This window comes from Prescottella agglutinans (assembly GCF_004011865.1).
GTDB classification, from domain to species: domain Bacteria; phylum Actinomycetota; class Actinomycetes; order Mycobacteriales; family Mycobacteriaceae; genus Prescottella; species Prescottella agglutinans.
The window spans coordinates 56,226-515,773 of the sequence record NZ_RKLP01000001.1 but is presented as its reverse complement, the minus strand read 5'-3'; the positions used below and the strand labels follow the sequence as shown (position 1 = coordinate 515,773).

The following is a 459,548-nucleotide window of genomic DNA, read 5'->3' as shown; positions in this document are numbered from 1 at the left end:
AGTTGTAGAGCACCTTCCCGAACGCCTGCTGGGTGCGGATGCTCAGGTCGGGGGAGATTGCCGAGCCGGCAGAGAAGATCACCTTCAGGCTCGAGGTGTCGTACTGCGAGAGCACGTCGGGTCCGAGGTCGACGATTCGCTGCAGCATCGTCGGGACCAGGACGAGCGTGTCGGCGCGGTGCTCGGCGAGCAGGCGCACGGTCGTCTCGGGATCGAATCGGCGCTGCATCACGATGGTGTTTTCGAGTGCGAATCCCAGGACTAGTTGGGAGACGCCGGTGCCGTGGAACGCAGGTGCGGGAACGAGCATGGTCTGCTTGGGGCGCAACGGGATCCGATCCAGGAACTGGGCGGAGGCGAACATTGAGGTGTGAGTGCGCGGCGCGCCCTTCGGGGTGCCGGTGGTTCCGCTGGTGAGGAGGACGAATGCACCCGGTTCCTCCGGGGCGGGAACCGCCTCGGAGGACTGTCCCGCGATGAGATCGTCGAGGGTGCGGGGCGGCGTCTCTGCGGGAGGAGTGTGGACGGGTTCGTCCACCCACGACAGGAACTGGGTGACGTCGGACGGCAAGGCGTCGGCGACCTCGGCGAACTCGCTGTCGAACACGAAGTGGCGCACACCTTCCCGCTTGGCTACGTCGGCGAGTTGGGGGCGGCCGAAGCCGGTGTTCATGAGCACCAGGCGCGCGCCGGACTTCCCGGCGGCGAGCATCGTCAGTAACAGGCCGCGGTGATTGCGGCACATCGCGCCGACGGTGGAGTCGGCGTCGATCCCGGCGGCCTGCCACGCGCGGACGATAGCGTTGGACCGTTCCTCGAGTTCGCGGTAGGTGAGGGGCCCACGTTCGTCGATCATTGCGACGCGGTCGGGGTCCTGTGCGGCGTGGGCGTGCACCGACCCGGCGAAGGGCCCGTACTTGTCGACCGCGAGAATCTCGCGGACGCCCAGGTCGACGCGGGGGAAGGGGATGAGGCCGGAGCGCTGCATCACTCGTACGGCGCTGAGCGTGTCGGTGATCCTCGTCAGAACGTCCTGCATGGTGGCTCCCATCGATGACGTCAGCCCCCTCAGCCTAATGGTGATACGCGTCACAGTTGGTGATCGCTTCCGTCGCGAGTCGGCCGATGTACTAATGGCAGTAGTAGGCGCTAATCTCGCGGGGTGAATTCCCGAGCCGACGCCGTCGCGCACATGCGCGGCATGTTCGTCGGTTCGCTGTCGGGGGCGATCAGCATCGCGGCGCACGGCCTCGGCGGTGGGACTGCCGTACCGAGCGAGGAATCGATCGTGCTCCTGGTCGCGGCGAGCGCGGTGGTCGGTGCCGCCGTCGCGTCCGTGCGCAGCCGTTGCAATCCGTTGGTCCTCCTCGCCGCCGTGCTCGCGGCAGGCCAGGGGATCGGGCACTTCACGCTGACGCTGGCCTCCGATCACGGTCACGGACTGAACCTGCCCCCGCAGATGATCGCGGCACACGCGGCGGCCACCGCCGTCGGCGCGGTGCTGGTCCGGGCGGCCGAGGCTGCACTGCTCGGCGTGATCGCCTCGGTGGTGCGCGTCGTCGTCGCGGTGCTGTCGACGCCACCGGTGCCCGATGTTCGGCGCTGGACGCCCACGGTGGTTCGCCGGGTCGATCCCACCAGTTCGCGCATCGCCCGGGCCGCGGGCGGAACCCGCGGACCTCCCACTCTTTCCTGGTAGCCGCCCGGTCACGTTTCGACGTGCCCGGCATCTGCTGCTGCTTTCACCGCCGACGCCTGCATGCCCGCGCATCCGTGGGGGTGCCCGTCGGCGTGTTCTTCGCGGCGTGCGCTGTCCCGCGCGCCGATCCGAAACCTCAGGAAAGAGCTCTTTCATGCACGCTTCCGAAGGCGTGGGGACCACCCCTGCGCACCTTCCGAACGCCCCGGGCAACCGAACCGAACCGGAGAACTCGTCTCCGGACTCCTCACCGCCGGGCGCGCTCCGCAAGCTGGTCCTCCGCCTGCACTTCTACGCCGGCATCTTCGTCGCACCGTTCCTCGTGATCGCGGCGATCAGCGGCGGGCTGTACGCGATCGCCCCCACGCTCGAGCAGTTTGTCTACCGCGACTACCTGCAGGTCGAGTCGACCGGACCGGCCGCGCCGGTGAGCGCGCAGATCGCCGCCGCGCAGTCCGAGCGTCCCGACCTGACGGTGTCGGCGGTGCGGCCGTCGGTCGAGCAGGGCCAGACCACGCGGGTGCTGTTCACCGATCCGACGCTCGGCGAGTCGGAGCGGCTCGCGGTATTCGTCGACCCGGTGTCGGCGCGGCCGGTGGGCGAACTCGTCGTCTACGGCAGCAGCAGCGCGCTGCCCATGCGGACCTGGATCTCGCAGCTGCACCGGCACCTGCACCTCGGCGAACCCGGCCGGATCTACAGCGAAATCGCCGCGTCGTGGCTGTGGGTGATCGCGCTCGGCGGCGTCTACCTGTGGGTGCGCCGTTATCGGACCGCGAAGGCCCGCAACGGGTCCGCGGCCCCGCGGTTGTGGACGGTCAAGCGTGGGGGACGCGGGCGCAATGGGGCGCTCGGGTGGCACGGCGCGATCGGGCTGTGGATCGCGCTCGGCCTGGTGTTCCTCTCGGCGACGGGCCTGACCTGGTCCAAGTATGCGGGTGAGAACATCGGCGACCTGCGGGCCGACCTCGGCTGGGGCACGCCGTCGGTGTCGAAGTCGCTCGACGGTGCGGAGGCCGCGCCTTCGGGTGGCCACGACGGTCACGGCGGCGGGCACGATGCCGCGGCCGGGGCGGGAATTCTCGACACCAACGTCGCCCGCATCGACGACGTCCTCGCGGTCGCCGCGAACGCGGGCGTGACCGGCGTGGTGGAGGCGTCGATTCCGTCGAAGCCCGACACGGCGTTCACGGTCGCGCAGACGCGGCAGCCGTTCCAGTTCTCGACCGATTCGGTGGCGATCGACGGCGCGACCGGGCAGATCACCGACACCGTGCGGTTCGCGGACTGGCCGTTCGCGGCGAAGCTCACGTTCTGGGCCATCGGCCTGCACATGGGAATCCTCTTCGGCCTGCTCAACCAGATCGCACTGCTGGCGCTCGCCGCGGCACTTCTGGTGGTGATCGTCCTCGGCTACACCATGTGGTGGCTGCGCCGCCCGACCCGCGGCACGCAGCGGTGGGGTCGTCCGCCCGCCCGTGGCGCCCTGCGCGGCCTGCACCCGGTGGCGGTGGGCGCCATTGTGATCGGGTCCGTACTGGTCGGATGGTTCGTGCCGCTGCTGGGGCTGACCCTGCTCGGGTTCGTTGCCGTCGATATGGTTTTCGGTGTGTTTCAACGCAGACGAGCATCGACCGGCACGAACAGATGAGTGACGATCTGTCGCTGCTGCGGCGCGAACTGGCGATGATCGAGGAGCGGGTGGCCCGTGAGGTCGACCCGCGCGGACGGGGCCCGTTCATCGCGGCCACCGTGATGATCCTGCTGATCGCCCTGGCTGCCCCACAGGTCGACGGCCTGCGTGCATGGCAGGTGATGGCCGGCGGGCACCACGAGGTGGCGTCGCTGGCTCGGCTGTTCACGTGGTTCGTGGTCGTGTTCGGGATCGCGGTGTCCGCGCTCGCGGCGTGGACCCGACGCTGGGTGTTCGCGTGGGTCGCGATGGCCGGTGTCACGGTCGGCACGGTCCTCGGGCTGCTCACCTACTGGTCGCAGCACAGCGTCCGCGGTGTCCACGCCGGCAGCATCGGCTACGGCCTGATCGTCGAGTGGGCGGCGATGGCGCTGCTGGCGGTGCTGTGGATCCCGGTCGTCGCCGGCCGCTCCAACGTCATGCAGCGCTGAACTTCTCACACGAAGGGTCCCGTCGCATCGGCGACGGGACCCTTCGCGTTCCGGAATCCGGCCGCGATCCACTTTCGAGCTGGGACACTGCTTTCGGCGTCGTCGGAAGGGGTGGTCGGTGATGGAGATCGGTCGGATGGTGTGGCCTGCCGCACGGCTCGATGAGGTGGTCGAGCGCGTGGCGCGGGTGGAGGCCGACGGATTCGCCGCGGCGTGGGTGCCGCAGATCTTCGGGTGGGACGCGCTGACGGTGCTGGCGCTGGCGGGGGAGCGGACGACGTCGATTCGGTTGGGAACCGCGGTGCTCCCGACCCATCCGACGCACCCGTTGCTGCTGGCGGCGTCCGCGCTCACCACTCAGGCGGCGGTCGGTGGACGCCTGCAACTCGGGATCGGCGTCTCGCATCGGTTCATCGTCGAGGACGTGTGGGGCCTCAGCTTCGACCGCCCGGTGCAGTGGGCGCGGGACTACCTGGCGGCGCTGGTGCCGACACTGCACGGGGAGCGGACGCACGTCGACGGTGTGCGGTTGCGGGCCGAGTTGCCCCGTCCACTCGACACTTTCGACACCCCGGCCCCGCCGGTGCTCGTGGCCGCGCTGGGCCCGGCGATGCTGCGACTGGCCGGCGAGCACGCCGACGGCACCGTCACCCTGATGACCGGCACTCGCACGGTCGCCGAACACATCGTCCCGGGCATCAGCGTCGCCGCGGCGGCCGCCGGCCGTCCCGCTCCGCGGATCGTGGTGGGCCTGCCGATCTGCGTGACGTCGGACGCGGACGTGGCGCGGCAACGGTGCCGGGAGGAGTTCGCGGCGTACACCAACACGCCCTCGTACCGGGCCATGCTCGACAAGGAGGGTGCGGCAGATCCGGCGGACGTCGCGCTGATCGGGACGCGCGGCGAGGTGCTCGAGCGGCTCGACGCCTTGCGCGACGCCGGGGCCACCGAGTACATGTCCTGGGTCTTCGGGACCGACGAGGAGCAGGCGGCGACGGTCGCGTGTCTGCAGGACTACGTGCGCCGCTGACGTCGACGGGGAATTCCCGATCGACAAATCGGTGGAATGTTCCGATAGTCCCTTTTCTGTCCGATGAATCCGGCATTTCCATGCGCGGCACCGAAAGTCGCTTCTATCGGGACTTGTGGGCAAATCCGAGACACGCCTGGTGCCGGGCGGTTATCGTCGGAAAGTCTTGCTCGGAAAGTTCGACCGCGGAGCGAGAAGAGCTCGGCATATGCGCCGATTCCGGGTGTGCCTGCTCTGGAATTGACGGTGCCGCTTCAATTCCTGAATCGCAGGGTGTCGTGTCCTTCCGTTCCGCGATGCCGTCGGGTCGTTCGTCTGCTCGGCCCGGGTTGTCGAGGCTGCCGACAGGATGCACAAACGCCCGTGAGGGATATCGCCTCCTGAGTCCTCCGGGGTGAACCTCCTCCCGCGACCCATGCGCGGGAGGTGGTTTGCTGTTCGGGGCTCCCCGTCGCCGCGGACGAATCCGTCCCCGCCGCTGCGGGAGCGACGGGGACGGATTCGAATCGTCAGAGGTGTTCCTGCGCGGGCTACTTCAGTTCGGCCGACGTCTTGCCGAGCAGGCGCCGGGCGATGATGAGCTGCTGGATCTGCTGCGTTCCCTCGAAGATGTCGAGGATCTTGCTGTCGCGGGCCCACTTCTCGAGCAGAGGGCGCTGCGAGTAGCCCAACGTGCTGGCCAGTTCGACGGCCTTGAGTGACACCGCGGTTCCGGTGCGGCCGGCCTTCGCCTTGGACATCGACGCCTCGAGCGAGTTCGGCTTCTTGTTGTCGGCCATCCAGGTGGCGCGCAGCGCCAGCAGGTACGACGCCTCCCAGTCGGCCTCGAGCGCCAGGAACTCGGCGGCCGCGGCGTGCTGGTTGTAGGCGGGGGTGTCGTACGAGATCTCGACGCCGGCCTCCTCCAGGATGCCGCGCAGTTCCTCGAGCGCGGCGCGGCCGAGGCCGATCGCCATGCCCGCGACGATGGGTCGGGTGTTGTCGAAGGTCTGCATGACCCCGCCGAAGCCCTTCTCCACGTTCACTTCCGGGTCGCCGAGGATGTTGTCCTTGGGGATCCGGCAGTCCTGGAGCAGCAGCACCGCGGTGTCGGATGCCTTGATGCCGAGCTTGTGCTCGAGGCGGGCCACGCTCAGGCCCGGTGCCTCGCGCGGCACGACGAACGACTTGATCGCGGCGCGGCCCTTGGTCTTGTCGACTGTCGCCCACACCACGATGTGGCTGGAGCGCTCTCCGGCGGTGACGAAGATCTTCTCGCCGTTGAGGACCCACTCGTCGCCGTCGAGCACGGCAGTGGTGGTGACGGCCGCCGAGTCGGAGCCGAAGCTGGGCTCAGTGATGGCCATCGACGCCCACACCTTGCCGAACCGCTCGAGCTGCTCGTCGGTGGCGACCGCGGCGATCGCCGAGTTGCCCAGGCCCTGGTAGGGGATGGACAGGGTCAGACCCACGTCGCCCCAACAGGTCTCGATCACGTTCATCAGCGATGCCATGTTGCCGCCGTTGGCGTTGCCGACCACCTTGGGCTCGTCACCGCGGCCCAGGGCGGCGCCGGACGCGCCCTGGCCGGAGTCGCCCAGGCCCTCGACCATCGCCGCCATGGTGTCGAGCTCCACCGGGTACTCGTGCTCGGCGAGGTCGTACTTGCGGGACACGGGACGGAGGATCTGGGCCGCGACCTGATGCGCCTGGTTCGCCGAGGCCCGCAGCTTCTTGGGAAGTTCGAGATTGATCATCGAAAGGTCTCCTGTAGACGGATCGGGTCGGCGTCAGATGAGGACGATGCCCTCGGCTACGCCGATGGCTCGCAGGTCGCGGTACCAGCGCTCCACCGGGTGCTCCTTGGTGTAGCCGTGGCCGCCGAGCAACTGGACACCGTCCAGGCCGATCTGCATGCCCTTGTCCGATGCGAGCTTTCGGGCCAGCGCGGCCTCGCGGGCGAACGACAGGCCCTGCTCCGCGCGGGATGCGCCGCGGAGCGTCACCAGTCGCATGCTGTCGAGTTCGATCCCGATGTTCGCGACCATGAACGCCACCGCCTGACGGTGGCTGATCGGCTCACCGAACGCCTCCCGCTCGTTGACGTAGGGGATCACGTAGTCGAGCACGGCCTGGCTGGTGCCCACCGCGAGCGACGCCCAGCCCAGGCGCGCGAGACGGACGGCGTCGGCGTACTCGCGCGCACGCTGGTCGGCGTCGCCGTCGCCGAGGATCGCCGACTCCGGCACAGCGACGTCGGTGAGGATCAGCCGGCCCAGACCGGCGGCGCGCAGACCCATGCTCGGATCCGCCTCGACGACGAGGCCCTTGGTGTCGGACTCGACGATGAAGAACGCCGGGCGGCCGTCGAGTTCCGCGGCGACGACGAACAGCTCCGCCGAACCCGCGGCCGGCACGAGGGACTTGACGCCGTTGAGCTTGTAGCCGCTGGGGGAACGGACCGCCTTGGTCTGCGGCGCGAACGGGTCGAACAGCGCGCGCGGCTCGCTCACCACCACGGCGGCGGCCGGAACGCTGTCCCCGGCGAACGCGGGCAGGTACGTCTGCTGCTGCGCGTCGGTGCCCCACTGGGTGAGGGCGACCGCGACGCCGCTCGGCGCGAGGATCGGCAGTGCCAATCCCATGTCGCCGTGGGCGAGGGCCTCGGCCACCAGCGAGTTGGTGACCGCGCCGCGCTCGGACGCCACACCCTCGAACTCCTCGGGGATGTTGATGAGCGTGATGCCCAGTTCCGCGGAGCGCTTCAGCAGGTCGACGGGCGCCTCGGTGGCCTCGTCGGCGTCGTGCGCGGCGGGCCGCAGGATCTCGGCCGAGAAATCGCGCACCGTCTCGACGATCATCTGCTGTTCGTCGTTCGGTGTCAGGTCGAAGTAGCCGGCGTTCTTGGCGGCGCCGTCGGGCAGGCGCTTGGGTGCGCCGCCGCCGGACACGCGGTTGAACGTGCGGGTCGCGGCACCGAGCGTCTTGAAGCCGGTCTTGGTGCCCTCGTAGGTGACGCGGTCGATGACCTGTCGCAAGTTGTACTTCTCGGCCAGGTCGGATCCGGTGATCCGGGTGAGGACCCGCATCGCTGCGCCCATCGCGTCGCGCTTGACCGGGTTCAAGCCGACCGCCGAGGTGTCGCGGGGCTCACGCTTGGCGCCGTTCGTCTTCACAACGTCTTGCTTGCTCATGATGACCATTTCTCGCGGTTCGGTCTCGGACGCCACTACCTTACTCCGGAGTAAGAAACGAAGTCGAGTCAACCCGAAAAGTGACTAGCCTCACGATTCGGTCGGCGCCCACCCGCGTTTCGCGCACTTGTCGCGGGATCTTGGGTCCTGGGACCGCGACAAGTGCGCAAAACGCGGGCAGGGAGGGGCCGGGGGTGCGCGGGGACGTGAAAACCTGCACACAACCTTCACAACTCCTCCCGGGCATCCCCACAACCGCGAAATACAGTCGAATCCGTGATCAGCAGCGAACCGGGTAGCCAGCGCAGAGTGCTCGTCGTCGACGACGAACGCACGATCTCAGATTCGATCGCCGCGCGTTTGCGGGCGGAGGGCTACGACGTTCGGATCGCGTCCGACGGACCCGGCGCGGTCGCGGAGTGTGAGGCGTTCGGCCCCGACCTGGTCGTGCTCGACGTCATGCTGCCGGGCTTCGACGGCCTCGAGGTGTGCCGCCGCATCCAGGCGTCCCGCGCGGTCCCGGTACTGATGCTCACTGCCCGCGCCGACGAGACCGACATGGTGATCGGGCTCGGGGTGGGCGCCGACGACTACCTGAGCAAGCCGTTCAGCATGCGGGTGCTGGTCGCGCGGATCGCGGCACTGCTGCGTCGAGCCGACCGTGCGGCGGAGTCCGAGGTGCTGGTGTTCGGCGACGTGTCGATCGACCTCACTGCGCGCCTGGTCCGATCCGTCGGCGTCGAGATCCATCTCACCCGGACCGAATTCGACCTGCTCGTGCATCTCGCATCGCGGCCGCGTGCCGCGATTGCCCGCGAGACCCTGCTCGCGCAGGTGTGGGGCTGGGGCGACGCCGCGAGCAGTCGCACGGTCGACAGCCACGTGAAGGCGTTGCGTCGCAAGCTCGGTGGCGACCTGATCCGCACGGTGCACGGCGTCGGGTACGCGCTGGAGGTGCCGCGATGAATTGGCCCCGTCCCTTGGACCCGTTGCGCTCGTTCAAGGCCAAGACCGGACTGCTGGTGGTTGCGTCGCTGCTCCTCTCGTCGGTGACGTTCTGGATCACCTCGCAGTGGCAGTTCCGGTTCGCGCTTCTCGCGGCCCTCGTCGCGGCCCTGGTGGTGACGCAGGTGCTCGCGCACGGGATGACGTCCCCGCTGCGAGAGATGACCGCCGCCGCGAAGGCGATGGCGACCGGCGACTACTCGCGTCGCGTCCGCGCCACCTCCCGGGACGAGATCGGACAACTGGCGACGGCGTTCAACCAGATGGCGGAGGACCTCGAGGCGCACGACCGATACCGGCGGGAGTTGATCGGCAACGTCTCGCACGAGTTGCGCACCCCGATCGCGGCCCTGCAGGCGGTGCTCGAGAACGTGGTCGACGGCGTCGAGGTTCCCGACGAGTCGACGATGCGCTCGGCGCTCGCGCAGACCGAGCGGCTGGGCGGTCTGGTCGCGGACCTGCTGGACCTGTCGCGCCTCGAGGGCGGCGTCGTTCCGTTGCAGCGCGACACCTTCGAGATCGAACCGTTCCTCGACGACGTGATCCGGCACGTGTCCAGTCCGGCGCGGCCGCTGCGGGTGGTCGTGGACGTCGCGCCGGCGGGCCTACGCGCCGTCGCGGACACCGCTCGACTGCACCAGGTCGTCACCAACCTCGTCGACAACGCGGCGCGACACGCATCGCCCGACTCGCCCGTGCGCATCACGGTTCGCGTCGAACCGCATGCGGGGGAGTTGATCCTGGACGTGTACGACGACGGCCCGGGCATCCCCGTCGCGGACCGTTCCCGGGTGTTCGAACGCTTCGCTCGCGGCGGCGCCCAGGACGGTGGGACCGGTCTGGGACTCGCGATCGCCCGATGGGCGGTGGAACTGCACGCGGGCCGCATCGAGGTGCTCGACACGGCGGCCGGCTGCTGCATCCGGGTGGCACTGCCCCAGACGTAGACACACATCACGACCGAATTCCGTTCGGGGTGACACCTTTTCCGGTCGCCCCGCGATGACGCCTGCCGTCCGACGGCCGGGCGTGGACGAGGAGGACGACATGACCGCACCGACGACCCGGCGACCCGAGACCCCCGACATCGCCGACGACGTGGGACTGACGCTGTGGCCGCGCGACGTCTGGCGCCGCGACCGGACATCGATGGCGCCCCGCGTGACGATCGCGGCCGCACTGGGTGCGGGGGCCTTCGCGGCTCTCGCCGTGCAGACGACCGCGGCGAGCATCGCCTGGCTCCTGACCGGTGCCGCGGTGGCGGCGACCGCCTTCGCGACGGTGCGTCCGCGTCCCACCCCGGCTCAGCTCACCGCCGTCCTGGGCGCGATCGCGCTGCTCGCGGTGGCCGCGGTCCGCGGCGCCGACTGGCTGGTCGCCCTGTGTGTGGTGGCGAGCTGGGCCGTCGGATCGATTGCGCTGGTCGGGGGGTGGACATGGACCGGGCTGGCGTTCGGGTCCCTCGCGCTCTGGTTCACCCCACCGCGGCTGGTCGGTTGGGTACGGCGCGGGCGCGCCCGGACGCGCACCGGGCGCGGCGTGAAGCCCGGTCGGGTGATCGCGGTGGCGGTGATCAGCGTCGCGCTCGTGGCGTTGTTCGGCTCGTTGTTCGTGAGCGCGGATCCGGAGTTCGGCAGGCTGTTCGACTCCGTGCTGCCCGACGTCCGGGTGACGAATCCCGCCGGCCGCCTGCTCCTCGGGTTCCTCGTCGCGCTGACCGCGCTGGCGTCCGCGTATCTGCGGCGACGCACCCCGAGTTTCGACACCCTGGCGCCCGGACCGGGTCGGCCGATCGCGCGCTGGGAGTGGGCGGTGCCGCTGGCGGCGCTGAACCTGCTGTTCGCCGGCTTCGTCGCCGTTCAGGTGCGGGTGTTGTTCGGCGGCGACCGGCACGTGCGTGACACGGTCGGACTGACCTACGCGAACTACGCGCGACAGGGGTTCTGGCAACTCGCGGCGGTCACCGTCCTCACGTTGGTGGTCGTGGCGGTCTCCATGCGCAAGGTGGACCGGGGGAGCGCCGCGGATCGGGCGCCGGCGCGGGTCCTGCTCGGCCTGCTCTGCGCACTGAGCCTCGTGGTCGTCGCGTCGGCGGTGCATCGGATGGCGCTGTACGAGAACGAGTTCGGGTTCACCCGGCTGCGGCTGGGCGTGATGGCGACGGAGCTGTGGCTGGGCGCGGTGTTCGTGCTGCTGATCGGTGCGGGTATCCGGTTCTCGGCGCGGTGGCTTCCGCGCGCGGTGCTGGCGTCCGCCGCGATCGGTCTGCTCGGCTTCGCCGCGCTGAACCCGGACGGCTACATCGCGGAGCGAAACGTCGCGCGGTACGCCGAGACCGGCAAGCTCGACGTCGAATACCTGCGCGGGCTGTCCGTGGACGCGGTGCCCGCGCTCGATCGGCTCCCCGAACCGGCGCGCTCGTGCGCGCTGATCGGCATCGACGCCGGTGACCCCGACGCGGGGTTCGACTACAACGCGGCCCGGTCGCGGGCACACGAGATCCTCGCGGACCGTCCGATCGGACCCTGCCCGGTCAACTCCACGGAGTGATCGGCGGCTTGACCCACATGATCTTCTCGTCGGCGTGCGGGCGGACGGCGCGCGGATCGTCGGGATGGCTCGACGCCCAGCGTGTCTTCTCGTCGATCAGCTGCGCGGCCACCGTCCACGTCTCGCCGGTGCTCGGTGGATTCGCGCCGGCCGCGCGGGCCAGTTTGCGGAGCCGATCGTCGGGCAGGTCGAGCAGTTCGGTGCCGGTGATGCCGCGCTCCCACGCGAACCGCGCCAGTTCCAGCGCCTTCTCCCGACGCTTGCGGCTCGCCTGATCTGTGTGGGCGAAGTCGACCTCGTCGGCGTCCATGCGTGTCACTCCCGTGCTGTTCTGCGGCCGCGATTGTGCCGCGGCGGTCGCGTCGAGTGTGACACCGTGGACGGATGCCGGTGATCGCGCAGGTCTTCGCCGCATTGGCCGCGGCTCTGCACGTGGTGATCTTCGCGATGGAGAGCGTGCTGTGGAGGCGGCCGCAGGTGTGGCGGCGGTTCGGTCTCGCCAACCAACGCGACGCCGACGTCGCCCGCCCGCTCGCCTACAACCAGGGGTTCTACAACCTCTTCCTGGCGCTCGGCATCATCGCCGGACTGATCGTCGGCGACACCGGCGGTGACGCGGTGGTGCTGTTCTGCTGCGCCGCGATCGTCGGGGCCGCCGTCGTCCTCGCCTCGACCGGGGCCCGCTACCTGCAGGCCGCGGTGGTCCAGGGCATCACCCCGGCCCTCGCGCTCGTCACCGCCGCCGTGTTCTGACCGCGATTCAGCGGAGGCGGGCGAGGACCTCGTCGTGCAGCAGGCCGTTGGTGGCGACGGCGCTGCCACCGTGCGGGCCGTCGGTGCCCTCGAGGCTCGTGAAGCGTCCGCCGGCCTCGCGGACCAGCAGGTCCAGCGGGGCGAGATCCCACAGCGACACCTCGGGTTCGGCGGCGATCTCGAGCGTGCCCTCGGCGAGCAGGCAGTAGGAGAAGAAGTCGCCGTAGCCGCGGATCCGCCACACGTCGTCGGTCAGGTCGACGAACTGCTCCCGGATCCCGCGGTCCTTCCACCCCGACAGCGACGAGAACGCCAGGCTCGACGACGCCAGGTCGCGCACCCCGGACACCGACAGCCGGCGTGCGTCGCCGCCGTCGTACGACGCCCACGCGCCCTCGCCGGACGACGCCCACCAGCGGCGGTTCAGTGCCGGGGCGCTCACCACACCGACGACGGGCACGCCGTCCTCGAGCAGCGCGATCAGGCTGGCCCACACCGGGACGCCGCGGACGAAGTTCTTGGTGCCGTCGATCGGGTCGATCACCCACTGCCGGCCCTCGAACTTCGCGTCGCCGCCGAACTCCTCGCCGAGCACCGCGTCGGCCGGGCGTTCGACCGTCAACGTCGCGCGCAGGGCCTTCTCCACGGCCAGGTCCGCGTCGGAGACCGGCGTGAGGTCCGGCTTCGCGTCGACCTTCAGGTCCAACGCCCCGAAGCGGGCGCGGGTGATGGTGTCAGCTTCGTCGGCGAGGCGGAGAGCGAGTTCCAGATCGGTCACCCGTTCGACGCTACTGCACGCCACTTCGGTGGCCGTCGGGCCGCGCGCGGACATCGTGTGGTCGGTGCAACGGCGGCCCGCGTGATTCACCCGGTAGCCTGGATAACTGTGCATCCTGATGTTTCCGCTGACCTCGCCGAGCTCGACACCACTCTGACCACGGTCGAGAAGGTCCTCGATATCGAGGAGCTGCGCCGCCGCATCGACGAACTCGAGCACCAGGCGTCCGATCCCGATCTGTGGAACGACCAGGAGCACGCGCAGAAGGTGACGAGCCAGCTGTCGCACGCGCAGGCCGAGCTGCGCCGCGTGGAGGAGCTGCGTTCGCGCCTCGACGACATGACGGTTCTGTACGAACTCGCCGAGGAGGAGGGGCCGGAGGCGGTCGCCGACGTCCACACCGAGCGGGCGCAGCTGCGCACCGACATCGAGGCGATGGAAGTCAAGACGATGCTCTCGGGCGAGTACGACCAGCGTGACGCGCTCGTCAACATCCGCGCCGGCGCCGGCGGCGTCGACGCCGCGGACTGGGCCGAGATGCTCATGCGCATGTACATCCGCTGGGCCGAGAAGCGCGGCTACGGCGTCGAGGTCTACGACACCTCGTACGCGGAAGAGGCCGGCATCAAGAGCGCCACCTTCGCGGTCAAGGCCCCCTACAGCTACGGCACCCTGTCGATCGAGATGGGCACGCACCGCCTGGTGCGCATCAGCCCGTTCGACAACCAGGGCCGCCGCCAGACCTCATTCGCCGAGGTCGAGGTCCTGCCGGTCGTGGAGACCACCGACCACATCGACATCGACGAGAACGACGTCCGCGTCGACGTCTACCGCTCGTCCGGCCCGGGTGGCCAGTCGGTCAACACGACCGACTCGGCGGTGCGCCTGACGCACATCCCCACCGGCATCGTCGTCACCTGCCAGAACGAGAAGTCGCAGCTGCAGAACAAGGTGTCCGCGATGCGGGTCCTGCAGGCCAAGCTGCTCGAGCGCAAGCGCCAGGAGGAGCGCGCCGAGATGGATGCGCTCAAGGGCGACGGCGGCAGCTCGTGGGGCAACCAGATGCGTTCGTACGTGCTGCACCCGTACCAGATGGTCAAGGACCTGCGGACCGAATACGAGGTCAACAACCCGTCGGCCGTTCTCGACGGTGAGCTCGACGGATTCATCGAGGCCGGCATTCGCTGGCGGATGAGCGAAGCGCAGGAAGCCCAAGCCTAGGTCGTATGCACACCACGTTCCTCGCCCAGACCCCCATCGCCCCGCTGAATCGACTGCTCGACTGGCTGGAGACCACCGGACTCCAGATCGCGTTGACGGTCCTCGGTGCGCTGATCGTCGCCCGCTTCGTCAGCTGGGCGGGCGGCCGCATCACCCAGCGCATCGACGACAACTACCAGCAGGGCGACGCCCTGGTCCGCTCCGAGGCGACCAAGCACCGGCACTCGGTGGCGCAGGTCGTCACGTGGGTCATCATCACGATGGTCTACGTGATCGCGGTGGTGAAGGTGCTCGCCCAACTCGGCCTGCCCATCGGCAGCCTGGTGGCCCCGGCGACGGTCCTCGGTGCCGCGCTCGGTTTCGGTGCGCAGCGCGTGGTCCAGGACATCCTGGCCGGGTTCTTCATCATCACCGAGCGCCAGTACGGGTTCGGTGACACCGTCCAGATCGCGGTCACCGGTTCGTCGAAGGACGCCGAGGGTGTCATCGAGGACGTCACACTGCGCGTGACCCGGATGCGGAACGCGGACGGCGAGGTCATCACGGTCCCGAACGGCCAGATCGTCAAGGCCGTCAACCTGTCCAAGGACTGGGCGCGGGCCGTCGTCGACGTGCCGATCCCGGCGACCGCCGACATCAACCACGTCAACGACCTCCTGCACCGCGTCGGCGTCGACGCCTACGAGGACAAGGCGCTGCGGCCGCTGCTGCTCGACACCCCGACCGTGATGGGCGTCGAGAGTCTCGAGATGGACCAGGTGAGCATCCGGTTGGTCGCACGGACGTTGCCGGGCAAGCAGTTCCAGGTGGGCCGCGCGCTGCGGGTCCGCGTCGTGACGGCCCTGCGCCGAGCGGGCATCACGGTCTCGGCCGAACTCGAGAACGACCCGGTGGAAGAGGGCGCCGAATGAGCCCGCAGGAGAAGATGTCGCAGCTGTGGGGACGGATTCCCCGCAGGATGTTCGGCGGTCGGATGCGCACCACGACGGTCGTCATGTGTGTGCTGTGGCTGGCACTGGCCACCCTGAACTCCTATCTGATCGATCGGGCAAACGCGGCGAACGCTGAGAAGGAGCGCTTGCAGCGGACCGGCGTGGAGCAGAGTCAGATCTACGACCCGGCACCCGCCGGGAGCGCGCAGACGTCGACCGCCACCACCACGACGACACTGCCGCCGTCCGAGACCTCCACGCCGTCCACCCCGCCGTCGCAGTCGGAGACGAATCGCACGGACCGGCAGTCCGGGCCGACGACGACCACGCCGGATGCCGGTCGTGGCGCGACGACCCGGCAGGAGACGTCGGGCCAGTCGACGACCACGACGGAGGCCCCGCAGCAGTCGGAGGAACCGCCCGGAACCACGGCCGGCGCCGAGGCGACCACGGTTCCGAGCCCCGAAGGCTGACGTCACCGGGCGGGGCGCGTCGTTGCCCTAGATCACCGTTAGATAACGGCTAGACTGGCTCCTCGTGATCAGCGTCAAGGATGTCTCGAAGTTCTACAAGGCCTCCACTCGGCCGGCACTGGACAAGGTGAGCGTCGAGATCGACAAGGGCGAGTTCGTGTTCCTGATCGGGCCGTCCGGCTCGGGCAAGAGCACGTTCATGCAGCTCCTGCTCAAGGAGGAGACGCCCACCTCCGGGGATATCTACGTCGCCGACTTCCACGTCAACAAGCTGTCCGGTCGGCGCGTGCCGAAGCTGCGGCAGAGCGTCGGATACGTGTTCCAGGACTTCCGGTTGCTGCCCAACAAGACGGTGTCGCAGAACGTCGCGTTCGCGCTCGAGGTGATCGGCAAGTCCCGGTCGGTGATCGAGCGGACCGTCCCGGAGGTGCTCGAACTCGTCGGTCTCTCCGGCAAGGCCGACCGCATGCCCAACGAGCTTTCGGGCGGCGAGCAGCAGCGTGTCGCGATCGCCCGCGCGTTCGTGAACCGCCCGCTGGTGCTGCTCGCCGACGAGCCCACCGGCAACCTCGACCCCGATACCAGCGCCGACATCATGTTGCTGCTCGAGCGGATCAACCGCACCGGCACCACCGTGCTCATGGCGACGCACGACCACCACATCGTCGACTCGATGCGCCGGCGCGTCGTCGAACTCGACCTCGGTCGGGTGGTGCGCGACGAAGCGCGAGGCGTGTACGCCGTCGGCCGCTAGGCCCCGGCACACGTCAGCCGACACCGCGGCAGACATCCGCCATCGAACAGACGACACAAGGACTGCGATTCCCCGATGCGTGCCAGCTTCATCTTCAGCGAGGTCCTGACCGGCCTGCGCCGCAACATCACGATGACCATCGCGATGATCCTCACGACCGCGATCTCGCTGGGACTGTTCGGCGGCGGCCTGCTGGTCGTGCAGATGGCCGACAAGACGCAGCAGATCTTCCTGGACCGCGTCGAGGTGCAGTTGTTCCTCACCGAGGACATCTCGGCCTCCGACCCGGACTGCGTGCAGGACATCTGCCGCGGGCTCCGCAACGACCTCGAGAACACCGACGCGGTGGTCTCGGTGCAGTACCTCAACCGTGACGACGCCGTCGTGGACGCCACCGACCGGGTGTTCAAGGACCAGCCCGAGTTGGCGTCGCTGGTGAGCCCGGAGAGCTTCCCCGCGTCGTTCAAGATCAAGCTCAGCGATCCCGAGCGGTTCGGTGTCATCAACGCCGAGTTCGGCGAGCGGCCGGGCATCGACAGCATCCTCAACCAGCGCGAGCTGGTCGATCGCCTGTTCAGCGTGCTCGGCGGTATCCGCAACGCGGCGTTCGCGATCGCGATCGTGCAGGCGATCGCCGCGATCTTCCTGATCGCCAACATGGTTCAGGTGGCCGCGCTCACCCGCCGGACCGAGGTCGGCATCATGCGACTGGTCGGTGCGACCCGCTGGTACACGCAGCTGCCGTTCCTGCTCGAGGCCGTCGTCGCGTCGCTGATCGGAGCCGCGCTCGCCATCGTCGGCCTGTTCACCGCGAAGAACCTGTTCATCGACGACGTCCTCGCCGACATCTACGACGCGAACATCGTGGCCCGGATCTCCAACAGCGACGTGCTGCTGGTCGCGCCGTTCATCGCGATCGTCGGCGCCGGCATGGCCGCGATCACCGCGTACATCGCGCTGCGCCTGTACGTGCGGGACTGACGGCGACGCGGCGGGATAATCGGGTTGCCGTGGCCCCTATGCTGGTAGTCGGACCAACCAAGGTCACAGCAGAATTGACGGCGGATCGAAGACAGTGAGGGCCCGTACGTGAAAGAGAAGGGCCGCAAGGTCATCGCGACCAATCGCAAGGCGCGACACAACTACACCATCATCGACACCTACGAGGCCGGCGTCGCACTGCTCGGCACCGAGGTGAAGAGTCTGCGCGAGGGCAAGGCGTCGCTGGTCGACGCGTTCGCGACCGTCGACGACGGCGAGGTGTGGCTGCGCGGACTGCACATCCCCGAGTACGCGCGGGGCACGTGGACCAACCACGCGCCGCGGCGCACCCGCAAGCTGCTGCTGCACAAGCGCGAGATCGAGCACCTCGTCGGCAAGACCCGTGAGGGCAACCAGACGCTGGTGCCGCTGTCGATGTACTTCTCCGACGGCAAGGTCAAGGTCGAACTCGCCCTGGCGAAGGGCAAGCAGGACTACGACAAGCGCCAGGATCTGGCCCGCCGCACCGCCGAGCGTGAGGTCACGCGCGAACTCGGACGCCGCGTGAAGGGCATGCGCTGACAGCTGTCCTCCTCGCGCTCGTGGCCGCGGTCGGCTACGGCGTCAGCGACTTCGTCGGTGGGGTGGCCTCCCGGCGGGTCGCTGCCCTGCGGGTGGTGATCGTCTCCTACCCGCTCTCGCTCCTGCTGGTGCTCGCGCTCGCCCCGTTCGTCGGCGGCGAGGTCACCGGCGAGGCGCTGCTGTGGGGCGCCGCGTCCGGTGTCGGGTCGGGCCTCGCGGTGTGGTGGTTCTACCTGGCGCTCGCGTCCGGCCCGATGGCCGTCGTGTCACCGCTCACCGCGGTGCTGGTGGCGGGCCTGCCCGCGATCGTGGGCATCGTCCTCGGCGAGCGGCCCGGTGCCGTCGCCTATCTCGGGATCGTGGTCGCCCTCGTCGCGGTCGTGCTGGTGTCTCGGGAATCGCCCGACGAGGTGGCCGGAGAGGTGGCCGGCGGCCGCGAGTTGCGGTTCACCCGCACGGTGGCGTGGCTCACCGTCGGCTCGGGTGTCGCGTTCGCATTCGCGTTCGTCGGCCTGCACCAGATCCCGGACGGCACCGGGCTGTGGCCGCTCGCCGCCGCCCGGGCCGCGGCTACCGTCGTCGTGTGGGCTGTCGCGCTCGCATCGCGACAGTGCCGCCCACCGCACGGCGAGGTGCTGCGCCTGACGGCCTACATCGCGGTGCTCGACGTGGTCGCGAACGCGGCGATGATGTACGCCTTCCAGGGCGGGCTACTGTCGCTGGTGAGCGTCATCGGCTCGCTCTATCCGGCCGCGACGGTGCTGCTGGCGATGGTGATGCTCGGTGAACGCGTCAGCCGGATCCAGCAAGCGGGCATGCTGCTGGCGCTGGCATCGGTCGCGATGATCGCGGTGGCCGCCACGTAAAGGGGAAGGTGCGACGGCCACCGCAGCCCTACTTGGCGACCCGCTCCCACATCTGCAGGTACGCCTCCGCGCCGCGGGACATGTCGTCCATGAACTGTTTCCCGTCGTCACCGGCGGACTTGCGAAGGCTCTCGATCCAGTCCGGGGTCATCCCGTACTGGGCTAGACCGTCGGCGTTGAAATCGAACACCCTGGTGCCGGAGCGCTGCCGGTCGATCTCGGTGCCGCCGTCGAACGTCGTGAACGGATACTCGACGAGCGGCTGACCCTCCTTCGGCGGGGCGGGCTGGGAACCGAAACCGTTGGTGTCGGCACCGTATCCGTAGCCGAAGTAGAACTTCTCGTCCCGGTTCTCGCGGGCGTCGCGCCACTCGTCGAGAAGCGTCTCCGGCGGGCCCGCGTACGACGCGACGAAGCCGCCGAGCTTGTAGATGCGTTCATAGTTCGACGTATCGGTCCAGCTGTGGCTCGACACGACACCCGAGTAGTTCGCGTCCTCCAGGATCTTCAGCGCCGCATCGGCGGTCTTGACGCCCATGTGGTCGACGTCCAGGATCATCCCGCGCTGCATCACCCCGCGGACCGCGTGCTCACCGAGCGGGGTGAGGCCGCGGGCGTTGCACACGTCGCCCGGCGGGTAGACGGGGAGCGTGACACCGGGCGGCAGCGACTTCGTCAGCTCCGCGGTGTCGCCGTCGACGTTGCCGATCGGGTTGTCGGCGGCCACACCGGTGCACGGTTCGACCTTCCAGAACTCGCCGGTGCCGAGGAAGTTGCCGATGTTGACGGCGGTCCCGGTGAGGCCCTCGTCGAAGCGCACGCCGCCGAGGGCGTTGTCGAACTTGTGCGTCAGGATCACCTGCCGCACACCCATCGCGTACAGCTCGTCGAGGCCGGCGTCGATGTCCTGCTCGGTGCACTGCGGGACGCCGCCCTGCACGCCGCAGCCGAACGGCTCGGAGATCTCCACGCCGAGCGTCACCGCGAGCTTGCCCGACGCCGCCACCCGGCGCGCGTCCTCGGGGGAGCTGACGATGCGGAACCAGCCGCGACCCGGTCCGCCGTACTGGGCGTCGACGTAGTCCTGGATCTCGTGTGCCTGCCGTGCCTCGATGCGGATGGTCTCCGTCTCGTCGCACGGGTTGCTGCGCAGCGGATACAGCTCGCACAGCACGCGATTGGACACCAACAGGTTGGTGAAGATGCGCAGGCCGCCGCGCCACGCGCGCTCGACCCAGCGGTAGTACGTCTGCTCGTGCGTCATCGAGTCGTACGACGGGACGTCGGCGAAGCTCGGCCACATCGTGGTGTCGTGCGTCTCGAAGGGGTTGCCGTGCGAGAGGACGTTCTCGAGCAGTGCGGTCGTGCCGTTCGGCTGGTGGTCCGCGCAGTCCTGCAGTGCGACCGTGACACCCAGCGGCGAGTACGGTTCGCCGCAGCGGATGTCGCCGCCGATGAACTCGTTGGCGTTCATGTGGACGTGCGCGTCGATGAAGCCCCGGACCTCACCGGACGGGCTCGCACCGACGGGCGTGCCGGTGGCGTTCACCTCGACCTCCGGGAAGTCGGCGCAGCCGTCGGCGGCGGCCAGCCGGAACCGGCCGGCCTCGGGGTCGGTGCCCGGGTCGGTCACCGCGAGGCGCCCGTCGGACCGGTTCACGCTCAACTGCTTTCCCGTCACGGTGCCGGTCGCGGTGTAGACGCCGTCGGTGTACGTCAGCATCCAGTCGGTCGCGGGTGTCGCCTGCGGTGACGCGGTCACGCTGGCCGACTCGCCGGCGACCAGGGTGGAGTCGTTGCCGTAGAGCAGGAACCGGCCGAGCTGTGCCGCCTGCATCCGGAACCGGGTGGCCGACGCGGCGTCTGCGCCGGTGCGGAAGCCGTCGCCGTCGCGGACGACGAACCCCGGCGTGGCCTCGGAGGCGAGCGTGTAGCAGCCGCCGGCGAGGCCGTAGACGGGATCGGTGGGCGGTCCCGGATCCGTCGGGTCGGGTGAGAGGGGCGCCGACACCGCACTGGCGGTCGCGGCGACCGCGAGGGTCAGGGTGGCGCCGAGCAGCGCCATTGCCCGTCGTCGAACGGATCTGGATGCACGGGTCATCGGCGGCCGCCTCCTGAGGGAGCCCAAAGGTCACTGTCTGGCAGCAGGTTAGGGCAATTTGGACGAACGTCCAGGTATTTTGGCGCACTGTTCTCGAGGTATGGACATATACGATTTCCGCGCCGACGTAAGCGCTGGTCGCGGGGTCAGCAGTTGGTCGGTGCAGGCAACCCGGCGAACCGATCCTTCAGGTAGAGGAAGGCTTCGGGCAGGCCTATCGCGGCATTCGTCATGTGCTCGGCGATGGGGTAGCCGCGGAACATGAGGGTGGCCCCGGCCTTGCAGTACCGGTCGGCGGTCGCCGCGACCGACTGGTACGGCGTCAGCTGGTCGGTGGTGCCCTGCCACATGAAGACCGGCGCGGTCGGGATGCCGGGGAAGTCGACCAGGCTGTTCTCGCGCATCACGGCGCGGATGCCCTCGTCCTGCATCAGGCTGGTGGACTGGGCGACCTCGGTGACGCTGTGCAGCAGGCCCTTCGCGATGATCATGGTCCGGCACTCGTCCTTGAGTTCGTCACGCAGCGCCAGGCCGGCCGGGCTGAGCTGCGAGCTCACCGGAAGTCGATCCGGGTACTCGCGTTCGAGTCCCATCGCCGCCGCGAATCCGAGGCCGAAACCGGGATGCCGGTCGGCGAGGCCGAGGCCGAGGGCCATCTCCTCTATGTCGGCCGGGACGCCGCCCTGCGCGACGCCGACGAGTTTCACGTCCGGCGCGTAGGTGGGGTTCAGGGCCGCGGCCCACGCGGTGGCCATGCCGCCGCCCGAGTAGCCGGCCAATGCCACCGGGCTGCCCGACAGCCGCAGTTCCGGAAGTCGCTTCGCCGCACGGACGCCGTCGAGGGTGATCATCCCGCCGAGTTTCGCGGCGCCGTACGCGCTGTTGGGGCCGAGATGGTCGGGGATCGCGACCGCCCATCCCTGCGCGAGCGCGAGCGGCAGCCCGAAGACGTCCTTGATCTCGCCGGTGAACAGGGCTGCCGACGGGGCGCATCGCAGACCGAGCGAATTGACGATCGCCTGGTACGACAGCACCGGCATGTCCGCCGGCGCGCCCATCGGCTTGATGACCGTCGTCATCGCCGGGATCGGCTCGCCGGCCGAGTTGGTGGACCGGTACTTGATCTGCCACACCTCGTTCCCGGGCGCCAGCCACGTGTCGACGCGACGGACCGCGAGCACGTCGCCGGGCGCCTTGGACGCGATGTCCGGTGGTGCGGCGTAGAACGGGTCCGGCTGGGGTGTGGGGTACGCGGGGGTGGCTGTCGCCGCGGGCGCGGCCAGGATCCAGGCCGTCACGGTGACCAGAGCGAGCGATGCCATGATTGCGAACCGACGCGCCAACGACGTCATGCGTTTGTTCCCCCCGGGGGTGGATGTCGAGCGGTGGATGTCGAGTGACGAAGGTCACCGAAATCGTGGGTCTCGGGGCACGACCCTAACGGAACCGGTTGTCGTTCCGGCGGGAAACACGCAGATGGTCGGCAGCGTTGTGCCGGGTTCTCGGTTCTCGTCCGGGTCGGCGGCGGATAATTGGGATGATTCCCGCGCGCCCGCGGGTTACAGTTAGTAGCCCCACGAGAGACGTGGGGACGTACGGGGCTGAACGGTTTCGACTGCGTACGTTGAGTTAGGGGAAGCGTGTCGGTGCAGGCAAGAGACCACCGTAAGCGTCGCTGCAAACCAATAAGCGCCGATTCCAATCAGCGCGACTACGCCCTCGCTGCCTAAGTAGCGACTGCGTGTCTGTCAGCCCGGGTTCGCCCTCGACCCGGATCCTGGCATCAGCTAGAGGGCTCTACCGTTCCACTCGGTCGCGGAGTGGGGCGGGACAACCAACAGCGACTGGGATCGTCATCACGGCTTGTTCGCGAGACCGGGAGATCCAAGTAGAGGCATAGCGAACTGCACACGGAGAAGCCCTGGCAAAGCGACGGAGGACCCGGGTTCGATTCCCGGCAGCTCCACCAAGGGGCCTGATCGGAGAGTGTTTCCACACTCTCGGATCAGGCCCTTTTTGCTGTCCGGGTGTCGCAATCCGCGTGAACGGCTCTGCGTCGTCCCGTGACGTGCCATGATCATTCGCGTTCGAATCCGGTGGGGGGACACTGCCGGATCTGTCGGTTGTGCATGTGGTTGCGGCACGTCCCGACACGGGGGCGGGTCGTCACGGGGAGGGACGCTGCGATGACGGATGTGCAAGGTACGGCGAGCGAGCCACGAGCGGGGAGTCTCGACGAGTTCTCCGGCGGGCGGGTTGCGCTCTCGGACGGGCGCTACGCGTGGGAACTGCCGGTCTCGACGGTGTCGAGTTACGACGATGTGGTCACGGCGGTTGCCGCCCAGGTGTTTCCGAACGCGACCGTCTCCGCGGTGAGGGTGCATGCCGACCTCCCGACGACGGGTTCCCTCAATGTGGCCGTACAGCCGCACCTCGGTGGGGCCTCGGTTCAGATTCACTGCCGAGATCATCTGACGACGTCGCCCGTCGTCAATCCGGCCGGTTTCGCGCTGCTGTTCGAGGCTGTCGTGTCGGCCGGCGAGACCGTGCCGGACCCGAACCCGTTGGTGTCCGGTTCGGCGCAGTCGGTGCCGCGTGCCGAGCCCGCGGTCCAGTCCGCAGGCCCCGACGTGCCGCCGCGTGATGCGGCCGAGCGTCTGACGTTCGCGACGTGGGCGGTGGTGACCGGCAAGTCGGCGAAGAGCATCTTCGCGACGCTGCCGATCCTCGACGACGCGACCGCCGAGAGGATGGCGGTGCGGCTGACGGATCGGGCCGGCGGGGAGATCAGCGTCGACGACGTGCTGGACGCGGAGACGATCGAGCAGTTGGCGGAGACGGTGCGTCGGCATCTCGAGGACGGGCTGAAGATCGACGGTCTGGTGCGGACGTTGCGGCCGCGGGCCGAGGGGTCGGATGCGGTGCCGGTGTTCGTGTTCCATCCGGCGGGTGGGTCGACGGTGGCCTACGAGCCGCTGCTCAAGCGCCTGCCGGCGCACACCCCGATGTTCGGTCTCGAGCGGGTCGAGGGGCCCCTGAAGGAGCGCGCCGCGGCGTACGTGCCGCTGCTGCGGGGGATCCAGGGCGACGGCCCCTACGTGCTGGCCGGTTGGTCCTTCGGCGGCGCCCTCGCGTTCGCGGTGGCGAAGCAACTGCGGCGGGACGGCGCCGACGTCCGGATCGTCGGGCTGATCGACACCGTCATGCCCGGTGAGAAGGTGGAGGACACCCCGGACGAGATCCGGGCGCGGTGGCAGCGTTATGCGGCCTTCGCGAAGAAGACGTACAACCTCGACGCGCCCCTGCCGTACGACAGGCTGGCCGCGGCCGGGAGCGACGAGGAGCAGATCCGGATCCTGATGGACCTGCTCGAACTCAGCGGCGCCGAGATCCCGGGCGGGATCATCGAGCACCAGCGCACGTCGTGGCTCGACAACCGGGCCATACCCACCACCGACCTCGAAACCTACGACGGCGACGTGGTGCTGTACATGGCCGACACCTACCTCGACGACCAGATCGCGCTCGAGCCCGCGTTCGGGACCCGTCAGCCCGACGGCGGCTGGGGCGAGGCGGTGCAGAACCTGGAGATCGTCCGGATCGGATGTGATCACATCCAGATCATCGACGAACCCTATGTGGCCCGGGTGGGGGCACACTTGAGTGAGAAGCTGGCCGCCATCGACGGTGCGGTGCAACGGATCTGAACCCGTCGGGTCGAGGGGAGACTGTCGTGCGGATCGTGGAGCGGACGTCGGCGACGATCGTCGGGATCGAGGTGGTGGCGCCGTTCGCCGAACTCGCCGTCGTCGTTCCGCAGGCGTGGGCGCGCGTCTTCGCCCGTCGCAGCGATCTGCTGACCGGTCCCGACGATGTCTTCGTGGAGTTCGGCACGGACCTGGGCGACGGCGACTACCGCGAGGTCCTCGGTGTGGTCGTCGATGCGCTGCCCGCGTCGCTGCCGGAGGGGTGGAGCATCGCGAAGGCGCCGGCCGGTCGATACCTGCACCACCGGCACCTCGGGGACGAGTCCACGATCGCCGACACCTTCGGCGCGATGCACCGGTGGGCCGAGGTGAACGAACTGCGGCCCGGCGGGCACAGGCTCGACGTCGGGTATCGGCCCGGCCGTGCCGCGGCCCACGACCTGTATCTGGGTCTGGGCTAGCGGCGCGTTCCCGGCGCGACCCCCGCCCGGTCGGGACCGGTGAGCGCCCGCTGCATGATGACCGTGTCGATCGACGTCGCGTTCTTGAACCCGACGCCCTTCAGTCGTCCCGCCACCTCGAAGCGTCGACTCCGGTGCAGGTGGAACGAACTCGATTCGGGTGCACCGGTTTCGGACGTCAGCACCGCGATCACCTCACGGATCCCGATGCGGGCGCACTCGTCGAGCGTGCGGTCGAGCAGCGCGCCGCCGATCCGTCGTCCGGTGGCCCACGGAGCCAGGTAGATCGACTCCTCGACGCAGTACCGGTAGGCCGACCGGGTCTTCCAGGGCGCGCAGTACGCGTACCCGGCGACCCGCCCGTCCGCCTCGGCCACGAGGAACGGCAGCCCGCGCTCGGCGAGCGCCCAGTAGCGGTTGCCCCACGCCGCACCGTCGGGCGGTGTCTCGTCCAGCGTCACGGTGGTGGCACTGACGTAGTGCCCGTAGATCGACGCGATGTCGACCAGGTCGGCGGGCCAGGCGGGACGTACCGCGATTTCCGGCATGACTACCTCTCAGTTCTTCTATAGAGGTTGAATTGCAACTACTATAGAGCACATGAATCTGGAGGCTCTCGGCGCTCGCGTGCAGCAGGCGCGGCGCGCGGCGGATCTGACCCTGGCCGAGGCGGCCGCCCGCTCGGACGTGAGCGTGAGCATGATCTCGGCGATCGAGCGGGGGGCCAAGGCGCCCACCGTCGTCGTGCTCGACCGGATCGCGCGCGGTCTGGGCGTGGACCTGGCGGCACTGATCACCGGTGACGAGCGGGATCGCACCGTGCTCCGGCGATCGGCCGACCACGACGTCGCGGAGGAGGACGGCGGCTGGACCAGACGCGTCCTCACCCCGGTGGTTCCGGGCGTGAACTTCGAATGGATGGAGATCGTGCTTCCCGCCGGCTGCGATGCCGGTGAGTTCCCCGCGTATGCGCCCAACTCGCACGAGTTCGTCCACGTCGTCGATGGTGAACTGACCGTCGACGTGGGCGATCGATCGTGGACGCTCGACGCCGGTGACACGCTGTACTTCGAGGCGGACGCCCCGCACCGCTTCGCCAACGACGGACAATCGCCGTGCCGCTACTTCGTCGCTGCGATGATCATGCGGGCGAGGACACCTGGTTCGCGCGGGCGGACGCGATCTGCAGGCCCGGCCCGGTGACGGCGACGGACGGGAGCGAGATGATGGTGGAGGGGCGGGCGCTGGTCGTGGTGGCACTCGGCGGCGCGATCGGCGCGAGTGTTCGTTTCCTCCTCTCCCGGGAGTTCCCCGGAATCTGGACGGTCGCGGCGATCAACATCGTCGGATCCCTGCTCCTCGGGATACTCGCGGCGATGGTGGGCCCGGACCGGTTGTGGCGCCTGTTCCTCGGTGTCGGTGTCCTGGGCGGCTTCACGACCTTCTCGACGTTCGCCGTCGACGTCGTGCAGAACCCGGGGTCGGCGGTGCTCTACGTGTTCGCGACGCTGCTGCCCGCGCTGATCGCGGCGCGCATCGGGATGGGGATCGGCGAGTACCTGCACGCGCGCCGGCGGGGGGAGGCGGCGTGAGCGTGCTGTGGGTCGCGCTCGGCGGCGGCGTCGGCGCCGCGGTCCGCTACCTCGCGGGCCGTCATCTGCACTCGTACGGCAGCTTTCCCGTCCCGACGTTCGTGGTGAACGTGTTCGGTTGCCTGATCCTCGGACTGCTCGCCGGGGCGACGCTGCCGGCCGCGGTGTTCGCGTTGCTCGGCACCGGTTTCTGCGGCGGCCTGACGACCTACTCGACGTTCGCGAACGAGGCCGCCGGTCTCGCGCGGGTGCATCGAGCCGTCACGTCCGTGCTGTACGTCACGGTCAGCCTCGTCGTCGGTATCGGTTTCGCCTGGTTGGGGTTTCGGTTCACCGGCTGAGCCCGATGAACCGGCAGGTAGCCTCCGCCCCTGGCACGATGGAACGGAAGCTTTTTCAGCATGACGGAGGCGAGGGGTCGATGGTGCACGAACGTGCGGGACAGGTGGCGTTGCCGGGGGATCTGGAGGATCTGGCACACCTGGTGTCCGCGTACTACACGCGTACCCCGGACCCGTCCGATCCGTTGCAGCAGGTGGTATTCGGGACCTCCGGACACCGCGGCTCGAGTCTCGACTCGGCGTTCAACGAGGCCCACATCCTCGCGACCACGCAGGCCATCGTCGAATACCGGACCGCGCAGGGCATCACGGGCCCGCTCTTCCTCGGCCGCGACACGCACGCGCTGTCCGAGCCGGCCTGGGCGACCGCGCTCGAAGTGCTGGTCGCGAACGGCGTTGCGGTGGTGATCGATTCGCGTGACGGGTACACGCCCACCCCCGCGGTGAGTCATGCGATCCTGCGGCACAACGTCTCCGCCCCGACCGGGCGGGCCGACGGCATCGTCGTCACTCCGTCTCACAACCCGCCTCGTGACGGGGGCTTCAAGTACAACCCGCCGCACGGCGGCCCAGCAGACAGCGACGCCACCGCCGTCATCGCGGACCGGGCGAACGACCTGCTGCGCTCCGGTCTGTCCGGCATCGGGCGGGTGCCGCTCGTGCGCGCGCTCGAGGCGGCGGGACGCTACGACTTCCTCGCCGCCTACGTAGACGACCTGCCCAGCGTGCTCGACCTCGACGCGATCCGCGCGTCCGGGCTGCGCATCGGGGCCGACCCGCTCGGCGGCGCGTCCGTCGACTACTGGGCGGCGATCGCCGAACGGCACCACCTCGACCTCACCGTCGTCAACCCGCTGGTCGACGCCACGTGGCGGTTCATGACTCTCGACGGCGACGGCAAGATCCGCATGGACTGCTCGTCACCGCACGCGATGGCGTCGCTCATCGCCGCCCGCGACCGGTTCGACCTCGCCACCGGCAACGACGCCGACGCCGACCGGCACGGCATCGTCACCCCCGACGGCGGCCTGATGAACCCGAACCACTACCTGGCCGTCGCGATCGACTACCTATACACCTATCGCGCCGGGTGGACTCCGACGACGAAGGTCGGCAAGACCCTCGTCAGCTCGTCGATGATCGACCGCGTCGCCGGCGGGCTGGGACGCCCGGTCGTGGAGGTGCCGGTCGGGTTCAAGTGGTTCGTGCCGGGTCTGCTCGACGGCTCGCTCGGATTCGGCGGCGAGGAGAGCGCCGGGGCGTCGTTCCTGCGGCACGACGGCAGCGTGTGGACCACCGACAAGGACGGCATCCTGCTGGCGCTGCTGGCCGCGGAGATCACCGCGGTCACCGGGCAGAGCCCGTCCCAGCGGTACCGCGAGCTCACCCGCCAGCACGGCGATCCGGCGTACGCCCGGATCGACGCCCCGGCGACGCGGGAGCAGAAGGCCGTCCTGTCGAAGCTCTCGCCCGAGCAGGTCACCGCCACCGAGCTGGCCGGCGAACCGGTCACCGCGACGCTGACGACGGCGCCCGGAAACGGCGCCGCGATCGGCGGGCTCAAGGTGGTCACGGAGAACGCGTGGTTCGCGGCACGGCCGTCCGGCACCGAGGACGTCTACAAGATCTACGCCGAATCCTTCCGTGGCCCCGAGCATCTCGCCGAGGTGCAGGCCGCCGCGCAGGACGTCGTTTCCCGGGCACTGGGACTTGCCTGATTCGCTCTCGCGCGTCGCCGATACATTCGTCGGCGATGAGAAACTCGACTGATTCCGCGACGAGCACCGACACGAAGCTTCCCAAGGAGATCTGGGTGCTGGTCGTGTCGGCGTTCATCGTCGCCGTCGGGTTCGGCATCGTCGCGCCCGCGCTGCCGCAGTTCGCGCGCAGCTTCGACGTCGGCGTCACCGCCGCCAGCGCGGTGATCAGCGCCTTCGCGCTGATGCGGCTGCTGTTCGCACCGATGAGCGGTTCGCTGGTGCAGAAGATCGGCGAGCGCCCCACCTACCTGTCCGGGCTGATCATCACGGCCTGCTCGACGGGCGCGTGCGCGTTCGCGAGCGACTACTGGCAACTGCTGGTGTTCCGGGCGCTCGGTGGCATCGGTTCGACGATGTTCACCGTCTCCGCGCTGGGACTGTTGATCCGCATGTCGCCGCCGGGCGGGCGCGGCCGCGTGTCGGGGGTGTACTCGGCGGCGTTCCTCATCGGCACCATCACCGGTCCGCTGTTCGGCGGTGCACTGTCCAAGTTCGGGCTGCGGGTTCCGTTCGTCATCTACGCGGTGGCGCTGCTGGTCGCCGCGTCGGTCGTGTACTTCGCGCTCCGGAAGTCGCACCTCGCCGAGCCGGAGGGCGAGAGCGGACTGCGGACGATGACGCTGCGCGAGGGCCTGCGGTCGTCGATGTTCCGGGCGTCGCTCGGCTCGAACCTCGTGACCGGCTGGGTGATCTTCGGTGTCCGGATCTCGCTGGTGCCGCTGTTCGTCGTCGAGGTCCTCGACGGCGACGAGGCGACGGCGGCGATCGCGCTGACCGTGTTCGCGCTCGGCAACGCCGCGGTCCTGATGCGGTCCGGCCGCCTGTCCGACCGCATCGGCCGCAAGCCGTTCGTGCTGATCGGACTGGCGATCTGCGGGGCGGCCACGATCGCGATGGGGCAGACCGACAACATCGTCCTCTTCTATCTCGCCACGGCCGTGTGCGGCGTCGGTTCGGGCATCATGGGCCCGGCGCAGCAGGCGGCGGTGGCCGACGTCATCGGCTCCCAGCGGCGCGGCGGCCCGCTCCTGGCGGTGTTCCAGATGATGAACGACGTCGGTGCCTTCGCCGGCCCGCTCGTCGCGGGGTGGTTCGCGGAGCGCTGGTCGTTCGGTGCCGCGTGGACGGTCACCGGTGCCGTCATGCTGCTGCCGATCCTGCTGTGGATCTTCGCGCCCAAGGGCCGACTCGGGGACGAGCCGGACGGTCCCGGCGACGCGGACGACTCAGCCGGGCACCCCGACGCCGATGAGCGCGCCCACCAGATAGGTGGCGGCGACGGCGATCGTGCCGAACAGCAGCTGCCGGACCGCGCCACGGATCTTGGACTGGGCGGTGAAGTGCGCCGCGAGCGCGCCCGCGAGCAGTAGCCCGACACCGCCCACGGCGAGCCCGGCGACCAGCGACTCGTAGCCCAACAGGTAGGGGAGCAGCGGGAGGATCGCGCCGATCGCGAACATCACGAACGACGACCCGGCCGCGACCAGCGGCGACGGCTTCTCGTTCGGGTTCACGCCCAGCTCGTGCGTGACGTGGATCTCGACGGCCCGCTCGGCGTCCGCGTGGACCTCCGCCGCGGCGGCCGTGGCGGTCTGCTCGCTCATGCCCATCGCGGTGAAGGTCTCCACCAGTTCGGCCTCCTCGGCCTCGGGGTGCCGGCGGAGCGCCCGCCGCTCGACCCGCACCTCGGCGTCGATCTGTTCGTTGGACGTCTTGACCGAGGTGTACTCGCCGAGCGCCATCGAGAACGCGCCCGCCACCAGGCCGGCCACGCCGCTGAGGACGACGGTGTGCGCGGCGACGCCCGCGCCGCCGACGCCGGCGATCAGCGACGTGTTGGTGACCAGGCCGTCCATCGCGCCGAACACGGCTGCGCGCAGCCAGCCTCCCGACACGTCGGCGTGGGTGTGGTCGAAGTCGTGCGGCATGGAGTCGATGCCCGGTGTTGCAGCGTTCACGAAACAGAACCTAGCTGGGAAAACGCGGTTGATCTAGAAAGCGCAGGCATACCTGTTCGGTAGCGTGTGGGGCGTGTGGATACGCATTGTGAGCCTCCTCGCGCGCTTCGGCCTGGCCGCCGTGTGGCTGGTCTCCGGGTGGATCAAGTTCATCGATCCCACGCAGACCGTCGTCGCGGTCCGGGCCTACCAGTTGCTGCCGGAGGACCTGGTGCGGCCGGTGGCGTACTCGATGCCGATGTTCGAGATCGCCCTCGGCCTGTTCCTGGTGATCGGTCTCGGGGTGCGCGTGGTGGCCGTGGCGTCCAGCGCGATGCTGCTCGTGCTCATCGGCGTGATCATCTCGGCGTGGGCGCGGGGCCTGTCGATCGACTGTGGATGCTTCGGCGGGGGCGGCGCCGCGGACGTCGACTCCTGGGACTACGCGCGGGAGATCGCCCGAGATGTCGGATTCCTGGCGTTGGCGGTGTGGCTCGTGATCTTCCCGCGCAGCCCCCTGTCCCTGGGGCCGCGGTCTCGCGCGCCGTTCTCAGTGCCCGCTCAGGCGACGGTGGCAGAGTAGGGGCCGAGTAGTGCCTGCACACGGTCCCGTGGCGGGCACTCCGGTCAGTTCCGAACGGATCTCACACCCATGACGAAGGACACGAAGTGAGTTCGAAGAAACCGAAGTCGGTCAAGTACAACCCCCAGCCGACCTCCAGCAAGGCCACGTACATCGTCGGCGGTCTCGCGATCGTCGTGATCGCGGCGCTGGTGATCGGCGGCATCCTGCTGACGAAGAGCAGCGACGAGCCGCGCAATGCCGGCTACGGAGCGGTGCAGAACTCGGCTGTCCAGGTGACGATGGGGGACGCCGGTGTGGTGCGCCTCGGTCTTCCCGACGTGACGAACACGATCGACATGTTCGAGGACCCGATGTGCCCGTTCTGCGCGCAGCTCGAGGAGAAGCACGGTCAGGAGGTGGCGCAGGCCATCGACGAGGGCAAGCTTGCGGTCAACTACCACATCCTCAACTTCCTCAACCGGCTCTCGGCCAGCGGTGACTACTCGACCCGCGCCGTCGCCGCATCGCAGTGCGTCGCCCAGACCGGTGACGCGATCGCCTACTCCAAGTTCCATGGCGAGCTGTTCTCCCCGGCCAACCAGCCGCCGGAGAACGGCAAGTCGGATCTGTCGAACGAGGACCTCGCGCGGCTGGCGAAGGATGCCGGCGCCAACGAGGCGGCGGTCAACTGCATCACCAGCGGTGAGCGGATGCAGCAGGCCGCTGCGGACGCCGAGACGGGCCGCGCCGCTCTCGCCGCCTCCGGTGCGACGGGCACCCCGGCCGTCGTCCACAACGGTCAGGTGATCGACGCCCTCGCCGACGAGAACTGGGTTTCCCAGGTGTCGCAGTAGGACGTGCCCGGTGGCCGGCCCGACCGGGGTCGGCCACCACCGGGCTCAACGCCTCTGACCAGGCGATTTGTTGTCCACGTCGGCGGTGGTGTAACTTTCTTTCAGCGCGAGGGAGTCACTCCGGAAGCGCGGAGAACAACTCAACACGGGGCTATGGCGCAGCTGGTAGCGCACCACACTGGCAGTGTGGGGGTCAGGGGTTCGAGTCCCCTTAGCTCCACTCCGAACTCCGGGCCACGATCATTCGATCGTGGCCCGGAGTTTTTGTGTGTTCGGGCGGATGGCATGCGGCGGGCCGTTGCCCCGTCGGGAGGTATCGATATCTGCGGGGCAGCAGCTTTCGACGCTACTCGGCTCATTGCTGGCCACGCCGCCGAGCGCTACCAGGGTTTATGTTGAGCCGAACACCCTCATGCACCACTGTGTACGGCGCATCGTCGTCGTTGTCCGGGTCGCCGGAATCCGCAGGATCCGGCAGCCCCGCAATCTCCTCGATGACGATCTGTGCTCGCGCCGCGCCGGGATCGAACATCTCCTGAAACGGCCCGACGAACGACCCCCCAAGCCCGCGGCGCTTCGCTTGAATAGCCGCCCACCCGAACAGCGCCAACGGGCCGACCATGGCGATCAGCACCAACAATTCCCCCATGCCCGCGAGGGTACCGATCAGATTCTCCGCGCCGCTCAGGAGAGAAGGAGCCGTCCGGGTAGCCGACTTATCGCATTCGCCACTGTGGGGCATCCGTCTTCACCATCGTCGAGACGACCGAGGACGATCGATTCCTGATCGAGCCGGTCGAGGACGCGCCGGGTCGTTCGAGTCCCCTGAGCTCCACTCCGAAACTCCGGGCCACGATCATTCGATCGTGGCCCGGAGTTTTTTGTCAGCGCATGGTCTTGGCCAGGTGGACCAGGTCGTAGCCGCCCGGCGTCGCGGTGCGGTGGGACTCGATGTAGCCGAACCGCGCGTAGAGGCGAAGATTCCCGGCACTGCGTTCCCCGGTGAACAGTCGCAGCGTCGTCACCGACTCCGGGACGCGTTGCTCCGCGAGCGTGAGGAGCCGGCTTCCCAGCCCGTGGCCCTGGAGGTCCGGGGCCACCACCAGGCGCCCTAGTTCGGCGACGTGCGGGCGGATGGGGTCGATGTGGAGGCGTACCGCCGCGACGAGGCGGAAGTGCCCGTCGCGCAGTCCGAGGGCGATGACGTTCGGGTCCCGCAATTCGGCCGCCAGGTCCGCGAGAGATTGCCTCAGCGGCGGCAGATGCGCATCGTCGTGCGCCTGAGCCTCGGTGATGTACGCGGCGCGCTGCAGCGTCAGCAGTTCGCCCGCGTCGGCTTCGTTCATGTCGACGACCGATTCCATGGACGCCATCCTGGCCGAGGTCGCGGTCGCGGGCGACGGGATTTCGTGCGCTGTCAGGCCGAGTCGACATCCTGGTAGTGCTCGACGGTGGGGAAGGGGTCGTAGAAGTGGTGCAGCAGCCGGCGCCACTCCCGGTAGTCGGGTGAGCCCCGGAATCCGTCCGTGTGCGCCTCGAGGGTGTCCCATTCGACGAGGAGCAGGTACGCGTCGGGGCGTTCGATGCAGCGGGACAGGCGGAGGCGTCGGAAGCCGGGCATCCCGGAGATGATCTGTTTCGCCCGACCGAACGCTGCCTCGAACTCGGCGGTGTGTCCGGGCCTCACCTGCAGTGGTGCGTGCTCGAGGATCATCGGCGAATCCTCGCAGACGGTGCCAGGTGGTGGCGTGGAGTTGTCTCACACGCCACCACCCGACTGCTCGCCCGGGCAGGGGGGGGAATCGCCGGGCGAGCGCCGTTGCTGCCCAGGGGGGAGGGGCAACTTTTTGAACTGTAGTGCAATTTGTGGTGTGAGGCACGTCGAAAACTGGTCGTTCGCCATAGTGTGGCCCAGGTCGCACCCGTGACCCCTCCGCGACCGCGCGGGCGGGGGATCACCGGGGGCGGGCGAGCGGGCAGTCGCCGCAGTAGCCCGAGACCGTGGTGCGATAGAACAGGCAGCAGCTGCGGCGCCGGTAGCCGGACGGCGCCCGTTCGAGGGTCTCGGCCAACCGGGGGTCGCGGAGGATCCGCTCGGCGATACGGATTGCGTCGGAGTCCGTTTCGCCGTCGAGAACCCGGGCGGTGCCGATGAGGGCCGACGCGGCATTGCCCCACAGTAGGTGCGCGGACATCGGCTCGGTCGCCCGGATCGCGGCGATCAGCGGATCCAGGTGCTGTTCGAGCACCGTGTCCCGCACGAGTGCCACGGGGTCCCCGCCCTCCCAACCGCGCGGTTCGCGCAGGTGGAGGCTGATCCGGCCGCGGTCCTCGTGCCACAGCAGGTGCTCGGGATCGAGGACGGGGATCAAGCGGCCCCGCACGACCGCGCCGAGCGTGACCGACCACAGCCGCGCGGCGAACCCCATGAACAGGGTCGACGCGGCCACACGCCGCTCGTCGGCGCCGATTTGCACGCCCACGTGGGTGACCACGGCGGCGAGGGTCTCCGCGTCGTCGTACAGCCGTCCGGTGGGGCGCCACGGTCCCGGCGCCGGCTCCCCGGTGGTGACGGTGAAGTACGGGCCGACGGTCGCCAGGCCGGCCAACGTCGCGGCGACGGCGGCCGGTGGGGCCTCGCGGCAATCTCGTGGCGGTCGGATCATCGCCTCCTCGATCCGAGTCGGTCCCCGGTTCTCGACGCAGGGGAGTCGCACGGGTGTGCGGGGGCGACCAGCGTGCAATCTCGTCGAATCGCCCCAGTGCTGAAGCTAGTACGATTGCACGTCGGTGTTGTCGGCGGCGTGGAGGTCGGGGTGGTGAAGAAGCGGGCTCCCCGATCGATCCCGGTCGTCGTCGTGGCCGGGTTTCTCGGATCGGGGAAGACGACCCTGCTCAACCACCTGCTCCACAACAACGGCGGGACCCGGATCGGCGTCATCGTCAACGACTTCGGATCGGTCAACATCGACTCGATGATGGTTGCGGGACAGGTCGATTCGATGATGGCGCTCAGCAACGGCTGCATGTGCTGCGCCGTGGACGTCAGCGACATGGACGAGATGCTCGACCGGCTGGCGCACCGCACGTCGGAGATCGACGTCATCGTCGTCGAGGCGAGCGGTCTAGCGGAGCCGCGCAACATGATTCGGCTCGTGCTGGGCAGCGAGAACCCGTACATCACCTACGGCGGACTCGTGATGCTCGTCGACGGGGCCGAATACCGGAGCAGTCGCGAGCGGCACCCGGAACTCGACCAGCACGTCGCGATCGCGGACCTGGTGGTGCTCAACAAGACCGACCGCATCGGCGACGACGACCACGACACGCTGCTCGGCGACGTGTGCCGGATCAATCCGCGGGCCGCGGTGGTCTCCACCACGCGGGGGCGGGTGGATCCGGGCCTGCTGTTCGACCGGACGCCGCGTCGCGCGCCCCAGCCTGGTGAGCAGTTGACGTTCGACGAGCTTCTCGCCGCCACCGACGACACGTGCGGCGAGTGTGGCGGGCACCACGACGACCACATCCACGCGATGTACCAGAGCGTGACGTTCACGTCGGAGTTGCCGATGCACCCGCGTCGGCTCGTCCGGTTCCTCGAGAAGCAGCCCGCCGGCGTGTACCGGATCAAGGGCTACGTGTACTTCGGTGTCCGCGGGCACCAGCAGAAGTACCTGCTGCAGGTGGTGGGCGACCACATCGCGTTCCACCCGCAGCGGTGGGAGGCGGGCGAGGACCGGTGCACCGAACTCGTCGTGATCGGCACCGACCTGGACCCGGAGTCGATCGACGCGCTGCTCGCCGCGTGCGCCGGGCCCGAGGCGGAGGGCCTGGACACCGGCACCATGATGGGCGTGCACCGCTACACCGTCGACGCCTGACCGGACCCCGGCGGGCCGCACTTTCGCGGCGGCTACCGTGGAGTCGTGACCGAATCTCTCGTTTCCGTGTACGAAGCCATCCGCCGACGCCGTGACGTCCGCGCCGAGTTCAGCGGTGAGCTGATCCCGGACGAAACCCTGCAGCGCGTGCTCGGCGCGGCGCATGCGGCGCCGAGCGTCGGCAACACCCAGCCGTGGGACTTCATCGTCGTCCGCAACCCCGACACCCTCGACACGTTCGCCGAGCACGTCGCCGGCCGGCGCAAGGCGTTCGCGGACTCGTTGCCGGAGGATCGCCGGAAGACGTTCGACCCCATCAAGATCGAGGGCATCCGGGAGAGCGGCACGGGCATCGTCGTCACGTACGACCCGTCGCGCGGAGGCCAGAACATCCTCGGCCGGCACACCATCGACGACACCGGACTGTTCTCGGCGGTGCTGGCGATCCAGAACCTGTGGCTCGCCGCGGCGGCGGAGAACATCGGCGTCGGCTGGGTGTCGTTCTACGACGAGGAGTACCTCACCGAACTGCTCGGCATTCCCGCGCCGGTCCGGCCGATCGCCTGGCTGTGCGTCGGCAAGGTCGACCAGTTCCAGGAGGTGCCCGACCTCGAGCGCTTCGGCTGGCGGAACCGTCGGGACCTTGCCGACGCGATCCACTGGGAGCGCTTCTGACGGTTCCCCTGCGCCGGTCGCGTCATTCCCGGCGTCGGGCGGCCTTGATCTCGGTGTGGTGCACCGTGTGCTGCTCCTCGGGACTGAGATCCAGCGGGCCCAGGTCGATGTCGACGCGGTCGATGGTTCCGGTGAACCGGAACGGCGGACGGTACTCCGGGGTGACCGGCTGGCCGGTGTCCTCGCCGATCCCGAAGGTGTCGACGCCGAAGCGGGCGAAGGCGGTCGCTGCTATCCGTCCCACCGCGACCGTCGCGTCGTCGATCGTCAGGGTGAGGTCGGCGCCCTTACCGATGCCGCCGCCGTCGTAGTCGAACGCGACACCGACGACCGCGTCGCCCGGTGCGAGCGGCCGCGCCGCCCGCACGGTGGTGTGGTCGCCGTAGTAGTTGTAGTCGAAGGTCGGCACGCCGTCCTTCAGGTACAGCGACATTCCGCCCGCGACACCGCCGATGGCCATGACGACGCCGCTCGTCGCGGCGCCGTCAATACCGATGCGGGCGGCGAGCCTCCAACTGCGATTCTTCATCGACGGCGCCGCGGTCTCCGGGAGCCGGGTCGCGCCCGCATAGAACGTGAAGGACGTCGCCTTCGGGTCCGAGCCGGGCGCGGTCGGCTTGGGGAGGAGCATCCGGGCGACGCCGCGGTCGTCGAGTGGGTACACGTGGTATTTTTCCGCGGCTTCGTCGAACCGGGCCTTCATCTGCTCGAGCTTGTCGGGCATCGAGCCGGCCAGGTCGCGTGCCTCCGAGAAGTCCTCCTCCAAGTGGTACAGCTCCCACCGGTCGTTGTCCCAGTCACCGCTGGCCAGGTCCTGCCGCCACGGCAACGTGTGCTGGGCGTTCGCTTTCCAACCGTCGTCGTAGATGGAGCGGTTGCTCAGGATCTCGAAGTACTGGTCCGTCCGGCCCTCGAACGTCGGGTCGGTGAAGCTCGCGAGGAACGACTTGCCCGCCAGCGGGAGTTGCTCGATGCCGTTGACAGTGTCGGGCATCGTCACCTGCGCGGCCTCGTAGATCGTCGGGGCGACGTCGACGAGATGGAGGAACGGGTCGCGGGGGGCGTCGTCGTGGGTGATCTTCGCCGGCCAACTGACCACCATCGGGTTGCGGGATCCGCCGAGATGGGAGGCGACTTGCTTGACCCACTGGAACGGCGTGTTCCCGGCCCACGCCCAGCCCATCGGGTAGTGCGGTTCGGTTTCCGGGCCGCCGAGCTTGTCGAGGTCGGCGATGATCTCCTCGATCGTGGGAACGATTCCGGAGAGGTTCTTGATCTCGTCGAGTGTTCCGTCCGGCCCACCCTCGGCGGAGGCGCCGTTGTCACCGACGATGTAGAAGATCAGCGTGTTGTCGGCGTCGGGCAGTTCCTTGATCGCGTCGAGCAGGCGCCCGACCTCGTGGTCGGTGTACGCGAAGTAGCCGGCGTAGTTCTCGAACAGGGCGCAGTAGACCTGCTTCTGTCGGTCGGTGAGCGAGTCCCACTCCTGCACCCAGTCGGGGCGCGGCGTCAGTTCGGTATCGGGCGGGACGATGCCCATCTTCTTCTGGTTGTCGAAGACGATCTCCCGGTACTTCTCCCAACCCATGTCGAAGGCGCCCTTGAATCTGTCGCGCCACTCCTCGGTGACGTGGTGCGGGGCGTGCATCGCGCCGGGCGCGAAGTACATGAAGAACGGCTTGTTCGGCGCGACCGACTTGGCGTACCGCATCCGCGAGATCGCGCGGTCCGTCATATCGGTCATCAGGTGGTACCCCTCTTCGGGCCCCTTGTCCGGTTCGACGGGGGTCGTGTTCTCGAAGAGCACCGGGTAGTACTGGTGCGTCTCACCGGCGTTGAAGCCGTAGAAGTAGTCGAACCCCATCCCGGTCGGCCACCGGTCGAACGGGCCGGCGACGCTGGTCTCCCAATCGGGCGTGTTGTGGTTCTTGCCGTACCACCACGTCGAGTAGCCGTTGCCGCGCAGCACCTCGGCGACCGTGGCCGTGGTGCGCGGGATCATGGTGGTGTAGCTGGGGAAACCGGTCGCCCACTCCATGAGGAAGCCATTGCCGGCATCGTGGTGGTTGCGGCCGGTCAGCAGCGCCGCCCGGGACGGGCCGCACACGGCGGTCGTGTGGAAGCGGTTGTACCGCAACCCTTCCGACGCGAGTTTGTCCAGGTTCGGTGTCGGGATGAGCCCGCCGAAGGTCGAGGTCTGACCGAACCCGACGTCGTCGAGCATGATCACGACGACGTTCGGCGCGCTCTCCGCGGCGGTGGGAAGTTGCGGCCACGCGGCCGTCGACTCCCGGTACGTCTTGCCGATCTCGCCGCCGAACGGCGGTGGCGGAGCCGGGATCGACGATCGGGCGGAAGTCGGTGTGGCGTCGCTGTGCTCGCTCATATGGCCATCTCAACACCGGAGGAGCTCATATGCGCCGAGTGACACGGCTCACTCCGTCGTCGACGTTGTCGCGCGCTGTGCGCCACCGCCTGTCGCGATCGGCCGCTTCGGACAGCGCACTGCCTCACGCGACGACGTGCGCTGTCCTGTCCGACCCGAATCTACGAGCCGGTAGCTCAGCCGCGGCGGCGGCGTGAGCCGCCGCCGGTGCCCTCCGCGCGGCCCTCGGTGCGCGGGCCCCGACTGCGCGACCCCTGACCGCTGCCGCGCGACTCCCCGCGGCCCTGACCACTACCGCGAGATTCCTGGCGGCCCTGGCCGTTCTGCCGGGACTGGCCGCCCCGACCGCCGCGGCCCGGGCGCTGCCCGCCGCGGCGCCCGGTGCTCTCGGTCTTCTCCGCCTTCGGGGCCGGCGGCACGTGCGCCGCGGGCTCGCCGACGAGCCGGATCACGTGCTCGGACTCGGCGGTCACCTGCAGCGGCGTGACCTTGATCGCGGCCTTCCGCATCAGCACCGACAGATCCTTGCGCTGGTCCGGCAGCACGATCGTCACGACGTCACCGGCGCTGCCGGCCCGCGCGGTGCGGCCCGAGCGGTGCAGGTACGCCTTGTGCTCGGCCGGCGGGTCGACGTGGACCACCAGTTCCACCTCGTCCACGTGCACGCCGCGGGCCGCGACGTCGGTGGCGACCAGCACGCGTGCGGTGCCCTCCGAGAACGCGGCGAGATTCCGGTCGCGCGCGTTCTGCGACAGGTTGCCGTGCAGGTCCACCGACGGGATACCGGCCTCGGTCAGCTGCCGGGCGAGCTTGCGCGCCTGGTGCTTGGTGCGCATGAACAGGATGCGTCGACCCTGCCCGGACGCCAGCTTGTGCACGAGCGCCTTCTTCACGTCGACGCCGGTGACGTCGAACACGTGATGGGTCATCGCGGCGACGGGCGAGTTCGCCTCGTCCACCGAGTGCAGCACCTCGTTCTGCAGGAAGCGCTTGACCAGCTTGTCGACGCCGTTGTCCAGCGTCGCCGAGAACAGCAGCCGCTGACCGCCCTTCGGCGTCGCCGAGAGGATGCGGGTGACACCCGGCAGGAACCCGAGGTCCGCCATGTGGTCGGCCTCGTCGAGGATCGTGATCTCGATGTCGTCGAGCGTGACGAAGCCCTGCTTCATCAGGTCCTCGAGCCGGCCCGGGCACGCGACGACGATGTCGACGCCGGATTCGAGGGCGTTCACCTGCCGGTGCTGGGAGACGCCGCCGAAGATGGTGGTCACCCGCAGGCCGAGGACCTTCGCCAGCGGTTCGAGTGTCGCGGTGATCTGCGTCGCCAACTCGCGGGTGGGCGCGAGGACCAGCCCGCGGGGACGGCGCGCCCGCCGCTTGCCGCCGGCCAACCGGGCCGCGAGCGGAATGGAGAAGGCGAGGGTCTTGCCGCTTCCGGTCTTGCCGCGGCCGAGGACGTCCCGGCCCGTCAGGGTGTCGGGCAGGGTGTCGACCTGGATGGGGAACGGTGCGGTGATCCCACCGTCGGCCAGGGCCGTGACGATCGGAGCCGGAACGCCCAGGGCCGCGAAGGACACGGACTCGCTGGACGGGGAGGTGACGCTGGTGGACAAGTTCCTCGGTGCCTTTCGGGCATTCGTCATGCAGGCCCGCGGCGCGAGATGCCCCGGCGCACGGCCTGCACAAGGTGGCGACTTTGCCGGTGGGCAAGATCGAGCGCCGCAAGACATGCTCGAGAAAAGAAGCGTTCTACGACGCTGGACGCCCTTCGAGGGGCGTCCAGTTCCTGCCACCATACCGGGTTGGGGCGCCGCCGTCGGTTAGAGGCCCACCCACTCGGAGACCCCGGTGGTGAACCGCTGACGCTTCCAGATCGGTACCTCGGCCTTGATCCGTTCGACCAGTTCGGCGCACGCCGCGAACGCCTCCGCGCGATGCGGTGCGGCGACCGCCGCGACCAGCGCCAGATCCCCGATCGTCAGCTGCCCCACACGGTGCACGGCGGCGACGGGCAGTCCGGTCCGCTCGGACACCTGCTCGCAGCACTGCCGCAGGAACCGTTCGGCGTCCGGATGGGCCTGGTATTCCAGCGCCGATACCGACCGGCCGCCGTCGTGGTCCCGGACGACCCCGGTGAAGACCACCACGGCGCCGTGCTCGGGCCCGGCCACGGCGGCGTCGACGGCCGCGGGATCGAGCGGTTCGGCCGAGATGCGGGCCAGCGGTTCACGCATCGTGCGCACCCCCGCCGGCGATCTGTGCGAGCAGGTGCTCGAGGATCGGATCCAGCACCGACAACCCATCCTTCACGCCGCCCGGCGAGCCCGGCAGGTTGACGATCAGCGTGCGACCCGACAGGCCCGCCAGCCCGCGGCTGAGCGACGCGTGCGGGGTCACCTTCGTCCCGCGTCGGCGCATCTCCTCGGCGATCCCGGGCAGCTCCCGGTCCAGCACGGCGCGGGTCGCCTCCGGCGTCGCATCGGTGGGGGAGGCGCCCGTCCCGCCCGTGGTGACCACCAGGGCGGGGGCGTCGGACAGGGCGTCGGCCAGACCGGCGGCGATGTCGGCGTCGGCGTAGACCAGCGGGCCGCGGACGGTGAGACCGCGCGCGGTGAGCCACTCGACGATGGCCGGGCCGGTGGTGTCCGGGCGGGTGCCGCGGGCGCCGCCGGTCGACGCGACGAGCACGGTCGCCGATCCGGGGCGCGCCTCGGGGCCGACGGCCGCGGGCGCCTGGGCGGGTTGCGGCTCGTCGCGCCGCCAGAGGCCCCGCTTGCCGCCCTCCTTGGTGAGCAGTCGGACACCGTCGAGCGTCGCGGCCGGGTCGACCGCCTTCACCATGTCGTGCAGGGTCAGCCCGGCCACCGCGACGGCGGTCAGCGCCTCCATCTCGACACCGGTGGGGCCCTTGGTCTTCGCGGTCGCCTCGATCGTGATCGACGACTCGGTGAACCCGAACTCGACCTTCACGGAGGACAGCGCCAACTGGTGGCACAGCGGGATCAGCTCGGACGTCTTCTTGGCACCGGAGATGCCGGCGATCCGGGCGGTCGACAGGACGTCGGCCTTGGGCAGGTCGTCGGCGCGCACCAGCGCCACCACCTCAGGGGTGGTGACGAGTTCGCCGGCGGCGACCGCGACGCGGGTGGTGTCCGTCTTGGCGCTCACGTCGACCATCCGGGCGCGGCCCTCGCCGTCGAGGTGGCTCAGTTCGCTCGTGTCGTTCTCGGTCACTACAGGGGCCACACCTTCACTCGTTCGCCCGCCGCCAGGGAGGTGACGTCGGCGGGCACATCGATCAGGACATCCGCCCACGCGAGCGCCGCCACCAGGTGCGAGCCCGGACCGGCGACCACCTCGACGCCGGAGTCGGTGCGGCGGCCGCGGAGGAACTGGCGTTTGCCCGGCACCGACGTGACGTCGTGGTCGAGGACAGCGTCCTCGCGGGGGATCGGCGGCAGGCCGCCCGCCCGGCGCAGCAGCGGACGCAGGAACACCTCGAACGAGACCATCGTGCTGACCGGGTTCCCGGGAAACGTCAGGACCGGGATCTCGTCGACCAGCGCCAGGCCCTGCGGCCCCCCCGGTTGCATCGCGACCGGACCGAACCGCGCACCGAGTTCGGCGAGGACGTCCTTGACCACCTCGTAGTCGCCCATCGACACCCCGCCGGACGTGATCACCAGGTCGGCGCGGGCGACCGCGCGCCGCAGCGCCGCGCGGAAGGCGTCCGGTTCGTCGCTGCTGCGGTCGAGGACCGCCACCTCGACGCCGTTCGCGCGCAGGCTCGACGCGAGCGAGACGCCGTTCGAGTCGTAGATCTGGCCGGGGCCCGGGGTCGTGCCGGTGTCGACCAGTTCGGCTCCCGTCGTGATGACCGCGGCCCGGGGCCGGGCGCGGACCGCCACCGAACCCAGCCCGACCGCGGCGAGCACCCCCAGGTGGCGGGGCTCGAGCACGGTGCCGGCGGGCAGCAGCAGCATCCCGGTGCGCACGTCGCTGCCGCGGTCGCGGACGAAGTCGCCGACCCCACGCGAGCGGTGAACGGTGACCTTCCCGTCCGACACGTCCGTGTCCTCCACGGGGACAACGGCATCCGCGCCCTGGGGCAGCACCGCCCCGGTCATGATGCGGATCGCGGTCCCCGGAACGTGCGGGGCCGGTTCGGCCGGTCCGGCGGGCACCGTCGCCACGATCGGCAGGGTCGCAGGGACCGTGGCGATCGATGCGGCGTCGACGGCGAAACCGTCCATCTGCGAGTTCCGGAACAGCGGCAGGTCGACGGGGGAGGAGATGTCGTACGACAGGACCCGGCCGAGCGCGTCGGCGAGTCGGACGGTCTCGGACGGCCGGGTCAGGAGCGGTCCGAGCAGTTCGGTCACGTCGGCGGCATGGTCCTCGACGGAACGTGCGGTGCTTCGCTGGCCTGAGTGCCGCTGCGCCTGTGCCATGAGTGCCAATCCTAGGCATCTTCAGCGCACTCGGGAGCGTCGACGGCGGCATACTGGTGGGATGACGACGGCGACACGCACGCGGACGGCGGTGGACGTGGGCATTCCCACGATGCCGTCGGCGACGGAGACGTCGACCGTGCCCACTGGTCCGTCGATGGACGGACGTCCCGACGTGCCCGAACTGGTGGACGGTTTCGGGCGGATCGCCCGGGATCTGCGGGTGTCGATCACCGAGAAGTGCTCGCTCCGTTGCACGTACTGCATGCCGGCCGAGGGGCTGCCGGCGATTCCGTCGCGGCAGTTGCTCAGCGCCGACGAGATCGTCCGACTGGTCGGCATCGCGGTGCACCGGTTGGGGGTCCGGGAGGTCCGGTTCACCGGCGGCGAACCGCTGATGCGCCGCGATCTCGAGACCATCGTCGCCGGCTGCGCGGCGGCGGTGCCGGGGATTCCGCTGTCGATGACGACCAACGCCGTCGGCCTCGAACATCGCGCGGGCGCCCTCGCCCGGGCCGGGCTGTCCCGGGTGAACGTCTCGCTGGACACCATCGACCGGCACCACTTCGCCGAACTGACCCGCCGCGACCGCCTGGACTCGGTGCTCGCCGGGATCCGCGCCGCGCAGGACGCCGGGCTCGCACCGCTGAAGATCAACGCGGTGTTGATGTCCGAAACGCTCGACGGTGCGGCCGATCTGCTGCAGTGGTGCCTGGAGTCGGGCTGTGCGCTGCGGTTCATCGAGCAGATGCCCCTCGACGCCGACCACGAGTGGGCCCGCGAGAACATGGTGGACGCGCAGAGCCTGCTCGACGTGCTGGGTGAACGCTTCGACCTGCGCGAGGTGGGCCGGGACGACCCGTCCGCCCCCGCCGAGGAATGGCTGGTGAACGGTGGTCCCGCGACGGTGGGGATCATCGCGTCGGTGACCCGCTCGTTCTGCGCGGACTGCGATCGCACCCGCCTGACCGCGGAGGGGACCGTCCGGTCGTGTCTGTTCAGTGACCGCGAGGTGGACCTGCGCGGCGCGCTGCGGGCTGGAGCCTGCGACGACGAGCTCGCGCAGCTGTGGCGCGCTGCGATGTGGAACAAGTGGGCCGGGCACAGCATCAACGCGGCGGGATTCGTCCCACCGCAACGCAGCATGGGAGCGATCGGTGGCTGAGGTGTCGGGGACGGTGGGCGCGGTGAGCGAGTCGACGTGCACCGTCGAGGTGCGCTACTTCGCGGCGGCGGCCGAGGCGGCCGACCGGTCCATCGAGACGTTGTCGTTGCCGCTCGGGGCCGATCTCGCGGATCTGCAGGCAGCGCTGGCCGACCGCTACGGCGAACGCATGGAGAAGATTCTCGGGGTGGCGGCCTACCTCGTCGACTCGGAGCTCACACGCGACATGGCCCGTCCGGTCGGCGCGCAGGTGGACGTCCTGCCGCCGTTCGCGGGCGGGTGAGCCGGGTCAGCGCTGCGCCAGCCACTGCTCGAACGTGACGGTGCCGAATGACTTGTCCGGAACCAGGTTCCAGCCGTTGCGCCAGAACTCGCCCATGTCGCCGGGGATGCGGATGTTCGTCACCCGTCCGCGCCTGCCCGTGGCGGACTTCCACGCGGTGGCCATCTCGCGCATCGTGAGGACCTCGGGGCCGCCCACGACGGTCGGCTCGGTCGAGGGCCCCTGCTCCGCCGCGTCGACGAGTGCCCGGGCCACGTCGGAGGTGTCGATCGGCTGGAACCGGGTGTAGGTGAAGGCGGGAACGATCCCGATCCGGGCGAAGGGCGCGCAGATCATGGGGACGAACTCGTGGAACTGCGTCGCCCGCACGACGTGCGTCGGCAGCGGCGCCTCCCGGTAGAGCCGCTCCTGGCGGGTCTTGGCCCGGTAATACGTGAACCGCCCGCGGTCGACGTTCACGATGGACAGCAGAACCGCGTGCGAGACGCCCGCCGCCGTGGCCGCCGACAGCAGGTTCCTCGCGCCCAAGCCCAAAACGTCACGGGTGCTTCGTGTCTTGCCGTCGGTTGTGTCGATGACAACGTCGACGCCGTCCAGTGCTGCGGCGAGTCCGTCTCCGCTCACCATGTCGCCGACCGCGTGCTGGGCGCCGTCGTTCGTGCCGCCGTGGCGACTGAGGATGCGGACCGATTCTCCGCGCCGCACCAGTTCGGTCACCACGGACCGGCCGGCGACCCCCGTTCCGCCCGCCACCAGATACGTAGTCACGTCGTCCCCCTGTCCGTCCGTCAGGACCTCGTCAGTGTTGTTCGCGCCACCACGCGTCGAGCGGCGTCACCGGCACCGTTCGCTTGTGCCGGGTGTTGCGGTACATCCACCCGAGCTTGTCGGCGACATCGGCGGTCACGTCCTTGCCCTCGAGGTAGTCGTCGATCTGCTGGTAGGTCACCCCGAGCGCCACCTCGTCCGGCAGCGACGGACGGTTGTCCTCGAGGTCCGCCGTCGGCACCTTCTGCCACGTGGTGTCCGGTGCGCCCAGCTCGCGCAGCAGCGCGGCACCCTGGCGCTTCGTCAGACCCGTCAGCGGGGTGACGTCCACACCGCCGTCGCCGTACTTGGTGAAGAACCCGGTGAGTGCCTCGGCGGCGTGATCGGTGCCGACCACGAGATAGCCGAGCTCGCCGGCGATCGCGTACTGGATCATCATGCGCTCGCGCGCTTTGATGTTGCCGCGCACGAAGTCCCGCAACAGGTCGCCGTCGTCGAGGAGATCGTGCATCGCCTGCGACGCCTCGGCGATGGTCGCGTCGGCGCCAGGCTTGACGTTCACGGTCAGCGATCGGTCCGGCGCGATGAACTTCAGCGCCACCTGCGCGTCGTCCTCGTCGAACTGCGATCCGTACGGCAGTCGCACCGCGATGAACTCGGCGGGGTGGCCCTCGGCGCGCAACTTCTCGGCGGCCAGCTGGGTCAGGCGTCCCGCCAGCGTGCTGTCCTGTCCGCCGCTGATCCCGAGCACGAAGCCCCGGGCCGGGGTGGACCGCAGATAGTCCGCGAGGAACTCCACGCGCTGTCGAATCTCGGCGGCGGGATCGATCGTTGCCCGGACTCCGAGTTCCTCGATGATCTGTGCACGTGGAATCGCCATGGCAGAACTGTAGCGTCGGGTGCGCGCAGCCGTGAACAGTCACGGCAGGATGCGATCACGTCATCCGATCGGCGCCGGACCAGGAATTCGGGAGAACTTCATGAACAGCACCGGCATCCTCGTGGTGAGCGCCACCCGGGAGGAGGCGGCGCACGTGCCGGACGGCCTGGACGTCGTGGTCACCGGGATCGGCAAGGTGGCGTCGGCGGTGGCGGTCACCCGCGCACTGGCGCAGTACCCGCCGGACCGGCTGCCGCTCGTGGTCAACATCGGGACCGCCGGCGCCCTGCACGCCCATCACGGCGGACTGTTCCTGCCGTCGGCGGTGCTCAACCACGACATCAGCAGCGAGATCCTGCGGTCGCTCGGGCATCCGGTGCGCGACGTGTTCGACCTCGACGACGGGGACGGCTCGGTCCTCGCGACGGGTGACTCGTTCGTCTCCGACGCCCAGGTCCGGGACGCGCTGGCGGCGCGGGCCGACCTGGTCGACATGGAGGGTTTCGCCATCGCGTACGCGTGCGCGCAGCTGGGTGCGCGGTGCCGACTGGTCAAGCACGTCAGCGACCACGCCGACGACTCCGCGATGGACTGGCCCGCGCAGGTCGACGCCAGCGCCCGTGTTCTCGCGGACTGGCTGCGCGCCGCGATGTGACGCCCGGTCAGTTCCCGCGCAACTGGAGTCCGGTGCCGTCGGCCTGCATCAGCGTCATCGTGGGACCCTCGACCGTGTAGGTCACCTCGCCGTCGAGGACGTGCAGCACCGCGCGCTCGACGTCGGCGACGTCGTCCGGACACGCGACCCGGGTGGTCGCGAGCTTCCCGAACGTGATGGTGCTGTCGCCCACCCGGACCGGGCCGCTGAACCGGTTGCACCCGGTGGACCCGGTGGCCTGACCGTCCTGGCCGATCGTCAGCGACGGGGCCGACGTCTCGAGCGCGGCCGACGTGACGATCGCGTCCGGCTTGATCAACGACTCGACCACCCAGGTGGTCCCGATGACGGGGCGAACCGGTTCGGTGGTCTTCTTGTCCGCGAGGGTGACGGTGATGCTCTCCGACGCGAGCGTGAGGGTGTCTTCGGCCAGCGTCCACGACGGCTCCGCGGCGAACAGGTCCGTCATCCACTCGTCCGCACCGGCCAGGTCGCCAGGGCAGGCCATCATGGTGGTCGCGATCGGACCGGTCTTCACGGTTCCACCGGCGAGGTCGACGCTGCTCACGCCCCGGTTGCAGCCCGCGCTCATGGCGATGTGACCCCGCTCGGGAAACGCGACCTCGAGGGGGCCGCTGCCGGGGATCGTCGATCCGGTCACGGAGGTCGAAAGGAACGTCCGGCCCCACAGCGCGTCCTCGGGCGCGGCGGCCGTCGAAACCGCCGGCGGTTCGGCAGTGGAACTGGCGTCGGCTCCGTCGGCCGTGGTGCCGCACGCGCTCAGCGCGGCGGCACACAACAGGGCGAGAGTGACCGGAAGCGTGCGCATGCCCACACCCTAGCGGGATGCGGGGCGCGCGCCGGTGATCCTGCGCGCCAGGTCTTCCCATCCGTCGGCGATGCGGCGGTGCGACATCCCGGTGACCCGGATCTGGTGGAGCACCAGGCTCGCCTCCAGCGGGGCGAGCAGCGCGGCCCCCAGCAGTTCGACGTCGCCGTCGACGCCCGCGTCGGTGAGTAGCGTCACGATGTGTCGCAGGCTCACCGCGCGCGCGGGGCTCGCGTAGCGGAACTCCGGCGAGTCCTCGGCCGCCCGGAGTACGTCGCCCTGCACGGTCACCATGTCGAGTCGGGCGCGCCCGAACGCGATCAGTCGGACGATCGGGTCCGCGCCGGGGCCGAGCGGCGGGGGACCGAACATGAACGCGTGCTGCAGTTCCCGCTCGGTGTGGTCGAGCAGTGCATTCATCAGGCCGGACCGGCTGCCGAACCGGCGGAACACGGTGCCCTTGCCGACGCCGGCCTTCGCGGCGACTGCCTCCATCGTGACGGCATCGACGCCGCGTTCGGCGACCAGTTCGGCCGCCGCGTCGAGGAGCAGTTTCCGATTGCGGGCAGCGTCACATCGCTCGGGGATCTCGGCATCCACCAGCGGAAGAAGTGGGCTGTTCACGTCAGGCATCGTATCCCAGCGGGAATACAAGTGGACCGTGGTCCGTTTAGGCTGCTATACCTGTTGCAGCGTCAACCACCGCACCATCGTAAGGAAGCACCAGTCATGTCTGAGACCCGCGTTCTCACCCTCGTCGGCAGCCTCCGCGCCGGCTCCGTCAACCGTCAGGTCGCCGAGACCGCTGCGGCCGTCGCCCCCGAGGGCGTCGAGCTCACGATCTTCGAGGGCCTCGGTGACCTGCCCTTCTACAACGAGGACGTCGACGTCCCCGGCGCCACGATCGCCGGCGTCGACGCGCTGCGCGCCGCTGCCGCCGAGGCCGACGCCGTGCTCCTGGTCACCCCGGAGTACAACGGCACCGTTCCCGCCGTCCTGAAGAACGCCATCGACTGGCTCTCGCGCCCCTACGGTGCGGGTGCCGTCAAGGACAAGCCGGTCGCCGTGATCAGCGCCTCCCCGAGCCCCAACGCCGCCAAGTGGGCCCACGACGACGCCCGCAAGGCCCTCGGCGTCGCCGGCGGCAACGTCCTCGAGGCCGAGCTGTCCATCGGTGGCACCATCCAGAAGTTCGGCGACCAGCACCCGCGTGAGAACGCCGAGGTCGCCCAGCAGGTCGGTGCGGTCGTCGCTGCCCTCGTCGACGCGTCCAAGGCGCTCGTCAGCGCCTGATCCCTCGGATCACCCGCGCATTCGGCCGAATGTCACATGCGTTCAGTTGGACTGGACGCGTGTGACATTCGGCGTTTCGGGGGACGGGCGGGATCGCGTCACCCGGCCGGCGCGATCCGCTCGCCGACGGTGTGGACCACCACCACGTTCGGCGACCACGGAATCAGATCGTCGACGGTCCGCTGCAGGGATGCGACCGGTGGAAGATCCTCGGGGCCGAGCACGACGACGGTCGCAGTGTTGCCGTGCAGGGTGACGTCGGTGACCTCGGCACCGGGGCTGTCGCCGAGCCACTGCTGTGCGGCGGAGGAGATCTGTCGTGACCACAGCGACGACAGCGAGTTGACGATCATCGGCACCGTCACGATGGCGAGGGCGGCGGCGAGGACCAGGTACGCGCGGCCTCGACGGGCGTCGGTGCCTCCCGCGAGTTCGGCATAGCCGGTCGTGACGAAGACCACCGTCGAGGTGATGATCATCGCGACGACGTTCGACGCGAACAACACCCCGGCTCCCAGCGCGAGATCGGGCGCGCCGGACCCGAGGCAGACACCGACGACGGCCAGCGGCGGAACCAGCGAGATCGCGATCGCGACGCCGGGCAGGACGTCGCCGACGTCGCGGCGGCAGACGGCGATCGCCCCGACGAGTCCCGTGGCGATCGCGGCCAGCAGGTCCATGAGCGTCGGCGAGGTCCGCCCCACCACCTGGGAGTTGGCGAGCACGTTGGTGGGGTCGGGTAGGACCTGGGCGAACACGAACCCCAGCGTCGTGACGAGTACCACCCCGGCCAGGACGTACGCGAGGCTCCGGCCGATCAACCCGACCCGTCCGGTCGTGATGCCCAGGCCGATGCCGAGGATGGGTGTCGACAGTGGGGCGACGATCATGGCGCCGATCACGGTCGCGGTCGAGTCTCCGATGACGCCGGCGGCGGCGATCACCCCGGACAGCAGCAGCATGATCCAGAACGCGGACCGCTTCGCCGACGCGTCCCCTTCGGACAGGTCGAGGCGGTCGTGCAGTTCCTCGGAAGTACGACGTTGACTGTCGGGCACCAACACCTGCATGACGCTGCACCTCCGGGTCGACGGATGGTTCAGGCTAGTGCCGTTCGTGCCCGGATCGTCGGATCCGAGTAGGCGCGACCGGACGCGTCCCGTGTCAGAGTCCGTTCTCGTCCATCGCGGCATCGACGGCGTCGCGCACCGCGTCGAAGTCGCCGCCTGCCGCCAGTGCTGCACTCTGCGCCGCCTCGATCCGGTCGCGGACCTGCTCGTAGCGGGCAGTCCACGCCTCCTTCTCTGCGCGCCAGTAGCCGATGACGTCGTAACGCGCGGTCGGCCACCCCAGCTGGTGGCGCACCCAGCGGCGCACCTCACGCGAGCACCCCGCCTCGCCGGCGAACCAGATGTACCCGGGGCCGCCGGGGCGGTCCCACTTCCGGGCGGTGTCGGCCACGGCGCTGGGGCCGACACCGTTGCCGGTCCCGTGCAGCCACGTGTATGTGGCGTCGCCGGCCGTCTCGATGCGCTGCTCGTCGGCCGGCGTCGTGACCTCGGCCACGACGTGCACGCGCGTGCCGGGCGCGAGTTCCTCGACGATCCGGCCCACGGCGGGCAGGGCCGTCATGTCCGCGATCAGCAGTTGCCACGCCGTCCCGGCGGGCGGCCGGTACCAGCCCGACGCCGTCGTCACCCCGAGGACCTGGCCAGGCCGCGCCTGCAGCGCCCAACGCACGGCGGCGCCGCCGTCGTGGACCGCGAAGTCGATGTCCATCTCACACGTCGCGCGGTTCCAGCGTCGGACCGTGTAGCTGCGCATCTCGGGCCGGGGCCCGTCTACGGGGTAGTCCCACGTCTCGCCGATCGGCTGCGGCTGCGGCGGCCGGCCCTCGCCCTCGCCCGGGAACACCACCAGAAGGCGCTCGTCCGGGTCACCGCTCGAGACGAACCGCGTCAGGTCGCCCCCGGACAGGGTGATCCGCTGCATGTTGGGGGTGATTCGTGCGACGCGTGACACCGCCGCGAAGCGGTAGGGGCTGGGGTTCGAGGGCACGGGGTCACCCTGGCACAGGGCGGCGGCCGGGGCGTCGTCCACCTACCGGCGGTTACCGGTCAGTTAACTATCGACGGGCGTGCCGAGGGCGTCGTCGTGCGGGTTCCGTCCGGGGCTCCGCGTGTCGCGCCTCGGCGTGTCGTTTGCGGGGGTGTGGCGTCGACGCGCGCGATCAGTGTCGGCGCCGACGGCCGGCCGCGCAGAACGCCGCACGTGGGGGTGTCGTGGACGCGTCGGACATGGGCGGACCGGTCGGTCCGGGCCCCGCTCGGCAGCGCGGCGGGTGTGCCGGAAATCACCGTCGAACCTGTGACCCGCGACACGCCGGAGGCCTCCTGAATCGATCCTCCGGCAGGGGGTCGACCTGGGAATTCCACGAGTGCAACTCACAAGATCTCGCGCTGTGCGTATCTGTCGGCCACAAGGTGTAGTGTCTACACAGCCGAGGGGGCACAACGGGAACGAAACGGATCCCGGGTTCGAAATGAGGCCCGATCCTCGGCGTGAACAGTGCACAACCAAAGCTCGTCAGGCCGTTGGAAAGAGGGACCAATATGAGCATCACCGTCTACACCAAGCCCGCCTGCGTTCAGTGCAATGCCACCTACCGCGCCCTCGACAAGGCCGGTCTCGAATACGACATCGTCGACATCTCCGAGAACCCTGAAGCGCGCGACTACGTCATGGCGCTCGGGTACCTCCAGGCCCCCGTCGTGGTGGCCGGTGACGACCACTGGTCGGGCTTCCGTCCGGACCGTATCAAGGACCTCACCGCAAACGCTGCGTGAGCCGCCGTGCGGCAGCGCCGCGGGGATGATCCACTCGAGTGAAATGGTGAACGCCGATGGCATCGCTGGTGTACTTCTCCAGCGCGTCGGAGAACACACACCGATTCGTCGAACGACTCGGTGTCCCCGCTACGCGCATCCCGCTACATGACCGCGAAGGCCTGTTCGAGGTCGACGAACCGTACGTCCTGATCCTCCCCACCTACGGGGGCGGCACGACGGCGACGGGGCGCGACACGAGCTATGTGCCCAAGCAGGTCATCCGATTCCTCAACAACAAGCACAATCGCGACCTCATCCGAGGGGTGATTGCTGCCGGTAACACGAACTTCGGCGAGTCGTACTGCTATGCCGGGAACGTGATTTCACAGAAGTGCCGGGTCCCGTACCTGTACCGCTTCGAACTAATGGGAACAGCCGAGGACGTCGTCGCCGTGCGCGAGGGCCTCGCACAATTCATGGAGAGTGAACAGTGGCACCGACCATCACAGATTCAGCCCCGGCTGGGAGTGTAGAGCGCGCTGCGGCACGACCCGACGCGTCGGCGAGCGAGCTGGATTACCACGCGCTCAACGCGATGCTGAACCTGTACGGTCCCAACGGCGAGATCCAGTTCGACAAGGATGTCGCCGCGGCGCGGCAGTACTTCCTGCAGCACGTCAACCAGAACACGGTCTTCTTCCACAACCTGGACGAGAAGCTCGACTACCTGGTCGAGGAGAACTACTACGAGCCCGAGGTGCTCGACCAGTACTCGCGCGAGTTCGTGAAGTCGCTGATCGACCGGGCCTACGCCAAGAAGTTCCGCTTCCCGACGTTCCTCGGCGCCTTCAAGTACTACACCTCCTACACCCTCAAGACGTTCGACGGTAAGCGGTACCTCGAGCGTTTCGAGGACCGTGTCTGCATGGTGGCGCTCACCCTCGCCGCCGGCGACGAGACGCTCGCGACCGAGTTGGTCGACGAGATCATCGCCGGACGGTTCCAGCCGGCCACCCCGACGTTCCTCAACTCCGGCAAGAAGCAGCGCGGCGAGCCCGTGTCGTGCTTCCTGCTGCGCATCGAGGACAACATGGAGTCCATCGGCCGGTCGATCAACTCGGCGCTGCAGCTGTCCAAGCGCGGTGGCGGAGTTGCGTTGCTGCTCAGCAACGTTCGTGAGCACGGCGCCCCGATCAAGAAGATCGAGAACCAGAGCTCCGGCGTCATCCCGATCATGAAGCTGCTCGAGGACTCGTTCTCGTACGCCAATCAGCTCGGTGCCCGTCAGGGCGCCGGCGCGGTGTACCTGCACGCGCACCACCCCGACATCTACCGCTTCCTCGACACCAAGCGCGAGAACGCGGACGAAAAGATCCGCATCAAGACGCTGTCGCTGGGCGTCGTGATCCCGGACATCACGTTCGAGCTCGCGAAGAAGAACGAGGACATGTACCTGTTCTCGCCGTACGACGTCGAGCGCATCTACGGTGTCCCGTTCGCGGACGTCAACGTCACCGAGAAGTACCACGAGATGGTCGACGACAAGCGGATCCGCAAGTCGAAGATCAAGGCGCGCGAGTTCTTCCAGACCCTCGCCGAGCTGCAGTTCGAGTCGGGCTACCCGTACATCATGTTCGAGGACACGGTGAACCGGGCGAACCCGATCGAGGGCAAGATCACGCACTCGAACCTGTGCTCCGAGATCCTGCAGGTCTCGACGCCGTCGACGTTCAACGACGATCTGTCCTACAGCCATGTCGGCAAGGACATCTCGTGCAACCTCGGCTCGCTCAACATCGCGCTGACGATGGACTCGCCGGACTTCGCGAAGACCATCGAGACCTCGATCCGCGCGCTCACCGCCGTCTCGGATCAGACGCACATCTACTCGGTGCCGTCGATCGAGCAGGGCAACAACGACTCTCACGCGATCGGCCTGGGGCAGATGAACCTGCACGGCTACCTCGCGCGCGAGCGGATCTTCTACGGCTCCGAAGAGGGCATCGACTTCACGAACATCTACTTCTACTCGGTCGTCTACCACGCGATCCGGGCGTCGAACCTGATCGCGAAGGAACGCGGCACCCACTTCAAGGGCTTCCCCGAGTCCGACTACGCGTCGGGCAAGTACTTCGACAAGTACACCGACCAGGTGTGGGAGCCCAAGACCGAGAAGGTGCGGCAGCTGTTCGCGGACGCCGGCATCCACATCCCCACGCAGGACGACTGGCGTGAGCTGAAGGCGTCGGTGCAGCAGTACGGCATCTACAACCAGAACCTGCAGGCCGTCCCGCCGACCGGGTCGATCTCGTACATCAACAACTCCACCAGCTCGATCCACCCGGTGGCCGCGAAGATCGAGATCCGCAAGGAAGGCAAGATCGGTCGCGTCTACTACCCGGCGCCGTACCTGACCAACGACAACCTGGAGTACTACCAGGACGCGTACGAGATCGGGTACGAGAAGATCATCGACACCTACGCCGCGGCCACGCAGCACGTGGACCAGGGCCTGTCGCTGACGCTGTTCTTCAAGGACACCGCCTCCACGCGTGACGTCAACCGCGCGCAGATCTACGCGTGGCGCAAGGGAATCAAGACGCTGTACTACATCCGCCTGCGTCAGATGGCGCTCGAGGGCACCGAGGTCGAGGGTTGCGTCTCGTGCATGCTGTGACATCGGTGGAACGGATGCCGGCGAAAGGCTCGAACGGAGTGAGGGAATCGTGAGCGAGAAGATCAAGCTGATTGATCGGGTGTCGGCGATCAACTGGAATCGCGTCCCCGACGACAAGGACTCCGAGGTGTGGGACCGCCTCACGGGCAACTTCTGGCTGCCCGAGAAGGTGCCGGTGTCCAACGACATCCAGTCGTGGGCCACCCTCACGCCGCACGAGCAGCAGCTCACGATGCGCGTGTTCACCGGCCTGACGCTGCTGGACACCATCCAGGGCACCGTCGGCGCCGTGAGCCTGATCCCCGATGCGGTCACCCCGCACGAGGAGGCGGTGCTCACGAACATCGCGTTCATGGAGTCGGTGCACGCGAAGAGCTACTCGCAGATCTTCTCGACGCTGTGCACCACGCGGGAGATCGACGACGCGTTCCGCTGGTCGGAGGAGAACCCGAACCTGCAGCGCAAGGCGCAGATCGTCCTCGACTACTACAAGGGTGACGACCCGCTCAAGCGCAAGGTCGCCTCGACGCTGCTCGAGTCGTTCCTGTTCTACTCGGGCTTCTACCTGCCGATGTACTGGTCGTCGCGGGCCAAGCTCACCAACACGGCCGACATGATCCGCCTCATCATCCGTGACGAGGCCGTGCACGGCTACTACATCGGCTACAAGTACCAGCGCGGCCTCGAGCAGCTGAGCCAGGCCGAGAAGGACGATCTCAAGAACTACACGTTCGAGCTGCTGTTCGAGCTGTACGACAACGAGGTCGAGTACACGCAGGACCTGTACGACGGCGTCGGACTCACCGAGGACGTCAAGAAGTTCCTGCGGTACAACGCCAACAAGGCGCTGATGAACCTCGGCTACGAGGGCCTGTTCCCGAAGGACGAGACGGACGTCAACCCGGCGATCCTGTCGGCCCTCTCGCCGAACGCGGACGAGAACCACGACTTCTTCTCGGGGTCGGGTTCGAGCTACGTCATCGGTAAGGCCGTCAACACCGAGGACGAGGACTGGGACTTCTAGTTCCCCGCCATCCGCTGTGGCCGAATGTCACATCCGTTCAGTACAACTGAACCGATGTGACATTCGGCCTTTCGGCATCTCGGGCCACGACGTCGCGGCGCCGCACGACTGCGGGCGAGCCGTCGTTGTCGCCTGGCCACGGGCTGTCGGTGATCGTGGAGACGAAGTCGAGCGCCCCGATCAGCCACCACTTCAGGAGGTAGCCGAGCGTCGGCCACGATCCGTCGGAAGGGCGGATCACGCACAGTCCGGTCAGCGCCTTGCCGAGGGTCGCGTGGAAGATTCGCTGCGCCACCACGCGTTGCAGCAGCGACGCGGCGATCCAGCCGACGAACAGAGCGAGCGCTGCCCAATCCGCCACGGACGGGATGTCCATGCACACGGTCATCGCGACGAGGCCGACCGCGATGTGCAGGCACCAGTCGACGACGAACGCTATCGCCTGACGCAGGTCACGCGGCGACGGATACCGCGGGTCGCCGGAGTCGCCGTGTTTGTCCGGAATCTCCGCCGTCGGCGGTGTCGTGCCGGGAGTGGTCGCGCCGAATCCTGCTGTGGTCACCGGAGAAGGGTGACGGATCTGGCCGCGGAAGGCAATGGCAGGCGGTGGGTTTCGGTCCGTCGTTGTGGCGGTCGGTGCGGCGCGCCTACTGTCGAGACGGAGAGCTCCACCGACGACAGCGCCCGACATCAATCGAGGAGGCGGCGATGAGTGGTCGCGTAGTGCATTTCGAGGTCCCGTTCGACAACGGTGACCGGGCCCGCAACTTCTACCGGCAGGCATTCGGCTGGAACGTCACCGAGATGCCCGAACTGGACTACACCGGCGTGGCGACCGGACCGGCGGCGGAATCGGGGATGCCGGCCGAGCCCGGGTACATCGGCGGTGGCATGTTCGAGCGGAATGAGCAGTCCCCGCGCGGTCCGGTGATCACGGTCAACGTCGACGACATCGACGTGGCGCTGGCCAAGATCGAAACCTTGGGTGGTGCGACGGTCTCGGCGAAACAGCCGGTGGGGGAGATGGGCTTCGCCGCCTACTTCCGGGACACCGAAGGCAACGTCATGGGGCTGTGGGAGACGGCGCAGGGCTGAGCGTTCAGTCGAGCGCGAACCACGTCGGTTCGTCGCGCAGGGCCGCCGCGATGCGCCGCTGCGACGACGCGGTCATGTCCGACGGCAGGGCGTCGGGGGAGAACCAGCGCACCTCGAGGTTCTCGTCGTCGGCGACGCGGGCCTCACCGGACACCACGCGGCCGAGGAAACACACGTCGAGGTACGCGGCGATGTCGCCGTTGGGATAGGTGACGGGGCCGGCGGCGCCGACGCTGACGACCCGCACCAGTTCCGCCTCGACGCCGGTCTCCTCGCGGATCTCCCGCAGCACCGCCGGGCCGGGTTCCTCCCCGGGTTCGAGGATCCCGGAGACGACGGCCCACAGGCCGTTGTCGGCGCGCCGGGTGAGCAGGAGCCGGCCGTCGTCGTCGAGCAGGACGACGCTGACACCCGGCAGCCACAGCGGGGCGTGCCCGACGTGTTCCCGCAGCGCCGCAACGAATTCCGGTACCGGCATCGAAGGCTCCTAGCTGACGTACCCGTTGAGGCTTTCCTGGAGGTCGGTGAGGAGCGCGCGGGCCGCGACGACCCCGTTGCCGGCGTTCCACACCTCGTCGTCGACGGCGAAGACGCGGTTGTCGGTGACCGCACCGAGGTCGTACCAGGCGTCGGACTCCATCACCGACGTGCCGTGTTCGAGGCCGCCCGGCCCGTCGAAACTGACGTAGATCAGGTCGCCCTCGGCCGCCGACAGACCGCCGAGGTCGTCGATGTCCTTCGACGCCACCTCGATTCGCTGCGCGGCCGGGCGTTGCACCTGCGCGTCCGCGAGGACCTGGCCGGAGAAGGATCCGGGGCCCTCGATCTCGGTGGCGTCGGACCGGAACCGGACCACCGACGCCTGCGTCTGGCGGGCGTTGATCTCGGTGCCGATCCGTGCGGCGTCCGTGGTGTACGAGTCGAGCGCCTGCTGCGCCGCGCCGGACCGCCCGAGTGCCTTGCCGGAGGCGAGGAACCGCGACTTCCACTGCACCGGATCGTCGCCGACGAAGACGGTGGGTGCGACGGCCTTCAGGCGGTCGGCCAGTTCGGGGGAGGCCGGCGCGGATCCGAGGATCAGGTCCGGCGCCGCCTTCGCGATCTGGTCGACGTCGGGCGCCGACTCCGGACCGACGCTGGGCAGCAACGAGATTCCGGTTCCCAGATAGGACGGCTGCGGGGTGTCGCCCGCCGACGTCGCCGCGCCGACCACGCGCTCCCACAGGCCGAGTGCGCACACCGAATCCATTGCGGCAGCGTCGAGCACGACGATGCGCCGCGGATCCGGGGCTCCCGGGTCCGCCGGTGTGGGTGTCGCGCAGGCGGCGCGGGTGTCGCGTTCGACGCTCACGACACCCGCGCCCGCGATCTTGGTCGTGGTCCGCACGATGCTGCTCGCGTCGTCGTCCGTCGAGTCACCGCAGCCGGTGAGTCCCACGAGGACTGCCGACGCCGCGATCACGGCGGCGGTGGCGCGGCGGGCGGTGCGAACGGGCTGGGAACTGGACAATGCGACGACTTCCTGTTCGGCGAGCGCGGCGTGTGCGGGCCGATCCAGGTTAGCTGTTGTGCGGGTCCACCCCGAACGCCTCCGCGAGGTCGTCGAGGATCTGGTGCGCGCCCTGGATGCTGACCGGCGTCATCCACATCGCGTCGTCGACGTTCACGATGCGTCCCTTCAGCGTTCCCCACAGCGGGTTCTGCACGAACGCCTGCGCCGCTTCGAGGGACTTGCCCGCGGGATCCTCGTACGTCGCGACGAAGATGACGTCGGCGTCGGCCTCGTTGATGCGTTCCGGGCTGATCGCGTTCATGATGCTGCCGGCGTCCGCGGGATCCGGGCCCTGGCTGTCCGGGCGGGCGAGTCCGGCGTCGGCGAGGACGATGCCGCTGAACGACGTCGTCCGGTAGAGACGGGCAGTCGGCTCACCGGCGAAGCGGACCACCGAGACCTTCGGGTTGTTCGCCTTGGCGTTGATCTCGTCGCCGATCGCCCTCGCGCGGGCCTCGTACTCGCCGATCTTCTGCTCGGCCAGATCCTCCTTGCCGAGCGCCCGGGCGACGAGGCGGATGTTGTCCTTCCACGTCGGGCCCGTCGACTGGGAGAACACCGTCGGCGCGAGCGCGGAGAGCGCCTCGTAGTTCTTCCCGTCGCGCACCTCGGCCGACAGGATCAGGTCGGGCTGCAGTTCGGCGACCTTCTCGAGGCTGGCGTTGGACACCTTGCCCACCGAGACGGCGTCGGCCGCGTATTCGGTGCGGGCGTCGCCGAGATAGTCGGGCAGGCCCTGCTCGCGGTAGTCGACGTATCCGACGAGCGGTGACTCGAGCAGAAGGACGGCGTCGGCGTAGCTGTTGTCGAGCGTGACGATGCGCTGCGGCTGTGCATCGATGTTCGCCACACCGCGGAAGTGTTCGACGGTCCGCGGGAACCCGTTCGACGCCGTGGACGTTGTCTCGTCGGTGGCTGCGGTGGTTTCGGTGGACGAGCAGCCGGTGAGGGCGAGGCTGACGGCCACACCCACCGCGGCGAGCGCGGGAAGGGCCCGTCGGGGCGATCTGAACACGAGTGGAAGCTCCCGGATAGATAAGGTGAGGCTTGGTTAAGTAAGGAAAACCTTAACAGCATCCTGAGTGGGGTTCGGCGCCGTCGTCGGCGCGGTGCCCGCACGTTCCCGAGTCGGACACACTCGACACGCCGCATCGCGGTGGGTCGGGCGGGCGGTAGGGGACTAAAGTCCTGCTCGCGGCCCTATGGGCCGGTGGCGGAAGGGCCCGTGTACGACAGGGAGTAGGACCCGGTCCACGAGGCGCGAAAGCACCGTCTACGATTCGATGAGCGCAAGCCAGAGAACGTCTGCCTCGAGCGCGGGGCGGGGGTTCGGAGCGAGCCTGCGGAGCGACCAAGGGCACATTCAGGAGGATCAGTGACTGCCGTAGCGCCCCAGCCAGTCCCAGAGATAGCCGCGAGGCCGTACCCGCCGCGGCAGGGACCCAAGGGCTCGTTCATCTACAAGATGGTGACGACCACCGATCCCAAGGTGCTCGGGATCATGTACCTGGTCACCTCTTTCGCGTTCTTCCTCATCGGTGGCCTGATGGCCCTGCTGATGCGTACCGAGCTCGCGATTCCTGGCCTGCAGTTCCTGTCGAACGAGCAGTTCAACCAGCTGTTCACGATGCACGGCACGATCATGCTGCTGCTGTACGCGACCCCGGTCGTGTTCGGCTTCGCCAACTACATCGTCCCGCTGCAGATCGGCGCCCCCGACGTGGCGTTCCCGCGTCTGAACGCCTTCAGCTACTGGCTGTACCTGTTCGGCGCGATCATCACCACGGCCGGCTTCATCACCCCGGGTGGTGCCGCCGACTTCGGTTGGACCGCGTACACCCCGCTGACCAGCTCGCTGCACTCGCCGGGCATGGGCGCCGACCTGTGGATCATGGGTCTCGCCGTCGCCGGCCTGGGCACCATCCTCGGTGGCGTCAACTTCATCACCACCATCGCGTGCCTGCGTGCCCCCGGCATGACCATGTTCCGCATGCCGATCTTCACGTGGAACATCCTGATCACCAGCGTCCTCATCCTGCTGGCGTTCCCGCTGCTGACCGCGGCTTTCATGGGCCTGTTCGTCGACCGACACCTCGGCGGCCACATCTTCGACCCCGCTACCGGTGGCGTTCTGCTGTGGCAGCACCTGTTCTGGTTCTTCGGTCACCCCGAGGTGTACATCATCGCGCTGCCGTTCTTCGGCATCGTCTCGGAGATCTTCCCGGTCTTCTCGCGTAAGCCGATCTTCGGCTACAGCGGCCTGGTGTACGCCACCATGGGCATCGCGGCCCTGTCGATCGCCGTGTGGGCGCACCACATGTACGCCACGGGTGCGGTGCTGCTGCCGTTCTTCTCGTTCATGACGTTCCTCATCGCGGTTCCGACCGGTGTGAAGTTCTTCAACTGGATCGGCACGATGTGGAAGGGCCAGCTCACGTTCGAGTCGCCGATGCTGTTCTCCGTCGGCTTCCTCGTGACCTTCCTCTTCGGTGGTCTGTCGGGCGTTCTGCTCGCGAGCCCGCCGATCGACTTCCACGTCACCGACTCGTACTTCGTGATCGCGCACTTCCACTACGTGCTCTTCGGCACCATCGTGTTCGCCACCTACGCGGGCATCTACTTCTGGTTCCCGAAGATGACCGGCCGCATGATGGACGAGCGCCTGGGCAAGTGGCACTTCTGGACCACGTTCATCGGCTTCCACAGCACCTTCCTGGTCCAGCACTGGCTCGGTGCCGAGGGCATGCCGCGTCGCTACGCGGACTACCTGCCGAGCGACGGCTTCACCACGCTGAACACGATCTCCACGATCGGCTCGTTCATCCTGGGCGCCTCGACGCTGCCGTTCCTGTGGAACGTCTTCAAGAGCTACCGCTACGGCGAGGTCGTCAAGGTCGACGACCCGTGGGGTTACGGAAACTCGCTCGAGTGGGCCACCAGCTGCCCGCCGCCGCGGCACAACTTCACCGAGCTGCCCCGGATCCGTTCGGAGCGTCCGGCCTTCGAGCTGCACTACCCGCACATGGTCGACCGCATGCGCGAAGAGGCCCATGTCGGTATCGGACACGGCGGCAAGCACGCCACCGCGGTCCTGGAGGACAGCAAGTCCTAACGGACCGGAAGGTCCCTGCACTACCGGAAGGCCCCGCCCGAATCTCGGGCGGGGCCTTTCCGTTGCCGCCACCCCCACTTGGCAGAATGGGGGCGGTATTTCTTTCACGTTGTTCGAGCGCAAACGAACGGAGTTACTCGGTGGGTGCGTCAGACGCCACTGTTCTGGTGACGGTTACTGGTCCGGACAGGCCCGGCGTGACGTCGGTGCTCTTCGCGGCGTTGTCGCGTCACGACGTGAGCCTCCTCGACGTCGAACAGGTGGTGATCCGTGGTCGGCTCACCCTCGGCGTCCTCGTGCAGTGCCCCACCGACCCCGAGTCCCTCCAGGAGGAACTCGAGGAAGCCATGGACACCGTGGGCATGAACGTCGACGTCGAGATCGGGGCCGACCCGGCCGGCCGCCAGCAGGTGTCGACCCACGCGGTCGTCGTCCTCGGCAGCCCCGTCAGCGCCCGCGCGTTCCGGTCGCTGTCGCGTGAGCTGGCCCGGCAGGGCGCCAACATCGATTCGATCCGCGGCGTCGCCGACTACCCGGTCACCGGCCTCGAACTGATGGTCACGGCGTCGAGCACCGGTGCCGAGGCCGACGCGCAGCTGCGGGCGGGCCTCGCGGAGGTCGCGGCCGGCGAGAACGTCGACGTCGCCGTCGAGCGCGGCGGACTCGCCCGGCGCGCCAAGCGTCTGATCGTCTTCGACGTCGACTCGACCCTCGTGCAGGGCGAGGTCATCGAGATGCTCGCGGCACGGGCCGGTGTCGAGGACGAGGTCCGCGCCGTCACCGAGGCGGCGATGCGCGGCGAGATCGACTTCACAGAATCGCTCCACCAGCGGGTCGCCACCCTTGCCGGGCTCGACGCGTCCGTCATCGACGACGTCGCCGCCGATCTGCAGCTGACGCCGGGCGCGCGCACCACCATCCGCACCCTGCGTCGCCTCGGCTACCACTGCGGCGTCGTGTCGGGCGGCTTCCGCCAGGTGATCGAGGGCCTCGCGCACGAACTCGAACTCGACTTCGTCCAGGCCAACACGCTCGAGATCGTCGACGGCAAGCTCACCGGTCGCGTCGTCGGCGACATCGTCGACCGCGCCGCCAAGGCCACCGCGCTGCGCAAGTTCGCGGCCGAGGTCGGCGTTCCGATGGAGCAGACCGTCGCGGTCGGTGACGGCGCCAACGACATCGACATGCTCACCGCCGCCGGCCTCGGTGTCGCGTTCAACGCGAAGCCGGCGCTGCGCGAGGTGGCCGACACCGCGCTGTCGCACCCGTTCCTGGACGCGGTGCTGTTCGTGCTCGGCGTGACCCGCGACGAGGTCGAGGCCGCCGACGCGGTCGACGGTGTCGTGCGGCGCGTGCCGATCCCATGACCCTGACGGGGGACGGTTTCGCGGCGCGTCACGCCGTGCTGGCCGCCGGATACGGCAACCGACCGGACCCGGCGGATCCCGCGCAGGTGCTGGCGATGCCGATCGTGCTGCACATCCCCAAGGCCGACCCGCCCGCGCGTAGCGCGCTGCTCGCCGCGGCGGCGTCGGCGACCGTCGCGCTGTGCCTCGACGACCGCGTCGGTCCCGATGCGGACGGTATGCCCGGACCGTGGCAGCACGCGCTGCGGGAGTGGACCGACGCCCGCATCCGCAAGGTGGCCCGGCGGGCCCGCGGCGCGCAGTGGCTCGCCGCGCAGGACGTCGACGGGGTGACCGTCGACGTCGGCGGCGCCCAGGCGCGGGCCCTGGTGCCGGGACGGGTCGGCGAACTCGACCCGCGGATCAAGAAACTGCAGATCGGTGGCACCGATCTCGACCACGACGCGCCGGGACCGGTCCCGGCCGGGACGCCCACGCTGTGGGTGAACGCCTCGCTCGGCATGACCGTCGGCAAGGCGGCCGCGCAGGTCGGGCACGCGTCGATGCTCCTGGCCGGTGCGATGTCCCCGGAGCGGGCCCTCACGTGGGCGGCCGACGGCTACCGCTGCGCCGTCCGGGACGCCGACGAGAAGGCCTGGGCCACGCTGTGTGACGAAGTCGCCGCAGGCCGGGCGATCGCGGTGCGCGACGCCGGGTTCACCGAGGTGGCGCCGGGTTCGATGACAGTGATCGCGCCGGTTCGGTGATCCGGTAGGCGACACGCAGGTCCGGTCCAGTCGGCGCCGTGGAAATCCCGTACGGGAAGATGGTCGCTGTGTCGGAACCAGATCCTGATCTCCTCATCGATTTCGAAGACGTCCTGATTCGCCGGGGCGGAGCGACCCTCGTCGGCCCGGTTTCCTGGAAGGTGGAGCTCGACGAGAAGTGGGTCGTACTCGGCCCCAACGGCGCGGGCAAGACGTCGCTGCTGCGCATCGCCGCCGCCGAGGTCCACCCCACGGCCGGTGTCGCGCGGCTGCTCGGCGAGACCCTCGGCCGCGTCGACGTCACCGAGTTGCGTCCGCGGATCGGGCTGTCGTCGTCGGCTCTCGCGCACCGTGTTCCGGCCGACGAGGTCGTGCAGGATCTGGTGGTCTCGGCCGGCTACGCGGTGCTCGGCCGGTGGCGCGAACAGTACGAGAACATGGACACCGAGCGTGCCGTCGAGATGCTCGAGAGCCTCGGCGCCGAGCACCTCGCCGAGCGCACCTACGGGACGCTGTCCGAGGGCGAGCGCAAGCGCGTGCTCATCGCCCGCGCCCTGATGACCGATCCCGAGCTGCTGCTGCTGGACGAGCCGGCCGCGGGCCTCGACCTCGGCGGTCGCGAGGAACTCGTCGCGCGCCTGGGCGATCTCGCCGCCGACCCCGATTCGCCGGCGACCGTGCTCATCACGCACCACGTCGAGGAGATCCCGCCGGGCTTCACGCACGCGTTGCTGCTCTCGGAGGGGCGGGTCGTCTCGCAGGGCCTGCTCGACGACGTCATCACCGCCGAGAACCTCAGCGAGGCGTTCAGCCAGTCGATCAGCCTCGACCGTGTCGACGGCCGGTACTTCGCCCGCCGCACCCGCCACCCCGGTCTGCATCGGGCCTGACGCCGGCCGGACGGCTCCGCGACACGCGGGGCCTTGCCGCGCGATGGGACTGGTGGTGAGGCGTCCGTCACTCGGGGCGTAGGTTCCCGGTATGGGAACTACTCGAGAGTCGGGCGCCTCCTCCTCCGGCGCCGCGCAGCAGGCCGGAATGTTCGACGAGACGCGGACCGCGGCCACCGCCCCCGCGCCGAAGGACGCCTCGACCGTGATGCTCGTGCGCGACGCGGCGTCGGGCGTCGAGGTGTTCCTGCTCCGGCGGGTCGCGGGGATGGCGTTCGCCGGCGGGATGACGGTGTTCCCCGGCGGCGGTGTCGATCCGAGCGACGGCGTCGCGGACGTGCGCTGGGCGGGCCCGTCGCTGTCGTGGTGGGCGGAGCGGTTCGGTGTCGACGAACCGCGCGCCAAGGCGCTGGTGTGCGCGGCGGTGCGGGAGACGTTCGAGGAGTGCGGGGTCCTGCTCGCCGGGCCCACCGAGGACACTGTCGTGGCCGACACCAGTGGCTACGCGGAGGCGCGCCGCCAACTCGAGTCGCGGGAGTTGTCGTTCGCGGACTTCCTGGCACGGGAGAATCTCGTCCTGCGCACGGACCTGTTGCGCCCGTGGGCGAACTGGATCACCCCGGTGCAGGAGGGTCGGCGCTACGACACCCGCTTCTTCGTCGCGGTCCTGCCCGAGGGGCAGCTGGCCGACGGTGAGACGTCGGAGGCAGCCGAGGTCGCGTGGCGGACACCGGCTGCGGCCGTCGAGGATTGGCGCGAGCGTCGCAGTGTCCTGTTGCCGCCCACGTGGAGTCAGCTCGATGCGCTGGGCCGATTCGACGGCGTCGACGCGATTCTCGCTGCGGAGCCGGAAATCTCGCCGATCCTGCCGGTCCTGAGCTTCGTGGACGGCAACCCGCGCGTCTCGTTCCCGGGTGACGAGGGTTACTACGACACCGGAGCGTTGCCGTGGGGTACCGACAAGTAAGTTGGTCACATGTCTGAGTTTGTGACCCTCGAGGTTTCCGAAGGTATCGGCACCATCCGTCTGGCGCGTCCCCCGATGAACGCCCTGAACCGGCAGGTGCAGGAGGAGATTCGGGCGGCGGCTCGTCAGGCGACCGTCGATCCCGAGGTCAAGGCCGTCATCGTCTACGGCGGCGAGAAGGTGTTCGCCGCCGGCGCCGACATCAAGGAGATGGCGGAACTCGACTTCGTGCAGATGAGCGAGATCATCGCCGACCTGCAGTCCGCCCTCGGCGCGATCGCCGACATCCCGAAGCCGACGGTCGCCGCGATCACCGGGTACGCGCTCGGCGGCGGCCTCGAGGTCGCGCTCGGCGCGGACCGTCGCATCGCCGGCGACAACGTCAAGCTGGGTGTGCCGGAGATCCTGCTGGGCATCATCCCCGGTGGCGGTGGCACGCAGCGTCTCGCGCGGCTGGTGGGCCCGGCCAAGGCCAAGGACATGGTCTTCACGGGCCGGTTCGTCGGCGCCGAGGAGGCCCTGGCGATCGGTCTCATCGACGAGATGGTCGCCCCGGACGAGGTCTACAACGCGGCGCGCAAGTGGGCGTCGCAGTTCACCGGCGCCGCGAGCCGTGCGATCGCTGCCGCGAAGGCCGCCATCGACCAGGGCCTCGACACCGACCTGGCGACGGGCCTGAAGATCGAGCAGCACCTGTTCGCGTCGCTGTTCGCGACTGCCGACCGCACCATCGGCATGGAGTCGTTCGTCGAGAACGGCCCCGGCAAGGCGAAGTTCACCGGCAAGTAGCCGCCTACCGCGATTTGCGCACTTGTCGGTGTCCACGGGATCCCGACCGCATCGACAAGTGCGCAAATCGCCCAGGGCGGAGCCGAAAACTAGAACTTGTTCATTGCTTACCTTTCGGTAGGATTCCTCGCATGACTGCAAGCCCGACAGATCCCGCACCGAACCCGCACGCCACGGCCGAACAGGTCGAGGCTGCGTTGCAGGACACGAAGCTCGCCCAGGTGCTGTACCACGACTGGGAAGCGGAGACGTACGACGACAAGTGGTCCATCTCGTACGACGAGCGCTGCATCGACTACGCGCGTGGCCGCTTCGACGCCGTCGCCGGCGATCAGCCGTTGCCGTACGAGCGGGCCCTCGAGCTGGGCTGTGGCACGGGCTTCTTCCTCCTCAATCTGATGCAGGGTGGGGTCGCCAAGACCGGTTCGGTCACCGACCTGTCCCCGGGCATGGTCAAGGTCGCGCTGCGTAACGCCGAGCACCTCGGGCTGCCCGTCGACGGTCGCGTCGCGGACGCCGAGACGATCCCGTACGAGGACGACACGTTCGACCTCGTGGTCGGACACGCGGTGCTGCACCACATCCCGGACGTCGAGCAGTCGCTGCGCGAGGTGCTGCGCGTGCTCAAGCCGGGTGGCCGTTTCGTCTTCGCGGGCGAGCCCAGCACGATCGGCAACTTCTACGCGCGCTGGCTCGGTCGCGCGACGTGGGCGGCCACCACCAACGTCACCAAGCTGCCGTTCCTGTCCGACTGGCGCCGTCCGCAGGCCGAGCTCGACGAGTCGTCGCGCGCCGCCGCGCTCGAGGCCGTCGTCGATCTGCACACGTTCGATCCCACCGATCTCGAGAACATCGCGAAGTCGGCGGGTGCCGTCGAGGTCAAGGCCAAGACGGAGGAGTTCGCCGCGGCACTGCTCGGCTGGCCGGTCCGCACCTTCGAGGCCGCGGTGCCGCCCGAGAAGCTGGGCTGGGGCTGGGCCAAGTTCGCGTTCGGCGGCTTCAAGACGCTGAGCTGGGTGGACGAGAAGGTGCTCCAGCACGTGGTCCCGCGCAACTTCTTCTACAACGTGATGATCACCGGCGTGAAGCCGGGCGCCACCGACTGAACTGAGCCGAACGAGCTTTGGGATACGACTTCACGATCGACGACGTCGACTACCTGCGCAGCGAGGAAGGCCTCGCGGCGCTGGCGGAGACGGCGGAGTCGGAGCTGTCCACGCGCACGCGTCTGGCCGACATCGGCCGGGCGCGTGCGCGTTTCGGTGACCGGGCCGGCCTGATCGTCGAGACGGTGCTGCTGCGACGCAAGGCGGAGGCCAAGCTGCACGGCGCCGCGACGTGGCTGTTCACCGACGACGCGCTGCAGCAGGCGACGCCGCTGGCCGTCGCGCGACATCGCGGCGCCCGGTTGGCGGGCCGGCGGGTCCACGACGTCACGTGTTCGATCGGTGCCGAGTTGTCGGCGCTGGTCCCGTTGGCGGACACCGTGATCGGCAGCGACCTCGACCCGGTGCGGCTGGCGATGGCCGCGCACAACGTGCCCGGCGCGACGCTGGTGCGGGCCGACGCGCTGCGCCCGTGCACGCGCGAGACCGTCGTGATCGCCGACCCGGCGCGGCGGTCGGGTGGCAAGCGGACGTACGACCCGGCGGCGTTGATGCCGCCGCTGCCGGACCTGCTCGACGTCTACGCGGGGCGTGATCTCGCGGTCAAGTGCGCACCCGGACTGGATTTCGATCGTCTCGACTGGGACGGCGAGGTGGAGATCGTCTCGCTCGACGGCGGTGTGCGCGAGGCCTGCCTGTGGTCGCCGGGGCTGTCCGGCGCCGGCGTGCGGCGTCGTGCGAGCGTGCTGCGCTCGGACGGGACGGCGTGGGAGATCACCGATGCCGAGTCGGACGACATCCCCGAGCGGGAACCGGGGGAGTGGATCGTCGACCCGGACGGCGCGGTCGTGCGCGCGGGCCTGGTTCGCCACTACGCGGCCCGGCACGGGCTGTGGCAACTCGACCCCCGGATCGCGTACCTGACCGGCGACAGCGTCCCTGACGGGGTGCGCGGGTTCCGGGTGCTGGCGCGGCTCAAGTACACCGAGAAGGCGCTGCGGCAGGAACTGGCGGCGCGCGACTGCGGTTCGGCCGAGATCCTCGTGCGGGGCCTCGACGTGGACCCGGCCGTGCTGCGGCCACGCCTGAAGCTGCGGGGCACCACCCCACTGTCGGTGGTGCTCACGCGAATCGGGCGCACCCCCTTCGCCTTCGTGTGCGCGGCGCGGGACTGACCGGCCGCCCTACTGCTTCAGGACGAACAGTTCGCCGATCAGCGTCGGGGTGAGGACCTCGCCGTCCGGCCCGATCGAGGTGCCCGCGGTGAAGCCGGTGGCGCCGGGCAACGCGTCCTGGTCGAGCGTCTCGCCGGTCTTCGTGTCGAACGTGAGCAGCGCGACCCCGCTGTCGCCGTCGCGCACCGTCGTGTACCCGGTCGCGCCGGCGGCCTGGGCCGGAGCACCCACCTGCAGCAGATCGCCGCGCTCCCACGCCACTTCGGCGCTGTCGCCGCGGTCCCGCAGGGCCAACAGTCGTCCGTTCTCGCCGCCGGCCGGGACGATCAGTCCGTCGGCCGAGACGGACGGGCCGCCCAGGGGTCGGTAGCCGAGGTCGTGGCTCCACTTCGGAGATCCGGATTCGGCGTCCACCGCCCACAGGTGGCCGGCATTGTCGTTGCCGTACACCGTCTTTCCGTCGGCCGACAGCACCGGGCCGGCCGGGCTCCCGCCCTGCACGGTGCTCGTGGACCAGTCCTGGTCGATCTTCGGGTCCTCACCGCCGGTGTAGCGCATCGCAACGAGGTCCGCCTGCGCCGCACCGGGCCGCCAGAACGTGAAGACGAACCGGCCGCTGCTCAGGTCGAGCGCGGGGGAGTTCGGGACCGGGCACGGCGACGCGCCGTCGAAGCACTGGTCGAGGCCGAGTCCGTTGGGCACCGGTTCGATGTTCGCGCCCTGCGTGTACGACGCCGGCGGGATCAGGTCGTACGAGGGGACCACCTTGAAGCCGGTCTGCGGATCGAGCACGTTGATCTGGCCCAGTTGGGTGACGAAGAGCAGGTTGCCGTCGCCGGTGAACTGCGCGGACAGCGGAGTTCCGGTGACCGGTGTGCGCCAGCGCAACTGGCCGTGCTCGTTGAACGAGCTCATCGCGCCTTCCTCGCCCACGTAGACGTTGGTGGCGCCGTCCACGACGGGCGACGAGATGGCGGCGCCGGGGCCGATGCGGTTGCACCAGCGCTTGCGGCCGGACTCGATCTGGAACGACAGCAGATTGCAGCCCTGCTCGGCCTGCGAGGTGAGGAAGATCTGACCGCTCGCGGCGACCGTCGCCCGGGTGGGTGTCGGACCCCCTATCGGCCGGGTCCACGAGAGGTCGAGCGAGCGCGCGCCCGTCACCGCACTCGTGTCGCTGTTGCGGGCGTCGGAGTGCATCCCCGGCCATCCGCCCGCGCCGAAGACGTTCTCGGTGCCGGAATCCCCGCCACATCCTGTGAGAAGGAGGGCCGAGATCGCCGTCAGCGCTGCCGCCGACGACCTGAGGGCACGCCGCATTGGATCTCCTCGAATCGGAATCTGGTCGGACCAGAGACTATCCCGGCCACGATTCGGCGTCGGCGAACCGCCCCGGCGCATTTCGTGGGACCCTCGATGCAGGCCCACCATCGGCCGTTGCAGTGGGCGCTCACGGATCCGTTCCGGCGGAGGAGACATCATGAGAATTGGTGTGCCGAAGGAGATCAAGAACGGGGAGCTCCGGGTCGCGCTCACTCCGCTCGCGGTGAACGAGTTGCGCGTGCAGGGGCACGACGTACTCGTCGAACGTGGGGCCGGGGTGGGCTCGTCGATGCCCGACGGCGAGTTCGTCGCCGCCGGTGCACGAATCCTCGACCGCGCGGAGGACGTGTGGGCGGAGGCCGACCTCGTGGTGAAGGTCAAGGAACCGCTCGCGCCGGAGTACGAGTCGATGCGACGCGGGCAGGTCCTGTTCACCTACCTCCACCTGGCCGCGTCGCTCGAGTGCACGGAGGCGCTGTTGTCGAGCGGTGTCACCGCGATCGCGTACGAGACGGTGGAACGGCCCGACGGGTCGTTGCCGCTGCTGGCGCCGATGAGTGAGGTCGCCGGTCGCCTGGCGACCCAGGTGGGTGCGCACGCGCTGCAGGCGTCGGCCGCGGGGACCGGCTCCGGGCGAGGCATCCTGCTCGGCGGGGTGCCGGGAGTCCAGCCGGCCCGGGTCGTCGTCATCGGCGCGGGCAGCGCCGGGACGCACGCGACGGCGGTCGCGGTCGGCATGGGCGCCCGGGTGACGGTGCTGGACCGCGACGTCGAACGTCTACGGGCCGCGCACGTGCGGTTCGGGTCCCGGATCTCGACGGCGGTGTCGACGCGCACCGAGCTGGAGCAGACGCTGACCGACGCCGACCTGGTGATCGGAGCGGTCCTGGTGCACGGGGCCCGCGCGCCGCATCTGGTCTCGTCCGAGCAGGTGTCCCGGATGCTGCCGGGGAGCGTGCTGGTGGACGTGGCGATCGATCAGGGCGGGTGCTTCGAGGATTCACGGCCCACCACTCACGACCGACCTACCTATGTAGTTCACAATTCTATTATTTACGCCGTTCCCAATATGCCGAGCGTCGTTCCCCATACATCCACCCACGCTTTGGTAAATGTCACCCTGCCGTTCGTGTCGGCGGTCGCCGGAAAGGGTTGGCGCGCGGCGATGCGGGACGATCCGGCACTCGCGATGGGGCTCAACACCTGGTCCGGGCAGGTGACGCACGGGCCTGTCGCGCTCGCGCACGCTCTGCCGCACGTTTCCGTGGAGAACGCACTGCGCGGCTGAACTGTCCGATTGGCGTGAACGTCAATCATGCAATTCGCGTGTCCGCCGATTGTTGCCGATCGTTTATCTAATTTCACTGCGACACGGCACGGGCAATTGTGTCTAATGGTTTCATGCAGCCGGGAGCGGGGACGGAATCCGAAGTACAGGCGCGGGAACCTGATACGCGTGAGGCCGGCGATCCTCCGGCGGCGCCCGACACGCGAGCGAAATCTCCCGTCGTATCCGATTCGCAGGACGACTATCTGCTCGGTTCCCCGTCGGCGGGCCGCGTCGTCGCGATACTCCTCGTCGCCGGGATCGCCGGTGCCGTGGGCCTCGTGATGGCGTCGGTCGTCGCGATGCTCGTCACCGCCGCGGTCGGGGCCGTGACCGCCTGGCTGGTCGCGCACGACTGGGTGCCGCGAGGGGGGCGGCAGCGGGCCGGGAAGCGTCACGTCACCGTCAGCCCGGGTTGGGCGAGTCGATCCTGGAGCGGACAGGCGTGGGGTGAACGCGGCGTCGGACGGCGTGCCGCGTAACCGACACCGAGGGCACGTGACGGGGCGCACAGTCGCGATCCGTAGGCTTGTGTGTCATGACGAGCATGTGGGGCGCACCGTTGCGCTCGAGGTGGCGCGGATCTCGACGTCGGGACAGTGAGCAGGCCCGATTCCTGACGCTGGCCTCGCTGAAGTGGGTCATGGCGAACAAGGCGTACACACCGTGGTACCTGGTCCGTTACTACCGCCTGGCGAAGTTCAAACTCGCGAACCCGCACATCATCACCCGCGGCATGGTCTTCCTCGGCAAGAACGTCGAGATCCACTCCACGCCCGGGCTCTCGCGGATGGAGATCGGCAAGTGGGTTCACATCGGTGACGGCAATGCCCTGCGCTGCCACGAGGGTTCGCTGCGGATCGGCGACAAGGTCGTGTTCGGCAAGGACAACGTCGTCAACACCTACATCGACATCGAGATCGGCGCGTCGACCCTCGTCGCGGACTGGTGCTACATCTGCGACTTCGACCACCGGACCGAGGACGTGACGATGCCGATCAAGGACCAGGGCATCGTCAAGGGCCCGGTCCGCATCGGACCCGACACGTGGATCGCCGCGAAGGTCACGGTGCTGCGCAACACGCGTGTCGGCCGCGGCTGTGTGCTGGGTGCACACGCCGTGGTCAAGGGCGACATCCCCGACTTCAGCATCGCGGTCGGTTCCCCGGCGAAGGCCGTGAAGAACCGCCGCGTCGACTGGGAGTCCGGGGCCGAGGAGCGGGCGAAGTACATCGCCGCCCTCGAGGACATCGCCCGCAAGAAGAACGCGGCCGATCCCGCCGCCGTGAACGGCAACGGGGCGGCTGCCGCGAAGTGAGCCGGACCGGGGGCCCGCTACCGACCGGGTAGCGGGCGCTCGGGAATCTCCGGCCGCGCCAACGGGTGCCGGACCCGCCGCTTGGCCGCTGAGTACACCTGCACGGTCTCCTCGGCCACCTTGCCCCAGTCGAAGTCGGCGGTCAGTCGATCGCGTGCCGCACGCGCCCGAATCTGCGCTGCGGCCGGATCGTCGAGCGTCTCCCGGACCGCGGAGGTGAGGCCCTCCACGTCGCCCGGCGCGAACGACAGTCCGGTCGCGCCGTCGACGACGGCCTCGCCGAGCCCGCCGGCGGTCGACGCGATCAGCGGGGTGCCCGCGGCCGCAGCCTCGAGCGCGATGATCCCGAACGGCTCGTACCGGCTGGGCAGCACGATCGCGTCGGCGCCGTGCAGCCAGCCGAGCAACTCCTCGTGGTCGAGGTTGCCGAGGAACGTCACCGACCGGGCGACGCGGTGGGCGCGGGCCTGCTGCTGCAGCCACTCGAATTGGGTGCCCTCGCCGGCGATCGCCAGCGTGGTACCCGGATGGCTGCGGCGGATCCGCGGCAGCGCGGCGATCGCGTCCTGCACGCCCTTCTCGTACTCGAGTCGTCCCACGTACAGCAGCGTCGCGGGCCCCGACCGCGGTGCGCGGGGGCGGTAGCTCCACGTGGTGACGTCGATGCCGTTGCGGATCACCGTGATCGGCGGCAGTTCCGGGCCGTAGAGCTCGGTGACCTCGTCCTCCATGGAGGCCGAGCACGTGATGATCGAGTCGGACTCGTTGGCGAGCCACCACTCCACCGAGTGCACCTGACGGTTCACCCGGCCCGACAGCCAGCCGCTGTGCCGGCCGGCCTCCGACGCGTGCAGCGTCGAGACCAGCGGGACGTCGTAGAACTCGGCGAGCGCGATCGCCGGGTGCGCCACCAGCCAGTCGTGCGCATGCACGACGTCGGGCTGCCAGCCCTCGCCGATGCCCTCCTTCGACAGGGCGACCCCCGCGCGGACCATCGCGTGCCCCATCGCCAGCGTCCACGCCAGCATGTCCTCACCGAACACGAAGTGCGGCGGATCCTCGGCGACGGCGACCACCAGCACGCCGTCGGCGATCTCCGTCGTCGTGGGATGCGTGGACGGGTCGGTGCCCGACGGTCGCCGCGCCAGCACGACCACCTCGTGGCCGGCCGCGGCGAGTTCGGTGGCGAGATGGTGGACATGTCGCCCCAGCCCGCCCACCACGACGGGCGGGTACTCCCACGAGACGATCAGAACTCTCATCACTTGCTCCCAGCGAATGCGGCTGTTTCAGTCAGGGGACCGGGCAGGCGCCGCGCGTCGAGTGCGGGGAACAGACCGTCGGCGGCGTTCCATCCGGCGGCGAGACGACGGGCGACGTCGTCCCGACCGGACGCGACGGCGTCGGCGATCTCCCGCAACGCGTGGGCGTGCTTGTGGGCCCGGTCGCGCGCGTACCCGGCTGCCGAGTCCTTGCTGACCATGAACGCCCAGTCGCTCGAGACCGTCATCAGCGTCTCACGCAACATCTGGTCGTGGACCCGATTGCGAAGTTCGGGGTGTTCCGGGTTGGCATCGCGGGACTTGTCGATCGTGTCCAACGCGGTCTGCACCACCTCGGCGTTGAGCTGGACCAGGTCCTGTACCTGGTCGCCGGCCCACACCCGCCAGTCCTTGCCCGAACCCCACGACGAGTCCTGAAGTTCGACCGGTTCGCCCACGTAACCGCGGGCGCGGGCGTCGGCGAGGGTGCCGACCTCGATGCCCGCCTCCGGCAGCGCGCGCAGCACCTTCTCGAGCCACTGCGGGCCCTCGAACCACCAGTGCCCGAACAGCTCGGTGTCGAACGCGGCGACGACGAGTGCGTCCCGGCCCACGCGCTCGGACTCGCTGCGCAGGCGTCGGCGCACCGTCTCGACGAAGTCGTCGACGTGCTGGTCGATGGCGACCGCGGCCAGCGCCGGATCGTACGGCGCCTTCTTCTCCGACGGCACCGTGCGGCCGGTGACCCGGGCGGGCTTGAGCCCGGTGTCGTGGTCGTAGGTGTGGAAGTCGCGGTACGCGGCGTGGCCCGGGTAACCGGTCTTCGGGGACCAGACGCGGTAGCTCACCTCCAGGTCGCGACCGAACGCGACGACGTCGGAGTCCCACACCGGCCGGCCCGCCGACGTGTCGCCGCGCAGCGCAGGGCCGTCGACCATGAAGTGCGACACGCCCGCCGCGGCGTAACCGCGTTCCATGCCCGGCGTGTAGCCGCACTCGGGGGCCCAGATCCCGGCCGGGGTGTGGCCCCAGCGGGCCCGCGCGTCGGCGAGTCCTTCGGTGAGCGAGAACGCCCGCATCCGCTCGTCGAGCAGCGGCTGGAACGGGTGCGCGAGCGGTCCGCCGAGCAGTTCGATCGTCTCGGCGTCGATCAGTTCGCGCAGGACTGCGGATCCGCCGTGGCGCCAGCGGGTCTCGAAGTCCTCGAGCGCCGCAGCGGACGCGCGGTGCTCGCGCGCGCCCAATTCGCGCTGTGACTTCGACGACATCCCGGCGGCCTCGTGCGCGCGGATCTGCCAGTTGCCGAGCCAGTGGTGCATGCCGTCGAGGCAGTGCGGGTCGTCGAGCTGGGCCGCGAGCACCGGGGTGATGCCCAGCGTGAGCAGCCGGGTGCGGCCCTCCGCGGCGAGTCGGCGCAGCACCGACGTCACCGGCAGGTACGTCGCCGCCCACGACTGGTACAGCCACTCCTCGCCCACGGGCCAGCGGCCGTGGTTCGCGAGCCACGGCAGATGCGAGTGCAGGACCAGGCAGAACATGCCCGGCTCGGTCTTCGTCACGGCAGCGCCGGTCGCGCTGGTCATTTCAGGGGATCCTTGATCGCGACCGCGACGAGGTCGAGGCTGTCGTCGATGTCGGCCTCGCGCAGCACGAAGTCGTCCACACCGATGCCCTCGACGTCGCGCGTGAGCTCCTCCGGCCACGGCTCGCCGGCGAGGGCACGCTCGATCTGGGCGTCGATGAAGGATCCGCCGTGCTTGGCGTCGAGTTCACGCAGCCGCGGACCGTGGTGGACGCCGGTCATGATCGCGACCCGGAACCCGGCTTCGACCAACAGTTCGGTCAGTTCGGCCGCGTTGAGCTCGCGGGTGTGGAACGGGTTGAGCGGGGTGTCGCGGCCGGGGGAGAACGTGATCCGGTTGGGGGTGCTCACGAGCAGCTCGCCGCCGGGGCGCAGCACGCGGTGGCACTCGCGCAGGAACTGAGCCTGATCCCACAGGTGTTCGATCACCTGGAAGTTGACGACGGTGTCCACGGACCCGTCCTCGAGCGGCAGCTCGGCGAGGTTGCCGTGCAGCATCTCCACGCGGGGGTAGCGGGCGCGGACGTGTTCGACGGCCGAGGTGTCGTAGTCGAGTCCTGTGACCTTGGTCGCTACGTCGGCAATCATGTTGGCGCCGTAGCCTTCTCCCGATCCGGCCTCGAGCACGGTGCGGTCGGCGCAGCGGGGGAGGAGGTCGCGGTAGACCACCTCGTGGCGCCGGAACCAGTAGTTCTCCTCGGGGATTCCGGGCACCGTGCGTTCGCCGGTCAACGGCAGCGTGGACGCCTCGTCGGATGCGTCGGTGCGCTCGGTCGTGGAACCAACTGTGGATTCGCTCACCTCAGCGAGGTTAGTGGCATCGGACCGGACAACCGTCGGGGTGGTCCACATCACAGCCGTGAAAGCGCTCGTCGGCGGTTATGGTGAGACCGGATTCCGCCTAAGTTACCGGCCGGTAACTTGCCGTGGGGTAATCTGTCGCACAGCCAACGTGCAACGAAAACGCTTACGAGAGCTCGGCATGTCGCGGAGTTGCTCGCGATCATCAGCTAGCTACAAACAGGAGGTCGACGAAGACCCATGACGAACATCGTCGTTTTGATCAAGCAGGTCCCCGACACGTGGTCCGAGCGCAAGCTCACCGACGGCGACTTCACGCTTGACCGCGAGGCCGCCGACGCCGTGCTCGACGAGATCAACGAGCGCGCCGTCGAGGAAGCCCTCCTCATCAAGGAGGCCCAGGGCGGAGAGGTGATCGTGCTGTGCGCCGGCCCCGACCGCGCCACCGACGCCATCCGCAAGGCGCTGTCCATGGGCGCCGACAAGGCCGTTCACGTCAACGATCCGGCTCTGCACGGCTCCGACGCCATCCAGACCGGCTGGACGCTCGCTGCGGCCCTGGGCCAGATCAGCTTCGAGAACGGTGAGGCCGCCGACCTGGTCATCGCCGGCAACGAGGCCACCGACGGCCGCATCGGTGCCGTCCCGGCCATCATCGCCGAGTACCTGGGCCTGCCGCAGCTGACCCAGCTGCGCAAGCTCACGGTCGCCGAGGGCAAGGTCACCGGCGAGCGCGAGACCGACGAGGGCGTCTTCGGCCTCGAGGCCGGCCTGCCGGCCATCGTCTCGGTCACCGAGAAGATCAACGAGCCGCGCTTCCCGTCCTTCAAGGGCATCATGGCCGCGAAGAAGAAGGAAGTTCAGGTCCTCACCCTGGCCGACCTCGGCGTCGACCCGGAGACCGTGGGTGTCGCCAACGCGGGCACCACCGTCACCGCCTCCACCCCCAAGCCCCCCCGTACCGCTGGCGAGCGCGTCTCCGACGAGGGCGACGGCGGCTCCAAGATCGCCGCGTACCTCGTGGGCCAGAAGATCATCTGATCGAGCCCCCTCGAGACCAGCAGACAAGACAGGGAGAAGTAAGCAATGGCAGAAGTACTGGTGCTCGTCGAGCACGCCGAGGGTGCGCTCAAGAAGGTCAGCACCGAACTCCTCACCGCCGCTCGCGCGCTCGGTGAGCCGTCCGCCGTCGTCGCCGGCCCGGCCGGCACCGCCGCCAAGCTGGCCGACGCGCTGGCCGCCGCCGGTGCCGCGAAGATCTACGTCGCCGAGTCCGACGACATCGAGGGCTTCCTCGTGACCCCGAAGGTCGACGTCCTCGCCGGCCTGGTCGAGACCGCCAGCCCCGCCGCCGTCATCCTCGCCGCCAGCACCGAGGGCAAGGAGGTCGCCGGTCGCCTGGCGGCTCGCATCGGCTCCGGCCTGCTGTCCGACGTCGTCGACGTCCGGGCCGACGGCAGCGCCGTCCACTCGATCTTCGGTGGCGCGTTCACCGTCGAGGCCAAGGCCAACGGCGAGGTTCCGGTCATCTCGGTCCGCCCGGGTGCCGTCGAGGCCCAGCCGCAGGCCGCTGCCGGCGAGCAGGTCGTCGTCGAGGTTCCGGCCCAAGACGAGGGTGCCGTCAAGATCGTCTCGCGTGAGCCGATCGTCGGTGGCGACCGTCCGGAGCTCACCGAGGCGTCGGTCGTCGTCTCCGGTGGCCGCGGCGTCGGCTCGGCCGACAAGTTCTCGGTCGTCGAGGCGCTCGCCGACTCGCTCGGTGCCGCCGTCGGTGCCTCGCGTGCCGCGGTCGACTCCGGCTACTACCCGGGCCAGTTCCAGGTCGGTCAGACCGGTAAGACGGTCTCGCCGCAGCTGTACATCGCGCTCGGCATCTCCGGTGCCATCCAGCACCGCGCCGGCATGCAGACCTCGAAGACCATCGTCGCGGTCAACAAGGACGAAGAGGCCCCGATCTTCGAGATCGCGGACTTCGGCGTCGTGGGCGACCTGTTCAACGTCGCACCGCAGCTGACCGAGGCCGTCAAGGCTCACAAGGGCTGATCCAGGCCCCGAGGCTCCCGAAACCCCCGTCACCGGCACCGGTGGCGGGGGTTTTGCGTTTCGTCGGACGGGCTCACGGCTGCGCGCAGATTCGTCTCCCGCGCGCGCAATCGTGCGCGCTGGGCGTCACTTCGCGCGCAGCACCGTGCCCAGTGGTCGAGGTCGTCCGCCGCGTCGCGTCATTGCCCGACGGATTCGCTCGCCGATCACCGCCGGGCGGTCCAGGTCCCGCCAGGTCCACCGCACCACTTCCCAGCCGGCGTCGCGGATCCGGTCCTCGCGCTGCTTCTCCGCGAAAACGGCGTCGCCCGGATCCTCGCCTGGGCGAAGGTAATTGCCGTACTTCACCTTCCCGTCGAACTCGCCGACCACGCCGGCGTCGGCGAAGAGGAAGTCGACGCGCCCGAGTAGGTGGCCGTCCGGGCCCAGCAGCGATGCCTGCAGTTCGGGAATCGGTAGCCCCAGTGCGGACAGGGCGATGCGACTGCGCGACTCGCCGACGCTCTCGCTGCGTCCGTCGAGGAACCCGACGGCCCGCACCGCGGCCGGATAGCCGGGCCGTCCGACGGCATAGGCCAGGGCGTCCGACACGTCACCGCGGCCGAGCGTCGCCGCGTGCAAGGCCGAGTCGCCGGCGGTGACCGCCGCCTCGAACGACGCGGTCCGGCAGAGGTCTGCGACCGTGCGTGTGACCGTCGTCAGGCGGATTCCGTCACAGATGGTGACAAACCTGTCCGGGAGCGGTGCGCAGTGCAGATGCAGGTGTCGGGTGCGGCGTCCACCGCCGGTCAGGTCGCGCGTCACGTGGACTCGGTCCAGCGGAACGCTCCACAGCGACAGGCCGTGGAGAGCGGCCGCGGACTGGTGGCTGACGACCGCGTCCGTGCTCACTCCTGGCAGCGTCGCCCGGACCAGTTCGAGGTGCCGTTGTTCCGGACCGAGTGCGGTGTGGACGTCACCGCTCAGGTACGTGCCCGGACGCAGGCGGCGCAGGCCTCCGGTGCGGCAGAGGGCGCGGATCTCGGAGTCGGTGTAACCGCGGGCGATCGCGTCGCGTCGGCGCAGCACCGGCGGTGTCGGCTCGGTCATGACGTCGATGTTCGTCGACAGGGGGAGGGGAGCGCGAGGCCCTTGCGCCGACCTGTGGACAACTCGGTCTGTCCACAGCGGTCCCGCGCGCGAAGTTGCCTCCCGCGCGCTCGATCGTGCGCGCGGGGCGTCAATTCGTGCGCGGCGCGGCACGTTCACCGAACCTGCACCGACGCGACACGGAGCCGACGCCCCAGCGCTGCTCGCGCTCGATAGACCTGCGCCATGACAACTTCGCCGCTCGTCGAGACCGTCTGTTCCCTGCCGGCGCCCGAGATCGACGGGCCCCGCTACTCCCTCCTCGTCTCCTCCGACCGTGAGCACCGCGAGGCCGCGCAGCGGCTGCGCTACCGGGTGTTCGCCGCCGAACCGGGGTTCGTGATCCCGCAGTCGCCGGACGCCCGCGACGTCGACCGGTTCGACGACTTCTGCGACCACCTGCTGGTCCGGGACAACTTCTCGGACGAGTTCGTCGGCTGCTACCGCATGCTGCCGCCGGACGGCGCCCTCGCGGCCGGCGGCTACTACACCGCCACCGAGTTCGATCTCTCCACGCTCGATCCGGCCGCGCACCGTGTCGTCGAGATGGGACGCGCGTGCGTCGACACGGCGCACCGCTCGGGGTCGGTGCTGGCGCTGATGTGGGCGGGCATCCTCCACTACCTCCAGTTGACGGGGCACGACACCGTCATGGGGTGCGTCTCGGTGCCGATGCAGGACCGGCCGGACGCGGTGGCCGGCGCGAACGTGCGGGCCGTGCGAGACTTCCTGCTCGACCGGCATGCCGCGGACCGTTCGCGGTGGGTGCGCCCGCTGCGCCCGGTCCGGGTGGACGGGCGGGCGCTCGACGACATCGCCCCGCCCCCGCGTCCGGCGGTGCCGCCACTGCTGCGCGGCTACCTGCGGTTGGGCGCGAAGATCTGCGGCGAACCCGCACACGATCCGGACTTCGGGGTGGCGGACTTCGTGGCGTTGCAGAGCCTGCACGGCGCCGACGTCCGCTACCTGGAACGGCTGCGGCGGGCGTCGGCGACGATCGAGGCCGCGGCGTGAGCCACCCCTGGGTGCCGACCAGTCCGTGCGGGGCGGGGTGTCTGCCGCAGCGGCCCGCGCGGGTGTCGATCCCGACGGCGTGCGGTCGCTGGATCGCGCTGGTCGCGGTGGCGTCGTGCTCGTTGGTGCTGCCGGTGGTGCGGCTGCTGCCCGCCCGGCGACGGTGCGCCGTACATCGTCTGCTGGCGCGGACGGCGTTGCGGGGCATCGGGATCCGGCTCGACGTCACGGGTCGGGTGGACGGGGCCCGCGGGGGAGTGCTGGTCGTGGCCGGGCACGTGTCGTGGCTCGACATCCTGGTGCTGGCGGCCGTGGTGCCCGGGCGGTTCGTGGCGCGGGCCGATCTGGTCGCGTGGCCGCTGCTGGGCGGGGTGGCCCGCCGGGCCGGTGTCATCCCCATCGTGCGCGACAGCCTGCTCGCGCTGCCGGCGACCGTCGCGGTGGTGCGGGACCGGCTGATCGAGGGCGAGACGGTGATCGTGTTCCCGGAGGGCACCACGTGGTGCGGTCGGTCGTTCGGTCGGTTCCGGCCGGCGCTGTTCCAGGCCGCCGTCGACGCCGAGCGCCCGGTCCTGCCGGTGTCGATCGACTACGTCGATGCCTCGGGCGGCCGGACGACGGGACCGGGCTTCGTCGGCGACGAGGGCATCGTCTCCGCGATGCGGCGGGTCCTGCGCAGCCGGGGACTGTGGGCCGAGGTCGTCGTCGGTGCACGTCAGGACCCGGGATCGTGCCGCCGCGAACTCGCGCAGCGGTGTGAGCAGCACGTGCGGCGCGCCCCCGACCGGGACGCGCGGCGCCTCCTCGCCGGGCTGGAGGGTGGTCGCAGCGAGCACGCCGCGTGAAGCGGATGTCCGCCGACGTGCCGGTTCCGGGCGAAGGGCTATCCTTGACGGGCCATGATCTCGTCTGCCCACAGCTCTGCGGTCTACCTCGACCATGCCGCGACCACACCCATGTATCCGGCCACGATCGAGGCGATGACCGAGATCTTCGCCACGGTGGGTAACGCCTCGTCGCTGCACGGCTCGGGCCGGTCGGCCCGGCGCCGGATCGAGGAGTCCCGCGAGTCCATCGCGGCGTGCCTCGGTGCCCGACCGTCCGAGGTGATCTTCACCTCCGGCGGCACCGAGAGCGACAACCTCGCCGTCAAGGGCATCTTCTGGGCGCGGCGCGACGCCGATCCCAGGCGGACCCGCATCCTTGCGAGTGCCGTCGAGCACCACGCGGTGCTGGACGCCGTCGAGTGGCTCGTCGCGCACGAGGGCGCGCAGGTGACGTGGCTGCCGGTGGACGCGAGCGGCGCGGTGGATCCCGATGTCGTGCGGGCCGAGTTGGCCGTGCACGCCGAGGAGACGGCGCTCGTCACGGTGATGTGGGCCAACAACGAGATCGGCACGATCAACCCGATCGCACAGATCGCGGCCGTCGCCGCCGAGTACGACGTCCCGATGCACAGCGACGCGGTCCAGGCCGCGGCCCACCTGCCGGTCGACTTCGCGGCCAGCGGGCTGTCCGCGCTGAGCATCGCCGGACACAAGCTCGGCGGTCCGCAGGGCGTCGGCGCGCTGCTGCTCGGCCGTCAGGTGCCGTGTGTGCCGCTGCTGCACGGCGGCGGTCACGAGCGGGATCTGCGATCCGGCACCCAGGACACCGCGTCGATCGTCGGGCTCGCCTCGGCGCTGCGGATCACCACGTCCGAGATGGAGGCGCGCAGCGCCGAGCTGATCTCGTTGCGGGACAGCCTGATCGAGGGCGTGCGTCGCATCGCGCCGGACGCGGTCCTCAACGGTCCGGTCGGCGCCGGCAGACTTCCGGGCAACGCGCACTTCACCTTCCCCGGTTGCGAGGGCGACTCGCTGCTGATGCTGCTCGACGTCGCGGGCGTCGAATGCTCGACCGGTTCGGCGTGTACGGCCGGTGTCGCGAGCGCGAGTCACGTGCTGACGGCGATGGGGGTCGACCCCGTCGTCGCGCGCGGGTCCCTGCGTTTCTCGTTGGGACACACGTCGACCGAGCGAGACGTCGAGGCCCTGCTGTCCGCGTTGCCTCAGGTGATCGAACGTGCCCGCGCCGCCGGACTGGCCAGTGCCGGCGCCCGGGGAACGAACGGAGGGGATCGTTAGATGCGAGTTCTGGCAGCGATGAGCGGCGGCGTGGATTCCGCGGTGGCCGCGGCCCGCGCGGTGGCGGCCGGCCACGACGTCGTCGGCGTGCACCTGGCGCTGTCGACCGCGCCGGGGACCCTGCGTACCGGCTCGCGCGGATGCTGTTCCAAGGAGGACGCCGGCGACGCCAAGCGGGCGGCCGACGTGCTCGGAATCCCGTTCTACGTCTGGGACTTCGCGGATCGTTTCAAGGAAGACGTGATCGACGACTTCGTCGAGTCGTACGCGGCGGGCGAGACTCCCAATCCGTGCCTGCGCTGCAACGAGAAGATCAAGTTCTCGGCGCTGGCCGACCGGGCGATGGCGCTCGGGTTCGACGCCGTCGCGACGGGCCATTACGCGCGGCTCGACGACGGCGTGCTGCGCCGCGCGGTGGACGCCGACAAGGACCAGTCCTACGTGCTCGCGGTGCTGACCGCCGCCCAGTTGTCGCGGGCGATGTTCCCGGTCGGGGACACCCCGAAGGAGCAGATTCGCGCCGAGGCCGCCGAGCGCGGACTCGCGGTCGCGAACAAGCCGGACAGCCACGACATCTGCTTCATCCCGTCCGGGGACACCCGCGCGTTCCTCGGTGCGAAGATCGGGATCCGTCCGGGCGCGGTGGTCGATGCCGACACCGGCGAGGTCCTCGCGAAGCACGAGGGCGTGCACGGCTTCACGATCGGCCAGCGCAAGGGTCTCGGTGTGCAGGGCCCGGCGGCGGACGGTCAGCCGCGGTACGTGACGGCGATCGAACCGGAGACGGGCACGGTGCGGGTCGGTTCGGCCGAGCGCCTGAAGGTGTGGACCATCTCCGCCGACCGTGCGATCTGGACGTCCGGGCAGGCGCCCGTCGGCCCGATCGAGTGCGTCGTGCAGGTGCGTGCCCACGGGGGCACCGCCCGCGCCGTGGCCGAGGAAGTCGACGGCGGCATCGTGGTCCAGTTGTCGGAGCCGCTGACCGGCGTCGCGAAGGGGCAGGCCGTCGTGCTGTACCGCCCGGACGAGGCCGGTGACGTCGTCATCGGCAGCGGCACCATCGCCGGTACCGGCACGGGCGCCCCGTCGGATCGGACGTGACGGACGCGCGGATCCCCGTCGGTGTCGCGACGGGTGTCGGATCCTGGCCGGGCACCGATCCCCGGGCCGCCGCGGAGATCGTCGTCGGTGAACTGCCCGCGTTGCCGCATCTGCCGGAGTTGCCGGCCCGGGGCATCGGCGCGGACATGATCGGCCGGGCTGCGGCGCTGCTGGTCGACATGCCGCTCGACACCTCCACCACCGGCTATCGGCTGGCGCAGCGAGTCGGCGCCGCCACACGGACCGCTCGGGACCTGCTGGCCCGCGACCTGGACGCGCTCGAAGAGGCGTGGGAGCTGGCCGGGCGCCGCGGCACCGATCAGCCGGTGAAGGTGCAGGCCGTCGGCCCGCTGACTCTCGCGTCGCAGGTGGAACTGTTCGGCGGGCACCGGGTGCTGACCGATCGCGGCGCGCTGCGCGACGTGACGGAGTCGCTGGCCGAGGGGATCGCGGCCCACGTCGCCGCCGCCGCCCGGCGGCTCGAGTCGCCCATCGTGGTCCAACTGGACGAGCCCGCGCTGCCGGCGGTGCTCGCCGGTTCGCTGCCTGGGGTGTCGATCTTGCAGGCCCCGCGGGCGCTGCCCGAGCCCGAGGCCCTCGACCTCCTGCAACGTGCGATCGAACGCGTCGGTGCGCCGGTCCTGGTGCACTGCTGCGGGTCCGACGTGCCGTGGGCGCTGCTGCGCGGCAGCGGCGCCGCGATGGTCGGCTTCGACGTGAGCGCGCTGCGGACGTCGGATCTCGACGGCGTGGGGGAACTGCTCGACGCGGGCGTCGACCTGGCGTTCGGTCTGGTGCCGACGACCGCGCCGGACCGCGCGCCCGGATGGCGGGAGCTGGCCGAGCCGGCGACCCGATTGCTCGACCGACTCGGCTTCTCGCGGGAACTGCTGTCGTCGCGCGTCACCGTCACGCCGAGTTGCGGACTGGCCGGCGCGAGCCTCGAATGGGCCCGTGCGGCGCTGCGGTCGGCGAACGAGCTGACCCGGGCCTTCGCGGACGGGGCCGACCCCGACGAGAAGTCCTGAACGGGAGTTCACGGCACGTTTTCGGGCCCGGAGCGGTACGTCGGTTCCCGTTCGGGCGGTGCCCCGCGACGGCGAAAACTGTCGCCAGGCTGCGATAGCCTTCCCAGGTGGACCAGAACGAAGCCGTCACCGCCATGACCAGCCCGTCCGACGCCGTGGTGGAGCCCGCGAGCGCCGAGGACCACGAACGCTGGCAGGAGCTGGCCGAGGTCGTGCGCAACCACCAGTTCCGGTACTACGTGCTCGATTCGCCGATCGTCTCGGACGGCGAGTTCGACCAACTCCTCGGTGAACTGAACGCCCTCGAGGAGCGCCACCCGGATCTGCGGACCCCGGACTCGCCGACCCAGCTCGTCGGCGGCGGCTTCTCGACAGACTTCACCGCGGTGGACCATCTCGAGCGAATGCTCAGTCTCGACAACGTCTTCGACTACGACGAGCTGCGCACCTGGGCCGGCCGCGTGGAAGCCGAGACCGGTCCGGATCTGCACTACCTGTGCGAGGTCAAGATCGACGGCGTCGCGCTCAACCTCGTGTACGAGAACGGCAAGCTGGTCCGCGCCGCGACGCGCGGCGACGGGCGCACCGGCGAGGACGTCACGCTCAACGCGCGCACCATCTCGGACATCCCCGAAACCCTCACGCCCAGTGACGAATACCCGATCCCGGCGTTGCTCGAGGTGCGTGGCGAGGTGTTCTTCCGGCTCGAAGACTTCGCGGCCCTCAACGCGTCGCTGGTGGAGGAGGGCAAGGCGCCCTTCGCGAATCCGCGCAACTCGGCGGCGGGCTCACTGCGGCAGAAGAATCCGGCGGTCACCGCGCGGCGGCGGCTCGGCATGATCTGCCACGGTCTCGGTCGCACCGAGGGGTTCGACCCCGCGGGGCAGTACGAGGCGTACACCGCGCTCGCGGCGTGGGGGCTGCCGGTGTCGACGCACACCTCGCGGGTCGTCGGCATCGACGCCGTGGTCGACAAGGTCAAGTACTGGGACGAGCACCGGCACGACGTCGAGCACGAGATCGACGGCCTGGTCGTCAAGGTCGACGAGATGGCGTTGCACCGGCGTCTCGGTTCCACGTCGCGGGCCCCGCGGTGGGCGGTCGCGTTCAAGTACCCGCCGGAGGAGGCCACCACCAAGCTGCTCGACATCCGCGTGAGCGTCGGTCGCACCGGGCGTGTGACGCCGTTCGCCTACATGGAACCGGTGCTGGTGGCGGGGTCGACGGTGGCGCTCGCGACGCTGCACAACGCGTCCGAGGTCAAGCGCAAGGGCGTGCTCATCGGCGACACGGTCGTGATCCGCAAGGCCGGCGAGGTGATCCCCGAGGTGCTCGGCCCGGTCGTGGACGTCCGGGACGGCACCGAGACCGAGTTCGTGATGCCCACCGAGTGCCCCGAGTGCGGAACGACGCTCGCGCCGGCGAAGGAGGGTGACGCCGACATCCGCTGCCCCAACACCCGTTCGTGCCCGGCGCAGTTGCGCGAGCGCGTCTTCCACGTCGCGGGCCGCGGCGCGTTCGACATCGAGGTGCTCGGCTACGAGGCGGCCACCGCGCTGCTGCAGGCGGGGGTGATCCTCGACGAGGGCGACCTGTTCTCGCTCACCGAGGACGACCTGCTCGAGGCGCCGCTGTTCCGGACCAAGGCCGGCAAGCTGTCCGCCAACGGCCGTCGCCTGCTCGACAACCTGGGTTCGGCCAAGCAGCAACCGTTGTGGCGGGTGCTGGTCGCGCTCTCGATCCGGCACGTGGGCCCCACTGCGGCGCGCGCCCTGGCGAGCGAGTTCGGCAGCCTCGAGCGGATCGAGAACGCGGGAGTCGAGGAGTTGGCCGCCGTCGACGGCGTCGGCGGCACCATCGCGGCCGCGGTCGTCGACTGGTTCGGCGTCGACTGGCATCGCGACATCGTCGAGAAGTGGCGCGCGGCGGGCGTGACGATGGAGGACGAGCGCGACGAGACGATCGTGCGCAACCTCGAGGGTCTGTCGATCGTCGTCACGGGTTCGCTCGACGGCTTCACCCGCGACGAGGCGAAGGAAGCGATCCTGATCCGCGGCGGCAAGGCGGCCGGGTCGGTGTCGAAGAAGACCGCGTTCGTCGTGATCGGAGACGCCCCCGGCTCCAAGGCGGCCAAGGCGGAGGAGTTGGGTGTGCCGATCCTGGACGAGGCGGGCTTCCGTCGTCTGCTCGAGCTCGGACCCGACGGAATCTGACCCCGTAGCGGCAGAAGCGCAGCGCGACACGAAGATTCACACCGAATCGGGCATGTTGTCTACGTGATGAACGCCACTCTACGACGCGGTGTCGTTGGAGGCGGGGTGCCTGCGGGTGGAACGAACGGACGCTCGGGCGCGGCTCGGCTGCGCGGACGGCGGTCCATCGATCCTGGTGGGAGTCGGTTCCGCTGTGGCGCGGCACACGCCGCGGGTGCGCCGGCGGTGGCGATCCCGTCCGCCCGAACCGAGCGGTACGAGTGTGGTGGGTGTCTCATTTCCGCCGCTCGGAGCGTCTGAATCGGTTTTCTGACGGAGGGGAGTGGCTGACATAGTGACGCCATGATCGATATCCGACCCGCGACACCTGCCGACTACGAGACCGTCGGGGCACTGACCGCCGATGTCTACATCGGTGGCGGCTTCGTATCGGAGACGGACATGTACGCCGATCGTCTGCGCGACACCGCAACCCGTGCCGAGCACGCGGAGGTCGTGGTGGCCGAGGTCGATGGCGAGATCGTCGGCTCGGTGACCATCGCCGAGCCCGCGTCCCCGTTCGCCGATGTCGCCGAGAAGGGCGAACTCGAATTCCGCATGCTCGCCGTCTCGGAGACCGCGCGCGGCAAGGGCGTCGGCTCGGCGCTCGTGCGGCACGTGCTCGACGTCGCCTACGACCGCGGTGATCGCGCCGTCATCATCTCGACGCAGTCCGACATGGTCGACGCGCGCCGGATCTACGACCGCAACGGCTTCGTGCCCGCCCCGGAACGCAACTGGGAGCCCGTGCCCGGCATGGAACTCACCGCGCTGGTGCGCGAACTCGTCTGAAAAGACTCCCGGCCGTCAGGCCGTTACCCGAGGACGGTGGCGAGGATGCCGGTGAGGTAGCCGAGCCGCGCCACCTCCGAGGGGCGGAAGTCGGGGCCGCCGGGCCGGCCCAGCAGCAGGGCCCGGCCGGTGGTGCCGAGGGGTGCCGCGGCGAGGGTGGTGTCCATGTCGCGCCACGTCTGCGGCACCCAGTCCCCGTCGCCGTCGAGGACGGTGGCCTTCTTCAGCGGCATCCACGGCGCGTCGCCGGCGTGGGTCTCCGGTGCGCCGGGGCTGCCGACCACCCGGAAGGCGCCGTGGGCGCCGACGTCCATCACCGTGCACCAGCCCACCCGCAGCACGCGCGGCGCGTTGTCGACCAACACCTGGAGCCGGTCGGAGCGCGCCGTCGCGACGTGGTCGATGAGTTCGAGTTCGCGATGGGTGTCGAGGATGCCGGAATAGGGGCGGATCGAGTCGACCTGCACGTCGGTCAGCTTCTCGGCCGCGGTGATCAGGGTGTCGGGCAGCGAACCGGCCGCGACGTCGACCACCAGGTCGTCCACGGCGAATCCCGAGCCGCGCTCGACGACGTCCAACGACAGGATGTCGGCGCCCACGGAGCCGAGCGCGACGGCGAGTGCGCCGAGGCTGCCGGGCCGGTCGGGAAGCTGGACGCGGAGCAGGTAGGACACGGGTGACCTTTCCAGTCGTTCGAAGCCTCGGGTTCGATGCCGAAGAAGGGACACGGTGCGGGCCCCCGCCTCCTCCATCTTTTCACTCCCGGTCTGCGCCCGCTGGGGTGACGGGCTGCACGACCGATCCGGGCACGCTCTAGGCTGGTCGGGAACGTTCACTCCGACCTGAAAGGGGTCACCGAAGGTGCCTGCCATCTCCCGTGACGAGGTCGCCCACCTCGCCCGGCTGTCCCGGCTCGCCCTGACCGACGCCGAACTCGACGAGTTCGCCGGTCAGCTGGATTCGATTCTCAGCCACGTGAAGGCGGTGTCGGAGGTCGCGGCAGATGATGTCCCGCCCACCGCGAACCCCAACCCGATCTCGAACGTGACCCGGCCGGACGTCATCGTCCCGGGCCTCACGCCGGAGCAGGCGCTGTCGGGCGCCCCGGCCGTCGAAGAGGATCGGTTCGCCGTTCCGCAGATCCTGGGAGAGGGCGAATGAGCACCGATCTGACCCGCCTCGACGCCTCCGATCTGGCGTCGAGGATCCATTCCCGCGAGGTCTCCTCGGTGGAGGTCACGCAGGCGCACCTCGACCGGATCGGGAAGGTCGACGGCGAACTGCACGCGTTCCTACATGTCGCGGGCGAGCAAGCTCTGGTCGCCGCCAAGGAGGTCGACTCCGCGATCGCTGCCGGCGAGAAGCCGGTGTCGGCGCTCGCGGGCGTGCCGATCGCGCTCAAGGACGTCTTCACGACCACCGACATGCCGACCACGTGCGCGTCGAAGATCCTCGAGAACTGGGTGTCGCCCTACGACGCGACGCTCACCACCAAGCTGCGCGAGGCCGGCATCCCGATCCTCGGCAAGACCAACATGGACGAGTTCGCGATGGGCTCGTCCACCGAGAACTCCGCGTACGGCCCCACCCGTAATCCGTGGGACACCACGCGCATTCCGGGCGGCTCGGGCGGCGGCTCCGCGGCCGCGCTCGCGTCGTACGAGGCGCCGCTCGCGATCGGCACCGACACCGGCGGCTCGATCCGCCAGCCCGCCGCGGTCACCGCGACCGTGGGCACCAAGCCCACCTACGGCACGGTCTCGCGCTTCGGTCTGGTCGCGTGCGCGTCGTCGCTCGACCAGGGCGGCCCGTGCGGTCGCACCGTGCTCGACACGGCGCTGCTGCACGAGGTCATCGCCGGCTACGACCCGCGCGACTCGACGTCGGTGAACGAGCCGGTCCGCCCGGTCGTCGAGGCGGCCCGGCAGGGCGCGTCGGGCGACCTGAAGGGCGTGCGCGTCGGCGTCGTCAAGGAACTGCGCTCGGACAGCTACCAGCCGGGCGTCATCGCGTCCTTCGACGCCGCCGTCGAGCAGCTCACGGCCCTCGGTGCCGAGGTCGTCGAGGTGTCCTGCCCGAACTTCCTGCACGCGCTCGCCGCGTACTACCTGATCCTGCCGAGTGAGGTGTCCTCGAACCTCGCCCGTTTCGACGCGATGCGCTACGGCCTGAGGGTCGACGACGGCAACATGAGCGCCGAGCAGGTCATGGCCGCGACCCGTGCCGCCGGCTTCGGTAAGGAAGTCAAGCGCCGCATCATGATCGGCACCTACGCGCTCTCGTCGGGCTACTACGACGCCTACTACGGCTCGGCGCTCAAGGTCCGCACGCTGATCGCGCGCGACTTCGACGCCGCGTACGAGAAGGTCGACGTCCTGGTCTCGCCGACGAGTCCGTTCACGCCGTGGAAGCTGGGCGAGAAGGTGAACGACCCGCTGGCGATGTACCTGTCCGACCTGTGCACACTGCCGACCAACCTGGCCGGCCACTGCGCGATGTCGGTGCCGTCGGGTGTGTCCGCGGACGACGGCCTGCCCGTCGGCCTGCAGATCATGGCCCCGGCCCTGGCGGACGAGCGCCTGTACCGTGTGGGCGCCGCCTACGAGGCCGCGCGCGGACCGATCGCCTCGCCCGTCGCCTAGGGCGCGAGTATCGACAGCCCGGATCCGGACATCGGATCCGGGCTGTCGCGCGTTCGGCGGGACTAGGCTGCGTGGCATCGGGAAGTGACACGGGGACCAAGCGAACGCGCGCGAGGAGGACCGGGTGGGACAGCCGTCGATCACGATCATCGGCGCCGGGTTCGGTGGGATCACGATGGCGCTCGAACTGCGCCGCGCCGGACACACCGACATCACCATCCTCGAGCAGGGCGCCGACGTCGGCGGCGTGTGGCGCGACAACACGTATCCCGGTGCGGCGTGCGACGTGCCGTCCCCGCTGTACTCGATCTCGTCCGAGCCCAATCCCGAATGGTCGCGCAGGTTCTCGGAACAGCCCGACATCCTCGCGTACCTCCGGGGCATCACCGACCGGCACCACCTGCGCGCGCTGATCCGGTTCGGGGTCACGGTCACCGAGGCGGAATTCGACGAGCACACCAACCGGTGGTCGGTGCACACCGCCCACGGTGAGGTGATCGAGTCCGACGTCCTGGTCACCGCGGTGGGGCAGTTGTCGCGGCCCGCGCTGCCCGACATCACCGGCCGGGAGACGTTCGCCGGTCCGGCCTTCCACTCCGCCGAGTGGAACCACGACGTCGACCTCGCGGGCAAGCGGGTCGCGGTGATCGGCACCGGCGCCAGCGCGATCCAGTTCGTGCCGGCGATCGTCCCGGAGGTGGGCCGGCTGACGCTGTTCCAGCGCTCGGCGCCGTGGATCCTCCCGAAGCCCGACCGCGTCTACCACGACTGGCACCACCGGATCTTCCGGTCGGTGCCGGCGACCTTGCGCGGCGAACGCTTCATCACCTGGGGGATCTTCGAGATACTCACGGTCGGCCTGCTCCACACCAGGCAGCGCGGTGGTTTCGCGGGTGCGCTGGCCAGGCGGCACCTGGAGAATCAGGTCGCCGATCCGGCGATGCGGGCGGCGCTGACACCCGACTACGAGCCGGGCTGCAAGCGGATGCTCCTGTCCGACGACTACTACCCGGCCCTCACCCGGGACAACGTCGACCTCGTCGTCGACGGCATCGACCGCATCGAACCCGACGGCGTGCGGACCTCCGACGGAATCCTCCACCCGGCCGACGTCATCGTCTACGGAACCGGTTTCGCCGCAACGGACTTCCTCGCCCCGATGACCGTGCGGGGCCGCGGCGGCCGGAGCCTGGGTGACGCTTGGTCGGACGGGGCCCGGGCCTACCTCGGGATCACCACGGCCGGATTCCCCAACTTCTTCATGCTGTACGGCCCCAACACCAACCTCGGTTCGGGATCGATCGTGTACATGCTCGAATCACAGGCCCGACACATCGCCGGCCTCGTCGGGTGGCTCGTCGAGCAACCCGGCTGTGCCGTCGAGGTCGACGCCGGCGTCGAGCGCCGGTTCGACGACCGCACCCAGCGCCGGCTCGACGACTCGGTCTGGAGCCTGTGCAGCAGTTGGTACCGCACCGCGTCGGGCCGGATCACCACCAACTGGCCCGGCACCGTCACCGCGTACCGGCGGCGCACCCGACGACCCGACCGCCGCGACTACCGCGTCACCGGGCCTCGTACAGCCCTCGCACGTACGCGGCCTGCCCCAGATGCTGGAGACAGTCACCGATCACGCTGACGAGGCGCACCGATACGGTGACCGGCGGATCCCACCGGCGGTCCACGATGCGCTGCAACTCGTCGGGGGTGAGTTCGTCGATGTATTCGAGGGTCGCCAGGTGCACGTCGCCGTGGTAGTCGGCGAGCAACTGCGCATCCGCGTGCACGGCGCCGACGTCGGTGCTGCTGTGCCCGTACCCGACGTCCGCGGTGGGGAACGGGAAGTCGAACCGATCCTGCCACCCGCGTGAGGTCCACGCCTGCTCGACGTCGGCGGCATCGCTCACGTGATCGTCCTGCACTCGGGTGAGATGCCAGATCAGCCAGGCGATCGAATTCGCCTGCGGGCCTGGGCGATAGTCGGACATCTCGGGCGTCAGTCCGTCGGTGACCGAGACGACCAGTTCGCGGATGCGTTCGAAGTTGTCCCGCAGGACCTCGCGCGCCGCGTCCGTCTCCGTGTTTCGGCTCATGGCTCCACGGTAGGCGCCGCGCCCGCGCGTCGCCGGGTATCGCTCAGCAGCCGGGCATCAGCAGGCCCTGGTCGGCTCCGTACCGATGGCCGTGGCCGGCCGGGGCATCCAGCGAGAACGCGAGGTCGACGGTGGTCTGGACGAAACTCACGAACGGAATCCATTGCGGCACCGGTGCATCGACCCGGGCTCGGGTCAGGTCGGGGGCGCCGGTCAGCAGGGCGGGCGACCACCACACCACCGGATCGGAGCTGTTGGCGAGCACCGCCGCATCGGCGACGTGCACGGCCCCCGCCGGGGGTCCGGCCCACAGCACGCTGCAGACGGAGGTCCCGGTGGCGGCGTCGTCGAGGATCGCGCTGCCACCGACCGAGCCCAGGCTCTGCCCGTACACGTGCACCATCGGGCGCTCCTGTGGCGGCAGCGTGGCGACGCGCGCCGACACGGCCGCGAACAGTGCCCGGGCCGATTCCCGCGCGTCGGTGCGGCCGACCAGGAAGGTGACCCAACTGGGGGCGTACGAGTACTGCTGCCCGACGATCGCGACATCGCCGCCGAACCTGCGTTCGATGCCGCGCGCCGCCTCGCCGTCGATCCATCCCGATCCGGTCGGGACGGCCACCACCACGTGGCCCCGGGCGAACCCGCCCGCGCGGTCGAGTTCCCGCACCGCGAGGGCGGCGCGGGCGTCGACGTCCGGCGCGGAGTCGAGTCCCACGTACGTGCGGATGCTGCGAGGATCCGATGTGCCGGCGACGAACCGGCGTCCCTCGGCGCCCAGCGTCGTCCACGGGACGAGCGAATCATGGTCACTCGCAGTGAGGTCCGGGTCGACGACGGCACTCGTGGACCGGAAGTGCTGCGCGGCAGCCGAAGTCACACCGGGGGCCGCGGCGAACCAGGCGAGCGCGGCGACGGCGACGGCGAGGGCCGTCGACCGTGTGGGGCCCAGTCGGCGCGCCGCCGCCGCGAGCCCACGCACGATCCCCGCCGACCCGAGACACACCGCCGCGGCCCAGAGACCGACCTGGGCCCAGTGCGCCGCGCCGACCGAGGGCAGGGCCATCGCCGCGCGGAGCGAGTTCTGCCAGCGGTCGGCGCAGGCCACCGCCCAGACGGCGGCGGCGCCTGCCGCGACGAGCGCGACGACTCGCGCCGTCGTGCCCTGCCGGGTGCGCGGCCGCAACCGGCCGATCAGGGCCGCCGACCCCCACAGTGCCGCGACGAGGATTCCGGTCAGCACCCCTTGGACGGCCGCCGAGCGGGGGAGCAGTGACGGCGCCAGCGACACGACGGTCCCGCCCGAGACCGCCACGGACGTCCCGACTCGGGGGAGCACACCCGCCAACGAGAGATGACGCGCCCGGACTCCGGTGCTCGGGATCGCGCTCATGCCGGCACCGCCCACCGGATGCGCCCGACCCGGCGGACCACCGCCGCCACGGCCAGCAGGCCCAGCGCGGCGAGGGTCGCGCCGACGGTGTACCGGATCCAGGGCTCGTCGACCGGCACGCCGTACCCCTGCCGCATCGAGTTGACGGACACGGCGGTCGTCGCGGTGTTCGCCATCGCGAAACAGGATGTGCGGTCCCGTTCCCGGGCCTCGCACGCCTCGTGCATCCGACGGTCGAGTTGGGAGTCGAGCGCGCTGCGTGCCCACCCGCCCAGGTCGCCGCCGGTCAGGTGTGCGTAGCGCAATAGGTCGTAGCCGAGATCGTGTGCCTTGCAGGGGGTGTCGAACTCGGTGGGCAGGGGCACCGGTGACGAGCACGCGCCGTTCGGATTCACCAGCAGTCCGTCTTCGATGCGCGGTCGGTAGCCGATGACGGCCGCGAAGTCGTCCGGCACGGCGGATGCGTCCGGGGCGCCTTCGCTCGTGGTCAGTTCCGTCACCGCGCGCGCAGCGACCGAGTCCTCCCGGACGGGTGTGCCCGCGTCCGCCTGCGGGGCGGCCAGGGTCACTGTCACGATCGCGGCGCCGGCGAGGACCGTGCCGGTCCATCTTCTCGCATCCATGACAAATGACGCTAGAAATGGCTCGTACGCTGCGACATCACTCCGCGGAGTGGAATCGGGGCGGCTCCGGCGAGGGGTCGGCGGCGGTCGTGTCGTACCGGGGAGCCAGCCCGATCTCACCCTCAGGTATGACGCCGGACGAGACCTCGGTTCCTAGAGTCGAACCCGTGAGTGGAAAGCGAGTGGTCCGTGGCACGACGAGGCGGATGCGTGGGCACGGGGTGAACATCCTCATCGGTCTGGTCACCGTGACGCTGTACGCGGTGGCGTGGCCGACGCTGCACCTCACGCACCAGGTCTCGTATTCGATGCAGCCGATCATCGCGGCGCTCGCCGCGTGGCCGTTCATCCTGATCCGGGCCAATCCGGCTCTGGGATGGGCGGTCTCGGCGGTCTCGGCGCTCGTGATCCCCTGGGTCTTCGATCTCGTCCCCGACTCCGGGTACACCTACCCGTGGCAGGTCGTGCACATCATCGTGATCATGTCGTTGCTGCTGGCGGTCAGCCTCACCGCCGGGCCGCCGACCGTGGTGGTGGCCTGGATCTCGACGGTGCTGCTGTTCCTGGCCGATACCCCGGGACAGGACGGGCGGGGGTGGGCCGTCGGGTTGACCGCGATGGTCGTCTTCGGGCTGCTGATCCGCTGGCTGGTGCTCTCGCGCCGGCAACTCGCCGCCGAGGAGGAGGCCGGCGAACTCGAACGGGCGCGCCGCGCGATCCTCGAGGAGAAGGCGCGCATCGCCCGGGACCTGCACGACGTCGTCGCGCATCACATGTCGATGGTCGTCGTGCAGGCGCAGAGTGCCCCGTACCGGCTCTCCTCGGTGTCCGACGAGGCGAAGGCCGAGTTCGAGTCGATCGGGGCGACCGCACGCGAGGCGCTCAACGAGATCCGCGGGCTGCTCGGGGTGCTCCGCAGCGACGCCGAGGCGCTCGAGCGGGCGCCGCAGCCCGGCGTCGGACAGGTCGAGGAGTTGCTCGACGGCAGTCGTCGTGCGGGGATCGCGTTGTCGTGGAACGTGACCGGCGATCCGGCGTCGCTGTCGGAGTTGTCGGGGCTGACGGTGTACCGGATCCTGCAGGAGTCGCTCGCGAACGCGGCGCGGCACTGCCCGGGCGCGCCCGTGACCGTGACGCTCGACTACGGCCCGCCCGCCGTGTCCCTCGAGGTGATCAACGGCCCCGCCGTCGTCGCGGTGGGTGCGCCGCCGCGGCCGGAGTCGTCGGGCGGCAGCGGCATCGGCGGCATGCGCGAGCGCGCCGCGGCGGTCGGAGGCACCCTCGACACCCGAACGCTGCCCGACGGCGGCTTCGAGGTCCGGGCCCACATCCCGGTCGCGGCGCTCGCCTAGGCTGTCCGGGTGGCGATCACGGTCTTCATTGCGGACGATCAGGCGATGGTGCGGCAGGGCTTCGGGGCGCTGCTGGCCGCCCAGCCCGACATCAGCGTGATCGGCGACGCCCCGAACGGCCGGGTCGCCGTCTCCGAGGTCAAGCGGCTGCGCCCCGACGTCGTGCTGATGGACGTCCGGATGCCGGAGCTCAACGGCCTCGACGCGGCACGTGAAATTCTCTCCGCCGCAATGGATCCGCCGGTGCGGGTGCTGATGCTCACCACGTTCGACATCGACGAGTACGTGTACGAGGCGCTCGGGATCGGTGCGAGCGGCTTCATGCTCAAGGACGCGCCCGCCGAGGAACTGATCCGCGCGGTGCGGGTCGTCGCGGAGGGCGAGGCGTTGCTCGCGCCCAGCGTGACCCGACGGCTCATCGCCGACGTCACCCGGCGCCGGTCGGCCCCGCGCCCGCGTCACCCGCAGCTCGGGTCCCTCACCCCGCGCGAGCGCGAGGTGCTCGAGTTGATCGCGGCGGGGCTGTCGAACACCGAGATCGCCGAACGCCTGTTCGTCGCGGAGCAGACCGTCAAGACGCACGTGGGCAAGGTGCTGTCGAAGCTGGCGTTGCGCGACCGGGCCCAGGCCGTGGTGCTCGCCTACGAATCGGGCCTCGTCACGCCCGGCTGATCGAGTCGGCGTGCCCGATCGGCACGGGAGCGGCAAGATGAGAGGGGACCGCTCTGCTACCCGAACGTCGAGGGGGCCGTGATGCGCATCGGAATCCTGACCGGAGGCGGCGACTGTCCCGGTCTCAACGCCGTGATCCGCGCCGTCGTGCGAACCGCGGACGGCCGCTACGGCAGCACCGTCGTCGGCTTCCAGGACGGCTGGCGCGGACTTCTCGAAGACCGCAAGGTCCAGATGCGCAACGAGGACCGCATCGACCGCATTCTCGCGCGCGGCGGCACGATCCTCGGCACCGCGCGGGTCAACCCGCAGAAGCTGCACGACGGGCTCGACCGGATCAAGCAGACACTCGACGACAACGGCATCGAGGTCCTCATCCCGATCGGGGGAGAGGGCACGCTGACGGCCGGCAGTTGGCTCGCCGACAGCGGGGTTCCCATCGTCGGGGTCCCCAAGACCATCGACAACGACATCGACTGCACGGACGTCACCTTCGGATTCGACACCGCTCTCACGATCGCGACCGACGCGATCGACCGTCTGCACACCACCGCGGAGTCGCACCAGCGCGTCATGCTCGTCGAGGTGATGGGCCGGCACGCGGGCTGGATCGCGCTGCAGTCCGGGATGGCGTCGGGAGCGCACCTGATCCTCGTCCCCGAGCAGCCCTTCGACGTCGACGAGGTGTGCGCGATGGTCAAGAAGCGGTTCCAGCGCGGCGACTCGCACTTCATCTGCGTCGTCGCCGAGGGCGCGGCCCCCGACCCGGAATCCATGACGCTGCGCGAAGGCGGGATCGACGAGTTCGGGCACAAGATCTTCACCGGCGTCGCGCAGCAACTCGCCGTCGAGATCGAACGGCGGATCGGGAAGGAGGTCCGCACCACGGTGCTCGGGCACGTCCAGCGCGGCGGCACGCCCACGCCGTACGATCGGGTCCTGGCCACCCGATTCGGGGTGCACGCCACGGATGCCGCGCACAGCGGACAGTTCGGTCAGATGGTGGCTCTGCACGGCACCGAGATCGACCTGGTGCCGCTGTCGGAGGCGACCAAGCGACTCAAGACCGTGCCGGTGGATCGTTACCGGGAGGCGGCCGCGTTCTTCGGGTGACGAGGCGCATAAACTCATGGGCATGACTGCCGCCGTGTCCGCTGACCTTCTCGACTATGACGCCGTCCTCGCGAAGTTCGAGCCCGTACTGGGCATGGAAGTGCACGTCGAGTTGCACACCGCCACCAAGATGTTCTGCCCGTGCCCGACGGCGTTCGGCGCCGAGCCCAACACCCAGGTGTGCCCGGTGTGCCTCGGAATGCCGGGCGCGCTGCCGGTGGTCAACCAGGCCGCCGTCGAGTCGGCGATCCGCATCGGCCTGGCGCTGAACTGCTCGATCACCCCGTGGGGCCGGTTCGCGCGGAAGAACTACTTCTACCCGGACCAGCCGAAGAACTACCAGATCTCGCAGTACGACGAGCCCATCGCGACCGAGGGCTACCTCGACGTGGTGCTCGACGACGGCACCACGTGGCGGGTCGACATCGAGCGCGCCCACATGGAGGAGGACACCGGCAAGTCGCTGCACGTCGGCGGCGCGACCGGTCGTATCCACGGCGCCAGCCACTCGCTGCTCGACTACAACCGGGCCGGCGTGCCGCTCGTCGAGATCGTCACCAAGCCCATCACCGGTGCCGGTGAGCGTGCCCCCGAGGTCGCCCGCGCCTACGTGACCGCGCTGCGCGATCTACTCAAGGCCCTCGACGTCTCCGACGTCCGCATGGACCAGGGCTCGCTGCGCTGCGACGCCAACGTCTCGCTGATGCCGATCGGCGCGAAGGAGTTCGGCACCCGCACCGAGACCAAGAACGTCAACTCGCTCAAGAGCGTCGAGACGGCCGTCCGCTACGAGATGCGCCGCCAGGGCGCGGTGCTGGTCTCCGGCGGCGAGGTCATTCAGGAGACCCGGCACTTCCAGGAGGCCGACGGCACCACGTCCGCCGGTCGCCGCAAGGAGACCGCCGAGGACTACCGCTACTTCCCGGAGCCGGATCTCGAGCCGGTCGCCCCGAGCACCGAGTGGGTCGAGGAACTGCGCGAAACGCTGCCCGAGCTGCCGTGGATCCGTCGCGCCCGCATCCAGGAGCAGTGGGGAGTGTCCGACGAGGTCATGCGCGACCTCGTCAACGCCGGCGCCCTCGAACTGGTGATCGCGACGACCGAGGCCGGCGCGTCGGCCGACGCGGCGCGGTCCTGGTGGGTGTCCTACCTCGCGCAGCAGGCCAACACGCGCGGTGTCGAGCTCGCCGAACTGCCGATCAACCCCGTTCAGGTCGCCAAGGTGGTCGAGCTCGTCGACAGCGGCAAGCTCAACAACAAGGTCGCCCGCCAGGTCGTGGACTTCGTGCTCGACGGCGAGGGCGAGCCCGAGCAGATCGTCGAGGCGCGCGGGCTCGTCGTCGAGCGCGACGACACCAAGCTGCAGGCCGCGGTCGACGAGGCGCTGGCCGCCAATCCCGACATCGCCGAGAAGATCCGCAGCGGCAAGGTCGCCGCCGCGGGCAAGATCGTCGGCGACGTCATGAAGGCCACCCGTGGTCAGGCCGATCCCGCGCGTGTCAAGGAGCTCGTGCTCGCCGCGTGCAGCTAACGTAGCGGGCCATGGACGCCGCCGTTGCCACATCGCTGTTCTGGATCACGGTCGCGGCGGCGATCGCGCCGCTCATCGCGGGATCGTTGCGGCGCAAGCTGATTCCCGAGGTGGTGCTGCTCCTCGTGGGCGGCATCGTCATCGGTCCGTACGCGCTGGATCTGGCGAACGTCGACACCGAGATCGAACTGCTGCGTGAACTCGGGCTCGGCATGCTGTTCCTGCTCGCCGGATACGAGATCGACAAGGACGAGCTGACCGGGCGCGGCGGTCGCCGCGCCCTGGTGACCTGGCTGGTGTGCCTCGCGCTCGCGTTCGCGATCGTCGGTGCCCTCTCGGCCGCGGGCCTGGTGCATTCGGAGATCGCCGTCGCGATCGCGCTCACCTCGACCGCGCTGGGCACGCTGCTGCCGATCCTCAAGGACCGGGGTCTCCTCGCGACCCCGGTCGGGCGCTCGGTTCTCAATCACGGCGCGATCGGTGAGATCGGCCCGGTCCTGGCGATGGCGGTGCTGCTGGGGGCGCGCGGGGCGGTGCTGTCGCTGGTCGTGCTGGCCTTCTTCGCCCTGGTCGCGGTCGTCGTCGCGGTGCTGCCGGCCCGCATCCTCCGCGAGGGCACCGCGCTGCTGGCCGTGATCCGGCGCGGATCCGACACCACCGCCCAGACGACCGTGCGACTGGTGATGCTGTTGCTGGTGGCGCTCATCGCGGTGGCCGCCGTCTTCGATCTCGACATCATCCTGGGTGCCTTCGCCGCGGGCTTCATCCTGCGGCGCACCGTGCCGGGCGGCAACGAACAGCTCGAACACAAGCTCGAGGGTCTTGCCTTCGGCCTGCTCATCCCGATCTTCTTCGTCACCTCCGGGATGGCGATCGACGTCTCCGCGGTGGCCGGCGAACCCCTGGTACTGCTGGCCTTCCTCGTCCTGCTCCTGGTGGTCCGGGGTCTGCCCGTGTTCGTCGCGTCGCGCTACGACCGCGGACCGGCCGGCGCGAACTTCGACACCCGCGAGCAACTCCAGGTGGCGCTGTACTCGACCACCGGTCTGCCGCTCATCGTCGCGGTCACGGGTGTCGCGGTCTCCGCCGGTCAGATGTCCAACGGGACCGCATCGATCCTCGTGGCCGCCGGCGCCATCACGGTCCTGGTGCTGCCGCTGCTCGCAAGCGCGCTCGGCACCAAGACCCCGAGCGAGCCGCGCGACCAGCTTCCGGCGTGAGCGTCAGTCGACGCCGCCGGCACCCGACGGCAACGGGAGCTTGACCACCCGGTCGTCGGTGGGTCCGGGGGTGCCACCCGACTTGTTGACCGTCGCTGCCCAGATCTGTCCGTCACCGCTGATCGCGGTTCCACCGAGGCGGCCGTAGAGGTTCTGTGCCAGCAGCGCCGGTGCCGTCGAGACGCCACCGGTCTCGCGGTCGGTCGCGAAAACCGCCATCGCCCGAGCGTCGTTCAGCGCCACCGCTACCGCGCCCGGGATCGCCGCACAGCCCGCGACGCCGGGCTTGTCCGGCCACGTCCAGGCGGGCGCGCCGACGGTGCCGTCGGCACCGACGCGCTGCAGTCGGTCCTCCACGACCGTGCGGTCGGCCACCCAGACGGCACCGCCAGGTTCCGGGCAGACGTCGCCGGCCCGCCCGATCCCGGAGAGCACCACCGCCGGTCGAGGCGGGTTGGGCGTCGACGACAGCGCGGTGACGCGCAACAGCTTCCCGGCGAGCGACGCGGGATCGGCAGCGGCAGCAGGGTTCCCGGCGTCGCCGGTGAGGACCATCAGCTCGCTCGGCGTCGAGAAGGCCAACGCGCCCGCGTTTCCGGCGGCGCCGCGCGGAATGCCGGTCAGCACGTCCTTGGGCGCATCACCGGGCGCGATCCGCACCACCCGGTTGTCGCTCGGCGTCGTGATGTACGCGTAGAGCAGGTTGTCCTCGGCGAAGGTGGGCGACAGCGCGATGTCGAGCAGCCCACCGTCCGACCCGGAATCGACCGGGACCCTCGCGAACTCGGCGGGCTTCTGGCCCGGCGCCACCCGCAGGATGCGTCCGGTGCGGCGCTCGGTGACGAGCGCGGAACCGCCGTCGGGGAGCATCACCATCCCGCCCGTGGTGTCCAGGCAGGTCGCGACGACGTTGGGATCGCGGTCGAAGCACGGATCGTCCGGCACGGACGGTTCGGGCGCGGTCGACGGCGCCGCGGACGGCTCCTTCGGTTGGACCTCGGCGCCGGAGCCGAACGTCGGTTCCGGGGTGAACGGCGAGGACGCGGAGTCGTCGAACCGGGCGCATCCGGCGATCGTGAGCACCGTGATCGAGAGGAGCGCGGTCGCGGCCGTACGCCGGACCGCCCGGGTCCGTTGACCAATCGTCATGGTGCAGACGTTACGGAAAGTCCGTGGGGTGCCGCCACGCGGTGCGATGTGACCGGCGCGCCGGGCTGCGGTACCCGGTGATCTTCGGCGAGCGCACCTAGGCTGCAGTTCGTGACTGACAAGCCGAAAGATCACACCGAGACCCTCGGCGGGGCATCCGCACCGAGCCCGTTCGACCAGCCGACCGAGAGGTTCCCGGTGCAGTCGACCCGGCCGCTCGTGCCGCAGACCGACGACGATCTCGATTTCGGCGCCCGGAACGCGGACAGTCTGCCGACCGAGCAGATCCCCACCTTCCGGCCGGTGCAGCCGCCCGCGGCACCGATCCCGGTGGAGGATCAGCCCACTGAGGTGATCGAGCGCGGCGAGCCCGCAGTGGCCGAGCCCACCGTCGCCATCCCTCCGGTGACGGAGACCCTGATGTCCGAACCGATCGTGTCGGAGCCGATCGGGTCGCCGCCCCCGGTCGCCGGGCCGGTCGCCGTCCCGCCCGCGTCGTCGGACGACTCCCGTCGCGGCACGCTCGACGTGGGCCTGCTCGTTCTGCGTCTCGCGGTCGGCGGGACGCTGCTCGTGCACGGCCTGCAAAAGCTCGCGGGATGGTGGAACGGACCCGGGCTGTCCGGCTATCGCGACGAGCTGATCGACGCCGGATTCGACCACGCGCGGGTCCTGGCCGCGGCCGGTGCGGTCGGTGAGGTGGCCGGCGGCGCGCTGCTGATCCTGGGCCTGATCACGCCGGTGGCGGCGGCCACGATCCTCGCGGTGATGATCAACGCGTGGTGCCTGAAGCAGTCGATGGTGCCCGGACTCGAGTACTTCGCGCCCGAGGGCATCGAGTACGAGACCCTGTTGGGTGCGGCCGCCGCGGCGATCATCCTGACCGGTCCGGGGCGCATCTCCCTGGACGGCCGACGCCCCTGGGCGACCCGCCCGCACGCCGGCTCGGTGGCCATCCTCGTCGCGGGGGTCGCCGTCGGCGTGTGCGTCTGGCTCTTCCTCAACGGCGCCAACCCCGTCATCTGACGCCGCCGCTCCGGTTTTCGTCGTGCCGCTCCTCCCATCGGGGGAGCGCCGCCACCATTTCCGGAGCGGCAGCGCCGATTCAGCCGAAGGCGCGCCGCAGCCTGCGCGCCACTTCCGCGGGCTCGCTCAACTCCCTCCAGCCCCAGCGGGCGACGCCGTAACCGGCACGCCGAATGCGGTCCTCACGCAACTTCTCCTCGATGACCGCCTGTTCGGTGGTCTGACCGGGGCGCAGGTGCTTGGTGTACTTGGCGAGGCCGTCGAACTCGCCGACCGCGCGCTGGTCCTCGAAGAAGAAGTCGACGCGACCGATCGGCATGCCGTCGTCGTGAAGTGCGCGCTGGAGGTCGGGCCTCGGTAACCGCTCGCGGTGGAATAGCACGCGACTGCGGGATCAACCGACAATCTCGCTGCTCCCGTCCATGAACGCGACCGCCCGCGCCGCCTGTGCAGCGCCGCGCCGTCCGCGGCACCGGGCCAACGCGTCGTCGAGACCTGTGGGCGTCACCAGCCCGGTCGCCAGCGCGTGATCTCCCGAAACGACGGCGCTCTCGAAGGGCGCCGTCCGTGCGAGGTCGAGCACCGTGCGGGGCGGCGAAGTGACGCACACCCCGTCCACGACGACGACGTCCTCGGCGGGAAGGCTCGCCACGTGCACGTGGCGGCGAGCGGTGATCTTGCCGCCCGATGCGCGGTCGAGCGTCGAATGCACCCGCTGCAGGGGCACGTTCCACACGGCGATCCCGTGCAGCACCGCGGCGGACACGTGGCTGACGACGGCATCCGGGCACGCGGACGCCGTGGCGAGTACGGCCAGGCGGTGCTGCGCGACGGAATCGAGCTGCGCGAGGTCGGCTGCGCGGACGTATGCACCGGGTCGGACTGCGAGCAACTCTCGTGACCGACGGGCCGCGCGCAGTTCGTGATCGGTGAACCCGCGTTCGAGTGCGTCGGCTCTGAACACGAGTGGTGTGCCGTCGAATTCCATGGCCTGAGCCTGCCGCCCCGCCCGGCGTCGAGGGTGCGCGCTCTGCGATCTGTGGATGGATATTTCGGTATCCACAGATTTGCCGCTCCGGAAACGGCTGTGCCGCGCCCCCGATCGGGAACGCGGCACAGCGAAACGCGGAGCGGCAGGTGGTCTTACGGCACCTGGCGGACGGCGCCCTTGTCGGCCGAGGTGGCCAGTGCGGCGTAGGCACGCAGCGCGGTGGTGACGGTGCGCTGGCGGTCCACCGGCTGCCACGGACGCTCGGACGCCTCCATCTTGGCGCGGCGCTGCGCGAGGGTCTCGTCGTCGACGAGGACCTCGAGCGTGCGGGTCGCGACGTCGATGCGGATCTGGTCGCCGTCCTCGACGAGGCCGATCACACCGCCCGACGCGGCCTCGGGGGAGATGTGGCCGATCGACAGGCCCGACGTGCCGCCGGAGAAGCGGCCGTCGGTGATCAGGGCGCACTCCTTGCCCAGACCCGCACCCTTGAGGAACGCGGTGGGGTGCAGCATCTCCTGCATGCCCGGGCCGCCCTTGGGGCCCTCGTACCGCACGACGATGACGTCGCCCGGCTTGATCTGCTTCTGCAGGATCACCGAGACGGCGGCCTCCTGCGACTCGACGACGACCGCCGGGCCCTGGAAGGAGAACAGTTCCTCGTCGATGCCGGCGGTCTTGAGGATCGCGCCGTCGACGGCGATGTTGCCGCGCAGCACGCACAGGCCACCCTCGACGGTGTAGGCGTGCTCGAGGTCGCGAATGCAGCCGCCCTCGGCGTCGGTGTCGAGCGCGGACCAGCGGTTGCTCGTCGAGAACGGCTCGGTGGTGCGCACGCCGCCCGGAGCCGCGTGGAACAGCTCGATGGCCTCGTCGGACGCCTTGCCGGAGCGGATGTCCCAGGTGTCGAGCCACTCGTCGAAGCTCTTGGTGTGCACGGTGGAGACGTCGGTCTCGAGCAGGCCTGCGCGGCGCAGCTCACCCAGCAGTGCGGGGATGCCACCGGCGCGGTGGACGTCCTCCATGTGGTAGTCCGAGTTGGGGGAGACCTTCGACAGGCACGGCACCCGACGGCTGATCTCGTCGATGGTGGACAGGTCGAAGTCGACCTCGCCCTCCTGCGCGGCGGCGAGCGTGTGCAGGACGGTGTTCGTGGAGCCGCCCATCGCGACGTCGAGTGCCATCGCGTTGCGGAACGCCTTGGGGGAGGCGATGTTCCGCGGCAGAACCGACTCGTCCTCGTCGCGGTAGTAGCGCAGAGCGGCCTCGACGACGGTGGTGCCGGCGCGGCTGAACAGCGCCCGACGCGCCTCGTGCGTGGCCAGCGTCGAACCGTTGCCGGGCAGGGCCAGGCCCAACGCCTCGGTGAGGCAGTTCATCGAGTTGGCGGTGAACATGCCCGAGCACGAACCGCACGTCGGGCACGCGCTGCGCTCGACCTCGTCGAGGCCCTCCTCGGTCACCGAGTCGTTGGCGCTCGCGGAGATCGCGGTGATCAGGTCGGTGGGGGCCTGCGCGACGCCGCCGACGACGACGGCCTTGCCGGCCTCCATCGGGCCGCCCGAGACGAACACGGTCGGGATGTTCAGGCGCATCGCGGCGTTGAGCATGCCGGGGGTGATCTTGTCGCAGTTCGAGATACACACCAGCGCGTCGGCGGTGTGGGCGTTGACCATGTACTCGACGGAGTCGGCGATGATCTCGCGGCTCGGGAGGGAGTACAGCATGCCGCCGTGGCCCATCGCGATGCCGTCGTCGACCGCGATCGTGTGGAACTCGCGGGGAACGCCGCCGGCGGCGCGCACGGCCTCGGCGACGATCTCGCCCACGTTCTTCAGGTGGACGTGGCCGGGGACGAACTGCGTGTAGGAGTTCGCGATCGCGACGATCGGCTTACCGAAGTCGGAGTCCGTCATACCGGTAGCGCGCCAGAGCGAGCGGGCTCCGGCAGCGTTGCGTCCGACGGTGGTGGTGCGTGACCTGAGCGGGGGCATGGGCGATTCCTTCGTCGATCAGCGGTTCTCGGCGGCGGGCTGTGCGCGCCGAGCGCGGCGTAATTCGTAAACAGATGGGCCCGTGAAAGTGCTGGTCGGCTGGACCCGATTTCGGCTGGTGCGGCCGTCTCGTCATCTCCGGTGGGAGCGGGAGACATCCTGGTGAGACGCTACTCCCGCGCACGGATCAGTCGGTATTCGGCTCCGCGTCGGTGGACACGTCGGTACCGGCGGATTCGGCCGATTCGGCGGACTCGGTCCGCGCCTTCTCGCGCTCGGCCTCGCGGGCCGCGGCGTACGGGTCGGTGACGCGGCCACCGCTCGCGGACGCCAACTGGGGCAGACGCCCGAACGTCACGGTCGGCAGCGACACCTCGGTGCCGTCGACGAGGTCGGCCCGAGCCCAACCCCGCTTGGGGAAGCGGAACCCCTTGATCTGATCCCACGATATGGACCGCGAGGAGAAGGTGTGGCGCAGCTCCAGCCCCTCGGGCGTGACCGTGGTACGCACGCGCAGCACCCAGGCTCCGACGAGGAACGGGATGACCAGCATCCAGCCGAATGCCGCGGGCCACCCGAGTACGGGGAAGCTGATGCAGAACAGCAGGAAGATGCACGCGATCAGCGCGAGCGGGGAAATCCGGATGACCTGTCGGCCGTCGTCGGGCGTGTGGGATGATGACTGTGGTGGCACGGGCTGCTGAGGAGATGACACCTCTACATCTTCGCACTGCAGCCGAGGCATCTTACATTCTGGGACAGCGCACTCACCAAAGTTGACTGTCTACCAATAGCGCGCCTACCGTCGAGCGCGTGAAGCAGAATGAGTTGCTCGTAATCGGCCGGCGCGTCGTCGCCTGAGCCGGTTCCCGCAACTCGCCAGATAACGACGCGCCACCCTCGTACAGCTGATGCTGACGAGGGTTTTTTGTTGCCCGGAGCCAGAATCAAAGAGGATTTCCAGTGAGCGCACCAACCGCACGGCCTCAACCCACGCCGCGCAAGTCGGGAGCAGCGAGCCCGACCGCGGCGGCCGCCGCCACGCAGACCGGTAACCGTCGTCAGGTCGCCCCCGAGCGGGTCACCGGCGCGCAGTCCGTGGTCCGCGCCCTCGAGGAGCTCGAGGTCGACACGGTGTTCGGCATTCCGGGCGGCGCCGTTCTCCCGGTGTACGACCCGCTCTTCGATTCGCAGAAGGTTCGCCACGTCCTGGTGCGTCACGAGCAGGGCGCGGGTCACGCCGCGACCGGTTACGCGCAGGCCACCGGCAAGGTCGGCGTCTGCATGGCGACCTCCGGCCCGGGCGCGACCAACCTGGTGACGCCGCTCGCCGACGCACAGATGGATTCGGTCCCCGTCGTCGCGATCACCGGACAGGTCGGCCGCGGCCTGATCGGCACCGACGCCTTCCAGGAAGCCGACATCTCGGGCATCACGATGCCGATCACGAAGCACAACTTCCTGATCACCGACGGTGTCGACATCCCGCGCATCCTCGCCGAGGCGTTCTACCTGGCGTCGAGCGGTCGCCCCGGTGCGGTCCTCGTCGACATCCCGAAGGACATCCTGCAGGCGCAGACCACGTTCTCGTGGCCGCCGGAGATGCACCTGCCCGGCTACCGTCCGGTCACCAAGCCGCACGGCAAGCAGGTTCGCGAGGCCGCGCGCCTGATCGCCGAGGCCAAGTCCCCCGTGCTGTACGTCGGTGGTGGCGTGATCAAGGCCGAGGCGTCCCCCGAGCTGCTGGAGCTGGCCGAGCTGACCGGCATCCCCGTCGTCACGACGCTGATGGCGCGCGGAGCCTTCCCGGACAGCCATCAGCTGAACTGCGGCATGCCGGGCATGCACGGCACCGTCGCCGCCGTCGCCGCGCTGCAGAAGAGCGACCTGCTGATCACCCTCGGTGCGCGTTTCGACGACCGGGTCACCGGTCAGCTCGACTCGTTCGCGCCGGACGCGAAGGTGATCCACGCGGACATCGATCCCGCGGAGATCGGCAAGAACCGCCACGCGGACGTCCCGATCGTGGGCGACTGCAAGGAGGTCATCACCGAGCTGATCGAGGCGATCCGCGCCGACCAGGCGACGGGCACGACCCTCGACCTCACCGAGTGGTGGGCCTACCTCGACGGCATCCGCCGCACCTACCCGCTGGCCTACGACCGTCCCTCGGACGGTGCGCTGTCGCCCGAGTACGTGATCCAGGCCGTCGGCCGGCTCGCGGGCCCCGACGCGATCTACTGCGCCGGTGTCGGTCAGCACCAGATGTGGGCGGCGCAGTTCGTCAACTACGAGAAGCCGCGCACGTGGCTGAACTCGGGTGGCCTCGGCACGATGGGCTACGCCGTGCCGGCCGCGATGGGCGCCAAGATGGGCCTGCCGGATCGCGAGGTGTGGGCCATCGACGGTGACGGCTGCTTCCAGATGACGAACCAGGAACTGGCCACGTGTGCCGTCGAGGGCGTGCCGATCAAGGTCGCGCTCATCAACAACGGCAACCTGGGCATGGTCCGCCAGTGGCAGACGCTCTTCTACGACGAGCGCTACTCCAACACGAACCTGGGCACGCACGGCGCCGTGCGCATCCCGGACTTCGTCAAGCTGGCCGAGGCGCTGGGCTGCGTCGGCATCCGTGTCGAGCGCGAGGAGGACGTCGAGGACGCCATCCGCACCGCGCAGTCGATCAACGACAAGCCCGTCGTCATCGACTTCATCGTCGGCAAGGACGCGCAGGTGTGGCCGATGGTCGCCGCCGGCACCAGCAACGACGAGATCATGGCGGCGCGGGGCATCCGTCCGCTGTTCGACGAAGACGAGGCTGCGGCCGAGCCCGCAACCATCCACGAGGCCATGGAACGCGAGCAGCGTGCCGGTGAGGCCGAAGCCGGAGAGGATCGCCAGTGAGCACCAGCCACACCCTCAGTGTTCTCGTCGAGGACAAGCCGGGCGTGCTGGCCCGTGTCGCTGCACTTTTCTCCCGCCGTGGATTCAACATCGAGTCCCTCGCCGTCGGCGGCACCGAGGTCCCGGACATCTCGCGCATGACGATCGTCGTCACGGTCGACGAGTTCCCGCTCGAGCAGGTGACCAAGCAGCTCAACAAGCTCGTCAACGTCATCAAGATCGTCGAGCAGGACAACGAGGCCTCGGTCGCGCGCGAGCTGGTCCTGATCAAGGTCCGGGCCGACGCGAGCGTCCGCACGCAGGTGATCGAGACCGTGAACCTGTTCCGCGCCAAGGTGATCGACGTTTCGCCGGAGGCCGTCACGATCGAGGCGACCGGTACCCGTTCCAAGCTCGATGCGCTCCTGCGCATGCTCGATCCGTTCGGCATCCGCGAGATCGTGCAGTCCGGTGTGGTGGCGGTCGGCCGTGGGCCGAAGTCCATCACGGCCACCCGCTAGAACCGTTCACCCGCCAACAACAGACAATCAAGCGTTCATAGAACCCAGAGGGAAGGTAAGAACTGTGGCAGTCGAGATGTTCTACGACGACGATGCAGACCTGTCGATCATCCAGGGCCGCAAGGTCGCGGTCATCGGCTACGGCAGCCAGGGCCACGCGCACTCGCTGAGCCTGCGCGATTCCGGTGTCGATGTGCGCATCGGCCTCCAGGAGGGTTCGAAGTCTCGCGCCAAGGCCGAGGAGCAGGGCCTGACCGTGGGCACGCCGGCCGAGGTTGCCGAGTGGGCCGACGTCATCATGGTGCTCGCCCCCGACACCGCTCAGGCGTCGATCTTCAAGAACGACATCGAGCCGAACCTGAAGGACGGCGACGCGCTGTTCTTCGGCCACGGCCTCAACATCCACTTCGACCTGATCACGCCCCCGGCGAACGTCACGGTCGGCATGGTCGCGCCGAAGGGACCCGGCCACCTGGTGCGTCGCCAGTTCGTCGACGGCAAGGGTGTTCCGGCCCTGATCGCCGTCCACCAGGACCCGAAGGGCGAGGGCCAGGCCCTGGCTCTGTCCTACGCGAAGGGCATCGGCGGCACCCGCGCCGGCGTCATCAAGACCACGTTCAAGGAAGAGACCGAGACGGACCTCTTCGGCGAGCAGGCCGTGCTCTGCGGCGGCACCGAGGAACTGGTCAAGACCGGTTTCGAGGTCATGGTCGAGGCCGGCTACGCGCCCGAGATGGCGTACTTCGAGGTGCTGCACGAGCTCAAGCTCATCGTCGACCTCATGTACGAGGGTGGCATCGCCCGCATGAACTACTCGGTGTCCGACACCGCGGAGTTCGGTGGCTACCTGTCGGGCCCGCGCGTCATCGACGCCGGCACCAAGGAGCGCATGAAGGCGATCCTGGCCGACATCCAGTCCGGCGAGTTCACCCGCCGCCTGGTCGCCAACGTCGAGAACGGCAACAAGGAGCTCGAGGCTCTCCGCAAGGAGAACGCCGAGCACCCGATCGAGGTCACCGGCAAGAAGCTGCGCGACCTGATGAGCTGGGTCGATCGTCCGATCACCGAGACGGCCTGATCCACAGCTGACAGCTTCGGCCCGAGGGTCGCGCGTCCGGTACGCGTGGCCCTCGGGCCGAAGTGGTTTCCGGGTGTGGCGTGAATCTCCGATTCCTCCACCGGGGTGTCCACTATCTGGTAATGGATACCCGCCCTGCGGAATGGCTCGGTCCGCCCCACTAAACTGATTGCGACCACGGCCGTTCGCGTGCGCCCTCGCGGTGCCCGGTCGTGGACATCCCGCTCGACCTTCGAAGAGGTCTCGACGACATCTTCGGAGCCACTGACAGACACAGACACAGCCCGACACCGAACTAGGGAGTTGACTCGTGAGCCAGAATGGCCGCCCCGTTGTCCTGATCGCCGACAAGCTCGCACAATCGACCGTCGATGCGCTCGGAGACGGTGTCGAGGTCCGCTGGGTCGACGGCCCGGACCGTCCCGCGCTGCTCGCGGCTGTGCCGGAGGCCGACGCGCTGCTGGTCCGCTCCGCCACCACGGTCGACGCCGAGGTGCTCGCCGCCGCGACGAAGCTGAAGATCGTCGGCCGCGCCGGTGTCGGACTCGACAACGTCGACATCCCGGCCGCCACCGAGCGTGGCGTCATGGTCGTCAACGCGCCGACCTCCAACATCCACTCGGCCGCCGAGCACGCCGTCTCGCTGCTGCTGTCGACCGCCCGTCAGATCCCGGCCGCCGACCGCACGCTGCGTGAGAAGACCTGGAAGCGTTCGAGCTTCAACGGCACCGAGATCCTCGGCAAGACCGTCGGCGTCGTCGGCCTCGGCCGCATCGGTCAGCTGTTCGCGCAGCGCCTCGCCGCGTTCGAGACCAATGTCATCGCGTACGACCCCTACCTGCCGGCCGCTCGCGCCGCGCAGCTGGGCATCGAGCTGGTCGACATCGACGAGCTGGTCGAGCGCGCCGACTTCATCTCGGTCCACCTGCCCAAGACCAAGGAGACGGCGGGCCTCATCAACGCCGAGCGCCTGGCCAAGGCCAAGGACGGCGTCATCATCGTCAACGCCGCCCGCGGTGGCCTGATCGACGAGGACGCGCTGTACGACGCGCTCGTGAACGGCAAGGTCCGCGCCGCCGGCCTCGACGTGTTCAACACCGAGCCGTGCACCGACTCCAAGCTGTTCGAGCTCGACAACGTCGTCGTCACCCCGCACCTCGGTGCCTCCACCTCGGAGGCCCAGGACCGCGCCGGCACCGACGTCGCCAAGAGCGTCCTGCTGGCCCTGGCCGGCGAGTTCGTGCCGGACGCCGTCAACGTCTCCGGTGGCCCGGTCGGCGAAGAGGTCGCTCCGTGGCTCGAGCTGGTTCGCAAGCTCGGCCTGCTCGCCGGCACCCTGTCGCCCGAGGCCGTCCAGAACGTCCAGGTCGTCGCGAGTGGCGAGCTGTCGGCCGAGAATGTCGACATCCTGGGCCTGGCCGCCCTGCGTGGCCTGTTCTCCGCCAGCAGCGACGAGGCCGTCACGTTCGTCAACGCCCCCCAGCTCGCCGAGCAGCGCGGCGTGGGTGTCGAGGTCGAGAAGCACAGCGAGGCCCAGACCCACCGCAGCGCCGTCGAGGTCCGCGCGGTCGCAGCCGACGGCACCGTGACCACCGTCGCGGGCGCGCTGACCGGCCTGCAGCAGGTCGAGAAGATCGTGAACATCAACGGCCGCAGCTTCGACCTGCGCGCCGAGGGTCACAACATCGTGGTGCACTACGCGGACCGTCCGGGCGTGCTCGGCGTCCTGGGCACCGTCCTCGGCACCGCCGGCATCGACATCCAGGCCGCCGCGCTGAGCCAGGACGTCGAGGGTGAGGGCGCCACCGTCATCCTGCGTGTCGACCGCGTGGTCGGTGACGCCGAGGTCTCGCAGATCGTGGAGCAGCTCGACGCCCGCGTCGCGCAGGTCGACCTGTCCTGATCCTCCCCATCCCTACCCGGTGGCCGCGATCGTCGAGGACGGTCGCGGCCAGCGGTGCAACCGGGGTGTCTCACGCCACCGGTGGATTCTCAGTGAAAGAGAGTGTGTCCCATGAAGCTTGCGGTCATCCCCGGTGACGGCATCGGTGTCGAGGTCACGGCGGAGGCACTGAAGGTGCTGCGGAAGCTGGTTTCGGACGTGGAGACCACCGAGTTCGACCTCGGTGCCAAGCGCTACAACGAGACCGGCGACCTGCTGCCGGAGGCCGAGCTCGACGCGATCCGTCAGCACGACGCGATCCTGCTCGGCGCCATCGGTGACCCGCGGTTCGTCGCGCCGGGCATCCTCGAGCGCGGTCTGCTGCTGAACATGCGGTTCCTGCTCGATCACCACGTGAATCTGCGCCCGGCCCGCACCTACCCGGGCTCGAGCTCGCCGCTCGCCGCGAACCCCGACATCGACTTCATCGTGGTCCGCGAGGGCACCGAGGGCCCGTACACCGGCAACGGCGGCTCGATCCGCGTCGGCACCCCGCACGAGGTTGCCACCGAGGTCTCGGTCAACACGTGGTTCGGCGCCGAGCGCGTCGTGCGCGCCGCGTACGAGCTGGCCCAGACCCGCCGCAAGCACCTCACGCTGATCCACAAGACCAACGTGCTCTCCAACGCGGGTCGCATCTGGACCCGGGCGATGGAGACCATCGGCGCCGAGTACCCGGACGTCGAGACCGCGTACTGCCACATCGACGCGGCCACCATCTACATGGTCACCGACCCGACGCGCTTCGACGTCATCGTGACCGACAACCTGTTCGGCGACATCATCACCGACCTGGCCGGCGCGGTCACCGGTGGTATCGGTCTGGCCGCGAGCGGCAACATCGACGCGTCGGGCACGAACCCGTCGATGTTCGAGCCGGTGCACGGCTCGGCGCCGGACATCGCCGGCCAGGGCATCGCCGACCCGACCGCCGCGATCCTGTCGGCCGCGATGCTGCTGCGTCACCTCGGCCGTGAGGACGACGCCGCGCGCATCGAGGCCGCCGTCGAGGCCGATCTGGCCTCGCGCGGCGACGCCCCGATCGTCACGACCGAGGTGGGCGATCGCATCGCCGCTGCCGTCTAGGCGCTTCGAACCCTCGAAAGACGTGACCGCCGCCCGGATTCCGGGCGGCGGTCACGGTCGTTTCAGTGTCGTTCCGGGTGGTCTCCGGGCACCAGGGGAGCGGCGACGAGGGGGAACAGGGCGGCGATCGCGAACGTCAGCGGGAAGCTCACCGCGGTGACCAACGCCCCGAACACGGGCGGCACCAGCGACGCCGCCAGATACTGGCTCGTGTTCTGGGCGCCCAGCGCGCGGCCGCTCCAGTACGGGCCGGCGATCTCGGCGACGGCGGTGAACGCCAATCCGTTGTCCGCCACCGTGATCACCGACGCCAGGACCAACAGCGCCACGGACACGGGGGAGTCCAGCCAGTCGGTCAGTGCCAGCGCTCCCATCGAGATCGCGGCGGCGATCGCGACCCAGCGCAGCGGGCGCATCCGGCTACCGACACGATCGCTCAACGCCCCCGCCGCGATCCGCCCTGCGGCACCGAGCAATTGGGTCACGGTGATGAGCAGGCCGGCCGAGGCGGCGGACCAGTTCCGATCCGTCATCAGCCACAGCAGCGCGAACGTCCAGACCAGGTATTGCGGAACCACCAGCAGGACCGAGACGCCGTGAATCCGCCACAGCACACTCGAGTTCCGGTACGGGTTGTCCAGCAAGCCGGTCTGCTGTGCGGCCGAGCGGTCCGGCCGGGGCGGGTCGACGACGAACAGGCAGGCCACGGCTGCGACGAATGTCACTGTGCTCGGCAGCGCCAACGCCCAACCGACGCCGTGAGTTTCGGCGATCCGGGGCACCGTCAGCGCGGCCACCGCCACTCCCAGCGGCAGTGCCATCTGGCGGACGCCCATCGCGAATCCCCGGCGCTCAGGCGGGAACCACCCGACCACGACCCGCCCGCTGGCGGCGTTCGCGCTCGACGCCGCCATTCCGCCGAGGAACAGGAAGATGCCGAGCATCGCGAACGACGAACTGAACGCGGCACCGGCACTCGCGAGCGCCGTGAGCGCCATACCCAGTACCAGGACGCGGCGCTCACCCATGCGGTCGACGACGACACCCCAGGCCATCAGGCTGACGAGAAAGCCGACGGTCGGTGCGGCGACCACGAGGCCGGCCTGTGACAGTGCCAGTCCGTGATCGTTCCGCAGGGTGGGCAGCAGGAACGCCGGCGCGTTCGCGAACACCGCTCCCGCGGCCTGCGCGAGCACGCCGAGTCCCAGCATCGACCAGCGGTGCAGTGTGCCTGTCCGAGCTTCCGGACTTCTCGTCTCACTCACGTTGCCATCCCAGTATATGAAATGAATGTCTTAGAATGTGGATACAGCTCGGAGTGTAGACCCTTCGACGCTCGGAGTGCGACGGGTCTGCCGGGCCGGTGCGCCGTGACTCGATAGACTCGGCTCCATGCGCCTAGGTCGAATTGCCAGTCCCGACGGAGTTGCCTTTGTGTCCATCGAGGGGGAGGGCGACGCGCAGACTGCGAAGGAGATCGCCGAACACCCTTTCGGTACACCGACTTTCACCGGACGTAGCTGGCCGCTCGCCGATGTTCGCCTGTTGGCCCCGATCCTTGCGAGCAAGGTGATCTGCGTCGGCAAGAACTACGCCGCACACGCCGCCGAGATGGGTGGCGAGGCGCCCGAGGATCCGGTCATCTTCATCAAGCCCAACACCTCGATCGTCGGACCGGGTGCCCCGATCGTGCTGCCGCCGTCGTCGAACGAGGTGCACTACGAGGGTGAACTCGCGGTCGTCATCGGCCGCCCCTGCAAGGACGTCCCCGCCGCCAAGGCCCGCGACGTCATCCTCGGCTACACCGTCGCGAACGACGTCACCGCGCGTGACCAGCAGCGTCACGACGGCCAGTGGACTCGGGCCAAGGGCTACGACACGTTCTGCCCGCTCGGTCCGTGGATCGAGACGAATCTCGACGTCTCGGACGTCGAGATCAAGACCGAGGTGGACGGCGAGGTCAAGCAGCGCAGCCGGACTTCGCTTCTGCTGCACGACATCCCGAAGGTCATCGAGTGGGTGTCCACGGTCATGACGCTGCTGCCGGGTGACGTGATCCTCACCGGCACTCCCGAGGGTGTCGGCCCGATCGTCGACGGCCAGTCGGTGAGTGTGACGGTCGAGGGGATCGGCACGCTGACCAATCCGGTTGCCGCCAAGCGCTGATCGGATACCGCTCCCGGTGGGCACGGGACTAGCCTGTAGAGGTCCTGTCCACGCGCCTAGCAGTGCCCATCGAAGTGAGCCATGACCACCAGCGAAGTACGCGTCCGTTTCTGTCCGTCACCCACCGGCACCCCGCACGTCGGGCTCGTCCGGACCGCCCTGTTCAACTGGGCGTTCGCGCGTCACCACGGTGGTGCGTTCGTGTTCCGTATCGAGGACACCGACGCCGCCCGTGACACGGAGGAGTCGTACCAGGCGATCCTGGACGCGTTGCGCTGGCTGGGGCTGAACTGGGACGAGGGCCCGGAGGTGGGCGGTCCGTACGAGCCGTACCGGCAGTCGCAGCGGCGTGACCAGCACCTCGACATCGTGCGGCGACTCGTCGAGGCGGGCGAGGCGTACGAGTCCTTCTCGACCCCCGAGGAAGTCGAGGCACGGCACAAGGCGGCCGGACGCGATCCCAAGCTGGGCTACGACAACTTCGACCGGGACCTCACGCCCGAGCAGCGTCAGGCGTACCTGGACGAGGGACGTAAACCCGTCGTGCGGCTGCGGATGCCCGACCACGATCTGACGTGGAACGACCTGGTGCGCGGCGAGACGACGTTCAAGGCCGGCACGGTCCCGGACTTCGCGCTCACTCGTGGCAACGGAATTCCGCTGTACACGCTCGTGAATCCGGTCGACGACGCGTTGATGAAGATCACACACGTCCTGCGTGGCGAGGATCTGCTGTCGTCGACGCCGCGTCAGCTCGCGCTGTACGAGTCGCTCCAGCGCATCGGTGTCGCCGATTTCACACCGGAGTTCGGCCATCTCCCGTTCGTGATGGGTCAGGGCAACAAGAAGCTGTCCAAGCGTGACCCCGAGTCGAATCTCTTCATCCACCGCGACCGCGGGTTCATCCCCGAGGGTCTGCTGAACTACCTGGCACTGCTGGGATGGAGCATCGCCGACGACCACGACGTCTTCTCCCTGGAGGAGATGGTCGCCGCGTTCGACATCTCCAAGGTCAACTCCAACCCCGCGCGCTTCGACCAGAAGAAGGCCGACGCGATCAATGCCGAGCACATTCGCCTGCTCGAGCCCGCCGACTTCTCGGTGCGACTGCGGGCGTACCTGACCACGCACGGTCACCCTGTCGACGCGCTGACGGCCGAACAGTTCGACGTCGCGGCCGATCTGGTGCAGACCCGCATCGTCGTGCTCTCGGATGCCTGGGACCTGTTGAAATTCCTGTTGGTCGACGAGTCGGAGTTCGCGATCGACCCGGCGGCCGCGGCGAAGAACCTGGGCGCCGACGCGGCGCCGGTGCTCGACGAGACCATCGCGGCGCTCGATTCCCTCACCACGTGGGCCACCGCGGATCTCGAGGAGACTCTCAAGGCCGCACTGATCGAGAAGCTCGAACTCAAGCCGCGTAAGGCTTTCGCTCCCGTGCGCGTGGCGCTCACCGGATCGCACGTCAGCCCGCCGCTGTACGAGTCGATGGAATTGCTGGGGCGCGAGAAGACCCTGGCGCGCCTGCGTTCTGCTCGCGCGCAGATCGCCTGACCCGGACCACGTATCTCGGCCCGCTCCCGTTCTCCGGGGGCGGGCCGAGTGCTTTCGAAAGGGGAGTAGGCGTGATTTACCTGCCCTGACCAGGCGATTTGTAGTTCGCAGGAGGGTTGGTGCTAATCTTCTTCTCGGTTCGGAACGGAGGCCACGACGCCCGCAGGGCAGGCCGACGAAACAAACCATTGGGGTATGGTGTAATTGGCAACACAGCTGATTCTGGTTCAGCCATTCTAGGTTCGAGTCCTGGTACCCCAGCAGAAGTCCTGAGGTGAAAGCCTCAGGATTTCGGTGAGTCTCGGTTATCCGGGTCTTCCCGCCACGGCGCCTCGCTTGCAAGGTGTTGCGGTACAGACACTGCGATTTGCTCGCGAGAGTTGCGCAGTCATACAGTGTTCGATGCAAGTTCTCGGCCCCGTCGTCTAGCGGCCTAGGACGCCGCCCTCTCAAGGCGGTAGCGCGGGTTCGAATCCCGTCGGGGCTACCACGGAATTGCCTTGCGATCGTCTGTGATCGCTGGAGGGTTCTTCTACGGAGATCTTGCAGAACAACACAGTCCTGGCCCCGTCGTCTAGCGGCCTAGGACGCCGCCCTCTCAAGGCGGTAGCGCGGGTTCGAATCCCGTCGGGGCTACAAGTGGAACACCCTCCGATCATCAGATCGGAGGGTGTTTTCTTTTCGTGCAATCTTCGAGGGTGGCCGCCCGTTCCGCTAACCGCTCTTGCGGCGGAACTCGCGCTTGTGATCGGCGCTGCCGTGGGCGTCGTGCACCTTCGACTGTCCGTCCAGATGCGCCGTCGTGTTCGACTGCTGGTGGTTCTTGCGATCCAGCGCCTCACGGAACTTGCGTTTGATGTCGTCGGTCCCGGCTTCGGTCACGTCGTCCTCCTCCCGTCGTGGGTATCCCGGAATGTACCGCGGAAGGGAGGAGGAGTCGCGCGATTATCTCGGCCTACAGGTACGCGGCCGTCGAGCCCCCGACCGGCATCGCCGGCAATCCGAGCTTGCGGTGGTCCCACGACCGGACGCGCTCCGGAACGACCCGGACCGCGACCCGCTTGTGCAGCATCATCTCGACTGCGGGCTTGACGTCCTCCGAGTACGGGCCCGTGTAGCGCTCCCAGATGCTGATGCCCACCTTGAACAGCGCCTCGGGATCGTCGACGATCTCGCCGCGTCCTTCGATCGAGACGCCGCGCAGCGTGTCGTAGGTGTCGCCGTCCTCGATCATCATCGTGAGGCGGCCGTCGCGGCGGAGGTTGACGGCCTTCTGGGACTTCGCCTTGGTCTCGAACCACAGCTCACCGTCGATCACGGCGTACCACATCGCGACGAGATGCGGCGTGCCGTTCGGTCCGATCGTCGCCATCGTCGCGACCCGGCTCCGTTCGACGAACTCGGTGATTTCGGCATCCGTCATCGTGATCTGACCGCGCTGATTGGTTCCCACAGCAGTTCCTCCGCTCGACTGAACTTCACTCCTGCGAATGACTGTGCCACGGATCACTTTCGTGGATGCCGGGCGGGTCCGCCGCGGGCTCTACAGGCGCTTGTGGAGGGCGTCGGCCGCCGCCAGCAGGTCGGCCGCCCACCGGGCGCCCGGGCGTCGGCCCATCCGGTCGATCGGACCGGACACCGAGATCGCGGCGACGACGTTGCCGGCCGCGTCCCGGACCGGCGCCGCCACACTGGCCACACCCGGTTCGCGCTCGGCGGCGCTCTGGGCCCAGCCTCGGCGTCGGACCTCGACGAGCACCCGTTCACCGAACGAGGCGTCGGGGAGGATGGCGCGCTGCGTCTGGGGGTCGGCCCATGCGAGGAGGACCTTGGCTCCGGACCCGGCCGTCATCGGCAGGCGGGCACCCACGAGGACGGTGTCCCGCAGTCCGGTGGGCGGTTCCATGGAGGCGACGCACACGCGCTGGGTGCCTTCGCGTCGGTACAACTGGACGCTCTCGCCGGTGATCTCGCGCAGGCGGGGCAGGACGAGGGCGGCGGCGTCGACGAGGGGATCGCTCGCGCTCGCGGCGAGTTCGCTCAAGCCCGGGCCCGGGCACCACAGGCCGTCCGCGTCGCGGGCGAGGAGTCGGTGGACCTCGAGGCCCACGGCCAGCCGGTGTGCGGTGGCGCGAGGGAGACCGGTCCTGTTGCACAGTTCGGTGAGGCTGCACGGCTGTTCGGCCACTGCGTGCAGCACGCCCATTGCTTTGTCAAGCACTCCGATACCGCTATGCTGTCTCATAGGTCGATACTCCGTTCTCGCATATTGGGATCATAACCGAATGCGGCGGCGGATGGTTTCGACACATCACGCGGCACGGGTCGGCCCTGAAACCCGGCGACGCGACATCCTGATCACAGAGGTGGAGAAGATGGCTCAAAGAGGACGCACTCTGGCCGAGAAGGTGTGGGACGAGCACGTAGTGGTGCGCGGCGAGGGTGAGGGTGCGGCACGCCAGCCGGACCTGATCTACATCGACCTGCACCTCGTGCACGAGGTCACCAGCCCCCAGGCATTCGACGGGCTCCGGCTCGCCGGTCGTAAGCTGCGTCGCCCGGACCTGACGATCGCCACCGAGGACCACAACGTCCCGACGGTCGACATCGACAAGCCGATCGCGGATCCGGTCTCGCGGACCCAGGTCGACACTCTGCGGAAGAACTGCGAGGAGTTCGGGGTTCGCCTGCACCCGATGGGTGATCTGGACCAGGGCATCGTCCACGTGGTCGGTCCGCAGCTGGGTCTGACGCAGCCGGGCACGACCGTCGTCTGCGGTGACAGCCACACGTCGACGCACGGCGCTTTCGGTGCTCTCGCAATGGGAATCGGTACCAGCGAGGTCGAGCACGTGATGGCCACGCAGACGCTGTCGCTGCGGCCGTTCAAGACGATGGCGATCACGGTCGACGGCGAACTGCCGCCCGGTGTCACGAGCAAGGACCTGATCCTCGCCGTGATCGCGAAGATCGGTACCGGTGGGGGACAGGGGTATGTCCTCGAATACCGCGGCGAGGCCATCCGGAAGCTGTCGATGGAAGCCCGGATGACGATCTGCAACATGTCGATCGAGGCGGGCGCGCGCGCCGGCATGATCGCACCGGACGAGATCACCTACGAGTTCATCAAGGGTCGTCCGCACGCGCCGCAGGGTGCCGATTGGGATGCGGCCGTTGCGGCCTGGGATCAGCTCAAGACCGACGACGACGCCGTCTTCGATGCCGAGGTTCACATCGACGCGGCGTCGCTGACGCCGTTCGTCACCTGGGGTACCAACCCCGGTCAGGGTGCTCCGCTGGGTGATTCGGTGCCGAACCCGTCCGACATCGCGGACGAGAGCGAGCGCCTCGCGGCGGAGAAGGCCCTGGCCTACATGGGATTGGAGGCCGGTACGCCGCTGCGCGAGGTGTCGGTCGACACCGTCTTCGTCGGATCGTGCACGAACGGCCGGATCGAGGATCTGCGTGCGGTGGCCGATGTTCTGAAGGGCCGAAAGGTCGCCGAGGGCGTCCGGATGCTGATCGTCCCCGGATCGATGCGCGTGCGGGCCCAGGCCGAAGAGGAAGGTCTCGGTGAGATCTTCACCACTGCGGGCGCAGAGTGGCGTCAGGCGGGATGCTCGATGTGCCTGGGCATGAACCCCGACCAGTTGGCGCCGGGCGAACGTTCGGCCTCGACGTCCAACCGCAATTTCGAAGGCCGCCAAGGTAAGGGCGGTCGCACGCACCTCGTGTCCCCGGCGGTCGCCGCGGCGACCGCGGTCCGGGGAACCCTCTCGGCACCGGCAGACCTGGCATAGGGCGCAAGGGAACTAGGAGAAAATCGATGGAAGCCTTTACCACTCATAAGGGAATCGGTGTTCCTCTGCGCCGGTCCAACGTGGACACCGACCAGATCATCCCCGCGGTGTACCTGAAGCGCGTGACCCGCACAGGTTTCGAAGACGGACTGTTCGCCGCCTGGCGTACGGACCCGGAGTTCATCCTCAACGTCCAGCCGTACGACAAGGGCTCCGTCCTGGTCGCCGGCCCCGACTTCGGCACCGGCTCGTCCCGCGAGCACGCCGTGTGGGCGCTGTCCGACTACGGTTTCCGCGTCGTCATCGCGTCGCGCTTCGCCGACATCTTCCGCGGCAACGCCGGCAAGGCCGGTCTGCTCGCCGCTCAGGTCGATCAGAGTGACGTCGAGATGCTGTGGAAGCTCCTCGAGGAGCAGCCCGGGCTCGAGCTCGTCGTGAACCTCGAGGACAAGACGGTGACCGCTGGAACGACGGTGGTGCGCTTCGAGATTGACGACTACACGCGGTGGCGTCTGCTCGAGGGTCTGGACGACATCGGACTCACGTTGCGCCAGGTAGACGCGATTTCGGAGTTCGAAAAGTCAAGGCCGTCTTGGAAACCTGCGACGCTTCCCGCTCGCGTCGCGAACGACAATTGACGCAATCGGACAGCTGACTCGGCCCCCCGATCTACCACAGATCGGGGGGCCGCGCTTGATGAGAATTGGCGTGCCACATAGACTCTTGCCGATTTCGGGTTTACCGTAGTTCGTAGTCGGTCCGACGGTGGACCATTAGTTTGCGGAGGAATTTCCATGAACAAGGCAGAGCTCATCGATGTTCTGACCGAGAAACTGGGGTCGGACAGGCGCACCGCCACCGAGGCTGTCGAGCATGTCGTCGACACCATCGTGCGTGCAGTCCACGCCGGGGACAGCGTCACCATCACCGGATTCGGCGTCTTCGAGCAGCGTCGCCGCGCGGCCCGCGTCGCGCGCAACCCGCGCACCGGCGAGACCGTCAAGGTCAAGCCGACGTCGGTTCCGGCCTTCCGTCCGGGCGCACAGTTCAAGGCGCTCATCGCCGGTGGCCAGAAGCTGCCCTCCAGCGGCCCGGCCGTCAAGCGTGGTGCGGCTGAGCCGGTGAAGAAGGCCGCTGCCAAGAAGGCTGCAGCGAAGAAGGCAGCAGCGAAGAAGACTGTCGCGAAGAAGACTGCGGCCAAGGCTCCCGCCAAGACCGCAGCCAAGACCGTGGCGAAGAAGACTGCGGCCAAGGCTCCCGCCAAGACCGTGGCGAAGAAGACCGCGGCCAAGGCTCCCGCCAAGAAGGTCGTCGCGAAGAAGACTGTCGCGAAGAAGACTGCGGCCAAGGCTCCTGCCAAGACCGTGGCGAAGAAGACTGCGGCCAAGGCTCCCGCCAAGAAGGTCGTCGCGAAGAAGACTGTCGCGAAGAAGACTGCGGCCAAGGCTCCCGCCAAGACCGCAGCCAAGAAGACCGCGGCCAAGAAGGCTCCGGCAAAGCGCACCGCCCGCAAGTAGAACTGCGGCGTCACAGCGTCGAACGGAACACTCCGTAAATGACTCGGCGGCCACGGGAATTCTCCCGTGGCCGCCGAGTTGTCTTGTCCGATCCGCGCTGTCTGCGGATCAATTCGCCTTGCGTACGACCGGAAGTGGGCTGTCGATGTGATCGGCGGCCACGAGTCGTCCGCCGGACAGCGACAGGACCCAGGTACTCGCCTTGCGGTTTCGTGCCGGCGGCAACTGAATGCCGTCCCGCTCGGCCCACCACTGCATCAGATCGGGAATGACGCCGCCCTGACTGCAGATCACCTGGACGCCGCCCATCGCCGCGATCTTGCGTGCGCGGGCCCGTGCGCCTGCCGGATCGGCTGCGTAGCCCTCCTCCGACAGCAGCGGTTCGGGCCGGATGGGGACGCCGAGTTCCGCGGCGAGGGGCTCGACCGTCTGGACGCACCGCAGGCGGTCCGCCGCGCAGATCTCGCTCGCTCCGAAAGCCCGCAGTTGTGCCACAAGCGCTTTCGCCTGAACCTGCCCCTTCGCATCGAGGGGGCGTAGCGCGTCGTCGCCGGTGTAGTTCTTGCTGCTCCCGGCCTTGGCGTGCCGGACGAGCAGCACCGTCGTCGTGTCCGGCGGGAGCTGTGCGAATCGTCTCAGGATCATTCGATCCATCGGATAGGACAGTTGTTCGGCGACGCGGTCGGGCGCGAGCCACCGCAGTTCGTCGACCTCGTCGTTGGGTGCGAACTCGCCGGATACCGCCTCGGCCGCCCAGTATTCGACCCGTTTCAGTCTGCGGTGCCCCGGTATCGGATATGTCACACCCGAGAGGTGTCGAGCCAATTGAGCGTTAATCCCGGTTTCTTCGTGGATCTCGCGCACGGCAGCCACAATCGCCGTTTCGCCCGGGTCGAGCTTTCCCTTGGGAAATGACCAGTCGTCATACTTCGGACGGTGAATGAGGGCGATTTCGATCTCATAGGGATTCGAAGGAGACTTCCGCCACAGGACCGCGCCCGCCGCGAAGATATTTGCTTTCACCGGTTTGTCGGTTGTCGGTTTGTCGGGACGCGGCTTCTCGGGACTCAAGGGCTTCGTTCCTTCCATCGACCACGGGTTCGCGGTTCTCGGCAGGCGGTGGGGCGGGGTGTTCGGTCAGGAGGTGACGGACCGTCGGCGACGCATCATCTCCTCCTGGTGCTCGCGTACCTTCTCGCCGCGGGCCGGCGAGGCCTGCCAACTGCTGTCGGCCTGCAGGACCCAGCACCGCGTCGTCGGATCGAGTGCGGATTCGAAGATCTCGTCGAGCTGGCGGGTCAGGCGCGGATCCTTCACCTGTGCCATCACCTCGACGCGCCGATCGAGGTTGCGGTGCATCATGTCCGCGCTGCCGATCCAGAACTCGTTCGCCGCGCGGAAATGCATGATCCGGGAGTGCTCGAGGAACCGGCCGAGGATGGACCGCACCTCGATGTTCTCGCTCAGACCCGGGACACCCGGCTTGAGGGCGCAGATGCCGCGGACGACGACCTGGACCGGCACGCCTGCCCGCGACGCCCGGTACAGCGCGTCGATCACCTGCTCGTCGACGAGCGCGTTGGCCTTGAGCCGGATCCCCGCTTCGCGTCCGGCCTTCCTGTGTTCGATCTCGGCCTCGATGCGGGCGATGATTCCGGCGCGCACGCCATACGGCGCGACGAGCAGGTTGCGGTACTGCGACTTCCGCGAATAGCCGGTGAGCGAGTTGAACAGGTCCGTCAGGTCGGCGCCGATCTCGGGTGCGGCGGTCAGCAGGCCCACGTCCTCGTAGAGTCGCGCGGTCTTCGGGTTGTAGTTGCCGGTGCCGATGTGGCAGTAGCGGCGGATCGTCGAGCCCTCGCGGCGCACCACGAGACACGTCTTGCAGTGGGTCTTCAGGCCGACCAGGCCGTAGACGACGTGGACGCCGGCCTGTTCGAGCTTGCGCGCCCACTTGATGTTCGCCTGCTCGTCGAACCGCGCCTTGATCTCGACGAGCGCGACCACCTGCTTGCCGGCCTCCGCGGCGGCGACGAGCGCGTTGACGATAGGTGAGTCACCGGAGGTCCGGTACAGGGTCTGCTTGATCGCCAGCACCTGCGGGTCGGCGGCGGCCTGCTCGATGAACCGCTGCACGCTCGTCGAGAACGAGTCGTACGGGTGCTGGACGAGGACGTCGCCGTCGCGCAACGTCGAGAACACGCTCTTCGGGGTCTCCCGCTCACCGAACGCGGGGTGGGTCACGGGGACGAACGGTGCGTCCTTGAGGTTCGGTCGGTCGACGCCGTACACCTGCCAGAGCGACGAAAGATCAAGTAGCCCAGGAACTTGGATGACGTCACCTGGATCGACGTCGAGTTCCCGCAGCAACAGTTCGAGCATGTGCTCGGTCATGTCGTCGGCCACCTCGAGCCGGACCGGGGAGCCGAACCGGCGACGGGCGAGTTCGCGTTCGAGTGCCTGGAGGAGGTCCTCGTCACGGTCCTCCTCGACCTCGAAGTCGGCATTGCGGGTGACCCGGAAGGCGTGGTGTTCCACCACTTCCATGCCGGGGAACAGTACGTCGAGGTGCGCGGCGATGAGGTCCTCGGTCGGCAGGAACGCGGGGATGGCGCCCGGGGAATCCCCGGTACGAGTGACGCGTACGAATCGGTCGACGTTGTCCGGGACCTTCACGCGTGCGAAGTGTTCGCCCCCGGTGGTGGCGTCCTTCACCGTCACGGCGAGGTTCAGGCTCAGCCCGCTGATGTACGGGAACGGGTGCGCCGGGTCGACGGCGAGCGGTGTCAGGACCGGGAAGACCTGCTCGTGGAAGTAGTTCGACAGCCGACGACGTTCCTCGGTGTCGAGTTCGGGCCAACCGATGATCGAGATCCCCTCCGCGGCGAGCGCGGGGCGCACGGAGTCGAGGAAGACCTGCGCGTGCTTGGACGAGATCTCCTGCGTCCGGGATCCGATCAGCGCCAACTGCTCACGCGGCGACAGCCCGTCGGCGGATCGGACGGACAGTCCGGTTTCGTCGCGACGCTTGAGGCCCGCCACCCGGACCATGTAGAACTCGTCCAGATTCGACGCGAAGATCGCGAGGAACTTCGCCCGCTCGAGCAGCGGCAGCGACGTGTCCTCGGCCAGCGCGAGCACACGCGAGTTGAAGTCGAGCCAACTCAGTTCGCGGTTCAGGTACCGGGCGACGGGTAGCCCGCCGTCCTCCGTCCCCGTCGGGGTCGCGGCCGGCGGCGCGGTGGGAATGCTGGGCGAGTGGCCGCCGTCGAGGCTGCTCGCTGGAACCTTCCGGTCGGTCCCGGGATGGTTCTCCTGGGATCGGTCGGAATCTGTGCGTCGCTCGAGTGCTCTCCCGTTGCTCACACTTCGATCATCCCTCGAGAATTGCAGGCAGGACAATCGATCACGGGCAGTTCACGGCAACAGGGGACCTTGGACACCGGATGTACACGCGATGCGCTCGAGCACCGCGAGCGTCGTCGGCCCGAGACCGAGTCGCGCGGCGGCGGTGAGATCGGCGATGGTGTCGACGTCCTGGCGCAGACCGGGCCAGTCGCCGTCGAGCGCCTGCGCGCCGGATGCGATGTGGCGGGCGGCCGAATCGGATCCGAACCGTGGATCGAGGGTGGTGCCGGGCCCGCACGCGAAGAGTGCCGCGGTTCCGGTGCCCGTGTGGTCCACGACGATTGCGCGCCCGGCCCGCCGGGCGGTCGCGAGGGCATCGAGGAGTTCGTCGGCGCGGAGCGCGGGCAGATCCGCCTGCAGCGCGACGAGATCGGTTTCGTCGGGAGCGGAGTCCAGTCCGGCTTCGGCGGCGACGAGCGCGGCGTTGAGCCCCGACAGGCCGGTGTGCGTCGGGGCGGGGTCCGGCCAGTGCCGCACGCCGTATTCGTTCGCGATCGCGGCCACGGCCGGATCGGGCGTGACCACGGTGATCCCCGAGCGCGGTCCGGTCCCGATGCCGGCGCCGACGAGGGTGGCGAGCGTGTCGTGGAGCATCGCCGCCACCAGATCGGTGCGGTCGGCGGCGGACAGGGATTCGGCGAGCCGCGACTTCGCGAGGCGCAGTTCCTTGACCGCGATCAGGACATGGGTGTGCACCGCTCGCTCCGATCGGTGCTGCGCCTCCATACGCGCAATCTTGCCAGCCGTGTCGTAGCGGGCCGACGACCGGCGACCGGAGCGCCCGGGGAGATATCGTGTTCCCGAGCAGTCAGCGAAGCGGGCAGGTCGGCGGCGGAACGGTGTGGGCAGTGAACGACACGAGTGGTGAGCGCGGATCGGAGGGGGCGGCGTGAGCAAGGCCGCGGTGTTGGGGGCGGGTTCGTGGGGGACCGCGTTCGCGAAGGTGCTCGCGGACGCGGGTACCGATGTCACGTTGTGGGCCAGGCGCAGTGAGGTGGCGGACGCCGTCGTGGCGCGGCACGAGAACCCCGACTACCTGCCCGGGATCGTGTTGCCGTCGTCGGTGTCGGCGACGGCCGACCACGAGGAGGCCCTCGCCGGTGCCGATCTCGTGGTGCTGGCGGTGCCGTCGCAGTCGTTGCGCGGCAACCTCGAGCGCTGGGCGGGGGCGATAGGTCCGGACGCGACGCTGCTGAGCCTCGCCAAGGGCATCGAGAGCGTGACGCTGCTGCGGATGAGCGAGGTGATCTCCCAGGTCGCCTCGGTCGACCCGTCGCGGGTCGCGGTGCTGTCGGGGCCGAACCTCGCCCGCGAGATCGCGCTGGAACAGCCGGCCGCGACCGTGGTGGCGTGCACCGACGAGGCGCGCGCCATGGCGATCCAGAAGTCCTGTGCAACAGGCTATTTCCGTCCGTACACGAACACCGACGTGATCGGGTGCGAGGTCGGCGGTGCGTGCAAGAACGTCATCGCGCTGGCGTGCGGAATGGCGTCGGGGATCGGTCTGGGCGAGAACACGGTCGCCAGCCTCATCACGCGTGGTCTCGCCGAGATCATCCGACTCGGTGTCGCCCTCGGCGCGAACGCGGCGACGCTGGCGGGACTCGCCGGCGTCGGCGATCTGGTCGCGACGTGCACGTCACCGCTCTCGCGCAACCGTTCGTTCGGTGAGCGACTCGGTCGCGGCGGCTCGCTCGAGAGCGCCCAGGCCGCCACCCAGGGCCAGGTCGCCGAGGGGGTCAAGTCGTGCACCTCGGTGCGGGCGCTCGCGGCGGCGCACGGCGTCGAGATGCCCATCACCGAAGCCGTTCACCAGGTGTGCCACGAGGGGCTGGCGGTCCGGGACGCGGTCGGCATGCTGCTCGGCCGCCGGGTCAAGCCCGAGTGACGGTCGGACCGGTGATCGGGCTGCTCGGTCGGTTCGGTGAGTCGGTGCCGTCGACGGTACGGTTTGGGGCGTGAACAATCCGCGTACCAGGGTCGCCGTCATCTTCGGTGGCCGCAGCAACGAGCACTCCGTGTCCTGTGTATCCGCCGGCAGCGTCCTGAGGAACCTCGACCCGGAGCGCTACGAGGTGGTACCGATCGGCATCACGACGGACGGATCCTGGGTGCTGGGGTCGACGGACCCGGCCACCCTGGCCATCCGCGACCGGTCCATGCCGACCGTCGACGCGGACGGGACGTCGCTGGCGCTCACCGCAGACCCCACTCGCACGGGTGCGCTGGTCGCGCTCGACGAGGCCCGCGCGGGCGAGGTTCTCGCGTCGGTGGACGTCGTGTTCCCGGTCCTGCACGGCGCGTACGGCGAGGACGGCACCATCCAGGGACTCCTCGAACTCGCCGGCGTCCCGTACGTCGGACCCGGAGTGCTGGCGAGCGCGGCGGGCATGGACAAGGAGTTCACCAAGAAGCTCCTCGCGGCCGAGGGTCTCCCGGTGGGCTTCCAGGTGGTTCTGCGGCCCGGCACCTCGACCCTCACCGACGAGCACAAGGAGCGCCTCGGGCTGCCGGTGTTCGTGAAGCCCGCGCGCGGCGGATCATCGATCGGCATCACGCGCGTCGCGGACTGGGACCGGCTCGACGACGCGGTGGCCCATGCCCGGAAGCACGATCCCAAGGTGATCATCGAGTCCGGCATCGTCGGACGCGAGGTCGAGTGCGGTGTCCTCGAGTTCCCGGACGGTGACGTGCGGGCGAGCGTGGTCGCCGAGATCCGCATGCCCGACGCCGACGGCGACGAGTCCGCGTTCTACGACTTCGACACCAAGTACCTCGACGACGTCTGCGAGTTCGACGTCCCGGCCAAGCTCGACGACGACATCAGTGAGCAGATCCGTGAACTCGCCGTCCGGGCGTTCCGTGCGCTGGACTGCCAGGGTCTGGCGCGGGTGGACTTCTTCGTCACCCCGCAGGGGCCGGTGATCAACGAGATCAACACGATGCCCGGATTCACGTCGATCTCGATGTACCCGCGTATGTGGCAGGCGGTGGGCGTCGAGTACGCGGATCTGGTCTCGACGCTCGTCGAGACCGCGCTCGCCCGGGGAACCGGGCTGCGCTGACGTAGGTCCCGCGGGGCCGGGCTCCGGTACGACCGGAGCCCGGGCCTCACGGGTTGGGGACAGGCGCCGGATCCAGTGGCTGCTGCGGCAGCGCCTGGGTGATCGCGGCGGACGCGTCCTGCAGCGGCGTCGGGCCCGACCCGTTCGGCACGGTCAGCGCGACGTACACGCCGCGGTCGACCGCGTACCAGGTGCTGGCCTCGATGCCCTGCGCGGCACCGGAGATCTCGAACCACTGCACGCCGTCGACGACGGAGAGCGGCGAGGCCTGGTTGAACTCGGGGGGTCGCGGCAGACCGCACCGCATGACGACGGGTTCGCCCTCGGTCGGCTGCCACGCGGCGGTCGCCTCCGGTGCCGGGTCCCGCAGTTCGGCGCGGGTGTAGTCGCCGAGGTTCTCGGGCAGGTTCCCCATGAGTTCGGTGCACTCCGCGGACTGGGCGGCCGGCGCCTCGACCGGGCCGAGACCCACGGACTCCTGCACCGGCGTGCGGTTCGCGATCGCGGCGGCGGCGATCACACCGATGACGAGGGCCACCGGGAGCGCGACCGCGGTGGCGATCAGCGCTGGGTGGCGCTTCTCTGCCTGATGGTCGTCGGTCTGTTCGGCTGTGGTGTGTTCGGGTTCGGACATCTCAGTTCTCGGTCGGTGCGGCCGGCGCCGCGATCTGGCAGGTCAGGATCCGGGTGATGCCCTGAACCTTCTTCATGTCGTCGACGACGTCGGACAGACCCGATTCGACGGGTGCGCCCACTCGGGCGATCACGTCGTACGGTCCCAGCACGTCCTCGGCCGAGTCGACACCCGGTATCCGGGAGAGTGTCGCCGCGACCGAGGCGGCCTTACCGACCTCTGTCTGGATCAGTACGAAAGCCTGCACCACGGGTCCATCCCTTCCCGTCGTCGTGCGCCGTCATCTCGGTAGAGTCGCGGAAGTCCGTGAGGGCTCCCGCGGACTCCCCGCGACACGCCTGCCGGCGTCCCGCACCGGGATGTCCGGCCGCAAACTAAAAGGTACCGCAGTCGCGGCACCCCAACGTGTGACCTGGGACCGCCGGACGGGACGATCATCCGAAACGACCTCGACTCGAAACTGGAGGACGACCATCGACACGTCGCGACCGAAGCAGGACGACGACGATCGCACCGTCGCGGAACTCGGCGAGTTCGCGGTGATCGGTCGGGCCGTCGCGGGCCGAAGCCAGCCGGCGACGACGCTCCTCGGACCCGGCGACGACGCCGCGGTGGTGCGCGCCCCGGACGGTCGCGTCGCGGTGTCGGCCGACATGCTCGTCGAGGGTCGGCACTTTCGGCTGGATTGGTCGACGCCCGAACAGGTCGGGCGAAAGGCGGTGGCACAGAACGGCGCGGACATCGCCGCGATGGGAGCCCGGCCGACCGCCTTCCTGGTTTCGTTGGGGTGTCCGCCCGACACCCCGGCGTCCGTCGCGGCCGGTATCTCGGAGGGCATCGGGCTTGCCGCGGAGGCGATCGGGGCCGGTGTCGTCGGTGGAGACCTGGTGCAGTCCGACCACGTGGTGGTGGCGGTGACGGTGCTGGGCGACCTCGAGGGTCGGGCTCCGGTGCTCCGCTCGGGTGCGCGGGCCGGCGACGTCGTCGCGGTCGCGGGCGCGCTCGGGCGTTCGGCCGCCGGTCTCGCGCTGCTCTCGGTCGGACTCACGGGCGCGGACGGGGCGTCCGACGCGTCGGACGCCGCGCTGGTGGACGCCCACCGAGTGCCGACCCCGCCGTACCGTGCCGGCGTCGAGGCGGCCCGGGCGGGCGCGCGCGCCATGACCGACATCTCGGACGGCCTCGTCGCCGACCTGGGTCACATCGCGGACGCGTCGGCCGTGCGGATCCGGGTCGACCGCAGCCGGATCGGGCTCGACCCGGCGCTCGCGGCCGCCGCCGCGCGGGTGGGCGCTGACCCGTGGCAGTGGATCCTGACCGGCGGCGAGGATCACGCCCTGGCCGCGACCTTCCCGCCGGACGTGGATCTCCCGACCGGGTGGACGGTGATCGGTGACGTCGTGTCCGGCGGCGGTGCCGACCCTGAGTCCTCGGCCGTGCTCGTGGACGGGCGGGACTGGACGGCCTCCGGCGGTTGGCAGAGCTTCGACGCGGGATAGGTTGCAGGCATGGCTATCTATGCACTCGGTGATCGCGAACCGGACATCGCGCCGGACGCTTACGTCCACCCCGACGCCGTCGTCATCGGCGCGGTCACGCTCGGTCCGGGCGCGTCGGTCTGGCCGCAGGCCGTCCTGCGCGGCGACTACGGCACCATCAGCGTCGGCGCCGGCACCAACATCCAGGACGGCACGATCATCCACTGCACGTCGATGGACGCCACGATCATCGGCGCCGGGTGCGTCGTCGGCCACAACGCCCACATCGAGGGCGCGACGATCGGCGACAACTGCCTCATCGCGTCCGGGTCGGTCGTGCTCAACGGGTCCGTCATCGGTGCGGGGTCGGTCGTCGGCGCGGGCGCGGTGGTCCCGTTCAAGTTCGAGGTGCCGCCGCGCAGCATGGCGCTCGGGGTGCCGGCGAAGGTCCGCGAGGGATTCGAGGTTCCGGAGGGTCACCTCGACCTGAACGTCAAGCTGTACCAGGCGAACGCCGCGTACTACCGCGACTCGCTGCGCAGGCTCGACTGATGGCGGCCAGGCCTCTCGCCGACCTGATCGATCCCGGGTGGGCCAAGGCACTCACGCCTGTCGAGGGCCGGATCACCGAGATGGGTGACTTCCTGCGCGCAGAGATAGCGGCGGGGCGCCAGTACCTGCCGGCGGGGGAGAACGTCCTGCGCGCCTTCACCCATCCGTTCGAGGACGTGCGGGTGCTCATCGTCGGACAGGATCCCTATCCGACGCCGGGCCACGCTGTGGGACTGAGCTTCTCGGTCGCACCGGACGTGCGGCCGGTGCCGCGCAGCCTGAACAACATCTTCGCCGAGTACACCCAGGACCTCGGCTACCCGACACCGTCGAACGGCGACCTGACGCCCTGGACCGAGAACGGCGTGCTCCTGCTCAACAGGGTGCTCACCGTCGCTCCCGGGGACGCCGGATCGCACCGCCGCAAGGGCTGGGAAGCGGTGACGGAGCAGGCGATTCGCGCGCTCGTCGAACGGGGAACGCCGATGGTGGCGATCCTGTGGGGCCGCGACGCGGCCACGCTCAAGCCGATGCTCGGCGACGTCCCGACGGTCGAATCGGCACACCCGTCCCCGCTGTCGGCGTCGCGCGGCTTCTTCGGGTCGCGGCCGTTCAGTCGCGCCAACGCGCTGCTCGCGGAACTCGGTGCGGATCCGGTGGATTGGCGCCTGCCCTGACGTTCGGTTCGTTGTTAGAGTGCCGATCATGAGCACACCTGCCGAAGCCGTCCGCGTCCTCGACACCGATGACGGGCAGGTCCTCGAGATCGGCAGGCGGTCGCGCCCGGTTCCCCGCAGGTTCCGGGTCGCGACGGTCACCCACGAGGCGAATCGCGTGCACCTGCACGCGGACGACGGCCGGGTCCTCGTCGCGTCACCGGGACAGTTGTCCGTCGTCCCGTACCTCGTACCGGCCCAGCACAATCCGCACTACGAGGAGCAGGACGAGCGGGCCTTCCTGGACGCTTCGAACCTTCCGGCCGCCGATGCGGAGGTGTCGGGTCCGGATGCGCCGCTGCGCGATCCGGTGTTGGGGGAGATCGTCGTGCGGGTGCCGTCGGTCATGGGCTACACGGCCGAGGTTCCGGAGGCCGGCACGTTCGGCGGTCGGTCCGTCGGGGTGCTGTTCGACGGTGTGAGCCGCGCCCGGATCGAAGAGTTGCTACCGGGGGTGCGTGACGTCCTGGCGGATCTGCCGGCGGTCCACGATGCGGCCGTCGGCTTCCTCTGGGAGTGGGGGCGCGACGACAGCGACACCGACGAGGACCGTGCGCGGTTCGTCGCCGGGTTCGGCGTGGAGGCCGTCACCGTCTACCACTCGGGGGACTTCGGGATCGATCTGACCGACGACGACGGACTGTTCGAGCAGGCCTTCATGGACGGTTACTGGCCGAAGGTGCACTGTCGCGCGGACCGGACCCCGGTCGCCGTGACCGTGGAGGCCTGACGGGCGACCGGGATCCGTGGTTCGCGACTACGCGTTGCGGACGGACGAGAAGTCGGGGCGGCGCTTCTCGACGAACGCGTCGACGCCCTCACGGCCGGTGGGGCCGTCGGCGGCCGCGGAGATCGACGCGGTCTCGGCGTCGAGCTGCTCCGACAACGTGTTGGCCCGGCTGCTCGTGAACAGCGTCTTGATGCCCGCGTACGAGGCGGTCGGGCCGGCCGCGAGGGTGCGCGCGACCCGCAGCGCCTCGTCCTGCACCTGGTCGTCCTCGACGAGGCGGCTGAGCAGGCCCAGTCGCACGGCCTCCTCGCCACCCACGACGGCGTCGGTGAGGAGGATCTCGCGGGCGCGGGACGCGCCGACGATGCGCGGCAGGGTCCAGGACATGCCGCCGTCGGGGGTGAAGCCGATCGACGGGTAGGCGGGCCGCAGCTTCGTGGAGGTGCCGCCGATCGCGATGTCGGCCAGGCACACGATGCTCATGCCGGCGCCGGCCGCCCAGCCGTGGACGGCCGCGACCACGGGGACGGTGGTCGCGTCGAGGGCCCGGACGAATTCGTGGAACGCGGTGGCCACCTCGCCGACGAACTCGCCGCGACGCTCGGCGGACGCGAACGCCCGCACGTTGCCGCCGGCGCAGAAGTTCGAGCCGTCGCCGACCAGCAGTACCGCCCCGACTGCGCTGCCGAGTTCGCGCAGTGCCGCGGTGGCCTGGGTGATTCCGTCGATGTCGAGCGAGGTTCCGTTGGCGGCGGTGGACACGGCCACGCGCAGGACGCCGTCCTCGATCCGGACATAGCTGGGTGCATCAGTTGCAGTCACGTGAGCACAGTAGCCGTCGGGGCCGAGTGGTTCGGAACCTCGGTCCCATCCACCGCGACGCGGCCCGGTCCCCGACGACGCGGGGGACCGGGTACGAAAACGACCAAACCCCCCGACACCATCGGTGTCGGGGGGTTCGGTCGAGAACTGTCCGAGTGGGCTGTATCAGCCGCGGACGACCTTGCCGGCCTTCAGGCAGGAGGTGCAGACGTTCAGCTTCTTGGTGTTGCCGGGGGCAACCTGAGCACGAACGGTCTGGATGTTCGGGTTCCAGCGACGATTGGTACGCCGGTGCGAGTGCGAGACCGACTTACCGAAGCCGGGGCCCTTGGCGCAAACGTCGCAGACGGCAGCCATAGTCGCGAACTCCTTGTGATAGTCAAACATTGTCTTGTACTACCTTCGAACACGCGCAGCAGAGCCACTCGTGCGAGGCAACCCAGCAAGGGTAACCGCTTCCGCCTCGATTGGCCAAATCACCGATCCGGTGACGGAAATGGGCCCCCTGGATCGCTCCGAAGGACCCGCCGACCCTACCTTTCGGCCGCGGTGCGGGAACGGGGGGCTGTCCGGGTGTCCCGCTAGGCTTGCCTGGCCGGGATCGGCGGACCTCTCCGAGGTGCCGGACCCGGTGGTCGTGCGAGGTCGGCGCAGGAGAGGACAGGCGAGTGCTCGAGGTCCCGGAGACGGTGGACGGCCAGGCGCTGCACCGGTGGGCCCTCGCGTGCGTCGCCGGCCTCGAGAAGCACTGCGACGAGATCAACGACCTCAATGTCTTTCCCGTACCGGACGCCGACACCGGCACGAATCTGCTGGCGACCATGCGCTCCGCGGTCCGGTCGGTGGGATCCGCCGGCGGGCGTCTAGCGGACTCGGTGTCCTCGGCCTCAGTCGTCGCCCACGCGCTCGCGCGCGGTGCGGTGTCGGGCGCCCGCGGGAACTCGGGGGCGATCCTGTCCCAGGTGCTGCGTGGTTTCGCCCGCGGGATCGCCGAATCCTCGGACACCGAAGTCCTCCACGCCGCGACCCTGCGGTCGGCGTTGCGGCACGCGACCGATCTGGCACTCGAGGCGGTGAGCGTGCCGATGGAGGGAACCATCGTCACGGTCCTCGCCGCCGCAGCCGACGCCGCCGATGCGAGCGCGCCGGACACATCGCTGGTCGGCCTCGTCCAGGTGGCGGCCGACGCGGCGTCCACGGCGCTGCTGCGAACGCCGACGCAACTCGACGTGCTCGGGGCGGCCGGCGTGGTCGACGCGGGCGGTCGCGGTCTGGTCGTGATCCTCGACGCCCTCGTCGAGGTCGTCACCGGTCGTGCCCCCGAACGTGCGCCGGTGCCGGCGCGGCGCGGGGAGTCGACGACGGAATCGGGTCACGTCTGTGCGGCGCCGCACACCGTCCACGAGGTGTCCGGTCAGGACTACGAGGTGATGTACCTCGTCGCGGACAGCGACGAGGACCGCATCGCATCGCTGCGGTCGCACCTGTGCGATCTGGGCGACTCGGTCGTCATCGTCAGCGACGGCGGCGACTACTCCGACGACTCGGCGAAGTCGTCCGCCACCTGGTCGGTCCACGTGCACTGCGCGGACGCGGGCGCGGCGGTCGAGGCCGGTCTCGCGGCCGGGCGGCTGTCCGATGTCCGGATCACCTGCTTCGTGCTCGACGCGGTGCGGACCGCGGCGGTCTCCGGGAGCGGGCCGCGGGCCGTCCTGTCGGTGGTCGAGGGCGAGGGTGCGGCCGAACTGTTCGCGCAGGAGGGTGCGCACGTGCTGCGGTCCGACGGTGCGATCACCCCCGCCCAGTTGCTCGCGGCGATCCGGGGCACCGGCCGGCGCGAGGTGATGGTGCTGCCCAACGGCGCTCTGCCGGCGCAGGATCTGGTCGCGGTCGGCGCGCAGGCCCGCGCCGACGACCGCGAGGTGGTGTTCCTGCCGAGTTCGTCGACGGTGCAGGCACTGTCCGCGATCGCCGTGCACGACGCCGACCGGATCGCGGTGGACGACGCGTTCTCGATGTCGGAGGCCGCCGCCGCGACCCGGTGGGGATCGCTGCGGATCGCGGACGAGCGTGCGCTCACCTACGTGGGGACCTGCGAACCGGGGGACGGGCTGGGCCTCGTCGGACACGAGGTCGTGGTGATCGAACCGGACGTCGCGGCGGCGGGGTGCCGTCTCGTGGACCTCGTGCTGGGGGCCGGCGGCGAGCTGGTGACGATCCTGCTGGGTGCGAAGGCTGCGGACGATCTGGGGGAGCGCCTGTCCGCGTACATCGCGTCGCGGCACCCGGGCGTCGAGGTGATGGTCTATCGCGGCGGGCAGAGCCGTGACCTGTTGCAGTTCGGAGTCGAGTAGAGAGCGGATGGATGGCGACAGTATCGACGGGACGCGTGACGGGACCGCTCACATGGCGACGCTGAACGACCGACTCGACCACCTGCTGGGCGCGAAGACGGCCGATGCGCTCGTCGACGCGTTCGACATCCACACGGTCGAGGACCTGCTGCGGCATTACCCGCACCGGTATGCCGCGCAGGGGCGGGAGCTGACCGAGAAGGAGCCCGAGGAGGGCTCGCACGTCACGATCATCGCGCGGGTCGTCAAGGCCGACGTGGTGAACATGAAGAGCCGGCGAGGCCAGATGCTCAAGGTGGTGCTCGCCGCCGAGTCGCAGAGCGTCGACGTCACGTTCTTCAACCCGCACAAGGTCAAGCACGCGGTACGGAAGGGTGTCCGGGCCATGTTCTCGGGCACGGTCAAGTACTTCCGCGGCAAGTGGAGCCTGACGCATCCGAGCTATCTGATCCTGCCGGAGCCGACCGAGGGGGAGGACCCCGTCGTCTCCATGGCGCACGTCCAGGGCGCGGGCGCGCTCGCCGGCATGGCCCGCGCCACCCAGGACTCGGGGGCCGGCGTGGACATGTCGATCTTCGACCGCGAACTGATCCCGCTGTACCCGGCGACCCGCGAGGTCGAGAGCTGGACCCTGCTGCGGTGCGTGCGGCAGGTGCTCGACCAACTCGACACCGTCGACGACCCGCTGCCGCCCGAGGTGCGCGACGAGCACGGCCTGATCGGCCTGGACGAGGCACTGCGCCTGGTGCACCTGCCCGACACCCGGGACGACATCGGCCGGGCACAGGAACGGCTGCGTTTCGACGAGGCTGCTGCACTGCAGTTGGTGCTCGCCAAGCGGCGGCGGGACATCGCGGTGCGGGTGGCGCCGCAGTGCACGCCCAAGCCGGACGGCATCGCCGCCGCATTCGACGCGATGCTGCCGTTCGAATTGACGGACGGCCAGAAGGAAGTCGCAGAGGAGATCGCGAGTGATCTCTCCCGACCCCACCCGATGAACCGGCTGTTGCAGGGCGAGGTGGGTTCCGGCAAGACGATCGTCGCGCTGCGGGCGATGCTGCAGGCGGTCGACGCCGGATACCAGTGCGCGCTCCTGGCGCCGACGGAAGTGCTCGCGGCGCAGCATGCCCGCTCGTTGCGGGAGATGCTGGGTCCGCTCGGCGCGGCCGGCGAACTCGGGGCGGCGGAGCCGGCGACGAAGGTGACGCTGCTGACCGGGTCGATGTCGACCAAGGCCCGGCGGGCCGCGCTCCTGGACATCGTGACCGGAGACGCCGGCATCGTCATCGGTACGCACGCGCTCATCCAGGAGAACGTGGAGTTCTTCGACCTCGGGTTCGTCGTGGTCGACGAGCAGCACCGGTTCGGCGTCGAACAGCGCGACGAGCTGCGCAATCGGGCCAAGGAGGGGCTGAGCCCGCACCTGCTCGTCATGACCGCCACCCCGATCCCGCGCACGATCGCGATGACGGTGCTCGGCGACCTGGAGACGTCGACGCTGCGGCAGTTGCCGCAGGGCCGCGCGCCGATCGTGAGCAAGGTCGTCGCGGCCCGTCAGACCCCGCAGTGGGTCGCGCGGGCCTGGGAGCGGATCAGGGAGGAGGTCGCGGCCGGCAGGCAGGCGTACGTGGTGTGCTCGCGGATCGGCGACGGCGACAGCGATGCCGAACTGATCAAGGCCGGCAAGGAGCCGCCGGAGACGAAATCCGCGGTCGACCTGTTCGACGAACTGCGGTCGGGTCCCATGCACGATCTGCGGCTCGGCCTGCTGCACGGCCGGCTGCCGTCCGACGAGAAGGACGCGGTGATGCGCGACTTCACGGCCGGGGCGATCGATGTCGTGGTGTGCACCACGGTCGTCGAGGTGGGTGTGAACGTCCCGAACGCCACGGTGATGGTGCTCGTCGACGCGGACCGCTTCGGGGTGAGCCAGCTGCACCAGCTCCGCGGCCGCGTGGGCCGGGGCAGCCACCAGGGGCTGTGCATCCTGATCACCGACATGATGCCCGGCTCGTCGGCGTTCGAGCGGCTCACCGCCGTGGCGGGCACCAACGACGGTTTCGAACTGGCGCAGCTGGATCTGCAGCAGCGCCGGGAGGGCGACGTCCTGGGCTCGGCGCAGTCGGGCAGTGCCACGACCCTCCGGCTGCTGTCGCTGCTCGAGCACGAGGACGTGATCGCGGCGGCGCAGGAGTTCGCCCGCAGCGTCACCGAGACCGATCCGGATCTGGCCGAGCATCCCGGGCTCGCGGCGATGGTGGCCGCGGCGCTCGACTCCGAGAAGATCGAATTCCTGGAGAAGTCCTAGCCGGGTACGAGCCGCCGGATCGGTCTCGAAGCACCGGCTCCGAACCGCTCCGGGCGGTCTGTGCAGGGCACTTCTTCCCCGGTTTGCAAACTTGCCAATTTCGCATGTCAGAGCGGCTGTTTGTGAAGGTTGCGAAGCATTCCGCATCGTGGGACGTTGCGCTCACGGCGGTGTGCGCGGCAAGGTACTTTGCTTCCCATGTTCACCAAAGTCCTCGTCGCCAACCGCGGCGAAATCGCGATCCGCGCCTTCCGTGCCGCCTACGAACTGGGCGCCGGAACGGTTGCGGTGTTCCCGTACGAAGATCGCAACTCGGTGCACCGTCTCAAGGCCGACGAGTCCTACCAGATCGGTGAGGTCGGACATCCGGTGCGCGCGTATTTGTCGGTGGAGGAGATCGTCTCGGCGGCCGAGCGGGCCGGTGCCGACGCGATCTACCCCGGCTACGGGTTCCTGTCGGAGAACCCGGATCTGGCCGCGGCCTGTGAGGCGAAGGGCCTCACGTTCGTCGGCCCGTCGGCCGAGGTGCTCGAGCTGACCGGTAACAAGGCGCGGGCGATCGCCGCGGCGAAGGCCGCCGGGCTGCCGGTGCTGGCGTCGTCGGAGCCGTCCTCGGACGTCGAGGCGCTGCTGGCAGCGGCCGAGGACATGGAGTTCCCCGTCTTCGTCAAGGCGGTCGCGGGTGGCGGCGGGCGCGGCATGCGCCGGGTCGCCGAGCGGTCGGCGCTGCGGGAGTCGATCGAGGCGGCCTCGCGGGAGGCGGAGTCCGCGTTCGGTGATCCGACGGTGTTCCTCGAGCAGGCCGTCGTCGATCCGCGGCACATCGAGGTGCAGATCCTCGCCGACGGCGAGGGCAACGTGATCCACCTGTTCGAGCGGGACTGCTCGGTGCAGCGCCGGCACCAGAAGGTGATCGAGCTCGCGCCCGCCCCGAATCTCGATCCGGCGCTGCGCGACCGGATCTGCGCCGACGCCGTGGCGTTCGCCAAGCAGATCGGTTACCGGTGCGCGGGCACGGTCGAGTTCCTTCTCGACACCCGCGGCAACCACGTCTTCATCGAGATGAACCCGCGTATCCAGGTGGAGCACACGGTCACCGAGGAGATCACCGACGTCGACCTGGTGCAGGCGCAGCTGCGGATCGCATCGGGCGAGACGCTGGCCGATCTCGGGCTGTCGCAGGACGCGATCACGATCCGCGGCGCCGCGCTGCAGTGCCGCATCACCACCGAGGACCCGGCCAACGGCTTCCGCCCCGACACCGGCCGGATCACCGCGTACCGCACCCCGGGTGGTGCCGGTGTGCGCCTCGACGGCGGTGCGAACCTCGGCGCCGAGGTGGGCGCCCACTTCGACTCGATGCTCGTCAAGCTCACCTGCCGTGGGCGCGATCTCGAGGCGGCCGTCGCCCGCGCCCGCCGCGCGGTCACCGAGTTCCGCATCCGCGGTGTCGCCACGAACATCCCGTTCCTGCAGGCGGTTCTGGACGACGCCGACTTCCGCGCGGGACGCGTGACGACGTCGTTCATCGAGCAGCGTCCCGAGTTGCTGACGCTGCGCAGCTCGGCCGACCGCGGCACCAAGATCCTCAGCTACCTCGCCGACGTGACGGTCAACAAGCCGCACGGCGAGCGGCCCACGGCGGTGTACCCGCACGACAAGCTGCCCAAGATCGATCTCGACGTCGCCCCGCCGGACGGATCCCGGCAGCGGCTGCTCGCCCTCGGGCCCGAGGGCTTCGCGAAGGCGCTGCGCGAGCAGAAGGCGCTCGCCGTCACCGACACCACGTTCCGCGACGCGCACCAGTCGCTGCTCGCGACCCGCGTGCGGACGTCGGGCCTGCTCGACGTCGCCGGCCACGTCGCCCGGATGACCCCCGAGTTGCTGTCGCTCGAGGCGTGGGGCGGCGCCACCTACGACGTGGCACTGCGCTTCCTGCACGAGGATCCGTGGTACCGCCTGGCGGCGCTGCGTGAGGCCGTGCCGAACATCAACCTGCAGATGCTGCTCCGCGGTCGCAACACCGTCGGCTACACCCCGTACCCGGAGAAGGTCACCCGCGCGTTCGTCGAGGAGGCCGCGGCGACGGGTATCGACATCTTCCGTATCTTCGACGCCCTCAACAACGTCGACCAGATGCGTCCTGCGATCGAGGCGGTCCGAGAGACCGGCACGACGATCGCCGAGGTCGCGATGTCGTACACCGGGGACCTGGCCAACCCGAACGAGAAGCTCTACACCCTCGACTACTACCTGCGCCTCGCGGAGGAGATCGTCGAGGCCGGTGCCCACATCCTCGCGATCAAGGACATGGCCGGTCTGCTGCGGGCCCCCGCGGCCGCGAAGCTGGTCTCGGCGCTGCGCAGCAACTTCGACCTGCCCGTGCACGTGCACACCCACGACACCCCCGGCGGCCAGCTCGCCACCTACCTGGCTGCGTGGCACGCCGGTGCCGACGCGGTCGACGGTGCCGCGGCGCCGCTCGCCGGCACCACCAGCCAGCCGGCGCTGTCGGCGATCGTCGCGGCGGCCGCGCACAGCGAGTTCGACACCGGCATCGACCTTCAGGCCGTGTGCGACCTCGAGCCGTACTGGGAGGCGCTGCGAAAGGTGTACGCGCCGTTCGAGTCCGGCATCCCCGCGCCGACCGGACGCGTGTACACGCACGAGATCCCCGGCGGTCAGCTGTCGAACCTGCGCCAGCAGGCCATCGCGCTCGGCCTCGGTGACCGCTTCGAGGAGGTCGAGGCCAAGTACGCCGCCGCCGACCGCATGCTCGGACGCCTCGTCAAGGTCACCCCGTCGTCCAAGGTCGTCGGCGACCTCGCGCTGCACATGGTCGGCTCCGACGTCGCGGCCGACGAATTCGCCGCGGATCCCGCCAAGTTCGACATCCCCGATTCCGTCGTCGGATTCCTGCGCGGCGAGCTGGGCACCCCGGCCGGCGGTTGGCCGGAGCCGTTCCGCAGCAAGGCCCTCGAGGGCCGCGGCCCGGCCAAGCCGGAGACGCCGCTGACCGTGGAGGACGAGAAGGGACTCTCGGGTACGGCCAAGGAACGTCAGGCCACGCTCAACCGACTGCTGTTCCCCGGACCCACAAGGGAATTCGAGGAGCACCGGGAGAAGTACGGCGACACCTCCCAGCTGTCGGCGAACCAGTTCTTCTACGGTCTGCGACGTAGCGAGGAGCACCGGGTCAAGCTCGGCAAGGGCGTCGAGCTGCTCATCGGGCTCGAGGCGATCTCCGAGCCCGACGAGCGCGGCTACCGGACGGTGATGTGCATCCTCAACGGTCAGTTGCGGCCGGTGTCGGTGCGGGACCGGTCGATCGCGAGCGAGGTGCCGGCGGCCGAGAAGGCGGACAAGAACAACCCGGCCCACATCCCGGCACCGTTCGCCGGCGTCGTCACGCTGGTCGTCACCGAGGGCCAGCACGTCTCGGCCGGCGACACCGTCGCGACGATCGAGGCGATGAAGATGGAGGCGGCGATCACAGCACCGCGCAGCGGTATCGTCACGCGCGTTGCCATCGGCGGTACCTCGCAGGTCGAGGGCGGCGATCTCCTGGCCGTCGTGTCGACGAGGGAGACCGCCGGCAACGAGTGAGAACCAGCGAGTGACAGGACTTACAGCGTGACAAGAATCGTCGCCGGCCGTGCCGGAGGCAGGCGTTTGAAGGTGCCCGCAAGCGGGACCCGGCCGACGTCCGACCGAGTCCGCGAGGCCCTGTTCAGCTCGCTCGACAGTCGCATCGACCTCGAGGGCGCCGCAGTGCTCGACCTGTACGCAGGTTCCGGCGCCCTCGGGCTCGAGGCCCTGTCCCGTGGCGCCGAACACGTGCTGCTCGTCGAATCCGACGCCAAGGCCGCCGCCGTCATCAAACAGAACGTGACGGCGGTCGGCCTGCCCGGGGCGAGCGTGCGCACGGCACCCGTCGCGGCGGTCGTCGGCGCCGCCGCCGAACGCGAATTCGACGTCGTGCTGGCCGATCCGCCGTACGCGGTCACCGAGGAATCGGTGACCGCGGCGCTCACCGCGCTCCTGGCGAACGGCTGGGTGGGGGAGGGCTCCGTCGTGGTGGTGGAACGGTCGTCGCGCTCGCCCGAGACGACGTGGCCCGACGGCATGCGGGCCGAGCGCGTCAAGCGCTACGGCGAGACCAGAATCGAGGTCGCCACCTGCTACGGTCTGGACTCATGACTGGCGCCGTCTGCCCCGGATCCTTCGACCCTGTGACCAACGGTCACCTCGACGTGATCGGACGCGCCGCGGCGCTGTTCGACGAGGTCGTCGTCACCGTGATGATCAACAAGAACAAGCGCGGTCTGTTCACCGTCGACGAGCGCATCGAGATGCTCGAGGACGCCACCAGCCACCTGTCCAACGTGCGGGTCGCGGCCTGGCACGGGCTGCTCGTGGATTACGCGAAGTCGCAGGGGATCACGGCCATCGTGAAGGGCCTGCGCGGCGCCAACGACTTCGACTACGAGCTGCAGATGGCGCAGATGAACCAGAAGCTCTCGGGTGTCGACACCCTCTTCATTCCCACCAACCCCACCTACAGCTTCCTGTCGAGCTCGCTGGTCAAGGAGGTCGCGACGTTCGGCGGCGACGTCGCCGACATGGTGCCGGAGAAGGTCCATGCGCGGCTGACGGCGCGGCTCGCCGAACGGGCCGCGGAGAACGCCTGATCCGACACACCGGCCGCGGCGACGGCCAGGCCGGGGTGACTGGGGCAGACTGGATGCCAGCACCGACGATGGCAACTGACGATTGGGGTTGTGCGTGTACCGGGTATTCGAGGCACTCGACGAGCTTGTCGCGATAGTCGAGGAGGCGCGGGGCGTACCGATGACCGCCGGGTGCGTCGTTCCGCGTGGCGACGTCCTCGAGCTTCTCGACGATGTGCGGGACGCGATTCCGGGTGAGCTGGACGATGCGCAGGACGTTCTCGACCACCGCGACAAGCTGGTGGGCGACGCGCGTCAGAACGCGGAGCAGACGGTCTCGCGCGCGAACGCGGAGGCGCACGAGACGATCACCGACTCGCGGGAGAACGCCGACCGCATCCTCGCCGACGCCAAGGCGCAGGCCGACCGGATGGTCGCCGAGGCGCGCTCGCATGCCGAGCAGTTGGTTCACGACGCTCGCGCGGAAGCCGACGCGACCGTCGCGGACGGGCAGCGGGAGTACGACGCGGTGACGTCGCGCGCCCGCGCCGAGTCGGACCGGATGATCGAGTCGGGCAAGGCGTCGTACGAGCGGTCCGTCGCGGACGGTATCGCCGAGCAGGAGCGACTGGTGTCGCAGGCCGAGGTGGTCCAGGCCGCCAACGCGGAGTCGGCGCGCGTGATCGACGCCGCCCACGCCGAGTCGGATCGTCTGCGTTCGGAGTGCGACCTGTACGTCGACACCAAGCTCGCCGAGTTCGAGGACTTCCTGAACGGCACCATCCGCTCGGTGGGCCGGGGTCGTCAGCAGTTGCGGACGGGCACCGGCGTTCCGGACTACGACGCCGGCTACGGCGACCGTCGGCGTTAGGCCGCGGCAGCGGTCGCTGCCGATTTCCGTCCCGGCCACTCCATCGCGTACCGTGGAGTGGTTGCCCGTTCCATGTCTTCTGAAAGAGAACTCCGGTGTCATCCCATCGCCACAAGTCCTCGCGCCCGACGCGCGACGAGGGTTTCGTGCTCGACACGCTCTCCCTGGGACGGCGTCCCGGTTCGATGCGTACGGTGTCGCGGGTTGTCCCGGCTCCCTCCCGGATCGGTCTCGACCTCGTCGCGATCGAAGAGGGCACGGACGTGGAATTCGATCTTCGGCTCGAGGCCGTGTCCGAGGGTGTCCTCGTGACCGGATCCGTTCGTGCGGACACGGTGGGCGAGTGCTCGCGGTGCCTCGAACCGTTCGACGGCTCGGTGAGCCTTCACCTCACGGAACTGTTCGCGTACCCGGACAGTGCCACCGAGGAGACCACCGAGGAGGACGAGATCTACCGGATCGTGGACGACGAGATCGACCTCGAACCGGTGATCGTCGATGCGGTCGGACTGGAGCTTCCGCTCCAGCCGTTGTGCAGCGACGACTGTGAAGGATTGTGTCCCGAATGCGGCATTCGCCTGGCGATTGCGGAATCCGGGCACGGTCATGAAATAATGGATCCTCGCTGGGCTGGGCTCGCAGCCAAATTCGGTGCAGGATCCGACGCCAGCAATGCAACTGCTGATGCCAGCAAGATCAACGAGGAGAAGTAGACGTGGCTGTTCCCAAGCGCAGAATGTCGCGGTCCAACACGAGGTCGCGGCGGAGCCAGTGGAAGACCACTGCGCCCACCCTCATCACCTGCCCGAACCGTGGCTGCGGCGAGAAGACGCTGCCCCACGTTGCGTGCCCGTCGTGCGGCACCTACAAGGGCCGTCAGGTTACCGCTGCGGTCTAGTCTGCTCAGTCGCGCTGTGACCAGCAAAAAAAGCAATACAGCACACGCCGGCGGCGAGGAAGATCACGGATCGCTCCTCGCCGCCCTTGGCGTACCTCTCACGGAGGATCTGCTGACGCTCGCGTTGACCCACCGCTCGTACGCGTACGAGCACGGCGGGTTGCCGACCAACGAGCGACTCGAGTTCCTCGGTGACTCGGTTCTGGGCCTGACCATCACCGAACGGCTGTATCTCGCGCACCCGGAGAAGTCCGAAGGTGAACTCGCGAAGATCCGCGCCAGCATCGTGAACATGCACGCGCTGGCCGAAGTCGCTCGCGGTCTCGGTCCCGGTGGGCTCGGTGCCCACCTGTTGCTCGGCAAGGGCGAGGAGATGACCGGTGGGCGCGACAAGCCCAGCATTCTCGCCGACGGCATGGAGTCGCTCCTCGGTGCGATCCACCTCCAGCACGGCATCGACACCGCCCGCACGGTGGTGCTCGATCTGTTCGCCGATCTCCTCACGCGTGCCCCGAAGCTCGGTGCCGGCCTGGACTGGAAGACCAGCCTCCAGGAACTGACCGCCGAGCGTGGCGTCGGTGTCCCCGTGTACGAGATCACCGCGACCGGGCCCGACCACGACAAGGAGTTCACCGCGACGGTTCTCGTCGGCGGGAGCGCCCTGGGCGTCGGTGTCGGCCGCTCCAAGAAGGAAGCCGAGCAGAAGGCCGCCAGCACCGCCTGGAGCGCGCTGTCGGAGGCCTCCGCGGCGTCCGAGCCCGTGACCGAGGCCGACGCGCCGGTCGTCGAGCAGTAAGACCCCGGCGAAGCGAGACGTCCCGTGCCCGAGCTACCCGAGGTCGAGGTCGTCCGACGCGGCCTCGAGGCGCACGTCGTCGGCCGTGTGATCGACACGGTCGACGTCCTGCATCCGCGTGCGGTGCGTCGGCATCTTCCCGGTTCGATCGACCTGGCCCGTCGGCTCGAGGGGCGGACGATCGCGTCCGCCGAGCGTCGGGGCAAGTATCTGTGGCTCGTTCTCGAACCCGACGACGTCGCGCTCGTCGTGCACCTCGGGATGAGCGGGCAGATGCTCGTGCAGGATCCGGCGGTCGCCGACGAGAAGCACCTGCGGATCCGGGCGCGGCTCGACTCGGGTACCGACCTACGTTTCGTCGACCAGCGGACCTTCGGCGGGTGGGCCCTCGCGGACCTCGTCACCGTCGACGGCACGGTCGTGCCCGACTCGGTCGCGCACATTGCGCGCGATCCCCTCGATCCGCGATTCGATCCCGACGCGGTCGTGAAAGTCCTGCGCGGCAAGCAGACCGAGATCAAGCGCGCACTCCTCGACCAGACCGTGGTCTCGGGAGTGGGCAACATCTACGCCGACGAAGCGTTGTGGCGCGCCGAGATTCACGGCAACCGGCCGACCGACAAGCTCAGCGGCCCGCGCCTGCACAGGCTTCTGGTCGCCGTCGAGGCCGTGATGCAGGAGGCCCTCGCGCAGGGCGGAACCTCGTTCGACGCCCTGTACGTCAACGTCAACGGGCAGTCCGGGTACTTCGACCGGTCGCTGGCCGCGTACGGGCAGGAGGACCTGCCGTGCCAGCGGTGCGGGGCGCCGATCCGGCGGGAGAAGTTCATGAACCGCTCGTCGTACAGCTGCCCCAAGTGCCAGCCGCGGCCGCGCCTCGTCCGGGGCTGAGCATGCCCCTGACCGAGTCGCAGCTCTCCGAGTTGCCCGAAGGTTGGTGCGCGACCGAGCGGCCCAGTGAAGAATCCGACGTCTCGCACTCCGGGATCGCACAGGAAGTCGCCGTGGAAGTGTCACCCGGGCATCCGCTGTTCGGGGTGGCTCTCGAGGTGGTGGCGCACGATGTCGCCTTCGACGACGTCCTCTGCCGGCACGGAGGATCCCGAACGCTTCACCGAGCTGCATTTGACCTGGGCGGGGCGGGCCGAGAGTTTCGGTCTGCCCTCGATCGAGTGCGACGGCGGATGGGCCGATTTCCTTCGGCTGCAACAGGCGATATCCGCCGCGGTCGACTCTGCCGCCGAGGAGGAGCGACTCGGCCTACGGGACCCGATGACGGAAGCGGGCACACCGTCCCGACCGATCATCGTGCGAGCCCCGGCCCGTGGACTCGGCTCCGAGCCGGGTCGGTGACGGTCCCGACTCGCTCACGGATGACGTCGGCGATCAGCCGCGCGACGGCGTCGGCCTGCGATTCGGGCAGTCGCGCGTAGCCACACAGCAATCCGCGTGGGCCGGCATCTCCGGCACGGTAGGCGTCGAGGCCCCGGACGATCGCACCGCGGCGCCCGATCTCGTGCGCGAGTCCCGCGTCGTCGATTCCGTCCGGCAGATGCACCGCGAGGTGCAGTCCCGCCTCGACCCCCGCGAGCGCGACGTCCGGATGGTGTCGGCGGAGCGCATCGACGAAGGCCTGCCGCCGGGCCGTGTAGGTCCGGGCCGCCCGCGCCAGATGCCTGGTGAGCGAACCTGATTCGATGAACCGGGCGAACGCGTCCGTCGTGACCGCGGACACGGTCTCGCCGCTGATCTCGAGTGCCTCGCGTACCCGGGGCAGGAGCGGCGCCGGGGGAACCATCCAGGCCAGTCGTAGCGACGGCGAGATGATCTTGGACGCCGTGCCCAGGTACGCGACCGTGTCGCGGCCGCCGTCGACGGACCGCAGCGCCGGCAGAGCCGCCACGCCGTAACGGAATTCGCCGTCGTAGTCGTCCTCGACGACGAGGCGTCCGGCATCGGCCGACGAGGCGATCAGCCGTGCCCGGCGATCGACCGACATGCGTCCGCCCATCGGATACTGGTGCGCCGGCGTGCAGTACACGGCCGCATCCGTGGGGCGCAGGCTGTCTGGATCGAGTCCGTCGCCGTCCACCGGGACCGCCCGGACCCGGACTCCGCCGGCCTCGAGGACGCGGCGGGCCCGGGCGTAACCGGGATCCTCGAACGCGACCGGGCGGCCGGCGAGATCGGCTGCGGCGACGAGGGTCCGGAGCGCGGAGAGAACACCGGGAACGATCACGATCTCGTCGGCGGACGCGACGATCCCACGGGTGCGGCGGAGGTGGTCGGCCAGCGCCGACCGAAGCCGAAGATGGAGGTCCGGGCTCGGCGCCTCGTTCGGCAGGTCCCCGGAAATCGTTGCTCGCCAAGAGGATCGCCAGTCCCGCGGAGAGACGAGATCGGTGTCGGGATAGCCGGGAGACAGGTCGAACGTGGCCGGCCGCGTCGCCGTCGGGGTGGTCGCCGGCACGGTGTCGGGGGCCGCGACATGCGGGCGGACGCCCGCCCGGGCGGCGCCGGCGGCGCCGGTCGCCACGCGGGTACCGGCCCCGGGGCGCGTGACGACGTAGCCAGCGGCGGCGAGTTCGTCGTAGGCGTCGACCACCGCACCCCGCCCGACCCCGAGTTCGGTCGCCAAGGCCCGGGTGGCGGGCAGGAGATCCCCGGCGTCCAGATGGCCGTCACGCAGGGCGGCCACTATCGCCGCCGCGATCCGCCGCCGCAGGGGTTCGCCGTCGTCGGGCAGGTTGAGATGCACGTGCAGGGTCGACGCGGGCCGGGTCCGAGGCATCCCGCGAGAATACTGGTCTCCGTGTTCTGTCGATTCCGGATCTGGATGCATGTCCGGAATGGGGCCACAGTGGCACCATGAGCACCTCACACGACCTCCACCGGATCAAGCGACTCCCCGAACGTTCCCGCGCGGACCGTGCCGACCTGGACGCCGTGCTGGACGCGGCGGCCGTCGGGACGCTCGCGACCGTCGTCGACGGGCTGCCGTGGGCGGTGCCGATGCTGTACGCGCGCATCGGCGACCGGATCCTGCTGCACGGTTCCACCGGTGCCGGTGCCCTGCGGCAGGTGGCGGCGGGCGCACCCGCGGCCCTGTGCGTGACGCACCTCGACGCGATCATGGTGGCGGACAACCTGTACAACTCGTCGGCGAACTACCGATCGGCCGTGGTGCGTGGACATCTCGAGCCGATCACGGGTGCCGACGCCGAGTCGGCCCTGGCCGCGCTCTCGGATGCGCTGATCCCGGGCCGCAGCACCGAGGTACGGGCGGCGACGCGCAAGGAGTTGGCGGCGACGCTCACGATCGCGCTGCCCATCGAACCCGGGCACTGGACGGTCAAGGTGCGTTCCGCACCGCCGAGCGAGGGGGACCGCAATCCCGACGTGTGGGCCGGGCTGGTGCCGATACGAACGGTTGCGGGAGAACCGGTCCCGGCTCCGTGGATACCCGACGACGTCCCGGTGCCCGCGTCGGTGCGGGCACTTACCCGCGTGGACCGGTAGCCCCTCGAACTGCACATGCTCTCTCGACGGTGCAGTGGACTGCCGCACGAACCGGTGACAAGGACCTCGTCGTGCGGCAGTCCACGATCAGATGGCCAGGTCGTCGAGAGTCCCCTTCCCGGTTGCTGCGAACGCGGTGAGTTCGTCCAGCGAGTCGATGACGGTGTGCGCGCCGGCGGCGCGAAGTGTGGCTTCACCCGCGTAACCGCCGCGGACCCCGATGGGGATGTAGCCGGCTTCCGTCGCGCAGGCCATGTCGTAGGCGGTGTCGCCGACGTAGAAGGCCCGGTCACCGTGGTGCCGGAGTGACCGCAGTACCGAGGCCTTGTCCGCGGCCGGGGCGACCACCGTGTCCCAGAGCGTCGGCACGTTCAGGGTGTTGATGTCGAAGGCGACGGCCTCGGCCGACGCAGCGGAGACGACGCCCAGCCAGGTGCCGCTGTCGGCGAGGGCGACGAGGGCGTCGCGCGCGCCGGGACGCAGCGTCGTGGTTCGCCGGGTCATCGCTGTGTTCCAACGGGATTCGGCGTCGGGTCCGTGTTCGCTCGGCAGGCCGAGGCTCGCGAACATTTCCGCCATGGGCAGGCGGAACGTGGTGGGGAATTCGTCCTCGGTCACCGGTGGTGCGTCATAGCTCGCCAGTACGTCGTTGAGGGCGTCACGGGCACGGTCCGCGTCGCACACGACGGTGCCGTTCCAGTCGAACAACACCATCGTTTGGGCGGCAGTGGGAGTGCTCACGCGCTCACGCTCGCAAGGGTCTCGTTTCGTAGCCCGAGTTCGGTGGCGGTACCCAGTCGGACACCGGATTCGGTCGAATACACGTGCACGTGTTCGCGGTGCACTCCGATCGTGACCGGCCGGCCCACCCGCGGGGTGGCGGTGACGGGGCAGCGGAACGCGACGGTGCTGTGGTCGTCGAGTGCAACCTGTACGACGCGGTCCTGTCCGGTCGGTTCGACGAGGACGACGGTACCGGTCAGTTGCCAGTCGCTCTCGTGTCCGCGCAGCGAGAGGTGTTCGGGGCGGATGCCGAGGGTGATCGGCTCGGTCCGGCCGCCGATGGGTCCGAGCACCGAGTCCCCGGTGTCGGACACGGGGACGAGGTTCATCGGCGGGGATCCCACGAAGCCGGCGACGAAAAGGGTGGCAGGTGCCGCGTAGAGCTCGTCGGGGGTGCCCACCTGTTCGATTCGGCCGTGGTTGATGACCGCGATGCGGTCGGACATCGCCATGGCGTCGAGTTGGTCGTGGGTGACGTTGATGCCGGTCGCTCCGACCTCCCGCAGCAGGGATGCGATCTCGACCCGGAGCGTCATGTGCAGTTGCGCGTCGAGACCGGACAGGGGCTCGTCGAGGAGGACGATGCCGCTCCGGCGGGCGAGCGCTCGTGCGAGCGCGATGCGCTGGCGTTGCCCGCCGGACATCGCTTTCGGCTTGCGGACGAGGAGGTCCTCGACGCGCATGCGGGCGGCGACGTCGCGGGCCCGAGCCTCGGCTTCCGCCTTCGCGAGACCGAGGCCGTGCCGCAGCCCGAGGGTGATGTTCTCGAGTGCGGTGAGGTGCGGATAGAGCGCGAAGTGCTGGAAGACGATGGCCGCGTCGCGTTGGTGCGGCGCGATGCCCTCCTGTGGCACGCCGTCGAAGTGGACACTGCCGGCGGTCTGGGTTTCCAGGCCGGCAACGACTCGGAGCAGGGTGCTCTTACCGGAGCCGGACGGTCCGAGGATGGCCACCTGTTCGCCGTCGCCGATGGTGAGGTCGATGCCGTCGAGTGCGGTGACGTCACCGAAGGACTTGCTAATGCTGTGGAGTTCGACTCGGGTCATGTCTCAGCCCTGCCCGGCGAGCGAGTCGATGGTGGTGACGGCCCGCTTCACCGTGGGTTCGAGTTCGGCACCGGACTGCAATCCCTGCGACATCTGACGGAGCACGTCGTTGATCTGCGAGGTCATGGCGCCGTCGAAGCCGCCCCACGGGGAGAGTTCCTTGTCGTAGGTCCAGGCGTACTGCTGGGGCTGGCGGAGGCCGCCGGTGGCCAGCAGTTGTTCGGCGGCCGCCTTGTCGACCGGGATGTAGGAGTAGTCGGTGCCGCTGGCGGCGAGCACGGCCTCGGTACCGAGGAGCTCGGCGACGAGCGCGTTGGCGTAGGCTGCGCGGCAACCGTTGTCGCTGAGGACGATCCATCCGTTGCCTCCGGCGGGCAGGAGCCCGTCACCGCCGTTGGCGGTCGGGAGATCCACTGCCGTCCACTCGAATCCGTCACCGACGGTCGCGTTCACGGATGCGATGAGTGAGGTCGCGGTGAAGGCCAGCGCGGTCTGCTGGCTCGTGAAGGCGGTGATCGCATCCGTCTCGTTGATCTGGGCTTCGAGGCCGCGCTCGCTCAACTTCGTCCAGAGGGAGAGCGCGTCGACGCCGGTGGCGTCACCGAAACCGGCGGTGCCGTCCGCGTTGACGAATGTCCCTCCGGCACCCTGGACGAAGCCCTGGCCAAGCCAGTCAGGCAGGCGCTGGGTGGGCAGTGACACCGACGGGTTCCCGGTCTTCCCGGTGACGGCCGCGGCTGCGGTGACCACGTCGTCGAATGTGCGGATGTCGGTGGCCTTGCCCGCGTTTGCGGCGTCGAGCATCGTCTGGTTGACGAGCAGTACCGGGGCGGATACCTGGGCGGGGGCAAGGTAGACCTTGCCGTCGACCGTACCGGCGGAGAGGAACTGCGACTGGTACGTGTCCGCGAGGCCGGCGGTGTCGATGGTGGCGGGCGAGTACTTCTCGACCCAGAAGCGGAGCTGGCCGAGGCCGCTCATGATGAGGTCGGGGCGTTTGCCGACCGCGATGTCCGCGACGACGGTGTTCGTGAGTTCGTCGTAGCTCGTCGTCTTCAAGGGTTCCGCGTCGACCGTCAGTCCCGGATACTTCGCCTGTAGGTTCGCGACGGCCACCTTCATGGCGTTCTCGGCCTGCGATCCGAAGGTCACGTCGAGGGTGTGGTCCGACGGCGTGCAGGAGTTGATGTCCGTCGCTGCCGCGACGGCAGTGTCGGTGGACGTGGCGCCGCCGCATCCGGTGAGGACGAGGATGCCGGCGGCGAGGGCTCCGGCGGTGCCGGCGAGTCGGGCTGTGCGCATGGCGCATTCTCCTTGTGTGAGTACTGCGTTGGTGGCGGGTAGCGGTCGAACTGTCCGAGCTACCCGGGAATTTCGGCGCCGCTCATGCCCTGCACGAAACGGCGCTGGGCGGCGAGGAAGAGCAGGACCACGGGTGCGGTCACGATGACGGCGCCGGCGGCGAGGGCCGCGTAGTCGAAGCCGATGTCGGCTTGCTGGAACGCGGCGAGGGCGAGGGGCGGGGTGACGAGGTCGGGGCTGCGCACGACGAGCAGCGGCCACAGGTAGTCGTTCCAGTGAGCGAAGACCGAGAAGACCGAGAAGGCTGCGATGCCGGGGCCCGCGAGCGGCACCACGATCTTGCGCAGGATCTGGAAATGGCCCAGACCGTCGGTGCGGGCGGCTTCGAGGAGAGCGTCGGGGATGGAGAGCATCTGTTGGCGCAGGAGAAAGATTCCGAAAGCGCTTGTGGCGAAAGGGAGGACGAGTCCGGCGTAGCTGTCCGCGAGACCCGCGGCGTTGATGCCGATGAAGGTGGGGATCATGGTGGCCTGTGCGGGCATGAGCAGACAGACGAGCACGATCAGGAACACCGCCGACGATGCCCGCGTGCGCACTTTGGCCAGGACGTAGGCCGCGGGGATGCAGGTCGCGAGTTGTAGGGCGAGGATCGCGAGAGTCACGATCAGCCCGGTGACGACGGCCCGTCCCAATCCCGCGTCCTCCCAGGCCCGGGCATAGGACGAGAGGTCGAATTCGGTGGGGATGAAGGGAATGCCGCTCTTGTTGACCTGTTCCATCGGGGCGAGCGAGGTGCGGATCATCCAGTAGAGCGGAAACAGGCTGATGACGACGGCGACGGTGAGGAGAACCCACCGGGTGCCGCGGACGAGGATGCTCATCGGTTCTCTCCGGTCAGAAGGCGACGTTGGAGTACGCCGACGGTGATCAGGGCGACGAGGAGCAGTAACGACAGGGCGGAGGCCGCACCGAGGTCGTAGTAGCTGAACCCGAGTTTGTAGGACTGGGTGAGCACTGTTTCGGTGGAGTTGAGTGGACCGCCTTGGGTCATCACGTTGACCGCGTCGAAGACCTGCACCGAGTGGAGGATCGCGAGGACGGTCGCGAAGACGACGGTCGGCTTCATCATCGGTAACGTGATGCGCCACAGTTTGGGGAGACCGCGGATTCCTTCGGCCCGGGAGGCCTCGTCGATGGTGGTCGGGATCGTCGCGAGGCCGGCGATGAAGATCATCATGCTGAAGGAGGCGCCGCGCCAGATCCCGACGAGGGCGACCGTCAGCAGGGAAGTGTCGGGGTCGCCGAGCCAGTTCACCGGGGCCATACCGAGGAAGCCGAGTATCTGGTTGACGAAGCCGCCCTGGTAGGCGAAGAGCCACCGGAACACGACCGCCATGGCCACCAGATTTGCCGTCATCGGTAGGAACAGCGCGGTGCGCACCCAGGATCGGCCGCGGCCGACGGACTCGGCGAGCAATGCGAGAACGAGACCGATCGCAAGACCGGGTACGACGGTCAGCGCGGTGTAGACGAGGGTGTTGACAATCGACTGTTGCACCGTCGGGTCGGTGATGATCCGCTGGAAGTTGGCGAATCCCACGAACTTCCATGCCCCTCCGGTGAGGGGGACGACGAAGAAGCTCGCCACGAGCGACAGTATCGCGGGCACGATCACGAACAACGTCATGGCGATGCCGGCGGGCAGCACCAGCAAAGCCGGGACGAACCGGTCGCCGCGCCGACCGCGACGCGGCTCGATGACGTGTGGAACGACGCGGTCGGGCGCGCTGACGGTGGCGGTCATCCCGCGCCACCGATCGCCGCGGGGTCGAGCGCGAGGACGGTGCCGTCGGTGCCGACTGCGAGGACACGGTCTCCTGCGTCGGTGAGCGCGGCCGCGAACGGTGAGGCGTACTGGGTTCGGCCCAGTTCGGTCCCGTCGAGGTCGATGCGTCGGATCGTGCCGTCGAGTCCGGGCAGGAGAAGGTGCCGGTCGCGCAGCAGCGGCGCCGCGATGACGGGGTGAGGACGCTTGGTGTACGAGCTCATCGGGAACGGGGCGTCGCCGTCGATCGCGGCTTCCCAGATCGTCTCGCCGGTGTCGGGGTCGAGCATCCGTAGTCCCAGCCCGGGCACGGTGACGACGTAGCCGTGCCCGGTGATCATCGGGGTGGTCGGGGCGTAATTGCCCGGGTGCGAAGCGGTCCAGAGGGTGGCACCGGTACCTCGATCGAGGGCCGTGGTGTGGCCGTGTGCGGGCATGACCACGACATCGCGCGCCGGATCGTGTGCTGCGGTGCCGATGATCAGCAGCCGCTTCAGCGAGGTGAACGGGTCGTCGGAATCGAGATCTGAACGATTCCAGCGGGATTCGCCGGTATGTGCATCGAGGCCGATCGGGTCCGTCGGGGTGGGCCAGAAGCCCATGACGAGGAGGTCGCCGACGACGAGTGGGGCCGCATGATTGACGAGGTTGTGGTGGGGGGAGAGGTCGGTGCGGCGCCAGATGCACTGCCCCGTACGCGCGTCGAGGGCACGGAGATCGGACGGATCCCCGAGGTAGACGGTTCCGTCGACGAGCGTCGGTGCCCCCCAGGCGAAGCGGCGCAACGGGTCGCTCGAGGCGGCACGCCAGCATTCCTCGCCGGTCGACGTGTCGAGGGCCACGACGTCCCCGGAGACCTCGGCGGCGATCACCAGACCGTCACCGACGACCGGTGTCGTCTTCACCGCGGATCGGGTCCGGGCCCGCCACCGCACCGCACCGGTTTCGAGGTCGAGGCATTCGACGGTGCCGGCGGGGCGGTCTTCGATCTGGGTACCGACGTAGACCGCGCCGTCATGGACCGCGGCGCCGTGTCGATGCCCGGCACCGGTCGCGTGCGCGGACCACAGGATCGACTCGTCGGTCGAGGTGACGGTCGTCGCCGAGAACGTCGATGTTCGCACGTCCGTCAGGGCCTCGGGTGTCTCACCGGGCAAGAGGGTCTCGGTGCGCAGGGTGACAGTCGTGCCGTCCCAGGTCACGTGCCGGAATCCCGGCGGACTGTAGTCGAGGTTTGCGAAGAACGTGGTCGGGCTGTTGACGTGCAGGGTGCCGTCGACGTCGATGACACGGCTGGTGTGCCAGTGCCCGGACAGCGCCGCGATCGGCCGCCACGGGAGTTCGTCGAGAATGGAGGCGTTCGGCTGATCGTGGAACAGCAGCAGGTACGGGGCACCGAACTCGAGCTGCGCGAGGTCCGCCTGGACCCAGGCATTCTGGATCTCGTGGTCGATGCCGGCTTCGTGGCTGTGCCAGTCCAAGCCGACGATGTGCAGGCCGGCGACGTCGAGGCTGAACCACCGCGGACCGAGGTAGTGCTCGTACAGGGTCGGGTCCGAGGCGTTGGTGAGATAGTTGTTCCGGCTGATCGTGAAGCCGCGTTGACCGTTCATGTGGTCGTGATTGCCCGGGATCAACTCGACCGGCACCGGGCTGGACCGCAGGGCCTCGATGTATGCCTCGTATTCCTCTGCCAACCCGTTGTCGACGAGGTCTCCGGTGACGAGGATGCGTCGCGCAGCGGGCGCGAGCGTGGGTAGGCGGTCGAGGAATCCCACGATCTGTTCGGGCAGGCTCCCCTCCGTGTACAAGCGGTGGGTGTAGTGACCGGCGTCGATGACACCCCTGGTCGTCATGTGGGTGTCGGTGAGGTGGAGGAACTCGTACGGCAGGGGCTGGTCTTCGGGGACGAGAACGAAACGGAGTTCGGTCTCGTCGGTGTCGGGAACACGGTGCCACCAGGGAGCGGCGGTGTAGCCGGTGGGCCGGGTGAGGACGACGAACCCTCCCCACTCCGCTTGGCGGGCGAGGGTGAAACGGCCGTCGTCGTCGGTCCTGGTGACGACGCCACCCGTGGCGACGACCACCCCCACGGCGGGGGTGCCGTCGTCGTACAACACGATGCCGTGCATTGTGAACTCCTTTGTGGCGCTGACACGCCGAGACTGTGGGTGCGGTTCGGGAACTGGTCAGATGCGGTGCTCGACGAGCACGTCTTCGGCAAGAGCGAGGGCGGTCGCGCTGGTTTCGGCGCGACGGGAGAGGTTGACGTACAGAGCGTCGAGTACGGCGAGATGCACGATGCGACTGGACATCGCTTCGACGCGATAGCTGGTCTCGACACTGCCCGCGACGATGGTCACGGCCACCTCTTCGGTCAACGGTGAGGAGGAGAAGCTCGTGAGGGCGACGGTGACGGCCCCGGATGCCTTGGCGGCTCGGGTCGTCGCGAGGGTTTCGACGGTGGATCCGGTGTGGCTGATCGCGAAGAACACGTCGTCGGGGCCGAGCATGCGTGCGGTGACATGCTGGCTGTGCACGTCAGGGGTGAAGGAAGCGTCGAGGCCGAGCGAGACGAACCGGTACGCGGTGTCGAGTGCGAGCGGGGCGGAGGTACCGACGGCCCCGAACACGATGCGACGGGCGCCGAGCAGGTGGTCGACGACGGCCTCCACGGCATGAACGTCGAGCGCTTTCGACGCGTTGTCGACAGCTCGGGCAGTGCTGTCCATGACCTTGTGGGCGATGTCGCCGGCGGTGTCGTCGGGGGTGATGTCGCCGAGTACGCGGCGATCGTCGGGGATCGATTCGCTCGCGAGGGTGATCTTGAGTTCTTGGTAGCCGCGAAGGCCCAGAGTCGTGCACAGCCGCACGACTGTGGCGGGCGAGCTGCCTGCCTCGGCCGCGAGTTCGGTCACCGAACGGTGGATCACTGCGGCGGGCTCACTCAGAATCGCCTCGGCCACACGACGTTCTGCCGGCGTGAATGAGACCGATGCCGCACGGATGCGCTCGACGATGCCTGTTCCGCCCGTCGATGAGGTCGACGCCTTCTCTACGGGAATCGTGTTGGTCACGAGCGACAGCAAACCCGGGAGGGTTGAACGAATTTCGTTCCCGAGATGAACCAGATGTGAAATTTCATACCGGCCGTCGTCGTGGAACTGATTTTCGCGAGTCGGTGCCTCCGATCTCGATATCGACCGCCGTGCAACTCGATTGCCCACGTCGTCGACATGTGGTGGCTCATGATCGCCCACGTGTCTGCGGTCACCTCGCCGTAAAGATCGCATCAATGCGCGCTGCTGACGGTGTCAGCAGAGTGTCAGGACGACGTCCGTGGGCTCGAATCGGGTGCACCCTCCAGTAGGCGCCCGAGTTGCGGCGCCTCCACGTCGCGCCGTCGTCCGGTGCGCCCTACCGAGGAAGTCGAAGAGGAACGTCATGGCTGATTTGGCCTACGTCGGGTTGATCATCGGAGTGTTCACCGTCTGCGCGCTGGTGCTGCGTGGTCTGCAGGCGCGGAGCGTCCGATGACCGTTGCGGGGACGGTCAGTGCCGCCGTCGTCGTGATCGCCGCCGCCCTGGTGATCTACCTGCTCATCGCGCTCCTGAACCCCGAGCGGTTCTAGTCCTCGAGAGGTCCCTCGCACATGAATCCCGCTCTCGCAGCGGGACTACAGATAGCACTGGTCGTTGCCGTGCTAGCGATTCTGTACGTCCCCGTCGGTGACTACATGGCCAAGGTCTACACCACCGACACCGATCTCCGATCCGGAGATCTGCGCATCGAATCCCTCCTCTACCGGCTGTGCCGGGTCAACCCCCGCGCCGAACAGACGTGGTACGGATACGCCGGAAGCCTGCTCGGCTTCTCGGCCGCCAGCGTGCTGTTCCTGTACTTCCTTCAACGCGTCCAGGGCGTGCTGCCGCTCAGCGGTGGCCTCGAGGGTGTGAGCCCCGCCGTCGCGTTCAACACCGCCGCGTCCTTCGTCGCCAACACGAATTGGCAGTCGTACGTCCCCGAGACAACGATGACCCACGTGACGCAGGCCGCCGGACTGGCGGTCCAGAACTTCGTGTCCGCCGCGGTCGGCATGGCGGTGGCCGCCGCGCTGATCCGCGGGTTCGTCCGCGTCTCGCGGGGCGGCGAGATCGGCAACTTCTGGGTCGATCTCACCCGTGGCTGCCTGCGTATCCTGCTACCCATTGCGTTCGTCATCGCGCTGATCCTGCTGAGCCAGGGCGTCGTCCAGTCGTTCCGCACTGGCTTCGCTTCGACGGGACTCGACGGCAACGCCGTCACCAATGCGCTCGCGCCGGTCGCCTCGCAGGAGGCCATCAAGGAACTCGGCACCAACGGTGGCGGCATCCTCGCCGCGAACTCTGCGCATCCGTTCGAGAACCCGACGCCGCTCACCAACATCGTCGAGATCCTCGCGATCCTGCTCATCCCCGTCGCCCTTACCCGCACGTTCGGCACCATGGTCGGCGACCGCCGGCAGGGCCTGACCCTGCTCGCCGTGATGTCGACGCTGTACTTCGGCCTGCTCGCGGTGACGCTGGCGGCGGAATCCGGAGCGCGGGGCGTCGCCGCCACCGCCGCCGGATCGATGATGGAGGGCAAGGAAGTTCGATTCGGGATCCCCGGTTCGGCCCTCTTCGCCGTCACCACCACCGGCACCAGCACCGGTGCCGTCAACTCGGCGCACGACAGCATGTCCCCGCTCGGCGGCGGCGCGGTGCTGCTCAACATGCTGCTCGGCGAGATCGCGCCCGGAGGCGTGGGAACCGGTCTGTACGGAATCCTGGTACTCGCGCTCATCGCGGTGTTCGTCGGCGGCCTGCTCGTCGGCCGCACGCCGGAGTACCTCGGAAAGAAGCTGGGGCAGCGCGAGATCACGCTCGCGGCGCTGTCGGTGCTCGTGATGCCCGCACTGGTGCTGATCGGTACCGGGATCACGGTGATCCTCGGGTCCACTGTCGGATACCTCGGCAACAGCGGCGATCCCGGCACCCCGGGCTCGATCCACGGCTTCACCGAGGTGCTGTACGCGTTCGCCTCGGCGTCGAACAACAACGGCAGCGCGTTCGGCGGCCTCACCGTGACCAGTGACTGGTTCCAGTCGGCGCTCGGCGTCTGCATGCTGCTGGGGCGCTTCCTGCCGATCCTGTTCGTGCTCGCCCTCGCCGGATCGCTGTCGTCGCAGCGCCGGACGCCGGCCGGTGCGGGCACCCTGCCCACCTCCGGCGCGATGTTCACCGGCCTGCTCACCGGCACCGTGGTGCTGGTCGCGGCCCTCACCTTCTTCCCGGCCCTCGCACTCGGGCCCATCTCGGAGGCCCTGCAATGAGTCTGCGGACGGAAACCACAGTGAACCCCACCGACACCCTCCCGGATCTGTCCGTCGAGGAGTCCGCGCACGGACACTCGCCGGTGAAGGCGGGAATCTTCAGCCCACGACAGCTGATCACGTCGTTGCCGGGCGCGGTACGCAAGCTCGACCCGCGCCACCAGGCGCGCAACCCGGTGATGTTCGTCGTGCTGGTCGGCTCGATCGTGACGACGGTGATGGCCGTCGCGCAGCCCACCGTGTTCGCGTGGCTCATCGCCGCGTGGCTCTGGTTCACCGTGCTCTTCGCGAACCTCGCCGAGTCGGTCGCCGAGGGGCGCGGCAAGGCGCAGGCCGCGAGCCTGCGGAAAGTGAAGCAGGACACCGTGGCCCGACGCCTGACGGCGTCCGGCGCGATCGAGGAGGTGTCGGCGACTCGGCTCACGATCGGCGACACCGTGGTGGTCGAGGCGGGGCAGGTGATCCCCGGTGACGGCGACGTCGTCGAGGGCATCGCGACCGTCGACGAGTCTGCGATCACCGGCGAATCCGCCCCCGTCGTACGCGAATCCGGTGGCGACCGCTGCGCCGTCACCGGCGGCACCACCGTCCTGTCGGACCGGATCGTCGTGCAGATCACGTGCGCGCCCGGGCAGTCGTTCGTCGACCGGATGATCGCGCTCGTCGAGGGGGCGTCGCGCAAGAAGACGCCCAACGAGATCGCGCTGAACATCCTGCTCGCGTCGCTCACGATCATCTTCCTGCTCGCGGTCGTGGCCATCGGCCCCATGGGGCAGTACGCCGGCCAGGAGCAGGACCCGATCAAGCTCATCGCGCTGCTGGTGTGCCTGATCCCTACCACGATCGGTGCGCTGCTGTCCGCGATCGGCATCGCCGGCATGGACCGGCTGGTGCAGCGCAACGTGCTGGCGATGTCGGGCCGCGCGGTCGAGGCGGCCGGCGACATCGACACGCTGCTGATGGACAAGACCGGCACCATCACCTTCGGCAACCGCCGCGCGACGGCGCTGTACCCGGCCCCGGGCCGCTCGGAGGACGAACTGGCCGCCGCGGCACGGCTGTCCAGCCTCGCCGACGGAACCCCCGAGGGGCGCAGCATCGTCGAGTTGTGCGCCGAACGGTTCGGGCTGTCCACCGACGCCACCGAACACGAGCGGGCCGCCGAGTTCGTGCCCTTCACAGCGCAGACGCGCATGAGCGGACTCGACATCGCGGCCGCGACGGGCCCGCAGCAGATCCGCAAGGGCGCCGGTGACGCCGTACTGGCGTGGGTGTCCGGGTACGGTGCCGCGGTCGATCCGGCGGTGTCGGATGCCGTGGAGAAGGTCGCGCTCGCGGGCGGCACCCCGCTCGTCGTGGCGGTGGCCGAACGCGGTGCCGCGACGGTGCTGGGCGTGATCGCGCTGACCGACGTCGTCAAGCCCGGGATCGCGGAGCGCTTCGCGGAGCTGCGGGCCATGGGTATCCGGACGATCATGGTGACCGGCGACAATCCGCTCACCGCGCGGGCGATCGCGGAGGAGGCCGGTGTCGACGACTTCATGGCCGAGGCCACGCCCGAGGACAAGCTCGAGCGGATCCGCGCCGAGCAGGAGGGCGGGCGCCTGGTCGCGATGACCGGCGACGGCACCAACGACGCCCCCGCGCTGGCGCAGGCCGACGTCGGCGTCGCGATGAACACCGGAACGTCGGCGGCCAAGGAGGCCGGCAACATGGTGGACCTCGACTCGGATCCCACCAAGCTCATCGAGGTCGTCGAGATCGGCAAGCAGTTGCTCATCACGCGCGGCGCGCTCACCACGTTCTCGCTCGCCAACGACCTGGCGAAGTACTTCGCGATCCTGCCTGCGCTGTTCAGCGCGATCTACCCGCAGCTCGCGGTGCTGAACATCATGCACCTGGCGACGCCGCAGTCGGCGATCCTGTCCGCGGTCATCTTCAATGCACTGGTCATCATCGGACTGATCCCCTTGGCGCTCAGGGGTGTTCGCTATCGGCCCGCGGCGGCGTCGAAGCTGCTCGGCCGGAACCTGTTGATCTACGGTGTGGGCGGTGTCGTCACCCCCTTCATCGGCATCTGGCTGATCGACCTCGTCGTCCGCCTCATTCCTGGAATCGGGTGAAAAGTCAATGAGATTCGGAATCGGATTTCTCAAGCAGGTGTGGGCCGGGCTGCTCGTGCTCCTCGCGCTCACCGCGATCCTCGGCGTGCTGTATCCGGCCGCCGTCTGGGGTGTGGGGCGCATCAGCTCCGGGTCGGCGGAGGGCTCGCCGGTGACCGACGCCGCGGGCTGCGTGGTCGGCAGTCGCTGGCTCGGAGTCGACCCGCAGGCGCCGGCGGGCACGCCGGATCCCTTCTTCCACAACCGAGTCGTCGGCTCGGTCGCGGACGGCGACCCGTTCGCCACGGGCGACCCGGCAGCGGCACTGCCCTCCAACCAGGGGCCCAGCAGCGAGGTGCTCGCCGGCTTCGTCGAGGCCCGGCGGGCCGAGATCGCCGAGCGGGAGGGTGTCGCTCCGCAGGACGTGCCGGTCGACGCCGTCACGGGCTCCGGCTCCGGTGTGGATCCGCACATCTCGCCCGAGTACGCGGGACTGCAGGTGCGCCGGGTCGCGGCCGCCAACGGAGTGAGCGAGGACCGTGTGCGGGACCTGGTCGCCGAGCACACGGAGGGCCGTCAGCTTGGATTCCTCGGGGCCGAACGGGTGAACGTGCTCGAACTCAATCTCGCGCTGGGGCTGACCGCACCTGGGTGCGGTGCGGCGCCGTCGGGTGAATGATGGCGGTGTGACGATTCCGGAGACTCAGCGAGCACCCCGCCGCGGTGAACTGCGGATCTACCTCGGCGCAGCGCCCGGTGTCGGCAAGACCTACGCGATGCTCGGCGAGGCGCACCGCCGACGTGAACGTGGTGGTGACGTGGTCGCGGCCGTGGTGGAGACCCACGGCCGCGACCGCACCGCGCGGCAGCTCGAGGGGCTCGAGGTCGTCCCGCCCAAGTACATCGAGTACCGGGGGACCTCGATGCCGGAGCTCGACGTCGCGGCGGTGCTGGCCCGGCGCCCGGCCGTCGTGCTCGTCGACGAACTCGCGCACACGAACACCCCGGGCAGCCGTAACGAGAAGCGCTGGCAGGACGTCTACGAGCTGCTCGACGCCGGCATCGATGTCCTGTCGACGCTCAACGTCCAGCACCTCGAGAGCCTCAACGACGTGGTGCAGCAGATCACCGGCGTCGCGCAGCAGGAGACGGTGCCGGACGAGGTGGTGCGCGCCGCCACCCAGGTCGAGCTCGTGGACATCACGCCGGAAGCGTTGCGGCGCAGGCTCTCCCACGGCAACGTGTACTCGGCGGACAAGGTCGACGCGGCGCTCGGTAACTACTTCCGGCGCGGAAACCTCACGGCGCTGCGCGAACTCGCGCTGCTGTGGGTGGCCGACCAGGTGGACGCCGCGCTCGCGAAGTACCGCGCCGAGAACAAGATCACCGATACGTGGGAGGCCCGGGAGCGGGTCGTCGTGGCCGTCACCGGCGGCCCCGAGTCCGAGACGCTCGTCCGGCGGGCCAGCCGCATCGCGAGCAGGGCCAGCGCCGAGCTCATGGTGGTGCACGTCGTGCGCGGCGACGGGCTCGAGGGCGTGTCGGCCGGGGACATGGGCAAGGTGCGCAAGCTCGCGGCCAGCATCGGCGCGAGCCTGCACAGCGTCGTCGGCGACGACGTCCCCACCACGCTGCTCGAGTTCGCCCGCGAGGTCAACGCCACCCAGTTGGTGATCGGCACGTCCCGGCGGTCGCGGTGGGCGCGGATCCTCGACGAGGGCATCGGGGCGTCGATCGTCCAGCAGTCCGGGAAGATCGACGTCCACATGGTCACCCACGACGAGGCCGCGACCCGGCACCGCATCTCGATCCTGGGGCGCGGCGAGCGCCGGTTGGTGTCGTGGCTCGCCGCGGTGGTGGTGCCGTCGCTGGCGGCGGTCCTGATGGGCGTCGTCGATCGCTTCGCGGGTGTCGGCGGCCAGAATGCGCTGTTCTTCGTCGTCGTGCTCGCGGTGGCGCTGCTCGGCGGCGTCGGACCGGCGATCCTGTCGGCGCTGATCTCCGGTCTGTTGCTCAACTACTTCTTCACGGCGCCGCTGTACAGCTTCACGATCGCGCAGCCCGACAACTTCATCACCACGGTGGTGCTGCTGGTGGTCGCGGTGGCGGTCGCCGTGCTCGTCGACGCTGCCGCCAAACGCGCGCGCGAGGCCCGGCGGGCGTCGCAGGAGGCGGAGCTGCTGGCCCTGTTCGCAGGGTCCGTGCTGCGCGGCGCGGACCTGCCGGCGCTGCTCGAGAAGGTGCGGGAGACGTACGCGCAGACGGGCGTCAGCGTCATTCGTCGCGGCGAGGGTGTGATCAGTGCCGCCGGCGCGTCGCCGCCGCGCACCGTCGACGAGGCCGGGACGGTGTGCGAGGTGGGCGACGGTGAGTACACGCTGCTGCTCGCGGGCAGTGAGCTCGGTGCCCGGGACCGCAAAGTGCTCAACGCGGTCGCGAACCAGGCTGTCGGGCTGATCCGGCAGCGGCAGCTGGCGGAGGAGGCCAGCAGGGCGAACGCCCTCGCGGAGGCCGATCGGCTGCGGCGGTCGCTGCTCTCCGCCGTCAGCCACGACCTGCGCACGCCGCTCGCCGCGGTGAAGGCCGCGGTGTCGAGCCTGCGCAGCGACGACATCGAGTTCTCGCCCGAGGACACCGCCGAACTGCTCGCCACCGTCGAGGAGTCGGCGGACCAGCTGACGGCGCTGGTCGGCAACCTCCTCGACTCGTCGCGGCTCGCGGCGGGCGTGGTCAAGCCGACCCTGCGGCAGGTGTACCTGGAGGAAGTGGTGCACCGGGCCCTCGTCGGCGCCGGATTCGGCGGGCCCGGCTCGGCGCGGCGGGTGCGGGACCAGGTGAAGGTCGAGGTGGGCGACGCCGCGGTGATGGCCGACGCCGGACTGCTCGAGCGGGTGCTGGCGAACCTGGTGGACAACGCGCTGCGCTACGCGCCGGACGAGCCCGTCCGGATCGGCGCCGCGCGGGTGGGGGACCGGATGACGATCACCGTCGCCGACACCGGCCCCGGCCTGGCCCGCGGCACACACGACCAGGTGTTCGACGCCTTCCAGCGACTCGGCGACCGGGACAACACCATCGGCGTGGGGCTGGGGCTGTCGGTGGTCAAGGGCTTCGTGGAAGCGATGGGCGGAACCGTCAGCGCGACGGACACACCGGGGGGCGGTTTGACGATGGTCGTCGAGTTGGCCGCCAGCCCGGTCGGCAGCAGAGCCGGAGACACGCCGGCGGGACCGGCCGACGATACGGAGGGAGCCCGATGACCCGGGTGTTGGTGGTCGACGACGAGCCGCAGATCCTGCGGGCGCTGCGGATCAACCTGAGCGTCCGCGGCTACGAGGTGACGACGGCGTCGACCGGTGCGGCGGCGCTGCGGGCGGCGGCGGAGAAGCACCCCGAGGTGGTGGTGCTCGACCTCGGCCTGCCCGACATGGACGGCATCGAGGTGCTCGCCGGGCTGCGGGGCTGGTGCACGGCCCCGGTGATCGTGCTGTCGGCGCGCACGGACTCGTCGGACAAGGTCGAGGCGCTCGACGCGGGCGCGGACGACTACGTCACCAAGCCGTTCGGGATGGACGAGTTCCTCGCGCGGTTGCGGGCCGCGGTACGGCGCGGGGCGGCCGCGGCGGAGACCAGCGAGCCGGTGGTGGCCACCGACTCGTTCACGGTCGATCTGGCCGCGAAGAAGGTCACCCGAGACGGGGCCGAAGTGCACTTGACACCCACCGAGTGGGGGATGCTCGAGATGCTGGTGCGCAACAAGGGCAAGCTCGTCGGGCAGAAGGAACTCCTGCGCGAGGTGTGGGGCCCGGCGTACGCCACCGAGACCCACTACCTGCGGGTCTACCTCGCGCAGCTGCGCCGCAAGCTGGAGGTAGATCCGTCGAAGCCGCGGCACCTGCTGACCGAGACCGGCATGGGATATCGCTTCCAGGTTTAGCAACTGACGGTCGGTTTCGGACTGGCGCCCGGGACCGACGTCCCGCATAGTCCCTGGTGTGGACTCGCTCGTGGATCTGGTCACCGACGTCAACGACATCTACTGGTACGGCGTCATCGCGCTGCTCGTCGGCCTCGGCCTGTACTTCACGGTGCGCTCCCGGTTCGTGCAGCTGCGACTGCTGCCGGACATGCTGCGGTCGGTCACCGAGCCCGCCGAGCAGCTACCCGACGGCACCAAGGGCATCTCGGCCTTCCGCGCGTTCTCGATCTCCGCGGCGTCGCGGGTGGGGACGGGCAACATCGCCGGTGTCGCGATCGCGATCAGCGTCGGCGGCCCGGGCGCGGTCTTCTGGATGTGGGCCATGGCGATCGTCGGCGCGGCCACCGCGTTCGTCGAGTCCACGCTGGCCCAGGTGTACAAGATCCGCGACAAGGACGGCGGGTTCCGCGGCGGTCCGGCCTACTACATGCTGCACGGGCTCCGCCGCCGCTGGATGGGCGTGATCTTCGCGGTCGTGATCACGGTGACGTACGGGTTCGTGTTCAACGCGGTCCAGACCAACTCGATCGTCGACGCCGTGTCGACCTCCCTCGACACGGACGGCCGCGGTGTGGCCATCGCGGTGGGAGTCGTCGTCGCGGGCCTGACGGCCGCGGTGATCTTCGGTGGCGTCCGCCGGATCTCGGCGGTCTCCCAGGTCGTGGTGCCGGTGGTCGCCGGCGCCTACCTGGTGCTCGCGCTGCTGGTCGTGCTGCTCAACATCACCGAGGTGCCGGGCATGGTCAAGCTGATCGTCGAGAACGCCTTCGGCGTCCGGGAGGTGGTGAGCGGCGGCTTCGCGGCGGCGTTCATGAACGGCATCCGGCGCGGCCTGTTCTCGAACGAGGCCGGCATGGGCTCGGCCCCCAACGCCGGTGCGACGGCCGCCGTTTCGCATCCCGTGAAGCAGGGGCTGGTGCAGAGCCTCGGCGTCTACTTCGACACGCTGCTGGTGTGCTCGGCGACGGCGTTCATCATCCTGCTGTCGAACCCGGAGTACGGCACCAAGGCCGGCGCCTCGCTCACGCAGAACGCGCTCAGCGCGCAACTCGGCGGGTGGACGGTCCACTTCCTGACGTTCGCGATCTTCTTCCTGGCCTTCACGTCGGTGATCGGCAACTACTACTACGGCGAGACCAACATCGAGTTCCTCACCGAGTCCAAGCGGGTGCGCACCGGCTTCCGCGCCCTGGTGGTGGTGTGCGTGTTCGCCGGTGCGATCGGGTCGGTGCCGCTGGTGTGGGCGCTGGCCGACCTCGTGATGGGTGTGATGGCGACGGTGAACCTCGTGGCGCTGCTGCCGTTGTCGGGCGTCGCGTTCCTGCTGTTCCGCCACTACAGCCGACAGCGCGCGGCGGGACTGGACCCCACCTTCCATCGCGAGGAACTGCCCGAGATCGAGGGCATCCAGGTGTGGGAGCGTGCGACCGAACCGGGGGCGGATGGCAGGATCTCCACTCATGGCTGAACAGACCCCACAATCCGCTCCCGCACCGACCGAACTGTGGGTCGAGCGCACCGGCACCCGCCTCTACACCGGCCGTAGCTCCCGCGGCGCCGAGGTGCGCATCGGGTCGGAATCGGTGGAGGGCGTCTTCACTCCCGGCGAACTCCTCAAGATCGCGCTCGCCGCGTGCTCGGGCATGAGTTCGGACTTCCCGCTGTCGCGCCGGCTGGGCGACGACTACGACGCCACCATCCGCGTCTCGGGTGCCGCCGACCGCGAGAACGAGGTGTACCCGCAGCTCGACGAGGTGCTCGAACTCGACCTCAGCGAACTCGACGCCGAGGCCCAGGACCGCCTGATCGCGCTCGTCGAGCGTTCGGTCGACAAGGTGTGCACCGTCGGACGCACCCTCAAGGCCGGCACCAAGGTGACTCTGTCGATCAAGCGGGACTAGGTCGTTCGGAGTCGTCCGCGACCGGTGTCGCGGACGACTCCGCCTTCCGCCCCGTGACCGGAGCGCCCGGCGGTGTCGCCCCGGCGGGCAGCCCGAGGCGGCCCTTCGTCGCGGCGATGAGCGCGATCGCGGCCAGGCCGAGGCCGACGGCGAGGGCGACGTACAGCCGGTTGACGCCGAACGATGTCTGCTCGGCGAGTGCGGGGAACATCTTGAACAGCACCATGTTCGGGAAGGCGTCCATCGACGCGTGGACGATCACGGCGATCAGGATGCTGCCGCGCGTGTTGTTGTAGATCCACGTGTACTGGAACGACGCCGCCAGCATGAAGACGGTGTAGAAGAGCACGTTCTGCACCGACAGCGTGGTCCAGTTGTTGCTGAACCAGATCGGGGCGTGCCAGCCGACCCACAGCAGCCCGAGAACCAGTGTCGCGACGACCGGATGGAAGCGCTGCTGCAGTCGGGGGAGCGTGAACCCGCGCCACCCGAGTTCCTCGCCGAGCGGGCCGCCCACCACCCGAAACCGACCCGCCACAACACGATTCGCTTCGCAAAAGCGATGAATCCGGCGTCGCCCTCCCGGATGCAGATCATGAGGACGGCTGCGACGGCCGGTGCGAACGTACCCAGACCGATCGACACCCAGAAGTCGTAGATGGCGTGGAACGGGAACCAGCGGCTGCCCTCCTGGGACAGCACGAACTGGGACCAGATCGCCCACGTCATGCCGTAGGCGAGAACGAAATACGAGGTGACGGGGGCGGGTGTTTGGAAGAATCCCGTACCCGGCGGGTCGGTTGGGGAAGGGGAGGGCATCGTGCGTATGCGGCGGACGGGACGAATCGGGGGAATCGCGCTCGCGTGCGTCGCGGTGGCCGGGTTGGTGTCGGCCGGGCCGGCGACGGCCGAGATGTCGAGCGCCGCGAGCACCTGCCCGCAGTGGAACGTCCGCACCGTCGCATCCGGATACGGGATGCTCGAGAACCTCGCGTTCGACGGCCGCGGCGAGATGCTGCTGTCGGACTCGTCGCTCGTCGCGCCCGGTGCGATTCGCACCCTCGACGCGTCGGGGGCGCGCGGCACCCTCGTCGAGCGTGTGACCGGCCCCGGCGGCCTCGTCGTCACTGGTGACGACGCCTACTTCACCACCGGGAACACCACGCTCTCCGGCCTGTTCGGGATCCCGGACGGCACCGTGGACGCCGTGAGTCTGCGTACCCGCGAACGGAGGACCGTCGCGTCGGGTCTGGTGATGCCCAACGGGCTGGCCCGACTCGCTTCCGGGGACCTGCTCACCACCCGCAACCTCGGGGCGCCCGGGCTCACCCGGATTCCGATCGACCGCCCCGGCTCGGCCGAACAGGTGCGCGCCGACCTGGGCACCGTCAACGGCATCGCCACCGCCGGCGAACGGGTGTTCCTCACCATCTCGTTCGATCCGGTGCCCGAACTGAAGATCCTCGCCGCGTCGGATCTCGACGGTCCGGTGCGGACGATCCCGCTGCCGGGCATCGGGCCGCTCGACGTCGCCGACGACCTCACCGTCGGACCCGACGGCGCCGTCTATCTGGCATACAACGTCGGGGGCAAGGTGCTGCGGGTGCAGCCCGACACCGGTGCCGCGTGCGTGATCGCGTCGGGTCTGACGCTCACTTCCGCGGTGAAGTTCGGATCGGGTCCGGGTTGGGACGGGCGCGCGCTGTACGCGACCGGGTTCGACGGCACCGTCCGCGAGCTGACCCCGCCCGTCCGATAATGGCAGCCATGCGCGACTCCGATGCGACCGAACGCCTCACCGCCTGGGTCCACGGCTACGTCCAGGGCGTCGGCTTCCGATGGTGGACGCGGGCGCGGGCCCTCGAGCTGGGGCTGGCCGGCCACGCCACCAACCACGCCGACGGGCGCGTGCTCGTGATCGCCGAGGGGTCGCGGGACGCGCTGGAACGGCTCCTGGGGATGCTGCGATCAGGGCAGACGCCCGGCAGCGTCACCCTCGTCGTCGAGCACTTCGGTTCGGCACGCGGGGGCCTTTCCGGATTCGTCGAGCGCTGATCCGCCGGTAGAGTCCTCCGTCATGCACCTGAAGAGTCTGACGTTGAAGGGCTTCAAATCCTTCGCGTCCGCGACGACTCTGCGGTTCGAACCCGGGATCACCTGCGTCGTCGGCCCGAACGGGTCGGGCAAGTCGAATGTCGTCGATGCGCTCACCTGGGTGATGGGGGAGCAGGGCGCCAAGGCGCTGCGCGGCGGCAAGATGCAGGACGTGATCTTCGCCGGCACCGCGGGGCGGGCACCGCTCGGCCGCGCCGAGGTCACGCTCACGATCGACAACTCCGACGGTGCGCTGCCGATCGAATACTCCGAGGTGTCGATCACCCGGCGCATGTTCCGCGACGGCGCCGGCGAGTACGAGATCAACGGCAACTCGTGCCGGCTGATGGACGTGCAGGAGCTGCTCAGCGACTCCGGCATCGGCCGCGAGATGCACGTCATCGTCGGGCAGGGGCAGCTCGCGGCGATCCTCGAATCGCGTCCCGAGGAGCGGCGCGCGTTCATCGAGGAGGCCGCCGGCGTCCTCAAGCACCGCAGGCGCAAGGAGAAGGCCGTCCGCAAGCTGGACGCGATGCAGGCCAACCTCGCCCGGCTCACCGACCTCACCGCCGAACTGCGCCGCCAGCTCAAGCCGCTCGGGCGCCAGGCCGAGGTGGCCCGTCGAGCCCAGACCGTGCAGGCGGACCTGCGGGACGCGCGGCTGCGTCTGGCGGCCGACGACCTCGTCGCCCGCCGGGCCGAACTCGCGAACCAGACACACGACGAGAAGCTCGCGCGGGAACAACAGGACACGGTCCAGTCCGCGCTCGACGCGGCCACCGGCGAACTCGGCGGGCACGAGCAGGCGCTGGCCCGGCTCGCGCCGCAGGCCGAGGCCGCGGGGCAGACGTGGTTCCAGCTGTCGGCGCTCGCCGAACGGGTGAGCGCGACCATCCGCATCGCGCAGGAACGCGCGCGGCACCTCGAGGCGGAGCCGGCCGCCGGACGGGGCCAGGACCCGGACGAGATGGAGGCCCGGGCCGAGCGGATTGCGCAGGAGGAGGCCGAACTCGTCGCGGCCGTCGAGGTGGCCCGCGCGACGCTCGAGGCCGCGCGCGAACAGCTTGCCGACCGGGAGGAGGCCGCGGCGGAGGCCGAGCGCGCGCATCTGGCCGCGGTCCGCGCGGTCGCGGACCGGCGGGAGGGGCTGGCCCGGCTCGCCGGGCAGGTCGATACCCTGCGGACCCGCGCCGAATCCGTGGACGCCGAGGTGGCGCGCCTGGACGTCGCGATCGACGAGGCCCGGCAGCGCGGCGACGCGGCGCAGGCGGAATTCGAGGCCGTCGAGGCCACGGTCGACGACCTCGACGCCGGCGAGGTCGGGCTCGACGGGCAGCACGAACGCGCCGTCGCGGCACTGGATCTCGTCACCGCGCGAGTCGCCGAACTGCAGGCCGACGAGCGTGCCGCCGGTCAGGAGGTCGCATCGCTGAAGGCCCGCATCGACGCACTCTCGATCGGGCTCGAACGCAAGGACGGCGGTGCGTGGCTGCTCGAACACCACGGCGACCGTGGTCTCACGGGTGCGGTGACCGCGTCGCTGCACGTCCAGCCGGGCTTCGAGGCCGCCGTCGCGGCCGTCCTCGGCCCCGCCGCCGACGCGATCGCCGCGGAGTCCGCCGCGGCCGCGGAGGCCGCCGTGCAGGCGCTCGAGGACGCGGACGGTGGCCGCGCCTCGATCCTCTTCCCCGTCGAAATGCCGACACCGGCCACGCGCCCGGCGCTTCCCGACGGTGCGCGCTGGCTGGTCGACGTGGTCGAGGTCCCCGACGACGTGCGCGCCGGAATCACGGCGCTCCTCGGCGGCGTCGCGGTGGTCGACGCGGTCTCCGCGGGCGTCGCCCTGGTCCGGAAGGTGCCCGCGGCCCGGGCCGTCACCCGCGCCGGCGACCTCGTCGGACCCGGCTGGATCACCGGCGGATCCGACCGCCGCCCCAGCACCCTCGAGGTGCAGGCCGCGATCGACACGTCGGTGTCCGCGCTCGCGGACGCCGAACGGCGCGCGCAGGAACTGTCGGCGGCGCTGGCGGGTGCCGTCGCCGAGCAGGGCGACCGCGCGGAGGTGGCCGAGCAGACCCTCGCGGCACTCCACGAATCCGACGCGACCCTGTCGGCGGTGTACGAGCAACTCGGTCGGCTGGGGCAGGTGGTGCGCACGGCGCGGGCCGAGGCCGAGCGCCTGGTCGGGCAGCGGACGAAGGCGGAGGCCGGTCGCGGGGAGACCCTGGCGTCGCTCGCCGAACTCGAGGAGCGGCTGCGGCGGGCCGAGGAAGGCCTGGTGGAGCCCGCCGGCGGCGACCACTCGACCGCGGCCGGTGACACCACCGACGTCGAGCGGGAGATGGCGGCCGCGGCGCTCGCGGAGGTTCGGGCCGTCGAGGTCGAGGCCCGGCTCGCCCTGAGGACGGCCGAGGAACGCGCGGAATCCGTTCGCGGCAAGGCGGATTCGCTGCGCCGGGCGGCGCAGGCCGAACGTGAGGCGCGGGTCCGCGCGGAACGGGCGCTGCGGGCACGACAGGAGGCGGCGGCGGTCGCGGCCGCGGTGGCCGAGGCCGGCGAACGGGTGGCCGCGCGACTCGGGCACGTCGTCGCGGCGGCCGCGGCGCACCGGGACGAGCTGACCCGGCTGCGGGCGACGCACGCCGAGCAGGTCGAGACGCTCAAGGAGCACGTCCGGCAGCTCACCGCGCAGATGTCCGCGCTCACCGATGCCGTGCATCGCGACGAGGTGGCGCGCGCGCAGGCCGCGCTGCGGATCGAGCAACTCGAGGACACGATCCTCGAGCAGCACGCGATGGCCCCCGACGACCTGATCGCCGAATACGGCCCGGACGTCCCGCTGCCGCCGTCCGAGTTGGAGATCGCCGAGTACGAGCAGGCCCGCGAGCGCGGGGAGCAGGTGGTGGCGCCCACGCCGCAGCCGTACGACCGGGCGACGCAGGAACGACGGGCCAAGCGCGCCGAGAAGGACCTCGCGACGCTCGGCAAGGTCAACCCGCTCGCCCTCGAGGAGTTCGCCGCCCTCGAGGAGCGGTACAACTTCCTGTCCACCCAGCTCGAGGACGTCAAGAACGCGCGCAAGGACCTGCTCGGCGTGGTCGCCGACGTCGACGCCCGTATCCTGCAGCTGTTCACCGAGGCCTACGCCGACGTCGAGCGGGAGTTCGTAGAGGTGTTCGCGACGCTGTTCCCCGGCGGCGAGGGCCGGTTGGTCCTCACCGACCCGTCGGACATGCTCGCCACCGGCATCGACGTCGAGGCTCGGCCGCCCGGCAAGAAGGTCAAGCGGCTGTCGCTGCTGTCCGGCGGCGAGAAGTCGCTGACCGCGGTCGCGATGCTGGTCGCGATCTTCCGGGCCCGGCCGTCGCCGTTCTACGTCATGGACGAGGTGGAGGCCGCGCTCGACGACACCAACCTGCGGCGCCTGATCGGGCTGTTCGAGCAGTTGCGGGAGAAGTCGCAGCTGATTGTGATCACCCACCAGAAGCCGACGATGGAGGTCGCCGACGCGCTCTACGGCGTCAGCATGCGCGGTGACGGCATCACCACCGTCATCTCGCAGCGCCTGCGCGGTCAGGACCTGGTCGCCGGCTGACCCCGGCACCGTCACCCACGTGCGTGCACCCCGCACGACCCCACCCGAACTACATGGGAGAACCGATGAACGCCCACAACTTCCCCGTCCAGACCGCCGATGGGGCCACCGAGGACCTGAGCGCCCACAAGGGCAAGCTGCTGCTGATCGTCAACGTGGCGAGCAAGTGCGGACTCACGCCGCAGTACGAGGGCCTCGAGGCGCTGCACCGCGCCAACCAGGACAAGGGCCTGCAGATCGTCGGCTTCCCGTGCAACCAGTTCGGCGACCAGGAACCCGGCGACGACGCCGAGATCCAGCAGTTCTGCAGCGTCAACTACAACGTCACCTTCCCGGTGTACGCCAAGCTCGAGGTCAACGGCGAGGGTGCCCACCCGCTGTTCCAGTACCTGCGTGCGGCCGCCCCCGGCGACTTCGGCCCCGATCACGGCTTCCTCTTCGAGCACGTCAGCAAGACCCGCCCCGAGGCGATCGGCACCGACGAGGTGAAGTGGAACTTCACGAAGTTCCTCGTCGACCGTGACGGCGAGGTCGTTCGCCGCTTCGAACCGACCGTCACCCCCGAGCAGATCGCCGAGGAGATCGCCGAACTGCTGTAGTACCGAGACTGCCCGCGGCACCGGGGATCGAAGCCCCGAGTGCCGCGGGCAGATCGTCGACGCGTTCCGGCGGACTTGCCCGGAGACGTCACGGCGCCGGGCAGCCTGACAGGATGTTGGGGTGACTACCGGAGCCTGGATAGCAATAGCGGCCGTACTGGCCGTCCTCGTCGTGGCGCTCGTCGTCGGCCTGACCATCGCCCGGCGCCGCCGCATCAGCCTCACCGCGGCGCCCGAGAAGCCCGAGCTGACCGAGAAGCCGAAGGACCGTTCGGGCGGATACCAAGCCGGTGGCGGCTTCAACTTCAGTCAGGGGCCGACGGCCACCGCACCGCCCAAGGTGCCCCCGGCCGCGCCCAAGACGCCCCCGGCCCCCCCGGCCCCGCCGGCCCCGCCGGTTCCCCCGGTTCCTCCGGTCGCGCCGGAACCCGCTCCCGAGGCGAAGCCTGCGGTCGCTCCCGAGCCGGTTGTCGAGGAGCCGAAGCCGGTCGCGGAGCCCGAGGCGCCTGTCGCCGACACCGCGGCGCCTGTCGCCGACACCGCGGCACCCGTTGCCGAGCCCGAGGCGCCCGTCGCCGAGCCCGAGGCGCCCGTCGCCCCGGTCGAGCCCACGACTGCACCCGAGCCCGTCGTCGAGGAGCCGGCGGCCGTCGAACCCGCAGCCCCCGTCGCGGAGCCGGAGCCGGTCGCCCCGGCGGCACCCGTCGCAGAGCCGGTCGCCCCGGCCGAGCCGGAGGTGGCACCCGCCCCGGCCATCGAGGAGATCGCACCGACCGCGGGCCGGCTGGATCGCCTGCGTGGCCGGCTGTCGCGGTCGCAGAACGCGGTGGGCAAGAGCCTGCTGGGCCTGCTCGGCGGCGGCGACCTCGACGAGGATTCGTGGGAGGAGGTCGAGGACACGCTGCTGATCGCCGACCTCGGCACCGCCACCACCACCAAGGTCGTCGAGCGCCTGCGCGCCGAGATGGCCTCGCGTGGCGTGCGCACCGAGGCCGAGGCCCGCGCGCTGCTGCGTGAGGTCCTCATCGACGAGCTGCACCCCGAGATGGATCGCTCCATCCACGCGCTGCCGCACGGCGACCACCCGGCCGTGCTGCTGGTCGTCGGCGTCAACGGCACCGGCAAGACCACCACGACCGGCAAGCTCGCCCGCGTCCTCGTCGCCGACGGCCGCCGCGTCCTGCTCGGTGCCGCCGACACGTTCCGTGCCGCCGCCGCCGACCAGCTGCAGACGTGGGCCGAGCGGGTGGGCGCGGAGGTTGTCCGCGGCAAGGAGGGCGGCGACCCGGCCGCGATCGCGTTCGACTCCGTCGCCAAGGGCATCGAGGACGGTGTCGACGTCGTCGTCATCGACACCGCCGGACGTCTGCACACCAAGACCGGCCTGATGGACGAGCTCGGCAAGGTCAAGCGCGTGGTCGAGAAGAAGGCCGTCGTCGACGACGTCCTGCTGGTCCTCGACGCCACCGTCGGACAGAACGGCCTCATGCAGGCACGCGTGTTCGCCGAGGTCGTCGACATCACCGGCGTCGCGCTCACCAAGCTGGACGGCACCGCCAAGGGCGGCATCGTCTTCCAGGTCCAGAACGAGCTGGGCGTGCCCGTCAAGCTCGTCGGCCTCGGCGAGGGCGCCGACGACCTGGCCCCCTTCGAGCCGGAGGCATTCGTCGACGCGCTGCTCGGCTGACGATCCGTTCGATACGCCTCCGACACCGCTGCCCGGTCCCGTGTTTCGGGGCCGGGCAGCGGCGTTTGTGCTCGTTTCGGGTGCTTCGGCCGGATTCGACGGCGCCCCGAAACCCGACTGCAACACAACCGGCCGATCCGTTCACGTAGCCGAAACTCGCCGAAACCACGGATGAAACACCACGTGAGCACTCTTCTCTTCAGAACGACAACACTGACGAGGAGGCTCACCGTGGACTTTCCCACTATCGGAGCCCCGGATGCCGGGGACACCGCGTGGATGCTTACGAGCGCCGCGCTGGTGCTCCTGATGACTCCGGGCGTCGCGTTCTTCTACGGCGGCATGGTCCGCGCGAAGAGCGTGCTGAACATGATCATGATGAGCGTCGGCGCGATGGGCGTCGTCGGCGTGCTCTGGGTGCTGTTCGGCTACTCCATGGCTTTCGGTAACGACAAGGGCGGAGTCGTCGGGGATCCGACCGAGTTCTTCGGACTCAAGGGCTTGTTCGGCGGTCAGTACCTCGCCGACGCCGAAACCGGCGCGGGCGCGGCCATCCCGCTGGTCGGGACGATCCCGGCGCTCGTGTTCGTCGCCTTCCAGGCGATGTTCGCGATCATCACCGTCGCGCTGATCTCGGGCGCGGTGGCCGACCGCATGAAGTTCGGTGCGTGGCTGCTGTTCGCCGGCCTGTGGGCGACGGTCGTGTACTTCCCGGTCGCGCACTGGGTGTTCTCCTTCGACGGCGTCACCGCCGAGACCGGCGGCTGGATCGCCAACAAGCTGAAGGTCATCGACTTCGCAGGCGGCACCGCGGTGCACATCAACGCCGGTGTCGCGGGCCTGGTGCTCGCGCTGATGATCGGCAAGCGCCGTGGCTGGCCGATGACACCGTTCCGGCCGCACAACCTGCCGTTCGTGATGCTCGGTGCCGCGCTGCTGTGGTTCGGCTGGTTCGGTTTCAACGCCGGCTCGGCGCTCGGCGCGAACGGGGTTGCGGGCGCGGCCTTCCTCACCACCGTCGTCGCCACCTGCGCCGCGATGCTCGCCTGGCTGCTCGTGGAGAAGATCCGCGACGGTCACGCCACCACCCTCGGCGGTGCGTCCGGCATCGTCGCGGGCCTGGTCGCCATCACCCCGGCCTGCTCGTCGGTCGACGTGGTCGGTGCGATCGTGGTCGGTGTCGTCGCCGGTGCGCTGTGCGCCCTCGCGGTCGGCCTCAAGTACCGCTTCGGCTACGACGACTCGCTCGACGTGGTCGGCGTCCACCTCGTCGGTGGTCTCGTCGGCACCCTGCTGGTCGGCCTGGTCGCCACCGAGGCCGCACCGGCCGGTGTGAACGGGCTGTTCTACGGCGGCGGACTCGACCAGTTGTGGCGTCAGGCGGTCGGCGCGGGCGCCGTGCTCATCTACTCCTTCATCGCTACGGGCGTCATCGCGCTTATCGTGAAGGTCACGATCGGACTGCGGGTACGTGCAGAGGCCGAGGCTCGCGGTGTGGACGAGAGCGAACACGCCGAGAGCGCCTACGACTTCGTCGCGCTCGCGGGTAGCCCGGTCCAGGGACGCACGCCGGCGCCCACCACCGTTGCTGTCAGGGAGGCATGAGGACATGAAGCTGATCACCGCAATCGTCAAGCCGTTCACTCTCGAGGACGTCAAGACCGGACTCGAACAGGCCGGCGTACTCGGCATGACGGTCAGCGAGGTCCAGGGGTACGGACGGCAGAAGGGGCACACCGAGGTGTACCGCGGTGCCGAGTACTCGGTCGACTTCGTCCCCAAGGTCCGCGTCGAGGTCGTCGTCGAGGACTCGGTCGTCGACAAGGTTGTCGAGGTCATCGTCGAGGCCGCCCGCACCGGAAAGATCGGTGACGGAAAGGTCTGGGTCACACCGGTCGAATCGGTCGTCAGGGTTCGCACCGGGGAACGAGGTGGCGATGCGATCTGACCCCCAGGGGTCCGGATTCGACGGCCCTGATCCTGTCGCCCTCACGGCGGCCGGGTCGGGGCCGTCCGGGTCTGACGGACCCGACAAGACCCTCCCCGGTGATGCGCGCGACCTCGCGCGGGCCCGCGAACAGTTGCTGGCGGGAGGGTCCCGGCAGCACCGCCTCGATGCGCCGTCGCTGCGGCACGCATTGGTCGATCTGCACGAATTCTGGCTCACCACAAAGGGAAACGAACTCGGCATCCGGCCGGACTCCGGCTTCGCGATCGTCGCGGTGGGCGGTCTCGGCCGCCGCGAGATGATGCCGTACTCGGACCTGGATCTGATCCTGCTGCACGACGACGTCGACCCTGCGCGCGTCTCCCAGGTGGCCGATCAGCTGTGGTATCCGTTGTGGGACGCGCACATCAAGCTCGACCACAGCGTGCGGACCGTGCCGCAGGCGCTCCAGGTGGCGGCGACCGACCTGACCGCGACGCTCGGCATGCTCGAGGCCCGGCACATCGTCGGCGACGTCGAGTTGAGCCACCTGCTGATCGGCGGTGTGCGCCGGCAGTGGCGCACCGGAATCCGTTCGCGCTTCGACGAACTCGTCGAGCAGGCGCAGGCGCGCTGGACCCGGTCCGGTCAGATCGCGCACCGCGCCGAACCGGACATCAAGAACGGCCGCGGCGGCCTGCGCGACGTCCAACTCCTCAACGCGCTGTCCATCGCACAGCTCACCGACGGGATGCCGGGCCTCGGACCGGAGACCCCCGGTGGCGGCCTGGCGCTCGCGCACCGTCGGCTGCTCGACGTCCGCACCGAACTGCACCGGGCGGCGGGCCGCTCCCGGGATCAGCTGCGCGCCCAGGACGCCGACGAGATCGGTGCTGCGCTGCGGATCGGCGACCGGTTCGACCTGGCCCGCATGCTCAGTGACTGCGCCCGGACGATCGGCTACTCCGTCGACGTGGGGCTGCGGACCGCGAACAACTCCCTGCCGCGGCGAGGCCTGTCGAAGCTGCGCCGGGTGCCGATGCGCCGGCCGATCGACGAGGGGGTCGTCGAGCAGTCGGGCGAACTGGTGCTCGCCCGCGACGCGCGCCCGAAGCGGGACCCGGGGCTGGTGGTGCGGGTCGCGGCCGCGTCCGCGGCGACCGGGCTGCCGATCTCGGCGTCGACGCTGGGCCGGCTGTCCGACAGCGCCCCCGAGCTGCGGGAGCCGTGGCCCAAGGGCGCGCTGAGCGACTTCCTGGTGCTGCTGGGCTCCGGACACCGGGCGGTCCCGACGATCGAGGCGCTCGACCGCACGGGCCTGTGGGGGCGGCTGCTCCCCGAATGGGGTGCTGTGCGGGACCTGCCGCCGCGCGACGCCGTGCACACGTGGACCGTCGACCGGCACCTCGTCGAGACGGTGGCGCAGGCCGGGGCCCTGACCACCCGCGTCGCGCGCCCCGACCTGCTGATGCTGGGCGCGCTCCTGCACGACATCGGCAAGGGTCGCGGCGGCGACCACAGCGAGGTCGGTGCCGAGCTGGCCGCGCAGATCGGGGCGCGGCTGGGGCTGTGGCCGTCCGACATCGCGCTGCTGACCGGGATGGTGCGCCACCACCTGCTGCTGCAGCAGACGGCGACCCGACGGGACCTCGACGATCCCACCACCGTGCAGATGGTGGTGGACCGGCTCGACGGCGACCCGGTGCTGCTGGAGCTGCTGCACGTGCTCGCCGAGGCGGACTCGCTCGCCACGGGTCCGGGCGTGTGGGGCGACTGGAAGTCGTCGCTCATCGGCGAGCTGGTGCGCCGGTGCCGGCTCACGATGGCGGGGGAGCCGCTGCCGGTGCCCGACCCGATCGACCCCGAACTCGCCGACCTGGCGGCCGCGGGCGGCGTGCACGTCGCCCTCGTTCCGGGGGGCTCCGCCCACACCTACGTCGTGACGGTCGTCGCGCCCGACACGCCCGGACTGCTGTCGCACGAGGCGGGGGTGCTGGCGCTCAACTCGCTGCGGGTGCTGTCGGCGTCGCTGGGTCACCACAGCGGGGCGGCGATCAACTCGTTCGTGGTGGCCCCGCGGTTCGGCAGCCCGCCCCAGGCCGGGCTGCTGCGCCAGGAACTCATCCGGGCCGTTGGCGGCGAGGTCGACGTGCTCGACCAACTCGACGCCAAGGAGCGGGAGGCGCGCGAGCAGCAGGCGCTCGAGGACCGCACGGCGGCCGCCGTGCCCGTCCAGTACGCGCAGGCGCCGCCGCGCGTGATCTGGTTCGACGCCGACAGCGGTGCGACCGAACCGGGCCAGGCGATCGTCGAGGTGCGTGCCGAGGACCGGGTGGGCCTGCTCAGCCGCCTGGCGCGGGTGTTCGAGCGGCACGGTGCGGATGTGCGCTGGGCGAAGGTGAGCACGCTCGGCTCGTCGGTGGTGGACGCGTTCTGCATCCAGTTGGCCGACGCCGACACCCGCGCACAGCGCGTTCGCCTCGAGCGCGCGATCCTCGCGGTCGTGCCGGCGCCGGAGCCGAAGAAGAAGGAGGAGCCGGCGTCGGAGTGACGCGCGGCGGGCGGTTACTGCAGTCGGCTCTCGGGCGATGCCGCAGTAACCGCCCGTTCGACGTTCGCGGGGCATGCCCAGGGTTGCCGCGTGGCCGCACCGGTTCGAGCGGTTACCCTGGTCGGAGAATATTCACGGCCCGCAGCCAGACCGACACAGAGCTCAGGAGCGCATTCGGTGTTCGAATCCCTTTCCGACCGGTTGACCGGAGCCCTCAAGGATCTGCGTGGCAAGGGTCGACTCTCCGGAGCCGACATCGACGCCACGTGCCGCGAGATCCGTCTCGCGCTCCTGGAGGCCGACGTCGCGCTCCCCGTGGTCCGCACCTTCATCGCGAAGATCAAGGAGCGTGCGAAGGGTGCCGAGGTCTCGGCCGCCCTCAACCCGGCGCAGCAGGTCGTCAAGATCGTCAACGAGGAGCTCGTCGGCATCCTCGGTGGTGAGACCCGCCGCCTGCAGTTCGCGAAGACCCCGCCGACCGTGATCATGCTGGCCGGTCTGCAGGGCTCCGGTAAGACCACCCTCGCCGGCAAGCTCGCCAAGTGGCTCAAGGACCAGGGCCACACGCCGCTGCTCGTGGCGTGTGACCTCCAGCGTCCCGGCGCCGTCAGCCAGCTGCAGATCGTCGGTGAGCGCGCGGGCGCGGCCGTCTTCGCGCCGCACCCCGGCACCTCCGTCGGCGGCGGCGAGAACCCGCTCGGCATCTCGGCCGCTGACCCCGTCGAGGTCGCGCGCGCCGGCGTCGAGGAGGCCCGCACCAAGCAGTACGACGTGGTCATCGTCGACACCGCCGGCCGCCTCGGCATCGACGAGGAGCTGATGGCGCAGGCCGCGGGCATCCGCGACGCCGTCCAGCCCGACGAGACGATCTTCGTGCTCGACGCCATGATCGGCCAGGACGCGGTGCACACCGCGGAGGCGTTCAAGTCGGGCGTCGGGTTCACCGGTGTCGTGCTCACCAAGCTCGACGGCGACGCCCGCGGTGGTGCCGCGCTGAGCGTCCGTGAGATCACCGGCGAGCCGATCCTGTTCGCGTCGACCGGTGAGAAGCTCGAGGACTTCGACGTCTTCCACCCCGACCGCATGTCCAGCCGCATCCTCGGCATGGGTGACGTGCTCACGCTGATCGAGCAGGCCGAGCAGGTGTTCGACGCCCAGCAGGCCGAGGCCACGGCGGCGAAGATCGGCTCGGGCGAGCTGACCCTCGAGGACTTCCTCGAGCAGATGATGGCCGTGCGCAAGATGGGCCCGATCGGCAACCTGCTCGGCATGCTGCCGGGCGCCGGTCAGATGAAGGACGCGCTCGCCAACGTCGACGAGAAGCAGCTCGACCGCATCCAGGCGATCATCCGCGGCATGACGCCGGCGGAGCGCGAGAACCCGAAGATCATCAACGCGTCGCGCCGCCTGCGCATCGCGAACGGTTCGGGCGTCAAGGTCTCCGACGTCAACCAGCTCGTCGACCGCTTCTTCGAGGCCCGCAAGATGATGGCCGCGATGGCCGGACGCATGGGCATGCCCGGCGCCCGCAAGCAGATCCGCGGCAAGAAGGGCAAGAAGGGCAAGAAGGGCGGCAAGGGCCCGACGCAGCCGAAGATCAAGGGCGGTTTCCCTGGTGGTATGCCGGGCGGCTTCCCCGGCATGCCGGGCGGGATGCCCGCAGGCTTCCCGGACCTGTCGAGCATGCCCAAGGGTCTCGACCAGCTGCCTCCGGGACTCGAGGGCATCGACCTGTCGCAGCTCAAGCTCCCCAAGAAGTAGGCCGGGGTGACGTCCTTCCACCTGCGGGGCATCGGCCTGCCCGACGAGCAGCCGTTCGAGCTGTGGGTCGCGGACGGGAAGATCACCGACGAGCCGGTTCCGGGTGCGCAGACGCTGTGCACCGAGGGCTGGATCCTGCCCGGACTCGTCGATGCGCACTGCCACATCGGGATTCGCTACGGCGGCGGCGCGGAGGACCTGGACGGGGCGCTGGCGCAGGCCCGGATCGAGCGTGATGCCGGCGTGCTGCTGGTGCGGGACGCCGGGTCTCCGGTCGACACCCGCTCGCTCGACGACGTCGCGGGGCTGCCGCGGATCATCCGCGCCGGACGGCACATCGCCGCGCCCAAGCGCTACATCCGCGGCCTGCCCGTCGACCTCGAGGACGAGTCGCAGTTGCCCGACGAGGTGGTGCGGCAGGCGCGGGCCGGCGACGGCTGGGTGAAGCTGGTGGGGGACTGGATCGACCGCGAGGTCGGCGATCTGGCGCCGCTGTGGAGCGACGGCATCCTCGTCGAAGCGATCGAGGCGGCGCACCGCGAGGGTGCCCGCGTCACCGCGCACGTGTTCGGCGAGGACGCGCTGCCCGGTCTGATCGCCGCCGGCATCGACTGCATCGAGCACGGCACCGGGTTGACCGACACCACGATCGCGATGATGGCCGAGCGCGGCACCGCGCTGGTGCCGACGCTGATCAACATCGACAACTTCCCGGAGATCGCCGACGGGGCGACGCGGTTCCCGGTGTACGCCGCGCACATGCGGGATCTGTACGCGCGGGTGAACGACACCATCGGCGCCGCTCGCGACGCGGGGATCCCGATCTACGCGGGCACCGACGCCGGCGGGCACGTCCGGCACGGCCGGATCGCCGACGAGGTCGCCTCGCTCGGCAAGGTCGGCATGACGCCCACCGAGGCCCTCGGCGCCGCGTGCTGGAACGCGCAGACCTGGCTCGGCGGCGGGGGACTGGCAGCGGGTGCTCCCGCGGATCTCATTGTGTACGAGCAGGATCCGCGCACCGGACCGGACGTGCTGTCGCGGCCGTCGCTGGTTCTGGTGGGCGGAGAGGTCGTCACGGCGCGCGGTTCGTTCGCCTGATCTCGCGCCCCCGGCGTCGCACACCCCTTGCCGGGTTCACACACCGTTTTCATATGCAAACGGTGTGTGACGCCGACGGAAGGTGTGTGATGTGAGTCGGGGAAGGTCGACGGGAGGTGAGCGGTGGCGCCTCGTCAGGGCGGCGGTGCCGCCGCCACCGTGCGGACCGACGACGTCGTCGCGTTCCGGCTGCATGCGCACCACCTGACCACCCGACAACCGCTCGACCACCTGCACCGGGTGGTGGGGGCGTGCGGCGTTCAGAACAGCCCACCCGGGTCGGCACTGCTCGCGCTGCACGCCCGGGTCGAGGGCGTGGCGCGGGATCTCGTCGACCGCCTGGTTGCCGAGGCCCGCAGCCTGCTGCAGTCCTGGTCCATGCGCGGTGCCCCGTTCTACTTCCCGACCGCGGACGCCCAGGTCTTCACCATGGGCGTTCTGCCGGCCACCGAGAAGGCGCGGCTGCACCTGATCGTCGGCGTCGAGCAGGCGCTCGACACGCTCGGGATGGGGTTGGACGAGACGGTCGACCTCATCGCCGACGAGATCGAGAACGTGCTGTCCGGAAAGCAACTGGCGATCGACGAGCTCGGCGCGGAGCTGGCGGAGCGCATCGCGCCAACGCTGCCGCCGGCCCGCCGTGAGAAGTGGCTGGCGGACGGACCTTACGGCACGCACCTGCCGCTGGGGCAGGCCGTCGTGCACTTCTGCATCCGGATACTGACGCTGCGCGGAATCGTCTGTCTCGCCCCGCGCAGTGGGAACAAGGCACCGTTCGTCCTGGTCAACGAGTGGTTGGGCCGGCCACTACCCCGGGTCGAGGCCACCACTGCCCGAGCCGAACTGGTCCGCCGCTACCTGCGCTGCTACGGCCCGTCCACCCGCAAGGACTTCGCCGCCTGGATCGGCGTGCGCGCCGGCGACGCCGCACCGTGGTGGGCGACGGTCGAGGACGAGCTCACACCCGTCGACGTCGACGGCCGCCCGGCGTGGATCCTAGCCGGCGACCTGGATGCCCTGCGGTCGGTGCAGCGGGCGCGCGGGGTGCGACTGCTGCCGCCGCGCGACCCCTACCTGCAGCTGCGCGATCGGGAATCCATCGTCGACAAGAAGCACCATGCCCAGGTGTGGAAGACGGTCGGCGGACCCGGCGCGGTGCTGGCCGACGGCAGGATCGCCGGAACGTGGCGCCCCCGCAAGGCCGGCCGCCGACTGACGCTGACACTCGAGACATTCGAGCCGCCGAGCAAAACGCTCCGCGAGCAGTTGCGTGCGGAGGCCGAAGCCGTGGCCGGGTTGCGCGGGGCGTCGACGGTGCAGGTCGAGTTCGACGGCGGTCGTTGACGATTCAGCCGAGCTGCTCCATCAGTGACAGCCGATTCGCCACGCCCCAGTGCTCGACGATCCTGCCGTCGCGAACCCGCATCGCGTCGACGGTCTCGAACTGCACCGCACGCCCGGTGGGGGCGATCCCCATGAACGCGCCCCGGTGCGTGCCGTGGTACGTCTTGTAGGTCGTCACCAGGTCGCCGTCCACCGACTGCCAGTGGATGTCGGCGTGGAAGTCCGGGAACGCGGCCCGCAGCGACTGGTAGAGCAGTCTGGTCCCGGCCTTGTCCGGGCTGGTCCCCGGCTGCGGGGTGTGGTCGACGTAGTCGTCGGCGAACAGCTCGTCGAACACCGCGAAGTCGCCGCCGCCCTGCACCTGCTCGGCGTTCCGGCGCACCACGGCCTTCGCGGCCTCGCCGTCGGTGGTCGAGGGGGCGCGCCGGATGGTCACGGCGGCAACGGGGCCGGCCGCGTGTCGCCCGTTCGACGACGACGCCCGGCGCGCGATGCTCGCGGCGAGCAGCGGGGTCTCGCGCCGGTTGTGATCGTTGCACGCGGTGTGGCACGCCGCCGCGGCGTCCTCGAAGGTGATGCCGTGGCGGTCGAGGAACGCGAAGTACTCGCCGGTGGGCGCGACGACGATCCGATCGGTGACGATGCACCGGCCGTCGTCGGTGGGCTCGGCGCGCAGTTCCCAGGTCACCTCGAGAGTCGTCCGCCCCTCGGCGGCGACGGCGTCCGACTTCGAGACCATCCGGCACCGGCGCGGCTCGCTGACCTCGCCGACGAATCGGTGGATCAGGACGGAGCCGCCGAGCGTCTCCACACCGATCCACAGCGGGTGTCCGCCGGCGTCGGTGCCGACGCCGGCCGTGATGTGGTCCGGGGGACAGCACCGCCGGTACTCCGCCTCCGAGAGCGAGAACAGCCACTCGCCGATGTCGACCCTGTCCACGGACACGTCGACGACGTGGGTGTAGGTCGAGTCCGAGAGAACACGTGTGGACACCGTCGTCCCCCTGTCTGCGGCGGAACCGGGACACTCGAACGCTAGCCGGACGAATGGGTGCGTCGTCCGCGAGTCGCGGGAATGGTTGCAGCATCGACACCGGGCGGGCAGACCCGCGCAGGTCCTGTCGGTGTCTCGCGCGAAGCGGCTGCACGGCCCGTATCGGCGCCATCTGCCGGCGTCTCGGTACGCTGCTTGTCATGGCACGGATCCGGTCGATACTCACGCGGAAGCTGAACCTCGTTCAGCTCACGTGGGTCGCCGTGCTGACATTGGTGATGGCGACGACGTCCGCCGGCGACGGCCCGGCCGCGATCGCCGGCACCGCCGTCGCGATCGCGGTGATCTTGGCTGTCGGCGGGCGCGGGTCGCTGTCTCAGCTGCACCTGCTGACGGCACCTGCTGTCGGACCTCCCCACGAGGAGCGGCACCTGCGCGGCGCGTTCCGCCGGCAGAGCGCCCCGAACACCCCCGGCCGTCCTCGCCAGCCCCGAGCACCCGGGCAGGTGCTGACCGCCGCATAGCTCCTCGCTGTGCGGTGCGCCCGTCACCCCTGTCCACCTGCGCCGTGTCGCTCCGACCATCTACGGCGCACTCACCCATCCGCACGATGTCCCGTTGCGTCGCGTCGTGCGGCGAAGAGGTGCTCATGCTCGACTTCATCTACTACCCCGTGTCCGGGATCCTGTGGTTCTGGCACAAAGCGTTCGGCTCGATACTCGGTCCGGACAGCGGCTTCGCCTGGGCGCTGGCGGTGGTGTTCCTGGTGTTCACCCTGCGTTTGCTGCTGCTCGGGCCTGCGATCCGGCAGATACGCACGAGCCTCCAGATGCGGGAACTGCAACCGCAGATCAAGGCCCTGCAGAAGAAGTACGCCGACGACCGCCAGCGCATGGCGCTGGAGATGCAGAAACTCCAGAAGGAACACGGCTTCAATCCCTTGATGGGCTGCCTGCCGGTGCTGGTCCAGACGCCGGTGTTCATCGCGCTGCTGCACGTCCTGCGCTCGTTCAACCGCACCGGGACCGGTGCGGGCCAACTCGGAATGACCGCGGAAGCCAACGCGCACACCGCGAACTACGTCTTCAGCGCGACCGATGTGCAGTCGTTCCTCAGCGCGCGATTGTTCGGTGCGCCGATCTCGGCGGCGATCACCACACCGGAGAGCACACTGGCGTCGTTCGCGGCCCACGGAGGTGTCCCGACCGTCGCCACGATCGCGGCCGTGGCGATTCCCCTGATGGTGATCGCCGCGGTCGCCACGCACTTCAACGCACGAGCGTCGGTCGCGCGGCAGAGCACGGAAGCGGCAGCGGGCCCCCAGGCGGCGATGATGAACAAGCTCATGCTGTGGGTCTTCCCGCTCGGAGTTCTCGTCGGTGGACCGTTCCTGATGATCGCGATCCTGCTGTACTGGGTGAGCAACAACGTCTGGACGTACGTGCAGCAGCACATCGTGTTCGCCCGTATCGACCGGGAAGTAGCCGCCAAGCAGCGGGAACTCGCGCAACAGCGGCAAGTCCACGCGCCCAAACCCGGTGCCCGGCCCACGGGGAACCGGAAGACGCCGCCGCGGAAACAGAACCGCAAGACGGCGAACCGGCGCTGACCGCCCGTCGCGCCGACCCTCATGGGTGAGGATGGCGGTATGCCGCTCCCGGACCCGTGGAAACACGACAGCTTGACCTGGCGCATCCCCCTGGCCGACAGCGTCTCCGGGGTGCTCGACGGACCCGGTTTCGACCCGCCCGGACCATGGGTGCGGGCCCTGGCCGCGGTTGCCCGCGACTTCCGCTGCCTGAGATTCGGCAGGGACGTGAATGTCGACCGACTCGAATGGGACTTCGCGATCAACGGCGAGTACTACGTCTCGATCGGTTGGCAGGGCGCCCGCGGCATCAGCGGCTTCAGCTGTGGCCACGGACTGACCATGGATGCGACGTTCGGCGAGGCGGCGGTGTGGGTTGCCGACACGGTTCAGGGCGAGCTCGCCGGCTACGACTTCGTCCAGTGGCCCAGCCGGGGCCGCCATCTGCTCGTTCCCCGCCTGCACGCGGCCGAACCGGTCTGGGTGGATCCGCACGGGGACGTGGTGATCGGCCCGATCGGCCAGCTGTGCCGGCACATCGATCGGTGGACGGACGAGGATCGTGCAAGCGAGGGCGCGGATGTTCCTTCTGTTTCCGCAGGTCGAAGCGATTGACCGCGACGCCGCACTGACGAGACCACCGCGCTACATGCGGTTGCCGACGCCGCCGTCGGCGGCGACACGGTCGATCGCGGCCAGGTCGTCGTCGGACAGAACCAGGTCGGCGGCCGCGACGTTCTGCTCCACCCGGGACGGGTTGCGAGAACCGGGGATCGGCACGACATAGTCCCGGCGATCCAGGAGCCACGCCAACGAGAGCTGGGCCAGGGTGGCGTTCTTGCGGCGGGCGAGTTCGGTCAGTTCGTCGACGATCGCGAGGTTGGCGGCGAAGTTCTCCGGGGCCCACCACGGGATGTGCTGACGGAAATCGTTGGCGTCGTAGTGTTCACGGGGCGCCACGGCGCCGCTGAGGAAACCGCGGCCCAGCGGCGAGTAGGCGACGAAGCCGACACCGAGTTCCTCCAGGACAGGGAACAGGGCTTCGGCCCCGCGCGCGAAGATCGAGTACTCGCTCTGCAACACCGAGATCGGATGCACCGCGTGCGCGGCGCGGATGGTGGCTTCGTCGGCTTCGGACAGCCCCAGGTACCTCACCTTGCCGGCGTCGACGAATTCCTTCATCGTGCCGACCACGTCCTCGATGGGCACGTTCGGGTCGGGGCGGTGCTGGTAGAGCACGTCGATCGTGTCGACGCCGAGATTGCGCAGGCTGGCGTCGACAACCTCGCGGATGTGCTCGGGACGCGAGTCGCACCCGAACGAGCGGGTGAGGCCGAACTTCGTGGCGATGACGACGTCGTCGCGCACCGGTGCCAACGCGCGGCCGAGCAGCTTCTCGCCCTCGCCCCAGCCGTACATCTCGGCGGTGTCGAACATCGTCACACCGATTTCGTGTGCCCTGCGGATGGCGGCGATCGACTCGGTGTCGTCGGCCCGGCCGTAGCCGATGGCCGTGCCCATCGCGCCGTAGCCGAGCGCGGAAACGGTCAGACCCTGCTTGCCGAGCGTGCGCTTGTCCATGGATCCCCCTTCGATGTTGTCATGCTCCGCCCAATCTGTCAGAGACTGACAACTTTGTCCAGGTACGCTGCGCACGTGGAAAGTTCCTCGACGCCGGCGACCCCGGGCTTGCGCGACATCACCCGTGAAGCCGTGCGCACACGCATCTCCGAGGTCGCGGTCGACCTGTTCGCCGAGCACGGCTTCGACTCGGTCACCGTCGAGCAGATCGCCACCGCGGTGGGCATCTCCGCCCGAAGCTTCCACCGCTACTTCCCGGCCAAGGAAGACGCGGTCATCGGCGACCTGACCCGCTGGGGCGAGTTCGTCCGAGACGTCCTCGCCTCCCGACCCGTCGACGAACCGGCCCTGGTCTCGCTGCGGATCTCCTTCGAATCGCTTGTGTCTCAACCGCGTAGCGGCGAGGACGAGCAACGCAGCAAGCGGACCATGCGCGTGCTCACCAGCACCGCGTCCCTCCGTGCCCGAAACCTCGAGAAGCATCTGGCCTGGGCGACCATGCTCGTTCCCGTCGTGCAGGCACGTCTGGCCGGTGACTACGCGGAGTTGCGGGCGCAGACACTCGTACAGGCGGCACTCGCCTGCTTCGACATAGCTTTGACCACCTGGGCTGAGTCCGAGGGTGTGGACGCCGTCGACCTCCTGCGCCGATCCTTCGCCACACTCGCCGCGGAGCGGGCTGCATAGGCAGGAATCGAGGCCACGACCTCTCGTGAGTTCGAGACCCTCGTTCGTCGCACTCGACCACCGCTTCCACTCAGCCACCGTCAGCGAGTTCGGGGTCTAACCTGAATCCAAGGTCGGGACACATGCGCGGAGGACTGCCTCGTGTATCCATGGCTCGGGCAGGGCTGGATGTGGACGCTGCCTTTACCTGAATTGTGGCAGCGGATCCTGTACAACACGTTCGGGTGCGACTGGGGTGGCCACTGTCCCTAGCCTGGAGGCGATCGCGATGGGTGACATGTTCTGGTACATCCCGCTGCTGCCGTGGGATGTCAAGCTGTGGCTGGCAGCCACATATCCGTGTGTCATCGCCTTCCGGCAGAGCTGCGGGTGATCGAGATGCATGACCTCGCATTCTGGGGGCCGCTCGTGCCCGTGGTGATCGCTGTCGTGGATTTCCTTGCCGTTCTGGGGGTCTGGTGATGGACTTCCCGCTGATCTACTGGCTCATGTGGCCGTCGTTCTTCAATGACGAGCAGCGACAGTGGGCGCTCGACAACGTGCCCTGTTGGCTCGGCGGCTGGTGCTACTGAAGGGGCGTCATCGGGCAAGGCGAGTTCTGGTTTGGTCCCTAGTTGTCCCGTGCGATTTCGACGGGCGCTGCCCCTGAACATCCGAGAGGTGATCATGATGGATTCATGGGTTTGGTTCGTTCCATTTCTCTCGGATGACGTGCGACTGTGGCTCATCAGCGTGCTGCCATGTTCACTTGGTGGCCGCTGTAACTAGGGGGACGCACCTCAGCAATGCGAGTGAACTTGTGAGGTTGGAGCACTATGGGGCAGGAACAACGACGAAGACGTTGCCTCCGGTGGGAAGGGCGCGAGTTTGCCAATTCGGAAAGTCGAGGAGCAAGTCGAGTCTCGTGATGAGGGAGTCGGAGCTGGTGTCGGAATCCCAGTCCGGGGCGTGGAGAACGAAGACATAGGACCGCTGAGGATCGTCGTCGGGAAGCCATGTGAACGAGACAACTACGGCAGGGCCCACGACCTCGACTTCGACATCGCGCATGCTCGTCCAAGGCTCACGCCCGTACTGCTGAGTGCCTGAGCCAGGCGCAGGTGCAAACCATCCTGAAGAATCTGACTTCGGCGCTGGTGGGGCCACCGGTTGCGCAGATGCTTCGCGAAGGTATCCGCGCAGCGCGTCGGCAATCTCTCGCCGACGCGCTGACGCGTCAGGTCCAGAACCGGACGTCATCCCCCCAGTGTTCAGGTCGGCTGCCACACATTTGGGAGACACGCCCTGGTTTCTTTCGCCACAAAGCCGTTACTGCCCTTCACATGCCGGCCTGTATGACGACCGCCGAACAGGACGCTGATCCTTTACAACGGACTGCTTGGTACCGGCGGACCCATCATCAGGTTCTGCAAGTCTGTGGTTATCGATGCTGGGCAGGGCAGCTCTGCGATCTCGTCGCGCAGACGCTGCGCTCCTTCCTGCAGGGACTTCGAGGCCAGGGTGGTAAGTGCGGCGTCGCGGATCTCGTCGGGCGACATTGTGATCGGATCGAGGGTGACTCCGGCATCGAGGGCGGTCAGGCGCTGGGCGTTGAGCTCTTGGTCTGCGCCCATGGGGAGGGCGATCACCGGGACACCGTGGGTCAGCGCGCCGATGACGCTTCCGGACCCGGCGTGGTTGACGACAAGGTCGCAGTGCGGCAGAACTTCGGATTGCGGTACATACCGTTCGACCCGGACGTTGTCGGCGACCACGGGGATGGCCGCCGGATCGATGTTGTTGCCGACGGTCGCGAGGACCCGCACAGGAAGGGTGCGCAATCCCTCGAGGACGCGCGTGAACAAGTCGCCGGACTCGGTGTTGAAGACGGTTCCGAGCGTTAGGTACAGCCGCCGCGGCTCGTCACCCGCAGCAAGCCAGTCGACGGCAGCATGCCGGCCGGTGCCGGGCGCCGATTCGGGGCGGATGGATACCGCGCTCCTGGGTAGGGGGAAGTCGGGGTGTCGGAAAGAGCGCGGAAACGGGGAGACGACAAGATCCCGAATCAGTTCGGTACCAGTGGGATCGTCTCGGAGCCCGTGCACTGCTCGGAGATGCGCCAACGGCTCACGGATGCGTTCGAGGCGAGTCAAGGCACCGGATGCAATGACGTTGACGACGACCCGTGGGACCTGGGCCTGTTCGGCCGCGAGCATCGCCCCGAAGTCCATCTCGTCGCAGATCACCAGATCCGGTGCCCACTGATCGATGACGCCTCGAACGTGACCGAAGCGCCGGGCGGCAAGTGCGCCCGCGAAATGCGTGCCGATCACGGAGAACTCGTGGTCCAAATCGGGTTTGACGAGTCGGCCTGTCGACTCTCCTGCGGGAGTCGACGCGGGACTGCCTACCGGATAGTGGGCGTCGAACCCGGCGATGCCGTCGACGATGCTCGCATGACCGCACACACCAATACGGTGTCCGGCGGTTCGGAGTGCACGTGCGATCGGAAGGATGGGATTGAGGTGGCCGAGACCGCCGGCGAAGGAGACGAGGACTCTTCTGTCGCGTTGCACGCAACCATTCTGTCCTTCGCTCCCGTCCTGTTCGACGACCGTCGAAGCAGAGCAGGATCTCAGTGAGTGAGTCGATCGGATTCCTCGTCCACCGGCCGCCAGCCGGTCCTGGGATGCGATCGACAGGCTCGGCCCACCTGGCCGCCGACAGCGAACTCACACCTCGTCCGAGTTCGTGAGTTCGTTCGTCTGATTGCGTGAAGCTGATCGTGGTGCGCGAGGGGGGACTTGAACCCCCACGTCCTGAGACACTGGAACCTAAATCCAGCGCGTCTGCCAATTCCGCCACTCGCGCGAGCGTTGTCAGCCTACGCCACCGGCGGCCGGTCCTGAACTGCAGGACCGGCCACCGGTGCGCGCGAGGTGATTCGGCTACGCGGACAACGGTTTCGGTGCGTTTGCGCGGCGGCGCCCGTACCGCCAGACGGCATTGACGAGGGCGGCCGGCGGGGTGTCGGTGGTCCGGGCCGCGGCGGCGAGCAGCTCGAGAGCGACCGCCTCGGTCACGGGTGACTCGCCTGGGCCGAGGGCCTCCTCGGTGAACTCGCGGATCGTGTCGAGGGCCGCGGGGCCGAGGAGCCCCAGCCGCAGGAGGAACGTCTCCCACGTTGCGGCGCCGAGTCCCGGCACCGTGCCGATGACCTCCCGGGCCCTGCGGCCGTCGCCGATCCGACTGCTTGTGCCGATGCCCGCTTCGACCAGCGCTGCCGCAGCGAGGGCGGCGGCCTCGGCCTTGGTGGTGTAGTTGCCGGGTACCCGCTGGCGGTTGTCGAGGATCTCCGCCAAATGATCCGGCGCGTCGGTGAAGTCGGCCAACGCGCCGAGGTCGTCGAGCGCGGTGGCTCGGTGGGCGCGCCAGTTGGCGACAACCCGACGAACGCCGGACGTCGGTGTGCCGTATGCGGCGCGGGCCGAGAAGATCGCGTCGAGCAGTGCGGCCTCCGCCTCGTGCGGCCACCCCGATGGCCAGTGCGAGCGATCGCGGGGCAGGACGGTCTCGATGTGTTCGACGAGCGCGTGGATCTCCGGTGCGGTCATGAATTCCCCCCTGGATTTCGGTTGACACGGCGCACGGTAGCGCCGGCCTCCGACAGCGCGACCGGTCCGACCGCACGCCGCGGGCCTGTCGTCAAGCAGATCACGAATTGGTAACAATCAACGTGAGGGTTTCCTCAGGTTTGTGGACGTCCACGCATGGGCCGTGACCCGCGCATACGTGGTCTACCCGCGGGTCACTTGTGCCGTGTTGTGTGGCCAAAGTCACTCGATACCCGCTGGTAGGAAGTGTGGTCGAAACCAAACGTGAGGCTTTCCTCATGATTTTGTGCCAACCTTGACGAGCCCGAATTCGCTGTTTTCCCAGTGCGTTCGAGGGGTGCCGTGGATGTCCCGAGACATCGCGCGTCAGCTCTGCCGAGGGCGACCGACCACGACCTACCTCCCGTCAGGGAACCAGGAGAGGACTCAACTTCAGTGACGATCGACGACACTGCAGGAAACGGACGAACCTCGAAGGAGCGCAGCCAGTTCGGTGCCGATCGGACGCCGGTCCGATCCGCCGCGCAGGGGCCGCTCGTGGACCGACTCCGCGCCGGCGAGCCGTACGCGCTGGCCTTCGGCGGCCAGGGCGCCCCGTGGCTGAGCGCGCTCGCCGAGCTCACCCGTGACAGCGGACTCGAGCCGACGCTCACCGAGCTGGTGAACGAGGCCGCCGCGATGCTCGAGCCGGTCGCGCAGGACCTCCTCGTCGTCCGCCCGGTCGGATTCGACCCGATCGCGTGGATCCTCGAGCAGGAGCTCGCGGACGATGAAGACGCGCCCGCAGGCCCGTCCGCGGCGGCGCTGACCTCCGCCGCCGTGTCGCTGCCCGGTGTGTTCCTCACCCAGCTCGCCGCGCTGCGCGCACTGCAGCAGCAGGGCCTGGACCCGGCCGTCACCGCACCGGTCGCGACGATCGGCCACTCGCAGGGCCTCATCGCCGCCGCCGCGGTCTCCGGGGCCGGCGCCGCCGACGGTGCGCTGCTCGCGACCGCCCAGCTCATCGGCGCTGCCGCCGGGCTCGTGGGTCGCCGCCGCGGCATCATCGCCACCGCGGATCGCTCGCCGATGCTCGCGGTCTCCAACGTCGATCCCGAGCGCCTGGCCGCGATCGTCGCCGAGCTGGGCGAGGGCGTCGACGCCGAGCGCTCCGCAGTCATGGCGATCCGCAACGGCCGCCGCCGCGTCGTGCTGGCCGGACCGCCCGCGCAGCTTGCTCGCGTGCAGCAGCGTTGCGAGCAGATCGCGGCCGACGAAACCCGTGCCCGCGACGCCAAGTCCCGTGGCGGCGCGGTGTTCTCGCCCGTCTTCGAGTCGCTGTCCGTCGAGGTCGGCTTCCACCACCCGGCCCTGAACGAGGCCGTCGACATCATCGGCGGTTGGGCCGCTCGCTGTGGGCTCGACGCCGATCAGGTGCGCGAGCTCGCGCAGGCCGTGCTGGTCGATCCGGTCGACTGGGTCGAGGAGGTCGAGGGCGCCATTGCCTCCGGCGCCGCCTGGATCCTGGACCTGGGCCCCGGCGACCTGCTCACCCGCATGACGTCCACGGGTCTGCGTGGTCAGGGCGTCGGAATTGTCGCCGCCTCCACCCGCGCCGGCCACCGCAACCTGCTCACCCCGGGTGCCGCACCCGAGGTGCCGCGCGCGTGGACCGAGTTCGCGCCCAAGGCCGTTGCGCTGCCCGACGGCCGCGTCGCCGTCGAGACCGCGTTCACGAAGCTGACCGGACGCTCGCCGATCCTGCTCGCGGGCATGACCCCCACGACCGTCGATCCCGCGATCGTCGCCGCGGCCGCCAACGCCGGCCACTGGGCCGAGCTGGCGGGTGGCGGACAGGTCACCGAGCAGATCTTCGCCGACAACGTCGAGGGCCTGAAGGACCTCCTCGAGCCGGGTCGCGCCGTCCAGTTCAACTCGATGTTCCTGGACCCGTACCTGTGGAAGCTGCACGTGGGCGGCAAGCGCCTCGTGCCGCGCGCCCGTGCCGCGGGTGCCCCGTTCGACGGCGTCGTCGTCACCGCCGGCATCCCCGAGCTCGAGGAAGCCGTCACGATCATCGACGAGCTGACCGAGGCCGGTTTCAGCTACGTCGCGTTCAAGCCGGGCACCGTCGCGCAGATCCGCTCGGTGATCCGCATCGCGAACGAGGTGCCGGACTTCCCGGTCATCGTCCACATCGAGGGCGGCCGCGCCGGTGGTCACCACTCGTGGGAGGACCTCGACGACCTGCTGCTCGACACCTACGCCGAGCTGCGCGCCCGCGACAACCTGGTGCTGTGCGTCGGCGGCGGCATCGGCACCCCCGAGCGGGCCGCCGACTACCTGACCGGCCGCTGGTCCACCGCCTACGGGTTCCCGGCGATGCCGCTCGACGGCATCCTCGTCGGCACCGCCGCGATGGCGACGCTCGAGGCCACCACCTCGGCCGACGTCAAGCAGATGCTCGTCGACACCCCCGGCACCCCCGACTGGGTCGGTGCGGGCACCGCGCAGGGCGGCATGGCTTCCGGCCGCAGCCAGCTCGGCGCCGACATCCACGAGATCGACAACGCGGCATCGCGCACCGGTCGCCTGCTCGACGAGGTCGCCGGTGACGCCGAGGCCGTCGCGGACCGCCGCGACGAGATCATCGCCGCGCTCGACGTGACCGCCAAGCCGTACTTCGGCGACGTCGCGACCATGACCTACCAGCAGTGGCTGCGCCGCTACCTGGAGCTGGCCGTGGGCGTCGACTCCCCGCAGGCCTTCGACTGCGGCGGCGACGTGCAGGACGCGATCGCCGATGCGACGCAGTCGGTGTGGCTGGACGTGTCGTGGCGGGACCGCTTCGGCGAGATGCTGCAGCGCGCCGAGGCCCGCCTGCACCGCAACGACCGCGGCCCGATCCAGACCCTGTTCGCCGATGCCGCGACGCTCGACCGCCCCTTCGCGGCGCTGTGCGCGCTCGAGGCCGCGTACCCCGACTACGCCACCACCGTCCTGCACCCGGCCGACGTCCCGTTCTTCGTCGCGCTGTGCAAGACCCCCGGCAAGCCGGTCAACTTCGTGCCCGTCGTCGACGGTGACGTGCGCCGCTGGTGGCGTTCGGACTCGCTGTGGCAGGCACACGATCCGCGCTACACCGCCGACCAGGTGTGCATCATCCCCGGCACCGTCGCGGTCGCCGGCATCACCCGCGTCGACGAGCCCGTCGGCGAACTGCTCGACCGGTTCGAGAAGGCCACGGCCGACGAACTGGTCGCGGCCGGCGCCACCCCGACGCCCGTCGCGGGTCGCCGCCACGGCGGCTTCGGCACCGGTCTGCTCGACGCCGTGCTCACCGCCCCCGACGTGCGGTGGGCCGCCCGCCTGACGCAGAACCCGGTCCGCCGCCTCGGCGCGGTCGACGAGTGGACCATCGAGTCCGACACCGTCGCGAGCCACGACAAGACCGGCGCACGCCTGGTCGTCGCCGACGCCGAGCACGTCGACCTGACGGTGCCGCTCGCGCTGGGCAAGGCCGTCGAGATCCGCATCACCGTGCCCGCCAGCGTCCGTGACGGCGGCGCCCCGGTCATCACCGAGGCCGACGCCGAGGCGTCGATGTCGGCACTGCTCGGTGTCGCTGCCGGCCAGGAGCTGCCGCAGGTCAAGAACGGTGCCGCGCACATCAACCTGGCGTGGACGCCGGACCTGATCGCCGACCATGCCGGTGTCACCGGTGTCGGCCTGCCCGCGACCGTGAGCACCAGCGGCAAGGCCGTGCCCGACGTCGTCGTCGGCGCCTGCTGGCCGGCCGTCTTCGCGGCGCTCGGCGCCGCCACCACCGAGTCCGGCGTGCACGTCATCGAGGGCATGCTCGATCTGGTCCACCTCGATCACGCGGTGAACCTGGTGGGCGAACTGCCCTCGGAGACCAGCATTCTCGTGGTCCGCGCGGAGGCCGGCGACGTCGTCGACACCGACATGGGTCGCGTCGTCGAGGTGCGTGTCGAGGTCGGCGCGATGCTCGGCGAGGGCCTCGATGCTCCCGCCGTCGCCACGCTCACCGAGCGCTTCGCGATCCGCGGACGCACCGGCCGCAGCGAGCTGGCCGATCCGGCCCGCGCCGGCGGTTCCCTGTCCGCCGACGTCGCGGAGACCCCGCGTCGCCGTCGCCGCGACCTGAAGATGGTGGCGCCGCGCAACATGGCCGCGTTCGCCCGCGTCTCCGGCGACCACAACCCGATCCACACCTCCGACGCCGCGGCACTGCTCGCCGGCCTGGGCAGCCCGATCGTCCACGGCATGTGGCTGTCGGCCGCCGCCCAGCAGGCCGTCATCGCGGTCGACCCGGCATCGAAGGTGCCGACGCGTCGCCTGACCGCGTGGACCGCGCGTTTCCTCGGCATGGTCCGCCCCGGCGCCGAGATCGACGTCCGCGTCGACCGTGTCGCCACCGATCGCGGTGACGAGATCGTCGAGGTCGGCTGCCGCGTCGACGGCGACCTGGTGATGGTCGCGACCGGCCGCACCGCCGCCCCGAAGACCGTGTACGCGTTCCCCGGCCAGGGCATCCAGCGTCCCGGCATGGGCCTCGACGCCCGCTCGCGCAGCAAGGCCGCCCGCGAGGTCTGGGAGCGCGCCGACAAGCACACCCGCGAGGCGCTCGGCTTCTCGATCCTCGCCGTCGTCCGCGACAACCCGACGCTGGTCCGCGCCCGCGGTGTCGAGCACCGCCACCCGGACGGCGTGCTGCACCTGACCCAGTTCACCCAGGTCGCCATGGCGACCCTCGGTGTCGCGCAGGTCGCCGAACTCCGTGAGTCCGGCGCCTTCGTCGAGGGCTCCTACCTGGCCGGCCACTCGGTCGGCGAGTACAACGCCCTCACCGCGGTCGCCGGCGTGCTGCCGCTCGAGGCGCTGCTCGAGGTCGTCTTCCAGCGCGGCTCGGCGATGCACGAGCTGGTCCCGCGTGACGCCGCGGGCCGCAGCGACTACCGCATGGCCGCGATCCGTCCGTCGCAGATCGGCGTCGCCGACGACGAACTGCAGGCGTTCGTGGGCGGTGTCGCCGACGCCACCGGGGAATTCCTGCAGATCGTCAACCTGAACCTCAAGGGTTCGCAGTACGCGATCGCCGGCACGGTCAAGGGTCTCGAGGCGCTCGAGCGTGAGATCGACATCCGCCGTGAGGCTTTCGGTGGCAAGCGCGCGTTCATCCTGGTTCCGGGCATCGACGTGCCGTTCCACTCGACCGTCCTGCGCGGTGGCGTGGACGACTTCCGTGCCAAGCTCGACGAGCTGCTGCCGCAGGACATCGACCCGTCGCTGCTGATCGGCCGCTACATCCCGAACCTGGTGCCGAAGCTGTTCAACCTGGGGCGTGACTTCGTCCAGGAGATCGCCGACCTGGTGCCGTCGGAGCAGCTGCAGGCCGTGCTCGCGGACTTCGACAGCTGGGCCGCGCGTCCGGTCGCGTTGACCCGCGTGATCCTCGTCGAGCTGCTGGCCTGGCAGTTCGCCAGCCCGGTCCGCTGGATCGAGACGCAGGACCTGCTGTTCACGGACGAGATCGACGGCGGACTCGGCGTCGAGCGCTTCGTCGAGATCGGTCTGGGCGCCACCCCGACCGTCGCGAACCTCGCGTCGCAGACCCTCAAGCTGGATGAGCACTCGAACACCAAGGTCGAGGTGCTCAACATCGAGCGCGAGGCGTCGATCGTCTACAGCACCGACGTCGATCCCGCGCCGGTCGAGGACGAGGAACCGGAAGCGCCCGAGGCCTCTGCCGCCGCGGCGCCGGCCGCCGCCCCCGTCGCCGCCCCGGCCGCGCCGGCCGGTGGCCCGCGCCCGGACGACATCGCGTTCAAGGCCGCCGACGCCACCAAGGTGCTCATCGCGCTGTGGACCAAGCTGCGCCCGGACCAGATCGGCCCCGCCGACACCATCGAGGCGCTGTGCGACGGCGTGTCCTCGCGCCGCAACCAGCTGCTCGTCGATCTCGGTGCCGAGCTGTCGCTCGGCGCGATCGACGGTGCCGCGGACGCCGACATGGGTTCGCTCGCGGTCACGGTCGACCGTCTGGCCCGCACCTACAAGCCGTTCGGCCCGGTGCTGAGCGACTCGATCAACGATCACCTGCGCAAGGTGTTCGGCCCGTCGGGCCGTCGCCCCGCCGCGATCGCCGATCGCGTCAAGAAGGTCTGGGAGCTCGGCGACGGCTGGGCCAACCACGTGACCGCCGAGGTCGCGCTCGGCACCCGTGACGGCTCCAGCGTCCGTGGTGGCGCGATGGGTGGCCTGCACGAGGGTGCGATCGCCGACGGCGCCGCCGTCGACGCGCTCGTCGACGCCGCCGTCCAGTCCGTCGCGTCGCGCCGCGGTGTCGCCGTCTCCATGCCGGCTGCCGGTGGGGGAGCGGGCGGAACCGTCGACGCGGCCGCGCTCGGCGAGTTCACCGAGGCCATCACCGGCCGCAACGGCGTGCTGGCCTCGGCCGCGCGTCTGGTGCTCGAGCAGCTCGGCTTCAGCGAGTCGGCCGCCGCCGCGGTCGCCGCGGACGACACCGCGCTCGTCGACCTCGTGTCGGCCGAGCTCGGCTCCGACTGGCCGCGCCTGGTCGCCCCGGCGTTCGACGCCAAGAAGGCTGTCCTCATCGACGACCGCTGGGCCACCGCCCGCGAGGACCTCGCGCGCGGCTGGACCGGCGAGGCCGACCTGACCGTCGAGCGTTTCGACGGTGCCGGTGCCGCCGTGGCCGCCCACGCCCAGTGGTGGCAGCAGCGCGCCACCGAGTCCGGCCGCACGACGCTGGCCGAGGTCTACGGCCGCATCGCGCAGGTCGCGGTCGCCCCGGCGGACGAGACCGGCCAGTACACCGGCGAGATCGCGGTCGTCACGGGCGCCAGCAAGGGCTCGATCGCCGCGTCGGTCGCCGGCAAGCTGCTCGGTGGCGGTGCGACCGTGGTCGTGACCACCTCGCGTCTCGACAGCGAGCGTCTCGGCTTCTACCGCAAGCTCTACAGCGCGAACGCCCGCGCCGGCGCCGCCCTGTGGGTGGTGCCCGCGAACATGGCGTCGTACACCGACGTCGACGCGCTGGTCGAGTGGGTCGGCAACGTCCAGACCGAAACGGCCGGTGGCGCAAAGAAGCTCGTCAAGGAGGCGATGACGCCGACGATGCTGTTCCCGTTCGCCGCGCCGCGCGTGGCCGGTGAACTGTCCGACGCGGGCGCCCGCGCCGAGATGGAGATGCGGGTCCTGCTGTGGTCGGTGGAGCGCCTGATCGGTGGCCTGTCGCAGATCGGCTACGACCGTGACGTCGACACCCACCTGCACGTCGTGCTGCCCGGTTCCCCGAACCGCGGCCTGTTCGGCGGCGACGGTGCCTACGGCGAGTCGAAGGCGGCGCTCGACGCGGTCGTCGGACGCTGGTCGGCCGAGCGCACGTGGGCCGAGCGGGTCACGCTGGTGCACGCGCTGATCGGTTGGGTGCGCGGCACCGGCCTGATGGGCGGCAACGACCCGATGGTCGAGGCCGTCGAGGCCAAGGGCGTGCGCACCTGGTCCACCGACGAGATGGCCACCGAACTGCTGAGCTCGTGCACGGCCGAGGTCAAGCGTGCCGCCGCCCAGGCGCCGCGCCTGGTGGACCTCACCGGCGGACTCGCCGAGGTCGACCTGGATCTGCCGGCGCTCGCGAAGGAGGCCGCCGAGGCGGCCGAGGCAGCGGGCAAGGCCAAGGACGAGGACGCAGCGGACGCGAATTCCATTGCCGCCCTTCCGGCCCCGCCGCGGATCGTCGACGCTCTGGACGCGCCGTCGTGGCCCGAGCTGGACGTCGACCCCGCCGACCTGGTCGTCATCGTCGGCGCCGGCGAGCTCGGCCCGTACGGCTCCTCGCGGACCCGCTTCGAGATGGAGGTCGACGAGCAGCTCTCGGCGGCCGGCGTGCTCGAGCTGGCGTGGAACACCGGGCTGGTCGCCTGGGAGAACGATCCCAAGCCGGGCTGGTACGACGTCGCGAGCGGCGACCTGGTGCCCGAGGAGGAGATCGCGGAGCGCTACCACGACACGGTCGTCGAGCGCTGCGGCATCCGCACCTACGGCGACGAGGGCGCCATGGTCGACAACACGGCGCCGCTGCTGACGTCGGTGTTCATCGACAAGGACCTGTCCTTCGTCGTCGGCTCCGAGGCCGAGGCCCGCGCTTTCGTCGACTCCGATCCGGAGAACACCGTCGCGGCGGTCGACCCGGAGAGCGGCGACTGGACGGTCACCCGCAAGGCCGGCACCGAGATCCGCGTGCCGCGCAAGGTGAAGCTGACCCGCACGGTCGGCGGTCAGATCCCGACCGGATTCGACGTCACCAAGTGGGGCATCCCCGCCGACATGGCCGGATCCGTGGACCGGGTCGGCCTGTGGAACATCGTCACCACCGTCGACGCGTTCCTCACCGGCGGCTTCACCCCGTCCGAGCTGCTGCGCTGGGTGCACCCGGCGTTCGTCGCCAACACCCAGGGCACCGGCATGGGCGGCATGACGTCGATGCGCTCGCTGTACATCGACACGCTGCTCGGCGAGTCCCGCGCCAACGACATCCTGCAGGAGGCCCTGCCGAACGTGATTGCGGCGCACGTCGTCCAGTCGTACGTCGGTGGCTACGGCGCGATGGTGCACCCGGTCGCGGCGTGCGCCACGGCCGCGGTCTCCGTCGAGGAGGGCGTCGACAAGATCAAGCTGGGCAAGGCCAAGCTGGTCGTGGCCGGTGGCTTCGACGACCTGGGCATCGAGGGCATCGTCGGCTTCGGCGACATGTCCGCGACCGCCAAGTCGGACGAGATGTCGGCCAAGGGCATCGCCGACAACCGCTTCTCGCGGGCCAACGACCGTCGTCGCGGCGGCTTCGTCGAGTCGGCCGGTGGCGGCACGATCCTGCTGGCGCGCGGTGACCTCGCGCTGGAGATGGGCCTGCCGGTCCTCGGTGTGGTCGCGTGGGCCGGTTCGTTCGCCGACGGCGTGCACACCTCGATCCCGGCTCCCGGCATCGGCGCCCTCGGCGCCGGCCGTGGCGGGCAGGACTCGCAACTCGCGCTGTCGCTCAACGCGCTCGGTATCACCGCCGACGACATCTCGGTGGTCTCCAAGCACGACACGTCGACCGCGGCGAACGATCCGAACGAGGCCGAACTGCACGAGCGTCTGGCCGCGTCCCTGGGCCGCAGCGACGGCGCCCCGCTGTTCGTGATCTCCCAGAAGACGCTCACCGGTCACGCCAAGGGCGGCGCGGCGGCGTTCCAGCTGATCGGCCTGTGCCAGGTCCTCAGCCAGGGCGTCGTCCCGCCGAACCGCAGCCTCGACTGCGTCGACGACAAGATGGCGGAGTTCTCGCACCTCGTGTGGCCGCGGACGCCGCTGCGCTTCGGCGAGCAGTTCCCGCTCAAGGCCGGCCTGCTGACCAGCCTCGGCTTCGGTCACGTGTCGGGTCTGATCGCGGTCGTGCACCCGCAGGCGTTCGTCGAGTCGATCCCGGCCGACCAGCGTGAGGCCTACCTGGCTCAGGCGCAGCAGCGCACCATCGACGGTCAGCGTCGACTGGCCGCGGCGATGTGCGGCGGCGACAGCCTCTACGAGCGCCCGGCCGACCGCCGCTTCGGCGGAGACTCGGTGCCGGCCAAGGCCGCCCGTCAGCTCGAGGCCGACATGCTCCTCAGCGAGGAGGCCCGTCTGGGGGCCGACGACGTGTACCGCGCCGGAAAGCCGGGGTGCCAGTAGTGGCAGTCCTCGGAATCGGCTTCGACGTCGTCACGATCTCGGAGTTCGCGGAGCAGATGAAGCGCCCGGGCACCGCGATGCTGTCGAGCTTCCGGCCCGCCGAGCGTCGGTACTGCGAGTCCCGCAGCACCGACCCGGCGCGGCACTACGCGGTCCGGTGGGCCGCGAAGGAAGCGGTGATCAAGGCGTGGGCGGCCTCGCGGTTCGCCCGGCCGCCGGCCGTCGGCGACAACGCCTACGTGCTGGTCGAGGTGGTCAACGATGCGTGGGGTCGACCCACCATCAAGCTGCACGGCGAGGCCGCCGAGTTCCTGCCCAGCGCGAAGATCCACCTCTCGCTGACCCACGACGGTGACGTCGCGGGCGCGATGGTGGTGATCGAAGAACCTGACCCGATCCAGCCCATCGGCTGATCGAGCACGGAAAGAGCACGAGGCCGGTCGACGGACACAATCCGTCGGCCGGCCTCGTCGTCCGTACGGTCTGGGGTGATCGTGCCCCGGTGATCCCAGCGAAGTGCACGTGACCCGCGCGGAATCGGCGTAGAACGGGAAGGGAAGCCGTTCCAGCTCTGCCGACACCACGACGGAAGGGCCCGCCATGATCTATCCAACGCGACGCCCGCGGACGCGTCGCCCGACCGGCACGATCCGAGGGGTCGCTGCCCTCGGATTCGGAGTTCTGCTCGCCGCGACCGTCGTCACCGGTTGCAGTTCGTCGAACACCGACACCTCGCCCGCCCCGTCCACGACGACATCCGTCTCGGGGGCGCCGGCGTCCGGTGCCGAGAAGGAAATCAGCGACACCTTCGTCGCGTTCTTCTCCGCGCAGACCCCGACCGCTCAGAAGATCGCGCTGGTGGAGAACAGTGCGGCGTTCGCCGACACCATCAACGCCCAAGCGGAGTCGCCGTTGACGATGGGTGCCACGGCAACCGTCTCGAAGGTCGATCTGGACGCGCCGGGCCACGCCACTGTCACGTACACAGTGCTGGTGAACGGGCAACCCGTCCTGCCCGACCAGACCGGTGAGTCCGTCCAAGTCGACGGTGCCTGGAAGGTCTCCCAGACGACGTTCTGCGAGCTGTTGACCCTCCAGGGCAATCCGCCGCCTGTGTGCGGCGCACCCGCGACGACGGTGGCACCCCCGAGCTGAGTGTGCCGTGAAGCCCACCGACACCCAGTCGGTTGGCGCGACGCACCACACCCGCGCCGCGTTGGCGACCGTCTGTGCGGTGCTGTTCCTGACGTTCCTCGACACCACGATCGTGAGCGTCACCCTCGGTAACGTGCAGTCCGAACTGCACGCCGGGGTGGTGTCGCTGCAGTGGGTCATCAATGCCTACACGCTGGTCTTCGCGAGCCTCATGCTGACCGGGGGATCGCTGGGGGACCGGTGGGGGCGCAAGCGGGTGATGGTGGCGGGCATCGTGATCTTCTGCGCGGGCTCCGTCGTGTCGGCCGTGGCCCCCACGGTGGCGGTTCTCGTCGTCGGGCGGGCGGTGATGGGCGTCGGCGCCGCCGCATCCGAGCCGGGCACCCTGTCGGTGATCCGGCACGTGTTCCCGGACCGGAGCGCCCGGGCCAAGGCGCTCGGGGCCTGGGCCGGGGTGTCAGGTCTGGCGTTGGCACTCGGCCCGGTGATCGGCGGTCTGCTCGTCGGGGCCTACGACTGGCGCGGGGTGTTCTGGTTCAATCTCGCGCTCGGTGCCGTGCTCGTCTTCGCCGCAATGAGATTCGTGCCGGAGAGTTCGGATCCGCAGACCGGTCGACTGGACGTCGCGGGCGTCGTGCTCGGGTCGACGTTCCTCGGGTGCGTCATCTACGCGGCGATCTCCGGCGAGAATGCCGGCTACGAATCCCCGTCGATCGTGACACTGTTCGTGTTCGGCGCCCTCGCCCTGGTGGCGTTCGTCGCGGTCGAGTTGCGCGCGCAGAACCCGATGCTGAACTTCCGGTACCTGCGCCCGCCGATGGTGCGTAGTGCCCTGATCGTGGCGTTCGCCGTCTATTTCGGGGTGTTCTCGATCTTCTTCTTCACCGCGCTCTACCTGCAGGTTGCGCTCGAATACTCGGGGGTGCGGATCGCGGGTGTCTTCGCGCCGATGGCGGCGGCCATCGTGGTGGCCTCGGCGCTGTGCGGGTTTTGGGTGGCACGCAGCGCCGCCGCCGTCCCGATGATCGTGGGATGTTTGCTCGGTGCCGTCGGCATGTTGTTCACGCGGGCGGCACTGGACGCGGGCGCGTCGTTCACCCCGCTCACGCTGGCACTCGCCCTCGCCGGAGCCGGATTCGGTATCGCGGTGGTGCCGCTGACCTCGGCGGTGTTGTCCGGTATGCCCGCGGCGCACTCCGGAATGGCGGCGGCGGCGACGAACACCATGCGCCAGATCGGGGCGGTGGTCGGCGTCGCGGCGCTCGGCGCGCTCGTCAATGCCCACCTGACCACGGGTCTGGCGGCCCGGCTCAACGAACAGAACATCCCACAGAATCTCCAGTCCATCGTTCTCAACGCGATCAAGACCGGCGCGGCGCCTGACTACCCGAGCGAAGGGGCATCGTCCGCGTACGGGCCGGTCGTCGAGAAGGTGATCCACACGACCTACGCGGCCTTCCTCTCGGGCCTCGACATCGCCCTGCTTGTCTCGGCGATCATGATCCTGGCCGCGGCAGCGATCACCGCGGTGGCTGCGATGCGGGTCCGGGGCACCGCCCACGGCGGTTACGACGAGGTCGCGGAGGATACGACGAGCCGGCAGTGACGGAAACGAATCCGAGTCACTTCGAACGGGATTCCTTCTCCGCCACCAGCAGGTAAGCGACCATCAGCCGCTTGAGTTCGGCGACCGCGTCCTCGTGACTCTGGCCGTCCTGGACCGAGAAGTTCAGCATCGAGTACACGACGTGGACGAGGACCTCGGCCATCATCGTGCGACGCTCGCGCGGCGTGTGCGGGGTGAGCGGCGCGAGCATCCGGGAGATCTGCTCGGCGAGCGCCTTCTCGTGGATCACCCCGGTCGCGCGGGTGGATGGCGTCGACTGCATCGCCAGCCACACTTCCCGCCGCGACGGGTCCGCCCTGCGAGGCAGACGGCGGCTGGTAGTGGACTCCACGAGCACAGGTTATCGGTCTTTCGCGTCGGATTCGACGAAGTTCCCGTTCTGGTGTTTCCCGCGGTACCGCTAACGAGAGGTTCGCCTGCGATAGAGCGTGGTCGCGGCGACGAAGCCCACGACGGTGATCGCCGCGCACCACCCGACGGCCGCCCAGGCGCTGTCGCCGATCGGCGTGTCCATCAGTAGTCCGCGCACCGTCTCGATGATCGGGGTGACCGGCTGATTCTCCGCGAACCATCGCAGCCACGTCGGCATCGTCTCGGCCGGCACGAACGCGCTGCTGACGTAGGGGAGGAACAGGATCACGAAGGTGAACCCGCTGGCGGCCTCCGGATTCTTCGCGAGGAGACCGAGCGCCGTCGACAGATACGACAACGCGAAGACGAACAGCGCGAGCATGCCGATCACGCCGAGCCAGCGCAGCGGATCCGCCGTCGGCCGGAACCCCATCAGCAGCGCGACACCCACGACGAGGGCTCCGGTGATCAGATTGCGGACGACACTCGCGAGCACATGGCCGTTGAGCACCGCAGACCGGGCGATCGGGAGTGTCCGGAAGCGGTCGATGATGCCGTCCGTCATGTCGGCCGACACGCTCACCGCTGTCGTCGCCGAACCGAATGCGGCGCACAGCAGGATTATTCCGGGCACCACGTAGTCGATGTACTCGCTGCCGGTGTCGATCGCGCCGCCGAAGACGTACACGAACATCAGCATCAGCATGATCGGCAGCGCCAGAGCGGTGATCATCGTGTCCGGACTGCGGGTGATGTGGGTGAGGTTGCGCCGCAACATCGCCCACGAATCCGCGACCGCGGTCAGGTCGTCGCGCCGGGAGGTGAGTGTCGTCATCGGACTTCTTCCTTCCGCTCGGTCCCGGTCAACGCGAAGAACACGTCGTCGAGATCCGGGGTGTGCAGGGTGAAGCTCTCGACGGACAGTTCCGGGTCGTCGAGAGAGTCGAGCAGTTCCTTGACGGAGCGGATGCTGCCGTCGGTGGGGATCGTCAGCGTCGACGTGTCGAGGTCGACTCCGGCGGCGGGCAACGCGGCGCCCGCCCGGGCCGCCTGCACGGAATCGTGGAGTCGCACCTCGAGGTGTCCGCCGGGGACGAGTCGCTTCAGCTCGTCCGCGGTCCCCTCGGCGACGATCCGGCCGCGGTCGAGCACGGCGATCCGGTCGGCGAGCTCGTCCGCCTCGTCGAGGTACTGGGTGGTGAGGACGATCGTGGTGCCCTGGTGCACCAGTTGCCGGACCATGTCCCACATGTCCCGGCGGCTGCGCGGGTCGAGCCCCGTGGTCGGTTCGTCCAGGAACAGCACCTTCGGCCGTGCGACCAGGCTCATCGCGAGATCGAGGCGTCGGCGCATCCCGCCGGAGTAGGTGTCGGCGCGACGGCCGGCGGCGTCGACGAGATCGAACGTGCGGAGGAGTTCGTCTGCACGGCACCGGGACTCGCGGCGGCCGAGGTGGTGCAATTCGCCCATCAGCACCAGGTTCTCGCGTCCGGTGAGCAGCTTGTCGACCGACGCGTACTGGCCCGTGACGCTGATGTCGGCGCGGACCGCACGGGCGTCGGACGGCAGGGAATGGCCGGCGACCTCGACCACCCCGGCGTCGAACGGCAGCAGCGTCGACAACACGCGGACGGTCGTGGTCTTGCCGGCCCCGTTGGCGCCGAGCAGGGCGAACACGCTGCCGGCGGGCACCTGCAGGTCTAACCCGTCGAGCACCGTCCGGCCGCCGAAGGTCTTGCACAGGCCGGTCACGGAGACGGCGTGTGCGGGCTGTGGTCGGTCCATCGTTCTCTCCTCCCGAAACTGTGTATGTGGTACACAACTGTTTAGACCATACGCAGTTTTAGGATGAGCGCAAGAGTCGATCGGAAAGTGGCAGGCGGGAGCGATGACGCGGATGGACACCACTGAGGGTGCGGCCCTGCCCCGGTTCGTGGAGCTGGCATGGGGGCTGGGCGAGGCCGGGAAGCGGGGGCCCAAGCGGGGGATGAGCCTCGACGAAATCCTCGACGCCGCCATCGAACTCGCAGACGAGGAAGGTGTGGCCGCGCTGTCGATGGCCCGGGTCGCCAAGCGGCTGGGGTTCACCACGATGTCGCTGTACCGGTACGTCGAGAGCAAGGACGAACTGCTCGAGCTGATCTCCGACCGGGTCGTCGGCGAGCCGCCGGAGATTCCGTCGACGCTCGCGTGGCGCGAGGGGATCGAGATGTGGGCCCGCGCCGAGTACGACGTCCTGATGCGACACCGGTGGTGGCTGCGCCTGCCGATCGTCGGCGCGCCGCTGGGGCCGAACAACATGGCCTGGCTGGAGACCGCCCTCGGGTGCCTCGCGTCGACCGGGCTGCCCGAGGCTCTCAAGGTGCAGGTCGCGCTCAACGTGTCGGTGCACGTCATCGGCCGGGCGCGGTTCACCGCCGACCTCGTCCCGGACGCGGAACCGGACAACTACGCGGCCATCCTGCCGCGGGTGCTGGATCCGGCGCGTTTCCCCGCGCTCACCGCGGCCCTCGACGGCGGGGCGTTCACCGAGGACGACGTGGATTGGGAGGACTCGGATTTCCGCTTCGCGCTCGGCCTGCTCCTCGACGGTGTGGAACGCATCGTCGCCCGCTATCAGGACCCGGCGCGGGCCTAGCGCGTCGTAGCCGGACGCCGACGCGTTCCGGCTCGTAGGCTCGACGGGACATGTCGAGAACGCTGGAGGTGGCCGTGGTGACGGAGCATTCGGACGAGATTCGGGATCGGGTCACGGCGTTGATGCCGACCGCGCGCGAGGAACTCGCTGCGCTGGTGGCCTTCCGGTCGATCGCCGACCCGCGCCAGGCTCCGCCCGAGCAGTGCGAGGGAGCGGCGAACTGGGTGGCCGACGCCTTCCGGGCGGCCGGCATCGGGCACGTCGAACTGGTCGAAACCTCCGACGGATCGAAGGCGGTCGTCGGGCACCAGCCCGGCCCGGCCGGTGCGCCGACGGTCTTGCTGTACAGCCACTACGACGTGCAGCCCGCGGGCGACGAGGCGCTGTGGCAGACGCCGCCGTTCGAGCTGACCGAGCGCGACGGGCGCTGGTACGGGCGCGGCGCCGCCGACTGCAAGGGCAACCTGGTGATGCACCTGGTGGCGCTGCGGGCGCTGACCGCCTCGGGCGCGCCGCTGCCCGTCGGCGTCCGCCTCGTCTCGGAGGGCTCGGAGGAGATGGGCACTGGCGGGCTCGAGAAGCTCGTCCAGGACCGGCCCGAACTGTTCACCGCCGACGTCGTCGTGATCGCCGACACCGGGAACGTCGCGGTGGGCGCCCCCACCCTCACGACGAGCCTGCGGGGGATCGCGAATGTCGTCGTGCACGTGGAAACCCTCGCGGGTGAACTGCATTCGGGCATGTACGGCGGATCGGCGCCGGACGCGCTCGCGGCGCTGGTCCAGATGCTGTCGACGCTGCGGGACCACGGCGGCAACACGGTCGTCGACGGACTCGACACCGCACAGGACTGGGACGGCGCCCAGTACCCGGAGCGACAGTTCCGCCAGGACGCCGGCGTGCTCGACGGGGTCCGGCTCACCGGGTCGGGGTCGGTCGCCGACGCGGTATGGGCGCGGCCGGCCCTGACGATCCTGGGGATCGACGCGCCGCCGGTGGTGGGCTCGGCGGCGGCGATCCAGCCCCGCGCGGCGGCCCGCCTCAACCTGCGGGTGCCGCCGGGGATGGATCCGCACCGCGCCCAGGACGCCCTCGTCGCGCACCTCGAGAAGGCGGCGCCGTGGGGTGCACACGTGACCGTCGAGCGGGAGGCGATCGGCGCGCCGTTCCGTGCGCGGACGTCGGGGCCCGGCTACACGGCGCTGACGGCGGCGTTGAGGTCGGCGTACGGCGCACAGGTCGCGGTGGCCGGGCAGGGCGGGACCATCCCGCTGTGCAACGTGCTGGCCGAGCAGTTCCCGCACGCCGAGATCGTGCTCATGGGCGTCGAGGAACCGCGTGCGCTGATTCACGCCCCGAACGAGAGCGTCGACCCGTCGGAGATCGCGAACCTGGCCGTCGCCGAGGCCCTGTTCCTGCGGGGCCTCGGCGACCGGAGGTGAGTCTCGCGGCTGTCAGACCGACAGGTCGCGGCGGAGCTTGGCCACGTGCCCGGTGGCGCGCACGTTGTACTGCGCGACCTCGATCTTGCCGTCCTCGTCGACCAGGAACGTGGAGCGGATCACGCCCTGGACGACCTTGCCGTACATCTTCTTCTCGCCGAACGCGCCCCACGCGGTGAGCGTCGTCTTCTCGGGATCCGACAGCAGCGGGAAGTTCAGCCCCTCGTTGTCCCGGAACTTCGCGAGCTTGGCGGGCTTGTCGGGGGAGATGCCGACGACGTCGAGGCCGGCGCCGTTCAGTTCGGCGAGGCTGTCGCGGAAGTCGCACGCCTGCTTGGTGCAGCCCGGCGTGCTCGCGGCGGGGTAGAAGTACACGATCACCTTGCGGCCGCGGTAGTCGGCGAGCGACACCTCGTTGCCGTCGGCGTCGGGCAGCGTGAAGTCGGGGGCGATGTCTCCGGGGGCGAGCCTGTTGTCCGTCACAGCGACTGAGGCTACCGAAGGCGTACGACGGTACGGACGAAGCCGCGTTCGCCCTTCTGTTCTACGGTTGTGTCCAGTGTTGCCGGTAGCGTGACCGGCACAGCAGCATCACAGCCGCACCGATTCGACATTGGAGGACACGTGCCCAGGGACACCGAGAGCATCGAGCGGGACATCCAGAACGCCCGTAATCAACTCGCGCAGACACTCGACGTGCTCGCTGTCCGCACCAATCCGAAGCGTCTGGTCGAGTCGACCAAGCACAGTGTGCTGGCGAAGTTGAACGAGCCCGCGGTCAAGGCGGCTCTCATCGGTGCCGGCGCGGTCGTGGGTCTCCTGGTGCTGCGCAAGATCTTCCGCTGATCGATCGGCGACCGATCCCGAACGGGACATCGGCACACACGGTTCGACATCGTGTGTAGCTGATGTCCCGTTCGTCGTTCGGGCACCGTCCGACACGGCCCCGATACGACACGAAAAAGGCTCCCTGCACGATGTGCAGGGAGCCTTTTCGGTGCGCCCACAGGGACTCGAACCCCGGACCCAGTGATTAAGAGTCACTTGCTCTACCAACTGAGCTATAGGCGCTAGCTCTGCTAGAAAAACTAGCGTGCGCCGCCAGGGACTCGAACCCCGAACCCAGTGATTAAGAGTCACTTGCTCTGCCAGTTGAGCTAGCGGCGCATTGCCTTCGCGAGGTGTCCCTCGCTCGGTGCGAAGAGAACATTAACGGACCGCTTCGAGCGAAAGCAAATCAGTCCCCCTGTAACCCTCCAGCCGCAGGTGGCGATTGGTATTCGACCGTTATTCACGGCCGCGGCACGTCGGAGCGGGGCGCGTTCGTGAACTGGCATCATGCAGGTGCGCGGGATGTCGGGGATTGCCCGACGGTCCGTGAGTGTGGGTGCGTCCGAAGGGGCGCGCCGTGTGGTCTGTGCAGTGTGAAGTGGGGTTTTGATGAAGATCTGGGGCGGTCGCGAGTGTCGTCGCGGTGGCGGCGCGAGAAGTTCGAGGTGGCCGGCCCTGATCGTGGCCGGTTCCGCAGCGCTCGGCATGGTGATGCTCGTCACCGGTTGCACGATCTCGTCCAGTGGTGCATCGACCTCCGATGGCGCACCGGTCGACTCCAATCCGCTCGTCGCAGTGATCCAGCCCAAGCTGACGACATCTGTCGTCGACGGTGCGGTCGGCTTCTCGCCCGGCGATCCCGTCACCGTCCACGTCGCCGACGGCAGGCTGTCGAACGTGACCCTGCGCAACCCCGAGGGGAAGGTCGTCGCAGGCGCGGTTGCGACCGACGGGCTGTCGTGGACCAACACCGAACCGCTCGGCTACAACCGCAAGTACACGCTGCAGGCCGAGGCGTACGGCCTCGGCGGTTCGACGTCGACCACGACGTCCTTCACGACCAGCGCGCCCGGCAACCTCACCAAGCCCTACGTGATGCCGGGAGACGGCAGCGTCGTCGGCATCGGGCAGCCCGTCGCGGTGCAGTTCGACGAGAACATCCCCGACCGCAAGGCCGCAGAGGCCGCCATCGAGATCGTCACGGTGCCGCCGGTCGAGGGCGCGTTCTACTGGTTGAACAACCGCGAGGTGCGCTGGCGGCCGCAGAACTACTGGGCGCCGGGCACCCAGGTGACGGTCGACGTCAAGGCGTACGGCCGGGACCTCGGCAAGGGGATGTTCGGGCAGGAGGACGTGCACTCGTCGTTCACGATCGGCGACGCCGTCGTCATCACGGCCGACGACGACACCAAGCAGGTCACGGTCAACGTGTCCGGCCGGGACGTGAAGTCGATGCCCACGTCCATGGGCAAGGACAGCACCCCGACCGACAACGGGGTCTACATCATCGGCGACCGGTTCGACCACCTCGTGATGGATTCGTCCACCTACGGCGTGCCCGTCACCTCGCCGGACGGTTACCGCACCCCGGTCGACTGGGCCACGCGAATGTCGTACAGCGGCATCTTCTTCCACTCCGCTCCGTGGTCGGTGAGCGAGCAGGGCTACACCAACACCAGCCACGGCTGCCTCAATCTGAGCCCGTCGAACGCGAAGTGGATCTACGACAACACCAAGCGCGGCGACATCGTCCTCGTGAAGAACACCGTGGGCGGCACCCTGTCGGGCACCGAGGGCCTCGGCGATTGGAACATCCCTTGGGAGACCTGGCGCGCCGGCAACGCGTAGCCGCTGATTATCCTGGGGGCGACCGAATCGTCCGAAGGAACGGGAGCGCAGCGGTGGAAACGGTGGGAGTTGGGGATCTCGTTCAGGCTGCGGGGCATGCGGGCCCGTGGACGGTGCTCGAGGTCCGGCACGGCATGGCTCTGCTCGAACACGCGGACGGGCATCGGTTGTCGCGCCGCACGACGACGCTGACCGTTGTCCGCAAGGCGGAACCCGGTACGCGTGCGGCACGCCCGGCCGGCGACGCCGACAACGGCGAGGCGCCGACCCTGTTCGACTGATCGACGTACCGGATGTGCCGATCGCCGTCCGGTGCACCTAGTGCGCATACAGCAGAGCGGCCGACACCTGTGAGGTGTCGGCCGCTCTGCTGAGAACCGTGCTAGTGCTCGGTCTGGATCAGAGGAAGGCGTTGATCGCGCCGATCAGACCCAGGATGGCGCCAGCGCCGGCGATCACGCCGCCGACAGCGGTGACGACCGGCTGGATCTGCTTGATCAGGGCGAGGTCAGCGTCGGAAGAACCCATGGGGATGCTCCTTTATTGATGCGAGTGGAGGGGTGTGGCATGCGTCATGCCGTGCATCGGAGATGCTGTAGGTCACAGTAGGGGCCGCATGAACAAACAGTTAATTGAAGGTCTCACTCAGTGAGACCTGGGCGAATTTGCTGTTCAGGGGGCATTTACCTGTGTCGCCGAGTAGCCGGAAAGTGAATCGGCTCACTTTTCTTTGTCGACTCCGCGTTTTGCGCACTTATCGGTCCCCGAAGGCATCTGGAACGCCGATAAGTGCGCAAAACGCGGGGGCTGAGAGGTTCGCCGCGGCGCTCCCCGACGGGGCGTGGGCCGACCGTGGTGCGGGACGGGCGGCGCCGGGAGCGGGCAGCGTGTGCGCATACGAAAAACGCCCCCCGGCGATGCCGGGGGGCGTTTCTTCGGGGTGACTGACGGGACTCGAACCCGCGACAGCCAGGATCACAACCTGGTGCTCTACCAACTGAACTACAGTCACCATCACTGTCGCTTCCGGCGGGGCCGGTTGCTGCAGCGAGATGAATATTAGCCTGTTGATCGACCAAAGTGCCAATCGGCTGGTCAGGCGGGTCCCAGCTCCTTCGCGACGGCCGCGATCTCGGTGCTCGAGGGGCCCGGATCCGCGACGAACGCGGTGCGCCGGTAGTACTGCAGTTCGCGGATCGATTCCTTGATGTCCGCGAGGGCGCGGTGCGACAGGCCCTTCTCCGGCTGACCGAAGTAGATCCGCGGATACCAGCGTCGGCACAGTTCCTTGATCGAGCTGACGTCGATCATCCGATAGTGCAGGTGCGCGTCCAGTTCGGGCATGTCGCGGGCGATGAAGCCGCGGTCGGTGGCGATCGAGTTGCCGGCGAGCGGCACGGTGCCGGCGACGGGCACGTGCTCGCGGATGTAGTCGAGCACCATCTGCTCGGCTTCGGCCACCGTCACCGTCGACGCGCGCACCTCCTCGGTGAGGCCCGAGCGCGCGTGCATCTCGGTGACGACGTCGGGCATCGAGGCCAGCGCGTCGTCGTCGGCGTGGATCACGATGTCCACGCCGTCGCCGAGGATATTCAGGTCGCTGTCGGTCACCAGGGCGGCGATCTCGATGAGCTTGTCCGAACCGAGCCGAAGGCCCGTCATTTCACAATCGATCCATACCAATTTGTCCTGCACGAGAAACACAGTAGTCAGGCGAGGTCGGGATATTGTCCACGGTGGAGAACTTCCCGCACGCTTCTGCTTCGAGGAGGACGCTTCATGACCGTTGATTCGGGGGCGGGGGACGACGCCCAGTCGCTGGCCGAGAAGGCCAGGATCGCGAAGGCCGCAGCGGAGGAGGCGGCCCGGGTCGCGGCCGAGGCGGCGGCGGCCGCGGAGGCCGCGGAACGGGAGATGGCGGCCGCCGCGAACCCGGAGGACACGTCCGCGACCGAGCCCGGTGGCGCCGCCGAGGAGATCGCGTCCGGATACCGATCGGCCGGGGCCGCACTCGAACTCGGCACCGTCGTGGTGAACGACGAAGTCGATCCGGCCGCGCGGGTGCGGATTCCGCTGGCCACGGTCAACCGGCACGGGCTGATCGCGGGTGCGACCGGCACCGGCAAGACCAAGACCCTGCAGGGCATCGCCGAACAGCTCTCGGCGGCGGGTGTGCCCGTCGTGATGGCCGACATCAAGGGTGACCTGGCGGGGCTGTCGAGGCCGGGGGAGACGAACGAGAAGATCACCGCGCGCGCGGCCGAGACGGGCGAGCCCGACTGGGCGCCCACCGGGTTCCCGGTGGAGTTCGTCTCCCTGGGCACCGGCGGCATCGGGATCCCGGTGCGTGCCACCATCACCAGCTTCGGGCCGATCCTGCTCAGCAAGGTCCTGGGGCTCAACGAGACCCAGGAGTCCACCCTCGGACTGATCTTCCACTGGGCCGACACGCAGGGCCTCGCGCTGCTGGATCTGAAGGACCTGCGGGCGGTGATCGCGCACCTGACCTCCGACGAGGGCAAGGCGGACCTGAAGGGCATCGGCGGCGTGTCCGCGTCCACCGCCGGGGTCATCCTCCGGGCGCTGGTGAACCTCGAGGCCGACGGCGGCGACACCTTCTTCGGTGAGCCGGAGTTCGAGACCGAGGATCTGCTGCGGGTGGGACCGGACGGGCGCGGCATCGTCACGCTCTTCGAACTCGGTGCGCAGGCGGCGCGGCCCGCGATGTTCTCGACGTTCCTGATGTGGGTGCTGGCCGATCTGTTCCAGGCGCTGCCGGAGGAGGGCGACCTCGACAAGCCGAAGCTGGTCTTCATCTTCGACGAGGCTCACCTGCTGTTCGCCGACGCCTCGAAGGCGTTCCTCGCGCAGGTCGAGCAGACCGTGAAACTGATCCGGTCGAAGGGTGTCGGCGTGTTCTTCTGCACCCAGTTGCCCACGGACGTCCCCAACGCGGTGCTGTCGCAGTTGGGCGCCCGCGTCCAGCACGCGCTGCGTGCGTTCACCCCGGACGACCAGAAGGCGCTCAACAGGACCGTCAAGACCTACCCGAAGACGGCGCACTACGACCTCGAGAAGGCCCTCACCTCGCTCGGGACCGGTGAGGCGATCGTCACGGTGCTGTCGGAGAAGGGGGCCCCGACGCCGGTCGCGTGGACCAGGATCCGTCCGCCCCGCTCACTCATGGATGCGATCGGCGACGACGCGATCCGGGCCGCGTCGGGCTCGAGTCCGCTGTACGCCAAGTACGGGCAGACGATCGACCGGGAATCGGCGTACGAGAAGCTCACCGCGAAGGTGGTGGACGCGCCGGATGTCGATCCGACGCTGGATATTCCTCCGCTGCAGGATCTTCCGGACCTGCCTCCGCCGCCGCCACCGGTCGCCGAGGGGCCCACTGTCGCGGAACAGATCCTCGGGAACACGGCGGTCAAGAGCTTTCTGCGGTCGGCGGCGTCGGCCGCGGGGCGGGAGATCTCGCGGAGCATCTTCGGTACCGGACGTCGGCGACGGCGCTGAGGGCGGCGCCCCCGGCGCCCGGTACCGCCGGGGTCAGTCGAACAGGACGACGCCGCGGATGTTCCGGCCCTCGTGCATGTCGACGAAGCCCTGGGCGATGTCGTCGAGCTTGTAGGTGGTGGTGATGAGCTTGTCGAGTTCGAGCTTGCCGGCCTGGTACAACTCGACCATCCACGGGATGTCGGCGCTCGGTGCGGACGCGCCGAACAGCGAGCCCTGGATGCGCTTCTGGTAGAGCGTCAGCTCGAGAAGGCTGATCGGCAGGCCGACGTCCTCCATCTTGCCCAGGCCCGTCACCACGCACGTGCCGGCCTTGCGGATCGCCGAGAAGGCCTGCGCGACGTGCTCGCCCGTCGTGACGCCGACGGTGACGATCGCCGAGTCGGCGCCCTGGCCGTTGGTGAACGAGCGGGCGATCTCGGTGGCCTCCTCCATCGTGGCGACCGCGTGGGTGGCGCCGAACTCGAGGGCGGTGTCGCGCTTGAACGCGACCGGGTCGACCGCGATGATGTGCGCCGCGCCGGCGTGTGCGGCGCCCTGGACGGCGTTGATGCCGATGCCGCCGACGCCCATCACGATGACCGTGTGGCCGGGGTACACCTGTGCTGAGTTCACGGCGGCGCCCCAGCCGGTGCCCACCCCGCAGCCGAGCAGACACAAGGTCTCGAGGGGCAGGTCCTTGTCGACCTTGACGGCGGAATCGATGCTCACCGTGGTGTATTCGCTGAACGTGCCGAGACCGCAGGTCTGTGCGACGGGTGCGCCGTCGAGCGTCAGGCGGTAGCTGTCGGGGTCGTCGGGGCGACCGCCGGTCATGATGGCCGCGCCGCGGTCGCAGAGGTTCTGCAGGCCCTTGGCGCACCAGCGGCAGCGGCCGCAGCCGGCGAGGAACGAGAAGATGACGTGGTCGCCCACCTCCCAGCCGACGGTGTGCGGCCCGACCTCCACGACGATGCCGGCACCCTCGTGGCCGCCGCAGATCGGGTACCGGCCCACGCCGTGGTCGCCCTTGGCGATGTGGTCGTCGGAGTGGCAGAGGCCGGAGGCGACCATCTTGACGGTGATCTCGTTCTGGCGGGGGCCTTCGAGTTCGAGGTCGACCACCTTGTAGGTGCCGGGCGCTTCGGTGATGACGGCCGCGCGGGTCTTCACAGGGTTCCTCCTGGTTGGATAGCGACGATGTGGTGCGCATCACTATCCGTCCGGGTGGTCTGCTCTCGCGTGAGCGGTCTCACTCACTGGAACCGGGTTACAGTCCGACGTCGCGAGACAGGAGGTCCGCGACCGTCTCCCGCCGCACCAGCTCGCGCGTGTTCCCGCCCCGCACCGCCACCACCGGCGGTCGGCCGACGGAGTTGTACGACGACGCCAGGCTGTGGTGGTACGCGCCCGTGCACGGCACCGCGAGCACGTCGCCGGGATGCAGATCGGCCGGGAGCGCGACGTCGTGGGCGAGGACGTCGCCCGCCTCGCAGAACCGCCCGACGACGGTCATCGGGACGTGGGCGCCCGACGGGTGCCGGTTGGCGACCGCGATGTCGTAGTGCGCGCCGTACAGCGCGACCCGCGGGTTGTCGCTCATCCCACCGTCCACGGCGGCGAAGATCCGGCCGCTCGGAGCCGTCTTGACCGACACGACCCGGTACAGCGTGACGCCGGCCCGCGCGACGATCGCGCGGCCCGGTTCGAGGGTGAGCTGTGGTCGCGGGAACCGGTTGCGGGCGCACGCGTCGTCGAGGGCGTCGTCGATGGTGCGCGCGAGTTCGGTGAGGTCGATCTGCGGGTCCCCGGGGCGGTAGGGGACGGCGTGACCGCCTCCGAGGTCGAGGTCGGTGAGGATCGGGCCGTGGTCGCGCCGGACCTGATCCATCTGCCCGATCAGCCGGTCCACGGCGGTGCCGAAGACGCGGGGGTCGGTGATCTGGGACCCCAGATGGCAGTGCAACCCGACCAGTTCGAGGTTCGCCTGCTCGAGCACCAGGCGTACCGCCGCGTCGGCGTGCCCGCCCGTGATCGGGAATCCGAACTTCTGGTCGTCGACGCCGGTCGTGACGGCGGGGTGGCCGTGGATGTCGATGCCCGGGGTGACCCGCACGAGCACCTTCTGGCGCGCCGCGGCGACGGACGCGAGCAGTCGGATCTCGGTGTGCGAGTCGACGACGATTCGTCCGACCCCGGCGTCGGCGGCGGTCCGCAACTCCGAGGCCGTCTTCGCGTTGCCGTGCAGGATGATCCGACGCGGATCGATGCCCGCGGACAACGCGATCGCGAGTTCGCCGGACGAGCAGACGTCCACGGACAGGCCCTCCTGGGTGACCCAGCTCGCGACGCTCCGGATCATCAGGGCTTTTGCCGCGTAGGCGATCTCGGCCTCGGGGAACACCGACCGATAGGTGCGGCAGCGGTGTCGGACGTCGTCCTCGTCGAGCACGTACGTCGGGGTGCCGTACTGGTCGGCGATGTCGTCGAGTGCGACGCCGCCGACACGGATGCGACCCCGGTCGTCGTGGCTCGTGGTGACCGGCCACAACGCCGGGTCGAGGCGCGGGGCCATCGCCGCGCGGAGGGAGGGGAAGATGTCGAGCAGGGTCACCGGCGTACTCCTCGAGGTGCCCGCGATCCGGTCGGAGCGGGTTCACCTCTCAGGAGTACGCCGGTGCAGAGCCCGGCGGTCGGTTCTTGACGGCGGCTTGACGCCGGCCGGGTGAGTCCTGACGCGCGGTTGGCGCGGCCGGCCTCAGCCGCCCAGCTTCTTGTAGAACGTGCCGACGATGGGGGCGATGGCGGCGCGCGGGCTGTATTGCCCGGCCACCGACATGCCCTTGCTCAGGATGCCGGGGACGATGCGCATCTTGTTGTCGGCGAGGGCATCCAGGGAGACCTTGGCGACGTACTCGCTCGAGATCCAGAGGAAGTCCGGGACCAGCTTGTCGACGATCGACGCGTCGGCCGGATCCGGGGTCTCGGTGCGGACGGGGCCGGGGGCCAGGAGCGTGACGTTCACGCCGCTGCCCTTCAGTTCGCCGCGCAGCGACTCGGAGAACGTGTTCACGAACGCCTTGGTGGCCGCGTACGTGGCGTTGTTCGGGATCGGCATGTTGCCGGCCGCCGAGCCGACCATGAGGATCGCGCCCGACTTCCGGGCCACCATGCCGGGCAGCACGGCCAGCGTCAGGTCGTGCACGGCGACCGCGTTGAGCTCGACCTGGTCGCGCTCGTAGCTCGGGTCGAGCTCGACGACCGGGCCGAACGTCGCGATGCCGGCGTTGTTGCACAGGATCGAGATCTCGCGCTCGGCCAGCTCGGCGACCAGCGGGGCACGCCCGTCGCGGTCGGACAGGTCCACGGCGCGGACCTCGACCTCCACGCCGTGCTTCTCGCTCAGCTGGGCGGCGAGCTTCTCCATCACGTCGCCGCGGCGGGCAACGAGGATCAGCGAGTGCCCGCGCGCGGCCAGTTCGGCGGCGAGGGCCTCGCCGATGCCGGAGGAAGCGCCGGTCACGACCGCGCGGGCGTCAGGGTTGGGGTTCGGCAGGCTCACGACAGTGCAGCGTAGCGGGTCCACGGAAACACGGTGCTCACGCGCTCAGATGCCCGCCGCCAGGCGCGTGCCCTGCTCGATCGCGCGTTTGGCGTCGAGTTCGGCGGCGACGTCGGCGCCACCGATGATGTGGGTCGTCACACCGGCGACCGTCAGCTCGTCGACCAGGTCGCGCACCGACTCCTGGCCGGCGCAGATCACCACGGTGTCCACCGTCAGCGTGCGCGGGCGCTCCCGCTTCTCGCCGAAGGTGATGTGCAGGCCGGCGTCGTCGATGCGTTCGTAGTTGACCCCGGAAAGTTCCTGCACGCCCTTGGCCTTCAGTGCGGCCCGGTGCACCCAGCCGGTGGTCTTCGCGAGCCCGGCGCCGATCCGGCCCGGCTTGCGTTGCAGCAGGAACACCTCGCGCGGCGAGGGCGACGGCTGCGGGGCGGTGAGCGCGCCGGGCGCGGACTCGGGGTCGGTCACACCCCACTCGCGCTTCCATTCCGCGAGATCCAGAGTGGGGGAGTGCTCGTGCGTGAGGAATTCGCTGACGTCGACGCCGATCCCGCCCGCACCGATCACCGCGACGGACGTGCCGACGGGCTTCCCGTCGCGGACCACCTCGGCGTACGTCAGCACCTTCGGGTGATCGATACCGGGGATGTCCGGTACGCGCGGGGTGACGCCGGTCGCGATCACCACCTCGTCGTAGCCGGCGTCGATCAGGTCCACCGCCTCGACGCGGGTACCGACGCGCACATCGACGCCCGCGAGGTCGAGTTGACGCCGGTAGTACCGGATGGTCTCGGCGAACTCCTCCTTGCCGGGGATCTTCTGCGCGATCGAGAACTGGCCGCCGATCTCCTCCCTCGCCTCGAACAGCGCGACGGCGTGCCCGCGCTGGGCGAGGTTCAGGGCCGCGGACAGGCCCGCCGGGCCGGCGCCGACGACGGCGAGGTTCTTCTTCCGGCGCGTGGGCAGCAGCGTCAGTTCGGTCTCGCGGCCCGCGCGCGGGTTGAGCAGGCACGAGACGTGCTTGTTCACGAACGCGTGGTCGAGGCAGGCCTGGTTGCACGCGATGCACGTGTTGATCTCGTCGGGCGTGCCGGCCGCGGCCTTGAGCACCCACTGCGGGTCGGCCAGCATCGGCCGTGCCATCGAGATCAGCTGCACCGCGCCGCGGGTGAGGATCTCCTCGGCCACCTCGGGCATGTTGATCCGGTTCGACGCGACGACAGGAATCGACACGTGCTCGGCGAGCTTCTCGGTGACGTCGGCGAACGCGGCGCGCGGCACCGACGTCACGATGGTCGGCACCCGTGATTCGTGCCAGCCGATGTCGGTGTTGATGACGGTCGCCCCCGCGGCCTCGACTTCCTGTGCGAGCGAGACGATCTCGTCCCACGTCTGCCCGCCCTCGACCAGGTCGGCCATCGACAGGCGGAACAGGATGACGAAGTCCGGTCCCACCGCGGCCCGGGTCCGCCGCACGATCTCGACGGCGATGCGGCGGCGCTTCTCCGGGGTGCCGCCCCACTCGTCGGTGCGCTTGTTGGTCCGCTCGCACAGGAACTGGTTGACGAAGTAGCCCTCGCCGCCCATGATCTCGACGCCGTCGTAGCCCGCCGAGCGGGCCAGGCGGGCGCAGCGCACGAAGTTCCGGATCTGCCATCGCACGCCGCGACCGGTCAGCCGGCGCGGCCGGAAGGGATTGATGGGCGCCTTGATCGACGAGGCGCTGACGCTCAGCGGCTGGTAGCTGTAGCGGCCCGCGTGCAGGATCTGCAGCGCTATCTTGCCGCCCGCCTCGTGCACCGCCCGCGTGATCGTGCGGTGCCGGCGGGCCTCGACCCTGTTGGTGAGCTTGGCGCCGAACGGCAGCAGCCACCCGGTGCGGTTGGGGGCGTAGCCGCCGGTGACGATCAGGCCGACGCCGCCGCGCGCGCGTTCGGCGTAGAACTCGGCCAGTCGGGCGGTGTTCTTCGCGCGGTCCTCGAGACCGGTGTGCATCGACCCCATGATCACGCGGTTCTTCAACGTCGTGAATCCGAGGTCGAGCGGCTCGAGCAGGTGCGGGAAATGTGAAGTCATACCGGGCCTTTCGGTCGGGTCAGGGCTGTTCCGAGTCCGCTTCGGACCCGAGGGCGGCGAGCACCTCGTCGCACCAGTCGACGAACCCCTCCTCGACGCGGATGCCGCCGCGCAGGACGAGGTACTGGTGCAGGGCTCGGCCGCTGCGGGGGCGGGACTCGGGGAAGTCGTGGTGTGCGATGCGGCGGTACAGGTCCAGGCGGGCGGCGTGCTCGTCGCGGTGTCGTCGCACCTCGGCGAGCAGCGACCCCATGTCCCCGTACGAGGCGCCGCGGATCTTCACGGCGAGTTCGTTGCGCAGGTGCCCGGGTTCGGTCGGTTCGGCGATCCAGCGGGCCAACTCGGCCCGGCCGGCAACCGAGACCCGGTACACCTTCTTGTCGGGGCGGCCGTCCTGTGCGATCGCTTCGCCCGTGACCCAGCCGGCGTCGTCCATCCGCTTGAGTACGCGGTAGATCTGCTGGTGGGTGGCGCTCCAGAAGAAGCCGATCGACTTGTCGAAGCGGCGCGCGAGTTCGTACCCCGAGCCGGACTGCTCACTGAGGGAGACGAGGATCGCGTGTTCGAGTGCCACGACACCATTGTGTATGCAACTGGGTGAGTATGCAACCAGGTGAATAGACCGCTCGGTGTGTTGTCGGCGAGGAAACGGTGCGGTCCCGGATTAGGCTCGCGGCCATGAGCAGCGGCGCGGTTGGGGAGGCGGGCATCGGTCAGTCGGCGACGCGGCGACAGGTCGCGGCGTGGGGACTCTGGGATTGGGGCAGTGCCGCTTTCAACGCCGTCATCGTCACGTTCGTCTTCTCGGTGTACCTCACCGACGCCGTCGGCGACGACCTGCCCGGATCGATCTCGGCGAGCACGTGGCTGGGCTGGTCCCTCGGCGTCGCAGGCTTCTTCATCGCGGTGCTGGCGCCGGTCAGCGGGCAGCGCTTCGACGCCGCCGGCCGCCGCAAACGCTCGCTCGCGGTCCTCACCTTCCTCACCGTCGCGACGATGGCCGCGATGTTCCTCGTCGTCGACGACTACCACTACCTGTGGCTCGGTCTGGTGCTGCTGGGATTCGGCTCGGTGATCTTCGAACTCGCAGGGGTGCCGTACAACGCGATGCTGCGGCAGGTCTCGACGCCGGACAACATCGGTCGGGTCTCCGGGTTCGGCTGGGCGATGGGATATTTCGGCGGCATCGTGCTGCTGCTCGTGTGCTACTTCGGGTTCATCGCCGGGGACGGCGACACCCGCGGGCTGCTCGGCATCACCACCGACGGTGGTCTCAACATCCGCCTGGTCGCCGTGCTCGCGGCCGGGTGGCTCGCGGTCTTCGCGCTCCCGGTCCTCTTCTCGGTGCCCGAACTGCCGCGCACCGGTGCAGACCCCGGCGCGGCGAAGGCCGGGTTCCTCGAGTCGTATCGCGTCCTGTGGCGGGACCTGAAGGAGTTGTGGGACGCCGACCGGCGGACCGTCTGGTTCCTGATCGCGAGTGCGCTGTTCCGCGACGGACTGGCCGGGGTGTTCACGTTCGGCGCGGTGCTCGCCGTCAACGTGTACGGCATGGCGTCGGACAGCGTCCTGCTGTTCGGTGTCGCCGCCAACGTCGTGGCCGCGCTCGGCGCGATCGTCGCCGGGCGCCTCGACGACCGGGTCGGGCCGAAGGCCGTCATCGCCGCGTCGCTGGCCGCGATGATCGTGGTCGGTGTGGTGCTGATCGGCATCTCGGGGACGCTGCTCTTCTGGATCTTCGGGCTGCTGCTGTGCCTGTTCGTCGGACCGGCGCAGTCGTCGTCGCGCACGTTCCTGGCCCGGATCACCCCGCCCGGTCGGGAGGGCCAGCTGTTCGGTCTGTACGCCACGACCGGTCGGGCGGTGTCGTTCCTCGCGCCGACCCTGTTCGGCTTCTTCGCGTGGTGGTTCGGCGCCGACCGCGCCGGCATCGTCGGCCTGCTGGTGGTGCTGGGCGTCGGACTCGCCGCGCTACTCGCGGTGCGGGCGCCGGAGCGGGACGCCTCCGAGTCCCTCCCCGGCTGACGGCCGAATGTCACATGCGTTCAGTTGGACTGGACGCGTGTGACATTCGGCCGCCGCGGGTCAGTCCTTGAAGTAGACCAGCTGGTGCGTCGTGGCGAGCAGGGCGCCGTCGCGGCCCCAGACCTCGCCGGTCTGGTCGAAGTAGCCCTTGCCGAACCGCTGCGCGCGGGCGGTGCCGAGCACGGCGTCGTCGGCCTGCGCCGCGAGCAGGGTCGCGTCGGCGTGGAAGTACACGGTGAGCGAGACCGTGCCGGCGGGCAGGTACCGGCCCAGGCGCAGGAACGCGCGCGGGTAGAAGACGTCGCACAGCGAGGTCAGCGCGGGGAAGTCCAGCGGTCGCGGCGGGTTGTCGCGAACCCACAGCGTCGTCGTCGAATCCGGCTGTCCACCGGCCTCGGGGTCGGGGATCGCGCCGGTGACGAACCGCATCTCGTAGTTGCGCGCCCACGCGATGAAGTCCGGGAAGCCCTGGGCGGCGACGTCGTCGACCGTCGGTGCCGTCGGCGCCGCGATCTCGGTGGACGCCCACGTCTCGCGGCGGTTGCCGAACACCGCGGTGGCCGTCGTCGTGACGACGCCGTCCTGAGTGAGTTCGATGTTCCAGTGCTGGGTCGACCGATTGGTGCGGGTGGGGCGCGCCGCGATCTCGAATCCGCCGTCGGCGATCGGGCCCGCGAAGTTCACGGTCAACGACAGCGGATCGCCGAGGCGTTCGGGATGCTGCAGGACCGCGCGCAGCAGGGTCGCGGCCGTGATGCCACCGAACGGGCCCACCATGTTCGCGTACGCCGGGGAGGTGTGGCCCAGGAAGACGCCGGGCGCGCCCAACTCGGGAGAGAGTTCGACGGCTGCGTCGAACGGGTGGGTGGGTGCGACGATCTGGGTCACGACGACTCCTGACGGGTGACGATCCGGTTCTAAGTATGACAACATACATAGTGACGACCGGCAACCGTGCGAGAGTCGGTGACCAGGCGAGAGAGGGGCGAGGGGCATGGCGAGGCGGCAGGATCCCGCGGGCGGTCCGCGCGCGGCGATGATCGACAGCACCGTCGCGCTGATCCGCGAGCAGGGCGTGGCGGCGACGTCGTTCGCCGACGTGCTCGCCCACAGCGGCGCCCCGCGCGGCTCGATCTACCACCACTTCCCGGGCGGGAAGTCGCAGTTGGTCGAGGAGGCCACCCGCTCGGCCGCCGCCTATCTCGGTCGCGGCGTGGCCCGGGTGCTCGAATCGGGCGACACCGTGTCGGCGCTGCGGGCGCTCGTCGACCTGTGGCGCCGGGGCCTCGAGGCCACCGGCTACGAGGCCGGGTGCCCCATCGTCGCCGCCGCGCTGGGCACCGAGCGCGGAGCCCGCGAGGTCGCCGGGGTCACCTTCACCGAGTGGTGCGACCTGATCGCGGCGAGCCTCGTCGACGACGGGGTTGCGAAGGACCGGTCGGCGTCGCTGTCGGTGCTGGTGGTCAGCGCACTCGAGGGCGCGCTCGTGATGGCGCAGGCGCAGGGCACCTCGGCGCCGCTGGACGCGGTCGTCGACGAACTCGAGGTGCTGCTGCGCGCGTGACCGCGGGTCAGGCCTGCGCCACGCGCGCCAGGATCGCGTCCGCCAGGGCGTCGGGGTGCTCCTCCGGGATCCAGTGGCTCGCGCCGTCCAGGACGACGAAACGGTAGGGCGCGTCGACGAACTCGCCGCACCGCCGTGCCGCGGCCGGCCCGAGGGTCGGATCCGCGGTGCTCCAGACGTACGTGGTCGGCACCCGCACCGGAGGCAGGTTGCCGAACTCGCGGACCAGCGCCCGGTACCAGTTCAGCGCCGCGGTCAACGCGCCCGGCTGCGACAGCAGTCGTACGTGCTCCTCGACCAGGTCGGGGTCGACGCCGTCGCCGAACGCCGCGCGTAGCTGTCGCGAATCGTCCTCGAGCAGAAACGATTCGGCCTTCCCTTCCTGGCGGAGGCGGCCGACGTACCCGGATCGGCGCTGCTGATCGGCGTCCTCACGCAGGGCCCATCCGATCGCCGCGGCGTGCGGCACCGACACCGCGGTGAGGCTGCGGATCCGGTCCGGGTGCCGTCCCGCGACCTGCCACGCGATGGCCGCGCCCCAGTCGTGCCCCACCAGGTGCGCCGACGCGAGGCCGTAGGCGTCGAGCAGGCCGAGGACGTCGTCGACGAGGTGGTCGAAGCGGTAGTCCTCGACCGCCCCGGGGCGGGCGTCGGGGGAGTAGCCGCGCTGATTCGGTGCGATGACGCGCATGCCCGCGGCGAGCAGGCGCGGAGTCATCGGCCGCCACGCCGCCGCACTCTCGGGGAATCCGTGCAGCAGAACGACCGGGGTGCCGTCGTCCGGGCCTGCGACGGCGACGTCGAATGTCAGGTCGCCCAGGCGAACCCGATCTGTCCGTGAGTCGGCGGTCATGGCGCCACCGTAGCGGAATCGCTACGGGTGCGTGGGTTTCCAGCCGCCGATGCCGATCATGATCAGCCGGAGTTGCTTCTCGGCGCGGTCGATCACCGCGCGTTCGTCGGCCGAACCGGGGCGATCGACCTCGAGCAGGTCGACGACCGCGGCCAGCATCGCCTGCACGATCAGGTCTGCGGCCATCTCGAGGTCCTCGACCTGCCAGTCGCCCAGGACCGGCATGCGGCCGAGATCGATGGTGAGTTCGCTGACGAACAGGCGCAGTTCCAGGGCGATCGCGCGCCGGACCTCCGGCACGCCGCCGTAGCGCTCGCGGGCGACGAATCGGAACTCGGCCTCGTGGGCGCGCACCTGGCGAACCAGGACGTCGAGGGAGTCGCGGGCGTTCTTCGTGCTCGGGGTGCGCCGGGCGTCGCGCAGCATTCGGCGCAGCACCCGCATGCTGTCCTCCGCCAGGGCGACGCCGAGTTCGTCCATCGAGGCGAAGTGTCGATAGAAGGCGGTGGGCACGATGCCCGCCGCGCGCGCGACCTCGCGCAGGCTCACGCTCGCGAAACTGCGGTCGGCGTGCAGTTCGAGGGCCCGGTCCAGCAGCGCCTGACGCGTGCGCTCCTTGCGCTGCGCGCGCGTCTCCACCGGTTCGGTCACGGCGTCGAGTGTAGGCACCGGGTGCCGGGCCCCGAACGACCGTCGAAGTGACCGGCGTCACGTTCCTCCGGGATTGACAGGCGTGGGGTGGTCGCGTTCACACTAGTCAGTGTACGAGTGTGCACTGAAAATCTCTCGTGAGGAGATGATCATGACGACGAGTTCGCTCGGTCGGTCGCCGGTTCGGCCGTTCCTGTCGCTGTTCGAGGCGCTGGCGACACCGCACGCGGTGGACCGCTATCTCGAACTCCTCGACCCGATGGCGACCGCCCGCGAGATGCGGGCCCGCGTCGTGCGGGTCGCACGCCCGACGTCGGATTCGGTAGTGCTCGATCTGCGGCCCACGCGGCAATGGCGCGGATTCCGGTCGGGTCAGTTCGTGCAGGTCGGGGTCGTGATCGACGGGGTGCGTCATACGCGGTGCTACTCGCCTACCGGGGCGGAGTGCGGGCCGCGCGACTCGATCCGGCTGATCGTGCGGGCGCACCCCGATGGGCTCGTCTCGCAGTACCTCGTCCGAGAGGCGGTCGAGGGTATGGTCGTCGACCTGTCCACGGCGGCAGGGGAATTCGTGATGCCGGCACCGCGGCCGTCGCGGGTGGTCCTCGTCAGCGGGGGTAGTGGGATCACCCCGGTGCTGTCGATGCTGCGCACGCTCGTCGATGAGGGATTCACCGGCCCGGTCGCGTTCCTGCACTACACCCGGATGCTCGAGGACGTCCCGGTCCTCGGTGAACTGCGGGCGATCGGGGAGGCGCGCGACAACGTGACCGTTCGCGTCGTCGAGACCCCGGTCGAGGGCCGCTTCCGGCGCGAACACCTCGACGCCGTCGCCCCGTGGTTCGGGCCGGAATCGGAGGTGTTCGTGTGCGGGCCGGACACGCTCTCCGCGTCGGTCCGGGACCTGCTCGCGGCCGGAGGATTCGGTGAACAGATGCACACCGAACTGTTCCGGGTCGACCCGCCGACGCCGGCGGGGCCCGCGGAGGGCGTCGTGTGCTTCGCGCGCAGCGGCGTCACCGCTGAGAACACCGGGGTCAGCCTGCTCGCGCAGGCCGAGGCCGCGGGCCTGCAACCCGTGTACGGCTGCCGGATGGGGATCTGCTTCTCGTGCACCGCGGTCAAACGGTCCGGACGCACCCGCGACCTCCGCACCGGCGCCACCCACGACGACCCGGACCAGCCGATCCAACTGTGCATCTCGGCACCGGTCGGCGACGTCGAGATCGACGTCTGACCGCACCGGCCACCACGATCAGAGGAGAAACCCATGTTCGGAATCAGCCTTCCCGGGTTCCTGGCCATGCCCGGGTTCCTACGGTTCGGGACTCGCGACCCCGCGCCGCCCGACGAGGTCACGGTGATCGGGTACGACGACGTCGAGGCGCTCGGGCGAGAACTCGATGCGCTGCGTGACGAGGTCGTCGCCGATCTCGGCGCCGCCGACCGCGAGTACATCTACCGGATCATCAAGGCGCAGCGCGGTTTCGAGGTCGCCGGCCGCGGCCTGCTGTACCTGGGCTTCCTGCCGCCGTTCTGGTTGGCCGGCGTCGGCGCACTGTCGATCTCGAAGATCCTCGACAACATGGAGATCGGGCACAACGTCATGCACGGCCAATACGACTGGATGCGCGAGCCCGGCCTGAACTCGCGGGTGTTCGAGTGGGACACCGTGTGCCCGGCGGACCAGTGGAAGCACTCGCACAACTACCTGCACCACACGTACACGAACATCGTCGGACGCGACCGCGACATCGGTTACGGAGTCCTGCGGATGGACGACGCGCAGCGCTGGAACCCCTACTACCTGGGCAACCCGCTGTACGCGACCGGGCTGATGTTCCTGTTCGAGTGGGGCGTGATGCTGCACGACCTCGAGGCCGAGAACGTGATCCAGGGCAAGCGGAGTTGGGCCGACGTCAGACCACTCGTGCAGGGGTGGTGGCGCAAGGCCGGACGGCAGGTGCTCAAGGACTACGTGCTGTTCCCGGCGCTGACCGGCCCGCTGTTCGTCTCGACGCTGCTCGGGAATGCGGCCGCGAACGTGGTCCGCAACGTGTGGGCCTACTCGATCATCTTCTGCGGCCACTTCCCCTCCGGGGTGCAGAGTTTCACCGAGGAGGAGACCGCCGACGAGACCCGCGGCCAGTGGTACCTGCGACAGATGCTCGGCAGCGCGAACATCACCGGAAGCCCGCTGTTCCACATCATGTCCGGCAACCTGTCGCACCAGATCGAACATCACCTGTTCCCGGACATTCCGGCACACCGGTACCCGGAGATGGCGCCGCGGGTGCGGGAACTGTGCGAACGCTACGGCCTGCCGTACAACACCGGAGGCTTCTTCCGGCAGATCGGCACCGTGTGGGCCAAGATCTTCCGGTTGGCGCTGCCGCCGTCGCTCACCGGCCCGGCGCCGGTGCGCGGTGTTATCGTCGAGCGTCGGAAGACCGCTGCATGAGAGGCACGTCGGACATGGTGGGGAAGTTCGAGCGGGGCAAGGACACGGTGCAGGAACTGACCGAGTCCGCGGCCACACACGTCGGCAGGATCGCGGTGATCATCGCGGGGGCCGTGCGGGACGTCACCCGGGAAGTGGGGGACTGGATCACCGACGGCATCGAGATGCGCGAGGCCGCCAAGAAGGCGCGCGAGGACGGGGAACGGCCGGCGGCCGACGAGAGCTGAACCCGGACAGAGAGATCGGGCCCGGCACCTGTGACTGGTGCCGGGCCCGATCCTGTGTGTGGGTAGATCAGATGACGCCCATGGCGAACATGGCGTCGGCGACCTTCACGAAGCCGGCGATGTTGGCGCCCAGGACGTAGTCGCCCGGCTTGCCGTACTCCTCGGCCGTGGTGGAGCAGCGCTCGTGGATGCCGCGCATGATCTTCGACAGGCGCTCGTCCGTGTAGGAGAAGCTCCAGGAGTCGCGCGATGCGTTCTGCTGCATCTCGAGCGCGGAGGTCGCGACGCCACCGGCGTTGGCGGCCTTGCCCGGCGCGAACGCGATGCCGGCCTCGCGGAACACCGCGATGCCGCCCGGGGTGGTGGGCATGTTGGCGCCCTCGGCGACGGCCTTGACGCCGTTGTTCACCAGGGCCTTCGCGGCGACGTCGTCGAGTTCGTTCTGCGTGGCACACGGCAGCGCGATGTCACACGGCACGTTCCAGATGTTGCCGCCCGGGAAGTACTGGGCGTCGGGACGCTCGTCGACGTACTCGGAGATGCGGCCGCGACGGACCTCCTTGATCTCCTTGAGCAGGTCGAGGTCGATGCCGGCGTTGTCGACGATGTAGCCCGAGGAGTCGGAGCAGGCGATGGCCGTGCCGCCGAGCTGGTGGAGCTTCTCGATGGCGTAGATCGCGACGTTGCCCGAGCCGGACACGACGGCCTTCTTGCCCTCGACGGACTCGCCCTTGGCGGCCATCATCTCGGCGACGAAGTAGGCGGCACCGTAGCCGGTGGCCTCCTTGCGGACCATCGAGCCACCCCAGGTGAGCCCCTTGCCGGTGAGGACGCCCGACTCGTAGGAGTTGTTGAGGCGCTTGTACTGGCCGAACAGGTAGCCGATCTCGCGGCCGCCGACGCCGATGTCACCCGCGGGGACGTCGGTGTACTCGCCGATGTGGCGCTGCAGTTCGGTCATGAAGGACTGGCAGAAGCGCATGATCTCGGCCTCGGACTTGCCCTTGGGGTCGAAGTCGGAGCCGCCCTTGCCGCCGCCGATGGGCAGGCCGGTGAGGGAGTTCTTGAAGATCTGCTCGAAACCGAGGAACTTCACGATGCCGAGGTTGACGCTCGGGTGGAAGCGCAGGCCGCCCTTGTAGGGGCCGAGCACGCTGTTGTACTGCACGCGGAATCCACGGTTGACGTGGATGTTGCCGTTGTCGTCCTGCCACGGAACACGGAAGATGATCTGCCGCTCGGGCTCGCACAGACGCTCGATCAGGGCGCTGTCGGCGTAGTTCGGGTGCCGATCGAGCACGACGGTAAGCGATTCGAAGACCTCGGCGACCGCCTGGTGGAACTCCGGTTCGCCAGCATTGCGAAGGAGTACCTGCTTGTAGATCTCCTCAACGCGGTCGCGTACAGACAACTTTCACCTACCTGATTCCGTGAGAACTTTTTAATCTTTCTGTTACAGGGTAGTCCGCCAAGTGCAACGAATTCGACGGTTACCTGGGGAAAGTGAGATTAGCCACGTGTAAACATCGTGTTACCAAGCGGGCGCACCTGGGCGAATGGCGCCGGAACGACGGCCGCGATCCCGGTGGTGGCCGACGAATCGGCGCACGCCGCTGAGTCTCAATTTTCACACCATTCACTTCGGTAACGCGAAAGTCTTGGGTATGACATGGTTTGCTGTTGATCGATGCACATCTTCGGGGGGAGAGCGCGATGGGCCGCGCACGGATTGCCTCCCGCTGACTGGAAGGAAGCAGTCTGTGAGAGCAGTGAATCGGGGGTGGACCGCGGCGCTGTCGGCGGCCGCACTGACAGTGGGACTGTCGGTGGGAATGGCCACACCGGCCGGCGCGGTCGGTGGACCGTGCGGGCAGAACGGCGGCAGCTCCGGCAGCTCCGGAAGTTCGGGCAGCGCCGGGAGTTCCGGCAGCCTCGGCAGCCTGAGTTCGGGCAGCCTGGGCAGCGCGACGGGGTCGTTGATGAACTCGCTGCCGTGGATCACGGGCGCACCCAACGGCGCACTGCCGGTGCTCACAGGCAAGACCAAGGCCATCGAGATGGTCACCGGGCCGGGCAGCTCCAGCGACAGCATCAACCGATTCAGCGTCTCGGGTACCGACCTCGGAATCATGTGGGACAACGACAAGCCGGGCAACGAGCATGGCGTGATGATGCTGTTCGGTGACACCGTCGGCGCGTGCGGCGTCGGAGGCGACCAGTGGCGCAGCAATGTTCTGTTCCGTAGCGCCGACACCACGCTGACTGATGGCATGAAGATCGACAGCTCACCGTTGGCGTCGCGCGGATTCTCCAAGCAGGTCATCCAGGGCCTGCTCTCGACCGAACCAGGAGGCTGGCCGGAATTCACCGTCATCCCCACCGGCGGTGTGGCGGTCGACGGTAAGCAGTACGTGCGTTGGATGTCCGTTCGGTCCTGGGACACGCCGGGCGAGTGGACCACCAACTACTCTGGACTCGCCGTCTCGGCCGACAACGGCGAGACCTGGCAGACGGACCCGCAGACCGTGCGGGTCAATCGGACAGACGCCTTCCCCACTCCGATCGACGGCGTTCCGGCGTTCTCGTCGAGTAACGAGAACTGGCAGATGAGCGCCTTCGTGCCGGACCGCGGCGACGGCTTCGTCTACGAACTCGGCACGCCGTCAGGGCGTTCCGGTGCAGCGCACCTGGCTCGTGTGCCGGCGAACCCGACCGCCATGGTCACCCCGGGTGAATACCGGTACTGGGACGGATCCGGCTGGTCTACGAACATCGCGGCCGCGGTGCCTGTGATCGAGTCGCCGGTCAGTGAGCTGTCGGTGCAGTGGAACGAGTACCTGCAGAAGTACATCGGGATGTACTCGGACGTGGGCGGCCTGAAGATTCGTCAGTCGTCGGATCTGGTGCATTGGAGCGGATCGCAGACCCTCATCGGCTCCGCCACGCTGCCGGGGCTGTACGGCGGCTTCATGCACCCGTGGTCGACGGGCAAGGATCTGTACTTCGTACTGACCACGTGGGATCGCTACAACGTCATCTACATGCGAACCGATCTCACCAACATGAAGATGGCTGCCGCGGACATGGTCGACCGCCCCGACCCGGCGGACACCGGTGAGCAGCGCCTAGAGGGCTTCAACACCCCCGAGGGATTCACCGAGACCGTCGACGGCGAGTGACGCCGGCTAGTTCATGACACGCGGCCCGTTCCCGTCACCGGGGGCGGGCCGCGTTCGTGTTCGGCGTTTCCGTTCACGCACAGCCGGTGCGTGGTTTCCGGGTGCAAAGCGTCACCGGACGGAAACAACCGATCCAAGGCGCGGAAACATCCGATCGCGATGATCGTCCTCAGCTGTCGTGGCACCGGCAGAGGAGGGCGGTCGAACTGTGGGCTCCGACATCACGAACGTGGACACGCTGTGCGCCTACTGCGGGGTGGGGTGCGGGATGGTCCTCCAGATCACCGCGGATCCCGAGTCGGGGCGCCGGCGGGTCGTGAAGTCGTCCGGCGACACGACCCATCCCACGAACACCGGACGTCTGTGCACCAAGGGCGCGACCACCGCCGACATGCTGGCCGGCCCGGGGCGGATGGAGACGCCGTACCGGCGTTCCGTGCGGGGTGCGCCGGTCGAGGCCGTCGGCATGGACGCCGTGATCGTCGAGACGGCAGCGCGACTGCGGGCGATCGTCGACGAGCACGGGCCCGACGCGGTCGCGTTCTACGTCTCCGGGCAGATGTCGCTCGAGGCCCAGTACCTGTCGAACAAGCTGGCCAAGGGGTTCATCGGCACCAACCGGATCGAGTCGAACTCGCGGCTGTGCATGGCCAGCGCCGGGACCGGGTACAAGCAGTCCCTCGGAGCCGACGGGCCGCCCGGGTCGTACCAGGACTTCGACCACGCCGACGTCTTCTTCGTCATCGGCGCCAACATGGCCGACTGTCACCCGATCCTGCTCCTGCGGATGATGGAACGGGTCAAGGCGGGCGCGAAGCTGATCGTCGTCGACCCGCGGCGCACCGCGACCGCGGACAAGGCCGACCTGTACCTCCAGATCGCCCCGGGCACGGATCTGGCGCTGCTCAACGGACTCCTGCACCTGATCGTCGCGAACGGTCACACCGATCCGGAGTTCATCGCCGAGTTCACCGAGGGCTGGGATGCGATGCCGGACTTCCTCGCCGACTACACCCCGGACCGGGTCGGCGAGATCACCGGCATCCCCGAGGCCGATATCCGGCAGGCGGCGCGGTGGATCGGTGAGGCCGGCAACTGGACGAGTTGCTGGACGATGGGGCTGAACCAGAGCACGCACGGCACCTGGAACACCAATGCGATCTGCAACCTGCACCTGGCGACCGGCGCGATCTGCCGACCCGGCAGCGGACCGTTCTCGCTCACCGGGCAACCGAACGCGATGGGCGGCCGCGAGATGGGCTACATGGGTCCGGGGCTGCCCGGCCAGCGGGCGGTGACGTCCGACTCCGACCGGGAGTTCGTCGAGGACCGGTGGGGCGTACCCCGCGGAACCCTGCGCACCGAGGTCGGCGGCGGCACGATCGACATGTTCTCCCGTATGGCCGACGGCGAGATCAAGGCCTGCTGGATCATCTGCACGAATCCTGTTGCCACCGTTGCCAACCGCAAGACCGTCCTCGCCGGCCTGGAGAAGGCCGAACTGGTGATCACGCAGGACGCGTTCCTGGACACCGAGACCAACGACTACGCCGACATCCTGCTGCCGGCGGCGCTGTGGACCGAGTCGGACGGGGTGATGATCAACTCCGAGCGCAACCTCACCCTGTTCCGGCAGGCCGTCGACCCGCCCGGGCAGGCGCTCCCGGACTGGCAGATCATCGCCCGGATTGCCTGCGAGATGGGCTATTCGGACGCCTTCACCTACTCCTCGTCGGAGGAGGTGTTCGAGGAGATCAAGCAGTTCTGGAACCCGAGGACCGGCTACGACCTGCGCGGTGTCACCTACGAACGACTGCGGCAGACCCCGATCCAGTGGCCGTGCCCGCCCGGCGTCGACACCGACCGTCACCCGATCCGCTACCTCAACGACGGTGTCAGCCAGACCCTCCTGGTCCGCGACGACGGCACCACGCCGCGCCTCGCCTTCCCGACCGGGAGCGGGCGCGCAGCGTTCTTCGCCCGCCCGCACATGCTGCCCGCCGAGATGCCCGACGACGACTTCCCCTTCCTGCTGAACACCGGCCGGGTGGCGCACCAGTGGCACACGATGACCAAGACCGGCAAGGTTGCCAAGCTGAACAAGCTCAATTCCGGCCCGTTCGTCGAGATGCACCCCGAGGACGCCGAGCGCCTCGGGATCGCGGACGGGGACCGGATCGAGGTGGCGTCCCGCCGCGGCCGCGCCGTGCTGCCGGCGGTGGTCACCGACCGGGTCCGGCCCGGAAACTGCTTCGCCCCGTTCCACTGGAACGACGTATTCGGCGAGTACCTCGCGATCAACGCCGTCACCAACGACGCCGTCGATCCGGCCTCGCAGCAACCCGAGTTCAAATGCTGCGCAGTCGCTCTCGTCAAGGTCGAGGATGCAGTCGACCCCGCCGACGCCGTCCCCGACGCCCCGGCGCAGGCATCGTCCTCCGCCGCCGCGCCGCCCTCGAGGCAGGAGATCAGTGTGTCCCGACTCGACGACCTCGCCGACATCCTCGGTGTGACCGACGAGCCCGCGCCCGAGCTGAACCCGCTGGAACGCCGCTACCTCACCGGACTGCTCAGCGCGCTGCGCACCGAGACCGCCGGGGGCGCCTCCGGGGTCCCGGTGTTGCCGGCCCAGGCCCCGTTCGCGCCCGGCACCCGCGCGTGGGTGGACGGGGTGCTGGCGGGGGCGTTCTCCCGCACCGCGGTTCCCGGTGACCTGCCTTCGCTGCCCGGTTACCCGCCCGGCGACCCCGTGGCCGAGCGTGCGCCGATCGTGGTGATCTGGGCGTCGCAGACCGGCAACGCCGAGGAGGTCGCCACCGCGTGCGCCGGCGCCCTCCGCGAGGCGGGGCTCCCGGTCGCGCTGCACGGCATGGACGAGTTCCCGGCCGCGGACCTCGCGGGCACCCGTGAACTGCTGGTGATCACCAGCACTTACGGCGACGGCGACCCGCCGGACAACGGCGGTGGGTTGTGGGGCGCGCTGTCGGCGGACGACGCGCCGCGGCTCGCCGACACCCGGTACGCGGTGCTCGCGTTCGGGGACTCCAACTACGACGACTTCTGCGGCCACGGACGCAAACTCGACGCCCGACTCGCCGAACTCGGCGCCACCCGCCTCCTCGACCGGGTCGACTGCGAACCCGACTACGACGACACCGCCGCCGGGTGGCTCGCCGCCGTGACCGACGCGCTGCGGGCCACGCCCGCCGTCGTCGACTCCGGGACGGCCGAGGGCGCGGCACCGGTCGCGGCGCCGGCGATCACGGCGTCGCCCGCGCGGCCGTCGGAGCGGCCGGATGCGGCGTCCCGGTACAGCAGGAAGGCGCCGCTGCTCACCTCGCTGACCCGCAACGTCACCCTGTCGATGCCCGGGTCGGCGAAGGATGTGCGGCAGTTCGGCTTCCACCTCCCCGAGGGGACCCTCGACTACGAGGCGGGTGACGCACTCGGGGTGTGGCCCCGCAACGGCGCGCCGTTCGTCGACGAGTGGCTCGGCGCCACCGGACTCGACGGTGGGACGACGGTCGAACTCGCGGACCACGGCACGATGACGCTGCGCACGGCGCTGGTCGAGCGGCTGGAGATCACCCGCATCACGCCCGATCTGCTGCGCTTCGTCCACGAGCGGACCCGCGACGCCGACCTCGCCGAGCTGACGAAGCCCGAGAACAAGACGATGCTCGACGACTGGTCGTGGGGCCGCCAGTCCCTCGACCTGCTCACACGGACCCCCGTCCGCGCCTCCGCCGACGAGTGGCTGACCGTGCTGAAACCCCTTCAGCCGCGGCTGTATTCCATCTCGTCCAGCCCGAAGGAGAGCCCCCGCGAAGTGCAGCTGACGGTCTCGGCGGTCCGGTACAACGTGTTCGGTGTGCCGCGCCGCGGCGTGTGCTCGACCTACCTGGCCGACCGCGCCGCGAACGACGACATCGGCGTCTACGTGCAGAAGTCACGCCACTTCCGGCCCCCGGCGGACTCCGACACCCCGATGATCATGGTCGGGCCCGGAACCGGCATCGCCCCGTTCCGCGCGTTCCTGCACGAGCGCCGGGCACTCGGCCACACCGGACCGAACTGGCTGTTCTTCGGCGAGCAGCACGCCGCCACCGACTTCTACTACCGCGAGGAGATCGAGGAACTGTGCCGGGACGGATTCCTCACCGAACTCGACCTGGCGTTCTCCCGCGACCAGACCGCCAAGGTCTATGTCCAGGACCGGATGCGCGAACGGGGTGCCCAATTGTGGGAGTGGCTGCAGAACGGCGCGCACTTCTACGTCTGCGGCGACGCGAACCGGATGGCCCGCGATGTCGATCAGGCACTCTGCGGCATCGTCGCCCAGCACGGCCGCCTCGCCCCCCGCAGCGCCGAGGCATACGTCAAGGCGCTCGCCGCGGAGAAGCGCTACGTGCGGGACGTGTACTGACGGCGAGAACCCTTTCCCCGAAGACATATTGGTACCGACCTGTCAGTGTCGGCGGCTACCGTGACCGCGACACGGACACCTCTTCATTCGGTGTTCCGGGGGTGGATCGGTTGAAGGGGGAGATGGTGGGCGAAGGCGCCGATGGATACGAGTCCGTCGACGAGGCGTGGGCGGGTTTTCAGCGTCGGCTCGCGGACCACTTTGCAGCGATGCAGGTCGACGACTTCGTGATCTTCGACTGGCACGAGGCCCGGGTCGGCGACGGGGCAGCGCCGTACGTCCAGTTCTTGCGTTGGTGCAAACCGTTCATGCGCGCCGAGGTCGTGTCCAACGCGTATCTCGCGCCCCGATACCGGCACACCCCGCAGGACGAGGACCTGCTGTGTTCCCTCGGCTGGAACCGCCCGACGTATCTGCCGGACGATCCGGGTGACGGTGGATCGTCGTCGTTCTATGTGGACAGGAAGATGCGAAAGACTCGCCGCCTGGCGGCGCTGACGGTCACCACCCTGCGCCTGTTCTGGGGGGTGCCGCATCCGCGGATGCTGCGAGCCGAGATCAGCGGAAGCCTCGAGGGAACCGATCTGTTCGGCTTCGACGGCGCGGTTTCGCGGCCCGCACGGGTTCGCGGGGTCACACACATGGAGGCATCGCGGCACGATGCGCGCAGAATCCTCGAACGCGTGACCCGCATTGCCGAGGAGGCGTTGGGGGTGTCTCCGGAATTCGGTCGCGACGACGATCCGGTCCTGCTCCTCGGTGTACATCGCATCGCAGTCGTCGACGGGGTCGACGGGCCGATGATCCGGGTGTCCGCGCCGGAACACCGTGGAGGGGTTGTGCACACGACGGCGTCCGGCGGTTCCGGCGTGGACAGTATCGACCTGCCGGCGCATCCGTTCGATTCGCGTCAGCTCGTCCGCGTCCTCGAACCGCTGTGTACCGACTGACTGCACCACGTCGAGACTCGGCCGAGTGCGCCCTCGTCACAGTGGTTGCGGCCGTAAAGAATCCGGCCGGCGCGACTCGAGGTCGACGCTCCCGGACACGTACGATGGCATCGAGGTCGACCGCTACCGGGAGGGCGAAAGTGAACGACGAGGATCCGCAGTTCTACGACCGGCAGGGCGCGATGATCACCCACGACGAGGCGCGCGATCTGATCGGGCAGGGCCTCGACCGGGTGGCCCGCACGAGCATCGCGGACGCGTCGAACCCGGCCGAGGCTCTCGTCGTCTCGACGATCTGGATGGGAGTCGACATCGAGCTGGGGGACTACCCGCAGCCCATGATCTTCCAGACCGCCGTGTTCGACCGGAACCACCACCGAATCGACGAGGTGTGCTCCGCGACCGAGGAACACGCTCTGCAGGCGCACGAGGTGATGGTCGAGGAGCACTCGAAGAAGATGGTCGACGCCGTCGTGGTCGACCTCGCGGAGACAGAGGACTGACTGCCGGCGGATGCCGCTCCGGTCCGGGTTAGTCCGAGCTGTCGTGGAGTGCCCCCGGCAGGAATCGAACCTGCGACCTAGAGATTAGAAGGCTCTTGCTCTATCCAACTGAGCTACGGAGGCGCGGGCAAGAGCATACCCGTTCAACGGGGATGAACCACGCATCCGGGTCGTGCGGTGTCAGCTCCAGAGTGTCACGTGCACCTTCGGCTTGAAGTGGGTGACCTCTACGCCGGTGCCGCGGATCATGGCCTGGATGCAGCGGGGGGTGCTGACGAAGTGCAGCAGTTCGGACGCGGCGGGCTGCAGGTGCTGATGGTGCAGTGTGGTGGCACACCACTCGCCGGCCGCGCGCAGGTCCGGTCCCTCGACGAGACCGAGGGCGCCGTCGGACAGTTCGTCGTTGACGGCGAAGCCGAGCGCAAGCGTCAGGGCGGACGAGCGTCGGACAGCCTCGACGGCCGCGGCGTCGCTCTGGAAGATCCGCTGCCGGTCCCGGGGGATGTCGAGCAGGCGCAGCATGTGCCGCATCACCCCTTCGCCGCCGGCGGCGGACGGCCCGAGGAACCACGGCTGTTCCCGCAGCCGCTGCAGGGTGGGACGGGTGTGGGCCATCGGGTTCTCCGGCGCGCACACCGTGAGCACCTCGTAGTGCAGGAACGGGTGCACGCACAGCGGTTGGCGGTCGCCGAGTGTCCGCGGGCCCAGGGCGACGTCGACGGCGCGCGACGAGATGAGGCTCCCGAACTGCCGGACGGGGTGGACGCTCAGTTCCACCGAGAGGTCCTTCGCGCGCCCGGCGAACAGGTCGATGAGACCGGGCGCGGCGTGCTCGGCGAACAGCGGCGACGCGGCGATCCGGAGGAGGCGTCGTCCGTGTCCGGCCTGACTGACCTCGAGCGCCGTCTGTTGCTGCAGTCCCAGGATCTCGACGGCGCGGCTCGCGAGGCGCAGCCCGCCGGGTGTGAAGGCCAGACCGGACGGTCGGCGACAGTACAGCGGGTCGTCGAGTTCCTTGCGGAGCTGGGCGATATGCATCGAGACGCCCGAATCCGTCATGCCCAATTCACGCGCTGCCGCCCGAACCGATCCGAGCCGCACCACCGCGGAATAGGCTCGCAGTTGAGCGGGAGTCACGCCTCCGAGCCTACGACGGCGTCCCCGCCCGCAACCCGCGAATGACCCGGTCTCACCAGCGGCGACGGCCGGAGCTGGAGGCTGAGGCGATGCGCGACGTCTTGTCCGATCTGCTCGAAGTCTGGCGGTCCGGCGGCACCGCCGGACTGGGCACCGTCGTGGCGACTTTCCGGTCCGCGCCGCGCGACCCGGGAGCGGCGATGGTGGTCGCGCCGGACGGTCGGGTCGCCGGTTCGGTGTCGGGCGGATGCGTGGAGGGCGCCGTCTACGAGTTGGCCTCGGAGGTCGTGGCGACGGGCGACCCGGTCCTCGAGCGGTACGGCGTGAGTGACGAGGACGCGTTCGCGGTGGGGCTCACGTGCGGCGGCATCCTCGACGTGTTCGTCGAACCGGTCTCGCGCCGCACCTTCCCGGATCTCGATGCGGTCGCCGCCGACATCGAGGAGCGGCGGCCGGTCGCGGTGGCCACCGTCGTCGAGGACACCGATCGGACGGACGGTGGCCGCGTCGGCCGCCACCTTGTCATCCGCCCCGACGCGACGAGCGGAACGCTCGGCTCGGCCCGCGCCGACCAAGCCGTCACCGACGACGGGCGCGGCCTGCTCGCGGCGGGCCGGACCGCGGTGCTCGAGTACGGCCCGGACGGGCAGCGCCGCGGTCAGGGCCTGCGGGTGTTCGTCGCGAGCCACGCGCCGCCGCCGCGGATGCTGGTGTTCGGCGCGATCGACTTCGCGGCCGCGGTCGCGCGGCAGGGCGCCTTCCTCGGCTACCGCGTCACCGTGTGCGACGCGCGGCCGGTGTTCGCGACCGCGAATCGGTTCCCGACCGCCGACGAGGTGATCGTCGACTGGCCGCACCGATACCTGGCGGGGCAGGCCCAGGCCGGCGCGATCGACGGCCGCACGGTGATCTGCGTGCTCACCCACGACCCCAAGTTCGACGTCCCGCTGCTCGAGGTCGCGCTGCGGCTGCCTGAGGTGGGGTACGTGGGAGCGATGGGGTCCGAGCGCACCCACCTGGATCGGCTCGCCCGGCTGCGCGAGGCCGGGCTCACCGACGCCGAACTGTCCCGGCTGTCGAGCCCGATCGGGCTCGACCTCGGTGCCCGCACCCCGGAGGAGACCGCGGTCTCGATCGCCGCCGAGATCATCGCGCACACATGGGGCGGTCACGGTCGACCCCTGCGTGACCTGCACGGACGTATCCACCACGAACAATCCGGATGATCACGACGGACGAGTCGGCACCGCGATCAAGTGATCGCTGAATCGTGCTTGACGCCCGCGACCGGAGGGGCACACGCTGTAACCATCCCGCTCTGTGAGGAGTGCCACATGCAGGTTCCGGGACTGTTCGAATACGAGCGCGCCACCGACGTCGAGAACGCCATCGCACTGCTCGACCGCCTGGGGGACGAGGCGCGGGTCGTCGCCGGCGGGCACAGCCTGCTGCCGATGATGAAGCTGCGCCTGGCCAACCCCGAGTACCTCATCGACATCAACGACCTCGTCGACGAACTCGGCCACATCGACGTGGACGTGAACGGCGCAGACGGGGTACGTATCGGCGCGATGGTCCGGCACCGTCAGATCCTCGAGTCCGACGACCTGGCTGCGGTGTTCCCGATCTTCCGGGACGCCGAGAAGGTGATCGCCGACCCGGTGGTCCGTAACCGCGGCACCATCGGCGGCTCGCTGTGCCAGGCCGATCCGGCGGAGGACCTGACGACGGTGTGCTCGGTGGTCGGTGCCGTGTGCGTCATCCGCGGGCCGACCGGCGTGCGCGAGGTGCCGATGGCGGACTTCCTGGTCGGGCCGTACGAGACCGTGGTGCGCGGCAACGAGATCCTGATCGAGGTCCGGATACCGCGGGGGCAGGGCGGATCGAGCGCCTACACGAAAGTGGAACGGCGCGTGGGGGACTGGGCCATCGCCGCCGCGGGTGCCGCGCTGTGGCTGGACGGCGACCGGATCGGTGGGGCCACCGTCGGGCTCACCGCGGTGGAACCGGACGCCGAGCAGGTGGCCGCGATCGGCGAGTTCCTGCGTGGCCGACCGGCCACCGAGGAGACGTTCCGGCGGGCCGGTGAACTCGCCGGGCAGGCGTGCGAACCGGTCACCGACCCGCGCGGCACCGCCGCCTACAAGCGGCACCTCGCCGCCGAACTGACCGTGCGCTCGCTGCGCACCGCCGCCGACCGGGCCGCAGCCACACGAACGGAGACGTGAGATGCAGGTGACGATGACGGTCAACGGCACCGAGGTGACCGAGGACGTCGAACCGCGCATGCTGCTAGTGCACTTCCTGCGAGACCGGCTGGGGCTCACCGGAACCCACTGGGGCTGCGACACCAGCAACTGCGGGACGTGCGTGGTGTCGGTGGACGGCGAACCGGTGAAGTCGTGCACGATGCTGGCGGTCATGGCCGGCGGACGCGACGTGCGCACCGTGGAAGGGTTGGCGGCTGACGGTGTCCTGGACCCCGTGCAGGAAGGCTTCATGCAGTGCCACGGACTGCAGTGCGGATTCTGCACACCCGGGATGATGATCACCGCCCGCGCCCTGCTCGACCGCGACCCGGACCCCGACGAGCAGACCATCCGCGAGGCCATCTCCGGCCAGATCTGCCGCTGCACCGGTTACACCACGATCGTCCGCTCGGTCCGGTGGGCCGCCGAGCACGGCGGGGCGACCACCGACACCGTCACGACGGGAGGAACGACGTGACCACGCTCGACGAGACCCCCGGGACGGCCGATCCGGACAGCGTCTCCAACGACGGCAAGCCCTGCGGGCACGGCCGGATGCTCCGCAAGGAGGACCCGCGGTTCATCCGCGGCCAGGGACACTACGTCGACGATGTCCAACTGCCCGGCATGCTGCACCTGGCGATCCTGCGCTCGCCGATCGCGCACGCGCGCGTGGTGCGTGTGGACATCACGGCGGCGCAGGCGCATCCCAAGGTCGCGGCGGTCGTCACCGGCGCCGACCTCGCGGAGAAGGGTCTGGCGTGGATGCCGACGCTGTCCCAGGACGTGCAGGCGGTCCTCGCGACCGACAAGGTGCGGTTCCAGGGGCAGGAGGTGGCGTTCGTCGTCGCCGAGGACCGGTACTCGGCCCGCGACGCGCTCGAACTCATCGACGTCGAGTACGAACCACTGGACCCGGTGATCGACGCGCGGACCGCGCTCTCGCCCGACGCGCCGGTCATCCGCACCGACCTGGACGGCAAGACCGACAACCACTGCTTCGACTGGGAGACAGGTGATTCCGACGCCACCGAGGCGGTCTTCGCGAGGGCCGACGTGGTGGTGCGGCAGGAGATCGTCTATCCGCGCGTGCATCCCGCGCCGATGGAGACGTGCGGTGCGGTCGCCGACTACGACGCCGTCGACGGCAAGCTCACGCTGTGGTCCACCAGCCAGGCCCCGCACGCGCACCGCACGCTGTATGCGCTGGTCGCGGGGCTGCCCGAGCACAAGATCCGCGTCATCTCGCCGGACATCGGCGGCGGCTTCGGCAACAAGGTGCCCATCTACCCGGGCTACGTGTGCGCAATCGTCGGGTCGCTGCTCACCGGCAAGCCCGTCAAGTGGATGGAGGACCGCAGCGAGAACCTCACCAGCACCGGCTTCGCGCGCGACTACATCATGGTCGGCGAGATCGCCGCGACCGCCGAGGGGAAGATCCTCGCGGTCCGCACCGACGTCCTCGCCGACCACGGCGCGTTCAACGGCACCGCGGCACCGGTGAAGTACCCCGCCGGATTCTTCGGGGTGTTCACCGGCAGCTACGACCTCGAGGCCGCGTACTGCAAGATGACCGCGGTCTACACGAACAAGGCGCCGGGCGGTGTGGCGTACGCGTGCTCGTTCCGCATCACCGAGGCCGTGTACCTCGTCGAGCGACTCGTGGACTGTCTCGCCTTCGACCTCGGCATGGACCCCGCCGAGTTGCGGCTGAAGAACCTGCTGCGACCCGACCAGTTCCCGTACACGTCGAAGACCGGATGGAAATACGACTCCGGCGACTACGCGACGACGATGCGCAAGGCCATGGACATGATCGGCTACGACGACCTGCGCCGCGAGCAGGCCGAGCGACGCGAGCGCGGCGAACTGATGGGCATCGGGATGTCGTTCTTCACCGAGGCCGTCGGCGCCGGGCCGCGCAAGGACATGGACATCCTCGGCCTCGGCATGGCCGACGGCTGCGAGCTGACCGTGCACCCCACCGGCAAGGCGGTCGTCCGGATCTCGGTGCAGACCCAGGGGCAGGGGCACGAGACGACGTTCGCGCAGATCGTCGCGGAGGAACTCGGCATCCCGCCCGAGGACATCGACGTGGTCCACGGCGACACCGACAACACCCCGTTCGGGCTCGGCACGTACGGCAGCCGGTCCACCCCGGTGTCCGGAGCGGCAGCCGCGCTGGTGGCCCGCAAGGTCCGTGACAAGGCGCGGATCATCGCGTCCGGCATGCTCGAGGTGTCGGTGGCCGACCTGGAGTGGGAGAAGGGGAACTTCCACGTGAAGGGCGACCCGTCGGCGGCGGTGACGATCCAGGACATCGCGATGCGCTCGTACGGCGCCGGGGACCTTCCCGACGGCATCGAGGGCGGACTCGACGCCCAGATCTGTTACAACCCGGAGAATCTCACCTACCCGTACGGCGCGTACTTCTGCGTCGTCGACGTCGACCCGGGCACCGGTGAGGTGAAGGTGCGCCGCTTCCTCGCGGTGGACGACTGCGGCACCCGCATCAATCCGATGATCATCGAGGGGCAGGTGCACGGCGGGATCACCGACGGAATCGGCATGGCGCTCATGGAGATCGTCGCGTTCGACGAGGACGGCAACTGTCTCGGCGGCTCGCTGATGGACTACCTGATCCCCACCGCGGTCGAGGTGCCGCGCCTCGAGACGGGGTACACGGTCACGCCGTCGCCGCACCACCCGATCGGGGCCAAGGGCATCGGGGAGAGCGCGACCGTCGGATCGCCGCCGGCGGTGGTGAACGCCGTCGTCGACGCGTTGAAGCCGTTCGGGGTGCGTCACGCGGACATGCCGCTGACGCCGTCACGGGTGTGGGAGGCGATGCAGGGTCGGGCTACCCCGCCGATCTGAGAAGGAGATGCGAATGGACCTCGCTGCGCGCGCCGCCCAGTTGACCGGTGAGCGGCGCCCCTACGTGCGCGCGACGGTGGTCCGCGCCCAGCAGCCGACGTCGTCGTCGCCCGGCGACGGCGCAATCGTGTTGCCGGACGGCACGATCGAGGGCTTCGTCGGCGGTCACTGCGCCCAGAACTCGGTGCGGCAGGCGGCGACCGACGCGCTCGAGGCGGGGGAGAGTGTGCTGCTGCGGATCCTGCCCGGCGGCGGACCCGACTACCCCGAGGTGTCCGGCGCCCGGATCATGGTCAACCCCTGCCTGTCCGGTGGGGCGATGGAGATCTTCCTGCAGCCGTGCCTGCCGGCCCCGATCGTCCGGGTGGTCGGGGAGAGCCCGGTCGCCGACGCCGTCGCGCACCTGGCCGGGACGCTCGACCTCGACGTCCGGCGCGGGGCCACGCCGAGCGAGGGTGAGTGCGCGGTGGTCGTGGCCAGCCTCGGTGGCGACGAACCGGGCGCGGTCCGGGAGGCGCTGGACGCGGGCGCCGGGTACGTCGGTCTGGTCGCCAGTCGGGTGCGCGGGGCGGCGATCCTCGACGAACTCGCGCTGGGTGCCGCCGAACGCGGCGTCGTGCACACCCCGGCCGGACTCGCGATCGGCGCGCGCACGCCCGCCGAGATCGCGCTGGCGATCCTCGCGGAGCTGGTCCACGAGATCCGCGTCGAGGATCTGGCGGAGCGAACCTCCACGGGCGCAGCGGAATCCGAGATCGAACGGTTGACGGTGATCGACCCGGTGTGCGGCATGACCGTCATCGTCGACGACGACACCCCGCACCTGCAGATCGACGGGGAGGACTACTGGTTCTGCGCGCCCGGGTGCCGCCGCGCCTACGAGAAGGAGCGTGCGCGATGTTCGTGACCGGGTTGGTGCTGGCCGCGGGCGGGTCGCGGCGGCTGGGGCGGCCCAAGCAACTGCTGCCGTACCGCGGCGCGACGCTGCTGGACGCGACCCTCGCAGTGGCCCGGGCCTGCCGGTTCCGTCAACTGCTGGTGACGGTGCCCGGATCCGCCGAGGCGATCGAGGACCTCGTCGACCTCCGCGGCTGCACCGTCGTCCACTGCGCCGACGCCGGCAGCGGGTGCTCGGCGTCGGTGCGGGCGGCGATGCGCGAGGTCGACCCGCTCTCCGCCGGCCTCGTGCTGCTGCTGGGGGACCAGCCCGGGGTGACGCCGTGGACGGTGCGGGACCTGGTGGCGCGCGGTGCGATGGAGAACATCGGGATGTGCCGCTACGTGGACGGTCCCGGCCATCCGCTGTGGTTGGGGCGCAGCGTGTTCGGTGACCTGGACGCGCTCGTCGGCGACAAGGCGGTGTGGAAGCTGTTCGACCGCGCGGACATCGACGTGTTCGAGGTCCCGGTCGACGAACGCATCCCGCTCGACGTCGACACGTGGGACGGGTACCGGGCCCTGCTCGACCAGGACCAGGATCGGGACGCGTCGTGACCGGGTCGGCCGTGGATGCGTACTTCGCCGACGTCGACGAGCTGACCCGACGGTTCGACGTGCAGGACTACCTGCTCGACGAGGGCACCGCCACGGCGCTGTTCCTGGCGCTGCGACTGGGCCGGCCGCTGCTGCTCGAGGGCGAGCCCGGGGTGGGGAAGACGACGGCCGCGAAGGCGCTCGCCGCGGCGCTCGGCACCGAACTCGTGCGCCTGCAGTGCTACGAGGGCCTGGGCGCGGACGAGGCCCTGTACGACTGGAACTACCAGCGCCAACTGCTCGCGGTGCGGCTGTCCGAGGCTCGCGGCGAACGGCTGCAGGAGGCGGACCTGTTCGCCGAGCAGTTCCTGCAGGAACGTCCGATCCTGCGGTGCGTGCGGCACCGCGGCCCGCTGCCTCCGGTGCTGCTGATCGACGAGATCGACCGCGCCGACGACGAATTCGAGGCGCTGCTGCTCGAGTTCCTCGGCGAGTCGTCGGTGACGGTGCCGGAACTCGGCACGTTCGTCGCCGAGCGCGCCCCGATCGTGGTCCTGACGTCGAACCGCAGCCGCGACCTGCACGACGCGCTGCGCCGACGCTGCCTCTACCACTGGATCGACTACCCGGCACCCGAGCGCGCCGCCGCGATCCTGCGCCGGACCGTGCCGGGTGCCGCCACCGCGCTGATCGCGAGCGTCACCGACTTCGTCGCGTCGGCGCGGTCGCTCGATCTCGACAAGCCACCGGGGATCGCGGAGGCCATCGACTGGGTGTCCGCGCTGGCGGCGCTCGGCGCCGCCGAGCTGGCGTCGTCCGACGCGCTCGCGAGCCTCGGCGCCATCGCGAAGACCCCTGACGACCGCACCGTGCTGGCGGACGCCGTCGGCGACTACCTGGCGAGTGGGGCAACCTGACGAAAGGGACGACGATGAAGATCGCAGACGAGTTCACGGTCGACGCGCCCATCGACCGCGCGTGGGAGGTGCTCACCGACCTCGAGGGCATCGCGCCGCTGCTGCCGGGCGCGCAGATGACCGGACGGGAGGGCGACGACTACCTGGGCACCGTGAAGATCAAGGTGGGGCCGGTGACGAGCGAGTTCGCCGGCCGGGCCTCGTTCGTCGAGAGGGACGAGCAGTCGCGCACCGCCGTGATCGACGCCCGCGGTCGGGAGAAGCGGGGCAGCGGCAACGCGTCGGCGACGATCACCGCCCGCCTGCACGAGTCCGGCGGCGGGGCCACCCGGGTGACCGTCGACACGGACATGAAGGTCGTCGGGAAGCTGGCCCAGTTCGGCAGCGGAATGATCCAGCAGGTCTCCACGAAGCTCATGAGACAGTTCGCGGCCTCGCTCGAGGACCGATTGGCGACCGGAGCAGCGGCCGAGAGCCCCGAGAGCGCCGCAGGTCGCGAGGGCGCCGGGCCCCCGGTCATGGCCGTCGTGGCCCCGGCACCGCTGTCGGCGGGGACGGTGCCGGAACCCGAGCCGATCGACCTGATCGAACTGGCGGGCGGTTCCGTTGCGCGGCGGGTCGCACCGCTGCTCGCCGCGATCGTCGCCGCCGTCGTGGTGTTCGTCGTGCTGCGGGCCCGGCGCCGGTGACCGTCCCGTCCGCGGCGTTGCTGCGCGGCGTCGACCTCGCGGCGTTCGCGGTCGCGCTCGTCGGGCGGGCACGGGAATCCGGCGTCGCGGTCTCTGCGAGCGGCGCGGCCCGGTTCACCGAGGCGCTGCGGGTGCTGCCCCCCACCGGACGGACCCGGCTGTACTGGACGGCCCGCGTCACCCTCGTCGGGCGCCGCGGCGACCTCGAGCGCTTCGACGCGGTGTTCGCGTCGGTGTTCGACGAGGCGGTGCTCCGACTCGACCCGGCCGCCCGGGCGGCGGATCCGGTGGGCCGCGTCGATCGGCGCGGGCCCGACGACGCTGCCGCCCCGGCGGGCTCGGTCGGGGCGCGGGCGGCCCCGCCGTGGGTGACGCGGGACGTGGCGGTCGCCGACTCCTGCGAGCAGGGCGACGCCGAAGCCGTCCGCGTCACGTTGCGGCTGCCGAGCCCGCTCGAGGCGATCGCGGACCAGTCGTTCGGCGAGTTCCGCGACGAGGACCTGCGGCTGCTCGGACGATGGCTCGAGCAGGCCCGGCCGCACTGGCCGACCCGGCGCAGCCGCCGCCGCGAACCGCACCGGCACGGGCGGGTGGACCTGCGCGCCACGATGCGCCGGGCGCGGGGGACGGGGCTCGAACCGATCCGCCTCGTCCGGTGCCGCCCGCGGGTGCGGCGGCGGCGGATCGTGCTGGTGTGCGACGTGAGCCGCTCGATGCGGGGATACGCGGACGTCTACCTGCACCTCATGCGTGCCGCCGTGGTCCGCGGCACCGGCAACGACGCGGAGGTCTTCGCGTTCTCCACCCGGCTGACCCGCCTGACGTCGGTGCTCGCGCACCGCAGCGCCGACGTCGCGGTGGCGCGCGCCAACGAGCGTGTCGTGGACCGATTCGGCGGCACCCACATCGCCGGCAGCCTCGCCGCCCTGTTGGCCTCGTCACACGGCACCGTGCTGCGTGGCGCCGTGGTGCTCATCGCGTCCGACGGCTGGGACAGCGATCCGCCGGCCGACCTCGCCCGTGCGGTCGCCCGCATCCGTCGTCGGGCCCACCGGGTGGTGTGGCTCAATCCCCGCGCGGCCACACCGGGTTTCGAGCCGGTCGCCGGGTCGATGTCGGCGGCGCTGCCGTACTGCGACGACTTCCTGTCCGCCCACTCGGTCGCGACGCTCGGCGAGATGCTGACGATCGTCGGTCGCGGCGCCCGCGCCCCGGAAGGGCCGGACTGGGTGAGGCCTGAGTCCGACACGATGTCGTAGGTCCTACGCTGGTGGGCATGGCAACACCCCTGCGAGAGCAGTCCGAGCGCGCTCCCGTTCCGTCCTCCCGTGCCGGATCCGGCGTCGTCTACGCGGTCAGCGGTGTCCTCGCGGGGCTGGTCGCCGCGCTGGTCGTGGCCCTGTCGGCGTCCCAGGCGCTCGTGCTCATGGGCATCCCCGACCCGGGCCCGTTCACGACGTACGGACTGCCCGCCGTCCGCGCGGTCAGTGAGATCGCGGCCGTCATCGCGATCGGCTCGCTGCTGTTCGCGGCGTTCATGGTGCCGCCGCAGAAGACCGGCGTGCTCGACGTCGACGGCTACCGCGCGGTCCGCACCGCGTCGCACGCGGCGTTCGTGTGGGCGCTGTGCGCGGTGCTCCTGGTGCCGCTGACCCTGTCGGACACCTCCGGTCAGCCGTTCTCGGAGGCGATCAAGCCAGACAACCTGTGGTCCGCGATCGGACAGGTGGAGAACGCCGTCGCGTGGGCGTGGACCGCCGGCCTCGCCCTCGTCCTCGCCGTGGTGACCCGACTGGCGCTGCGCTGGTCCTGGACGCCGTTCCTACTGGTCCTCGGCATCGCCACCATGATGCCGATCGCCCTGACGGGACACTCGTCGTCGGGTGGTTCCCACGACGTCGCGACCAACAGCCTGATCTGGCACCTGGTCGGCGCCGCCTTCTGGGCCGGCGGCCTGTTCGCGCTCCTCGCGCACGCCCGCCGGCGCGGCGCCCACACCGACGTCGCGGCCAAGCGGTTCTCGTTCGTCGCCACGATCTGCTTCGTCGCGATGGCGCTGAGCGGCGTGATCAACGCCCTCGTCCGCATGCCTCTCGACGACCTGTTCACCACCACCTACGGCCGCCTGATCGTCGCGAAGGTGGTCGCCCTCGTCGTGCTCGGCGTGTTCGGGTTCTTCCAGCGCCGCCGGGCGCTCCCGGCCCTCGCCGCGAACCCCGAGTCCCGCGGGGCGCTGATCCGGTTCGCCGGCGTCGAGGCGCTGGTGTTCGCGGCGACGATCGGCATCGCGGTCGGCCTCGGCCGGACACCGCCCCCGCCGCCGTCGTCGCTGCCCACGCTCACCGAGGTGGAACTGGGCTACAACCTGGACGGCCCGCCGACCTTCGCCCGCCTGGTCCTGGACTGGCGGTTCGACCTGATCTTCGGCACCGCGGCGATCGTCCTCGCGGTCCTGTACATCGCGGGTCTGCGCACGCTGCGCAAGCGCGGCGACGCGTGGCCGGTCGGGCGCTCCATCGCGTGGTTCTCCGGCTGCCTCGTCCTGCTCATCGCCACGTCGTCGGGTGTCGGGCGGTACGCCCCGGCGGTGTTCAGCGTCCACATGGGTGCCCACATGGCGCTGTCGATGCTGGCGCCGGTGCTGCTGGTGCTCGGTGCGCCGTTCACCCTCGCGCTGCGCGCCTTGAAGCCCGCCGGCAAGGACGGTGTCCCCGGTCCGCGCGAGTGGCTGTTGAGCTTCCTGCACAGCCCGATCTCGCGCTTCCTGACCCACCCGCTCGTCGCGGCGGTGCTCTTCGTCGGCGGCTTCTACGCGCTGTACCTGGGCGGCATCTTCAGCGCGTCCGTCGACAGCCATGCGGCCCACCTGCTGATGAACCTGCACTTCATCCTCAGCGGCTACCTGTTCTACTGGGTCGTCATCGGCGTCGATCCGTCGCCGCGGAACCTGCAGCCCATCACGAAGCTGGGTGTGGTCTTCGGGTCCCTGCCGTTCCACGCCTTCTTCGGTATCGCGCTGATGAGCATGGGCGAGATCATGGGCGGCCAGTTCTACCGGTCGCTGGGCCTGGGCTGGAACGACGACCTGCTGCGCGACCAGCAACTCGGCGGGTCCATCGCGTGGGCCACCGGCGAGATGCCGCTCGTGATCATCATGCTGGCGCTGCTGGTGCAGTGGTCGCGCAGCGACGAGAAGACCGCGAAGCGGGTGGACCGCGCCGCCGAGCGTGACGACGACGCCGACCTCGCCGCGCACAACGCGATGTTCGCCGAACTCGCGCGCCGCGACCGGCAGTCCGGCCTCTAGGGAGACCCGGGCCGAGCCGTCGGCCGCGCCCCTGGCGTGGTCAGTTCGGCTCGACCTCGGTCGCCCCGGACAAGTCCTCGATGCCGACCGGCGTCGCCCCGACGAACCGCACCCCGATGCCGAACTCCTCGCCCACGGCGAGGGCGCACTCGGCGAAGCGGATCATCCACGTCCCGTCCGCCCAGACGACTGCCTCGGGGAGGTCGAACGGCGCCTCAGGCCCGTCGAGCCGTGCGCGGTCCGGCGCGTCCAGCGCCCACACGGGGTCGGTGAGCCCGGCGACGAGGTAGCGCGACGCGGCGGCCACGAACGCGTCGAATCCGGCGATCGCCTCCGCTGCGGAGTCGACGGCCGCATCCGTGGGCGGCCCGGCCGGTTCGACGACGATGCTGACCGTTCGCGGTTCGTCACCGGGCAGACGGGCCGACCAGCAGACCAACTCCTCCGCTAGTGCGATCCGGTCCAGCACGGTGCCCCGCACCTCGATCTCCTCGGGTAGGTCGTTCATGCGGCAAGTCAACCAAACCGTGCCCCGCACCCTCCAGCTGTCGAGGGCACGATCGGTCAGTAGAGTCCGCCCGTATGGCAGCACCGGTACTTCAGGCGGTCGATGCGGACGGGACAACCTGGGACGACCCATCCGCGGAACAGCTACACGACCTGCTGGCCGGCCTGAGTCTCACGTGCCCGTTCGTCGTCCTGCGGCGGCTCGATTCGGAACCCACAGGCCAGCACTACATGCAGGTGTATCTCAACGACGACCTCAGCTGTGACGTGGAGTTCCGAGAGGGAGGGCCCGACAGGCACTTCCAGGCACGGGTGCCCCACGACGACGAGGCCTTCGCGGTAGACGCTGTGGCGGAGGTGCTGCAGGCGTGGGCCTTCGGACGGGCCGGTTGGCGTGACGCGCTCTCCTGGAGCCCGTGGGCACCTTGACGGTGACGAAAGGCCCCCACCCGTTGGGTTCTAGTGGTCGTCGCAACGCCCGAATGTGGGAAGTGTGCGATGGACTTCATGATCCGGGACCGTTCGGTCATCCGGGGGCGGCGGCCTCTGTCCGAGGAGCGGCGTGTCTACTTTCAGCTCATGCGGCAGGGTGTGAGCAACGCGGAGGCCTGCCGGATCGTCGGCATCAACAGCCGGACAGGCAAGAGGTGGCGCAACGGCCGTGCGCCGTCCGGCAGGACCAGCGGGGCACCACCGATCACAGCGGTAGCACTTCCACCTGGCCCTTCACGCTACCTGCGTGAGGCCGACCGCATCCATATCGCAGATCGTTTGCGGGAGAATGCCACGATCCGACAAATCGCGGCCGAGTTGGGGCGCAGCCCATCGACGATCAGCCGCGAGGTCCGCCGCAACGGGCATCCGGTCAGCGGCCAGTACCGGCCGCATGCTGCTCAGACCCGCGCCGATGCTTATGCTCGCCGGCCCCGTCCCAAGACCGGCAAGATCAGTCGAAACCCCGAGCCGCGGGAGTTCATTCAAACCCATCTGGACAAGCGGTGGAGCCCGGAGCAGATCTGCCAAGCTCTTCAGGCCGCCTTCCCCGGGCGACCGGAGATGCATATGGTCCACGAGACGATCTACCAAGCTCTATATGTTCAGGGGCGCGGAGTGTTGCGTCGCGAACTGGCCAAGGCTCTGCGTACTGGACGCACTCGCCGCAAGACACGCCGCCAGGCACAGCAGCGTCAACCGCGTTACCGCGATCCGATGGTGATGATCAGCGCCCGCCCCGCCGAGGTCGAGGACCGGGCGGTGCCTGGTCATCGGGAAGGTGACGTGATCATCGGTAAGGGCGGCGCGTCGGCGATCGGCACGCTGGTCGAACGGGCCACGCGCTATGTGATGCTGGTGCATCTTCCCCACGGACGCGGCGCCCACCTCATGCGCGATGCCCTGGTGGAGACCGTCACGACGTTGCCCCTGAATTTGGCTCGGTCGCTGACCTGGGATCAGGGCAGCGAGATGGGCGCCCACCACTCCTTCACGATCGCCACCGACATCCCCATCTACTTCTGTGATCGCGCCAGCCCCTGGCAGCGTGGCTCGAACGAGAACTCCAATGGTCCACTGCGGCAGTATTTCCCGAAGGGAACGGATCTGTCCGCCCACAGCCGTGAACACCTCGATACCGTCGCCGCTGAACTCGACGGCCGACCCCGCAAACGCTTGGCTGGGACGCCCCGGCCGATCGGTTCGCCGCTCCTGTATCCGGCAACTAGAAGCGGGGAGCGACGCTCGCTGAAAGACATGGCCGACGGATCAGCCGGAAGAGAGTGCGTCCGCGGCACCGGTCACGATCGCGGCGACATCAGTTGTGCGCCTGTACCGCACGGGGCGGACAGAAGGAAGCCGAGGGCGCAGTCCGGCAGCGTCGAATCCACCTTGCGCGCAACAGTGCCGGTCGCCATGGTTATCTACGTGGCGCTGGAAACGCTGGACGGAGCTGGCGCGTGAGTGCCAGCTCCGTCCACAAACTATGTCGCTCCAGGCGGCGGCCTAGATTCCCATCGAGCGGGCGATCATCGGCCAGGAGTTGTGCAGGTCGTCCTTCCAGTAGCCCCAGGAATGCGTGCCGGTGGGCTTGAAGTCGAACGTGGCGGGGATCTTCAGATCGGCCAGCCGGTACGCGAGGTTGTGCGTGCAGTAGTTGGTGGCGGCCTCGATCACGCCGCCGACGATGGCCTGGTTGGCGACTGCGAACGGGCGACCGTCGATGCCGGGGCCGTCGAGCGTCTCGTGGGGGCCGGGCAGCCCGGAGCCGGTGGAGATGTAGAGCTCGGTGCCGCGGAGCTTCTCGGCGTTGACGACCGGATCGTTGGCCACCCAGCCGGGGCCGTCGAGCGGTCCCCACATGTTGGTGATGTCGGCGCCCCCGCGGCCACCGGTCACGACCTGGATGGCGTTCTGGCCGGCCCAGGTGCTGGTCTCGGCGCAGCCGCTGTACGAGCCCACGCTCTTGTAGAAGCCGGGCTTGGCGATCGCGTAGTTGAGCACCGAGGTGGCGGTCATCGAGATGGCGGCGACGGACTGCACCTTGTTGGTGCCGAACTCTTTGTCGATGACCGGCGGGAGTTCCTCGAGCAGGAACGTCTGCCACTTCTGGCGGCCGAGCTTCGGATCGTCCTTCTGCCAGTCGGTGTAGTAGCTGAAGGCGCCCTCGAGCGGGGTGACGACGTTGACGTTCTTGTCGCGGAAGAAGTTCATGACGTCGGCGTTGCGCTGCCAGGTGGCCGAGTCCTCGCCGCCGCCGGCACCGTTGATCAGGTACAGCGTCGGCCGGGGCTGGCTGCGGTCGGCGGGCAGGATGACCTCGAGGGGGATGTTGCGGCCCATCGCGGGCGAGTACACGAAGATGGTGACCTTGCGGTCGGAGTTCTTGGTCGACTTCACCAGGCGGGCGCCGGCGGCGTCGAAGGCGGCGGGGGCGGCGGGGGCGCCGTTGTCGGCGGATGCCGTGGCCGGCACCGCGAGCAGCGACGCGGCCGCCACGACCACCGCGGCCGCCAGGATCCGGGCGCGCCCGATCTCAGAAGTCCTCATGTGGATGTTCCTCCCCTTGAACCTTGAACATGCCGCGCAACACCGAATGTGCTCACGGTCGGTCATCAACTCGACACCGAGCCTCCCCCTGGGCACAGCATTCGGACAGCACAATACCGACTGATGGGCAGTGAATGTCCTGATCGGCGTGACAGGCCCGGGATTCACCCGCCGATTCACTCCGCACCGACCGTGCGAGACCGCAGGTCAGTCCTCAACCTCGTGTGAGTGTTGGCGTGGTCGACGCTTCCCTCGTCGACCACGCCAGCGCGTAGGGCCCGATCACGCAGGCGATCAGACCCGCGTAGCAATCAAATTTGGAACCCTCCTCGACAAGTTGACCGAAGTGCTCGGCCGAGTTTCCCAGCCGAGCACTTCGATACCCTCGTCACGGCAAGAAGCAGCAGTGGTGTTGCGACGACCGCTGGAATCCGCCCCCTCACGGGTGGGGGGCGTTGTTTTGCGTGTCGGTCAGCTAGCGGAGCGCAGTGCACCGACGACGACACCGGCGACGCCGAGCATGACGAGACTTCCGAAAGCCCAGCTGGCAAAACCGGCAATGTTTTCGACCAGCGTGAACTCGGGAGACGAACCCATAGCTAACTCCTTCAAGTGGATTGTGGCTGCACGGCAACATCTGCCGGACGCCGAAGAAACTAGCCGGTAGTGTCGGCTGTGTCACGCTCAGGTGTGGGGAGGGTAGAGCTGAGATCGGCAAATTGACAGCCGCTCGGGTCTTTTCGTCTATTCGCCATCCCTTGTCGAATATGTATCCGGTCAAGCGGGAGACCGGGTCCGGTGAGGAGGCGACGAGCTTCTGGATGGCCGACGACCGGATCGACGAAATCCGTTGGTTCGTCACGCGAAAGGCGGTCGTCTGCGAGAGTGTTCGCACGTCCGTAGCGGGCAGTGGCGACCAACGGGGAGCGAAACATGCGCCGATCGACCAGCAGGTGTCTTCGTCGAGTGACAGCGGTGGGCGCGGCGGTCGCCCTCGCCGCGCTGGTACCGGCCACGGCGTCGGCGGGCGGGGCGCCCACCGACGCCGCGCCCGGAACCGTGCAATCCGTCGAGACGCTGCCGCCCGAACTGGGACTGCCGGGAACGGCGCGGGAATACCGGATCACGTATGAGACGCGGGACGCGGAGGGGCGTCCCGCGTCGAGTTCCGGCGTCGTGTTCGTGCCGGAAGGCACCCCGCCCGAGGGCGGGTGGCCGGTGCTGTCGTGGGCGCACGGCACCGTCGGACTCGGCGACGGGTGCGCCCCGTCGCGGAACCCGCGCTCGACGCGCGACGCGAACTACCTGCGGCACTGGCTGTCCCAGGGGTACGCGATCGTCGCGTCGGACTACATCGGGCTCGGCACACCCGGCGTGCACCCCTACCTGCAGGGCGCGTCCGAGGCGACGGCCGTGATCGACATGGTCCGGGCGGGGCGCGCGACCGTGCCGGAACTGTCGTCGCGGTGGATGGTGATCGGGCAGTCGCAGGGCGGGCACGCCGCGCTGTTCACCGCGCACGAGGCCACGAGGTACGCGCCCGAACTCGACTTCCGTGGCGCCGTCACCACGGGTGCGCCGTCGAATCTCGAGAACGTCTACCCGTTCGCCGGACCGTGGATCCCGGACCTCGGTCTCGACGGGTTGACGGTTTTCACGACCTACATCCTGGCCGGCATGCGGGCGACGATGCCGGGCGCCGACGTCGACAGCTATCTGACCCCGGTCGGGCGGCAGTTCGTGGACTCGGCCGAGACCCTCTGCTACGAAGCGCAGTCCGAAGCGGTGGAGGGCGTCTCGGTCGGTGCGCTGCTGAGTCGGTCACTCGACGACCCGGCGTTCCGGGCGGCGCTCACCGAGTACCTCGCGGTGCCGACCACGGGCTACGACCGGTCCCTGTTCATCGCGCAGGGCCTGCTCGACACGGTGGTGCCGGCGCCGCTGTCGTTCAAGCTCATCGCCGATCTGCGACTCGCCGGCGTGGACGCGACCTACATGAACTATCCGACCAACCACGACGGCACGATGGCGGCGTCGCTGCCCGACTCGACGCCGTTCGTGCGGGCGCGCCTGTGAGGTGACGCCGCCGCGGGGCGCGCACGCACCGGGTGGTGGAAAGCGCTGCGCTTCACACGTTCTCAACGGAACTGTGGGTGCCACACCGTTCGCGTGCCGCCGTCGTCGTCGACCACCGTGATGTCGGGCCAGCGGTCGAAGGCCGAACAGGGGTGCGAGATCCCGAGATCGACGACGTCCCCGACGTCCAGCCCCTCGGCCTCGGTGAGGACGAGATGGTGGTCGTAGATCTGGGTTGCCGTCGCCTTCGCCGCAGGGCGGGGGATCCCGTGGGCGTCGCGGGCGGACACCAGCACCGGCAGCCCCGCGTCGTAGGGGAGTTCGCGTTTGCCGGCGCCGACCACGATCCGTCCCGGCTCCGGCGCGGACAGGACCACGGCGCGGACCGTCAACGCCGCACGCAGTCCCGGCACCGGCGACACCTCCGCGTAGGTGCCGTGATCGTGCGTCACGTAGCAACCCGACCGCAGCACCGGAAGCGGACGGCTGCCGGACCGCCCGGCCCGGTCCGGAAGATCCGCAAGGGCATCGATCACCCGGTCCGGGAACGCCGAGCCGCCCATGCTGAACACGGGCTGCTCGGTCCGGATCCACGGTGACGCCGCGCGGAAGGCCTCCACCGCCGTCCGGCAATGCGCGTCGACCTGAGCGAGGACGTCCGCGTCCCGCCGGTTGGGTCGCACGCCCTCGTACCCCGCGACGCCGGCGAGGACGATTCCCGACTCGTCCTCGCACTCCCGGGCGAGGCGCAGCGCGGCCGAGACGTCCCGCACACCGCTCCGTCCGCCCGGCGCCCCGACGTCGACGAGAATCCTCAGGGGATTGGCGGCACCCCGCATGACCGTTCCCGCCAGAGTCAGGCCGGCCGTCGAGTCCACCAGGAGGTAGAGCTCGAGCGAGCGGTCCGCGTCGAGCCACGAACGCATCGCCTCGAGGTCGGGGCGATGGAGCACCTCGTTCGCGACCAGAATGCGCCGCGCCCCCCACCCGAGGGCGACGGACGCCTGGCGAACCGTGGCGACCGTGACGCCCCACGCGCCGGCATGCAACTGCCGCTCGACGATGGGGCGTGTCATCGTCGTCTTGATGTGTGGGCACAGCTCGACGCCGCGGTCGCGGCACCACGCCGCCATGAGCTCGACGTTGTGCTCGACGGCGGGCAGGCTCAGCCGAAGTTCGGGGAGGGACGGCGCGGCGTCTTCGTCGGAATGCGTCACGAGAGGCCTCCGGATCGGGATCGGGCAGGGGATGTGGCCGCCCTGTCGAGGCTAGCCACGGCGGCGCGACAGGGCGGTCGTAGCCGCGGAGTTGTGCACGGTGAACGAGACCGTGCCGGGCAGGAAGCGGTCGTCGGACCACAACAGCGGGGTGCTGGCGGGGTCGGTGACGCGCCGGCGCTCGCGGATCAGGGGTGAGCTCTCGGCGCAACCCAGCAGACGGGCGTCGTCCACATCTGCCTCGACGAGGTCGATGGTGTGGTCGGCATCGGTGAACACGACGCCCTCGTCCAGGAGGGGATACGCGTGGGAGGGCGCATCCGGTGGCAGTGCGGCGATCAGCTCGCCGATCCGCTCGGGGTATATGGCGCGCTCGAGCATGACGGGAACCCGAGAGAGGGTCCGAAGGCGAACCACGCGGTAGATGTGCGATCCCGGTTCGAGCTGGAGTTGCTCACACTCCAGCGGCACCGCGACCCGGTGCGTGATGTCGATCGTTCGGCTACCGGGGTCCTCGCCGATCGAGCGGGCCCAGCCGGTGAAGCTGAGCAGCTCGAAGAAGCTCTGCGTGCGCGCCGTGCCGAGTATGACGCGGCGTGTGCCCCGCCGGGAGGTGACCAGTCCGTTCGCGCGCAGCACCGCGAGGGCCTGGCGGACGGTGCCGCGGGAGACGCCGTACTGCGCGGCGAGGCTCTCCTCGCTGGGCAGCCGGTCCCCGGAACCGAACTCTCCCGACGTGATCGCCTCTCCCAACTCGGCTGCCAACCTTCGGTATTCGGCGCGTGGACGCTTGCCCCCTGACTCAGCCAACGTTCGTCTCCTTCTGGCACTTGCGATTTGTGACCCGATCGTAGCTCCCGAAACTCTTCGCACTGGTCACAGTCGTCACCTTGCGAGGACGTGACGGTTCCTGTCCGGCCAATCGTCATGGCTCGATTCCGAATCGTTCACCTCATGGCCACATCACTCTGGCGAAATAGTGCGAGTTGTATAGCCAACATTGATCAACAGGGAGACACCATGCGACTGCACAACCTTCGCCGGGCGAGCCTTGCTTGTTCGCTGGCGATCGCCCTGTCAGCCCTCACGGGTTGCGGACTGACCAGCACGAAGGCGGACGGCGACGCCGGCGATGCCTCGACCGCCACTTCGGCCGCCGACTTCGGCGGCATGGACGGCCTCATCGCCGCCGCCAAGAAGGAGGGCAAGCTGAACGCCATTGCCCTGCCTCGCGACTGGGCCAACTACGGCGAGATCATCGACACCTTCGAGGCCAAGTACGGGATCGACGTCGAGGTCGAGAATCCGGACGCGTCCAGTCAGGACGAGATCAACGCCGCAACCTCTCGCAAGGGGCAGGACCGATCGCCGGACGTCCTCGACGTCGGTCACACCTTCGGAATCAGCGCTGCCGAGCAGGGCGTGCTGGCGCCGTACCGCGTGCAGGCGTTCGACGACATTCCCGAGGGGCAGAAGGACGCCGACGCGCGCTGGTACAACGACATGGGCGGCTACGTCTCCATCGGCTGTAACGCCCGCGTTGTGAAGTGCCCGAAGACTTTTGCCGATCTGCTCGACCCGCAGTACAAGGGCATGGTCGCGTTGACCGGCAACCCCACGCAGTCCGGTTCCGCCTTCGCCGCCGTCTACGCGGCCGCTCTCGCCAACGGCGGTTCCTTCGACGACATCCAGCCGGGTCTGGACTACTTCGCCAAGCTCAGCGCGGTCGGCAACTTCAACCCGGTCGAGTCGACGGCCGCGACCATCGAGAAGGGCGAGACCCCGATCAGCGTCAACTGGGATTACCTCAATGCCGGCTACAGCGAATCGCTCCGCGACAAGGGGATCGACTGGCAGGTCACCATCCCGGCCGACGGGTTGTTCGCCCAGTTCTACTCGCAGGCAATCGTGAAGTGGGCGCCGCACCCTGCAGCGGCGCGACTCTGGCAGGAGTTCCTCTACAGCCCTGAGGGCCAGAACCTCTGGCTGAAGGGTTACGCCCGCCCCGTGCTCATGCCCACGATGGAGAAGGCAGGAACGCTCGACGCCGCTGCAGCGGATCGACTTCCGGAGGTAGACGCCGCCGCACCGGTCTTCCCGACGGAGGAGCAGTCGTCGCAGGCCAAGGAAGTGGTCAGCCGCGGCTGGGGCGGTGTGCTCGCAAAATGAGCGTCCAGATGACTGCGACCCGTGGTCTCAGTGCGCGGTCCGGTACCGCCGCTGACACGCCGGTAGCCCGCCGCCGCAGCAGCTTTCGGGTGAGGGCGGGGGGCTGGCTCGGCGTCCTCCCGCTGCTCCTGTTCGCGGCGATCGCGTTGGGTCTCCCCGTCGTCACGATGGTGATCGGTGCGTTCACCACGCCCCCGACGGGGTCGGCCGAGGGCGGGCTGACCACGGCCAACATGACTGCGACGCTGCAGGACCCGTACCTCTCGAGCCTGCTCGGCAGCATCAAGCTCTCGGCGACGGCTGCGGCGATCGGCGCGGTCGTGGGCCTGCCGATCGCCCACGCAATCGTGACGTCGCGGTTCCGGGCGCTGCGTGAGGCGGTGCTGGCGGCGGCCGGCGTGCTGGCGAACTTCGGCGGGGTCCCCCTGGCCTTCGCATTCGTGGCGACCCTCGGCAACGCGGGAGTCCTGACCAACGCCTTTCACCTCGGCGACCTCGGCTGGAGCCTCTACGACATGCGGGGACTCACGGTCGTGTACCTCTACTTCCTCATCCCGCTGATGGTCCTGACTCTCACCCCGGCACTGGAGGGTCTGCGTGTGCAGTGGCGTGAGGCGGCCGCAAACAACCGCGCGAGCACGGTGCAGTATTGGCGGCACGTGGCGCTGCCGATCCTGCTGCCGTCGCTTCTCGGCGGGTTCGTCCTGCTGTTCGGGACGGCGTTCAGCACCTACGCGACAGCCGCGGCGATCGCGGGCAGCACCGTCCAGTTGGTCACCGTGCAGATCGCGGCCGGCTTGTCCGGCGACGTCCTCGTGGGGCAGGGCAACATCGCCCTCGCCCTCGGCCTGGACATGGTGCTGGTCGCGGTGATCGTCATGGCGATCTACCTGCCGCTGCAGCGTAGGAGCGCCCGATGGCTGGCCTGATGACGACCGGGCCCGGCTACGGCCGCCGGGTCGTGCTGCTGCTCGCCGGCCTCTACTTCCTCGTTCCGATCGGGTGCGCGTTCGCCTTCAGTGTGGGCATCGGATCACCCGGCGGGCAGGTCGGTCTCGACGCGTACATCGGAATCGGCGGCGCGGAGGGCCTGGCCGACAGCCTCGAACTGACGCTGAAGGTGGCCGTGGCGACGATTGCCGTCGTACTCGGTCTACTGGTACCCGCGCTGCTGGCGGTGCGGCTCGCCGCACCTCGCCTGCGCACGGTTGTCCAAGCTGTGTGCCTGCTACCGCTGGTCGTCCCCGCCGTCGCGCTGGGCGCCGGCATCACCACGCTGCTGCGGTGGGGTGCCGATCGCTATTACGGCACGCCGTTGTTCGACGGTCTGGTCGCGCTCCAGGATCCCGAGTTCCCCGTGATCCTCGTGCTCGCCTTCGCCGTGATGGCCCTGCCTCTGGCCTACAGCACGCTCGACGCCGGCCTGTCCGCGCTCGACCTGCGGGTCCTCGTCGAGGCCGCGCGGTCGTGCGGGTCCTCGTGGCCGCGCACCCTCGTCCATGTGGTGCTACCGAATCTGCGTGGCGCCCTTCTCAACGCCGCCTTCCTGACTCTCGCTCTCGTTCTCGGCGAGTACGCCGTCGCTGCGCTCCTCGGGTACCAGCCTTTCGCGGTGTGGACCGTCGTGATCAGCGGTTCCCAGGCGCAGATGTCGGTGGCGGTATCAATCGTCGGCCTGATCGGCACCTGGGCGCTGCTCATGGTGGTCGCCGCGGCCGGGCGCACTCGACGCCTCGAGGAGGCCTCATGACCGCACAACTGACCGATCGCACGCCCGCCCCCACCGCGGGGGCCGGTTCCACCGTGGAGTTCCGCGGATTACGCCGTGTGTTCGGCGCCACCACGGCACTGGACGGATTGGACCTGGAGATCCGCCCCGGCGAACTGCTGGCCCTGCTCGGCCCATCCGGGTGCGGCAAGACAACCGCCCTCCGCACCATCGCAGGCTTCGAGCGCCCCGACGCGGGCGCGGTGCTCATGAATGGCGAGGACATCACGCGGACACCGGCGCACCGGCGCGATGTCGGCATGGTGTTCCAGTCCTACAGCCTCTTCCCGCATCTGAACGCCGTCGACAATGTCGCGTTCGGTCTGCGGATGCAGGGGACGGGCCGCTCCGCCCGGCGCGCCCGCGCGACGGAGCTCCTCGAGCTGGTCGGGCTGCCGCAGCACGCCGAGCGGTACCCGAGTCAGCTCTCGGGCGGGCAGCAGCAGCGGATCGCGTTGGCCCGCGCCCTCGCGCTGCGGCCCAAGGTCCTGTTGCTGGACGAGCCGCTGTCGGCGCTCGATGCGCAGGTGCGACAGACCCTGCGTGAGGAGATCCGCAGGGTGCAACAGCAATTGGGCATCACGACACTGTTCGTGACGCACGATCAGGAGGAGGCCCTGTCGATGGCCGACCGGGTTGCCGTCATGCGGTCCGGGCAGCTGGAGCAGTGTGCGCCTCCGGCCGAGCTCTACGAGCGGCCCGCGACGGCCTTCGTCGCCGAGTTCGTCGGGGTCATGAGCCGGATACCGGGGAGGCTCGCGGCGGGCGGGCGGACGGTGCACGTCCTCGGCCGCAGTCTGCCCGTCCACGGGGAGCTTCCGGGCTCCCCGGAGTCCGGAAATGCAGCCCGCGACGTCGATGTGCTCGTGCGCCCGGAGGCCCTCGGCGTCACGGCGACCGAAGACGGAACGTCCCGCATCACCGCCGCGACGTTCCGCGGCGCCGGCACGCGGTTGACGGTGCGGCTGCCCGACGGCCGCGAGGCGGTTGCGGACGTGTCCACCGCCGCGGCCTGCGCGCTCGGCGCGGGTACCGCGGTGACGCTGTCGGTGCCGGACCGTCCAGTGCTGGTGGATCGCCCGCGCGGAGCCGCCGAACCGGCCAGGAGTGCAGTGCAGCAATCCATCTCGACCACCCGCCGACCCTGGAGACGCACCCGATGAGCCACGACACGAGCCCCGGCATCCCGGCGGCTGTTCTCTTCGACATGGACGGGACGCTCGTCGACACCGAGCGGCTCTGGTGGGACGCCGTCGAGCAGGTCGCCGCGCGGCTCGGACGTCCCCTGTCGTCGGCCGACGCGCCGGCCGTCCTGGGGCGTCCCTCCGACCACACCGCCGCCCATCTGTGCCGCGCGCTGGGATCGTCGGCGCCCGACCCGGATGCGCTTGCTCACGAACTCGACGAGGCCTTCGTGGCCCTGGTCGCCGACGCGGTGGTGCCACGTCCTGGCGTGCTCCCGCTGCTCGACGACCTCGCCGGCGCGGGGATCCCCACAGCGATCGTCACGGCCTCACCGCGACGGGTCGTCGACCTGGTGCGCGCGACGCTCGGTGCCGAGCGGTTCACGACCACGATCGCGGTCGAGGACACGGCCTGCTCCAAGCCGGCGCCGGACCCCTATCTCGCTGCCGCGGCGGCCCTCGGGGTGGACCCGCGCGCGTGCGTCGCGGTCGAGGACACGCCGGTGGGTGTGGCGGCGGCCGAGGCCGCGGGATGCGCCGTACTGGTCGTGCCCTCGGTCCCGATCCCGCCCGCGGCGGGACGGACGATCCTGCCCTCGCTCGAGGACGTCGACGTCGCCTTCCTCGCCTCCCTGTCACACCGGGTCGAAAGGTATTGAGCATGGACGACATTCGCCACGTGGTGATCCTGATGCAGGAGAACCGCAGCTTCGACCACTACTTCGGCACGCTCGGCGGCGTCCGCGGGTTCGAGGACCGGCAGGCCCTGACCTTCCCCGACGGCGACAGCGTCTTCCGCCAGCCTGCGCTGTCCCGCGGGGAGGGCGGCGTTCTCCTGCCGTACCGGATGGACTCCACGCGGTACAACGCCCAAAACGCGGAGGGCCTGCCGCACGACTGGGAAAGCGGCCACGACGCGATCAACCAGGGTGCGATGAACCGCTGGACCTCGGCCAAGGGCGAGCGGAGCATGGGATACCTCACCCGGGAGGACATCCCGTATCAGTACGCGCTCGCGGACGCGTTCACGATCGGCGACGCGTACTTCTGCTCGATGGCCGGCCCCACCAGCCCCAACCGCCTCTACCTGTGGACGGGCACCGTGGGACCGGGTCGCGACGGCACGACCGGGCCGTGGATCGACAACACGCCGCTTCCGGAGAGCCCGGTGTGCGACTGGACGACGTACGCCGAGCGTCTGTCCGACGCGGGTGTCTCCTGGCGCGTCTACCACACGCCCGGCCTCGACGAACGGGACGGCAACTACGAGGACAACGCCCTCGAGTACTTCCCGCAGTTCCACGGCTTCGACAAGGACGATCCCCGGTACATCAACGCGATGACGAGGTGGGACCTGACCGACTTCGACGCGCACTGCACGGACGGGACGTTGCCCACGGTGTCGTGGCTCGTGTCGCCGTATCTTTTCTGCGAGCACCCGAATGCCAGCCCGGCGTACGGTGCGCACTGGGTCGACACCGCTCTCCGATCGCTGTTCGCCAACCCGGACGTGTGGCGGCACACCGCGTTTCTCGTGATGTACGACGAGAACGACGGCTACTTCGACCATGTCGTGCCGCCTGTCCCGCCTGCCGGGACCCCCGAGGAGTTCGTCGACGGGCAGCCGATCGGGCTGGGCAACCGGGTACCGCTGTTCGTGGTCTCCCCGTGGTCGCGCGGCGGATGGGTGAACTCCCAGGTGTTCGACCACACCTCGGTGCTGCGCTTCCTCGAGCTCGTCACCGGGGTGCGCGAGCCCAACATCAGCGCGTGGCGGCGAGCGGTGTGCGGCGACCTGACGAGCTGCTTCGACTTCGGCAATCCCGACTACACCATCCCCGACCTACCGGACACCAGCGCGTTGATGGCGGCCGCCGACGCGGCCGTGGACCTGCCGCCGGTGCCGCTGCCTGAAACAAGCGGCCAGGTCATGCCCACCCAGGAGCCGGGGAGCCGCCCACACCGCCCGCTGCCGTACCGGCCGTGGGCCGATGTCGTGGTGGATCGCGCCACCGGCCGGATCCGAGCCGAGCTGACGAATGAGGGGAGCGTGGCCTTCCACTACACGGTGTTCCCCAACGCGTACCGACCGTTCGCGGGGACTCCGTTCACGGTCGCGCCAGCGGGCACGGCCGTGTACGAGTGGGAAGCCGCGCGCACCGCGGGCCGCTACGACTTCACCGTCCACGGAGCCGACGGATTCCTCTGCCGCTGCGCGGGCGTGCTGGCACCGACCGACGACGCCGCCGTGCCTGACGTCAGGGCGGTGCTGCACGGCGACGGGCCGGCGGATGCGTGGGTGGAGTTGGAGCTGGCGAACCACGGCGCGTTGGCGCTGTCCTTCACGATCCGCACTCCGGGCATCGACGGGGAATCGCGCGTCTGCGAGGTCGAACCGAACGGCCGAGCGAGCGTCCGATGGCCCGCGGTCGACGGCCGCTACGACGTCACGGTCGGCGACGGCGCGTCGTTCATCCGACGCTACGCAGGAACGGTCCACGGATCCGGCACCGTTCCGTCGGCGACGACACACGGTGCCGGAGCGAAGCTCCGGGCCGACGCTCGTCAGTCCACGCTGCAGCCGGGCGCGACCGGCACGTCGTCGAGCCGGTCGAGCAGGTAGCGGACGGGCTCGCGGGTGCCGTACGCGTCGACCAGCAGCGGACCGAAGTGGTTGCCGAACGTCGTGCCCGGCACGATCGGTGGCAGTTCGTCGGTGCGGAACGTCACGTTCGCGCCGCGCTCGCACCAGTCGACGGCCATCCGGCGGGCCTGGCCGTAGGGGACCGTGTCGTCGTTGCGCCCGCTGGTCACCAGGACCGGGAACCGTGGGGCGATCGTGCCGATGCGCTGAGCCTCGAGGACCCGCATGGCCTCCGGCACCGTGCGGAGGTTGTCGAGCAGGGACGCCCCGTCCCGGGTGAAGTCCCGCGTCTTCACGAACGGACGTCGGGTGATGATGTCGGCGATGCACTCGGTGCCGATGGCATCGAGCGTCGCCCGGCCTTCCGGTGTCATCCGCTGCTGCAGCGTCGATTCCAGCTCCGGGTACCGGGCGACGAAGCCGTTGATCGCGAATCCGATGGCGCCGCCGATGAGATTCCCGTCGATCTGGGCCAGCACCTGCTCGAGGTCCGCGGTCGGACCGCCCGCCCAGGCGCCCTTGATGTTCAGTTCGGGCGCGTACGACGCCGCCAGTTCCGCGGCCGCCGCCGTGGCGCCGCCGCCCTGCGAATAGCCCCACAGGGCAATCGGAGTCGAGTCGCCGCTGCCGGCGAGTGCGTTCGCCGCCCGCGCGGCGTCGAGCACGGCATGCGCCTCCTCGACCCGGTTGACGTACGTGTGGACCCCCGGTGTGCCGAGCCCGATGTAGTCGGTCACGAAGACCCGCGCGCCCATCGCGGACCAGACGCCCGCCGACAGCGCCTCCTGATTGGCGGACAGGAACAGCGGGTCGACACCGGCGTTCAACCCGGTGGAGAACGCGCGCGACATCGCGCACTGGTCACCCTGCCCGGAGGTGCCGGGCGCGATGACGACCGTCGGGCGGGGTCCCTTGCCGCGCCACGGATGCGTGCTGTCGACGAAGGTGCCGGTGACCGCGGTCGGTGTGCCGTCCTGCAGGCGCGAGGTGTACATCACGAGTTGCGCGGCGGCCGGCCAGGTTCCGTCCGATTCGGGGAGCGTCGCGAAGATCGGCAGCGGTTCGGTGCGGACGACGTCACCGGCGGCGGCCGGCAACTGCGCAGGGGGCGAGTAGAAGTCGGTCGCGGGGGTCGCCGCCGCGGGACCGGTTGCGGCGAGAACGAGAGCGCCGGCGACACAGCTCACCAGGGCGGCGACGGCGGCCCGGACGGGGCGGGCGTCGCGGGCGCGGATCTTTCGGGAGTCGTTCATGGACAGGTCCTTCGATCGGGAGGGTCGTGCGACGGCGGAGCGTGCGGCCGTCAGATGACGGTGCCCACGTCGTGCGTGACGATCCGCTCGAGCGCGCGTTCGGCGATCGCGGCGATGGTCATGGACGGGTTGCACGCGGCGGTGTTCCCGGGCATGAGGGCGCCGTCGAGGACGTACAGGCCGCGCTGTCCGTGGACGCGGCCGTCGACATCGCACACCGGTCCCATGCACGCGCCGCCGAGCGGGTGCCACGTGGACGGCACGATCGCGTTGGTGTCGGTGAGGACGCTGGTCGGCCCGGCGATCGCCCGCACCGTCGGCCCGATGTGGCCGTTCTGGATGGCCCAGTCGCCCTCCCGCGGCCAGCGCAGCACCGCGTCGCCGACCGCGGGGTCGTAGACGAAGCTGCCGCGTCCGTCGCTGACGCCGTAGCCGACGAGCATCGTGCTGTGCACGTCGACGGACAGCGACGGAATCGACGCCTGGATCACGGTGTGCGCGGTCGCGGGGTCGTCCCAGTTCAGGCTGCCGTAGACGACCGGACCGCCCTGGGTGGCGCCGAAGTCGCCGTCCGGGCTGGTCCAGACGTAGATCCGGTCGGCGTTGGTGCCCCAGCCGCCGCCGAGCCCGCCCGGCATGTCGGGGATCCGGCCCTGCGCACCCGCGCGCACCAGCAGTCTGGTGGTGTTCAGGCTGCCCGCGGCCATGACCAACGCGTTGGTGGTGAGGATCTTGTTCTCGAGCACCCGGCCCGTCGTGTCGATCCGATTCACGCGGACCGTCCAGCGGCCGTCCGTCGCCCGCTCGACGTCGGTGACCTCGTGCAGCGTCTGCACCGTCACCTTCCCGGTGGCCTCGGCGGCGGCGATGTAGGTGACGTCGACGGAGTGCTTGCCGCCGTTGTTGACGCCGAGCGCGCCGTCGCCGTTGGTGTACGACGGCCGCATCAGGCCGCGGAGTTCGTCGAGCGCGTAGCTCCAGTCGATCGGCATCGGGATCTTCGCCAGCGGCAGCCCGGCACGTTCGACGTGCTGCGCGAAGGTGCGCGGCGCGAGATAGCTGGGGCTGTCGACGAGTTCGTCGGGCGCGACGGCGAGTTGCAGCATGCGCGCCACCCGCGGGTAGTGGACCCGGTCCATCTCCGCCCACTCGATCTCTCCGGGGAAGTGGGTGCCGAACACCGCCTCCGACGGCTGAAGCGACATCCCCTGGTAGATCAGGGAACCGCCGCCGACGCCCGCCGCGCACAGGGCCGTCATGTTCTCACCCGGAACGGCTTCGACCAGGCCGGTGTAGGGCTCGAACACGACCGGTCGGCCGAACAGTTCCGGCGCGGACCGGTACCAGAGCGCCCGCTTGTCGGGTGCGGTCGGGCTCGGGAAGGTGGCCGCGTTCGGGCCTGTGGGCCAGCGGATCCCGCGTTCGAGGACGGTGACCGGTACGCCCGCCTCGGCCAGGCGCAGGGCGGTCACGCCGCCGCCGAACCCGGATCCGACGACGACCACCCGATGGTCCTCGCGGGTGACCGGAATTCGGTCGACGCGGGCCGCGATCCCGGTGGCGGCCCGGGCGGCGCCCGGTGCGGCCAGCGCCATCCCCGCGGCCGCGGCGGCGGTCAGGAACGATCGTCTCTTGATCTCGGGCACGGCAAATTCCCCCAGTTCTCGGATACCACCTGATCGATGCGAGACCGGCGTCGACCCGTCCGGTTCGCGGTGCGCAGGACGGGTCGTCAGCCGGGCGGAGTGATCCGACTCACTCCGAAGAGCGAGCTAAAACTAGACACTTGTCGCGATAGGTGTCAAGAAGTGGCGGCGTCTCGTGCGCCGAGCGTCATCGCCGGCTGCAGCCAGCGTGTGAGGAAGCGGCGCAGGTCGTCGTCGGTGTGGACGGCTTCGTCGTCGAAGATGACCACGGACAGGCCCAGCCGCAGCGCGATCTCGACGATGTCGTCCGCGCGGGGCCTCAGCTCCGGTTCACGCTCGATGATCGGTGAGAGCAATTCGTGGGCAATGGGTTTGGCCCGGGCGATCATGCCGGGATCGAACAGCGGGTTGCCGCGCTCCGCGTGCAGCAGGGCGCCGAGGACGGGTTCGTCGCGGATCGCGGCGCGGCCCGCGACGATGAGTTCGACGACGTACTCGACGGGGGAGCCCGCCCGCTCGACGCGCGCGCGGATGTCGCCGAGCACCTGGACGAGGAGACCGGCCATCGCCTGCGAGACGAGGTCCTCGCGCGAGCCGAAGATCGAGTAGACGGTCTGTCGGGTGACGCCGGCGGCGGCGGCCACCGCCGCGATGTTGACGCCCTCGAACCCGGCGTTCCCGATCAGCCCGAGCGTGGCATCCAAGATCTTCTTCCGCGACCGCACCCGGCCATTATCGGGTACACATCGGCTGGTCGGGGTGCCCGGATGGCCGTGAAGGTGGACGCCCGGTGACCCAGGTGACTTCAGCCCTGCGCGCTGATCCGACCGTCCGGGTCTGTGAGTCTCCAGGTGTACTGTTGACGCCATCGCAGGTTATTCACGGATGGGTATCTCTCGTACGGGCCGGCGTTTGGAAATCAAGGCCGATTCGCGGCCATATTTAGGAGCGTCTCGAATGACGCGAACTCCTGCCCATTTCGATCTTCGCCGGGACACTCCGTCGAAGGACGGAGGCCAGCCATTCTCCACCCCGACCCGCATCACTCGGCTGTTGTTCAGCACGGGAAGTCGCAGTGACGTAGACGGTGTCTGGTGGCCACGCACGCAGAACCTGAGCGTCGAACTGCACGACCTGGTCGTCTGTCTGACTCCGAGGCTCGGCCCCGTGGCGCGTATTCATTTCGACTGGAACGCCGTCAGCACGATGCAACGTCACATCGACCCCGAAGACGGCTTGGTGGTCACTGGTCCTGAAGCCGACCAGTCGGGGCGAGTGATGAGGCTGTACAGCCGCAATGGCAGTCGTGTAGACATCGCGATCGTCGAGCCGGGTGTCGACACGGCGTACGGGTACAAGCTCATGGCCCGGATTCTCGATCCGCAAACGGAATTCGCTTGTGAGGGGTGACGACATCATGGCGAAGTCAGCAATCACATTCGATGTCGTCGAACGCGGCGACGTGGGAACGGAAGAAATTCGCGGACTGGCCCGCGACATCTGGCGGGCGCTGTCGGCGGGCAGGGGCGGAGCCTGTGACCAACCTCGATGGATCAACAGCGGCTCCATAACCGATGCCAGCGCCTACATCGCGCATCGATTCGAGGGCACCATCGACACCGAGGACTCCCCTTGAGCCCCGTTCGCCCATCGCGGGCACCCGGGGTAGGCCCGGTTGTGCGACCGGAGACCATCCCTGCGGGTGGCTCCGCGCGTCGCCCGGATCGTCGGTAGGGCCCGCGCGACGACGGTCGCCGAGTACCCCGAACCCACGTCACCGGCATTCGCTCGAGTTGCACGTCCAAACCGGTGGTGAGGGCGACGACCGGGCCCGCAGAGCGGTCGGCGCGGATCCGTTGCCGTCGCGCGACGGTGCGGGAGAGCCGCGGGACCGGCGCGGTAGGCTGGCAGCCGAGTCGTACGTTCTCGCAGCCGGTGAGCTGCACTTTTCCAGTCCAGATTGGAGCCTTTGGGTGGCTGAGTTCATTTACACGATGAAAAAGGTGCGCAAGGCGCATGGCGACAAGGTCATTCTCGATGACGTCACCATGAGCTTCTACCCGGGCGCCAAGATCGGTGTGGTGGGCCCGAACGGCGCGGGTAAGTCCAGCATCCTGAAGATCATGGCCGGACTGGACCAGCCGTCCAACGGTGAGGCGTTCCTCGACCCCGAGGCCACCGTCGGCATCCTGATGCAGGAGCCCCCGCTCAACGAGGAGAAGACCGTCCGCGGCAACGTGGAGGAGGGCCTCGGTGAGATCAAGGTCAAGCTCGACCGGTTCAACGAGATCGCCGAGCTCATGGCCACCGACTACTCCGACGAGCTCATGGAGGAGATGGGCAAGCTCCAGGAGGAGCTCGACCACGCCGACGCGTGGGATGTCGACTCCCAGCTCGAGCAGGCGATGGACGCGCTGCGCTGCCCCCCGGCCGACGAGCCCGTCACCCACCTCTCCGGTGGTGAGCGTCGCCGCGTCGCGCTGTGCAAGCTGCTGCTGAGCAAGCCCGACCTGCTGCTCCTCGACGAGCCCACCAACCACCTCGACGCCGAGTCGGTGCTGTGGCTCGAGCAGTTCCTGGCGTCGTACCCCGGCGCCGTCCTCGCCGTCACCCACGACCGGTACTTCCTCGACCACGTCGCGCAGTGGATCTGTGAGGTCGACCGCGGCAAGCTGCACCCGTACGAGGGCAACTACTCCACCTACCTGGAGAAGAAGGCCGAGCGTCTCGAAGTCCAGGGCAAGAAGGACCAGAAGCTGCAGAAGCGCCTCAAGGAGGAGCTCGCCTGGGTCCGTTCCGGCGCCAAGGCCCGCCAGACCAAGAACAAGGCCCGCCTCGACCGGTACGAGGAGATGGCCGCCGAAGCCGAGAAGCACCGCAAGCTCGACTTCGAGGAAATCCAGATCCCGACGCCGCCGCGCCTCGGCAACGTCGTCGTCGAGGTCGACCACCTCGACAAGGGCTTCGAGAACCGGGTCCTCATCAAGGATCTGTCGTTCACGCTGCCCCGCAACGGCATCGTCGGCGTCATCGGCCCCAACGGTGTCGGTAAGACCACGCTGTTCAAGACGATCGTCGGGCTCGAGAACCCGGACTCCGGCACCGTGAAGGTCGGCGAGACGGTCAAGCTCAGCTACGTCGACCAGTCCCGCGCGAACATCGACCCCAAGAAGACCGTGTGGGAGGTCGTCTCCGACGGTCTCGACTTCATCGAGGTCGGTCAGAACGAGATGCCGTCGCGCGCCTACGTCAGCGCCTTCGGTTTCAAGGGCCCGGATCAGCAGAAGCGGTCGGAGGTGCTCTCCGGTGGCGAGCGCAACCGCCTGAACCTGGCGCTGACCCTCAAGGAGGGCGGCAACCTGATCCTCCTCGACGAGCCGACCAACGACCTCGACGTCGAAACCCTGAGTTCGCTGGAGAACGCACTGCAGCAGTTCCCCGGCTGCGCCGTCGTGATCTCCCACGACCGCTGGTTCCTGGACCGCACCTGCACCCACATCCTCGCGTGGGAGGGCAACGTGGAGGAAGGCAAGTGGTTCTGGTTCGAGGGCAACTTCGAGGCGTACGAGGCCAACAAGGTCGAGCGCCTGGGCGCCGAGGCCGCACGTCCGCATCGGGTCACGCACCGCAAGCTGACCCGCGACTGACCTGTGTCCACGGATTCGTCCCAGGTCTACAGCTGCGACATCCAGGTCCGTTGGGGTGACTCCGACCGCCTCGGTCACGTCAACAACGCCCGGGTCGTGGAGTACATGCAGGAGGCGCGGTCGCTCTTCCTGATCGAGGGTGCGGCGTCGGTCGGCGTCGCACCCCGGGCGGTGGTCGTGCGCAAGATGGACGCCGAGTTCCTGCGCCCCATCACCGACGCCTCCGGTCCGGTGCGCGTCGAGGTCTCGGTCGTGCGTCTGGGCACGTCGTCGTTCACGGTGCGGCACGTCGTCAGGGACGTCGCGGGCAACATCTGCGCTACCGGTGACGCGGTGATGGTCGGCTTCGACGTCCACGCCGAGCGCGCCCGCCCGTTGTCCGAGGCTGAGCGCATCGTGCTCACGCGCTACCTCTCGGCAACGGCACCCGCGTAGTCCCGGACGCCCGGGGACGCACCCGGCCACGCCCCGAGTTCTGCACTACTCGAGGTCACCGCGGTTAGGCTCGCCAGTGAGCCGACCGCGGTGACCTCGAACAGGGACGGAGCGTGGCGATGACGGATTCTGTGGATGCCGACCGGTCTCTCGAACTGCCTGTCGAATTGCGGGCCTCCCTACCGGACCTGGCGGTCGCCTACTTCCGTCACGCCTCGGCGGGCGAAGCCGACAGCGTCCTGACCGGTCGTTCGGACGTCATCCTCCTCGAACACCTGCTGTTGGCCGTCCACCGCCGGCCCGGTCACGCCGTCACACGCGTCCACCGGCCGACCGACGGCACCGGGTTGGGCGCGGCACTGCAGATCGTCGCCGACGACATGCCGCTGCTGGTCGAGTCCGTGACGGCGCTGCTCGGCCGACTCGACGCATCGATCAGCGAGGTGGTCCATCCGATCCTCGGCGTGCGCCGCGACCCCGACGGCACGCTCACCGAGGTGCTGCCGGACGTCCCGATCCGCGAGTTGCCGGCCGGTGCCTACGCCGAGTCGTGGATGCACGTGCAACTGCACCCCGCGACCGAGGGCGCGGTGCTCGACACCCTCGAGGCATCGATCACCGAGGTGCTGTCCGACGTCGGGCAGGTGGTGGCGGACACCGACGCCATGCGTGGGCTGCAACGCGCTCTCGCTGCCGAACTCGATGTGCGAGCGGACAATCCGCCGCCCGGGCGGTCGGCCGACGAGTTGCGGGACTGCGCGAATCTGTTGCGCTGGCTGGCCGACGGTCACTTCACGGTGCTCGGCTACCGGCGCTACGAATGCGGGAGCGGTCACGGCACCCGGCGGGTGGCCGACAGCGGACTGGGTGTGCTGCGTTCGGATGCCCACGCCGACGAGCACATCAAAATTCCACTGACGGTGGACATTCCGGATCGGCCACTGTTGGTGCTGACGCAGGGATCGGCTCCCGCGACCGTGCACCGGTCGGTGTATCCCTACTTCGTGGGCGTGAGCATCCTCGCCGACGACGGCGCGATCGTCGGCGAGCACCGCTTCCTCGGTGTGTTCACGGTGACGGCGCTGCACGAGAACGTCCTCGACATCCCGGTGATCGAGCGCCGCGTGCGTACCGCGATCGAGCGGGCCGGGTTCGACCTGAATTCGTTCTCCGGTCAGGCGATGCTCGAGGTGATGCAGTCGTTCCCGCGCACCGAGTTGTTCTCGATCGACACCGACGCCCTGCTCGGGACGATGACCGCGGTGCTCAACATCGGATTGCGCCGACAGGTGCGACTGTTCATGCGCGAGGACAGTTTCGAACGATTCGTGTCGTGCCTGGTCTACCTGCCGCGGGACCGGTACACGACCCGCGTGCGGTTGGCGATGCAGCAGATCCTGCTCGACGAGCTGGGCGGTGGTTCGCTCGAGTACACGGCCCGCGTCACCGAGGGCGACCTCGCGATGCTGCACGTGACGATTCGGAAGCCGGCCGGTGCGCGTGACGGGGGCGTGGACACGTCGGAGGCGAATCGGCTCCGCATCCAGGGGTTGCTGGCCGAGGCGAGCCGCAGCTGGGACGACCATTTCGCGGACGCCGTGGCGGCCGACCCCGACGTGGACCCGGTGGTCGCCGCGAAGTACGCGGCCGAGCTTCCCGACGGCTACAAGGAGGACTTCGACGCTGCGGAGGCGCTCGTCGACATCAGCCGGTTCGCCGGCCTCGACGCCGATTCGGTCGACATGCGGATCCACCACGATCTGCCCGACCCGCCGTGGAAGTGGCAGTTCGCGCTGTACTTCGCGGGCGAGGGAATCTCGCTGTCCCACGTACTTCCGGTGCTGCACAGTCTGGGTGTCGAGGTGCTCGACGAACGGCCGTATCCGGTCCGCCGCCCGGACGGCCTGCAGTGCTGGCTGTACGAGTTCGGGCTCTCGGTGCCGGAGGAACTGCTGCGCGACGCGGGCGACGACCTGACTGCCGGCGGACCGGGGGAGATGCTGCGGGACCGCTTCACCGAGGCGTTCACTGCGATCTGGCACGGCCGGTGCGAGGCCGACCGGTTCAACGAACTGGTGCTGCGCGCGGGGCTGGACTGGCGGCAGGTGTCGGTGCTGCGGGCGTACGTAAAGTACCTGCGGCAGGCCGGATTCGCCTACAGCCAGGTCCACATCGAGTCGGTGGTGCTCGAGCACCCGGAGGTCGCGCGCCTGCTGGTCGAGTTGTTCGAGGCGCTGTTCGACCCCGACGAGGCGCTCGCGGACGCGCCGAAGCGGTCACGGCGTCTCGAACGGGCACTTCGGGCGGCGATCGGTGAGGTGGTCAGCCTCGACGTCGACCGCATCCTGCGGGCCCTGCTCGGTCTGGTGCAGGCGACGTTGCGCACCAACCACTTCGTGCAGGGCGGCGACGGCGAGTCCCGCGAGTTCCTGTCGCTGAAGTTCGAACCGGGACGGATCTCCGAGTTGCCGAAGCCGCGACCGCGGTTCGAGGTGTTCGTCTACTCGCCCGAGGTCGAGGGTGTGCATCTGCGGTTCGGTCAGGTCGCGCGCGGTGGACTGCGGTGGTCGGATCGCCGGGACGACTTCCGCACCGAGATCCTCGGGCTCGCCAAGGCGCAGGCCGTCAAGAACGCGGTGATCGTCCCGGTCGGCGCCAAGGGTGGCTTCGTCGTCAAGCACCCGGTGGCGCCGACGGGCGATCCGGCGGTCGACCGGCAGGCGGTGCGCGACCAGGGTGTCGCGTGCTACCGAACCTTCATCTCGGGTCTGCTCGACGTCACCGACAACGTCGATCGGGTGACCGGCGCGGTGGTGCCTCCCGCGCGCGTGGTGCGTCGCGACGGCGACGACACGTACCTCGTCGTTGCCGCGGACAAGGGCACGGCCACGTTCTCCGACATCGCCAACGACGTCGCGGCCGGGTACGGATTCTGGCTCGGCGACGCGTTCGCGTCGGGCGGGTCCGCGGGCTACGACCACAAGGAGATGGGCATCACCGCCCGCGGTGCGTGGGAGAGCGTCAAGCGGCACTTCCGCGAGCTCGAGATCGACGTCGCGGCAGACGATTTCACGGTCGTCGGGATCGGTGACATGAGCGGCGACGTATTCGGCAACGGGATGCTGCTCAGCGAACACATCCGACTGGTCGCGGCGTTCGACCACCGGCACGTCTTCCTGGATCCGAACCCGGATGCGGCGCGTTCGTTCGCCGAGCGGCGCCGGATGTTCGCGCTGCCCCGGTCGTCGTGGGCCGACTACGACACCGGGCTGATCAGCGAGGGCGGCGGCGTGTACGCGCGGACGGCCAAGTCGGTGCCGATCAGCCCCCAGGTGCGCGACGCGCTCGGGCTGCCCGCGGACGTCACCCAGATGGCGCCGCCGGACCTCGTCAAGGCGATCCTGACGGCACCGGTCGACCTGCTGTGGAACGGCGGCATCGGCACGTACATCAAGGCGGCATCGGAGTCCGATGCCGCCGTGGGGGACAAGAGCAACGACGCGGTGCGGGTGCACGGCGCCGACATCCGGGCCCGGGTGATCGGGGAGGGCGGCAACCTCGGTGTCACGCAGCTCGGCCGGATCGAGTACGCGCTGCACGGCGGCAAGATCAACACCGACGCCATCGACAACTCGGCCGGCGTGGACTGCTCGGACCACGAGGTGAACATCAAGATCATGCTCGACTCGCTCGTCAGCAGCGGGGAGTTGGTGCAGTCCGAGCGGGACCCGCTGCTCGCCTCGATGACCGACGAGGTTGCGCGACTGGTGTTGGCGGACAACATCTCCCAGAACGACCAGCTGGGCATGTCGCGGGCGAGCGCGCCGCAGATGCTGGGTGTGCACCGCCGCCTGATCGCGATGCTCATCTCGCACCACGGCCTCGACCGCAAGCTCGAGGCGCTGCCGACGGAGGGCGAGTTCAACAAGCGGGCCCAGGCCGGCGGCGGCCTGACCTCGCCGGAGCTCGCGACCGTCATGGCGCACGTCAAGCTCGCGTTCGAGCAGGACCTGCTGGCCACCGAACTGCCCGACAGCGAGTTCTTCGCCGCCCGGCTGCCCGACTATTTCCCGGCGCAGCTGCGGGCCCGGTTCCGGTCGTCGATCCGCTCGCACCCGCTGCGCCGCGAGATCGTCGCGACGATGCTCGCCAACGAGGCGATCGACAACGGCGGCATCACCTACGTGTACCGGCTGGCCGAGGACGCGGGGGCGTCGAGCACCGACGCGATCCGCGCGTACGCCGCCGTCACCGCGATCTTCGAACTGCACGACGTGTGGGATCGGGTGAGCACCGCCGACATGCCGTCGGACGTCTCGGACACCCTGATGCTGCAAGCGCGCCGCGTTCTCGACCGGGCGTCGCGATGGTTCCTGTCGAACCGGCCGCAGCCGATCCCGGTGGGCGCCGAGATCAGTCGGTACTCGTCGGAGTTCCGCAAGCTGGCACCCAAGGTCCCGGGCTGGCTGCGCGGCCACCACGTGACGGATCTCGAGCGGCGGTCGCGGTCGGCGATCGCGGACGGCGCCCCGAAGGAACTCGCGCTCGAGGTGTACCGGCTGCTGGATCTGTTCTGCCTGCTCGACATCATCGACATCGCCGACATCTGCGAGCGGGACGGCGAGGAGGTCGCCGAGTTGTACTTCGCGCTCGACGCGCACCTCGGCATCGACTGGCTGCTCACCGCGGTATCCGATCTCGCGCGCGGCGACCGGTGGCACTCGCTGGCCCGGCTGGCGTTGCGCGACGACCTGTACGGGTCGCTGCGCTCGCTCACCCTCGAGGTCCTCGTCGGCGGGGAGCCGACCGAATCGCCGCAGGAGAAGATCGACTACTGGGAGTCGACCAATGCCTCGCGGCTCGCCAGGGCGAGGTCCGCGCTCGCGGAGATCTTCGAGTCTGGAACGCTGGACCTCGCGACGCTCTCGGTGGCGGCGCGTCAGGTACGCAGCATGGTGCGGGGTGTGGGCACCAGATCGGAGGTCGGAAGGTGAGCGGGTCGCAGGAGGCCGTGCGGAACGGCGCTGCCATTGACGGGCAGCTGGCCGGGCAACAGGACGGGCAGCAGGTCGGGTTCCACACGAAGGTGGTGGTCCGCTGGTCCGACATGGACGCGTTCCAGCACATCAACCACGCCCGGATGGTGACGTTGCTCGAGGAGGCGCGGATCCCGTGGCTGTTCGAGGACGGCGCTCCGACGGTGACGCTGCGCGACGGTGCGGTGATCGCCGACCTGCACGTGCGCTACCGCGGACAGTTGCGCCACGGCGACAGTCCGCTCGACGTCCTGATGTGGGTGGAGCAGATCCGCGCCGTCGACTTCACCATTGCGTACGAGGTGCGACCCGGGGGAGCGGATCCCACGACCGCGCCGGCGATCGTCGCGTCGACGCAGATCGCGGCGTTCGACATCGGCACCCAGCGGCTGCGTCGCCTGACCGCGTCGGAGCGCGGATACCTGGAGTTGTGGAAGCGTGCTTGAGCGGGTTCTGACGGTGCCCGACCCCGCGGACCGTGCGAACCTCGCGATGTTCGTCGGGCGCGCGGTCCGGCTCGACGAGTCGGCGGTGGTCCGGCTGCGGCGCCGCGGCGACGGTCGGGTATCGGCCTGGGCGACAACGGGATTCGATTCCCTCGCGACCAGGGTGATCGTCGGGGACGTGCGCCCGCAGGACACGACGGCGGCGGGCGACGCGCTGCTGCGCGCGCTGGCCGACAGCGCCGCCGGGCCGGAGATCGACCCGGGTTTCGCGATGGACTCCGCGTGGCGCGGCGCACTGCCGCCCGAGTCCGGTTTCGTCCACGTCGACGACGTCCCCGCCCGGATCCTGCTCGGGTTGGCCCAGCGCGGCGCCGCCCTGGCGCGGGAGCACGGCAGCGCCCAGGGGCCGCCGACGTCGCTGCTCGAGCAGAAGGTCCTCGAGGTGGAGGGCGGCGGGACCGGGGTGACGGTGTCCATGCGGACGGTGTTCGCCCTCACCGGAATGGGATTCGTTCCCCTCGCCGACGGTCGGCCCGCCACCGCGGACACCGACCTGGACGCCATCGCGGAGGACGAGATGGTGCGGGTCCGGGCCACGCCGTCGTGGCTGCGACTCGACGCGCGGTTCGGTTCGGTCTATTCGCGCCGCGCCGGCGCGATCCCGCTGTTCACCGCCTAGGCGTGTCTGTCGCCGACCTCGACATGCTCTTCTCGGATACGCCCGCTTCCCTCGCGAAGGCAGGCGTATCGAGCCCTATCATGTCGGCATGTTCGAGTTCGTTCTCTGGGTCTCCACTGGGCTCGTAGTGGCAGGGCTCCTCGCGTTCTGGTGGCGTCGAGATGCCCGAGAACGCAAGGAAGTCGAGCTCTGCAGGCGGTGGGCCGCCGCGACGGTCTGGAACAGCGATCCATCGGCGAAGATCGTGGTGATAGCCCGGACGGTCGGGGATGTCGCCTCGCTCAGCGACGGCGTCGTGGAGATCAACGCGGTCTCGACCCCGGACTCGCCGGTGGCCGTGGAAGCGGGATGGTATCTCCTCGTCACGGGTTGGGCGGACGCGCGAGACCGCGCGGAACGAGGCGAACCGATCGCGTTCGGGCCCGGCGAGATCCTCGACTCGTTCCCACCCCACACGCCCGAGCTCGTGGATCGCCTCAGGGGTCGAGGGGATCGACCACCTGGCCTCGCGAGTCGACTGCTCGGGCTCAGGGGACTCTAGGACGCCTCGCCCCGGGCCCGGATCAGCGCGCGCCGACCGTCGCCGGTTCGGGGCGCGCCGGAACGTCGTTCGGGGCGACCAGAATCGAGGACACGACCGTCGACCGTGGCTCGTCCGCGACGGTGCGGAGGCTGGTCTCGGTGTCGAGGAACACGGCGTCGCCGCGCTCGGTGACACCGGTGACCGTCAGCGACGCGGTGAGCACGTCCCCGGCCAGGATCGGTGCGGTGAGGGTGATCCTCTCGTTCACGTGGATCGGTGTGTGGGTGCTCATGTCGATCCCCGACGCCGGATCGGTGAGCATGTCCCGGATCAGGGCCGCCGTCACCACCGCGCCGAAGGTGGGCGGCGCGACGAGGTTCGCGTATCCGGCCTTCCGTGCGGCGTCGACGTCGTGGTGCGCCGGGTCCATGGCGAGGATCACGCGGGCGAACTCGCGCACCTTCTCCGGGTCGACGACGTAGGCGTCCTCGGACCGGAGCACGAGACCCGGGCGGAGCCGTCCGGTGCAGGCCCCGGTCATCGCCCGGGTACCACGGTGATCGTTCCCTGACAGACGGCGTTCTGCGGATTGACGAACCACCATCCCGCGCCGGTCTGAACAGTGACGGTGAACGACACCGTTCCGGTTCCGGTCCAGGTGCGGTTGATCGGTATCCCGGGCTTCTGCTGCCAGGCCGCCTCGTCGCTGACGCTGTGGCCGGAGGCGCCCGTCGTCAGGTTGTGCCAGTCCACCGACACACGCGTGCCGTACCAATTGGGGCCGATGCTCGGGAGGAGTCCGCCGGGCGGCGCGGGCAGTTCGTTCCCGCCGCTCAGCAGGATCGAAGGTTCCAGCGCGGATCCACCGGGACGGAGCGATTCCCCGGACGCGGCATTGACGGTCCACGTGAACGACGGTGCCCAGAACAGGGGATTCGCGCTCGAGCACGTCATCGTCGTCGAGATCGGTGGCGTGGGCTCGGCGCTCGCGACACCGGCTCCACCGGCCACGACCGCAGTGCTCAGTCCCGCGACGGTGGCTGCCACAGCGCCCGCCCGGCGTACCAAGTGGCTTCTCATGATCACTCCCCTTGATCCGGTACCGCGACGTCCGCCGCATTCGTTTATCCGCAGGCGCCACCAGATCCGTTACGGCTCCGGGCGACCGGGTGCGTGTCGAGGTCGGCCGCGAAGTCCGGTGAAGGCGACATACCGCCGTCGTCTCACCGGGTACCGGCCCGCGTCCCCTCGGGGGGTAGCACCGCCGGCACCAGGAACTGCTCGACCATCGCGCGCTCGTCGTCGGCGTCGGTTCCCGGGACGGTGAGCAGGGAGACGATCGCCCGTACCAGCCACCGTGCGCGGCGGACGATCTCGACGTCGTCGGCGTGCCAGACGTCGGCGAGGAACGACGTGCCGAGCACCTCGATCACCTCCGACGTGCTCGCGAGTTCCGATGCCAGGCCCGCGTCGCCGAGGCCGAACCACGCGGCCAGTGTCGGCGTCGACCGGACCTCGCGGACCGCCATGAGCACGGCCTCGGTGAGCCTCTCGTGCGGCTCGGTGAGCGGTTCCACGGTGGCGGCGATCTGCTCGCCGAGCTTGCGTGCCTCGCGGTGCACGAACGCGCGGTGCAGGGCCCGGCGGTTCTCGAAGTACCGGTACAGCGTCGCGCGCGAACAGCCGGCCGCCTTCGCCACCTCGGCCATGCCCGTCGTCGAGACGCCGCGCTCGACGAACAGCGCGGCGGCGGCGTCGAGGATCTTCTCGGCCGCCGCTTCGGTGCGCTCGTCGCTGAGCCAGGCGCCGGATGCGTTGGGGGTCATGGTCATCCGGCGTGGAACGGAACGTGGACGGGGCGGCGGACGTAGTTTCCGGCGGCGTACTCGACCCCCTCGATGTCGACGTCGAAGTCCGGGCAGCGGGCCAGCAACTCCTCGAGCGCCACCCGCGCCTGCATGCGCGCGGCGGCCGCGCCCAGGCAGTGGTGGTTGCCGTTGCTGAACGTCATGATCTGCCGCGGGTTGCGGAGCACGTCGAGTTCTTCGGAGTCGGCGCCGTACACGCGTGGATCACGGTTCGCGGAGCCGTACACCAGCAGCACCTTGCGGCCGGCGGGAATCGTCACGTCCTCGACGGTGACGTCGCGGGTGGTGGTGCGGGCCAGTCCCTGGACGGGGGAGGTGAGCCGCAGCAACTCCTCGATCGCGCCGGGGATCAGCCCGGGGTCGTCCAGCAGCAACTGCCGCTGGTCGCGGCGCTGGGTCAGCAGTTGCACCGCGCCGCCGAGCATCCCGGTGGTGGTGTCGTTGCCGCCGGTGACCATCGTGAACGCGAATCCGAGAATGGACAGCAGGCCCGAGACGTCGCCGTCCGCGCCCACGCCGGCGGCGACGAGGTGCGAGATCGTGTCGTCGCCCGCGTTGCCGGCGGCGGCCTCGGCCGTGCGCCGCTCGATCAGGCCGCCGAAGTAGGTCATGAGTTCGACCACCGCGGTCTGCGCCGCGAGCGGATCGCCGCTGGCGTTGGCCGCGACGATCGCCTCCGTCCAGCCGTCGAACCGGCCGCGGTCCTCCGGCGGGACACCGAGGTAGTGCGCGACGACCATGCTCGGGAGCGGCTTGAACAGTTCGGTGACGATGTCGCCCGACCCCGCGGCCCGCAGACTCTCGAGGCGTTCGACGACGAAGCGGCGCACCTCCGGTTCGACGGCCTCCACCTGGCGGGGCGTGAAGCCCCGCGCGACCAGTCGGCGGAACTGGGTGTGCACCGGCGGGTCGAGCATCACCAGCGGCGGATTGTCGCGCAGACCGATCTTGTCGAGTTCGCCGTAGGTCATCGTCAGGCCTTCGGCGGACGAGAAGGTGTCCGCGTCGCGCGCCGCGGCGTACACGTCGGCGTGTCGGGTGAGCACCCAGTAGTCGTCCGCGGGGGCCTGTTCGGGCACGACGTTGTGGACGGGGTCGTGGTCGCGTAGTGCCGCGTACATCGGCCACGGGTCCCGCCACGACGCGCCGGAACGGGGGACGTAGGCCGCACTGCCGGACATTGTCGTCGTCATGCCTCAAAGGTGAGACAGATCACTACTTTTGTCAATGCCTGCGTCTACGTAGCCGGCCTGGCCCGGATCGCGTCCAGCGTCTCGCGCAGATACGCCCCGAACACCGCGGCCATGTCGACCGCTTCGGTGTCCAGCAGCCACTGCTGTTGGAGGCCGTCCATGATGGCGACGAGTCGGAACGCGTGTGCCTCGGGGTCGACGTCGGGCCGGAACTCGCCGGACGTGATCCCGCCGCGGATGCCGCCCGCGATGAACTCCCGAATGCGCCGGTAGCGGTTGCGGGCCCAGTCGTGGGCCGGGTGATCGGCGGTGACGGATTCGGCGCTGAGGACGGTGAACAGCTGGACCAGTCCGGGGACGTGCTGATTTCGCTCGACCAGGTCGGCGAGGGCCTCCATCGCGGCGACGCCGGTCAGCGGCGCGCCGTCGGTGTCGGTGAAGCGCGCGGCGTCCATCTCGTCGCGCAGGTCGAGTGTGGCGGCCAGCAACTCGTCCTTGGTGCGGAAGTGGTGCAGCAGCCCGGGCTGGGAGAGTTCCGCGCGCTCGGCGATCCGGGCGAGCGAGGCGCCGCGGTAGCCGTTCTCGGCGAACTCCTCCATCGCGATGTGCAGTATCCGGGCTCGCCGCGCCCGGCCGACGGCGTAACTGCCGCCTCGTCGGGGCCGGACGGCGGCATCTCCGGCCTCTTCACGAGTGGTCACGGTCTCACTCTAGGAGGACAAAGATAACAGCGAGATAACAAACCTAATAGCTACTCGGTATTTGCGGTTAGCCTCGATTCCGACGGTCGAACAGACCCGGTCCGCGTGACGGAACGAAGGAGTGTTGGTTGTGAACAGCCCCCGAGACGATGCGAATGCGGTGGACGAGGAGAGGCTGGCCGAGCTCCTCGACGAACTGACGCTGGAGGAGAAGGTCGGGCTACTGACGGGTGCGGACTTCTGGTCCCTCGACGCGATCGAGAAGATTGGTCTGCGGAAGATCCGGCTCTCGGACGGCCCCAACGGTGTCCGCGGCACGACCTGGGACGAGCGGGACACCAGCCTCCTGTTCCCGAACCCCTCGGCGCTGTCCGCCATGTGGGACCCGGAGCAGGTCGAGCGTGCGGGAGCCCTCATGGGCGCCCAGGCTCGGGACAAGGGTGTCGGGTGGCTGCTCGCCCCGAACATCAACCTGCACCGCTCGCCGCTCGGGGGCCGGCACTTCGAGTGCTACTCCGAGGACCCGCTGCTGACCGCCGCGACCGTGGCGGGCTTCGTCTCCGGTGTCCAGGGCGCCGGGGTGGCGGTGACGATCAAGCACTACATCGGGAACGAGTCCGAGACCGAACGCATGACGTACGACGCGCGGATCTCCGAGAAGACCCTGCGCGAGGTCTATCTGGTGCCCTTCGAGGCCGGCGTCCGGGCGGGCGCCTGGTCCGTCATGGCCTCGTACAACTCGGTCAACGGCGCGAGCCTGACCGACAATCGGCGACTGCTCACCGGAGTCCTCAAGGAGGAACTGGGATTCGACGGCGCGGTCGTGTCCGACTGGTTCGCCACCCGCTCGACGGCGGCATCGGCGAACGCCGGCCTCGACGTCGCGATGCCGGGGCCGCAGAGCCCGTGGAACGAGGCGCTCGTCGCCGCGGTCCGCGCGGGCGAGGTCGCCGAGAGCGTCGTCGACGACAAGGTGCTGCGCGTGCTGCGACTCTCCGCTCGCACCGGACACCTGGACGGCTTCGACGGCCCCGGCCCGTCGACCACCCCGGCCGACGCGTGCGAGCAGCTGCGGGACATCGCGGCGCGCGCGATGGTCGTGTTGCGCAACGAGAGTGGCGTGCTGCCGCTGGTTCCGGCGTCGCTGGGACGCGTCGCCGTGCTCGGCCCGAACGCCGCGCTGCTGACGGCTCAGGGGGGCGGCTCCGCGCACGTCAACCCGGCGCACGTGGTCAGTCCGCTTGCCGGGCTGCGCGCGGCGTTCGGCGACGCGGTCGAGATCGACTACCGGGAAGGCGTGTCCACGCAGCGCATCCTCCCGGCCATCCCGGCCGACGTCGCCCGCGACCCGGAGACCGGTGAGCCGGGCTTCCGAGTCGACTTCGTGTCGGCCGACGGCGCTGTTCTCGGCACCGAGCGCCGGCTCTCGTCCCGGCTCGTGTTCATGGGCACCCTGCCGGAGGGCACCGCCGAGGTCCGCGTGCGCACCGACCTGACCGTGACCGACGCCGGCACACACCAGTTCTCGGTGTCCGGCGCCGGACAGTACACCCTGAGCATCGGCGCGGCCGCGCCGCACACGATCTCGCTCACCGGTGCCGACGACCTGATCGAGAATCTGGTCAAGCCGGCGGAGCAGCGCGTCTCGGCGGAGCTGGGCGCCGGGGCGGTCGCGGTCGAGATGCGTGCGGCCGTCCCCAGCTTCCCGATGGTGATGTTCGGCCTGAACCACGGTGGTCCGCGCGCGGCGTCGGACGACGCGTTCGCCGCCGCCGTGGAGGCGGCGCGGAACGCCGACGCCGCCCTGGTCTTCGTTGGCACCACCGAGGAGGTGGAGAGCGAGGGCTTCGACCGCGAAGATCTGCGGCTGCCCGGTCGGCAGGACGAGCTGGTGTCGGCGGTGGCCGCGGTGAATCCGCAGACGATCGTGATCGTGAACGCCGGCGCGCCGGTCGAGATGCCCTGGCGCGACGAGGTCGCGGCGGTGCTGTGGGCCTGGCTGCCGGGCCAGGAAGGCGGCCACGCGATCGCCGACGCGCTGATCGGTGTCGTCGAGCCCGGCGGCCGGCTGCCCACGACCTTCCCCGCGGTCGGTGCCGACGCGCCGGTGCTGTCGACGCGGCCGGTCGACGGCGTCATCGACTACGCCGAGGGCTCGACTGTCGGGTACCGCGCCTACGAGCAGGCCGCGGTTCTCCCGGCCTACCCGTTCGGCCACGGTCTCGGCTACACCGCGTGGGAGTACGAGGGAATCTCCGCCGCGGAAACCGATTCGGGCGCGTTCACGGTCGAGGTGTCCGTCCGGAACACCGGCGGACGCACCGGACGCGAGGTCGTCCAGCTCTACGTCGGCGGCGAGGGCGCCGGCGGGAACGACCCGCTGCGATTCGTCGGCTTCGACGCGGTGACGGCCGACGCGGGTGACACCGCGACAGCGCGGATCACCGTGGACCGCAGGACCTTCGCGCGCTGGGACGAGTCGGCGTCGGCGTGGCGGGTCGTCGGCGGGGCACGAACGCTGGTCGCGGCGCGCTCGGCCACCGATCGTCGGCTGACGACTCGGATCGAACTGAAGGACTCGGCCGCACGCGCCGGGGGCCTCTGACACCGCCGTCCGCAGTGACGTCGAACCCCAACCAGGAGGGAACTCCCATGAGCGTCAATCTGTCCCGCATCACGATCTCCCGTGGTGACCTGTCCTACTTCGAGGCGACACCCGAAGCCGGTGTCGAGACCAAGGGCACCGTCGTCATGGTTCCCGGCTTCACCGGGTCCCGGGAGGACTTCCTCCCGATGGCGCCGTTCGTCACGGCCGCCGGCTACCGCCTGATCTCGTATTCGCAGCTCGGCCAGTACGACTCGGACGGACCGGACGGCCCCGACGCGGTGGGCGAGTACACGATCGCCAAGTTCGCCCTCGACCTCGCCGAGGTGCTCGACGCGGTGGCACCCGACGAGAAGGTCCACCTCCTCGGGCACAGCTTCGGTGGCCTCGTCACCCGGGCCGCCGTGCTGAACGACCCGGCGCGCTTCCTGGACTACGTGATCCTCGACTCGCCGCCGAACGGGCAGAACCTCGGCGTGGCCGTGGACGTCGGGCAGATCCCGGAGCTGCTGTGGGAGGGCGGCAACGAGGCGCTGTGGAAGGCCATGTTCGGGGCCTTCGAGGAGATCTTCCCGGCGCCGGTCAAGGAGTTCCTGCACAACCGGATCATGGTCACCAGGACCGCGAACATCGCCGGCATCGCCCTCACCATGAGCGCCGAACCGGACCGCGTCGAGGAGCTGGCCGCGACCGGTCTGCCGATCCTGGTCGTCGCGGGCGAGAACGACGTCATTCCGGTGGACGTCCAGGCCGACGCCGCGGCCCGGCTCGGCGTGAAGTTCGAGACCATCGCCGGGGCCGCCCACACGCCGAACGAGGAGAGGCCCGAGGAGCTGACGAAGGTGCTGGTCGACTTCTGGAGCGGGACCGCCTGACGCGGCGGCGCCCGCGGTGGGCGGGCCGCACCGCAGGCGTCACGGTCCGTCGCCGTACCCGTCCGGGTACGGCGACGGACCGTGACGCGGGGGCGTCGACGAGTTCTACTGTCCCATCACGTATTTGACGGTCGGGCCGGCGGTCCAGCCGCCGTCGACGGCGATCTCCGCGCCCGTCACGTAGGACGCGGCGTCGGACAGCAGGTAGGTCACGGCGCCGGCGATCTCGTCGGCCTCGCCGACCCGACCCATCGGGGTGTTCGGGTAGTTGCCCTCGCCCTGCTGGATGCCGACGCCCGCGGTCATCGGGGTGTACGTCATGCCCGGATGGACCGAGTTGACCCGGATCCGGTCGGTGCCCAGTTCGACGGCGGCGATCTTCGACAACCCCCGCACGCCCCACTTCGACGCACCGTATCCCGCGGTGAGCGCCAGGCCCATCAGACCCGCGGCGGACGAGATGTTCACGATCGATCCGCCGCCCGCGGCCCGCATCGGAGCGATGACGGCCTGGATGCCGTTGAACACGCCCACCAGGTTGATGTCGAGTACCTGACGGAAGTGCTCGAGCGGTTCGTGCTCGATGTACTGGCCCGTCGAAACACCCGCGTTGTTCACCAGGCCGGTCAGCGTGCCGAACTCGGCGAGCGCGAACTCGACCGCGGCCCGCCACGCGTCGGCGTCGGTCACGTCCAGGTGGATGTAGCGGGCGGCGTCACCCAGTTCGGCGGCGGTGGCGTGGCCGTCGTCGTCGAGGACGTCGGCGATCACCACCTTCCCGCCGCCGTCGACGATCCGGCGGGCGAACGCGGCGCCCAGACCGCGGGCACCGCCCGTGACGAGAACGACCTTGTCGGACAGCATTGCCGATTCACTCATGTGGCTCACCTTCCAGCTATTCGCGATGTCACTTGCCGCGGGCGGCGTGCCGGGCGCCGATGTAACCGAAGACCATCGCGGGTCCGATGGTGGCGCCCGCGCCCGCGTAGTCGTTGCCCATGACCGAGGCCGACGTGTTGCCGGTGGCGTACAGGCCGTCGATCACGGAACCGTCCGCGCGCAGAACCTGGCCGTTCTCGTTGTACACCAGTCCGCCCTTGGTGCCCAGGTCGCCGGCCCGCATCCGCAGCGCGTAGTAGGGGGCGGTGTCGATCGCGTCGAGCGTGGGGTGCGGCAGGCTCGGGTCGCCGTAGTAGTTGTCGTACGCGCTCTCGCCGCGGTGGAAGTCCTCGTCCCGCCCGTTTCGGACGAATCCGTTGAAACGGGAGAGTGTTTCGGTGAGGCTCGCACCCGGGACGTCGATCTTGTGCGCCAGTTCCTCGATGGTGTCGGCGACGACGATCAGGCCGCCGTCGATCCACGACTTGGGGAACTTCTGGCCCGGCATGATGCCGCCGATCGGGTAGCGCTTCTTGGCGCGTTCGTCGAACACGAACCAGGTGGGCTCGTGACCGCCGGCCAACTGGTCGTGCACGAACGTCACGTACGGGGCCGCCTCGTTCGTGAACCGCTTGCCGTGCTGGTCGACGATGATCGACCGGGGGACGGACCGCTCCGCGACCATCACCTGGACGATGCCGTCGGGGCGCTGGAACGACGGCATCCACCACGCGTCGTCCATGAGATCGACTGCGCCGCCGACCTGCTGACCCGCCACGATGCCGTCGCCGGTGTTGTGCTTCGACGCCGCGCTGAAGTTGTCGCGGCCGCCCTCGGGGAGGTACGCCTTGCGCATCTCCTCGTTGAACTCGAAGCCGCCGGTCGCGAGGATGACGCCGCGTCGAGCGCGGATCCGGACCGGACGTCCACCACGCTCGGCGACCAGTCCGATCACCGCACCAGCGTCGTCGGTGACGAGTGACTGCATCGGGGTGTCGAGCCACAGCGGCACACCGGCGTCCTTGAGCGCCAGGCGAAGCCGGGCGATCAGGGCACGGCCGAGGGTGTCCATGTGGCGGCGGAGCAGGATCGCTTTGACGGCATTGAGCCCGGTCTTCAGCGCGGCGAACTTCGCCTTCCACGTACGCATCACCATGTTGAGCTGCACGAAGTCCTTGGACGTGATGAACAGGCCGGGCGGCGTCGCGAGCGCTGCGGGGCGCAGCAGGGCCTCGTCGGCGCCGAGCTTCTTCAGGTCCACCGGCAGCGGCTCGATGGTCCGGCCCGCGGGACGACCGCCCGGCTGCTCCGGGTGGTAGTCGGAGTACCCGGTGCACCACTGGAAGCGCATGTGCGGGCTGGTGGTCTCGAGGAACGCGAGCGTCTTCGGGCCCTCGTCGATGAAGGCGTCGAGGTTCGCCGACGGAACCCGGTCGCCGAGCACCGCGTCGAGGTAGCGGCGGACGTCCTCGCGGGAATCACCCAGGCCCTCGCGGATCAGCAGCGGGTTGTTCGGTACCCACACGCCGCCGCCGGACAGCGCCGTGGCGCCGCCGTAGACGTCGGCCTTCTCGATGAGGAGCGTGTCCAGCCCCTCGGCGGCGCCGGCCAACGCGGCGGTGAAGCCGCCTGCGCCACTGCCGACCACCAGAAGGTCCACCTCGTGATCCCAGTGGGCGTCGGTGGACTGGTCGGTCTGATGGGAATCGGTCGACATCGCGGATCTCCTGAAGGTGCGTGGGGGAGCCGCCGGCCGAGGTGTGTGCCTCGGGGCACGGCGCGCCCACGACCCTAGGAAGCGTGCGAAGGGCGGCGAAATCGTTTCTCCCGCTGTGCGGGAGGTCTCCGGGTCAGATCAGCCAGGCCGCGGAGTCGGCGGGCAGCAACCCGTCGGCGAGTGGGCGGCTCGCGATGACGACCGTGCCGGACGGCAGCTCGATCGGTTCGTCGGTCGAGTTCAGCACGCAGATCAGCCCGCCCGGGCGGCGGAACGCGAAACATCCGGGAGGGCTTCCGTACCAGGCGATGTCGTCACCCGTGCACTCCGGCAGCGTGGCGCGCAGTTCGAGGGCCGAACGGTACAGCGACAACGTCGAACCGACATCCTCGAGCTGCGCCTCGACGGTCGACTGCGCCCACTCCGGCGGGATCGGCAGCCACGTGTCCGGGGACGTCGAGAAGCCGAACGGTGGGTGCGCCCCCTCCCACGGCAGCGGCACCCGACAGCCGTCCCGGCCGCGCTCGGTGTGCCCCGACCGCTCCCACACCGGGTCCTGCAGGACCGCGTCCGGCAGGTCCACGTTCGGCAGTCCCAGTTCGGCGCCGTTGTAGATGAACGACGCGCCCGGCAGCGCGAGTTCGACGAGCGCCATCGCGCGGGCGCGGGCGACGCCGCGGTCGCCGCCGCCGTACCGGGTCACCTCCCGCTCGACGTCGTGATTCGACAGCGTCCACGTGGGCGTGCCGCCGACCCGGGCCACGGCGTCGAGGGAGTTCTCGACGGCCGCCCGCACCGCGTCGGCGTCGAACGAGGTCTCGGCGAGGCGGAAGTTGAAGCCCAGGTGGAGTTCGTCGGGGCGGATGTACTCGCCGAACCGCTCGTTGTCGCGCACCCAGATCTCGCCGACCGACATCGCGTGCGGGTACTCGTTCATGATCGTGTGGATGCCGCGGTGGATCTCGTGGACGCCGGGATTGTTGAACCGCGGATCGTCGTCGTCGTTGCGGAGCAGGGCGTTGGTGTCCCAGTCGTGGTCGGGGAGGCCCTCGGGCTTGGCCATCCCGTGCGCGACGTCGATCCGGAACCCGTCGATGCCGCGCTGCAGCCAGAACCGCAGCGTCTGCCCCAGGTCCGCGAACACCTCGGGATTGTCCCAGTTCAGATCGGGCTGCTCGGCGGCGAAGATGTGCAGGTACCACTGTCCGGGGGTGCCGTCGGATTCGGTGATCCGGGTCCAGGCGGGACCACCGAAGACGCTCGGCCAGTTGTTGGGCGGCTGCGAACCGTCCGGTCCGCGGCCGTCGCGGAAGATGTAGCGGTCGCGCGCGTCGCCGCCGGGTGCGGCCGCGAGGGCCTCCCGGAACCACGGGTGCTCGTCGCTGGTGTGGTTCGGGACGAGGTCCATCGTCACCCGGATCCCGCGCGCGTGCGCGGCGGCGATCAGCGCGTCCATCGTCGCGAGGTCACCGAACAGCGGGTCGATGTCGCGCGGATCGGACACGTCGTAGCCGTGATCGGCCATCGGTGACCGCATGACCGGACTGAGCCACAGCGCGTCCACCCCCAGCAGTTCGAGGTAGCCCAGACGGTCGATCACCCCGCCGAGGTCGCCCACGCCGTCGCCGCCCGAGTCCGAGAACGACCGCGGATAGATCTGGTAGAAGACGGCGTCCGACCACCACGGACGTGCGTCGGCCGGCGCGCTGGCGGACTGCTCCTCACGGCTGGTCACAGTCACTCATAGTGCCGCATCGAGGGCGCCCGGAGAGGCGTATGGAACTGTGTCGCGGCTACACCGGCGAGTTGACCATCGACGCCGCGGCCATCTCCATGTAGTCGACGAGGGCGCGGCGGTGCGGTTCGTCGAGGGTCTTCTCGTCGATCGACGCGATCGCCGTGTGCATGCACCGCAGCCACGCGTCCCGCTCGATCGGCCCGATCTTGAACGGGTTGTGCCGCATCCGCAGGCGTGGATGCCCGCGCTCCTCGGAGTACGTCCGGGGCCCGCCCCAGTACTGCTCGAGGAACATGCGCATGCGCCGCTCGGCCGGTCCGAGGTCCTCCTCGGGGTACAGCGGCCGGACCACTTCGTCCTTGGCCACTTCCTCGTAGAACCGCGCGGTGAGCTTGCGGAACGTCTCGGCTCCGCCCACTGCCTCGTAGAAGGTCTGCTGCGTCGTGTGGTTCGTCTCAGTCATGTCGTGCTCCATTGTGCCTGTCTCCGCCGACTGCGCGCCGTTCACCGGGCCTGCGTGCCGCCCGATGTTCACCCGGTATGCGCCGATTTTTTCGCCGAAATGGGTGTGCGCGACCCGATCATCCGTGGTCAACTTGGGGCAGTCTTCGCGGAGGTGGCATGACACACCGAAAGAACGTGCGATCGCACCGACAACTCGTGCCCACTGATGTGCGGGATAACCGCATGTCGGGGGCTTTTCCGCTGCACGTCATCCCCGAGCCCGGGCCGTCCGGACTCATCTCACCGCAGGGCGGCGCGCCGACCACCTGGAACAAGCGCCGGGTCCTGCTGCTCAATGCCACCTTCGAACCCCTCACCGCCCTGCCCGCCCGCCGCGCGGTCGTGCTGATGGTGTGTGACAAGGCCGACGCCGTCCACGAGGACCCGCTGGGGCCGGTCATCCACTCCGAGGGCTACGCGCTCCAGGTCCCGTCCGTCATCCGGCTCCGCAACTACGTGCGGGTGCCGTACCGGACCCGGATACCGATGACCCGGGCCGCGCTGATGCACCGCGACCGGTTCCGGTGCGGCTACTGCGGCGACAAGGCCGAGACCATCGACCACGTCGTCCCGAGAAGCCGCGGCGGCGGACACACATGGGAGAACTGCGTCGCCTGCTGCGCGCCGTGCAACCACCGCAAAGCGGACAAACTGCTCGCCGAGCTGGGGTGGACGCTCCGCACGGCACTCGTGCCGCCGTCGGGTCCGCACTGGCGTCTGCTGGCGAGCACCACCGAGGTGCACCCGACGTGGATTCCGTATCTCGGCGAGGGCGCGGCCTGATTCGGCCCCGGCGCTTCCATTTCGGCAGGACTGGGCTACGGTTTGCGTCGTGAGCATTCTCGAGACAGTGCTGATATTCGTAGGGATTCCCGCCCTGGTGATCGCGGTCCTCGGCCTCCTGTCCATCCCGGTCAGGCGGTCGGCCAACACCCTCCCGGCGGAGTACCGCCTCGGTGAGCAGTGGACGTACGGCCCGGTGCTGTGGAGCGCCACCGACGAGGCGACCACCCACAGTCACCACTCGGCGCACGCCGCTGCTGGTGCAGATCTGATCGGAGGTTCGGCAAGTGGCAAGTGGTGACGTTCTCCAGTCCTCGGCGGTCGCGCCCGCGGATCTGCCGGTCGGCACGGTGGTGACCACCAGCGGTCGCCTCTCCGGTGTGCACCGCGTCGGCGAGCTCGTCGACCTGCCGCCGTTCACGACCGACGAGCTCGTGCGCCTCGACGACGCGCTCATCGACGCGACCCGCCTGACCCAGGTGCGGTTCAACGTCTTCGTCGGCGATCTCGGCGAGAACCCGGCCGCCGGCGCGGACGCCGTCTTCCCGAACACCCCCGAGGCCGAGCGCTCGGTCCTGATCGCGGTGTCCCCGAACCAGCGGGCCATCGAGGTCCGCGGTGGCCGCCGGATCGGCAACCGCGTGACCGACCGCGTCGCCCAGCTCGGTGTCACGGCCGCCGTCGCGTCGTTCGGCGAGGGCAACCTGATCGACGGTCTCGTCTCGGCCCTGCGCGTGATGAGCGCGGCGATCGCGCCCAAGTAATCCCTGCACTCAGGCGCTCCACCCCCGGTGGCCCGATGTCAGCGGTTCAGTTCGACTGAACACGCGCGACATCGGGTCATCGGCGTTTCGGGGGACGTCAGGTGGCGTCGAACGCGCGGGCCTTCAGCGACCGGACGATGCCGGCCTTGCCCTCGACCACCAGGCGGCGCAGCGCCGGGGGGTGCTCGCCGGCGAGGAACGCGTCGGCCGCGGCCACCGATTCCTCACTGATCGACCACGACGGGTACAGCCCGACGACGACGGTCTGCGCCACCTCGCTCGACCGTCGCTCCCACACCGCGGGGATCTCCGCGAAGTAGCGCGCGACGTACGGTTCGAGCAGCTGGGACTGCCCCGGCGCGACGATGCCGCCGATGATGGCGCGGGCGGTGATGTTCGGGACCGTGTCGTCGTCGAACACCGTCGTCCAGGCGGTCTCCTTGACCACGGCCTGCGGGCGCGCCGCCGCCGCCGAAGCGGCCTGTCGTGCCCCGGCGGCGGTGGGGTCGCGCTGCGCCTCGGAGTCGATGAACGGGGTCTCCGGTACGTCCGCGTCCACCTCGCCGGCGGCCGCGAGCGCGTGCACGAGCCGCCAGCGCAGGTCGGTGTCGACGACGAGCCCGGGCAGGCCCACGGTCGTCGGATCGGTGGTGTCGAGCAGTTCCTGCAGGATCTCGGTGTGCCACGCCGACAGCTGCGACCCGGTCAGCGCGTTGACGAACGCCAACTGGTGGTCCGAGCCGGCCTCGGCCTCGCGGGCCAGTTCGAGCAGCCGGTCCGCGAACGCCGGCCAGCCGAACGCGTCCGCCCACCCGGGCTCGGCGTACGCCGACAGCGCGGTCTGCGCCTGCAGCAGCAGTCGCTGCACGACGCCGACCTCCGTCTCGGCACCGATGCCGCGCTGGACGAGGCTGACGAAGTCGCGGGCGCGCATCTCGGCCTGCCGGGTCATCTCCCACGCCGCGGACCAGGCGAGCGTGCGGGGAAGCGGCTCGGCGATGTCCCCGATCCGGCCGACGAGGGTGTCGAGCGAGTCGCGGTCCAGACGCAGCGAGCAGTAGGTGAGGTCGTCGTCGTTGACGAGCACCAGCTTGCCGCGCGGGACGCCCACCAGTTCGGGGACCTCGGTGCTGGGGCCCTCGACGTCGAGCTCGACGCGGTGGGTCCGGACGAGCTTGCCGGTGGCCGGGTCGTCGTCGTAGACGCCGACCGCGAGCCGGTGCACGCGGGTCTCGCCGGCACCCGGCTCGGCGCCCTCCTGCAGCACCGCGAACCGCGAGAACGTGCCGTCGGGCTCGATCTGGAAGTCCGGGCGCAGGATGTTCAGGCCCGTGGTCTTGAGCCACTGCGCACCCCAGCCCGACAGGTCGCGGCCGGACGCCTTCTCCAGCGCCCGCAGCAGGTCGTCGAACGTCGCGTTCCCGAATGCGTGCTCGGCGAAGTAGTCGCGCAGGCCGGACATGAACGGCTCGAGCCCGACGTACGCGACGAGTTGCTTGAGCACGCTGGCGCCCTTGGCGTACGTGATGCCGTCGAAGTTCACCTCCACCGCCGCCAGGTCCGGGATGTCCGCGGCGATCGGGTGCGTCGACGGCAGCTGGTCCTGCCGATACGCCCACGACTTCTCGACGTTCGCGAATGTGGTCCACGCGTTGGTGTACTCGGTGGCCTCGGTCTGGCACAGCACCGACGCGAACGTCGCGAACGACTCGTTGAGCCACAGGTCGTCCCACCACTGCATGGTGACGAGGTCGCCGAACCACATGTGCGCCATCTCGTGCAGCACCGTCTCGGCGCGCCGCTCGTACGAGTAGCGGGTCACCTTGGAGCGGAACACGTAGTCCTCGAGGAACGTCACCGCGCCCGCGTTCTCCATCGCGCCCGCGTTGAACTCGGGAACGAACAGCTGGTCGTACTTGCCGAACGCGTACGGGATCCCGAAGTTGCGGTGGTAGAAGCCGAAGCCCTGCTTGGTCTCGGTGAACAGCCGGTCGGCGTCCATGTACTCGGCGAGCGAGGAACGGCAGTAGATGCCGAGCGGGATGGTGCCGTGCTCGTCGGTGTAGCTGTCCGTCCACTCCGCGTACGGGCCGGCGATAAGCGCGACCAGGTAGGTGCTCATGCGGGGCGTGGTGCGGAAGACGTGCCGGCCCGGCGTCGCCGCCAGCGTCTGCACGGTCTCGGCGTTGGAGACCACCTTCCACTCCTCCGGCGCGGTGACCGAGATGTCGAAGGTGGCCTTGAGATCCGGCTGGTCGAAGCACGCGAACATGCGCTTGGCGTCGGCGGTCTCGAACTGCGAGTACAGGTACACCGCGTCGTCGGTCGGGTCGACGAACCGGTGCAGACCCTCGCCGGTGTTCGTGTAGATGCAGTCGGCGTCCACCACCAGTTCGTTGGTCTCGGCCAGGCCGTCGAGCGCGATCCCGGTGGCCTCGTCGTACGACGACACGTCGACCGGCGATCCGTTGAGCACCGCGGAATGCACTGTGGCGGCGATGATGTCGATGAACGTCGAGGATCCGGCGGTGGCGCCGAACGTGACGGTGGTACGTGAGCGGAAGGTCTTCTCGCCCGGACGGCCGGAGCCGTCGGTGAGGTCGAGGTCGATGCTGTAGTTGTCGACGGACACCAGCGCCGACCGATCGGCGGCCTGTTCGCGGGTCAGATTCGGTGGGGCCACGGAGATCTCCTCGTCAAGGATGGACAATCGGCTCACTGCTATCCCACCACGCGTCACCCTCCTCCCGCGATTTGCGCACTTGTCGCGGGGATTTCGGGGTCCGAGGCGCGGCAAGTGCGCACAACGCGGGGGTCAGGGGAGGAGGGTGGGGAGGGCGACGGCGGGGTCGGCGAGCCGGGCGGGGTCGACCGGACCGGAGAACGCGACGAGCGCCTTGATGTCGTCGGTGACGTCCCAGATGTTGACGTTCATCCCGGCCAGGACGTGGTTCTCCTCGTCGAGCCAGAACGCGAGGAACTCGCGCCCCGCGACGTCGCCGCGGGTGACCACCTTCGAGTACGTCGGCGCCCAACCCACGTACTCCATGCCGAGGTCGTACTGGTCGGTGAAGAAGTACGGCAGGTTCGTGTACTCCTCGGGGTGCCCGAGCATCGTCGCGGCCGCGATCGCCGGCTGGTTCAGCGCGTTCGCCCAGTGCTCGACACGGACCCGGGCCGCCAACAGCGGATGCTGCTGCGCCGCGATGTCCCCGACGGCCACGATGTCGGGATCGCTGGTGGTCAGGTTCCCGTTCACGAGCACCCCGCCGTCGACGGAAAGCCCGGCGGACTCGGCGATCTCGACATTCGGTTGCGCGCCGACCGCGACCAGCACCGCGTCCGCGGGCAGCACAGTGCCGTCGCCGAGGCGGACGCCGTCGGCGCGACCGTCGGACACGGTGATCTCCTCGACCTTCGCGCCGAAGCGGAAGTCGACGCCGTGTTCGCGGTGCAGATCGGCGAACACCGCGCCCATCTCCTTGCCGAGCGCGGCGAGCAGCGGCAGTTCGGAGGCCTCGACGATCGAGACGGACACGTCCCGGTTCCGCGCGCCCGACGCGATCTCCAGCCCGATCCACCCCGCACCCACGATCGCCAACCGTGACCCGGGCGCGAGCGCCGCGATGAGGGCATCCGACTCGTCGATCGTGCGCAGGTAGTGCACGCCCGCGGCGTCCGCGCCGCGGATCGGGGGGCGGCGTGACCGCGACCCCGTCGCGAGGGCCAGCTTGTCGTAGGCGACGGTGGAGCCGTCCGGCAGGACCACGTGCTTGCGCTCCCGGTCGATCGCCGTCGCCTTGGTCCCCAGCCGCACGTCCACGTGGTGATCGCGGTACCAGTCGCCGTGCTGCACCGTGAAATCGGGCAATTCCTTCTTGCCCGCGACGTGCTCCTTCGACAGCGGCGGCCGCTCGTACGGGAGATGCTCCTCCTCGCACAGGAGGACGATTGCCCCGTCGAAGTCCCTGTCCCTCAACGATTCTGCGATCTTTGCGCCGGCCAGGCCGCCGCCGACGACGACGAACGTGCGATTCGATGGCTCGTGGAGTGTCACGGGAGGCTCCGTCCCCGAGTCGTCGACGACCGTCGCTGTCGACCGTCGCGTCGACTCTCGCTGGTGGCTGTCCTCCACCGACACTATCCGGGGTCGGGGGTGTGCGGGAAGGATTCCCGCGGGGTCGTGGTTGTCTTGAACCGAGAGGTGTGACGGATGTCGCGCCACAGGACGAGGGAGACACGCGTGAGTGCAAAGACCGCCGGCGACGCCAAGGACACCGTCGACTTCTGGTTCGACCCGCTGTGCCCGTGGTGCTGGATCACGTCGCGCTGGATCCTGGAGGTCACCGAGGTCCGCGACATCGACGCCAACTTCCACGTCATGAGCCTCGCCGTGCTCAACGAGGGACGCGAGCTGCCCGAGGAGTACCGCGAGCTGATGGCCCAGGCGTGGGGCCCGGTGCGCGTGCTGATCGCGGCCGCGCAGCAGCGGGGCGACGACATCCTGCTGCCGCTCTACACCGCGATGGGCACCCGGATCCACAACGAGGGCAACAAGGACCTGGCCGACGTGATCGTCAAGTCGCTGGCCGAGCTGGAGCTGCCCGCGGAGCTGGCCGCCGCCGCGGACAGCGACGAGTTCGACGCCGAGCTGCGGCGCAGCCACCACGCCGGCATGGACAAGGTGGGCGACGACGTCGGCACCCCGACGATCCACGTCAACGGGACCGCGTTCTTCGGTCCGGTCCTCTCGCGCATCCCGCGCGGCGAGGACGCCGGCAGGGTGTGGGACGGCACCGTCGCGCTGGCGTCGTACCCGCACTTCTTCGAGCTCAAGCGCACCCGCACGGAGGATCCCCAGTTCGACTGATCGACGGTTCGGGCACGGGGACTTCCGAGCGGATTCGCGGGCGTCGCGGGTGGGCACGTCGTGACAGCGTGCCCACCGCGTGCCCGCCCCAGTCCCCACCGTCGTCGGGTCCGCGCCGCCTGTCAGAATTGAGGTCATGCGCGTATACCTGGGTGCCGACCACGCCGGCTTCGAACGCAAGAACCAGATCATCGAACACCTCACCGCGAACGGCCACGAGGCCATCGACTGCGGTGCACACGTCTACGACGCCGTCGACGACTACCCGGCCTTCTGCATCGAGGCGGCCCGCCGCGTCGTCGCCGACCCGGGCAGCCTGGGCCTGGTGCTCGGCGGCAGCGGCAACGGCGAGCAGATCGCCGCGAACAAGGTCCCCGGCGCCCGCTGCGCGCTGGCGTGGAGCGTCGAGACCGCGCAGCTCGCGCGTCAGCACAACAACGCCCAGCTCATCGGCATCGGCGGCCGCATGCACTCCCTCGAGGAGACCCTCGCGATCGTCGACGCCTTCCTGTCGACCGAGTGGTCGGACGAGGAGCGCCACCAGCGCCGCATCGACATCCTCGCCGAGTACGAGAAGACCGGCGTCGCGCCCGCCGTTCCCGAGGCCCCCGAGGCCTAGGAGCACCTTGCCCGAGGGACACACCCTGCACCGCCTCGCTCGTCTCCACCAGCGACGGTTCGCGGGATCACCGGTGCAGGTGTCGAGCCCGCAAGGACGATTCGCCGAGGACGCGGCCCTGATCGACGGCCGCGTCCTCGTGCGTTCGGACGCGTGGGGCAAACACCTGTGGCACCACTACGAGAACGGTCTCGTGGTGCACGTCCACCTGGGCCTGTACGGGAAGTTCACCGAGTCCGCGGTGCCGCTCGACGAGCCCGTCGGGCAGGTGCGCATGCGCATCGTCGGCGCCGAGTACGGCGCCGACCTGCGCGGGCCCACCGCCTGTGAGGTGCTGCACCCGCCGCAGGTCGCCGCCATCGAGGCCAGGCTGGGTCCGGACCCGCTGCGCAAGGACGCCGACCCCGACCGCGCCTGGGCTCGGATCTCGAAGTCGCAGACTCCGATGGGTGCGCTGCTGATGGACCAGGCGGTCCTCGCCGGCGTCGGCAACGTCTACCGCGCCGAGATCCTGTTCCGGCACAACATTCATCCGGAACGCCCCGGCAAGAAGGTCGCCCGCGCCGAGTTCGACGCGATGTGGGCCGACCTCGTCGACCTCATGAACGTCGGGGTGCGCCGCGGCAAGATGCACGTCGTGCGTCCCGAGGACGATCACGGCGATCCGGCGTACGCGAAGGACCGGCCGCGCACCTACACCTACCGCAGAGCAGGATCGGCGTGCCGCATCTGCGGCACGCCGATCGCTCACACTGTCATGAAGGGGCGCAACCTGTTCTGGTGCCCCGGTTGTCAGGCCGACTAGAAGTCGAAGCCGCCGAAGTCTCCGCCTCCGAAGTCGCCTCCGCCGAAGTCCCCGCCGCCCCAGTCGCCGCCACCGAAGTCGCCTCCGCCGTCGCCCATAGCGCCGTAGTCGGTGTCGCCGCCTCCGAAGTCGCCGCCGTCACCGCCGTCGGCACCCGCGTCACCGGCATCGGCCTCGGCATCGGCCTGGCCGGCCTCGTACCCGTCGGCGAACTCGTTGGCGTCGTACGGGACACCGGACATGCCCGAGAACAGGGCCGAGAACAGGAACATCGAGCCGACGCCCCACGCACCCGCGACGAGGGCCGGCTTCCACCACGGCTCGGAGTACCAGCCGGCCGGGACCGGACGACCGGCGACGCGGCCACCCGGGTAGTAGTTGGGCGTGCGCGCCGACGGGTTCGGCGACGCGGACACCTGACGGCCCTCGAACTCGATCTCGCGGTCCTCGGTGACCGAACCGGCCGACTTCTGGCCGTCGATGCTCGGCACCTCGGGGCCGGGATCCATGCCCATCGCCGTGCGCGCGGCACGGATGTAGTACAGCCCCTCGAGCGCGGTCTGCTTCGCCAGGCGAGCCTGCACCGGAGTGGTTGCCTGCTCGATCTGCGAACCGGCCGCGGTGTAGCGCTCGGACGCGTCGGCGAGCGCCTGCTTGGAGGCGTCGTCGTTGCCGACGAGGTTGTAGACCTGGCCACCCAGTCGTTCGATCGCCTGGCGTGCATCCGCCTTGGCGTCTTCGAGTTGGTTCGCCGAGTGGCCCTTGTTCTTGTTCTGGCTCTTCATGACCAGAAAGACGACGGCGCCGAGTACGGCGACGATGAGAAGGAGTTCCACGGGGTGCCTTCCGGAGGCGACAAATCGGACAACCTCCAGGATACCGGGACGGGGTGACCTACGACTCGGACACGAACGGCTGTCGGTGGTCGATGCGAACATATGTTCGTGTCCGATGGTTGTGATGTGCCGCGCGAGGACCCGGTGCGCGCCGAGGCGACGATCCTGCATGCCGACCTGGACGCGTTCTACGCCTCGGTCGAGCAGCGCGACGACCCGAGCCTGCGGGGGCGACCGGTGATCGTCGGTGGGGGAGTCGTCCTCGCGGCGAGCTACGAGGCCAAGGCGTTCGGGGTCCGGACGGCCAGCAGCGGCGCCCAGGCCATGCGACTGTGCCCGCACGCGATCGTCGTGCGACCGCGGATGTCGGCCTACGCGGAGGCCAGCCGCGCGGTCTTCGACGTCTTCCGGCGCACGACGCCGCTGGTCGAGGGCATCTCCATCGACGAGGCATTTCTCGATGTCGGTGGGCTGCGTCGCATCGCGGGCGGCCCGGTGCGGATCGCGGAGCGGCTTCGGCGGGACGTGCGCGAGGAGGTCGGGCTGCCGATCACCGTGGGTGTCGCCCGGACGAAGTTCCTGGCCAAGGTCGCGAGCGCGGTGGGGAAGCCCGACGGGTTGCTGCTGGTGCCGCCGGATCGTGAACTCGACTTCCTGCACCCGCTGCCGGTCGAGCGGCTGTGGGGCGTCGGCGCCGTCACCTCCCGCAAGCTGCGCGACCACGACGTCCGGACCGTCGGGCAGCTGGCGAGCCTCTCCGAGCGGGAACTGTCCATGGTCGTCGGATCCGCGGCGGGACGGCACCTGCACGCGCTCGCCTGGGCCCGCGACCCGAGGCGGGTGCAGACCGGGCGCCGGCGCGGGTCGATGGGTGCGCAGCACGCGCTCGGCGGTCGGCGGCGAAGCTTCGAGGAGATCGAGACGACGGCCGCCGCGCTGGTGGACCGGGTGGCACGGCGGCTGCGGGGAGCGGGCTGGGTGTGCCGCACGGTGGTGCTGCGGATGCGGTTCGCCGATTACGGCCGAGCCACCCGCTCGACGACGCTCGTCGAGGCGTCGGCGCGCACCGAGACCATCCTGGCCGCGGTACGGTCGCTGCTCGAACACGCGCGGCCGCTCATCGCCGAGCGGGGCCTGACGCTGGTGGGCGTCGCGCTGTCGAATCTCGACCGCGAGGGCGCCGAGCAGCTGGCTCTGCCGTTCGAGCCGGACACCGGGACCCCGGTCACGGAGTCCGACGGCGTCCGGCTCGACGGTGCGCTCGACGCGGTCCGGGCGAAGTTCGGGTCGGTCGCGGTCACCCGCGCCGCGCTGCTCGGCCGCGATCGCGGCGAGAGCGTCCCGATCCTGCCCGACGAGTGATCGCGGGTCGGGCGACGGTCAGGCGTCGGCGGCGGCGTTCAGCTGCTCGAGGGTGCCCGTCGCCTCCAGGTACTCCTGCACCCACCGCTCGATGACCGCCGAGGTCTTCTCCACCTTGGTGAACTGGCCCACGACCTGGCCCACCGGGTTGAACGCGACGTCGACGGTCTCGTCCGGGTACTTGTGGGTGGCGGCGACGGCCATCCCGGACACCATGTACTGCAGCGGCATGCCGAGCGGCTCCGGGTTGCCCTCCTTCTCCCATGCCTCGGTCCAGTCGTTGCGCAGCATCCGGCAGGGCTTGCCGGTGAACGAGCGGCTGCGGACGGTGTCGCGGCTCGTCGCGTTGGCGTAGGCGGCCTGCTGGACGGCGGTGTTCTCGGCCTCCTCGACCATCAGCCACTGCGAGCCCGACCACGCGCCCTGGGCGCCCAGTGCCAGTGCCGCGGCGATCTGCTGGCCGCTGCCGATGCCGCCGGCGGCCAGCACCGGGACCGGCGCGACCTCCTTGACGACCTGCGGCCACAGCACGATCGAGCCGACCTCGCCGCAGTGGCCGCCGCCCTCGCCGCCCTGCGCGATGATGATGTCGACACCGGCGTCCGCGTGCTTGCGGGCCTGGTAGGGCGAGCCGCACAGTGCCGCGACCTTGCGTCCGGCCGCGTGGATGTGCGCGATCATGTCCGCCGGCGGCGTGCCGAGGGCGTTGGCGATCAGCGTGACCTTGGGGTGCTGGAGCGCCACCTCGACCTGCGGGGTGGCGGTGGCCTCGGTCCAGCCCAGCAGCTGCAACGCGTTCTCGTTGGGATCCTCGGGAACCGGGACGCCGTGGTCGGTGAGGATGCCGCGCGCGAAGTTCAGCGTCTCCTGCGGCACCATCGACTGCAGCATCGTCTTGAGTTCGTCGCCCGACAGGTTCGAGTCCATGCCCTCGTACTTGTTCGGAATCACGATGTCGACGCCGTACGGGTGGTCGCCGATGTGCTCGTCGATCCACTTGAGCTCGATCTCCAGCTCTTCGGGGGTGAAGCCCACGGCGCCGAGCACGCCGAATCCGCCGGCCTTGCTGACGGCGACCACGACATCGCGGCAATGGGTGAACGCGAAGATCGGGAACTCGATACCGAGTTCGTCGCAGAGGGGGGTGTGCATCCGGCACTCCTTCGTGAGCAGTGGAATCCTGTGAAATCCGTAGAAGACTTGTAACAGGTTCCACCGCCGGTTGGGAAGAGTCGACGGATGCGTCGAGCGGCCCGAAAGGGGCGCGCCCGACCGCGGGCGAACGGCCGCGCCGGACTGTGAGACATGTCACGAAGGTGGCCGGGTTCGGGGTGGAGGCGTCGCCGGTGGTGAGGGGGTGCCCGCCGCCGGCGGGTGCGCCGAGGCCGCCCGGACCGGCGGGGTGCGTGCGGCGGCGTTCGATACGGGAAAGGGGCCCGGAAAACGACGAAACCCCGGGCCTTCCGCGTTTCCGCAGATGGTCCGGGGTTTTCCCTCTGAGAGGGGATGACGGGAATCGAACCCGCGTAATCAGTTTGGAAGACTGAGGCTCTACCATTGAGCTACATCCCCGTGCATACGACATTTGTGGGATCGCCAGCGATGCCGTGTGCGAGATGAGACTGTACCGACCTCGCTTTGGATTTCATAATCGGGGGGCCGTAGGATTCTGCCTCGGGTCCTCGCGAGGTTCGCGAGGTCCTCTTCGGACGGGGTGTGGCGCAGCTTGGTAGCGCATCCGCTTTGGGAGCGGAGGGTCGCAGGTTCAAATCCTGTCACCCCGACCAATCGCGCGACGGGGCTGCGTATGCAGCGCTGGCGCGCGAGCAACGACATAACGAACTAAGAGCATCACCACTACGAAGGAGCCAGATCCGTGAAGAGCACCGTCGAGCAGCTCAGCCCGACGCGAGTCCGTATCAACGTTGAGGTGCCCTTCGAGGAGCTCAAGCCTGATTTCGACAAGGCCTACAAGGCGCTCGCGCAGCAGATCCGTCTCCCCGGCTTCCGCCCGGGCAAGGCGCCGGCCAAGCTGCTCGAGGCTCGCGTCGGCCGCGGCGCCGTGCTCGAGCAGGTCGTCAACGACGCCCTGCCGTCCCGCTACTCGGAGGCCGTCTCGGCCTCGGACGTGAAGGTCATCGGCCAGCCGGAGATCGACATCACCAAGCTCGAGGACGGCCAGGAGCTCGTCTTCACCGCCGAGGTCGACGTCCGCCCCGAGATCACCCTCCCCGACTTCGCCACCATCGCCGTCGAGGTCGACCCGATCGAGGTCACCGACGAGGCCGTCGCCGAGCAGCTGCTGTCGCTCCGTCAGCGTTTCGGCACCCTCAAGGGTGTCGAGCGTGCCGTGCAGGACGGCGACTTCATCTCCATCGACCTGTCCGCCACCGTCGACGGTGAGGCCGTTCCGGAGGCCACCGCGTCCGGTCTGTCCCACGAGGTCGGCTCGGGCCAGCTGATCGAGGGCCTGGACGAGGCCGTCGTCGGCGTCGCTGCCGGCGAGTCGAAGGAGTTCACCTCCAAGCTGGTCGCCGGTGAGCACGTCGGCAAGGACGCCGTCATCACCGTCGCCGTCAACACGGTCAAGGAGCGCGAGCTGCCCGAGGCCGACGACGAGTTCGCCCAGATGGCAAGCGAGTTCGACACCCTCGCCGAGCTGGAGGCCGACCTGCGCGAGCGCGTCGGACGCGTCCGCAAGGTCGAGCAGGCCGGCCAGATCCGCGACAAGGTTCTGGAGACCCTGCTCGAGACCGTCGAGGTTCCGCTGCCCGAGGCTGTCGTCCAGGCCGAGGTCGACGCGGCCCTGCACGACGCCGTTCACGGCCTGGACCACGACGAGGAGAAGCTGAACGAGCTCCTCGAGGCCCAGGGCACCACGCGCGAGCAGTTCGACGCGGACGCCAAGGAGGCCGCCGAGCGCTCGGTGAAGACCCAGCTGCTGCTCGACGCGATCGCCGACGCCGCGGGCACCACCGTCGGCCAGGACGAGCTCACCGAGCGCATCCTGTTCCAGGCGCAGCGCTACGGCATGGCGCCGGAGCAGTTCATCCAGCAGATCCAGCAGGCCAACCAGCTCGGCGCGGTCTTCGCGGACGTGCGTCGCGGCAAGGCCCTCGCGGGTGTCGTCGACGCCGCCACCGTCACCGACACCGCCGGCGAGACGATCGACACCGCCGAGATGTTCGGAACCGCCGAGCCGGCCTCCGACGAGGCGGCCGACGCCGAGGGCGACGAGCAGAAGTAGTTCTTCTGCCCGCCGGACGGCGAGCAGGTTTTCCGCTTTCAGCGAAGTAGGGCGGCACCGGGACTCCGGTGCCGCCCTACTTCGTTAGTGTCTGTGTCAGGAACCAACGACTTATCAGAAGGCAGGTACCGTGACTTACCAGAATCCCGCCATGACTTCGGCCACCTCCGGCCTGAATCTCAGCGACTCGGTGTTCGAACGCCTGCTTCGCGAGCGCATCATCTTCCTCGGTACGCAGGTGGACGACGACATCGCGAACAAGCTGTGCGCCCAGATCCTGCTGCTGTCGGCCGAGGATCCCACGCGGGACATCAACCTGTACATCAACTCGCCCGGTGGTTCGGTCACGGCCGGTATGGCCATCTTCGACACCATGCAGTTCGCGGAGTGCGACGTCGCGACCTTCGGCATGGGCTTGGCCGCCTCGATGGGGCAGTTCCTGCTCTCGGCCGGCACGAAGGGCAAGCGGTACGCCCTGCCCCACGCGCGGATCATGATGCACCAGCCGTCGGCCGGCATCGGCGGCACCGCGTCGGACATCGCGATCATGGCCGAGCAGTTCGCGCACACCAAGCGCGAGATGGCCGAGCTCATCGCCGAGCACACCGGTCAGACGGTCGAGCAGATCACCGCGGACTCGGACCGTGACCGTTGGTTCACCGCCCGGGAGGCGCTCGAGTACGGCTTCGTCGACCACGTCGTCACCCGCGCGCGGCAGGCCGGCGGCGCAGGCAACTAGGCCCGCGCCCGCATCCGCCCTACCGCTCAGACCATCCTTGGAGAACTGATGACCAACATGTTCGATCCCCGCGCGCTCGGCGGACAGGCTCCGGCCGGTGCGCAGTCCCGTTACATCCTGCCGTCGTTCATCGAGCACTCCAGCTACGGCGTCAAGGAGTCCAACCCGTACAACAAGCTGTTCGAGGAGCGCATCATCTTCCTCGGCACGCAGGTCGACGACGCGTCGGCGAACGACATCATGGCCCAGCTGCTGGTGCTCGAGTCGCTCGATCCGGACCGCGACATCACCATGTACATCAACTCGCCCGGCGGCTCGTTCACGTCGTTGATGGCGATCTACGACACGATGCAGTACGTCCGCGCCGACATCACGACCGTGTGCCTCGGCCAGGCGGCGTCGGCGGCGGCGGTGCTGCTCGCGGCCGGTACCCCCGGCAAGCGTCTGGCGCTGCCGAACGCCCGCGTGCTGATCCACCAGCCGGCCACCGGCGGCATCCAGGGTCAGGTCTCCGACCTCGAGATCCAGGCGGCGGAGATCGAGCGGATGCGTCGTCTCATGGAGACCACGCTGTCGAAGCACACCGGCAAGGATCCCGACGTGATCCGCAAGGACACCGATCGCGACAAGATCCTCACCGCCGAGGAGGCCAAGGAGTACGGCATCATCGACAACGTGCTCGAGTACCGGAAGCTGTCCGCCCAGAAGTGATGTCGGGCGTCCCGGCTCACCGACACGCCGAGCGATCGGATTGCGGTGGGCCGGGGTGTACGCCGGTCAAGCTTGGGCATTCCGCGTTGACCACGCGGATGTGATTCAGGTGTCGGAATCGTGTTCGCCGTGCGGGAATCACCGGCTTTCGGTCGACCTCGTTCCCGATCTGCGGGTACGGTCACACCATGAGCCCTCGATCCTGAGCCGAGGAAGCGGAGCCGCCGTCCGGCGGGCCGTGTGAGTCGGGTGGGGATGCTCGCACGTAGACAAGGAAGTAGGGACCTTACGAGATGGCACGCATCGGTGACGGCGGCGATCTGCTCAAGTGCTCGTTCTGCGGTAAGAGCCAGAAGCAGGTCAAGAAGCTCATTGCGGGACCTGGGGTCTACATCTGCGACGAATGCATCGATCTGTGCAACGAGATCATCGAAGAGGAACTCGCCGAGTCGAGTGAGGTCAAGCTCGACGAGTTGCCCAAGCCCGCGGAGATCCGCGAGTTCCTCGAGAATTACGTCATCGGCCAGGACGCAGCGAAGCGGACGCTGGCGGTGGCCGTGTACAACCACTACAAGCGGATCCAGGCCGGCGATCGCGGCCGCGACGCCCGCGGCGAGACCGTCGAACTGGCGAAGTCCAACATCCTGATGCTGGGCCCCACCGGTTGCGGCAAGACGTACCTGGCGCAGACGCTCGCGAAGATGCTGAACGTGCCGTTCGCGATCGCGGATGCGACGGCGCTGACCGAGGCCGGATACGTCGGCGAGGACGTCGAGAACATCCTGCTCAAGCTGATCCAGGCGGCCGACTACGACGTCAAGCGCGCCGAGACGGGCATCATCTACATCGACGAGGTCGACAAGATCGCCCGCAAGAGCGAGAACCCGTCGATCACCCGCGACGTCTCCGGCGAGGGCGTGCAGCAGGCGCTGCTGAAGATCCTCGAGGGAACGCAGGCGAGTGTGCCCCCGCAGGGCGGCCGCAAGCACCCGCATCAGGAATTCATCCAGATCGACACCACCAACGTGCTGTTCATCGTCGCCGGTGCGTTCGCGGGCCTCGAGAAGATCGTCTCGGACCGAGTAGGCAAGCGCGGCATCGGTTTCGGTGCCGAGGTGCGGTCCAAGGCGGAGATCGACACGCAGGATCACTTCGCCGAGGTGATGCCCGAGGATCTGATCAAGTTCGGCCTGATCCCCGAGTTCATCGGCCGTCTGCCGGTCGTGGCGTCGGTGACGAACCTCGACAAGGACTCGCTGGTCAAGATCCTGTCCGAGCCCAAGAACGCGCTCGTCAAGCAGTACACCCGACTGTTCGAGATGGACGGCGTGGAACTCGAGTTCTCCGTCGACGCACTCGAGGCGATCGCCGACCAGGCCATCCACCGGGGCACCGGAGCGCGTGGTCTGCGCGCGATCATGGAGGAAGTCCTGCTGCCGGTGATGTACGACATCCCCAGCCGCGACGACGTCGCCAAGGTGGTCGTCACCGCCGAGACCGTCAACGACAACGTGCTGCCGACGATCGTGCCGCGCAAGCCGGAGCGCGAGCGCCGCGACAAGTCGGCCTAGCCGCACCCAGCAGAAACGACACTGCCGCCCGACCTCCGTGAGGAGGTCGGGCGGCAGTGTCGTTCACGGGTGCCTCGGGTGCCCGGCATGCCGGTGGTCGCCCGGCGCGCCGACGGTCGCCGTGAACGACGAAGGTCGGACCCGTTCGCACGGGTCCGACCTTCGTCAGGAGCTGAGGCTGTCAGCGACTCACGCGGAGGCGTCGGCCTTGTTCAGCAGGTCGAGCGCGATGTCGACGATCATGTCCTCCTGGCCGCCGACGAGGCTGCGCTTGCCGACCTCGAGCAGGATGGTGCGGGCGTCGAGACCGTAGTCCTTGGCCGCCTTCTCCGCGTGGCGGAGGAAGCTCGAGTACACGCCGGCGTAGCCGAGGGTCAGGGTCTCGCGGTCGACGCGAACCGGGCGATCCTGCAGCGGGCGGACGATGTCGTCGGCCGCGTCCATCAGCTTGAACACGTCGCAGCCGTGCTCCCAGCCGTACAGGTCCGCGACACCGATGAACGCCTCGATCGGGCAGTTGCCGGCGCCGGCGCCCTGGCCCGCGAGGGAGGCGTCGACGCGGTACACGCCGTTCTCCACGGCGACGACGCTGTTGGCCACCGAGAGCGAGAGGTTCTCGTGTGCGTGGATGCCGATCTGGGTGTCGGCGTCGAGCACGTCACGGTAGGCCCGGATGCGGGCGCGGACGTCGTCCATCGTCAGGCGTCCGCCCGAGTCGGTGACGTACACGCAGTGCGCGCCGTACGACTCCATGAGCTTGGCCTGCTGGGCGAGCAGCTCCGGCGGGGCCATGTGGCTCATCATGAGGAAGCCGGAGACGTCCATGCCGAGCTCGCGAGCCTTCGCGATGTGCTGCGCGGAGACGTCGGCCTCGGTGCAGTGGGTCGCGATGCGGATGGACTGCACGCCCAGCTTGTGGGCGTGCTCGAGCTCCTCGATGGTGCCGATGCCCGGCAGCAGCAGCGTGGTGAGCTTGGCGTTCTTCACCACATCGGCGGCAGCCTCGATCCACTCCCAGTCGGTGTTGCTGCCCGGGCCGTAGTTGAGCGAGCCACCGGCGATGCCGTCACCGTGCGAGACCTCGATGGCGTCGACGCCGGCCTCGTCGACCGCCTTCGCGATCCGGGCCACGTTCTCCGGGGTCATCCGGTGCCGGACGGCGTGCATGCCGTCGCGCAGGGTGACGTCCTGGATGTAGATCTTGGTGGACACGCTCAGACCTCCGCGGGGGTGTTGGTGCGCGCGGCGATCAGGCGGCGCGCGATGGACTCGGCGGTGCGCTGGGCGGCCGAGGTCATGATGTCGAGGTTGCCGGCGTACGCGGGCAGGTAGTCGGCTGCGCCCTCGACCTCGAGGAACACGGTGACCTTGGTGGTGACCGGGCCGGCGCCCTCGGGCAGCAGGGTGTGGACGGGCTCGTCCGCCGTGATCGGCGTGAACTGCACCTCCTGCTTGAGGCGGTAGCCGGGCACGTACTCGGCGACGCGGTCGGTCATCTCCTTGACCGAGGCGCGGATCGCCTCCTGGTCGGCGTCGCCGACCAGCGCGAGGACCGTGTCACGCATGAGCATGGGCGGCTCGGCCGGGTTCAGGATGATGATCGCCTTGCCGCGGCCGGCGCCGCCGACCTGCTGGATGGCGTTCGAGGTGGTCTCGGTGAACTCGTCGATGTTGGCGCGGGTACCGGGGCCGGCCGACTTCGAGGAGATCGAGGCGACGATCTCGGCGTAGGGGACCGGGGTGACAGCCGCGATGGCCGCGACCATCGGGATGGTCGCCTGACCACCGCAGGTCACCATGTTGAGGTTGTCGAGGTCCTCGTCGAGGTGCTCCTCGAGGTTGACCGGCGGCACCACGAACGGGCCGATCGCGGCCGGGGTGAGGTCGATGATCTTCTTGCCGAACGGGGCGAGCTTCTCGCAGTTGGCGATGTGCGCCTTCGCCGACGTCGCGTCGAGCACGATGTCGATCTTGTCGAAGCCGTCCAGCGCGATGAGGCCGTCGACACCCTCCGAGGTGGTGGGCACGCCGAGACGCTCCGCGCGGGCGAGACCATCCGAGGTGGGATCGATGCCGACCATGGCACCCATCTCGAGCACGTCGGACTTGTTCAGGACCTTGATCATCAGGTCGGTGCCGATGTTGCCCGGCCCGATGATGGCGACCCGAATCTTCTTCGAATCAGCGTTGTTCGTCACGATTGTCACGATTCCTTCCGGGAGAAAACTGCGGTCACGGAGCCGAGGGTGGACAGCTCTGCGCGGATGGTCACGCCGGGCGCGGCGGGAACCATGGGGCCCAGGGCGCCGGAGAGCACGACCTGGCCGGCACGCAGCGGCTGGCCGTACTCGCGGGCGGTGCGGGCGAGCCACTGCAGCGCGATCAGCGGATCGCCGAGGCAGGCCTCACCGTTGCCCTCGGAGACGAGCTCGTCGTCGGCGTACATCTTCATCACGACGTCCTTGGGCTCGAACTCGTCGAGCGTGACCCAGTTGTCGCCGAGCACGTACAGGCCGGAGGAGGCGTTGTCCGCGACGGTGTCGGTGATGAGGATCTTCCAGTTCTCGATGCGGCTGTCGACCAGCTCGAGCGCCGCGACGGCGCCGGTGACGGCAGCGCGAATCTGGTCGAGATCGAGATCGCCCTCGGCGAGATCGGCGCCGAGCCGGAAGGCCACCTCGGCCTCGGCCTTGGGCTGGAGCATCCGCTCGGTCGGCACCTCGGGCAGGTCGGTGACGTCCATGTTGTCGAACAGGACACCGAAGTCGGGCTGGTCGACGCCGAGCTGGTTCTGCACGGCCAACGAGGTCGCGCCGATCTTGCGGCCGACGACGACGGCGCCGTCTGCGATCTGCCAGTCGATCAGCTTCTGCTGAACGCGGTAGGCCACACCGATGTCGGAGGGGCCGATGAGGTCGTTGATCGGTGCGCAGGCGACGCCGGTCTTGGCTGCGGTTGCCAGTCGCGTCGCGGCCTCGGTGATCGCCTCTTCGGAGATCGTAGGTTCGGTGTCAGGCATGGATGTCCTTGTCGTGGGTTGTGCTTGTAAGGACTGTGCGGGACGGTTCCCGTCCAGCGCGAGCAATCAGTTTCGCTGAGCGAAACCTACCTGCTGAGGCCTAGTCCTGCCGCAAGTTGTCCCGCCGAGCGAGAGTGGCCGCGATACCCGCGGCCGCGGCGCGGACCTGGTTGGCGTGGGCCTCGGGACGGAAGCGGGTGGCGGGCCCCGTCACGCTGACGCCGGCGAGCGGCCGGTCGTCGGCGTCGAGGATCGCGGCGGCGACGCAGACGATCCCGACGGCGGATTCCTCGTACTCGAAGGACACGCCCGACTCGGCGACGGCGTCGAGTTGCCGGGCCAGGATTCCGGGGACGGTGATGGTGCGCGGGGTGCGCCGCGGGAGGGGGCCGGCGAGCGTGCGCGTCTTCAGTTCGCTTGCCGAGTGGGCGAGCATGGCCTTGCCGATGGCGGTGCAGTACAAGGGCATCCGGCCGCCGATTCGGGACGGTGATTCGGCCTGCCGGTGGCCGCCGATCTTCGCGACGTAGACGACCTCGTCGCCCTCGAGGACGCCCAGGTGCACGGTTTCGCGGGTCCGCTCCCGGAGATCCTCCAGAAAGGGGGTGGCGACCTCGATCAGGCCTCGCTCGACCGACGCGCGCATCCCCAGTTCGAACAGGTGCCGGCCCAGGCGGTACCCGCGCGGGGTGCGATCGATCAGCCGGGTCGCGACCAGTTCGGCGAGGAGTCGGTGCAGGGTGGTCTTGTTCAGTCCGGTGCGATGGACCAACTCGGTGAACCCGACCCAGTGATCGTCGGCGGTGAAGGCGTCGAGCACCGTGACCACCTTGCCCAGCACGGTGTTCGGGATCTGCCGGTCGGAGGGCGACGGGGTGGTCATCGGATCACGGGGCGCGCAGCAGCGCGATCGAGAGGGTCGTCAGTTCGCTCTCGAACGATGCGAGATCGAGCGGCGTGCCGGTCGTGGCCTCGCGCTCCCACGACGCCATCCCCGCGACCACGAACCGGGCCATCAGTGCGACCCGGCGGGGGCGCAGGCTCTCGTCGACGTGGGTCAGTTCCCCGCCGATGCCCGCGAACAGGTCCTTGAGCAGCGTCATGCCACCGACCTTGGGGTACCTCGGATCGTCGGGAACCAGCGCCGTCGGCGTGCTGACGAAGTCCATGTGGACGCCGGTCAGCCACTGCTCGTTGAAGCGCGCCCAGAAGGACGGTGAGTGCGCGCCGATCTCCGCGACGAAGGGGTGGATGTAGGCGCCGACCAGCGCGGCGAGCCGGTCCGGGGTGTCGGCGTCGATCGCGTCGAGCATCTCTGCACGCACCGCGTTGACGTTCCCGATGTGTGCCAGCCACACCGCCTCGAGGAGGCCGTCCCACGACCCGAAGTGGTAGGTGATGGCCGAATTGTTCCGCTGCCCAGCGGTTCTCACGATCTCCCGGGCGGAGACCCCGTGCAGCCCGCGCTCGGCGATGAGACGCTCGGCAACGTGGAGGATCGTCTCGCGACCGTTCGGGGAGTTCATGTCGGCAAGGGTACTGAATGCGCTATGTTCTCCGGTCTGAGACATGTATCTTAATTTTGGAGGTGTTCAGGTGTTCTCGCTGACGAACCACGGCGGTGCTCGGCGCGCGGGTGTCCTCGCCGCCGTCACGGCGACGACGGTCGCGCTGGTGGCCGCGGGCTGCAGCAACGGAGAGTCCGAGTCGGATCGGGCCGTCGCGCTCGAGCCGGGTCAGCTGCTGTCGAGCCAGGAACTGCGCGGTGCTCCGCTGCTGCCGAGTGCCGGACGCAGCGAGCTCGTCACGTACGTGTCGCAGAATGCGCAGGGTGACCCGGTCGTCGTGTCCGGCTCGGTGTCGATTCCCCGGACCCCCGCGCCCGAGGGCGGCTGGCCGGTGATCAGCTGGGCGCACGGCACCACCGGCGTCTCCGACATCTGTGCGCCCTCGAACGACACTCCGGACGGGCCGGCCCACGACTACCTCGGCGGGGTCGACCAGACGCTGGACCGCTACGTCGCGGACGGCTACGTCGTGGTGCAGACCGACTACGTCGGCCTGGGCACGCCGGGCGGTCACCCGTACATGGACGGCGGGACGGAGGCGAACGCAGTGGTCGACATCGTGCGCGCCAGCCGCGCGCTCGACGGTTCGATCGGCGACCAGTGGTACGCGATGGGGCACAGCCAGGGCGGTCATGCGGCGCTGTTCACGGCGGCGCAGGGCGCTGCGCGCGCACCCGAACTCGACCTGCGTGGCGCGGTGGCGATCGCGCCGGGCAACGACACGAGTGCCACGCCGCAGTACCTCGCGGCCGGGACGCCGGAGGTTGCTCCCGCGCTCGCGTTCCTGCCGCTGATCGTGCTGGGCGCCGAGGCGGCCGACCCGTCGATCGACGCCGACTCGTATGTCACCCCGGAGTCGAAGCCGCTGCTGACCGCCGCCCGCAACGGGTGCGTCGCGCAGATCCGCGACGTGATCGGATCCGTCCCGGTCGACAAGGCGTTCGCGCCCGGCGCCGACATCGACAAGCTCGTGACCTATCTGAAGAAGCAGGCCCCGGGGCAGCTGACGCTGACGGTCCCGACGCTGGTGCTGCAGGGCACCGCCGACACGCTCATCGCCGAGCCCGGCAGCAAGGCGTTGGTGCAGTCGCTGTGCGGCAACGGGTCCGCGGTCGCCTACAAGACGTACGAGGGTGCCGATCATCGCTCCGCGGTGCCGCAGTCGTTCGACGACGCGGAGCAGTTCTTCCGCGCGCTGCAGGCGGGGGAGACGCCGGCGGGTCTCTGCTAGAACGGCCCGACGGTTCCCGGGATCAGGCCTTGATGCGGTGCTCGCCGGCGTACACGTTCATGGTGTCGCCGCGCAGGAATCCGACGAGGGTCATGCCGCGGTCGCGCGCCAGATCGACGGCGAGCGACGACGGCGCCGACACCGCCCCGAGGACCGGGATCCCGGCCATCGTGGCCTTCTGCGCCAGTTCGAACGACGCGCGGCCGCTGACGATGAGGACCGAGTTCGACAGCGGGATGCGGTGCGCGGTGAGCGCCCACCCGAGGACCTTGTCGACCGCGTTGTGGCGGCCGACGTCCTCGCGGAGCGCGAGCAGCGCGCCGTCGGCGGTGAACAGTCCGGCGGCGTGGAGCCCGCCGGTCGCGTCGAAGACCCGTTGGCTGCGGCGCAGGGTCGGTGGCATCGACGACAGCGCCGCGGCCGTGACCTCGAGCGCGCTGTCCGACAGCGAGAACCTGCTGCGTACCGCGACCTCGTCGAGCGAGGCCTTGCCGCACACGCCGCACGCCGACGTCGTCAGGAACTCGCGGCGGCCGCGATTGCCCGGATCGGGCACGTCGGCGGCGAGCTGGACGTCGAGGACGTTGTAGGTGTTCGCGCCGTCGGCGTCGACGCCGTCGCAGTACCGGACGGCGGTGACGTCGTCGGGGGAGTGGACGATCCCCTCGGTCAGCAGGAATCCGTGGACCAGGTCGATGTCGTTGCCGGGGGTCCGCATCGTGACCGTGAGGGCGCGCCCGCCCAGGCGAATCTCGAGCGGCTCCTCCACGGCCAGCGTGTCGGGGCGCCGCCGGGTGCCGTCCGGGGTGATCCGCAGGACGGGGCGGCGGGCGGTGACCCGGCCCATCAGTGGTCCCCGGCCGGTTCCAACCGCACGACGATCGCCTTCGACACCGGGGTGTTCGACTTGGCGGCAACGTGATCGAGCGGCACGAGCGGGTTGGTCTCCGGGTAGTAGGCGGCCGCGTTCCCGCGGGGGGTGTTGTACTCGACCACCCGGAAGCCGTGGACCCGGCGTTCCTCGACGGCGCCGTCGGCGGTGCCCCACTCGGAGACGACGTCGACGAGCTGGCCGTCGCGCAGACCCAGGTCGGCGACGTCGGCCGCGTTGACGAACACCACCTTGCGGCCGTTCTTGACGCCGCGATAGCGGTCGTCGAGGCCGTAGATCGTGGTGTTGTACTGGTCGTGGCTGCGCAGCGTCTGCAGGATCAGCCGTCCGGGCGGGGTCGGCACCCACTCGAGCGGGTTGACCGCGAAATTGGCCTTCCCGGTGTGCGTGCGGAACTCCCGTGAGTCGCGCGGCGGATGCGGCAACTGGAAGCCGTCGGGTCGACGGACGCGGGTGTTGTAGTTCTCGCAGCCGGGCACGACGCGCGAGATGGAGTCCCGGATCAGGTCGTAGTCGCCCTCGAACTGCGCCCACGGCACCGGGTGGTCGACGCCGAGCAAGTCCCGGGCGAGCTGGCAGACGATCGCGACCTCGCTGCGCAGGTGCGCGCTGACGGGCGTCAGCCGACCGCGCGACAGGTGCACCATCGACATCGAATCCTCCACCGACACAAGCTGTTTTCCGGTGGCCTGGACGTCGAGGTCGGTGCGGCCGAGGGTGGGGAGGATGAGGGCGGTGCGCCCGTGCACGACGTGGCTGCGGTTGAGTTTCGTCGAGACCTGCACGGTCAGTTCGCAGTTGCGCAGCGCCTGCTCGGTGGTGGCGGTGTCGGGGGTCGCGGACACGAAGTTGCCGCCCATCGCCATGAACACGCGGGCGCGACCGTCGCGCATCGCGCGGATCGCGTCGACGGTGTCCCATCCGTGCCGGCGGGGACTCTCGATGGAGAACTCGGCGTCGAGGGCGGCGAGGAACTCCTCGGGCATCTTCTCCCAGATGCCCATCGTCCGGTCGCCCTGGACGTTGGAGTGGCCGCGGACCGGGCACACGCCGGCGCCGGGCTTGCCGATCATGCCCCGCATCAGCAGCAGGTTCGTCGCTTCCTGGATGGTCGCGACGGCGTGCGCCTGCTGGGTCAGGCCCATCGCCCAGCAGGTGACGGTCCGCTGCGACTCGATCAGGGCGCGGGCGGTCTCGTCGAGTTGCCGCATCGTCAGACCGGTGGCCGCGACGACCGTGTCGAGGTCGACGCCGCGCACGTGGGCGGCGTAGTCGTCGAAGCCGGCACAGTGCGCGTCGACGAAGGCACGGTCGACGACGGTGCCCGGTGCCCGGTCCTCGGCTTCGAGGAGCAGTCGCCCCAGCCCCTGGAACAGCGCCATGTCGCCGCCGAGTCGGATCTGCAGGAACTCGTCGGCGATGTCCACGCCGTGCCCCAGCACGCCGCCCACCTTCTGCGGATCCTTGAACCGGCGCAACCCCGCCTCTGGGAGCGGGTTGATCGCGATGATCCGGGCCCCGTTGGCCTTGGCCTTCTCGAGCGTCGAGAGCATCCGCGGGTGGTTCGTCCCGGGGTTCTGGCCCGCGATCAGGATCAGGTCGGCCTGCTCGAGGTCGGGCACGGACACCGACCCCTTGCCGATCCCGATGGCCTCGGTCAGTGCGCTGCCCGACGACTCGTGGCACATGTTGGAGCAGTCCGGCATGTTGTTGGTGCCGAAGCTGCGAATCATCAACTGGTACAGGAACGCCGCCTCGTTGCTGGTCCGTCCCGAGGTGTAGAAGACGGCCTCGTCGGGAGTTTCGAGGTCCTGCAGGTGGTCGGCGATCAGCCGGTACGCGTCGTCCCACTCGATCGGCTCGTAGCGGTCGCTGCCGGGGCGCAGCACCATCGGGTGCGTCAGCCGGCCCTGCTGGCCCAGCCAGTAGTCGGTGTGGTCGGCCAGTTCCGCGATCGGGTGCGCCGCGAAGAACTCCGGCGTCACGGTCCGCAGCGTGGCCTCCTCGGCGACGGCCTTGGCCCCGTTCTCGCAGAACTCGGCGGGCTTGCGGTGGCCGGGCGTCTCGGGCCACGCGCATCCGGGGCAGTCGAACCCGTGCCGCTGGTTGAGGCGGGTGAGCGTGCGGGCGGTGCGGGCGAGTCCCATCTGTTCGACGGCCCGTTCGAGGGACACGAGCACGGCCGGAACGCCGGCCGCGTAGTCCTTGGCGGGGGTGACGACGAGGCCGTTCTCGTCGATGTCTTCGCGGGGACCCTGACGTGTCATGAACCCATACTGGCCCCGTTCGGCGGGGTCCGCACGGACCGACGCACCGAACGGGCGGGTAAGGTCGGCTAGCCTTACCTTCTCTGTCCGACGTCACCACGAACGAAGGGTCCTGACGATGGGTGATCTCCAGTCGCGAGCCGGTGAATTCTCGCGCCGCGGGTTCCTGATCGGCAGCGCGGGTGCGCTGCTGGCCTTCGCGGCCGCATGCAGCAGCGACTCGGGCTCCGGCGGTTCCGGGGCGGACGGTGCGACGATCGCGCACAAGTACGGACAGACCACCGTGCCCGCCGACCCGCAGCGGGTCGTGAGCGTCGGATACAACGACCAGGACGCCCTGCTCGCGCTCGGCGCGGTTCCGGTCGGCGTCTTCGACTGGTACGGCAACTACCCGAATGCGGTGTGGCCGTGGGCGCAGGATCTGCTGGGCGGCGCGCAGCCCGCGATAGTCGGCAGCGCGAGCACGGGCATCGACGTCGAGAAGGTGGCCACCGCGGGCCCCGACCTGATCGTCGGCACCTACTCGGGCCTGACCCAGAGCCAGTACGACAAGCTCGCGGCGCTCGCCCCGACCGTCGCGCAGCCCGCCGGTGTCGCCGACTACGGCGTGCGCTGGCAGGACCAGACGAAAATCCTCGGTGAGGCGCTCGGCCGACAGGACAAGGCCGCCGAACTGGTGTCGGACCTCGAGAAGCAGTTCGCCGGCACCGCGGCGGCCAATCCGGTGTTCGCCGGCAAGACGGTGCTGGTGGGCGCGCTCAAGGGTCCCGGCCAGTTCGGCGTCTACGGCCCCGACGACCCCAAGGTGCGGTTCTTCACCGATCTCGGCTTCGTGAATCCTCCTGTCGCCGACCAGCTTCGGAAGACCAACTTCGCCGAGATCAGCACCGAACAGCTCTCGCTCGCGGACGTCGACCTGCTCGTCTGGTACGCCGGCGGCGGCTTCGGCGACAAGCTGCGGGCCGAACTCGACAAGACCCCCGTCTACCAGACGCTCGACGTCGTCAAGGACGGTCGCACGATCATCCTCGAGGACGAGGCCGCAGAGGCCATGACGTGGAGCACGGTGCTGAGCCTGCCGTACGCGCTGCAGCAGATCCCGCCGCGCATCGCGCCCCTTCTGACCTGATCGGTCGGTAGTCTCGCGGCATGGGTGTTGTCGTGCGGCCAGTGACCCGATCGGACGTCCCTGCGCTGTCGCGCGCGCTCGCGGAGGCCTTCGACGACGACCCGGTGATGAGCTGGATCCTGCCGGACGCCGCGAAGCGGCCCGCGGGTCTCGCGAAGATGTTCGCCGCCGAGATCCGGTACCACCACCTCGCCGGTGGCGGGGCGGAGTTGGCGGAGTCCGACGCGGGCGTCATCGTCGGCGGGGCGATGTGGGATCCGCCGGGGCGGTGGAAGCAGTCGACGCTGAGCTCGTACCTGAGCATGCCGGTGTTCGCGTTCGCGCTGGGCCGGCAGATGCGGGTGGGCGCCGAGGTCGAGCATGCCCTCGAATCCGTGCATCCGACCGAGCCGCACTGGTACCTGGCGACGATCGGGATATCCGCCGCGGGGCGCGGCGGCGGATACGGCAAGGCGCTGTTGAACTCGCGGCTCTCGCGCTGCGACGCGGAGGGGGCACCCGCGTACCTCGAATCGAGCAAGCAGGCGAACATCCCGTACTACGAGCGGTTCGGATTCGAGGTCACCGGCGAGGTCGCCCTTCCGAACGGCGGCCCGACGCTGTGGCAGATGTGGCGCACCCCGCGCTGAGCGCACTCTCGTCCGGTACGTGACGCCGGTCATGCCGGGTGACCGCGTGGTACCAATCAGGGGTGACCTCGAGCCAGCAGACCCCCGCCACGCCGTTCCACGAACTCGACCACTACCTGGCGCTGCCGCGGCTGTCCGGGCTCGAGTTGTCGCCCGACGGCACCCGACTGATCGTCACGCAGGCGACACTCGACGACGCCGGCACCAAGTACGTGTCGGCGGTGTGGGAGCTGGACCCGACCGGTGAGCGGCCGTCGCGGCGGTTGACGTGGGGGACGAAGGGCGAGTCCGGGGCCGCGTTCACCGACACCGGCGACGTGCTGTTCACCGCGTCGCGCCCCGCTCCGGACGAGTCGGACGATGCCCCGAACGCGCTGTGGCGGCTGCCGGCGGACGGCGGTGAGGCGGCTCGGGTGTCCGTGCGCGGCGGGGGGATCTCGGGCGTGCGGGCCGCGCGGTCGGCGCCACGTCTGGTCGTCGCCACGGGCGTGCTGGGCGCGTCCGGCACCGCCGAGGACGACGAGCGGATCCGCGGCGAACGCAGGGACAAGAAGGTGAAGGCGATCCTGCACACCGGATACCCGGTGCGGCACTGGGATCACGACCTCGGACCCGACGTCCCGCACCTGCTGGCCGGCGGCACCGACGTCGACGGCGAGATCGCGCTCGACGACCTGACGCCGGCGCCGGGCGTCGCGCTGCGGGACGCCGACTACGACCTCGCGGCGGACGGATCGTTCGTCGTCACCACGTGGGTGGTGCCCGGTGTCCTCGGCGCCCGCCGAACGATCCTGGCGCGCATCGACATCGCGACCGGGGAGCGCGCCGTGCTCGTCGACGACGACGCCGCCGATCTGATGCGTCCCGCGATCGCGCCGGACGGCACGAGCGTCGTGTACCTGCGCGAGGCGTACGGCGACCCCGAGCATGCTCCCCGAATCACGCTGCACCGCTACATCTTCGAGACCGGGGCGATCGAGGATCTCGCGCCCGGCTGGGATCGCTGGCCCACCGCCGTCGCGTGGCTGCCCGCCGGCGACGGACTGCTGCTCGCGGCGGACGATCACGGCCGCGGGCCGGTCTTCGTGCTGCGCGGAAACCTGGCCGGGGACCGGCCTGTTGCGCTCACCACCGACGATGCCGCGTACACCGACCTGCGGGTCGCGCCGGACGGCGCGACGGTCTACGCGCTGCAGGCGTCGTACGCGCAGCCGCCACGACCGGTGCGGATCGCGCTCACCGGCGTCGACGCCGGTGCGGTCACCGCACTGCGCGCACCGTCCGAGTCGCCGCAGCTGCCGGGCCGGCTCACCGAGGTCGTCGGGCAGGCCGCCGACGGTACGCCGCTGCGGGCGTGGCTGGCGCTGCCGGAGTCCGCGTCCGCCGACGCCCCGGCGCCGCTCGTGCTGTGGGTGCACGGCGGACCCCTCAACTCGTGGAACACGTGGTCGTGGCGGTGGAACCCGTGGCTGTTGGTCGCCAAGGGGTACGCGGTGCTGCTGCCCGACCCGGCCCTGTCCACCGGCTACGGCCAGGACTTCGTCCAGCGCGGCTGGGGCCAGTGGGGCAAGGCGCCCTACACCGACCTGATGGCGATCACCGACGCGGCGGTGGCGCTGCCCGAGATCGACGCGAAGCGCACCGCCGCGATGGGCGGATCCTTCGGCGGGTACATGGCCAACTGGATCGCCGGGCACACCGACCGCTTCCGGGCGATCGTCACGCACGCGAGCCTGTGGGCGCTCGACCAGTTCGCCCCGACCACCGACGCGGCCTGGTACTGGGCGCGCGAGATGACCCCCGAGATGGCGTTCGAGAACTCGCCGCACCTGTACGTCGCCGACATCGTCACCCCGATGCTGGTGATCCACGGCGACAAGGACTACCGCGTGCCGATCGGCGAGGGCCTGCGCCTGTGGTACGAGTTGCTGTCGGAGTCGGGTCTGCCCGCCGACGCCGAGGGGAAGACCGATCACCGGTTCCTGTACTTCCCCGACGAGAACCACTGGGTGCTCAGCCCGCAGCACGCCAAGGTCTGGTACCAGGTGGTCGAGTCGTTCCTCGCCGAGCACGTCCTCGAGCAGGACGTCCCGATGCCCGACGTCCTCGGCTGACACCTCCCCGCCTTCCCCGCGTTTTGCGCACTTGTCGCGCTTTCCGTGCCCGAAAACACGCGACAAGTGCGCAAAACGCGAGGGGGAGGCACGGGGGACGCGGGGCGGGGAGAGGTCTTCCGAGCCGGGTCCGGGCGATTCGCCGCCACTGATTACGATTGGGGGGTGACCAGTGCGCCAGAGACTCCCCAGAACCCCGCAGACGCCCTTCCCAAGAGCTGGGACCCCAGCGCGGTAGAGGCCGAGTTGTATCAGGGCTGGGTGGACGCCGGTTACTTCACCGCCGATCCGTCGAGCGACAAGCCCGGCTACTCGATCGTCCTGCCGCCGCCGAACGTGACCGGTTCGCTGCACATGGGCCACGCGCTCGACCACACCCTGATGGACGCGCTGTGCCGCCGCAAGCGGATGCAGGGCTTCGAGGTGCTGTGGCTGCCCGGCATGGACCACGCCGGCATCGCGACGCAGACCATCGTCGAGAAGCAGCTCGCCGCGGACGGCAAGAAGAAGGAAGACTTCGGCCGCGAGGCCTTCATCGAGAAGGTCTGGGACTGGAAGCGCGAGTCCGGCGGCATGATCCAGGGCCAGATGCGCCGCATCGGCGACGGCGTCGACTGGAGCCGGGACCGGTTCACGATGGACGAGGGCCTCTCGCGCGCCGTCCAGACGATCTTCAAGCGCCTCTACGACGACGGCCTGATCTACCGCGCCGAGCGCCTGGTCAACTGGTCGCCGGTGCTGCAGACCGCGATCTCCGACATCGAGGTCAAGTTCGAGGAGGTCGAGGGCGAGCTCGTCTCGCTGCGTTACGGCTCGCTCAACGACGACGAGCCGCACGTAATCGTCGCGACCACCCGCGTCGAGACGATGCTCGGTGACACCGCCGTCGCCGTCCACCCAGAGGACGAGCGCTACCAGCACCTGATCGGCACCACGCTTGAGCACCCGTTCACGGGCCGGCAGATCCCGATCATCGCCGACGACTACGTCGACCCCGCGTTCGGCACCGGCGCCGTGAAGATCACGCCCGCGCACGACCCCAACGACTTCGAGATGGGCCTGCGGCACAACCTGCCGATGCCCACCATCATGGACAAGACCGGCAAGATCGCCGACACCGGAACGCAGTTCGACGGCATGGACCGGTTCGAGGCCCGCGTCAAGGTGCGTGAGGCGCTCGCCGAGCAGGGCCGCGTCGTCGCCGAGAAGCGCCCGTACCTGCACAGCGTCGGCCACTCCGAGCGCTCCGGCGAGACCATCGAGCCGCGGCTGTCGATGCAGTGGTGGGTCAAGGTCGACGAGCTGGCGAAGGCCGCCGGTGACGCGGTCCGCAACGGCGACACCGTCATTCACCCGGCCAGCCAGGAGCCGCGTTGGTTCGCATGGGTCGACAACATGCACGACTGGTGCATCTCGCGTCAGCTGTGGTGGGGCCACCGGATCCCCATCTGGTACGGCCCGAACGGTGAGGTGCAGTGCTTCGGTCCGGACGAGACCGCCCCCGAGGGCTGGGAGCAGGACCCCGACGTCCTCGACACGTGGTTCTCGTCGGGTCTGTGGCCGTTCTCCACGATGGGCTGGCCCGAGAAGACCCCCGAGATTGAGAAGTTCTATCCGACAAGCGTTCTCGTCACGGGCTACGACATCCTGTTCTTCTGGGTGGCCCGGATGATGATGTTCGGCACCTACGTCGCCGGCGACGACGCGGTCGGCGGCGGCAAGGTCCCGTTCACGGACCTGTTCCTGCACGGGCTGGTGCGCGACCAGTACGGCAAGAAGATGTCGAAGTCGCGCGGCAACGGCATCGACCCGCTCGACTGGGTGGACCGCTTCGGTGCCGACGCGCTGCGCTTCACGCTCGCCCGCGGCGCCAACCCGGGCAGCGACCTCGCGGTCGGCGAGGACCACGCGCAGTCGTCGCGGAACTTCGCGAACAAGCTGTTCAACGCCACCAAGTTCGCGCTGATGAACGGTGCGGTCGTGGCGGATCTGCCGGCCCGTGACGCGCTCACCGACGCCGACCGCTGGATCCTCGACCGGCTCGAACAGGTCCGCACCGAGGTCGACGAGGCATTCGAGAAGTTCGAGTTCTCCAAGGCCTGCGAGGCGCTCTACCACTTCGCGTGGGACGAGGTCTGTGACTGGTACCTCGAGCTCGCCAAGGTGCAGCTGGCCGACGGCTCCGCCTACGCCGACGGCACCAAGGCAGTGCTCGGCAACGTGCTCGACACCCTGCTGCGGATGCTGCACCCGGTCATCCCGTTCGTCACCGAGACGCTGTGGAAGGTGCTCACCGGCGGCGAGTCCGTCGTGATCGCGCAGTGGCCCGCCGGAACCGGCGTCGCGACGGATGCCGTTGCGGCGCAGCGCGTCGAGGACATGCAGCGCCTGGTGACCGAGGTCCGTCGCTTCCGCAGCGACCAGGGCCTCAAGCCGTCGCAGAAGGTGGCCGCTCGCCTGTCCGGTGCCGCCGAGGCCGACATCGAGTCCCAGCTGCCGTCGGTGGCGTCGCTCGCGAAGCTCACCGAGCCGTCCGAGACGTTCGCCGCCACCGCGTCGGTCGAGGTGCGCCTGAGCAAGGCCACCGTCACCGTCGAACTGGACACGTCGGGCACGGTCGACCTGGGTGCCGAGAAGAAGCGTCTCGAGAAGGATCTCGCGGTCGCCGAGAAGGAGCTGGCGGGTACCACCGCCAAGCTGTCCAACGAGGCGTTCCTCGCGAAGGCCCCCGACGCGGTCGTCGACAAGATCCGCACCCGCCGGCAGGTGGCGCAGGAGGAGATCGCCCGCATGACCGCACGTCTGAAGGAGCTGGGCGGAGCGTGACCACCGAACGCCCGGGCGGACCCGACCCGGTCGATCTCGCCGAACTCGCACTCGTCGAGGCGGAGCTGGATCAGCGCTGGCCCGAGACCAAGATCGAGCCGTCGCTGACCCGGATCTCCGCGCTGATGGATCTGCTCGGTTCGCCGCAGCACAGCTACCCGGCCATCCACGTCGCCGGCACCAACGGCAAGACGTCGGTGACGCGGATGATCGACGCCCTGCTCACCCAGCTCCATCGCCGGACGGGGCGGACCACGAGTCCGCACCTGCAGCTGGCGACGGAGCGAATCAGCATCGACGGGAAGCCGATCCCGGTGCGCACGTACATCGACACCTACCGCGAGATCGAGCCGTACATCCGGATGATCGACCAGCAGTCCGAGGCCGCCGGCGGTCCCGCGATGAGCAAGTTCGAGGTGACGACCGCGATGGCGTACGCCGCGTTCGCGGAGGCGCCCGTCGACGTCGCCGTCGTCGAGACCGGACTCGGCGGCAAGTGGGACGCGACCAACGTCATCGACGCACAGGTCGCGGTGATCACCCCGATCGGGCTCGACCACGTCGACTACCTGGGCCCCGACCTCGCGTCGATCGCGGGGGAGAAGGCCGGAATCATCAAGAAGGGCCGCGACAGCGGGATCGAGGGCGTCGCCCCGATCGACACCGTCGCGATCATCGCCGAGCAGGCGCCCGAGGTGATGGACGTGCTGCTGCGGCGGGCCGTCGAGGTCGACGCGGCCGTCGCCCGCGAGGGAGCCGAGTTCAAGGTGCTGCGCCGCCAGATCGCGATCGGTGGCCAGCAGCTCGAGCTGCAGGGCCTCGGTGGCGTGTACGACGACATTTTCCTGCCGCTGCACGGCGAGCACCAGGCGCGCAACGCCTCGCTCGCCCTGGCCGCGGTGGAGGCGTTCTTCGGGGCCGGACCCGATCGCCAGCTCGAGGCCGACGCGATCCGCGCCGGTTTCGCGTCGGTGGTCAACCCGGGACGCCTCGAGCGGGTCCGCAGCGCGCCGACGGTGTTCCTCGACGCCGCGCACAACCCGCACGGGGCGAAGGCCCTCGCCGCGGCGCTGTCCGCGGAGTTCGACTTCCGTAAGCTCGTCGGTGTCGTCAGCGTCATGGGCGACAAGGACGTCGAGGGCATTCTCGACGCCCTCGAACCGGTCTTCGACGAACTGGTCGTCACCCACAACGGATCGCCGCGGGCGATGGACGTCGAGGACCTGGCGAATCGCGCGGTGGCCCGGTTCGGCGACGAACGAGTCGTCGTCGCCCCCACGCTGGCCGACGCACTCGAGACCGCGATCGGGCTGGCGGAGGAAGTCGCCGAGCCCGGCGAGGCAGTATCGGGAGCGGGTGTCGTGGTCACCGGTTCGGTCGTGACCGCGGGCGTCGCCCGATCCCTGTTCGGAAAGGACCCCGCGTGAGCGAGACCCCGGAAACCCCCGAGAACCCCGAGTCCGGGTTCCGCCCGCCGGCGAACGATCCGTGGAAGGGCTTCCGCGGTGTGATGGCGGGAACCCTGGTCCTCGAGGCAATCGTGGTGCTGCTGGCGCTGCCGGTGGTGGCCGTCGTCAACACCTCTGGCCTGACGTGGTTCTCCGGCACCTACATCGTCGTGCTCGCGCTGCTGATGATCCTCGGCTCCGGCATGCAGGGGCGGCCGTGGGCGATGAAGTTCAACCTGACGCTGCAGGTGTTCACGATCCTCGGGTTCTTCGTGGACACGGCGCTCGGCGTCATCGGTCTGCTCTTCGGTGCGGTGTGGCTGTACATCCTGTACCTCCGCAAGGACATCGCCCGCCGGATCGAGCAGGGTCTGCTTCCTGGGCAACGAGACTGACCGTCTACGCTGTTTCCGTGAACGAGCGCACCCTGGTACTGATCAAGCCCGACGGCGTGGCCCGCGGCTACGTCGGCGAGATCCTCTCCCGTATCGAACGCAAGGGTCTGACCATCGCGGCGATGGAGCTGCGGACCGCGTCGAACGACGTCGCCGCGACGCACTACGCCGAGCACGAAGGCAAGCCGTTCTACCCGGGACTGCTCGAGTTCATCACCTCCGGTCCGCTCGTGGCCGCCGTCCTGGAAGGGCCGCGTGCCATCGCGGCGTTCCGGCAGATCGCCGGTGGCACCGACCCGGTCGAGAAGGCGGTCCCCGGCACGATTCGTGCGGACCTGGCACTGGACGGCGGGCAGAATCTCGTGCACGGATCCGACTCCGTCGAGTCCGCCGAGCGCGAGATCGCGCTCTGGTTTCCCCAGCTCGCTCGGGCCTGAGCCCCTCGACTCCGGACGCTTCCCGGGCCTCGTGCCCGGGGAGCGTCCTTTTGTTTCATCACCTACCGGTGCGCCGATGGGGGGATACCGGGCGTAGGTGTGGGATACTTGAGTCGGTCGGACCGCAATTTTGCTCCACGCGGATTCGATCGGATGACACCACGGTGCGAAGCCCGTCATCGCTGCTTCACCGGCGCAGGTAATCCCTGCCACGTGTTGCACGCTGGATGATCAGGCGCTCACGTCGTGAACGGTCAGGCGCCAGCGCCGTGGATCGCCGCCATCCTGCCAGGCACCGCGCGATTTCGAAGTGATAACGGACACTGCGAAGCACGTGGAGCGAGACCAGACAATCTCGTACCCCGGTGCGAGTACACAACCATCGCCCCCGCGCGGCCGCGTCACATCCGATCTCCAGACGGATGGACGCGCCCGGGGGCTCGAGGAGAATACGTGGCCGATCAAGCGCCGCCCGAAACTGTTCAAGAACCGATCGCGGAAGCGACGGCCGAGCCGAGTACCACCCCGGTACTTCCCGAGAAGATTCGCGTCCACGCGTTGGCGAAGCTGCTCGGCGTCACCAGCAAGCAGGTCCTCGCCGAGGCCGCGGCGCTGGGCACCGAGCTGCGCAGCGCGCAGTCCAGCCTGCAGCGTGACATCGCCGAGCGCATCCACGCGACGATGTCCGGTGCCGCCGAACCGACCCCGGAACCGGTGACCCCGGCCGCCGAGTCCCAGGCAGCCGAGACCCAGGTAGCCGAGACCCCGGTGACCGAACCGGTGGTCGAGCAGGCCGCCGCCGAGGAGGAACCGGAGAAGCCGGCGCCCCGCAAGCGTGCCCGCAAGAAGGCCGCGCCCAAGGCGAAGGCCGAGGCGGCCGTCGAGCCGGAGACCGTCACCGAGCCCGAGCCGACCCCGGCCGCCGCCGAGGGTGGCGCGACCGGAGCCGGGCTGTTCACCGCCGCCGAGCTGGGTGCGGAGAACGAGAAGGAGCAGGAGCAGGCCGCGGCCGCGTCGCCGACCGTGCAGGCGCCGCTGTTCCTCCAGCCCGAGACCGTGGTCGCGGAGACGGCTCCGCGTCGTCGGCGCAGCCGGCGAGCGGCCGCGGCCCCCGACGTGACTGACGAGCAGGAAGCGTCGACCGAGGAGACGACCAGCGCGCCTTCCGAGGCGACTGCTCCCACCGAGACCGCCGAGGCGGCGGAGTCGGCCGAGTCGGCCGAGAGCGCGGAGACCACCGAGGCCGAGGGCGGCGATCAGCAGCGTCGGCGACGTCGTGGCCGCCGTGGCCGTGGCCGTGGCCGTGGCGAGCAGGCGGCCGAGAGCACGGAATCGGACGAGACCGAGGAGAAGGCCGCCGGCGAGGGCGAAGCTGCGACCGAGTCGAAGCCGTCCGCGGACGAGACCGCCGAATCCGGCGAGGCCGCCGAGACCAGTGAGGGCGCCGAGGCCGGCGACGACGAGGAAGCCGCCGACGGCACCAGCCGTCGCCGCCGTCGCCGCCGCCGCCGCAAGGGCGGTGCCGAGGGTGACGTCACGGCGGAGGACGATCCGCCGAACACCGTCGTGCACGAGCGCGAGCCGCGGAACAAGGCCCGCGCCAAGGACGAGGTGCAGGGCATCAGCGGTTCCACGCGCCTCGAGGCGAAGCGTCAGCGTCGCCGCGACGGCCGTGACGCCGGCCGTCGTCGCCCGCCGATCCTGAGCGAGTCGGAGTTCCTGGCCCGCCGTGAAGCGGTCGACCGGGTGATGGTCGTGCGGGAGAAGGTCGGCGGGTCCACCCCGGCGGCGTCGACCCAGGTTGCGGTCCTCGAGGACGGCGTCCTGGTCGAGCATTTCGTGACGGGTTCGTCGTCGTCGTCGATGGTCGGCAACGTCTACCTCGGCCGCGTGCAGAACGTGCTGCCCAGCATGGAGGCGGCGTTCATCGACATCGGACGCGGCCGCAACGGCGTGCTCTACGCCGGTGAGGTCAACTGGGAGGCCGCCGGGCTCGGCGGCCGGGAACGCAAGATCGAGCAGGCGCTCCGGCCGGGCGACCAGGTGCTGGTGCAGGTCAGCAAGGATCCGGTCGGTCACAAGGGTGCCCGCCTGACCACGCAGATCAGCCTCGCCGGTCGGTTCCTGGTGTACGTGCCCGGTGGCACGTCCACCGGCATCAGCCGCAAGCTGCCCGACACCGAGCGCAAGCGTCTCAAGGAGATCCTCCGCGAGATCGTGCCGGCCGACGCCGGTGTGATCATCCGGACGGCGTCCGAGGGCGTCAGCGAGGAGGAACTCTCGCGGGACGTCACCCGGCTGCAGAGCCAGTGGTCGACCATCGAGGAGCAGGCCGCGAAGGCGAAGGACGGCAAGTCCGGTTCGCCGCAGGCGCTGTACGAGGAGCCCGACCTGCTGGTCAAGGTCGTGCGGGACCTGTTCAACGAGGACTTCTCGAAGCTCGTCATCGAGGGCGAGAAGGCCTGGAGCACGGTCGAGTCGTACATCAAGACCGTGGCACCGGACCTGCTGCCGCGCGTCGAGCGGCACGATCCCGAGCCGGGCACGCCGGACGTGTTCGAGACGCACCGCATCGACGAGCAGTTGGCGAAGGCGCTCGACCGCAAGGTGTGGCTGCCGTCCGGCGGCACGCTGGTGATCGATCGCACCGAGGCGATGACCGTCATCGACGTCAACACCGGCAAGTTCACGGGCTCGGGGGGCAACCTCGAGGAGACCGTCACGCGGAACAACCTCGAGGCGGCCGAGGAGATCGTGCGGCAGATGCGCCTGCGCGACATCGGCGGCATGATCGTCGTCGACTTCATCGACATGGTCCTCGAGTCCAACCGCGATCTGGTGCTGCGGCGCCTGACCGAGTCGCTCGGCCGGGACCGTACTCGCCACCAGGTGTCCGAGGTCACGTCGCTGGGCCTGGTCCAGATGACGCGCAAGAAGCTCGGCACCGGTCTGGTCGAGGCGTTCTCCACCACGTGTGAGCACTGCCACGGTCGGGGCATCATCGTCCACACCGAGCCGATCGAGGTGAAGTCCGGGGACGAGAGCCGCGGTCAGGCCAAGGAGTCGGGCGGCCGCAAGAAGCGGGGCCGCGACCGCGCGGCGGCGGCAGCGCAGGAGCCGGCGGCGAACGGGCAGCACGCTCACCCGTCGCCGGAGGAGGCGGCCGCCGACGCGACCGTGAAGCGGGCGCACCCGGTGGCGCTCGCGATGGCATCGCACCACCCGGACGAGGCCGAGGCCGGCGACGCACCGGTCGAGCAGCTCGAGGTCGAGTCCCCGGCAGCCCCGCCCGCGAAGGCGGAGGCGGCCGCGGTCGAGCCCGAGCAGGCGGAGTCGGAGAAGGCCGAGCAGGAGCCCGAGGCTCCCGCGGCGCCGCGGGCCAGGCGCCGCAGCCGGCGGGTGTCGCGGGCAGCGGCAGCACCGGCTGGCGAGGCGCCCGAGGCGGGCACGGTGTTCGTGGTCCCGACGTCGGAGCCGGCACCGGAACCCGCACCGGAGCCCGCAGCCGAACCGGCGGCGGCGTCCGCGGCCCCTGCCGCGTCGGACGCGGCCGGGGACGGCGAGGTGCAGGTCGCGCGTCGACCGCGTCGGCGCCGTGCCGCTGCACGTCCCGCCGGCCCGCCGGTGGACGCCGAGGCCTGACGGATCTCGTGGTGGCTCGCCGCCCCGCACGCGTTGCGGGGCGGCGAGCCACCACACCGGGATCGGGTGACGCGCCAGTTTGACCCTGGCGGTTGCTTTCCCGTAATCTTGACCGGTCGCTACCCGGCGATACCGCTCTGCTGCGCCCTATTCGGGCCTTACGGGCGCGCACGGGGTAGCCGCCACACCAGACCAGTCGCGCAGCACTGAAAAGCCTCACGGCAGCGGCGCGAGCACGTTCGAAGTAGCAAGGGGTAGCCGTCCGATGGCAACGTACGCGATCGTCAAGACCGGCGGAAAGCAGTACAAGGTCGCTGTTGGTGACCTCGTCAAGGTCGAGAAGATCGAGGGTGAGCCCGGCACCGCTGTCTCGCTTGCCCCGGTCCTCGTGGTCGATGGGTCCGAGCTGACCACCGACGCCGACAAGCTGGCGAAGATCTCCGTGACCGGTGAGGTCGTCGAGCACACCAAGGGCCCGAAGATCCGGATCCACAAGTTCAAGAACAAGACCGGCTACCACAAGCGCCAGGGTCACCGTCAGAAGCTGACGGTCCTCAAGGTCACCGGCATCAAGTAGCTCGACCTTTCACCGATTCAGCTTTCACCGATTCCTGGGAGGGATTCGACATGGCACATAAGAAGGGTGCATCCAGCTCCCGTAACGGTCGCGATTCAAACGCACAGCGACTCGGCGTGAAGCGCTTCGGCGGCCAGTCCGTCAGCGCCGGCGAGATCCTCGTGCGTCAGCGCGGCACCCACTTCCACCCCGGCGTCAACGTCGGTCGTGGCGGTGACGACACCCTGTTCGCTCTCGCTGCGGGCGCCGTCGAGTTCGGCACCAAGCGCGGGCGCAAGACCGTGAACATCGTTCCGGTCGCGGCAGAGGCCTAGGTCTGCTGCCACCTACGGTTCGGGTTCCCATCGCATCCGTGCGGTGACGAGTTCGATTCCGTTCCGATCTCCCAGTAGGGGCGGGCCAGGGTCTCACAACCCTGCCCGCCCCTACTGTTGTTTCAGCCACAGTGCGTCTACTGCGTCACACTGTGAATCCAGAAGTAGCCCAGAAGTATTGACTGAGGAAGGATCCGGCAGTCATGTCCCGATTCATTGACCGCGTGGTGCTGCACGTCAGCGCCGGTAAGGGCGGCAATGGTTGCGCCTCTGTCCACCGCGAGAAGTTCAAGCCGCTCGGCGGCCCGGACGGCGGCAACGGAGGGCGCGGTGGGGATGTCGTGCTCGAGGTGGACGGCAACGTCCACACCCTCCTCGACTTCCACTTCCATCCGCGGGCCAAGGCGACCAACGGCACGCAGGGGATGGGCGGCAACCGGGAAGGCGCCAACGGCTCCGACCTGATCCTGAAGGTGCCGGACGGCACCGTCGTCGTCGACAAGCAGGGTGAGGTCCTGGCGGACCTCATCGGGATCGGCACCCGGTTCGTGGCGGCCCGCGGTGGCCGCGGTGGGCTGGGGAACGCGTCGCTCGCGTCCAAGGCGCGCAAGGCCCCGGGCTTCGCGCTGCTCGGCGAGGAGGGCGAGGCGGGCGACCTGATCCTCGAACTGAAGTCCGTCGCCGACGTCGGTCTGGTCGGCTTCCCCTCCGCCGGCAAGTCGTCGCTCGTGTCGGTGCTGTCGGCCGCGAAGCCGAAGATCGGCGACTACCCGTTCACGACCCTGCAGCCCAACCTGGGCGTCGTGTCGAGCGGTGACACCACGTTCACCGTCGCCGACGTGCCGGGACTCATCCCGGGCGCCAGCGAGGGTCGGGGCCTCGGCCTGGACTTCCTGCGCCACCTGGAGCGCTGCGCGGTGCTGGCGCACGTCGTCGACTGCGCCACCCTCGAGCCGGGACGGGACCCGATCTCCGACGTCGACGCGCTCGAGGCGGAGTTGGCGGCCTACCAGCCCGCCCTCAAGGGCGACGCCGGACTCGGAGATCTCGCGGACCGCCCGCGCATCGTGATCCTCAACAAGGCCGACGTCCCCGAGGCGGCGGAGCTCGCCGAGATGGTGACGCCGGACTTCGAGGCGCGCGGCTGGCCGGTGTTCACGATTTCCGCGGTGAGCCGGGACGGACTGCGCCCCATGACCTTCGCGCTCGCCAAGATGGTCGCCGAGTACCGGGAGGCGCACCCGCCGGCGGCGCCGAAGCGTCAGGTCATCCGCCCGATCGCGGCGCAGGAGACCGGCTTCAGTGTCATCGCCGACCCGGACAACCCGGGTGGTTTCATCGTGCGCGGCGTCCAGCCGGAGCGCTGGGTGCGGCAGACGGCGTTCGACAACGACGAGGCTGTCGGCTACCTCGCGGACCGCCTCGCCCGTCTCGGCGTGGAGGACGAACTCGTCAAGCAGGGCGCCGAGCCCGGAGCGTTCGTCACGATCGGCGACGTCGGATTCGAGTGGGAGCCGCAGACCGTGGCCGGTGTCGACATCGTCCGCACCGGGCGTGGCACCGACGCCCGCCTCGACCAGGACGAGCGCATCGGCGCGGCCGAACGTAAGCACGCCCGCCGGGTGCGTCGCGGACTCGAGAGCGAGGATCCCGAAAACAAGTGAGCGAGACCAGAGCGGCCATCGCGTCCGCACGCAGCATCGTCGTCAAGATCGGATCCTCGGCGTTGACGAGCCTGATCGGTGGACTCGACGTCGGACGGTTGAACCTGCTCGCCGACGCCCTCGAGGCGCGGATGCGGGCCGGGTCGGACGTCGTCGTGGTGTCGTCGGGCGCCGTCGGTGCGGGGTTGGCTCCGCTCGGATTGACCCATCGCCCAAGGGATCTCGCGACCAAGCAGGCGGCCGCGAGTGTCGGCCAGTTGGCGCTGGCGCACTCGTGGGGAACGTCCTTCGCGCGGTACGGCCGCACCGTCGGCCAGGTGCTGCTCACGGCCGACGACATCGCGCGGCGCACCCAGCACCGCAACGCGCAGCGCACCCTCGACCGGTTGCGTGCACTGCACGCGGTGGCGATCGTCAACGAGAACGACACCGTGGCAACGACGGAACTGCGGTTCGGCGACAACGACCGGCTCGCGGCGCTCGTCGCGCACCTCGTCGGCGCCGACGCCCTGGTCCTGCTCTCCGACGTCGACGGTCTCTACGACGGTGACCCCCGAAAGGGCGGCGCCACACTGATTCCCGAGGTGAACAGCCCCGAGGACCTGGACGGTGTGGTCGCCGGGTCGGGGGGAGCACTCGGCACCGGCGGCATGGCGTCCAAGCTGTCGGCGGCGCGGCTGGCGGCCGACTCGGGTGTGCCGGTCTTGCTGGCGGCCGCATCGGACGCGGCGACGGCGCTCACGACGGCCGATGTCGGCACCGTCTTCGCCGCTCGGCCGCACCGGATGTCGGCTCGCAAGTTCTGGGTCCGGCACGCGGCGGACACGCAGGGCGCGATCCATCTCGACGCCGGCGCGGTGCGGGCGGTGGTGGAGCGGCGGCGCTCGCTGCTGCCGGCCGGGATCACCGCGGTGGCCGGCCGCTTCTACGGCGGCGACGTGATCTCCCTCGTCGGACCGGACGAGCGCCCCGTGGCCCGCGGTGTGGTCGCGTACGACTCGACGGAGATCGAGGACATGCTCGGCCACTCGACGACCGAGCTGCCGGTGGACATGCAGCGCCCCGTCGTCCACGCGGACGATCTGGTTCCGCTGTAGTCGCGGTCAGGCGGGCAGGGCGGCGGCGAGTTCCCGGAGGAACTCGGAACTGCCCAGCTCGGCCTTGATCGCGGCGAACTCGTCGCCGCGGGTGGTGCCCCGGTTGACGATGACGATCGGCATCCCGTCGCGGGCGGCGCGGCGGACGAACCGCAGGCCGGACATCACGGTGAGCGAGGAGCCGACGACCAGCAGCGCGTCGGCGCCGGCGACCATCTCGAACGCCGCCGCGACCCGCGGCTTCGGCACGCTCTCGCCGAAGTACACGATGTCGGGTTTGAGCATGCCGCGGCACCGGTCGCAGTCGACCATGCGGAAGTGGTCGGTGCTCTCGACGACGGCGTCGGCGTCCGGAGCGATCTCGACACCGGTGGCCGCCGCGACGGTGTCCGCGAATCCGGGGTTCGCCGCGTCGAGGCGCTCGGCGAGTGTCATCCGCGAGATGCGGTGCCCGCAGTCGAGGCAGCGCACCTGGGCGTAGCTGCCGTGCAGGTCGATGACGTGCCGACTGCCCGCCTTGGTGTGCAGCAGGTCGACATTCTGGGTGATCACCCCGTGCACGACGCCGGCGCGTTCGAGCCGGGCCAGGGCGCGGTGCCCGCCGTTGGGGCGGGCGGCGTCCATGTAGCGCCAGCCGAGATGGTTCCGCGCCCAGTAGTGCCGGCGGAACGCGACGTCGCCGACGAACTGCTGATAGGTCATCGGGTTGCGGGGCGGCGAGTCGGGGCCGCGATAGTCGGGGATGCCCGAGTCGGTGGAGATTCCGGCGCCGGTCAGCACGCACACGCGCCGGCCGCCGAGCAGTTCGAGTATCCGGTCGATCACGTGGTCCAGGGTAGGCGCGTGTCCGATCCGTTCAATCCGCGGTGCCGCCTCGCACCCGACACTGGACGCCATGACCACAGTGAACCCCGTTCCCGACGGATACCGGACCCTCACGCCGTACCTGGCGGTCCCGGACGGCGCCGCGGCGCTCGCCTTCTACGCCGACGGTCTCGGTGCCGTCGTCGTCGATCGCATGGACGCGCCCGACGGGTCCGTCATGCACGCCGAGATCCGGATCGGCGATTCGATGTTGCAGTTGTCGGACGAGATGCCCGACTTCGGACTCAAGGCGCCCGAACCCGGCTGGGTGCACTCCTCGCTGGTCGTCTACGTGGAGGACGCGGACGCGTTCGTCGCCCGGGCGGTCGACGCCGGGGCGACCCTGGTGACACCGGTCGCCGACACTTTCTCCGGGGACCGGCACGGGGTGTTCCTCGATCCGTTCGGGCACCGGTGGGCCGTGTGCACCAAGATCGAGGACGTCCCGCCTGCCGAGGTGGCGCGCCGGGCGCGCGAGCTGTTCTACCCCGACCCGGTGTCCTGACAGCGGGCACCGATTCGCGCGTGCCCACGCCAGCTCACCGCGTGCGCTCGACGCGGTGGACTTCGGCCTCCGGGCTGGGTTCGGGTGATGATCGCGCGCGGACGACGGCTTGTTCGCCCCGCGGTCCGAACAGGTGCAGGATCTCGACTGCTTTCTCGTCCGCGGGGCCGAACCAGTGCGGCTCAGTGGTGTCGAACTCCGCGACTTCGCCTGGGCGAAGCAGGAATTCGCGGTCACCGAGGATGAGACGCAGTTCGCCCGCCAGGACGTACAGCCACTCGTAGCCGGCGTGAGTCACCAGGTTCGGCTCGCGCGGGGCGAGCACCTCCTTGAACACCTGGACGCGGCCAGGGAACTGCGTCAGCGGCACCAGGGTGGTGCCGCGGCGTTTGCGGATCGGGGTGAAGTGGACACGGGGATCTCCCGTGGCGGGCGCGGCGATCAGCTGTTCGATCGCGACGCGATGTGCGCGGGCGAGCGGAATCAGCAGGTCGAGAGTGGGTCGGCGCTTGCCGGACTCGAGCCGGGACAGCGCACTGACCGAGATCCCGGTCTCGGCCGACAGGCACTCCAAGGTGAGGCCGCGGTCGTTGCGCAGCCTGCGCAGTCTGGGGCCGATGTCGTCGATGATCCGTTCCACGTCGCCGTCCACGACCACCATTTTGCAGTCTTCGCAAAAGTGCTGGGCCGTCGGCGGGCCGTGCCGGGACCATCCGAGGATGGACAGACACAGCCGGGTACGGCAGATGACGAACGCGATGACACTCCTTGCCCCACAGGGGTCGAGCCCGCGTCGACAGTGGACCGTGCTGGCGGTCTGCTGTTCGAGCATGTTCGTCGTAGGGATGGATACAACAGTCGTCAACGTTGCCCTGCCCACGATCGGGCAGGACCTGGACGCGGACATGCGCAGCCTCGAGTGGATCGTGGATGCGTACACCATTGCCCTTGCGGGCCTTCTGATCTCCTCGGGAGCGCTGGCCGACCGATTCGGACGACGGCGGGTGTTCCAACTCGGATTGGCGGTGTTCGGGGTAGCCTCGCTGGCCTGCGCCCTCGCCCCTTCGCTCGGCGTGCTCGTCGCGGCCCGCGTTGTGCAGGGTGTGGGCGGATCGATGCTCAGCCCGGTGGCCCTCGCGATCGTCGTGAATGCCATCCCCGATCGGAAGCAGCGTGCACGCGCCATCGGCGTCTGGGCGTCTGTCTTCGGGCTCAGCATGGCGGCGGGCCCCGTCGTGGGTGGCGCGCTCATCTCGGGCTGGGGCTGGCGGGCGGTGTTCTGGATCAATGCGCCGATCATCGTGATCGCACTGGTCCTGAGTGCGGTGTTCGTGCCGGAGTCGCGGGCGCAGCAGCCCCGGAGGTTGGACGTGCCCGGTCAGGCCCTGCTCGCGGTCCTCGTCGGTGTGTCCGTCGGCGTGCTGATCGAGGGACCGCGGATCGGTTGGGTGTCGCCGGCGGCGCTGGCCGCGTATGTCTGCATCGCCGGTGCGGCAATCGCGTTCGGCAGGATCGAATCTCGCCGACCAGAGCCGTTGATGGATCTGCAGCTGTTCCGCCGGCCCGCGTTCACCAGCGCGGTGGTCGGGGCGGTGGCGGTGTTCGTAGCGCTGAACGTGACGTTGCTGATCAACACGCTCTATCTGCAGCACGTCCGCGGTTTGACGCCGCTGGCCGCGGGCACGGCCACTCTGCCCCTCGCTCTCGGGGCGACGGTGTGCGCGCCACTGTCGGGCCAGCTGGTCGGGCGCCTCGGACCGCGACCACCCCTCGCGCTGGCCGGCGGCTTCATCACGGCCGGGGGACTGTTTCTCCTCGCTCTCGACAGCGGCACCGGAGTCGTATGGCTCCTGACGGCCTACCTGCTCATCGGCATCGGTTTCGGTTTCGCCAACGCGCCGATCACCAACACCGCGGTCGGCGGGCTCCCGCCGGATCGCGCCGGTGTCGCCGGCGCGATCACATCCACTGCTCGCCAGTTCGGTGCGGCGGTCGGTATCGCCGTCGCAGGCAGCATCGTCTCCGGCGCCGGTCCGGCGGAGTTCGCGCACTCATCAGGACCCGCCTGGCTTCTCGTCACCGCCTGTGGGCTCTTCCTGTTCGTGGCCGCGCGGGCATCGCGGCCCGTCGTCGACGCCGTCCCCGGTTCAGGTCGGTGATCCGGCCGAGCGGGACTCCCGGCTGTTGTGTATCGACGAACCGAGATGTCCGGATCTGCTGTCGCGCAGCATTCACGGGCCGCCGAGAAGCTGGTAGGGGATGTAGCGGTTGCCCCATTCGAGGTAGGCGCTGGTGGTGGCTTGGCCTCGGAGTGTCTCGTTCTGGAATTGGTAGACGGGGTGGCGCGGCCAGAGGTAGCCGACTTGTTCGAGGGTGAGGTACTCGCGGTGGCTGGGTGATTGTCGCTGGTCGATCTCTGCCCGGGTGTGGCCGTCGTGGTCGCCGTAGCTGAGTTGGTATGTCCTGCCGAGGGATTCGAGCCGCTCGGGCGGGGCGAAGATGTTGATGCTGCGGTACACGAACATCGTGTAGAGGATCCCGGCGATGAGTACGGCGACGAGGGCGAGGGCACCGTATCGGAGTGTGCGGCGCAGCGTTGCGGGCATGAGGCACGGTATACCGCGGGAATCCGATGTGGACGGCGTGCACCGGGAGGTCTATCGCGGGCGTACGGCACCGCGGTCGGGTGCACTCATGTCCCCGGTCCGGGGTGTGCCATCGGCGAGCCCGTAGCGCAGGTACACAATGCCCGTCGGACTGGCGGCCGGTGGTTCGAGGAGGGTGACGTTCGTGGGTACCGCGCCACCGTCGAACACCTTCTTTCCGACGCCGAGCACGATCGGGTGGACCCAGAGGTCGAGGCGGTCGAAGAGCTTCTCGCGCAGGAGCGTCTGTACCAGGTTCAGGCTCCCGACGACCTTCACATGTGCGTGCCGGTCGCGGATCTGACGCACCGAGGCTGCCAGGTCCGGGCCGAGCTGCGTGGACTCGGCCCACGAGAGAGTGGGTTCGCCGCGGGAGGCGACGTACTTGGGGACGCGGTTGAAGAGCGCGGCGATCTCGTTGTCCTCGCCGCCCTTCTGATGTGGCCAGTAGGCGGCGAAGATGTCGTACGTCCGTCGGCCGAGCAGGAGGGCGTCCGTGCCCTCGTACGCGGCACCGACCTGCGCCTCGGCGACCTCGTCGAGCAGGGGCGCCTGCCAGCCGCCGAAGGGGAACCCCGCCGGGTCCTCGTCGGGGCCGCCGGGTGCCTGACCGACGAGGTCGAGGGTTGCGAACAGCTCGATCTGGATGAGACCCATGTCGTCCTCCCGATGAGGTGGTTGTCGCTGTCGGTGAGACAGACCCGCGGGTGTAGGCAGGCTCATCGCGGCGCCTGATGGATTATCCCGCCGAGCTCGGGCGAATTCGACGGAAATGCCCACCACAGGCCCCCGCAGTCTCTATCGTGACCGAGTTGGACGCATGTTCATTCCCTGACGGTGGTCCGCCACCGGCCGTCCACGCTCCGGTTCCCGACGAGAGAGCTGCACATGGTGCCCACTACCTCTTCCGCTGAGCCCGGCGCTTCCCAGCGCCGGGCTCACGTCGTTCGCACGATCCTCGCCGTCCTCGTCATCGCACCACTCGCGATCGCCGCCTTCTATATGTGGGCGCTGTGGAATCCGGGCGACACCGTCAACCGGCTACCGGTCGCGATCGTGAACTCCGACGCGGGCGCGGACGTCGACGGCTCGCGGCTCGTGGCCGGTGACGAGGTGGTCGCGGCGCTCGTCGAGAGCGGCGACGTGAACTGGAAGGTGGTCACGGCGGAGGAGGCCAGGGAGGGCGTCGACGACGGCACCTACTACTTCTCGGTGGTCATCCCGGAGACGTTCAGTGCCGATGTGGCCAGCGCCGCGAGCGGCGAGGGCCGCAAGGCCCAGCTCGACGTCGTCTACAACGACTACAACAGCCTGGTGGCCACGCCGGTCGGCGAGAGCGTCGTCGCGCAGGTGCGCTCGGCGGTCTCGGAGTCCATCGGCGAGCAGTCCGTCGACCAGGTCCTCATCGGTCTCGGCGATCTCGGCAAGGGCTTCGGCGAGGCCGCGGCCGGTGCCCAGCAGCTCTCGGCCGGCACGAAGGAAGCCAAGATCGGCGCCGACCAGCTGTACGCCGGCAGCCAGGAGCTGTCCACCGGGCTCGGCGACGCGAACCGCGGCGGCAAGGAACTCGCCGCGGGTGCCGGCGAGCTGGCCGCCGGAGCGGACGAGGCGGCCGCCGGCTCGGGCGAGCTGAGCGCGGGAATGAACGAACTCGTCGGCGGCACCGACCAGCTGGCCGACGGTGCCCGGCAGATCAGCGAGGTCGTCGACATGGTGACCGGGCCGGTGCTCAGCGTCCTCGGCGAGGAGGGCGACATCGCGGCCCAGCTGGTCCAGCTGCGCGACGGCGCCCGCGAGCTCGCCCGTCAGCTCACCGACCCGACCGCCGACTACCGGGGCGGTCTGCTGGCCGCGACCGCCGGTGCGGCGGAACTGAACACCGGCCTGGGGCAGCTGTCGCAGGGAGCCCACCAGCTGAGCGCGGGTGCGAACGAGCTCTCGTCCGGCCTCGGCCAGCTCGACGCCGGTGGTGTCCAGCTCCGCGACGGTCTCGGTGAGCTGTCCACCGGCATGGGGCAGCTCGACACCGGCAGTGCCGAACTCGCAACCGGGCTTACCGAGGGCGCCGCGCAGGTGCCGCAGTTCGACGAGAACCAGCGGGCCAAGACCGCGGGTCTGCTGTCCGCGCCGGTCGCGGCCGACGAGAAGTACGACTACCCGGCGGCCGGCTTCGGTCCGGGTGCCGTCCCCGCGGTGATGTCGGTGCTGCTGTTCCTGTGCGGCATCCTGACGTGGTTCGTGGTCCGCCCGCGGCGGGGACGTTCCCAGCGCGTGCACGAGGGTGTCGTCCGGGAGGGCCTGCGCCGCTACCGGATTCCCGCGCTGGTGACGCTGGTCGCCTCGCTGGTGGCCGCGGCGGTCTCGCTGGTCGTCGCCGACGCGAACCCGCCGAGCGCCCTGGCGATGACGGCGGTCATGATCCTCGTCGGCGCCGCCGCGGTGGCCCTGGGGCGCCTGTTCACCGTCGTGTTCGGTCCCGTCAACGGAACCTTCATCGCGCTGGGCGCGTTGATGATCCAGATCTTCGCGTTCGGTGCGGTCTATCCGATCGAGCAGATGCCGGCGCCGCTGCGGTGGCTGCACGACCTGATGCCGTTGACGTGGGCCCGCAACGCGATGCGAATGGTCCTCGTCGGCTACTACGGGCCGCGCTTCTGGACGGCGGTCGCGGCGCTGGTGACGCTGATCGTCGTCGCGGTCGGGTTCACCATCTGGTGGCGGCGTCGGCTCGAACCCGCGGCCGACACCCCTCCGGACACCCCTCCGGCGCTGGACGAACCGACTGTCGTGATGCCGCGGGTCGGCTGACCACGTGAGAAAGGCCGGGGCCCGTACATCGGGCCCCGGCCTTTCTTCGGTTCTAGGAGGCGGCGCGTTCCGCGTCGTCGAGGGTGATCAGCGGGTACACGCCGTTCTCGTCGTGCACCTCACGACCGGTCACCGGGGGATTGAACACGCACAGCATGCGCATCTGGGTCACCGGCTCCACGCGGTGCCGCTCGTGCCCGTTCAACAGGTACATCGTGCCCGGGCGCAGCTGGTACACCTCGCCGCTGTCGAGGTCGGTGAGGATGCCGTCGCCCTCGACGAGCCACACCGCCTCGATGTGGTTCGCGTAGTGGAACTCGTTGACCGACCCGGCGCGGATCGTGGTCTCGTGGAACGAGAACCCGACGCCGTCACCGGCGAGGACGATGCGCTTGCTGCGCCAGTTCCCGTCCTCGCTGGTGATGTCGCGGTCGGTGTCGGTGATGTCGTCGGTGGTGCGAACGATCATGCGTGTCTCCTCTGATCGTGGGTGTGCGGACGGCCGAGCCTCAGGCGAAGACCTTGGCGGTCGCCTCGGCCAGGATGCTCAGGCCGTGGTCGAGTTCGGCGTCGGTGATGGTCAGCGGCGGAAGCAGCTTGACGACCTCGTCGGAGGGGCCCGCCGTCTCGGCGAGCAGGCCCTCGTCGAACGCGAGACCGCACACCTTCACCGCCATGCCGGGATCGTCGAACACCAGTCCCTGCGCCATGCCCCGGCCGCGGGTGCTGACACCCTCGAACGTGTCGGCCAGGTTGGCGAAGATCTGGTTGATCCGCTCGCCCTTCGCGAGCGTGGAGCGGTGGAGAGCGTCGTCGGACCAGTAGTGGTCGAGAGCCGCGGTCGCGGTCACGAAGGCCGGATTGTTGCCGCGGAACGTGCCGTTGTGCTCGCCCGGCGCCCACAGGTCGAGTTCCGGCTTGAACAGTGTCAGCGCCATCGGCAGCCCGTAGCCGCCGATCGACTTCGACAGGGTCACGATGTCGGGGGTGATGCCGGCGACCTCGAACGAGAAGAACGGACCGGTACGGCCGCAGCCCATCTGGACGTCGTCGACGATCAGCAGGATCTCGTGACGCGCACACAGTTCGGAGAGGGCACGAAGCCACTCCGGCCGCGCCACGTTGACCCCACCCTCACCCTGCACCGTCTCCACGATCACGGCGGCGGGTCGGTTCAGGCCGCTGCCGGAGTCGTCGAGCACCCGCTCGAACCACTGGAAGTCGTCGGTGGCGCCGCCGAAGTAGTTGTCGAACGGCATGGGAGTGGCGTGCACGAGCGGCACGCCGGCCCCGGCGCGCTTGAGCGAGTTGCCGGTGACCGACAGCGCGCCCAGCGTCATGCCGTGAAATGCGTTGGTGAAGTTGATGATCGATTCCCGGCCCGTGGCCTTTCGGGCCAGTTTGAGGGCGGCCTCGACGGCGTTGGTGCCCGTGGGTCCGGGGAACTGCACCTTGTAGTCGAGCCCGCGCGGTTCGAGGACGGTCCGCTGGAAACTCCGTAGGAACTCGCGTTTGGCGACGGTGGACATGTCCAGGCCGTGCGTGATGCCGTCGCCGGCGAGGTAGTCGATGAGCGCGCCCTTCATCACCGGATTGTTGTGCCCGTAGTTGAGGGCGCCGGCGCCGGCGAAGAAGTCCAGGTACTCGCGGCCGGACTCGTCCCGCATCCAGGCGCCCGACGCCGACTCGAAGACGGTCGGCCAGTTCCGGCAGTAGCTGCGAACCCCGGACTCGAGGGTCTCGAAGATGCTGGTCTCGACAGTGGTCATGCGTGGTCCTTCCTCAGGAAGCGTGCAACGGCGAGATCGTGTAGAGGTCCTCGGCCGCGTGCCCATCGGGAAAGTCGTTGGGAGCGAACAGGGTTCGTCGCGTGATGGTGGATCCCCGCCGTCCCGCCACCGAGGTGAACAGGGCGATGGACGCGGTGTTGTCCGGGCTGATCGTGGTTTCCAGATTCCAAACGCCTTGCAGCGCAAGTCGGTCGAGGAGTGTGTTCAGCATCCTCCCGGCCAGTCCCTGGCCTCGCTGCGCGGTGTCGACCGCGACCTGCCACACGAACAGTGTGTTCGGGGCATCGGGGCGGACGTATCCGGTCACGAATCCGACGACCTGCTCGCCGACGGTTGCGACGATCGAGGTGTCCTGAAAGTCTCTGCACCACAGAAGGTATGAGTAGCTCGAATTGAGGTCGAGCACCTGTGAATCCTTGGCGATCTCCCAGAGCCGGACTCCGTCTGAGATCTGGGGCTTACGTAACTCCACCGCGTCCGGCACGGTGGTCGGGGTAGCTCTAGTTTGTGTTGGCGTCATTGTTGTTGCCGTTCTTTGTGACTCGAACGTAACAACCACGACGTCCGATTTCACGGATCCGCGGAAATCGGACAGGAGAGACCCTGTCGCCGTGCAGGTGAGACGGTGAATGTGAGGCTGGTCACATCGTGTATCACTTGGGGGTGGCGAGAGCGAAGGGAAGGACAGAGGGTGCCCCTGCCCGGCGCAGAGTCCGGGCCGCCATCGTCAGCGTCCACCCGGTGTCGGTGACCCCGTCGAGCAGCAGCACCGGGCGGTCGAGCCCGGACAGATCCGGCGCCTCCCACGCGTCGGCCAGGCCGGCGACGCGGTAGGCGGAGTTCGCGGCGGAGACCGGCGGATGGCCGGGGCGCTCGTGGAGGACACCGAGATCGGACAGCCGACCCACCTGTGCGAGTCGGTCGGTCAGCGAACGCATCAGGACCGGATGGGTGGGTGACTCCACACACATCACGGCTCCCGGGCGCTCGGCCCAGTCCCAGGCCGCGAGCACCTTGATGCAGGCATCGACGATCGCGTCCGGCGCGGGGGCGTCGGGGGCGTCGAGCAGTGCCCGCAGCCGCTGCCCCCAGCCCAGATCCGACAGTCGGCCCAGCACGCGTCCGGGCTCCGGTCCGTCGGCGATCTTGCCGGACAGGCTGATTCCGAGCTTCGCCATGCCGGTCGGCCACTGCTTGCGCGGCGGCAGGTCGATGCCGGGGCGCTCCAACCGCTGCCTGGTGTCCGCGATCGTCTCGGCGGCTACGTCGGCGCTGTACTTCGGGCCGGCGCAGTTGTCGCACCGTCCGCAGCGGCTGTCGCCGTCGAGTCCCGGATCGTCGAGTTGACGGCGCAGGAACGTCATCCGGCACTCGTCGGTGCGCTCGTACTCGAGCATCGCCTGCTGTTCCGCCTCGCGCGCGACCTCGAGTCGGCCGTACCGGTCGGCGTCGTACGTCCACGGCCGTCCGGTGGCGACCCAGCCGCCGCGGACCCGCCGGACGGCGCCGTCCACGTCGAGTACCTTCAGCACGAGTTCGAGGCGCGTACGGTTCAGTTCGACGAGCGGTTCGAGCGCCATCGTCGACTGCGGGCGTTCGGTGTCGAGGACGTCGATGACCTTGCGGACGATGTGCTCGCGCGGGAACGACACCGACGCGAAGTAGCTCCAGATCTGCCGGTCCTCGTGACCGGGGAGGAGCACCACCTCGGCGCTGTCGGTGGAGCGCCCGGCGCGACCGACCTGCTGGTAGTAGGAGATGGGCGACGACGGTGCGCCCAGGTGCACCACGAATCCGAGGTCGGGCTTGTCGAAGCCCATGCCGAGCGCGGAGGTCGCGACCAACGCCTTGACCCGATTGTTCAGCAGGTCGTTCTCGAGGACCTCGCGTTCGGCGGCGTCGGTCTGGCCGGTGTACGCGGCCACCTGGTGACCGCGGTCGGCGAGCAGGCTCGCGAGGTCGCGCGCGGCCGAGACGGTGAGCGTGTAGATGATGCCGGAGCCCGGGAGTTCGTCGAGATGCTCGGCGAGCCACGCCGCGCGCTGGGTGGCCTCGGCGATCCGCACCACCGACAGGCTCAGCGAGTCGCGCTCGAGCGTGCCGCGGAGCACCAGCGTCTCGGCTCCGCCCACCCCGAGCTGGGTGGCGACGTCGGAGACGACGCGGTCGTTGGCGGTCGCGGTCGTCGCCAGGACCGGGATGCCGTCGCCGAGGTCCTCGACCAGGGTGCGGATCCGGCGGTAGTCGGGGCGGAAGTCGTGCCCCCAGTCGGAGACGCAGTGCGCCTCGTCGACCACGACGAGGCCGGCGTCGGCGGCGAGCGACGGCAGCACCTGGTCGCGGAAGTCGGGGTTGTTGAGCCGCTCGGGGCTCACCAGCAGCACGTCCAGTTCGCGTGCGGCCACGCGCTGGTGGATCTCGTCCCACTCGGTGACGTTGCCCGAGTTGATGGTGGCCGCCCGGACACCGGCCCGTTCGGCCGAGGCCACCTGGTTGCGCATCAGCGCCAGCAGCGGCGACACGATCACAGTGGGGCCGTGCCCGTGCGCCCGCAGCAGCTTCGCGGCGATGAAGTACACCGCGGACTTGCCCCAGCCGGTGCGCTGCACGACGAGCGCGCGCCGCCGGCCGACGACGAGCGCCTCGATCGCCGTCCACTGGTCCTCGCGGAGCCGGGCGTCCGGCCCCGCGAGTTCCCTGAGCAACCGTTCGGCCTCGTCACGGAGATCTGCTGTGGTCGCGGTCGTCATGGGTCCATCGTGCCCGAGGGGACCGACACCGGATCTGTCGGCCACGCGCTAGATCAGGTCCAGCGGCTCGCCGAACCGGTGGTGGTAGACCTCGTAGGCGAGCCCGCCGAGGTTGGCCGGATCACCGACGTCGACGTGTGAGGGCATCAGGCTCGGCTCCGCGAGAACCGCGTCGTATTTCGCGCGCCCCTGGCTGACGACCCAGTGCGCCGCGTCTTCCAGGCCGTCCTCGGACTCGTCGGGCGCGAGGACGGACCGATACGGCTCGTCCTGCAGTTCGGCGGCGAAATCCAGGAACAGATCTTGGAACTTGTAGACGTCGGCCTTCGGCAGTCGTCCGAGAATTTCGCGCAGGCGGTCGCGGCTCCGCGACGACTCCTCTATGACGTCCCAGAACCAGTCGACGTCCGTGCACCGGGTCACGTCGTCGGGCGTCCCATGTGCAGGATCGGGAACGGCCGCCCGTCGGCGTCGGTGGCCGAGCGGCCCAGGACGACGAACCCGTGGCGCTCGTAGAACCCGACGGCCTGCGGATTCTGCTCGTTGACGTCGAGGTGCAGATCGGGGTGGTCGGCGACCGCCCGCCGCAGGAGCGCCGATCCCGCGCCCCGACCGCGGTGCGCGTCGGCGACGAACAGCATCTCGAGCGATCTGCCCGCGAGGCCCGAGAAGCCGGCGGGGGTCCCGCCGACCTCGGCCACGGTCACCTCGACCGCGGGCAGATAGTCGCTGACCATCCGTGACTGGTAGAAGTCGACGTCCGCGGCGGAGAGGAAGTCGTGGGTGGCGTCGACCGCGCTGCGCCAGATGTCGACCAGCGCCGGCCACTCCTGGGCGCCGCGGCACGGGCGCAGCACCGGGTCCTTCGATGAGCTCATGTCGTGGACCGTACGGACGATGCCGGTGGATGCCAATCGGTTTCCGGCGTCAGCCGTTCGCCGCGAGCAGGGCGTCGATCTCGCTGCGGGTCGGGGAGGCGGCACTGGCGCCGGGCCGCGTCGCGGCGAGCGCGCCCGCCGCGCACGCGAAGGCCAGCGCGTCGCGCGGGCCGCGGTTCCACACCGCAGCGAGCGCTCCCGTGAATGCGTCGCCCGCGCCGGTGGTGTCGACCGCGTCGACGGTGGGAGAGTCGACGCTCAGTCGATCGCCGTCCGGTCCGCGGTAGCGTGCGCCGGCGGCGCCCAGTGTCGTCACGACGTGCGGCACCGCCGCCAGGGCGTTCTCGCCGAGTTGCCGTTCCTCCGTCTCGTTGACGATGAGGACGTCGACGGACTCCAGCAGCTCCGGTGGAAGGGTCTGCGCCGGTGACGGATTGAGCATCACGGTGGTGTCCGACTGCGCGGCGTGACGGGCGGCGGTCGTCACCGTGTCGAGCGGAATCTCCAACTGGCACAGCAGGACGTCGGAGTCCGTGACGGCGTCGAGTTCGTCGGTGGTTAGGGCGGTGACGCGGGCGTTGGCGCCCGGCACCACGATGATGGAGTTCTGGCCGTCCCCGTCGACCGTGATCGCGGCGATGCCGCTGGGGCCGGACGTCTCGCGGAGCCGCTCGGCGTCGACCTCGGCATCGACGAGCGCCTGCCGCAGGTCCAGCGCGAAGGTGTCGTCGCCGACGGCGCCGACGAACACAACGTCCGCGCCGGCCTTCGCGGCCGCGATCGCCTGGTTGGCGCCCTTGCCGCCCGGCGTCGTGGTGAACGACGTCCCGAGGATCGTCTCGCCGGGGGCCGGCAGGCGCGGGGTGGAGGTCACCAGATCCATGTTGATGCTGCCGACGACGACGACGCGGTGAGCGGACATGTCCCGAGACTAGGCGTGCGGGGTGATCGGTACCCGGTTTCGGGACAGGTCACCTCACGGTGCTCCGCCGGCGTGGCCGAGTTCCGCCGCGGCCTGTGTGAGCTCCGCGATGAGGCGGTCTCGCTCGGACTTGTCGACAGCCGGTTGCAGCGGCCCGAGCTGGAGGTCGTAGACGGCGCGGTTGCCGCGATCGAATACGGGGGCACTCAGATAGCTGATCGACAGCGGCACGTCCGAGTCGAGCGCGGTCGACTCGTACGGGGGCCCTCCGAGCTCACCCAGGAGTTCGAGGGCCCTCGTCCCCAGGGCGTCCCGGCGGGGGCGTTCGGAGAGCAGACCGACGACCTCGCCGATCAAGCTGAGCACGAGCGGATCGGTGTGCCCCAGTTCGTAGACCACGACACCGGTGTCCCGTGCCTGGGTGAGCGCGATTTCGAACGACGCTCTCTTCTCCGCCGGTGCGGTGGCGAGCCATGCCCGTTGCTGTGCGGTGGACCGATGCGCGAGCACGGCGGCTCCCATCGGCGCGCGCAGTGGCAGCCGTGTGCCCACGCGTACCGCGGTGGGAAGGTCGCTGGCGAGGCGGGCGATTCCGACGAACGTTGCATCGGTGGCGCCGATGAGAGCCAGTGCGACGCCGCATCCCGCGCGCTCGGCCAGTCGGTCGAGTGCGCGCTCGTCGGCGAGCGCCGGGAATGCGTGGCGGACCGCGTCGGTCACGCCGATGAGACCCGAACCGAGTACGTACCGACGATCCGCCTGTCGGGTCACCCAGCCCGCTCGTTCCAGCGACGTCATGATCAGCGTGGTGGTCGACCGGCTGAGCTCGAGAATCGCGGCGATCTCCTTGGTCGAGATCGGCTCCGACCTGCCGGCCAACAGCTCGACGATCGCGATCACTCGGTCGGTCGGTGGCGATCCGGGCCGATCGGATTCGTTTTGGGTCTTGTCCTCGGTCATCGACACCTCTAACATTCCGCCACCTAATACTAGTCATAGCGTGACTAATATTTGTCACACTAGCCAGCTGGTTGAGGTCTGCGTCACCGGAGGCGGTGTGTGGGGCCCCAGATGGAGGCCGTGGCACACCGACGTGCGAATCCGCCTCCGAACCGCAACAACGAACCGACACTCGGATCGGGTTCCACAGCAACAACGACCCGGTCCGGCGACTTCGCGAAGGAACGAACAACATGGCTACCTACGTCCTCACCGGCGCAGCGTCCGGGCTCGGCGCGGCAACCAAGGCTCGACTGGAGGCCGACGGCCACCGCGTCATCGGCGTCGACCTGCACGACACCGACGTGACCGTGGACCTGAGCACCGCGGAGGGACGCGCCGCGGCCATCGAACAGGTGACCGCGCTGGCCGGAGGAAAGATCGACGGCTTCGTGCCGTTCGCCGGCCTGGCTGCGGCCGCCGGTCGCCCGGCGCGGCTGCTGATCGCGGTCAACTACTTCGGCGCGATCGAGCTTCTCGAGGGCCTGCGGCCGCTGCTCGCCCAGGGCGAGAACCCGTCCGTGGTCCTGATCAGCTCGAATTCGACCACCAGCCAGCCGAATTGGCCCGTGGACCTCGCGGAGGCATGCCTGGCCGGTGACGAGGAGGCCGCGAACGCGGTGGCGGACGCCTTCGGTGACTTCGCCGCGCTCCAGACCTACCCGGCGACGAAGGCGGCGTTGGCGTACTACGCGCGGACGAGGTCGGCCGAGTACATCAAGGAGGGAATCCGGCTCAACGCCATCGCCCCCGGCCTCATCGACACCCCGATGACGCAGGAAGGCCGGAAGGATCCGCTGACCGGTGAGGCGATGGAGCAGTTCCTGGGCACCATCCCCGCGGGCCGCGGTGGCCGGCCGGAGGAGGTCGCCTCGCTCGTGGCGTACCTGCTCGGACCGGAGTCGAGCTACTTCGTCGGCTCCGTCGTCTTCGTCGACGGCGGCACGGACGCCGCGTTCCGCGGCAAGGACTGGCCGAAGGTGTGGCAGATCGACATGTGAACGCCGCTGCTCGGCATCCCGTAGACGATCTACGGGATGCCGAGCAGTCTCGGGATTCCTGGGGATGGCCGAGGTTTTCACCTCGCCCGACGTCACATCCGTTCGATGATCGCCCCGGTCGCCATCGCGCCGCCGGCGCACACCGCCACGAGTGCGCGTTCGCCGTCGCGGCGCTCGAGTTCGTCGATCACCGCGCCGATCAACCGGACACCGGACGAGCCCACCGGGTGGCCCAGCGCGATCGCGCCGCCGCCCACGTTGAGCCGGTCCTCGTCGATGCCGTGGACGCGGGCCATCGACATCGGGACCGCCGCGAACGCCTCGTTGACCTCGAAGAGGTCGATGTCCCCGACGGTCAGGCCGGTGCGCCCGAGCAGGTACTCGGTGGCCTGCACCGGGCCGTCGAGCAGGAAGTGCGTCTCCGCACCGATCAGGCACTGCGCGACGATCCGGGCCCGCGGACGCAGGCCCAGTCCCCGCGCCACCGCCTCGTCCATCAGCACCGCCGCGGCCGCCCCGTCCGAGATCTGCGACGACGTGCCCGCGGTGTGCAGCCCACCCTCGAGGACCGGGTTGAGGCGGGCGAGGGCCTCCATCGACGTCTCCCGCAGCCCCTGGTCGCGGGACACCTCGGCGGGTGCGCCGCCGTCCGCGCCGGGCGCCTTGACCGGGATGATCGCCCCGTCGAAGCGGCCGTCCGCCCACGCCTGCGCCGCCCGCTGCTGCGACCGCAGCCCGAACGCGTCGAGGTCCTCGCGGGTGAATTCGCGGCGCCGGGCGATGCGGTCGGCGCCCTCGAACTGGGCCGGGATGTCCACGGCCCAGTCCGCCGGCTTGGGGCTGCCGACATCGCCCTTGATGTTCGACAGCAGCGGCACCCGGGACATCGCCTCGACGCCGCACGCCAGGCCGGCGTCGATGACGCCGGCGGCGATCTGCGCCGCGATCAACTGCACCGACTGCTGGCCCGAACCGCACTGCGCGTCGATGGTCGTCACACCCGTGCGCTCCGGCAGGCCCGCGTGCAGCCACGCGTTGCGGCTCACGTTCGACGCCTGCTCCCCGGCCTGCGTGACGCAGCCACCGATCACCTGCTCGATGACGTTCGGGTCCAGCGAAAGTCGCCCGAGCAACCCCGACTGCACAGCACCCAGCAGTTCCGCCGGGTGCAGGCCGGACAGCCAGCCGTTCCGCCGACCGATCGGTGACCTCGCGGCGTCCACGATCACTGGATTGCCCATTGTTTCTCCTCGTTCATAGGCGACGCCCGCTTCCGTGGACGCCGCTCGTCGTGCCTGTCCGTCGTGTCGACGACGTGTTCCGGTGTGTGTTGCTTACTTTCCGGGTTCGGGGTCGCGCGGCAGACCGAGGATCCGCTCGCCGATGATGTTGAGCTGCACATTGGTGGTGCCGCCGGCGATCGAGAGGTTCTGGCAGCTCAGGAACATGCGCGTCGCGGACCGGACGCGGCCCTGATTGCCGAGCAGGGCCTTCGGGCCGGACCAGTCCATCGCGACCTCCCACACCTGCTGGATGTGTTCGACGCCGAGGAGTTTCGCGATCGACGACTCCGCGCCGGGCTGCGCGCCGGTGAGCGAACGCAACGTCGTGCGCAGCCCCATCAGGCCGCCGGACTGCGCGTCGCACAGCACCTTGCCCAGAACGGTGAGCTGTTCGTCGTCGAGGCCACCGGGGGTCTCGGCCGCGAGGTTCAGCAGCGCCTCGCCGCCGGAGCCGAGGGACGAGTCGTTCGACAGCGAGACCCGCTCGTTCGCCAGGGTGGTGCGGGCCAGCTTCCAGCCGTCCCCGGGCTCACCGACCAGGCACTCGTCGGGGACGAACACGTCGTCGAGGAACACCTCGTTGAACAGTGCCTCGCCGGTGATCTCCCGCAGCGGTCGGATGTCGAGGCCGCTGTTCTTGATGTCGATCAGGAAGTACGACAGGCCCTTGTGCTTGGGGGCGTCGGCGTCGGTGCGGGCCAGGCAGATGCCCCAGTCGGCCTCGCGGGCCATCGACGTCCACACCTTCTGCCCGTTGAGCTTCCAGCCGCCGTCGACCTTGGTGGCCTTGGTGGACAAGCCGGCCAGGTCCGATCCGGCGCCGGGCTCGGAGAACAGCTGGCACCACACAATGTCCCCGCGCAGCGACTGCGGCACGAATCGCTCGACCTGCTCGGCGTTGCCGTGTGCGATCAGCGTCGGGATCACCCAGTTGCCGATGATCATGTCGTGCGGGACGAGCTCGGCCGACCGTAGCTCTTCGGCGATGACCAGCTGGGTGACGGCGTCGGCGCTCTTGCCCCACGGGGCCGGCAGGTGCGGTGCGGTGTAGCCGCGCTCGGCCAGGTACGCCTTCCGCTCGGCGCCCGCCAGTTCGCGGGCGGGATCCAGCTCTGCCCGGACGTCGGCGCGGATCTGCTCCGCCTCCGGCGGCAACTCGACGCTCAGCACTCGGCGGGCACCCTCGAGCGTGAGGTTCGCGACGCGACGCTTCCAGGAAGCGGTGGAGCCCAGCAGGATCCGCAGCGACTGCGCCCGCCGCAGGTACAGGTGGGCGTCGTGCTCCCACGTGAACCCGATACCACCGAGGACCTGGATGCAGTCCTTGGTCACCTGGAACGCCGACTCGGGCGCGACCGCGCCGGCCACCGCCGCCGCCAGCGACGCCTCGGACCCCGACACATCTTCGCCGAGCGCGCGGGCTGCGTCCCACGCCGTGACGCGGGCCTGCTCGGTGAGGGCGAGCATGCGGGCGGCCTTGTGCTTGACCCCCTGGAACTGGCCGATGACCCGGCCGAACTGCTGACGCACCCGCGCGTAGTCCGCGGCCGTGGTCGTCGCCCAGTCCGCCAGACCGGCCGCCTCGGCCGCGAACAGCGTCGCGGCGATGTCGAGGATCCGCTGCGAATCCAGCGTCAGCACATCACCATCCGCGAGCTCGAGCCCGTCCGCGACGACCTCGGCGTTGCGGCGCACCACGTCGTGGCTCGGCAACTCGGTCACGTCCAACCGATCTCGCTCGACCACGACGAACGCGAGCGAACCGGCGTCGTCGGTGGCGGCGAGCAGGAACAGGTCGCCCACCTGGCCGCCGAGGATGTAGCTGGACGTGCCCGACAGCGTGACGGTCCCGCCCTCGCGGGACAGGGTCAGCCCGCCGGGCTGCAGCGCGACCGCACCGAACAGGGTGCCGTCGGCCAGCCCCGCCAGCTCGGCGGTGCGGCCGGCTTCGTTCAGCACGGCCGAGACGATCGCGGTCGGCAGGAACGGGCCCGGCACCATCGCCCGGCCCAGTTCCTCGGTGACGATCGCGAGTTCGACGAGTCCGTAGCCGGCGCCGCCGACCTCCTCCGGCAGATGCAGGCCCAACATGCCCAGCTCGGCCAGCGATCCCCAGTACACGGGACGGGCCTCGGCCTTCGCCTCGACGGCCTCCTGGATCACGGCGAGCGTCGCATGGCGGGCGGCCCAGCCACGCACGGAATCGCGGAGTTCGCGGTCTTCGTCACTCAGTCCAATGGTCATGAAAGGTCCTCGGAAGTAGAAGAAGTTGACACAGCGCCTTCGAGAGTCGCCTTGGCCCAGCGGTAGTCGGCCTTGCCTGCGGGCGAGCGCACGATCTCGGGAACCACGACCACAGTGCGCGGCACCTTGTAGCCGGCGATCTGCGTGCGGCAGTGCGCGATCAGGTTGTCGTGATCGGGGGCCGGGGCGCCGTCACGGGCCTGGACCACCGCGGAGACACGCTGCCCGTAGGTCGGATCCTCGATGCCGGCGACCAGTGCGTCCTCGATGTCGGGGTGGCTCTTGATGGCCTCCTCGACCTCCTCGGCGTACACCTTCTCGCCGCCGGTGTTGATGCACGACGAGCCACGGCCGAGCACGACGATCGACCCGTCGGCCTCGACACGCGCCAGATCGCCGAGCACCGAGAGGCGCACACCGTCGACGACGGGGAATGTCGCGGCGGTCTTGACCGGGTCGTTGTAGTACCCGACCGGGACGTGCCCGACGTGCGCGAGATAGCCGATCTCGTCCGAACCCGGTTCGATGGTTGCGAAATCGGTGTCGACCACGCGCACCCTGGGGGAGGGCGACATCCGCAGCAGCCCGTCCGCGCTGGCCACGAGCTCGCCGTTGTTGCCGGACTCGGACGACCCGAACCCGTTGCGTAGATAGACATTCGGCAGGAGCTTCTGGAGCTTCTCACGCACGCTCGCCGACCACAGCGCACCGCCCGAACCGATGGACAACAGGGATCCGAGGTCGAAGCGGTCGCCGTGCTGTTCGATCGCGTCGGCGAGCGGGCGGGCGATCGCGTCACCGACGAGTTGAACGCCGCGGATCTTGTGCCGGTCGATGAGCGACAGCGCCTCGACCGGATCGAATCGGGGCATGAGCACATGTTCGGAGCCCATGAACATGCAGGTGAACAGGGAGTAGGCCGCCGCGCCGTGCATGAGCGGCGCGGTGAGCAGGAAGGACATCGGATGGGTGTTCGCGGCTGCCGCCGCGCCCAGTTCCGCGCCGGACAGGATCGGGGGGCCCATGAGATTGCCCCCGCTCAGCGCCGCGAAGTAGAAGTCCTCGTGCCGCCACATGACGCCCTTGGGCATGCCGGTGGTGCCGCCGGTGTAGATCACGTACAGGTCGTCGTTGCTGCGCTCGGGGAAGTCGCGTTCGGGCGATCGGTCGGCAGCCGCAGCGTGGTAGTCCGCGACCGAAACGCCGACGGCGTCAGCAGCTTCCGACAGTGCCGGCCCGGCGGCCTGGCCGATGAGCACGATGTGGCGCAGCTCGGGGCACTTGGGCAGTACGTCGGCGATGACGTCGCTGAACTCGCCGTCGGCGATCACGGCCTTCAGGTGGGCGTCGTTGTAGAGGTAGGTCAGCTCGGTGTCGACGTACCGGAAGTTGACGTTGACCGGAACCGCGCGCACCTTGAGGCAGCCGAGCAGCGCCTCCACGAACTCGATGCTGTTGCGCGCGTGCAGACCGACATGATCACCCGGCTGCACCCCCTGGGCCACGATGTGGTGAGCGATGCGGTTGGCGCCGGCATCGAACTCGGCGAACGTCCGAGTGTCGTTGCCGCACACGAGCGCGACCCGGTCCGGAACCGCGTCGACGAGCGCTTCGGTGAGGTCCGCGAGGTTGAGTGACATGGATGGTCGTCCTTCGGTAAATATTCGCCCGAGGGAACGGGCGTGGTCGGACACGGCGGAGCGCGGGTGCCGAGGATCTCTCGAATCGCGCTCCGCCGGTATTGCTTTCGTGCTCGGAGTCGTCAGGGAGTGGTGGCGACAGCGCCGACTCGGTCGACGGTGTCGGTCGCGTCCGGTCGGACGTCCTCCTGCAAGCCGCCCTGCGCGGGGCTCCGGCCGTGCCGCATGAGCAACGCGACGACCAGGCCCACGACGCCGACGAGGGCGGCGTACAGGTAGCCGCGGGTGATCGCGGTGTCGGCGTACAGCACCGCGTGCGTCTGCGGGTTCACTGCGAGCACGTGGCGCGACATCACCACCCCGGTCAGGGTTGTCGCGATACCGCCGGCCAACAGCGAACCCATGCCGCTGATCGCGTTGCCGATACCGCCCTGAGAGGCTGGCAACGCGTCCTGAACCAGGTTCGCATTCGACGAGTGCAGGAATCCGACGGCGAATCCCATGATGCAGCTCATGATCGTGACCTGCCACTGGATGGTGAACAGACGCGAACCCAGGAACATCACCACCAGGAACAAGGCTGCCGCGGTCAGCAGCACGTATCGTGCGCCGATCCGCTTGGAGATGATGCCGCCGAGCGGACCCGCGAACATCGACGCGATGCCGAGCGGGCACGTCCAGATTGCGAATTGCAGAGCGGACACGCCCGCGCCGTAGCTGATCCCCGGTAGCCCGGCGGGCGTCTGCAGCATCGTCGGGATCAGCAACGAATGGGCGCTCATCATGTAGGAGATGCAGGCGACCGCCAGCACGGTCGGACCGAACCTTCTGCCGAGCAAGATGTCGAGGTCGATCAGCGGGCTCGGTGCAAAGCGCTGCCACACAACGAATGCCACCAGCATCGCAGCTCCACCGATGACAGCAGCGAGAGTCAGTGCGTCTGTCCAACCGACTCGCGCGCCCCGGGTGATGCCGACGAGCAGGACGGCGATTCCCGGACCGAGCAGCACGATGCCGAGGTAGTCCACCGGCCGGTCCACGCGGACCGGGCTCTCCGGAACGATCAGGGCATAGAAGGGGAGCAGGACAGCCACGTAGGCGGCCATGAACCAGAAGATTCCCTGATATCCGGTGTGGTCGATGAGCCAACCCGCGATGAACGGGCTCGCGATCGCCGACATCCCGATCCCGGTGACCGCGGCGCCGAGGGCGACCGGCACGACGTCACGCGGAATGACGTCGCGAATCAAGCCGTACGAGATCGTGACGATTCCCATCAGCGAGCCCTGCAGGATACGTCCGGCCATCAACATGGCGAACGACGTCGCCACTGCGCACAACACGCTTCCCGCGATGAAGAACGCGGCCAGCGAGAGAATCACTCGCTTCTTGCCCCATTTGTCCGAGGCCTTTCCGACCAGCGGCATCATGGTGCCGCCCGCGAGCGTCACGATCGAGACGACCCACGCGATGTTCAAGGTCTGGAAGGCAGGCGCCATGTGCGGCAACGCCGGAAGCACCATGAGGATCTCGAATGTGGCGATCTCCGACAGCAGAATGATGAAGGCGAGAACCGTGACGATGCGGCCCCGACTCATGGATGCGATTTGCGTCTCCACACGTTCACCCCCGATCGCTCGCGCCGGACACGCCCACGGGGGTGTCGCCGACGATCGAGATGCGCTCCATGACCCGGCGCGCCGGGAAGTAGTCGCTGGCCGCGTAGTGCTGGCAGGATCGGTTGTCCCAGAACGCGATCGTGTCCTTCTGCCACCGCAGACGCACCTGGAACTCGGGACGCTGGACGTGCCGGTACAACAGTCGGAGAAGCAAGTTGGATTCGTCCTCCGAGACGCCCAGAATCCGCTGTGTGAAGGCGGAATTGACGAACAGCACGCGTCGGCCCGACTCGGGGATCACTCGAACGACGGGATGGGTCACCGGCGGGAAGTGCGGGCGGAGTTGCGCCACTGCCTCGTCCGGCATCCTGGTCCCGAACGACTGCATCCAGTCGTGCTCGGCCTCGAGCCCGTCGATCCGGGCCCGGATGTCCTCCGGGAGCAGGTCGTAGGCTGCGCCGGTGTCCGCCCACAGTGTGTCGCCACCCACGGAAGGAATCTCGACGGCCCGCAGAACCGCTGCATACGAGGGAAATTCGTGCCAGGTGACGTCGTTGTGCCAGACGTTCTCCACCCCGACGGACATCGCGTCCTTGGCGAGGGTCGCCACATCGGCGTCGCTCTGGCCGGGCTGGGTGTACTTGAAGAACGGGTGCTGCTCGAGCGCGCCCCACCGCGCCGCGAAGTCGCGGTGCTCGCTGCGATCGATGTCCTGGTCGCGGAAGAACAGGACCTTCCACTCCAGCAGTGCACGCCGCAGTTCGGCGAGCACCTCGTCGGACAGGTCGCCGCTGAGTCGGATCCCCGCGATCTCCGCACCGATCGTCGGCGTCTGCGGCGTCAGTGTGAACAGTTCGTACGGACGATCCTCGAGGGTCTCGGGCATTCGTGCGGCGACGAGCGGACCGTAGGCCGCGAGCGGGTCGGTCGGCGTGGGAACGGCGGTGGCGGGAAGTGCATAGGTCATGAGCTGACTCCAAGGTCTCCGATGGCTGTGGTGGTCGAGGGGTCGGAGCATCGCGACGCGGCGGTCGACGAGATCGGTGACGATCGCGTCCTGCGCTTCGGAGGGTCTCGGCCGTCGATTGGCTTACACGCCTGCGGCTTTCCGTTCCCAGATGGTTCCGGAACGGATCTGCAGGTGTGGTGCCGAGAAACACTCCGTTTCGTCGAACGGCGCCTGTCTCCGGGTGTTCAGGGTCGGTGTCCGGTCCGCGACGCCGGCCGCGCGGAGTTCGTTCCGCGACCCGCGGCGGTGCGGTGCTGCCGACTTGTGCTCCTAGTCACAGCGCAAGATTAAGGTTGCGTCCTTACTTGTGTCAATGGCGAATCCCGCCGTGGGTGAACATTGCGGGAACGGTGTGGTCGAACCACGCTGCGAGAGGGCTATTCGGGGCAGGTGGACGGGCGACGTCCGCGGGCCTTCCCCGCCGGAAACGGGTAGTCGTGCGGGTAGTTCTACCGTCGTCTCCGCGCGAACCGGCGTGCCATCATGACCGCGATCCGACCGTTGGACCGAAGGAGTCGACTCTGATGCGGCACCAGCGCCACGCACTGACCACGTCGACCTACGCCTGGTGGGGCCTGGCCTCGGTCATCGCGCAGTTCCGTCGTGAACCCGACATCTCACGCCTGTTCCCGGACGGCGGCCGGCGGCTTCCGCCCGAGTACGACAGCCTCGGCCTGTAGCCCTGTCAGTGCCGCGACGACGCCCGTCCGAGCATCGCGTAGTAGCCGCCGCCGACCAGCGCGCCGAACACCGCGCCCACCGCGAGCGCGATCCGGCCCGCGTCGGTGAAGAAGAGCAGCACGACGACGAAGGCCAGGAAGCCCAATGCGATCCAGTTGGTGTACGGCGCGCCGGGCAGTCGGTAGTCGGACGCGGGCAGCGCGCCGCGGTTCACGAAACGTCGGTAGCGCAGGTGGCACACGAGGATCACGCCCCAGACGAAGATGATGCCGATCGTCGATACCGACGTGATGTAGACGAACGCGCGGTCCGGCGACAGCACGTTGACGATCACGCCGATGATCATGGCCCCGGCCGACATCGTGATGCCCGCGAACGGCACCTGGCGGCTGCTCAGTTTGCCCAGCGCGGCCGGTGCCTCACGGCGTAGCGACAGGCTGCGCAGCATCCGGCCGGTCGAGTAGATGCCGGAGTTGCACGACGACAGCGCCGCGGTGAGTAGGACGAAGTTCATGATGCCGGCGGCGGCGGGAATGCCGATCTGCTCGAGTACCTCGACGAAGGGACTCTTACCGGCGTGGAAGTCCTGCCAGCTCGCGACCGAGAGGATCACGACCAGCGAGCCGATATAGAACAGCCCGATGCGAAACGGCAGCGTGTTGATCGCCTTGCGGAGCGTCTGCTTGGGATTCTCGGCCTCGCCGGCGGTGACGCCGACCAGTTCGACGCCCACGTACGCGAACATCACCACCTGCAGGCTCATCAGGGCACTGCCGAATCCGTTCGGGAACACGCCGCCGTCGGCCCACAGGTTCGTCACGGTCGGGTTGGTGGCGTGACCGAAACCGAGGGTGAGGACGCCGATGCCGATCAGGATCATGCCGAGGATCGCGGTGATCTTGATGGCCGAGAACCAGAACTCGGCCTCGCCGAAGAGTTTCACCGAGATGAGATTGGCGCTGAACAGGACCAGCAGAACGACGAGCGCGGTCAGCCACGTCGGGACGCTCGGCCACCAGTACTCGACGTACTTGCCGGCCACCGTGATCTCCGCCATGCAGGTGGCCGCCCACACCGCCCAGTACGCCCAGCCGGTGGCGAAACCGAAGAAGCGCCCCAGGAACTCCTCGGCGTACTCTGCGAAACTTCCGGAGATCGGCCGGTACGTCAGCAGTTCGCCGAGGGCCCGCATGATGACGAAGATCGCCAGTCCGGCCGCCAGGTAGGCGAGGATGAGCGACGGCCCGGCCTCCTCGATGGCCCCGCCGGCACCGTAGAAGAGGCCGGTGCCGATCGCGCCACCGAGCGCGATCATCTGCACGGTGCGGGCGTTGAGTCCGCGACTGTATCCCTCGGAGGGGGCGTGGTGGATCGTCTCGTGTTGTGACACTGACTATTCCTTCGGCCGGCGGCGCGTGGGCAGAACGATTATGCGCCTGCGCCGGTCGCTAATCTGTAGACATGACTGCCGCGACGCACACCACACCGGCCGCCAGCGACTCCGGGGACACCCGTCAGGAGGTGCATGACGCGGCCCGTCGCGCGCGTGTCGCGTCGCGTGCCCTGGCGCTGCTGACCACCGCGCAGAAGGACGCGGCGCTGCACGCCGCGGCCGACGCGGTGCTCGCCGCCACCGACGCGATTCTCACGGCGAACGCCGAGGACATCGAGGCGGCCCGTGCCACCGGCACCGAGGAATCCCTGCTCGACCGACTGCGGCTGACCGCCGCGCGTGTCGAGGGCATCGCGTCGGGTCTGCGTCAGGTCGCCGGTCTCGCCGACCCGGTCGGGGAGATCGTCCGCGGTTCGACGCTGCCCAACGGCCTCGAGATCCGCCAGGTCCGGGTCCCGCTCGGCGTGGTCGGCATGGTGTACGAGGCGCGGCCGAACGTCACGGTCGACGCCTTCGGGCTGGCCCTCAAGTCCGGCAACGCGGCCCTGCTGCGCGGGTCGTCGTCCGCGGCGAAGTCCAACGCCGCGCTGGTGAAGGTGCTGCGGGAGTCGCTCACCGATCAGGGCCTGCCCGCGGATGCCGTCCAGTTGCTGCCGAGCGCGGACCGCTCCAGCGTCACCCACCTGATCCAGGCCCGCGGCCTCGTCGACGTCGTCATCCCGCGCGGCGGCGCCGGCCTCATCAACGCGGTGGTCCGGGACGCGACCGTGCCCACCATCGAGACCGGTGTCGGCAACTGCCACGTCTACGTGCACGCCGCCGCCGACCTCGAGATGGCCGAGAAGATCGTCCTCAACGCCAAGACCCGCCGCCCCAGCGTGTGCAACACCGCCGAGACGCTGCTGGTCGACGCCGCGATCGCCGAGACCGCCGTCCCGAAGCTGCTGGCGGCCCTGCAGACGCACAGCGTCACCGTCCACGGCGACCTGCCGGGCCTGGTCCCGGCCACCGAGGACGACTGGTCGGAGGAGTACCTGACCCTCGACATCGCTCTCAAGGTGGTCGACGGACTCGACGCGGCCGTCGACCACATCGACCGCTACGGCACCGGCCACACCGAGGCCATCGTGACGTCCGATCTGTCCGCTGCGCGCGAGTTCACCGCGCGGGTCGACGCGGCCGCGGTTATGGTCAACGCCTCGACTGCCTTCACCGACGGTGAGCAGTTCGGGTTCGGTGCGGAGATCGGGATCTCCACGCAGAAGCTGCACGCCCGCGGCCCGATGGGCCTCGGCGAGCTCACCTCGACCAAGTGGACTGTCTGGGGAGACGGTCATATCCGACCGGCCTAGACGGCCCGAAAGGAGCGAGTGTGGACCGGGCACTGCCGACTGCACCGCCGCTGTTCGCGAGCGTCGACGACGTCGTCGAGCGTCTCGCCGAGACCGGATACCTCGCCGACAAGGGGACCGCGACCGCGGTGTTCCTCGCCGACAGGCTGGGCAAGCCGCTGCTCATCGAGGGTCCCGCCGGCGTCGGCAAGACCGAGTTGGCGCGGGCCGTCGCGCAGACGTCGGACGCCGAACTGGTGCGGCTGCAGTGCTACGAGGGTGTCGACGAGTCCCGCGCGCTGTACGAGTGGAATCACGCCAAGCAGATCCTGCGCATCCAGGCCGGCAGTGATCACAGCTGGGACGCGACCAAGCAGGACGTGTTCTCGGAGGAGTTCCTGCTGTCGCGTCCGCTGCTGACCGCGATCCGCCGCGAGGATCCAACGGTGCTGTTGGTCGACGAGGTCGACAAGGCCGACGTGGAGATCGAGGGACTGCTACTCGAGGTGCTCAGCGACTTCGCGGTGACGATCCCCGAACTCGGCACCATCACCGCCACCCGCAAGCCGTTCGCGGTGCTCACCTCGAACGCGACGCGGGAGCTGTCCGAGGCGCTCAAGCGTCGCTGCCTGTTCCTGCACCTGGATTTCCCGGACGCGGAACTCGAGCGCCGGATCCTCGCCAGCCGGGTCCCGGAGCTGCCCGAGGCGATCGCCGAGCAGCTCGTCCGCACCGTGAACGTGCTGCGGGCCATGCAGCTCAAGAAGGTGCCGTCGGTGTCGGAGACGATCGACTGGGGTCGCACGCTGCTCGCCCTGGGACTCGACACGCTCGACGACGACGCGGTCCGCGCCACGATGGGTGTCGTGCTCAAGCATCGGGCCGATCAGCAGCGCGCCGCCGCCGAGCTGCGCCTCAACTGAGAGGACCGAGCCGATGGTCGCCTCGCCCGCGCAACGTCGTGGTGGTCCGCCCGCGCCGCACGGCCTGCCCGGGCATCTCGTCGACTTCGTGGAGGCGCTGCGTCGGCGCGGCATCTCCGTCGGCCCGTCCGAGACGGTCGATGCCGGGCAGGTGATGTCCGTGCTCGACCTGCTCGACCGGGAGGCGCTGCGCGAGGGGCTGGCGTGCGCGCTGCTGCGACGCCCCACACACCGACCGACGTTCGACGCGCTGTTCGATCTGTGGTTCCCCGCAGGTGTCGGTGTGCGCGATGACGGCGGCGTGGACCGCGCCCTGCCGCGCACGCCCGACGGCGAGATCGACTTCGAGGCTCTGCAGGCGTTGCTCGCCGAGTTGATCTCCGACGACTCACCGGAGGCGCTCGAACAGCTCGAGGCGATCGTCGCGCAGATGGTCGAGGAAGTCGGGCGGTACGACTCGGTCAACGGGCCGTCGTTCTCGGCGTATCAGGCGCTGCGCAACGTGGCGCCGGACAAGTTGCTCGAGAAGATCCTCTCCGGGCTGCTCGGCAACCAGTCGCGCGCGGACAGGCCCGGCGGCGACTACGCGTCCGAGGTGGCCCGGCGGGCCGCGGTGCAGCGGATCGCGGACTTCCGCAAGATGGTCGAGTCCGAGACGCGGCGTCGTTCGGCCGAGCAGATCGGCAAGGAACGCGTCGCGAACTACGGCGTGCCGAGGCTCGCCGAGGAGGTCGACTTCCTGCGGGCGTCCGACTCCGAACTCGTGGCCCTACGTCGCAGTGTGACCCCGCTGGCGCGGCTGCTCGCGAGCCGGTTGGCGGTGCGTCGCAGCCGGGCGCGGGCCGGTGCGATCGACCTGCGCCGCACCCTGCGCAAGTCCATGTCCACGGGCGGGGTGCCGATCGACCTGGTGCAGCGCAAGCCGCGGCCGGCGCGCCCCGAACTGGTCCTGCTGTGCGACGTCTCCGGGTCGGTGGCCGGGTTCTCCCACTTCACGCTGCTGCTGGTGCATGCGCTGCGGGAACAGTTCTCGCGGGTACGGGTGTTCGCGTTCATCGACACCACCGACGAGGTGACCCGGTTCTTCGACACCGGATCGGATCTCGGTGTGGCGATGTCGCGGATGATCCGGGAGGCCGAGCTCATCACCTACGACGGCCACTCGGACTACGGGCACTCGCTGGGCGTGTTCGCCGAACGGTACGCGCACAGCCTCACCAGCCGCAGCTCGCTGCTCGTGCTGGGCGACGGGCGCAACAACTACCGCGATCCGGGTCTGCCGGCGCTCGAGCATCTCGTCTCGGTGGCCAAGCACGCGCACTGGCTCAACCCGGAGCCGCGCGGCCAATGGGGAACCGGGGACTCGGCCGCGCTCGTGTACAACGAGGTCATCGACATGCACGAGTGTCGATCCGCCCAGCAGCTCGCCGCGGTCGTCGCCGGTTTGCTGCCTGTGTGAATCGGTGCCCTGCGGCAGCCCGTAAGCTGGACTCTCGTGCAGCAGCCGACAGCGATCACCCCACGGCGCCGCCTGGGCGTGATGGGTGGCACCTTCGACCCGATCCACCACGGGCATCTCGTGGCGGCCAGCGAGGTCGCGGATCGGTTCGACCTCGACGAGGTGATCTTCGTGCCCACGGGACAGCCGTGGCAGAAGGACGACCGTGAGGTCAGCCCCGCCGAGGATCGCTACCTGATGACGGTGATCGCGACGGCGTCGAACCCGCGGTTCTCGGTGAGCCGCGTCGACATCGACCGCAGCAAGGTCACCTATACGGTGGACACGCTGCGCGACCTGCGGGCCCAGCACCCCGACGCGGAGCTGTACTTCATCACCGGCGCCGACGCGCTCGAGAGCATTCTGTCGTGGCAGGACTGGGAGGAGCTGTTCGCGCTGGCCAAGTTCGTCGGCGTCTCCCGTCCCGGGTACGAGCTGCACACCGAGCACCTCTCGTCCCACCTCGACCGGCTTCCGCTGGACGCGGTGACGTTGATCGAGATCCCCGCCCTGGCGATCTCGTCGACCGAGTGCCGCCTGCGGGCCGCCGAGCACCGGCCCGTCTGGTACCTCGTGCCGGACGGTGTGGTGCAGTACATCAGCAAGCGCAACCTGTACCGGCCGCGTGGGGCGGAGCGGCTCGACGGTGCGGTGACGATGTCCGAGCCGGTCCCGGCGCGACAGGCGCCGGCCGACCCTTCACAATCTTCAGTACAAGCAGAACCGGGAGAACACTGAGTGAGTGCATCGAACGAGGCCATCGCCATGGCACGCATTGCCGCGCTGGCGGCCGACGAGAAGTTGGCCTCCGACGTGGTGGTGCTGGACGTCTCGGAGCAGCTCGTGATCACGGACTGCTTCGTCATCGCGTCCGCGCCCAACGAGCGTCAGGTCAACGCGATCGTCGAGAACATCGAGGACAAGCTGCGCGAGGCCGGGCACAAGCCGGTGCGTCGCGAGGGCACCCGCGAGGGGCGTTGGGCGCTGGTCGACTACGTCGACATCGTCGTCCACGTCCAGCACACCGACGAGCGCAACTTCTACGCGCTGGACCGGCTGTGGAAGGACTGCCCGGAGATCCCGGTGGAGGGCATCGAGCCGCGGCAGCTGCCGGTCGATTCGGATCCGGTCGACGACGCGGGGGAGCCGGAGCTGTGACGGCGGCCGCGGGCCTGCCCGCGGTCCGGCGTCTGATCCTGCTGCGGCACGGTCAGACCGAGTACAACGCGACCGACCGGATGCAGGGTCAGCTCGACACCGACCTGTCCGATCTCGGTCGCACCCAGGCCAAGACCGTCGCGCAGGCGCTCGCCGACAAGCGTCCGTTCGCGATCGTGTCGTCCGATCTGCGCCGCGCCCACGACACCGCCCTCGCGCTCGGCGACCACGTCGGGCTGTCGGTGGAGACCGACACCCGGCTCCGCGAGACGCACCTCGGGGAGTGGCAGGGCCTCACCCACAGCGACGTCGACGCGATCTCGCCCGGGGCGCGGGTCCGGTGGCGCACCGACGCCGCGTGGGCGCCGCCGTCCGGGGAGAGCCGCATCGACGTGGCCGAGCGCAGCCTGCCGGTCGTGCAGGAACTGCTCGCGCGGCACGAGAACTGGGGATCGGATCCGCTGGTGCTCGTCGCGCACGGCGGCCTCATCGCCGCGCTGACGGCGCGGTTGCTCGACCTGCCGGTGGATCGGTGGCCGGTGCTCGGAGGACTCGGGAACACCAGCTGGGTGCAGCTCAGCGGACATGGGGAGGGACCAGAACCGGTATGGCGATTGGATGTGTGGAACGCGTCGTCGAGCGTGGCCAGCGACGTGCTCTGACGGCGAGGGCGGCGTGACGTCCGCGGACGGCGAGGCCGTCGTGACGTCTGCCGACTCGGGACAGCCCGTCCTGCTGGTGGTCGCGGATTCGCTGGCGTATTACGGGCCCAAGGGCGGGCTGCCGGCCGACCATCCGCGGATCTGGCCGAGCCTGGTGGCGAAGGAACTGGGGTGGCGCGTCGAACTCGTCGCGCGGATCGGCTGGACCAGCCGGGACGCGTGGTGGGCGATCACCCAGGATCCGCGCGTGTGGGCGACGGTGCCGCAGGCCGGTGCCGTCGTGTTCGCGGTCGGTGGCATGGATTCGCTGCCGTCGCCGCTGCCCACGGCGCTGCGCGAACAGCTGCGCTACATCCGGCCGCCGGCGCTGCGCCGCGTGGTGCGCTCGGGCTACCAGTGGCTGCAGCCGCGGCTGTCGAAGCTCGGCCGTCCGGTGGCGCTGCCGCCGAAGCTGTCGGTCGAGTACCTCGAGAGCTGCCGGGACGCGCTCGCCGCGATCCGTCCGGACCTGCCGGTGATCGGTACCTACCCCTCGGTGCACCGCTGCGACGCGTACGGGCAGGTGCACACCGGGCGCGCCCCGGCGGTCCGCGCGCTCGAGGCGTGGTCGGCCGAGAAGGGCGTTCCCATGGTCGATCTCGCGGCCGCGGTGCGCGAGAACATCTTCTCGGACCGGGCCAACCCGGACGGCATCCACTGGGGCTGGGACGCACACGAGGAAGTCGCCGCGGCCATGATCGACGCGATCAAGAACGTCCGTCGCACTGCAGACCCCGCCGAGAGCGAAATAGGGTAGGGGCGTGCCTGTCGTCGTCGTCACCGACTCCTCGGCCTGCCTGTCACCCGAACTGGTGGACCGGTTCGGCATCCGTGTCGTGCCGCTGCACGTGCTCCACGACGGGCACGACTATCGAGACGGCGTCGACGACGTCCCGGACGGCCTGTCCGGGGTGACCACGTCGGGGGCGTCGCCGGGTGAACTCGGCGACGCGTACGCGGCGGCGCTGGCCGACAGCGGCGGGGACGGGGTCGTCGCCGTGCACATCTCCCGGCAGCTGTCGGGGACCTGGGAGGCCGGTCGGCAGGCGGCGGAGACCCTGGGGGACAAGGTCCGCGTCGTCGACTCCGCGTCGGCCGGGATGGGACTCGGGTACCCGGCGCTCGCCGCGGCCCGGGTCGCGCGCGCCGGGCGCAGTCTCGAAGCGGTGTACCAGCGGGCCGTCGAGGTGGCCGCCCGCGGCCGCACGCTGATCGTCGTCGACCGACTCGATCACCTGCGTCGTGGGGGGCGGATCGGGACGGCCGCCGCCCTGCTCGGCACGGCGCTCGCGATGAAGCCGGTGCTGCACCTGGTCGACGGCAAGCTGGTACTGCGGGAGAAGACCCGCACGTCCACCAAGGCGCTGGGCAAGCTGGTCGACGCGGCCGTCGAGCACGCCGGAGCGGAGCCCGCGGCCGTCGCCGTGCACCATTCGGGTGCGCCGCAGCGTGCGGAAGAGGTTGCCGCACAGCTGAAGGAACGCGTCCCCGCGATGACCGAACTGGTCGTCACCGAGATCGGAAGCGTGCTCGGCGCGCACGTCGGCCCGGGTGCCGTCGGCGTCGTGGTGTGTCCGGGCGGTGCGGACGCCGACGAACCGTCCGGGGATTCATCCACAGCCCGCGATTGATCCACAGACTTCTTCCGTGACGCGCCTGCGGGCGGTCCGGCGTCGTCGCCGGAATCTACGGTCGGCGCATGGGTACCGATCAGGATCGAGCGAGGGTGCGGAGCCGGCTGGCGGCGGCGTCCACCATGCCGGCGCCGACGCGCCCGGGCGTCCGCGACGCGGCCGACCCCGTCGACGACGACGACACTCCGACGTGGGCGCCGGGTTGGCTGTCCGATCAGGACGATTCACCGGACGAGCCGGACGGCCTGCGGGATTCGTCGCGCCGGTGGGCGACACGACTGAACGTGGGACGGCGCGGTGCGGCCGCCCTCGTCGTCGTCGGCGTGGTCGCGGCCGGGGTCGCGGCGGTGTCGGTGTGGCGGGATCGTCCGACGGCGCGAGCGGTGCCGCCGCTGCCGGTCGTGGAGGTACAGGAGCAGGAGCCGGGCGCCGGTGCGGGGGACCGGTTGGTGCCCCCGTCCGCCCAGCTGGCACCGCCCGGGCCCGACGCCCCACTGGTGGTCAGCGTCGTCGGACTCGTCAACCAGGCGGGGCTGGTGCGGCTGCCACCCGGCTCCCGGATCGCCGACGCCCTCGCCGCCGCCGGCGGTCCGCGGCCGGGCGCAGATGTGCTGGGACTCAACATGGCCGAGAAGGTCGACGACGGTGACCAGATCCTCGTCGGGGTGACGCCTCCCGACGGCGGGCCCACCACCGTGGGCAGTGCCCGGGTGGGCGCCGGAACGGCGGTGTCGGGCGGTGCCGCCGGTGCCCCGGCGAAGGGGGTCGGGAAGGTCGACCTGAACACGGCCGCCGAGGCGGACCTGGACGCGCTGCCGGGCGTCGGGCCGGTCACCGCGGCGGCCATCGTGGCGTGGCGACAGACCAACGGCAAGTTCACCGACGTCGAACAGCTGGGCGAGGTGGATGGCATCGGGCCCGCCCGGCTCGCGAAGCTGCGCGATCTGGTGACGCTGTGACGCGGTGAGATCGCCTGTGACGGATCGGGCGCGGCCCCTCGATCTGCGTCTCGTGCCGTCGGCGGCGATCTGCTGGGCGGCGACGATCGTCGGGATGCTCGCCGGGTGGCGCGCCGCCGCGACCCTCGGACTCGGGCTGGCCGGTGCGGGTGCGCTGGCCGCGGGCATCGCGCTGTGGGGACGCCGTCGCGGGGTGCCGTCGACCGTGGTCGGCGTCGCCGTGGCGACTGTCGCCGCCGCGCTCCTCGGCGCGGGGTTCGCCGCGGCGATCGCCGTGCGCGCCCACGCGGTCGCGGTCCACCCGCTTGCGGGGAAGGCGGCCGACGGTGCCTCCGCCACACTGATCGTCGTCCTCGCCGACGATCCGAAGCCGTTGCGCGGTCAGGGTTTCGGGGGAGCACGACGGCTGATGATCCGGGCGTCGCTGCAGTCCGTGACGGATGCGGGGGGAACGACCGGCGTGGGTGGATCGGTGGTGGTGTTCGCCGAGGCGGCGCAGTGGGAGAACCTGCTGCCCGGTCAGCGGGTGACGCTGCGCGGACGGCTGACCGAACCCGAGCGCAGCGATCTCACGGTCGCGGTGGTGCGGGCCACGGGCCCGCCGGTGCGCATCGACCCGCCGTCGACGATCCAGCGCTGGGCGGGAGCGGTGCGGGAACGGCTGGCGTCGGCCGCCTCGGCCCTGCCGCTTGATCAGGCCGGCCTGCTGCCCGGTCTCGTCGTCGGCGACACGTCCGCGCTGCCGCAGGGGGTGAAGGATGCCTTCACCGCCGCCGGTCTCTCGCACCTCACCGCGGTGTCCGGTGCCAACGTCTCCATCGTGTTGGGCGCGGTGCTGCTGCTGGTCCGCTGCGCCGGGATCGGTCCCCGCGCCGGGGCGGTGCTGGCCGGGGTGGCCCTCGCCGCCTTCGTCGTCATCGCCCGGCCGTCGCCGAGTGTGCTCCGCGCCGCCGCGATGGGAAGTGTCGCCCTGCTGGCCCTGGTCACCGGTCGGCGCAGGCAGGCGATCCCCGCCCTCGCGGCCGCCGTCGTGGTGCTCCTCGCGTTGTTCCCCGCGCTCGCAGTCGATTTCGGCTTCGCACTGTCGGTGGCCGCGACCGCCGGGCTGGTGGTGGTCTCACCGGTCCTGGTGGATCGGCTGCGGGAACGGTGCTGGCCGCGGTGGGTCGCGGAGATGTGCGCCGTGGCCGTCGCGGCGTTCGTGGTCACGGCGCCGCTGGTGGCGGCGATGTCGGGGACCGTCAGCATCGTGTCGATCGTCGCCAACATCCTCGTCGCGCCCGTCGTCGCCCCGATCACCGTGGTGGGTGCCGTGACCGCGGTCCTCGCCGCGCTGTGGGCGCCGCCCGCCGCGCTCGTCGTGCGGCTCGCGGGGCCGCCGCTGTGGTGGCTGCTCGAGGTCGCCGACCGCGCGGCCGCCGTGCCGGGCGGCACGGTCGCGGTGGCGGGCGGGGTGACCGGGGCCGCGGTCGTGGCGCTCGTGCTGGCCGTCGCGGCGGTGGCGGCGCGACACCGCTGGTCGCGCCGGATCCTGCTGGCGCTCGGGATCGGGGTGGCCACGGTCTGGGTGCCGACCCGGGTGTACTCGCCGGGGTGGCCGGCCGACGGTTGGTCGTTCGTCGCATGCGACGTCGGGCAGGGCGACGGCCTGGTCCTGGCGACGGGCGACGGTCGCGCCGTGGTGGTGGACGCCGGCCCGGATCCCGGGCCGATGGACCGCTGCCTGCGGCGCCTCGGTGTCGGCGAGATCGCGCTGTTGATCGTGACGCACCTGCACGCGGATCACTACGGGGGACTCGAGGGTGCGCTGGGCGGCCGCGCGGTGGGCGCGATCGCGATCGGTCCGGCGAGCCTGCCCGGTGGCGGGTTCCGCTTCGTGTCCGGGGCCGCGGCGCGCGCCGACGTCCCGCTGGTGCGTCTCGAACCCGGTCGCGACCTGGTTCTCGGCCACCTGCGCCTGCAGGTGCTGGGTCCGTTGGTCCCGCCGCCGCGGACCGAGGCGACGGCCGACGACGCCGCCAACGACACCTCTCTGGTGATCAGGGCGCACACACCGGCCGGCACGATCCTGCTGACCGGCGACGTGGAGGAGGCCGGTCAGCGTGCGCTCCTGCGGGCCGGGGTGTCGGTGCGGGCGGACGTGCTGAAGCTGCCCCACCACGGATCGCGCACGACGGCACCGGAATTCATCGCCGCCGTTCGGCCGCGCCTCGCGGTGATCAGCGTGGGCGCCGACAACCCGTTCGGACATCCCAACCCCGGCATCGTCGACAGGGTCACGGCACTGGGGGCCGTCACGATGCGCACCGACACGGACGGGGACGTCGCGGTGGTCCGATCCGGGTCCGGGGCACTTGCGGTGGTAGGGCGTTCACATGGCACCATCGTCCCGTGAGCACCTCTACGCGACCCGATCCGCTCCACCTCGTCCTCGGAGACGAGGAACTGTTGGTCGAGCGCGCGGTCGCGTCGGTGATCGGTGCGGTGCGCGCCGCGGCGGGCCCGGCCGGGGACGACATCCCGGTCTCGCGCCTGCGCGCCGGCGACGCCAGCGCCCCGGAGTTGGCCGAGCTACTCAGCCCGTCGTTGTTCGCCGAGGACAGGGTGGTCGTGCTCGAGGCCGCCGCGGAAGCCGGCAAGGACGCCGTCACGCTGGTGCAGGACGCCGCCGCGGACCTACCCGAGGGTGTCGTGCTGGTGGTGCTGCACTCCGGCGCGGGACGTGCGAAGGCGATGGCGGGTGTCCTGCAGAAGACCGGCGCCACCGTGCACCAGTGCGCCAAGCTGAAGGCGGGCGAGCGCGTGGACTTCGTGCGCGGCGAGTTCCGGGCCGCGGGCGTGCGCGTCTCTCCGGAGGTGCTGGAACTGGTCGTCGAGGCCGTCGGTTCCGACCTGCGTGAGCTCGCCGCGGCCTGTTCACAGTTGGTCGCCGACACCGGCGGCAAGATCGACGCCGGCGCGGTGCAGCGGTACTACTCGGGTAAGGCCGAGGTGTCGGGGTTCGACGTCGCCGACAAGGCGGTCGCCGGCGACGGGCGCGGTGCGCTGGAGGCCCTGCGATGGGCGAGGCACCGCGGCGTCGCGCACGTCCTGCTCGCCGACGCGCTCGCCGACGCCGTGCACACGATCGCCCGGGTCGGTTCGGCCGGCCGCGGTGACCCGTTCCGGATGGCCTCCGAACTCGGCATGCCGCCGTGGAAGATCAAGAAGGCGCAGGGGCAGGCCCGGGGCTGGGACCCCACGTCGATCGGCGAGGCACTGCAGGTCGTCGCGAAGCTCAATGCCGATGTGAAGGGTCAGGCCGCCGACGCCGACTACGCCGTCGAGTGGGCGGTGCAGCGGGTCGCGTCCCTCCACGGTGGTCGCTGACCGCGATCCGCACGCCGTCCCGCCGGCCTGGCCCGACGGGAGGCCCGAGACAAGAACTAGCCCCCCGATCCTTGATCGGGGGGCTAGTTCTACAGAGCTTGCGACGGTGGAACCGTCAGAAACTTGTCAGAGAGAGTTGGCGACCTTCGCGAGCGCCGACTTCTTGTTGGCAGCCTGGTTGGCGTGAATGACGCCCTTGCCGGCTGCCTTGTCGAGCTTGCGGCTGGTGGCGACGAGGAGCTCGTTGGCCTTGTCCTTGTCACCGGCTGCCGCGGCCTCGCGGAAGGAACGGATCGCCGTACGCAGCGAGGACTTGACCGACTGGTTGCGGAGTCGGTTGCGCTCGTTGGTGCGGATCCGCTTCACCTGGGACTTGATGTTGGCCACGCGTAAAATCCTGTCGTCTTTGCGGGTTTCTGTCGAAAAGCTCTGGGCACACGTATGTACCGACCGACGACATTACCAGCACCCGTATCGCGATCTCAAACCGGCGTCCGGACGCTGCTCCGCCAGGCGGCGTCGACGGGCGGGTCGGATCCGTCCGGGCGTACGGCCGCGCGCGCCCGCCTTTCGGTGGAACAGGCGCTCCTGCCTGCGGATTCGGACCGACACGCGCCATATCCCGCAAACAGACCACCTTGTACGTAAAGTCCCGATCGACAGCGTTTATCAACTGGTTTCGGGAGGTGGGTGTATGTCGACAGCACAGGAAATTGCGGAAAAGGAAGAGATTTCGGATCTCAAGAAGTACTTGGCGGAAGGTATCGGCACTTTCGTCCTGGTCTTCTCGGCGATCGGAACGGCGGTCTTCGCCGGGGCCAAGGTCGGTCAGCTAGGGATCGCGTTCGCGTTCGGTCTCACGCTGATGTTCCTGGTCTACTCCATCGGTCCGATCTCGGGCTGCCATGTGAACCCGGCGGTGACGCTCGGCCACTTCATCCTCGGCCGCATCTCGGGAGCCAAGGCGGGCATCTACATGGGTGCCCAGGTGGTCGGCGGTCTCGCCGCGGGTCTGGCGGTCTACACGATCGCCCAGAGCCTGCCCACCTACAGCCGCGCCGAGGACGGCCTCGCCGCCAACGGCTGGGGTGTGCACAGCCCCTCGGCGGAGACCGGCCCGCTGGGCCAGCTCGTGTTGCCGGGCTACGGCATCGGTGCCGCCATGACGGTGGAGATCCTGCTGACCGCGCTGCTGGTCTTCGTGGTGCTGGCATCGACCGACCAGTTGTCGGACCTTCCGCTCGCCGGCGTCTCGATCGGCTTCACGCTGGCGGTGATCCACCTGATCTCGATCCCGATCGACAACACGTCGGTCAACCCGGCCCGCAGCTTCGCGGTCGCGCCCTTCCAGGACGGGGCCATGGGGCAGGTGTGGTTGTTCATCGTGTTCCCGTTGATCGGCGGCGCGTTGGGTGCGGTCATCTACCGCGCCCTCTTCGGCCGCTTCAATCGACTCAACGACTGACGCGAACCTCGAGGGGCCCGGCACGCGGATCGTGTGCCGGGCCCCTCGCGTCGTGTCGGTGGGCCGGTCAGGTCCAGCTGTAGTCGGAGCGCAGGCGGGCGCTGACGGCGTCGAAGCGGGCCCGGTCGAGGATGGCGCCCTCGCGGCGGATGCCGGCCTCGGGAACGTCGAGCACCCGGTCCAGCCGCACCCAGCTGGGGCGGTTCTCGGCGTCCCACGAGCCGGCGCCCAGCGGTAGCCAGTCGCGGTCGTCGTCCCGCCCGCTGTTCGACGACAGCATCAGCCCGAGCAGTGTGTGGCCGTCCCGGCCGACGACGAGGACCGGGCGATCCTTGCCCCGGCTCGGGTCCTCCTCGTAGGCGACCCACGTCCACACGATCTCACCCGGGTCGGCCTGGCCGTCCAGGCTCGGGGCGTACTCGATCCGGCGCGCCCGGTGGGCCGTGGGAGCGGAACTGCGTGACGCCGGGCGACCGGGAGCGACCGTGGGATGCGGCGGCCCGGTGATCGCCTCGGTCGCGCGTTTGACCGGCGCGGTGTTCTGAAGCTGCCGAAGCAGTTTCGGGCCCTGTTGGACGGCGAAGGTGCCGAGCTTCCTGCCGATACTGCCCCACGTGCTCGCCATGGGATCCGAGTTTAGTTGCGTCGCGGTCCCCGGTTCGGGACGCCGGCGCCGCGGTGTCGCATGCGTTCGGGTCTGCCGACCGGACACGTGTAACTCGGGCGGAAGGTGGCGGCGATGAATCGGTGACGGAGTCGGTTCGACCGGTTCGTCGTCGGAGGATTCGAAGATCTCGGGGAGGACGGACTGAAATGCTTCATGAGGAAGGCGTTGCCCTACTTCTCGATGACCCAGCCGGATCGGGCGGTCTTCCACGTCTTCGTGGACTGCCCGCGGGGGAGTCGGATCCGCGGGTTCGACCGTGCCTCGGGGCGCGGTCCGTCGGCGGGTGCGTACTCGCTGTGTGAATTGTGTCGGGTACTCGACGATTCGGTCGACGGGTGGACCTGCCGGTCCTGACCGGTCGGATCCCCTCGTGGGTTGGTGGTGCGATGTGACGCGGCATTTGCCCTGGCGCAGGTGACTCGAGACGACTGTCTCTGAATCGGTCAGATCGTCGTTGTCTGCGCGACAGGCCCCACGGCCCGTCGAGTTGGACTAGCGTCCAACTCGCTGCCCTGTTCCACGTGGGGCAGTCGGGGTGCGCCGCAGGCCCCTGACCTCGCCGGTGCACGGCCGGGCGGTGGCAGCAGGGAGAGCTGATTCGACAACCACCGCCAGGCAACCCCGGGGCCGGATGTGGCCTGTCGACCGAAGGATGGGGCGGTCGGCAGGCCTCTCGTCTCGAAGACCGCGGACGTCGTGTCCCGGCGATGCTGCGCGGACGTCCGGCATCGCGGCGCCCCGGCGCCGACCGTGACGGCGCATCGATTCCGACGGTGGCTCGATACCGCGTTCGAAGTCGTCGCTCGTGACCCTGGATGTGTACGCACCCCGGTGTCCAGGGGATGATGGGAGGGCGCGGGAGGCAGTGGATGCCGGTCCGGGCCGATGTCAGTGCGCGAGTGAGACGAGGGAATTGGGCTTGAGCAGCAACTTTGCGGAGAAGACGTTCACGGATCCGTCGAAGATCCGGAACTTCTGCATCATCGCGCACATCGACCACGGCAAGTCGACGCTCGCCGACCGGATGCTGCAGCTCACCGGTGTCGTCGAGGAGCGTGCCATGCGCGCGCAGTACCTCGACCGCATGGACATCGAGCGTGAGCGCGGCATCACCATCAAGGCACAGAACGTGCGTCTGCCGTGGACGGTCGAGAACGAGGACGGCACGACCGAAGAGATCGTCCTGCACCTGATCGACACGCCCGGCCACGTCGACTTCACCTACGAGGTCTCCCGCGCGCTCGAGGCCTGCGAGGGCGCGATCCTGCTCGTCGACGCCGCCCAGGGCATCGAGGCGCAGACCCTGGCCAACCTGTACCTGGCGATGGAGAAGGACCTCACCATCATCCCGGTGCTCAACAAGATCGACCTGCCCGCCGCGGACCCCGAGCGGTACGCCGCCGAGATCGCGCACATCGTCGGCTGCGAGCCCGAGGACGTGCTGAAGGTCTCCGGCAAGACCGGTGTCGGTGTGAAGGAACTGCTCGACGAGGTCGTCAAGCAGGTGCCCGCCCCGGTGGGCGACGCGGACGGTCCGGCCCGCGCGATGATCTTCGACTCCGTGTACGACGCCTACCGCGGCGTCGTCACCTACGTGCGCGTGGTGGACGGCAAGATCCGTCCCCGCGAGAAGATCACCATGATGTCGACCGGCACCACGCACGAACTGCTCGAGGTGGGCATCATCTCGCCCGAGCCCAAGGCCACCACCGGCCTGGGCGTCGGCGAGGTCGGCTATCTGATCACCGGTGTCAAGGACGTGCGCCAGTCGCGAGTCGGTGACACCGTCACCACCTTCCGCAACGGCGCGCAGGAGCCACTGACCGGCTACCGCGACCCCAAGCCGATGGTCTATTCCGGCCTGTACCCGATGGACGGCTCGGACTACCCGGTGCTGCGCGACGCGCTGGACAAGCTGCGCCTGAACGACGCGGCGCTGGCCTACGAGCCGGAAACGTCCGTGGCGCTGGGCTTCGGCTTCCGCTGCGGATTCCTCGGCCTGCTGCACATGGAGATCACCCGCGATCGGCTCGAGCGCGAGTTCGGCCTCGACCTCATCTCCACGGCGCCGAACGTGGTGTACCGCGTGGTGATGGAGGACGGCTCCGAGCACGAGGTGACCAACCCGTCGTACTGGCCGGAGGGCAAGGTGCGCGAGGTGTACGAGCCGATGGCCAAGTGCACCGTCATCGCACCGAGCGAGTTCACCGGCGCGATCATGGAGCTGTGTCAGTCCCGACGCGGTGAGCTCGGTGGGATGGACTACCTCTCGGAGACCCGCGTCGAGCTGCGCTACACGCTGCCGATGGGCGAGATCATGTTCGACTTCTTCGACGCCCTCAAGTCGCGGACCAAGGGCTACGCGAGCCTCGACTACGAGGAGTCGGGCGAGCAGCAGGCCGCGCTGGTGAAGGTGGACATCCTGCTGCAGGGCGAGACCGTCGACGCGTTCAGCGCGATCGTGCACAAGGATGCCGCGTTCGCCTACGGCAACAAGATGACCACCAAGCTGCGCGAGCTGATCCCGCGTCAGCAGTTCGAGGTGCCGATCCAGGCCGCGATCGGCTCGAAGATCATTGCGCGCGAGAACATTCGCGCGATCCGCAAGGACGTGCTCGCCAAGTGCTACGGCGGCGACATCAGCCGTAAGCGCAAGCTGCTCGAGAAGCAGAAGGAGGGCAAGAAGCGGATGAAGACCATCGGTCGCGTCGAGGTCCCGCAGGAGGCCTTCGTGGCGGCGCTGTCGAACGAGTCGGTGGCGGACAAGCCCAAGGGCAAGTAGGAGGGGACGCGATGATCGGCACCTGGTTGACCCGTGAACTCGGGTTGGAGGTGCCGATCTTCGGTGCCCCCATGGGTGGGCGCGCCGGCGGGCAGCTCGCCGGGGAGGTGACCCGGGCCGGCGGCCTGGGCCTGCTCGGCGCAGCGCGCTACGCCACCCCCGACTGGATCGCCGAGGAGTCCGCGATCGCCCGCGAGATCGGGGGTGGTCTGCTCGGCATCGGGCTGATGACGTGGTCCCTCGACGTGGACGACACCCTGCTGGATGCGGCGCTGGCCGAGAAGCCCCGCGTGGTGTCGCTGTCCTTCGGCGATCCCGCGCCGTACGTCGAGCGGGTCCACGCGGCCGGTGCGTTGGCCGTCTCGCAGGTCAACACGCTCGAGGACCTGCGGGTCGTCGAGCGGGCGGGGGTCGACTTCGTCATCGCGCAGGGCGGCGAGGCGGGCGGGCACACCGGGCGGATCGGCACGCTGCCGCTGCTGCAGGAAGTGCTCGACGCGACGAGCCTCCCGGTGCTCGCGGCCGGCGGCATCGGAACGGGCCGGGGACTGGCCGCCGTCATCGCGGCCGGCGCCGACGGCGCGATGATCGGCACCGCCCTCCTCGCCAGCCCCGAAACGATCGGCCCCGCGTACGCGCGCGCCAAACTGATCGAGGCCGGCAGCGCCGACACCGTCTACACGTCGGTGTTCGACCAGGCTCGCGATCAGCCCTGGCCGGCCCGCTGGGGCGGGCGCGCCCTCGCCAACGACTACACCGCGAAGTGGCACGGTCAGGGTGCGAACAACGAAACCCTCTCGGCCGCTTACGATCCCGCGGATCCGAATCAGGGTGTCGTGTACGCCGGCGAGGTGGCCGGTCTCGTGACGTCGGAGCGTCCGGCCGGCGAGGTCGTCCGCACCATCGCCGCCGACGCCGAACGCCTGCTGCGGCGAGCCTTCTGACCCGATCTCACTCGGGGCGGTGACAGACCGCTTCGATGTTGTTTCCGTCGGGATCGCGCACGAACGCGCCGTAGTAGCCGGGGTGGTACTCCGGCCATTCGCGCGGTTGGTGCAGCACCTCGGCGCCCATCTCGACGGCGGCCGCGAAGAAGGCGTCGACCGCGGCGCGGGTGTCGGCGACGAATGCGACGTGGTTCTCGCGGAAGCCAGCGTCGGCGGGCACCAGCGGGCTGATCCAGAAGTCCGGGTGCGGCGGCACGCCGTATCCGATGACGCCGGGGGCGGGTTCGACGACCCGCTTTCCGCCGAGCGGAGCGAGCACGGCGTCGTAGAACGCGGCGCCGGCCTCGATGTCGGCGCATTGAATTCCCAGATGATCCAGCATGCGCAGATCGTGACACAGGTCACCGACAGGCGCAGAGCTTCCCGAGGTCAGGACGGGCCGTGCGCGGGCTGGAACGTTCCGGTGTGCCCGGACTCCTCGGCGCGGATGACGTGCACGACGGCGTTGATCAGCGCCAGGTGGGTGAACGCCTGCGGGAAGTTGCCCAGGTGCCGGCCTGTCTTGGGGTCGATCTCCTCGCCGTAGAGCTTGAGGGGGCTCGCGAACGCGAGGAGCCGCTCGCACAGGTCCTTGGCCCGCTTCACCTCCCCGATCTCGACGAGCGCCGACACCAGCCAGAACGAGCAGATCGTGAACGTACCCTCCTTGCCGGACAGGCCGTCGTCGGTGGACTCGACTCGGTAGCGGAGCACGAGTCCGTCCTCGGTGAGCTCGTCGGCGATCGCCAGGACGGTGGCCCGGATCCGGGGGTCGTCTGCGGGCAGGAACCGCAGCAGGGGAGCCAGCAGCAGCGACGCGTCGAGTGACGGGTGCCCGTAGCGCTGCGTGAGCACCCCGCGGTCGTCGACGCCGTGCTCGAGGACGTCGGCCTTGACGTCCTCGGCGATCTCGGCCCACTGCACCGCATAGGTCTTCTCACCGTGCAGCTTGGCGAGCTTGACGCCGCGGTCGAGCGCCACCCAGCACATGATCTTCGACGACGTGAAGTGCTGCGGTTCGCCGCGTACCTCCCAGATCCCGCGGTCGGGCTCGCGCCAATGCTCGATGACCTCCTCGACCTGCCGTTTGAGCAGCGGCCACAACGTCTCGGGGACCTGGTCGCGGGAGCGCACGTGCAGGTACACCGAGTCGAGCAGGGTCCCCCAGATGTCGTGCTGCTTCTGGTTGTAGGCGCCGTTACCGATCCGCACGGGCAGGGCCCCGTCGTACCCCTTGAGGTGACCGAGCTCCTCCTCGACGAGGGTGTGCTCGCCGCCCACGCCGTACATCACCTGCAGTGGGGCCGGATCGCCGTTGTCGGACTGCGCAGAGTCGAAGATGAACGAGAAGAAGTCGTTGGCCTCACGATCGAGGCCCAGCGTGTAGAGGCCCCAGAGCGCGAAGGTCGAATCCCGTACCCACGCGTATCGATAGTCCCAATTGCGTTCGCCGCCCGGGGTTTCCGGAAGGGAAGTGGTAGGTGCGGCGAGCAGTGCGCCGGTCGGTGCGTAGGTCAGACCCTTGAGGGTCAGCGCACTGCTCTGCAGGTGGCTCCGCCACGGATGGTCGGGGAAACGCCCGATCGTCACCCATTGCCTCCAGCACTCGGTCGTCTGCCACATCTTGTCGGCGGCCTCGGCGAAGGTCCGCGGCGCCGACAGCTCCGACCACGACAGTGCCACGAACGCGTTGTCCCCCTCCACCATGCGGGTGCGGGCCCGGGCCTCTCGACCCTCGATCCCGAGTCGCAGGTTCGACGTCAGCCGCAGTGCCGGATGCTCGTTCTCCGACGCGCAGTGGCACGTGGCCGTCGCCTCCTCGTACACCTTGCCGGTGTAACTCCAGTCGGCCGGGGCGCGGTGGTAGTCGAACGCCGGCTCGCAGACCATCTCCAGCTCGACGGTGCCGCTCACGCATTTGACGGTCCGCAACAGGATGTGTTCGGCGTCCCAGTCCGACGGTGTCCGGCGGCGGGTGGGGGAGCGCAGTTCGTTGGCGTGCCACGGGCCCATCACGAGTGCGTCGCGCACGATCAGCCAGCCGGTCTGGGTCTGCCACGTGGTCTCGAGGATCAGCCCGCCTGGCAGGTATCGGCGCGCAGACGGCACGTTCTGCCCGTACGGTCCGATCCGGAAGTGCCCGGCGCTGCGGTCGAGGATCGCGCCGAACACGCTGGGGGAGTCGGGGCGCGGGACGCACATCCACTCGACGGCGCCGTTGCGGGCGACCAGGCAGTTCGTCTCGCAATCCGAAAGGAAGGCGTAGTCGTCGATCGGTGGGAAGACGCTCCGACGCTTCGGTGCCACCTCGTCGGAATCCCCCGACGAAATCGGGACGGGTTGCTCGGCGGTGGACGTCATCACCTCATCATCGACCCGGGCGTTGCTCACCGTCCACAGTTCGGGAACCCGAGTTGGTCCGCCCTGTTCGGTGCGGGTCGGGCCAGCGGCTAGGGTGGTCGGGTGGATCAACTCGCGAGCTGGTGGGACGGCGCCGAACTGTGGGTGGCCGGCCTGCCGTTCATCCCCCAGGTCGCCCTGGTGCTCGCGGTGATGATCCCGTGCTGTTTCGGTATCGCCTGGTTGCTCGACCGTGCCCTGTCGGCAGTGTTCGCGCTGCTGGGGCGCGCCGAGGTCGTCGATTCCGTCGGCCATCCGGACGGGCAAACGAAGGTGGAGGGTTCTTAGATGCCGCGCTCACGCGTGACCATTGCGCTGATTGCGCTGATCATCCTGGTCGTCATCGCCTGGTTCTTCACCCGCTGACCCTGCCGGTCGGTTTTCCCGGCGCCCTTCCGGGTCGTCTGCTACCATCTGCCGCGTGTCTCCAGTCACCGCGCCCCGGATCCGCCATGAATTGGCGTTGATCGCTGTCGGTGGTCTGGCAGTTGCCGACATTCACTGTTGCTGAATCGAATCACGGCGTTCGTTCTCTCCTGAGCCCCGGTATCCGACTGCCGGTCCGTCCTATCGTCGTCGCATGTCGACGGTGGACGCGTTCTGCGCTCGATCCTTCCGAACGCCATCTCTCACCCCCGGTACTCGCCGTGAGTACCGGATGCTGAGCCCGGGCGTGTTCCGGGTCGATTCCGTCTGTGATCTGCACTGGCCAGACCTGTAGGAAGGTAGTCCGACATCATGAAGCAGCGTTCCCGTTTGTTCCTGACCGCACTCGCCACGATCGGCGCCGTCACGCTGACCGCGTGCAGCGGCGGCTCGAGCGACGTCGCGGGCGGCGCCGAAACCGCCGCCGACGGCAGCGGCGGCACCATCAACCTCTTCGCCTACGCGGTCCCGAAGCCGGGATTCGACAAGGTGACCGCGGGGTTCGCCGAGACCGAGGAAGGCAAGGGCGTCACCTTCAACCCGTCCTACGGTGCCTCGGGCGACCAGTCGCGCAAGGTCAAGGACGGGGCACAGGCCGACTTCGTCAACTTCTCCGTCGAGCCCGACATTACCCGGTTGGTCGACGCCGGGCTGGTCGACAAGGACTGGAACAGCGGCGCCTACAACGGGATTCCGTTCGGCTCGGTCGTCACGATCGTCGTCCGGGAAGGCAACCCGAAGAACATCAAGGACTGGGACGACCTGCTCCAGCCCGGACTCGAGGTCGTCACCCCGAACCCGTTCAGTTCCGGATCGGCGAAATGGAACCTTCTCGCGCCGTACGCCGCGAAGAGTGAGGGCGGCAAGAACCCGCAGGCCGGCCTGGACTACCTGGACAAGTTGGTCGGCGAGCACGTCAGGGTGCAGCCCAAGTCCGGTCGCGAGGCAACCGAGACGTTCCTGCAGGGTACCGGCGACGTGCTGCTGAGCTACGAGAACGAGGCGCTGTTCACCGAGCGCAACGGCGACCCGGTCGAGCACGTCACCCCGCCGGCGACGTTCAAGATCGAGAACCCGGCCGCGGTCATCTCCAACAGCCCGAACATCGCCCAGGCCACCGCCTTCCGCGACTACCTCTACACGACCGACGCGCAGCGCCTGTGGGCCGAGGCCGGGTTCCGTCCGGTCGACCCGGAGGTCGCGAAGGAGTTCGCCGCCGACTTCCCCCAGCCGCAGACGCTGTGGACCATCGCCGACCTGGGCGGCTGGAAGACCGTCGACGCCGAACTGTTCAAGCAGGGCAGCGGCAGCATCGCCGTCATCTACGACAACGCGACGAAGTAGAGCAGTGCCGGACGATCCCGCAAGGCGGACATGCCTTGCGGGATCGCTGTCGCCAGACCGTCGCCCGCCGTTTTCGATCTTGCGATTCGGGCGCCGACCGGGCCTCTGCTAAAGTCTGCCGCGTGTCGTTAGTCGCCGCTCACCAGGTCCGCCATGAATTGGCGTTGATCGCTGTCGGCCGACTTGCAGTCGCAGACATTCACTGTTGTTGATTCGAATCTCGGCGTTCGCCCTCGCATAGCCGGGGCATCCGACCACCCCTGTCGATTTCGAGGGGGCCGGTCGGTCGCGCACCGCGCGCTTCTTCCGAACGCCGCCTCGCCCCGGAACTCCGCGCGAGTTCCACACGCGTAGACCCGATGTTGCCGAGTTGATTCCGTATGTGATCCTCTGCACTTGCCAGCCCGGTAGGAAGGTAAACCGCAATGAAACACCGCTCTCGATTGTTTCTGACCGCACTCGCCACGATCGGCGCAGTCGCGCTGACCGCGTGCAGCGGCGGTTCGAGCGATGTCGTGGGCGGCTCCGACGCCGGTGCGGGTGGCGGCGCCGGCGCCGTCAACATGTTCGCGTTCGGCGTTCCCAAGCCCGGCTACGACAAGGTGACCGCGGGATTCGCCGAGACCGAGGAGGGCGACGGCGTCACCTTCAACTCGTCCTACGGTGCCTCGGGCGACCAGTCGCGCAAGGTGAAGGACGGCGCGCAGGCCGACTTCGTGAGCTTCTCGGTCGAGCCCGAGATCACCCGGTTGGTCGACGCCGGTCTGGTGGACGAGGACTGGAACAGCGGCGCCTACAACGGGATTCCGTTCGGCTCGGTCGTCACGCTCGTGGTTCGCGAGGGCAACCCGAAGAACATCAGGGACTGGGACGATCTGCTCCGGCCCGGCGTCGAGGTGGTCACCCCGAACCCGTTCAGTTCCGGTTCGGCGAAGTGGAACCTGTTGGCGCCGTACGCCGCCAAGAGCGAGGGCGGCAAGAACCCGCAGGCCGGCCTGGACTACCTGGAGAAGTTGGTCGACGAGCACGTCAGGGTGCAGCCGAAGTCGGGTCGCGAGGCGACGGAGACGTTCCTGCAGGGCACCGGCGACGTGCTGCTGAGCTACGAGAACGAGGCGCTGTTCACCGAGCGCAAGGGAGATCCGGTCGAGCACGTCACGCCGCCGGTGACGTTCAAGATCGAGAACCCGGTCGCGGTGGTCGAGGGCGGCCGGAACGTCGCCGCGGCCACCGCCTTCCGTGACTACCTGTACACGACCGACGCGCAGCGCCTGTGGGCCGAGGCCGGCTTCCGTCCGGTGGACCCGGCGGTCGCGGCGGAGTTCGCGGCGGAATTCCCGCAGCCGCAGACGCTGTGGACCGCGGCGGATCTCGGCGGTTGGACCGAGATCGACCAGAATCTGTTCACGCAGGGCAGCGGCAGCATCGCCGTCATCTACGACAACGCGACCAAGTAAATGACCACGACACTGACTCGCAAGAAGAACTGGCTGGCCGTCACCGGCACCGTCGGCCCGCTGGGCATCGGCGTCGCCGCGCTGTGGCTCAGCATCATCGTGTTGCTGCCGCTCGCGGCGCTCACCGTCACGTCCCTCGAGGACGGCATCAGCGGCTTCTGGGACGCGATCACCGCGCCCGGCGCACTCGCGTCGCTGCGGGTCACGATCACGGTGTCCGTGGTGGTCGCGCTCGTCAACGTCGTGATGGGCACGATGATCGCCTGGGTGCTGGTGCGGGACGATTTCCCGGGCAAGCGAATCGTCAACGCGCTCATCGACCTCCCGTTCGCGCTGCCGACGATCGTGGCCAGCATCGTGCTGCTGTCGCTGTACGGACCGCAGAGCCCGATCGACGTGCACCTCAACGCCACCAAGCCGGGTCTGATCGTGGCGCTTGCGTTCGTCACGTTGCCCTTCGTGGTCCGGTCGGTGCAGCCGGTGCTGATGGAGGCCGACCGCGAGGTCGAGGAGGCGGCCGCGTCCCTGGGCGCGAGCAACTGGACGATCTTCCGCCAGGTGGTGCTGCCGACCCTGACGCCGGCGATCATCAGCGGCGCGGGACTGGCCTTCGCCCGCGCCATCGGCGAGTACGGTTCGGTGGTCCTGATCGGCGGAAACATTCCCCGTGAGACCCAGGTGGCATCCCAGTACATTCAGCAGCAGATCGAGATCGACCGACCGGTCAGCGCCGCAGCGGTGTCGGTGACACTGTTGGCGATCGCGTTCGTGACGCTGTTCGTGCTGCGCATCTTCGCGGCCCGCAACCAGCGTCGAGAGGAGCAGGCGCAGTGAAGGTCTCCCCGTGGGCGCGGATCAGCATCCGCACGATCGTCCTCGCCTACCTGTTCGTGCTGCTGATCGTCCCGATCGGCGTCATCCTGTACCGCACGTTCGAGAACGGGTTCGTCGCCTTCTACCAGGCGATCAGCACCCCGGCGGCGATCTCGGCCCTCAACCTGTCGCTGTTGATCGTCGCGATCGTCGTGCCGATCAACGTCGTGTTCGGCATCGTGACCGCACTGGCGCTGGTGCGGGGACGTTTCCCGGGACGGGGCCTGCTGCAGTCCGTCGTGGACCTGCCGTTCGCGGTGTCGCCCATCGTCGTCGGCGTCTCGCTGATCCTGCTGTGGGGTGCCAACGGCTGGTTCGGCGGCGTCGAGTCGCTCGGGTTCAAGGTGATCTTCGGGCTGCCCGGCATGGTGATCGCGACGATCTTCGTGACGCTGCCGTTCGTGGTGCGCGAAGTGGAACCGGTGCTGCACGAGATCGGCGACGAGCAGGAACAGGCGGCGGCCACGCTGGGCGCGTCCAAGTGGCAGACGTTCTCGCGGATCACGTTGCCCGCCATCCGCTGGGGGTTGACGTACGGCATCGTCCTCACCGTCGCCCGCGCGCTCGGTGAGTTCGGTGCGGTGATCATGGTCTCGTCCGGCATTCCCGGCCAGTCGCAGACCCTGACGTTGCTCGTGCACTCCCGATACATCGACGACCACAACACCTTCGGGGCCTACGCCGCGGCGACACTGCTGATGTCGATCGCGCTCGTGACCCTGCTGCTGATGACTCTGCTCGACCGCAAGAGGAGCACGACATGATTACCGTGACCGGGGCGCGTAAGAACTACGGCGATTTCGCCGCGCTCGACGACGTCACCCTCGAGATCCCGTCGGGGTCGCTGACGGCACTGCTGGGGCCCAGCGGCTCGGGCAAGTCGACGCTGCTGCGGTCCATCGCCGGGCTCGAACAGCCCGACTCCGGGACCATTACGATCGCCGGCAAGGACGTCACCGGTGTGCCGCCGCAGAAGCGCGACATCGGGTTCGTGTTCCAGCATTACGCGGCGTTCAAGCACATGACGGTGCGCGACAACGTCGCGTTCGGGCTCAAGATCCGCAAGCGTCCCAAGGCGGAGATCGCGAAGAAGGTCGACGATCTGCTCGAGATCGTGGGGCTCGACGGCTTCCAGCACCGCTATCCGGCGCAGCTGTCGGGCGGTCAGCGTCAGCGCATGGCCCTCGCGCGGGCGCTCGCGGTGGATCCGCAGGTGCTGCTGCTCGACGAACCCTTCGGCGCCCTCGACGCGAAGGTGCGTGACGATCTGCGGGCGTGGCTGCGCCGGCTGCACGACGAGGTCCACGTGACGACGGTGCTCGTCACCCACGACCAGGAGGAGGCGCTCGACGTCGCCGACCGGATCGCGGTGCTCAACAAGGGGCGGGTCGAGCAGGTCGGCACCCCGCAGGAGCTGTACGACACCCCGGCCAACGACTTCGTGATGTCGTTCCTCGGCCCGGTCGCGCGGCTCAACGGGCAGCTGGTCCGCCCGCACGACCTCCGGTTGGATCGCAATCAGCTCCCGCAGTCGTTCGCGGCCACCGTGTCCCGTGTCGTGCACCTCGGATTCGAGGTGCGCGTCGAGTTGCAGCCGAAGACCGGCGCGCAGGAACTCTCCGCGCAGATCACGCGCAGCGATGCCGACGCCCTGGCGCTGCGAGAGGGCGAGACGGTGTACGTCCGTCCGACCGACGTCACCGGCTGACCGGTACGCCCGCGAAAGGCCCGGCCCCGCTGCGGGGCCGGGCCTTTCGCGCAGGGGGTCAGGAGCCCGACGAACCCCACCACGACGATGCGGTGCTGCCGGTCGCCGTCTCGGCGGCGTTCGGGGCCGGCGTGTGCATGAGATCCTTCGTTCAGCGGAGGGCGGTCCCGGAGTTCACGCAGTGGTACGCGCGGTCGCTGTAGACCAGCGGACCGGCGAGGGATTCCGGTTCGAGGATCCGGTCGACCGCCGCGACGACGACGAGCGCCGGTCCCGCCGCCGTCGTCGACAGCGGCGTGCAGCGCAGGACCGTGCCGGTTCCGTGCAGGAGGGGTTCGCCGGTCGCGAGGGGTGACCAGGCGGTCTCCGCACCGAACCGCGTCCGGTCGGGTGTCGCGAACCGGCGGGCCAGTTCCACGTTCTCCGCCGTGAGCAGGTGGATCAGCAGGCTCCGGGCCTGCGCGATCTCGGCGGCGGACCCACGGACCGACTGCAGCGAGAATCCGAGGACGGCAGGGTCCGCGGACACCGACGCGACGGACGACGACGTGAGACCGACCGGGCCGCAGCGGCCTTGTGCGGTGACGACCGTGACGCCGGCGGGATGCCCGCGGAAGGCGCGCCGGAAGTCGTCGCTGAGCTGGGACGTCGATGTCGCGGTGGTCAAGGCGAGGCCCTTCGTCGTGTCTGTGGGATGACAGATCCGACGCTAGAACCTCGAGTTAGCTCGAGGTAAAGCGGATGTGCTCGACGCCACGCTCGGGTGACCCTACGATCTCGTGCATGACGACGCTCCGTCAGCTCCGCAACACCGCCACGTCGCTGCCCGACGTCACCAGCGGCACCCACTTCGGGCTCGAGGCGTACCGGGTGCGCGGACGTGTCTTCGCGTCGGTCACGCGGGATGGTCGGGGCGTGCAGCTGAGGTTGCCCGAGGACGCGGTCGCCGAGATCGTCGCTTCCCACCCGACCGCCGAGCCGATCACCCGGCAGGACCTCACGATCGGGGTCCGCCTCCCGCTCGCCGATGTCGACGGCCGCCGGCTGAACGACCTCGTTCGCCGGGCGTGGTTGTCCCGGGCGCCGCAGCGGCTCGCGGCCGAGACGCCGGCGGCCGAGACCGCGGAACCCGGCGTCGGGGAGTTGCCGACGGCGATCGGCCGGCCCGCGACCCGGGCGCTGCGGCAGGCCGGAATCACGACGCTCGAGGCCGTGGCGCGGCATTCCCGGAAGGAACTGCTCGCGCTCCACGGGGTGGGACCCAAGGCGATCCGGGTGCTCGCGGAGGTGCTCGGGAAGCGCGGGTCGACGTTCCGTGGCGACGAGAGCAGCGATCCGTCCTCTGCAGGGTGAGGCGCGTCAGTGCGGCGGTGACTCGGGTTCCAGCGGCATCGTCTCCGCGGTCCCTTCGCGCACCGCGCGGACGTAGCGGTCGACGTAGTCGCGCTCGAGTGCCTCGGCGTCCGTCTCGCCGGGCCAACCGTCGGGCAGGGGAGAGCCGTCGTGGGTGCACCGGACACGCCGCGCGGGCCCGAGGTCGGGCAGCGCGCCCCGGAAGTCGCACCGGTCGAACGTCGTGAGTGCCGAGAACCGGACGTCGGCGAACGTGCAGTCCACGAAACGGCCGCCGGCGAGTTTCGCGTCGGCGAGGTCCGTCCCGTCGAACACGCACCGCTCGAATACGGTGTTCTCGCCCAGGGTGATCTTGCGCAGCGACGCGCCCGTGAAGTCGCAGTCGACGATCTTGCGCCCGATGCGGGCCCGGGTGAGGCGCGCCGAGCGAAAGCTGCACCGCGCGAAGAGGCGGTCGAGCACGCTGTCCGCCGCGGAGATCTTGTCGAAGCGGCTGTCCGTCACCTCGGTCTCGAAGATGTGCAACGAACCCCGTGCATGGCTCAGGTCGAGCCGCTCCAGCGTCAGGTACTTGATCGAGAGCGAGTATCCGCGGGCTGCGTTCACGCCACGCAGGTCGACGCGCCCTTCGACCGTGGTCCCGTGTGGGGACGCGATCTCGTGTGTGCGCCCGACGAACCGGGCCTGGTCGACGAACCGACTCGCGAGCAGGGCGGCATCCTCGGGGCTCCATCTGCCGCGCAGCGACGCGGCGCTTGCCGTCGCGCGTTTCTCCTTCGTCACCGACCCACTGTAGGGGGTAGACGGAGAGTTGCCCTGCGGCTGCTGCGCGCCGATCGTGTCGGCGAAGACGACGCCGGGCGCGGCGTCGAGGTCACGTCGCGAGCGACAGTGATCAACGGCCTTACGGTCCAGGTACGGTGGGCGGTTGGGCAGTCGACGGACGTCTGCCCTGCTAGGAGGCGTAGTGGTAAGCGGTCGGATCCGTATCGGTATCGCCGGATACGGCAATCTGGGTCGAGGCGTGGAGTCCGCGGTCGCGGCGAGCGCGGACATGACGTTGGTGGGGGTGTTCACCCGACGCGACCCGGCGGCGCTCGTGCCACAGCGGCCGGACACGGCGGTGTTCGGTTGGGATGCACTCGCCGGGTACGAGGACGAGATCGACGTGCTGATCCTGTGCGGGGGTTCGAAGTCGGATCTGCCGCAGCAGGGCCCGGAGTTGGCGGCGCGATTCAACACCGTGGACAGCTTCGATACGCATGCCCGCATCCCCGAATACTTCGCCGCCGTCGATGCCCCGGCACGCAACGCCGGCCGCACGGCGCTGATCTCGACCGGCTGGGACCCGGGGTTGTTCTCGATCAACCGTGTCTACGGCGAGGCGATCCTGCCCGTGGGTGAGACCTACACCTTCTGGGGGCGTGGTGTCAGCCAGGGCCACTCCGACGCAGTGCGCCGGGTGCCCGGTGTCGCTGCCGCCGTGCAGTACACGCTGCCGTCGGAGGTGGCGATGGCGAAGGTGCGTGGCGGCAGCCGGCCCGAATTGACGACCCGTGAGAAGCACACCCGCGAGTGCTTCGTCGTCCTCGACACAGGTGCCGATGCCGATGTGGTCCGTGAGGCGATCGTGACGATGCCCGACTACTTCGATCAGTACGACACGGTCGTCCACTTCGTCGACGCGGACACTCTCGCGCGCGATCACGGGGGAATGCCGCACGGCGGCTTCGTGATCCGCAGTGGATCCACCGGTACCGGGAACGTGCAGACCGTCGAGTACAGCCTCGCGCTGGGCAGCAATCCCGAGTTCACCGCGAGCGTCCTGGTGGCGTACGCGCGGGCGGTGTACCGGTTGAACGCGGACGGCCGGATCGGCGCGCACACCGTGTACGACGTGGCCCCGGGCCTGCTGTCGCCGAAGTCTCCCGAACAGTTGCGCGCGGAACTGCTGTAACGCGGCCGGTCAGGCGGACCGCTCGACCCGCGTGAACGTGGGGAGGGCGGCCCGGTACCGGTCGAGCGCCACGTCGACCAGGCCGCGGTGAGCCCCGATGGTGTCGGCGAAGATCGCGTCGGGTGCGGACGCCAGGGCAGCGGCGCCGACCCTGTCGGTCAGGCGTCCGGGTGCCAGGAACCACGGGGCGATCACGATGCGCTCGACCCCTCGCGAGCGCAGCAGTGAAATGGACTGTCCGATAGTCGGTTCCGTAGACGTTGCGAAGCATGTCGTGACGCCCGCCCACGCGGTGCCCTCGGCGAGGATCGGTGCGAGCGCGCGGGTGCGCTCGTTCGCCCTCCGGTCGGACGACCCGACCCCGACCAGTACGACACCGGTGTCGGCGTCGTCGGTGGCGATCCCCGCCGCCGAGATCCGGTCCCGCACCGCTGCGACCAGTCGTCGATCGTGGCCCAGAACGTCCGACTGGACCAGGGTCAGCCGTGGGTGCCGGGCGCGCGCCGCCGCGAGGATCCCGGGCAGATCCACCCGGGCGTGAAAGGCGCTGCCGAGCAGTAGTGGGACCGCGATCGCCGTGGAGTGGCCCTCCGCGGCGACGGCATCGACGACCTGGTCCACCGACGGCGCGTTCAGGTCGAGGAAGCACAGCCGGACGTCGAGGTCCGGTCGCCGCGCGCGGATCGCCGCCACGGCAGCCGTGACCACCCGAGCGGATCGGGGGTCACGGCTGCCGTGCGCGACGGCAATCAGCGGCGCAGTCAAGGTGTCAGACCCGCTCACCGAGTTCGACGGCGGCGATTGCGTCGCCGACGAGGCCGGCCGCGAGCGTGTTGCCGCCGGCCGGATCGATCAGCAGGAAGCTGCCGGTGTGCCGGTTGACGGTGTAGTCGTCGGCGACGATCGGCTCCGCGACGCGCACCGAGATCTTGCCGATCTCGTTGAGCTCGAGCGTCTCCGGGGACAGCTCGGATGTCAGCTCCTGCTCGTCGAGGCGCTCGACCAGCGCACCGACGATCGCCTGCGTGGTGCGGGTGCCGTGCTTGAGCAGCAGCCGCGCGCCCGGACGCAGCGGCTTCTCGGCCAGCCAGCACACGGTGGCGTCGAACTCGCCGATCGGCTCGGGAGCCCCGGACGGCGCGGCGATGGTGTCGCCGCGGGAGACGTCGACGTCGTCGGCGAGCACCAGCGTCACGCTGCGACCCGCGTGCGCGACGTCGAGTTCGCCGTCGGCGGTGTCGATGCGGGTGACCGTCGTCCGGGTGCCGGACGGCAGGATCACGACCTCGTCGCCGGGCACGACGGATCCGGCCGCGACCTGACCCGCGTAGCCGCGGTAGTCGGGGAACTCGGCGGTGCGCGGACGAATCACGTACTGCACCGGGAACCGCAGGCCCACCGCGTGCTTGCCCTCGTTGTCGCTGTCGACGGGCACCGACTCGAGGTGCTCGATCAGCGTCGGACCGTCGTAGTACGGCGTGTTCTCCGACGCCACCGCGACGTTGTCGCCGTGCAGCGCCGACACCGGGATGGCGTGCACGTCGGCGTCGTCCCAACCGAGCGAACCGGTCAGCGACCGGAACTCGGCGGAGATGTCGGCGAACACCTGCGCCGGATCCTCGACGAGGTCGATCTTGTTGACCGCCAGCACCAGCCGCGGCACCCCGAGCAGCGCCAGCACCGCGGCGTGCTTGCGGGTCTGCGAGATGACGCCCTTTCGGGCGTCGACCAGCAGGATCACCAGCTGTGCGGTGGAGGCACCCGAGACGGTGTTGCGGGTGTACTGCACGTGTCCCGGGGTGTCGGCGAGCACGAACGAGCGTCGCGGCGTCGCGAAGTAGCGGTACGCGACGTCGATCGTGATGCCCTGCTCGCGCTCGGCGCGCAGGCCGTCGACGAGCAGCGACAGGTCGGGGGTGGACAGGCCCTTGTCGACCGACGCGCGGGTCACGGCGTCGATCTGGTCGGCCAGAACGGATTTGGTGTCGTAGAGCAGCCGGCCCACGAGGGTGGACTTGCCGTCGTCGACGCTGCCGGCCGTAGCCAGGCGCAACAGGTCGCTCATGATCAGAAGTAGCCCTCTCGCTTGCGGTCTTCCATGGCCGCTTCGGAAACTCGGTCGTCGCCGCGGGTGGCGCCGCGCTCGGTCAGTCGGGACGCCGCGACCTCGGCCAGGATCGCCTCGTTGTCGGCGGCCTCGGACAGGACCGCGCCGGTGGTGGAGCCGTCGCCGACGGTGCGGTAGCGCACCGACAGAGTCTGCAGCTCCTCGCCCTCGGCCGGTCCACCCCACACGCCGGGCGTCATCCACATGCCGTCACGCTGATACACCGGACGCTGGTGGGCGTAGTAGATGCTCGCCAGCTCGACGTTGTCGCGCGCGATGTAGCGCCAGATGTCGAGCTCGGTGAAGTTGCTGAGCGGAAACACCCGCACCTGCTCGCCGGGCGAGTGCCGGCCGTTGTACAGGTTCCACAGCTCGGGGCGCTGCCGCTTGGGGTCCCACTGTCCGAACGCGTTGCGCAGCGAGAAGATCCGCTCCTTGGCGCGGGCACGCTCCTCGTCGCGCCGGGCACCGCCGAACACCGCGTCGAAGCGGTTCTCGGCGATCGCGTCGAGCAGCGGCACGGTCTGCAGCGGATTGCGGATTCCGTCGGGGCGCTCGGTGAGCCGGCCGTCGGCGAGGTAGTCCTCGACCTTGGCCACGTGCAGGCGCAGGTTGTACTTCGCGACGACGTGATCGCGGAAGTCCAGCACCTCCGGCAGGTTGTGGCCGGTGTCCACGTGCAGCAGGGCGAACGGCAGCGGCGCCGGCCAGAAGGCCTTGATGGCCAGGTGCAGCAGCACCGTGGAGTCCTTGCCGCCCGAGAACAGGATCACGGGCCGCTCGAACTCGCCCGCCACCTCACGGAAGATGTGGATGGCCTCGGACTCGAGAGCGTCGAGGGTGTCGAACTTGTTGCCGTCCAGCGCAAGCCGCGGCTCGGGGAGTGAGATGTCGATTGTCATGACGCGTGCAACCCGCATTCTGTCTTGGCCGAACCGGCCCACCGGCCGCTGCGCGGATCGGTGCCGGGGAGAGGTTTCGCGGTGCACGGAGCGCACCCGATGGACGGATACCCCTCGTCGACGAGCGGATTCACCAGGATCGAGTGCTCGTCGATGTACGCCTGCATGTCGTCGTCCGACCACGCGGCGATGGGGTTGATCTTCACCAGTCCGAACGCCTCGTCGAACGAGATGAGCGGGGCGTTCGCCCGGGTGGGGGCCTCGACCCGGCGGATGCCGGTGACCCACGCCCGGTAGTTCTTCAGCGTCGCCTTCAGCGGTGCCACCTTGCGCAGCGCGCAGCAGCGGTTGGGCTCGCGGGCGAACAGGTCCTTGCCCTCGGCCGCGTCCTGCTCGGCGACGGAGGCCTCGGCCTGCGCGTTGATGACGTTGACCCCGTACACCTGCTCCACCGCGTCGCGGGTGCCGATGGTCTCGGGGAAGTGGTAGCCGGTCTCGAGGAACAGCACGTCCACGCCGGGATGCACCTGTGCCGCAAGATGAACCAGGACGCCGTCCTGCATGTTCGACGCCACGATGTAGTCGGACCCGAACGTGTCCTCCGTCCACCGCAGCAGTTCCTGGGCGGAGGCCCCGTCCAGTTCCGCTGCGCCCCGCGCGGCCAAAGCCCGCAGGTCGTCCTCGGTCGCCGTCGTCAGATCAACCGTCATCGCAAATCCCCCTCGTCTGCTCGAACTGCCCACTGTGCAAAGCGTTCACCCTCGTTGCGGTGCTTCACGAAGTTCCGCACCACCCGGTCGATGTAGTCGCCGAGTTCGTCGCTGGTCACCTTGTGCTGGCGCAGCTTCCGGCCGAACGCGCTGTCGAGACCGAGGCTGCCGCCCAGGTGAACCTGGAAGCCCTCGACCTGGTTGCCCTCGCCGTCGTCGACCAACTGGCCCTTGAAGCCGATGTCGGCGATCTGGGACCGGCCGCACGAGTTGGGGCAGCCGTTGATGTTGATCGTGATCGGGACGTCGAGCTGCGCGTTGATGTCCGCGAGCCGCTCCTCGAGTTCCGGCGCGAGCACCTGGGACCGCTTGCGGGTCTCCACGAACGACAGCTTGCAGAACTCGATGCCACTGCACGCCAAGAGATTCCGGCGCCAATGCGATGGCCGGGCATGCAGGCCCAGCGGCTGCAGTTCGGCGATCAGCTCCTCGACCTTGTCGTCGGCGACGTCGAGCACGATCAGCTTCTGGTACGGGGTGAAGCGGATGCGGTCCGAGCCGATCCGCGCCGCCGCGTCGGCGACCTGCGTCAGGATGGTGCCCGACACGCGGCCGGCGATGGGGGAGAAGCCGACCGCGTTGAGGCCGTTGCGCAGCTTCTGGACGCCGATGTGGTCGATCGGGCGGGCGGGCTTCTCCGGGGCCGGGCCGTCGATGAGCTTGCGCTTCAGGTACTCCGTCTCGAGAACTTCGCGGAACTTTTCGATGCCCCAGTCCTTGATCAGGAACTTCAGCCGCGCCTTGGCACGCAGGCGGCGGTAGCCGTAGTCGCGGAAGATCGAGACCACGGCCTCCCACACGTCCGGGACCTCGTCGAGCGGCACCCACACACCGACGCGCTGCGCCAGCATCGGATTCGTCGACAGGCCGCCGCCGACCCACAGGTCCAGGCCCGGGCCGTGCTCGGGGTGGTTCACGCCCACGAACGCGACGTCGTTGATCTCGTGCACCACGTCCTGCTGCCCGGAGATCGCGGTCTTGAACTTGCGCGGCAGGTTCGAGTACTCGGGATCGCCGATGTAGCGGCGGACGATCTCGTCGATCGCCGGGGTCGGATCGAGGATCTCGTCGAACGACTCCCCGGCCAGCGGGGAACCGAGAACCACACGCGGGCAGTCGCCGCACGCCTCGGTGGTCTTGAGGCCGACGGCCTCGAGTCGCTGCCAGATCTCGGGAACGTTCTCGATCTCGATCCAGTGGTACTGGACGTTCTCGCGGTCGGAGAGGTCGGCGGTGTCGCGGCCGAACTCGGTCGACAGCTCACCGATCGTGCGCAACTGCTGGGCGGTCAGGGCGCCGGCGTCGCAGCGCACCCGCATCATGAAGTACTTGGCCTCGAGCAGGTCGATGTTCTCGTCGCCGGTGAAGGTGCCGTCGTAGCCCTCTTCGCGCTGCGTGTACAGGCCCCACCAGCGCATGCGGCCGCGCAGGTCGGCCTTGTCGATGCTGTCGAAGCCCTGCTTCGAGTAGATGTTCTCGATGCGGGCGCGGACGTTGAGCGGGTTGTCGTCCTTCTTGATCTGCTCGTTGGCGTTGAGCGGTTCGCGGTAGCCGAGGGCCCACTGGCCCTCGGAGGCGCGCTTCTTCGGACGCGGGGTGCGCGCCGGCGGGCTCACGGCAGATTCGGCGTCGGTGGTCGACGTCATGGGTGCTCCTGAATTTCGTGAATCTCACGGTGCACCGGTCGAAGACTGGGAGAGGAGGGCTGTTTCCTCGCGGGGGTCGTCCTCGGCCGGCCGGATTACGGGCCTAACGTGGGGAGACGAACGCAGGCGAGCGCCGCTGCTTCAGGGCAGGGAACGCCGGGCTGCTACACGCCGCAGGGCAGACAACAACAGCTACAGACACGCTTGAGGTCGACGTGGCGCCTGGCCACCAATCGCACCCCGGTATCTGTCATGCGGGCCATTGTGCCATGCGATTCGCGCTCTGCCGACCATCGGGAGCGTATTTCCCCGAAATTCTCGGGAAATGTCCTGATGGGCGGGCGTCGGTGTCGGCACATCGGGTTGCTGGGACACTGGAGACGTGAGTGGATCCGCCGCCTCGACCCCTGCCGTCGCCTCGACACCCTTCGAACTTCCCGCCTCGGCTCTGGCCGGCGTCGGGTCGCGTCCCTTCGGTATCTACGTGCACGTCCCGTTCTGCGCGACGCGGTGCGGCTACTGCGACTTCAACACCTACACCGCGGGCGAACTCGGCACCTTGGCGTCGCCGCAGTCGTGGCTCGAGGGCCTGCGCCGCGAACTCGACGCCGGTGCGGCGATGCTGGGGCGAGGGGACGCGGCCGTGCCCGCAGCGCAGACGGTCTTCGTCGGCGGCGGCACGCCGTCGCTCCTCGGCGGCGACGGGCTGGCGGACGTGCTGGCGGCCGTCCGGTCGAGTTTCGGCCTCGCTCCGGGCGCCGAGGTGACCACCGAGTCGAACCCGGAGTCGACGTCGCCGGAGTTCTTCGACACCATCCGCGGCGCCGGCTACACCCGGGTCTCGCTCGGCATGCAGTCCGCAGCGCAGCACGTGCTGCGCGTCCTCGACCGCACCCACACGCCGGGCCGTGCTGTCGCCGCGGCGAAGGAGGCCCGGGCGGCCGGGTTCGGGCACGTGAACCTCGACATGATCTACGGGACGCCCGGCGAGCGCGACGAGGACCTCGACGCGACCCTCGACGCGGTGCTCTCCGCCGACGTCGATCACGTCTCGGCGTACTCGCTGATCGTCGAGGACGGCACGGCGCTGGCCCGCAAGGTCCGGCGTGGCGAACTGCCTGCTCCGGACGACGACGTCCTCGCCGCCCGCTACGAACGCATCGACGCCCGCCTCGCGGACGCGGGCCTGGGCTGGTACGAGGTGTCGAACTGGTCGAAGCCCGGCGCGGAGTGCAGGCACAACATCGGGTACTGGGACGGCGGCGACTGGTGGGGTGCCGGACCGGGCGCGCACAGCCACGTCGGCGGGGTGCGCTGGTGGAACGTCAAGCACCCGGCCCGCTACGCCGACGAGCTGGCGTCCGGGGTCCTGCCCGCCGCGGACAGCGAAACCCTCACCGCGGAGGACCGGCATGTCGAACGGGTGATGCTTACGATGCGGCTGCGGTCCGGGCTGCCGGCGTCGGACCTGCGCCCGAGTGAGCTAGCGGCCGCCGAGCAGGTCGTCGCGGATGGGTTGCTCTCGCGCATCGATGACCGCCTGGTGCTCACCGACCGCGGCAGGTTGCTCGCCGACGGCGTCATCCGCGACATCCTGAGCTGAACCCTCGATACGCAACTCCGTCCGCCCGGGTTCCTCGGGCCGGCGAATTCGTAGCAGTCGAGCCAGGGGGAATCGTCGGCGATGGAGCCGGTCCCCGTCCCGATGAGAAGCACTGCGACTGCCGACCGCATCAGGGGCGGCCCACAGTCGGGGCCGATCACGCTGTCACTGCCGGTGGCTTCCCCGACCGACGCGGTGCCCCCACCGAGGGCTGGAGCTGGTCGCTCGTAGTTGTCGGTGGGCGTCGATATGGTCGGCCGCGTGTCTGTGAATATAGGCGTCTACATGGAGATCTCCGGGTTGCGCGACGACCGGGAGCAGGTTGGCATGACGAGGCTGCTGACCGAGGTCATGCGGGAACATCAGCTGGATGACGAAGTGTTCGTCAGCATGCGCGGCAGGGGGGCGGATCTGTCCGTGCGTGCCGATTCCGGCGATGACACGGTGAACTTCAGCGGGTTCTACCGCTGGGCGCCCGCCTTCGAGAAAATGCTGACGGCGCGGGCTACCCGGCTGGTGTCGCATGCGCAGGTGCACTACGGCTGGGAGTACGAAGATGAGTTCTGATTCGCGTTTCGCCGGACCGTGGGACGACCGTCTGCCGGATCCGGTGCCTGTCGTCCACCGCGATCTCTACGTGAGTGTGGGCGGCCGAGAGCTTACGACACTGACCCGTGAGCACCTCGAGTACTGGGTGCGTTGCATCCCACTGCAGCGGGGCAACACCTTCATGGTCGTGGACCGACCTGACGAACCCGGTTACATCCAGACCTATCGCAACAGCGCCACCGACTTCCACCTCGAATGGTCCGACGCGCCGCCGCCAGCTCCGAGCAGACAGACTGTCGTCAACGACGAAGCACAGATCGTGGGCCTGCTGTGGGCCTGGCTCGAAGGCGATTACACCGAGCTTGACGCACTGGATTGGAAGTCGTTCGACCGTGTAACTGGTGACATCCTGAGCTGATCGCCGAACGGGCGGCTGCCAGGGTCGGCACTCGGCCGATGGTCCGGGACCGCCCGCTCGGCGGAACTCAGGCGATCGCGTCGTAGTCGAAGACCCGCGCGTGCAGCACGACCCGGTTGCGCAGCGCGGACCGCACCGCGTGGTGCACGCCGTCCTCCAGGTAGATCACGCCGCGCCACAACACCGCGTGCGGGAACAGGTCGCCGTAGAAGGTGGAGTCCTCGTCCAGCAGGCGATCGAGTTCGAGGACCCTGGTGGTGGTCACGATCTCGTCCAGGCGCACCTGGCGCGGGGGAATCTGGGACCAGTCCCGCAATGTCAATCCGTGATCCGGGTACGGCTTGCCGTCCCTGACGCCCCTGAAGATCATCCTGTGTTCCGCCTGTGTTCCTCGTCGGTGGTCGGACCCGCACGCCGACCCGGCGACAACCCTACGGCCTGACCGGGTTGCCCGGCTCGTGCCGAATGCCTGGCGCGGGCTGCGCAGTTGGCAATGGGACCGGCCATTAGACTGGGTATCGAGGTGGGTGCCGTTCTCGGGGCGCTCGTTCCCTGGGGTGACAGCGAGAAATCCCGGTCTCGTGGCGAAGTGGAGGTGGACAGCGGTGTCGAGTACGGAGGAACGGCGGTTCGAGGTACTCCGCGCCATCGTCGCCGACTATGTCGCCACCCAGGAGCCGATCGGGTCGAAGGCGCTGGTCGAACGCCACAATCTCGGCGTCTCCAGCGCGACGATCCGCAACGACATGGCCGTCCTCGAGGCCGAGGGCTACATCGCCCAGCCCCACACCAGCTCGGGGCGGGTGCCCACGGACAAGGGGTACCGCCAGTTCGTCGACCGGATCGCCGACGTCAAACCGCTGTCGTCCGCCGAGCGCCGCGCGATTCTCGAGTTCCTCGAGTCCGGGGTGGACCTGGACGACGTCCTGCGGCGCGGTGTGCGGCTACTGGCCCAGCTGACCCGGCAGGTCGCGATCGTGCAGTACCCGACCCTGTCGGCGTCGTCGGTGCGGCACCTCGAGGTGGTCGCGCTCACGCCGGCCCGGCTGCTGCTGGTCCTGATCACCGATTCCGGCCGGGTCGACCAGCGGATCGTCGAACTCGGCGACGTGATCGACGACGCGGACCTGTCGCGGCTGCGTGCCCTGCTCGGCGGCGCGCTCGAGGGCAAGCGGCTCGCCGCGGCATCGATCGCGGTCTCCGAGCTGGCGGAGGACGCGCCGGAGAGCATCCGCGACGCCGTCGTGCGCTCGGCGACGGTGCTGGTCGAGACCCTCGTCGAGCATCCCGAGGATCGACTGGTCCTGGGGGGAACCGCGAACCTGACCCGCAACGCCGCCGACTTCACGACCCAGGGCGGGCTGCCCGGCTCGCTACGCTCGGTCCTCGAGGCGCTCGAGGAGCAGGTGGTGGTCCTCAAACTGCTCGCCGCGACCCAGGATGCCGGTCGGGTCACCGTCCGGATCGGTGAGGAGACGCAGGTCGAGGAGATGCGGGGCACGTCGGTGATCTCCACCGGCTACGGTGCCGCCGGGACGGTGTTCGGTGGTGTGGGGGTCCTCGGGCCCACCCGGATGGACTATCCGGGAACAATTGCCTCGGTGGCTGCCGTTGCCAGGTACATCGGCGAGGTACTCGCCGAGCGATAACGTGTGGCCGGTCGGCGGCGTCGGACAGGGCACAGGACCCGGTCGGTGTGCCGTCGGAGCGGTTCACCGCGTGGTGCGAACGAAGTAGAGAAGGACGAGATACCCAAAGTGGCACGGGATTACTACGGCACACTCGGCGTCGGGCCGAAGGCGACCGATCAGGAGATCAAGCGGGCATACCGCAAGCTGGCCAGGGAGCTGCACCCGGACGTCAACCCGGACGAGTCCGCGCAGGCCCGTTTCCGGGAGGTCTCCACCGCGTACGAGGTGCTGTCGGATCCGGAGAAGCGGCGCATCGTCGACCTCGGCGGCGACCCGATGGAGACCGGTGGCGGCGGCGCCGGCGGCGGCTTCGCGGGCGCCGGGTTCGGCGGCCTCGGCGACGTCTTCGAGGCGTTCTTCGGTGGTGGCGGCGGCGGTGGGCGCGGGCCGAAGGGCCGCGTCCAGCCGGGCGCCGATTCGCTGCTGCGCACCAAGCTCACGCTCGAGGAGTGCGCGACCGGTGTCACCAAGACCATCACCGTGGACACCGCGATCCTGTGCGACGGCTGCGCCGGAGCGGGCACCCACGGCGACTCCAAGCCGATGCGATGCGAGACGTGTGGCGGTGCCGGCGAGGTCCAGTCGGTGCAGCGCTCGTTCCTCGGCCAGGTGATGACGTCGCGCCCGTGCCCGACGTGCCGCGGTGCCGGCGAGACCATCCCCGACCCCTGCCACAAGTGCGGCGGCGACGGCCGCGTGCGCGCCCGCCGCGACATCAACGTCAAGGTGCCCGCCGGTGTCAGCAACGGCATGCGTATCCGGCTGGCCTCCCAGGGCGAGGTCGGCCCGGGCGGCGGCCACCCCGGTGACCTGTACGTCGAGATCCTGGAGCAGCCGCACGACGTGTTCGTGCGCGACGGCGACGACCTGCACTGCACGATCCGGGTGCCGATGGTCGACGCCGCGCTCGGCACCACCGTCACCCTCGACACGATCATCGACGGACCGACCGAGATCACGGTCGACCCGGGCACGCAGCCCGGCTCGGTGTCCGTGCTGCGCGGCCACGGCATGCCGAAGCTGCGCTCGACTGTCCGTGGCGACGTGCACGCGCACCTCGAGGTGGTCATCCCGACGCGGCTCGACGGCAAGCAGAGCAAGCTGCTGCAGGAGTTCAAGAACCACCGCGACCGCGACCACGCCGAGGTCGTGTCGACCGGTTCGCAGAACAGCGGTGGCCTGTTCTCCCGTCTGCGCGACGCGTTCAGCGGCCGCTGACGGGCACCGGGCGCACTGATGGCCGCGACGGTCTTCTATCTGGATCCGCTGCCCGACGTCGGGCAGCCCGCCGTGCTCGACGGACCCGAGGGCAGGCACGCCGCGACGGTGCGCCGCATCAAGCCGGGTGAGCGCCTGCTGCTCGCAGACGGTCGCGGCGGCATCGCGGAGGCGACGGTGACCGCCGCCGCCAAGGACCGGCTCGACCTCGAGGTCACGGCGCGCCGCGACCAGCAGCCCCCGACGCCGTCGGTGACGCTGGTGCAGGCACTGCCCAAGGCCGAGCGGTCCGAACTCGCCGTGGAACTGGCCACGGAGGCCGGTGTCGACGCGGTGGTGCCGTGGCAGTCGGCGCGCTGCGTCGCGCGGTGGGAGGGTGCCAAGACCCACAAGGGCGTCGCCCGCTGGCGCAACGCCGCGATCGCGGCGGCCAAGCAGTCGCGGCGGTCGTTCGTGCCGGACGTGGCCGACCTCCACCACACCGCCCAGGTGCTCGACCTGGTGCGTGCGGTCGTCGGTCGCGGCGGCGTCGTGGCCGTGCTGCACGAGTCGGCGCAGGCTCCGCTGGCGTCGCTGCCGCTGCGCGACGTCCCGGAGGTGGCGTTGGTGGTCGGACCGGAGGGCGGGCTGTCCGACGACGAGGTCGCCGCCCTCACCGACGCCGGTGCGACCGCGGTGCTGCTGGGCCCGACCGTGCTGCGGACGTCGACGGCCGCGGCGGTGGCGCTCGGCGCGATCGGCGTCCTCACCGACCGCTGGTCCGCGGCCCCTCTCGACTGATCCAGGAGCGACGGACATGCCCAGGACACGCATCGCATACGGTCCCGAGCCGGAGCAGTTCGGCCACTTCTACGCGCCCGAGAACCCGACGGGTGAGTCTGTTCCGGTCGTCATGGTGATCCACGGCGGCTACTGGAGCGGGAAGTACCACCTCAACCTCGGGACGTCGTTCTCGCTCGAACTGGCCCGCAGCGGTGTCGCGGTGTGGAACGTCGAGTACCGCCGGATCGGCGCGGGCGGGCGGTGGCCGGAGATGTCCGCGGACGTCGTCGCGGCGCTCGAGGCGATCGCCGGACCGGTCGCCGCGGCGTCCCCGGTGCCGCTCGACCTGGACCGGGTCCGCGTCGTCGGGCACTCGGCGGGCGGTCAGCTCGCGGTATGGCTTGCCGGGCAACGTGATACGACGGTCCGCCCGGAGCTGTTCGTGTCGCAGGCCGGTGCGCTGGACCTCGCGTCGGCCGCCGAGCGTGGTCGACGTGTCAGCTACATCGAGGACCTGTTCGGCGTGCCGTTCGAGGACGACCCCGAGCTGTACCGGTCGGCGTCGCCGCACCATCGGGTCCCGATCGGGGTGCCGGTCGTCGTCCTCCACGGCAGCGAGGACGCCCAGGTTCCGGCGAAGATCGCGTCCCGGTACCACGACGCGGCCCGTGCCGCCGGTGACCCGGTGGACGTGCACCTGATCGAGGGGGAGGACCACTTCGCGTTCCTCGACCCGAACACGCGGAGCTGGAAGCTCTCCCGCGAACTGCTGCTCGGCGGTCACTCCTGACCCGAGGCCGTTCGACCCGGCAGGATCGCGGCGACCGCCACCGCGCCGACCGCGAGGGCCAGGCCGCCGACCAGGCTGGCGCGTGAGATCGCGTCGGCGAAGGCGACGGTGGCCGCGTCCATGAGCGGTTGGGCCTGCGCGGCCGCGAGCATGTTCTTCGACATCTCGTCGGCCACGATCGCGGCACCGCCGACCGACTCGCCCGACGCCTGCAGCCCCTGGGCCACCAGATCGGCCTGCGGCCCGGTCAGTTTCGGGATCGGCAGCGCCGCGAGGAAGCCGGCGATCCCGTCCTTGTAGGCCGATGCGAGGACCGAACCGAGGATCGCGATGCCGAGCGAGCCACCGAGTTCGATCGCCGTGTCGTTGAGCCCTCCGGCCGCGCCGAGATCCTGGTCGGGGAAGCTGCCCATGATCGCGTCGGTGGCGGGGGAGACCGCCAGCCCGATGCCGACACCGAGGAGCACGAGGGTCGGGACGAAGTCGAGGTAGGTCGAGCCGCCGTCGACGCGGACGAGCAGCAGGATGCCCGCCGCCGCGACCAGCATGCCGCCGGCCACGATCGCTCGGGTGCCGATCCTCGGGGCGAGGCGCGCGCTGGCCGCGGCGCCGACCGACACGGCGGCCGCGAGCGGCAGCAACCGGACACCGGTGTCGAGGGCGCCGAACCCGAGGACGAACTGGAACTGCTGCGCGATGAAGAACATCGCCCCGAACGCCGCCAGGAACACGAGCATCACCGCGAGCGACGCCCCGCCGACGGCGCGCTCGCCGAGCTTGCGGACGTTCAGCAGGGGCTGCGGATGCCGAAGCTCCCACGCGACGAAGAGGGCGAGCCCGACGACCGCGACCGCGGCCGCGGCGAGCGCGCCTGCGCCCCAACCGAAGTGGAAGCCGTCGATGATCGCGAAGACGAGGCAGCCGATCGTGACGACCGACAACAGCCCGCCGAGCCAGTCGATGCGGCCCAGCCCGTGCGCCTTCGACGGCGGGACGAGGATCAGCCCGGCGACGATCGCGACTGCGGCGATCGGGACGTTGATCAGGAATGTGGAGTGCCACGAACGGCTTTCGAGCAGCCACCCGGCGAGCAGGGGGCCGAGCGCGATCGCGAGGCCGGAGGTGGCCGCCCATGCCGCGATGGCGCGGGCGCGTTCGGCGGCGGGGAAGGTCGCGACCAGCAGCGACAGCGTCGCGGGCATGATGATCGCGGCACCGACGCCCATGACCATGCGCGCCGCGATCACCAAGGTAGTGGTATCGGCGAGGCTGCCGAACACCGCGCCGCCGCCGAAGACGAGCAGGCCCGCGAACAGGGCCCCGCGCCGGCTGTACTTGTCGCCGATGACGCCGAACAGCAGCATCAGCGCCGCGTACGGGACGGTGTAGCCGTCGATGACCCACTGCAGGTCCGCGCTCGTCAGCTGCAGGTCCCGGGTCATGTCCGGCGCGGCCACGATGAGCGCGGTGTTGGCCATCACGACGATCAGCAGGCTCAGGCACAGCACCCCGAGCGCCGCCCAGCGGCGCGGGTACGGCCGGTCCATCCGGTCGACGGGGGTGGTGGCGATCCCCGGTAGTTGCGACAGCGTCATGGTCATCGTCTCGAACCCTCCCCGCATCCCGGTGGGCGCCACCGGAGATCTTGCACATTGATGTGCAAGTTAGTTTTCTGCACATCGGTGTGCAAGTAGGGCATGGCGTAGATCACAGCCCGGGTGCGGGAGAGGATGTACCGGTGACTCCCGAGACGCCTCCCGCTGTGCCGCCCCTGCGCGCTCAGGCGCGAGTGAACCGCGCCCGCATTCTCGAGGCCGCGATCTCGGCGTTCGCCGCCGACCCGGATGCCAGCATGGACGACGTGGCGCGGGCGGCGGGGGTGGTGCGGCGGACCGTGTACTCGCACTTCCCGAACCGCGACGCGCTGATCGAGGGACTCGTCGTGGAGGCGTCGACCGCGATCGCCGAGGCCCTCGGCGCCGGTCCGCCGGCGCCGGAGGCGCCCGATCTGGGTGTCGCGGTCCTGGCGCTGCGGACCTGGCCGATCGGCGACCGGTTCCGGGTGCTGCTCTCGTTCGCCCGCCGTGAACTCGGCGACGAGCGGATCCACGCCCTCCTCGAACCGCTGCGGACCACGAGCATCGACAACGTCGAGCGGGGGCAGCGCGAGGGTGTGTTCTCGGACTACCTGCCGGCGGATCTGCTGGTGGCGATGTACGAGGGGATGACGTTGACGCTGCTCGAGCACGCGAACCGGGGCGCGATCGTCGACCGCGGCGAGACGTTCGCGACGGCGGGCCTGGTCCTGCTCGGTCTGCCGCCCGCTCGGGCCGGTGAGGTGGTCGAGCGGGCCGGGCGGTGGCTGGCCGAGTCGGGCAAATCGAACACGGGTTCGGCCGGGTAACTCGGTGGGCGGTGTCGCCGGCGGGCGCTAGACTTTGGGCACGTGACAACCCCGTCGCGGACCCGTCGGACCTGGAAGTAGGCCATAGCCCTCACGTGAGTGAACAAGTCGAGAACGGCTCGCCGCGGTACCGCGGCGCCCCGCAGGATCCCGCACAGCCGGCCGAGCGCACTGTCCGCTCGAGCATGGAACTCCCGCCCGAGGTGGTGCCGCCCCTGCTCGGGTCCTCCGACGAGAATCTGACCGCTCTCGAACAGGTCCTCGACGCTGACATCCACGTGCGTGGGAACGCCGTCACGCTGACCGGCACCCCGGCCAACGTCGCGTTGGCCGAGCGGGTCTTCGAGCAGCTCGCCGCGCTGGTGCGGCGCAATCAGCCGATCACCCCCGATGTGGTCCGGCGGACCGTGGGGATGCTCACCCAAGGGCTGTCCGAGTCGCCGGCCGACATCCTGAGCCTCGACATCCTGTCCCGGCGTGGCAAGACGATCCGGCCCAAGACGCTCAACCAGAAGCGCTACGTCGACGCGATCGACGAGAACACCATCGTGTTCGGCGTCGGCCCGGCCGGCACCGGCAAGACGTACCTCGCGATGGCCAAGGCCGTGCAGGCGCTGCAGAGCAAGCAGGTGACGCGGATCATCCTCACCCGTCCGGCGGTCGAGGCGGGCGAGCGGCTGGGCTTCCTGCCGGGCACGCTGCACGAGAAGATCGACCCGTATCTGCGCCCGCTGCACGACGCCCTGCACGACATGATGGATCCGGAGGCGATCCCGAAGCTCATGCAGGCGGGGGTGATCGAGGTCGCCCCGCTCGCCTACATGCGCGGCCGCACGCTCAACGACGCGTTCATCATCCTCGACGAGGCGCAGAACACCACGGCCGAGCAGATGAAGATGTTCCTCACCCGTCTGGGTTTCGGCTCCAAGATCGTCGTCACCGGCGACATCACCCAGGTCGACCTGCCCGGCGGCGCGCGCTCGGGCCTGCGGGCCGCCACCGAGATCCTCGACGACATCGACGGTATCCACTTCGCGATCCTGGACAGCAGCGACGTGGTGCGGCACCGGTTGGTCTCCGACATCGTCGATGCGTACGACCGGTTCGAGGCGTCGCGGACCGGTGAGGTGCCGCTCGGGAACCGCGCACAGCGGCGAGCGGTCCAGTCGCGCTCGCACCGGCGGTAGGGTTGTTCCCGCCCCACAGTTTCCGCACGACAGCTTCCCCGCGACCCTGGCCACGGTCCGGCGCGCGACCGACGAAAGAGCGACGTACATGAGCATCGAGATCTCCAACGAATCGGGGATGGAAGTCTCCGACGAGGACCTGATCAGCGTCGCCCGATTCGTGATCGCCCGCATGGACGTTCACCCCGCGGCGGAACTGTCGATGGTGCTGGTGGACTCGGCGACCATGGCGGACCTGCACATGCGCTGGATGGATCTGCCCGGACCGACGGACGTCATGTCGTTCCCGATGGACGAGCTCGAGCCGGGCGGACGTCCCGACGCGCCGGAGCCCGGACCGTCGATGCTCGGCGACATCGTGCTGTGCCCGTCGTTCGCGGCCGATCAGGCGCAGAAGGCCGGCCACTCGCTCGATCACGAACTGGCGCTGCTCACGGTCCACGGCGTCCTGCACCTCCTCGGCTACGACCACGCCGAGCCGGAGGAGGAGAAGGAGATGTTCGGCCTGCAGAACCAGCTGCTGGCGGACTGGTACGAGGATCTGCGGCGCGCGGAGCGCGAAGCCGAGCTGGCGGCACGCGACCAGCGGCTGCTCGGTAAGACCGGGTTCGTCGACGGTGCCGAACAGTGACACCCGGCGGACGGTGATCGGCCGGTGAGTGACGCCGTCGTCCTCATAGTTCTCGCGGTCGTCCTGGTGCCGCTGGGCGGGCTGTTCGCGGCTCTCGATTCGGCGCTCAACACGCTCTCGCCCGCCCGGGTGGAGGAGCTGGCGAAGGACGAACGCCCCGGCGCGGCGCGCCTGGTGCGGATCGTCTCCGACCGCCCCCGCTACGTCAATCTCATGGTGCTGCTGCGGATCCTGTGCGAGATCGCGGCGGCCGTCCTGCTCGCCGGGGCGCTGATCGAACTGATCGGCCCGGTGTGGGGCGTCGTCGTCACGATCGTCGTGATGGTGCTCGTCGACTACGTCGCGATCGGTGTCGGCCCGCGCACCCTCGGCCGGCAGCACGCCTACCCGATCGCGCTCGCCGCGGCGATGCCGTTGGTCGCGCTCGGCGCCCTGCTCAGCCCCGTCAGCCGCCTGCTGATCCTGGTCGGCAACGCGCTCACCCCCGGCCGCGGATTCCGGGCCGGGCCGTTCGCGTCCGAGATCGAGCTGCGCGAGCTGGTCGACCTGGCGCAGGAACGCGGCGTGGTGGCCGACGAGGAACGCCGGATGATCCAGTCGGTGTTCGAACTCGGCGACACCTCGGCCCGCGAGGTCATGGTGCCGCGCCCGGAGATGGTGTGGATCGAGGCCGACAAGACCGCCGGCCAGGCCACCTCGCTCGCGGTGCGCAGCGGGCACTCGCGCATCCCGGTGATCGGGGAGAACGTCGACGACGTGCTGGGCGTGGTCTACCTCAAGGACCTCGTGCAGCAGACCTACTACTCGTCCGACGGCGGTCGCAGCGTCACGGTGTCGCAGGTAATGCGCCCGGCGGTGTTCGTGCCCGACTCGAAGCCGCTCGACAGCCTGCTCGCGGAGATGCAGCGCGACCGCAACCACATGGCCGTCCTCGTCGACGAGTACGGCGGGATCGCCGGCCTGGTCACCATCGAGGACGTGATCGAGGAGATCGTCGGGGAGATCGCCGACGAGTACGACACCGACGAGACCCCGCCGGTCGAGGATCTCGGCGACGGCAGTTACCGGGTCTCGGCGCGGTTGCCGGTCGAGGACCTCGGGGAACTGTTCGACCTCGAGATCGAGAACGACGAGGTCGAAACGGTCGGCGGGCTGCTCGGCTACGAACTCGGGCGCGTACCGCTGCCCGGGTCGGAGGTCGTGACCGCGGGGCTACGGCTGCGCGGCGAAGGCGGCGCCGACGTGCGCGGCCGCGTACGGATCAGCACCGTGTACGTCGAGCGCGTGCTCGGCGAGGAGTCGGCCGCCGCCGACGCAACGAACGAAGACGGAAACGTGAACCAGGAGTGAAGATGACCGACAACGAATTCCGTTCCGGCTTCGTCTGTTTCGTCGGACGGCCCAACACGGGCAAGTCGACGCTGACGAATGCGCTGGTCGGCGAGAAGATCGCGATCACGTCGTCGCGGCCGCAGACGACCCGGCACACGATCCGCGGCATCGTGCACCGCGACTTCGCCCAGCTGATCCTCGTCGACACGCCCGGTCTGCACCGACCGCGCACGCTGCTCGGCCAGCGCCTCAACGACCTCGTGCGCGACACGTACTCCGAGGTCGACGTCATCTGCCTGTGCATTCCGGCGGACGAGAAGATCGGCCCGGGCGACCGGTGGATCCTCGAGCAGGTGCGGCAGATGGCGCCCAAGACCAAGCTCGTCGGCATCGTCACCAAGATCGACAAGGTGAGCAAGGACGCGCTCGTCTCCCAGCTCATGGCGGTCTCCAAGCTCCTCGGGCCCGAGGCCGAGGTGATCCCGGTGTCGGCCGTCTCTGGCGAGCAGGTCGAGCTGCTGGTCAAGCTCCTGGCCGGTCTGATGGAGCCCGGCCCGGCGTTCTACCCGGACGGCGAGCTCACCGACGAGCCCGAGGAAACGCTCATGGCGGAGCTGATCCGCGAGGCCGCGCTCGAGGGTCTCGGCGACGAACTGCCGCACTCGCTGGCCGTGGTGATCGAGGAGGTGCGCGAGCGCGAGGGGCGCACCGAGAAGCAGGGGGAGATGCTCGACGTCCACGCCCTGCTGTACGTCGAGCGGCCCAGCCAGAAGGGCATCGTGATCGGCAAGGGCGGCGCCCGGCTGCGCGAGGTCGGCACCGTGGCGCGCAAGCAGATCGAGAAGCTCCTCGGCGTCAAGATCTTCCTGGACCTGCACGTCAAGGTCGCCAAGGACTGGCAGCGCGACCCGAAGCAGCTGGGCCGCTTGGGGTTCTAGCCTCTGCCGCGCCGGTTCTCGTCGTGCCGCTCCTCCGAACGGGGGAGCGGCACGACTGTTTCCGGCGCGGCGGTGTCCTGTGCGTGCGACGATTGACGCCTCGACGTGTACGAGCCTCTCGGACCGAGTTGGTGATGTCATGGGGTACTTCCTGACCCAGTGGGCGGTGCTGATCGTCGGCGCCGCGGCACACATCGCGCTGGACCGGCACCCGGACCGGCGGACCCGCACCCGGATCTACGAACTGATCGCGTTGTGGTTCGTGGTCGGCGGCGGCGCGTGGACGGTGCTCGGCGGCATCGGGCACATCGGCCCGACATCGGACGACATCGCCGACGGAATCGGCTACACCCAGTCGATGTTCCAGTGGGAGGTCGGCTGGGCCGACATCGCGATCGGTGCCGCCGGCGTCGGGTGCGCGTGGAGGGCCAACCGCGGCGGCTGGATGAGCGCCGCCGTGTTCGTCGTCATCGTCTACTTCTGGGGCGACGGCATCGGGCACATCGTGCAGTGGTCGGCGCACGACAACACCGAACCGATGAACGTGTGGGCGATCCCCACCGATTTCCTGCAACCGCTGGTCGCACTGGTGTTCCTGGTGCTGTACCGGCGGACCGCGCGGGCCGAGCCGGGTCCGCGACCCGCGCTCGCCCAGAACTGACAGCCGCGAGGGAGACACCGATGGCGCGGATGCGAACGTATCGTCAGACCAACCCGATTCAGCGCGGGTTCCGCTCGATCGGCGGCCTGGCGCCGGTGTCCTGGGTGTTCGCGCGCACGCTGCACCACGTCGACCGCCCGGTGTTCCGGATCACCCGGGGGCGGCGGACCCTGACGAGCATGCTGACGGATCTGCCGGTGGTCATGCTCACGACGACGGGCGCGCGCACCGGCGTCCGCCGCACCTCCCCGCTGCTCGGTCTGCCGGACGGCGACCGGATCGTCGTCATCGCCTCCAACTACGGGCAGGCGGACAACCCGTCCTGGTACCACAACCTGCGCGCCCACCCGCGGGCCGAGATCTCGGTGGCCGGCGGTGCGGTGCAGCAGGTGCGGGCACACGAGGTGACGGGTGCGGAGCGCGAGCGGCTGTGGCGACTCGGGTTGTCGATCTATCCGGCGTGGGCGGAGTACCAGAAGCGGGCCGCGGGCCGTCGGATTCCGGTGATGGTCCTCGAACCCGCGGCCGACTGACCCTGGCCTAGGAGTGCCTCCGGGCATCTCGGACGTGCCACTTCCGTCCCGGTCGGGACGGGGGTCCGATCGTCACCCGTCGACCGCGGTCGACACCTTCATCAGGACGGCCTCCAGGATCGAGAGAGCTTCGAGGGCCTCGTCCGGGGTGACCGTCATCGGTGGGGTGACGCGAAGGACGTTGCCGTGCAATCCGCCCCGACCGATGAGGAGGCCCGAGGCCCGCGCCTCTTCGAGGACCGCTGTGGTCGCCGACGCAGCGGGAGCCTTGGTGCCGGGCAGCACGAGTTCGACCCCGATCATCAGACCGACACCGCGGACCTCACCGACCAGCGGGCATCGAGCTCCTATGGCACGCAGACCATCAGAGAGCAGCGCGCCGACGCGGTCCGCGTTGGACTGCAGGTCGTGGTTTTCGAGGTAGTCCAGTACCGCGTTCCCTGCGGCCATCGCCATCGGATTGCCGCCGGCCGTGGAGATCGAGTTCGCGGTCAGCGAGTTCATCAGTGACTCCTCGGCAACGACTCCGCCGATGCTCATGCCGTTTGCCAGCCCCTTTGCGAACGTGATCGCCTGAGGACGGACGCCGTAGTGCTCGATTCCGAACCAGGACCTGCCGGTTCGTCCCCAACCCGACTGCACCTCGTCGGAGACGAACGGAATCTCGTACTCCCGCAACACCTCTTGCATCGCCAGGAAGAACCCGTCCGGGGGAGTCGCGAAACCGCCTGCTCCCTGCACCGGTTCGGCAATGAAACAGGCCACGTTCCCGGAGGTGGACGTCTCGATCATCGTGCGGAGTTCCCCGGCGCACGCGGAGGTGTAGGCGTCGTCGTCCAGGTGCCCGAACGGACTCCGGTACTTGTACCCGCTGTGCGCGTACGTCACCTGCAACGGACTGAGCGAGGTGGCCGACCACCCTCGGATCCCGGTCGCCGCGACGGTGCCGAACGACCGACCGTGGTAGCTACCCCGCAGTGCGATGACCTGATTCGAGGATTTCGCACAACTGGTGAGGAGGAAGGCCGTCTCGACGGCTTCCGATCCGGAGTTGACGAAGAAGACACGTGGATCGTCGACCGGCGCCCGTGCCGCGATCTTCTCCGCGAGCTCCACCTGGGCGCGGATCAGATAGAGCGTCGAGGAGTGCATGATGCGCCCCGCCTGAGCGCGGATCGCCTCGGTGATCTCGGGGATGTCGTGGCCGACCATCGTCGCGAGCAGACCGCCGAAGAAGTCGAGATACGTGCGTCCGTCCCCACCGACGACGTGTCGTCCCTTCCCCGAGACGATTTCGAGGGGATCGTCGTAGTACAGGGACATCCACTCGGGCATGACGGAACGGTGCCGGTCGTACAGCGTGGCCTCGGTCATTCTGAAGCTCCTGCCAGGGTTGTGGGGAGCCGCGGATCGGTGCGCCGCGGCGCGGTGCCTAGGCGCGTCACGATAGGTCCGACCGGCTTCGGCATCGAGATCGCTCGGCGCCGAGTCCGGGTATCTGAAATTTCGCGAGGGCGATCTCGGGTCGCGGTATGGACTGACCGGTACGTATGGCTTCTCGGCGGGGGCTTCGACGCCGATCGGAGTAGTCCGATCGGGCGAAAGTTCATATAGTGACACTCGATCGGCGTCCTCGTTGCCCAACCATCGCTCGGAGTTCATCGTGGGTCCACCGAACGAACGGATGACCGAACGAGGTGTTGCGATGACCCGGACGACCGAGCCCACCGAACGAGTTGTGGGAAGGCTGCAGGAGACGGTCGAGGACCTGCGGGAGCCGATGCTCGAGTTCCTCTCCGGCGCGGTGCGGTGCCCCAGCGTCAGCGGCGACGAAGACACGATCCACGGGTTCCTCACCGGCTGGTTCGATGCGAACGGCTGGACCCACGAGACGCAACGTCTCCACCTGACCGCGACGGGCCGCGCAGCGGATCCGGCCACGGAGCCGCGGCTAGACCACCGATGCAACATCGTCGCGTGGCCGCGCCCGCCCCGCGACCACGTGCCGACGGTCGTGCTGAACGGGCATATCGACGTCGTGCCTCCCGGAGACGTCGAATCGTGGACGTTGCCGCCGTTCAGCGGGATGCGCCGCGGCGGACGCGTTCACGGGCGTGGATCGGTCGACACGAAGGGTCCCGTCACATCCGGGGTCTTCGCGCTGCAGGCACTGCGAAACCTGGACGTGGAACTGCCCTTCGACGTTGCCGTCCAGTTGGTCGTCGCCGAGGAGACGACGGGGATCGGCACCCGCGCCGCCTTCGAACGGATCACGCAGCCGGCCGCGGCCATCGTTCTCGAACCGACGTGCGGGATCGCGGCGCCCGCCGGAACCGGGTTGCTCTTCTTCCGTGTCGAGATCGACGGGGTCTCGGCCCACACGTCGGCACCGTGGCGCGGTCAGGACGCCTTCCTGCACCTGATGCGTATCCACTCCGCGCTCTCCGACCTCGCGGACGCACGGGCCGAGGAGCACCGGAACGAGTACTTCGCGGACATCCCTACTCCCGTCCCGTTCGTCATGGGGACCGTGCGCGCGGGGACGTGGCGGGCGGCGGTGCCGGACACCGCCGAGATGGCCGGTCGCTGGGGAGTGGCCGCCGGCGAGGATCTCGACGAGATGCGGGCGGGGATCGAGGCGCTGGTGGCCAAGGTCGACGCCGACGCCGGCTGGGGCGCGCGACCGAGCAGGATCGTGTGGCAGCACGAGTTGCCGGGATGGCAGACCGATGCCGACACCCCTCTCGTGCAGGCGGCCCGGGAGAGCGTCGACGCTGTGCGTCGGTCGGCGACTCCGCTGGTGGGGATGACCGCCGCCACGGACGCCGCACAGTACGGCCCCCGCGGCATCCCCACGATCATCTACGGCCCCGGCGACACGGCGCTCGCGCACAGCCCGGACGAGTCGATCGAGGAGGACGAGGTGGTTGCGTCGGCTGAGGTGTTGGCGCGAACAGTTCTCGCCCTCGCGTCGCGGACGACTTCGTGACTGCCTCGAACCAGGGGACGACGTTGCGCACGCTGTCCCGGGGCTTGGAGGTCCTCGAGGCCATAGCGGCTGCGGATGGCACGGCGTCTGCGAAAAGTCTTGCGCGACAGCTGGATCTCAACCGCAGCACCTGCTATCACATCCTGCGCACACTGCAGGAGGACGGCTTCGTCACGAGGCTGCCCAAGGGCACCTACATCGTCGGCAGTCGCGCCGCACGACTGAGCAAGACTGTGGCCGATCACACCCGTCCCGATCCGACGCTCTCGGCGCTGTTGTCCCGGCTGCATCGGCTGACCCGCGAGACGGTGTACATCTCCGGCTGGTACCACGGCACCGTCACGCTGCAGGAGTGGATCGCCGGGCTGCACATGCTGAACGTCGGAAACCTCGACGTGGGGTACACCGGCAACATGCACGCTCGCGCATCGTGCAAGGCGATCCTCGCGCACCTGCCGGCGCGCGACGTCGAGGCGATGCTCCCCGACGACAGCTTCACGCAGCTGACGCCGAAGACGATCCCGAACCACGACGCGCTTGCCACGGAGCTCAGATTGGTGGCCCAGCGTGGCTACGCGATCGATGCCGAGGAGTACGAGGTCGGCGTGTCCTGCGTGGCAGCGCCCTTCTTCGACGTCGACGGCAAGCCGTCGGGCGCCTATGCGGTGTCCGCGCCGACCGCTCGATTCAACCGTGATCTCGGCTCGCTGAGCACGCACGTCCGCGACGTCGCGCACCGGGCCACGGCCTACCTTCGCACCACCTCACCTACACCGCTGCGTGTGGTGGGCGACGGCCGCTGACGCCGCCCGTGTCGCGCTGCCGACACCCATCTACTACCGAATCACCATCAGACTGTGGAGGACACATGTCTCGAGTTCTGCTCCGATATTTCCGCGAGATGCACAGAATCCGTGCGACCGAGAACGAGATTCTCCGGTTGCGCAAGGCCGGTGACGTCGTCGGATCGGTCCACCTGTGCAATGGACAGGAGGCCATCTATGTCGGTGGCGCTGCCGGCCTGGACCTTTCGCGGGACGCGGTGTTTCCGACCTACCGTGGCCACGGCTGGGCGCTGGCCCTCGGCGCCTCCGTGCACGAAGTGCTCGCCGAGCTCCTCGGCCGGAGCACCGGCGCGAACGGTGGCCGCGGCGGATCGGCCTACTTCTCCACGCCGGCGCACGCGATGTACGGCGAGAATTCGATCGTGGGGGCCGGTGCGCCGATCGCCGCGGGCGCCGCGCTCGCTGCCACCTTCGACGGATCGGGCAGGGTCGCAGTGGCGGCCTTCGGTGACGGTGCCCTGAATCAGGGGGCCGTCCACGAGGCGATGAACTTCGCGTCCATCCGCAACCTTCCGGTGATCTTCGTGGTCGAGAACAACCACTACTCGGAGATGACGCCGATCGTCGACATGGTGAAGAACGACGTCCTGTTCAAACGGGCCGGCATCTACGGCTTCACCGGTGCGCGGATCGACGGAAACGACCCAGAAAAGATGGCCGAAGCCATGTCCCGGGCCGCGGAACACGCTCGAGACGGCAAGGGGCCCGTCCTCCTGGAGGCGATGACGCATCGCCTCGTCGGCCACTACATCGGGGACGCCCAGCAGTACCGACCCGACGGCGAGATCGAGCAGGTCACCCCCGACGAACCGCTGGTTCGTACCGCGCAGGCGCTGGTGGCATCCGGTGTGACGCAGGTCGATCTCGACGCAGTGGTGGCCGATGTCGCCCGCGAGGTCGCGGACGCATCCGACCGGGCGCTGCACGATCCGATCGCCGATCCCCACACTGCACTGGAGCACCTCTATGCCTGACACCAAGAACCTGACCTACGCCGGCGCCGTCAACGAAGCACTGCGCCGCGCGCTCACCGAAGACCCGACCACCCTCGTGTTCGGCGAGGACGTCGCCGCCCCCGGTGGGGTGTTCGGAGTTACCAAGGGTCTGCGGAAAGCGTTCGGAGACAGGGTGTTCGACACCCCGATCTCGGAGTCGGCGATTCTGGGTGGCGCGATCGGTTCGGCGCTGTTCGGCCGACGGCCCGTCGTCGAGATCATGTGGGCGGACTTCTCCCTGGTCGCGCTCGACCAGTTGGTGAACCAGGCTGCCAACGTCCGGTACGTCTCCGAGGGCGTGCTGTCCGCGCCGATCACGGTGCGGACGCAGCAGGGGAGCGCGCCGGGAGCGTGCGCACAGCACTCGCAGAGCCTCGAGGCGCTCTTCGCGCACGTGCCGGGACTCCAGGTGTGCATGCCCGCGACCGCGCAGGACGCTCACGATCTTCTGCTGACCTCGATCAGGTCCGACGATCCCACCATCGTCATCGAGAACCGGACGCTCTACCACGGCGCCAAGCTGCCCGTCACCCTGGGCGGTCCGGTCCTGCCGCTCGGCGGCGCCGTGACTCGTCGGCCCGGGACCACGATGACCGTGGTCACCTGGGGCGCGATGCAGTTCCGTGTGCTCGAGGCGGCGGACGCCCTGGCTGCCAAGGGGATCGACCTCGAGGTCATCGACGCCAGATGGCTGCGCCCCCTCGACACCGGCGCGATCAAGCGATCCGTGCAGCGCACCGGACGTCTTGCGGTAGTGCACGAGGCTCACACCTTCGCCGGCCTCGGCGCGGAAGTCGTTGCGGACGTGGTGTGCTCGGGTGTCGAGCTTCGGCAGCCGCCGCTACGTATCGGTGCTCCGGCCGCCCGAATTCCGGCCGCGCCCAGCCTCGTCGACGCCATCGTGCCCACCGCCGAGCGGATCGTCGCCGAGATCGAAGCCGCTCTCGTCGTCGAGGACTCGGAGGTGTACGCATGACACCCGAACGCGCAGCGGCGGCCACGGCGATGCCCGCGTTCGCGCCCCTGTTCGCGGCGGGGACCGAATCGGTACGCGTTCGCTGGCTGTCGCTGGTGTACGAGACGGACGGCGAGGTGCTCGACGCGATTCTGCCGACCCCGCTCGACCCGGGCGGTCGCCCGCAGGTCGCGGTGTGGATCGCGGAGTTCATCGGGGCGGAGTTCTCCGCTGCGGACGGTACGAAGGAGGTGCGTCCCGCCTATATGCAGGGCGGCATCTCGGTTCGCTGCCGCCACGCCGACGGTACCGACGGTGCCTATGCCGTCGGCACCTACGTCGAGGGGTTGAACCACGGAATCCTCGGTCGCGAGCTGTTCGGGCTGCCCAAGAAGCAGGCGCGTCGAGTACGGCTCGACGAGACTCCGGGCGGCATCGAATACTCGATGACGAATGCCGCCGGCGTCGACCTCGTCGCGGGACGGGTGACCCTCGACGGCACCCGCGCGGCAACCGAACTCGTGCCGGAGTGGTTCTCCACCCACTACACCCTCAAGCTCATTCCGAGCGCGGAGGGGAACGGATTCGACATCAGCCGTCTCGTCCGGATCCCGTTCGCGTTCGAGTCCGAACACTCCCCGCAGTCGGGGTCGGCGACGCTGGAACACCGGCACTGCGTCAGCGACCCCGTCCATCTGCTCGGTGTCACGAGCGAGGTCCGCGCAACGTACGGACTCGCCCGCCTCGACATCGACTACGGCACGTACCTCGATCACGTCACCGACATCCCGACGTTCGGATCGCCCGTCTGGTAGTTCTCCCGTCCCCGCGTCATCCCCGACCCAGGAGTGACTCATGTCCCAACTTGCCGCCCCCGCAGTCGCACAACCGGATTCGGACACTTTGTCTCCGGCCAAACGCAAGGCGATCGTCGCCGCCTGCATCGGCAACTTCCTCGAGTGGTACGAGTTCGTCCTCTACGGCTACTTCGCTGCCACGTTCTCCGTCCTGTTCTTCGACAAGGGCGATCCCGCGGTCTCGTTGATGCTCACGTTCCTCGTCTTCGGCATCAGCTTCGTCGTTCGTCCCCTCGGCGGCATCTTCTTCGGCTACATCGGCGATCGGTTCGGCCGGAAGGTGACGCTGTCCGCGATCATCCTGATGATCTCGTTCGCCACCGCACTCATGGCGGTCGTGCCCTCCTACGCGAGCATCGGTGTGGCGGCGCCGCTGCTGATCCTGATCTTGCGATGCATCCAGGGAATCTCCGCCGGCGGCGAATGGATGGGCGCTGCGGCGTACGTCGTCGAATCCGCTCCCGCACACCGCCGCGCCTACTACGGCAGTTGGCAGACGATCACCATCTCCCTCGGCATGTTCACCGCCGCGTTGAGTTCGTTGATCCTCACGGCGAGCCTCAGCGCCGAGGACCTGCAGTCCTGGGGTTGGCGGATCCCGTTCCTGCTCGCGCTGCCGCTCGGCATGATCGGGCTGTACATGCGCCTCAAGCTCGAGGAGTCCGAGGAATACACCGAGATGGCCGCCGGCGGCACCCAGGAGCGGTCCCCGCTCCTGAGCGCGCTCCGGGAGAACTGGCGCTCGATCCTGCTGGTGTGCGGCCTCGTGTGCGCACCCACGATGTGCACCTACGTCCTGCTGGTGTACGGCCCCACATTCTTCATCGCCGAACTGGACATCGAATCGTCGACTGCCCGGGGAGCGTGCCTGGTGGCAATGCTCTTCCTCGTCGTCATGGTCGTCACCTTCGCCCGAGTGTGTGATCGCTTGGGCCGCAGGCCTTTCCTGCTCTGGGGTGCAGCCTGGGTGGTTGTCACCACCCCGATCGGCTTCCTTCTGATCCACCAGCGTTCGTTCGCGACGATCCTCGTCGGTGTCGTCCTGATCCTGATCGGCGATGCGATGATGCTCGCGCCCCAGCCGGCGCTGTTCTCGGAACTGTTCCCGACCTCCCGGCGCTACAGCGGCCTCGCCATCGGCTACAACCTCGGCGTCGTCCTGTTCGGCGGCGCCGGCCCCCTCGTCGCGACCGCGTTGGTCAACTACACCCACTCCACGTACGCGCCCGCCGCGTACCTCGCCGCGGGCGCGCTCATCAGCCTGCTTGCAGCGCTCGTCACACCCGAGACGCTCGGCGTCTCGCTCCGCACCGGCAAGGTGCCAGAGGCGGTGACGTCGTGATCGCGGCCACGCATGCCGGACCGCCAGGCGTCGCGGGGATGTCCGTCACCGAACTGCCGACTCCGAGCCCGGCCGCGGGCGAGGTCCGGGTGGCGCTCGCCGCGGCCGGACTCAACCGTCACGAGTTGTTCCTGATCGACCGGCGCGAAGCGGGATCCGTGCCGCTCGTCATCGGCGCCGACGGTGTGGGGACGGTCGACGCGGTCGGGGCCGGCGTCGACGACCGGCTCCGGGGACGTTCCGTCTTGATAAACCCTTGCCTCGGCTGGCTCCGCACCGACGAGGTCCCGGAAGTTCCGGAGATTCTCGGAGGCCCACGACCCGGAACGTTCGCCGAGTACGTGTGCGTGCCGGAGCGGAACGTCCATCCGGTGCCACCGCACCTGTCCGTGCCCGAGGCGGCGGCGCTCGGACTAGCTGGGTTGACCGCCTACCGTGGACTCTTCTCGCGGGCGCGCCTGCGTGCCGGGGAGCACGTCGTCATCACCGGGATCAGCGGTGGCGTCGCCCCTGTCGCGCTGGCGATGGCGGTCGCCGCGGGCGCCGAAGTGACGGTGACCAGCCGCAGCCGGGCCGCTGCGGATCGAGCGCTCGAACTGGGCGCCACCCATGCCCTCGTCGGGAACGAGAACTTCGATTCGGCACTCGCACGACCGGCGGACGTGGTGTTCGACAGTGTCGGTGCCGCCGCCTTCCCGGCGGCGGTGCGGGCCCTGCGTCCGGGCGGGCGGCTCGTCACGTTCGGCGCCACCACGGGCGCGGGCGTTCCGATGTCGTTGCGGGAGATCTTCTTCCGCCAGATCGAGATCATCGGTACCTCGATGGGCAGCGATGAGGAGTTCGCCGACATGCTCGATTTCGTCGCGCGGCATTCGATCCGACCCGTCGTCGACTCGGTCCGACCACTCACGGATGCGCCGGCGGCCCTCGCCGAGATGGCGCGCGCCGGAGGCTTCGGCAAGATCGTCTTCTCCACCGAAAGGAATATCGGCTCGTGAACAATTTCAATCCGCCGAACGTGGCACCCCCGATGGGCAAGTTCAGCCACGTCGCCGTCGTTCCCGCCGGGCACCGGCTGGCGTTCGTCTCCGGACAGGTCGGCGCCGACGCGACCGGCGCGATCGTGCCGGGCGGATGCCGGGCACAGGCGGCTCGCACGTTCGAGAACCTCGAGACCGTTCTCGATGCCCTCGGTGTCGGCCCGGACAAGATCGTGAAGATGCTCACCGTCCTCGTCGGAGAGGATTCGTTCCGCGAGTTCGCGCTCGCCCGCGACGAGGTGTTCGCCCGGTGGTATCCGGACGGTGTCTTCCCGGCGCACTCCGCCGCGGTCGTCGCCGCGCTCGCGGCACCGGAACTCGCCGTCGAGATCGAGGCAGTGGTGGCGATCCCGGAATGAACCACTCGGAGTTCAGGGCGCTGTTTCCCGCACTCGGCGAACGGATCTGGCTCGACACACCGGGAGCGCCCCCCGCCGCGCTCCCGGTGACCGCGGCACTGACTCGGGCGCTGGAGGACTGGTCCTCGGGGACGTTCGACTGGCTGCACTGGGACGGCGCCGCGGCCCGCGCCCGAGACCAGTTCGCGGATTACCTCGGCGTGGCGGCCGGAACGGTCGCCACGCTCGGGTCGCTCTCGGAGGCGGCCGCAACGGTGGCCCACACGATCACCGTCGGGGAGATCGTGGTGGCCGAGGACGAGTTCCGGAGCAACCTCTACCCGTGGATGCGGCTGCTCGGTGACGACAACCGGGTCCGAGTCGCGCCGCGGGTGGCCGGACGGTCGCGCACCGACGTCCTGCTCGACGCGATCGGGCCCGACACCGCTCTCGTGGCGGCGAGCGAGGTCATCACGCTGGACGGCGAACGCGTCGATCTGCGGGAGCTGCGGCGGGCGACGGACGCCGTGGGTGCACGCTTGTTCGTCAACGTCACGCAGACGCTGGGTGTGCTCGACAGCCGGCTCGACGAACTCGCCGCCGACTACGTCGCGGTACACGGGTACAAGTGGATGCTGTGTCCACGCGGCACCGCGTGGCTGGCGGCGCGGCCGGATCGGGTCGCGGAACTGAGACCTCTGGCGCCGAGTTGGAAGAGCACCGGCTCTCCTCAGGGATATTTCGGTGGCGGCTACCGGGAGGCGCCCGACGCGTCCCGGTGCGACACGTCTCCCGCGTGGCTGTCGTGGATCGGCGCCGAAGCGGCGCTGGCGATTCTGTCGGGTCTCGACCGCGCCGGGACACAGGCGCACTGTCTCGGGTTGGCGCAACGATTCAGGGACGGCGCGGCGGCCCTCGGATGCGTCGAGGCCAACGCGGGAGCGCCGTCGCACATCGTGGCTGTCGACACCCCGGACGGTGAACACGTCGCCGCGTCGCTCCACCGGCACCGCATCGCGGCGACCGTCACCGGCAACCGGCTGAGGGTCGGGTTCCACTACTTCAACGACGAATCGGACGTCGACACGACGCTCGATGCCCTGCGGCTCGCGATCGACGGGCGTGACGTGCGTCGTTGAGTGTTGCCCGGCGCCGTCGGTGCGACGTGGGAGACTGGGCACGTGAGGTTGTACCGGGACTATGCGGTGGTGCTGCGCCAGCACAAGCTGGGCGAGGCCGATCGCATCGTGACCTTGCTGACCCGGCAGCACGGCTTGGTGCGGGCGGTTGCCAAGGGGGTGCGGCGGACCAAGTCCAAGTTCGGCGCCCGGCTCGAGCCGTTCGCGCACATCGACGTGCAGTTGTATCCCGGCCGCAGCCTCGACGTCGTCACCCAGGTGCACACCGTCGACGCGTTCGGGGCCGACATCGTCGACGACTACGGCCGCTACACCACCGCGTGCGCGATCCTCGAGACGGCCGAGCGACTGGCCGGTGAGGAGCGGGCCCCGGCGCCGCGGCTGCACAGCCTCACCGTCGGGGCGCTGCGGGCGGTGGGAGAGCAGGCCCGGCCCGCCGAACTGATCCTGGACGCCTATCTGCTGCGGGCGATGGGCTATGCGGGTTGGGCGCCGGCCCTCACCGACTGCGCGCGGTGCGCAGCGCCCGGTCCGCATCGCGCCTTCCACGTCGCCGCCGGTGGTGCGGTGTGCGTGCACTGCCGCCCGCCCGGCGCGGCCACCCCGTCGCCCGGGGTGCTCGACTTCATGGACGCGCTCGCGCACGGGCAGTGGAAGAACACCGAGACCGCGACGCCGGCGATGCGCAGCCAGGCCAGCGGGCTCATCGCCGCGCACCTGCAGTGGCACCTCGAACGGCAGTTGCGCACGTTGCCCCTGATCGAACGATCCCGACCGCATGCGGCGGTGGGGGACACCGAGGCGGTCAGGCAGGATGGGGAGCGTGATTCGACGACGCGAACCGCAAGCTCAGCCTGACCGGGAGATCCGCCCGCCCTTCCCGCACCCGTCGGGTGCCCGGCCGCCCATCCTGCAGCCCGAGTTGATCCCCAACCACGTGGCGCTCGTGATGGACGGCAACGGCCGGTGGGCGCAGGAGCGGGGTCTGCCCCGCACCGCCGGACACGAGCGCGGCGAGGACGTCCTCATGGACACCGTCGCGGGCTGCATCGAGATCGGCGTCAAATGGCTGTCCGCGTATGCGTTCTCCACCGAGAACTGGAAGCGCAGCCCCGACGAGGTCAAGTTCCTCATGGGCTTCAACCGCGACGTCATCCGCCGCCGTCGCGACGAGATGCACGAGATGGGTGTGCGGGTCCGGTGGGCGGGACGGCGACCGAGACTGTGGCGCAGCGTCATCAAGGAGCTCGAGATCGCCGAGGAACTCACCAAGGACAACACGGTGATGACGCTGACGATGTGCGTCAACTACGGTGGCCGAGCCGAAATCGCCGACGCCGCACGGGAAATCGCTCGCCGCGCCGCCGCCGGGGAGATCGACCCCGAGAAGGTCTCGGAGACCACGTTCGCGAAGTACCTCGACGAGCCCGACATGCCGGACGTCGACCTGTTCCTGCGGCCCTCCGGCGAGCTGCGGACGTCGAACTTCCTGATCTGGCAGGCCGCCTACGCGGAGATGGTGTTCCAGGAGAAGCTGTTTCCCGACTTCGACCGCCGCGACCTGTGGGCGGCGTGCGTCGAGTACGCGTCCCGGGACCGTCGCTTCGGCGGCGTGAAGTACCAGTGAGCGACGACATGGATGCGGCCGCGGTGCTGCAGGCCCGGACCCGCGCGGCCCTCGAGGGATTCGTGGCCGTCGACGCCGACGACGACGGCTCGCTCCGGTTCGAGTACGGCGGCGCTCTGTGTTCGATGCGGGCGGTCACCCTCGCCGACGGCCTGGACGTGCTGTCGCTGACCGGTGTGCTGGCGTGGGACCGGACGCTGAAGCCGGCGCTGCACAAGCGGGTAGCGGAGCGCAACGCGCAGGCGCAGTTCGGCACGATCAGTGTGATCGCCCGCGGCAAACTCGCGGACGTCGTGCTGCGGTACACCTTCCCAGCCACGGGACTGGCGGACGCGCCGCTCGCGACGATGCTGCTGCTGGTGCTGGCCGGTGTGGAGGACGCCCGGACGGGTCTGCTGGCGTAGCCGCTACTGCGCCCGTGCGCAGTCGCGGCAGTTGCCGAAGATCTCGACGGTGTGACTGACGTCGGTGAAGCCGTTGCTGTCGGCGATGGTCTGCGACCACTGCTCGACCGCGGGGCCGTCGACCTCGACGGTGTAGCCGCAGCTGCGGCACACCAGGTGGTGGTGGTGCCCGGACGAGCAGCGACGGTAGACCGATTCGCCGGTGTCGGTGCGGAGGACGTCGACGGTGCCGGCCTCGGCGAGCGTCTGCAGGGTCCGGTACACGGTGGTCAGCCCGATGCCCTCGCCGCGCTTGCGGAGTTCGTCGTGCAGTTCCTGGGCGGACCGGAACTCGGTGATCTCGTCGAGCAGGGCCGAGATGGCGCTGCGCTGCTTGGTGGAGCGCACCCCGACGACGGCGCGGGCGCGCGGGGTGGTGCTGTCCGTCACGTTCTCGGTCATCCTTCTTCCTCGGCATGGGCGACGGCATCGATGACGATGTGCGCGAGGTGGTCGTCGACGAGTCGATACATCACTTCGCGGCCGATGCGTTCGCCGTGGACGACGCCGGCGGACTTGAGCACCCGCAGGTGCTGGCTGATCAGGGGCTGCGTGACACCGAGCGCGCCGACGAGTTCGTGCACGCAGCGCTGCGATTCGCGCAGTTGGAGCACGATCGCGATCCGCACGGGCGCGGCCAGCGCGCGCAGGATCTCGCCGGCCGCGACGAGGGTGTCCTTCGACGGCATCGGTGCCGCGGGCGTCTCCGCGCACGGCCCGTGGTCGTGCGTCTCGGCTCGCAGGTCGCCCGCGTCGGCAACACTCACTGTGCAGCTCCTCACATGCGGTCGACCGGGTCGCACCGCTCCGCCTTATTGCAAATCAATTCCATTTTGATATGCACGAAAATGCATGTCAACCGGGCGCGTGGGACACCGTCGCGGCTACCGATAGGCTGGACGAGCGAAATCCGCACGTGAACCACGCATCTATTACCCAGATGGAGAGCAGCCAAGTGGCACCCAAGTCCAAGATCGATACCGTCGCCAACCTCGCCAAGCGCCGTGGACTCGTCTACCCATGCGGTGAGATCTACGGCGGTACCAAGTCGGCCTGGGACTACGGTCCGCTCGGCGTGGAACTCAAGGAGAACATCAAGAAGCAGTGGTGGCGCAACATGGTCACCAGCCGCGAGGACGTCGTCGGCCTCGACTCGTCGGTGATCCTGCCCCGCCAGGTGTGGGAGGCGTCGGGCCACGTCGAGGTGTTCACCGATCCGCTCGTCGAGTGCCTCAACTGCCACAAGCGCCACCGCCAGGACCACCTGCAGGAGGCGTACGCCGAGAAGAACAAGCTCGACGATCCGGACGCCGTTGCGATGACCGAGATCGTGTGCCCGGACTGCGGCACCAAGGGCCAGTGGACCGAGCCCAAGGCGTTCTCCGGCCTGCTCAAGACCTACCTCGGCCCGGTCGACAGCGAGACCGGCCTGCACTACCTGCGTCCGGAGACCGCGCAGGGCATCTTCGTGAACTTCGCGAACGTGCTCACCACGTCGCGCAAGAAGCCGCCGTTCGGCATCGGCCAGATCGGCAAGAGCTTCCGCAACGAGATCACGCCGGGCAACTTCATCTTCCGCACCCGCGAGTTCGAGCAGATGGAGATGGAGTTCTTCGTCAAGCCGGGCGAGGACGAAGAGTGGCACCAGTACTGGATCGACTACCGCATGGACTGGTACACCGGCCTCGGCATCAACAAGGACAACCTGCGCCTGTACGAGCACGCGCAGGAGAAGCTGTCGCACTACTCGAAGCGCACCGTCGACATCGAGTACCGCTTCCAGTTCCAGGGCAGCGAGTGGGGCGAGCTCGAGGGCATCGCGAACCGCACCGACTACGACCTCGCGACGCACGCCAAGGCGTCCGGCACCGACCTGAGCTACTTCGACCAGACGTCCGGTGAGCGCTACACGCCGTTCGTCATCGAGCCCGCGGCCGGCCTGACCCGCTCGCTGATGGCGTTCCTCGTCGACGCGTACACCGAGGACGAGGCCCCCAACGCCAAGGGCGGCGTCGACAAGCGCACCGTGCTCAAGCTGGACCGTCGCCTGGCGCCGGTCAAGGCCGCGGTGCTGCCGCTCAGCCGCAACGCCGACCTCTCGCCCAAGGCGAAGGATCTCGCGACGACGCTGCGCCAGCACTGGAACATCGAGTTCGACGACGCCGGCGCCATCGGCCGCCGCTACCGTCGCCAGGACGAGATCGGCACGCCGTTCTGCATCACCGTCGACTTCGACACCATCGAGGACCAGGCGGTCACGATCCGTGAGCGCGACACCATGGCGCAGGAGCGCGTCGCCCTCGACCAGGTGGAGGGCTACCTCGCCCAGCGTCTGATCGGCGCCTGATTTCCCGACCGAATGTCACATGCGTTCATCTGGACTGAACGCATGTGACATTCGGCGTTTCGGGGCCTAGAAGCGGCCGCCGCCCCCCCGACCGATGCGGTCCGAACTGCTCGGACCGCCGAACGAACCGGGGCCGGGGCCGCCCCAGCCGCCGCTGCCGCGTCCGCCCCAGCTTCCGCCGCGTCCCATCCCGCCGCGGAGCATGCTGTCGATGAGGATGCCGCCGAGGATCGCGCCGGCCGCGTTGCCGCCGCGGCCGGAGACGCCGCCGCTCGGCGGGCGCTGGTCGTCCTGGTAGCGGTTCACATCCGCCTGTGCGGCCCACAGCGCGCGCGAACCCAACTGGGTCGCGGCCTGCGCATGCTGCAGGGCCTGCGACGGATCCGAGTCGGCCAGTTGCTGCGCCGCCTGCAGGTGCCGCTGCGCCTCGGACAGTCGGGTCCGGGCCTCGGCGCCGACGGCGCCGCGGCGGGTCGAGATGAAGTCCGCCGCGGCGGTCACCTGGGACTGGGCGGCGGTGAGGTCCTGGTTCAGTCGGGCCCGGGCGCGGTCGGCCTGCTGTCTGGCCTCCTGCGCCTCGGCGAGGACGGCGTCGAGTTTCGCGTCGGCCTCGACGACCTTGCTGAAGCTGCCGAGCGGGTCGGTGTCCTTGGTGGCCTGGGCGTTCCGCAGCGCCTCCTCCGCCGCGGACTTCGCGTCGGCGAGTTTCTGCCCGCCCTGCGCGGCGAGGCCGGCCGCGGTCGAGATCCCCTGCTGCACGTCCGCCATCGCGTCCGGCAGCGTCGCGATGGCGTGCCGGATGTCCGTGTCGGCGCGGTCGACCGCGTCGAGGAGCGTGCGGGCCTGGTCGAGTGCGCCCTCCGCGGCGCGGATCGCGACCACCGCCGGGCCCTGCTTGCCGGCCGGCAGCGCGACCGCGTCACGCCCGGCCGCAATGTTCTGTTCGGCGAACGTGATCCGTTCCCGGGCCATGTCCGGGTTGTGCTCGATCGTGGCGAGCACGGACGCCGGGAACTCCGTGCGGAGGGTGGCCAGCGTCGCGTCCGACTGCGGGACCCGGACCGTCAGCGCGACGACGGCCTGGGTGAGCGCGTCCAGGCGGGCCGGGGCGTCGAGGAGCAGGTCGCGCATCGAGTCGAACTCGGCCACACGGGCATTGAGTTCCTTGTCGGCGCGGGCGCACGTCGTGACGAGTTCGACGAGCATCTGGCGCTGCTGCTGCGGTGTCTCCGGGATGTCGTCGTCGAGGCGCTGGCGGATCGTGAACGCCGACGCGAGCGTCGTGCGGGCCTGCTCGAACGCCTTGGTGAACGGCGCGGTGTTGTCCGCGCCGAACTCGCCGACCGCGAGGTTCAGTTCCTCCTCGCTGGTGCGGATCGCGTTGTCCATGTCGACCAGCGCGTCCTTCGCCAGTGTGTCGAGTGTCGGAATGGGCAGCGCCGCAAGCGCCTCGGCATCGGTCGGGTCGACCTCGCGGGCGGCGGCCACGGACTGCTCGTGCCGTTCGCCACGCTTCTTGCGCGAATAGAGGTAGACGCCGAGGCCCGCGACGACGAGCACCGCCGCCCCGATGCCGAGGACCTTCAGCGACGTGTGGGTGGCGGTCATCGCGTCCCCGAGTCCGCCCGCCGCGGCGATCGCGGCGCCGGACCAGTCCTGCTCGCGCAGGGCCGGTTCCACCGAGCCCTGGTTGATCGAATCGATCTCCGAGTTGGTGACCTCCGACAGTGCCTTGGGCACGTCGAAGTAGTAGGAGCGGTCCGTGGTCGCGACCGCGAGCAGCGCGTCGCGGTTGCCGAGTCCGCTCATGGCGGCGGTGCGCTCGGTCCAGGCGTCGGGGGAGAGTCCGTCGAAGTCGGCCACGTACACCACCCACAGCGACACCTTGTGCTCGTCGTACAGGGTGTCGAGCGCGTCCTGGACGTCGGAGCGTTGCCCGGCGTCGAGGACCCCGGAGACGTCGGTGATGTGCTCGGGCAGTCGCATCGGCGTCTCGGCCGACGCGGCCCCGGGAGTGAACGTGAGGATCACCAGCGAGAGCAGCGCGCCGAGGACCGTGGCGGTCAGTGAGCGGTGCGTGGATCGGTGGCTTGCGCGTGGGAACTGTGCCGGACTCGGAGCGTGGGCCATGCGACGAATCTATCGGGTGCGGCGCGTCGTCGGCGACGGCTCGGTCGGCCGACCGGGCGAGACGAGTCGGCAGCCGGCCGGCCGCCGCCATTTCTCAAAACTGGACACTCGTTCAGGAAAACTGGCTATAGTTCTGCCCGGGCTTTTCACGATCTGTACAACCCAATGAACGGAGTTCTACATGTCACGCCGCTCACTCCGCCACGCCGCGGCCGCAACCGCCGCCCTGGCTCTTCTCACGGCCGGCGTCACCGTTGGTCTCGGTGCCTCGGTGGCACAAGCCGCGCCCGCGTGCGCGCTCAACCAGTCGGTCACTTCCAAGTGGGCCGGCTCCCTCTGGACGCCCTACACCGTGAGCAAGGAAGTGGTCGGCGACGGCAAGGTCGCACCGGGGCAGACCGTCACCTACGTCACCAAGGTGTCCGGTTCGGGAGCGCTCGTCAACGAGATCCGTGACTTCCACCCGGCAGGCTTCCAGTTGGTGAAGGCTCGCCTGAACGTCAAATGGCTTATCGGGGACCAGAAGTGGGAGGACGTCACCGGTACCGCCATCGTCGCCAACAATTCCGTCATCGTCAAGGGCGGCGGGTGGACCACGGCAGGCGGTGGAGTCATCGCCCTGGAAACCACCTACAAGGTTCCGGACAACGCCACGGTCGGCGCGCAGCTCGACAGCGGCGCCGGCACCAACATCGTGCTCGCGGCCGGCAACTGGAACATCAACCCGATGGGCGTGTGCGTCACCATCCGTCAGCCGAACCCCGTCGAGGCCGGCTCGGGCAGCCTCGAGGATCTGGGCTTCGGTTCGGTGAACACCGGATCCGGTCAGGTCTTCGGATCCGTCACCGACCCGCAGGGTTCGATGACCAACGTGGTCAGCGGAATCCTGAACAACGTGATCGGCAACATGAGCTGACACAGCTCGTGAAGAATGCCGATGCGGGCAGGGCTACCGGCGAATGCTGGTAGCCCTGCCCGCATCGGCATTGTCGAAGAGAGTTCTTCCACCGCTCCGGTTGGCGTGTCCCCGACGCGGCGAGGGCCTTCTCTCGCGGTCGAAGGCGCCACCGCATCGAGCGAGCGATGACCGCCCGCCCACGCGATAGCCTGTGCCGCGGGCAATGTCGACAACTTCGAGAGGGCGGCTTCGATGGCTGGTCCGTTCGGGCACATGACGAGTAGTGATGGACAGCTTCTCGACCTCGAGGAGTTCGTCAAGACGATCGACAATCCCGGCGAGGTCTACGGGATGGTGGAAGAGATGTTGGGGATGATCTGGCATCTGGCCAACCGGGTCGCTCGAGTGACCGGTGAAGATCCCGCCGCGATCGTCGAGGGTGCACGGGCACAGTTCGAGGATGGTCTCGGCTGAGCCCCAGTGTCCGGGGACGCCTACCCCCCCAGTCTCTGCACCCGGGAGTTCGGGCTACGATGCGAGGCCGTTGAAAACCGACCGGCCGGTAAGTCGGCCGGAGTCTGGAGGGAAATTCTTGAAGCTTCGTACTCGCATGATCGGTGCTGCTCTGATTTCTGCTGCTGCGGCAGCGCTGATGGTGGGTGCTGCCGGCACCGCATCGGCCGTTTCCCCGCGCTCGGGGGAGGGCTACCAGGGGATCTCGTTCGACCGGAACGAGACTCGGGTACTGCGCGATCTGGGCGCCGGCCCCGTGATCGACGCTTTCATGCCCCTGGATCAGGTCGCCGTCTATCTCGGTGACGGGTCGATCTACGACACTCCGTGGCCGTACACGAACGCTACGACTCAGCAGCTGATCGACGAGGCGGTCGCTCGTGGGGGATACATTCAGTTCGATCTGAACGATCCCGCGATCTGGGGTAGCCGCTTCGATGTCATTCAGCAGTGGTGATCGGCTGAGCTGAGCCGCCCACTGCCCCTGCACCCGGTTCGGGTGTGGGGGCAGTGGTTTGAGGTCTTCGGTAGTGTCGGGGCTGTCTGTGGAGGTGCTCGAACACCATTCGACGCCGACCGATCGGGCCGCGGCGCGGTCTTGCGAGTGGCCCGCGTGTAGTGGGCCCATGGCGTTGTACTTGTCGGGACGGCGCCGCACACCGCGTACGGGGAGGGGTGTAGTGCAGAATCGGGGAGTGAGTACCGCGCCCAGCTACGACCCGCCGGAGCTGTACCCACGTCCCGCGCCGCGCCGCTCGTTCGGTGCCGCGGTCGGACGTTGGGTCAGCCGACTGGTACTGGGCACGATCCTGATCGGCGTCGTGCTCGTCGGCGGAACCGCGGTCCGGGTCTGGCAGGTCGCGCGCATCAACGACACCACCCCGGCCGACGCGATCGTCGTGCTTGGGGCGGCGCAGTACGCGGGGACGCCGTCGTCGGTGTTCGGGGCCCGACTGGATCAGGCCCGCCAGCTGTACGAGCAGGGCGTGGCCCCGGCCATCATCACGGTCGGTGGCAAGCAGGAGGGCGACGAGTACACCGAGGCCGCGTCGGGCAAGAACTTCCTGATCGACGAGGGTGTGCCCGCGGACGCGATCACCGCGGTCGAGGAGGGCTCGGACACCCTGCTCAGCATCGAGGCCGTCGCCCGCGAGATGGGGCAGCAGGGGATGCGTTCGGCGGCGCTCGTGAGCGACCCGTGGCATTCGCTGCGGACCCGGACGATGGCGCGCGACGCCGGCATCGAGGCGTGGACGGCGCCGACCCGGCAGGGCCCCGCGGTCCTCACCCGCGAATCGCAGCTGCACGGAATCACCAGGGAGACAGGCGCTTTGCTGTGGTATCAGCTCACCCACTTCTCCGCGGACTTCCCGTACACGGCGGGACAGTGACCGGTCCGGCGGCACGCGCGGGCTACACCGCGCACGATCTGGAACGGCGGGTGCCCGAGCCACCCAAGACGGCGGGGCTGGTGCCGACGGCGGAGGCCTCCCAGCACCGATCGGCGTTCTCCCGCGACCGGGCGCGCGTGCAGCACTCGGCGGCGCTGCGGCGGTTGGCCGACAAGACCCAGGTCGTCGGTCCGCGCGACGGCGACACCCCGCGCACCCGGCTCACCCACTCGATCGAGGTGGCGCAGATCGGCCGCGGCATCGCCGACGGGCTGGGCCTCGACCCGGATCTGGTCGACCTCGCCGGCCTGGCCCACGACATCGGTCACCCGCCGTACGGCCACAACGGGGAGACGGCCCTCGACGAGGTCGCCGAGAAGTGCGGCGGCTTCGAGGGGAACGCGCAGAACCTGCGCATCCTCACGAGCCTCGAGCCGAAGGTTCTCGATTCCCAGGGTCGCAGCGTCGGGCTCAACCTGACCCGGGCCTCGCTCGACGCCGCGATCAAGTACCCGTGGACGCGCCCCGCGCCCGGCGCGAAGTTCGGCGCGTACGACGACGACGCGGACGTGCTCGCGTGGGTGCGCGCCGGCGCCCCCGACGGGCGCAAGTGTCTGGAATCACAGGTGATGGACTGGGCCGACGACGTCGCGTACTCGGTCCACGACGTCGAGGACGGCGTGATCGCCGGCCGCATCGACCTGCGCGTGCTGGCCGACCCGGTGGAGGTGCGGGCGCTCGCCGAATTGGGGGCCGCCCAGTTCGGGGGCCTGATCGTCGACGAGTTGGTCGAGGCGGCCGACCGACTGTCGCGGCTGCCGGTCGTGGCCGCGGTCGGGGACTACGACGGCACCCTGAGCAGTTCGGTGGCGCTGAAGAACCTCACCAGCGAACTGGTGGGCCGGTTCGCGTCCGCCGCGGTGAGCGGCACCCGGGCCGTCACCGGTCCCGGACCGCTCGCGCGCTACCAGGCGGACCTCGAGGTCCCGCCGATCGTGGCGGCGGAGGTGGCGCTGCTCAAGACCGTGGCGCTGCACTACGTGATGTCCGACGACGGTCACAAGAATCGTCAGGATCGGCAGCGGGACCGGGTCCACCGGGTGGCGGAGTGGCTGCTGCGGACCGCACCGGCCGGGCTGGACCCGCTGTTTCTGCCGGCCTGGAACGCGGCGGACGACGACGCCGCCCGGGTGCGCGTGATCGTCGACCAGATCGCCTCGTGCACCGAGAGCCGACTCGAGCGGATCGACAAGCAGAGCCTCGGGGCCCAGGCCAGCTGGGGGTAGGCAGCGGGGCTGCCCGTGCGCCTTTTCGGTGGTGTGGGCTACCAGAAAGGCGCACGGGTGCGGAGCGCCTAGACTGTCGAGGTGGCCGGCCGAATTCCTGACAGAGACATCGCGGCCGTTCGCGAGCGCACCCGGATCGAGGACATCGTCGGCGAGTACGTCTCGCTCAAGCGCGCGGGCGGCGACTCCATGAAGGGGCTGTGCCCCTTCCACGACGAGAAGTCGCCGTCGTTCCACGTGCGGCCCAACCACGGACACTTCCACTGCTTCGGCTGCGGCGAGGGCGGCGACGTCTACTCGTTCCTGCAGAAGATCGAGCACGTCAGCTTCGTCGAGGCCGTCGAGCAGCTCGCCGACCGCATCAGCTACCAGATCTCCTACGAGGGCGGTGGGCCGTCGGTCCAGCGCGACCGCGGCACCCGGGCGCGGCTGGTGGCCGCGAACGCCGCCGCGCAGGAGTTCTACGCGGCCCGGCTGAAGGAACCCGACGCGCAGGCCGCCCGCGACTACCTCACCGAACGCAACTTCGACGCCGCCGCGGCCGCCCAGTTCGGCTGCGGCTACGCCCCGGACGGCTGGGACACCCTCACCAAGCACCTGATGGCCAAGGGCTTCGACGCGAAGGAACTCGAGGCCGCGGGCCTGTCGAAGGAGGGCCGACGCGGACCGATCGACCGGTTCCATCGGCGGCTGCTGTGGCCCATCCGCAATCTCGCGGGCGACGTCATCGGCTTCGGCGCCCGCAAGCTGTTCGACGACGACACCATGCCCGGCAAGTACGTCAACACCCCCGAGACCATCCTGTACAAGAAGTCGAACGTTCTGTTCGGGCTCGATCTGGCCAAGCGCGAGATCGCCAAGGGGCACCAGGCCGTCGTCGTCGAGGGCTATACCGACGTCATGGCGATGCACCTGGCCGGCGTGAAGACCGCGGTCGCGTCGTGCGGCACCGCGTTCGGTGACGAACATCTCGCGATGCTGCGCCGACTGTTGATGGACGACAGCTATTTCCGCGGTGAGGTGATCTACACCTTCGACGGCGACGCCGCCGGCCAGGCGGCCGCGATGAAGGCGTTCGAGGGCGACCAGAAGATGGCCGGACAGACGTTCGTGGCGATCGCGCCGGACGGGATGGATCCGTGCGAGCTGCGCCAGCAGTCGGGTGACGCGGCCGTCCGCGACCTCGTCGCCCGGCGCACCCCGATGTTCGAGTTCGTCGTCAAATCGCTTCTCGCCGAACATGATCTGGACACCGCGGAGGGCCGTGTCGAGGCCCTGCGGCGCACGGTCCCGGTGGTGGCGCGGATCAAGGAGTCGACGCTGCGCGATCAGTACGCCGTGCAGTTGTCGGGGTGGGTCGGATGGGACGACATCCCGACGGTGCGCCGCCGGGTCCGGGACGAGGCGCGCAAGTTCGCGCGCGGCGGGGGATCCGCGCCGACCAAGCGCCGTCCCGTCGCGGTCGCGCCCGCAGCCTCGGCGCCGAGTCCGGCGCCGGGGGTGTCACGGCCGCGGCCGAACGATCCGGCGCTGTGGCCGCAGCGGGACGCGCTCAAGGCGGCGCTGCAGTACCCCGCGATCGCCGGCACCGTCTTCGACTCGCTCCCGCCCGAGACCTTCACACACCCGGCCTACGTCGCGGTGCGCGAAGCGGTCGGCGCCGCGGGCGGAACCTCGTCGGGGCTCGGCGGGGCCGAATGGGTCGACGCCGTCGGCCGCGCCGCCGGCGACCTCGTCGTGCAGTCGATCGTGATGGAACTCGCGGTGGAACCGCTGCCCGCCGACGACGACACCGCGCCCCGCTACATCCGGGGCGTGCTGGCCCGACTGCAGGAGGTGTGGGTCGGTGAGCAGGTGGCCGAACTCAAGTCCAAGCTGCAGCGCATCTCGCCGACCACGGACTCCGACGAGTTCCATTCCCTGCTGGGCGATCTCGTGGCCCTCGAGCAGTACCGCCGCAGCCTGCTCGACCAGGCCATCGGCGACACCAGCGGCGAGGGCATCGCCTGACCCTCGCCTCCGGCGGCGCTACTTCCGGCGCAACTGGTCCTGGGGGACCAGGATCGTCGTCTGCTCGTCGATCGGCTTCATCGGTTCGAGCTTCGGCTGCGTGTTGAGCGAATCCGACAGTTTCTGTCGGCCCACCTCGATCGCCTTCTTGGTGGCAGGACTGGTCGCCACGGCCTTGGCGGCCTTGCTGATCTGTTCGTACCGGGCCCGCCCGGCCCGGGTGCCCAGGACGTAGCCCGCCGCAACGCCTACCAACAACCGCAACATTTCCGGATTCCTCCCGTCGAAGTGCCTGTGTACATCCTGCACGATCGGGCTCTGGTCAGGCGATTTGGTACTTGGGTGGGGGTATGGGCTACAGTTTCTCAGGCGCCGCCGGAAAGGGCAGCGCCGAGCAGGACAATCCCCTGTAGCTCAATTGGCAGAGCATTCGACTGTTAATCGAACGGTTGCTGGTTCGAGTCCAGCCGGGGGAGCTCCCAAGGAAGGCCCCCACCCTCACGGGTGGGGGCCTTCATTGTTTTGTGGTGTGTGTCGTCCGGCCGTTCCGGACGACCGTGAGGCCGCTAGGAACGGTCGGGACTGCCACGCACGGCGGGCCTGCTCCCGAGCGTGAACCACACGAGCGACCCGAGGATCGGCAGGGAGGCGACGATCAGGATCCCGTCCTGACAGGAGCGGGCCGGTGTCCGGCCCGCCCGCGTGTCAGGCCGCGGTGCGGATCGGCCAGCGGCCGTCGACGTCGGAGGTGTCCCGGCCCTCGCGCCGCAGGTACTCGAGGAAGTCGCGCTGGCGTTCGGCGTGCCACGTCGTCTGGCTGGCCATCATGTCGTCGAGATCCGCGAGGTGCGGGAACCGTTGGGGGAGTAGGCGCGCCAACTCGGCCGCGGCGAGGGCATCCGCCTCCGCCTGGTGCGCGGAGCCGAGATCGATCCCGTAGTGCTCGCACAGGGCGCCGAGCGTGCGCTTGCCCCGGCGCCGGGGATCCACCTCGCGATCGATCACGTACGGGTCCAGGACCAGTCCGTAGTCGTGTAGCGGACCGAAGCCGAGGCGGCGCCCCTCGGCGTCCATCACGGTGAGGTCGTACGCGGCGTTGAAGGCGACGACGGCGTAACCCGCCTCCCATGCCTCCGTGAGGGCCTCCCGGATCTCCCGGTACCCCGAGGCGTAGTTCTGGCCGTGCTCGCGGGCGTGGGCCGTGGAAATGCCGTGTATGGCACTTGCGCCCGCAGGGATCTCGACCCCCGGATCGACCATCCAGTTGCGCGGCCGAGGCCCGTCGCCGTCGACGGTGACGACACACGCGGTCACGATGCGCGCCGAGAGCGGATCTCGGCCAGTGGTTTCCAGATCGAACGCGCAGATCGGTCGGGTGGTCCAGTTACTCATTCACGGTCCTTCGGCTGTCGCCGGAGCTCGGTGCTCGCCGGCGCTGCCCGTCAGTCTGCTGCGAGCCACCGACAGTCCCGGACTTCCGCACGACATACGCGACCCCGCGGGCGGGAACTGTCGAATACGGGCGGTACGATTCCGCTGTCGGCGTTTCTCGCCGCGGCACGGGGCGGTAGCTCAGTCGGTTAGAGCCGTGGACTCATAATCCATTGGTCGCGGGTTCGAGCCCCGCCCGCCCCACATCACTCGGTGGTCGTCGCCCGTCCGGTCACGCTGAGGCAATCGCGATGCGGCCCGGCGGCGCCCCGCACGCGGGACATCGACATCGGAGCCGTGTCGGCATCGATACGGTACGTGCGAGGCGAGTGCGCATGACGTCGCCGGCGCGCCGCCAAACGACGATTTCACCTGAGCGGCAAGAGTATTGGCTTCTCCGCGGGTCGGGACGGCCTGTCCCGGCCTCCGGGCGTACCCCTCCCGTGGTCCCTCAGCGCGTCGGCTCGGGATCACTTGGTTCGCGGTGGTCGTCCGCGGCCTGGGCCTGGCCTCGATCGCGGTTCGTCGGGGCCGGGAACCCGAGGGCCCACTCGGGTTCCCGCTGCGCACGACGCTCAGCCTGTCGACGGTCCCGTTCGGCGTCCCAGCCCTGGCAATGCTCGCACTTCTGGTACAGATCGCCGCCCGGACCGACGCCGGGTCGGCGATGCGCTTTCGGGATCTCCACGCCGACCGGGCAGTCCGCGAACACGTGATACACCCTCTCGGCCCTTGCTGCGCACGAGAAATACGGCAGGAACCTCTTCACGCCCCTCCCCGGGTCGAACATCGAAATCCATTCTGCCTACGACCTTGCCCCCGATAGGCCCACCGGAGGTAGGGGAGAACGCCCCTATGCGCCAGAGGAGTTCGTCCTGGGTAGGCCCGAAAACCCGCAGCAGGGCGCGGTACCGCCCGCACCCCGCTGTCGCCGGGTGTGGAACGGGGCGGCCAACGACAGACATCCGTCGCCGAGGTCGATCGACGACCCCTCCGGATCCATCGAGCACTACTGGGAACCGGACCCGGCGGCGCCGCCGTGACGGATGCCCGGACGCGTGAGGCGGCGCGGCGACACGCCGAGGACAACTGTCCAGACGGCGGTCCGAACGGTCGACCGGCCAAGGAGCCTGTTTGCATTGCAGCGCCGTGACCTGCGCAAACCTCCCGTCGAAATGACCGCCCAGCTTTCGAGCACCTAGAACATGTTTCAATTTGAAAGATTTGTGGCTATCGTCACAGCCACCGGTAGTCAGGTATGGAAGGGCGGTTGCAATGAAGACCAAGGGCGCGTTGCTGTGGGGCGTCAACGAGAAGTGGTCGGTCGAGGAGATCGAACTCGGTGACCCGGTCGCCGGCGAGGTGCAGATCCGCATGGAAGCCGCCGGCATGTGCCACTCCGACCACCACATCGTCACCGGTGCGACGCCGATGCCGTCCTACCCCGCGATGGGCGGCCACGAGGGCGCCGGCGTGATCACCAAGGTCGGCGAGGGCGTCAAGGATCTCGAGGTCGGCGACCACGTCGTGCTCTCGTTCATCCCGGCGTGTGGACGCTGTCCGTCGTGTTCCTCGGGCCACTCGAACCTGTGCGACCTCGGCATGGGGCTGCTCAGCGGTCAGGCCATTGCCGACGGCACCTACCGCATCCAGGCCCGCGGCGAGAACGTGATCCCGATGTGCCTGCTGGGCACGTTCTCGCCCTACATGACGGTGCACGAGTCCTCCGTCGTGAAGATCGAGAAGGACATCCCGTTCGAGCTCGCGGCCCTCGTCGGCTGCGGCGTCCCCACCGGTTGGGGTTCGGCGACGAACATCGCCGAGGTCAAGCCGGGTGACTCGGTCGCGATCATCGGTGTCGGCGGTGTCGGCATGAGCGCGCTGCAGGGCGCCGTCGCGTCGGGCGCGCGCCACGTGTTCGCGATCGACCCGTCGCAGTTCAAGCGGGAGCAGGCGCTCAAGTTCGGTGCCACGCACGCCTTCCCGTCGATGGAAGAGGCGATCGTCCCGATCATGGAGATCACGTGGGGTCGCATGTGCCAGAAGACGATCATCACGGTCGGTGAGATGAAGGGTGAGTACGTCGACCCGGCCCTCACGCTCACCGCGAAGAACGGTCGCTGCGTCGTCACCGCCATGGGTCACATGGCCGACATGGACGTCAAGCTCAACTCGTTCCTGCTCTCGATGCTGCAGAAGGACCTCAAGGGCAACATCTTCGGTGGCTGCAACGCCCGCGTGGACATCCCGAACCTGCTGAACCTGTACCGCGCCGGTCTGCTCAACCTCGAGGACATGGTCACCAACACCTACTCGCTCGAGCAGGTCAACGAGGGCTACCAGGACATGCTCGACAACAAGAACATCCGCGGCGTCATCCGCTACACCGAAGCGGACTGGTAAATCGCCGATCGGGCATCTCTCGTAATCTGATCGGGTGCAGACTCTCGATCGGATCGGGCAATGGCCGGTGGACAACGCCTCGGCCGCCGTCGTCTACGACGGTGGCCGAGGCGTTGCGCATTTCGGTGACCGGCAGCGGGTCTACCCGCTCGCGTCGGTCACGAAGCTGCTGTGCGCGTACGCCGCCCTCGTCGCGGTCGAGGAGGGGGCGATCGACCTGGACCAGCCCGCCGGTCCACCTGGTTCGACGGTGCGGCACCTGCTGGCGCACGCGTCGGGCCTCGCGTTCGGCGAACACAAGGTGCAGGCCGAACCGGGCGCCAAGCGCATCTACTCCAGCGCCGGCTTCGAGGTGCTGGCGGACTTCGTCGAGGCCGAGAGCGGCATTCCCTTCGCCGACTACGTCGCCGAGGCCGTGTTCGCGCCGCTGGGGATGGCGACGGCCGCGCTCGTCGGGCCGGCCGGCCACGGTGCGCAGGCCAGTGTCGACGACCTGAGTCGATTCGCCGCCGAACTGCTGAGGCCCACGCTGGTCTCGCCCCAGACCCACGCCGAAGCCACCACCGTGCAGTTCCCGGGGCTGGCGGGCCTGCTCCCCGGATACGGCCCGCAGCGCCCCAACGACTGGGGTCTCGGCTTCGAGATCCGAGACGGCAAGAGCCCCCACTGGACCGGTGTCGGCAACTCGTCGGACACCTACGGACACTTCGGCCAGTCCGGCACATTCCTCTGGGTCGATCCGCAGGTCGACGCGGCGTGCGTCGTGCTCACCGACCGGGCCTTCGGCGACTGGGCCAAGCCGCTGTGGCCCGAGGTCAGCGACGCCGTGCTGGAGGGGCTGCGGGCACGCGGGTAGATCAATTTACTGCTATCACTGGCGTAACAGTGGCATCACAGGGCACACTGATGCACTGTGTGTCGCGGTGCGGCACATGAGGCTCCAGTTCCCGGGCGAGGTCGTTGGGGAAGACGTCCCTCGTCGAGGCTGGAGGTGTTGCAGTGCGCTCGTTGAACCAGTTCGCGGACGCGACGACCGGAGTGATCTACGTCCACTCGTCGCCGGCGGCCGTGTGTCCACACGTCGAGTGGGCACTCGCCTCGATTCTCGATGCCCGCCCCAACCTGCGCTGGACCGCGCAGCCCGCATCCGACGGCACACTCCGGGCAACCTGTGACTGGGCCGGTCCGGTAGGTACGGGGGCCCGGTTGGCCGGCGCGCTGCGGGCGTGGCCGCTGCTGTACTTCGAGGTGACGGAGAACGCGAGCGACGGCGTCGACGGCGAACGATTCGGGCATGCGCCGGGACTGGGACTGTGGCGCGGTGCCATGAGCGCGAACGGGGACGTCGTGGTCGGCGAGATGCAATTGCGCGCGCTGCTGGCGAAGGGGCGAGACGAGTTCGCGACCGCCGTCGAGTATGCGCTGGGCACCCCCTGGGACGACGTGCTCGAGCCCTACCGCAGTGGTGGCGAAGGGGCGGAAGTCACCTGGCTGCATCGGAACGTGGGGTAGACCGCGAAGATCGTTGTGGGGTCCGCGTGCCGTTCCGGACGCCGAAGGGCCCCGCGTCGACGCGGGGCCCTTCGGAATGCTGGAGTCTTTACAGCGGAATGTTCTTGTGCTGACCGCGGTTCGCGGGGGCCGCGGCGAGCGCCGCGGTGATGACGCTGCGGGTCTTGGCGGGATCGATCGTCTCGTCGACGACGCCGATCGAGATGGCCCGGCCGACACCGCCGGCGATGGCCTCGTGCTCGGCGGCCAGGCGCTCGTGCAGCGCCTCGCGCTCCTCCTCCGGAGCGGCCGCGAGAGCACGCTTGTGGAGGATGCCGACGGCAGCCTTCGCGCCCATGACCGCGACCTCGGACTCCGGCCACGCGTACACGGCGGTCGCGCCGAGCGCGCGGGAGTTCATCGCAATGTAGGCGCCGCCGTAGATCTTCCGGGTGACCAGCGTGACGCGGGGGACCGAGGCCTCGGCGAACGCGTGCAGCAGCTTCGCGCCGCGGCGCACGACGCCCTCCCACTCCTGGCTCACTCCCGGCAGGTAGCCGGGGACGTCGACGATGACGACGAGCGGGATGCCGAACGCGTTGCACAGCCGGACGAAGCGGGCGGACTTCTCGGCGCTCTCGGAGTTGAGGCAACCACCCAGGCGCAGCGGGTTGTTCGCGATCACGCCGACCGTGCGACCACCGAGGCGGCCCACGCCGGTGACGATGCTGCGAGCCCAGTTGCCCTGCAGCTCTTCGAAGCTCGACTCGCCCTCGACGTTGTCGAGGAACTCGTGCACGATCGGGCGCACGTCGTAGGCACGCTTGGCCGACTCCGGCATGAGCGCACGCAGATCGGTGTCGCCGTGCTCGGCGGCGGCGAGATCGAACTCGCCCTGCTCGCAGAACATCGACACGAGGCGGCGGGCGCGGTGGTAGGCGTCGTCCTCGTCACGCGCGGCGATGTGCGCGACGCCGGACTTCTTGCTGTGGGTGTCGGGTCCGCCGAGGGTCGCCATGTCGACCTGCTCACCGGTGACGCTCTTGACGACGTCGGGGCCGGTGACGAACACGCGGCCCTCGGGAGCCATGATCACGACGTCGGTGAGCGCGGGACCGTACGCGGCGCCGCCGGCGGCGAAGCCCAGCACGACCGAGATCTGCGGCACCAGACCCGACGCGCGCACCATGGCCTCGAAGACCAGGCCGACGGCGTGCAGGGCCTCGACACCCTCGGCGAGTCGGGCGCCGCCCGAATGCCACAGGCCGACGACCGGCGCCTTCTCGGCGATGGCGGTGTCGATCGCGTCGACGATGTGCTTGCAGCCTTCGACGCCCATCGCGCCGCCCATGACGGTGGCGTCCGAGCAGTAGGCGATGGTGCGGACGCCGTCGATCTCGCCGGCGGCGGCGAGCACACCGGACTTGTCGCGGTCATGTAGGGGAGCGACGGTACCGGCATCGAACAGCTTGGCGAGACGCGCGAGCGGATCGCGCGGATCGGTCGATGCTTCGGACTGCGTCGCGGGAGCCAAGACGGTCATCGTGTCCTCCTGAGCAAGCCCACGTGGGGCGAAGGTTCGGGGGTGGGGACCCCGGGTGCGGGGCCCCCACCTGGCAATCCAGCGAATTCGGCTGGGTTATGCCCGGCCGAAGGCGAGCGCGACGTTGTGCCCACCGAAACCGAACGAATTGTTGATCGCGAAATCGATGTCGCCGTACCGGGGTTCACCCTTCACGACGTCCAGATCGATCTCCGGATCCTGGTTGTCGAGATTGAGCGTGGGGGGAATGACGCCCTCACGCACACTCAGGACCGTGAGCACAGCCTCGAGGGCGCCGACGGCGCCGATCGAGTGGCCCAGAGCCGACTTGGGCGCATACACCGCAGCGTGAGTACCGACCGCGGCCTTGATGGCGAGACTCTCGGCGATGTCGCCGATCGGAGTCGCGGTGGCGTGTGCGTTGATGTGCTTGATGTCGGACTTGGTGAGACCTGCGGTCTCGATGGCCCGGGTCATGGCGCGAGCCGCCCCGGTGCCCGCCGGATCGGGTGCCACGATGTGGTAGCCGTCCGAGGTGATTCCCGTGCCCAGCAGTCGGGCGTGGATCGTCGCCCCACGTGCCTTCGCATGCTCCTCGGTCTCGAGGACCATCATGGCGCCGGCCTCACCGAAGACGAACCCGTCCCGGTCCTTGTCGAAGGGGCGCGAGGCCGCCTTCGGGTCGTCGTTGCGGGTGCTGAGCGCGCGCATCATTGCGAAGCTCGCGATCGGCACGGAGTCGATACTGCCCTCGACTCCGCCCGTGACGACGATGTCCGCGTCGCCCATCGCGATCATGCGGAACGCATGCGCGATGGCCTCCGACCCGGACGAACACGCCGATACCGGCGTGATGACACCGGCGCGCGCGCCGAGTTCGAGTCCGACGGTGGCCGACGGTCCGTTCGGCATCACCATCTGAACCGCGAACGGCGACACCTTGCGGTAGCCACCCGTCCGCAGCTTGTCCACGGCGTCGACGAGAGCCTCGCCGCCACCGAGTCCGGTGCCTATGACAACCCCGAGACGATCCTTGTCGACCTCGGGGCTGCCGGCGTTCTGCCAGACCTGCCGACCCAGAACCAGAGCGAGACGCTCGACGAAACTCATCCGGCGGATCTCGACCCGGCTCAGTGCGTCGTCGAACGGGACCTTCAATTGGCCACCGAAACGCACAGGTAGGTCGAATTCCTCCACGAACGAGCCCTCGAGCACGTCGATGCCGCTCTCACCGGCCAGCAGGCCCTTCCACGTGCCATCCACATCTCCGGCAACCGACGTCGTAGCCGCGAGGCTGGTGACGACGATGTTGGGGAATCTCCCTCGGGTAGAAGCGGAAGTCACGGTTGGCTCACTCGTCGTCGTTCTTGGCGGCCTCGAGCTTGGCCTTGACGGTCTCTGCTGCCTCGCCGCCCTCGGCCTCGACCTTCTGGATGTACGAGACGACATCGCCGACGGTACGCAGGCTGGCCAGATCCTCGTCCGGGATCTTCACGCCGTACTTGTCCTCGGTCTGGACCGCGATCTCGACCATGGACAGCGAGTCGATGTCGAGGTCGTCGACGAACGACTTCTCGATCGTGACCTCGGACGGCTCGATGCCGGTGACCTCTTCGATGATCTCGGCGAGGTTGGCGATGATTTCTTCCTGGTTGGCGGCCACTACGTGGCTCCCTTCTTCATTCGATGTTTCGTGTCTTCGGTTTTCGGATCAGCCGGGGCCGACCCGGCACGCGCATCGTGAGCGCGCGGCGAGCTAACCGTCTTCGGTGAATTCGGTCAGTGCGGAAAGATCCCCGGGCTCCTTGAGCGGCACGGTCGGTGTGCCGCGCATCTCGCGCTTGGCGATCCCGATGAGGGTGCCTGCCGGAGGAAGTTCCGCGATCGCCGAGACCTGAGCGGCCCGCAGGCTCGCGGTACACAGGTCCCAACGCACAGGTCGGGTCACCTGCGCGGCCAGCTTAGCCAGGGCGTCGGCGCCGGAGGACACCGGCGCGCCGTCCGAATTGGAGAGCAGGGTGCGGACGGGATCGCTGGGTGCGATCCGCGATGCAGCCTCGGCGACGGCGTCCTGCGCGGGTGCCATGAACCGAGTGTGGAACGCACCCGCAACCGGCAGGGCGCGGACGCGGGCCTTCTCCGGCGGATTCGCTGCGAGCTGCTCGAGGGCGTCCAGACGACCCGCCGCGACGATCTGACCGGCCGCGTTGCGATTGGCCGGTGTGAGGTCGAGTTCCTCGAGCCGTGACAGGACCGCGTCCTCGTCACCGCCGAGAACCGCGGACATGCCGGTGGGCTCCAGCGCGCACGCCTTCGCCATCTCGCCACCGCGGATCGCGGCGAGCATCACCGCGTCGTCGGCGGAGAGAACTCCGGCGACCGCCGCGGCGGCGAGTTCACCGACGGAATGGCCGGCGACGATCGTGTCCGCCGGGACGAGCCCGCGGCGTTCGAGTTCCTCGTACGCGAGGAGTGCGGCGGCCACCACGAGCGGCTGAGTCACGGCGGTGTCCGTGATCTCCTCCGCCGACGCCGTGGTGCCGAGGCGCGCGAGGTCGAGACCGGAAGCCTTCGACCACAACGCCACGCGATCGTGTGCGCCCGGCAGCTCCAGCCAGGGGCTGAGCATGCCGGGTGTCTGGGAGCCCTGACCCGGGGCTAGCAACGAAATCACGTCTACAAGAGAACACGTTCACCCCGCCTGCGCGAGATGTTGTCGAGGATGAACTCTGGACAGGTGTTTTGTAGGTTTCCCACAAAAAAGCACGTCGGCGGCCGCTATCGGATTCGGACGCTCCAGTGTTACGCCCCCACGTTCCGGAATGTGAAATTTGTGACGGATGAGTCGGAAGTCGTAGATTGAACGCGCGTTTGGGCAAGTCGGCCGACTGTCGCTGCGACGCGGAGCACATACGCGTCACGCGGGTTGGTTGGATCCCGTCGCGTGATTTCTGAAATTCGCTTCAATCGGTACCGAACCGTATTTGGATGAACAAACAGCTGGCGCGCACAGGCTTCCACCGCGCCCCCCGAGTCCAGATAGGCGTCGAGCGTCTCCGCGAGCGAGGTCCCGGCGGTCGACAACGGCTGTATCAAACGCTCATTGAGGGCGGCCACCGCGGCGGTATCTCCGAGCAGGGCACGTTCGGGTAACAGCTCGGCGGCAAACACGGGTCGGGGCGCGCCCCGCCAGCCCACGACGGCCTCGATTCCGGCGAGCGCCTCCACCGCGCTGAAGTGTGCCGCGCCCAGGGTCGGGGTGGTCGGACCGATCACCACCGGACCGTCCGAGAAGCTCTCCATCAACTCGTGTACGAACTCGTGGGCGCCCTTGCTGCCGTGCAACTCGCCGCTCACCACCATCACGAGCCGCTCGCCCTGGACCACCGCGAGCGCGGCCCGGCCATGCTTCTGGGCGGTGGTGTGCACCGTGCCGATCACCGAGACGCTCTCTTCGGGCGGGGGAGTACCCACGATCACCGTCGCCGGTGCGGTCGCATTCCAGTTCAGGGTCGCGGCGCGCGACTGCAGGTCGGATCCCGTGTCGCCGCGGACCACCGCGTCGACGACCAGGGCCTCGAGTCGGGTGTCCCATGCGCCGCGCGACTCGGCCGCGCTCGCGTACACCGACGCCGCCGCGAAACCGAGCTCACGGCCGTACCGCAGGATCGACTCGGTGAGCGCGACCAGTTGCCGGTCGTTCCGGGCGAGCGCGGGCAGTCGCTGCTCGAAGAACTCCATCGCCACCCGCACCATGTCGACGGTCTGCCGCAGGGTCAGCCGGCGGGCGAGATCCTGCGGGATCACCTGGAACGCGTCGATGGTGAACCGGATGTCACTGTCGGAGTCGGTGAGCCATTCCAGGAAGTTGACCACCGACCTCTGGACGATCATCTGGACGCTCGCGCGCTGCTCGGCGTCGAGGTCGGCGAAGAAGGGCAGCTGATCCTGCATCGAGGCGATCGCCTCGGTGGACAGCCTGCCGGAGAACTGCTTGACGCGGCGCAGCAGCGCGTCGGGCAGGGAGTCGCGGCTCGGCCTCCCCGTCGGGTTCGGGGCCGGCGGCTGGTAGCGCGCGCGGCGGGGCTGCGGCGGTGCCGGGTGCTCCGCGCGCGCGGGCGGGGAAGGGTTCGACGTCTCGGGCTGATCCGCGGCCATGAAAAGGAACTTACGCCCGCCGCCGGCACGAGGTCCGAGGACACTCGTGCCGGCGACGGGCGTTCAGCGTGTTCCGTGTTCGCCGCGGCCGATCAGCTCGATCGGCCCGGCGTCACGCGACGCCGGGATCCGACGTCTGCTCCGGTGCGGCGAGCACGTCGTCGATCCGGTAGCGCGCGGCCGCCTCGACGGCCTTCGACCGTTCCACCTCGCCCGACTTCGCCAGCGCCGAGAGCACCGCGACCACGATGGACTCGGCGTCGACGTTGAAGAACCGGCGCGCGGCCGGACGGGTGTCGGAGAAGCCGAACCCGTCGGTGCCGAGCGTGGTGTAGGAGCCGGGGACCCACTGGCGGATCTGGTCCGGCACCGCCCGCATCCAGTCCGACGCCGCCACGAACGGACCCTGGGCCTGCGAGAGGACACGGGTGACGTGCGGTTGCGGTGCGTCGATGCCCGGGTTGTGCAGCGCCTCGCGCTCGCACTCGATGCCCTCGCGGCGCAGTTCGCCCCACGACGTCACCGACCACACGTCCGCTGCGACACCCCACTCGTCGGCGAGCAGCTGCTGCGCCCGCAGACCGTCCGGCATCGTCACGCCGGAGACCAGGATCTGGGCCCGCGGGCCGCTGTTCTCGGCGCGCTTGTACAGGTAGATGCCCTTGAGCAGGCCGTCGACGTCGAGGTTCTCCGGCTCGGCCGGCTGCTGGTACGGCTCGTTGTAGACGGTCAGGTAGTAGAAGATGTTCTCTCCGCCGAACCCGTCCACGCCGGGCGTTCCGCCGTACATGCGGCGCAGGCCGTCCTTGACGATGTGCGCGATCTCGAACGAGAACGCCGCATCGTAGGAGACGGCGGCCGGGTTGGTCGACGCCAGCAGCAGCGAGTGACCGTCCGCGTGCTGCAGGCCCTCACCTGTGAGGGTGGTGCGGCCGGCGGTCGCGCCGAGCACGAAGCCGCGGGCCATCTGGTCGGCCGCGGCCCACAGGCCGTCACCGGTCCGCTGGAACCCGAACATCGAGTAGAAGATGTACACCGGGATCATCGGCTCGCCGTGCGTGGCGTACGACGTGCCCACCGCGGTGAACGACGCCGTCGAGCCGGCCTCGTTGATGCCCTCGTGGAGGATCTGTCCGACCGAGCTCTCCTTGTAGGCGAGCATCAGTTCGGCGTCGACCGACGTGTACAGCTGGCCGTTGCGGTTGTAGATCTTCAGCGACGGGAACCACGAGTCCATGCCGAACGTGCGGGCCTCGTCGGGGATGATCGGGACGATGCGCTTGCCGATCTCCTTGTCGCGCAACAGTTCCTTGAGGATGCGCACGACGGCCATCGTCGTCGCGACCTCCTGCTTGCCCGAACCCTTGCGGACGACGTCGTACGTCTTGTCCGCCGGCTGGGCGAGCGGAGCGGCGTCGGTGCGGCGCGACGGCAGGAACCCGCCGAGCGACTTGCGACGCTGCAGCATGTACTGGATCTCCGGCGAATCCGGCCCCGGGTGGTAGTACGGGGGCAGGTACGGATCCTTCTCGAGTTCCGCGTCCGAGATCGGGATCCGCTGGATGTCGCGGAAACGCTTGAGGTCGTCGAGGGTGAGCTTCTTCATCTGGTGCGTGGCGTTGCGGCCCTCGAAGTGCTTGCCGAGGGTGTAGCCCTTGATGGTGTGCGCCAGGATGACCGTCGGCTGGCCCTTGTGCGCCATCGCCGCCGCGTACGCCGCGTAGATCTTGCGGTAGTCGTGGCCGCCGCGCTTGAGGTTCCAGATCTCCTGGTCGCTCATGTCCGCGACGAGGGCCTTGGTGCGCGGATCCCGACCGAAGAAGTGCTCGCGGACGAAGGCGCCGTCGTTGGCCTTGTACGTCTGGTAGTCGCCGTCCGGCGTCTCGTTCATGAGGTTGACGAGCGCGCCGTCCTTGTCGGCGTGCAGCAGCGAGTCCCACTCGCGGCCCCACACGACCTTGATGACGTTCCAGCCGGCGCCGCGGAAGAACGACTCCAGCTCCTGGATGATCTTGCCGTTGCCGCGGACCGGGCCGTCGAGGCGCTGCAGGTTGCAGTTGACGACGAACGTCAGGTTGTCCAGGCCCTCGGTGGCCGCGACGTGCGCGAGACCCCGCGACTCGGGCTCGTCCATCTCGCCGTCGCCGAGGAACGCCCACACGTGCTGGTCGGCGGTGTCCTTGATGCCGCGGTCGTGCAGGTAGTGGTTGAAACGCGCCTGGTAGATGGCGTTCATGGGCCCCAGGCCCATCGACACCGTCGGGAACTCCCAGAAGTCGGGGAGCAGACGCGGGTGCGGGTACGACGGCAGGCCGCCGCCGGACTGGGCGTGGCTGGCCTCCTGACGGAACCCGTCGAGCTGCTCGGCCGGGATGCGCCCCTCGAGGAACGCGCGGGCGTAGATGCCCGGCGAGGCGTGCCCCTGGACGAAGATGTGGTCACCGCCACCGGGGTGATCCTTGCCGCGGAAGAAGTGGTTGAAGCCGACCTCGTACAGCGCCGCGGACGACGCGTAGGTCGAGATGTGACCGCCCACGCCGATACCCGGTCGCTGGGCGCGATGCACCATGATCGCGGCATTCCAGCGGATCCAGGCGCGGTACCGCCGCTCGACCTCTTCGTCACCGGGGAACCACGGCTCGTTCTCGGTCGGGATCGTGTTGACGTAGTCGGTCGAGGTGAGCGCGGGGATCGCGACATGCTTCTCGCCGGCGCGCTCGAGCAGGCGCAGCATCAGATACCGGGCGCGGGCGTGGCCGGCCCGGTCGAGCAGGCCGTCGAACGATTCGAGCCACTCGCTGGTCTCGTCCGGATCGATGTCCGGCAGATAGGAAGCCACCCCTTCGCGGATGACGCGGACCCGGCCGTCGGTGCCGGGCTGCGCGTTCGCAGCGGGTGACGAGGCCCCTCCGGAGACGCCTGGTGTGTCGGCGTTCGGTTGAGACGCGGGCCCCTGGATCAGGTCTGACAAGGTGTGCTCCTCATTGTGGTGGGACGCGCGGTGTCGCGTCCGCTCCATCCGGTCGGTCCTTGTTAGGACCTACCGAGTTTCCATATGAATATGGCGCAGCACTCATCTTTCACCATCCAGACGAACTGAGCACCCCCGCTCCGGTTGTTCGGTACCCGGCGCGTCGCGACCGCCCGTTCGGTCGGGGATTTGCCCTGATCCGGGCGGTACGGGGCCTCCTGGCGACACTTTCTCGAGATTTTCGGGTTCGTCGGCTTGCGCTAAAGGCTTCGACCATGTTCGCTTTCCACTATTGATCGACACATGCTCGGTCCCGACCGGGGTCTGCGAATTTCGCGCCCCACCGAACAGAGGAGGACACCACCGTGGTCGCCGCGGAGGACGCTCAGAACTACGCTCAGAAACTCGGCGTTATCCACGACATGGTGGTTCAGGAACTGGGCTGGGACGAGGACACCGATGAAGAACTGCGCGTCTCGGTCGAGGAGGCCATCGGTGGCGAGATGGTCGACGAGGACTCTGACGAGGTCGTCGACGTCGTGCTGCTGTGGTGGCGTGACGGTGACGGGGACCTGGTCGACGCGCTGATGGACGCCATCGGTCCGCTGTCGGACGACGGTTTCGTGTGGGTCCTGACCCCCAAGACGGGTCGACCCGGCCACGTCGAGCCCAGCGAGATCGCCGAATCCGCACCGACCGCCGGCCTGACGCAGACGTCGGCCGCGAACCTCGGGTCGTGGAGCGGCAGCCGGTTGGTGCAGCCGAAGGCGCGCGCGCCCAAGCGCTGATCGACCCCCGTAACTCCAGTTCCGTTCATCCGCGCGGCGTAGGTTTGTCGTGGAGGATGCGCCGACGTACCCGACGTTAGGACCAGGCATGCCTCTCGAGGTGGGCGCCACCGCGCCCGATTTCACGCTCAAGGACCAGAACAACCAGGAAGTCACGCTTTCCGACTTCCGTGGCAAGAAGAACGTCCTCCTCGTCTTCTACCCGCTCGCGTTCACCGGTGTGTGCCAGGGCGAACTGTGCCGGGTGCGCGACGAGTTGCCGAAGTACCAGAACGACGACGCCGAGATCCTCGCGATCTCCGTCGGGCCGTCGCCGACCCACAAGATCTGGGCCGCCGAGCAGGGCTACACCTTCCCGCTGCTGTCGGACTTCTGGCCGCACGGCGCCGTCGCCGAGGCGTACGGGGTGTTCAACGACAAGCTCGGCTTCGCCAATCGCGGCACTTTCGCGATCGACAAGGACGGCATCATTCGCTTTGCGGAGATGAACGGTCCCGGCGAACCCCGTGACCAGGCAGCTTGGGAGAAAGCGCTCACCGCGCTAAAGTCCTGAAGCGATTCCGGCGGCATTCGTCGCCGGATTTCGGGCGTGTAGCTCAGTGGTAGAGCTCTGGTTTTACACACCAGCGGTCGGGGGTTCGAAACCCTCCGCGCCCACGGCAACAATCCCCCTGGACTGCAGAGAGCATGCAGTCCAGGGGTTTTTCATTCCCCAGGGTCCATCTTCGTCGGCATGCCGACATTCTGCCGACAGTCGCTGGGGTGCTCGCAGCGCTCGATGCCGTCGCGACGACCTGGAGATCGTCGTCCAGGAACGGTCCGAATCTCCGAGGAGAGCGAACACGTGATCCAATCCGCGCTGCCCTTCGACGACCCCGCCTGGGCGTCGCTACCGACACGGGAGGGCGACGGTTCCTGGGTGCCGAAGTGGCTGACGGAGCTTTCCCGAGATCCCGCGGACGCTGCGCACTTCGCGGACGGCTGGCCTGCCCTGTGCTCGGAAGGCACGACGTGGCCGGCGGCCATCGCGGCATTCCCTCACCTCGTGCGCATTGCCGAATCGCTACCGCCCGGCGCGCGGTTCGAGTACGTCACCGTGTTCGGCCTCATCGCGGCCGATTGGGAGCCCGGATCGGATCCGCTGTTCGCCGTACCGGACACCGTCGAGTCCGCCTATCGAGCAGCCCTCGCCCGCGCGCTCGAACTGGCCGCCGCCGAGTCGGCGTTTCCCATCGGGAACGAGCGCGACCTTCGGTATCTGCTCATGTCCTTCGCTGCACTGCACAACGTTCCGGAGCTGGCGAGGTGTCTCGACGATCTGGACGACGACGAGACCTGCCCGCGCTACGCGGCGCACGTCTGGGGTGAAGACGCACCGATGTGACGGGCTCCCCGCGCCTACTGCGTGATCCTCTACCGGCCACCGCATGTCCGTTCGGTGCGCTTTTCGGCGCCTCTCAGCGGAAAACGGAGATACTGGAATCCTCAGGAAGTCTTGGCCGCGACCCGAACGGACCCGAGCGTGAACGACGACTTGGTCGACCCCACGGCGGTCGACCCCACGGCGGTCGACCCCACCGCGATCGACATCCAGATCGACCCGATGCGGCAGCACCTGGTCGGGATCACCGCGCACGGGCACATCCCGTTCGACGTTCCGGTGATCAGCGAGATCGCCCCGAACCTGTGGCAGGGCGGCTGCCGGGACGGCCTGGTCCTCCCGGACTTCGTCGTCCACCTCGTGTCGCTCTACCCGTGGGAGCAGTACGACATCCGACACAACATCGACTCCGAGATGTACGTGCGCATGTACGACAGCGCCGAGCAGGGGTTCGATCAGGTCGACGCGCTCGCGGCGTGGGTGAACGTGTGCCGGGAGACCGGGCCGGTGCTGGTGCACTGCCAGGTGGGGCTCAACCGTTCGAGTCTCGTCGCGGCGCGGGCGATGGTGCTGTCCGGGGAGGCGGACCCGGCCGGTGCGGTGGCGTTGCTGCGGGCGCGGAGGTCCCCGGCGTGCCTGTGCAACGCGGCCTTCGAGGAATGGCTGCTGGGCGAGTCGGCGGGACGGGCGTCAGACGCCGGCGACGCCGAGTAGCTGGCCGATCCCGTAGGTGACGGCCATCGCCAGTGCGCCGCCGGTCACCACGCGCAGCACGGCGCGGGGTCGGCTGGCGCCGCCTAGTCGGGCGCTGAGGCTGCCGGTGATCGCGAGCGCCGCCAGCATCGCCACGAAGGTGACCGGGATCCGGGCGCTGGCCGGTGGCAGCAGGATCGCGAGCATGGGCAGGATCGCGCCCACCGTGAACGAGATCGCCGACGCGATCGCGGCCTGCCACGGGTTGGTGAGCTCGTCGGGGTCGATGCCCAGTTCGGCTTCGGCGTGCGCGGCGAACGCGTCGTGCGCGGTGAGCTCTTCGGCGACCTTCCGCGCGGTCGCCGGCGACAGCCCCTTGTCCTCGTAGAGCGAGGCCAGTTCGTCGAGTTCGGCCTCGGGGATGGTCGACAGCTCGACACGTTCCTTCGCCAGCAGCGCCCGCTCGCTGTCGCGTTGTGTGCTGACCGACACGTACTCGCCGAGGGCCATCGACACGGCGCCGGCGGCCAGGCCCGCCAGCCCGGCAGTGAGGATCGGCCCGCGGTCGGTGGTGGCCGCCGCGACACCGACGACCAGGCCGGCGACGGAGACGATGCCGTCGTTGGCGCCGAGCACACCGGCGCGCAGCCAGTTCAGGCGCGACGCGAGTGCACCGACGTGGGGTTCGGCGGCGTGCGGACCGTTGGAGGTGCGGTGCGTCGAATCGGGGGACTCCGCGTTCGAGGTCACAACCCGAAGGCTATTGCGAGCGAGTCCGATCCACCAGCAATGCAAGGCTGCCCGAAGCTGCAACCGCGCTCGGACGCGACTGGCTGTCCGTGGCCGTGCGCCGGTAGGGTCTGGCGTCGCACCGAATCGACGTAGGGGGAGCGCTGCCCGGATGACTGTCCTGATTCTTCTGATTGTCCTGCTGATCCTGGTTGTGATCGCCGGCATCGCCGTATTCGTGTGGCGCGCACGGACTCCCGCCACACCCGGGCGGGTCGATCCGCTCGCCGACTACCCGGAGGTCTACGACCCGCACAAGATCGGCGTCGGCGACATCGTCACATACGCCGGCATCGACCACGTCGTCCGCGGCACCATCACCCTCGACCAGGAGGGATACCGCTGGCACGAGCACCTGCTCGACGGCTCCACGGGGCGGCGCTGGCTCACGGTCGAGGACGACGAGGGCGAACTCGAGATGACGCTGTGGATGCGGCGCGAGGGGACCGGCCTCGAACCCGGTGGCGACGTGATCCTCGACGACCGGGTGTACCGGAAGATCGAGTCCGGCTCGGCCCGGTTCACCGCCGAGGGCACCACCGGCACCGCGCCGTCCGGGTCGATGGACTACGCGGACTACGCGACCGCCGACGAGACCGGGCTGCTCGCGTTCGAGCGATGGGCGAAGACCGCGTCGTGGGAGGTGTCGACGGGCCGCGCCGTCACCCGCGGCGAGCTGACGGTCATCCACGCGGGCCCCGCCACGTGAGCGTGCATCTGCTCGACGTCGCACCGTCGGACGTCGACGCGGACGCGCTCGGCCTGGTGCTCGACGCCCCGGCCCCCGAGGCCCTCGCGGAACTGCATCTGCGCGACGAGGCCGCCGGAGCGCTCACGCTCGGCGTCCTCGGGGCGTCGCACGTCGTGACCGCCTCCACCGCGGAAAGGCGCTTCACCGAGCAGGTCTCGTGCGACGCCCGCCGGGTCGGCGGACGCGACCTCCCGGCGGTCGACGAGCGGTCCGGATACCGGTTCGTCTCGCGGGTCGCGCGGGTCCCGGCCGCCGAACTGCGGGCACGGGCGGCGCAGTTGCGTGCGCAGGCCGACGGTGACGACTGGATCTGCGGGACCTTTCCCGGCGACCGTGACGCCCTGACCGCGCTGACGGCGGTCGCCGTCGACGGCGAATGGCGCTGGCGGACCTGGCATCTGTATCCGGGCGCGGTGACCGGCACGGTGGTCGAGACCGAGAGCAGGTGGCGGGCGTGAGGCGCGGGATGCTCGGCGCCCTGGCCGTCGCCGCGGTGCTGCTGACCAGCGGATGCGGTGGGGGAGTGCGCGACCACATCGCCGACAAGTTCGCGCACCGTGGCACCCAGGGCGACATTGCCACCTACTACTCACCGGATCCCGTCGGTACCACCGTCTCGCGCATCGTCCGCGATGACGTGCCGGCGGCCCGCAAGGCCGACGGCAACAACGAATACCTGCGGTACAACGACGACATCGTCACCGTCGGGCCCGCGCCGGGCGGCGGCAGCACGATCGACGTCGAGGACCTCGACGGCCGTTACCGCAGCGGCCATTTCACCTACCTGGGCACTGGGTTCACCCCCGGGTCACCGGCCGCAGGGAACACCTCGGGCGGATCGGGATCCGCGAAATGACCGCCAACACACACCTAGCGGGGAGCGCGAACATGACCGTCACGAACCTGGCCGCCGCCACCGAGATCGGAACCGTCGAGTTCCTGCCGGTGGTCGGTGGCGTCCTGGCCACGCTCGCCTACTTCGCGGTCGGGATCGGAGTGCTGACAGCCGGATTCGCGATGCTCGACGCGCTCACGCCGGGCAACCTGCGACATCAGGTGTACGTCGCGAAGAACCCCAACGCGGCGCTGCTGCTCGGGGCCAATCACCTGGCGCTGGCGATCATCGTGGTGACCGCCATCCTGACCAGCTCCGACGGGTTCGCGCAGGGCATCACCGATTCGCTGGTGTACGGCGTGGTCGGCGTGGTGCTCCAGGCAGCCGCGCTCGCGATCATGAACGTGCTGCTGCCCGGGCGTCTGGTCGCGCTGGTCGACGAGCCGCGCATGTGCGGCGCCGCATGGGCGGTCGCGGTGACTCTGTTCGCGGTCGGGCTGGTCAACGCCGCCGCGCTGTCGTGACGGTGACCGCGCCCGTCGAGCCGGCCCGGTCGCAGCCCGCGCTGGGTCGCCGGTCGCGGGTGGTGCTGCTCGCGGCCGTCGCGGCGTGCGCGGCGTGCGGCCTGGTGTACGAACTGGCGCTGCTGACCCTCTCGACCAGCCTCACCGGCGGCGGCATCACCGAAACCTCGCTCATCGTGGCCGGGTTCGTCGCGGCGCTCGGGCTCGGCGCGCTCGCGGCCAAACCCCTGCTGCGCCATGCCGCGCCGTCGTTCGTCGCGGTCGAGGTGGTGCTCGGGCTCGTCGGCGGCGTCAGCGCCGCCGCGCTGTACGTCGCGTTCACGTTCCTCGGCTCCTCGACGTGGGTGCTGGTGCTCGCGACTGCGGCGATCGGCATGCTCGTCGGCGCCGAGGTGCCGCTGCTGATGACGCTGCTGCAGACGGGCCGCGAGGGCGACGCCGCCGACACCGGCAAGGTGCTCGCGAACCTCAACGCCGCCGACTACGCGGGCGCGCTGGTCGGCGGACTGGCGTGGCCGTTCGTGCTGCTGCCGGCGGCCGGGCTGATCCGGGGGACGGCACTCACCGGCATGGTGAACCTGGTGGCGGCGGCCGTCGCGGCGCTGTTCCTGCTGCGCGGACACCTGCGTCCCGTGGTCCGGGCGTCGGCGATGCTCGCGCTGCTGCTGGCCGCCGCGCTGCTCGGTGGGCTGCTGGTGCGCGCGTCGGACATCGAGACGACATCACGGCAGCGCCTGTACCCCGACCCGGTCGTGTACGCCCAGCGCTCGCAGTACCAGGAGATCGTCGTCACCGAACGCGCCGGCGACGTGCGCCTCTACCTCGACGGGGATCTGCAGTTCTCGAGCCGCGACGAGCACCGGTACACCGAGGCCCTGGTGTACCCGGTGCTCGCCCGCAACCCCGGCCGGGTGCTGATCCTCGGCGGCGGCGACGGACTCGCGGCCCGGGAGGTGCTGCGCAACCCCGGCGTCCGGGAGATCGTCCAGGTGGAACTGGACCCGGCGGTGCTCGACCTGGCGAACACCCGCCTGCGGGCGCTCAACGGCGGAGCCCTCGAGGACGAGCGGGTGACGGTCGTCGTCGACGACGCGTTCCGGTGGTTGCGGGAGGGCGCGGGCGGACAGTTCGATGCCGTCATCGTCGACCTGCCCGACCCGGACACCCCGACACTCGGCCGGCTGTACTCGACCGAGTTCTACGGGGTGGTGGCCACCGCGCTCGCCCCCGGCGGGCTGTTGGTGGTCCAGTCCGGCAGCCCGTACTCCACCCCCGACGCCTTCTGGCGCACCGTCGCCACCGTCGGATCGGTGGGACTGGGCACGACGCCCTACCACGTGTACGTGCCGAGCTTCGGGGACTGGGGCTACGTCCTCGCGCAGGCCGGTCCCGCGCCGCAACTGACGTTGTCACCGGACGCCGCCGAGCGCCGGTTCCTCGACCCGGCGACCCTCGCGTCGGCCGCGGTGTTCCCGCTCGACCGCCAGCGCCGCGACCTCGAGCCGTCGACCCTGGACCGGCCGCGCATCGTCGACGACATGCGACGCGGCTTCGAGCGCTGACGACGAGGCCTCGTCGACACGGTCACCGCGTCACGTCGGCCGATTCCTCGTCCCCGGCACCGGATCCGCTCCAGACCGCGGCCGCGCCGCTGTCACCGATTCGGTAGACCTGCACGACCGATCCCACGGACGCGGCGATCGCGACGACGGCCAGCGCGATCACCACCGCCCGGGGCGTCCGCCCGCGCGACGGCCCACGGCGGGACTCCCGCCACGCGCGCACCCGCGGATCGTGGACGGCCCACCACACCAGGGAGACCAGGAAGACTCCGGCCGACCAGAAGATCAGTTGATCGCCGAGTTCGGCGTGGATCCGCACGAGTGGGTCGCCGGGCGTCCTTTCCTCGAGCCACTCGCCCGCGTGCGTCGTGAGGGGGACCAGGATCAGAGTGATCAGTGCGATCACGGGGGCCAGGACGCCGATTCGCCGACGTGCGGCCGGCCAGCAGACCGACAGCAGCACCAGCAGAGCGGATATCGGCACCAGCACCGCCACGAAGTGCACGAACAGCGGGTGGATCGGCATTCCGTTGAATGTCGTGGGGCCCATGATGACTCGCCTCCGTCGGGATGTGTACGACCGGAGGCCACGCTAGGCGCCGATTCTTGGAGCCTTCTGGGAACTGCGCGGCAGCACGACCGTGAACGTCGTCCCCGCTCCCTCGGTCGACTCCGCGAACACGTCGCCGCCGTGCGCGACCGCGACCTCCCGGACGAGGGCGAGCCCGATGCCGTATCGGCGCCCCCCGACCGGCTGGTCGGGGCCGTGCGCGAATCGGACGAACAGATGCCGCCGCTGGGCGGGTGCGATGCCGATGCCGTTGTCGGTCACGGAGATTCGGGCGTGCTCGTCGTCGTGGCCGATGTGGACGGTCACGCGACCGCCCGGGCGCACGTGGGTGACGGCGTTGTCGACCAGTCCGTGCACGGCGCGCCGCAGTGCCGGCCGCGACCCGGTCACGACCACCGAGTCGGTGTCCCGTTCGACGTCGACGGCGACGCGGAGGGACGCGGCGTGCGCCGCGACGCTCTCGCGGATCTGCTCGCACAGCGGGACCAGATCGACTGGCTCGCGGGTGTCCGGTCCCGCCTCCAGCGCCGCCGACAGCAGGAGGTCCTCGACCAGCTCGCTCAGCGCGCGGGTATCGTCCACGATCCCGTCGAGCTGACGTGTGATCTCGGCGGGCTCGAGCCGGTCCGCCCGCCGGGCGAGCAGCTGCGCGCGTGTGTGCAGGACGGTGAGCGGGGCACGCAGTTCGTGCGAGGCGTCTGCGACGAATCGTCGCTGCAACGACAGCGCCAGCGTCAGCGGCCGGATCGACCTGCGGGACAACAGGACGATGACGAGGGCGGAGGCCGCGATGCCGGCGATCTCGGCGAGCGCCAAGGCCGACAGGAGCCGATCCCGCCCGGCCTCGAACGGCTCGAGGTCGACGAGTGCGGCGGCACGGCCGTGCGCGTTGTCGGCGACGAACGCGCGATAGCGGTGGCCGCCGTCGTCGGCGGTGGTGAACCCGGAGGGTTCGTCCAGCAGCGCCGCGGCCTGCGGCGGCGCGCCCGCGCTCACCTCCGTCACGCCGTCCGGGGTCCGGAGCGCGAGGGCCGTCCCGGGCGGGGGATCGTCGACGTCCTCGGTGGACGCGACGACCGACCGCAGTGTCTCGTCGATCTGTCGCGACTGGGCGCGGGTGTCCACGACGAACACGACCAGCCCGACCACGACCAGCACAACGGCGAGCGCGGCGGCGGCCTGGAACGCGGCGAGCCGTCCGGCGCGCCTCAGCAGATGCTCGTCCGTGATCACCGTCGCCGGCCGGGTCGACACGCTCGGGCGGCGACGGAACGTCCGCGTCGTCATCGCGACCCCAGCCGGTAACCCACCCCGCGGACCGTCCGGACGACGTCGCGGCCGAGTTTGCGGCGGAGGTAGTGGACGTACGTGTCGACCGTGCCCGGGGTGTCGGCGGCGCCGAAGGCGGCGTCGAGGAGTTGCCCGCGGGTGAACACTTGACCGGGGGATCGCGCGAGGGCCGCCAGCAGTGCGCACTCGCTGGCCGACAACTCGACGGCGCCATCGGATCCGATCACCGTCCGGCTCGCGAGGTCGAGTGTCCGGCCCGCGACGGGAAGCGACTCCGCGACGTCGAGCCGGCGGCGCCGCAGAGCCCGGAGCCGCGCCAGGAACTCGGGTATCTCGAACGGCTTGACCAGGTAGTCCTCGGCGCCGGCGTCCAGCCCCTCGACCCGGTCGTCGAGCGTGCCGCGTGCGGTGAGGACGAGAACCGGGGTGTCGACAGCGCGCCGCCGCAGCGCACGGAGCACCTCGATGCCGTTGCGCACCGGGAGGCCCCGGTCGAGGACGATGACGTCGTACCGGTGGGTGAGGCCCCGGTGCAGGCCGGTCTGGCCGTCCCGGGCCACGTCGACGCGATAGCCCTCCTCGGAGAGCAGGTCGTCGAGCAAGTCGGTGAGACGGTCGTCGTCCTCGACGAGCAGGACGGTCGGTGCTTCGGCACGCGTCGGCATGGCTTCGAGGGTGCCACTGCCCGACGCGGCGTGCGCGTGGCGCCGGGCCGTCCCCTGCCGCGCCTCCGTGCGCGCCCCGGTGCAGAGGATTGGTAGAAATAGCGTCGTGTCCCGCTCTGCCCGCCGATTCCCGGCCCGATGTTCTCGTTCCACCGCCCGGGCGGCGGGACTGCTGATCGGCTACGCCGCCGACCGGGTCGTCGGTGATCCGCGGAGGTGGCATCCCGTCGCCGGATTCGGTCTGGCCGCAATGGGCTTGGAGCGGCGGACGTACGCGGACAGTCGACTGTCCGGTGCCGCGCACACCGCGGTCCTCGTCGGCGCGACGGCGGCCGGGGGCGTCGCGGCGCACCGCCTCGGCGCGCGCCTCGGCTGGCTCGGCGAGACGGCGGTGACCGCGGCGGCCACCTGGACGGTCCTCGGCGGGACCTCGCTGGCCGGGACCGGACGCACGATGGCCCGGCACCTCGAGGCCGGTGACCTGGAGGCCGCGCGGGCGCTGCTGCCGTCGCTGTGCGGACGCGACCCGAGCGTCCTCGACGCCGACGGCCTGGCCCGTGCCAGCCTGGAATCCGTCGCGGAGAACACCTCCGACGCCACCGTCGGCGCGCTCTTCTGGGGCGCCGTGGCCGGCGTGCCCGGTCTGTTCGCGTACCGGGCCTCGAACACCCTCGACGCGATGATCGGCTATCGGTCGGCGAAGTACTCGCGGTTCGGCTGGGCGGCGGCCCGCTGGGACGACCTGGTCAACCTCGCCCCGGCCCGCCTCACCGGGGCGCTCACGATCGCCGCGGCGCCCGTCGTCGGCGGGTCGGCACGTGGCGCGCTGGACGCCTGGCGGCGGGACGCGTCGAAGCATCCGAGCCCCAACGCGGGGGTGGCGGAGGCGTCGGCCGCGGGCGCCCTGGGCGTGCAGTTGGGCGGCCGAACCGAGTACGCGCACGGTGTCGAGATGCGGCCGACCCTCGGTTCCGGGCCGGCGCCGGTGGTCGCGGATCTCGAGCGGGCGGCCCGGTTGTCGTCGGCGGTGCAGGCGGGGGCCGCCGTCACGGCGGCCGCCGCGGCCCTCGCGCTCGGCCGACGCCGGAGGATGCCGCGCACCTGACGCGGTCGCGATGAATCCCGGGCGCCCGAGCGGTCAGTCGGCGTGCAATCGGGAGAGTTCGACGTTGTAGGCGAGCAGACGCATCGCCTCCGGATCGTCGAGGTCGTCGAGGCGGATCCGCGTCGTCCTGGGAGGTGCCGGAATCTGATCGAGGACGCGGGCGTCGTCGTCGCGGCGGGCCTGCGCCAGCGCCTCGGCCGCCTCGGTGACCGCGGTGCGCCGCAGTATCCGGAACGCGACCACCGCGATGAACGATGCGTAGAGCACCCACAGCAGGACCAGCGGCCATGCCTGGAGGTCCTTGCCCTGCTGCGCGGCACGCACGGCGACGGTCACGCCGATACCGAGCGGGAGAACCACCAATGCGATCGCGGCGGCGACGGAGGCCGCCCTGGCACCCTTCATGCCGCGAGCATAGGGCGTCGCGTCGGACGGGCCGCGCTCAGCGTTGTCTGCCGTACCGATCGGCCAGCTTCGCCTGCGATTCGCTCAGCGGAGCGGCCGGAGCCTTGGACTTCTTGAACACTCCCTTGCGGGTCGGCAGCTGGAAGTCGTCGCTCGGCGTCGGCGTCTCGGGTTCCGCGGGTGCGGTGGCCGTCGGCTCCGGATCCGGTTCGGGCGCCTCCTCGGGGGGCGCTGCGGCCGCCGCCGCGGCCGTGGTGGCGTCGCGCGCCTTCCGGCGCTCACGAAGCTCGGCGCGGACGAAGTAGGCCAGACCCAGCGGCGCCATGATGCCGAACGCGAGCCACTGCAGGCCGTACGACAGGTACGGCCCGGCGTCGAGCTGGGGCAGCGGAATGGTGCCGAGCCCGCCCGGCTGGTCGGCGTCGAGCTGCAGGTACCCGTTGACCAGGTCGGTCCCGATGAACTGCCCGATCTGACCCGAGTCGATGAAGTACACCTGCTTGGCGCCGGCCTCGGTGATCGGATCCTTGCCCTCGACCGTGCCCTCGGACATGCGAACGCGGCCCTCGAGCGTCACCTCACCGGCGGGCGCGGCCGGGATGGGCGGCGCCTCGGTGCCCTGGACCGGGCGCACATAGCCGCGGTTGACGAGCAGTGTCTGCCCGCCGTTCAGGGCGAGCGGCGTGAGCACCTCGTAGGCGGGCGCCTCCTCGACCGAACGCAGGCGCACGAGCAGGTCGCTGTCGGGCAGGTAGGTGCCCGTCGCGAGGACCTTGCGCCACTCGTCCTGCGGCATGGGACCGGTCCCGCCGAGAACGGAGTCGATCGGGACCGCGTCGGCGTTGATGGACTGCTCGAGCAGCCCGTTGCGCTCCGAAGTCCTCGTGTTCTTGCCCAGCTGCCACGGCGCCAGCACCGTGAAGCACATGAAGGCGAAACCGGCCACGACGGCTGCCAACGCCAGCCAGCCGGGTCGCAACAGAAACGTCAGCCTTCGCACGCCTACCACGGTACTGGCTCGCCGGCGGCTCAGTTCTCGCGCACCCAGGCCAGCAGGCCCGGCACGGCGGCCTCGATCTGGTCGCGCACCAACTCGAAATCGGTGATGTCGCCGTAGTACGGGTCGGGCACCGAATCGCCGTCCGCGTCCGGGTCGAAGCTGCGCAGCAGTCGGCGCCGGTCGTCGGGGACGCCGAGTCGGGCGAGGATCCGGTCGTGCCCGCGGTCCAGCGGAACCACCAGGTCGGCGGCCAGGTGGTCGTCGTCGACCTGCGCGGCGCGGTGCCCGGTCGGGTAGCCGGCGGCCTCGAGCACCTTGTCGGTGCGCGGATCGGCGCCGTCGCCGACGTGGTACCCGTGGGTGCCGGCGCTGGTCACCCGGACCCGGTCGTCGAGACCGGCGCGGCGTACGTGCTCGGCGAACATCCGCTCCGCCATCGGCGAGCGGCAGATGTTGCCGGTGCACACGAACGTGACGTGAATCATGCCCATCTCAGGCCGCCCGCGTGAGGATCCGGGCGAGGTCCGGGACCGTCGGCGCCGACCAGCGCGCGCCCTGCGCCTCCGCGGTGGAGCCGTAACCCCACTCGACGAACACCGTCGGGATGCCCCAGTGCCGGGCGCCGTGGACGTCGTGCTCGCGGTCGCCGATCATCACGACGTCGGCGGTGCCGCCCGCCGTCGCCGGCAGTCCCAGCCCGCCGAGGACGTGCTCGATCACGTCCGCCTTGGCGCGGCGTGAGCCGTCGGAACTGGCGCCGCCGATGACCTCGAAGTAACCGGCGAGACCGAAGTGCTCGAGGATGCGGACCGCGAACTTCTCGGTCTTCGACGTCGCGACCGCGAGCCGGGCGCCGGTGTCCCGGGCCAGCGTCAGCATCTCCGCGACGCCGTCGTACACCTCGTTCTCGGCCCAGCCGACGGCGTCGTACCGCTCGAAGTACGCGGCCAGCGCGCCCGCGGTGGCCGTCTCGTCCAGGCCCATGGCCCGCATCGAGTCCATGAGCGGCGGGCCGATCACGGTCGCGAGCATCTCCGCGGTCGGCTCGGGTCGACCGACCGCCGCGAGGGCGTGCCGGAACCCGTTGTGGATGCCGAGGGCCGAGTCGGTGAGGGTGCCGTCCAGGTCGAACAGCATCACGGGAGCGAGGGGATCGGATGGGGAAGACGTCACCGTTCCATTGTGCGGTCCTCGTCCGCGGACGCCCGGTCCGGGATTCGCCGGTGCGCGCCGTAGGCTCGACGGCTATGGAAATCGGTTCGGGACCGGCGCTCGACGCGCTCGCGCTGCTCCGGCACCACGGCGACGCCGAGGCGGGGCCCGGACTGCTCGACTTCGCGGTCAACGTGCAGGGCGACGGCCCGCCGGAGTGGTTGCGGCGCAGGCTCGCCGACGCGCTGGCCGGGCTCGGCCGGTACCCGGCCGCGGAGGCGGACCGGCGGGCACGTGAGCAGGTCGCGGCCCGGCACGGTCGCACCCCCGACGAGGTGCTGCCGCTCGCGGGCGGTGCCGAGGGGTTCGCGATGCTGCCGCGACTCGGGGTGGGCGAGGCCGCGCTGATCCACCCGTCGTTCACCGAGCCCGAACTGGCTCTGCGCGAGGCCGGTGTCCCGGTGACGCACGTCGTCCTCGACGACTCGCATCGGCTGGATCCGTCGGCGGTGCCCGAGTCCGCCGACCTCGTCGTGCTCGGCAACCCGACCAATCCGACGTCGGTGCTGCATCCCGCCGCCGACGTGCTCGCGCTGCGCCGCCCCGGCCGGATCCTGGTGGTCGACGAGGCGTTCATGGACGCGGTGCCGGGGGAACCCGAGTCGGTGGCCGGTCGCCCGCTGCCCGACGTCCTGGTGCTGCGCAGCCTGACGAAGACGTGGGCGCTCGCGGGGCTGCGCTGCGGGTACGCCCTCGGCGCCCCCGACGTCCTGGCGCGGCTGACGGTCGGCCGCCCGCACTGGCCGGTCGGCAGCCTGCAACTCGAGGCGATCGCCGCGTGCAGCGAACCCGCCGCCGTCGCGGAGGCGGGGGAGAAGGCGCGGCGGATCGCCGCCGACCGCGCGGTCGCCGTCGCACTGCTGCGCGACGCCGGCATCGAGGTGCACACACCGGCGGCGGCACCGTTCCTGCTGCTCCGCCTGCCCGACGGCGTACGTATGCGCGCGCATCTGCGGGCGCGGGGGATCGCGGTGCGCCGCTGCGACACCTTCCCGGGCCTGGGCCCGGACTTCCTGCGGATCGCGGTGCGGCCGCGAACGATGACCGAACGATTGATCACGACGATGAGGGAGATCCTGTGACCGCGCCACGACTTGCCGATGTGATCGCCGCGCTCGAGGCCGCGTACCCGCCGGCGCTCGCCGAGTCGTGGGACTCCGTGGGGCTCGTGGCCGGCGACCCCGCGGACGAGGTGCGCAAGGTCGTCGTCGCGGTCGACGCGACCGCCGCGGTCGTGGACGAGGCGCTCGCCTCGGGGGCCCAACTGTTGCTGGTGCATCACCCGCTGCTGCTGCGCGGCGTCGACACCGTCGGCGCGCACACCCCCAAGGGGGCGCTGCTGCACCGGCTGATCCGCGGCGGCTGCGCCCTCTACAGCGCGCACACCAACGCCGACCGGGCCGATCCGGGGGTGTCCGACGCGCTCGCCGCGGCGCTGGGGCTGGTCGACACCCGGCCGCTGATCCCGATCCCCGACACCGTCACCGACAAGTGGGTGGTGATGGTGCCGACCGCCGACGCCGCCCGGGTGCGCGCGGCGCTGTTCGACGCCGGTGCCGGCGAGCTCGGTGACTACCGGGAGTGCAGCTGGACCGTGACCGGCGAGGGCCAGTTCCGTCCGCTCGCCGGGGCGAACCCCACGCTCGGGTCGGTCGGCGACCTCGAGGCGGTCGTCGAGGACCGGGTCGAGGTGATCGCTCCGAGGCCGGCTCGGACGCGGATCCTGTCCGCACTGCGCGCCGCGCACCCGTACGAGGAGCCGGCGTTCGACGTCTTCGAGACGGCCGATTTCCCGGGCCGCCGCGGCCTCGGCCGCATCGGCGCGCTGCCGCAGCCGCAGACGCTGCGCGAGTTCACCGCGCGGGTGGCGTCGGCGCTGCCCCGCACCGAGTGGGGGGTGCGGGCGGCCGGCGACCCCGAGCGGGTCGTCCGCACGGTCGCGGTGTGCGGCGGGTCGGGCGACTCGCTGCTCGACACCGTCTCCAAGCTCGGCGCCGACGCCTACGTGACGGCCGACCTGC

423 protein-coding genes, 14 tRNA genes, 1 other RNA gene and 4 pseudogenes (2 of these 442 cut by a window edge) are annotated in these 459,548 nt (G+C 69.5%); 273 read left to right on the top strand and 169 right to left on the bottom strand.

What is annotated here, in order from left to right:
• Positions 1–1,039: the 5' portion of an acyl-CoA synthetase gene (locus EGT67_RS02440; protein ID WP_127914426.1), read on the bottom strand. The gene continues 605 nt to the left of window position 1, outside the view; the window shows 1,039 of its 1,644 coding nt (coding positions 1–1,039); the start codon lies at positions 1,037–1,039; its stop codon lies off the left edge, out of view.
• Between the two features lie 123 nt (positions 1,040–1,162).
• Between EGT67_RS02440 and EGT67_RS02435 the strand changes: the two genes are divergently transcribed.
• The 4 genes from EGT67_RS02435 to EGT67_RS02420 all read left to right on the top strand — a co-directional run bounded on the left by EGT67_RS02435 (position 1,163) and on the right by EGT67_RS02420 (position 4,853).
• Positions 1,163–1,699 carry a hypothetical protein gene (locus EGT67_RS02435; protein ID WP_127914425.1) on the top strand — a complete coding sequence of 179 codons (537 nt, stop codon included), beginning with the start codon at positions 1,163–1,165 and terminating at the stop codon, positions 1,697–1,699.
• A 154-nt stretch (positions 1,700–1,853) separates the two neighbouring features.
• Positions 1,854–3,350 (top strand): PepSY-associated TM helix domain-containing protein, encoded by a 1,497-nt coding sequence (locus EGT67_RS02430; protein ID WP_127914424.1) that lies wholly within the window; start codon positions 1,854–1,856, stop codon positions 3,348–3,350.
• Positions 3,347–3,823, top strand: a complete 477-nt coding sequence (locus EGT67_RS02425) for an Rv2732c family membrane protein (RefSeq protein ID WP_127914423.1) — start codon at positions 3,347–3,349, stop codon at positions 3,821–3,823. The genes EGT67_RS02430 and EGT67_RS02425 overlap by 4 nt, the downstream gene beginning before the upstream one ends.
• Positions 3,824–3,944: 121 nt before the next feature.
• A complete protein-coding gene (locus EGT67_RS02420; RefSeq protein ID WP_241565876.1) occupies positions 3,945–4,853 on the top strand; it encodes a TIGR03564 family F420-dependent LLM class oxidoreductase in 909 nt (302 codons plus the stop codon).
• A gap of 530 nt (positions 4,854–5,383) precedes the next feature.
• On the opposite strand, the gene EGT67_RS02415 is transcribed toward EGT67_RS02420, so the two are convergent.
• Positions 5,384–6,589 (bottom strand): acyl-CoA dehydrogenase family protein, encoded by a 1,206-nt coding sequence (locus EGT67_RS02415; RefSeq protein ID WP_127914421.1) that lies wholly within the window; start codon positions 6,587–6,589, stop codon positions 5,384–5,386.
• Between the two features lie 33 nt (positions 6,590–6,622).
• The gene (locus tag EGT67_RS02410; RefSeq protein ID WP_127914744.1) at positions 6,623–8,035 is read right to left on the bottom strand and encodes an acyl-CoA dehydrogenase family protein; all 1,413 of its coding nucleotides are present in this window, start codon (positions 8,033–8,035) and stop codon (positions 6,623–6,625) included.
• 300 nt (positions 8,036–8,335) lie between these two features.
• On the opposite strand from EGT67_RS02410, the gene EGT67_RS02405 reads away from it, so the two are divergent.
• The 3 genes from EGT67_RS02405 (at position 8,336) to EGT67_RS02395 (ending at position 11,581) form a co-directional block, all read left to right on the top strand.
• On the top strand, positions 8,336–8,992 hold the full coding sequence (locus tag EGT67_RS02405) for a response regulator transcription factor (RefSeq protein ID WP_127914743.1): 657 nt from the start codon (positions 8,336–8,338) through the stop codon (positions 8,990–8,992).
• Positions 8,989–9,978: a HAMP domain-containing sensor histidine kinase gene (locus EGT67_RS02400; protein ID WP_127914420.1), complete on the top strand. Its 990-nt coding sequence runs from the start codon at positions 8,989–8,991 to the stop codon at positions 9,976–9,978. Before EGT67_RS02405 ends, EGT67_RS02400 begins: the two co-directional genes overlap by 4 nt.
• Positions 9,979–10,078: 100 nt before the next feature.
• A complete protein-coding gene (locus EGT67_RS02395; protein ID WP_127914419.1) occupies positions 10,079–11,581 on the top strand; it encodes a DUF4153 domain-containing protein in 1,503 nt (500 codons plus the stop codon).
• Here the strand turns inward: EGT67_RS02395 and EGT67_RS02390 are convergent.
• Positions 11,565–11,891 (bottom strand): hypothetical protein, encoded by a 327-nt coding sequence (locus EGT67_RS02390; RefSeq protein ID WP_127914418.1) that lies wholly within the window; start codon positions 11,889–11,891, stop codon positions 11,565–11,567. The two genes, EGT67_RS02395 and EGT67_RS02390, sit on opposite strands and share 17 nt — an antisense overlap.
• A 74-nt stretch (positions 11,892–11,965) precedes the next feature.
• On the opposite strand from EGT67_RS02390, the gene EGT67_RS02385 reads away from it, so the two are divergent.
• Positions 11,966–12,334: a DUF1304 domain-containing protein gene (locus EGT67_RS02385; RefSeq protein ID WP_127914417.1), complete on the top strand. Its 369-nt coding sequence runs from the start codon at positions 11,966–11,968 to the stop codon at positions 12,332–12,334.
• A gap of 7 nt (positions 12,335–12,341) precedes the next feature.
• Here the strand turns inward: EGT67_RS02385 and hisN are convergent, their stop codons facing one another.
• The gene (gene hisN, locus EGT67_RS02380) at positions 12,342–13,166 is read right to left on the bottom strand and encodes a histidinol-phosphatase (RefSeq protein ID WP_127914742.1); all 825 of its coding nucleotides are present in this window, start codon (positions 13,164–13,166) and stop codon (positions 12,342–12,344) included.
• Between the two features lie 54 nt (positions 13,167–13,220).
• On the opposite strand from hisN, the gene prfB reads away from it, so the two are divergent.
• From prfB to EGT67_RS02345, 7 genes are all read left to right on the top strand, one after another.
• Complete coding sequence (prfB, locus tag EGT67_RS02375) at positions 13,221–14,333, top strand: peptide chain release factor 2 (protein ID WP_127914416.1); 1,113 nt, start codon at positions 13,221–13,223, stop codon at positions 14,331–14,333.
• Positions 14,334–14,338: 5 nt separating this feature from the next.
• The gene (locus EGT67_RS02370; protein ID WP_127914415.1) at positions 14,339–15,244 is read left to right on the top strand and encodes a mechanosensitive ion channel family protein; all 906 of its coding nucleotides are present in this window, start codon (positions 14,339–14,341) and stop codon (positions 15,242–15,244) included.
• Complete coding sequence (locus tag EGT67_RS02365) at positions 15,241–15,738, top strand: Rv3103c transmembrane domain-containing protein (RefSeq protein ID WP_127914414.1); 498 nt, start codon at positions 15,241–15,243, stop codon at positions 15,736–15,738. The genes EGT67_RS02370 and EGT67_RS02365 overlap by 4 nt, the downstream gene beginning before the upstream one ends.
• A 64-nt stretch (positions 15,739–15,802) precedes the next feature.
• Positions 15,803–16,492, top strand: a complete 690-nt coding sequence (gene ftsE, locus EGT67_RS02360; RefSeq protein WP_127914413.1) for a cell division ATP-binding protein FtsE — start codon at positions 15,803–15,805, stop codon at positions 16,490–16,492.
• 75 nt (positions 16,493–16,567) lie between these two features.
• Complete coding sequence (gene ftsX / locus EGT67_RS02355; protein ID WP_127914412.1) at positions 16,568–17,473, top strand: permease-like cell division protein FtsX; 906 nt, start codon at positions 16,568–16,570, stop codon at positions 17,471–17,473.
• A 108-nt stretch (positions 17,474–17,581) separates the two neighbouring features.
• The gene (gene smpB / locus EGT67_RS02350) at positions 17,582–18,055 is read left to right on the top strand and encodes an SsrA-binding protein SmpB (RefSeq protein ID WP_127914411.1); all 474 of its coding nucleotides are present in this window, start codon (positions 17,582–17,584) and stop codon (positions 18,053–18,055) included.
• Complete coding sequence (locus tag EGT67_RS02345; RefSeq protein WP_127914410.1) at positions 18,052–18,921, top strand: EamA family transporter; 870 nt, start codon at positions 18,052–18,054, stop codon at positions 18,919–18,921. The genes smpB and EGT67_RS02345 overlap by 4 nt, the downstream gene beginning before the upstream one ends.
• A gap of 28 nt (positions 18,922–18,949) precedes the next feature.
• On the opposite strand, the gene EGT67_RS02340 is transcribed toward EGT67_RS02345, so the two are convergent.
• Positions 18,950–21,022: an amidohydrolase family protein gene (locus EGT67_RS02340; RefSeq protein WP_127914409.1), complete on the bottom strand. Its 2,073-nt coding sequence runs from the start codon at positions 21,020–21,022 to the stop codon at positions 18,950–18,952.
• A gap of 146 nt (positions 21,023–21,168) precedes the next feature.
• Entirely contained in the window at positions 21,169–22,374 is a 1,206-nt protein-coding gene (locus EGT67_RS02335) for a lipase family protein (protein WP_127914408.1), read from the bottom strand.
• A 245-nt stretch (positions 22,375–22,619) separates the two neighbouring features.
• Between EGT67_RS02335 and ssrA the strand changes: the two genes are divergently transcribed.
• The 3 genes and pseudogenes from ssrA to EGT67_RS02320 all read left to right on the top strand — a co-directional run bounded on the left by ssrA (position 22,620) and on the right by EGT67_RS02320 (position 25,190).
• Positions 22,620–22,991, top strand: a transfer-messenger RNA (tmRNA) gene (gene ssrA / locus EGT67_RS02330).
• Positions 22,992–23,643: 652 nt separating this feature from the next.
• Positions 23,644–24,729: pseudogene (locus EGT67_RS02325) on the top strand (thioesterase domain-containing protein); the annotation flags it as partial.
• Positions 24,730–24,755: 26 nt separating this feature from the next.
• On the top strand, positions 24,756–25,190 hold the full coding sequence (locus tag EGT67_RS02320; protein WP_164877461.1) for a GyrI-like domain-containing protein: 435 nt from the start codon (positions 24,756–24,758) through the stop codon (positions 25,188–25,190).
• Here the strand turns inward: EGT67_RS02320 and EGT67_RS02315 are convergent.
• A complete protein-coding gene (locus EGT67_RS02315) occupies positions 25,187–25,738 on the bottom strand; it encodes a GNAT family N-acetyltransferase (RefSeq protein ID WP_127914405.1) in 552 nt (183 codons plus the stop codon). The two genes, EGT67_RS02320 and EGT67_RS02315, sit on opposite strands and share 4 nt — an antisense overlap.
• A 52-nt stretch (positions 25,739–25,790) precedes the next feature.
• Between EGT67_RS02315 and EGT67_RS02310 the strand changes: the two genes are divergently transcribed.
• The 5 genes and pseudogenes from EGT67_RS02310 to EGT67_RS02290 form a co-directional block, all read left to right on the top strand.
• Positions 25,791–26,393, top strand: coding sequence for a helix-turn-helix domain-containing protein (locus EGT67_RS02310; RefSeq protein ID WP_127914404.1), 603 nt, complete (start codon positions 25,791–25,793; stop codon positions 26,391–26,393).
• A 23-nt stretch (positions 26,394–26,416) separates the two neighbouring features.
• Positions 26,417–26,782 carry a fluoride efflux transporter FluC gene (locus tag EGT67_RS02305; RefSeq protein ID WP_127914741.1) on the top strand — a complete coding sequence of 122 codons (366 nt, stop codon included), beginning with the start codon at positions 26,417–26,419 and terminating at the stop codon, positions 26,780–26,782.
• Positions 26,779–27,123 (top strand): fluoride efflux transporter CrcB, encoded by a 345-nt coding sequence (gene crcB, locus EGT67_RS02300; RefSeq protein ID WP_127914403.1) that lies wholly within the window; start codon positions 26,779–26,781, stop codon positions 27,121–27,123. The genes EGT67_RS02305 and crcB overlap by 4 nt, the downstream gene beginning before the upstream one ends.
• Positions 27,124–27,203: 80 nt before the next feature.
• On the top strand, positions 27,204–28,841 hold the full coding sequence (gene pgm, locus EGT67_RS02295; RefSeq protein WP_127914402.1) for a phosphoglucomutase (alpha-D-glucose-1,6-bisphosphate-dependent): 1,638 nt from the start codon (positions 27,204–27,206) through the stop codon (positions 28,839–28,841).
• Between the two features lie 35 nt (positions 28,842–28,876).
• Positions 28,877–30,064 (top strand): annotated as a pseudogene (locus tag EGT67_RS02290) (MFS transporter); the annotation flags it as partial.
• Positions 30,065–30,109: 45 nt separating this feature from the next.
• Here the strand turns inward: EGT67_RS02290 and EGT67_RS25250 are convergent.
• Positions 30,110–30,811: a VIT1/CCC1 transporter family protein gene (locus tag EGT67_RS25250; RefSeq protein ID WP_241565874.1), complete on the bottom strand. Its 702-nt coding sequence runs from the start codon at positions 30,809–30,811 to the stop codon at positions 30,110–30,112.
• A 103-nt stretch (positions 30,812–30,914) separates the two neighbouring features.
• Here EGT67_RS25250 and EGT67_RS02280 point away from each other — a divergent pair, with 103 nt between their 5' ends.
• The 3 genes from EGT67_RS02280 (at position 30,915) to EGT67_RS02270 (ending at position 32,459) form a co-directional block, all read left to right on the top strand.
• The gene (locus EGT67_RS02280) at positions 30,915–31,403 is read left to right on the top strand and encodes a DoxX family protein (protein ID WP_127914399.1); all 489 of its coding nucleotides are present in this window, start codon (positions 30,915–30,917) and stop codon (positions 31,401–31,403) included.
• An 86-nt stretch (positions 31,404–31,489) separates the two neighbouring features.
• Positions 31,490–32,239, top strand: coding sequence for a DsbA family protein (locus EGT67_RS02275; protein WP_127914398.1), 750 nt, complete (start codon positions 31,490–31,492; stop codon positions 32,237–32,239).
• 147 nt (positions 32,240–32,386) lie between these two features.
• A tRNA-Ala gene (locus tag EGT67_RS02270) sits at positions 32,387–32,459 on the top strand.
• Between the two features lie 135 nt (positions 32,460–32,594).
• Here EGT67_RS02270 and EGT67_RS02265 read toward each other — a convergent pair.
• The 4 genes from EGT67_RS02265 to EGT67_RS02250 form a co-directional block, all read right to left on the bottom strand.
• Positions 32,595–32,888 (bottom strand): hypothetical protein, encoded by a 294-nt coding sequence (locus tag EGT67_RS02265; protein WP_241565851.1) that lies wholly within the window; start codon positions 32,886–32,888, stop codon positions 32,595–32,597.
• A gap of 235 nt (positions 32,889–33,123) precedes the next feature.
• The gene (locus tag EGT67_RS02260; RefSeq protein ID WP_127914397.1) at positions 33,124–33,603 is read right to left on the bottom strand and encodes a GNAT family N-acetyltransferase; all 480 of its coding nucleotides are present in this window, start codon (positions 33,601–33,603) and stop codon (positions 33,124–33,126) included.
• A 53-nt stretch (positions 33,604–33,656) separates the two neighbouring features.
• Positions 33,657–33,953: an antibiotic biosynthesis monooxygenase family protein gene (locus tag EGT67_RS02255; RefSeq protein WP_127914396.1), complete on the bottom strand. Its 297-nt coding sequence runs from the start codon at positions 33,951–33,953 to the stop codon at positions 33,657–33,659.
• Between the two features lie 241 nt (positions 33,954–34,194).
• Positions 34,195–34,905 (bottom strand): (2Fe-2S)-binding protein, encoded by a 711-nt coding sequence (locus tag EGT67_RS02250; protein ID WP_127914395.1) that lies wholly within the window; start codon positions 34,903–34,905, stop codon positions 34,195–34,197.
• 150 nt (positions 34,906–35,055) lie between these two features.
• Here EGT67_RS02250 and EGT67_RS02245 point away from each other — a divergent pair, with 150 nt between their 5' ends.
• Together EGT67_RS02245 and bluB are read left to right on the top strand one after the other, a co-directional pair.
• Positions 35,056–36,120 carry a CobW family GTP-binding protein gene (locus EGT67_RS02245; protein WP_127914739.1) on the top strand — a complete coding sequence of 355 codons (1,065 nt, stop codon included), beginning with the start codon at positions 35,056–35,058 and terminating at the stop codon, positions 36,118–36,120.
• A gap of 45 nt (positions 36,121–36,165) precedes the next feature.
• Complete coding sequence (bluB, locus tag EGT67_RS02240) at positions 36,166–36,795, top strand: 5,6-dimethylbenzimidazole synthase (protein WP_127914394.1); 630 nt, start codon at positions 36,166–36,168, stop codon at positions 36,793–36,795.
• A gap of 22 nt (positions 36,796–36,817) precedes the next feature.
• Here bluB and EGT67_RS02235 read toward each other — a convergent pair whose 3' ends face one another.
• The 5 genes from EGT67_RS02235 to EGT67_RS02215 form a co-directional block, all read right to left on the bottom strand.
• Entirely contained in the window at positions 36,818–39,181 is a 2,364-nt protein-coding gene (locus EGT67_RS02235; protein WP_127914393.1) for an arylsulfatase, read from the bottom strand.
• 176 nt (positions 39,182–39,357) lie between these two features.
• Positions 39,358–40,824 (bottom strand): DEAD/DEAH box helicase, encoded by a 1,467-nt coding sequence (locus EGT67_RS02230; RefSeq protein ID WP_127914392.1) that lies wholly within the window; start codon positions 40,822–40,824, stop codon positions 39,358–39,360.
• Positions 40,825–41,001: 177 nt separating this feature from the next.
• Entirely contained in the window at positions 41,002–41,415 is a 414-nt protein-coding gene (locus EGT67_RS02225) for a molybdenum cofactor biosynthesis protein MoaE (RefSeq protein ID WP_127914391.1), read from the bottom strand.
• Positions 41,408–42,358, bottom strand: coding sequence for a bifunctional molybdenum cofactor biosynthesis protein MoaC/MoaB (moaCB, locus tag EGT67_RS02220; protein ID WP_241565873.1), 951 nt, complete (start codon positions 42,356–42,358; stop codon positions 41,408–41,410). The genes EGT67_RS02225 and moaCB overlap by 8 nt, the downstream gene beginning before the upstream one ends.
• Positions 42,359–42,414: 56 nt before the next feature.
• A complete protein-coding gene (locus EGT67_RS02215) occupies positions 42,415–43,632 on the bottom strand; it encodes a molybdopterin molybdotransferase MoeA (RefSeq protein ID WP_127914389.1) in 1,218 nt (405 codons plus the stop codon).
• 61 nt (positions 43,633–43,693) lie between these two features.
• Here EGT67_RS02215 and moaA point away from each other — a divergent pair, with 61 nt between their 5' ends.
• Positions 43,694–44,797, top strand: a complete 1,104-nt coding sequence (gene moaA / locus EGT67_RS02210) for a GTP 3',8-cyclase MoaA (protein ID WP_127914388.1) — start codon at positions 43,694–43,696, stop codon at positions 44,795–44,797.
• Positions 44,790–45,080: a MoaD/ThiS family protein gene (locus EGT67_RS02205; protein ID WP_241565850.1), complete on the top strand. Its 291-nt coding sequence runs from the start codon at positions 44,790–44,792 to the stop codon at positions 45,078–45,080. Before moaA ends, EGT67_RS02205 begins: the two co-directional genes overlap by 8 nt.
• 6 nt (positions 45,081–45,086) lie before the next feature.
• On the opposite strand, the gene EGT67_RS02200 is transcribed toward EGT67_RS02205, so the two are convergent.
• Together EGT67_RS02200 and nadE are read right to left on the bottom strand one after the other, a co-directional pair.
• On the bottom strand, positions 45,087–45,848 hold the full coding sequence (locus EGT67_RS02200) for an SDR family oxidoreductase (RefSeq protein WP_127914387.1): 762 nt from the start codon (positions 45,846–45,848) through the stop codon (positions 45,087–45,089).
• Between the two features lie 31 nt (positions 45,849–45,879).
• Complete coding sequence (nadE, locus tag EGT67_RS02195) at positions 45,880–46,728, bottom strand: ammonia-dependent NAD(+) synthetase (protein ID WP_127914386.1); 849 nt, start codon at positions 46,726–46,728, stop codon at positions 45,880–45,882.
• A 100-nt stretch (positions 46,729–46,828) separates the two neighbouring features.
• On the opposite strand from nadE, the gene EGT67_RS02190 reads away from it, so the two are divergent.
• A complete protein-coding gene (locus EGT67_RS02190; RefSeq protein WP_127914385.1) occupies positions 46,829–47,383 on the top strand; it encodes a nucleosidase in 555 nt (184 codons plus the stop codon).
• Between the two features lie 7 nt (positions 47,384–47,390).
• Here the strand turns inward: EGT67_RS02190 and EGT67_RS02185 are convergent, their stop codons facing one another.
• Complete coding sequence (locus EGT67_RS02185; RefSeq protein ID WP_127914384.1) at positions 47,391–48,212, bottom strand: META domain-containing protein; 822 nt, start codon at positions 48,210–48,212, stop codon at positions 47,391–47,393.
• Positions 48,213–48,221: 9 nt separating this feature from the next.
• Positions 48,222–48,845 (bottom strand): TetR/AcrR family transcriptional regulator, encoded by a 624-nt coding sequence (locus tag EGT67_RS02180; RefSeq protein WP_127914383.1) that lies wholly within the window; start codon positions 48,843–48,845, stop codon positions 48,222–48,224.
• A 96-nt stretch (positions 48,846–48,941) separates the two neighbouring features.
• On the opposite strand from EGT67_RS02180, the gene EGT67_RS02175 reads away from it, so the two are divergent.
• Complete coding sequence (locus EGT67_RS02175; RefSeq protein WP_127914382.1) at positions 48,942–49,505, top strand: NADPH-dependent FMN reductase; 564 nt, start codon at positions 48,942–48,944, stop codon at positions 49,503–49,505.
• A gap of 98 nt (positions 49,506–49,603) precedes the next feature.
• Here the strand turns inward: EGT67_RS02175 and EGT67_RS02170 are convergent, their stop codons facing one another.
• Both EGT67_RS02170 and EGT67_RS02165 read right to left on the bottom strand, forming a co-directional pair.
• Positions 49,604–50,575, bottom strand: coding sequence for a TIGR00341 family protein (locus EGT67_RS02170; protein WP_127914381.1), 972 nt, complete (start codon positions 50,573–50,575; stop codon positions 49,604–49,606).
• 94 nt (positions 50,576–50,669) lie between these two features.
• Entirely contained in the window at positions 50,670–51,563 is an 894-nt protein-coding gene (locus EGT67_RS02165) for a siderophore-interacting protein (protein WP_127914380.1), read from the bottom strand.
• Positions 51,564–52,117: 554 nt separating this feature from the next.
• Between EGT67_RS02165 and EGT67_RS02160 the strand changes: the two genes are divergently transcribed.
• From EGT67_RS02160 to nrdF, 4 genes are read left to right on the top strand one after another with little or no spacing between them, the layout of a single operon-like run.
• A complete protein-coding gene (locus EGT67_RS02160) occupies positions 52,118–52,351 on the top strand; it encodes a redoxin NrdH (RefSeq protein WP_127914379.1) in 234 nt (77 codons plus the stop codon).
• Positions 52,352–52,407: 56 nt separating this feature from the next.
• Positions 52,408–52,866 (top strand): class Ib ribonucleoside-diphosphate reductase assembly flavoprotein NrdI, encoded by a 459-nt coding sequence (gene nrdI / locus EGT67_RS02155; protein ID WP_127914378.1) that lies wholly within the window; start codon positions 52,408–52,410, stop codon positions 52,864–52,866.
• Positions 52,824–55,010 carry a class 1b ribonucleoside-diphosphate reductase subunit alpha gene (nrdE, locus tag EGT67_RS02150; protein ID WP_127914377.1) on the top strand — a complete coding sequence of 729 codons (2,187 nt, stop codon included), beginning with the start codon at positions 52,824–52,826 and terminating at the stop codon, positions 55,008–55,010. Before nrdI ends, nrdE begins: the two co-directional genes overlap by 43 nt.
• Positions 55,011–55,059: 49 nt before the next feature.
• Entirely contained in the window at positions 55,060–56,034 is a 975-nt protein-coding gene (gene nrdF, locus EGT67_RS02145) for a class 1b ribonucleoside-diphosphate reductase subunit beta (RefSeq protein ID WP_127914376.1), read from the top strand.
• Between the two features lie 37 nt (positions 56,035–56,071).
• Here nrdF and EGT67_RS02140 read toward each other — a convergent pair whose 3' ends face one another.
• Positions 56,072–56,596, bottom strand: coding sequence for an RDD family protein (locus EGT67_RS02140; RefSeq protein WP_127914375.1), 525 nt, complete (start codon positions 56,594–56,596; stop codon positions 56,072–56,074).
• A 146-nt stretch (positions 56,597–56,742) separates the two neighbouring features.
• Between EGT67_RS02140 and EGT67_RS02135 the strand changes: the two genes are divergently transcribed.
• Positions 56,743–57,129, top strand: a complete 387-nt coding sequence (locus tag EGT67_RS02135) for a VOC family protein (protein ID WP_127914374.1) — start codon at positions 56,743–56,745, stop codon at positions 57,127–57,129.
• A gap of 4 nt (positions 57,130–57,133) precedes the next feature.
• Here EGT67_RS02135 and EGT67_RS02130 read toward each other — a convergent pair whose 3' ends face one another.
• From EGT67_RS02130 to EGT67_RS02120, 3 genes are read right to left on the bottom strand one after another with little or no spacing between them, the layout of a single operon-like run.
• Entirely contained in the window at positions 57,134–57,607 is a 474-nt protein-coding gene (locus tag EGT67_RS02130; RefSeq protein WP_127914373.1) for an NUDIX hydrolase, read from the bottom strand.
• A gap of 9 nt (positions 57,608–57,616) precedes the next feature.
• Positions 57,617–58,639, bottom strand: a complete 1,023-nt coding sequence (locus tag EGT67_RS02125; RefSeq protein ID WP_127914372.1) for an ABC transporter substrate-binding protein — start codon at positions 58,637–58,639, stop codon at positions 57,617–57,619.
• Positions 58,640–58,688: 49 nt separating this feature from the next.
• Entirely contained in the window at positions 58,689–59,654 is a 966-nt protein-coding gene (locus EGT67_RS02120) for an ABC transporter substrate-binding protein (RefSeq protein ID WP_421958082.1), read from the bottom strand.
• Between the two features lie 402 nt (positions 59,655–60,056).
• On the opposite strand from EGT67_RS02120, the gene ctaD reads away from it, so the two are divergent.
• From ctaD to EGT67_RS02080, 8 genes are all read left to right on the top strand, one after another.
• On the top strand, positions 60,057–61,793 hold the full coding sequence (gene ctaD / locus EGT67_RS02115; protein WP_127914370.1) for an aa3-type cytochrome oxidase subunit I: 1,737 nt from the start codon (positions 60,057–60,059) through the stop codon (positions 61,791–61,793).
• A gap of 140 nt (positions 61,794–61,933) precedes the next feature.
• A complete protein-coding gene (gene serB / locus EGT67_RS02110) occupies positions 61,934–63,160 on the top strand; it encodes a phosphoserine phosphatase SerB (protein WP_127914369.1) in 1,227 nt (408 codons plus the stop codon).
• Positions 63,157–63,906: an aminoacyl-tRNA hydrolase gene (locus tag EGT67_RS02105; RefSeq protein WP_127914368.1), complete on the top strand. Its 750-nt coding sequence runs from the start codon at positions 63,157–63,159 to the stop codon at positions 63,904–63,906. The genes serB and EGT67_RS02105 overlap by 4 nt, the downstream gene beginning before the upstream one ends.
• A 59-nt stretch (positions 63,907–63,965) precedes the next feature.
• Positions 63,966–64,796: an ABC transporter ATP-binding protein gene (locus EGT67_RS02100; protein ID WP_127914367.1), complete on the top strand. Its 831-nt coding sequence runs from the start codon at positions 63,966–63,968 to the stop codon at positions 64,794–64,796.
• A 148-nt stretch (positions 64,797–64,944) separates the two neighbouring features.
• On the top strand, positions 64,945–65,763 hold the full coding sequence (locus tag EGT67_RS02095) for an NUDIX hydrolase (protein WP_164877477.1): 819 nt from the start codon (positions 64,945–64,947) through the stop codon (positions 65,761–65,763).
• A 9-nt stretch (positions 65,764–65,772) separates the two neighbouring features.
• On the top strand, positions 65,773–66,552 hold the full coding sequence (locus EGT67_RS02090; RefSeq protein WP_127914365.1) for an enoyl-CoA hydratase/isomerase family protein: 780 nt from the start codon (positions 65,773–65,775) through the stop codon (positions 66,550–66,552).
• Between the two features lie 131 nt (positions 66,553–66,683).
• The gene (locus EGT67_RS02085; RefSeq protein ID WP_127914364.1) at positions 66,684–67,658 is read left to right on the top strand and encodes a class I SAM-dependent methyltransferase; all 975 of its coding nucleotides are present in this window, start codon (positions 66,684–66,686) and stop codon (positions 67,656–67,658) included.
• Between the two features lie 17 nt (positions 67,659–67,675).
• Positions 67,676–68,833 (top strand): THUMP-like domain-containing protein, encoded by a 1,158-nt coding sequence (locus tag EGT67_RS02080; protein WP_127914363.1) that lies wholly within the window; start codon positions 67,676–67,678, stop codon positions 68,831–68,833.
• Between the two features lie 9 nt (positions 68,834–68,842).
• Here the strand turns inward: EGT67_RS02080 and EGT67_RS02075 are convergent, their stop codons facing one another.
• Positions 68,843–70,153 (bottom strand): outer membrane protein assembly factor BamB family protein, encoded by a 1,311-nt coding sequence (locus tag EGT67_RS02075; RefSeq protein WP_127914362.1) that lies wholly within the window; start codon positions 70,151–70,153, stop codon positions 68,843–68,845.
• 160 nt (positions 70,154–70,313) lie between these two features.
• On the opposite strand from EGT67_RS02075, the gene ald reads away from it, so the two are divergent.
• From ald to EGT67_RS02060, 3 genes are all read left to right on the top strand, one after another.
• On the top strand, positions 70,314–71,444 hold the full coding sequence (gene ald / locus EGT67_RS02070) for an alanine dehydrogenase (protein ID WP_127914361.1): 1,131 nt from the start codon (positions 70,314–70,316) through the stop codon (positions 71,442–71,444).
• Between the two features lie 113 nt (positions 71,445–71,557).
• A complete protein-coding gene (locus EGT67_RS02065; RefSeq protein WP_127914360.1) occupies positions 71,558–71,965 on the top strand; it encodes a hypothetical protein in 408 nt (135 codons plus the stop codon).
• A 56-nt stretch (positions 71,966–72,021) separates the two neighbouring features.
• Complete coding sequence (locus EGT67_RS02060) at positions 72,022–72,801, top strand: acyltransferase (RefSeq protein ID WP_127914359.1); 780 nt, start codon at positions 72,022–72,024, stop codon at positions 72,799–72,801.
• 17 nt (positions 72,802–72,818) lie between these two features.
• On the opposite strand, the gene EGT67_RS02055 is transcribed toward EGT67_RS02060, so the two are convergent.
• From EGT67_RS02055 to EGT67_RS02045, 3 genes are read right to left on the bottom strand one after another with little or no spacing between them, the layout of a single operon-like run.
• Positions 72,819–74,063 (bottom strand): glycosyltransferase family 4 protein, encoded by a 1,245-nt coding sequence (locus EGT67_RS02055; protein WP_127914358.1) that lies wholly within the window; start codon positions 74,061–74,063, stop codon positions 72,819–72,821.
• The gene (locus tag EGT67_RS02050; protein ID WP_206612260.1) at positions 74,063–75,646 is read right to left on the bottom strand and encodes a 1,4-alpha-glucan branching protein domain-containing protein; all 1,584 of its coding nucleotides are present in this window, start codon (positions 75,644–75,646) and stop codon (positions 74,063–74,065) included. Before EGT67_RS02050 ends, EGT67_RS02055 begins: the two co-directional genes overlap by 1 nt.
• Positions 75,643–76,497 carry a class I SAM-dependent methyltransferase gene (locus EGT67_RS02045; RefSeq protein ID WP_421958071.1) on the bottom strand — a complete coding sequence of 285 codons (855 nt, stop codon included), beginning with the start codon at positions 76,495–76,497 and terminating at the stop codon, positions 75,643–75,645. Before EGT67_RS02045 ends, EGT67_RS02050 begins: the two co-directional genes overlap by 4 nt.
• 189 nt (positions 76,498–76,686) lie before the next feature.
• Here EGT67_RS02045 and EGT67_RS02040 point away from each other — a divergent pair, with 189 nt between their 5' ends.
• Together EGT67_RS02040 and EGT67_RS02035 are read left to right on the top strand one after the other, a co-directional pair.
• Entirely contained in the window at positions 76,687–77,487 is an 801-nt protein-coding gene (locus EGT67_RS02040) for an electron transfer flavoprotein subunit beta/FixA family protein (protein ID WP_127914356.1), read from the top strand.
• A 45-nt stretch (positions 77,488–77,532) separates the two neighbouring features.
• A complete protein-coding gene (locus tag EGT67_RS02035) occupies positions 77,533–78,489 on the top strand; it encodes an electron transfer flavoprotein subunit alpha/FixB family protein (protein WP_127914355.1) in 957 nt (318 codons plus the stop codon).
• 126 nt (positions 78,490–78,615) lie between these two features.
• Here the strand turns inward: EGT67_RS02035 and EGT67_RS02030 are convergent, their stop codons facing one another.
• Entirely contained in the window at positions 78,616–79,578 is a 963-nt protein-coding gene (locus tag EGT67_RS02030) for a type IV toxin-antitoxin system AbiEi family antitoxin domain-containing protein (protein WP_127914354.1), read from the bottom strand.
• Between the two features lie 225 nt (positions 79,579–79,803).
• Here EGT67_RS02030 and EGT67_RS02025 point away from each other — a divergent pair, with 225 nt between their 5' ends.
• From EGT67_RS02025 to EGT67_RS01995, 7 genes are all read left to right on the top strand, one after another.
• Positions 79,804–80,631, top strand: coding sequence for a GNAT family N-acetyltransferase (locus EGT67_RS02025; protein WP_127914353.1), 828 nt, complete (start codon positions 79,804–79,806; stop codon positions 80,629–80,631).
• Positions 80,628–81,476: a lysophospholipid acyltransferase family protein gene (locus EGT67_RS02020; RefSeq protein WP_206612259.1), complete on the top strand. Its 849-nt coding sequence runs from the start codon at positions 80,628–80,630 to the stop codon at positions 81,474–81,476. Before EGT67_RS02025 ends, EGT67_RS02020 begins: the two co-directional genes overlap by 4 nt.
• 54 nt (positions 81,477–81,530) lie before the next feature.
• A complete protein-coding gene (locus tag EGT67_RS02015) occupies positions 81,531–82,757 on the top strand; it encodes a cysteine desulfurase family protein (protein WP_127914352.1) in 1,227 nt (408 codons plus the stop codon).
• The gene (mnmA, locus tag EGT67_RS02010; RefSeq protein ID WP_127914351.1) at positions 82,758–83,858 is read left to right on the top strand and encodes a tRNA 2-thiouridine(34) synthase MnmA; all 1,101 of its coding nucleotides are present in this window, start codon (positions 82,758–82,760) and stop codon (positions 83,856–83,858) included. It abuts the gene before it with no gap.
• A complete protein-coding gene (locus tag EGT67_RS02005; protein WP_127914350.1) occupies positions 83,855–84,886 on the top strand; it encodes a methionine synthase in 1,032 nt (343 codons plus the stop codon). Before mnmA ends, EGT67_RS02005 begins: the two co-directional genes overlap by 4 nt.
• 134 nt (positions 84,887–85,020) lie before the next feature.
• Entirely contained in the window at positions 85,021–87,099 is a 2,079-nt protein-coding gene (gene ligA, locus EGT67_RS02000) for an NAD-dependent DNA ligase LigA (protein WP_127914735.1), read from the top strand.
• Positions 87,100–87,441: 342 nt separating this feature from the next.
• Complete coding sequence (locus EGT67_RS01995) at positions 87,442–87,930, top strand: GNAT family N-acetyltransferase (protein ID WP_127914349.1); 489 nt, start codon at positions 87,442–87,444, stop codon at positions 87,928–87,930.
• A gap of 23 nt (positions 87,931–87,953) precedes the next feature.
• Here the strand turns inward: EGT67_RS01995 and EGT67_RS01990 are convergent, their stop codons facing one another.
• Positions 87,954–88,604, bottom strand: a complete 651-nt coding sequence (locus tag EGT67_RS01990) for an ACT domain-containing protein (RefSeq protein ID WP_127914348.1) — start codon at positions 88,602–88,604, stop codon at positions 87,954–87,956.
• A gap of 187 nt (positions 88,605–88,791) precedes the next feature.
• Between EGT67_RS01990 and gatC the strand changes: the two genes are divergently transcribed.
• The 3 genes from gatC (at position 88,792) to EGT67_RS01975 (ending at position 92,211) form a co-directional block, all read left to right on the top strand.
• On the top strand, positions 88,792–89,091 hold the full coding sequence (gene gatC, locus EGT67_RS01985; RefSeq protein ID WP_127914347.1) for an Asp-tRNA(Asn)/Glu-tRNA(Gln) amidotransferase subunit GatC: 300 nt from the start codon (positions 88,792–88,794) through the stop codon (positions 89,089–89,091).
• The gene (gene gatA / locus EGT67_RS01980; RefSeq protein ID WP_127914346.1) at positions 89,088–90,572 is read left to right on the top strand and encodes an Asp-tRNA(Asn)/Glu-tRNA(Gln) amidotransferase subunit GatA; all 1,485 of its coding nucleotides are present in this window, start codon (positions 89,088–89,090) and stop codon (positions 90,570–90,572) included. The genes gatC and gatA overlap by 4 nt, the downstream gene beginning before the upstream one ends.
• 124 nt (positions 90,573–90,696) lie before the next feature.
• A complete protein-coding gene (locus EGT67_RS01975; protein WP_127914345.1) occupies positions 90,697–92,211 on the top strand; it encodes a flavin-containing monooxygenase in 1,515 nt (504 codons plus the stop codon).
• Here EGT67_RS01975 and EGT67_RS01970 read toward each other — a convergent pair.
• Genes EGT67_RS01970 through EGT67_RS01960 form a run of 3 tightly spaced genes read right to left on the bottom strand, consistent with a single transcriptional unit; the run spans position 92,138 to position 94,681 of the window.
• On the bottom strand, positions 92,138–92,665 hold the full coding sequence (locus EGT67_RS01970) for a mycothiol transferase (protein ID WP_127914344.1): 528 nt from the start codon (positions 92,663–92,665) through the stop codon (positions 92,138–92,140). The genes EGT67_RS01975 and EGT67_RS01970 overlap by 74 nt on opposite strands.
• 43 nt (positions 92,666–92,708) lie before the next feature.
• The gene (locus EGT67_RS01965) at positions 92,709–94,058 is read right to left on the bottom strand and encodes an alpha/beta-hydrolase family protein (protein WP_127914343.1); all 1,350 of its coding nucleotides are present in this window, start codon (positions 94,056–94,058) and stop codon (positions 92,709–92,711) included.
• Positions 94,055–94,681, bottom strand: a complete 627-nt coding sequence (locus EGT67_RS01960; protein ID WP_127914342.1) for a hypothetical protein — start codon at positions 94,679–94,681, stop codon at positions 94,055–94,057. Before EGT67_RS01960 ends, EGT67_RS01965 begins: the two co-directional genes overlap by 4 nt.
• 128 nt (positions 94,682–94,809) lie before the next feature.
• On the opposite strand from EGT67_RS01960, the gene EGT67_RS01955 reads away from it, so the two are divergent.
• The 5 genes from EGT67_RS01955 (at position 94,810) to EGT67_RS01935 (ending at position 100,569) form a co-directional block, all read left to right on the top strand.
• Positions 94,810–96,033: a sensor histidine kinase gene (locus EGT67_RS01955; protein ID WP_421958070.1), complete on the top strand. Its 1,224-nt coding sequence runs from the start codon at positions 94,810–94,812 to the stop codon at positions 96,031–96,033.
• A 9-nt stretch (positions 96,034–96,042) separates the two neighbouring features.
• A complete protein-coding gene (locus EGT67_RS01950) occupies positions 96,043–96,705 on the top strand; it encodes a response regulator (RefSeq protein WP_127914341.1) in 663 nt (220 codons plus the stop codon).
• An 81-nt stretch (positions 96,706–96,786) separates the two neighbouring features.
• Positions 96,787–97,818, top strand: a complete 1,032-nt coding sequence (locus EGT67_RS01945) for an ATP-dependent 6-phosphofructokinase (protein ID WP_127914340.1) — start codon at positions 96,787–96,789, stop codon at positions 97,816–97,818.
• A 22-nt stretch (positions 97,819–97,840) separates the two neighbouring features.
• The gene (gatB, locus tag EGT67_RS01940; RefSeq protein WP_127914339.1) at positions 97,841–99,349 is read left to right on the top strand and encodes an Asp-tRNA(Asn)/Glu-tRNA(Gln) amidotransferase subunit GatB; all 1,509 of its coding nucleotides are present in this window, start codon (positions 97,841–97,843) and stop codon (positions 99,347–99,349) included.
• A gap of 11 nt (positions 99,350–99,360) precedes the next feature.
• A complete protein-coding gene (locus EGT67_RS01935) occupies positions 99,361–100,569 on the top strand; it encodes a cation:proton antiporter (protein WP_127914338.1) in 1,209 nt (402 codons plus the stop codon).
• Positions 100,570–100,572: 3 nt separating this feature from the next.
• On the opposite strand, the gene EGT67_RS01930 is transcribed toward EGT67_RS01935, so the two are convergent.
• On the bottom strand, positions 100,573–101,718 hold the full coding sequence (locus EGT67_RS01930; protein WP_127914337.1) for a PQQ-dependent sugar dehydrogenase: 1,146 nt from the start codon (positions 101,716–101,718) through the stop codon (positions 100,573–100,575).
• 111 nt (positions 101,719–101,829) lie between these two features.
• Here EGT67_RS01930 and EGT67_RS01925 point away from each other — a divergent pair, with 111 nt between their 5' ends.
• Positions 101,830–102,744, top strand: a complete 915-nt coding sequence (locus tag EGT67_RS01925; RefSeq protein WP_127914336.1) for a DoxX family protein — start codon at positions 101,830–101,832, stop codon at positions 102,742–102,744.
• Between the two features lie 79 nt (positions 102,745–102,823).
• Here EGT67_RS01925 and EGT67_RS01920 read toward each other — a convergent pair whose 3' ends face one another.
• The 4 genes from EGT67_RS01920 to EGT67_RS01905 all read right to left on the bottom strand — a co-directional run bounded on the left by EGT67_RS01920 (position 102,824) and on the right by EGT67_RS01905 (position 106,423).
• The gene (locus EGT67_RS01920; protein ID WP_127914335.1) at positions 102,824–103,063 is read right to left on the bottom strand and encodes a hypothetical protein; all 240 of its coding nucleotides are present in this window, start codon (positions 103,061–103,063) and stop codon (positions 102,824–102,826) included.
• A 75-nt stretch (positions 103,064–103,138) separates the two neighbouring features.
• Entirely contained in the window at positions 103,139–103,732 is a 594-nt protein-coding gene (locus EGT67_RS01915; RefSeq protein WP_127914334.1) for a hypothetical protein, read from the bottom strand.
• Positions 103,733–103,887: 155 nt separating this feature from the next.
• The gene (ilvD, locus tag EGT67_RS01910; protein ID WP_127914333.1) at positions 103,888–105,729 is read right to left on the bottom strand and encodes a dihydroxy-acid dehydratase; all 1,842 of its coding nucleotides are present in this window, start codon (positions 105,727–105,729) and stop codon (positions 103,888–103,890) included.
• Between the two features lie 187 nt (positions 105,730–105,916).
• Positions 105,917–106,423: a PH domain-containing protein gene (locus tag EGT67_RS01905; RefSeq protein ID WP_127914733.1), complete on the bottom strand. Its 507-nt coding sequence runs from the start codon at positions 106,421–106,423 to the stop codon at positions 105,917–105,919.
• Positions 106,424–106,692: 269 nt separating this feature from the next.
• Here EGT67_RS01905 and EGT67_RS01900 point away from each other — a divergent pair, with 269 nt between their 5' ends.
• The 5 genes from EGT67_RS01900 to EGT67_RS01880 all read left to right on the top strand — a co-directional run bounded on the left by EGT67_RS01900 (position 106,693) and on the right by EGT67_RS01880 (position 113,239).
• On the top strand, positions 106,693–108,633 hold the full coding sequence (locus EGT67_RS01900; RefSeq protein WP_127914332.1) for an acetolactate synthase large subunit: 1,941 nt from the start codon (positions 106,693–106,695) through the stop codon (positions 108,631–108,633).
• Entirely contained in the window at positions 108,630–109,133 is a 504-nt protein-coding gene (gene ilvN / locus EGT67_RS01895) for an acetolactate synthase small subunit (protein WP_127914331.1), read from the top strand. Before EGT67_RS01900 ends, ilvN begins: the two co-directional genes overlap by 4 nt.
• A 76-nt stretch (positions 109,134–109,209) precedes the next feature.
• Positions 109,210–110,211, top strand: a complete 1,002-nt coding sequence (gene ilvC, locus EGT67_RS01890) for a ketol-acid reductoisomerase (RefSeq protein ID WP_206612274.1) — start codon at positions 109,210–109,212, stop codon at positions 110,209–110,211.
• Between the two features lie 310 nt (positions 110,212–110,521).
• Positions 110,522–112,114 carry a phosphoglycerate dehydrogenase gene (serA, locus tag EGT67_RS01885; RefSeq protein ID WP_127914329.1) on the top strand — a complete coding sequence of 531 codons (1,593 nt, stop codon included), beginning with the start codon at positions 110,522–110,524 and terminating at the stop codon, positions 112,112–112,114.
• A 111-nt stretch (positions 112,115–112,225) separates the two neighbouring features.
• Positions 112,226–113,239: a 3-isopropylmalate dehydrogenase gene (locus EGT67_RS01880; protein ID WP_127914328.1), complete on the top strand. Its 1,014-nt coding sequence runs from the start codon at positions 112,226–112,228 to the stop codon at positions 113,237–113,239.
• Positions 113,240–113,301: 62 nt separating this feature from the next.
• On the opposite strand, the gene EGT67_RS01875 is transcribed toward EGT67_RS01880, so the two are convergent.
• Positions 113,302–114,504: an MFS transporter gene (locus EGT67_RS01875; RefSeq protein WP_421958069.1), complete on the bottom strand. Its 1,203-nt coding sequence runs from the start codon at positions 114,502–114,504 to the stop codon at positions 113,302–113,304.
• Between the two features lie 127 nt (positions 114,505–114,631).
• Between EGT67_RS01875 and EGT67_RS01870 the strand changes: the two genes are divergently transcribed.
• The 5 genes from EGT67_RS01870 to EGT67_RS01850 all read left to right on the top strand — a co-directional run bounded on the left by EGT67_RS01870 (position 114,632) and on the right by EGT67_RS01850 (position 117,595).
• Entirely contained in the window at positions 114,632–115,405 is a 774-nt protein-coding gene (locus EGT67_RS01870; RefSeq protein WP_127914327.1) for a fumarylacetoacetate hydrolase family protein, read from the top strand.
• Positions 115,406–115,486: 81 nt separating this feature from the next.
• Complete coding sequence (gltX, locus tag EGT67_RS01865; protein WP_127914326.1) at positions 115,487–116,959, top strand: glutamate--tRNA ligase; 1,473 nt, start codon at positions 115,487–115,489, stop codon at positions 116,957–116,959.
• 189 nt (positions 116,960–117,148) lie between these two features.
• Positions 117,149–117,220: transfer RNA gene (locus tag EGT67_RS01860), tRNA-Gln, on the top strand.
• A gap of 153 nt (positions 117,221–117,373) precedes the next feature.
• Positions 117,374–117,449 (top strand) — tRNA-Glu (locus EGT67_RS01855).
• A 73-nt stretch (positions 117,450–117,522) separates the two neighbouring features.
• Positions 117,523–117,595, top strand: a tRNA-Glu gene (locus EGT67_RS01850).
• A gap of 78 nt (positions 117,596–117,673) precedes the next feature.
• Here EGT67_RS01850 and EGT67_RS24990 read toward each other — a convergent pair.
• The 3 genes from EGT67_RS24990 to EGT67_RS01840 form a co-directional block, all read right to left on the bottom strand.
• Positions 117,674–117,841 carry a DUF5302 domain-containing protein gene (locus EGT67_RS24990; RefSeq protein WP_164877459.1) on the bottom strand — a complete coding sequence of 56 codons (168 nt, stop codon included), beginning with the start codon at positions 117,839–117,841 and terminating at the stop codon, positions 117,674–117,676.
• Between the two features lie 73 nt (positions 117,842–117,914).
• Complete coding sequence (locus EGT67_RS01845; protein WP_127914325.1) at positions 117,915–118,412, bottom strand: pyridoxamine 5'-phosphate oxidase family protein; 498 nt, start codon at positions 118,410–118,412, stop codon at positions 117,915–117,917.
• Positions 118,413–118,502: 90 nt separating this feature from the next.
• Positions 118,503–119,204, bottom strand: a complete 702-nt coding sequence (locus EGT67_RS01840; protein ID WP_127914324.1) for an IclR family transcriptional regulator — start codon at positions 119,202–119,204, stop codon at positions 118,503–118,505.
• 121 nt (positions 119,205–119,325) lie between these two features.
• Between EGT67_RS01840 and leuC the strand changes: the two genes are divergently transcribed.
• From leuC to EGT67_RS01825, 3 genes are all read left to right on the top strand, one after another.
• The gene (gene leuC / locus EGT67_RS01835; RefSeq protein WP_127914323.1) at positions 119,326–120,759 is read left to right on the top strand and encodes a 3-isopropylmalate dehydratase large subunit; all 1,434 of its coding nucleotides are present in this window, start codon (positions 119,326–119,328) and stop codon (positions 120,757–120,759) included.
• 26 nt (positions 120,760–120,785) lie between these two features.
• The gene (gene leuD / locus EGT67_RS01830) at positions 120,786–121,397 is read left to right on the top strand and encodes a 3-isopropylmalate dehydratase small subunit (protein ID WP_127914322.1); all 612 of its coding nucleotides are present in this window, start codon (positions 120,786–120,788) and stop codon (positions 121,395–121,397) included.
• A gap of 156 nt (positions 121,398–121,553) precedes the next feature.
• Positions 121,554–122,276, top strand: coding sequence for an HU family DNA-binding protein (locus tag EGT67_RS01825; protein WP_127914321.1), 723 nt, complete (start codon positions 121,554–121,556; stop codon positions 122,274–122,276).
• 108 nt (positions 122,277–122,384) lie between these two features.
• On the opposite strand, the gene EGT67_RS01820 is transcribed toward EGT67_RS01825, so the two are convergent.
• The 3 genes from EGT67_RS01820 to cofC all read right to left on the bottom strand — a co-directional run bounded on the left by EGT67_RS01820 (position 122,385) and on the right by cofC (position 126,410).
• Positions 122,385–123,347 (bottom strand): bifunctional NUDIX hydrolase/histidine phosphatase family protein, encoded by a 963-nt coding sequence (locus tag EGT67_RS01820; protein ID WP_241565849.1) that lies wholly within the window; start codon positions 123,345–123,347, stop codon positions 122,385–122,387.
• Between the two features lie 66 nt (positions 123,348–123,413).
• Positions 123,414–125,642 (bottom strand): RNA degradosome polyphosphate kinase, encoded by a 2,229-nt coding sequence (locus EGT67_RS01815; protein WP_127914319.1) that lies wholly within the window; start codon positions 125,640–125,642, stop codon positions 123,414–123,416.
• A gap of 51 nt (positions 125,643–125,693) precedes the next feature.
• Positions 125,694–126,410: a 2-phospho-L-lactate guanylyltransferase gene (gene cofC / locus EGT67_RS01810; protein WP_127914318.1), complete on the bottom strand. Its 717-nt coding sequence runs from the start codon at positions 126,408–126,410 to the stop codon at positions 125,694–125,696.
• Between the two features lie 163 nt (positions 126,411–126,573).
• Between cofC and EGT67_RS01805 the strand changes: the two genes are divergently transcribed.
• Both EGT67_RS01805 and EGT67_RS01800 read left to right on the top strand, forming a co-directional pair.
• Positions 126,574–127,572, top strand: a complete 999-nt coding sequence (locus tag EGT67_RS01805; protein WP_127914317.1) for an NAD(P)H-dependent glycerol-3-phosphate dehydrogenase — start codon at positions 126,574–126,576, stop codon at positions 127,570–127,572.
• 70 nt (positions 127,573–127,642) lie between these two features.
• Entirely contained in the window at positions 127,643–128,749 is a 1,107-nt protein-coding gene (locus EGT67_RS01800; protein WP_127914316.1) for a D-alanine--D-alanine ligase family protein, read from the top strand.
• A 46-nt stretch (positions 128,750–128,795) separates the two neighbouring features.
• Here EGT67_RS01800 and EGT67_RS01795 read toward each other — a convergent pair whose 3' ends face one another.
• Together EGT67_RS01795 and EGT67_RS01790 are read right to left on the bottom strand one after the other, a co-directional pair.
• Positions 128,796–129,383 carry a DUF3515 domain-containing protein gene (locus tag EGT67_RS01795; RefSeq protein WP_127914315.1) on the bottom strand — a complete coding sequence of 196 codons (588 nt, stop codon included), beginning with the start codon at positions 129,381–129,383 and terminating at the stop codon, positions 128,796–128,798.
• A gap of 1 nt (position 129,384) precedes the next feature.
• Positions 129,385–129,633 (bottom strand): Lrp/AsnC ligand binding domain-containing protein, encoded by a 249-nt coding sequence (locus EGT67_RS01790; RefSeq protein WP_127914314.1) that lies wholly within the window; start codon positions 129,631–129,633, stop codon positions 129,385–129,387.
• A gap of 289 nt (positions 129,634–129,922) precedes the next feature.
• Here EGT67_RS01790 and EGT67_RS01785 point away from each other — a divergent pair, with 289 nt between their 5' ends.
• The 4 genes from EGT67_RS01785 to EGT67_RS01770 are packed head-to-tail and all read left to right on the top strand — an operon-like array spanning position 129,923 to position 132,859.
• Positions 129,923–130,882 (top strand): thiamine-phosphate kinase, encoded by a 960-nt coding sequence (locus EGT67_RS01785; protein WP_241565848.1) that lies wholly within the window; start codon positions 129,923–129,925, stop codon positions 130,880–130,882.
• A gap of 9 nt (positions 130,883–130,891) precedes the next feature.
• On the top strand, positions 130,892–131,413 hold the full coding sequence (locus EGT67_RS01780) for a gamma carbonic anhydrase family protein (RefSeq protein WP_127914312.1): 522 nt from the start codon (positions 130,892–130,894) through the stop codon (positions 131,411–131,413).
• On the top strand, positions 131,413–132,090 hold the full coding sequence (locus EGT67_RS01775; protein WP_127914311.1) for a uracil-DNA glycosylase: 678 nt from the start codon (positions 131,413–131,415) through the stop codon (positions 132,088–132,090). Before EGT67_RS01780 ends, EGT67_RS01775 begins: the two co-directional genes overlap by 1 nt.
• A gap of 28 nt (positions 132,091–132,118) precedes the next feature.
• Positions 132,119–132,859 (top strand): hypothetical protein, encoded by a 741-nt coding sequence (locus tag EGT67_RS01770; protein WP_127914310.1) that lies wholly within the window; start codon positions 132,119–132,121, stop codon positions 132,857–132,859.
• Positions 132,860–132,886: 27 nt separating this feature from the next.
• Here the strand turns inward: EGT67_RS01770 and EGT67_RS01765 are convergent, their stop codons facing one another.
• Both EGT67_RS01765 and rpmB read right to left on the bottom strand, forming a co-directional pair.
• Positions 132,887–133,681 (bottom strand): enoyl-CoA hydratase/isomerase family protein, encoded by a 795-nt coding sequence (locus EGT67_RS01765; RefSeq protein ID WP_127914309.1) that lies wholly within the window; start codon positions 133,679–133,681, stop codon positions 132,887–132,889.
• A gap of 165 nt (positions 133,682–133,846) precedes the next feature.
• Positions 133,847–134,038: a 50S ribosomal protein L28 gene (rpmB, locus tag EGT67_RS01760; RefSeq protein ID WP_127914308.1), complete on the bottom strand. Its 192-nt coding sequence runs from the start codon at positions 134,036–134,038 to the stop codon at positions 133,847–133,849.
• Positions 134,039–134,349: 311 nt separating this feature from the next.
• On the opposite strand from rpmB, the gene EGT67_RS01755 reads away from it, so the two are divergent.
• The 10 genes from EGT67_RS01755 (at position 134,350) to mutM (ending at position 146,469) form a co-directional block, all read left to right on the top strand.
• Positions 134,350–136,035 (top strand): DAK2 domain-containing protein, encoded by a 1,686-nt coding sequence (locus EGT67_RS01755; protein WP_164877458.1) that lies wholly within the window; start codon positions 134,350–134,352, stop codon positions 136,033–136,035.
• A 52-nt stretch (positions 136,036–136,087) separates the two neighbouring features.
• Positions 136,088–138,343, top strand: a complete 2,256-nt coding sequence (gene recG, locus EGT67_RS01750) for an ATP-dependent DNA helicase RecG (protein WP_127914730.1) — start codon at positions 136,088–136,090, stop codon at positions 138,341–138,343.
• A 198-nt stretch (positions 138,344–138,541) separates the two neighbouring features.
• Positions 138,542–141,949, top strand: a complete 3,408-nt coding sequence (locus EGT67_RS01745; protein WP_127914307.1) for a pyruvate carboxylase — start codon at positions 138,542–138,544, stop codon at positions 141,947–141,949.
• Between the two features lie 27 nt (positions 141,950–141,976).
• A complete protein-coding gene (gene rsmD / locus EGT67_RS01740) occupies positions 141,977–142,543 on the top strand; it encodes a 16S rRNA (guanine(966)-N(2))-methyltransferase RsmD (protein ID WP_127914306.1) in 567 nt (188 codons plus the stop codon).
• Complete coding sequence (gene coaD / locus EGT67_RS01735) at positions 142,540–143,034, top strand: pantetheine-phosphate adenylyltransferase (protein WP_127914305.1); 495 nt, start codon at positions 142,540–142,542, stop codon at positions 143,032–143,034. Before rsmD ends, coaD begins: the two co-directional genes overlap by 4 nt.
• Before the next feature lie 94 nt (positions 143,035–143,128).
• Positions 143,129–143,884, top strand: coding sequence for a DivIVA domain-containing protein (locus EGT67_RS01730; protein WP_127914304.1), 756 nt, complete (start codon positions 143,129–143,131; stop codon positions 143,882–143,884).
• 95 nt (positions 143,885–143,979) lie between these two features.
• The gene (locus tag EGT67_RS01725; protein ID WP_241565847.1) at positions 143,980–144,597 is read left to right on the top strand and encodes a YceD family protein; all 618 of its coding nucleotides are present in this window, start codon (positions 143,980–143,982) and stop codon (positions 144,595–144,597) included.
• A 2-nt stretch (positions 144,598–144,599) separates the two neighbouring features.
• Positions 144,600–144,782, top strand: coding sequence for a 50S ribosomal protein L32 (rpmF, locus tag EGT67_RS01720; protein WP_081880878.1), 183 nt, complete (start codon positions 144,600–144,602; stop codon positions 144,780–144,782).
• Positions 144,783–144,798: 16 nt separating this feature from the next.
• Complete coding sequence (gene rnc, locus EGT67_RS01715; protein ID WP_127914303.1) at positions 144,799–145,578, top strand: ribonuclease III; 780 nt, start codon at positions 144,799–144,801, stop codon at positions 145,576–145,578.
• Positions 145,579–145,602: 24 nt separating this feature from the next.
• Positions 145,603–146,469: a bifunctional DNA-formamidopyrimidine glycosylase/DNA-(apurinic or apyrimidinic site) lyase gene (gene mutM / locus EGT67_RS01710; protein WP_127914302.1), complete on the top strand. Its 867-nt coding sequence runs from the start codon at positions 145,603–145,605 to the stop codon at positions 146,467–146,469.
• A 412-nt stretch (positions 146,470–146,881) separates the two neighbouring features.
• Here the strand turns inward: mutM and pdxR are convergent, their stop codons facing one another.
• Complete coding sequence (gene pdxR, locus EGT67_RS01705) at positions 146,882–148,369, bottom strand: MocR-like pyridoxine biosynthesis transcription factor PdxR (RefSeq protein ID WP_127914301.1); 1,488 nt, start codon at positions 148,367–148,369, stop codon at positions 146,882–146,884.
• A gap of 77 nt (positions 148,370–148,446) precedes the next feature.
• On the opposite strand from pdxR, the gene EGT67_RS01700 reads away from it, so the two are divergent.
• Positions 148,447–149,097, top strand: a complete 651-nt coding sequence (locus EGT67_RS01700) for a pyridoxamine 5'-phosphate oxidase family protein (protein ID WP_127914300.1) — start codon at positions 148,447–148,449, stop codon at positions 149,095–149,097.
• Positions 149,098–149,184: 87 nt separating this feature from the next.
• Here the strand turns inward: EGT67_RS01700 and EGT67_RS01695 are convergent, their stop codons facing one another.
• Genes EGT67_RS01695 through EGT67_RS01665 form a run of 7 tightly spaced genes read right to left on the bottom strand, consistent with a single transcriptional unit; the run spans position 149,185 to position 157,313 of the window.
• On the bottom strand, positions 149,185–149,838 hold the full coding sequence (locus EGT67_RS01695) for an HAD family hydrolase (RefSeq protein ID WP_127914299.1): 654 nt from the start codon (positions 149,836–149,838) through the stop codon (positions 149,185–149,187).
• Positions 149,835–150,926, bottom strand: a complete 1,092-nt coding sequence (locus tag EGT67_RS01690) for an ABC transporter ATP-binding protein (RefSeq protein WP_127914298.1) — start codon at positions 150,924–150,926, stop codon at positions 149,835–149,837. Before EGT67_RS01690 ends, EGT67_RS01695 begins: the two co-directional genes overlap by 4 nt.
• A 3-nt stretch (positions 150,927–150,929) precedes the next feature.
• Positions 150,930–152,228 carry an ABC transporter substrate-binding protein gene (locus EGT67_RS01685; protein ID WP_127914297.1) on the bottom strand — a complete coding sequence of 433 codons (1,299 nt, stop codon included), beginning with the start codon at positions 152,226–152,228 and terminating at the stop codon, positions 150,930–150,932.
• 59 nt (positions 152,229–152,287) lie between these two features.
• Positions 152,288–153,109, bottom strand: coding sequence for a carbohydrate ABC transporter permease (locus EGT67_RS01680; protein WP_164877457.1), 822 nt, complete (start codon positions 153,107–153,109; stop codon positions 152,288–152,290).
• Positions 153,106–154,032 carry a carbohydrate ABC transporter permease gene (locus tag EGT67_RS01675; RefSeq protein ID WP_127914296.1) on the bottom strand — a complete coding sequence of 309 codons (927 nt, stop codon included), beginning with the start codon at positions 154,030–154,032 and terminating at the stop codon, positions 153,106–153,108. The genes EGT67_RS01680 and EGT67_RS01675 overlap by 4 nt, the downstream gene beginning before the upstream one ends.
• Positions 154,029–156,185 (bottom strand): outer membrane protein assembly factor BamB family protein, encoded by a 2,157-nt coding sequence (locus EGT67_RS01670; RefSeq protein WP_127914295.1) that lies wholly within the window; start codon positions 156,183–156,185, stop codon positions 154,029–154,031. Before EGT67_RS01670 ends, EGT67_RS01675 begins: the two co-directional genes overlap by 4 nt.
• Before the next feature lie 57 nt (positions 156,186–156,242).
• Positions 156,243–157,313 (bottom strand): MurR/RpiR family transcriptional regulator, encoded by a 1,071-nt coding sequence (locus EGT67_RS01665; RefSeq protein ID WP_206612258.1) that lies wholly within the window; start codon positions 157,311–157,313, stop codon positions 156,243–156,245.
• A 273-nt stretch (positions 157,314–157,586) separates the two neighbouring features.
• Here EGT67_RS01665 and kdpF point away from each other — a divergent pair, with 273 nt between their 5' ends.
• Genes kdpF through EGT67_RS01625 form a run of 8 tightly spaced genes read left to right on the top strand, consistent with a single transcriptional unit; the run spans position 157,587 to position 167,389 of the window.
• Positions 157,587–157,685: a K(+)-transporting ATPase subunit F gene (kdpF, locus tag EGT67_RS01660; protein ID WP_127914293.1), complete on the top strand. Its 99-nt coding sequence runs from the start codon at positions 157,587–157,589 to the stop codon at positions 157,683–157,685.
• 21 nt (positions 157,686–157,706) lie between these two features.
• Positions 157,707–159,407, top strand: coding sequence for a potassium-transporting ATPase subunit KdpA (kdpA, locus tag EGT67_RS01655; RefSeq protein WP_127914292.1), 1,701 nt, complete (start codon positions 157,707–157,709; stop codon positions 159,405–159,407).
• Positions 159,404–161,530, top strand: coding sequence for a potassium-transporting ATPase subunit KdpB (gene kdpB / locus EGT67_RS01650; protein WP_127914291.1), 2,127 nt, complete (start codon positions 159,404–159,406; stop codon positions 161,528–161,530). Before kdpA ends, kdpB begins: the two co-directional genes overlap by 4 nt.
• A gap of 7 nt (positions 161,531–161,537) precedes the next feature.
• A complete protein-coding gene (locus EGT67_RS01645; RefSeq protein ID WP_127914290.1) occupies positions 161,538–162,188 on the top strand; it encodes a potassium-transporting ATPase subunit C in 651 nt (216 codons plus the stop codon).
• 7 nt (positions 162,189–162,195) lie between these two features.
• Complete coding sequence (locus tag EGT67_RS01640) at positions 162,196–164,769, top strand: sensor histidine kinase (protein ID WP_241565846.1); 2,574 nt, start codon at positions 162,196–162,198, stop codon at positions 164,767–164,769.
• On the top strand, positions 164,766–165,446 hold the full coding sequence (locus EGT67_RS01635) for a response regulator (RefSeq protein WP_127914288.1): 681 nt from the start codon (positions 164,766–164,768) through the stop codon (positions 165,444–165,446). Before EGT67_RS01640 ends, EGT67_RS01635 begins: the two co-directional genes overlap by 4 nt.
• Positions 165,447–165,504: 58 nt before the next feature.
• Complete coding sequence (locus EGT67_RS01630) at positions 165,505–166,956, top strand: alanine/glycine:cation symporter family protein (RefSeq protein ID WP_127914287.1); 1,452 nt, start codon at positions 165,505–165,507, stop codon at positions 166,954–166,956.
• Positions 166,949–167,389 (top strand): OsmC family protein, encoded by a 441-nt coding sequence (locus tag EGT67_RS01625; protein ID WP_127914286.1) that lies wholly within the window; start codon positions 166,949–166,951, stop codon positions 167,387–167,389. The genes EGT67_RS01630 and EGT67_RS01625 overlap by 8 nt, the downstream gene beginning before the upstream one ends.
• Here EGT67_RS01625 and EGT67_RS01620 read toward each other — a convergent pair.
• Complete coding sequence (locus tag EGT67_RS01620; protein WP_164877456.1) at positions 167,376–167,927, bottom strand: CPBP family intramembrane glutamic endopeptidase; 552 nt, start codon at positions 167,925–167,927, stop codon at positions 167,376–167,378. The genes EGT67_RS01625 and EGT67_RS01620 overlap by 14 nt on opposite strands.
• 288 nt (positions 167,928–168,215) lie before the next feature.
• Here EGT67_RS01620 and EGT67_RS01615 point away from each other — a divergent pair, with 288 nt between their 5' ends.
• The 11 genes from EGT67_RS01615 (at position 168,216) to EGT67_RS01565 (ending at position 184,048) form a co-directional block, all read left to right on the top strand.
• The gene (locus EGT67_RS01615; RefSeq protein WP_127914727.1) at positions 168,216–169,148 is read left to right on the top strand and encodes an SMP-30/gluconolactonase/LRE family protein; all 933 of its coding nucleotides are present in this window, start codon (positions 168,216–168,218) and stop codon (positions 169,146–169,148) included.
• Complete coding sequence (locus EGT67_RS01610; RefSeq protein ID WP_206612257.1) at positions 169,148–169,444, top strand: acylphosphatase; 297 nt, start codon at positions 169,148–169,150, stop codon at positions 169,442–169,444. The genes EGT67_RS01615 and EGT67_RS01610 overlap by 1 nt, the downstream gene beginning before the upstream one ends.
• 22 nt (positions 169,445–169,466) lie before the next feature.
• Entirely contained in the window at positions 169,467–173,078 is a 3,612-nt protein-coding gene (gene smc, locus EGT67_RS01605) for a chromosome segregation protein SMC (RefSeq protein ID WP_127914283.1), read from the top strand.
• 65 nt (positions 173,079–173,143) lie between these two features.
• Positions 173,144–173,677 carry a glutathione peroxidase gene (locus EGT67_RS01600; protein ID WP_127914282.1) on the top strand — a complete coding sequence of 178 codons (534 nt, stop codon included), beginning with the start codon at positions 173,144–173,146 and terminating at the stop codon, positions 173,675–173,677.
• A gap of 121 nt (positions 173,678–173,798) precedes the next feature.
• The gene (gene ftsY, locus EGT67_RS01595) at positions 173,799–175,364 is read left to right on the top strand and encodes a signal recognition particle-docking protein FtsY (protein ID WP_127914281.1); all 1,566 of its coding nucleotides are present in this window, start codon (positions 173,799–173,801) and stop codon (positions 175,362–175,364) included.
• A 231-nt stretch (positions 175,365–175,595) separates the two neighbouring features.
• Positions 175,596–176,969, top strand: a complete 1,374-nt coding sequence (locus EGT67_RS01590; protein ID WP_127914280.1) for an ammonium transporter — start codon at positions 175,596–175,598, stop codon at positions 176,967–176,969.
• 4 nt (positions 176,970–176,973) lie between these two features.
• On the top strand, positions 176,974–177,312 hold the full coding sequence (locus tag EGT67_RS01585; RefSeq protein WP_005512103.1) for a P-II family nitrogen regulator: 339 nt from the start codon (positions 176,974–176,976) through the stop codon (positions 177,310–177,312).
• Entirely contained in the window at positions 177,302–179,842 is a 2,541-nt protein-coding gene (locus EGT67_RS01580) for a [protein-PII] uridylyltransferase (RefSeq protein ID WP_127914279.1), read from the top strand. The genes EGT67_RS01585 and EGT67_RS01580 overlap by 11 nt, the downstream gene beginning before the upstream one ends.
• 177 nt (positions 179,843–180,019) lie before the next feature.
• A complete protein-coding gene (ffh, locus tag EGT67_RS01575; RefSeq protein WP_127914278.1) occupies positions 180,020–181,603 on the top strand; it encodes a signal recognition particle protein in 1,584 nt (527 codons plus the stop codon).
• Positions 181,604–181,609: 6 nt separating this feature from the next.
• Positions 181,610–182,704, top strand: coding sequence for an amidohydrolase family protein (locus EGT67_RS01570; RefSeq protein WP_127914277.1), 1,095 nt, complete (start codon positions 181,610–181,612; stop codon positions 182,702–182,704).
• A gap of 123 nt (positions 182,705–182,827) precedes the next feature.
• Positions 182,828–184,048 carry a winged helix DNA-binding domain-containing protein gene (locus EGT67_RS01565; protein ID WP_206612256.1) on the top strand — a complete coding sequence of 407 codons (1,221 nt, stop codon included), beginning with the start codon at positions 182,828–182,830 and terminating at the stop codon, positions 184,046–184,048.
• Positions 184,049–184,052: 4 nt separating this feature from the next.
• Here EGT67_RS01565 and EGT67_RS01560 read toward each other — a convergent pair whose 3' ends face one another.
• On the bottom strand, positions 184,053–185,042 hold the full coding sequence (locus EGT67_RS01560; protein ID WP_206612255.1) for an ester cyclase: 990 nt from the start codon (positions 185,040–185,042) through the stop codon (positions 184,053–184,055).
• A gap of 200 nt (positions 185,043–185,242) precedes the next feature.
• Here EGT67_RS01560 and EGT67_RS01555 point away from each other — a divergent pair, with 200 nt between their 5' ends.
• From EGT67_RS01555 to EGT67_RS01545, 3 genes are all read left to right on the top strand, one after another.
• On the top strand, positions 185,243–185,566 hold the full coding sequence (locus tag EGT67_RS01555) for a DUF6412 domain-containing protein (protein WP_127914276.1): 324 nt from the start codon (positions 185,243–185,245) through the stop codon (positions 185,564–185,566).
• A 125-nt stretch (positions 185,567–185,691) separates the two neighbouring features.
• A complete protein-coding gene (gene yidC / locus EGT67_RS01550; RefSeq protein WP_127914724.1) occupies positions 185,692–186,651 on the top strand; it encodes a membrane protein insertase YidC in 960 nt (319 codons plus the stop codon).
• Between the two features lie 39 nt (positions 186,652–186,690).
• Positions 186,691–187,245 (top strand): hypothetical protein, encoded by a 555-nt coding sequence (locus EGT67_RS01545; RefSeq protein ID WP_241565845.1) that lies wholly within the window; start codon positions 186,691–186,693, stop codon positions 187,243–187,245.
• 30 nt (positions 187,246–187,275) lie between these two features.
• Here EGT67_RS01545 and EGT67_RS01540 read toward each other — a convergent pair whose 3' ends face one another.
• Positions 187,276–188,211, bottom strand: coding sequence for an aldo/keto reductase (locus tag EGT67_RS01540; protein WP_127914275.1), 936 nt, complete (start codon positions 188,209–188,211; stop codon positions 187,276–187,278).
• Between the two features lie 75 nt (positions 188,212–188,286).
• On the opposite strand from EGT67_RS01540, the gene EGT67_RS01535 reads away from it, so the two are divergent.
• Positions 188,287–188,898, top strand: a complete 612-nt coding sequence (locus EGT67_RS01535) for a TetR family transcriptional regulator (RefSeq protein ID WP_241565844.1) — start codon at positions 188,287–188,289, stop codon at positions 188,896–188,898.
• Between the two features lie 235 nt (positions 188,899–189,133).
• Positions 189,134–189,271 carry a hypothetical protein gene (locus EGT67_RS24985; RefSeq protein WP_164877455.1) on the top strand — a complete coding sequence of 46 codons (138 nt, stop codon included), beginning with the start codon at positions 189,134–189,136 and terminating at the stop codon, positions 189,269–189,271.
• Between the two features lie 991 nt (positions 189,272–190,262).
• On the opposite strand, the gene EGT67_RS01530 is transcribed toward EGT67_RS24985, so the two are convergent.
• The 3 genes from EGT67_RS01530 to EGT67_RS01520 form a co-directional block, all read right to left on the bottom strand.
• On the bottom strand, positions 190,263–191,210 hold the full coding sequence (locus EGT67_RS01530) for a glycosyltransferase (RefSeq protein ID WP_241565843.1): 948 nt from the start codon (positions 191,208–191,210) through the stop codon (positions 190,263–190,265).
• 453 nt (positions 191,211–191,663) lie between these two features.
• Positions 191,664–191,748 (bottom strand) — tRNA-Leu (locus EGT67_RS01525).
• A gap of 77 nt (positions 191,749–191,825) precedes the next feature.
• Positions 191,826–192,491: a hypothetical protein gene (locus tag EGT67_RS01520; RefSeq protein ID WP_127914273.1), complete on the bottom strand. Its 666-nt coding sequence runs from the start codon at positions 192,489–192,491 to the stop codon at positions 191,826–191,828.
• Positions 192,492–192,926: 435 nt separating this feature from the next.
• Between EGT67_RS01520 and EGT67_RS01515 the strand changes: the two genes are divergently transcribed.
• From EGT67_RS01515 to EGT67_RS01500, 4 genes are all read left to right on the top strand, one after another.
• Entirely contained in the window at positions 192,927–202,226 is a 9,300-nt protein-coding gene (locus EGT67_RS01515) for a type I polyketide synthase (protein ID WP_127914272.1), read from the top strand.
• Positions 202,226–202,639 carry a holo-ACP synthase AcpS gene (acpS, locus tag EGT67_RS01510; RefSeq protein WP_127914271.1) on the top strand — a complete coding sequence of 138 codons (414 nt, stop codon included), beginning with the start codon at positions 202,226–202,228 and terminating at the stop codon, positions 202,637–202,639. Before EGT67_RS01515 ends, acpS begins: the two co-directional genes overlap by 1 nt.
• 187 nt (positions 202,640–202,826) lie before the next feature.
• Complete coding sequence (locus EGT67_RS01505) at positions 202,827–203,381, top strand: MTB12 C-terminal domain-containing protein (protein ID WP_127914270.1); 555 nt, start codon at positions 202,827–202,829, stop codon at positions 203,379–203,381.
• 7 nt (positions 203,382–203,388) lie between these two features.
• Positions 203,389–204,987, top strand: a complete 1,599-nt coding sequence (locus EGT67_RS01500; protein WP_241565842.1) for an MFS transporter — start codon at positions 203,389–203,391, stop codon at positions 204,985–204,987.
• 16 nt (positions 204,988–205,003) lie between these two features.
• Here EGT67_RS01500 and EGT67_RS01495 read toward each other — a convergent pair.
• The 3 genes and pseudogenes from EGT67_RS01495 to EGT67_RS01485 form a co-directional block, all read right to left on the bottom strand.
• Positions 205,004–205,303 (bottom strand): annotated as a pseudogene (locus EGT67_RS01495) (TetR/AcrR family transcriptional regulator); the annotation flags it as partial.
• Positions 205,304–205,408: 105 nt separating this feature from the next.
• Positions 205,409–206,194 (bottom strand): ABC transporter permease, encoded by a 786-nt coding sequence (locus tag EGT67_RS01490; RefSeq protein ID WP_164877454.1) that lies wholly within the window; start codon positions 206,192–206,194, stop codon positions 205,409–205,411.
• Complete coding sequence (locus EGT67_RS01485; protein ID WP_127914269.1) at positions 206,191–207,144, bottom strand: ATP-binding cassette domain-containing protein; 954 nt, start codon at positions 207,142–207,144, stop codon at positions 206,191–206,193. The genes EGT67_RS01490 and EGT67_RS01485 overlap by 4 nt, the downstream gene beginning before the upstream one ends.
• 112 nt (positions 207,145–207,256) lie before the next feature.
• Here EGT67_RS01485 and EGT67_RS01480 point away from each other — a divergent pair, with 112 nt between their 5' ends.
• Both EGT67_RS01480 and EGT67_RS01475 read left to right on the top strand, forming a co-directional pair.
• Positions 207,257–207,997, top strand: a complete 741-nt coding sequence (locus EGT67_RS01480; RefSeq protein WP_127914268.1) for a TetR/AcrR family transcriptional regulator — start codon at positions 207,257–207,259, stop codon at positions 207,995–207,997.
• 50 nt (positions 207,998–208,047) lie between these two features.
• The gene (locus EGT67_RS01475) at positions 208,048–209,439 is read left to right on the top strand and encodes a dipeptidase (protein WP_164877453.1); all 1,392 of its coding nucleotides are present in this window, start codon (positions 208,048–208,050) and stop codon (positions 209,437–209,439) included.
• Positions 209,440–209,451: 12 nt separating this feature from the next.
• Here EGT67_RS01475 and bcp read toward each other — a convergent pair whose 3' ends face one another.
• Complete coding sequence (gene bcp, locus EGT67_RS01470) at positions 209,452–209,922, bottom strand: thioredoxin-dependent thiol peroxidase (RefSeq protein WP_127914267.1); 471 nt, start codon at positions 209,920–209,922, stop codon at positions 209,452–209,454.
• Positions 209,923–210,063: 141 nt separating this feature from the next.
• On the opposite strand from bcp, the gene EGT67_RS01465 reads away from it, so the two are divergent.
• Positions 210,064–210,285 carry a DUF3618 domain-containing protein gene (locus EGT67_RS01465; protein ID WP_127914266.1) on the top strand — a complete coding sequence of 74 codons (222 nt, stop codon included), beginning with the start codon at positions 210,064–210,066 and terminating at the stop codon, positions 210,283–210,285.
• 152 nt (positions 210,286–210,437) lie between these two features.
• Here the strand turns inward: EGT67_RS01465 and EGT67_RS01460 are convergent.
• Both EGT67_RS01460 and EGT67_RS01455 read right to left on the bottom strand, forming a co-directional pair.
• Positions 210,438–210,510, bottom strand: a tRNA-Lys gene (locus tag EGT67_RS01460).
• A gap of 23 nt (positions 210,511–210,533) precedes the next feature.
• Positions 210,534–210,606: transfer RNA gene (locus EGT67_RS01455), tRNA-Lys, on the bottom strand.
• A 273-nt stretch (positions 210,607–210,879) separates the two neighbouring features.
• Between EGT67_RS01455 and EGT67_RS01450 the strand changes: the two genes are divergently transcribed.
• Together EGT67_RS01450 and EGT67_RS01445 are read left to right on the top strand one after the other, a co-directional pair.
• Complete coding sequence (locus tag EGT67_RS01450; RefSeq protein WP_127914265.1) at positions 210,880–212,118, top strand: L,D-transpeptidase; 1,239 nt, start codon at positions 210,880–210,882, stop codon at positions 212,116–212,118.
• Positions 212,119–212,171: 53 nt separating this feature from the next.
• On the top strand, positions 212,172–212,399 hold the full coding sequence (locus EGT67_RS01445; RefSeq protein WP_127914264.1) for a hypothetical protein: 228 nt from the start codon (positions 212,172–212,174) through the stop codon (positions 212,397–212,399).
• Positions 212,400–212,517: 118 nt separating this feature from the next.
• On the opposite strand, the gene EGT67_RS25440 is transcribed toward EGT67_RS01445, so the two are convergent.
• The 3 genes from EGT67_RS25440 to orn form a co-directional block, all read right to left on the bottom strand.
• Positions 212,518–212,646 carry a hypothetical protein gene (locus EGT67_RS25440; RefSeq protein WP_277750137.1) on the bottom strand — a complete coding sequence of 43 codons (129 nt, stop codon included), beginning with the start codon at positions 212,644–212,646 and terminating at the stop codon, positions 212,518–212,520.
• Positions 212,647–213,057: 411 nt separating this feature from the next.
• Positions 213,058–213,130, bottom strand: a tRNA-His gene (locus EGT67_RS01440).
• A gap of 83 nt (positions 213,131–213,213) precedes the next feature.
• Entirely contained in the window at positions 213,214–213,813 is a 600-nt protein-coding gene (gene orn, locus EGT67_RS01435) for an oligoribonuclease (RefSeq protein ID WP_127914263.1), read from the bottom strand.
• 84 nt (positions 213,814–213,897) lie between these two features.
• Between orn and EGT67_RS01430 the strand changes: the two genes are divergently transcribed.
• Positions 213,898–215,637, top strand: coding sequence for a helicase HerA-like domain-containing protein (locus EGT67_RS01430; protein WP_127914262.1), 1,740 nt, complete (start codon positions 213,898–213,900; stop codon positions 215,635–215,637).
• A 33-nt stretch (positions 215,638–215,670) separates the two neighbouring features.
• Here EGT67_RS01430 and EGT67_RS01425 read toward each other — a convergent pair whose 3' ends face one another.
• From EGT67_RS01425 to EGT67_RS01405, 5 genes are all read right to left on the bottom strand, one after another.
• Positions 215,671–216,789 (bottom strand): NDMA-dependent alcohol dehydrogenase, encoded by a 1,119-nt coding sequence (locus tag EGT67_RS01425; RefSeq protein ID WP_127914261.1) that lies wholly within the window; start codon positions 216,787–216,789, stop codon positions 215,671–215,673.
• Between the two features lie 97 nt (positions 216,790–216,886).
• Entirely contained in the window at positions 216,887–218,230 is a 1,344-nt protein-coding gene (gene lysA, locus EGT67_RS01420; protein WP_127914260.1) for a diaminopimelate decarboxylase, read from the bottom strand.
• A 144-nt stretch (positions 218,231–218,374) separates the two neighbouring features.
• Positions 218,375–219,178, bottom strand: a complete 804-nt coding sequence (gene cmrA, locus EGT67_RS01415) for a mycolate reductase (protein ID WP_127914259.1) — start codon at positions 219,176–219,178, stop codon at positions 218,375–218,377.
• A gap of 45 nt (positions 219,179–219,223) precedes the next feature.
• Positions 219,224–221,254, bottom strand: coding sequence for an FAD-dependent oxidoreductase (locus EGT67_RS01410; protein ID WP_127914258.1), 2,031 nt, complete (start codon positions 221,252–221,254; stop codon positions 219,224–219,226).
• Positions 221,255–221,273: 19 nt separating this feature from the next.
• Positions 221,274–221,828 carry a PadR family transcriptional regulator gene (locus EGT67_RS01405; protein WP_127914257.1) on the bottom strand — a complete coding sequence of 185 codons (555 nt, stop codon included), beginning with the start codon at positions 221,826–221,828 and terminating at the stop codon, positions 221,274–221,276.
• Between the two features lie 104 nt (positions 221,829–221,932).
• Between EGT67_RS01405 and EGT67_RS01400 the strand changes: the two genes are divergently transcribed.
• The gene (locus EGT67_RS01400; RefSeq protein WP_127914256.1) at positions 221,933–223,279 is read left to right on the top strand and encodes an MFS transporter; all 1,347 of its coding nucleotides are present in this window, start codon (positions 221,933–221,935) and stop codon (positions 223,277–223,279) included.
• A gap of 60 nt (positions 223,280–223,339) precedes the next feature.
• Here the strand turns inward: EGT67_RS01400 and EGT67_RS01395 are convergent, their stop codons facing one another.
• Positions 223,340–224,167 (bottom strand): acyl-CoA thioesterase, encoded by an 828-nt coding sequence (locus EGT67_RS01395; RefSeq protein ID WP_127914255.1) that lies wholly within the window; start codon positions 224,165–224,167, stop codon positions 223,340–223,342.
• 106 nt (positions 224,168–224,273) lie between these two features.
• On the opposite strand from EGT67_RS01395, the gene EGT67_RS01390 reads away from it, so the two are divergent.
• Positions 224,274–224,843 carry a TetR/AcrR family transcriptional regulator gene (locus tag EGT67_RS01390; RefSeq protein ID WP_127914254.1) on the top strand — a complete coding sequence of 190 codons (570 nt, stop codon included), beginning with the start codon at positions 224,274–224,276 and terminating at the stop codon, positions 224,841–224,843.
• Positions 224,844–224,850: 7 nt separating this feature from the next.
• On the opposite strand, the gene EGT67_RS01385 is transcribed toward EGT67_RS01390, so the two are convergent.
• Positions 224,851–225,696 carry an alpha/beta fold hydrolase gene (locus tag EGT67_RS01385; protein WP_127914253.1) on the bottom strand — a complete coding sequence of 282 codons (846 nt, stop codon included), beginning with the start codon at positions 225,694–225,696 and terminating at the stop codon, positions 224,851–224,853.
• A gap of 21 nt (positions 225,697–225,717) precedes the next feature.
• Complete coding sequence (locus EGT67_RS01380; protein ID WP_127914252.1) at positions 225,718–226,347, bottom strand: TetR family transcriptional regulator; 630 nt, start codon at positions 226,345–226,347, stop codon at positions 225,718–225,720.
• A gap of 151 nt (positions 226,348–226,498) precedes the next feature.
• Here EGT67_RS01380 and EGT67_RS01375 point away from each other — a divergent pair, with 151 nt between their 5' ends.
• From EGT67_RS01375 to EGT67_RS01365, 3 genes are read left to right on the top strand one after another with little or no spacing between them, the layout of a single operon-like run.
• Complete coding sequence (locus EGT67_RS01375; protein ID WP_241565841.1) at positions 226,499–227,584, top strand: ferredoxin reductase; 1,086 nt, start codon at positions 226,499–226,501, stop codon at positions 227,582–227,584.
• Positions 227,585–227,617: 33 nt separating this feature from the next.
• Positions 227,618–228,808, top strand: a complete 1,191-nt coding sequence (locus EGT67_RS01370; protein WP_127914250.1) for a fatty acid desaturase family protein — start codon at positions 227,618–227,620, stop codon at positions 228,806–228,808.
• Positions 228,809–228,822: 14 nt separating this feature from the next.
• Positions 228,823–229,035, top strand: a complete 213-nt coding sequence (locus EGT67_RS01365) for a hypothetical protein (RefSeq protein WP_127914719.1) — start codon at positions 228,823–228,825, stop codon at positions 229,033–229,035.
• A 67-nt stretch (positions 229,036–229,102) separates the two neighbouring features.
• On the opposite strand, the gene gdhA is transcribed toward EGT67_RS01365, so the two are convergent.
• Positions 229,103–230,446: an NADP-specific glutamate dehydrogenase gene (gene gdhA, locus EGT67_RS01360; RefSeq protein WP_127914249.1), complete on the bottom strand. Its 1,344-nt coding sequence runs from the start codon at positions 230,444–230,446 to the stop codon at positions 229,103–229,105.
• A 349-nt stretch (positions 230,447–230,795) separates the two neighbouring features.
• On the opposite strand from gdhA, the gene EGT67_RS01355 reads away from it, so the two are divergent.
• The 4 genes from EGT67_RS01355 (at position 230,796) to EGT67_RS01340 (ending at position 238,093) form a co-directional block, all read left to right on the top strand.
• Entirely contained in the window at positions 230,796–232,214 is a 1,419-nt protein-coding gene (locus EGT67_RS01355; protein ID WP_241565840.1) for a DUF4185 domain-containing protein, read from the top strand.
• 268 nt (positions 232,215–232,482) lie between these two features.
• On the top strand, positions 232,483–236,640 hold the full coding sequence (locus tag EGT67_RS01350) for a bifunctional nitrate reductase/sulfite reductase flavoprotein subunit alpha (RefSeq protein ID WP_241565871.1): 4,158 nt from the start codon (positions 232,483–232,485) through the stop codon (positions 236,638–236,640).
• 101 nt (positions 236,641–236,741) lie between these two features.
• Positions 236,742–237,590 carry a TY-Chap domain-containing protein gene (locus tag EGT67_RS01345; RefSeq protein WP_127914246.1) on the top strand — a complete coding sequence of 283 codons (849 nt, stop codon included), beginning with the start codon at positions 236,742–236,744 and terminating at the stop codon, positions 237,588–237,590.
• Between the two features lie 140 nt (positions 237,591–237,730).
• Positions 237,731–238,093, top strand: coding sequence for a hypothetical protein (locus EGT67_RS01340; protein ID WP_127914245.1), 363 nt, complete (start codon positions 237,731–237,733; stop codon positions 238,091–238,093).
• Between the two features lie 49 nt (positions 238,094–238,142).
• On the opposite strand, the gene EGT67_RS01335 is transcribed toward EGT67_RS01340, so the two are convergent.
• Together EGT67_RS01335 and EGT67_RS01330 are read right to left on the bottom strand one after the other, a co-directional pair.
• Positions 238,143–238,216 (bottom strand) — tRNA-Arg (locus tag EGT67_RS01335).
• Positions 238,217–238,273: 57 nt separating this feature from the next.
• The gene (locus EGT67_RS01330; protein WP_127914244.1) at positions 238,274–239,230 is read right to left on the bottom strand and encodes a LysR family transcriptional regulator; all 957 of its coding nucleotides are present in this window, start codon (positions 239,228–239,230) and stop codon (positions 238,274–238,276) included.
• 89 nt (positions 239,231–239,319) lie between these two features.
• On the opposite strand from EGT67_RS01330, the gene EGT67_RS01325 reads away from it, so the two are divergent.
• The 10 genes from EGT67_RS01325 (at position 239,320) to EGT67_RS01280 (ending at position 250,742) form a co-directional block, all read left to right on the top strand.
• Positions 239,320–240,456: an XdhC family protein gene (locus EGT67_RS01325; protein WP_127914243.1), complete on the top strand. Its 1,137-nt coding sequence runs from the start codon at positions 239,320–239,322 to the stop codon at positions 240,454–240,456.
• Between the two features lie 108 nt (positions 240,457–240,564).
• Positions 240,565–241,458 (top strand): FAD binding domain-containing protein, encoded by an 894-nt coding sequence (locus tag EGT67_RS01320; protein ID WP_127914242.1) that lies wholly within the window; start codon positions 240,565–240,567, stop codon positions 241,456–241,458.
• Between the two features lies 1 nt (position 241,459).
• The gene (locus EGT67_RS01315) at positions 241,460–241,957 is read left to right on the top strand and encodes a (2Fe-2S)-binding protein (RefSeq protein WP_127914241.1); all 498 of its coding nucleotides are present in this window, start codon (positions 241,460–241,462) and stop codon (positions 241,955–241,957) included.
• Positions 241,954–244,356 carry an aerobic carbon-monoxide dehydrogenase large subunit gene (locus tag EGT67_RS01310; protein WP_127914240.1) on the top strand — a complete coding sequence of 801 codons (2,403 nt, stop codon included), beginning with the start codon at positions 241,954–241,956 and terminating at the stop codon, positions 244,354–244,356. The genes EGT67_RS01315 and EGT67_RS01310 overlap by 4 nt, the downstream gene beginning before the upstream one ends.
• A 13-nt stretch (positions 244,357–244,369) precedes the next feature.
• On the top strand, positions 244,370–245,263 hold the full coding sequence (locus tag EGT67_RS01305) for an XdhC family protein (RefSeq protein ID WP_127914239.1): 894 nt from the start codon (positions 244,370–244,372) through the stop codon (positions 245,261–245,263).
• A complete protein-coding gene (locus EGT67_RS01300) occupies positions 245,254–245,850 on the top strand; it encodes a nucleotidyltransferase family protein (protein WP_127914238.1) in 597 nt (198 codons plus the stop codon). The genes EGT67_RS01305 and EGT67_RS01300 overlap by 10 nt, the downstream gene beginning before the upstream one ends.
• 11 nt (positions 245,851–245,861) lie before the next feature.
• Positions 245,862–246,746: an AAA family ATPase gene (locus EGT67_RS01295; protein ID WP_127914718.1), complete on the top strand. Its 885-nt coding sequence runs from the start codon at positions 245,862–245,864 to the stop codon at positions 246,744–246,746.
• 14 nt (positions 246,747–246,760) lie between these two features.
• Positions 246,761–247,435 carry an SRPBCC family protein gene (locus tag EGT67_RS01290; RefSeq protein ID WP_127914237.1) on the top strand — a complete coding sequence of 225 codons (675 nt, stop codon included), beginning with the start codon at positions 246,761–246,763 and terminating at the stop codon, positions 247,433–247,435.
• A complete protein-coding gene (locus EGT67_RS01285; protein WP_127914236.1) occupies positions 247,432–248,694 on the top strand; it encodes a vWA domain-containing protein in 1,263 nt (420 codons plus the stop codon). Before EGT67_RS01290 ends, EGT67_RS01285 begins: the two co-directional genes overlap by 4 nt.
• 17 nt (positions 248,695–248,711) lie before the next feature.
• On the top strand, positions 248,712–250,742 hold the full coding sequence (locus tag EGT67_RS01280) for a bifunctional copper resistance protein CopD/cytochrome c oxidase assembly protein (RefSeq protein WP_127914235.1): 2,031 nt from the start codon (positions 248,712–248,714) through the stop codon (positions 250,740–250,742).
• Between the two features lie 40 nt (positions 250,743–250,782).
• Here the strand turns inward: EGT67_RS01280 and EGT67_RS01275 are convergent, their stop codons facing one another.
• A complete protein-coding gene (locus EGT67_RS01275) occupies positions 250,783–251,250 on the bottom strand; it encodes a hypothetical protein (RefSeq protein WP_127914234.1) in 468 nt (155 codons plus the stop codon).
• A 74-nt stretch (positions 251,251–251,324) separates the two neighbouring features.
• On the opposite strand from EGT67_RS01275, the gene EGT67_RS01270 reads away from it, so the two are divergent.
• A complete protein-coding gene (locus tag EGT67_RS01270; protein WP_127914233.1) occupies positions 251,325–251,678 on the top strand; it encodes a hypothetical protein in 354 nt (117 codons plus the stop codon).
• Between the two features lie 162 nt (positions 251,679–251,840).
• Positions 251,841–252,970 (top strand): annotated as a pseudogene (locus EGT67_RS25245) (IS30 family transposase).
• A gap of 277 nt (positions 252,971–253,247) precedes the next feature.
• Here EGT67_RS25245 and EGT67_RS01260 read toward each other — a convergent pair.
• On the bottom strand, positions 253,248–254,291 hold the full coding sequence (locus EGT67_RS01260; RefSeq protein WP_127914232.1) for an alpha/beta hydrolase: 1,044 nt from the start codon (positions 254,289–254,291) through the stop codon (positions 253,248–253,250).
• Positions 254,292–254,762: 471 nt separating this feature from the next.
• On the bottom strand, positions 254,763–254,888 hold the full coding sequence (locus tag EGT67_RS25435; protein WP_277750136.1) for a hypothetical protein: 126 nt from the start codon (positions 254,886–254,888) through the stop codon (positions 254,763–254,765).
• A gap of 336 nt (positions 254,889–255,224) precedes the next feature.
• Between EGT67_RS25435 and EGT67_RS01255 the strand changes: the two genes are divergently transcribed.
• Positions 255,225–256,367, top strand: a complete 1,143-nt coding sequence (locus EGT67_RS01255) for an alpha/beta hydrolase family protein (protein ID WP_127914231.1) — start codon at positions 255,225–255,227, stop codon at positions 256,365–256,367.
• 62 nt (positions 256,368–256,429) lie between these two features.
• Here EGT67_RS01255 and EGT67_RS01250 read toward each other — a convergent pair whose 3' ends face one another.
• Positions 256,430–257,584 carry a type III PLP-dependent enzyme domain-containing protein gene (locus EGT67_RS01250; protein ID WP_127914230.1) on the bottom strand — a complete coding sequence of 385 codons (1,155 nt, stop codon included), beginning with the start codon at positions 257,582–257,584 and terminating at the stop codon, positions 256,430–256,432.
• A 51-nt stretch (positions 257,585–257,635) separates the two neighbouring features.
• Positions 257,636–258,394 (bottom strand): GntR family transcriptional regulator, encoded by a 759-nt coding sequence (locus tag EGT67_RS01245; RefSeq protein WP_127914229.1) that lies wholly within the window; start codon positions 258,392–258,394, stop codon positions 257,636–257,638.
• Between the two features lie 210 nt (positions 258,395–258,604).
• Between EGT67_RS01245 and EGT67_RS01240 the strand changes: the two genes are divergently transcribed.
• The 6 genes from EGT67_RS01240 to EGT67_RS01215 are packed head-to-tail and all read left to right on the top strand — an operon-like array spanning position 258,605 to position 265,328.
• On the top strand, positions 258,605–259,753 hold the full coding sequence (locus tag EGT67_RS01240; protein ID WP_127914228.1) for an ABC transporter substrate-binding protein: 1,149 nt from the start codon (positions 258,605–258,607) through the stop codon (positions 259,751–259,753).
• Between the two features lie 8 nt (positions 259,754–259,761).
• Complete coding sequence (locus EGT67_RS01235) at positions 259,762–260,682, top strand: ABC transporter permease (RefSeq protein WP_127914227.1); 921 nt, start codon at positions 259,762–259,764, stop codon at positions 260,680–260,682.
• Complete coding sequence (locus EGT67_RS25235) at positions 260,670–261,503, top strand: ABC transporter permease (RefSeq protein WP_127914226.1); 834 nt, start codon at positions 260,670–260,672, stop codon at positions 261,501–261,503. The genes EGT67_RS01235 and EGT67_RS25235 overlap by 13 nt, the downstream gene beginning before the upstream one ends.
• Positions 261,500–262,684 carry an ABC transporter ATP-binding protein gene (locus EGT67_RS01225; RefSeq protein WP_127914225.1) on the top strand — a complete coding sequence of 395 codons (1,185 nt, stop codon included), beginning with the start codon at positions 261,500–261,502 and terminating at the stop codon, positions 262,682–262,684. The genes EGT67_RS25235 and EGT67_RS01225 overlap by 4 nt, the downstream gene beginning before the upstream one ends.
• Positions 262,681–263,364: an HAD family hydrolase gene (locus EGT67_RS01220; RefSeq protein WP_127914224.1), complete on the top strand. Its 684-nt coding sequence runs from the start codon at positions 262,681–262,683 to the stop codon at positions 263,362–263,364. Before EGT67_RS01225 ends, EGT67_RS01220 begins: the two co-directional genes overlap by 4 nt.
• 2 nt (positions 263,365–263,366) lie before the next feature.
• Entirely contained in the window at positions 263,367–265,328 is a 1,962-nt protein-coding gene (locus EGT67_RS01215) for a phosphocholine-specific phospholipase C (protein ID WP_127914223.1), read from the top strand.
• Here the strand turns inward: EGT67_RS01215 and EGT67_RS01210 are convergent.
• From EGT67_RS01210 to EGT67_RS01200, 3 genes are all read right to left on the bottom strand, one after another.
• Positions 265,271–266,602 (bottom strand): lipase family protein, encoded by a 1,332-nt coding sequence (locus EGT67_RS01210; protein ID WP_127914222.1) that lies wholly within the window; start codon positions 266,600–266,602, stop codon positions 265,271–265,273. The two genes, EGT67_RS01215 and EGT67_RS01210, sit on opposite strands and share 58 nt — an antisense overlap.
• A gap of 50 nt (positions 266,603–266,652) precedes the next feature.
• Positions 266,653–268,248, bottom strand: coding sequence for a GMC oxidoreductase (locus EGT67_RS01205; protein WP_127914221.1), 1,596 nt, complete (start codon positions 268,246–268,248; stop codon positions 266,653–266,655).
• A 155-nt stretch (positions 268,249–268,403) separates the two neighbouring features.
• Positions 268,404–268,973, bottom strand: coding sequence for a TetR/AcrR family transcriptional regulator (locus tag EGT67_RS01200; RefSeq protein WP_127914220.1), 570 nt, complete (start codon positions 268,971–268,973; stop codon positions 268,404–268,406).
• Between the two features lie 232 nt (positions 268,974–269,205).
• Between EGT67_RS01200 and EGT67_RS01195 the strand changes: the two genes are divergently transcribed.
• From EGT67_RS01195 to EGT67_RS01160, 8 genes are all read left to right on the top strand, one after another.
• A complete protein-coding gene (locus EGT67_RS01195; protein WP_127914219.1) occupies positions 269,206–269,658 on the top strand; it encodes a DUF5994 family protein in 453 nt (150 codons plus the stop codon).
• A gap of 7 nt (positions 269,659–269,665) precedes the next feature.
• The gene (locus tag EGT67_RS01190; RefSeq protein WP_164877452.1) at positions 269,666–269,884 is read left to right on the top strand and encodes a hypothetical protein; all 219 of its coding nucleotides are present in this window, start codon (positions 269,666–269,668) and stop codon (positions 269,882–269,884) included.
• A 337-nt stretch (positions 269,885–270,221) separates the two neighbouring features.
• On the top strand, positions 270,222–271,895 hold the full coding sequence (ettA, locus tag EGT67_RS01185) for an energy-dependent translational throttle protein EttA (RefSeq protein ID WP_127914217.1): 1,674 nt from the start codon (positions 270,222–270,224) through the stop codon (positions 271,893–271,895).
• Positions 271,896–271,898: 3 nt separating this feature from the next.
• Positions 271,899–272,330 carry an acyl-CoA thioesterase gene (locus tag EGT67_RS01180; protein WP_127914216.1) on the top strand — a complete coding sequence of 144 codons (432 nt, stop codon included), beginning with the start codon at positions 271,899–271,901 and terminating at the stop codon, positions 272,328–272,330.
• Between the two features lie 119 nt (positions 272,331–272,449).
• Positions 272,450–277,324, top strand: a complete 4,875-nt coding sequence (locus tag EGT67_RS01175) for an NAD-glutamate dehydrogenase (protein WP_127914215.1) — start codon at positions 272,450–272,452, stop codon at positions 277,322–277,324.
• Positions 277,325–277,359: 35 nt separating this feature from the next.
• Positions 277,360–277,812 carry an acyl-CoA thioesterase gene (locus EGT67_RS01170; RefSeq protein WP_421958080.1) on the top strand — a complete coding sequence of 151 codons (453 nt, stop codon included), beginning with the start codon at positions 277,360–277,362 and terminating at the stop codon, positions 277,810–277,812.
• Positions 277,805–278,491, top strand: a complete 687-nt coding sequence (locus tag EGT67_RS01165) for a DUF8010 domain-containing protein (RefSeq protein WP_127914213.1) — start codon at positions 277,805–277,807, stop codon at positions 278,489–278,491. Before EGT67_RS01170 ends, EGT67_RS01165 begins: the two co-directional genes overlap by 8 nt.
• Before the next feature lie 88 nt (positions 278,492–278,579).
• Positions 278,580–279,032 carry a hypothetical protein gene (locus tag EGT67_RS01160; protein ID WP_127914212.1) on the top strand — a complete coding sequence of 151 codons (453 nt, stop codon included), beginning with the start codon at positions 278,580–278,582 and terminating at the stop codon, positions 279,030–279,032.
• 22 nt (positions 279,033–279,054) lie between these two features.
• Here EGT67_RS01160 and EGT67_RS01155 read toward each other — a convergent pair whose 3' ends face one another.
• The 5 genes from EGT67_RS01155 to EGT67_RS01135 form a co-directional block, all read right to left on the bottom strand.
• Positions 279,055–279,555, bottom strand: a complete 501-nt coding sequence (locus EGT67_RS01155) for an FAS1-like dehydratase domain-containing protein (RefSeq protein ID WP_241565839.1) — start codon at positions 279,553–279,555, stop codon at positions 279,055–279,057.
• A complete protein-coding gene (locus EGT67_RS01150; protein WP_127914210.1) occupies positions 279,552–280,094 on the bottom strand; it encodes a hypothetical protein in 543 nt (180 codons plus the stop codon). Before EGT67_RS01150 ends, EGT67_RS01155 begins: the two co-directional genes overlap by 4 nt.
• Before the next feature lie 143 nt (positions 280,095–280,237).
• Positions 280,238–280,840, bottom strand: coding sequence for a TetR/AcrR family transcriptional regulator (locus EGT67_RS01145; RefSeq protein WP_127914209.1), 603 nt, complete (start codon positions 280,838–280,840; stop codon positions 280,238–280,240).
• Between the two features lie 2 nt (positions 280,841–280,842).
• Complete coding sequence (locus EGT67_RS01140) at positions 280,843–282,075, bottom strand: cytochrome P450 (RefSeq protein ID WP_127914208.1); 1,233 nt, start codon at positions 282,073–282,075, stop codon at positions 280,843–280,845.
• A 44-nt stretch (positions 282,076–282,119) separates the two neighbouring features.
• A complete protein-coding gene (locus tag EGT67_RS01135) occupies positions 282,120–282,776 on the bottom strand; it encodes a TetR/AcrR family transcriptional regulator (protein WP_206612253.1) in 657 nt (218 codons plus the stop codon).
• 130 nt (positions 282,777–282,906) lie between these two features.
• Here EGT67_RS01135 and EGT67_RS01130 point away from each other — a divergent pair, with 130 nt between their 5' ends.
• Both EGT67_RS01130 and EGT67_RS01125 read left to right on the top strand, forming a co-directional pair.
• The gene (locus EGT67_RS01130) at positions 282,907–285,381 is read left to right on the top strand and encodes a beta-glucosidase family protein (RefSeq protein WP_241565838.1); all 2,475 of its coding nucleotides are present in this window, start codon (positions 282,907–282,909) and stop codon (positions 285,379–285,381) included.
• Positions 285,382–285,428: 47 nt separating this feature from the next.
• Complete coding sequence (locus EGT67_RS01125) at positions 285,429–286,256, top strand: alpha/beta fold hydrolase (protein WP_127914207.1); 828 nt, start codon at positions 285,429–285,431, stop codon at positions 286,254–286,256.
• Positions 286,257–286,361: 105 nt separating this feature from the next.
• On the opposite strand, the gene EGT67_RS01120 is transcribed toward EGT67_RS01125, so the two are convergent.
• From EGT67_RS01120 to EGT67_RS01105, 4 genes are all read right to left on the bottom strand, one after another.
• Positions 286,362–287,135, bottom strand: a complete 774-nt coding sequence (locus tag EGT67_RS01120; RefSeq protein ID WP_127914206.1) for an SDR family oxidoreductase — start codon at positions 287,133–287,135, stop codon at positions 286,362–286,364.
• Between the two features lie 28 nt (positions 287,136–287,163).
• On the bottom strand, positions 287,164–288,852 hold the full coding sequence (locus EGT67_RS01115) for an FAD-binding protein (RefSeq protein ID WP_127914205.1): 1,689 nt from the start codon (positions 288,850–288,852) through the stop codon (positions 287,164–287,166).
• Between the two features lie 133 nt (positions 288,853–288,985).
• A complete protein-coding gene (locus EGT67_RS01110) occupies positions 288,986–290,593 on the bottom strand; it encodes a glycoside hydrolase family 13 protein (RefSeq protein ID WP_421958067.1) in 1,608 nt (535 codons plus the stop codon).
• 52 nt (positions 290,594–290,645) lie between these two features.
• Positions 290,646–291,053, bottom strand: coding sequence for a globin (locus EGT67_RS01105; protein ID WP_164877451.1), 408 nt, complete (start codon positions 291,051–291,053; stop codon positions 290,646–290,648).
• Between the two features lie 158 nt (positions 291,054–291,211).
• On the opposite strand from EGT67_RS01105, the gene EGT67_RS01100 reads away from it, so the two are divergent.
• The 3 genes from EGT67_RS01100 to EGT67_RS01090 are packed head-to-tail and all read left to right on the top strand — an operon-like array spanning position 291,212 to position 292,641.
• Complete coding sequence (locus tag EGT67_RS01100) at positions 291,212–291,877, top strand: HNH endonuclease (RefSeq protein ID WP_127914202.1); 666 nt, start codon at positions 291,212–291,214, stop codon at positions 291,875–291,877.
• A 49-nt stretch (positions 291,878–291,926) separates the two neighbouring features.
• Positions 291,927–292,178, top strand: a complete 252-nt coding sequence (gene ctaJ / locus EGT67_RS01095) for an aa3-type cytochrome oxidase subunit CtaJ (protein WP_127914201.1) — start codon at positions 291,927–291,929, stop codon at positions 292,176–292,178.
• A complete protein-coding gene (locus tag EGT67_RS01090) occupies positions 292,165–292,641 on the top strand; it encodes a DUF5130 domain-containing protein (protein ID WP_127914200.1) in 477 nt (158 codons plus the stop codon). Before ctaJ ends, EGT67_RS01090 begins: the two co-directional genes overlap by 14 nt.
• Before the next feature lie 97 nt (positions 292,642–292,738).
• On the opposite strand, the gene pepN is transcribed toward EGT67_RS01090, so the two are convergent.
• Together pepN and EGT67_RS01080 are read right to left on the bottom strand one after the other, a co-directional pair.
• The gene (pepN, locus tag EGT67_RS01085; protein ID WP_127914199.1) at positions 292,739–295,324 is read right to left on the bottom strand and encodes an aminopeptidase N; all 2,586 of its coding nucleotides are present in this window, start codon (positions 295,322–295,324) and stop codon (positions 292,739–292,741) included.
• Between the two features lie 132 nt (positions 295,325–295,456).
• The gene (locus tag EGT67_RS01080) at positions 295,457–296,698 is read right to left on the bottom strand and encodes an NAD(P)/FAD-dependent oxidoreductase (protein WP_241565837.1); all 1,242 of its coding nucleotides are present in this window, start codon (positions 296,696–296,698) and stop codon (positions 295,457–295,459) included.
• A gap of 156 nt (positions 296,699–296,854) precedes the next feature.
• On the opposite strand from EGT67_RS01080, the gene EGT67_RS01075 reads away from it, so the two are divergent.
• The 3 genes from EGT67_RS01075 (at position 296,855) to EGT67_RS01065 (ending at position 298,935) form a co-directional block, all read left to right on the top strand.
• A complete protein-coding gene (locus tag EGT67_RS01075) occupies positions 296,855–297,511 on the top strand; it encodes a mycothiol-dependent nitroreductase Rv2466c family protein (protein ID WP_127914198.1) in 657 nt (218 codons plus the stop codon).
• 136 nt (positions 297,512–297,647) lie between these two features.
• Complete coding sequence (locus EGT67_RS01070) at positions 297,648–298,130, top strand: ribose-5-phosphate isomerase (RefSeq protein ID WP_127914197.1); 483 nt, start codon at positions 297,648–297,650, stop codon at positions 298,128–298,130.
• 7 nt (positions 298,131–298,137) lie between these two features.
• On the top strand, positions 298,138–298,935 hold the full coding sequence (locus EGT67_RS01065) for an Fpg/Nei family DNA glycosylase (protein ID WP_127914196.1): 798 nt from the start codon (positions 298,138–298,140) through the stop codon (positions 298,933–298,935).
• Here EGT67_RS01065 and EGT67_RS01060 read toward each other — a convergent pair.
• Entirely contained in the window at positions 298,932–299,771 is an 840-nt protein-coding gene (locus EGT67_RS01060) for a GA module-containing protein (RefSeq protein WP_127914195.1), read from the bottom strand. The two genes, EGT67_RS01065 and EGT67_RS01060, sit on opposite strands and share 4 nt — an antisense overlap.
• A 102-nt stretch (positions 299,772–299,873) precedes the next feature.
• Between EGT67_RS01060 and dinB the strand changes: the two genes are divergently transcribed.
• Entirely contained in the window at positions 299,874–301,133 is a 1,260-nt protein-coding gene (gene dinB, locus EGT67_RS01055; protein WP_127914194.1) for a DNA polymerase IV, read from the top strand.
• Between the two features lie 18 nt (positions 301,134–301,151).
• Here dinB and EGT67_RS01050 read toward each other — a convergent pair whose 3' ends face one another.
• Positions 301,152–302,285 carry a nitronate monooxygenase gene (locus tag EGT67_RS01050; RefSeq protein ID WP_127914193.1) on the bottom strand — a complete coding sequence of 378 codons (1,134 nt, stop codon included), beginning with the start codon at positions 302,283–302,285 and terminating at the stop codon, positions 301,152–301,154.
• Between the two features lie 349 nt (positions 302,286–302,634).
• Positions 302,635–302,705 (bottom strand) — tRNA-Gly (locus EGT67_RS01045).
• A 138-nt stretch (positions 302,706–302,843) separates the two neighbouring features.
• Between EGT67_RS01045 and EGT67_RS01040 the strand changes: the two genes are divergently transcribed.
• From EGT67_RS01040 to clpX, 5 genes are all read left to right on the top strand, one after another.
• Positions 302,844–302,920, top strand: a tRNA-Pro gene (locus EGT67_RS01040).
• Between the two features lie 89 nt (positions 302,921–303,009).
• On the top strand, positions 303,010–304,380 hold the full coding sequence (gene tig / locus EGT67_RS01035) for a trigger factor (RefSeq protein WP_127914192.1): 1,371 nt from the start codon (positions 303,010–303,012) through the stop codon (positions 304,378–304,380).
• 130 nt (positions 304,381–304,510) lie between these two features.
• Positions 304,511–305,119 (top strand): ATP-dependent Clp protease proteolytic subunit, encoded by a 609-nt coding sequence (locus tag EGT67_RS01030; RefSeq protein ID WP_127914191.1) that lies wholly within the window; start codon positions 304,511–304,513, stop codon positions 305,117–305,119.
• Positions 305,120–305,167: 48 nt separating this feature from the next.
• The gene (locus tag EGT67_RS01025; RefSeq protein WP_127914190.1) at positions 305,168–305,830 is read left to right on the top strand and encodes an ATP-dependent Clp protease proteolytic subunit; all 663 of its coding nucleotides are present in this window, start codon (positions 305,168–305,170) and stop codon (positions 305,828–305,830) included.
• Between the two features lie 293 nt (positions 305,831–306,123).
• Entirely contained in the window at positions 306,124–307,401 is a 1,278-nt protein-coding gene (gene clpX, locus EGT67_RS01020; RefSeq protein ID WP_127914189.1) for an ATP-dependent Clp protease ATP-binding subunit ClpX, read from the top strand.
• A gap of 189 nt (positions 307,402–307,590) precedes the next feature.
• On the opposite strand, the gene dmpG is transcribed toward clpX, so the two are convergent.
• From dmpG to EGT67_RS00995, 5 genes are all read right to left on the bottom strand, one after another.
• Positions 307,591–308,613 (bottom strand): 4-hydroxy-2-oxovalerate aldolase, encoded by a 1,023-nt coding sequence (gene dmpG, locus EGT67_RS01015; protein ID WP_206612251.1) that lies wholly within the window; start codon positions 308,611–308,613, stop codon positions 307,591–307,593.
• Positions 308,614–308,615: 2 nt separating this feature from the next.
• On the bottom strand, positions 308,616–309,602 hold the full coding sequence (locus EGT67_RS01010; protein ID WP_206612271.1) for an acetaldehyde dehydrogenase (acetylating): 987 nt from the start codon (positions 309,600–309,602) through the stop codon (positions 308,616–308,618).
• Positions 309,603–309,604: 2 nt separating this feature from the next.
• Complete coding sequence (locus EGT67_RS01005; RefSeq protein ID WP_127914186.1) at positions 309,605–310,420, bottom strand: 2-keto-4-pentenoate hydratase; 816 nt, start codon at positions 310,418–310,420, stop codon at positions 309,605–309,607.
• A gap of 100 nt (positions 310,421–310,520) precedes the next feature.
• Positions 310,521–311,303, bottom strand: coding sequence for an IclR family transcriptional regulator (locus EGT67_RS01000; RefSeq protein ID WP_127914185.1), 783 nt, complete (start codon positions 311,301–311,303; stop codon positions 310,521–310,523).
• A gap of 4 nt (positions 311,304–311,307) precedes the next feature.
• Positions 311,308–311,946 carry a TetR/AcrR family transcriptional regulator gene (locus EGT67_RS00995; RefSeq protein ID WP_127914184.1) on the bottom strand — a complete coding sequence of 213 codons (639 nt, stop codon included), beginning with the start codon at positions 311,944–311,946 and terminating at the stop codon, positions 311,308–311,310.
• 79 nt (positions 311,947–312,025) lie between these two features.
• Here EGT67_RS00995 and EGT67_RS00990 point away from each other — a divergent pair, with 79 nt between their 5' ends.
• The gene (locus tag EGT67_RS00990) at positions 312,026–313,219 is read left to right on the top strand and encodes an alpha/beta hydrolase family protein (RefSeq protein ID WP_421958079.1); all 1,194 of its coding nucleotides are present in this window, start codon (positions 312,026–312,028) and stop codon (positions 313,217–313,219) included.
• 22 nt (positions 313,220–313,241) lie between these two features.
• Here EGT67_RS00990 and fdhD read toward each other — a convergent pair whose 3' ends face one another.
• The gene (gene fdhD, locus EGT67_RS00985) at positions 313,242–314,066 is read right to left on the bottom strand and encodes a formate dehydrogenase accessory sulfurtransferase FdhD (protein WP_127914182.1); all 825 of its coding nucleotides are present in this window, start codon (positions 314,064–314,066) and stop codon (positions 313,242–313,244) included.
• A complete protein-coding gene (locus EGT67_RS00980) occupies positions 314,066–316,378 on the bottom strand; it encodes an FdhF/YdeP family oxidoreductase (RefSeq protein WP_127914181.1) in 2,313 nt (770 codons plus the stop codon). The genes fdhD and EGT67_RS00980 overlap by 1 nt, the downstream gene beginning before the upstream one ends.
• A 118-nt stretch (positions 316,379–316,496) precedes the next feature.
• On the opposite strand from EGT67_RS00980, the gene EGT67_RS00975 reads away from it, so the two are divergent.
• From EGT67_RS00975 to proB, 12 genes are all read left to right on the top strand, one after another.
• The gene (locus tag EGT67_RS00975) at positions 316,497–317,507 is read left to right on the top strand and encodes an iron-siderophore ABC transporter substrate-binding protein (protein ID WP_127914180.1); all 1,011 of its coding nucleotides are present in this window, start codon (positions 316,497–316,499) and stop codon (positions 317,505–317,507) included.
• Between the two features lie 20 nt (positions 317,508–317,527).
• A complete protein-coding gene (locus EGT67_RS00970; protein ID WP_127914179.1) occupies positions 317,528–318,136 on the top strand; it encodes a GNAT family N-acetyltransferase in 609 nt (202 codons plus the stop codon).
• A gap of 62 nt (positions 318,137–318,198) precedes the next feature.
• Positions 318,199–320,250 (top strand): S9 family peptidase, encoded by a 2,052-nt coding sequence (locus EGT67_RS00965; RefSeq protein WP_127914178.1) that lies wholly within the window; start codon positions 318,199–318,201, stop codon positions 320,248–320,250.
• 165 nt (positions 320,251–320,415) lie between these two features.
• Positions 320,416–323,076: a valine--tRNA ligase gene (locus EGT67_RS00960; RefSeq protein ID WP_127914177.1), complete on the top strand. Its 2,661-nt coding sequence runs from the start codon at positions 320,416–320,418 to the stop codon at positions 323,074–323,076.
• The gene (gene folC, locus EGT67_RS00955) at positions 323,073–324,503 is read left to right on the top strand and encodes a bifunctional tetrahydrofolate synthase/dihydrofolate synthase (protein ID WP_127914176.1); all 1,431 of its coding nucleotides are present in this window, start codon (positions 323,073–323,075) and stop codon (positions 324,501–324,503) included. The genes EGT67_RS00960 and folC overlap by 4 nt, the downstream gene beginning before the upstream one ends.
• Positions 324,500–324,919, top strand: coding sequence for a DUF4233 domain-containing protein (locus EGT67_RS00950; RefSeq protein WP_127914175.1), 420 nt, complete (start codon positions 324,500–324,502; stop codon positions 324,917–324,919). The genes folC and EGT67_RS00950 overlap by 4 nt, the downstream gene beginning before the upstream one ends.
• A 17-nt stretch (positions 324,920–324,936) precedes the next feature.
• The gene (ndk, locus tag EGT67_RS00945; protein ID WP_127914174.1) at positions 324,937–325,356 is read left to right on the top strand and encodes a nucleoside-diphosphate kinase; all 420 of its coding nucleotides are present in this window, start codon (positions 324,937–324,939) and stop codon (positions 325,354–325,356) included.
• 453 nt (positions 325,357–325,809) lie between these two features.
• Positions 325,810–328,998: a translation initiation factor IF-2 N-terminal domain-containing protein gene (locus tag EGT67_RS00940; RefSeq protein ID WP_127914173.1), complete on the top strand. Its 3,189-nt coding sequence runs from the start codon at positions 325,810–325,812 to the stop codon at positions 328,996–328,998.
• Between the two features lie 265 nt (positions 328,999–329,263).
• Positions 329,264–329,575 (top strand): 50S ribosomal protein L21, encoded by a 312-nt coding sequence (rplU, locus tag EGT67_RS00935; protein ID WP_005512259.1) that lies wholly within the window; start codon positions 329,264–329,266, stop codon positions 329,573–329,575.
• Between the two features lie 50 nt (positions 329,576–329,625).
• On the top strand, positions 329,626–329,889 hold the full coding sequence (gene rpmA / locus EGT67_RS00930; protein WP_013416501.1) for a 50S ribosomal protein L27: 264 nt from the start codon (positions 329,626–329,628) through the stop codon (positions 329,887–329,889).
• A 203-nt stretch (positions 329,890–330,092) separates the two neighbouring features.
• Positions 330,093–331,553, top strand: a complete 1,461-nt coding sequence (gene obgE, locus EGT67_RS00925; protein WP_127914172.1) for a GTPase ObgE — start codon at positions 330,093–330,095, stop codon at positions 331,551–331,553.
• Positions 331,550–332,650: a glutamate 5-kinase gene (proB, locus tag EGT67_RS00920; protein WP_127914171.1), complete on the top strand. Its 1,101-nt coding sequence runs from the start codon at positions 331,550–331,552 to the stop codon at positions 332,648–332,650. The genes obgE and proB overlap by 4 nt, the downstream gene beginning before the upstream one ends.
• A gap of 6 nt (positions 332,651–332,656) precedes the next feature.
• Here the strand turns inward: proB and EGT67_RS00915 are convergent, their stop codons facing one another.
• Positions 332,657–333,475 (bottom strand): NAD-dependent protein deacetylase, encoded by an 819-nt coding sequence (locus tag EGT67_RS00915; RefSeq protein WP_206612250.1) that lies wholly within the window; start codon positions 333,473–333,475, stop codon positions 332,657–332,659.
• A 70-nt stretch (positions 333,476–333,545) separates the two neighbouring features.
• On the opposite strand from EGT67_RS00915, the gene EGT67_RS00910 reads away from it, so the two are divergent.
• A complete protein-coding gene (locus tag EGT67_RS00910; protein WP_127914169.1) occupies positions 333,546–334,019 on the top strand; it encodes a VOC family protein in 474 nt (157 codons plus the stop codon).
• Positions 334,020–334,053: 34 nt separating this feature from the next.
• On the opposite strand, the gene EGT67_RS00905 is transcribed toward EGT67_RS00910, so the two are convergent.
• The gene (locus EGT67_RS00905) at positions 334,054–334,680 is read right to left on the bottom strand and encodes a helix-turn-helix domain-containing protein (protein WP_127914168.1); all 627 of its coding nucleotides are present in this window, start codon (positions 334,678–334,680) and stop codon (positions 334,054–334,056) included.
• A gap of 184 nt (positions 334,681–334,864) precedes the next feature.
• Here EGT67_RS00905 and EGT67_RS00900 point away from each other — a divergent pair, with 184 nt between their 5' ends.
• Positions 334,865–336,178, top strand: a complete 1,314-nt coding sequence (locus EGT67_RS00900; RefSeq protein WP_241565834.1) for an MFS transporter — start codon at positions 334,865–334,867, stop codon at positions 336,176–336,178.
• 72 nt (positions 336,179–336,250) lie between these two features.
• On the opposite strand, the gene EGT67_RS00895 is transcribed toward EGT67_RS00900, so the two are convergent.
• Positions 336,251–336,625 (bottom strand): hypothetical protein, encoded by a 375-nt coding sequence (locus EGT67_RS00895; RefSeq protein WP_127914167.1) that lies wholly within the window; start codon positions 336,623–336,625, stop codon positions 336,251–336,253.
• A gap of 51 nt (positions 336,626–336,676) precedes the next feature.
• Positions 336,677–337,321, bottom strand: a complete 645-nt coding sequence (locus EGT67_RS00890) for a dihydrofolate reductase family protein (RefSeq protein ID WP_127914166.1) — start codon at positions 337,319–337,321, stop codon at positions 336,677–336,679.
• A gap of 231 nt (positions 337,322–337,552) precedes the next feature.
• Here EGT67_RS00890 and EGT67_RS00885 point away from each other — a divergent pair, with 231 nt between their 5' ends.
• Entirely contained in the window at positions 337,553–339,472 is a 1,920-nt protein-coding gene (locus EGT67_RS00885; protein WP_127914165.1) for a YhgE/Pip domain-containing protein, read from the top strand.
• 52 nt (positions 339,473–339,524) lie between these two features.
• On the opposite strand, the gene EGT67_RS00880 is transcribed toward EGT67_RS00885, so the two are convergent.
• From EGT67_RS00880 to EGT67_RS00845, 8 genes are all read right to left on the bottom strand, one after another.
• Positions 339,525–339,941 carry an ectoine synthase gene (locus tag EGT67_RS00880; protein WP_127914164.1) on the bottom strand — a complete coding sequence of 139 codons (417 nt, stop codon included), beginning with the start codon at positions 339,939–339,941 and terminating at the stop codon, positions 339,525–339,527.
• A gap of 40 nt (positions 339,942–339,981) precedes the next feature.
• On the bottom strand, positions 339,982–341,241 hold the full coding sequence (gene ectB / locus EGT67_RS00875) for a diaminobutyrate--2-oxoglutarate transaminase (protein WP_127914163.1): 1,260 nt from the start codon (positions 341,239–341,241) through the stop codon (positions 339,982–339,984).
• A gap of 13 nt (positions 341,242–341,254) precedes the next feature.
• A complete protein-coding gene (ectA, locus tag EGT67_RS00870; protein ID WP_127914713.1) occupies positions 341,255–341,782 on the bottom strand; it encodes a diaminobutyrate acetyltransferase in 528 nt (175 codons plus the stop codon).
• A 133-nt stretch (positions 341,783–341,915) separates the two neighbouring features.
• The gene (locus EGT67_RS00865) at positions 341,916–344,012 is read right to left on the bottom strand and encodes a RecQ family ATP-dependent DNA helicase (RefSeq protein ID WP_127914162.1); all 2,097 of its coding nucleotides are present in this window, start codon (positions 344,010–344,012) and stop codon (positions 341,916–341,918) included.
• Between the two features lie 48 nt (positions 344,013–344,060).
• A complete protein-coding gene (locus EGT67_RS00860) occupies positions 344,061–344,435 on the bottom strand; it encodes a DUF4240 domain-containing protein (protein WP_127914161.1) in 375 nt (124 codons plus the stop codon).
• The gene (locus EGT67_RS00855) at positions 344,432–344,890 is read right to left on the bottom strand and encodes an acetyltransferase (RefSeq protein WP_127914160.1); all 459 of its coding nucleotides are present in this window, start codon (positions 344,888–344,890) and stop codon (positions 344,432–344,434) included. The genes EGT67_RS00860 and EGT67_RS00855 overlap by 4 nt, the downstream gene beginning before the upstream one ends.
• 49 nt (positions 344,891–344,939) lie before the next feature.
• On the bottom strand, positions 344,940–345,812 hold the full coding sequence (locus EGT67_RS00850) for a ribokinase (RefSeq protein WP_127914159.1): 873 nt from the start codon (positions 345,810–345,812) through the stop codon (positions 344,940–344,942).
• Positions 345,813–345,866: 54 nt separating this feature from the next.
• The gene (locus EGT67_RS00845) at positions 345,867–346,772 is read right to left on the bottom strand and encodes a helix-turn-helix domain-containing protein (RefSeq protein WP_127914712.1); all 906 of its coding nucleotides are present in this window, start codon (positions 346,770–346,772) and stop codon (positions 345,867–345,869) included.
• 233 nt (positions 346,773–347,005) lie between these two features.
• On the opposite strand from EGT67_RS00845, the gene EGT67_RS00840 reads away from it, so the two are divergent.
• Positions 347,006–347,812, top strand: coding sequence for an SDR family oxidoreductase (locus EGT67_RS00840; protein ID WP_127914158.1), 807 nt, complete (start codon positions 347,006–347,008; stop codon positions 347,810–347,812).
• Between the two features lie 92 nt (positions 347,813–347,904).
• Here the strand turns inward: EGT67_RS00840 and EGT67_RS00835 are convergent, their stop codons facing one another.
• From EGT67_RS00835 to EGT67_RS00815, 5 genes are all read right to left on the bottom strand, one after another.
• On the bottom strand, positions 347,905–349,053 hold the full coding sequence (locus EGT67_RS00835) for a steroid 3-ketoacyl-CoA thiolase (protein WP_127914157.1): 1,149 nt from the start codon (positions 349,051–349,053) through the stop codon (positions 347,905–347,907).
• 93 nt (positions 349,054–349,146) lie between these two features.
• Positions 349,147–351,339: an acyl-CoA dehydrogenase family protein gene (locus EGT67_RS00830; protein WP_127914156.1), complete on the bottom strand. Its 2,193-nt coding sequence runs from the start codon at positions 351,337–351,339 to the stop codon at positions 349,147–349,149.
• Positions 351,336–352,979, bottom strand: a complete 1,644-nt coding sequence (locus tag EGT67_RS00825) for an acyl-CoA synthetase (protein WP_127914155.1) — start codon at positions 352,977–352,979, stop codon at positions 351,336–351,338. The genes EGT67_RS00830 and EGT67_RS00825 overlap by 4 nt, the downstream gene beginning before the upstream one ends.
• Before the next feature lie 122 nt (positions 352,980–353,101).
• Positions 353,102–354,598, bottom strand: a complete 1,497-nt coding sequence (locus EGT67_RS00820) for an MFS transporter (protein ID WP_241565833.1) — start codon at positions 354,596–354,598, stop codon at positions 353,102–353,104.
• A gap of 4 nt (positions 354,599–354,602) precedes the next feature.
• Positions 354,603–355,565: a TauD/TfdA dioxygenase family protein gene (locus EGT67_RS00815; protein WP_127914154.1), complete on the bottom strand. Its 963-nt coding sequence runs from the start codon at positions 355,563–355,565 to the stop codon at positions 354,603–354,605.
• A gap of 566 nt (positions 355,566–356,131) precedes the next feature.
• On the opposite strand from EGT67_RS00815, the gene EGT67_RS24980 reads away from it, so the two are divergent.
• A complete protein-coding gene (locus EGT67_RS24980) occupies positions 356,132–356,287 on the top strand; it encodes a hypothetical protein (protein ID WP_164877449.1) in 156 nt (51 codons plus the stop codon).
• A gap of 5 nt (positions 356,288–356,292) precedes the next feature.
• Here the strand turns inward: EGT67_RS24980 and EGT67_RS00810 are convergent, their stop codons facing one another.
• Entirely contained in the window at positions 356,293–357,678 is a 1,386-nt protein-coding gene (locus tag EGT67_RS00810) for an amino acid permease (protein ID WP_127914153.1), read from the bottom strand.
• Between the two features lie 71 nt (positions 357,679–357,749).
• Between EGT67_RS00810 and EGT67_RS00805 the strand changes: the two genes are divergently transcribed.
• The 11 genes from EGT67_RS00805 to holA all read left to right on the top strand — a co-directional run bounded on the left by EGT67_RS00805 (position 357,750) and on the right by holA (position 369,254).
• Positions 357,750–359,033, top strand: coding sequence for a glutamate-5-semialdehyde dehydrogenase (locus EGT67_RS00805; RefSeq protein WP_127914152.1), 1,284 nt, complete (start codon positions 357,750–357,752; stop codon positions 359,031–359,033).
• Between the two features lie 20 nt (positions 359,034–359,053).
• Positions 359,054–359,935, top strand: coding sequence for an AAA family ATPase (locus EGT67_RS00800; RefSeq protein ID WP_127914151.1), 882 nt, complete (start codon positions 359,054–359,056; stop codon positions 359,933–359,935).
• Between the two features lie 13 nt (positions 359,936–359,948).
• Entirely contained in the window at positions 359,949–361,394 is a 1,446-nt protein-coding gene (locus EGT67_RS00795) for a vWA domain-containing protein (RefSeq protein ID WP_127914150.1), read from the top strand.
• A 36-nt stretch (positions 361,395–361,430) separates the two neighbouring features.
• Entirely contained in the window at positions 361,431–362,171 is a 741-nt protein-coding gene (gene nadD / locus EGT67_RS00790) for a nicotinate-nucleotide adenylyltransferase (RefSeq protein WP_277750135.1), read from the top strand.
• A complete protein-coding gene (gene rsfS / locus EGT67_RS00785) occupies positions 362,172–362,591 on the top strand; it encodes a ribosome silencing factor (protein ID WP_127914149.1) in 420 nt (139 codons plus the stop codon). It abuts the gene before it with no gap.
• Positions 362,588–363,253 carry a histidine phosphatase family protein gene (locus EGT67_RS00780; RefSeq protein ID WP_127914148.1) on the top strand — a complete coding sequence of 222 codons (666 nt, stop codon included), beginning with the start codon at positions 362,588–362,590 and terminating at the stop codon, positions 363,251–363,253. The genes rsfS and EGT67_RS00780 overlap by 4 nt, the downstream gene beginning before the upstream one ends.
• Before the next feature lie 13 nt (positions 363,254–363,266).
• Positions 363,267–364,049, top strand: coding sequence for a diglucosylglycerate octanoyltransferase (gene octT, locus EGT67_RS00775; RefSeq protein ID WP_421958066.1), 783 nt, complete (start codon positions 363,267–363,269; stop codon positions 364,047–364,049).
• A gap of 4 nt (positions 364,050–364,053) precedes the next feature.
• A complete protein-coding gene (locus EGT67_RS00770) occupies positions 364,054–364,923 on the top strand; it encodes a DegV family protein (protein WP_127914147.1) in 870 nt (289 codons plus the stop codon).
• A 68-nt stretch (positions 364,924–364,991) separates the two neighbouring features.
• Positions 364,992–365,885: a ComEA family DNA-binding protein gene (locus EGT67_RS00765; protein ID WP_127914146.1), complete on the top strand. Its 894-nt coding sequence runs from the start codon at positions 364,992–364,994 to the stop codon at positions 365,883–365,885.
• Between the two features lie 4 nt (positions 365,886–365,889).
• A complete protein-coding gene (locus EGT67_RS00760; protein ID WP_421958065.1) occupies positions 365,890–368,280 on the top strand; it encodes a ComEC/Rec2 family competence protein in 2,391 nt (796 codons plus the stop codon).
• A complete protein-coding gene (holA, locus tag EGT67_RS00755) occupies positions 368,277–369,254 on the top strand; it encodes a DNA polymerase III subunit delta (RefSeq protein WP_127914145.1) in 978 nt (325 codons plus the stop codon). The genes EGT67_RS00760 and holA overlap by 4 nt, the downstream gene beginning before the upstream one ends.
• A gap of 126 nt (positions 369,255–369,380) precedes the next feature.
• Here the strand turns inward: holA and rpsT are convergent, their stop codons facing one another.
• Positions 369,381–369,641: a 30S ribosomal protein S20 gene (gene rpsT / locus EGT67_RS00750; protein WP_127914144.1), complete on the bottom strand. Its 261-nt coding sequence runs from the start codon at positions 369,639–369,641 to the stop codon at positions 369,381–369,383.
• 307 nt (positions 369,642–369,948) lie between these two features.
• Between rpsT and EGT67_RS00745 the strand changes: the two genes are divergently transcribed.
• On the top strand, positions 369,949–370,719 hold the full coding sequence (locus tag EGT67_RS00745; RefSeq protein ID WP_127914143.1) for an aquaporin: 771 nt from the start codon (positions 369,949–369,951) through the stop codon (positions 370,717–370,719).
• Between the two features lie 67 nt (positions 370,720–370,786).
• Here the strand turns inward: EGT67_RS00745 and EGT67_RS00740 are convergent, their stop codons facing one another.
• On the bottom strand, positions 370,787–371,344 hold the full coding sequence (locus EGT67_RS00740) for a type II toxin-antitoxin system PemK/MazF family toxin (protein ID WP_127914142.1): 558 nt from the start codon (positions 371,342–371,344) through the stop codon (positions 370,787–370,789).
• Between the two features lie 955 nt (positions 371,345–372,299).
• On the opposite strand from EGT67_RS00740, the gene lepA reads away from it, so the two are divergent.
• Positions 372,300–374,168 (top strand): translation elongation factor 4, encoded by a 1,869-nt coding sequence (lepA, locus tag EGT67_RS00735; RefSeq protein WP_164877448.1) that lies wholly within the window; start codon positions 372,300–372,302, stop codon positions 374,166–374,168.
• An 11-nt stretch (positions 374,169–374,179) separates the two neighbouring features.
• Positions 374,180–375,112: an NAD(P)H-dependent flavin oxidoreductase gene (locus EGT67_RS00730; RefSeq protein ID WP_127914140.1), complete on the top strand. Its 933-nt coding sequence runs from the start codon at positions 374,180–374,182 to the stop codon at positions 375,110–375,112.
• Positions 375,113–375,119: 7 nt separating this feature from the next.
• On the opposite strand, the gene EGT67_RS00725 is transcribed toward EGT67_RS00730, so the two are convergent.
• Both EGT67_RS00725 and EGT67_RS00720 read right to left on the bottom strand, forming a co-directional pair.
• Positions 375,120–375,497, bottom strand: coding sequence for a VOC family protein (locus EGT67_RS00725; protein WP_127914139.1), 378 nt, complete (start codon positions 375,495–375,497; stop codon positions 375,120–375,122).
• Positions 375,498–375,544: 47 nt separating this feature from the next.
• Positions 375,545–377,515: a glycoside hydrolase family 15 protein gene (locus tag EGT67_RS00720; protein ID WP_127914138.1), complete on the bottom strand. Its 1,971-nt coding sequence runs from the start codon at positions 377,513–377,515 to the stop codon at positions 375,545–375,547.
• 102 nt (positions 377,516–377,617) lie between these two features.
• Between EGT67_RS00720 and EGT67_RS00715 the strand changes: the two genes are divergently transcribed.
• The 8 genes from EGT67_RS00715 to EGT67_RS00690 all read left to right on the top strand — a co-directional run bounded on the left by EGT67_RS00715 (position 377,618) and on the right by EGT67_RS00690 (position 383,362).
• Positions 377,618–377,842, top strand: coding sequence for a hypothetical protein (locus EGT67_RS00715; protein ID WP_127914137.1), 225 nt, complete (start codon positions 377,618–377,620; stop codon positions 377,840–377,842).
• 133 nt (positions 377,843–377,975) lie between these two features.
• On the top strand, positions 377,976–378,065 hold the full coding sequence (locus tag EGT67_RS25585; protein WP_408586374.1) for an Ms4533A family Cys-rich leader peptide: 90 nt from the start codon (positions 377,976–377,978) through the stop codon (positions 378,063–378,065).
• Between the two features lie 227 nt (positions 378,066–378,292).
• Positions 378,293–379,324 carry a sulfate ABC transporter substrate-binding protein gene (locus EGT67_RS00710; RefSeq protein ID WP_127914136.1) on the top strand — a complete coding sequence of 344 codons (1,032 nt, stop codon included), beginning with the start codon at positions 378,293–378,295 and terminating at the stop codon, positions 379,322–379,324.
• Positions 379,222–379,536 (top strand): Ms4533A family Cys-rich leader peptide, encoded by a 315-nt coding sequence (locus tag EGT67_RS25580; protein ID WP_421958064.1) that lies wholly within the window; start codon positions 379,222–379,224, stop codon positions 379,534–379,536. Before EGT67_RS00710 ends, EGT67_RS25580 begins: the two co-directional genes overlap by 103 nt.
• Before the next feature lie 213 nt (positions 379,537–379,749).
• Entirely contained in the window at positions 379,750–380,781 is a 1,032-nt protein-coding gene (locus tag EGT67_RS00705) for a sulfate ABC transporter substrate-binding protein (protein WP_127914135.1), read from the top strand.
• Positions 380,782–381,615 (top strand): sulfate ABC transporter permease subunit CysT, encoded by an 834-nt coding sequence (gene cysT / locus EGT67_RS00700; protein WP_127914134.1) that lies wholly within the window; start codon positions 380,782–380,784, stop codon positions 381,613–381,615.
• On the top strand, positions 381,612–382,418 hold the full coding sequence (gene cysW / locus EGT67_RS00695; protein ID WP_127914133.1) for a sulfate ABC transporter permease subunit CysW: 807 nt from the start codon (positions 381,612–381,614) through the stop codon (positions 382,416–382,418). Before cysT ends, cysW begins: the two co-directional genes overlap by 4 nt.
• A complete protein-coding gene (locus EGT67_RS00690) occupies positions 382,415–383,362 on the top strand; it encodes a sulfate/molybdate ABC transporter ATP-binding protein (protein WP_127914132.1) in 948 nt (315 codons plus the stop codon). Before cysW ends, EGT67_RS00690 begins: the two co-directional genes overlap by 4 nt.
• A 151-nt stretch (positions 383,363–383,513) precedes the next feature.
• Here EGT67_RS00690 and EGT67_RS00685 read toward each other — a convergent pair whose 3' ends face one another.
• Positions 383,514–384,029, bottom strand: a complete 516-nt coding sequence (locus tag EGT67_RS00685; RefSeq protein WP_127914131.1) for a flavin reductase family protein — start codon at positions 384,027–384,029, stop codon at positions 383,514–383,516.
• A 116-nt stretch (positions 384,030–384,145) separates the two neighbouring features.
• On the opposite strand from EGT67_RS00685, the gene EGT67_RS00680 reads away from it, so the two are divergent.
• Positions 384,146–384,715 (top strand): MmcQ/YjbR family DNA-binding protein, encoded by a 570-nt coding sequence (locus EGT67_RS00680; RefSeq protein ID WP_127914130.1) that lies wholly within the window; start codon positions 384,146–384,148, stop codon positions 384,713–384,715.
• Between the two features lie 6 nt (positions 384,716–384,721).
• Here the strand turns inward: EGT67_RS00680 and EGT67_RS00675 are convergent, their stop codons facing one another.
• On the bottom strand, positions 384,722–385,498 hold the full coding sequence (locus tag EGT67_RS00675; protein ID WP_127914129.1) for a pentapeptide repeat-containing protein: 777 nt from the start codon (positions 385,496–385,498) through the stop codon (positions 384,722–384,724).
• 184 nt (positions 385,499–385,682) lie between these two features.
• On the opposite strand from EGT67_RS00675, the gene EGT67_RS00670 reads away from it, so the two are divergent.
• A complete protein-coding gene (locus tag EGT67_RS00670; RefSeq protein ID WP_127914128.1) occupies positions 385,683–386,672 on the top strand; it encodes a diaminopimelate dehydrogenase in 990 nt (329 codons plus the stop codon).
• Between the two features lie 9 nt (positions 386,673–386,681).
• Here the strand turns inward: EGT67_RS00670 and EGT67_RS00665 are convergent, their stop codons facing one another.
• From EGT67_RS00665 to EGT67_RS25575, 6 genes are all read right to left on the bottom strand, one after another.
• A complete protein-coding gene (locus EGT67_RS00665) occupies positions 386,682–387,437 on the bottom strand; it encodes a sirohydrochlorin chelatase (RefSeq protein WP_241565831.1) in 756 nt (251 codons plus the stop codon).
• Positions 387,438–387,441: 4 nt separating this feature from the next.
• Entirely contained in the window at positions 387,442–388,737 is a 1,296-nt protein-coding gene (locus EGT67_RS00660) for a sulfate adenylyltransferase subunit 1 (RefSeq protein WP_127914126.1), read from the bottom strand.
• 2 nt (positions 388,738–388,739) lie between these two features.
• Entirely contained in the window at positions 388,740–389,681 is a 942-nt protein-coding gene (cysD, locus tag EGT67_RS00655) for a sulfate adenylyltransferase subunit CysD (protein WP_127914125.1), read from the bottom strand.
• A complete protein-coding gene (locus EGT67_RS00650; RefSeq protein WP_127914124.1) occupies positions 389,678–390,391 on the bottom strand; it encodes a phosphoadenylyl-sulfate reductase in 714 nt (237 codons plus the stop codon). Before EGT67_RS00650 ends, cysD begins: the two co-directional genes overlap by 4 nt.
• Positions 390,388–392,097, bottom strand: a complete 1,710-nt coding sequence (locus EGT67_RS00645; protein ID WP_127914123.1) for a nitrite/sulfite reductase — start codon at positions 392,095–392,097, stop codon at positions 390,388–390,390. The genes EGT67_RS00650 and EGT67_RS00645 overlap by 4 nt, the downstream gene beginning before the upstream one ends.
• Positions 392,098–392,261: 164 nt before the next feature.
• Positions 392,262–392,351 carry an Ms4527A family Cys-rich leader peptide gene (locus EGT67_RS25575; protein ID WP_368076962.1) on the bottom strand — a complete coding sequence of 30 codons (90 nt, stop codon included), beginning with the start codon at positions 392,349–392,351 and terminating at the stop codon, positions 392,262–392,264.
• A 128-nt stretch (positions 392,352–392,479) separates the two neighbouring features.
• Here EGT67_RS25575 and hemW point away from each other — a divergent pair, with 128 nt between their 5' ends.
• From hemW to EGT67_RS00630, 3 genes are all read left to right on the top strand, one after another.
• Complete coding sequence (gene hemW, locus EGT67_RS00640; protein ID WP_127914122.1) at positions 392,480–393,700, top strand: radical SAM family heme chaperone HemW; 1,221 nt, start codon at positions 392,480–392,482, stop codon at positions 393,698–393,700.
• A gap of 285 nt (positions 393,701–393,985) precedes the next feature.
• Positions 393,986–394,267: a hypothetical protein gene (locus tag EGT67_RS00635; protein WP_127914121.1), complete on the top strand. Its 282-nt coding sequence runs from the start codon at positions 393,986–393,988 to the stop codon at positions 394,265–394,267.
• Positions 394,257–394,667: a hypothetical protein gene (locus EGT67_RS00630; RefSeq protein WP_127914120.1), complete on the top strand. Its 411-nt coding sequence runs from the start codon at positions 394,257–394,259 to the stop codon at positions 394,665–394,667. The genes EGT67_RS00635 and EGT67_RS00630 overlap by 11 nt, the downstream gene beginning before the upstream one ends.
• 67 nt (positions 394,668–394,734) lie before the next feature.
• Here EGT67_RS00630 and EGT67_RS00625 read toward each other — a convergent pair whose 3' ends face one another.
• Positions 394,735–395,037 (bottom strand): type II toxin-antitoxin system VapB family antitoxin, encoded by a 303-nt coding sequence (locus EGT67_RS00625; protein ID WP_127914119.1) that lies wholly within the window; start codon positions 395,035–395,037, stop codon positions 394,735–394,737.
• Positions 395,038–395,272: 235 nt separating this feature from the next.
• Here EGT67_RS00625 and hrcA point away from each other — a divergent pair, with 235 nt between their 5' ends.
• From hrcA to EGT67_RS00605, 4 genes are all read left to right on the top strand, one after another.
• Entirely contained in the window at positions 395,273–396,316 is a 1,044-nt protein-coding gene (gene hrcA / locus EGT67_RS00620; protein WP_127914118.1) for a heat-inducible transcriptional repressor HrcA, read from the top strand.
• 108 nt (positions 396,317–396,424) lie between these two features.
• A complete protein-coding gene (gene dnaJ, locus EGT67_RS00615; protein WP_127914117.1) occupies positions 396,425–397,576 on the top strand; it encodes a molecular chaperone DnaJ in 1,152 nt (383 codons plus the stop codon).
• Positions 397,577–397,594: 18 nt separating this feature from the next.
• On the top strand, positions 397,595–398,356 hold the full coding sequence (locus EGT67_RS00610; protein ID WP_127914116.1) for a 16S rRNA (uracil(1498)-N(3))-methyltransferase: 762 nt from the start codon (positions 397,595–397,597) through the stop codon (positions 398,354–398,356).
• A 16-nt stretch (positions 398,357–398,372) separates the two neighbouring features.
• Positions 398,373–399,128, top strand: coding sequence for an alpha/beta hydrolase family protein (locus EGT67_RS00605; RefSeq protein WP_127914115.1), 756 nt, complete (start codon positions 398,373–398,375; stop codon positions 399,126–399,128).
• Here the strand turns inward: EGT67_RS00605 and EGT67_RS00600 are convergent.
• Positions 399,119–400,729 (bottom strand): MFS transporter, encoded by a 1,611-nt coding sequence (locus EGT67_RS00600; RefSeq protein ID WP_127914114.1) that lies wholly within the window; start codon positions 400,727–400,729, stop codon positions 399,119–399,121. The genes EGT67_RS00605 and EGT67_RS00600 overlap by 10 nt on opposite strands.
• Before the next feature lie 137 nt (positions 400,730–400,866).
• Here EGT67_RS00600 and EGT67_RS00595 point away from each other — a divergent pair, with 137 nt between their 5' ends.
• The 7 genes from EGT67_RS00595 (at position 400,867) to EGT67_RS00565 (ending at position 406,814) form a co-directional block, all read left to right on the top strand.
• Positions 400,867–401,532 (top strand): TetR/AcrR family transcriptional regulator, encoded by a 666-nt coding sequence (locus EGT67_RS00595; protein WP_127914113.1) that lies wholly within the window; start codon positions 400,867–400,869, stop codon positions 401,530–401,532.
• Between the two features lie 95 nt (positions 401,533–401,627).
• Positions 401,628–402,719, top strand: a complete 1,092-nt coding sequence (locus tag EGT67_RS00590) for a PhoH family protein (RefSeq protein WP_127914112.1) — start codon at positions 401,628–401,630, stop codon at positions 402,717–402,719.
• Positions 402,720–402,807: 88 nt separating this feature from the next.
• Positions 402,808–403,350 (top strand): rRNA maturation RNase YbeY, encoded by a 543-nt coding sequence (gene ybeY / locus EGT67_RS00585; protein WP_127914111.1) that lies wholly within the window; start codon positions 402,808–402,810, stop codon positions 403,348–403,350.
• 24 nt (positions 403,351–403,374) lie between these two features.
• The gene (locus tag EGT67_RS00580) at positions 403,375–404,700 is read left to right on the top strand and encodes a hemolysin family protein (RefSeq protein WP_127914110.1); all 1,326 of its coding nucleotides are present in this window, start codon (positions 403,375–403,377) and stop codon (positions 404,698–404,700) included.
• 2 nt (positions 404,701–404,702) lie between these two features.
• Positions 404,703–405,620: a GTPase Era gene (era, locus tag EGT67_RS00575; RefSeq protein WP_127914109.1), complete on the top strand. Its 918-nt coding sequence runs from the start codon at positions 404,703–404,705 to the stop codon at positions 405,618–405,620.
• A 139-nt stretch (positions 405,621–405,759) separates the two neighbouring features.
• Complete coding sequence (locus EGT67_RS00570) at positions 405,760–406,281, top strand: DUF6790 family protein (RefSeq protein WP_127914108.1); 522 nt, start codon at positions 405,760–405,762, stop codon at positions 406,279–406,281.
• Between the two features lie 20 nt (positions 406,282–406,301).
• Positions 406,302–406,814, top strand: coding sequence for a nitroreductase/quinone reductase family protein (locus EGT67_RS00565; RefSeq protein WP_127914107.1), 513 nt, complete (start codon positions 406,302–406,304; stop codon positions 406,812–406,814).
• A 72-nt stretch (positions 406,815–406,886) separates the two neighbouring features.
• Here EGT67_RS00565 and EGT67_RS00560 read toward each other — a convergent pair whose 3' ends face one another.
• Entirely contained in the window at positions 406,887–408,188 is a 1,302-nt protein-coding gene (locus tag EGT67_RS00560) for an aspartate aminotransferase family protein (protein ID WP_127914106.1), read from the bottom strand.
• Positions 408,189–408,519: 331 nt separating this feature from the next.
• Here EGT67_RS00560 and EGT67_RS00555 point away from each other — a divergent pair, with 331 nt between their 5' ends.
• The 12 genes from EGT67_RS00555 to EGT67_RS00500 all read left to right on the top strand — a co-directional run bounded on the left by EGT67_RS00555 (position 408,520) and on the right by EGT67_RS00500 (position 419,345).
• Complete coding sequence (locus EGT67_RS00555) at positions 408,520–409,803, top strand: M20 family metallopeptidase (protein ID WP_127914105.1); 1,284 nt, start codon at positions 408,520–408,522, stop codon at positions 409,801–409,803.
• Positions 409,800–410,606: an IclR family transcriptional regulator gene (locus tag EGT67_RS00550; protein ID WP_127914104.1), complete on the top strand. Its 807-nt coding sequence runs from the start codon at positions 409,800–409,802 to the stop codon at positions 410,604–410,606. The genes EGT67_RS00555 and EGT67_RS00550 overlap by 4 nt, the downstream gene beginning before the upstream one ends.
• Positions 410,607–410,704: 98 nt before the next feature.
• Positions 410,705–411,622, top strand: coding sequence for a thiamine pyrophosphate-dependent dehydrogenase E1 component subunit alpha (locus EGT67_RS00545; RefSeq protein WP_241565830.1), 918 nt, complete (start codon positions 410,705–410,707; stop codon positions 411,620–411,622).
• Entirely contained in the window at positions 411,615–412,619 is a 1,005-nt protein-coding gene (locus EGT67_RS00540) for an alpha-ketoacid dehydrogenase subunit beta (RefSeq protein ID WP_127914102.1), read from the top strand. Before EGT67_RS00545 ends, EGT67_RS00540 begins: the two co-directional genes overlap by 8 nt.
• A complete protein-coding gene (locus tag EGT67_RS00535) occupies positions 412,616–413,413 on the top strand; it encodes an acetoacetate decarboxylase family protein (protein ID WP_127914101.1) in 798 nt (265 codons plus the stop codon). The genes EGT67_RS00540 and EGT67_RS00535 overlap by 4 nt, the downstream gene beginning before the upstream one ends.
• Before the next feature lie 40 nt (positions 413,414–413,453).
• Positions 413,454–414,797, top strand: coding sequence for an MFS transporter (locus tag EGT67_RS00530; protein ID WP_127914100.1), 1,344 nt, complete (start codon positions 413,454–413,456; stop codon positions 414,795–414,797).
• 38 nt (positions 414,798–414,835) lie between these two features.
• Complete coding sequence (locus EGT67_RS00525; protein ID WP_241565829.1) at positions 414,836–415,795, top strand: zinc-binding dehydrogenase; 960 nt, start codon at positions 414,836–414,838, stop codon at positions 415,793–415,795.
• The gene (locus EGT67_RS00520) at positions 415,792–416,196 is read left to right on the top strand and encodes a RidA family protein (protein ID WP_127914098.1); all 405 of its coding nucleotides are present in this window, start codon (positions 415,792–415,794) and stop codon (positions 416,194–416,196) included. The genes EGT67_RS00525 and EGT67_RS00520 overlap by 4 nt, the downstream gene beginning before the upstream one ends.
• Positions 416,193–417,314 (top strand): aminotransferase class V-fold PLP-dependent enzyme, encoded by a 1,122-nt coding sequence (locus tag EGT67_RS00515; protein ID WP_127914097.1) that lies wholly within the window; start codon positions 416,193–416,195, stop codon positions 417,312–417,314. The genes EGT67_RS00520 and EGT67_RS00515 overlap by 4 nt, the downstream gene beginning before the upstream one ends.
• A gap of 42 nt (positions 417,315–417,356) precedes the next feature.
• Positions 417,357–418,172 (top strand): DNA repair protein RecO, encoded by an 816-nt coding sequence (gene recO / locus EGT67_RS00510; RefSeq protein ID WP_127914096.1) that lies wholly within the window; start codon positions 417,357–417,359, stop codon positions 418,170–418,172.
• A complete protein-coding gene (locus tag EGT67_RS00505) occupies positions 418,138–418,941 on the top strand; it encodes an isoprenyl transferase (RefSeq protein ID WP_241565828.1) in 804 nt (267 codons plus the stop codon). The genes recO and EGT67_RS00505 overlap by 35 nt, the downstream gene beginning before the upstream one ends.
• Positions 418,942–418,949: 8 nt before the next feature.
• Positions 418,950–419,345: a hypothetical protein gene (locus tag EGT67_RS00500; RefSeq protein WP_127914707.1), complete on the top strand. Its 396-nt coding sequence runs from the start codon at positions 418,950–418,952 to the stop codon at positions 419,343–419,345.
• 3 nt (positions 419,346–419,348) lie between these two features.
• On the opposite strand, the gene EGT67_RS00495 is transcribed toward EGT67_RS00500, so the two are convergent.
• Both EGT67_RS00495 and EGT67_RS00490 read right to left on the bottom strand, forming a co-directional pair.
• Entirely contained in the window at positions 419,349–419,786 is a 438-nt protein-coding gene (locus EGT67_RS00495) for a Fur family transcriptional regulator (protein WP_127914094.1), read from the bottom strand.
• A complete protein-coding gene (locus EGT67_RS00490) occupies positions 419,783–420,151 on the bottom strand; it encodes an ArsR/SmtB family transcription factor (RefSeq protein WP_421958063.1) in 369 nt (122 codons plus the stop codon). The genes EGT67_RS00495 and EGT67_RS00490 overlap by 4 nt, the downstream gene beginning before the upstream one ends.
• 188 nt (positions 420,152–420,339) lie before the next feature.
• Between EGT67_RS00490 and EGT67_RS00485 the strand changes: the two genes are divergently transcribed.
• Positions 420,340–421,731, top strand: coding sequence for a glycine--tRNA ligase (locus EGT67_RS00485; RefSeq protein WP_127914705.1), 1,392 nt, complete (start codon positions 420,340–420,342; stop codon positions 421,729–421,731).
• 66 nt (positions 421,732–421,797) lie between these two features.
• On the opposite strand, the gene EGT67_RS00480 is transcribed toward EGT67_RS00485, so the two are convergent.
• A complete protein-coding gene (locus EGT67_RS00480) occupies positions 421,798–423,861 on the bottom strand; it encodes a TPM domain-containing protein (RefSeq protein ID WP_127914093.1) in 2,064 nt (687 codons plus the stop codon).
• A 181-nt stretch (positions 423,862–424,042) separates the two neighbouring features.
• Between EGT67_RS00480 and EGT67_RS00475 the strand changes: the two genes are divergently transcribed.
• From EGT67_RS00475 to dnaG, 6 genes are all read left to right on the top strand, one after another.
• The gene (locus tag EGT67_RS00475; protein ID WP_127914092.1) at positions 424,043–424,777 is read left to right on the top strand and encodes a hypothetical protein; all 735 of its coding nucleotides are present in this window, start codon (positions 424,043–424,045) and stop codon (positions 424,775–424,777) included.
• A 255-nt stretch (positions 424,778–425,032) separates the two neighbouring features.
• A complete protein-coding gene (locus EGT67_RS00470; RefSeq protein ID WP_127914091.1) occupies positions 425,033–425,233 on the top strand; it encodes a hypothetical protein in 201 nt (66 codons plus the stop codon).
• A gap of 70 nt (positions 425,234–425,303) precedes the next feature.
• On the top strand, positions 425,304–425,729 hold the full coding sequence (locus tag EGT67_RS00465) for a hypothetical protein (RefSeq protein ID WP_127914090.1): 426 nt from the start codon (positions 425,304–425,306) through the stop codon (positions 425,727–425,729).
• A gap of 334 nt (positions 425,730–426,063) precedes the next feature.
• Complete coding sequence (locus EGT67_RS00460) at positions 426,064–426,663, top strand: YdcF family protein (protein WP_421958078.1); 600 nt, start codon at positions 426,064–426,066, stop codon at positions 426,661–426,663.
• Positions 426,660–427,949 carry a deoxyguanosinetriphosphate triphosphohydrolase gene (locus EGT67_RS00455; protein WP_127914088.1) on the top strand — a complete coding sequence of 430 codons (1,290 nt, stop codon included), beginning with the start codon at positions 426,660–426,662 and terminating at the stop codon, positions 427,947–427,949. The genes EGT67_RS00460 and EGT67_RS00455 overlap by 4 nt, the downstream gene beginning before the upstream one ends.
• An 81-nt stretch (positions 427,950–428,030) precedes the next feature.
• Positions 428,031–429,959, top strand: coding sequence for a DNA primase (gene dnaG / locus EGT67_RS00450; RefSeq protein ID WP_127914087.1), 1,929 nt, complete (start codon positions 428,031–428,033; stop codon positions 429,957–429,959).
• 18 nt (positions 429,960–429,977) lie between these two features.
• Here dnaG and EGT67_RS00445 read toward each other — a convergent pair whose 3' ends face one another.
• Positions 429,978–430,226 (bottom strand): hypothetical protein, encoded by a 249-nt coding sequence (locus EGT67_RS00445; protein WP_127914086.1) that lies wholly within the window; start codon positions 430,224–430,226, stop codon positions 429,978–429,980.
• A gap of 136 nt (positions 430,227–430,362) precedes the next feature.
• Between EGT67_RS00445 and EGT67_RS00440 the strand changes: the two genes are divergently transcribed.
• Positions 430,363–430,435 (top strand) — tRNA-Asn (locus EGT67_RS00440).
• Positions 430,436–430,664: 229 nt separating this feature from the next.
• Here EGT67_RS00440 and EGT67_RS00435 read toward each other — a convergent pair.
• Entirely contained in the window at positions 430,665–431,351 is a 687-nt protein-coding gene (locus EGT67_RS00435) for a 3'-5' exonuclease (protein WP_127914085.1), read from the bottom strand.
• A gap of 169 nt (positions 431,352–431,520) precedes the next feature.
• Between EGT67_RS00435 and EGT67_RS00430 the strand changes: the two genes are divergently transcribed.
• Positions 431,521–431,594 (top strand) — tRNA-Ile (locus tag EGT67_RS00430).
• Between the two features lie 247 nt (positions 431,595–431,841).
• Here the strand turns inward: EGT67_RS00430 and EGT67_RS00425 are convergent.
• Positions 431,842–432,111: a hypothetical protein gene (locus EGT67_RS00425; RefSeq protein ID WP_127914084.1), complete on the bottom strand. Its 270-nt coding sequence runs from the start codon at positions 432,109–432,111 to the stop codon at positions 431,842–431,844.
• A gap of 554 nt (positions 432,112–432,665) precedes the next feature.
• Between EGT67_RS00425 and EGT67_RS00420 the strand changes: the two genes are divergently transcribed.
• From EGT67_RS00420 to EGT67_RS00410, 3 genes are all read left to right on the top strand, one after another.
• Entirely contained in the window at positions 432,666–433,793 is a 1,128-nt protein-coding gene (locus tag EGT67_RS00420) for an NDMA-dependent alcohol dehydrogenase (protein WP_127914083.1), read from the top strand.
• Positions 433,794–433,827: 34 nt separating this feature from the next.
• Positions 433,828–434,649, top strand: a complete 822-nt coding sequence (locus EGT67_RS00415) for a serine hydrolase domain-containing protein (protein ID WP_127914082.1) — start codon at positions 433,828–433,830, stop codon at positions 434,647–434,649.
• Between the two features lie 143 nt (positions 434,650–434,792).
• On the top strand, positions 434,793–435,305 hold the full coding sequence (locus EGT67_RS00410) for a DUF3145 domain-containing protein (RefSeq protein WP_127914081.1): 513 nt from the start codon (positions 434,793–434,795) through the stop codon (positions 435,303–435,305).
• Between the two features lie 88 nt (positions 435,306–435,393).
• On the opposite strand, the gene EGT67_RS00405 is transcribed toward EGT67_RS00410, so the two are convergent.
• The 6 genes from EGT67_RS00405 to aceE form a co-directional block, all read right to left on the bottom strand.
• Positions 435,394–436,827 carry an acyl-CoA carboxylase subunit beta gene (locus tag EGT67_RS00405; protein WP_127914080.1) on the bottom strand — a complete coding sequence of 478 codons (1,434 nt, stop codon included), beginning with the start codon at positions 436,825–436,827 and terminating at the stop codon, positions 435,394–435,396.
• Between the two features lie 96 nt (positions 436,828–436,923).
• Complete coding sequence (locus tag EGT67_RS00400; protein ID WP_127914079.1) at positions 436,924–438,171, bottom strand: KasA/KasB family beta-ketoacyl-ACP synthase; 1,248 nt, start codon at positions 438,169–438,171, stop codon at positions 436,924–436,926.
• A gap of 7 nt (positions 438,172–438,178) precedes the next feature.
• The gene (acpM, locus tag EGT67_RS00395; RefSeq protein WP_127914078.1) at positions 438,179–438,490 is read right to left on the bottom strand and encodes a meromycolate extension acyl carrier protein AcpM; all 312 of its coding nucleotides are present in this window, start codon (positions 438,488–438,490) and stop codon (positions 438,179–438,181) included.
• A 93-nt stretch (positions 438,491–438,583) separates the two neighbouring features.
• Positions 438,584–439,501 (bottom strand): ACP S-malonyltransferase, encoded by a 918-nt coding sequence (locus EGT67_RS00390; protein WP_127914077.1) that lies wholly within the window; start codon positions 439,499–439,501, stop codon positions 438,584–438,586.
• Between the two features lie 128 nt (positions 439,502–439,629).
• Positions 439,630–440,985, bottom strand: a complete 1,356-nt coding sequence (locus EGT67_RS00385) for a helix-turn-helix domain-containing protein (protein WP_127914076.1) — start codon at positions 440,983–440,985, stop codon at positions 439,630–439,632.
• Positions 440,986–441,097: 112 nt separating this feature from the next.
• Positions 441,098–443,956 (bottom strand): pyruvate dehydrogenase (acetyl-transferring), homodimeric type, encoded by a 2,859-nt coding sequence (aceE, locus tag EGT67_RS00380; protein WP_127914075.1) that lies wholly within the window; start codon positions 443,954–443,956, stop codon positions 441,098–441,100.
• A 365-nt stretch (positions 443,957–444,321) separates the two neighbouring features.
• On the opposite strand from aceE, the gene EGT67_RS00375 reads away from it, so the two are divergent.
• The 5 genes from EGT67_RS00375 to EGT67_RS00355 all read left to right on the top strand — a co-directional run bounded on the left by EGT67_RS00375 (position 444,322) and on the right by EGT67_RS00355 (position 446,839).
• Positions 444,322–444,744: a DUF3052 domain-containing protein gene (locus tag EGT67_RS00375; protein WP_127914074.1), complete on the top strand. Its 423-nt coding sequence runs from the start codon at positions 444,322–444,324 to the stop codon at positions 444,742–444,744.
• An 88-nt stretch (positions 444,745–444,832) separates the two neighbouring features.
• Positions 444,833–445,297 carry a peroxiredoxin gene (locus EGT67_RS00370; RefSeq protein WP_127914073.1) on the top strand — a complete coding sequence of 155 codons (465 nt, stop codon included), beginning with the start codon at positions 444,833–444,835 and terminating at the stop codon, positions 445,295–445,297.
• Between the two features lie 32 nt (positions 445,298–445,329).
• Positions 445,330–445,401 (top strand) — tRNA-Val (locus EGT67_RS00365).
• Between the two features lie 187 nt (positions 445,402–445,588).
• Positions 445,589–446,128 carry a hypothetical protein gene (locus EGT67_RS00360; protein ID WP_127914072.1) on the top strand — a complete coding sequence of 180 codons (540 nt, stop codon included), beginning with the start codon at positions 445,589–445,591 and terminating at the stop codon, positions 446,126–446,128.
• Between the two features lie 138 nt (positions 446,129–446,266).
• Complete coding sequence (locus EGT67_RS00355) at positions 446,267–446,839, top strand: protein-tyrosine phosphatase family protein (RefSeq protein ID WP_241565827.1); 573 nt, start codon at positions 446,267–446,269, stop codon at positions 446,837–446,839.
• On the opposite strand, the gene EGT67_RS00350 is transcribed toward EGT67_RS00355, so the two are convergent.
• Positions 446,816–447,568, bottom strand: a complete 753-nt coding sequence (locus EGT67_RS00350) for a VIT1/CCC1 transporter family protein (protein ID WP_127914071.1) — start codon at positions 447,566–447,568, stop codon at positions 446,816–446,818. The two genes, EGT67_RS00355 and EGT67_RS00350, sit on opposite strands and share 24 nt — an antisense overlap.
• Before the next feature lie 151 nt (positions 447,569–447,719).
• Between EGT67_RS00350 and EGT67_RS00345 the strand changes: the two genes are divergently transcribed.
• Genes EGT67_RS00345 through EGT67_RS00325 form a run of 5 tightly spaced genes read left to right on the top strand, consistent with a single transcriptional unit; the run spans position 447,720 to position 451,279 of the window.
• Complete coding sequence (locus EGT67_RS00345; RefSeq protein WP_127914070.1) at positions 447,720–448,316, top strand: DUF4178 domain-containing protein; 597 nt, start codon at positions 447,720–447,722, stop codon at positions 448,314–448,316.
• Positions 448,313–448,816, top strand: a complete 504-nt coding sequence (locus tag EGT67_RS00340) for a DUF2617 family protein (RefSeq protein ID WP_127914069.1) — start codon at positions 448,313–448,315, stop codon at positions 448,814–448,816. Before EGT67_RS00345 ends, EGT67_RS00340 begins: the two co-directional genes overlap by 4 nt.
• Before the next feature lie 8 nt (positions 448,817–448,824).
• Complete coding sequence (locus EGT67_RS00335; protein WP_127914703.1) at positions 448,825–449,214, top strand: DUF4247 domain-containing protein; 390 nt, start codon at positions 448,825–448,827, stop codon at positions 449,212–449,214.
• 32 nt (positions 449,215–449,246) lie between these two features.
• Positions 449,247–449,717, top strand: a complete 471-nt coding sequence (locus tag EGT67_RS00330) for a DUF350 domain-containing protein (RefSeq protein ID WP_127914068.1) — start codon at positions 449,247–449,249, stop codon at positions 449,715–449,717.
• On the top strand, positions 449,714–451,279 hold the full coding sequence (locus EGT67_RS00325) for a polyamine aminopropyltransferase (protein WP_241565826.1): 1,566 nt from the start codon (positions 449,714–449,716) through the stop codon (positions 451,277–451,279). The genes EGT67_RS00330 and EGT67_RS00325 overlap by 4 nt, the downstream gene beginning before the upstream one ends.
• 22 nt (positions 451,280–451,301) lie before the next feature.
• Here EGT67_RS00325 and EGT67_RS00320 read toward each other — a convergent pair whose 3' ends face one another.
• Genes EGT67_RS00320 through EGT67_RS00310 form a run of 3 tightly spaced genes read right to left on the bottom strand, consistent with a single transcriptional unit; the run spans position 451,302 to position 453,805 of the window.
• Complete coding sequence (locus EGT67_RS00320) at positions 451,302–451,829, bottom strand: DUF2231 domain-containing protein (protein ID WP_127914066.1); 528 nt, start codon at positions 451,827–451,829, stop codon at positions 451,302–451,304.
• A gap of 42 nt (positions 451,830–451,871) precedes the next feature.
• Positions 451,872–453,137, bottom strand: a complete 1,266-nt coding sequence (locus EGT67_RS00315) for a sensor histidine kinase (protein ID WP_127914065.1) — start codon at positions 453,135–453,137, stop codon at positions 451,872–451,874.
• Entirely contained in the window at positions 453,134–453,805 is a 672-nt protein-coding gene (locus EGT67_RS00310) for a response regulator transcription factor (protein ID WP_127914064.1), read from the bottom strand. The genes EGT67_RS00315 and EGT67_RS00310 overlap by 4 nt, the downstream gene beginning before the upstream one ends.
• Positions 453,806–453,911: 106 nt before the next feature.
• On the opposite strand from EGT67_RS00310, the gene EGT67_RS00305 reads away from it, so the two are divergent.
• On the top strand, positions 453,912–454,910 hold the full coding sequence (locus tag EGT67_RS00305) for a cobalamin biosynthesis protein (protein ID WP_241565825.1): 999 nt from the start codon (positions 453,912–453,914) through the stop codon (positions 454,908–454,910).
• A gap of 33 nt (positions 454,911–454,943) precedes the next feature.
• On the opposite strand, the gene EGT67_RS00300 is transcribed toward EGT67_RS00305, so the two are convergent.
• The 4 genes from EGT67_RS00300 to EGT67_RS00285 are packed head-to-tail and all read right to left on the bottom strand — an operon-like array spanning position 454,944 to position 457,452.
• On the bottom strand, positions 454,944–455,315 hold the full coding sequence (locus EGT67_RS00300; protein WP_127914062.1) for a hypothetical protein: 372 nt from the start codon (positions 455,313–455,315) through the stop codon (positions 454,944–454,946).
• 37 nt (positions 455,316–455,352) lie between these two features.
• Complete coding sequence (locus EGT67_RS00295; RefSeq protein ID WP_127914061.1) at positions 455,353–456,315, bottom strand: SURF1 family cytochrome oxidase biogenesis protein; 963 nt, start codon at positions 456,313–456,315, stop codon at positions 455,353–455,355.
• 29 nt (positions 456,316–456,344) lie between these two features.
• A complete protein-coding gene (locus EGT67_RS00290; protein WP_127914702.1) occupies positions 456,345–456,800 on the bottom strand; it encodes a low molecular weight protein-tyrosine-phosphatase in 456 nt (151 codons plus the stop codon).
• A 7-nt stretch (positions 456,801–456,807) separates the two neighbouring features.
• The gene (locus EGT67_RS00285; protein WP_127914701.1) at positions 456,808–457,452 is read right to left on the bottom strand and encodes an HAD-IA family hydrolase; all 645 of its coding nucleotides are present in this window, start codon (positions 457,450–457,452) and stop codon (positions 456,808–456,810) included.
• A gap of 110 nt (positions 457,453–457,562) precedes the next feature.
• On the opposite strand from EGT67_RS00285, the gene cobC reads away from it, so the two are divergent.
• The gene (gene cobC, locus EGT67_RS00280) at positions 457,563–458,609 is read left to right on the top strand and encodes an Rv2231c family histidinol phosphate aminotransferase CobC (RefSeq protein ID WP_127914060.1); all 1,047 of its coding nucleotides are present in this window, start codon (positions 457,563–457,565) and stop codon (positions 458,607–458,609) included.
• A protein-coding gene (locus tag EGT67_RS00275; protein ID WP_127914059.1) for a Nif3-like dinuclear metal center hexameric protein crosses the window boundary here: on the top strand, positions 458,606–459,548 show its 5' portion. 191 nt of this gene lie beyond the right edge of the window; the window shows 943 of its 1,134 coding nt (coding positions 1–943); its start codon is at positions 458,606–458,608; the stop codon falls past the right edge of the window. Before cobC ends, EGT67_RS00275 begins: the two co-directional genes overlap by 4 nt.

Coding starts and splice junctions, on each gene's coding strand:
- cofC (WP_127914318.1), bottom strand. CDS start 126,410: ATGGAGGCGCAGCACCGATCGGAGCGAGCGGTGCACACCCATGTCCTG.
- EGT67_RS02370 (WP_127914415.1), top strand. CDS start 14,339: ATGCACACCACGTTCCTCGCCCAGACCCCCATCGCCCCGCTGAATCGA.
- EGT67_RS01635 (WP_127914288.1), top strand. CDS start 164,766: ATGACCCGGGTGTTGGTGGTCGACGACGAGCCGCAGATCCTGCGGGCG.
- EGT67_RS01920 (WP_127914335.1), bottom strand. CDS start 103,063: ATGCCGATCGGTCGCGTCGACTTCTTCTTCGAGGACCAGCGCGCGGTC.
- EGT67_RS01960 (WP_127914342.1), bottom strand. CDS start 94,681: ATGGATGCGAGAAGATGGACCGGCACGGTCCTCGCCGGCGCCGCGATC.
- ectA (WP_127914713.1), bottom strand. CDS start 341,782: ATGACGCCAACACAAACTAGAGCTACCCCGACCACCGTGCCGGACGCG.
- EGT67_RS01615 (WP_127914727.1), top strand. CDS start 168,216: ATGCGGCGGACGGGACGAATCGGGGGAATCGCGCTCGCGTGCGTCGCG.
- EGT67_RS02065 (WP_127914360.1), top strand. CDS start 71,558: ATGCAGCCGGGAGCGGGGACGGAATCCGAAGTACAGGCGCGGGAACCT.
- EGT67_RS01280 (WP_127914235.1), top strand. CDS start 248,712: ATGGCAACACCCCTGCGAGAGCAGTCCGAGCGCGCTCCCGTTCCGTCC.
- EGT67_RS01480 (WP_127914268.1), top strand. CDS start 207,257: ATGGACACCACTGAGGGTGCGGCCCTGCCCCGGTTCGTGGAGCTGGCA.
- EGT67_RS00850 (WP_127914159.1), bottom strand. CDS start 345,812: ATGTCCGCTCACCGCGTCGTCGTCGTCGGCAGCATCAACATGGATCTG.
- EGT67_RS01115 (WP_127914205.1), bottom strand. CDS start 288,852: ATGTCGACCGATTCCCATCAGACCGACCAGTCCACCGACGCCCACTGG.
- EGT67_RS00710 (WP_127914136.1), top strand. CDS start 378,293: ATGAAGCAGCGTTCCCGTTTGTTCCTGACCGCACTCGCCACGATCGGC.
- EGT67_RS00855 (WP_127914160.1), bottom strand. CDS start 344,890: ATGAGCTCATCGAAGGACCCGGTGCTGCGCCCGTGCCGCGGCGCCCAG.
- EGT67_RS00650 (WP_127914124.1), bottom strand. CDS start 390,391: ATGACGGTTGATCTGACGACGGCGACCGAGGACGACCTGCGGGCTTTG.
- nrdI (WP_127914378.1), top strand. CDS start 52,408: ATGGCATCGCTGGTGTACTTCTCCAGCGCGTCGGAGAACACACACCGA.
- EGT67_RS01175 (WP_127914215.1), top strand. CDS start 272,450: ATGACGGATTCTGTGGATGCCGACCGGTCTCTCGAACTGCCTGTCGAA.
- EGT67_RS01505 (WP_127914270.1), top strand. CDS start 202,827: ATGATCTATCCAACGCGACGCCCGCGGACGCGTCGCCCGACCGGCACG.
- EGT67_RS02180 (WP_127914383.1), bottom strand. CDS start 48,845: ATGCCTGACGTGAACAGCCCACTTCTTCCGCTGGTGGATGCCGAGATC.
- EGT67_RS00630 (WP_127914120.1), top strand. CDS start 394,257: ATGAGTTCTGATTCGCGTTTCGCCGGACCGTGGGACGACCGTCTGCCG.
- EGT67_RS01260 (WP_127914232.1), bottom strand. CDS start 254,291: ATGAGGACTTCTGAGATCGGGCGCGCCCGGATCCTGGCGGCCGCGGTG.
- EGT67_RS01685 (WP_127914297.1), bottom strand. CDS start 152,228: ATGCGCACAGCCCGACTCGCCGGCACCGCCGGAGCCCTCGCCGCCGGC.
- hisN (WP_127914742.1), bottom strand. CDS start 13,166: ATGTCCGCGCGCGGCCCGACGGCCACCGAAGTGGCGTGCAGTAGCGTC.
- EGT67_RS02040 (WP_127914356.1), top strand. CDS start 76,687: ATGACGAACATCGTCGTTTTGATCAAGCAGGTCCCCGACACGTGGTCC.
- EGT67_RS02175 (WP_127914382.1), top strand. CDS start 48,942: ATGTCTGAGACCCGCGTTCTCACCCTCGTCGGCAGCCTCCGCGCCGGC.
- EGT67_RS00545 (WP_241565830.1), top strand. CDS start 410,705: ATGCACAGAATCCGTGCGACCGAGAACGAGATTCTCCGGTTGCGCAAG.
- cysD (WP_127914125.1), bottom strand. CDS start 389,681: ATGACAATCGACATCTCACTCCCCGAGCCGCGGCTTGCGCTGGACGGC.
- EGT67_RS00535 (WP_127914101.1), top strand. CDS start 412,616: ATGACACCCGAACGCGCAGCGGCGGCCACGGCGATGCCCGCGTTCGCG.
- ald (WP_127914361.1), top strand. CDS start 70,314: ATGAGAATTGGTGTGCCGAAGGAGATCAAGAACGGGGAGCTCCGGGTC.
- EGT67_RS00320 (WP_127914066.1), bottom strand. CDS start 451,829: ATGGGCCCCACGACATTCAACGGAATGCCGATCCACCCGCTGTTCGTG.
- EGT67_RS00725 (WP_127914139.1), bottom strand. CDS start 375,497: ATGCTGGATCATCTGGGAATTCAATGCGCCGACATCGAGGCCGGCGCC.
- EGT67_RS01410 (WP_127914258.1), bottom strand. CDS start 221,254: ATGACTTCACATTTCCCGCACCTGCTCGAGCCGCTCGACCTCGGATTC.
- EGT67_RS01120 (WP_127914206.1), bottom strand. CDS start 287,135: ATGAGTGAATCGGCAATGCTGTCCGACAAGGTCGTTCTCGTCACGGGC.
- EGT67_RS00980 (WP_127914181.1), bottom strand. CDS start 316,378: ATGACACGTCAGGGTCCCCGCGAAGACATCGACGAGAACGGCCTCGTC.
- EGT67_RS00635 (WP_127914121.1), top strand. CDS start 393,986: ATGGAGATCTCCGGGTTGCGCGACGACCGGGAGCAGGTTGGCATGACG.
- EGT67_RS01775 (WP_127914311.1), top strand. CDS start 131,413: ATGGCGGCCAGGCCTCTCGCCGACCTGATCGATCCCGGGTGGGCCAAG.
- EGT67_RS01915 (WP_127914334.1), bottom strand. CDS start 103,732: ATGGAATTCGACGGCACACCACTCGTGTTCAGAGCCGACGCACTCGAA.
- EGT67_RS01625 (WP_127914286.1), top strand. CDS start 166,949: ATGGCTGAACAGACCCCACAATCCGCTCCCGCACCGACCGAACTGTGG.
- EGT67_RS01145 (WP_127914209.1), bottom strand. CDS start 280,840: ATGACCCCCAACGCATCCGGCGCCTGGCTCAGCGACGAGCGCACCGAA.
- EGT67_RS02255 (WP_127914396.1), bottom strand. CDS start 33,953: ATGATCCTCGAGCACGCACCACTGCAGGTGAGGCCCGGACACACCGCC.
- EGT67_RS00995 (WP_127914184.1), bottom strand. CDS start 311,946: ATGAACTCCCCGAACGGTCGCGAGACGATCCTCCACGTTGCCGAGCGT.
- EGT67_RS00825 (WP_127914155.1), bottom strand. CDS start 352,979: ATGTCACTCAACCTCGCGGACCTCACCGAAGCGCTCGTCGACGCGGTT.
- EGT67_RS02335 (WP_127914408.1), bottom strand. CDS start 22,374: ATGACGTCGTTGGCGCGTCGGTTCGCAATCATGGCATCGCTCGCTCTG.
- EGT67_RS01645 (WP_127914290.1), top strand. CDS start 161,538: ATGAGATTCGGAATCGGATTTCTCAAGCAGGTGTGGGCCGGGCTGCTC.
- EGT67_RS00570 (WP_127914108.1), top strand. CDS start 405,760: ATGGGGTACTTCCTGACCCAGTGGGCGGTGCTGATCGTCGGCGCCGCG.
- kdpB (WP_127914291.1), top strand. CDS start 159,404: ATGAGTCTGCGGACGGAAACCACAGTGAACCCCACCGACACCCTCCCG.
- gatB (WP_127914339.1), top strand. CDS start 97,841: ATGACTGCCGCCGTGTCCGCTGACCTTCTCGACTATGACGCCGTCCTC.
- EGT67_RS01075 (WP_127914198.1), top strand. CDS start 296,855: ATGTCGCGCCACAGGACGAGGGAGACACGCGTGAGTGCAAAGACCGCC.
- EGT67_RS01005 (WP_127914186.1), bottom strand. CDS start 310,420: ATGCCTGACACCGAACCTACGATCTCCGAAGAGGCGATCACCGAGGCC.
- EGT67_RS00730 (WP_127914140.1), top strand. CDS start 374,180: ATGATCGGCACCTGGTTGACCCGTGAACTCGGGTTGGAGGTGCCGATC.
- EGT67_RS01305 (WP_127914239.1), top strand. CDS start 244,370: ATGGACCTCGCTGCGCGCGCCGCCCAGTTGACCGGTGAGCGGCGCCCC.
- EGT67_RS02190 (WP_127914385.1), top strand. CDS start 46,829: ATGAACAGCACCGGCATCCTCGTGGTGAGCGCCACCCGGGAGGAGGCG.
- EGT67_RS01270 (WP_127914233.1), top strand. CDS start 251,325: ATGGCAGCACCGGTACTTCAGGCGGTCGATGCGGACGGGACAACCTGG.
- EGT67_RS01490 (WP_164877454.1), bottom strand. CDS start 206,194: ATGACGACACTCACCTCCCGGCGCGACGACCTGACCGCGGTCGCGGAT.
- obgE (WP_127914172.1), top strand. CDS start 330,093: ATGTCCCGATTCATTGACCGCGTGGTGCTGCACGTCAGCGCCGGTAAG.
- EGT67_RS01675 (WP_127914296.1), bottom strand. CDS start 154,032: ATGACCGCCACCGTCAGCGCGCCCGACCGCGTCGTTCCACACGTCATC.
- EGT67_RS00405 (WP_127914080.1), bottom strand. CDS start 436,827: ATGACCGTCTTGGCTCCCGCGACGCAGTCCGAAGCATCGACCGATCCG.
- EGT67_RS02035 (WP_127914355.1), top strand. CDS start 77,533: ATGGCAGAAGTACTGGTGCTCGTCGAGCACGCCGAGGGTGCGCTCAAG.
- yidC (WP_127914724.1), top strand. CDS start 185,692: ATGCTCGACTTCATCTACTACCCCGTGTCCGGGATCCTGTGGTTCTGG.
- EGT67_RS01215 (WP_127914223.1), top strand. CDS start 263,367: ATGGACGACATTCGCCACGTGGTGATCCTGATGCAGGAGAACCGCAGC.
- EGT67_RS00830 (WP_127914156.1), bottom strand. CDS start 351,339: ATGACCATTGGACTGAGTGACGAAGACCGCGAACTCCGCGATTCCGTG.
- EGT67_RS02340 (WP_127914409.1), bottom strand. CDS start 21,022: ATGACCCGTGCATCCAGATCCGTTCGACGACGGGCAATGGCGCTGCTC.
- kdpF (WP_127914293.1), top strand. CDS start 157,587: ATGACCGTTGCGGGGACGGTCAGTGCCGCCGTCGTCGTGATCGCCGCC.
- EGT67_RS00625 (WP_127914119.1), bottom strand. CDS start 395,037: ATGATCTTCAGGGGCGTCAGGGACGGCAAGCCGTACCCGGATCACGGA.
- clpX (WP_127914189.1), top strand. CDS start 306,124: ATGGCACGCATCGGTGACGGCGGCGATCTGCTCAAGTGCTCGTTCTGC.
- EGT67_RS00600 (WP_127914114.1), bottom strand. CDS start 400,729: ATGACCATGACGCTGTCGCAACTACCGGGGATCGCCACCACCCCCGTC.
- EGT67_RS00840 (WP_127914158.1), top strand. CDS start 347,006: ATGGCTACCTACGTCCTCACCGGCGCAGCGTCCGGGCTCGGCGCGGCA.
- EGT67_RS01600 (WP_127914282.1), top strand. CDS start 173,144: ATGAACGCCCACAACTTCCCCGTCCAGACCGCCGATGGGGCCACCGAG.
- EGT67_RS01070 (WP_127914197.1), top strand. CDS start 297,648: ATGCGCGTATACCTGGGTGCCGACCACGCCGGCTTCGAACGCAAGAAC.
- EGT67_RS00900 (WP_241565834.1), top strand. CDS start 334,865: ATGGATACAACAGTCGTCAACGTTGCCCTGCCCACGATCGGGCAGGAC.
- EGT67_RS02390 (WP_127914418.1), bottom strand. CDS start 11,891: ATGGACGCCGACGAGGTCGACTTCGCCCACACAGATCAGGCGAGCCGC.
- EGT67_RS02250 (WP_127914395.1), bottom strand. CDS start 34,905: ATGATCCGACCGCCACGAGATTGCCGCGAGGCCCCACCGGCCGCCGTC.
- EGT67_RS02095 (WP_164877477.1), top strand. CDS start 64,945: ATGTTCGACGAGACGCGGACCGCGGCCACCGCCCCCGCGCCGAAGGAC.
- EGT67_RS25575 (WP_368076962.1), bottom strand. CDS start 392,351: ATGACAGATACCGGGGTGCGATTGGTGGCCAGGCGCCACGTCGACCTC.
- EGT67_RS02230 (WP_127914392.1), bottom strand. CDS start 40,824: ATGACGAATGCCCGAAAGGCACCGAGGAACTTGTCCACCAGCGTCACC.
- EGT67_RS01400 (WP_127914256.1), top strand. CDS start 221,933: ATGAGCAGCGGCGCGGTTGGGGAGGCGGGCATCGGTCAGTCGGCGACG.
- EGT67_RS01540 (WP_127914275.1), bottom strand. CDS start 188,211: ATGGACAAGCGCACGCTCGGCAAGCAGGGTCTGACCGTTTCCGCGCTC.
- EGT67_RS00385 (WP_127914076.1), bottom strand. CDS start 440,985: ATGGCCGCGGATCAGCCCGAGACGTCGAACCCTTCCCCGCCCGCGCGC.
- EGT67_RS01160 (WP_127914212.1), top strand. CDS start 278,580: ATGTTCGAGTTCGTTCTCTGGGTCTCCACTGGGCTCGTAGTGGCAGGG.
- EGT67_RS00885 (WP_127914165.1), top strand. CDS start 337,553: ATGGTGCCCACTACCTCTTCCGCTGAGCCCGGCGCTTCCCAGCGCCGG.
- EGT67_RS01210 (WP_127914222.1), bottom strand. CDS start 266,602: ATGAACGACTCCCGAAAGATCCGCGCCCGCGACGCCCGCCCCGTCCGG.
- EGT67_RS00740 (WP_127914142.1), bottom strand. CDS start 371,344: ATGGCGAGCACGTGGGGCAGTATCGGCAGGAAGCTCGGCACCTTCGCC.
- EGT67_RS01290 (WP_127914237.1), top strand. CDS start 246,761: ATGAAGATCGCAGACGAGTTCACGGTCGACGCGCCCATCGACCGCGCG.
- EGT67_RS00845 (WP_127914712.1), bottom strand. CDS start 346,772: ATGACCGAGGACAAGACCCAAAACGAATCCGATCGGCCCGGATCGCCA.
- EGT67_RS24980 (WP_164877449.1), top strand. CDS start 356,132: ATGCGGCACCAGCGCCACGCACTGACCACGTCGACCTACGCCTGGTGG.
- EGT67_RS01450 (WP_127914265.1), top strand. CDS start 210,880: ATGAAGATCTGGGGCGGTCGCGAGTGTCGTCGCGGTGGCGGCGCGAGA.
- EGT67_RS02075 (WP_127914362.1), bottom strand. CDS start 70,153: ATGCGGCGTGCCCTCAGGTCGTCGGCGGCAGCGCTGACGGCGATCTCG.
- EGT67_RS01325 (WP_127914243.1), top strand. CDS start 239,320: ATGCGCGACGTCTTGTCCGATCTGCTCGAAGTCTGGCGGTCCGGCGGC.
- EGT67_RS01320 (WP_127914242.1), top strand. CDS start 240,565: ATGCAGGTTCCGGGACTGTTCGAATACGAGCGCGCCACCGACGTCGAG.
- EGT67_RS00420 (WP_127914083.1), top strand. CDS start 432,666: ATGAAGACCAAGGGCGCGTTGCTGTGGGGCGTCAACGAGAAGTGGTCG.
- EGT67_RS00880 (WP_127914164.1), bottom strand. CDS start 339,941: ATGATCGTTCGCACCACCGACGACATCACCGACACCGACCGCGACATC.
- EGT67_RS01995 (WP_127914349.1), top strand. CDS start 87,442: ATGATCGATATCCGACCCGCGACACCTGCCGACTACGAGACCGTCGGG.
- EGT67_RS01140 (WP_127914208.1), bottom strand. CDS start 282,075: ATGACGACGACAATGTCCGGCAGTGCGGCCTACGTCCCCCGTTCCGGC.
- gatA (WP_127914346.1), top strand. CDS start 89,088: ATGAGCACCGATCTGACCCGCCTCGACGCCTCCGATCTGGCGTCGAGG.
- EGT67_RS01700 (WP_127914300.1), top strand. CDS start 148,447: ATGAGCACCTCACACGACCTCCACCGGATCAAGCGACTCCCCGAACGT.
- EGT67_RS00290 (WP_127914702.1), bottom strand. CDS start 456,800: ATGATTCACGTCACGTTCGTGTGCACCGGCAACATCTGCCGCTCGCCG.
- EGT67_RS00555 (WP_127914105.1), top strand. CDS start 408,520: ATGACCCGGACGACCGAGCCCACCGAACGAGTTGTGGGAAGGCTGCAG.
- EGT67_RS01670 (WP_127914295.1), bottom strand. CDS start 156,185: ATGCACGGCATCGTGTTGTACGACGACGGCACCCCCGCCGTGGGGGTG.
- EGT67_RS02045 (WP_421958071.1), bottom strand. CDS start 76,497: ATGTGGACCACCCCGACGGTTGTCCGGTCCGATGCCACTAACCTCGCT.
- fdhD (WP_127914182.1), bottom strand. CDS start 314,066: ATGGGCCGGGTCACCGCCCGCCGCCCCGTCCTGCGGATCACCCCGGAC.
- EGT67_RS02410 (WP_127914744.1), bottom strand. CDS start 8,035: ATGGTCATCATGAGCAAGCAAGACGTTGTGAAGACGAACGGCGCCAAG.
- EGT67_RS00705 (WP_127914135.1), top strand. CDS start 379,750: ATGAAACACCGCTCTCGATTGTTTCTGACCGCACTCGCCACGATCGGC.
- gltX (WP_127914326.1), top strand. CDS start 115,487: ATGACCACCAGCGAAGTACGCGTCCGTTTCTGTCCGTCACCCACCGGC.
- EGT67_RS02215 (WP_127914389.1), bottom strand. CDS start 43,632: ATGGCACAGGCGCAGCGGCACTCAGGCCAGCGAAGCACCGCACGTTCC.
- EGT67_RS00495 (WP_127914094.1), bottom strand. CDS start 419,786: ATGACCGAGAACGTGACGGACAGCACCACCCCGCGCGCCCGCGCCGTC.
- EGT67_RS01795 (WP_127914315.1), bottom strand. CDS start 129,383: ATGTCCGAACCCGAACACACCACAGCCGAACAGACCGACGACCATCAG.
- EGT67_RS00645 (WP_127914123.1), bottom strand. CDS start 392,097: ATGACGTCGACCACCGACGCCGAATCTGCCGTGAGCCCGCCGGCGCGC.
- ftsX (WP_127914412.1), top strand. CDS start 16,568: ATGCGTGCCAGCTTCATCTTCAGCGAGGTCCTGACCGGCCTGCGCCGC.
- EGT67_RS02130 (WP_127914373.1), bottom strand. CDS start 57,607: ATGCCGGTACCGGAATTCGTTGCGGCGCTGCGGGAACACGTCGGGCAC.
- EGT67_RS00970 (WP_127914179.1), top strand. CDS start 317,528: ATGGGTGTTGTCGTGCGGCCAGTGACCCGATCGGACGTCCCTGCGCTG.
- EGT67_RS00835 (WP_127914157.1), bottom strand. CDS start 349,053: ATGGGCAATCCAGTGATCGTGGACGCCGCGAGGTCACCGATCGGTCGG.
- EGT67_RS00310 (WP_127914064.1), bottom strand. CDS start 453,805: ATGCCGACGCGTGCCGAAGCACCGACCGTCCTGCTCGTCGAGGACGAC.
- EGT67_RS25235 (WP_127914226.1), top strand. CDS start 260,670: ATGGCTGGCCTGATGACGACCGGGCCCGGCTACGGCCGCCGGGTCGTG.
- EGT67_RS01025 (WP_127914190.1), top strand. CDS start 305,168: ATGACCAACATGTTCGATCCCCGCGCGCTCGGCGGACAGGCTCCGGCC.
- EGT67_RS02025 (WP_127914353.1), top strand. CDS start 79,804: ATGACAACTTCGCCGCTCGTCGAGACCGTCTGTTCCCTGCCGGCGCCC.
- moaCB (WP_241565873.1), bottom strand. CDS start 42,358: ATGGTCGACGTGAGCGCCAAGACGGACACCACCCGCGTCGCGGTCGCC.
- EGT67_RS01190 (WP_164877452.1), top strand. CDS start 269,666: ATGGCGAAGTCAGCAATCACATTCGATGTCGTCGAACGCGGCGACGTG.
- EGT67_RS01485 (WP_127914269.1), bottom strand. CDS start 207,144: ATGGACCGACCACAGCCCGCACACGCCGTCTCCGTGACCGGCCTGTGC.
- EGT67_RS01955 (WP_421958070.1), top strand. CDS start 94,810: ATGACGCCGGACGAGACCTCGGTTCCTAGAGTCGAACCCGTGAGTGGA.
- EGT67_RS02315 (WP_127914405.1), bottom strand. CDS start 25,738: ATGCCGGAAATCGCGGTACGTCCCGCCTGGCCCGCCGACCTGGTCGAC.
- leuD (WP_127914322.1), top strand. CDS start 120,786: ATGGAAGCCTTTACCACTCATAAGGGAATCGGTGTTCCTCTGCGCCGG.
- EGT67_RS00335 (WP_127914703.1), top strand. CDS start 448,825: ATGCTCGGCGCCCTGGCCGTCGCCGCGGTGCTGCTGACCAGCGGATGC.
- EGT67_RS00445 (WP_127914086.1), bottom strand. CDS start 430,226: ATGTTGCGGTTGTTGGTAGGCGTTGCGGCGGGCTACGTCCTGGGCACC.
- EGT67_RS01255 (WP_127914231.1), top strand. CDS start 255,225: ATGCGCCGATCGACCAGCAGGTGTCTTCGTCGAGTGACAGCGGTGGGC.
- EGT67_RS01390 (WP_127914254.1), top strand. CDS start 224,274: ATGGCGAGGCGGCAGGATCCCGCGGGCGGTCCGCGCGCGGCGATGATC.
- EGT67_RS01965 (WP_127914343.1), bottom strand. CDS start 94,058: ATGAGCGCGATCCCGAGCACCGGAGTCCGGGCGCGTCATCTCTCGTTG.
- EGT67_RS01155 (WP_241565839.1), bottom strand. CDS start 279,555: ATGACCGGGGCCTGCACCGGACGGCTCCGCCCGGGTCTCGTGCTCCGG.
- pdxR (WP_127914301.1), bottom strand. CDS start 148,369: ATGCCTCGGACCCGGCCCGCGTCGACCCTGCACGTGCATCTCAACCTG.
- EGT67_RS01225 (WP_127914225.1), top strand. CDS start 261,500: ATGACCGCACAACTGACCGATCGCACGCCCGCCCCCACCGCGGGGGCC.
- EGT67_RS01585 (WP_005512103.1), top strand. CDS start 176,974: ATGAAGCTGATCACCGCAATCGTCAAGCCGTTCACTCTCGAGGACGTC.
- EGT67_RS00560 (WP_127914106.1), bottom strand. CDS start 408,188: ATGACCGAGGCCACGCTGTACGACCGGCACCGTTCCGTCATGCCCGAG.
- EGT67_RS01125 (WP_127914207.1), top strand. CDS start 285,429: ATGAGCGTCAATCTGTCCCGCATCACGATCTCCCGTGGTGACCTGTCC.
- EGT67_RS01350 (WP_241565871.1), top strand. CDS start 232,483: ATGGTCCTCCAGATCACCGCGGATCCCGAGTCGGGGCGCCGGCGGGTC.
- ectB (WP_127914163.1), bottom strand. CDS start 341,241: ATGACCACTGTCGAGACCAGCATCTTCGAGACCCTCGAGTCCGGGGTT.
- dinB (WP_127914194.1), top strand. CDS start 299,874: ATGTTCGTGTCCGATGGTTGTGATGTGCCGCGCGAGGACCCGGTGCGC.
- EGT67_RS01105 (WP_164877451.1), bottom strand. CDS start 291,053: ATGACTGAGACGAACCACACGACGCAGCAGACCTTCTACGAGGCAGTG.
- EGT67_RS02085 (WP_127914364.1), top strand. CDS start 66,684: ATGACTGCAAGCCCGACAGATCCCGCACCGAACCCGCACGCCACGGCC.
- EGT67_RS01840 (WP_127914324.1), bottom strand. CDS start 119,204: ATGAGACAGCATAGCGGTATCGGAGTGCTTGACAAAGCAATGGGCGTG.
- EGT67_RS02055 (WP_127914358.1), bottom strand. CDS start 74,063: ATGAGAGTTCTGATCGTCTCGTGGGAGTACCCGCCCGTCGTGGTGGGC.
- smc (WP_127914283.1), top strand. CDS start 169,467: ATGCACCTGAAGAGTCTGACGTTGAAGGGCTTCAAATCCTTCGCGTCC.
- EGT67_RS01000 (WP_127914185.1), bottom strand. CDS start 311,303: ATGACCACCCCGTCGCCCTCCGACCGGCAGATCCCGAACACCGTGCTG.
- EGT67_RS02265 (WP_241565851.1), bottom strand. CDS start 32,888: ATGGGGGAATTGTTGGTGCTGATCGCCATGGTCGGCCCGTTGGCGCTG.
- mnmA (WP_127914351.1), top strand. CDS start 82,758: ATGCGAGTTCTGGCAGCGATGAGCGGCGGCGTGGATTCCGCGGTGGCC.
- rpmB (WP_127914308.1), bottom strand. CDS start 134,038: ATGGCTGCCGTCTGCGACGTTTGCGCCAAGGGCCCCGGCTTCGGTAAG.
- EGT67_RS01780 (WP_127914312.1), top strand. CDS start 130,892: ATGGCTATCTATGCACTCGGTGATCGCGAACCGGACATCGCGCCGGAC.
- EGT67_RS00745 (WP_127914143.1), top strand. CDS start 369,949: ATGTCGACAGCACAGGAAATTGCGGAAAAGGAAGAGATTTCGGATCTC.
- EGT67_RS00315 (WP_127914065.1), bottom strand. CDS start 453,137: ATGACGACGCGGACGTTCCGTCGCCGCCCGAGCGTGTCGACCCGGCCG.
- EGT67_RS02090 (WP_127914365.1), top strand. CDS start 65,773: ATGTCTGAGTTTGTGACCCTCGAGGTTTCCGAAGGTATCGGCACCATC.
- EGT67_RS01100 (WP_127914202.1), top strand. CDS start 291,212: ATGACACACCGAAAGAACGTGCGATCGCACCGACAACTCGTGCCCACT.
- EGT67_RS00895 (WP_127914167.1), bottom strand. CDS start 336,625: ATGCCCGCAACGCTGCGCCGCACACTCCGATACGGTGCCCTCGCCCTC.
- EGT67_RS00525 (WP_241565829.1), top strand. CDS start 414,836: ATGTCCGTCACCGAACTGCCGACTCCGAGCCCGGCCGCGGGCGAGGTC.
- EGT67_RS00530 (WP_127914100.1), top strand. CDS start 413,454: ATGTCCCAACTTGCCGCCCCCGCAGTCGCACAACCGGATTCGGACACT.
- EGT67_RS02160 (WP_127914379.1), top strand. CDS start 52,118: ATGAGCATCACCGTCTACACCAAGCCCGCCTGCGTTCAGTGCAATGCC.
- EGT67_RS00470 (WP_127914091.1), top strand. CDS start 425,033: ATGACGAGTAGTGATGGACAGCTTCTCGACCTCGAGGAGTTCGTCAAG.
- EGT67_RS02310 (WP_127914404.1), top strand. CDS start 25,791: ATGAATCTGGAGGCTCTCGGCGCTCGCGTGCAGCAGGCGCGGCGCGCG.
- EGT67_RS02030 (WP_127914354.1), bottom strand. CDS start 79,578: ATGACCGAGCCGACACCGCCGGTGCTGCGCCGACGCGACGCGATCGCC.
- EGT67_RS02185 (WP_127914384.1), bottom strand. CDS start 48,212: ATGCGCACGCTTCCGGTCACTCTCGCCCTGTTGTGTGCCGCCGCGCTG.
- EGT67_RS00300 (WP_127914062.1), bottom strand. CDS start 455,315: ATGAAGGGTGCCAGGGCGGCCTCCGTCGCCGCCGCGATCGCATTGGTG.
- EGT67_RS01770 (WP_127914310.1), top strand. CDS start 132,119: ATGAGCACACCTGCCGAAGCCGTCCGCGTCCTCGACACCGATGACGGG.
- EGT67_RS00795 (WP_127914150.1), top strand. CDS start 359,949: ATGGTCGCCTCGCCCGCGCAACGTCGTGGTGGTCCGCCCGCGCCGCAC.
- EGT67_RS02365 (WP_127914414.1), top strand. CDS start 15,241: ATGAGCCCGCAGGAGAAGATGTCGCAGCTGTGGGGACGGATTCCCCGC.
- EGT67_RS00910 (WP_127914169.1), top strand. CDS start 333,546: ATGACCACAGTGAACCCCGTTCCCGACGGATACCGGACCCTCACGCCG.
- cysT (WP_127914134.1), top strand. CDS start 380,782: ATGACCACGACACTGACTCGCAAGAAGAACTGGCTGGCCGTCACCGGC.
- EGT67_RS01545 (WP_241565845.1), top strand. CDS start 186,691: ATGCCGCTCCCGGACCCGTGGAAACACGACAGCTTGACCTGGCGCATC.
- EGT67_RS25435 (WP_277750136.1), bottom strand. CDS start 254,888: ATGGGTTCGTCTCCCGAGTTCACGCTGGTCGAAAACATTGCCGGTTTT.
- EGT67_RS00285 (WP_127914701.1), bottom strand. CDS start 457,452: ATGCTGTTCGACCTGGACGGCACCCTCACCGACTCGGCCCTCGGCATC.
- EGT67_RS02400 (WP_127914420.1), top strand. CDS start 8,989: ATGAATTGGCCCCGTCCCTTGGACCCGTTGCGCTCGTTCAAGGCCAAG.
- ilvD (WP_127914333.1), bottom strand. CDS start 105,729: ATGCCCCCGCTCAGGTCACGCACCACCACCGTCGGACGCAACGCTGCC.
- EGT67_RS01150 (WP_127914210.1), bottom strand. CDS start 280,094: ATGAGAAGCCACTTGGTACGCCGGGCGGGCGCTGTGGCAGCCACCGTC.
- EGT67_RS02015 (WP_127914352.1), top strand. CDS start 81,531: ATGATCTCGTCTGCCCACAGCTCTGCGGTCTACCTCGACCATGCCGCG.
- EGT67_RS02170 (WP_127914381.1), bottom strand. CDS start 50,575: ATGCAGGTGTTGGTGCCCGACAGTCAACGTCGTACTTCCGAGGAACTG.
- kdpA (WP_127914292.1), top strand. CDS start 157,707: ATGAATCCCGCTCTCGCAGCGGGACTACAGATAGCACTGGTCGTTGCC.
- ilvC (WP_206612274.1), top strand. CDS start 109,210: ATGTTCTACGACGACGATGCAGACCTGTCGATCATCCAGGGCCGCAAG.
- EGT67_RS00865 (WP_127914162.1), bottom strand. CDS start 344,012: ATGACGACCGCGACCACAGCAGATCTCCGTGACGAGGCCGAACGGTTG.
- EGT67_RS02430 (WP_127914424.1), top strand. CDS start 1,854: ATGCACGCTTCCGAAGGCGTGGGGACCACCCCTGCGCACCTTCCGAAC.
- EGT67_RS01475 (WP_164877453.1), top strand. CDS start 208,048: ATGTCGAGAACGCTGGAGGTGGCCGTGGTGACGGAGCATTCGGACGAG.
- era (WP_127914109.1), top strand. CDS start 404,703: ATGACCGACAACGAATTCCGTTCCGGCTTCGTCTGTTTCGTCGGACGG.
- EGT67_RS02105 (WP_127914368.1), top strand. CDS start 63,157: ATGACCCTGACGGGGGACGGTTTCGCGGCGCGTCACGCCGTGCTGGCC.
- EGT67_RS01315 (WP_127914241.1), top strand. CDS start 241,460: ATGCAGGTGACGATGACGGTCAACGGCACCGAGGTGACCGAGGACGTC.
- EGT67_RS01690 (WP_127914298.1), bottom strand. CDS start 150,926: ATGACCCGAGTCGAACTCCACAGCATTAGCAAGTCCTTCGGTGACGTC.
- rplU (WP_005512259.1), top strand. CDS start 329,264: ATGGCAACGTACGCGATCGTCAAGACCGGCGGAAAGCAGTACAAGGTC.
- EGT67_RS00345 (WP_127914070.1), top strand. CDS start 447,720: ATGACTGTCCTGATTCTTCTGATTGTCCTGCTGATCCTGGTTGTGATC.
- EGT67_RS00815 (WP_127914154.1), bottom strand. CDS start 355,565: ATGACCTATGCACTTCCCGCCACCGCCGTTCCCACGCCGACCGACCCG.
- EGT67_RS00890 (WP_127914166.1), bottom strand. CDS start 337,321: ATGGGTCTCATCCAGATCGAGCTGTTCGCAACCCTCGACCTCGTCGGT.
- EGT67_RS00605 (WP_127914115.1), top strand. CDS start 398,373: ATGCCCAGGACACGCATCGCATACGGTCCCGAGCCGGAGCAGTTCGGC.
- EGT67_RS01365 (WP_127914719.1), top strand. CDS start 228,823: ATGGTGGGGAAGTTCGAGCGGGGCAAGGACACGGTGCAGGAACTGACC.
- EGT67_RS01880 (WP_127914328.1), top strand. CDS start 112,226: ATGAAGCTTGCGGTCATCCCCGGTGACGGCATCGGTGTCGAGGTCACG.
- EGT67_RS01930 (WP_127914337.1), bottom strand. CDS start 101,718: ATGACGATTGGTCAACGGACCCGGGCGGTCCGGCGTACGGCCGCGACC.
- EGT67_RS02225 (WP_127914391.1), bottom strand. CDS start 41,415: ATGCGTGAACCGCTGGCCCGCATCTCGGCCGAACCGCTCGATCCCGCG.
- EGT67_RS01555 (WP_127914276.1), top strand. CDS start 185,243: ATGGCACGGATCCGGTCGATACTCACGCGGAAGCTGAACCTCGTTCAG.
- EGT67_RS02385 (WP_127914417.1), top strand. CDS start 11,966: ATGCCGGTGATCGCGCAGGTCTTCGCCGCATTGGCCGCGGCTCTGCAC.
- EGT67_RS00660 (WP_127914126.1), bottom strand. CDS start 388,737: ATGAGCGACCTGTTGCGCCTGGCTACGGCCGGCAGCGTCGACGACGGC.
- EGT67_RS25250 (WP_241565874.1), bottom strand. CDS start 30,811: ATGCCGCACGACTTCGACCACACCCACGCCGACGTGTCGGGAGGCTGG.
- EGT67_RS00765 (WP_127914146.1), top strand. CDS start 364,992: ATGGGTACCGATCAGGATCGAGCGAGGGTGCGGAGCCGGCTGGCGGCG.
- EGT67_RS00480 (WP_127914093.1), bottom strand. CDS start 423,861: ATGGCCCACGCTCCGAGTCCGGCACAGTTCCCACGCGCAAGCCACCGA.
- EGT67_RS00435 (WP_127914085.1), bottom strand. CDS start 431,351: ATGAGTAACTGGACCACCCGACCGATCTGCGCGTTCGATCTGGAAACC.
- ybeY (WP_127914111.1), top strand. CDS start 402,808: ATGAGCATCGAGATCTCCAACGAATCGGGGATGGAAGTCTCCGACGAG.
- moaA (WP_127914388.1), top strand. CDS start 43,694: ATGACGACGGCGACACGCACGCGGACGGCGGTGGACGTGGGCATTCCC.
- EGT67_RS01945 (WP_127914340.1), top strand. CDS start 96,787: ATGCGCATCGGAATCCTGACCGGAGGCGGCGACTGTCCCGGTCTCAAC.
- EGT67_RS01870 (WP_127914327.1), top strand. CDS start 114,632: ATGCGCCTAGGTCGAATTGCCAGTCCCGACGGAGTTGCCTTTGTGTCC.
- EGT67_RS01970 (WP_127914344.1), bottom strand. CDS start 92,665: ATGAGCCGAAACACGGAGACGGACGCGGCGCGCGAGGTCCTGCGGGAC.
- EGT67_RS00610 (WP_127914116.1), top strand. CDS start 397,595: ATGGCCGCGACGGTCTTCTATCTGGATCCGCTGCCCGACGTCGGGCAG.
- EGT67_RS01520 (WP_127914273.1), bottom strand. CDS start 192,491: ATGACCGCACCGGAGATCCACGCGCTCGTCGAACACATCGAGACCGTC.
- coaD (WP_127914305.1), top strand. CDS start 142,540: ATGACTGGCGCCGTCTGCCCCGGATCCTTCGACCCTGTGACCAACGGT.
- EGT67_RS02415 (WP_127914421.1), bottom strand. CDS start 6,589: ATGATCAATCTCGAACTTCCCAAGAAGCTGCGGGCCTCGGCGAACCAG.
- EGT67_RS02395 (WP_127914419.1), top strand. CDS start 10,079: ATGACCGCACCGACGACCCGGCGACCCGAGACCCCCGACATCGCCGAC.
- EGT67_RS02305 (WP_127914741.1), top strand. CDS start 26,417: ATGGTGGAGGGGCGGGCGCTGGTCGTGGTGGCACTCGGCGGCGCGATC.
- EGT67_RS00720 (WP_127914138.1), bottom strand. CDS start 377,515: ATGACGTCCACCGCCGAGCAACCCGTCCCGATTTCGTCGGGGGATTCC.
- EGT67_RS01430 (WP_127914262.1), top strand. CDS start 213,898: ATGACCGTTGATTCGGGGGCGGGGGACGACGCCCAGTCGCTGGCCGAG.
- ligA (WP_127914735.1), top strand. CDS start 85,021: ATGACCAGCCCGTCCGACGCCGTGGTGGAGCCCGCGAGCGCCGAGGAC.
- cobC (WP_127914060.1), top strand. CDS start 457,563: ATGGAAATCGGTTCGGGACCGGCGCTCGACGCGCTCGCGCTGCTCCGG.
- EGT67_RS00330 (WP_127914068.1), top strand. CDS start 449,247: ATGACCGTCACGAACCTGGCCGCCGCCACCGAGATCGGAACCGTCGAG.
- EGT67_RS01370 (WP_127914250.1), top strand. CDS start 227,618: ATGTTCGGAATCAGCCTTCCCGGGTTCCTGGCCATGCCCGGGTTCCTA.
- EGT67_RS02260 (WP_127914397.1), bottom strand. CDS start 33,603: ATGGAATCGGTCGTCGACATGAACGAAGCCGACGCGGGCGAACTGCTG.
- EGT67_RS02060 (WP_127914359.1), top strand. CDS start 72,022: ATGACGAGCATGTGGGGCGCACCGTTGCGCTCGAGGTGGCGCGGATCT.
- EGT67_RS01235 (WP_127914227.1), top strand. CDS start 259,762: ATGACTGCGACCCGTGGTCTCAGTGCGCGGTCCGGTACCGCCGCTGAC.
- EGT67_RS01275 (WP_127914234.1), bottom strand. CDS start 251,250: ATGAACGACCTACCCGAGGAGATCGAGGTGCGGGGCACCGTGCTGGAC.
- EGT67_RS01825 (WP_127914321.1), top strand. CDS start 121,554: ATGAACAAGGCAGAGCTCATCGATGTTCTGACCGAGAAACTGGGGTCG.
- EGT67_RS00975 (WP_127914180.1), top strand. CDS start 316,497: ATGGGTGATCTCCAGTCGCGAGCCGGTGAATTCTCGCGCCGCGGGTTC.
- nadE (WP_127914386.1), bottom strand. CDS start 46,728: ATGGCGATTCCACGTGCACAGATCATCGAGGAACTCGGAGTCCGGGCA.
- EGT67_RS00905 (WP_127914168.1), bottom strand. CDS start 334,680: ATGGTGGTCGTGGACGGCGACGTGGAACGGATCATCGACGACATCGGC.
- EGT67_RS01240 (WP_127914228.1), top strand. CDS start 258,605: ATGCGACTGCACAACCTTCGCCGGGCGAGCCTTGCTTGTTCGCTGGCG.
- EGT67_RS00370 (WP_127914073.1), top strand. CDS start 444,833: ATGCCTCTCGAGGTGGGCGCCACCGCGCCCGATTTCACGCTCAAGGAC.
- EGT67_RS01220 (WP_127914224.1), top strand. CDS start 262,681: ATGAGCCACGACACGAGCCCCGGCATCCCGGCGGCTGTTCTCTTCGAC.
- EGT67_RS01610 (WP_206612257.1), top strand. CDS start 169,148: ATGGCAGCCATGCGCGACTCCGATGCGACCGAACGCCTCACCGCCTGG.
- EGT67_RS01375 (WP_241565841.1), top strand. CDS start 226,499: ATGACGACGAGTTCGCTCGGTCGGTCGCCGGTTCGGCCGTTCCTGTCG.
- EGT67_RS00565 (WP_127914107.1), top strand. CDS start 406,302: ATGGCGCGGATGCGAACGTATCGTCAGACCAACCCGATTCAGCGCGGG.
- EGT67_RS01050 (WP_127914193.1), bottom strand. CDS start 302,285: ATGCACACCCCCCTCTGCGACGAACTCGGTATCGAGTTCCCGATCTTC.
- EGT67_RS00500 (WP_127914707.1), top strand. CDS start 418,950: ATGGATGCGGCCGCGGTGCTGCAGGCCCGGACCCGCGCGGCCCTCGAG.
- pgm (WP_127914402.1), top strand. CDS start 27,204: ATGGTGCACGAACGTGCGGGACAGGTGGCGTTGCCGGGGGATCTGGAG.
- EGT67_RS01580 (WP_127914279.1), top strand. CDS start 177,302: ATGCGATCTGACCCCCAGGGGTCCGGATTCGACGGCCCTGATCCTGTC.
- EGT67_RS02235 (WP_127914393.1), bottom strand. CDS start 39,181: ATGAGCGAGCACAGCGACGCCACACCGACTTCCGCCCGATCGTCGATC.
- EGT67_RS00690 (WP_127914132.1), top strand. CDS start 382,415: ATGATTACCGTGACCGGGGCGCGTAAGAACTACGGCGATTTCGCCGCG.
- EGT67_RS02420 (WP_241565876.1), top strand. CDS start 3,945: ATGGAGATCGGTCGGATGGTGTGGCCTGCCGCACGGCTCGATGAGGTG.
- EGT67_RS00515 (WP_127914097.1), top strand. CDS start 416,193: ATGAACCACTCGGAGTTCAGGGCGCTGTTTCCCGCACTCGGCGAACGG.
- EGT67_RS01680 (WP_164877457.1), bottom strand. CDS start 153,109: ATGAGCATCCTCGTCCGCGGCACCCGGTGGGTTCTCCTCACCGTCGCC.
- EGT67_RS00680 (WP_127914130.1), top strand. CDS start 384,146: ATGACGACGCTCCGTCAGCTCCGCAACACCGCCACGTCGCTGCCCGAC.
- EGT67_RS02100 (WP_127914367.1), top strand. CDS start 63,966: ATGGTCGCTGTGTCGGAACCAGATCCTGATCTCCTCATCGATTTCGAA.
- EGT67_RS01745 (WP_127914307.1), top strand. CDS start 138,542: ATGTTCACCAAAGTCCTCGTCGCCAACCGCGGCGAAATCGCGATCCGC.
- rpmA (WP_013416501.1), top strand. CDS start 329,626: ATGGCACATAAGAAGGGTGCATCCAGCTCCCGTAACGGTCGCGATTCA.
- EGT67_RS00805 (WP_127914152.1), top strand. CDS start 357,750: ATGACTGCCGCGACGCACACCACACCGGCCGCCAGCGACTCCGGGGAC.
- recG (WP_127914730.1), top strand. CDS start 136,088: ATGGCGACGCTGAACGACCGACTCGACCACCTGCTGGGCGCGAAGACG.
- EGT67_RS00475 (WP_127914092.1), top strand. CDS start 424,043: ATGTCACGCCGCTCACTCCGCCACGCCGCGGCCGCAACCGCCGCCCTG.
- EGT67_RS01935 (WP_127914338.1), top strand. CDS start 99,361: ATGGACGCCGCCGTTGCCACATCGCTGTTCTGGATCACGGTCGCGGCG.
- EGT67_RS00540 (WP_127914102.1), top strand. CDS start 411,615: ATGCCTGACACCAAGAACCTGACCTACGCCGGCGCCGTCAACGAAGCA.
- EGT67_RS01300 (WP_127914238.1), top strand. CDS start 245,254: ATGTTCGTGACCGGGTTGGTGCTGGCCGCGGGCGGGTCGCGGCGGCTG.
- EGT67_RS01385 (WP_127914253.1), bottom strand. CDS start 225,696: ATGACCGCCGACTCACGGACAGATCGGGTTCGCCTGGGCGACCTGACA.
- EGT67_RS25440 (WP_277750137.1), bottom strand. CDS start 212,646: ATGGGTTCTTCCGACGCTGACCTCGCCCTGATCAAGCAGATCCAGCCG.
- EGT67_RS01195 (WP_127914219.1), top strand. CDS start 269,206: ATGACGCGAACTCCTGCCCATTTCGATCTTCGCCGGGACACTCCGTCG.
- EGT67_RS02425 (WP_127914423.1), top strand. CDS start 3,347: ATGAGTGACGATCTGTCGCTGCTGCGGCGCGAACTGGCGATGATCGAG.
- EGT67_RS02135 (WP_127914374.1), top strand. CDS start 56,743: ATGAGTGGTCGCGTAGTGCATTTCGAGGTCCCGTTCGACAACGGTGAC.
- EGT67_RS02050 (WP_206612260.1), bottom strand. CDS start 75,646: ATGACCAGCGCGACCGGCGCTGCCGTGACGAAGACCGAGCCGGGCATG.